Origin of the sequence: Roseateles chitinivorans, from assembly GCF_050632235.1 — a bacterium.
Lineage (GTDB): Bacteria > Pseudomonadota > Gammaproteobacteria > Burkholderiales > Burkholderiaceae_C > Roseateles > Roseateles chitinivorans_A.
In genome coordinates this window covers 512036-968065 of record NZ_CP192584.1, presented here as the reverse complement: position 1 = coordinate 968065, position 456030 = coordinate 512036, and the positions used below count along the sequence as shown (strand labels likewise).

Annotated in this window: 402 protein-coding genes, 1 tRNA gene, 15 pseudogenes and 2 riboswitches (2 of these 420 only partly in view); of the genes and pseudogenes, 215 read left to right on the top strand and 203 right to left on the bottom strand. The window is 68.5% G+C overall.

All coding sequences use genetic code 11. The features are described from left to right. Positions 1-1192 carry the 5' portion of an ATP-binding cassette domain-containing protein gene (locus ACQ859_RS04285; RefSeq protein WP_431264743.1) on the bottom strand. It extends 686 nt beyond the left edge of the window, so only the first 1192 of its 1878 coding nucleotides appear in the window; its start codon is at positions 1190-1192; its stop codon lies off the left edge, out of view. A gap of 249 nt (positions 1193-1441) precedes the next feature. Between ACQ859_RS04285 and ACQ859_RS04280 the strand changes: the two genes are divergently transcribed. Continuing rightward, positions 1442-2404 carry an IS110 family transposase gene (locus tag ACQ859_RS04280; protein ID WP_431263498.1) on the top strand — a complete coding sequence of 321 codons (963 nt, stop codon included), beginning with the start codon at positions 1442-1444 and terminating at the stop codon, positions 2402-2404. 41 nt (positions 2405-2445) lie between these two features. Here the strand turns inward: ACQ859_RS04280 and ACQ859_RS04275 are convergent, their stop codons facing one another. Beyond that, positions 2446-3360: a helix-turn-helix domain-containing protein gene (locus ACQ859_RS04275; RefSeq protein ID WP_431264742.1), complete on the bottom strand. Its 915-nt coding sequence runs from the start codon at positions 3358-3360 to the stop codon at positions 2446-2448. A 282-nt stretch (positions 3361-3642) separates the two neighbouring features. Between ACQ859_RS04275 and ACQ859_RS04270 the strand changes: the two genes are divergently transcribed. Then, positions 3643-5022 (top strand): cytochrome P450, encoded by a 1380-nt coding sequence (locus tag ACQ859_RS04270; RefSeq protein WP_431264741.1) that lies wholly within the window; start codon positions 3643-3645, stop codon positions 5020-5022. Between the two features lie 69 nt (positions 5023-5091). Here the strand turns inward: ACQ859_RS04270 and ACQ859_RS04265 are convergent, their stop codons facing one another. Next, positions 5092-5658 (bottom strand): helix-turn-helix transcriptional regulator, encoded by a 567-nt coding sequence (locus ACQ859_RS04265; protein ID WP_431264740.1) that lies wholly within the window; start codon positions 5656-5658, stop codon positions 5092-5094. 68 nt (positions 5659-5726) lie between these two features. On the opposite strand from ACQ859_RS04265, the gene ACQ859_RS04260 reads away from it, so the two are divergent. Then, on the top strand, positions 5727-6947 hold the full coding sequence (locus tag ACQ859_RS04260) for a CynX/NimT family MFS transporter (protein WP_431264739.1): 1221 nt from the start codon (positions 5727-5729) through the stop codon (positions 6945-6947). Here ACQ859_RS04260 and ACQ859_RS04255 read toward each other — a convergent pair. Next, positions 6869-7864, bottom strand: a complete 996-nt coding sequence (locus tag ACQ859_RS04255; RefSeq protein ID WP_431264738.1) for a Bug family tripartite tricarboxylate transporter substrate binding protein — start codon at positions 7862-7864, stop codon at positions 6869-6871. The two genes, ACQ859_RS04260 and ACQ859_RS04255, sit on opposite strands and share 79 nt — an antisense overlap. 63 nt (positions 7865-7927) lie before the next feature. After that, entirely contained in the window at positions 7928-8440 is a 513-nt protein-coding gene (locus ACQ859_RS04250) for a MarR family winged helix-turn-helix transcriptional regulator (protein WP_431264737.1), read from the bottom strand. 141 nt (positions 8441-8581) lie between these two features. Between ACQ859_RS04250 and ACQ859_RS04245 the strand changes: the two genes are divergently transcribed. The 3 genes from ACQ859_RS04245 (at position 8582) to ACQ859_RS04235 (ending at position 10872) form a co-directional block, all read left to right on the top strand. After that, positions 8582-9868 (top strand): flavin-dependent oxidoreductase, encoded by a 1287-nt coding sequence (locus tag ACQ859_RS04245; RefSeq protein WP_431264736.1) that lies wholly within the window; start codon positions 8582-8584, stop codon positions 9866-9868. Positions 9869-10015: 147 nt separating this feature from the next. After that, positions 10016-10477, top strand: a complete 462-nt coding sequence (locus tag ACQ859_RS04240; RefSeq protein WP_431264735.1) for a hypothetical protein — start codon at positions 10016-10018, stop codon at positions 10475-10477. Beyond that, complete coding sequence (locus tag ACQ859_RS04235; RefSeq protein WP_431264734.1) at positions 10468-10872, top strand: hypothetical protein; 405 nt, start codon at positions 10468-10470, stop codon at positions 10870-10872. The genes ACQ859_RS04240 and ACQ859_RS04235 overlap by 10 nt, the downstream gene beginning before the upstream one ends. Positions 10873-11138: 266 nt before the next feature. Here ACQ859_RS04235 and ACQ859_RS04230 read toward each other — a convergent pair whose 3' ends face one another. From ACQ859_RS04230 to ACQ859_RS04205, 6 genes are all read right to left on the bottom strand, one after another. After that, the gene (locus ACQ859_RS04230; protein ID WP_431264733.1) at positions 11139-11882 is read right to left on the bottom strand and encodes a metallophosphoesterase family protein; all 744 of its coding nucleotides are present in this window, start codon (positions 11880-11882) and stop codon (positions 11139-11141) included. 33 nt (positions 11883-11915) lie between these two features. After that, complete coding sequence (gene fghA / locus ACQ859_RS04225) at positions 11916-12776, bottom strand: S-formylglutathione hydrolase (RefSeq protein ID WP_431264732.1); 861 nt, start codon at positions 12774-12776, stop codon at positions 11916-11918. Between the two features lie 72 nt (positions 12777-12848). Further along, entirely contained in the window at positions 12849-13832 is a 984-nt protein-coding gene (gene gshB / locus ACQ859_RS04220; protein ID WP_431264731.1) for a glutathione synthase, read from the bottom strand. Positions 13833-13927: 95 nt separating this feature from the next. Then, positions 13928-15103, bottom strand: a complete 1176-nt coding sequence (locus tag ACQ859_RS04215) for a benzoate/H(+) symporter BenE family transporter (RefSeq protein ID WP_431264730.1) — start codon at positions 15101-15103, stop codon at positions 13928-13930. A gap of 197 nt (positions 15104-15300) precedes the next feature. Beyond that, positions 15301-17184, bottom strand: a complete 1884-nt coding sequence (locus ACQ859_RS04210; protein ID WP_431264729.1) for a potassium transporter Kup — start codon at positions 17182-17184, stop codon at positions 15301-15303. Between the two features lie 116 nt (positions 17185-17300). Then, on the bottom strand, positions 17301-20276 hold the full coding sequence (locus tag ACQ859_RS04205; protein ID WP_431264728.1) for a TonB-dependent receptor domain-containing protein: 2976 nt from the start codon (positions 20274-20276) through the stop codon (positions 17301-17303). A 152-nt stretch (positions 20277-20428) separates the two neighbouring features. Between ACQ859_RS04205 and ACQ859_RS04200 the strand changes: the two genes are divergently transcribed. After that, complete coding sequence (locus ACQ859_RS04200; protein WP_431264727.1) at positions 20429-21391, top strand: LysR family transcriptional regulator; 963 nt, start codon at positions 20429-20431, stop codon at positions 21389-21391. A 60-nt stretch (positions 21392-21451) separates the two neighbouring features. Here ACQ859_RS04200 and gshA read toward each other — a convergent pair whose 3' ends face one another. The 8 genes from gshA to ACQ859_RS04160 form a co-directional block, all read right to left on the bottom strand. Continuing rightward, entirely contained in the window at positions 21452-22747 is a 1296-nt protein-coding gene (gene gshA, locus ACQ859_RS04195; RefSeq protein WP_431264726.1) for a glutamate--cysteine ligase, read from the bottom strand. Between the two features lie 88 nt (positions 22748-22835). After that, the gene (locus tag ACQ859_RS04190) at positions 22836-26495 is read right to left on the bottom strand and encodes a hydantoinase B/oxoprolinase family protein (RefSeq protein ID WP_431264725.1); all 3660 of its coding nucleotides are present in this window, start codon (positions 26493-26495) and stop codon (positions 22836-22838) included. Positions 26496-26562: 67 nt separating this feature from the next. Beyond that, positions 26563-27801, bottom strand: coding sequence for an MFS transporter (locus ACQ859_RS04185; protein WP_431264724.1), 1239 nt, complete (start codon positions 27799-27801; stop codon positions 26563-26565). A 51-nt stretch (positions 27802-27852) separates the two neighbouring features. Continuing rightward, on the bottom strand, positions 27853-28665 hold the full coding sequence (locus ACQ859_RS04180) for a putative hydro-lyase (RefSeq protein WP_431264723.1): 813 nt from the start codon (positions 28663-28665) through the stop codon (positions 27853-27855). A gap of 123 nt (positions 28666-28788) precedes the next feature. Further along, positions 28789-29742 carry a LysR family transcriptional regulator gene (locus ACQ859_RS04175; RefSeq protein WP_431264722.1) on the bottom strand — a complete coding sequence of 318 codons (954 nt, stop codon included), beginning with the start codon at positions 29740-29742 and terminating at the stop codon, positions 28789-28791. A 208-nt stretch (positions 29743-29950) separates the two neighbouring features. Beyond that, on the bottom strand, positions 29951-31501 hold the full coding sequence (amt, locus tag ACQ859_RS04170; RefSeq protein WP_431264721.1) for an ammonium transporter: 1551 nt from the start codon (positions 31499-31501) through the stop codon (positions 29951-29953). Between the two features lie 41 nt (positions 31502-31542). Then, positions 31543-31881, bottom strand: coding sequence for a P-II family nitrogen regulator (glnK, locus tag ACQ859_RS04165; protein WP_067279313.1), 339 nt, complete (start codon positions 31879-31881; stop codon positions 31543-31545). 10 nt (positions 31882-31891) lie between these two features. Next, the gene (locus ACQ859_RS04160; protein ID WP_431264720.1) at positions 31892-32614 is read right to left on the bottom strand and encodes a TorF family putative porin; all 723 of its coding nucleotides are present in this window, start codon (positions 32612-32614) and stop codon (positions 31892-31894) included. 389 nt (positions 32615-33003) lie between these two features. On the opposite strand from ACQ859_RS04160, the pseudogene ACQ859_RS04155 reads away from it, so the two are divergent. The 4 genes and pseudogenes from ACQ859_RS04155 to ACQ859_RS04140 form a co-directional block, all read left to right on the top strand. Then, a pseudogene (locus tag ACQ859_RS04155) lies at positions 33004-33920 on the top strand (YifB family Mg chelatase-like AAA ATPase); the annotation flags it as partial. A 175-nt stretch (positions 33921-34095) separates the two neighbouring features. Next, on the top strand, positions 34096-35703 hold the full coding sequence (locus ACQ859_RS04150; RefSeq protein ID WP_431264719.1) for an AAA family ATPase: 1608 nt from the start codon (positions 34096-34098) through the stop codon (positions 35701-35703). Between the two features lie 44 nt (positions 35704-35747). Then, positions 35748-36962: a hypothetical protein gene (locus ACQ859_RS04145; protein WP_431264718.1), complete on the top strand. Its 1215-nt coding sequence runs from the start codon at positions 35748-35750 to the stop codon at positions 36960-36962. 221 nt (positions 36963-37183) lie between these two features. Then, on the top strand, positions 37184-37783 hold the full coding sequence (locus ACQ859_RS04140; protein WP_431264717.1) for an ATP-binding protein: 600 nt from the start codon (positions 37184-37186) through the stop codon (positions 37781-37783). A gap of 92 nt (positions 37784-37875) precedes the next feature. On the opposite strand, the gene ACQ859_RS04135 is transcribed toward ACQ859_RS04140, so the two are convergent. Together ACQ859_RS04135 and metH are read right to left on the bottom strand one after the other, a co-directional pair. Continuing rightward, complete coding sequence (locus tag ACQ859_RS04135; RefSeq protein ID WP_431264716.1) at positions 37876-38538, bottom strand: glycine zipper 2TM domain-containing protein; 663 nt, start codon at positions 38536-38538, stop codon at positions 37876-37878. A gap of 207 nt (positions 38539-38745) precedes the next feature. Next, positions 38746-41448 carry a methionine synthase gene (metH, locus tag ACQ859_RS04130; protein ID WP_431266458.1) on the bottom strand — a complete coding sequence of 901 codons (2703 nt, stop codon included), beginning with the start codon at positions 41446-41448 and terminating at the stop codon, positions 38746-38748. A 177-nt stretch (positions 41449-41625) separates the two neighbouring features. Continuing rightward, positions 41626-41730, bottom strand: a riboswitch (S-adenosyl-L-homocysteine riboswitch). Between the two features lie 167 nt (positions 41731-41897). Here metH and ACQ859_RS04125 point away from each other — a divergent pair. Continuing rightward, positions 41898-43109 carry an HD-GYP domain-containing protein gene (locus ACQ859_RS04125; protein WP_431264715.1) on the top strand — a complete coding sequence of 404 codons (1212 nt, stop codon included), beginning with the start codon at positions 41898-41900 and terminating at the stop codon, positions 43107-43109. A gap of 230 nt (positions 43110-43339) precedes the next feature. Next, entirely contained in the window at positions 43340-44302 is a 963-nt protein-coding gene (locus ACQ859_RS04120) for an IS110 family transposase (RefSeq protein WP_431263498.1), read from the top strand. Between the two features lie 58 nt (positions 44303-44360). Here ACQ859_RS04120 and ACQ859_RS04115 read toward each other — a convergent pair whose 3' ends face one another. From ACQ859_RS04115 to ACQ859_RS04100, 4 genes are read right to left on the bottom strand one after another with little or no spacing between them, the layout of a single operon-like run. Then, positions 44361-45443, bottom strand: a complete 1083-nt coding sequence (locus ACQ859_RS04115) for a homocysteine S-methyltransferase family protein (RefSeq protein WP_431264714.1) — start codon at positions 45441-45443, stop codon at positions 44361-44363. Positions 45444-45465: 22 nt separating this feature from the next. Further along, positions 45466-46152 carry a pyridoxamine 5'-phosphate oxidase family protein gene (locus ACQ859_RS04110; protein ID WP_431264713.1) on the bottom strand — a complete coding sequence of 229 codons (687 nt, stop codon included), beginning with the start codon at positions 46150-46152 and terminating at the stop codon, positions 45466-45468. Further along, positions 46149-46826 carry a DUF4197 domain-containing protein gene (locus ACQ859_RS04105; protein WP_431264712.1) on the bottom strand — a complete coding sequence of 226 codons (678 nt, stop codon included), beginning with the start codon at positions 46824-46826 and terminating at the stop codon, positions 46149-46151. The genes ACQ859_RS04110 and ACQ859_RS04105 overlap by 4 nt, the downstream gene beginning before the upstream one ends. After that, positions 46807-47895 (bottom strand): fumarylacetoacetate hydrolase family protein, encoded by a 1089-nt coding sequence (locus ACQ859_RS04100; protein ID WP_431264711.1) that lies wholly within the window; start codon positions 47893-47895, stop codon positions 46807-46809. The genes ACQ859_RS04105 and ACQ859_RS04100 overlap by 20 nt, the downstream gene beginning before the upstream one ends. Before the next feature lie 34 nt (positions 47896-47929). Here ACQ859_RS04100 and ACQ859_RS04095 point away from each other — a divergent pair, with 34 nt between their 5' ends. From ACQ859_RS04095 to pssA, 18 genes and pseudogenes are all read left to right on the top strand, one after another. Further along, positions 47930-48148: a hypothetical protein gene (locus ACQ859_RS04095; protein WP_431264710.1), complete on the top strand. Its 219-nt coding sequence runs from the start codon at positions 47930-47932 to the stop codon at positions 48146-48148. 56 nt (positions 48149-48204) lie between these two features. Beyond that, entirely contained in the window at positions 48205-48825 is a 621-nt protein-coding gene (locus ACQ859_RS04090) for a hypothetical protein (protein WP_431264709.1), read from the top strand. Positions 48826-49044: 219 nt separating this feature from the next. Continuing rightward, the gene (locus tag ACQ859_RS04085) at positions 49045-49350 is read left to right on the top strand and encodes a BTH_I0359 family protein (protein WP_431264708.1); all 306 of its coding nucleotides are present in this window, start codon (positions 49045-49047) and stop codon (positions 49348-49350) included. 311 nt (positions 49351-49661) lie between these two features. Beyond that, positions 49662-52021, top strand: a pseudogene (locus tag ACQ859_RS04080) (ATP-binding protein). Between the two features lie 67 nt (positions 52022-52088). Further along, positions 52089-53072: a TraB/GumN family protein gene (locus tag ACQ859_RS04075; RefSeq protein WP_431264707.1), complete on the top strand. Its 984-nt coding sequence runs from the start codon at positions 52089-52091 to the stop codon at positions 53070-53072. 76 nt (positions 53073-53148) lie between these two features. Continuing rightward, positions 53149-53820, top strand: a complete 672-nt coding sequence (locus tag ACQ859_RS04070; protein ID WP_431259666.1) for a MarC family protein — start codon at positions 53149-53151, stop codon at positions 53818-53820. 126 nt (positions 53821-53946) lie between these two features. Continuing rightward, positions 53947-55833 carry an FIST signal transduction protein gene (locus ACQ859_RS04065; RefSeq protein WP_431264706.1) on the top strand — a complete coding sequence of 629 codons (1887 nt, stop codon included), beginning with the start codon at positions 53947-53949 and terminating at the stop codon, positions 55831-55833. Continuing rightward, positions 55833-56765: a substrate-binding periplasmic protein gene (locus ACQ859_RS04060; RefSeq protein ID WP_431264705.1), complete on the top strand. Its 933-nt coding sequence runs from the start codon at positions 55833-55835 to the stop codon at positions 56763-56765. Before ACQ859_RS04065 ends, ACQ859_RS04060 begins: the two co-directional genes overlap by 1 nt. 67 nt (positions 56766-56832) lie before the next feature. Continuing rightward, the gene (locus tag ACQ859_RS04055) at positions 56833-58359 is read left to right on the top strand and encodes an FAD-linked oxidase C-terminal domain-containing protein (RefSeq protein WP_431264704.1); all 1527 of its coding nucleotides are present in this window, start codon (positions 56833-56835) and stop codon (positions 58357-58359) included. A 74-nt stretch (positions 58360-58433) separates the two neighbouring features. Next, the gene (gene glcE / locus ACQ859_RS04050) at positions 58434-59522 is read left to right on the top strand and encodes a glycolate oxidase subunit GlcE (RefSeq protein WP_431266457.1); all 1089 of its coding nucleotides are present in this window, start codon (positions 58434-58436) and stop codon (positions 59520-59522) included. An 80-nt stretch (positions 59523-59602) separates the two neighbouring features. After that, on the top strand, positions 59603-60859 hold the full coding sequence (glcF, locus tag ACQ859_RS04045; RefSeq protein WP_431264703.1) for a glycolate oxidase subunit GlcF: 1257 nt from the start codon (positions 59603-59605) through the stop codon (positions 60857-60859). A 389-nt stretch (positions 60860-61248) separates the two neighbouring features. Beyond that, on the top strand, positions 61249-62955 hold the full coding sequence (locus ACQ859_RS04040) for an alkaline phosphatase family protein (RefSeq protein WP_431264702.1): 1707 nt from the start codon (positions 61249-61251) through the stop codon (positions 62953-62955). A gap of 144 nt (positions 62956-63099) precedes the next feature. Next, complete coding sequence (locus tag ACQ859_RS04035; RefSeq protein WP_431264701.1) at positions 63100-65082, top strand: ABC transporter ATP-binding protein; 1983 nt, start codon at positions 63100-63102, stop codon at positions 65080-65082. Positions 65083-65260: 178 nt separating this feature from the next. Beyond that, positions 65261-65944 (top strand): hypothetical protein, encoded by a 684-nt coding sequence (locus tag ACQ859_RS04030; protein ID WP_431264700.1) that lies wholly within the window; start codon positions 65261-65263, stop codon positions 65942-65944. Continuing rightward, positions 65944-66288, top strand: a complete 345-nt coding sequence (locus ACQ859_RS04025) for an HPr-rel-A system PqqD family peptide chaperone (protein ID WP_431264699.1) — start codon at positions 65944-65946, stop codon at positions 66286-66288. Before ACQ859_RS04030 ends, ACQ859_RS04025 begins: the two co-directional genes overlap by 1 nt. Next, a complete protein-coding gene (locus tag ACQ859_RS04020) occupies positions 66285-67199 on the top strand; it encodes an HprK-related kinase A (protein ID WP_431264698.1) in 915 nt (304 codons plus the stop codon). Before ACQ859_RS04025 ends, ACQ859_RS04020 begins: the two co-directional genes overlap by 4 nt. Then, positions 67196-68347, top strand: coding sequence for a nucleotidyltransferase domain-containing protein (locus tag ACQ859_RS04015; RefSeq protein WP_431264697.1), 1152 nt, complete (start codon positions 67196-67198; stop codon positions 68345-68347). The genes ACQ859_RS04020 and ACQ859_RS04015 overlap by 4 nt, the downstream gene beginning before the upstream one ends. A gap of 92 nt (positions 68348-68439) precedes the next feature. After that, positions 68440-69057, top strand: a complete 618-nt coding sequence (gene pssA, locus ACQ859_RS04010) for a CDP-diacylglycerol--serine O-phosphatidyltransferase (RefSeq protein WP_431259678.1) — start codon at positions 68440-68442, stop codon at positions 69055-69057. 115 nt (positions 69058-69172) lie between these two features. Here pssA and ACQ859_RS04005 read toward each other — a convergent pair whose 3' ends face one another. Together ACQ859_RS04005 and ACQ859_RS04000 are read right to left on the bottom strand one after the other, a co-directional pair. After that, complete coding sequence (locus ACQ859_RS04005) at positions 69173-70825, bottom strand: S41 family peptidase (RefSeq protein ID WP_431264696.1); 1653 nt, start codon at positions 70823-70825, stop codon at positions 69173-69175. A gap of 81 nt (positions 70826-70906) precedes the next feature. Beyond that, complete coding sequence (locus tag ACQ859_RS04000) at positions 70907-71137, bottom strand: DUF2917 domain-containing protein (RefSeq protein ID WP_431264695.1); 231 nt, start codon at positions 71135-71137, stop codon at positions 70907-70909. Between the two features lie 244 nt (positions 71138-71381). Here ACQ859_RS04000 and ACQ859_RS03995 point away from each other — a divergent pair, with 244 nt between their 5' ends. Then, on the top strand, positions 71382-72845 hold the full coding sequence (locus tag ACQ859_RS03995; RefSeq protein WP_431264694.1) for a PLP-dependent aminotransferase family protein: 1464 nt from the start codon (positions 71382-71384) through the stop codon (positions 72843-72845). Between the two features lie 92 nt (positions 72846-72937). On the opposite strand, the gene ACQ859_RS03990 is transcribed toward ACQ859_RS03995, so the two are convergent. The 5 genes from ACQ859_RS03990 to ACQ859_RS03970 form a co-directional block, all read right to left on the bottom strand. Then, a complete protein-coding gene (locus ACQ859_RS03990; RefSeq protein WP_431264693.1) occupies positions 72938-74005 on the bottom strand; it encodes an alpha/beta hydrolase family protein in 1068 nt (355 codons plus the stop codon). Continuing rightward, complete coding sequence (locus tag ACQ859_RS03985) at positions 74002-74985, bottom strand: DMT family transporter (RefSeq protein ID WP_431264692.1); 984 nt, start codon at positions 74983-74985, stop codon at positions 74002-74004. The genes ACQ859_RS03990 and ACQ859_RS03985 overlap by 4 nt, the downstream gene beginning before the upstream one ends. A 21-nt stretch (positions 74986-75006) precedes the next feature. Beyond that, complete coding sequence (locus tag ACQ859_RS03980) at positions 75007-75834, bottom strand: AraC family ligand binding domain-containing protein (protein ID WP_431264691.1); 828 nt, start codon at positions 75832-75834, stop codon at positions 75007-75009. 69 nt (positions 75835-75903) lie between these two features. Next, positions 75904-76977 (bottom strand): AraC family transcriptional regulator ligand-binding domain-containing protein, encoded by a 1074-nt coding sequence (locus tag ACQ859_RS03975; RefSeq protein WP_431264690.1) that lies wholly within the window; start codon positions 76975-76977, stop codon positions 75904-75906. Then, positions 76974-77882, bottom strand: a complete 909-nt coding sequence (locus tag ACQ859_RS03970; RefSeq protein WP_431264689.1) for a GGDEF domain-containing protein — start codon at positions 77880-77882, stop codon at positions 76974-76976. Before ACQ859_RS03970 ends, ACQ859_RS03975 begins: the two co-directional genes overlap by 4 nt. A gap of 187 nt (positions 77883-78069) precedes the next feature. Between ACQ859_RS03970 and ACQ859_RS03965 the strand changes: the two genes are divergently transcribed. The 3 genes from ACQ859_RS03965 to ACQ859_RS03955 all read left to right on the top strand — a co-directional run bounded on the left by ACQ859_RS03965 (position 78070) and on the right by ACQ859_RS03955 (position 82913). Continuing rightward, positions 78070-80703: a TonB-dependent receptor gene (locus ACQ859_RS03965; RefSeq protein WP_431264688.1), complete on the top strand. Its 2634-nt coding sequence runs from the start codon at positions 78070-78072 to the stop codon at positions 80701-80703. Positions 80704-80717: 14 nt separating this feature from the next. After that, positions 80718-82382 (top strand): phytase, encoded by a 1665-nt coding sequence (locus ACQ859_RS03960; protein ID WP_431264687.1) that lies wholly within the window; start codon positions 80718-80720, stop codon positions 82380-82382. Between the two features lie 69 nt (positions 82383-82451). Next, complete coding sequence (locus ACQ859_RS03955) at positions 82452-82913, top strand: GNAT family N-acetyltransferase (RefSeq protein ID WP_431264686.1); 462 nt, start codon at positions 82452-82454, stop codon at positions 82911-82913. A gap of 61 nt (positions 82914-82974) precedes the next feature. Here ACQ859_RS03955 and ACQ859_RS03950 read toward each other — a convergent pair whose 3' ends face one another. Beyond that, positions 82975-83580, bottom strand: coding sequence for a diguanylate cyclase domain-containing protein (locus ACQ859_RS03950; RefSeq protein WP_431264685.1), 606 nt, complete (start codon positions 83578-83580; stop codon positions 82975-82977). 308 nt (positions 83581-83888) lie between these two features. On the opposite strand from ACQ859_RS03950, the gene ACQ859_RS03945 reads away from it, so the two are divergent. Genes ACQ859_RS03945 through ACQ859_RS03935 form a run of 3 tightly spaced genes read left to right on the top strand, consistent with a single transcriptional unit; the run spans position 83889 to position 87641 of the window. Further along, the gene (locus ACQ859_RS03945; RefSeq protein ID WP_431259690.1) at positions 83889-84443 is read left to right on the top strand and encodes an ECF-type sigma factor; all 555 of its coding nucleotides are present in this window, start codon (positions 83889-83891) and stop codon (positions 84441-84443) included. A gap of 58 nt (positions 84444-84501) precedes the next feature. Beyond that, positions 84502-87225, top strand: coding sequence for a protein kinase domain-containing protein (locus ACQ859_RS03940; protein ID WP_431264684.1), 2724 nt, complete (start codon positions 84502-84504; stop codon positions 87223-87225). Positions 87226-87254: 29 nt separating this feature from the next. Next, the gene (locus tag ACQ859_RS03935) at positions 87255-87641 is read left to right on the top strand and encodes a hypothetical protein (protein WP_431264683.1); all 387 of its coding nucleotides are present in this window, start codon (positions 87255-87257) and stop codon (positions 87639-87641) included. Positions 87642-87658: 17 nt separating this feature from the next. Here the strand turns inward: ACQ859_RS03935 and ACQ859_RS03930 are convergent, their stop codons facing one another. Further along, positions 87659-88135, bottom strand: a complete 477-nt coding sequence (locus tag ACQ859_RS03930; RefSeq protein WP_431264682.1) for a hypothetical protein — start codon at positions 88133-88135, stop codon at positions 87659-87661. A gap of 239 nt (positions 88136-88374) precedes the next feature. Between ACQ859_RS03930 and ACQ859_RS03925 the strand changes: the two genes are divergently transcribed. The 3 genes from ACQ859_RS03925 (at position 88375) to ACQ859_RS03915 (ending at position 91075) form a co-directional block, all read left to right on the top strand. Further along, a complete protein-coding gene (locus ACQ859_RS03925; RefSeq protein WP_431264681.1) occupies positions 88375-88899 on the top strand; it encodes a hypothetical protein in 525 nt (174 codons plus the stop codon). A gap of 200 nt (positions 88900-89099) precedes the next feature. Further along, complete coding sequence (locus ACQ859_RS03920; RefSeq protein WP_431264680.1) at positions 89100-90101, top strand: RDD family protein; 1002 nt, start codon at positions 89100-89102, stop codon at positions 90099-90101. Beyond that, positions 90089-91075: a hypothetical protein gene (locus ACQ859_RS03915; RefSeq protein ID WP_431264679.1), complete on the top strand. Its 987-nt coding sequence runs from the start codon at positions 90089-90091 to the stop codon at positions 91073-91075. The genes ACQ859_RS03920 and ACQ859_RS03915 overlap by 13 nt, the downstream gene beginning before the upstream one ends. A 117-nt stretch (positions 91076-91192) precedes the next feature. Here the strand turns inward: ACQ859_RS03915 and ACQ859_RS03910 are convergent, their stop codons facing one another. Further along, positions 91193-91669, bottom strand: a complete 477-nt coding sequence (locus ACQ859_RS03910; RefSeq protein ID WP_431264678.1) for a TerB family tellurite resistance protein — start codon at positions 91667-91669, stop codon at positions 91193-91195. 177 nt (positions 91670-91846) lie between these two features. Here ACQ859_RS03910 and ACQ859_RS03905 point away from each other — a divergent pair, with 177 nt between their 5' ends. After that, positions 91847-92836 carry a hypothetical protein gene (locus tag ACQ859_RS03905; protein ID WP_431264677.1) on the top strand — a complete coding sequence of 330 codons (990 nt, stop codon included), beginning with the start codon at positions 91847-91849 and terminating at the stop codon, positions 92834-92836. Between the two features lie 75 nt (positions 92837-92911). On the opposite strand, the gene ACQ859_RS03900 is transcribed toward ACQ859_RS03905, so the two are convergent. The 7 genes from ACQ859_RS03900 to glpD form a co-directional block, all read right to left on the bottom strand. Then, the gene (locus ACQ859_RS03900) at positions 92912-94624 is read right to left on the bottom strand and encodes an ABC transporter substrate-binding protein (RefSeq protein ID WP_431266456.1); all 1713 of its coding nucleotides are present in this window, start codon (positions 94622-94624) and stop codon (positions 92912-92914) included. Between the two features lie 135 nt (positions 94625-94759). Further along, complete coding sequence (locus ACQ859_RS03895) at positions 94760-95068, bottom strand: DUF2160 domain-containing protein (RefSeq protein WP_431259698.1); 309 nt, start codon at positions 95066-95068, stop codon at positions 94760-94762. A gap of 12 nt (positions 95069-95080) precedes the next feature. Continuing rightward, positions 95081-95893, bottom strand: coding sequence for a carbohydrate ABC transporter permease (locus tag ACQ859_RS03890; protein WP_067279465.1), 813 nt, complete (start codon positions 95891-95893; stop codon positions 95081-95083). Continuing rightward, positions 95886-96773, bottom strand: a complete 888-nt coding sequence (locus ACQ859_RS03885; protein WP_431264676.1) for a carbohydrate ABC transporter permease — start codon at positions 96771-96773, stop codon at positions 95886-95888. The genes ACQ859_RS03890 and ACQ859_RS03885 overlap by 8 nt, the downstream gene beginning before the upstream one ends. Then, positions 96770-97903, bottom strand: a complete 1134-nt coding sequence (locus ACQ859_RS03880) for an ABC transporter ATP-binding protein (protein WP_431264675.1) — start codon at positions 97901-97903, stop codon at positions 96770-96772. The genes ACQ859_RS03885 and ACQ859_RS03880 overlap by 4 nt, the downstream gene beginning before the upstream one ends. Continuing rightward, complete coding sequence (locus ACQ859_RS03875) at positions 97903-98973, bottom strand: ABC transporter ATP-binding protein (protein WP_431264674.1); 1071 nt, start codon at positions 98971-98973, stop codon at positions 97903-97905. The genes ACQ859_RS03880 and ACQ859_RS03875 overlap by 1 nt, the downstream gene beginning before the upstream one ends. Positions 98974-99067: 94 nt before the next feature. Beyond that, the gene (gene glpD, locus ACQ859_RS03870) at positions 99068-100624 is read right to left on the bottom strand and encodes a glycerol-3-phosphate dehydrogenase (RefSeq protein ID WP_431266455.1); all 1557 of its coding nucleotides are present in this window, start codon (positions 100622-100624) and stop codon (positions 99068-99070) included. A gap of 291 nt (positions 100625-100915) precedes the next feature. Here glpD and ACQ859_RS03865 point away from each other — a divergent pair, with 291 nt between their 5' ends. Continuing rightward, on the top strand, positions 100916-101680 hold the full coding sequence (locus tag ACQ859_RS03865; RefSeq protein WP_431259703.1) for a DeoR/GlpR family DNA-binding transcription regulator: 765 nt from the start codon (positions 100916-100918) through the stop codon (positions 101678-101680). Between the two features lie 68 nt (positions 101681-101748). Next, positions 101749-103242, top strand: a complete 1494-nt coding sequence (gene glpK / locus ACQ859_RS03860; protein WP_431264673.1) for a glycerol kinase GlpK — start codon at positions 101749-101751, stop codon at positions 103240-103242. A 113-nt stretch (positions 103243-103355) separates the two neighbouring features. On the opposite strand, the gene ACQ859_RS03855 is transcribed toward glpK, so the two are convergent. The 3 genes from ACQ859_RS03855 to ACQ859_RS03845 form a co-directional block, all read right to left on the bottom strand. Beyond that, a complete protein-coding gene (locus tag ACQ859_RS03855) occupies positions 103356-103934 on the bottom strand; it encodes a TMEM165/GDT1 family protein (RefSeq protein WP_431264672.1) in 579 nt (192 codons plus the stop codon). A gap of 78 nt (positions 103935-104012) precedes the next feature. Further along, a riboswitch (yybP-ykoY riboswitch) is annotated at positions 104013-104146 on the bottom strand. 14 nt (positions 104147-104160) lie between these two features. After that, entirely contained in the window at positions 104161-105537 is a 1377-nt protein-coding gene (locus ACQ859_RS03850) for a M16 family metallopeptidase (RefSeq protein WP_431264671.1), read from the bottom strand. After that, a complete protein-coding gene (locus tag ACQ859_RS03845) occupies positions 105534-106937 on the bottom strand; it encodes a M16 family metallopeptidase (RefSeq protein ID WP_431264670.1) in 1404 nt (467 codons plus the stop codon). Before ACQ859_RS03845 ends, ACQ859_RS03850 begins: the two co-directional genes overlap by 4 nt. A gap of 196 nt (positions 106938-107133) precedes the next feature. On the opposite strand from ACQ859_RS03845, the gene ACQ859_RS03840 reads away from it, so the two are divergent. After that, entirely contained in the window at positions 107134-107517 is a 384-nt protein-coding gene (locus tag ACQ859_RS03840) for a VOC family protein (protein WP_431266454.1), read from the top strand. A 16-nt stretch (positions 107518-107533) separates the two neighbouring features. Here ACQ859_RS03840 and ACQ859_RS03835 read toward each other — a convergent pair whose 3' ends face one another. After that, positions 107534-108841 carry an NAD(P)/FAD-dependent oxidoreductase gene (locus ACQ859_RS03835; protein WP_431264669.1) on the bottom strand — a complete coding sequence of 436 codons (1308 nt, stop codon included), beginning with the start codon at positions 108839-108841 and terminating at the stop codon, positions 107534-107536. 62 nt (positions 108842-108903) lie between these two features. Between ACQ859_RS03835 and ACQ859_RS03830 the strand changes: the two genes are divergently transcribed. Further along, complete coding sequence (locus tag ACQ859_RS03830; RefSeq protein WP_431261344.1) at positions 108904-109596, top strand: helix-turn-helix transcriptional regulator; 693 nt, start codon at positions 108904-108906, stop codon at positions 109594-109596. Positions 109597-109599: 3 nt separating this feature from the next. Here the strand turns inward: ACQ859_RS03830 and ACQ859_RS03825 are convergent, their stop codons facing one another. Both ACQ859_RS03825 and ACQ859_RS03820 read right to left on the bottom strand, forming a co-directional pair. Beyond that, positions 109600-110694, bottom strand: coding sequence for an acyltransferase family protein (locus ACQ859_RS03825; protein ID WP_431264668.1), 1095 nt, complete (start codon positions 110692-110694; stop codon positions 109600-109602). A gap of 193 nt (positions 110695-110887) precedes the next feature. Then, positions 110888-111457: a hypothetical protein gene (locus ACQ859_RS03820; RefSeq protein ID WP_431264667.1), complete on the bottom strand. Its 570-nt coding sequence runs from the start codon at positions 111455-111457 to the stop codon at positions 110888-110890. 66 nt (positions 111458-111523) lie between these two features. Between ACQ859_RS03820 and ACQ859_RS03815 the strand changes: the two genes are divergently transcribed. After that, positions 111524-112531 (top strand): XdhC family protein, encoded by a 1008-nt coding sequence (locus ACQ859_RS03815; RefSeq protein WP_431264666.1) that lies wholly within the window; start codon positions 111524-111526, stop codon positions 112529-112531. A 33-nt stretch (positions 112532-112564) separates the two neighbouring features. On the opposite strand, the gene ACQ859_RS03810 is transcribed toward ACQ859_RS03815, so the two are convergent. From ACQ859_RS03810 to ACQ859_RS03800, 3 genes are all read right to left on the bottom strand, one after another. Next, the gene (locus ACQ859_RS03810) at positions 112565-112942 is read right to left on the bottom strand and encodes a type II toxin-antitoxin system VapC family toxin (RefSeq protein WP_431259713.1); all 378 of its coding nucleotides are present in this window, start codon (positions 112940-112942) and stop codon (positions 112565-112567) included. Continuing rightward, positions 112939-113148, bottom strand: a complete 210-nt coding sequence (locus tag ACQ859_RS03805; protein ID WP_431264665.1) for a hypothetical protein — start codon at positions 113146-113148, stop codon at positions 112939-112941. Before ACQ859_RS03805 ends, ACQ859_RS03810 begins: the two co-directional genes overlap by 4 nt. Positions 113149-113522: 374 nt before the next feature. After that, complete coding sequence (locus ACQ859_RS03800; protein WP_431264664.1) at positions 113523-114200, bottom strand: DUF6515 family protein; 678 nt, start codon at positions 114198-114200, stop codon at positions 113523-113525. Between the two features lie 247 nt (positions 114201-114447). On the opposite strand from ACQ859_RS03800, the gene ACQ859_RS03795 reads away from it, so the two are divergent. After that, entirely contained in the window at positions 114448-115110 is a 663-nt protein-coding gene (locus tag ACQ859_RS03795; protein WP_431264663.1) for a glutathione S-transferase family protein, read from the top strand. 88 nt (positions 115111-115198) lie between these two features. On the opposite strand, the gene ACQ859_RS03790 is transcribed toward ACQ859_RS03795, so the two are convergent. The 7 genes from ACQ859_RS03790 to ACQ859_RS03760 all read right to left on the bottom strand — a co-directional run bounded on the left by ACQ859_RS03790 (position 115199) and on the right by ACQ859_RS03760 (position 123567). Further along, positions 115199-117637 (bottom strand): penicillin acylase family protein, encoded by a 2439-nt coding sequence (locus ACQ859_RS03790; protein ID WP_431264662.1) that lies wholly within the window; start codon positions 117635-117637, stop codon positions 115199-115201. Then, entirely contained in the window at positions 117634-118227 is a 594-nt protein-coding gene (locus ACQ859_RS03785; RefSeq protein WP_431264661.1) for a response regulator, read from the bottom strand. Before ACQ859_RS03785 ends, ACQ859_RS03790 begins: the two co-directional genes overlap by 4 nt. A 221-nt stretch (positions 118228-118448) precedes the next feature. Continuing rightward, complete coding sequence (locus ACQ859_RS03780) at positions 118449-119972, bottom strand: ABC transporter substrate-binding protein (RefSeq protein WP_431264660.1); 1524 nt, start codon at positions 119970-119972, stop codon at positions 118449-118451. 9 nt (positions 119973-119981) lie between these two features. After that, positions 119982-120698 (bottom strand): ABC transporter ATP-binding protein, encoded by a 717-nt coding sequence (locus tag ACQ859_RS03775; RefSeq protein ID WP_431264659.1) that lies wholly within the window; start codon positions 120696-120698, stop codon positions 119982-119984. A gap of 95 nt (positions 120699-120793) precedes the next feature. Beyond that, entirely contained in the window at positions 120794-121762 is a 969-nt protein-coding gene (locus tag ACQ859_RS03770; protein ID WP_431264658.1) for an ABC transporter ATP-binding protein, read from the bottom strand. Next, complete coding sequence (locus tag ACQ859_RS03765; protein WP_431264657.1) at positions 121759-122568, bottom strand: ABC transporter permease; 810 nt, start codon at positions 122566-122568, stop codon at positions 121759-121761. The genes ACQ859_RS03770 and ACQ859_RS03765 overlap by 4 nt, the downstream gene beginning before the upstream one ends. A 36-nt stretch (positions 122569-122604) precedes the next feature. Further along, the gene (locus tag ACQ859_RS03760; RefSeq protein ID WP_431264656.1) at positions 122605-123567 is read right to left on the bottom strand and encodes an ABC transporter permease; all 963 of its coding nucleotides are present in this window, start codon (positions 123565-123567) and stop codon (positions 122605-122607) included. A gap of 257 nt (positions 123568-123824) precedes the next feature. Between ACQ859_RS03760 and ACQ859_RS03755 the strand changes: the two genes are divergently transcribed. Next, positions 123825-124868 carry an Abi family protein gene (locus ACQ859_RS03755; protein WP_431264655.1) on the top strand — a complete coding sequence of 348 codons (1044 nt, stop codon included), beginning with the start codon at positions 123825-123827 and terminating at the stop codon, positions 124866-124868. Positions 124869-124883: 15 nt separating this feature from the next. Here the strand turns inward: ACQ859_RS03755 and ACQ859_RS03750 are convergent, their stop codons facing one another. The 3 genes from ACQ859_RS03750 to ACQ859_RS03740 all read right to left on the bottom strand — a co-directional run bounded on the left by ACQ859_RS03750 (position 124884) and on the right by ACQ859_RS03740 (position 127706). Next, positions 124884-126251, bottom strand: coding sequence for an MATE family efflux transporter (locus tag ACQ859_RS03750; protein WP_431264654.1), 1368 nt, complete (start codon positions 126249-126251; stop codon positions 124884-124886). Positions 126252-126444: 193 nt separating this feature from the next. Continuing rightward, positions 126445-126708 (bottom strand): hypothetical protein, encoded by a 264-nt coding sequence (locus tag ACQ859_RS03745; RefSeq protein ID WP_431264653.1) that lies wholly within the window; start codon positions 126706-126708, stop codon positions 126445-126447. Between the two features lie 92 nt (positions 126709-126800). After that, entirely contained in the window at positions 126801-127706 is a 906-nt protein-coding gene (locus ACQ859_RS03740) for a phospholipase A (protein WP_431264652.1), read from the bottom strand. Positions 127707-128107: 401 nt separating this feature from the next. Between ACQ859_RS03740 and ACQ859_RS03735 the strand changes: the two genes are divergently transcribed. The 19 genes and pseudogenes from ACQ859_RS03735 (at position 128108) to ACQ859_RS03645 (ending at position 150467) form a co-directional block, all read left to right on the top strand. Next, a complete protein-coding gene (locus ACQ859_RS03735) occupies positions 128108-129526 on the top strand; it encodes a hypothetical protein (protein WP_431264651.1) in 1419 nt (472 codons plus the stop codon). Between the two features lie 117 nt (positions 129527-129643). Next, a complete protein-coding gene (locus tag ACQ859_RS03730) occupies positions 129644-130537 on the top strand; it encodes an N-acetylmuramic acid 6-phosphate etherase (protein WP_431264650.1) in 894 nt (297 codons plus the stop codon). 90 nt (positions 130538-130627) lie between these two features. Beyond that, positions 130628-131914, top strand: a complete 1287-nt coding sequence (locus tag ACQ859_RS03725; RefSeq protein ID WP_431264649.1) for an MFS transporter — start codon at positions 130628-130630, stop codon at positions 131912-131914. Further along, positions 131911-133074: an acyltransferase family protein gene (locus ACQ859_RS03720; RefSeq protein WP_431264648.1), complete on the top strand. Its 1164-nt coding sequence runs from the start codon at positions 131911-131913 to the stop codon at positions 133072-133074. Before ACQ859_RS03725 ends, ACQ859_RS03720 begins: the two co-directional genes overlap by 4 nt. A 35-nt stretch (positions 133075-133109) precedes the next feature. Then, on the top strand, positions 133110-134633 hold the full coding sequence (locus tag ACQ859_RS03715) for a glycoside hydrolase family 10 protein (RefSeq protein ID WP_431264647.1): 1524 nt from the start codon (positions 133110-133112) through the stop codon (positions 134631-134633). A gap of 546 nt (positions 134634-135179) precedes the next feature. After that, a complete protein-coding gene (locus ACQ859_RS03710; protein ID WP_431264646.1) occupies positions 135180-137330 on the top strand; it encodes a TonB-dependent receptor in 2151 nt (716 codons plus the stop codon). Next, complete coding sequence (locus ACQ859_RS03705) at positions 137321-138652, top strand: hypothetical protein (protein ID WP_431264645.1); 1332 nt, start codon at positions 137321-137323, stop codon at positions 138650-138652. The genes ACQ859_RS03710 and ACQ859_RS03705 overlap by 10 nt, the downstream gene beginning before the upstream one ends. Before the next feature lie 215 nt (positions 138653-138867). Then, the gene (locus tag ACQ859_RS03700) at positions 138868-139734 is read left to right on the top strand and encodes a BadF/BadG/BcrA/BcrD ATPase family protein (RefSeq protein ID WP_431264644.1); all 867 of its coding nucleotides are present in this window, start codon (positions 138868-138870) and stop codon (positions 139732-139734) included. Then, positions 139731-139874: a hypothetical protein gene (locus ACQ859_RS03695; RefSeq protein WP_431264643.1), complete on the top strand. Its 144-nt coding sequence runs from the start codon at positions 139731-139733 to the stop codon at positions 139872-139874. Before ACQ859_RS03700 ends, ACQ859_RS03695 begins: the two co-directional genes overlap by 4 nt. After that, positions 139871-140716, top strand: a complete 846-nt coding sequence (locus ACQ859_RS03690) for an N-acetylmuramoyl-L-alanine amidase (protein ID WP_431264642.1) — start codon at positions 139871-139873, stop codon at positions 140714-140716. The genes ACQ859_RS03695 and ACQ859_RS03690 overlap by 4 nt, the downstream gene beginning before the upstream one ends. 64 nt (positions 140717-140780) lie before the next feature. Next, positions 140781-141789 (top strand): annotated as a pseudogene (locus ACQ859_RS03685) (ABC transporter permease). 7 nt (positions 141790-141796) lie between these two features. Continuing rightward, positions 141797-142708: an ABC transporter permease subunit gene (locus ACQ859_RS03680; RefSeq protein ID WP_431264641.1), complete on the top strand. Its 912-nt coding sequence runs from the start codon at positions 141797-141799 to the stop codon at positions 142706-142708. Further along, positions 142708-143652 (top strand): ABC transporter ATP-binding protein, encoded by a 945-nt coding sequence (locus tag ACQ859_RS03675; protein ID WP_431264640.1) that lies wholly within the window; start codon positions 142708-142710, stop codon positions 143650-143652. The genes ACQ859_RS03680 and ACQ859_RS03675 overlap by 1 nt, the downstream gene beginning before the upstream one ends. Continuing rightward, the gene (locus ACQ859_RS03670; protein WP_431264639.1) at positions 143649-144635 is read left to right on the top strand and encodes a dipeptide ABC transporter ATP-binding protein; all 987 of its coding nucleotides are present in this window, start codon (positions 143649-143651) and stop codon (positions 144633-144635) included. Before ACQ859_RS03675 ends, ACQ859_RS03670 begins: the two co-directional genes overlap by 4 nt. 117 nt (positions 144636-144752) lie before the next feature. Further along, on the top strand, positions 144753-146351 hold the full coding sequence (locus ACQ859_RS03665) for an ABC transporter substrate-binding protein (protein ID WP_431264638.1): 1599 nt from the start codon (positions 144753-144755) through the stop codon (positions 146349-146351). 103 nt (positions 146352-146454) lie between these two features. Next, positions 146455-147354, top strand: a complete 900-nt coding sequence (locus tag ACQ859_RS03660) for a LysR family transcriptional regulator (protein WP_431264637.1) — start codon at positions 146455-146457, stop codon at positions 147352-147354. 42 nt (positions 147355-147396) lie between these two features. Beyond that, entirely contained in the window at positions 147397-148038 is a 642-nt protein-coding gene (locus ACQ859_RS03655) for a M15 family metallopeptidase (RefSeq protein WP_431264636.1), read from the top strand. A 78-nt stretch (positions 148039-148116) separates the two neighbouring features. Next, positions 148117-149193: a S66 peptidase family protein gene (locus ACQ859_RS03650; protein WP_431264635.1), complete on the top strand. Its 1077-nt coding sequence runs from the start codon at positions 148117-148119 to the stop codon at positions 149191-149193. Positions 149194-149504: 311 nt separating this feature from the next. Further along, positions 149505-150467 (top strand): IS110 family transposase, encoded by a 963-nt coding sequence (locus ACQ859_RS03645; protein WP_431263498.1) that lies wholly within the window; start codon positions 149505-149507, stop codon positions 150465-150467. Between the two features lie 130 nt (positions 150468-150597). Here the strand turns inward: ACQ859_RS03645 and dacB are convergent, their stop codons facing one another. Beyond that, entirely contained in the window at positions 150598-152031 is a 1434-nt protein-coding gene (dacB, locus tag ACQ859_RS03640) for a D-alanyl-D-alanine carboxypeptidase/D-alanyl-D-alanine endopeptidase (protein WP_431264634.1), read from the bottom strand. Between the two features lie 239 nt (positions 152032-152270). Here dacB and ACQ859_RS03635 point away from each other — a divergent pair, with 239 nt between their 5' ends. Continuing rightward, positions 152271-155132, top strand: coding sequence for a TonB-dependent receptor domain-containing protein (locus ACQ859_RS03635; RefSeq protein WP_431264633.1), 2862 nt, complete (start codon positions 152271-152273; stop codon positions 155130-155132). A 71-nt stretch (positions 155133-155203) separates the two neighbouring features. Here ACQ859_RS03635 and ACQ859_RS03630 read toward each other — a convergent pair whose 3' ends face one another. The 5 genes from ACQ859_RS03630 to ACQ859_RS03610 form a co-directional block, all read right to left on the bottom strand. Beyond that, the gene (locus tag ACQ859_RS03630; RefSeq protein ID WP_431264632.1) at positions 155204-155551 is read right to left on the bottom strand and encodes a helix-turn-helix domain-containing protein; all 348 of its coding nucleotides are present in this window, start codon (positions 155549-155551) and stop codon (positions 155204-155206) included. Then, entirely contained in the window at positions 155544-155840 is a 297-nt protein-coding gene (locus ACQ859_RS03625; RefSeq protein ID WP_431264631.1) for a type II toxin-antitoxin system RelE/ParE family toxin, read from the bottom strand. Before ACQ859_RS03625 ends, ACQ859_RS03630 begins: the two co-directional genes overlap by 8 nt. 184 nt (positions 155841-156024) lie before the next feature. Next, positions 156025-158199 (bottom strand): LD-carboxypeptidase, encoded by a 2175-nt coding sequence (locus ACQ859_RS03620; protein ID WP_431264630.1) that lies wholly within the window; start codon positions 158197-158199, stop codon positions 156025-156027. Positions 158200-158208: 9 nt separating this feature from the next. After that, positions 158209-159501 carry a D-amino acid dehydrogenase gene (locus ACQ859_RS03615; protein WP_431266453.1) on the bottom strand — a complete coding sequence of 431 codons (1293 nt, stop codon included), beginning with the start codon at positions 159499-159501 and terminating at the stop codon, positions 158209-158211. Positions 159502-159644: 143 nt separating this feature from the next. Next, positions 159645-160838 (bottom strand): aromatic amino acid transaminase, encoded by a 1194-nt coding sequence (locus ACQ859_RS03610; protein WP_088405707.1) that lies wholly within the window; start codon positions 160836-160838, stop codon positions 159645-159647. A gap of 140 nt (positions 160839-160978) precedes the next feature. Between ACQ859_RS03610 and ACQ859_RS03605 the strand changes: the two genes are divergently transcribed. Then, on the top strand, positions 160979-161380 hold the full coding sequence (locus ACQ859_RS03605) for a PaaI family thioesterase (RefSeq protein WP_421035524.1): 402 nt from the start codon (positions 160979-160981) through the stop codon (positions 161378-161380). Here the strand turns inward: ACQ859_RS03605 and ACQ859_RS03600 are convergent, their stop codons facing one another. Continuing rightward, on the bottom strand, positions 161381-162694 hold the full coding sequence (locus tag ACQ859_RS03600) for a glutamate carboxypeptidase (RefSeq protein ID WP_431264629.1): 1314 nt from the start codon (positions 162692-162694) through the stop codon (positions 161381-161383). 112 nt (positions 162695-162806) lie between these two features. On the opposite strand from ACQ859_RS03600, the gene ACQ859_RS03595 reads away from it, so the two are divergent. After that, positions 162807-163340 carry a BON domain-containing protein gene (locus tag ACQ859_RS03595; RefSeq protein WP_431264628.1) on the top strand — a complete coding sequence of 178 codons (534 nt, stop codon included), beginning with the start codon at positions 162807-162809 and terminating at the stop codon, positions 163338-163340. Here the strand turns inward: ACQ859_RS03595 and ACQ859_RS03590 are convergent. Continuing rightward, entirely contained in the window at positions 163332-164459 is a 1128-nt protein-coding gene (locus tag ACQ859_RS03590) for a DUF2332 domain-containing protein (protein ID WP_431264627.1), read from the bottom strand. The genes ACQ859_RS03595 and ACQ859_RS03590 overlap by 9 nt on opposite strands. A gap of 68 nt (positions 164460-164527) precedes the next feature. Between ACQ859_RS03590 and ACQ859_RS03585 the strand changes: the two genes are divergently transcribed. Further along, positions 164528-165205, top strand: coding sequence for a Crp/Fnr family transcriptional regulator (locus tag ACQ859_RS03585; protein ID WP_431264626.1), 678 nt, complete (start codon positions 164528-164530; stop codon positions 165203-165205). 3 nt (positions 165206-165208) lie between these two features. Here the strand turns inward: ACQ859_RS03585 and ACQ859_RS03580 are convergent, their stop codons facing one another. Both ACQ859_RS03580 and ACQ859_RS03575 read right to left on the bottom strand, forming a co-directional pair. After that, positions 165209-165706: a glutathione peroxidase gene (locus tag ACQ859_RS03580; RefSeq protein ID WP_431264625.1), complete on the bottom strand. Its 498-nt coding sequence runs from the start codon at positions 165704-165706 to the stop codon at positions 165209-165211. 69 nt (positions 165707-165775) lie between these two features. Beyond that, on the bottom strand, positions 165776-166636 hold the full coding sequence (locus ACQ859_RS03575) for an EamA family transporter (RefSeq protein ID WP_431264624.1): 861 nt from the start codon (positions 166634-166636) through the stop codon (positions 165776-165778). A 251-nt stretch (positions 166637-166887) separates the two neighbouring features. On the opposite strand from ACQ859_RS03575, the gene ACQ859_RS03570 reads away from it, so the two are divergent. Further along, a complete protein-coding gene (locus ACQ859_RS03570) occupies positions 166888-167829 on the top strand; it encodes a hypothetical protein (protein ID WP_431264623.1) in 942 nt (313 codons plus the stop codon). 98 nt (positions 167830-167927) lie between these two features. On the opposite strand, the gene lplT is transcribed toward ACQ859_RS03570, so the two are convergent. Then, positions 167928-169181, bottom strand: coding sequence for a lysophospholipid transporter LplT (gene lplT, locus ACQ859_RS03565; RefSeq protein ID WP_431264622.1), 1254 nt, complete (start codon positions 169179-169181; stop codon positions 167928-167930). A 242-nt stretch (positions 169182-169423) separates the two neighbouring features. Between lplT and alr the strand changes: the two genes are divergently transcribed. The 7 genes and pseudogenes from alr to ACQ859_RS03530 all read left to right on the top strand — a co-directional run bounded on the left by alr (position 169424) and on the right by ACQ859_RS03530 (position 175455). After that, positions 169424-170527 carry an alanine racemase gene (alr, locus tag ACQ859_RS03560; RefSeq protein WP_431264621.1) on the top strand — a complete coding sequence of 368 codons (1104 nt, stop codon included), beginning with the start codon at positions 169424-169426 and terminating at the stop codon, positions 170525-170527. Between the two features lie 31 nt (positions 170528-170558). Then, positions 170559-170966, top strand: a complete 408-nt coding sequence (arfB, locus tag ACQ859_RS03555) for an alternative ribosome rescue aminoacyl-tRNA hydrolase ArfB (protein WP_088405699.1) — start codon at positions 170559-170561, stop codon at positions 170964-170966. 36 nt (positions 170967-171002) lie between these two features. Then, on the top strand, positions 171003-171770 hold the full coding sequence (locus ACQ859_RS03550; protein WP_431264620.1) for a hypothetical protein: 768 nt from the start codon (positions 171003-171005) through the stop codon (positions 171768-171770). Positions 171771-172655: 885 nt separating this feature from the next. Next, positions 172656-172742, top strand: a pseudogene (locus tag ACQ859_RS03545) (PEP-CTERM sorting domain-containing protein); the annotation flags it as partial. A gap of 48 nt (positions 172743-172790) precedes the next feature. Continuing rightward, entirely contained in the window at positions 172791-173642 is an 852-nt protein-coding gene (locus tag ACQ859_RS03540; RefSeq protein WP_431264619.1) for a PEP-CTERM sorting domain-containing protein, read from the top strand. Positions 173643-173688: 46 nt separating this feature from the next. Further along, positions 173689-174534 carry a PEP-CTERM sorting domain-containing protein gene (locus tag ACQ859_RS03535; protein WP_431264618.1) on the top strand — a complete coding sequence of 282 codons (846 nt, stop codon included), beginning with the start codon at positions 173689-173691 and terminating at the stop codon, positions 174532-174534. Between the two features lie 51 nt (positions 174535-174585). Next, on the top strand, positions 174586-175455 hold the full coding sequence (locus tag ACQ859_RS03530; RefSeq protein WP_431264617.1) for a PEP-CTERM sorting domain-containing protein: 870 nt from the start codon (positions 174586-174588) through the stop codon (positions 175453-175455). On the opposite strand, the gene ACQ859_RS03525 is transcribed toward ACQ859_RS03530, so the two are convergent. The 4 genes from ACQ859_RS03525 to ACQ859_RS03510 all read right to left on the bottom strand — a co-directional run bounded on the left by ACQ859_RS03525 (position 175445) and on the right by ACQ859_RS03510 (position 178005). Beyond that, entirely contained in the window at positions 175445-175843 is a 399-nt protein-coding gene (locus tag ACQ859_RS03525; RefSeq protein WP_431264616.1) for a type II TA system antitoxin MqsA family protein, read from the bottom strand. The two genes, ACQ859_RS03530 and ACQ859_RS03525, sit on opposite strands and share 11 nt — an antisense overlap. Position 175844: 1 nt before the next feature. Next, positions 175845-176141: a type II toxin-antitoxin system MqsR family toxin gene (locus ACQ859_RS03520; RefSeq protein WP_431264615.1), complete on the bottom strand. Its 297-nt coding sequence runs from the start codon at positions 176139-176141 to the stop codon at positions 175845-175847. A gap of 186 nt (positions 176142-176327) precedes the next feature. Further along, a complete protein-coding gene (locus ACQ859_RS03515; protein ID WP_431264614.1) occupies positions 176328-177212 on the bottom strand; it encodes a DMT family transporter in 885 nt (294 codons plus the stop codon). Positions 177213-177372: 160 nt separating this feature from the next. Further along, positions 177373-178005 (bottom strand): LysE family transporter, encoded by a 633-nt coding sequence (locus ACQ859_RS03510; RefSeq protein WP_431264613.1) that lies wholly within the window; start codon positions 178003-178005, stop codon positions 177373-177375. 134 nt (positions 178006-178139) lie between these two features. Here ACQ859_RS03510 and ACQ859_RS03505 point away from each other — a divergent pair, with 134 nt between their 5' ends. After that, positions 178140-179609: a sodium:solute symporter gene (locus ACQ859_RS03505; protein WP_431264612.1), complete on the top strand. Its 1470-nt coding sequence runs from the start codon at positions 178140-178142 to the stop codon at positions 179607-179609. On the opposite strand, the gene ACQ859_RS03500 is transcribed toward ACQ859_RS03505, so the two are convergent. Then, complete coding sequence (locus ACQ859_RS03500; RefSeq protein WP_431264611.1) at positions 179501-180736, bottom strand: MutS-related protein; 1236 nt, start codon at positions 180734-180736, stop codon at positions 179501-179503. The genes ACQ859_RS03505 and ACQ859_RS03500 overlap by 109 nt on opposite strands. 22 nt (positions 180737-180758) lie before the next feature. Next, positions 180759-180905: a hypothetical protein gene (locus tag ACQ859_RS03495; protein WP_431264610.1), complete on the bottom strand. Its 147-nt coding sequence runs from the start codon at positions 180903-180905 to the stop codon at positions 180759-180761. 494 nt (positions 180906-181399) lie between these two features. On the opposite strand from ACQ859_RS03495, the gene ACQ859_RS03490 reads away from it, so the two are divergent. From ACQ859_RS03490 to ACQ859_RS03455, 8 genes are all read left to right on the top strand, one after another. Next, positions 181400-182281: a hypothetical protein gene (locus ACQ859_RS03490; RefSeq protein ID WP_431264609.1), complete on the top strand. Its 882-nt coding sequence runs from the start codon at positions 181400-181402 to the stop codon at positions 182279-182281. A gap of 77 nt (positions 182282-182358) precedes the next feature. After that, complete coding sequence (gene radA / locus ACQ859_RS03485; RefSeq protein WP_431259771.1) at positions 182359-183717, top strand: DNA repair protein RadA; 1359 nt, start codon at positions 182359-182361, stop codon at positions 183715-183717. Positions 183718-183829: 112 nt separating this feature from the next. After that, the gene (locus ACQ859_RS03480; protein WP_431264608.1) at positions 183830-184237 is read left to right on the top strand and encodes a hypothetical protein; all 408 of its coding nucleotides are present in this window, start codon (positions 183830-183832) and stop codon (positions 184235-184237) included. A gap of 52 nt (positions 184238-184289) precedes the next feature. After that, positions 184290-185213 carry a branched-chain amino acid transaminase gene (locus tag ACQ859_RS03475; RefSeq protein WP_431264607.1) on the top strand — a complete coding sequence of 308 codons (924 nt, stop codon included), beginning with the start codon at positions 184290-184292 and terminating at the stop codon, positions 185211-185213. A 54-nt stretch (positions 185214-185267) separates the two neighbouring features. Further along, positions 185268-185486 carry a zinc-finger domain-containing protein gene (locus tag ACQ859_RS03470; RefSeq protein WP_067279675.1) on the top strand — a complete coding sequence of 73 codons (219 nt, stop codon included), beginning with the start codon at positions 185268-185270 and terminating at the stop codon, positions 185484-185486. A 63-nt stretch (positions 185487-185549) separates the two neighbouring features. Next, positions 185550-186011, top strand: coding sequence for a YybH family protein (locus ACQ859_RS03465; protein ID WP_067279692.1), 462 nt, complete (start codon positions 185550-185552; stop codon positions 186009-186011). Positions 186012-186022: 11 nt separating this feature from the next. Beyond that, a complete protein-coding gene (locus ACQ859_RS03460; protein WP_431264606.1) occupies positions 186023-187027 on the top strand; it encodes a YheT family hydrolase in 1005 nt (334 codons plus the stop codon). Between the two features lie 20 nt (positions 187028-187047). Then, a complete protein-coding gene (locus ACQ859_RS03455) occupies positions 187048-187587 on the top strand; it encodes a DUF2946 family protein (protein WP_431264605.1) in 540 nt (179 codons plus the stop codon). Positions 187588-187679: 92 nt separating this feature from the next. On the opposite strand, the gene ACQ859_RS03450 is transcribed toward ACQ859_RS03455, so the two are convergent. Next, positions 187680-188288, bottom strand: coding sequence for a c-type cytochrome (locus ACQ859_RS03450; RefSeq protein WP_431264604.1), 609 nt, complete (start codon positions 188286-188288; stop codon positions 187680-187682). Between the two features lie 285 nt (positions 188289-188573). On the opposite strand from ACQ859_RS03450, the gene ACQ859_RS03445 reads away from it, so the two are divergent. Continuing rightward, positions 188574-188648, top strand: a tRNA-Arg gene (locus ACQ859_RS03445). Positions 188649-188734: 86 nt separating this feature from the next. Here the strand turns inward: ACQ859_RS03445 and ACQ859_RS03440 are convergent. Then, positions 188735-189403 (bottom strand): hypothetical protein, encoded by a 669-nt coding sequence (locus ACQ859_RS03440; RefSeq protein ID WP_431264603.1) that lies wholly within the window; start codon positions 189401-189403, stop codon positions 188735-188737. A gap of 118 nt (positions 189404-189521) precedes the next feature. Here ACQ859_RS03440 and istA point away from each other — a divergent pair, with 118 nt between their 5' ends. From istA to ACQ859_RS03420, 4 genes are all read left to right on the top strand, one after another. After that, positions 189522-191054, top strand: coding sequence for an IS21 family transposase (istA, locus tag ACQ859_RS03435; RefSeq protein ID WP_431264602.1), 1533 nt, complete (start codon positions 189522-189524; stop codon positions 191052-191054). Beyond that, positions 191047-191835, top strand: a complete 789-nt coding sequence (istB, locus tag ACQ859_RS03430; RefSeq protein ID WP_431263345.1) for an IS21-like element helper ATPase IstB — start codon at positions 191047-191049, stop codon at positions 191833-191835. Before istA ends, istB begins: the two co-directional genes overlap by 8 nt. 85 nt (positions 191836-191920) lie before the next feature. Then, positions 191921-192616 (top strand): metallophosphoesterase family protein, encoded by a 696-nt coding sequence (locus tag ACQ859_RS03425; RefSeq protein ID WP_431264601.1) that lies wholly within the window; start codon positions 191921-191923, stop codon positions 192614-192616. Next, complete coding sequence (locus tag ACQ859_RS03420; protein WP_297379843.1) at positions 192613-192954, top strand: hypothetical protein; 342 nt, start codon at positions 192613-192615, stop codon at positions 192952-192954. The genes ACQ859_RS03425 and ACQ859_RS03420 overlap by 4 nt, the downstream gene beginning before the upstream one ends. Positions 192955-193494: 540 nt before the next feature. On the opposite strand, the gene motA is transcribed toward ACQ859_RS03420, so the two are convergent. From motA to ACQ859_RS03400, 4 genes are all read right to left on the bottom strand, one after another. After that, the gene (gene motA, locus ACQ859_RS03415; protein WP_297379839.1) at positions 193495-194355 is read right to left on the bottom strand and encodes a flagellar motor stator protein MotA; all 861 of its coding nucleotides are present in this window, start codon (positions 194353-194355) and stop codon (positions 193495-193497) included. Between the two features lie 119 nt (positions 194356-194474). Then, the gene (locus ACQ859_RS03410) at positions 194475-195998 is read right to left on the bottom strand and encodes an ArnT family glycosyltransferase (protein ID WP_431264600.1); all 1524 of its coding nucleotides are present in this window, start codon (positions 195996-195998) and stop codon (positions 194475-194477) included. Beyond that, positions 195992-197041: a glycosyltransferase family 2 protein gene (locus ACQ859_RS03405; RefSeq protein ID WP_431264599.1), complete on the bottom strand. Its 1050-nt coding sequence runs from the start codon at positions 197039-197041 to the stop codon at positions 195992-195994. The genes ACQ859_RS03410 and ACQ859_RS03405 overlap by 7 nt, the downstream gene beginning before the upstream one ends. Further along, on the bottom strand, positions 197025-198584 hold the full coding sequence (locus ACQ859_RS03400) for a tetratricopeptide repeat protein (protein ID WP_431264598.1): 1560 nt from the start codon (positions 198582-198584) through the stop codon (positions 197025-197027). Before ACQ859_RS03400 ends, ACQ859_RS03405 begins: the two co-directional genes overlap by 17 nt. Positions 198585-198977: 393 nt before the next feature. On the opposite strand from ACQ859_RS03400, the gene ACQ859_RS03395 reads away from it, so the two are divergent. Further along, positions 198978-200024, top strand: coding sequence for a porin (locus ACQ859_RS03395; protein ID WP_297379830.1), 1047 nt, complete (start codon positions 198978-198980; stop codon positions 200022-200024). Positions 200025-200834: 810 nt separating this feature from the next. Beyond that, complete coding sequence (locus ACQ859_RS03390) at positions 200835-201224, top strand: hypothetical protein (RefSeq protein ID WP_297379826.1); 390 nt, start codon at positions 200835-200837, stop codon at positions 201222-201224. 169 nt (positions 201225-201393) lie between these two features. Here ACQ859_RS03390 and flgB read toward each other — a convergent pair whose 3' ends face one another. From flgB to ACQ859_RS03285, 21 genes are all read right to left on the bottom strand, one after another. Beyond that, positions 201394-201849 carry a flagellar basal body rod protein FlgB gene (gene flgB, locus ACQ859_RS03385; RefSeq protein WP_297379823.1) on the bottom strand — a complete coding sequence of 152 codons (456 nt, stop codon included), beginning with the start codon at positions 201847-201849 and terminating at the stop codon, positions 201394-201396. Between the two features lie 47 nt (positions 201850-201896). Beyond that, on the bottom strand, positions 201897-202238 hold the full coding sequence (locus ACQ859_RS03380) for a CzcE family metal-binding protein (RefSeq protein WP_431264597.1): 342 nt from the start codon (positions 202236-202238) through the stop codon (positions 201897-201899). A 149-nt stretch (positions 202239-202387) separates the two neighbouring features. Continuing rightward, positions 202388-203446, bottom strand: coding sequence for a DMT family transporter (locus ACQ859_RS03375; RefSeq protein ID WP_431264596.1), 1059 nt, complete (start codon positions 203444-203446; stop codon positions 202388-202390). A 7-nt stretch (positions 203447-203453) separates the two neighbouring features. Continuing rightward, positions 203454-203834: a hypothetical protein gene (locus ACQ859_RS03370; RefSeq protein ID WP_297379815.1), complete on the bottom strand. Its 381-nt coding sequence runs from the start codon at positions 203832-203834 to the stop codon at positions 203454-203456. Positions 203835-203915: 81 nt separating this feature from the next. Further along, positions 203916-207062, bottom strand: coding sequence for an efflux RND transporter permease subunit (locus ACQ859_RS03365; RefSeq protein ID WP_431264595.1), 3147 nt, complete (start codon positions 207060-207062; stop codon positions 203916-203918). Positions 207063-207072: 10 nt separating this feature from the next. Next, on the bottom strand, positions 207073-208206 hold the full coding sequence (locus ACQ859_RS03360) for an efflux RND transporter periplasmic adaptor subunit (RefSeq protein ID WP_431264594.1): 1134 nt from the start codon (positions 208204-208206) through the stop codon (positions 207073-207075). Then, positions 208203-208841, bottom strand: coding sequence for a hypothetical protein (locus ACQ859_RS03355; protein ID WP_297379804.1), 639 nt, complete (start codon positions 208839-208841; stop codon positions 208203-208205). The genes ACQ859_RS03360 and ACQ859_RS03355 overlap by 4 nt, the downstream gene beginning before the upstream one ends. Further along, positions 208838-210133: a TolC family protein gene (locus tag ACQ859_RS03350; protein WP_297379800.1), complete on the bottom strand. Its 1296-nt coding sequence runs from the start codon at positions 210131-210133 to the stop codon at positions 208838-208840. The genes ACQ859_RS03355 and ACQ859_RS03350 overlap by 4 nt, the downstream gene beginning before the upstream one ends. Before the next feature lie 139 nt (positions 210134-210272). Continuing rightward, a complete protein-coding gene (locus ACQ859_RS03345) occupies positions 210273-210629 on the bottom strand; it encodes a hypothetical protein (RefSeq protein ID WP_297379797.1) in 357 nt (118 codons plus the stop codon). A gap of 25 nt (positions 210630-210654) precedes the next feature. Next, positions 210655-211023 (bottom strand): hypothetical protein, encoded by a 369-nt coding sequence (locus ACQ859_RS03340; RefSeq protein ID WP_297379794.1) that lies wholly within the window; start codon positions 211021-211023, stop codon positions 210655-210657. A gap of 81 nt (positions 211024-211104) precedes the next feature. Then, entirely contained in the window at positions 211105-212442 is a 1338-nt protein-coding gene (locus ACQ859_RS03335; protein WP_431264593.1) for a heavy metal sensor histidine kinase, read from the bottom strand. Next, on the bottom strand, positions 212439-213125 hold the full coding sequence (locus tag ACQ859_RS03330) for a heavy metal response regulator transcription factor (RefSeq protein ID WP_297379789.1): 687 nt from the start codon (positions 213123-213125) through the stop codon (positions 212439-212441). The genes ACQ859_RS03335 and ACQ859_RS03330 overlap by 4 nt, the downstream gene beginning before the upstream one ends. Before the next feature lie 28 nt (positions 213126-213153). Then, the gene (locus ACQ859_RS03325; RefSeq protein WP_431264592.1) at positions 213154-215280 is read right to left on the bottom strand and encodes a heavy metal translocating P-type ATPase; all 2127 of its coding nucleotides are present in this window, start codon (positions 215278-215280) and stop codon (positions 213154-213156) included. 306 nt (positions 215281-215586) lie between these two features. Continuing rightward, positions 215587-216534, bottom strand: a complete 948-nt coding sequence (locus tag ACQ859_RS03320; RefSeq protein WP_297379783.1) for a cation diffusion facilitator family transporter — start codon at positions 216532-216534, stop codon at positions 215587-215589. A 91-nt stretch (positions 216535-216625) separates the two neighbouring features. Further along, on the bottom strand, positions 216626-219805 hold the full coding sequence (locus ACQ859_RS03315; RefSeq protein ID WP_297379780.1) for a CusA/CzcA family heavy metal efflux RND transporter: 3180 nt from the start codon (positions 219803-219805) through the stop codon (positions 216626-216628). Between the two features lie 14 nt (positions 219806-219819). Continuing rightward, positions 219820-221070: an efflux RND transporter periplasmic adaptor subunit gene (locus tag ACQ859_RS03310; RefSeq protein ID WP_431264591.1), complete on the bottom strand. Its 1251-nt coding sequence runs from the start codon at positions 221068-221070 to the stop codon at positions 219820-219822. Positions 221071-221111: 41 nt separating this feature from the next. Further along, positions 221112-221426 carry a hypothetical protein gene (locus tag ACQ859_RS03305; RefSeq protein ID WP_431264590.1) on the bottom strand — a complete coding sequence of 105 codons (315 nt, stop codon included), beginning with the start codon at positions 221424-221426 and terminating at the stop codon, positions 221112-221114. A gap of 26 nt (positions 221427-221452) precedes the next feature. Beyond that, positions 221453-222751: a TolC family protein gene (locus ACQ859_RS03300; protein ID WP_297379773.1), complete on the bottom strand. Its 1299-nt coding sequence runs from the start codon at positions 222749-222751 to the stop codon at positions 221453-221455. A 104-nt stretch (positions 222752-222855) separates the two neighbouring features. Then, positions 222856-223224, bottom strand: coding sequence for a cation efflux protein, CzcI family (gene czcI / locus ACQ859_RS03295; RefSeq protein WP_297379771.1), 369 nt, complete (start codon positions 223222-223224; stop codon positions 222856-222858). 94 nt (positions 223225-223318) lie between these two features. Continuing rightward, positions 223319-223720: a CzcE family metal-binding protein gene (locus ACQ859_RS03290; RefSeq protein ID WP_297379768.1), complete on the bottom strand. Its 402-nt coding sequence runs from the start codon at positions 223718-223720 to the stop codon at positions 223319-223321. 62 nt (positions 223721-223782) lie between these two features. Further along, positions 223783-224241 carry an MgtC/SapB family protein gene (locus tag ACQ859_RS03285; RefSeq protein ID WP_297379765.1) on the bottom strand — a complete coding sequence of 153 codons (459 nt, stop codon included), beginning with the start codon at positions 224239-224241 and terminating at the stop codon, positions 223783-223785. A gap of 217 nt (positions 224242-224458) precedes the next feature. On the opposite strand from ACQ859_RS03285, the gene ACQ859_RS03280 reads away from it, so the two are divergent. Continuing rightward, positions 224459-224800 (top strand): zinc ribbon domain-containing protein, encoded by a 342-nt coding sequence (locus tag ACQ859_RS03280; RefSeq protein ID WP_321170153.1) that lies wholly within the window; start codon positions 224459-224461, stop codon positions 224798-224800. Here ACQ859_RS03280 and ACQ859_RS03275 read toward each other — a convergent pair. Next, positions 224789-225205 carry a hypothetical protein gene (locus tag ACQ859_RS03275; RefSeq protein ID WP_297379763.1) on the bottom strand — a complete coding sequence of 139 codons (417 nt, stop codon included), beginning with the start codon at positions 225203-225205 and terminating at the stop codon, positions 224789-224791. The genes ACQ859_RS03280 and ACQ859_RS03275 overlap by 12 nt on opposite strands. A 160-nt stretch (positions 225206-225365) precedes the next feature. Here ACQ859_RS03275 and ACQ859_RS03270 point away from each other — a divergent pair, with 160 nt between their 5' ends. Continuing rightward, on the top strand, positions 225366-227027 hold the full coding sequence (locus tag ACQ859_RS03270) for an alpha-D-glucose phosphate-specific phosphoglucomutase (protein WP_297379760.1): 1662 nt from the start codon (positions 225366-225368) through the stop codon (positions 227025-227027). 15 nt (positions 227028-227042) lie between these two features. Beyond that, the gene (locus ACQ859_RS03265) at positions 227043-227465 is read left to right on the top strand and encodes a GtrA family protein (RefSeq protein WP_431264589.1); all 423 of its coding nucleotides are present in this window, start codon (positions 227043-227045) and stop codon (positions 227463-227465) included. 28 nt (positions 227466-227493) lie between these two features. Here ACQ859_RS03265 and ACQ859_RS03260 read toward each other — a convergent pair whose 3' ends face one another. The 3 genes from ACQ859_RS03260 to ACQ859_RS03250 form a co-directional block, all read right to left on the bottom strand. Next, positions 227494-228123 carry a hypothetical protein gene (locus tag ACQ859_RS03260; RefSeq protein WP_297379758.1) on the bottom strand — a complete coding sequence of 210 codons (630 nt, stop codon included), beginning with the start codon at positions 228121-228123 and terminating at the stop codon, positions 227494-227496. Positions 228124-228333: 210 nt separating this feature from the next. Continuing rightward, positions 228334-228687, bottom strand: coding sequence for an H-NS histone family protein (locus ACQ859_RS03255; protein ID WP_297379754.1), 354 nt, complete (start codon positions 228685-228687; stop codon positions 228334-228336). 61 nt (positions 228688-228748) lie between these two features. Further along, on the bottom strand, positions 228749-229018 hold the full coding sequence (locus tag ACQ859_RS03250; RefSeq protein ID WP_321170152.1) for a helix-turn-helix transcriptional regulator: 270 nt from the start codon (positions 229016-229018) through the stop codon (positions 228749-228751). 80 nt (positions 229019-229098) lie between these two features. Here ACQ859_RS03250 and ACQ859_RS03245 point away from each other — a divergent pair, with 80 nt between their 5' ends. From ACQ859_RS03245 to ACQ859_RS03195, 11 genes are all read left to right on the top strand, one after another. Next, on the top strand, positions 229099-229761 hold the full coding sequence (locus ACQ859_RS03245) for a hypothetical protein (protein ID WP_431264588.1): 663 nt from the start codon (positions 229099-229101) through the stop codon (positions 229759-229761). A gap of 205 nt (positions 229762-229966) precedes the next feature. After that, positions 229967-230305, top strand: a complete 339-nt coding sequence (locus tag ACQ859_RS03240) for a hypothetical protein (RefSeq protein WP_297379748.1) — start codon at positions 229967-229969, stop codon at positions 230303-230305. A gap of 651 nt (positions 230306-230956) precedes the next feature. Next, complete coding sequence (locus tag ACQ859_RS03235; protein WP_297379745.1) at positions 230957-231745, top strand: TIGR04255 family protein; 789 nt, start codon at positions 230957-230959, stop codon at positions 231743-231745. 137 nt (positions 231746-231882) lie between these two features. Further along, entirely contained in the window at positions 231883-232239 is a 357-nt protein-coding gene (locus tag ACQ859_RS03230; RefSeq protein WP_297379742.1) for a hypothetical protein, read from the top strand. Between the two features lie 12 nt (positions 232240-232251). Then, positions 232252-232698 (top strand): hypothetical protein, encoded by a 447-nt coding sequence (locus ACQ859_RS03225; protein WP_297379738.1) that lies wholly within the window; start codon positions 232252-232254, stop codon positions 232696-232698. Between the two features lie 569 nt (positions 232699-233267). After that, positions 233268-235238 (top strand): ATP-dependent nuclease, encoded by a 1971-nt coding sequence (locus tag ACQ859_RS03220; protein ID WP_297379734.1) that lies wholly within the window; start codon positions 233268-233270, stop codon positions 235236-235238. Positions 235239-235240: 2 nt separating this feature from the next. After that, the gene (locus tag ACQ859_RS03215; protein ID WP_431266452.1) at positions 235241-235540 is read left to right on the top strand and encodes a UvrD-helicase domain-containing protein; all 300 of its coding nucleotides are present in this window, start codon (positions 235241-235243) and stop codon (positions 235538-235540) included. Continuing rightward, complete coding sequence (locus ACQ859_RS03210; RefSeq protein ID WP_431264587.1) at positions 235492-237141, top strand: 3'-5' exonuclease; 1650 nt, start codon at positions 235492-235494, stop codon at positions 237139-237141. The genes ACQ859_RS03215 and ACQ859_RS03210 overlap by 49 nt, the downstream gene beginning before the upstream one ends. Positions 237142-237169: 28 nt before the next feature. After that, positions 237170-238384, top strand: coding sequence for an ABC-three component system protein (locus ACQ859_RS03205; protein ID WP_431264586.1), 1215 nt, complete (start codon positions 237170-237172; stop codon positions 238382-238384). Next, entirely contained in the window at positions 238381-238896 is a 516-nt protein-coding gene (locus tag ACQ859_RS03200; RefSeq protein WP_297379727.1) for a three component ABC system middle component, read from the top strand. Before ACQ859_RS03205 ends, ACQ859_RS03200 begins: the two co-directional genes overlap by 4 nt. Before the next feature lie 382 nt (positions 238897-239278). Further along, on the top strand, positions 239279-240838 hold the full coding sequence (locus tag ACQ859_RS03195; protein ID WP_431264585.1) for a DUF3732 domain-containing protein: 1560 nt from the start codon (positions 239279-239281) through the stop codon (positions 240836-240838). Positions 240839-240971: 133 nt separating this feature from the next. On the opposite strand, the gene ACQ859_RS03190 is transcribed toward ACQ859_RS03195, so the two are convergent. Next, on the bottom strand, positions 240972-241622 hold the full coding sequence (locus ACQ859_RS03190) for a methyltransferase family protein (protein WP_431266451.1): 651 nt from the start codon (positions 241620-241622) through the stop codon (positions 240972-240974). Positions 241623-241948: 326 nt separating this feature from the next. On the opposite strand from ACQ859_RS03190, the gene ACQ859_RS03185 reads away from it, so the two are divergent. Further along, positions 241949-242734: a DUF488 family protein gene (locus tag ACQ859_RS03185; protein ID WP_431264584.1), complete on the top strand. Its 786-nt coding sequence runs from the start codon at positions 241949-241951 to the stop codon at positions 242732-242734. Here ACQ859_RS03185 and ACQ859_RS03180 read toward each other — a convergent pair. Then, a complete protein-coding gene (locus ACQ859_RS03180; protein WP_431264583.1) occupies positions 242691-243515 on the bottom strand; it encodes a hypothetical protein in 825 nt (274 codons plus the stop codon). The genes ACQ859_RS03185 and ACQ859_RS03180 overlap by 44 nt on opposite strands. A 246-nt stretch (positions 243516-243761) precedes the next feature. Here ACQ859_RS03180 and ACQ859_RS03175 point away from each other — a divergent pair, with 246 nt between their 5' ends. Next, positions 243762-244067, top strand: coding sequence for a hypothetical protein (locus ACQ859_RS03175; RefSeq protein ID WP_431264582.1), 306 nt, complete (start codon positions 243762-243764; stop codon positions 244065-244067). 50 nt (positions 244068-244117) lie between these two features. Next, positions 244118-245143, top strand: coding sequence for an NAD-dependent epimerase/dehydratase family protein (locus tag ACQ859_RS03170; RefSeq protein WP_431264581.1), 1026 nt, complete (start codon positions 244118-244120; stop codon positions 245141-245143). On the opposite strand, the gene ACQ859_RS03165 is transcribed toward ACQ859_RS03170, so the two are convergent. The 7 genes from ACQ859_RS03165 to ACQ859_RS03135 all read right to left on the bottom strand — a co-directional run bounded on the left by ACQ859_RS03165 (position 245130) and on the right by ACQ859_RS03135 (position 253936). Next, positions 245130-246683 (bottom strand): methyl-accepting chemotaxis protein, encoded by a 1554-nt coding sequence (locus ACQ859_RS03165; protein ID WP_431264580.1) that lies wholly within the window; start codon positions 246681-246683, stop codon positions 245130-245132. The genes ACQ859_RS03170 and ACQ859_RS03165 overlap by 14 nt on opposite strands. Before the next feature lie 142 nt (positions 246684-246825). Then, on the bottom strand, positions 246826-248805 hold the full coding sequence (locus tag ACQ859_RS03160; RefSeq protein ID WP_431264579.1) for a hypothetical protein: 1980 nt from the start codon (positions 248803-248805) through the stop codon (positions 246826-246828). 137 nt (positions 248806-248942) lie between these two features. Next, positions 248943-249626, bottom strand: a complete 684-nt coding sequence (locus ACQ859_RS03155) for a sulfate/molybdate ABC transporter ATP-binding protein (protein WP_431264578.1) — start codon at positions 249624-249626, stop codon at positions 248943-248945. Beyond that, entirely contained in the window at positions 249623-250291 is a 669-nt protein-coding gene (gene modB, locus ACQ859_RS03150; protein WP_431264577.1) for a molybdate ABC transporter permease subunit, read from the bottom strand. The genes ACQ859_RS03155 and modB overlap by 4 nt, the downstream gene beginning before the upstream one ends. A 45-nt stretch (positions 250292-250336) precedes the next feature. Then, a complete protein-coding gene (gene modA / locus ACQ859_RS03145) occupies positions 250337-251104 on the bottom strand; it encodes a molybdate ABC transporter substrate-binding protein (RefSeq protein WP_431264576.1) in 768 nt (255 codons plus the stop codon). A gap of 247 nt (positions 251105-251351) precedes the next feature. Continuing rightward, on the bottom strand, positions 251352-251675 hold the full coding sequence (locus tag ACQ859_RS03140) for a winged helix-turn-helix domain-containing protein (protein WP_431264575.1): 324 nt from the start codon (positions 251673-251675) through the stop codon (positions 251352-251354). Between the two features lie 128 nt (positions 251676-251803). Continuing rightward, complete coding sequence (locus tag ACQ859_RS03135; protein WP_431264574.1) at positions 251804-253936, bottom strand: diguanylate cyclase domain-containing protein; 2133 nt, start codon at positions 253934-253936, stop codon at positions 251804-251806. A 235-nt stretch (positions 253937-254171) separates the two neighbouring features. Here ACQ859_RS03135 and ACQ859_RS03130 point away from each other — a divergent pair, with 235 nt between their 5' ends. The 4 genes from ACQ859_RS03130 to ACQ859_RS03115 are packed head-to-tail and all read left to right on the top strand — an operon-like array spanning position 254172 to position 258211. Continuing rightward, the gene (locus ACQ859_RS03130) at positions 254172-255599 is read left to right on the top strand and encodes a circularly permuted type 2 ATP-grasp protein (RefSeq protein WP_431264573.1); all 1428 of its coding nucleotides are present in this window, start codon (positions 254172-254174) and stop codon (positions 255597-255599) included. A 2-nt stretch (positions 255600-255601) separates the two neighbouring features. Then, the gene (locus ACQ859_RS03125; RefSeq protein ID WP_431264572.1) at positions 255602-256570 is read left to right on the top strand and encodes an alpha-E domain-containing protein; all 969 of its coding nucleotides are present in this window, start codon (positions 255602-255604) and stop codon (positions 256568-256570) included. Between the two features lie 16 nt (positions 256571-256586). Beyond that, a complete protein-coding gene (locus tag ACQ859_RS03120) occupies positions 256587-257426 on the top strand; it encodes a transglutaminase family protein (protein ID WP_431264571.1) in 840 nt (279 codons plus the stop codon). 50 nt (positions 257427-257476) lie between these two features. Continuing rightward, complete coding sequence (locus ACQ859_RS03115) at positions 257477-258211, top strand: peptidase (protein WP_421035557.1); 735 nt, start codon at positions 257477-257479, stop codon at positions 258209-258211. A 33-nt stretch (positions 258212-258244) separates the two neighbouring features. Here ACQ859_RS03115 and ACQ859_RS03110 read toward each other — a convergent pair whose 3' ends face one another. The 11 genes from ACQ859_RS03110 to ACQ859_RS03060 form a co-directional block, all read right to left on the bottom strand. Next, positions 258245-259018 carry a tetratricopeptide repeat protein gene (locus ACQ859_RS03110; RefSeq protein ID WP_431264570.1) on the bottom strand — a complete coding sequence of 258 codons (774 nt, stop codon included), beginning with the start codon at positions 259016-259018 and terminating at the stop codon, positions 258245-258247. Further along, complete coding sequence (locus ACQ859_RS03105; protein WP_431264569.1) at positions 259015-259581, bottom strand: TlpA family protein disulfide reductase; 567 nt, start codon at positions 259579-259581, stop codon at positions 259015-259017. The genes ACQ859_RS03110 and ACQ859_RS03105 overlap by 4 nt, the downstream gene beginning before the upstream one ends. A 55-nt stretch (positions 259582-259636) precedes the next feature. Beyond that, the gene (locus ACQ859_RS03100; RefSeq protein ID WP_431264568.1) at positions 259637-260116 is read right to left on the bottom strand and encodes a YybH family protein; all 480 of its coding nucleotides are present in this window, start codon (positions 260114-260116) and stop codon (positions 259637-259639) included. Positions 260117-260170: 54 nt separating this feature from the next. Beyond that, positions 260171-260938: an amino acid ABC transporter ATP-binding protein gene (locus ACQ859_RS03095; RefSeq protein ID WP_431266450.1), complete on the bottom strand. Its 768-nt coding sequence runs from the start codon at positions 260936-260938 to the stop codon at positions 260171-260173. Positions 260939-260978: 40 nt separating this feature from the next. Next, positions 260979-261632: an amino acid ABC transporter permease gene (locus ACQ859_RS03090; protein WP_431264567.1), complete on the bottom strand. Its 654-nt coding sequence runs from the start codon at positions 261630-261632 to the stop codon at positions 260979-260981. Then, positions 261629-262300 carry an amino acid ABC transporter permease gene (locus tag ACQ859_RS03085; protein WP_431259795.1) on the bottom strand — a complete coding sequence of 224 codons (672 nt, stop codon included), beginning with the start codon at positions 262298-262300 and terminating at the stop codon, positions 261629-261631. Before ACQ859_RS03085 ends, ACQ859_RS03090 begins: the two co-directional genes overlap by 4 nt. Positions 262301-262360: 60 nt before the next feature. Continuing rightward, positions 262361-263185, bottom strand: a complete 825-nt coding sequence (locus ACQ859_RS03080; protein WP_431264566.1) for a transporter substrate-binding domain-containing protein — start codon at positions 263183-263185, stop codon at positions 262361-262363. Beyond that, positions 263182-263982, bottom strand: coding sequence for a GntR family transcriptional regulator (locus ACQ859_RS03075; protein WP_431264565.1), 801 nt, complete (start codon positions 263980-263982; stop codon positions 263182-263184). The genes ACQ859_RS03080 and ACQ859_RS03075 overlap by 4 nt, the downstream gene beginning before the upstream one ends. Before the next feature lie 149 nt (positions 263983-264131). Further along, positions 264132-264908, bottom strand: a complete 777-nt coding sequence (locus ACQ859_RS03070; protein WP_431264564.1) for a hypothetical protein — start codon at positions 264906-264908, stop codon at positions 264132-264134. Positions 264909-265006: 98 nt separating this feature from the next. Further along, on the bottom strand, positions 265007-265867 hold the full coding sequence (nadC, locus tag ACQ859_RS03065) for a carboxylating nicotinate-nucleotide diphosphorylase (RefSeq protein ID WP_431264563.1): 861 nt from the start codon (positions 265865-265867) through the stop codon (positions 265007-265009). A gap of 49 nt (positions 265868-265916) precedes the next feature. Continuing rightward, positions 265917-266615, bottom strand: a complete 699-nt coding sequence (locus ACQ859_RS03060; protein ID WP_331615536.1) for a fumarylacetoacetate hydrolase family protein — start codon at positions 266613-266615, stop codon at positions 265917-265919. Between the two features lie 99 nt (positions 266616-266714). On the opposite strand from ACQ859_RS03060, the gene ACQ859_RS03055 reads away from it, so the two are divergent. After that, positions 266715-267953 (top strand): septal ring lytic transglycosylase RlpA family protein, encoded by a 1239-nt coding sequence (locus tag ACQ859_RS03055; RefSeq protein WP_431264562.1) that lies wholly within the window; start codon positions 266715-266717, stop codon positions 267951-267953. 75 nt (positions 267954-268028) lie between these two features. Here ACQ859_RS03055 and ACQ859_RS03050 read toward each other — a convergent pair whose 3' ends face one another. Further along, entirely contained in the window at positions 268029-268877 is an 849-nt protein-coding gene (locus tag ACQ859_RS03050; protein ID WP_431264561.1) for an SDR family oxidoreductase, read from the bottom strand. 44 nt (positions 268878-268921) lie between these two features. Here ACQ859_RS03050 and ACQ859_RS03045 point away from each other — a divergent pair, with 44 nt between their 5' ends. Both ACQ859_RS03045 and ACQ859_RS03040 read left to right on the top strand, forming a co-directional pair. Then, positions 268922-270076 carry a diguanylate cyclase gene (locus ACQ859_RS03045; protein WP_431264560.1) on the top strand — a complete coding sequence of 385 codons (1155 nt, stop codon included), beginning with the start codon at positions 268922-268924 and terminating at the stop codon, positions 270074-270076. Beyond that, a complete protein-coding gene (locus ACQ859_RS03040) occupies positions 270076-271266 on the top strand; it encodes a GGDEF domain-containing protein (RefSeq protein WP_431264559.1) in 1191 nt (396 codons plus the stop codon). The genes ACQ859_RS03045 and ACQ859_RS03040 overlap by 1 nt, the downstream gene beginning before the upstream one ends. A gap of 48 nt (positions 271267-271314) precedes the next feature. Here the strand turns inward: ACQ859_RS03040 and ACQ859_RS03035 are convergent, their stop codons facing one another. From ACQ859_RS03035 to ACQ859_RS03025, 3 genes are all read right to left on the bottom strand, one after another. Further along, positions 271315-273543 (bottom strand): TonB-dependent siderophore receptor, encoded by a 2229-nt coding sequence (locus tag ACQ859_RS03035; protein WP_431264558.1) that lies wholly within the window; start codon positions 273541-273543, stop codon positions 271315-271317. Between the two features lie 403 nt (positions 273544-273946). Further along, positions 273947-275650 carry a diguanylate cyclase domain-containing protein gene (locus ACQ859_RS03030; RefSeq protein WP_431264557.1) on the bottom strand — a complete coding sequence of 568 codons (1704 nt, stop codon included), beginning with the start codon at positions 275648-275650 and terminating at the stop codon, positions 273947-273949. 216 nt (positions 275651-275866) lie between these two features. Then, positions 275867-277504, bottom strand: coding sequence for a CoA-acylating methylmalonate-semialdehyde dehydrogenase (locus ACQ859_RS03025; protein WP_431264556.1), 1638 nt, complete (start codon positions 277502-277504; stop codon positions 275867-275869). A 152-nt stretch (positions 277505-277656) separates the two neighbouring features. Between ACQ859_RS03025 and ACQ859_RS03020 the strand changes: the two genes are divergently transcribed. The 3 genes from ACQ859_RS03020 (at position 277657) to ACQ859_RS03010 (ending at position 281580) form a co-directional block, all read left to right on the top strand. Beyond that, a complete protein-coding gene (locus tag ACQ859_RS03020; protein ID WP_431264555.1) occupies positions 277657-278565 on the top strand; it encodes a LysR substrate-binding domain-containing protein in 909 nt (302 codons plus the stop codon). Between the two features lie 172 nt (positions 278566-278737). Next, entirely contained in the window at positions 278738-281143 is a 2406-nt protein-coding gene (locus ACQ859_RS03015) for a S8 family peptidase (protein ID WP_431264554.1), read from the top strand. Then, positions 281140-281580 carry a hypothetical protein gene (locus tag ACQ859_RS03010; RefSeq protein ID WP_431264553.1) on the top strand — a complete coding sequence of 147 codons (441 nt, stop codon included), beginning with the start codon at positions 281140-281142 and terminating at the stop codon, positions 281578-281580. The genes ACQ859_RS03015 and ACQ859_RS03010 overlap by 4 nt, the downstream gene beginning before the upstream one ends. Positions 281581-281613: 33 nt before the next feature. Here the strand turns inward: ACQ859_RS03010 and ACQ859_RS03005 are convergent, their stop codons facing one another. Together ACQ859_RS03005 and ACQ859_RS03000 are read right to left on the bottom strand one after the other, a co-directional pair. Continuing rightward, positions 281614-281985: a GNAT family N-acetyltransferase gene (locus ACQ859_RS03005; RefSeq protein WP_431266449.1), complete on the bottom strand. Its 372-nt coding sequence runs from the start codon at positions 281983-281985 to the stop codon at positions 281614-281616. A 123-nt stretch (positions 281986-282108) separates the two neighbouring features. Then, a pseudogene (locus tag ACQ859_RS03000) lies at positions 282109-282546 on the bottom strand (GNAT family N-acetyltransferase); the annotation flags it as partial. Positions 282547-282919: 373 nt separating this feature from the next. On the opposite strand from ACQ859_RS03000, the pseudogene ACQ859_RS02995 reads away from it, so the two are divergent. Next, positions 282920-283564: pseudogene (locus ACQ859_RS02995) on the top strand (YecA family protein); the annotation flags it as partial. Between the two features lie 198 nt (positions 283565-283762). On the opposite strand, the gene ACQ859_RS02990 reads toward ACQ859_RS02995, so the two are convergent. The 4 genes from ACQ859_RS02990 to ACQ859_RS02975 form a co-directional block, all read right to left on the bottom strand. Next, a complete protein-coding gene (locus ACQ859_RS02990; protein ID WP_431264552.1) occupies positions 283763-286279 on the bottom strand; it encodes a prolyl oligopeptidase family serine peptidase in 2517 nt (838 codons plus the stop codon). Between the two features lie 115 nt (positions 286280-286394). Then, positions 286395-287723, bottom strand: coding sequence for an Hsp70 family protein (locus tag ACQ859_RS02985; RefSeq protein ID WP_431264551.1), 1329 nt, complete (start codon positions 287721-287723; stop codon positions 286395-286397). Between the two features lie 98 nt (positions 287724-287821). Continuing rightward, positions 287822-289147 (bottom strand): D-amino acid dehydrogenase, encoded by a 1326-nt coding sequence (locus tag ACQ859_RS02980; RefSeq protein WP_431264550.1) that lies wholly within the window; start codon positions 289145-289147, stop codon positions 287822-287824. A gap of 57 nt (positions 289148-289204) precedes the next feature. Further along, entirely contained in the window at positions 289205-289825 is a 621-nt protein-coding gene (locus ACQ859_RS02975) for a LysE/ArgO family amino acid transporter (RefSeq protein WP_431264549.1), read from the bottom strand. A 73-nt stretch (positions 289826-289898) separates the two neighbouring features. Between ACQ859_RS02975 and ACQ859_RS02970 the strand changes: the two genes are divergently transcribed. Continuing rightward, positions 289899-290858: a LysR family transcriptional regulator ArgP gene (locus tag ACQ859_RS02970; protein WP_431264548.1), complete on the top strand. Its 960-nt coding sequence runs from the start codon at positions 289899-289901 to the stop codon at positions 290856-290858. On the opposite strand, the gene ACQ859_RS02965 is transcribed toward ACQ859_RS02970, so the two are convergent. Continuing rightward, a complete protein-coding gene (locus tag ACQ859_RS02965) occupies positions 290848-291081 on the bottom strand; it encodes a hypothetical protein (protein WP_431264547.1) in 234 nt (77 codons plus the stop codon). The genes ACQ859_RS02970 and ACQ859_RS02965 overlap by 11 nt on opposite strands. 268 nt (positions 291082-291349) lie before the next feature. On the opposite strand from ACQ859_RS02965, the gene ACQ859_RS02960 reads away from it, so the two are divergent. Next, a complete protein-coding gene (locus ACQ859_RS02960) occupies positions 291350-291571 on the top strand; it encodes a hypothetical protein (RefSeq protein WP_431264546.1) in 222 nt (73 codons plus the stop codon). A gap of 65 nt (positions 291572-291636) precedes the next feature. On the opposite strand, the gene ACQ859_RS02955 is transcribed toward ACQ859_RS02960, so the two are convergent. Next, positions 291637-292059 carry a universal stress protein gene (locus ACQ859_RS02955; protein ID WP_431264545.1) on the bottom strand — a complete coding sequence of 141 codons (423 nt, stop codon included), beginning with the start codon at positions 292057-292059 and terminating at the stop codon, positions 291637-291639. A 147-nt stretch (positions 292060-292206) separates the two neighbouring features. On the opposite strand from ACQ859_RS02955, the gene ACQ859_RS02950 reads away from it, so the two are divergent. Beyond that, positions 292207-293049, top strand: coding sequence for a metallophosphoesterase (locus ACQ859_RS02950; protein ID WP_431264544.1), 843 nt, complete (start codon positions 292207-292209; stop codon positions 293047-293049). 30 nt (positions 293050-293079) lie between these two features. Here the strand turns inward: ACQ859_RS02950 and ACQ859_RS02945 are convergent, their stop codons facing one another. The 3 genes and pseudogenes from ACQ859_RS02945 to ACQ859_RS02935 all read right to left on the bottom strand — a co-directional run bounded on the left by ACQ859_RS02945 (position 293080) and on the right by ACQ859_RS02935 (position 296078). Beyond that, positions 293080-293928 (bottom strand): citryl-CoA lyase, encoded by an 849-nt coding sequence (locus tag ACQ859_RS02945; protein WP_431264543.1) that lies wholly within the window; start codon positions 293926-293928, stop codon positions 293080-293082. Further along, the gene (locus ACQ859_RS02940; RefSeq protein ID WP_431264542.1) at positions 293925-295127 is read right to left on the bottom strand and encodes a CaiB/BaiF CoA transferase family protein; all 1203 of its coding nucleotides are present in this window, start codon (positions 295125-295127) and stop codon (positions 293925-293927) included. Before ACQ859_RS02940 ends, ACQ859_RS02945 begins: the two co-directional genes overlap by 4 nt. Before the next feature lie 19 nt (positions 295128-295146). Next, positions 295147-296078: pseudogene (locus ACQ859_RS02935) on the bottom strand (Bug family tripartite tricarboxylate transporter substrate binding protein). Positions 296079-296247: 169 nt separating this feature from the next. On the opposite strand from ACQ859_RS02935, the gene ACQ859_RS02930 reads away from it, so the two are divergent. Then, positions 296248-297039, top strand: coding sequence for an IclR family transcriptional regulator (locus tag ACQ859_RS02930; RefSeq protein WP_431264541.1), 792 nt, complete (start codon positions 296248-296250; stop codon positions 297037-297039). A gap of 102 nt (positions 297040-297141) precedes the next feature. On the opposite strand, the gene ACQ859_RS02925 is transcribed toward ACQ859_RS02930, so the two are convergent. Then, positions 297142-297951: a UPF0149 family protein gene (locus tag ACQ859_RS02925; RefSeq protein ID WP_431264540.1), complete on the bottom strand. Its 810-nt coding sequence runs from the start codon at positions 297949-297951 to the stop codon at positions 297142-297144. Beyond that, the gene (locus ACQ859_RS02920; protein WP_431264539.1) at positions 297948-298946 is read right to left on the bottom strand and encodes a LysR family transcriptional regulator; all 999 of its coding nucleotides are present in this window, start codon (positions 298944-298946) and stop codon (positions 297948-297950) included. Before ACQ859_RS02920 ends, ACQ859_RS02925 begins: the two co-directional genes overlap by 4 nt. Positions 298947-299230: 284 nt before the next feature. Here ACQ859_RS02920 and ACQ859_RS02915 point away from each other — a divergent pair, with 284 nt between their 5' ends. Beyond that, positions 299231-299473 carry a hypothetical protein gene (locus tag ACQ859_RS02915; protein WP_067279865.1) on the top strand — a complete coding sequence of 81 codons (243 nt, stop codon included), beginning with the start codon at positions 299231-299233 and terminating at the stop codon, positions 299471-299473. A 202-nt stretch (positions 299474-299675) separates the two neighbouring features. Here the strand turns inward: ACQ859_RS02915 and ACQ859_RS02910 are convergent, their stop codons facing one another. After that, a complete protein-coding gene (locus ACQ859_RS02910; RefSeq protein ID WP_431264538.1) occupies positions 299676-301544 on the bottom strand; it encodes a phosphoenolpyruvate carboxykinase (GTP) in 1869 nt (622 codons plus the stop codon). 385 nt (positions 301545-301929) lie between these two features. Here ACQ859_RS02910 and ACQ859_RS02905 point away from each other — a divergent pair, with 385 nt between their 5' ends. Further along, entirely contained in the window at positions 301930-302616 is a 687-nt protein-coding gene (locus tag ACQ859_RS02905) for a PEP-CTERM sorting domain-containing protein (protein WP_431264537.1), read from the top strand. Positions 302617-302672: 56 nt separating this feature from the next. On the opposite strand, the gene ACQ859_RS02900 is transcribed toward ACQ859_RS02905, so the two are convergent. From ACQ859_RS02900 to ACQ859_RS02890, 3 genes are read right to left on the bottom strand one after another with little or no spacing between them, the layout of a single operon-like run. Continuing rightward, positions 302673-303071: a hypothetical protein gene (locus ACQ859_RS02900; RefSeq protein WP_431264536.1), complete on the bottom strand. Its 399-nt coding sequence runs from the start codon at positions 303069-303071 to the stop codon at positions 302673-302675. 53 nt (positions 303072-303124) lie between these two features. Continuing rightward, positions 303125-305122 carry a sensor histidine kinase gene (locus ACQ859_RS02895; RefSeq protein WP_431264535.1) on the bottom strand — a complete coding sequence of 666 codons (1998 nt, stop codon included), beginning with the start codon at positions 305120-305122 and terminating at the stop codon, positions 303125-303127. Then, complete coding sequence (locus ACQ859_RS02890; protein ID WP_431264534.1) at positions 305122-305964, bottom strand: response regulator; 843 nt, start codon at positions 305962-305964, stop codon at positions 305122-305124. Before ACQ859_RS02890 ends, ACQ859_RS02895 begins: the two co-directional genes overlap by 1 nt. A gap of 246 nt (positions 305965-306210) precedes the next feature. Between ACQ859_RS02890 and ACQ859_RS02885 the strand changes: the two genes are divergently transcribed. The 5 genes from ACQ859_RS02885 (at position 306211) to ACQ859_RS02865 (ending at position 316303) form a co-directional block, all read left to right on the top strand. Next, positions 306211-306459, top strand: coding sequence for a hypothetical protein (locus ACQ859_RS02885; protein WP_431264533.1), 249 nt, complete (start codon positions 306211-306213; stop codon positions 306457-306459). Beyond that, complete coding sequence (locus tag ACQ859_RS02880; RefSeq protein ID WP_431266448.1) at positions 306387-307937, top strand: ShlB/FhaC/HecB family hemolysin secretion/activation protein; 1551 nt, start codon at positions 306387-306389, stop codon at positions 307935-307937. The genes ACQ859_RS02885 and ACQ859_RS02880 overlap by 73 nt, the downstream gene beginning before the upstream one ends. Positions 307938-308050: 113 nt before the next feature. Next, complete coding sequence (locus tag ACQ859_RS02875; protein ID WP_431264532.1) at positions 308051-314236, top strand: YDG domain-containing protein; 6186 nt, start codon at positions 308051-308053, stop codon at positions 314234-314236. A gap of 188 nt (positions 314237-314424) precedes the next feature. Further along, positions 314425-315771 carry a GAF domain-containing protein gene (locus tag ACQ859_RS02870; RefSeq protein ID WP_431264531.1) on the top strand — a complete coding sequence of 449 codons (1347 nt, stop codon included), beginning with the start codon at positions 314425-314427 and terminating at the stop codon, positions 315769-315771. Next, positions 315737-316303 (top strand): MOSC domain-containing protein, encoded by a 567-nt coding sequence (locus ACQ859_RS02865; RefSeq protein ID WP_431264530.1) that lies wholly within the window; start codon positions 315737-315739, stop codon positions 316301-316303. Before ACQ859_RS02870 ends, ACQ859_RS02865 begins: the two co-directional genes overlap by 35 nt. Before the next feature lie 164 nt (positions 316304-316467). On the opposite strand, the gene ACQ859_RS02860 is transcribed toward ACQ859_RS02865, so the two are convergent. Further along, positions 316468-317544: an alkene reductase gene (locus ACQ859_RS02860; RefSeq protein WP_431264529.1), complete on the bottom strand. Its 1077-nt coding sequence runs from the start codon at positions 317542-317544 to the stop codon at positions 316468-316470. A 249-nt stretch (positions 317545-317793) separates the two neighbouring features. Here ACQ859_RS02860 and ACQ859_RS02855 point away from each other — a divergent pair, with 249 nt between their 5' ends. Beyond that, entirely contained in the window at positions 317794-319017 is a 1224-nt protein-coding gene (locus tag ACQ859_RS02855) for a hypothetical protein (protein WP_431264528.1), read from the top strand. A gap of 48 nt (positions 319018-319065) precedes the next feature. Next, positions 319066-319920: a 23S rRNA (adenine(2030)-N(6))-methyltransferase RlmJ gene (locus ACQ859_RS02850; RefSeq protein ID WP_431264527.1), complete on the top strand. Its 855-nt coding sequence runs from the start codon at positions 319066-319068 to the stop codon at positions 319918-319920. Positions 319921-320064: 144 nt separating this feature from the next. Here ACQ859_RS02850 and ACQ859_RS02845 read toward each other — a convergent pair whose 3' ends face one another. After that, positions 320065-320706: an NAD(P)-dependent oxidoreductase gene (locus tag ACQ859_RS02845; protein ID WP_431264526.1), complete on the bottom strand. Its 642-nt coding sequence runs from the start codon at positions 320704-320706 to the stop codon at positions 320065-320067. A 150-nt stretch (positions 320707-320856) separates the two neighbouring features. On the opposite strand from ACQ859_RS02845, the gene ACQ859_RS02840 reads away from it, so the two are divergent. The 4 genes from ACQ859_RS02840 to ACQ859_RS02825 all read left to right on the top strand — a co-directional run bounded on the left by ACQ859_RS02840 (position 320857) and on the right by ACQ859_RS02825 (position 323805). Then, positions 320857-321753 (top strand): LysR family transcriptional regulator, encoded by an 897-nt coding sequence (locus ACQ859_RS02840; protein WP_431264525.1) that lies wholly within the window; start codon positions 320857-320859, stop codon positions 321751-321753. Beyond that, positions 321753-322604 carry an AraC family ligand binding domain-containing protein gene (locus ACQ859_RS02835; RefSeq protein WP_431264524.1) on the top strand — a complete coding sequence of 284 codons (852 nt, stop codon included), beginning with the start codon at positions 321753-321755 and terminating at the stop codon, positions 322602-322604. The genes ACQ859_RS02840 and ACQ859_RS02835 overlap by 1 nt, the downstream gene beginning before the upstream one ends. 40 nt (positions 322605-322644) lie before the next feature. Next, a complete protein-coding gene (locus ACQ859_RS02830) occupies positions 322645-323052 on the top strand; it encodes a DUF2000 family protein (protein ID WP_431264523.1) in 408 nt (135 codons plus the stop codon). 78 nt (positions 323053-323130) lie between these two features. Then, on the top strand, positions 323131-323805 hold the full coding sequence (locus ACQ859_RS02825) for a CAAX prenyl protease-related protein (RefSeq protein WP_431264522.1): 675 nt from the start codon (positions 323131-323133) through the stop codon (positions 323803-323805). A gap of 60 nt (positions 323806-323865) precedes the next feature. Here the strand turns inward: ACQ859_RS02825 and ACQ859_RS02820 are convergent, their stop codons facing one another. After that, positions 323866-324630 carry a helix-turn-helix domain-containing protein gene (locus tag ACQ859_RS02820; protein WP_431264521.1) on the bottom strand — a complete coding sequence of 255 codons (765 nt, stop codon included), beginning with the start codon at positions 324628-324630 and terminating at the stop codon, positions 323866-323868. Positions 324631-324789: 159 nt separating this feature from the next. Between ACQ859_RS02820 and ACQ859_RS02815 the strand changes: the two genes are divergently transcribed. The 5 genes from ACQ859_RS02815 to ACQ859_RS02795 all read left to right on the top strand — a co-directional run bounded on the left by ACQ859_RS02815 (position 324790) and on the right by ACQ859_RS02795 (position 330112). Then, positions 324790-326037, top strand: a complete 1248-nt coding sequence (locus tag ACQ859_RS02815) for an amidohydrolase family protein (protein WP_431264520.1) — start codon at positions 324790-324792, stop codon at positions 326035-326037. A gap of 228 nt (positions 326038-326265) precedes the next feature. Then, positions 326266-326736, top strand: a complete 471-nt coding sequence (locus ACQ859_RS02810) for a YiaA/YiaB family inner membrane protein (RefSeq protein WP_431264519.1) — start codon at positions 326266-326268, stop codon at positions 326734-326736. A 93-nt stretch (positions 326737-326829) separates the two neighbouring features. Continuing rightward, positions 326830-327294 (top strand): hypothetical protein, encoded by a 465-nt coding sequence (locus tag ACQ859_RS02805; RefSeq protein ID WP_431264518.1) that lies wholly within the window; start codon positions 326830-326832, stop codon positions 327292-327294. 14 nt (positions 327295-327308) lie between these two features. Then, a complete protein-coding gene (locus ACQ859_RS02800; RefSeq protein WP_431266447.1) occupies positions 327309-328121 on the top strand; it encodes a DUF2145 domain-containing protein in 813 nt (270 codons plus the stop codon). A 65-nt stretch (positions 328122-328186) separates the two neighbouring features. Next, on the top strand, positions 328187-330112 hold the full coding sequence (locus ACQ859_RS02795; RefSeq protein WP_431264517.1) for an MFS transporter: 1926 nt from the start codon (positions 328187-328189) through the stop codon (positions 330110-330112). A 99-nt stretch (positions 330113-330211) separates the two neighbouring features. On the opposite strand, the gene ACQ859_RS02790 is transcribed toward ACQ859_RS02795, so the two are convergent. The 4 genes and pseudogenes from ACQ859_RS02790 to tgt form a co-directional block, all read right to left on the bottom strand. Then, positions 330212-330670 carry an STY0301 family protein gene (locus ACQ859_RS02790; RefSeq protein ID WP_431264516.1) on the bottom strand — a complete coding sequence of 153 codons (459 nt, stop codon included), beginning with the start codon at positions 330668-330670 and terminating at the stop codon, positions 330212-330214. A 5-nt stretch (positions 330671-330675) separates the two neighbouring features. Continuing rightward, positions 330676-331143, bottom strand: a complete 468-nt coding sequence (locus tag ACQ859_RS02785) for a BPSL0067 family protein (protein ID WP_431259848.1) — start codon at positions 331141-331143, stop codon at positions 330676-330678. A gap of 91 nt (positions 331144-331234) precedes the next feature. Beyond that, a complete protein-coding gene (locus ACQ859_RS02780) occupies positions 331235-331735 on the bottom strand; it encodes a hypothetical protein (RefSeq protein ID WP_431264515.1) in 501 nt (166 codons plus the stop codon). A 182-nt stretch (positions 331736-331917) separates the two neighbouring features. After that, positions 331918-333044: pseudogene (tgt, locus tag ACQ859_RS02775) on the bottom strand (tRNA guanosine(34) transglycosylase Tgt). 112 nt (positions 333045-333156) lie between these two features. On the opposite strand from tgt, the gene ACQ859_RS02770 reads away from it, so the two are divergent. From ACQ859_RS02770 to argG, 3 genes are all read left to right on the top strand, one after another. Continuing rightward, positions 333157-333939 carry a substrate-binding periplasmic protein gene (locus tag ACQ859_RS02770; RefSeq protein ID WP_431264514.1) on the top strand — a complete coding sequence of 261 codons (783 nt, stop codon included), beginning with the start codon at positions 333157-333159 and terminating at the stop codon, positions 333937-333939. Positions 333940-333981: 42 nt separating this feature from the next. Further along, entirely contained in the window at positions 333982-334575 is a 594-nt protein-coding gene (locus ACQ859_RS02765) for an IMPACT family protein (protein WP_431264513.1), read from the top strand. A gap of 111 nt (positions 334576-334686) precedes the next feature. Beyond that, positions 334687-336027 (top strand): argininosuccinate synthase, encoded by a 1341-nt coding sequence (gene argG / locus ACQ859_RS02760; protein WP_431264512.1) that lies wholly within the window; start codon positions 334687-334689, stop codon positions 336025-336027. Positions 336028-336160: 133 nt separating this feature from the next. Here the strand turns inward: argG and ACQ859_RS02755 are convergent, their stop codons facing one another. The 5 genes from ACQ859_RS02755 to ACQ859_RS02735 all read right to left on the bottom strand — a co-directional run bounded on the left by ACQ859_RS02755 (position 336161) and on the right by ACQ859_RS02735 (position 342526). Continuing rightward, positions 336161-336835: a PEP-CTERM sorting domain-containing protein gene (locus ACQ859_RS02755; protein WP_431264511.1), complete on the bottom strand. Its 675-nt coding sequence runs from the start codon at positions 336833-336835 to the stop codon at positions 336161-336163. Positions 336836-337018: 183 nt separating this feature from the next. Then, a complete protein-coding gene (gene sigJ / locus ACQ859_RS02750; RefSeq protein ID WP_431264510.1) occupies positions 337019-338041 on the bottom strand; it encodes an RNA polymerase sigma factor SigJ in 1023 nt (340 codons plus the stop codon). A 112-nt stretch (positions 338042-338153) separates the two neighbouring features. Beyond that, a complete protein-coding gene (gene queA, locus ACQ859_RS02745) occupies positions 338154-339197 on the bottom strand; it encodes a tRNA preQ1(34) S-adenosylmethionine ribosyltransferase-isomerase QueA (RefSeq protein ID WP_431264509.1) in 1044 nt (347 codons plus the stop codon). A 16-nt stretch (positions 339198-339213) separates the two neighbouring features. Next, positions 339214-339966: a substrate-binding periplasmic protein gene (locus ACQ859_RS02740; RefSeq protein ID WP_431264508.1), complete on the bottom strand. Its 753-nt coding sequence runs from the start codon at positions 339964-339966 to the stop codon at positions 339214-339216. A 184-nt stretch (positions 339967-340150) separates the two neighbouring features. Further along, positions 340151-342526 (bottom strand): YCF48-related protein, encoded by a 2376-nt coding sequence (locus ACQ859_RS02735; RefSeq protein WP_431266446.1) that lies wholly within the window; start codon positions 342524-342526, stop codon positions 340151-340153. 132 nt (positions 342527-342658) lie between these two features. Between ACQ859_RS02735 and recG the strand changes: the two are divergent. The 3 genes and pseudogenes from recG (at position 342659) to ACQ859_RS02720 (ending at position 345978) form a co-directional block, all read left to right on the top strand. Further along, positions 342659-344763 (top strand): annotated as a pseudogene (gene recG, locus ACQ859_RS02730) (ATP-dependent DNA helicase RecG). A gap of 121 nt (positions 344764-344884) precedes the next feature. Then, positions 344885-345427, top strand: a complete 543-nt coding sequence (locus ACQ859_RS02725; protein WP_431264507.1) for a hypothetical protein — start codon at positions 344885-344887, stop codon at positions 345425-345427. Continuing rightward, a complete protein-coding gene (locus ACQ859_RS02720; protein ID WP_431264506.1) occupies positions 345424-345978 on the top strand; it encodes a hypothetical protein in 555 nt (184 codons plus the stop codon). Before ACQ859_RS02725 ends, ACQ859_RS02720 begins: the two co-directional genes overlap by 4 nt. A 111-nt stretch (positions 345979-346089) precedes the next feature. On the opposite strand, the gene ACQ859_RS02715 is transcribed toward ACQ859_RS02720, so the two are convergent. The 3 genes and pseudogenes from ACQ859_RS02715 to panB form a co-directional block, all read right to left on the bottom strand. Beyond that, positions 346090-346797, bottom strand: coding sequence for a peptidylprolyl isomerase (locus tag ACQ859_RS02715; protein ID WP_431264505.1), 708 nt, complete (start codon positions 346795-346797; stop codon positions 346090-346092). A gap of 208 nt (positions 346798-347005) precedes the next feature. Continuing rightward, a pseudogene (panC, locus tag ACQ859_RS02710) lies at positions 347006-347838 on the bottom strand (pantoate--beta-alanine ligase). Positions 347839-347840: 2 nt separating this feature from the next. Beyond that, the gene (panB, locus tag ACQ859_RS02705) at positions 347841-348644 is read right to left on the bottom strand and encodes a 3-methyl-2-oxobutanoate hydroxymethyltransferase (RefSeq protein ID WP_431264504.1); all 804 of its coding nucleotides are present in this window, start codon (positions 348642-348644) and stop codon (positions 347841-347843) included. 181 nt (positions 348645-348825) lie between these two features. Between panB and ACQ859_RS02700 the strand changes: the two genes are divergently transcribed. From ACQ859_RS02700 to ACQ859_RS02690, 3 genes are all read left to right on the top strand, one after another. Continuing rightward, positions 348826-349746, top strand: coding sequence for a hydrogen peroxide-inducible genes activator (locus tag ACQ859_RS02700; RefSeq protein ID WP_431264503.1), 921 nt, complete (start codon positions 348826-348828; stop codon positions 349744-349746). A gap of 206 nt (positions 349747-349952) precedes the next feature. Beyond that, positions 349953-351437, top strand: coding sequence for a catalase (locus ACQ859_RS02695; RefSeq protein ID WP_431264502.1), 1485 nt, complete (start codon positions 349953-349955; stop codon positions 351435-351437). Positions 351438-351735: 298 nt separating this feature from the next. After that, a complete protein-coding gene (locus tag ACQ859_RS02690; protein WP_431264501.1) occupies positions 351736-352260 on the top strand; it encodes a Dps family protein in 525 nt (174 codons plus the stop codon). On the opposite strand, the gene ACQ859_RS02685 is transcribed toward ACQ859_RS02690, so the two are convergent. Further along, positions 352261-353214, bottom strand: coding sequence for a phosphate acetyltransferase (locus ACQ859_RS02685; protein ID WP_431264500.1), 954 nt, complete (start codon positions 353212-353214; stop codon positions 352261-352263). It abuts the gene before it with no gap. A 119-nt stretch (positions 353215-353333) separates the two neighbouring features. Here ACQ859_RS02685 and ACQ859_RS02680 point away from each other — a divergent pair, with 119 nt between their 5' ends. From ACQ859_RS02680 to ACQ859_RS02655, 6 genes and pseudogenes are all read left to right on the top strand, one after another. Beyond that, complete coding sequence (locus tag ACQ859_RS02680; protein ID WP_431264499.1) at positions 353334-355616, top strand: DUF3141 domain-containing protein; 2283 nt, start codon at positions 353334-353336, stop codon at positions 355614-355616. Then, on the top strand, positions 355613-356404 hold the full coding sequence (gene fabI, locus ACQ859_RS02675; protein WP_431264498.1) for an enoyl-ACP reductase FabI: 792 nt from the start codon (positions 355613-355615) through the stop codon (positions 356402-356404). Before ACQ859_RS02680 ends, fabI begins: the two co-directional genes overlap by 4 nt. Before the next feature lie 3 nt (positions 356405-356407). Next, positions 356408-357630 (top strand): annotated as a pseudogene (locus tag ACQ859_RS02670) (acetate/propionate family kinase). Positions 357631-357632: 2 nt separating this feature from the next. After that, positions 357633-357992: a hypothetical protein gene (locus ACQ859_RS02665; RefSeq protein WP_431264497.1), complete on the top strand. Its 360-nt coding sequence runs from the start codon at positions 357633-357635 to the stop codon at positions 357990-357992. Between the two features lie 74 nt (positions 357993-358066). After that, on the top strand, positions 358067-358672 hold the full coding sequence (locus ACQ859_RS02660; RefSeq protein ID WP_431264496.1) for a DJ-1/PfpI family protein: 606 nt from the start codon (positions 358067-358069) through the stop codon (positions 358670-358672). Positions 358673-358725: 53 nt separating this feature from the next. After that, positions 358726-360363, top strand: coding sequence for a peptide chain release factor 3 (locus ACQ859_RS02655; protein WP_088407998.1), 1638 nt, complete (start codon positions 358726-358728; stop codon positions 360361-360363). A 30-nt stretch (positions 360364-360393) separates the two neighbouring features. Here ACQ859_RS02655 and ACQ859_RS02650 read toward each other — a convergent pair whose 3' ends face one another. Next, the gene (locus ACQ859_RS02650) at positions 360394-360909 is read right to left on the bottom strand and encodes an outer membrane beta-barrel protein (protein WP_431264495.1); all 516 of its coding nucleotides are present in this window, start codon (positions 360907-360909) and stop codon (positions 360394-360396) included. A gap of 194 nt (positions 360910-361103) precedes the next feature. On the opposite strand from ACQ859_RS02650, the gene ACQ859_RS02645 reads away from it, so the two are divergent. Further along, the gene (locus ACQ859_RS02645) at positions 361104-361910 is read left to right on the top strand and encodes a substrate-binding periplasmic protein (RefSeq protein ID WP_431264494.1); all 807 of its coding nucleotides are present in this window, start codon (positions 361104-361106) and stop codon (positions 361908-361910) included. Here the strand turns inward: ACQ859_RS02645 and ACQ859_RS02640 are convergent. After that, positions 361861-362925, bottom strand: coding sequence for an NAD-dependent epimerase/dehydratase family protein (locus tag ACQ859_RS02640; RefSeq protein ID WP_431266445.1), 1065 nt, complete (start codon positions 362923-362925; stop codon positions 361861-361863). The two genes, ACQ859_RS02645 and ACQ859_RS02640, sit on opposite strands and share 50 nt — an antisense overlap. A gap of 140 nt (positions 362926-363065) precedes the next feature. Between ACQ859_RS02640 and ACQ859_RS02635 the strand changes: the two are divergent. Then, positions 363066-364051 (top strand): annotated as a pseudogene (locus tag ACQ859_RS02635) (LysR family transcriptional regulator). Here the strand turns inward: ACQ859_RS02635 and ACQ859_RS02630 are convergent. Beyond that, positions 364052-365005 carry an MBL fold metallo-hydrolase gene (locus tag ACQ859_RS02630; RefSeq protein WP_431264493.1) on the bottom strand — a complete coding sequence of 318 codons (954 nt, stop codon included), beginning with the start codon at positions 365003-365005 and terminating at the stop codon, positions 364052-364054. A gap of 379 nt (positions 365006-365384) precedes the next feature. Here ACQ859_RS02630 and ACQ859_RS02625 point away from each other — a divergent pair, with 379 nt between their 5' ends. From ACQ859_RS02625 to ubiA, 6 genes are all read left to right on the top strand, one after another. Next, positions 365385-366155, top strand: coding sequence for an ABC transporter ATP-binding protein (locus ACQ859_RS02625; protein ID WP_431264492.1), 771 nt, complete (start codon positions 365385-365387; stop codon positions 366153-366155). Then, positions 366155-366865 carry an ABC transporter ATP-binding protein gene (locus ACQ859_RS02620; RefSeq protein WP_088408002.1) on the top strand — a complete coding sequence of 237 codons (711 nt, stop codon included), beginning with the start codon at positions 366155-366157 and terminating at the stop codon, positions 366863-366865. The genes ACQ859_RS02625 and ACQ859_RS02620 overlap by 1 nt, the downstream gene beginning before the upstream one ends. 127 nt (positions 366866-366992) lie before the next feature. Further along, positions 366993-368201 (top strand): ABC transporter substrate-binding protein, encoded by a 1209-nt coding sequence (locus tag ACQ859_RS02615; RefSeq protein ID WP_431264491.1) that lies wholly within the window; start codon positions 366993-366995, stop codon positions 368199-368201. A 20-nt stretch (positions 368202-368221) separates the two neighbouring features. After that, positions 368222-369109, top strand: coding sequence for a branched-chain amino acid ABC transporter permease (locus ACQ859_RS02610; RefSeq protein ID WP_431264490.1), 888 nt, complete (start codon positions 368222-368224; stop codon positions 369107-369109). Continuing rightward, complete coding sequence (locus ACQ859_RS02605; protein WP_431264489.1) at positions 369106-370080, top strand: branched-chain amino acid ABC transporter permease; 975 nt, start codon at positions 369106-369108, stop codon at positions 370078-370080. The genes ACQ859_RS02610 and ACQ859_RS02605 overlap by 4 nt, the downstream gene beginning before the upstream one ends. A gap of 25 nt (positions 370081-370105) precedes the next feature. Then, a complete protein-coding gene (gene ubiA, locus ACQ859_RS02600) occupies positions 370106-371023 on the top strand; it encodes a 4-hydroxybenzoate octaprenyltransferase (RefSeq protein WP_431264488.1) in 918 nt (305 codons plus the stop codon). Positions 371024-371033: 10 nt separating this feature from the next. On the opposite strand, the gene ACQ859_RS02595 is transcribed toward ubiA, so the two are convergent. The 5 genes from ACQ859_RS02595 to ACQ859_RS02575 form a co-directional block, all read right to left on the bottom strand. Beyond that, positions 371034-371648 (bottom strand): DUF4337 domain-containing protein, encoded by a 615-nt coding sequence (locus ACQ859_RS02595; RefSeq protein WP_431264487.1) that lies wholly within the window; start codon positions 371646-371648, stop codon positions 371034-371036. Positions 371649-371789: 141 nt separating this feature from the next. Further along, entirely contained in the window at positions 371790-372965 is a 1176-nt protein-coding gene (locus ACQ859_RS02590) for an HPP family protein (RefSeq protein ID WP_431264486.1), read from the bottom strand. Further along, complete coding sequence (locus ACQ859_RS02585) at positions 372965-373525, bottom strand: chorismate--pyruvate lyase family protein (RefSeq protein WP_431264485.1); 561 nt, start codon at positions 373523-373525, stop codon at positions 372965-372967. Before ACQ859_RS02585 ends, ACQ859_RS02590 begins: the two co-directional genes overlap by 1 nt. Before the next feature lie 62 nt (positions 373526-373587). Then, on the bottom strand, positions 373588-374403 hold the full coding sequence (gene proC, locus ACQ859_RS02580; RefSeq protein ID WP_431264484.1) for a pyrroline-5-carboxylate reductase: 816 nt from the start codon (positions 374401-374403) through the stop codon (positions 373588-373590). A gap of 63 nt (positions 374404-374466) precedes the next feature. Then, the gene (locus ACQ859_RS02575; RefSeq protein ID WP_431264483.1) at positions 374467-375906 is read right to left on the bottom strand and encodes a PLP-dependent aminotransferase family protein; all 1440 of its coding nucleotides are present in this window, start codon (positions 375904-375906) and stop codon (positions 374467-374469) included. 132 nt (positions 375907-376038) lie between these two features. On the opposite strand from ACQ859_RS02575, the gene ACQ859_RS02570 reads away from it, so the two are divergent. Next, the gene (locus ACQ859_RS02570; RefSeq protein WP_431264482.1) at positions 376039-376539 is read left to right on the top strand and encodes a hypothetical protein; all 501 of its coding nucleotides are present in this window, start codon (positions 376039-376041) and stop codon (positions 376537-376539) included. Here ACQ859_RS02570 and ACQ859_RS02565 read toward each other — a convergent pair. Continuing rightward, the gene (locus ACQ859_RS02565; RefSeq protein ID WP_431264481.1) at positions 376487-380074 is read right to left on the bottom strand and encodes an L-glutamate gamma-semialdehyde dehydrogenase; all 3588 of its coding nucleotides are present in this window, start codon (positions 380072-380074) and stop codon (positions 376487-376489) included. The two genes, ACQ859_RS02570 and ACQ859_RS02565, sit on opposite strands and share 53 nt — an antisense overlap. A 114-nt stretch (positions 380075-380188) precedes the next feature. On the opposite strand from ACQ859_RS02565, the gene ACQ859_RS02560 reads away from it, so the two are divergent. Both ACQ859_RS02560 and ACQ859_RS02555 read left to right on the top strand, forming a co-directional pair. Continuing rightward, positions 380189-380659 carry an Lrp/AsnC ligand binding domain-containing protein gene (locus ACQ859_RS02560; RefSeq protein WP_431264480.1) on the top strand — a complete coding sequence of 157 codons (471 nt, stop codon included), beginning with the start codon at positions 380189-380191 and terminating at the stop codon, positions 380657-380659. Positions 380660-380842: 183 nt separating this feature from the next. After that, entirely contained in the window at positions 380843-381223 is a 381-nt protein-coding gene (locus tag ACQ859_RS02555) for a hypothetical protein (RefSeq protein WP_431264479.1), read from the top strand. 30 nt (positions 381224-381253) lie between these two features. On the opposite strand, the gene ACQ859_RS02550 is transcribed toward ACQ859_RS02555, so the two are convergent. Continuing rightward, on the bottom strand, positions 381254-383557 hold the full coding sequence (locus ACQ859_RS02550) for a sensor domain-containing protein (protein WP_431264478.1): 2304 nt from the start codon (positions 383555-383557) through the stop codon (positions 381254-381256). Between the two features lie 172 nt (positions 383558-383729). Next, positions 383730-385790 carry an FAD-dependent oxidoreductase gene (locus ACQ859_RS02545; protein WP_431264477.1) on the bottom strand — a complete coding sequence of 687 codons (2061 nt, stop codon included), beginning with the start codon at positions 385788-385790 and terminating at the stop codon, positions 383730-383732. A gap of 207 nt (positions 385791-385997) precedes the next feature. On the opposite strand from ACQ859_RS02545, the gene ACQ859_RS02540 reads away from it, so the two are divergent. From ACQ859_RS02540 to ACQ859_RS02525, 4 genes are all read left to right on the top strand, one after another. Beyond that, positions 385998-387287 (top strand): DUF4397 domain-containing protein, encoded by a 1290-nt coding sequence (locus ACQ859_RS02540; RefSeq protein WP_431264476.1) that lies wholly within the window; start codon positions 385998-386000, stop codon positions 387285-387287. Between the two features lie 136 nt (positions 387288-387423). Then, positions 387424-388131 carry a hypothetical protein gene (locus ACQ859_RS02535; RefSeq protein WP_431264475.1) on the top strand — a complete coding sequence of 236 codons (708 nt, stop codon included), beginning with the start codon at positions 387424-387426 and terminating at the stop codon, positions 388129-388131. A gap of 112 nt (positions 388132-388243) precedes the next feature. Continuing rightward, a complete protein-coding gene (locus tag ACQ859_RS02530; protein WP_431264474.1) occupies positions 388244-388732 on the top strand; it encodes a GFA family protein in 489 nt (162 codons plus the stop codon). Positions 388733-388821: 89 nt separating this feature from the next. Further along, a complete protein-coding gene (locus ACQ859_RS02525; RefSeq protein ID WP_431264473.1) occupies positions 388822-390414 on the top strand; it encodes a thioredoxin family protein in 1593 nt (530 codons plus the stop codon). Between the two features lie 32 nt (positions 390415-390446). Here ACQ859_RS02525 and gstA read toward each other — a convergent pair whose 3' ends face one another. Continuing rightward, positions 390447-391058: a glutathione transferase GstA gene (gene gstA / locus ACQ859_RS02520; RefSeq protein WP_431264472.1), complete on the bottom strand. Its 612-nt coding sequence runs from the start codon at positions 391056-391058 to the stop codon at positions 390447-390449. 73 nt (positions 391059-391131) lie between these two features. On the opposite strand from gstA, the gene ACQ859_RS02515 reads away from it, so the two are divergent. Beyond that, the gene (locus tag ACQ859_RS02515; protein WP_431264471.1) at positions 391132-391611 is read left to right on the top strand and encodes a MaoC family dehydratase; all 480 of its coding nucleotides are present in this window, start codon (positions 391132-391134) and stop codon (positions 391609-391611) included. Between the two features lie 66 nt (positions 391612-391677). Further along, positions 391678-392391 (top strand): annotated as a pseudogene (locus ACQ859_RS02510) (alpha/beta fold hydrolase); the annotation flags it as partial. Between the two features lie 116 nt (positions 392392-392507). Here ACQ859_RS02510 and ACQ859_RS02505 read toward each other — a convergent pair. Beyond that, the gene (locus tag ACQ859_RS02505) at positions 392508-392768 is read right to left on the bottom strand and encodes a hypothetical protein (RefSeq protein WP_431264470.1); all 261 of its coding nucleotides are present in this window, start codon (positions 392766-392768) and stop codon (positions 392508-392510) included. On the opposite strand from ACQ859_RS02505, the pseudogene ACQ859_RS02500 reads away from it, so the two are divergent. The 7 genes and pseudogenes from ACQ859_RS02500 to ACQ859_RS02470 form a co-directional block, all read left to right on the top strand. Then, a pseudogene (locus ACQ859_RS02500) lies at positions 392749-393099 on the top strand (alpha/beta hydrolase); the annotation flags it as partial. The gene ACQ859_RS02505 and the pseudogene ACQ859_RS02500 sit on opposite strands and share 20 nt — an antisense overlap. Before the next feature lie 139 nt (positions 393100-393238). Next, positions 393239-394048, top strand: a complete 810-nt coding sequence (locus tag ACQ859_RS02495; RefSeq protein WP_431264469.1) for an ATP-binding cassette domain-containing protein — start codon at positions 393239-393241, stop codon at positions 394046-394048. Continuing rightward, complete coding sequence (locus ACQ859_RS02490; protein ID WP_431264468.1) at positions 394045-395547, top strand: ABC transporter permease subunit; 1503 nt, start codon at positions 394045-394047, stop codon at positions 395545-395547. Before ACQ859_RS02495 ends, ACQ859_RS02490 begins: the two co-directional genes overlap by 4 nt. A gap of 298 nt (positions 395548-395845) precedes the next feature. Further along, positions 395846-396559 (top strand): helix-turn-helix transcriptional regulator, encoded by a 714-nt coding sequence (locus ACQ859_RS02485; RefSeq protein ID WP_088408028.1) that lies wholly within the window; start codon positions 395846-395848, stop codon positions 396557-396559. A 125-nt stretch (positions 396560-396684) separates the two neighbouring features. Continuing rightward, a complete protein-coding gene (locus ACQ859_RS02480; protein WP_431264467.1) occupies positions 396685-396870 on the top strand; it encodes a hypothetical protein in 186 nt (61 codons plus the stop codon). 50 nt (positions 396871-396920) lie between these two features. Then, positions 396921-398168 (top strand): HlyD family secretion protein, encoded by a 1248-nt coding sequence (locus ACQ859_RS02475; protein WP_431264466.1) that lies wholly within the window; start codon positions 396921-396923, stop codon positions 398166-398168. Next, complete coding sequence (locus ACQ859_RS02470; RefSeq protein WP_431264465.1) at positions 398161-400329, top strand: peptidase domain-containing ABC transporter; 2169 nt, start codon at positions 398161-398163, stop codon at positions 400327-400329. The genes ACQ859_RS02475 and ACQ859_RS02470 overlap by 8 nt, the downstream gene beginning before the upstream one ends. Positions 400330-400359: 30 nt before the next feature. Here the strand turns inward: ACQ859_RS02470 and ACQ859_RS02465 are convergent, their stop codons facing one another. The 3 genes from ACQ859_RS02465 to ACQ859_RS02455 form a co-directional block, all read right to left on the bottom strand. Beyond that, positions 400360-401361, bottom strand: a complete 1002-nt coding sequence (locus ACQ859_RS02465; RefSeq protein WP_431264464.1) for a Bug family tripartite tricarboxylate transporter substrate binding protein — start codon at positions 401359-401361, stop codon at positions 400360-400362. 104 nt (positions 401362-401465) lie between these two features. Beyond that, entirely contained in the window at positions 401466-402047 is a 582-nt protein-coding gene (locus ACQ859_RS02460; RefSeq protein ID WP_431264463.1) for a DUF4124 domain-containing protein, read from the bottom strand. Further along, positions 402044-402391 carry a YkgJ family cysteine cluster protein gene (locus ACQ859_RS02455; protein WP_431264462.1) on the bottom strand — a complete coding sequence of 116 codons (348 nt, stop codon included), beginning with the start codon at positions 402389-402391 and terminating at the stop codon, positions 402044-402046. The genes ACQ859_RS02460 and ACQ859_RS02455 overlap by 4 nt, the downstream gene beginning before the upstream one ends. Positions 402392-402602: 211 nt before the next feature. On the opposite strand from ACQ859_RS02455, the gene mnmG reads away from it, so the two are divergent. The 5 genes from mnmG to ACQ859_RS02430 are packed head-to-tail and all read left to right on the top strand — an operon-like array spanning position 402603 to position 406857. Next, positions 402603-404567 carry a tRNA uridine-5-carboxymethylaminomethyl(34) synthesis enzyme MnmG gene (gene mnmG, locus ACQ859_RS02450; protein WP_431264461.1) on the top strand — a complete coding sequence of 655 codons (1965 nt, stop codon included), beginning with the start codon at positions 402603-402605 and terminating at the stop codon, positions 404565-404567. A 22-nt stretch (positions 404568-404589) separates the two neighbouring features. Next, positions 404590-405258, top strand: coding sequence for a 16S rRNA (guanine(527)-N(7))-methyltransferase RsmG (rsmG, locus tag ACQ859_RS02445; RefSeq protein WP_431264460.1), 669 nt, complete (start codon positions 404590-404592; stop codon positions 405256-405258). Between the two features lie 37 nt (positions 405259-405295). After that, the gene (locus tag ACQ859_RS02440) at positions 405296-406069 is read left to right on the top strand and encodes a ParA family protein (RefSeq protein WP_431264459.1); all 774 of its coding nucleotides are present in this window, start codon (positions 405296-405298) and stop codon (positions 406067-406069) included. 3 nt (positions 406070-406072) lie between these two features. Beyond that, positions 406073-406384, top strand: a complete 312-nt coding sequence (locus ACQ859_RS02435) for a hypothetical protein (protein ID WP_431264458.1) — start codon at positions 406073-406075, stop codon at positions 406382-406384. Next, the gene (locus ACQ859_RS02430) at positions 406384-406857 is read left to right on the top strand and encodes a GNAT family N-acetyltransferase (RefSeq protein WP_431266444.1); all 474 of its coding nucleotides are present in this window, start codon (positions 406384-406386) and stop codon (positions 406855-406857) included. Before ACQ859_RS02435 ends, ACQ859_RS02430 begins: the two co-directional genes overlap by 1 nt. Positions 406858-406861: 4 nt before the next feature. Here the strand turns inward: ACQ859_RS02430 and ACQ859_RS02425 are convergent, their stop codons facing one another. Both ACQ859_RS02425 and argC read right to left on the bottom strand, forming a co-directional pair. Further along, positions 406862-407308, bottom strand: a complete 447-nt coding sequence (locus ACQ859_RS02425) for a GNAT family N-acetyltransferase (RefSeq protein WP_431264457.1) — start codon at positions 407306-407308, stop codon at positions 406862-406864. Then, entirely contained in the window at positions 407308-408273 is a 966-nt protein-coding gene (gene argC / locus ACQ859_RS02420; RefSeq protein ID WP_431264456.1) for an N-acetyl-gamma-glutamyl-phosphate reductase, read from the bottom strand. Before argC ends, ACQ859_RS02425 begins: the two co-directional genes overlap by 1 nt. Positions 408274-408341: 68 nt before the next feature. On the opposite strand from argC, the pseudogene ACQ859_RS02415 reads away from it, so the two are divergent. From ACQ859_RS02415 to ACQ859_RS02395, 5 genes and pseudogenes are all read left to right on the top strand, one after another. Further along, a pseudogene (locus ACQ859_RS02415) lies at positions 408342-408855 on the top strand (RBBP9/YdeN family alpha/beta hydrolase); the annotation flags it as partial. 154 nt (positions 408856-409009) lie between these two features. Further along, positions 409010-409918: a ParB/RepB/Spo0J family partition protein gene (locus tag ACQ859_RS02410; protein ID WP_431259911.1), complete on the top strand. Its 909-nt coding sequence runs from the start codon at positions 409010-409012 to the stop codon at positions 409916-409918. 420 nt (positions 409919-410338) lie between these two features. Then, positions 410339-412261: a PrkA family serine protein kinase gene (locus tag ACQ859_RS02405; protein WP_431259912.1), complete on the top strand. Its 1923-nt coding sequence runs from the start codon at positions 410339-410341 to the stop codon at positions 412259-412261. 30 nt (positions 412262-412291) lie between these two features. Then, on the top strand, positions 412292-413581 hold the full coding sequence (locus tag ACQ859_RS02400) for a YeaH/YhbH family protein (RefSeq protein ID WP_431264455.1): 1290 nt from the start codon (positions 412292-412294) through the stop codon (positions 413579-413581). 113 nt (positions 413582-413694) lie between these two features. Then, positions 413695-415203 carry a SpoVR family protein gene (locus tag ACQ859_RS02395; protein ID WP_431266443.1) on the top strand — a complete coding sequence of 503 codons (1509 nt, stop codon included), beginning with the start codon at positions 413695-413697 and terminating at the stop codon, positions 415201-415203. 12 nt (positions 415204-415215) lie between these two features. On the opposite strand, the gene ACQ859_RS02390 is transcribed toward ACQ859_RS02395, so the two are convergent. Next, positions 415216-416583 (bottom strand): FAD-binding oxidoreductase, encoded by a 1368-nt coding sequence (locus tag ACQ859_RS02390; protein WP_431266442.1) that lies wholly within the window; start codon positions 416581-416583, stop codon positions 415216-415218. A 255-nt stretch (positions 416584-416838) separates the two neighbouring features. Between ACQ859_RS02390 and ACQ859_RS02385 the strand changes: the two genes are divergently transcribed. Both ACQ859_RS02385 and ACQ859_RS02380 read left to right on the top strand, forming a co-directional pair. Further along, complete coding sequence (locus ACQ859_RS02385; protein WP_431264454.1) at positions 416839-417147, top strand: hypothetical protein; 309 nt, start codon at positions 416839-416841, stop codon at positions 417145-417147. A gap of 112 nt (positions 417148-417259) precedes the next feature. Then, on the top strand, positions 417260-417880 hold the full coding sequence (locus tag ACQ859_RS02380; protein ID WP_431264453.1) for a cob(I)yrinic acid a,c-diamide adenosyltransferase: 621 nt from the start codon (positions 417260-417262) through the stop codon (positions 417878-417880). 18 nt (positions 417881-417898) lie between these two features. Here the strand turns inward: ACQ859_RS02380 and ACQ859_RS02375 are convergent, their stop codons facing one another. Further along, on the bottom strand, positions 417899-418879 hold the full coding sequence (locus tag ACQ859_RS02375) for a helix-turn-helix transcriptional regulator (RefSeq protein WP_431264452.1): 981 nt from the start codon (positions 418877-418879) through the stop codon (positions 417899-417901). A 160-nt stretch (positions 418880-419039) separates the two neighbouring features. Here ACQ859_RS02375 and ACQ859_RS02370 point away from each other — a divergent pair, with 160 nt between their 5' ends. Beyond that, on the top strand, positions 419040-420128 hold the full coding sequence (locus ACQ859_RS02370; RefSeq protein WP_431264451.1) for a hypothetical protein: 1089 nt from the start codon (positions 419040-419042) through the stop codon (positions 420126-420128). A 29-nt stretch (positions 420129-420157) separates the two neighbouring features. Here the strand turns inward: ACQ859_RS02370 and ACQ859_RS02365 are convergent, their stop codons facing one another. The 8 genes from ACQ859_RS02365 to ACQ859_RS02330 all read right to left on the bottom strand — a co-directional run bounded on the left by ACQ859_RS02365 (position 420158) and on the right by ACQ859_RS02330 (position 426375). Then, complete coding sequence (locus tag ACQ859_RS02365) at positions 420158-420862, bottom strand: PIN domain-containing protein (RefSeq protein WP_431264450.1); 705 nt, start codon at positions 420860-420862, stop codon at positions 420158-420160. Next, entirely contained in the window at positions 420859-421188 is a 330-nt protein-coding gene (locus tag ACQ859_RS02360) for an AbrB/MazE/SpoVT family DNA-binding domain-containing protein (protein WP_431264449.1), read from the bottom strand. Before ACQ859_RS02360 ends, ACQ859_RS02365 begins: the two co-directional genes overlap by 4 nt. A 4-nt stretch (positions 421189-421192) precedes the next feature. After that, entirely contained in the window at positions 421193-421711 is a 519-nt protein-coding gene (locus ACQ859_RS02355) for a GNAT family N-acetyltransferase (RefSeq protein WP_431259920.1), read from the bottom strand. A 151-nt stretch (positions 421712-421862) separates the two neighbouring features. After that, a complete protein-coding gene (locus tag ACQ859_RS02350) occupies positions 421863-422525 on the bottom strand; it encodes a 3'-5' exonuclease (RefSeq protein WP_431264448.1) in 663 nt (220 codons plus the stop codon). Continuing rightward, the gene (locus ACQ859_RS02345) at positions 422522-422836 is read right to left on the bottom strand and encodes a nucleotide pyrophosphohydrolase (protein WP_431264447.1); all 315 of its coding nucleotides are present in this window, start codon (positions 422834-422836) and stop codon (positions 422522-422524) included. The genes ACQ859_RS02350 and ACQ859_RS02345 overlap by 4 nt, the downstream gene beginning before the upstream one ends. A 384-nt stretch (positions 422837-423220) precedes the next feature. Then, positions 423221-423868, bottom strand: coding sequence for a 7-carboxy-7-deazaguanine synthase (gene queE / locus ACQ859_RS02340; RefSeq protein ID WP_431264446.1), 648 nt, complete (start codon positions 423866-423868; stop codon positions 423221-423223). Continuing rightward, positions 423865-424986, bottom strand: a complete 1122-nt coding sequence (locus ACQ859_RS02335) for a 6-pyruvoyl trahydropterin synthase family protein (protein ID WP_431264445.1) — start codon at positions 424984-424986, stop codon at positions 423865-423867. Before ACQ859_RS02335 ends, queE begins: the two co-directional genes overlap by 4 nt. Before the next feature lie 330 nt (positions 424987-425316). Next, on the bottom strand, positions 425317-426375 hold the full coding sequence (locus tag ACQ859_RS02330; RefSeq protein WP_431264444.1) for a S1/P1 nuclease: 1059 nt from the start codon (positions 426373-426375) through the stop codon (positions 425317-425319). Between the two features lie 273 nt (positions 426376-426648). Between ACQ859_RS02330 and ACQ859_RS02325 the strand changes: the two genes are divergently transcribed. From ACQ859_RS02325 to ACQ859_RS02300, 6 genes are all read left to right on the top strand, one after another. Further along, positions 426649-426867 carry a TOBE domain-containing protein gene (locus tag ACQ859_RS02325; protein WP_067280234.1) on the top strand — a complete coding sequence of 73 codons (219 nt, stop codon included), beginning with the start codon at positions 426649-426651 and terminating at the stop codon, positions 426865-426867. A 31-nt stretch (positions 426868-426898) separates the two neighbouring features. Continuing rightward, positions 426899-427519, top strand: a complete 621-nt coding sequence (locus ACQ859_RS02320) for an RBBP9/YdeN family alpha/beta hydrolase (RefSeq protein ID WP_431264443.1) — start codon at positions 426899-426901, stop codon at positions 427517-427519. A gap of 157 nt (positions 427520-427676) precedes the next feature. Then, positions 427677-428123, top strand: a complete 447-nt coding sequence (locus ACQ859_RS02315) for an SRPBCC family protein (RefSeq protein WP_431264442.1) — start codon at positions 427677-427679, stop codon at positions 428121-428123. 310 nt (positions 428124-428433) lie between these two features. Next, complete coding sequence (locus tag ACQ859_RS02310) at positions 428434-430638, top strand: protein-disulfide reductase DsbD family protein (protein WP_431264441.1); 2205 nt, start codon at positions 428434-428436, stop codon at positions 430636-430638. Positions 430639-430709: 71 nt separating this feature from the next. Then, positions 430710-431378, top strand: coding sequence for a redoxin domain-containing protein (locus ACQ859_RS02305; protein ID WP_431264440.1), 669 nt, complete (start codon positions 430710-430712; stop codon positions 431376-431378). 160 nt (positions 431379-431538) lie between these two features. Continuing rightward, positions 431539-436977, top strand: a complete 5439-nt coding sequence (locus tag ACQ859_RS02300) for a diguanylate cyclase (RefSeq protein WP_431264439.1) — start codon at positions 431539-431541, stop codon at positions 436975-436977. A gap of 61 nt (positions 436978-437038) precedes the next feature. On the opposite strand, the gene ACQ859_RS02295 is transcribed toward ACQ859_RS02300, so the two are convergent. Together ACQ859_RS02295 and ACQ859_RS02290 are read right to left on the bottom strand one after the other, a co-directional pair. Next, complete coding sequence (locus tag ACQ859_RS02295; RefSeq protein WP_431264438.1) at positions 437039-437980, bottom strand: TIGR02285 family protein; 942 nt, start codon at positions 437978-437980, stop codon at positions 437039-437041. Between the two features lie 248 nt (positions 437981-438228). Next, positions 438229-439254 carry a sulfate ABC transporter substrate-binding protein gene (locus tag ACQ859_RS02290; protein WP_431264437.1) on the bottom strand — a complete coding sequence of 342 codons (1026 nt, stop codon included), beginning with the start codon at positions 439252-439254 and terminating at the stop codon, positions 438229-438231. A 502-nt stretch (positions 439255-439756) separates the two neighbouring features. Between ACQ859_RS02290 and ACQ859_RS02285 the strand changes: the two genes are divergently transcribed. The 6 genes from ACQ859_RS02285 to ACQ859_RS02260 all read left to right on the top strand — a co-directional run bounded on the left by ACQ859_RS02285 (position 439757) and on the right by ACQ859_RS02260 (position 445909). Then, positions 439757-440506, top strand: a complete 750-nt coding sequence (locus ACQ859_RS02285) for a helix-turn-helix domain-containing protein (RefSeq protein WP_431264436.1) — start codon at positions 439757-439759, stop codon at positions 440504-440506. Positions 440507-440675: 169 nt separating this feature from the next. Then, positions 440676-441959, top strand: a complete 1284-nt coding sequence (locus ACQ859_RS02280) for an HlyD family secretion protein (protein ID WP_431264435.1) — start codon at positions 440676-440678, stop codon at positions 441957-441959. Between the two features lie 62 nt (positions 441960-442021). Beyond that, positions 442022-444154, top strand: a complete 2133-nt coding sequence (locus ACQ859_RS02275; RefSeq protein ID WP_431264434.1) for a peptidase domain-containing ABC transporter — start codon at positions 442022-442024, stop codon at positions 444152-444154. 119 nt (positions 444155-444273) lie between these two features. Then, positions 444274-444510, top strand: coding sequence for a hypothetical protein (locus tag ACQ859_RS02270; RefSeq protein ID WP_431264433.1), 237 nt, complete (start codon positions 444274-444276; stop codon positions 444508-444510). Positions 444511-444691: 181 nt separating this feature from the next. Next, entirely contained in the window at positions 444692-445696 is a 1005-nt protein-coding gene (locus ACQ859_RS02265) for a hypothetical protein (RefSeq protein WP_431264432.1), read from the top strand. Next, positions 445697-445909: a hypothetical protein gene (locus ACQ859_RS02260; protein ID WP_431264431.1), complete on the top strand. Its 213-nt coding sequence runs from the start codon at positions 445697-445699 to the stop codon at positions 445907-445909. Between the two features lie 40 nt (positions 445910-445949). Here the strand turns inward: ACQ859_RS02260 and ACQ859_RS02255 are convergent, their stop codons facing one another. Beyond that, a complete protein-coding gene (locus tag ACQ859_RS02255) occupies positions 445950-446897 on the bottom strand; it encodes a CysB family HTH-type transcriptional regulator (RefSeq protein WP_431259936.1) in 948 nt (315 codons plus the stop codon). Between the two features lie 220 nt (positions 446898-447117). Here ACQ859_RS02255 and ACQ859_RS02250 point away from each other — a divergent pair, with 220 nt between their 5' ends. Beyond that, entirely contained in the window at positions 447118-448092 is a 975-nt protein-coding gene (locus ACQ859_RS02250) for a hypothetical protein (RefSeq protein WP_431264430.1), read from the top strand. Positions 448093-448128: 36 nt separating this feature from the next. Here the strand turns inward: ACQ859_RS02250 and ACQ859_RS02245 are convergent, their stop codons facing one another. The 5 genes from ACQ859_RS02245 to ACQ859_RS02225 all read right to left on the bottom strand — a co-directional run bounded on the left by ACQ859_RS02245 (position 448129) and on the right by ACQ859_RS02225 (position 453056). Beyond that, on the bottom strand, positions 448129-449052 hold the full coding sequence (locus ACQ859_RS02245; protein ID WP_431264429.1) for a CysB family HTH-type transcriptional regulator: 924 nt from the start codon (positions 449050-449052) through the stop codon (positions 448129-448131). Between the two features lie 43 nt (positions 449053-449095). Beyond that, entirely contained in the window at positions 449096-450169 is a 1074-nt protein-coding gene (locus tag ACQ859_RS02240; RefSeq protein WP_088408064.1) for a sulfate/molybdate ABC transporter ATP-binding protein, read from the bottom strand. A gap of 84 nt (positions 450170-450253) precedes the next feature. Next, positions 450254-451138, bottom strand: a complete 885-nt coding sequence (gene cysW / locus ACQ859_RS02235) for a sulfate ABC transporter permease subunit CysW (RefSeq protein ID WP_431264428.1) — start codon at positions 451136-451138, stop codon at positions 450254-450256. Position 451139: 1 nt separating this feature from the next. Beyond that, positions 451140-452021 carry a sulfate ABC transporter permease subunit CysT gene (cysT, locus tag ACQ859_RS02230; protein WP_431259940.1) on the bottom strand — a complete coding sequence of 294 codons (882 nt, stop codon included), beginning with the start codon at positions 452019-452021 and terminating at the stop codon, positions 451140-451142. Positions 452022-452063: 42 nt separating this feature from the next. Continuing rightward, on the bottom strand, positions 452064-453056 hold the full coding sequence (locus ACQ859_RS02225; protein WP_431266441.1) for a sulfate ABC transporter substrate-binding protein: 993 nt from the start codon (positions 453054-453056) through the stop codon (positions 452064-452066). Positions 453057-453679: 623 nt separating this feature from the next. On the opposite strand from ACQ859_RS02225, the gene ACQ859_RS02220 reads away from it, so the two are divergent. The 3 genes from ACQ859_RS02220 to ACQ859_RS02210 are packed head-to-tail and all read left to right on the top strand — an operon-like array spanning position 453680 to position 454589. Beyond that, positions 453680-454072: a GAF domain-containing protein gene (locus ACQ859_RS02220; protein WP_431264427.1), complete on the top strand. Its 393-nt coding sequence runs from the start codon at positions 453680-453682 to the stop codon at positions 454070-454072. Then, positions 454048-454182 carry a hypothetical protein gene (locus ACQ859_RS02215; protein WP_431264426.1) on the top strand — a complete coding sequence of 45 codons (135 nt, stop codon included), beginning with the start codon at positions 454048-454050 and terminating at the stop codon, positions 454180-454182. Before ACQ859_RS02220 ends, ACQ859_RS02215 begins: the two co-directional genes overlap by 25 nt. Then, complete coding sequence (locus ACQ859_RS02210; protein WP_431264425.1) at positions 454182-454589, top strand: response regulator; 408 nt, start codon at positions 454182-454184, stop codon at positions 454587-454589. The genes ACQ859_RS02215 and ACQ859_RS02210 overlap by 1 nt, the downstream gene beginning before the upstream one ends. A gap of 22 nt (positions 454590-454611) precedes the next feature. Here ACQ859_RS02210 and ACQ859_RS02205 read toward each other — a convergent pair whose 3' ends face one another. Then, positions 454612-455424: a glycosyl transferase gene (locus ACQ859_RS02205; protein ID WP_431264424.1), complete on the bottom strand. Its 813-nt coding sequence runs from the start codon at positions 455422-455424 to the stop codon at positions 454612-454614. A gap of 255 nt (positions 455425-455679) precedes the next feature. On the opposite strand from ACQ859_RS02205, the gene ACQ859_RS02200 reads away from it, so the two are divergent. Then, positions 455680-456030, top strand: the 5' portion of a protein-coding gene (locus tag ACQ859_RS02200; RefSeq protein ID WP_431264423.1) for a TauD/TfdA dioxygenase family protein. The gene runs 579 nt beyond the window's last position; the window shows 351 of its 930 coding nt (coding positions 1-351); its start codon is at positions 455680-455682; its stop codon lies off the right edge, out of view.

Here is a 456030-nt window from a genome sequence, read left to right as displayed (position 1 = left end):
TGCCGGGGCTGATCGTGTCGGCCAGCGTCGCGCTGAGGTTGAGCGCGTCGCGCATCTGGTCGAAATAGGCGACCGACATCTTCGTGCCCAGGCGCACCGCGCCGCTGTCGGGCGCCAGTTCGCCGAGGATCATCTTCAGCAGCGTCGTCTTGCCGGCGCCGTTGGGGCCGATCAGGCCGACCTTGTCGCCGCGCAGGATGGTGCCGGTGAAACCGTCGACGATCACGCGGTCGCCGAAGCGCTTGGACACGCCTTCCAGCTCCGCCACGATCTTGCCGCTCGAATCGCCGGTGGCCACGTCCAGCCGGACCTTGCCCTGCACGTCGCGACGCGCCTGCCGCTCGTTGCGCATCTCGTGCAGGCGCTGCACGCGGGCGACGCTGCGGGTGCGGCGGGCCTCGACGCCCTTGCGGATCCAGACTTCCTCCTGCGCCAGCAGCTTGTCGAAGCGGGCGTTGGCCAGCGCCTCGTTCTCCAGCTCGTAGGCCTTGGCGGCCTGGAAGGCGGCGAAGTTGCCGGGATAGCCGCGCAGCTGGCCGCGGTCGAGTTCGACGATGCGGTTGGCGACGTTGTCCAGGAAGGCGCGATCATGGGTGATCAGCAGCAGCGAGCCCTTGAAGCCGTTCAGCAGCTCTTCGAGCCAGCGGATCGCGTCCAGGTCCAGGTGGTTGGTCGGCTCGTCCAGCAGCAGCACGTCCGGCTGCGCGACCAGGGCGCGGGCCAGCGCGACGCGCTTCTTCAGACCGCCGGAGAGTTCGCCGATCTTGCGGCCGCCGTCCAGGTCCAGGCGGTGCAGCGTCTCGTCGACGCGCTGCTCCCAGTTCCAGGCGCCGATCTGCTCGATGCGCTCCTGCACCCAGCCGAGGTCGTCGTTCTCGTCATGCGCCTCGTAGCGTTCGCGCAGCGCCTTGGCCTCGGCGACGCCTTCGCTGACGACGTCGAAGATCGTCGCCTCCGGGCGCAGCTCGGGCTCCTGCGGCACGTAGACGCTGGTCAGGCCCTTTTCGAGCTGCAGCAGCCCGTCGTCGAGCTTCTCGATGCCCGCGAGGACCTTCAGCATCGAGGACTTGCCGGTCCCGTTGCGACCGATCAGGCCGACGCGGTCGCCGGTTTCGAGGGAGAAATTGGCGCCGTCGAGCAGCGGCACGTGGCCGAAAGCGAGGTGGGCGTTGGAGAGGGAAAGGACAGCCATGGGGGCGATTGTCCTCGATGGCGCAAGAAGGCTTCCGTACTGCCACCGCCGCTGGCCCTCACCCCTGCCCTTGTATGTAGCAAAGTACGCCCAGGCCGCCACAGGCCGACCAGCCCAGGGTAGGCGCTTCGACGCCATGCCGAGGGAGAGCGAGGGTCGTGGCGGCCGACCTCGGTTCGTCATGAACAGACAGCCCGAACGGTTGTGAGGTCCATTGAGGCCGTATCGAACACAAGGAAGGGCGCTGGCATGAGCGAAGAGATCTTCATCGGTGTTGACGTTTGCAAGGCGTGGCTGGACCTGGCTCAGGTACCCGCTGCGCCTGCCGACAAGTCTGGCGCGTTGTCGCCGCGAGTGGACAACGACGAGTCTGGACGAGCAGCGCTGGTATCGCAGCTCAAGAAGCTGGGGCCCACGCTGGTGGTGATGGAGGCCACCGGTGGCTTCGAGGCGGCGCTGGCGAGTGAGCTGTGCGCGGCTGGAATCGCCGTGGCGGTGGTCAATCCCAAGAAGGTGCGCGACTTCGCCCGCGCGACCGGTGTCCTTGCCAAGACGGACCGGCTGGACGCTCAGGTGTTGGCCAGGTTCGCACAGGCCATTCGTCCTCAGGTGTATGCGCTACCGGGCGAGACGCAGCAGGAGATCATCGAGCTGGTGGATCGGCGAGCGCAGCTGGTGACCATGCGGGCGCAGGAGAAGAACCGCTTGTCCACGGTCAAGCACGTGGCACGCACGAGCGTGCGGCAACACATCGAGTGGCTGGATAAGCGGATCAAGGAGATCGACAAGGATCTGGACGGTCGCTTGAAGGACTCGACGATCTACCAGCCCAAGTACGAACTGTTGGACAGCGTGCCGGGTGTCGGTCGAGTCACGGTCACGATGCTGCTGGGGCGCCTGCCCGAACTGGGCACCTTGGACCGCAAGCGCCTGACGGCGTTGGTGGGCCTGGCGCCGTTTGCCGATGACAGCGGCAAGCGGCGCGGCCAGCGCTACATCCAGGGCGGACGAGCGGACATCCGCACGGCGATGTACATGGCTGCACTCACGGCCAAGCGATGCAACGGGCCCATCAAGGCGTTGTACGAACGTCTGCGCCTGGCGGGCAAGCCCTTCAAGGTGGCGATGACCGCATGCATGCGCAAGCTGCTGATCATCCTCAACGCCATCCTCAAAACCGGCCAACCCTGGAGAAACGCCGAAGCCGCTTGACACGGTTGCTCTCCCGCAAGCGGGAGAGGGCGAAAGAGGGGTCAGACCCAGACGCGGTAGGCCCAGAAGGCCTCGTCCTGGGCGACGCGGCGGCGCAGTTCCTCGGGGCTGAAGCCGCTGAGCCGACGGGTCTCGCGGCACAGGTGCGCCTGGTCGGCGTAGCCGTGGTCCTGCGCCAGCGCGCTCCAGATGACGGCACCTTCGTCCTCGTCGAGCTTGCGCACCTGCTGGAAGGCCGCTTCGGCGCGGCTGACGAGACGAAGCGCGCGCAGACTCTGCCCGCTCCACTGCTTGATGCGGCGCTCCGCCTGCCGGACGCTGCGCCCGTGGCCCGCCGCGATCGCGCGCAAGGCCAGATGCTGCATCCAGCCGGCGTAGCCGCGCGGCGGCGGATCGTCCGCCAGCACCTCGTCGCGCACCGCGCGCCAGCGCGGCAGCAGAAAGTCCTCCAGCGTGCGACGGGCGGTCTGTTCGTCGCGGGCCGCGAGCATCGCGGCGTCGAGCGCCCGCCACGCGGGATCGTCGATGAACGACAACGGCAGCATCCGGTCCTTGAGTTCAGCGAGATCGATGCCCGTCATCGCCTGCAGCGCCTCCGGCCGGATCGCGACCATGAACGCCCGGCAGTCGGGCGTCGCCTGGAAACGCTTGGGACCGCCGCGCGGACCGCCGATGACACTGGCGGGCAGCCACGGTCCCGGCTCGCCATCGCGATCGCGATCGCTGGCACCGTCCGTCCCGACATCCAACTCCCTTACGCGCCCGCTCAAGGTCCAGCTCAAGCCGCACAGCGGCGTCGCGGGGAACCAGCTCTGACACTGGGCGTCGGACAAGGTTTCGCCTTGCGTGGTCGCCGCCGACAGGTCCCGCCAGAGATAGGCGTAAAGACAACCCTCCAGCGCGCGAGGCGGGATGTGCAGGCGAGCGATGGTGCAGGGATGCAAGGGAGCGTCCATGCAGCGCAGTCTAGGCGCTCGACGATCGGCGGGCTGGCGCCCGCGGCCTCCTTACTTCCACGGCCGCTGGCCCTCACCCCCACCCTCTCCCGCAAGCGGGAGAGGGAGTAAGAAGAGTGCCTCACGCGAGTGGGAGAAGCGTGGGAAGGGAGCCGGTCGGACTCCCTCTCCCGCACTGCGGGAGAGGGTGGGGGTGAGGGCCAGCGGCGGCGGAAGTACGGGAACGGACGATGTCGCTTCGATTCAAGACGCCTCGTCCGGGCACGGAGACGATGCAATCCCATGAGCCACGTCCTTGCGATCCCCGACACCGTCCCCGGTCCGCGCCCGCGCTGGGCCGGCCTGCCCGAAGTCCTGTCCATGCGCCGCGACTACCTCGGCCACATGCAACGACTGCACCAGCAGTACGGCGACGTCGTCCATCAGCGGCTGCTCGGCCTGGACGATTTCAACTTCTTCCATCCCGACCAGGTCCGCGAGCTGTTGATCGCCGGCCACGACGGGATGATCCGCTGGGAGCGAGCAACGCAGGTCTTCGCCGACGCGCACGGTCAGAGCGTCCTCGTCGCCGAGGGACCGGCGTGGCAGCGGCAGCGCAAGCTGCTGCAGCCCGGCTTCGCGCCGCAGCGCGTGCAGGGCTTCGTGCCGCTGACGGTCGAGGCTGCCCGCCGGGCGCTGGAGCGTCTCCCTGCGACACCGGGGGACACGGACATCGACTTCGAGCAGCTGATGACGCTGTTGACGATGGACGTGATCCTGCGCACGCTGTTCTCGACCGGCGAGCGCGAGGCCGTCGTCGCCGAGGCGTCCTGGGCGGTGCACGAGCTCGGCCGGGTCGCCATGGGCGAGATGTACGTGCCGGCCAGCGCGCCGCTGTGGGCGCCGTGGAAGCTGGGCAAGCGTCGCGCGCTGCGCTCGCTGGACACGCTGATCCGCGGCCATCTTGCCGGGCGCCGCGAACGCGCCCGACGTGGCGAGCCACCGCCGGACGACCTGCTCGAGATGCTGACGTCCCTGCGCGACGCCGATGGCGCGGCACTCGACGACACCGCGCTGCGCGACGAGTGCATGACGACCTTCCTGGCCGGCCACGAGACCAGCGCCGCCGCGCTGACCTGGTGGGGCTGGTGCATGGCGGCGAATCCGGACGCGCAGCGACGCGCGGCCGACGAGGTCGACGCCGTGCTCGGCGACCGGTCACCGACGGCAACCGATCTCACGCGGCTGCCGTGGCTGAGCCTGTGCATCAAGGAGACGCTCCGCCTGTATCCGCCTGCGCCTGCCCTCTTCTCCCGCCAGCTGACCGGCGAGATGGAGATCGCCGGGCTTCGCCTCAAGCGCGGCGCGATGATCCGCTTGACCCCCGGCGTGATTCAGCGCGACCCGCGCTGGTTCGACGAACCGGACGCCTTCCGCCCGGAGCGCTTCGACCCCGCGGCGGGACATCGCGAGATCCCGCGTGGGGCGTGGATGCCATTCGGCGCTGGACCGCGGGTATGCCTCGGCAGTCACTTCGCGCTGATGGAGATCACGTTGATCGCCGCGATGGTCCTGCAGCGCCATCGCCTCGCGCCGGTGCCCGACGCGCCAGCGCCGACCCCGGTGCTCAACATCACGTTGCGCCCGGCGACACCGCTGCACCTGCGCCTGCAGCCGCGCTGAATCGGCGCGCTGAATCTTTTATTCGTGGACGGCGTCCGAGGCGATCCGTAGCCTCGCGACATGACCGCCTTACGAGATCGTCTCGGTCAACCGAACGAAACTTCCGTCCGAGAGTTGGAAGCGCACCCAGCGCATCCGGCTCGGTTGGATGGGCATGTCCTGCTCCACCGAGGCGCCGGTGTCGAACTCGACCGCGCCGGGCGCCGGCTCGTACCAGCCGAGCGCGTCCAGCCGCGCCTCCTGCGCCACGATCTCCGGCGTGGCGTAGCACCACAATGCGCGCCCGATCAACTCGGAGCGCGGCAGGCGGCAATGGTGTTCGCGACCGCGCGACATCGCCAGCAACCGATGGCTGAGGTCGCAGATCAGGTGCACCGCGCCGGGCGCGCGCTCGACCAGGCGGCCCAGTTCGAAGTCGGCGGCGCTGTCCAGCCGCGCGGCCATCAGCCGGCGCAGCGCCTGCTGCTCGTCCAGCGAGGGCGCGGCGATGCCCGATTCCCAGCGCGACACCGTCGTCTGCGACACGCCCAGTTCGGCCCCGACCGCGCCCTGCTTCAAGCGGCGCAGCGTGCGCCATTGACGCAGGCTGCGGCCGAGCTGGCGGGCATCGCAGGAGAGCAGCGGCGAGTCGTTCATGGCGGCGGCGCGTCGAGGCGGGAAGACAAGAAATCGAGGGTCGGGATGGTCGGCCCCGGAGGACCGAAGTGAGGATTCTGCTGTACTACCTCTGCGGCGTGTTCGCCGCAGTGCAATTGGGCAAGCTGGCGGCGCTGTCGCCGCCGATCGCCCGCGAGCTCCAGCTCGGACTGGCGGCGATGGCCGCGTTGACCTCGCTGCTCGAGGTCTGCGGCGCCACGCTGGGCGGCGTGGCGGGCCGCTGGCTGCCGCGCATCGGACTGAAGCGCGCGCTGGCCGCGGCGGTGCTGGCGCTCGCCGTGGGCTCGGCCGCGGCGGGATTCGCCCATGGCCTGGCGCTGCTCGCGCTGGCGCGCCTGGTCGAGAGCCTGGGCTACCTGGCCGTCGTCGTCGCCGCGCCCGTGCTGATCGCCCGTGCGGCCGAGGGACGCCGCCAGGCCGCCGCCATGGCGCTCTGGAGCACCTTCCTGCCGGTGGGCATGGCGCTGGGCACCTGGGCCTACGCGCACGCGGCGGGCTGGGTGGGCTGGCGGCCCGCGCAGGCGCTGAGCGTCGCCGGCGGCGTGCTGCTGTGGCTCGGATTGCGGGCCGTCCGCGTCGACGACGACCCGCACGCCGTCGAGTCACGGCATCCGCCGGGACCGACCGGCGCGCTTCTCTGGGCTCTGGTCGCCGCCTTCGGCGCCTACGCGATCGCGGAGGTGGGGCTGCTCGCGCTGCTGCCCAGCCTGCTCACGCAAGGCGGCATGCCCTTGAGCAGCGCCGGCACCTGGACAGCCGCGGCCGCGCTGGCCAACGTGCCGGCGAGCGCGCTGGGCGCCTGGCTGCTACGGCGACACGGCGCGCTGTCGCGCGCGATCGCCGTCGGCATGGCGGTATCGCTGGGCCTGTCGGGACTGCTCTATCTCGGCGTGATGCGCGATGGGGGCGATGCCACCTGGCAAGCGGCGCTCGCGATCGGCATCAACGCCGCGTCGGGCGTATTCCCGAGTCTGGTCTTCGCGCTGCTGCCGCTGGCCGCGCGGACGCCGGAACGGCTCTCGCTCGCCAGCGGACGCCTGACGCAGTTCGGCGCCTCGGGCGCGCTGCTCGGGCCGCCGTTGATGGGCACGGTGGTCGAGCGTTGGGGATGGAGCGCCGCGGGCGGTTTGGCACTCGCGTTGTCACTGCTGGCCGTTCCGTTGGCGCTCTTCGCGTGGCGATGGCTCGCTCAATCGTCCGACGAGAACCCGGACGCCGCCACGATCGGTCCCCACTGCGCGCGTTCGGCCGAAAGACGGCGCGCGTAGTCCGCGGGCTGCATCGCCAGCGGTTCGCAGCCGAGCTTGGCCAGGCCCTCGACGACCTGCTTCTCGCGCAGCGCGACGCGGACCAGGTCGAAGACCTTGTCGACGATCGCGGCCGGCGTCTTCGGCGGCAGGAACAGGCCGTAGGTCTCGACGCCGATGATGCCCTTGAAGCCCTGCTCGGCGAAGGTGGGCACCTCCGGCGCGAAGCGCGAGCGCTCGTGGTCGGTGACGCCGAGGATGCGCACGCGACCGCCCGCGACGTAAGGCAGCAGGTCACCCAGCAGGAAGCAGCCCGACGCGATCTGCCCACCCATCAGGTCCTGCAGGCCGGGCGCCGCGCCGCGGTACGGCACGTGCGTCAGCGAGATGCCGGCGGCACGCTTGAACTGGTCGCCGAGGAAGTGCGGCATCGCACCGGCCGCGGGCGAGGCGTAGGACGACTGCTCCGGATGCGCCTTGGCCCAGGCGGCGAAGTCGCCCATCGTCTTCACCGTCGCCGGCACCATCGGCCCGACGCCGAAGCCGCAGGTCGCGTTGGCGATCGGCGAGACCGCGATCGCATCGGTGTCCGGCTTGTAGGCCAGCTTCCGGTAGACGTGCGGGTAGATCGTGAACATCGACGACGGACTCATCAGCAGCGTGCCGCCATCCGGCGGCGCGTCGCGCAGCGCGGTCACGGCGAGGCGGCCGCCGGCGCCGACGCGCTGCTCGACGAGCACGTTCTCCGCGAGACGTCCGCGCCAGGCCTCGGCGACGCGCCGCGCGCTGACGTCGACCGAGCCGCCGGCCGGGAAGCCGACGAGGATGCGCGGCATGGCCGCCGTCTGAGCGCGCAGCGGTCCGGACAGGCCGGCGAACGCTGCGCCAAGCAGCAGGCCGGCGTCACGCCGGGTGAGCTTCCGATCGAGGTCGTCCATCGCTTGTCTCCGTCGTTGTTGTCTGTCGTTGTTATCTGCCGCTGCCAGTCGCCGCTGTCATCGTCATCGGTCCTGGTCGTTCGCCGCGGCGATCTCCGCAAGACGCTCCAGGTCCGCCTTCAGTCGCACCGCGCGTTCGCCGAGTCCGCTCATCAGGCGCTCGTCATGCGCGCGCACGCGGCGCTCCAGCACCGTGAGCTGGCGCTTGCCCGCCGCCGTCAGGAACAGCCCCCAGCGGCGCGCATCTTCAGCGTCATCGCGCCGTTCCACCCAGCCACGGTCGGTGAGCCAGTCCGTCAACCGCAGCGCGCCGCTGCGATGCAGGCCCATCGCCTGCGCGAGCAGCCCCTGCCGCATGCCCGGATTGCGTCCGACCAGCACCAGCGCGGCGAAGCGCTGCGGGCTCACGTCGAGCTCCGCGGTCGCGCGGTAGAAGTCCAGGTAGAGCGCGTTCTGGGCACGCCGCAGCGCGTAGCCGAGCAGGTCGTCGAGGACACCGTAGTCCAGCCCGGGCACGGGCAGCAAGGGCGCTTCCGGCGGCTCGGGGACGGCATTCGACGGCTTGGATCGGCTCATCGGGATCAGCTTAGGTACTGTTGCATAGCGCAACTATCTCGCTTACCCTGACCCGAACGAATCCCTGGGAGGACTCCGCCGCCAGCCGCAAGGCGTGCGCGGGGAGCCCTCCAGAGGGCCCCACGACGCCAGGAGACCCCCATGGCCCTCGACATCCTGATCGCCGGCGGCGGCATCGGCGGACTGACTGCGGCGCTGGCGCTGCAGCGCGACGGCCACCGCGTGACCGTCTGCGAAGCCACGGCGGAACTCAAGCCGCTGGGCGTGGGCATCAACCTGCTGCCGCATGCGGTGGCCGTGCTCGACGGGCTGGGGCTGATGCCGGCGCTGCAGGCGATGGCGGTGCCGACCTCGGCGCTGATCTTCGCCAACCGGCATGGGCAGACGATCTACGAGGACCGGCGCGGCCTGGCCGGCGGCTACAGCCACCCGCAGTTCAGCGTGCATCGCGGGGAGCTGCAGCTGATGCTCTGGCGCGAGGCGACGGCGCGGCTCGGTGCGGAACGCGTCGTCAGCGGCTGGCGCACCACGGGCGCTCGCAACGACGGCGACGGCGTCGTCGTGCTCGGGACGGACGCCACCGGCGCGTCGGTGGAACGTCGCGCCGACCTGCTGATCGCGGCGGACGGCATCCATTCGGCGATCCGCCGGCAGTTCCATCCCGAGGAGGGCGCACCGCGCTGGAACGGGATGATGATGTGGCGCGGGACATCGCTGGCCCGGCCCTTCCTCGACGGACGGACGATGGTGCAGGCGGGCCACCGGCGCGCGAAGTTCGTCGTTTATCCGATCGCGCCTCCGCGGCCGGACGGCCTGCAGCTGATCAACTGGATCTGCGACCGTCGCCTGCGCGAGGACGGCCTCGGCGGCGGTCTGACCGCGCCGGGGCGAGAGGACTGGAACAAACCCGGCTCGATCGACGACCTGCTGCCCACCTTCGGCGGCTGGCAATTCCCGTGGCTCGACGTGCCGGGCGTGATCGCCGGCGCGACGCAGCTGCTCGAATGGCCGATGGTCGACCGCGATCCGCTGCCGTGCTGGCGGCAAGGGCGCATCACGCTGCTAGGCGACGCGGCGCATCCGATGTACCCGATCGGCTCGAACGGCGCGACGCAGGCGATCCTCGACGCCGAGGCGATCGCGCGGGTGCTGCGAGGGGAAGGTGACGTGGAGACGGCGCTCGACCACTACGAGGCCGAGCGCCGGCCGATGTGCGCGCGGATCGTCGAGCTGAACCGGCAGGAAGGCTTGGACTACATCCTCGACATGGTCGAGGAACGCGCGCCGGACGGCTTCGATCGCCTGGAGGATGTGATCGATCTGGCGGAGGTGGATGCGTTCGTCAAGCGATACAAGGCGGCGGCCGGGCATCGCCAGGCGCCGCCGGCAGACCTGCCGAAAGGCGCGCCTCCGGCGCTCACGCCGTAGCATCCGGAACCGCCCTCCTCATCCCGGTCATCCAAGCTCCTTGAATCGGGGGCTGCGCCTGGATTTCATGCGGATCGAGGTGAGAGGCGTCAGGCGAAGTCCCTCGAAGAATCACTGCTCCTTCCACAACCAAGCAAGGAGCGGTGAATGGCCTATGCATATTCGGACCGCCTGATGCCTTCCAAGCCGATTCCGCCGCGCGCATCGCCGGCCCATCAAAGCGAACCGCAGCAATTCCACTCGACCGGTCCGCAATGGCTACTCGTCCAAGAGCGGCTGGCCGAGTTGGCGGCGCTGCCCGCGGATTGGAATGACGAAGGCGCGCCTCCCATCTCCGCCTTGGCGCTGGAGATCACCCGGCAACTCCTGGCACTGCGTCCACCGCTCATGCGGTTGAGCGAGCTGTTCCCATCTCCCGAAGGCGGCGTGTTGATGGAATATGTCCGGGGCTCCTGGGACCTCACGGCGGAAATCAGCGCCGACGGAACGCTGGAGATCTTCGGGTTCGAGATCGACGGCACTCTCAAGCTGTTCCCGCATCCCTACCCCTCCTTGAATGCCGAGTTTCTCGTCGCGCTCGACACTGCGGGAGGTCCGGAATGGCCGTGAGGTTGAGCAACGCGGACGAGATCCTGTTCCGGCAGATCCATCCCAGCGGGCTGAAAGCCGGTAGCCCCTGCAGCTCCTGCTTCATGCCCTCGAAGTCAGACAACGCGCTCTTGTCGGTCGACCGATCGACGCTCACGACAGCCGAGCAGTCCCATCGGCTCTACACGAGCAACGACAGGGCATCTGTCGCGGTCTACGGACTGAGCGTTGCCGAGTTCCTGGCATGCGGCGTCACCTGCTTCGAAGATCCGGTCCAAGATCATCCGACCCTCGTGGACAACCCCGCCCATGCCCTTGCCGACTTCTCCGCGCAGAGTCAGACGAGCCGGCGAGTCACCGCGAAGGAATTGAAGCGCCTGGCCATCCGACGTGGTCGTCTGTTCGGTGCCTCATGAACGCACAGGAGCTCTTCGAATGGCAGCCGGTTTGGGATGATCTGCACGAGCTCATCGGCGGTGTCCCAAGACCGGGGCGCGCCAGCGGACCGCCCTTCTTCCGTGTCGTCGCCAGTCTGTCCTCGACGCTCAAGCGGCATCTGAGAGATACCGAGTTCACGACGCTGATCAGAGGACAGGCGCTGCGGGTGGACGATTCATCCCGGCTGAGCCCGTCTTTCAAAGAATCTAGCCCCCAGACTGAGCTGCACCTGCCGCCGCCGGCCTCACTCGTCAGCCCACCCCGTCCTCAACCACCTCGCCCAGTCCTCCCGACCGCTCCGGGAAGCGAGGTCCGCCATCGCCGCATGGTCGTACGGCACGCTGATGGACTCGGTGCGCCAGCCCTGCGCCGTCCGTTCCAGGATCGCATAGCGCGCATCTGGAGAACCGTTCTCCGCGACATGGCGGATCGGATGGTCGTCATCCCAGGCCTGCAGACCGACGCTGCCGGGATTCACCAGCCACTGGCCTCGCGCGCTGCGCAGCACGCGCGGAATGTGCGTGTGGCCGCAGCACACCACCGTTGACGCTTCATCGCCGAGCCGTTCGGCAATCTCCGGTGCCGTCGCCATGCTCAAGCGCGCACCCTCCTGCGTATCGAGGAAGTACTCGATGTCGCTGCGCGGCGTGCCGTGGCACAGGAAGATCTCTTCGCTCCACTGCATCGTCTTCGGCAGCGAACGGACCCATGCCAGTTCCGCCGCGCCCAGCCGCTCGCGCGCGAAGCGGTCGGAGGCGCCGCCCGGCTTCTCCGCCGTGATCGCGAGCAGTTGCCGCTCATGGTTGCCGGCGATGGTCGGCCAGCCTTGCGCCATCAGGTATTGCGCCGTCTCCAACGGCTGCAGCGGCCCCGACAGGATGTCGCCCAGGTTCACGATCTGATCCACACCCCGTCGCCGCACATCCGCCACGACGGCCTCGAGCGCCAGCAGGTTGCCGTGGATGTCGGACAGCAGGGCGATGCGCATGGCGGCCTCGAGGGTGGCAGCGCGGGGCGGCGGTCAGCCCGCCAGTTGCCGCGCGTGATGCACGAGGTGATCGTCGATCACCGTCGCGATGAAGTAGTACCCATGGTCGTAGCCCTCGTGGCGGCGCAGCGTCAGCGGCTGGCCGATGGCTGCGCACGCGGACTCCAGCGCTTCCGGATACAGCTGCTCGACGAGGAACTTGTCCGCCAGCCCCTGGTCGACCAGGATGCCGTGCGGATACGGCGCCCGCTTCTGCGCCTGGATGAGCGCGCTCGCGTCATGCGCGGGCCAGGCGTCGCGGTCCTCGCCGAGGTAGCCGGTGAAGGCCTTCACGCCCCACGGGCAGCGGCTCGGTGCCGCGATCGGCGCGATCGCCGACACGGACGCGAATGCGCCCGGATGCCGCAGCGCCAGCGTCAGCGCGCCATGTCCGCCCATCGAGTGGCCGGCGATGCCGGTCTTCGCCGCGTCCACTCCGAGCGAGGCCTGCACCTGCGGGATCAGCTCCCGCATCAGGTAGCTCTCCATCCGCCAGTGCGTCGCCCACGGCGCCTGTGTCGCATCGAGGTAGAACCCCGCCGCCACACCGAAGTCCCACGACGCCGTCGCACCCGGAAGCGCGCTCGCCGCGTCGCCGCGCGGACTCGTGTCCGGCATCAGCAGCGCGAGTCCGAGCTCCGCGGCCTTGCGCTGCGCGCCGGCCTTCATCGTGAAGGTCTCCTCGCTGCAGGTCAGCCCCGCGAGGAACACCACCAGCCCCTTCACCGCCCGCGCGCCGCCCGGCGGCAGGAACAGCGCGAAGCGCATGGGCAGGCCGATCTCGGCCGAGTCGTGGCGATGGAAACGCTGCACGCCGCCGAAGCTGGCGTGCTCGCCGATCAATTCGAAAGTCATGTCGATGTCCTCCGGCGACCGCGGTCGCCGCCGTGTTCGCGGCAGTGATCCCAGACCGCGCTCAGTGCGCGGTCAACGCGATGCGGCCATCGCCGCTTCCAGCGCATCGATGAACACCGCGCCGACGTCGAAGCCCGTCTGCTCCATGATTTCCTGGAAGCAGGTCGGGCTGGTCACGTTCAGCTCGGTCATCTTGTCGCCGATCACGTCCAGTCCCACCAGCAGCAGCCCGCGCGCCGCCAGCACCGGTCCCAGCGCCTCGGCGATGCGGCGGTCGTCATCGGTCAGCGGCTGCGCCACGCCCTTGCCGCCCGCGGCCAGGTTGCCGCGCACCTCGGTGCCCTGCGGGATCCGCGCCAGCGAGTACGGCACCGGCTTCCCGCCGATCAGCAGGATGCGCTTGTCGCCCTTGACGATCTCCGGCACGAAGCGCTGCACCATCACCGACTGCGCGCCGTTCTTGTTCAGCGTCTCGATGATGCTGCCCAGGTTCAGCGCATCCGCCTTGACGCGGAAGATGCCCATCCCGCCCATGCCGTCCAGCGGCTTCAGGATGATGTCCTGATGCTCCGCGTGGAACGCGCGGATCGCCGCCGCCGAGCGCGTCACCAGCGTCGGCGCGATGAACTGCGGGAACTCCAGGATCGCGAGCTTCTCCGGATGGTCGCGCAGCGACGCCGCCTTGTTGAACACGCGCGCACCCTCGCGCTCCGCCTGCTCCAGCAGGTGCGTGGCGTAGAAGAACTCCGAATCGAACGGCGGATCCTTGCGCATCAGCACCGCGTCGACGTCCGCCAGGGCCAGGTCTTGCGTCGCGGTGACCGCGTGCCACACGGCCAGCTTGGTGCCGGCCTGGCTCGCGACGGCATCCGGCGTCAGCGTCAGCTGCTTCGCCGCATGCGCGGTCACGCGACCGCCGCTGACCCACAGCAGGTCCGGCACCTCGCAGACCCAGAGCTCGTGGCCGCGCCGGGCGGCCTCGCGCATCATCGCGAAGGTGGAGTCCTTGTAGGTGTTGAAGGTCGACAGCGGATCGGCGACGAACAGCAGTTTCATGGGCAAGGCTTTCAGCAAGGAACTTCAGAGATCGGGGTGGCCCCTCTCCCGCTCGCGGGAGAGGGTGGGGGTGAGGGCCAGCGCCCGAGGCAGGATCACGGCCTCGGAGCAGTCCGGAAGTGTTGCACCAAAAGAGAAACCGCACCGGCGACCACGCCCCAGAACGCCGAGCCGATGCCCAGCAGGCTCAGCCCCGACAGCGTCACGAGGAAGGTCAGGATCGCGGCATCGCGGTGATGCTCATCCTTCAGTGCGGCCGACAGGCCACCGGCGATCGTGCCCAGCAACGCCAGACCGGCCACCGCGGCGATCAGCTCACGCGGGAAGGCCGTCAGCAGCCCCACCACCGCGCCGCCCGCCAGACCGATCGCGAGGTAGAACACCCCCGCCATCGCCGAAGCCATGTAGCGCCTCGCCGGATCCTCGTGCGCTTCGCGCCCCATGCAGATCGCCGCGGTGATCGCCGCCAGGTTGAACGCGTAGCCGCCGAACGGCGCGAAGACGACCGACGCGAAGCCCGTCGCCGCGATGCTCGCCGACACCGGCGTCTGGTAGCCCGACGCCCGCTGCGCGGCCACGCCGGGCAGGTTCTGCGAGGCCATGGTCACCAGGAACAGCGGCAACGCCACGCCGACCATCGCGGTCACCGAGAACGACGGCGTGACCCAGACCGGCGTCGCCCAGTCCCAGACGACGGCCTCCAGATGCAGCCGCCCCTGCGAGGCCGCGACGGCGATGCCGGCGACCAGCACCAGCGGGGTCGCATAACGCGGCAGGAAGCGCCGCGCCAGCACATAGGTGAGCGCCATCGTCAGCACCATGGCCGGGGCCGTCTTCGTCGCCAGCACGGCATCCAGCCCGAAGCGCGCCAGCACGCCGGCCAGCAGCGCGGAGGCGATCGCGATCGGGATGCGGTCCATGATCCGTTCGAACCAGCGCGTCGCGCCGGCGATCAGGATCAACACGCCGCAGACGATGAAGGCGCCGACCGCCTCGGGCATCGAGATGCCGGAAACGCCGGCCAGCAGCGCCGCGCCGGGCGTGGACCAGGCGGTCAGGATGGGCTGGCGGGTCCACAGCGACAGACCGAGGCTGGTCAGCCCCATGCCCAGCCCGAGCGCCCAGATCCAGGAGCTGGTCTGGGCCGGCGTCGCGCCGAGCGCCTGCGCGGCCTGGAACACGATGGCCACCGAACTGGTGAAGCCCACCAGCACCGCGACGAAGCCCGCGACCACGGCGGACAGGGACAGGTCTTTCAGCCAGCGATTCATGGCACGGAGCATACCGACCGCCTCGCCCCGGACCCCTCGCAAACGCTCAACGCAGGTTCAACGGACCGTCACGCGCTGCGCCAAACGTGCAGTCAACGAGCGTGGGTGGGGCCGGAGTAGGGCTTGGGGTCCCTGGAGGGGTGCCCCATGCCCTGCGGAGAGCCCGCGCCTGGCTGACCGAGGTCCACCCCCGGCGGTCAGATCTCGACCTTCGACCCCAACTCCACGATCCGGTTGGCGGGCAGATGGAGGAAGTCCGCCGCCGCCGCCGCGTTGCGATGCATGCTCGCGAACAGCTTCTCCCGCCACAGCGCCATCCCGGAGCCGATCGTCGGGATCACGATGTCCCGCGACAGGAAGTAGCTGGTCTCCATCTCATCCAGATGCACCCCGCGCTGCTCCAGCAGCTTGAGCGCGTCCGGCACGTCCGGCTCGTTCTTGAAGCCGAAGTGCAGGTTGACCTGCCAGCAGTCGTTGTCCAGGCTCTCCACCTCGACACGCTTCTCGAAGCCGATCCACGGCACCTCGTGATGCTTGACGCTGACGAACAGGTTCTGCTCGTGCAGCACCTTGTTGTGCTTGAGGTTGTGCAGCAGCGCGTTGGGCGTCACGCCCACCTCCGCCGACAGGAACACCGCCGTGCCCTGCACCCGCGTCGGCGGGTTGATGAACACCGCCTCGAGGAAGCTCTTCAGGTCGATCGCATCTTCGCGCAGCTTGTCCGAGAGCAGCCGGCGGCCCTGCTTCCAGGTCAGCATCAGCGTGAACATGCCGAAGCCGATCAGCAGCGGGAACCAGCCCCCGTGCGCCACCTTCAGCAGGTTGGACGCCAGGAAGGTCGCGTCGATGACGAAGAACGCGCCCGTCGCGACCACGCACAGCCACAGCGGATAGCGCCAGCCGAAGCGGATCACGAAGAAGGTCATCACCGTCGTGATCGTCATGTCGATGGTCACCGCCACGCCGTAGGCGCCGGCCAGCTTGCTCGACGACTCGAAGAACGCCACCGCGACGACGACGAAGGCGAACAGCCCCCAGTTGACGAAGGGGACGTAGATCTGGCCGATGTCGCGCACCGACGTGTGCACGATGCGCATGCGCGGCAGCAGACCCAGCTGCACCGCCTGCTTGGTCACCGAGAACGCCGCCGTGATCAGCGCCTGCGAGGCCACGATCGCCGCCAGCGTCGCGAGCACGAACAGCGGGATCTCCGCCCAGCTCGGCGCGAGCAGGAAGAACGGGTTCTTGATCGCCTCCGGCCGGTCCAGCAGCAGCGCGCCCTGGCCGAAGTAGTTCAGCGTCAGCGCCGGCATCACGAAGCTGTACCAGGCGATGCGGATCGGCTGCTTGCCGAAGTGGCCCAGGTCGGCGTAGAGCGCCTCGCCGCCGGTCACCACCAGCACCACCGCGCCCAGCGCGACGAAGGCGACCCAGCCGTAATGGGTGCAGAAATCGATCGCCCACATCGGGTTGATGGCCTGCAGCACGTGCGGGTTGCCGACGATCTTGGGGATGCCCAGCAACGCCAGCGACGTGAACCACACCAGCATCACCGGCCCGAAGGCCTTGCCCACGCCGCCGGTGCCGAAGCGCTGCACCGCGAACAGCCCCGCCAGCACCACCAGCGAGATCGGCACCACCGCGTCGTGGTACTGCGGCGCGTAGACCTCGATGCCCTCGACCGCCGAGAGCACCGTCATCGCCGGCGTGATGACCGCGTCGCCGAAGAAGATCGCCGTGCCGAACAGCCCGACCAGCATCAGCCCGCGCCGCAGCGTCGGCTTCTCGCGCACGGCCGTCGTGGCCAGCGCCAGCATGGCGATCAGGCCGCCCTCGCCGTTGTTGTCGGCGCGCAGGATCAGCAGCACGTACTTGAAGGAGACCACGACGGTCATGGTCCAGAACAGCAGCGACAGCACCCCGAGGATGTTGTCGTGCGTCATGGGGACGTGCGCGCCGTGGAAGACTTCCTTGAGCGCGTAGAGGGGGCTGGTGCCGATGTCGCCGTAGACGACACCGAGGGCGCCGATGGTCAGGCCGGCCAGGGCGGCCGGCGAACGGGGCGCGTGATGTGAACTCACAAAGGTCGCGGCAGCCACGCGGGCCGCCGGAAGTCGAAAGTGCGTATTGTCTGCCTTCCGTTGTGCAGTGCGTCAATGCCCCCCGCCACCGTTGCGGGGGCGGGGGTTGACGGCCATCACTGGAACACGTAGCTCGCGCTCAGGTTGAAGCGGCGGCCCAGCACGTTGGACGCCCCGCTGTCGTAGTAGCTGAACACGGTCGGGATGCCGTTGGCGCGGTCGTAGTCGTTGGTGACGTTGATGACGCTGGCCGCCAGGGTCAGGCCCTTGAAGCCGCTGTACGAGGCGCCGAGGTCGATCGTGCGGTCGCGGCCCACGCGGCAGCGGTTGAGGTTGGACAGGAAGGTCCGCTGCGCCGCCGTCAGCGACGAGCACACCGTGCTCGACAGCGGATCCGCGTGGTTGAAGCGGATCCAGCCGCGTGCCTGGTCGGTGTCCCACTTGAACGTGGCGCTCGCGCGGGTCTTGGAGATGTCCGAGCTGGTCGTGCCGACCTGGTGCTGCACCGCCTGGCCCTTCACCACCAGCTGGTCATAACGCGCCACGTAGGTGCCGTTGACGTTCATGCTGAACTTGCCCCACGACGTCGCCGGCAGCCGGACGTTCAGGTCGTAGTCCACCCCCGAGGTCTTGGTCCACTCGTTGTTGCCGTACTGGCGCACCAGCATGATGATCGGACCGCTGTTGTCCACGCCCGGCAGCCAGGTCTCGCGGTTGGGATCGCGCACCACCTGGACGTTGCCCGCGCCCGGGTTGGCGTTGTAGTCGTCCATGATGTCCACGCCGCGCTGCGAGCGGATCTCGTTCTTGCGGTGGAAGTACCAGCCGTCGATCGCCAGGTCCGCGTACTTGCTCGGCGTGAAGATCATGCCGAAGGTGAACGAGTTGGATTTCTCCGGCTCCAGCCTGGGATTGGCGCTGATCACCGTCGGGATGCTGCCCGGGCTGGTCGTGCCCGACGGCACCGCGGTGAAGCCCAGCACGTTGCAGTCCCGGTTCACCGACACCGGCGCCTTGCTCACCGGCGCGTTCGGGTTGCTGGTGTCGCAGCGCAGGCTGTCGAAGACGCGGCGCTCCTGGAAGCTGTGGAAGGACAGCGAGAACGAGTTGCCGATCTGCGAGATCGCCGGCGCGCGGAATCCCGTCGCCGCCGTGCCGCGGAACACCATCAGCGACGGCAGCGCCGTCCACTTGAAGCCGGCCTTGCCGGTGGTGCTGTTGCCGAAGTCGTCGTAATGCTCGTAGCGCGCGGCGGCCTGCAGCTCCAGCTGCTTGACCACCGGCAGGCTCAGCTCGGTGAAGGCGGCCCAGGATTTGCGGCTGCCCGAGGCGCCGTTGGCCACCAGGCCGACGTAGTCGCCGGTGCCGTAGACGTCGTCGGGGACGGCATCGAGCTTCTCCTTGCGCAGCTCGGTGCCCACGGCGATCGCGGCCGGACCGCCCGGCAGCTGGAACAGCTCGCGGCTGCCGCGCAGGTCCCAGGAGACCAGCTGCGACTTGCCTTCGTTGTAGGCCGTCGACGACACGCTGTCGATCGCCTCCTGCGAGTTCTGCTTGCCGAACCGGTAGCTGCCGTTGGCGATCGCGGCGTTCAGCAGCGAGCTGCGCACGCGGCCTTCCTGGAAGCGCTCGTTGTTGTTCTGGCTGACCAGCAGCGCGGTGTCGAAGTCCCAGCCGAAGGCCGTGCCTTCCAGGCCCGCCGTCAGGCGCGTGGAGCGCAGGATGTTGATGTCGCCGGTGGGCAGGTCCTCGAAGCGGTAGATCAGCTGCACGGCCTGCGCGTTGGCGGTGCCGTTGGTCGGATTGTCCGGGTGGCCGACCGGCAGGATGATCCCGTTCTGGCGCAGGAAGCTGCCGTCGAGCTTGGGCCAGGTCGTCGCGACCGGGTTGCCCGCGCTGACCAGCGAGCTCGTCAGCGCGTACGGCACGCGCTGCTCCGTCGTCTTGGTCTTCGAGATCATCAGGTCGGCATACGCGGTCAGGTCGTTGTTGATCGCGAAGGTGCCGCGCACCATGCCGCTCTGGCGGTCTTGCTTGGCGACGATCTCGTCCGCGTCGTCGAGGCTGAAGCGGCACAGGCCCGTCGGCAGCGAGCCGGTCGTGGGCAGGAAGCCGCCGGGCCGGTTCGGCACGCCCTGGCCGGCGGTGCGCTCGGCCGGACAGCCGGCCAGCGTGCCGAGGTAGTTCGTGCCCGACAGGTTGTTGTTGGGGACGCTGACGCCGCCGATCGTCGTGGAGCCGGTCAGGCTGGCCGGCACGCGGTAGTAGTTGCCGTAGAACGACGCCGACGAGTCGGGCGTGAAGCGCGCCAGCGAGCCGTTCGAGGTCAGGTACTGGTTCTGCAATGCGAGGTTGCCGCGGTCCTTGAGCTCGTTGGCCATGACGCTGTCGCGCTTGGAGACCTCGATGCCGCCGAAGACGTTGAAGCGCTGCGTGTCCAGGTTGCCGAAGCCGAAGGTGAGCGCGGCGCTCTTCGTCGCGCCGACGCCCTGGTCGTTGGCGCCGTAGGACGCGCTGCCCTCGACGCCCTGGTAGTCCTTGCGCAGGATGTAGTTGATGACGCCGGCCATCGCGTCCGAGCCGTACATCGCCGAGGCGCCGTCCTTCAGGATGTCGATGCGCTCGATCGCCTCCTTGGGGATGGTGTTGACGTTGATCATCGTGCCGCGGCCGAAGTTGACGTCCACCGCCGCGACCGGCGCGGTGCGGCGGCCGTTGATCAGGATCAGCGTGCCTTGCGAGCCGAAGCCGCGCAGCGAGATCGTCGACAGGCCGCCGACGAAGCCCGACGCCGCGCCGTCGCCGATCGAGCCCAGGTCGACGGCGGAGTTCGCACGCAGCAGCTCCTCGACATTGGCATATCCGGAGTTGCGGATGTCCTCGCGCGTGATACTTTGGACGACCGACGGCGTCTCCTTGTCGGTGCGCTTGATCAGCGTGCCGGTGATCTCGACCCGCTCCAGCCGCTTCGAGTCATCGGTGGCGGCGGCGGTGCCGGATGCCGCCGGCGCGGCGGCGTTCGGGGCCTGCTGGGCGTGGGCCTGGCTGGCGAGCGCGAGGGCGACGGCAACCGCGAGTGGTGCGAGTTGCACGGGCTGCAGGGACCGCAGGCGATGCGGACGGGAAATGCGACGGACCATGGGAAGAACACTCCTGTGACGGGACTCGGGGGAGACGGGGTCACGTTAAGGAGGCGTGTCTTTCCGGCCATGATGCTTTGTGATGGACTTGTGAAACTTTGGTTATGAATGCGTCATCCACGTCGCCGGAAGCCGCCGAGCACTTCATCGCCCGACGCATGTCGCTGCGACACGCGCGGATGCTGCTGGCCCTCGCCGACACAGGCAACATCAGCGCCGCCGCCGATCAGCTGCATGTGACGCAACCCGCGGTGAGCAAGACGCTGGCGGAGCTGGAGCACGGGCTGGGACAAACCCTGTTCCTGCGGCGCGGACGCAACATGCAGCCGACGCCGCTCGGACGCCGTCTGCTGGCGCTGGCGCGCAAGCTCGAGGCCGACCTGCAACGCGCCGCGGGTGACGTCGCCACGATGGTGCGCGGCGCGTCCGGCGAGGTGCGCATCGGGGCGACCAACGCATCGCTTGCACGACTGTTGCCCATGGCCATCACGGCGATGAAGCTCGAGAACCCCGGCGTGACGCTGAGCGTCCGCACCCATGCGCTGCGCTCGCTGTTCGAGGAACTGCAGGCCGGGACGCTGGACCTGGTCGTCGCGCGGGCGATGCCTCAGGACGAGCCGCTGGGCCTGGCCCGCGTGTCGCTGCGGCCGCAGCCCGAGGTGCTGACCATGAGCGCGCAGCATCCGCTGGCGCGCACGCCCAAGCTGAGCTGGGCGCTGCTGAGCCAGCAGCGCTGGATCTGGCAGCTGCCGGGCACGCGCACGCGCCTGCTGATGGACCGGCTCTGGCAGGAGATGGGGCTCCCGCCGCCGGCCGACCTGATCGAGAGCGGCGACGCACTGCTCGCGCTGCGCCTGATGCGCGAGATGCCGCTGGTCGCGGTGATGCCGCACGACATGGCGATGACCGCCGCCCAGCGCGGCGTGGTCGTGATCCTGCCGCACACGGTGGACCTCGGGCTCGGCCCGATGAGCGTCTGGCACCTGCCCGACACGCAGGTCGAGGCGGTGGACCGCTTCAGGCAGCTGCTGGTGACGGCGGCCGGCGCCTGCGCCGGCAAGATCTGACCCGCCGGATCCGAGCCAGGACCAGGGCCGCGGGGCCGGAGCGCCGCGCCCCCGCTCGACTCAGGCGTAGTCCTCGGCGTCCGGATCGGTCGTTTCCAGCTCGTAGCTCGCCGCGAGCATCGCGAGGCGGCCGATCACGCCGTACATGTAGAACCGGTTGGGCGCGCTGGCGCCGGGCTTCTCGCCGGGGGCGGGCAGGTGCGACGAATGCGCGAAGGCCAGCGGCACGTAGCTGGACCCCGGTGCGTTGAGGTTCTCATCCTCGGCGCGGTCGGCGTGGATGCGATAGAAGCCGCCGACGACGTAGCGGTCCATCATGTAGACGACCGGCTCGGCCACGGCCTCGTGCATGCGCTCGTGCGTCACGACGCCTTCCTGCACCAGCACCTGCGACAGCGCCGGCACGCCTTCCAGCCTGGCCAGCTTGTCGCGCGCCTTGATCGCGAGCGCGTCCAGGTCCTTCGCGTCGCGGATCGTCATCACGCCCAGGCCGTGCGTGCCGGCGTCCGGCTTGACGACGACGAAGGGCTTCTCCTGGATGCCGTATTCCTTGTACTTGCGGCGCGTGCGCGTCAGCGTCGCGTCGACCTGCGCCTGCAGCGCGTCCAGGCCGGCACCGGTCGTGAAGTCCAGCCCGTCCACCGCGACCGAATGCGGATAGATCAGCCACGGGTCCATGCCCAGCAGCTTCGCGAACTTCTTGGAGACTTCCTCGTAGGCGCGGAAGTGCTGGCTCTTGCGGCGCTGCGCCCAGCCGGCATGCAGCGGCGGCAGCAGGTACTGCTCATGCAGATGCTTGAGCACGTCCGGCGTGCCGGCCGACAGGTCGTCGTTCAGCAGGATGGTGCAGGGATCGAAGTCCTTGAGCATCAGCCGCGAGCGCTGGCGGACCAGCGGCTCCAGCGTCAGCGAGTTGCCGTCCGGCAGCGCGACCGTCGTCGGTTCCTTGACCGACTCGTCCAGCGAGCCCAGCCGCACGTTCAGCCCCGCCATCGAGAAGATGCGGACCAGCGTCGCCAGGTTGGACAGGTAGAAGCTGCCGCGGTTCTTCGCTTCCGGGACCAGCAGCAGGTTCTTGGCCTCGGGGCAGATCTTCTCGATCGCCGCCATCGCCGCCTGGACCGCCAGCGGCAGCATCTCGGGCGTCAGGTTGTTGAAGCCGCCCGGGAACAGGTTGGTGTCCACCGGCGCCAGCTTGAAGCCGGCGTTGCGCAGGTCCACCGAGGTGTAGAACGGCGGCGTGTGCTCCATCCACTCGAGCCGGAACCAGCGTTCGATCGCCGGCATCGACTCGAGCACGCGCTGCTCCAGTTCATTGATGGGCCCGGTCAGGGCGGTGATGAGGTGAGGGACCATGATGAGCGGGCGCCTGGACAGCCGGGGGGCGGTGTTCCGATTCTAGGCACGCCCACATTGGGGTTACTCGCCTCATCTCAAGGGGGCCTCAAAAACTGCCGTACCCTCCCCCGCCGGGCGTGCGGATGACGAAGACGTCCCCCGGCGCCATCTCCACCTGGCCGATGTGGCCCAGGGCCTCGATCCGGCCGTCGACGCGCTCGACGAGGTTCTCCCCGACCGCCCCCGCCTGCCCGCCGGCCATGCCGAAGGCGCCGGAAGTGCGCCCGTTGCTCAGGATGGAGGCCGTCATCGGCGTCAGGAAGCGGACGCGGCGCTCGCCGCCCTCCCCGCCGGGCCAGCGGCCGGCGCCCGCGGACCCCTGACGAAAGGCATAGCTGTCCAGCCGCACCGGGAAGCGGAACTCCAGCACCTCGGGATCGGTCAGCCGCGAGTTCGTCATGTGCGTCTGCACGACCGAGGTGCCGGCGAAGCCGGGTCCGGCGCCGGAGCCGCCCGAGATCGTCTCGTAGTACTGGTGCGTCGCGTCGCCGAAGGTGAAGTTGTTCATCGTGCACTGGCCCGCCGCCATCACGCCGAGCGCACCGTACAGCGCGTTGGTCACGCATTGCGAGGTCTCCACGTTGCCGGCGACCACCGCCGCCGGGAATCGCGGATTGAGCATGCAGCCTTCGGGCACGATCACGTCGATCGGCTTCAGGCAGCCGGCGTTCAGCGGGATCGCGTCGTCGACCAGCGTGCGGAACACGTAGAGCACCGCCGCCATCGTGATCGACTTCGGCGCGTTGAAGTTGTTGGGCTGCTGCGCGCTGGTGCCGGTGAAGTCGACCGTCGCGCGGCGCGCCTCGGCGTCCACCGTCACCGCGACCTGGATGCGGGCGCCGTTGTCCAGCGGCAGCGTGAAGCTGCCGTCCTTCAGCACCGAGATCACGCGCCGCACCGAGGCCTCGGCGTTGTCCTGCACGTGCTGCATGTAGGCCTCGACGGTCGCGCGGCCGAACTGCGTGACCATCGTCTGCAGCTCCTGCACGCCCTTCTCGTTGGCCGCCACCTGCGCGCGCAGGTCGGCCAGGTTCTGCGCCGGGTTGCGGCTCGGATGCGGACCGGCGCGCAGCAGCGCCTGCAGCTCGGCCTCGCGCAGCCGGCCCTGCTCGACCAGCTGGAAGTTGTCGATCAGCACGCCCTCCTCGGTGATGTCCTTCGAGAACGGCGGCATCGATCCCGGCGTGATGCCGCCGATGTCGGCATGGTGGCCACGGCTGGCGACGAAGAAGCCGGGCGTCGTGTCGCCCTCGTCCAGGAAGACCGGCGTCACGACGGTGATATCCGGCAGATGGGTGCCGCCGTGGTACGGGTCGTTGAGCACGTAGACATCCCCGCGGTGCATGGCCGGGTTGCGCGCGATGACGGAGCGGATCGATTCGCTCATCGAGCCCAGGTGCACCGGCATGTGCGGCGCGTTGGCGATCAGCTGGCCTTGCGCGTCGAACAGCGCGCAGCTGAAGTCCAGCCGCTCCTTGATGTTGACCGAATGGGCCGTGTTCTGGAGCCGCAGGCCCATCTGCTCGGCGATGTTCATGAAGAGGTTGTTGAAGACCTCCAGCACGACCGGGTCGGCCTCGGTGCCGAGCGCGCGCGTGTGGACGCGCTCTCGAATCCGGGTCAGCAGCAGGTCGCCCGAGGGCTGCAGTTCGGCACGCCAGCCGGCGTCGACGACCGTCGTCGCGTTGCGCTCGGCGACGATGGCCGGGCCGTCGATGCGGGCGCCCGGACGCAGCGATTCGCGATGGTGCAGTTCGGCATCGCGCCAACCGGCCGGCTGCTCGTCCGCAAGGCAGTACATGCGGACCCGCTCCAGCGGTTCGGGATGGTGCCCGCTCGCGATCGCGGCCTCGACCGGCGCCTCCAGCGACGCACCGGCGGCCAGCGCCTCGACCGAGACGGCCTCGATCACCAGCGCGCGGTCCGGCATCAGGAAGGCGAAGCGGCGGCGATAGGCCTGCTCGAAGGCCTCGCGGATCGTGGCGATGGCCGCCGGCGCCGATCCGTCGAGCGGCAGCGGGCAGGTCAGCGCCGTGTCGGTGCCCTGGTAGCGGACCTGCGCCCGCGCGATCGTGCGCAATGCACCGGCGGGAACGGCTTGCGACTCGAGTTCGCCGCCGGCCTGCGCCGCCAGCGCCGCCGCCGTCTCGCGCGCGGCGGACAGGCCGCCGGCATCGAGCGCGCGCTCGATCGAGGCCTCGCGCATCGCGGTCTGGTCGGCCAGGCCCATGCCGTAGGCGCTGAGCACGCCGGCGAACGGATGCGCCAGGATGCGCGTCATGCCGAGCGCATCCGCGACCAGGCAGGCCGCCTGGCCGCCCGCGCCGCCGAAACATTGCAGCGTGTAGCCGGTGACGTCGTAGCCGCGCGCGACCGAGATCCGCTTGATCGCGTTCGCCATCGCGCCGACGGCGATCTGCAGCGCGCCCGCGGCAGCGTCCTCCGCGGTCATCGGCTTGCCCGCGGCGGACATCTGGCCCGCGAGCTCGTCGAATCGCGCCTTCACGACCGCGCCGTCGAGCGGCTCGTCCGCACCCGGCCCGAAGACTTTCGGGAAATGGGCCGGCTGGATGCGGCCCAGCATCACGTTGGCGTCGGTCGTCGCGAGCGGGCCGCCGCGGCGGTAGCTCGCGGGACCGGGATTCGCGCCGGCCGAAGCCGGTCCGACGCGCAGCCGCGCGCCGTCGAAGGCGATCACCGAGCCGCCGCCCGCCGCCACCGTGTGGATGCTCATCATCGGCGCGCGCATGCGCACGCCGGCGACCTCGGTGTCGAAGGCGCGCTCGAACTCGCCGGCGAAGTGGCTGACGTCGGTCGAGGTGCCCCCCATGTCGAAGCCGATCAACCGGTCGTGGCCGCCCGCCTCGCCCGTCCGCACCATGCCGACGATGCCGCCGGCCGGGCCGCTGAGGATCGCGTCCTTGCCCTGGAAGCGGCTCGCCTCGGTCAGGCCGCCGGAGCTCTGCATGAAGAACAGCCGCACGCCGGGCATCTCGGCCGCGACCTGGTCGACGTAGCGGCGCAGGATCGGACTCAGGTAGGCGTCGACGACGGTCGTGTCCCCGCGCGGGATCAGCTTCATCAGCGGGCTGACTTCGTGCGAGACGGAGATCTGCGTGAAGCCGGTCTCCTGCGCCAGGCGCTTGGCGGCGAGTTCGTGATTCGGCGCGCGCCAGCCGTGCAGGAACACGATGGCGCAGGCGCGCAGGCCCGCGTCGAACGCTGATAGCAGTTCGACGCGCAATGCGGCTTCGTCCAGCGGCTCGATCTCGCGGCCCTGCGCGTCGACGCGCTCATCGGCTTCGACGACGCGCTCGTACAGCAGCTCGGGCAGCTGGATGTGCCGCTCGAACAGTTTGGGCCGTGCCTGCGTCGCGATGCGCAACGCGTCGCGGAAGCCGCGCGTCGTCACCAGCAGCGTGCGGTCGCCGCGGCGCTCCAGCAGCGCGTTGGTCGCGACGGTGGTGCCCATCTTGACGCAGTCGACGCGGTCGGCCGTGATCGGCTCGCCGGCTTTCAGTCCGAGCAGGCGGCGGATGCCTTCGACCGCGGCATCGCGGTAGTGCTCGGGGTTCTCCGACAGCAGCTTGAGCGTCTGCAGCGTGCCGTCCGGTGCGCGTCCGACCAGATCGGTGAAGGTGCCGCCGCGATCGATCCAGAACTGCCAGCGATCGAGGGAGCGATCGGACGAAGAGGTGGCTTGCATCGTGAAGTCCAGAAATCTGAAGGTCGTCGGAAGAGGGTCGAGGGGTCTTCGATGGCACGCGCGCCTGTCAGGCCGGCGCGGGCGCGAGTTCACGCCCCCGGGTCTCGGGCAGCGCCAGCGCCGCGACGATCACCAGGCCGTAGCAGAGCGCCGCCATCCATCCCAGGGTCTGCCCCAGCGGGTATTGCGTGCTGAAGCTGCCGATCAGCGCGGGACAGGCGGCGCCGAGCGCCCGTCCGATGTTGTAGCAAAAGCCCTGGCCCGACCCGCGCACGTCGCTGGGAAACAGTTCCGACAGGAAGGCGCCCATGCCCGAGAAGATGCCCGACAGGAAGAAGCCCAGCGGGAACCCCAGCACCAGCATCAGGCCGTCGGTGATCGGCATCTGGGTGTAGGCCAGCACCAGGATCCCGCCCATCAGCGCGAACAGGATGAAGCAGCGGCGCCGCCCGATCGCATCGCAGAGCCAGGCGCTGGTCAGGTAGCCGGCGAAGGAACCCGCGATCAGCACCAGCAGGTAGCCGCTGGTGCCCAGCACCGAGAGGTGGCGCTCGGTCTTGAGGAAGGTCGGCAGCCAGGTCGTCACCGAGTAGTACGCGCCCTGCATGCCGGTGGCCAGCAGGCTGGCGAGCACCGTGTTGCGCAGCAGGGCCGGCGAGAAGATCCGCAGGAAGCTGGCGCGCTCGCCGCGGGCCTTGGCGCGCGCCTGCTCGGCCAGGTAGACCGGCGGTTCGTCGAGATTGCGGCGGATGTAGAGGATGAGCACCGCCGGCAGGATGCCGATCCAGAACAGCACCTTCCACGCGGTCTCCGGCGGCAGCACCGAGTACAGCCCCCAGAACGCCACCGCCGACGCCGCCCAGCCGATGGCCCAGCTGCTCTGCACCAGTCCGGCGGCCTTGCCGCGGTGCTTCGCCTTGATCGTCTCGGCGATCAGCACCGAGCCGACGGCCCACTCGCCGCCCATGCCGAAGCCCTGCATCGCGCGGGTGAAGAAGAGCTGCTCGAAGGAGGTGGTGAAACCGCTCAGGAAGGTGAACAGCGCGAACCACAGCACCGTCCACTGCAGCACGCGCACGCGGCCGAACCGGTCCGCGAGCACGCCTGCCGCCCATCCGCCGACGGCCGAGGTCAGCAGCGCGCCCGTGGCGATCGCGCCGGCCTGGCCCTTGCTCATGCCCCAGGCCGCGATCAGCGTGGGGATCAGGAAGGTGTAGATCATGTAGTCGAACCCGTCGACGCCGTAGCCGGCGAAGGTTGCGACCAGGGTGCGCCGCTCGGTCGGCGTGGTGTCTCTGAGCCACATGGCGTCGTTCCTCTTTCCAGGTGTCGGTCGGGTGCGTCGATCAGGCCGCGATCAGGCCGCGATCAGATCGCGGTTGAGCAGGTCGGTCACGAGCATGTGCCCCGGCGCATGCGTGATGCAGAAGGGCGGGCGCGCCGTGGCGATCGCCGACTGCGGCGTGACGCCGCAGGCCCAGAACACCGGCAGCTCGTCGTCGCGGATGTCGACGGCGTCGCCGTAGTCGGGACGGGCGATGTCGCCGATGCCGATGCGCGACGGATCGCCCAGATGCAGCGGCGCACCATGCACCTGCGGCAGCTTCGAGGTGATCTGCACCGCGCGGATCGCATCGGCGGCGGTCAGCGGCCGCATCGACACGACCGTCGGCCCGCGGAAGACGCCGGCCGGCGTGGTCGCTATGCTGGTGCGGTACATCGCGACGTTGCGCCCCTGCTCGACATGGCGCAGCGGAATGCCCTCGGCCAGCAGCGCATGCTCGAACGAGAACGAGCAGCCGATGACGAAGGCGACCAGATCGTCGCGCCACCAGCGGGTCACGTCGGTGGGCTCGTCGACGAGCTCGCCGTCCCGCCACACGCGGTAGCGCGGCACGTCGGTGCGCAGATCCAGGTCGGCACCGAGCGCCGCCAACGTCGCGTCACCCGGTTCGGTCACGCCGAGCAGCGGGCAGGCCTGCGGGTTCAGTGCGCAGTAGCGACGGAAGTCCGCGGCGAGCGCCGCCGGCAGGATCGCGAGATTCGCCTGCACGAACTCGCTGGCCAGCCCGCTGGTGTGGCCGGTGAAGCCGCCGCGCCGCGCGGCGAGTCGGACGTCCAGCGCGCTGGACGACGCGTCGGGATCGAGGGGATCGGTCGGGTGGCTCATGGCGGGATCGCGGGGGCTGTCTGACGATGGGGCGGATTGTGGAAGTCCCCCGGCCCCGCGATCCAACGGAAATTTTCCGCGTTCGTTCATCGATTTTTTCGATGACGACAACAGCACTTCCGCTTAGCGTCGAGACGTCGCCGATGCCATGCGGGCTTTCCCGGAAGACCCGCCGGACGCCTTCCCCGCGCCGTGCCGCGCGACGTGATCCAGCGCGGAGTCGAGGACCGACTCCGTCAGCTGCGAACTCGGATCCTCTCGGTAGCTCGCGTGGATCGGCAGCGGCACCAGGTCGGTGTCGCTGCGCAGCACCCGCAGCGCGGTCCGCTTCGCGAGCTGTTCCGCCACGGCCACCGGCAGCGTCGCGATGCCGAAGCCGCCCTCCACCAGCTGCACCATCGCCGAGATCGACGAGATCGCATGCACGCGCGGCAGCGGCAGGCCCGACTCCTGGAACATCTGCAGCAGCGCCTGGTGCGGCTGCGAGCCGCGCTGGAAGGTCAGCAGGTCGTGGCCGGCCAGGTCCGACAGTCCGTAGCGGCGTTTGGTGTGCAGGTCGGATCGGCCGACGAAACCCATCGGCATCGAGGCCATCGCCCGGGTACGCACGCCGCCGGCATCGGCCGCGGGGATCGCTGCGAAGACCAGGTCCTGCGCGCCCCGCCGCACCTGGTCGACCAGCACCGGCGAGGTCTCCACCGTCAGCTCGAGCTCGAAGTCCGGCGTGGCCGTGCGCATCGCCTGCAGCCAGCCGGTGAGCCAGCTGTGCACCACCGACTCGATCGCGCCGATGCGCAGCACCGTCGGCCGGCCCGCGCCGCCGGTCCCGCCCATCTCCTCCTTCACCTGCCGCTGCACGTCGAGCAGCCGCTGCGCCAAGGTCTGGAAGCGCTGGCCGGCGACGGTCAGGCGGAACTGCTTGTCGCGCCGGTCCAGCAGCACGACGCCGAGCTCCTCCTCCAGCGTCGCGATCCGGCTCGACAGCGCGGACTGCGTGATGTGCAGCTTCTCCGCCGCGCGCGTGATGCTGCGCAGCGAGGCGGCCCAGTGGAAGGCTTCGACAAAGCGGAGGTTCATGGCGGCGGATTATGGGGAGGCACCGACGAAAAAGCCGCCCCGAAGGGCGGCTTGAACATTGCAGGAACTCGGTGGTACTCGGGAGTCTCCGCCTGCGCTCGTCGAGCGCGGGCACTCCACGATGCAGGGGGCGTCCCTCCGGGAACCCCCGGCATCATGCCGGCCCCAGTGAGGCTCGCGGGATGCGGGCCTTGGGGTCCGGCGGGGATCACTTGTGATAGGCGGTCTCGCCGTGCGACGAGATGTCCAGGCCCTCGCGCTCTTCCTCTTCGGAGACGCGCAGTCCGATCACCAGGTCGACGACCTTGAACGCGATCACCGAGACCACGCCCGACCACACGACGGTCAGCAGGACCGCCTTCAGCTGCGTGAAGACCTGCGTGCCGATCGAGTAGGCGTCCGGCGCGATGGTCGCGGCCGTCACCCAGTCGCCGACGGCCGACGGGCCGCCCAGGCTCGGGCTGTTGAAGACACCGGTCAGCAGCGCGCCGACGATGCCGCCCACGCCGTGGACACCGAAGACGTCCAGCGAGTCGTCCGCACCCAGCAGCTTCTTCAGACCCGACACGCCCCACAGGCAGGCGAAGCCGGCGACCAGGCCGATCACCAGACCGCCGCCGATGCCGACGTTGCCGGCAGCCGGCGTGATCGCGACCAGACCGGCCACGGCACCCGAGGCGGCACCCAGCATGGAGGCCTTGCCCTTGAGCAGCGCTTCACCGACGCACCAGGCCAGCACCGCGGCGGCGGTGGCGAACAGCGTGTTGATGAAGGCCAGCGCGGCGAAGCCGTTGGCTTCCAGCGCGGAGCCGGCGTTGAAGCCGAACCAGCCCACCCACAGCAGCGAGGCACCGACCATCGTGAGCGTCAGGCTGTGCGGCGTGAACGCTTCCTTGCCGTAGCCGATGCGCTTGCCGACCATGAAGGCGCCGACGATGCCCGCGACCGCGGCGTTGATGTGCACCACGGTGCCGCCGGCGAAGTCCAGCGCGCCCCACTGCCAGAGCAGACCGGCCTTGCCGTTCATCTCATCGACGACGGCGGCGGAGGAGTAGGCGTCCGGGCCCATCCAGAACCAGACCATGTGGGCCATCGGCGTGTAGCTGAAGGTGAACCAGATCACCATGAAGAGCAGCACCGCGCTGAACTTGATGCGCTCGGCGAAGGCGCCGACGATCAGGCAGCAGGTGATGCCGGCGAAGGTCGCCTGGAAGGCGGCGAACACGATCTCGGGGATGTAGACGCCCTTGCTGAAGGTCGCGCCCGGTGCGAAGGTGCCGGCGACGTTGTCCCAGATGCCCTTCATGAACAGCCGGTCGAAGCCACCGATGAACTTGTTCCCTTCGGTGAACGCCAGGCTGTAGCCGTACAGGGCCCACAGCACGACGATCAGCGAGAAGGTGACCATCACCTGCATCAGCACCGACAGCATGTTCTTGCTGCGGACCAGGCCGCCGTAGAACAGGGCAAGACCCGGCACCGTCATCATGATCACCAGCAGGGTGGAGACCATCATCCAGGTGGTGTCGCCCTTGTTGATGACGGGCGCGGGCGCGGCGGCGGCAGAGGCCGCATCGGCGGGAGCCGAGGCGGCAGGCGCGGCGGCATCGGCGACCGGGGCCGACGGCGCGGGCGCCTGGGCGGTGGTCTCGCTGGCGATGGCGGCGGGGGCGGAGGCCGCCTCCTGCGCCATGGCCGCGGGGGCCAGGCTGGTGAAGGCTGCCGCGGCCAAGGCCAGGCAGGCGAGTAGTTTCTTCATGTTGCGGACTCTTTTCGTTGGGTCTTGGGGAAGCGGCGTGCTCAGAGCGCGTCCTGACCGGTCTCGCCGGTGCGGATGCGGATCACCTGGTCCAGCGGGGAGACGAAGATCTTGCCGTCCCCGATCTTGCCGGTGCGGGCGGCGTTCTCGATCGCCTCGATGACCTGCTCCACGACGGTGTCGGAGACCGCGGCCTCGATCTTCACCTTGGGCAGGAAGTCGACGACGTACTCCGCGCCGCGGTACAGCTCGGTGTGGCCCTTCTGGCGGCCGAAGCCCTTGACCTCGGTGACGGTCAGCCCCTGGACGCCGATGGCGCTGAGCGCCTCGCGCACTTCATCCAGCTTGAAGGGCTTGATGACGGCAGTGATCAGTTTCATTCGTAGCTCCTCAGAAGACCTTCTTGACGGACACGACCACGCCGTTCTTGCCGAGGTCCTTGTTCTTGCCACCGATGTAGCCTTCGGCGTTGGTGGCGACGAAGCCGGCCCCGAAGGTGAAGCCGGACCAGTCCTTGTTCACCGTGACCGCGTAGTCGGTGTAGCTGGCCGCGCTGTTGTTCTTGACCTTCTGGTGGCCCACGTGCGGGGTCAGCGAGAAGCCGCCGCCGACGTCGAAGGTGGCGCTCAGGTCGAGGTAGCCGCTCTGCTTGGAGTCGGCGAAACCGAACAGGTTGCTGAGCGAGTGGGAGTACTTCAGCGTCGCGGGGCCGTAGGAGACGGCGCCGTACAGCTCGTTGGTGTTGGCGCTGGTCTCGAGCTTGTTGCTCGGGTAGTTGTAGCGCAGGAAGCCCACGTCGACGGTGAAGCCGCCGCCGACCTCGGTCTTGTAGCCGGCGTAGGTGTCGATCTCGATGTCGGCGTCGCCGCCGGCGTCCTTGATCCACTTGATGGTGGAGGCCCAGGCGCCGATGTAGAAGCCGCTCGAATGGGCGTAGTCGACACCGCCTTGCAGGGCGGGCTTGAGGCGCGTCTGCGAGATGCCGCGGTAGCGGTAGTCGGAGGTGACGCTGACGTTGAAGGACAGCGGATTGGCCTCCTGCGCCAGCGCCGGGAGGGCGATGGCGGCAATGGCGGCGACGGCTGCGGCGCGGACGACGGCGATGGACTTCATGCGCGGGGGCTCCTGATTGTTTGGGGCGACTCTGGGCGACTGCTTTCCGGACGAGGCTTTGCAGCTTTTGTGCCAAGCAATCCCGAAAGCGCAGCCTCCCCCGACAGGGCCCCATTCCGGCTCACAACGCGACGAACGGTTGCCGATCCCGCCCCGTCACGCATCAAAGCGCACCAAATGCATGCGCGAACCGGGGATTGGTTAACCCTTGAAACGCCCCAACAGGGTGCTAGCCGTGAAATCGTTCGCTGCGGACACTGCGGAGCTCATGAACCGAACGAGTGCGGAAGGGCTTCGAATGGCGGGCGACGGAATGCATGAAAGCCGGAGCGACGTGACCGTGCGCCGGGGCCTGCCCCACCGCTGAAGCGAGGCGACATCTCATGGCGATGTCCCTCTCCATCATCCACAGCCGCGCGCTGGATGGTCTGTCGGCTGCTGCGGTCGAAGTGGAAGTGCATCTGGCCAACGGGCTGCCGAGCTTCACGCTGGTGGGACTCGCGGACCTCGAGGTCAAGGAATCCCGCGAACGCGTGCGCGCGGCGCTGCAGAGCAGCGGGCTGGAGTTCCCTGCGAACAAGCGGATCACCGTCAATCTGTCGCCCGCCGACCTGCCGAAGGAAGGCGCGCGCTTCGACCTGCCGATCGCGCTCGGGCTGCTGGCCGCGAGCGGGCAGATCGACGCGGACATGCTCGCGAACATCGAATGCGCTGGCGAGCTCGGACTGTCCGGCGAGTTGCGGCCGGTCAAGGGCGCACTGGCGATGGCGCTCGCGCTGCGCGCCGCCAAGCTCGATCGGGAGCTGGTGCTGCCACGCGGCTGCGCCGATGAGGCGGCGTTGGTGCAAGGGCTCGTCGTGCGTGAGGCGGCTCACCTGCTTGATCTCGTGAACGCCTTGCAGGCGCGCAGCGAGGCGCCTCTTCCGCGCGTGCAGCGCGATCCGCCACCGCGTGGCGAGACGCCGCTCGACCTGCGCGATATCAAGGGGCAGTCTGGACCGAAACGCGCGCTGGAAATCGCTGCGGCGGGCGGACTGAGCATCCTGCTGGTCGGCCCGCCCGGCACCGGCAAGTCGATGCTGGCGCAGCGGCTGCCGACGCTGTTGCCGCCGCTGTCGGAGTCGGAGGCGCTGGAGTCCGCCGCGCTGCTCAGCGCCAACGGACAGTTCCGTCCATCGATGTGGGCGCAGCGGGCCTTCCGCGCGCCGCATCACAGCGCCTCGGCCGCGGCGATGATCGGCGGCGGCTCGCCCCTCGGCCAGGCGAGATCACGCTCGCGCAGCACGGCGTGCTGTTCCTCGACGAGCGCCGTCCTTAGCTTTTCTGGCTCTCTTGTCAATTCGCCGTGAAGGCGACTTTCTTGTTCTCGAACAACAACTTAACCCTGCCCCATCGCAACTTAACCGTTCAACGACGCTTGACGACTGTCAAAAGCCCAGGCAGCGCATGGCGTACATCTCACAACTTGCGGAAGCGTCGTCATGGCATGTACGAAGAGAGCGCCGCGGGCGGCGGGCAATGCGGACTGGCTGCGTCCAAGTCTTGTCTTCGGCGTTCTCCCAGGAAGATTTTCACCTAGGTGTTTACCCGCATTCGGGCTGCGTCGACTCTTTCGCAATAGGCCCCTTCGCTTCACGCCCGGTACCGCCGACAAGGACTACAACGTCGTTGCCGAGTGGGAGAAGCGGCTCAGCGCCGTTGGACTAGACGAACTTCTCGACAAGCCGACTCGGAAGGACGTCGTCGAGCGCATCGGTTCAGGAACCGTTGCACGCGTGCCTGTGGCAGAGAAGGTGGTGGCCTTAGTTGACGCGGATAGGCCCCTCGCACGCACTTGGTTGGAGCGAATTTCCATCGACAAGTTCCGCCCAGTGCATGACGGTCAAACCTACACGTTTGGCCAAGTGACGCTCATCGTCGGGCCCAACGGCACTGGCAAGACCTCCCTGCTTGAGGCCATTGAGCACTTCTATTGCGGCTACAACCGCAGACCCGGCACCTCAGGCAGCCCCAAGATTTCCGGCACGCTGGTCGGCGGTGTGACTCCAATCGCCTCGCCAACTGACGCAGCGCGCATTCGGGCACGTTGCATCAGCTGGTACAACCGAAACGAGCAACGGACAAACCGGATTCTTGACGCATTCACCCGGTTCAACTTCCTCGACACCGATGCGGCCTTCCGTCTGGCAACTGACTCGAGCGCAGACGCGCTCGACATCCCGGGCGACCTGGGCCGACTGCTGGTTGGCTCTGACGCGTCCGGGATATCGGACTACCTCTCGAAGCTCGCTCCAGAGGTCACAACTGCGCTCACTGGCGCGGAGCTTCGCGCCGATGACCTCACCACAAAGCTCACCGAGGCCCAGCTCCAGCTCAAGGAAGTCCAAGGTCGTCCGTCAAACAGCAAGGCCCTCGCAGACGCCTTCCGTGCCGCCCTGGTTGCACTGAAGTGGAAGGCAGCACCGCCTGCAGGCCCGCTCCCAACACAAGAAGAGAGTGGCAGCCTGCAAGAGAGCATTGGCCACCTTGAAGGCGTCCTATCCGCCGGCGTCGGCGCCACAAGCCCGGCCGCGCTTTCGGCGCGCTTCGATGTCGTCCGGAAGGCTCACGAGGCCGCCAAGCCGTTGGAACTGACTCGCGTCGAAAGTGCGAAGTCCTCCAAAGAGCACGGTGACGCGGCGCTACGCGATGAACAGACAGCAGGAGTGCTCGACCGATGGCTCACTTATCTGAGCGCGGGTTATGCGACCACGCTCGCTCGATACCAGGCAGCGAAGGTCAATGCTGATAAGGCGCTTGGCAAGCTCGGGCGATACGCTGCTGCCGAAACTCCAGAAGTGCCCGAGGAGTACGCAGGAATCTCGCTGGAAACCGCGTTGCGCGAAGCGCGGTTAAACCTGCAAAACGCGGAAGCTCAAGTTGTGAGCCTTGAAAAGCAGGCCGCGGCGTTTGGCAAGCAGGCGGCCATGCGTGCAGAGGCGGCCCGTCAGCTACAGACGGCGGCGCAGGCGTCTTTGAACTCGGGACACCCCCGGACGACTGCCCCATCTGTCGCGCCAAATATCAGCCCAGCGAACTTGCCAGTCTGATTGCCAACATCACAGTTGCGCTCGAGCAGCCGGCCGAACTTTCCTTGGTTTCGGAAAGCTTGCTTAACGCGCGCAAGGACGTCGAATACTTTCAGGGGTGGGTCAAGTTCTTCAACTTCATTACGAGTGCAGCTGAGTTCCTTGGCATCCCTCCCGACGCCGAGTGTGCTGAACTTCCTCGGACGATAGTCAAACTTAAAGCTGAGCTGACGCAAGCAGACGATGAACTCCAGGCAGCGGAGAAGGATTGGACGCAGCTATCAAACTCCGGGTTGTCTTCGAACGAACATGACCTTCTTCTGTCAAAAGCCTCTGTACTCGTAGGCACTGTTGACGAGATTTATGACCGTTCAAACGTTGAATCCCTGAAGCAGACCCTTTTGCTCGGCGCCGCAGCGTCGAAGCAAGTGCAAACTCAATCCCTTCAACGCCAACGCGAGGCAGAAGGTGAGTTACAGCTTCAACTGACGGCTGTACTGAGCGATTCGTGGTCCACCCGCGCGAACAGGGATAGTGGATTTGGTGGACTCCAAATCTTGCTCCAGGAGACAACTGCAGTTCAGAATCGCCTGGCCTCCCTGTTGCGCATGGTCGAAATTGACGCGCATCAAAAATTAGCGGAAATCTCCAATGGTCTAGTTTCGGCGTCCATCCTGCTGGCTCAGACTTTGGAGGCAGCAAAAGCTGAAAGCACATCGTCGCAGACTATCATCGCACTGAGTTCCAGCATTGAGCGGCTAACTAACCAGTCGAACGCGGCCAAATCACGAGTCAAAAACCTCCGCACGGCTGCCGAGACTTTGGATGCACTGCTGCTGGAATGCTCAATTGAACATGCGACCAAAGAATCTCTGCTTGCCATCGGCACTCAAATCAATGAGATTTTTAGCCGCATTCACGCCCCAAACGAGTATGAATATGTCGGCAGCGATGGGACCCTCCTACGAACGGTCGCGACAAACCAGACGAGAAACCTTCAACAAGTAAGCACAGGGCAACGCGCCGCGTTCGCTCTATCTGTATTCTTGGCAATGAATCGCACAGCCGAAGCAGCTCCTCCGGTCATACTCATCGACGACCCAATCGCCCATATTGATGACCTCAACGCACTTTCCTTCTTGGACTATCTGCGAGATTTGGCAGTAAATTCAAATAGGCAGATATTCTTCGCAACCGCGGACACAAAGATTGCCGCGCTATTCATCCGGAAGTTTGGATTCCTCGGCGAGGCATTCAAGCAGATTCCGTTGTCCCGATAGTCCACGAAGACGACGTGTCGGGCGTCGTCCTGAACGATGTGATTTGCCTGAAGAACTTATCGTCATTCCGGCCCACATCTGTTGTCTTGGCTCGCAACGCAAGCACCGAGGTCATCGGGCGAGGGGCGTGGCGCTTGACCGCTTAGAACTAGGTCTAGAAATCAGGCCCCTAGCCCCCTTCCCCAGGGCTGCTTTGACAACCTAGCGCTGCACAAAGCTAAGTGCCCGAGTTCCAGCGCATGTCGCTGGAGGCCCTGCGCGAGCCGCTGGAGACCGGTCGGGTCCACATCTCGCGCTCGGCGCATCAGGCGGAGTTCCCGGCGCGATTCCAGCTCGTCGCCGCCATGAATCCCTGCCCGTGCGGACATCTCGGCAATCCGACCAAGGCCTGCCGCTGCTCACCGGACCAGGTCACGCGGTATCAGAACCGCCTGTCGGGTCCGCTGCTCGACCGCATCGACCTGACGGTGGAGGTGCCGGTCCTCTCCCCCGCCATCCTGTCGGCCGCCGCGGACGGTGAAACCAGCGCCGCAGTCGCCGCTCGCGTCGCCGCGGCGCGCGACCGCGCCGTTCGACGCCAGGGGTGCTCGAATGCGATGCTGGCCGCCGGACAGCTCGACGGCCATCTGGGCATGTCGCCGGAGGGCGAGGCCATGCTCCATCGTGCGGCAGCCCGGCTGGCCTGGTCCGCGCGCAGCTTCCACCGCGTGCTGCGCATCGCGCGCACCGTCGCCGACCTCGCGGACAGCGACGTCATCACGGCCCTGCATGTCTCCGAAGCGATCCAGTGGCGCCGGGCGCTGCCGGGGCGCAACGACTGACCCTCGCCTCCGCAGGGCTGAGCCCGTTCCAGAAACGACAACGCCGGCATCGCCGGCGTTGTCGATGAGCTCGCGCGACGCCGCGCGGCGTTTTACTGACGGATCAGCTGACCTTCGCTGGCGCGCACGACGTCGCCGCTCTGCACGCCCGGGTCGTGGCTGAAGGTCATCGTGCGGTTGCTCTGGTCGGCATTGCGCATCTTGACCACCCACACGGTGGTGCTGCGCTGGCGCTTCTCGATCTCGTTGCCGGCGTAGCCGCCCGCGACCGCGCCACCGACCGTGGCGATCTTCTTGCCGGTGCCGCCACCGACCGCGCTGCCCAGCAGGCCGCCGACCACCGCGCCGCCGACGACGCCGATGCCGGTGCCCTGACCCTGGCGGGCCTCGGTGTGCACCGACAGCACCGTCGCGCACGACGCGCAGATGCGGGCTTCGGCCGGCGCCGTCCCGCCCGTGCCGGCGTTGTCCGCATAACCGGTGGAGCCGCCGTCGCGCGACGGCTGCTGCTGCGCGACACGACGCGAGTCGTTGCGCGGCTGGACGGCGTCATCGCCGGAGCGGCGGGCCGCCCGGGATTCGTCCGCGGCGTTGGCGCCGTTGCGGTCGACGATGTTGCCCTGCTGCTCGGTCGCCGCGACCGGCGAGTCGGGCATGGACGGCGCCGCTTGACGCCCTGCGAAGAAGGCCGCCACGACCAGCACGGTCGCTCCCACGGCCCCAGCCGCGATCTTCTGATTGGTATTCAACGCCATGATTCACCTCTTATGGTTTTCCCCTAGCAACGGGGGATGGGCGAAGAATGCCACGCTGTTACAAGTCGCGGGGGCCGAAAACTGTCCCGTTTGTAAAGGGGTGAAACGCGGCCTGTAGGACAAGGCCGCGTCCTGCCGTTTTCGTTGCGCCGGCACGTCGCCCGACGTCGCCCTACGCCGCCCGGATCTGCGGTCGATGCGTCCGTTTCAGCCCAGCAGCGGCGCCAGCGCCCGCTGCGCGTCCTGGTGATCGAGCGCCATCCGCGCCGCCCAGTCCGCCACCTGGTCGTCCCCGATGCGGCCGACGTTGAAGTACGCCGCCTCCGGATGCGCCAGGTAGAAGCCGCTCACGCTGGCCGCCGGCGTCATCGCCATGCCCTCGGTGAGCGCCATGCCGATGTCCTCGGCCTGGAGCACGCGGAACATGTCCCGCTTGACCAGGTGATCCGGACAGGCCGGGTAGCCGGGCGCCGGGCGGATGCCGCGGTACGACTCGGCGATCAGCTCCTCGTTGCTGAGCGTCTCGTCCGCCGCATACCCCCAGAGGTCCAGCCGCACGCGCTGGTGCAGCCGTTCGGCGAAGGCTTCGGCGAGGCGGTCCGCCAGCGCCTTCAGCATGATCGCGGAGTAGTCGTCCAGATCGTCGATGAACTGCTGCTCCTTCTTGTCCACGCCGAGGCCGGCGGTGACCGCGAACAGCCCGATGTAGTCCGGCACCGAGCCCTTGGGCGCGATGAAGTCCGCCAGCGCGCGGTTGGGCCGGCGCACCCCGTCGACGACCGGCCGCTCGGACTGCATGCGCAGCCCGCGCCAGGTCATCAGCACCTCGGTGCGCGACTCGTCGCTGTAGATCTCGATGTCGTCGTCGTTCACCTGCGCGGCGGGGTACAGGCCCATCACGCCGCTGGCGGTCAGCCAGCGGCCTTCGATCAGCCGCTGCAGCATGCGCTTGCCGTCGCTGAACACGCGTTGCGCCTCGGTGCCGACGACCTCGTCCTTGAGGATGGCCGGGAACGGCCCCGCCAGGTCCCAGGTCTGGAAGAACGGGCCCCAGTCGATGCACTGCGCGAGCTCGGCCAGGTCGTAGTTGCGGAACTGGCGCCGGCCGATGAAATGCGGCACCGCCGGCTGGTAGCTCGTGAAGTCGGCGCGATGCTTGTTCGCTCGCGCCTGCGCCAGCGTCACCATCGGCGTCTGCTTCTTGTTGGCGTGCAGCTCGCGGACCTTCTCGTAGTCCGACTTCAGCTCGTCGATGAAGCGCGTGGCGCGCTCGTCGGACAGCAGTTCCGAGCACACGCCCACCGAGCGCGACGCGTCCGGCACATAGACCACCGGCCCTTCGTAATGCGGCGAGATCTTGACGGCCGTGTGCACGCGGCTGGTCGTCGCCCCGCCGATCAGCAGCGGGATCTTCTTCATGCGGAAGTAGTCGTCGCGCTGCATCTCGGCGGCGACGTACTGCATCTCCTCCAGGCTGGGCGTGATCAGGCCCGACAGGCCGATGATGTCCGCGCCCTCGACCTTGGCCTTCGAGAGGATGTCCTGGCACGGGACCATCACGCCCATGTTGACGACCTCGAAGTTGTTGCACTGCAGGACCACCGTGACGATGTTCTTGCCGATGTCGTGCACGTCGCCCTTCACCGTCGCGATGACGATCTTGCCCTTGGAGCGCACGTCCGCGCCCGCGGCGGCCATCTGGCGCTTCTCTTCCTCGATGTAGGGCACCAGGTGCGCGACGGCGGACTTCATCACCCGCGCGCTCTTCACCACCTGCGGCAGGAACATCTTGCCGGCGCCGAACAGGTCGCCGACGACGTTCATGCCGGCCATCAGCGGACCCTCGATCACATGCAGCGGGCGGCCGCCGCCGGCGCGGATGCCCTGCCAGGCCTCCTCGGTGTCCTCGACGATGAAATCGGTGATGCCGTGGATCAGCGCATGCGACAGGCGCGCGCCGACGTCGCCCGCACGCCAGGCCAGCTTGGCGCTGTCGTCCTTGGCGGCGCCCTTGACCGTCTCGGCGACTTCGAGCAGCCGCTCGGTCGAGTCCTCGCGGCGGTTCAGCACCACGTCCTCGACGCGCTCGCGCAGGTCGGCGGGGATCTCGTCGTACACCCCGACCATGCCGGCGTTGACGATGCCCATGTCCATGCCCGCCTGGATCGCGTGGTACAGGAACACCGTGTGGATGGCCTCGCGCACCGGCTCGTTGCCGCGGAAGCTGAACGACACGTTGGACACGCCGCCGCTGACCTTCGCGCCGGGCAGGTTGCGCTTGATCCAGCGCGTCGCCTCGATGAAGTCGACGGCGTAGTTGTTGTGCTCCTCGATGCCGGTGGCGATCGCGAAGATGTTGGGGTCGAAGATGAGGTCCTCGGGCGGGAAGCCGATCTCATCGACCAGCATCCGGTAGGCGCGGGTGCAGATCTCGATCTTGCGCTGGTAGGTGTCGGCCTGGCCGGTCTCGTCGAAGGCCATCACCACCGTGGCCGCGCCGTAGCGGCGGATCAGCTTGGCCTGGCGGCGGAACTCCGCCTCGCCTTCCTTCAGCGAGATCGAGTTGACGATGCCCTTGCCCTGGATGCACTTCAGGCCGGCCTCGATCACCTCCCACTTGGAGGAGTCGATCATGATCGGCACGCGGGCGATCTCGGGCTCCGAGGCGATCAGGTTGAGGAAGCGCACCATCGCGGCCTTGCTGTCGAGCATGGCCTCGTCCATGTTGATGTCGATGACCTGCGCGCCGTTCTCGACCTGCTGGCGGGCGACGCTGAGCGCGGCCTCGAACTCGCCGTTCAGGATCAGTCGCGCGAAGGCCTTGGACCCGGTGACGTTGGTGCGTTCGCCGATGTTCACGAACAGCGTGCCGGCGCCGATGTTCACCGGCTCCAGGCCGGAGAGCTTCATCGGCGGCACGGCGACGGACGTCGCGCGCGCGGCGGCGGAGAGGTCGGAGGCGGAGGCCGGGGCGGAGGAATTCGAAGCGGACATGGCGGCGGCGCTTTTCTGAGCTGGACGTGAGTCGGGACGCGAGCTGAGACGAAAGACGGGGCCGCGCAACTCACCGCAACCCCGCGGAACGCGGGTCGGTGAGCGCCGTTGTGAGGCGGCGTCCGGGAGTCCGACACCGCCGTTCCGAGCCTGGCGGGCACCCGGGTGACGGGACCTGTCGCAACGCTCCTCGGAAACCACCGCCGCCGCAGGGGCGCGGGTGCGGCCTTGCTGGGAGCGGGAACAGCGTGCATTCTACCGATCCGGCCCTGGATTGTTCGTGCCGTATTGCCTTGCCCCGCCTCCGGCGCCCCTATCCTCCCGGGCACAACGACAAGACGACGACACGTCGATGGGAAGGCACCGTGGATCTGGTCCAACTTCCTCCAAACAGCCTGCGCGTGGGACAGGTGCTGACGTTCTCGCTGCGCGACGCGGCGGGACACCTGCTGTTCGCCGCCGGGCATCCGCTGCCCGACACGCCGCAGGTCCGCGACCTGCTCGCCCGCGGCCCCTGGGTGCAGGCGCACGAGACCCGCGAATACCAGCGCGCCCTGGCCCACAAGCTCGACACGATGATGCTGCAGGGCGCCTCGATGTCGGCGCTGGCCAACGCGACCGCCGACTACAAGCCCACCCGGCCGATGCCGGTGCCGCAGCAGACGGCACCGGCGCACACCGCCATCTGGGCCGACCTGCAGTGGCACGCGCAGCAGGTGCTGCGCGATCCGCGGCGGCCGGAGTTCCTGATGCGCCTGACGGAGCTGCTCGACAAGGTGCTGGCGCGCCTGACGCAGCAGCCGGACGCGTCGCTGGCGATGCTGGTGCACGACGCCGGGCAGGAGCCGCTGCAGTACAGCGCGCGGCATGCGCTGCTGTCGCTGGCGCTGGTCGAGATGACCACGCGCCAGCTCGGCTGGGGCGAAGGCCGCCGCCGCACGCTCGGCCTGGCGGCACTGACGATGAACCTGGACAGCGGCGCGCAGCAGGACCAGCACGCGATGCGTCCGGAATCACTCGGCGAGGCGCAGCGCGAGCAGCTCGCCGGCCACGGCGATCGCGCGGCGGCGACGCTGCTGTTGATCGGCGTCGACGACGAGGACTGGCTGACCGCTGTCCGCCTGCATCACGACGCGGGGCCGGGACCGCTGGCCGGCCGTTCCGATGGCGAGCTGATGGCCCGACTGCTCCGGCGCGCCGACGTCTACGGCGCGCGGCTCAGTCCGCGGCGCAGCCGCCGGCCGCTGTCCGCGGCGCAGGCGGCACGGGCGGTGTACCTCGACGAGCTCCAGCAACCGGACGAAGCCGGCGCCGCGCTGATCAAGGCGATCGGCCTCTATCCGCCGGGTTCGCTGGTGCGGCTGGCCAATGGCGAGGAAGGCATGGTGCTCAAGCGCGGCCACAGCGCCAACGCCCCGATGGTGGCCTCGCTGCTCGGGCGCAGCGGCACGCCGCTGACCGCGCCGGTCCTGCGCGACACGCGCCTGCAGGCGCAGGCCATCACGGCCAGCCTCGCGCCGCATGAGATCCGCCTGCGGATCAACATGGACGCGATGTTGAAGCTTTACGGAACCTGACGTCCCTCAGGCGTGGTGGCGGGCCTACGCCGCTGGCCCTCACCCCTGCCCTTGTATGTAGCAAAGTACGCCCAGGCCGCCACAGGCCGACCAGCCCAGGGTAGGCGCTTCGGCGCCATGCCGAGGGAGAGCGAGGGTCGTGGCGGCCGACCTCGGTTCGTCATGAACAGACAGCCCGAACGGTTGTGAGGTCCATTGAGGCCGTATCGAACACAAGGAAGGGCGCTGGCATGAGCGAAGAGATCTTCATCGGTGTTGACGTTTGCAAGGCGTGGCTGGACCTGGCTCAGGTACCCGCTGCGCCTGCCGACAAGTCTGGCGCGTTGTCGCCGCGAGTGGACAACGACGAGTCTGGACGAGCAGCGCTGGTATCGCAGCTCAAGAAGCTGGGGCCCACGCTGGTGGTGATGGAGGCCACCGGTGGCTTCGAGGCGGCGCTGGCGAGTGAGCTGTGCGCGGCTGGAATCGCCGTGGCGGTGGTCAATCCCAAGAAGGTGCGCGACTTCGCCCGCGCGACCGGTGTCCTTGCCAAGACGGACCGGCTGGACGCTCAGGTGTTGGCCAGGTTCGCACAGGCCATTCGTCCTCAGGTGTATGCGCTACCGGGCGAGACGCAGCAGGAGATCATCGAGCTGGTGGATCGGCGAGCGCAGCTGGTGACCATGCGGGCGCAGGAGAAGAACCGCTTGTCCACGGTCAAGCACGTGGCACGCACGAGCGTGCGGCAACACATCGAGTGGCTGGATAAGCGGATCAAGGAGATCGACAAGGATCTGGACGGTCGCTTGAAGGACTCGACGATCTACCAGCCCAAGTACGAACTGTTGGACAGCGTGCCGGGTGTCGGTCGAGTCACGGTCACGATGCTGCTGGGGCGCCTGCCCGAACTGGGCACCTTGGACCGCAAGCGCCTGACGGCGTTGGTGGGCCTGGCGCCGTTTGCCGATGACAGCGGCAAGCGGCGCGGCCAGCGCTACATCCAGGGCGGACGAGCGGACATCCGCACGGCGATGTACATGGCTGCACTCACGGCCAAGCGATGCAACGGGCCCATCAAGGCGTTGTACGAACGTCTGCGCCTGGCGGGCAAGCCCTTCAAGGTGGCGATGACCGCATGCATGCGCAAGCTGCTGATCATCCTCAACGCCATCCTCAAAACCGGCCAACCCTGGAGAAACGCCGAAGCCGCTTGACACGGTTGCTCTCCCGCAAGCGGGAGAGGGAGTTCTTGCAGCGCCGTGGTGCGGTGCGTCAGGCCTCTTCGGTTTCCTCGACCAGCCCGCTGAACAGCTGGCTGCCCCAGCGGCGCGGCTGGTAGGCGGAGACCTTCTGCGCGATCGCGCGGATGTGGTCCGGCGTCGTGCCGCAGCAGCCGCCCGCGATGTTCAGGAAGCCCGCCGCGGCGAACTCCCCGACCAGGCGGCCGGTCACGTCCGGCGTCTCGTCGAAGCCGGTGTCGCTCATCGGGTTGGGCAGGCCGGCATTCGGATAGCAGGAGATCGGCGTGTCGCCGGCCGCCTTCGAGAGTTCCTCGATGTAGGGCCGCATCAGCGCCGCGCCGAGCGCGCAGTTCAGGCCGATCGCGATCGGCTGCGCGTGCCGCACCGAGTGCCAGAACGCCGTCACCGTCTGCCCCGACAGGATGCGGCCCGACGCGTCGGTCACCGTGCCGGAGATGATCACCGGCAGGCGTTCGCCGGTGTCGTCCATCAGCTCGTCGACCGCGAAGATCGCGGCCTTGGCGTTGAGCGTGTCGAAGATGGTCTCGATCAGGAACAGGTCGACGCCGCCTTCCAGCATCGCCTTGGCCTGGTCGTAGTAGGCCTGGCGCAGGGTGTCGAAATCGACGTTGCGGGCGCCGGGGTCGTTGACGTCCGGGCTGATCGAGGCGGTGCGCGGCGTCGGGCCGAGCGCCCCCGCCGCGAAGCGCGGCTTGTCCGGCGTGCTGAACGCCTCGCAGGCCTCGCGCGCCAGGCGCGCGGCGGCGACGTTCATCTCGTAGGCGTAGTCCTGGAGGCCGTAGTCCTCCTGGGCGACGGTGGTCGTGCCGAAGGTATTGGTCTCGATGATGTCGGCGCCGGCGTCGAGGTACTGGCGGTGGATCTCGCTGATGACCTCGGGCTTGGTCAGCACCAGCAGGTCGTTGTTGCCCTTGAGGTCCTTGGGGTGATCGGCGAAGCGCTCACCGCGGAAGTCGGCTTCCGTCAGCTTGTAGCGCTGGATCATCGTGCCCATCGCGCCGTCCAGGACGGCGATGCGTTGCGCCAGGATGGCGGGCAAGGCGGCGCCGCGGGTGTAGGCGACGGCGGGACGGGCGGAGGTCGGGGCGTTCATGACCCCGATTGTAGGAAACGCGTCAATACATCGTGCGGCGCTGGCGATCTTCCAGCTCGGCGTCATAGGCGACGCCGTCGAACGACGCGCTCAGGCCGGCCAGGATGGAGCCCGTCGACGGCAGCGTCGTGCGCTCGACGTGCCGATCCGGATGCCAGAGCCCGGAGCGCTTGACCGCCCGAGCGCACTGGAAGAAGACCGAATGCACCTCGATCACCAGGAACGACTTCGGCAACTGGCCCTCGACCGCGAAACGCTCCCGCAAGACCGGCGAAGCGCTGATGCGGCCGACGCCGTTCACGCGCAGGCATTCACCGATGCCCGGGATCAGGAACAGCAGGGCCAGCGACGGGTCGTGGACGAGGTTGCGCAGGCTGTCGATGCGGTGGTTGCCGCGGCGGTCCGGCAGCAGCAGCGTCTTGGGATCGGCCACCTCGACGAAGCCAGGCGCGTCGCCGCGCGGCGAGGTGTCCAGCCCATGCGGCCCGCGCGTCGCGAGAATCGCGAACGGCGACGCCTCGATGAACGGCCGGTACAGCGGGTGGACGTGGTCGCATTCCTTGTCCAGCGTGGCAGGCGCGGTCGGCGCCTCGTAGACGGTGCGCAGCGCGTCGACGGTCGCCAGATCGTGCGCGCGATCCCGCCAGGGTGCGTCGTTCGGGACGTCGTTCGTCCCGTCCTGCCGATCGAGGCCGGGCAATGCACTCATCCGCCGAAGACCTTCTTCAGGATCGCGCTGCCGGTGCCGACCGGATCCTGGCGGATCTTCTTCTCCTCCTGGCCGATCATGAAATACAGGCCGTCCAGCGCCTTGTCGGTGACGTAGCCCTGCAGGTTGGCGTCCTCCTTGCGGATGAGTCCGAAGCCGGAGGCCTTGCCGGCCACCGCGTTGTACTTCTCGCTCAGCGACTGGCGCTCGGTCGCCTTCGTCACGATGGGCAGGAACTTCGTCGTCAGCGGCGAGCGGGTCTTCTCCTCGAAGAACTGCGTCACCGCGTTGTCGCCGCCGCGCACGATCTTCACCGCGTCCTCGACGCTGATGTTGCGCACGGTGGTCACCAGCAGCTGCCGGGCCTCCGGCATCGCCTGCTCGGCGGCGCGATTCATCGAGGTGATCAGTTCGTCGATGCGCTTGCTCTGGCCGGTGGTGCGCAGCAGGCGCGCAGCGTCCTTCAGCGCACCGGGCAACTCGATCTTCACCTGGGGATTGCCCAGGAACCCATCGGTGCGGCCCAGGTTGGCGAGCGCCGCCTGGGCGCCGCGCTCGAGGGCGGCGCGCACGCCGGTGGCGGCATCGCCCTCGCTCAGGCTCAGCGCCATCGCCCAGGGCGAGGCGCAACCCGCGCCCAGCAGCGCGATCAGGTCACGGCGAAACAGGGTCATCGGAGTCTCCTTCTTGAACTTCAGGGGTGGCCGGCTCGACGGGGTCGGGGGCTGGGGCGGATGCCGGGGCCTCGACGGCCTCGGACGTGTCGTTCGAGGCGTCGATCGCTCGGGTGTCCTCGGCGCCGGCGTCGGCGTCGTCCGATGCAAGGTCGCCCGACGCGGCATCTTCCGACTCCGCGAGGTCCATGTCGATGGCGCCGAACGGGCCGGGACCATCGCCGAGCTTGAACTCGATGCGCAGGCTGTCGCCTGACTCCAGCACCACCGGCTTGCCGAGCACCGGCGTCCCCGCGCCGACCAGCGTGCCGGCGCGCAGCGGCCGGTTGAGGGCCGCCTCGGCGAGCAGGTCACCGAGCGACCACTTCATGCCGGTCTTCGCATCGACGACCGCCTGCTTGCGCCCGTTGCGCATGACCTGCAGCTGCAGCGCCGCGCGGCCGAGGTACCAGGCGCCGGGCAGTTCGTCGGGCGTGACGGCGACCGGCGCGAACTGCAGCGCCGGGCGGCTGTGCAGCGCCGGCCAGCCGTTGGCGAGTTCCTCCTGCTGCACCGGCCGCAGCACCCAGTCGCTGACCAGCATCAGCAGCCGGATCGATTCCAGCGCCTGCGACGGCACGGCGCCCTGCGCCAGATCACCGGTCAACGCGGCCAGCTGCGGCTCCGGCTCCAGTCCCGGCGTGCGCAGGTCGAGCAGTTCGGTCGGCCCGAGCAGCGCCTCGGCGCCGCCGGCGCGCAGCAGCGGCGCGCTGAGACGCTCCGGCCAGGCGAGGCCGCGCTCGCGCAAGGCCTGACCCTGACCCGGGTAGGCCTCCCCGGCGATCCAGCCGGCCAGGCGCGGCAGCGGCGCCAGGCACTGCTTCGGGTCGAACGCGAACGCGTGCCGCGCGCGACCGTGGTTCAGCGACTGCGACAGCGTCTCCAGCTGGGGCGCCATGAAATTCCAGTCGTCGAGCACCTGTTGCAGGCGCGTCGCGATGCCGTTGGCATAGCATGCCTGGCTGAGGTCTCGCGACACGACCACCAGTTGGCCGTCGCGGGATCCGTCGCGGTAGGTGGCAAGTTTCATTGTGGTGAGCGGACAGTCATTCGTCGGGCGATCGTTGGCGGCATTTTCACCTCAGGACCGGGTCGCGCTCGCGGCGGCGGTCGCCGGGGCGCTGATGCTGCACGCGGGGGTGATGGGCGCGCTGTCGGAGCGCCCGCTGCCGCAGGCGGTCGACACCCCGGCGATCGCGACCCGGGTCATCGAGGCCCGGCCCGCACCACCCCCAAGGCCACGCCCGGACCGGCCGCACCCGTGGTCGCTCCGCCCCTCGTGACGCGCGCGTCCCCGCCTCCCGCGATCACGCCCACTCGCCCACCGGAGACCCGCCCCGTGCCCGCGCTGCTCGCATTGCCATTGCGCGGCGACGGCGCCCTCGCCTATGCGTTCGTCATCGACGGCCAACCCGGCGAGGCGGCCCTGGACTTCCACATCGGGAACGGCCGCTACGACATCACCCTCGAACGCCGCGCCGGCGATCGCGAGCTGCCGGTCTGGCACAGCGAAGGTCGTGTCGGTCCGCAAGGTTTGCAGCCTGAACGACACCGCGTCTGGCGCCAGGGCCGCGAGCGCGAACTGCAGATCTTCGACCGGGACGCCGCGCGGCCGGTTCTGCTCGTAGGCGCGCGCGCCTTTCCGCTGTCGGCGGGCACACAGGACCGGCTGTCGTGGTGGCTGCAACTGGCCGCAATGATGGCGGCGGAACCCGCACCGCACCTCGGTCAACGCCTGCGTGTCCCGGTGGCCGGTCCGACCGGTGTCGACGACTGGGATTTCGAAGTGGTCGCGCGCGATGGCGATCGCTGGCTGCTGCGGCGCGACCTGGTCCGCGGCGCCGGCCGTCCCGCGCTGCAGTGGTCGGTCTGGCTTGACGGCCAGCGCGGCTTCCTGGCCGTGGACCTGCGCTTCAGCCTGGACGACGACGAGCAGTGGGCGCTCCGATTGCTGGAGTGAGCCTGTCAGCCGCGCACATGTCCGCTTGACCTCCCTCCCGTGTGTGCGCGTTACGGTTCGTATATCCGTGAAACCCTGTGCGGTTGGCACCACAAATGCTTGAGACACGGTGCAGCGTGTTCCGCAAGTTCTGCCACCATGGGTCATGGCCTGGGTTGGGGGCGACGGGTCTTGAATCCGCCGCAACAGGCCATAACTCCTCCAACCAAGGAGTCCTTCATGCACATGCTCTACGACTCACCGAGCTACATCGTCGTCCAGTTCGATGTTCCGGTCGCTCCGTCCGCTGGCGATGCCGCGCACGCCGCCCAGGTGGACCACACCAACCTGCCTTCGCTGCAGCGTGACGGCTTCGAGATCGTCGACAAGTTCACCCGCAAGGAGATCTTCATCGAGGGGGCCCTGGCCCAGACCTTCCAGGAGGGCGTCGAAGCGCTCATCGAACAGGGTCCCGACGTCGACGACCTCGACGCCTTCATCTCGCAATACGCGAACCTGGGCCAGCAGCCCGTGATCATGCATTGATCGTCAGCCCCTTCCGTTCCCTGAAACGCAGGCAGCCCATCCTTGGCCGACGGGCAGTCAGCGAGTGTCAATGGGGCCGGAGTGGCGCTTGGGGTTCCCGGAGGGAGGCCCCATGCGCCGCGGAGCGCCCGCGCTAGGCCTTCCGCAAGACAGGCGTCCTTCCCCCGGGGCTTGTCCTCCCTCTTTCCCTGCGCCAAGATCGTGCAGCCGCGCCCCGCCGAGGGGTGACGCGGCGAGCGGCGCCCGGGTCCGGGGCCACGTCCGCGTCCTCGACGCCGTCCTCGTTCCGGAGATCCCCTCCCGCACGACCCATGGGCAAGCGCGCGCAGCTTCCGCTGGACTCGCCGGGTCTGTCCGACAGCCCGGTGCTGGACCGCATGTGCTCGCACTTCGTGCTGACGCTGACGGTCCGTCACGCCAACCGCTTCAATCCCCGCCGCGACCTGAGCGGTCTGCTCGCGCTGACGGCGCGTCATCTCGTCTGGCCGCCGCAGGTGCTCTCGCGGGTCCGCGCCTACCTGGCGCGACGCTGCCAGGGCCATGCGCTGTGGGCCGGTCATGAACGGCTGGGCGACACCGCGTTCCTCGCCCGGCATGGCGTCTGGCGCGGTCCCTTCGCCGAAGGCACGCTGTTCTTCTACCTCGACGAGTACATCAAGGATGCGCCCAAGGACCTGCTGGCGCTGCTGTCCTGCACCTGCGACGCGCTCGACGGCCCGTTGCGGAGCCGGTCCACGCTGGTCGAGCAGAACATCGATGTCCTCGGCCACCTGCTCCAGCTGAACGCGGCCGAGCGCGCGCTGCTGCTCTACGGCACGCTGGCGCGCTATCAGCGTGAGCTGCGCGGGGCGCTGGTCGAGTTCAAGGTCAACACCGCACAGGAGGCTTTCGCCGCGATCGCGGAGGTGGCGGGCGTCGATCCGCACGAGGTGGCCGACGCGCTGCGCGCGGGCTCCCGGCTGGAGCGGGTCGGCATGATCGAGAACCTGATCGCCGAACACAACATCACCGACCTCTCCGACCTGATGAAGGTCAGCGAACAGTTGCCGCCGGTGCTGATGCGGGCCTACGAAGGCCCGCAGGACCTGATGGCCGTGTTCACGCGTCCGGTGGCGCCGAGCCCGCTGCAGCGCGCCGATTTCGACTTCATCGCCGAGGACGTGACCCTGCTCGCGACGCTGCTGCGCCGGGCGGTGGCACAGGGGCAGGCTGGCGTGAACGTGCTGCTCTACGGCCCGCCGGGCACCGGCAAGACGGAGCTGGCGAAGGTCGTCGCGCGCGAGGCCGGCCTGGGCTTGTACGAGGTCGAATACGCCGATCGCGACGGCAACGCACTGAGTGGCCGCGACCGCTACCGCTCGCTGCAGATCAGCCAGGTGTTCCTGAAGGCGAGCCGCGAGGTGGCGCTGCTGTTCGACGAGGTCGAGGACGTCTTCCCGCACCTCAGCGGCGATGCCGCGCACCTCATGGCGCGACTCGACGTGGCCTTGGACATGCCCGCGACGATGACCGTCAACGGCAAGGCCTGGGTCAACCAGATCCTCGAGAGCAACCCCGTGCCGGTGCTGTGGATCACCAACCGCATCGAGCACATCGACCCGGCCTTCCGGCGCCGCTTCCAGTACCACCTCGAACTGACCTCGCCGCCGCCGGGCGCACGGCTGGGACTGGTGCGCAAGGCGCTGGAGGATCTGCCGGTGCCCGAGGGCTTTGCCGAGCGGCTGTCCGAGCGCCGCGGCCTGACACCGGCGCAGGTCCGCACCGCCGTGCGCTTCGCGCGGCTGGCCGGGGCCGGAGGCGCCGGAGGTGACGACGGCTCCGCCCTGGCTTCTGAAGAAGCCGCTGACGACGTCGCCGAGCAGGCCGCGGCCAACGAGCGCCTCGTCAGCCGGCAACTGCTGCACGCCGACAAGGCGCTCGGGTTGATCGACGCTTCGCCCCAGGCGCGGCCGTCGGCGACGCGCTACTCGCTCGACCTGATCCATTGCGAATGCCGCTTCGCGTTGCCGCGCCTGATCGAGGCGTTGCGCCGCCGCGGCATGGGGAGCCTGTGTTTCCACGGTCCGCCGGGCAGCGGCAAGACCGCGCTGGCCGAGCACATCGCCTCGGCGCTGCAACGGCCGCTGATGGTGCGGCTGGCCAGCGACCTGATGTCCAAGTACGTCGGCGAGACGGAGCAGAACATGGCCCGCATGTTCGAGACCGCCACCGCCGAGGGGCGCTGCTGCTCCTGGACGAGGCGGACAGTTTCCTGCGCAGCCGCCGCAGCGCCGAGCGGCACTACGAGGTCAGCGAGGTGAACGAGATGCTGGCCGGCATGGAGCGCCACGCCGGCCTCTTCATCTGCACGACCAACGCCTTCGACGACCTGGACGAGGCCGCGCTGCGCCGCTTCAGCTTCAAGATCCGCTTCCTGGCGTTGCGGCCGGACCAGCGGCTGACGATGTTCGAACGCGAACTCGGCACGCCGCCGGGCGCCGCGCAGGCGGAGCGGCTGCGCGCCCTGGACGCACTGACGCTGGGCGACTTCGCCGCAGTGAGGCAGCAGGCCGAGATCCTCGGCGAAGCACTGTCGCCCGATGAGTTCCTGACGCTGCTCGAAGCCGAGCACCGCGTGAAGCCGGAAGTGCGCCAGCGGCGCCCGATGGGCTTCCGGGCCGGCGAGACCTGACCCCACCCGCTTCGGCGGGTGCGCCGCTTGCTTCGGACAAGGCCGGTTCTATGGCATCGTGCCGTCCATGCTGAATCTGTCCCCGTCCCTCTTCCTGAGGCGCGCGTCGCGCGCGCTCACCGCCGGCTCGCTCGCGCTGGCGGCGCTGCTGGCCGGCACCGGCGCGCTGGCCGCGCCGCCGAAGCCGACCTGCCCGCCCGAACCCGCGCCGCTCCCCGCCGATCGGCTGGCCGCCCAGGCCAAGGATCGGGGCCTGATGTGGACCATCAAGCGCGATGGCCGGACCTCCTACCTGTATGCGAGCCTGCACGTCGGCAGACCCGGCTGGGCCGCCCCCGGACCACGGCTGCGCCAGGCACTGGACACGGTCGACGCCGTCGCGCTGGAACTCGACCCGCTGGACCGCGACGCCTGGAAGATGCCCCCGATGCCCGAGCTGCCGCTGGACGCCGCGATGCGCCAGCGCCTGGACGCGCAGGCCACGGCGGTCTGCCTGGAGCCGCGGGCCCTCGCCGCGATGCATCCGCTGCTGCAGACCAGCACCTACATGCTGCTGCGCGCCCGCACGCTGGGACTGGACGTGCGCTACGGCCAGGAGATGCTGCTGAGCCAATGGGCGCGCGACCGCGGCCTGCCGGTGCTGGCGCTGGAGACGCTGCAGGGCCAGCTCGAGGCCCTGCTGCCCGCCGACGCGGAGGCGGCCCGGCATGAACTGCGCTCGAACCTGCAGCAGCTCGAACGCCCGAAGTCGCTGCTGCGCACGCTCGACACGATGGTGACGGTCTACGACCGCGGCGACCTGGCACGCCTGAACCGCTACGCCGACTGGTGCGACTGCGTGACCGACGCCGCCGACCGCGCCGCGCTGCAGCGCATCAACGACGGCCGCAATCCGATGCTGGCCCAGCGGATCTCCGAGCTGCACCAGCGCGGCCAGTCGCTGCTGGTGGCCGTCGGCGCGATGCACATGACCGGTCCGCGCGCACTCACGACGCTGCTCAAGGACCAGGGCTTCGAGGTAACCCTGATGCCGCGGGCCGCATCGCGCTGACCGAGTTGCGGCACACTGGGCCGCCGCCGGCCCGGGCCGGCCGTCCTCCCCCATTCCTTCCCTGGAGTCCCCCATCTTGGACCCCCTGCCGTCCTTCCTCCAATCGCTGTTCCTGGTGCCGCTGACGCTGCTGCCGATCATCAACCCGGTGGGCGTGGCCCCGATCGTCATCGGCGCGGCCGGCGGCGACGACAAGGTGCTCAAGCGGCTCGCGCGCCAGGTCGCGATCAACGGCTGGGTCGTGATCATGGTGTCGCTGCTGGTGGGCACCTACGTGCTGGACCTGTTCGGCATCTCGCTGCCGGTCGTGCGTGTCGGCGGGGGCCTGCTGGTGGCCTACAGCGCCTGGGTGATGCTGACCCGCAACGAGACCGACGAGATGCAGGCCGCCGTCGTGCATGCCTCGCCCGGCGACATCACCGAGGCCGAGATCGTCCGCCGCAGCTTCTTCCCGATCACCTTCCCGCTGACCACCGGCCCGGGCAGCATCGCCGCGGCGATCGCGCTGGGCGCGCAGATCCCGCGCTCGCCGGTGCCCTACGTGATGGGCGCGGGCGTGGCCGCCATCGGCGCGGCCTTCACCGCCGCCGTGGTCTATCTGGTCTACCGCAACGGCGGCCGGCTGCTGATGAAGATGGGCGAGGTCGGCACGCTGGTCATGATGCGGCTGATGGCCTTCGTGCTGCTGTGCATCGGCATCCAGATCCTGTGGACCGGCTGGGCCGACCTGAACCACATTCCGACCTGACGCGGCCAGCGCCCTTCCCGACGTCGGGCAGCCGCCGGCAGGACGTAGGATCGAGCCCATGGCCGCCCCTGGAGGCACCCCGTCCCACGACGGGGCCACCGGCGAGGACGGCCCCGAGGAGACATCATGGCGGACACCGACTTCAGCAAATTCGTTCCGGGCTTCGACTTCCTGCAAGGGCTGATGAAGAACGCCGGCGCGGCGATCCCCGGCTTCAACCAGTGGGTGGCGCCGACGCTGGATCCGGAGGAACTGGACAAGCGCATCAGCGAACTGCGCACGGTGCAGTTCTGGCTGGAGAACAACGCCCGCATGCTCACCGCGACCATCCAGGCGCTGGAAGTGCAGCGGATGACGCTGTCGACACTGCACGCGATGAACGTGCCGATGGCGGACCTGAAGGACGTGCTGAAGACGCCGCCGGTGCCGCCGACTTCGCCGGCTGCGGACGCCCCGCAGCGGGACGCCAAGGCGCACGCCACGCCCGGAACGGACGCCGGGGCGGAACCCGGCATGACGCCCGATGCGAAGGCGGAGGCGAAGTCCGGCGACGCCGCCGGCCCCAAGCCCGCCGGAGCCGACCCGATGCAGTGGTGGAACGCGCTGACGCAGCAGTTCACGCAGGTCGCCTCCAACGCGATGAAGACGGCCCAGACCGCAGCGAGCGCGGCGACCACGGCTGCCGCCTCGGCCACGGCCGCCAAGCCGGCGGCGAAACCTGCCGCGACACCTGCCGCGAAATCCGCCGCCAAGGCCCCCCGAGATCCGCGGCCAAGCCCACCGCCACGCCCGCGGCGAAGAAGGCGGCGCCGGCACGCAAGGCCGCCGCCAAACGCAAGGCTCCCTGAGCCCCCAGCCTCCCGAGGGCCGTTCATGCCTCGCTTTCTCCAGGCGCACGCCACCCATCCCGATCCCCACATGGCGCTGGCCCTGGCCGGCGCGCAGCTGGAGGGGCAGCGCGCCGGCATGACGCCGACGCTGGGGTTCCTCTACCTGACGCATCCCTACGTGCCGCACGCGCAGGCGCTGCTGGACGAAGTCCGCGAGCGCTGGCCGGGCTGCGGCTGGGTCGGCGCATCGGCGCTGGCGGTCAGCGCCAGCGGCGTCGAGTATTTCGACGAACCCGCGCTGGTGGTCATGCTCTGCGACCTCCCTTCGGACCAGTGGCGGATCTTCTCGGGGCTCCGGCCGCTGACGCCGGACTGCGAATCCCGCAGCCTGCTGCTGCATGCCGACGGCGGCACGCCCGACCTGCAGGAGCTGATCAGCGAGCTCGCCCAGCGCTGCAGCAGCGGCTACCTCTTCGGCGGCCTGGTCAGCGGCGGCGATGCCGCGGTGCAGATCGCCGACGGCGTCTTCGAAGGCGGGCTCTCGGGCCTGGCGCTGGGCCCGGACGTGCGCTGGATCTCGCGCGTCAGCCAGGGCTGCCAGCCGCTCGGCCGCGAACGCCGCGTCACCGCCTGCGACGGGCCGCTGGTGACCGAACTCGACGGCCAGCCCGCCCTCGATGCGCTGCTCGAGGACCTGAAGCTGCCCGCCTACACCGGCGAATCCGGCTCGCTGCGCCAGGCCATGCCGCTGTTCCGCCGCACGCTGGTGGGGCTCGGCGACGAGCCCGGCGCCCGGCGTGAATACGGTGCCGAAGTCCGCGTCCGGCACCTGGTCGGGCTCGACCCCGGCCGGCGCGGCATCGCCGTCGCCGAGCAGATGCGCGAGGGCGTGCTGCTGAGCTTCTGCGAGCGCCATCCGGACGCCGCCCGGCGCGACCTGGTCCGCATCTGCACCGAGATCCGCGCCGAGGCCGAAGAGCGCGGCGCGCGCATGGCCGGCGCGCTGTACTTCAGCTGCACCGGACGCGGCGGCCCGCACTTCGGCTCACCGTCGGCGGAGCTGCAGTGGGTGCAGCACGCGCTCGGCGAGGTGCCGCTGGCCGGCTTCTTCGCCAACGGCGAGATCGCCCATGCGCGGCTGCACGGCTACACCGGCGTGCTGACCGTCTTCCTGGACGCCTGATGGCCGGCCGCCGCGACCTGCTGCAGGCCGCCGCGGTCTCGGTCCTCGGCGCCGCCCTGCCGGCGCTGCCGGACCCCGCGACGGCGGCCCGCGGGTCGCCGTCCGGCCCGGCCGCCGCCGCGCCGCCGGAGCCCACCACCGTCATCTACCCCCGCCACCTGCCGCAGCAGGATCGGCAGGTCGACTACTTCATCAGCCTGCTGCACGCCGCCTTGCAACGCAGCGGCGCGCGCTACGCGCTGGTCCAGACGCAGTCGGAGATGGTGCAGAGCCGCGCCCTGCTGGAGATGGCGAGCAGCGATCCCGGCATCGACGTGTTCTGGACGATGACCGACCCGCAACGCGAGAAGAGCCTGCTGCCGATCCGCGTGCCGCTGGACCGGGGACTGATCGGCTGGCGCCTGTGCCTGATGCGCGCCGCCGACCGCGACCGGCTGCGCGACGTGCGCGAGTTGAAGGACCTGGCGCGGCTGACCGCCGGGCAGATGCACGACTGGCCCGACACCGCCGTGCTGCGCGCCAACGGGCTGCCGGTGCAGGTCAGCACGCATTACCAGGGCCTGTTCCAGATGCTGTCGTCGGGCCGCTTCGACTACTTCCCGCGGTCGATCTTCGAGATCGATTCGGAGCTCGCCAGCTTCGCCGAGCAGCAACTCGTCATCGACCCTTACCTGCTGTTGCACTATCCGGCGGCGCTCTACATGTTCGTCCGCCCGGGCCGCCCGCGGCTCGCGGCGGACCTGACGCGCGGCATGGACGCGCTGGTGGCCGACGGCACCTTCGAGCGGCTGTCGCGGCAGATCTTCGGCGATCTGCTGCAGCGCCACCGCATCGACCAGCGCCGGGTGCTGCAGCTCCGCAACCCGCTGCTGCCGGCGCAGACGCCGCTGGACCGCAAGGCCTTATGGTGGCCGCTGCCGGGTTCCCGCTGACGGACTCCCGCCGACGGGGGAGGCGGGTTCAGTCCGGGGTCAGCGCGCGGGGCTACAGTTCGACGCCATGACCGCCGTCCTTCCTTCGACCCACCCGCCGCCCGGCGACCAGGCCGCCGCGCTGGCCGGTTTCCGCGCCGGGCGTCGCGCGCAGCTGGTCCAGGCCCTGCGGGCGGAGCTGCCCGCGCACGCGCTGCTGTGGCAGGACGAGCAGACCCGCCCCTATGAATGCGACGGCCTCACGGCCTACCGCGAACGGCCGCTGGCCGTGGCGTTGCCCGAGACCGAGGCCCAGGTCGCCGGCGTGCTGAAGGCCTGCCATGCGCTGGACGTGCCGGTGGTGGCGCGCGGTGCCGGCACGGGCCTGTCCGGGGGCGCGATGCCGCACGCCGAAGGCCTGACGCTGGCGCTGGCCAAGTTCAACCGCATCGTCGCGATCGATCCGCTGGCCCGCACCGCCCGCGTGCAATGCGGCGTGCGCAACCTGGCGATCTCCGAGGCGGCGGCGGCGCACGGCCTGTATTACGCGCCGGATCCGAGCAGCCAGATCGCCTGCACGATCGGCGGCAACGTCGCGGAGAACTCCGGCGGCGTGCATTGCCTGAAGTACGGCCTGACCCTGCACAACGTGCTCAAGGTGCGCGGCTTCACCGTCGAGGGCGAGCCGGTCGAGTTCGGCTCCGAGGCGCTGGACGCCGCCGGCCTGGACCTGCTGAGCGTCGTGATCGGCAGCGAAGGCATGCTGGCGGTGGTGACCGAGGTCGTCGTCAAGCTGACGCCCAAGCCGCAGCTGGCGCGCTGCATCATGGCCAGCTTCGACGACCTGCGCCGCGCCGGCGACGCGGTGGCCGCGATCATCGCGGCCGGCATCATCCCGGCCGGCCTGGAGATGATGGACAAGCCGATGACCGCGGCAGTGGAGGACTTCGTCCACGCCGGCTACGATCTCGAGGCCGAGGCCATCCTGCTGTGCGAGAGCGACGGCACGCCGGAAGAGGTCGAGGAAGAGATCGCCCGCATGAGCGAGGTGCTGCAGGCCAGCGGCGCGACGCGGATCGAGGTCAGCGAGACCGAGGCGCAGCGCCTGCGCTTCTGGAGCGGCCGCAAGAATGCCTTCCCCGCGTCGGGGCGCATCAGCCCGGACTACATGTGCATGGACTCGACGATCCCGCGCAAGCGGCTGGCCGACATCCTGCTGGCGATCCAGGAGATGGAACGCAAGTACGGCCTGCGCTGCGCCAACGTCTTCCACGCCGGCGACGGCAACCTGCATCCGCTGATCCTGTTCGACGCGAACGATCCGGACCAGCTGCATCGCTGCGAGCGCTTCGGCGCGGACATCCTCGAGACCAGCGTCGCGATGGGCGGCACAGTCACCGGGGAGCACGGCGTCGGCGTGGAGAAACTCAACAGCATGTGCGTGCAGTTCTCGCCGCAGGAGCGGGAACGCATGCTGGCCCTCAAGCGGGCCTTCGATCCCAAGGGGTTGCTGAACCCCGGCAAGGTGATCCCGACGCTGCAGCGCTGCGCCGAATACGGCCGCATGCATGTGAAGCGCGGCGCACTCTCATTCCCGGAACTGGAGCGATTCTGATGGCAGTCCAAGCAGCAGGGGCCGCGGCGGCGGACCCGGAGCCGATCGGCGGCTTCGTCCCCTCGACGCAACTGATGGCGACCCTGGAGGCGATGGCGGCGCGCTTCCAGGAAGGCCGGCCGGTGCGGCTGACCGGTCACGGCAGCAAGGACTTCTACGGCGGCCCGCTGGGCGAGGCCGAACCGATCTCGACGCTGTCGCTCAACGGCGTGATGGCCTATGAACCGAGCGAGCTCTATGTGACCGCGGCGGCCGGCACGCCGGTGGCGGACGTGGAGGCGCTGCTGGCGCAGCATGGGCAACACCTGGCCTTCGAGCCGCCGCGTTTCGTCGGCGCGGCCTCGGGCGGCACGGGCACGATCGGCGGCATGGTCGCGAGCGGGCTGTCCGGTCCGGCGCGCGCGACCGCCGGCGCGGTGCGCGACCACGTGCTCGGGCTGACGATGCTCGACGCGAAGGGCGAGCTGCTGCACTTCGGCGGCACGGTGATGAAGAACGTCGCCGGCTACGACGTGTCGCGGCTGATGGCCGGATCGATGGGCGTCCTCGGGCTGATCGCGCAGGTCACGCTGAAGGTGCTGCCGCGGCCGGTCGCGACGGCGACGCTGCGTTTCGAGGCCTCGCAGGACAAGGCGCTGCTGCGGATGAACCGCTGGGGTGGGCAGCCGCTGCCGATCTCGGCGAGCGCCTGGTGGGACGGCGCGCTGGTGGTGCGTCTGTCCGGCGCTGAAGCGGCGGTGCGCGCGGCGATCCAGAAGCTCGGCGGCTCGGTGATTCCGGAACCGATGGCCGCGCCGTTCTGGCAGGGCCTGCGCGACCAGTGCGATGAGTTCTTCCTCGGCGCGCGCCGCGCGGTGCAGGGCGGCGCGACGCTGTGGCGCATCGCCGTGCCGTCGACGGCGCCCGCGATGCCGCTGCACGGCGAGCAGCTCGTCGAATGGGGCGGCGCGCAGCGCTGGGTGGTGACGCCGATGGCGCCGGCCCAGGTGCGCGAGGTCGTGGCTGCCGCCGGCGGTCACGCGACGATGTTCTACGCGAACGACAAGTCCGAGGGCACCTTCTCCCCGCTCGGTCCGCAGCTGACGCGGATCCACAGGGAGCTGAAGCGGCAGTTCGATCCGGCGGGGATCTTCAATCCCGGGCGGCTCTACCCGGACCTCTGATCCGGGTCCCTGATCGGGATCCCGAAGCGAGACGACGCCCTCAGCCCCCGACACGCAGCAAGCCGACAGCAAGCCGACCGATGCAAACCCACCTGGCTCCCGAATTCCAAGGCACCCCGGAAGGCGAGACCGCCGAGGCCATCCTGCGGCGCTGCGTGCACTGCGGCTTCTGCACGGCGACCTGTCCGACCTACCAGCTGCTGGGGGACGAGCTCGACGGGCCGCGCGGCCGCATCTACCTGATCAAGCAGGTGCTTGAAGGCGAGCCACCGACCGCCGCCACGCAGCAGCATCTGGATCGCTGCCTGACCTGCCGCAACTGCGAGAGCACCTGCCCGTCCGGCGTCCAGTACGGCCAGCTCGTGGAGATCGGCCGGCAGATCGTCGACGCGAAGGTCGAACGTCCGCGCGAGGAGCGCCTCAAGCGCTGGCTGCTGAAGGAGGGGCTGACCTCGCCGCTGTTCAAGCCGGCGCTGCGGCTCGGCCAGGCGCTGCGTCCGCTGGTGCCGGGCGCGCTGAAGGACAAGGTGCCGGCCGCGCCCGGCGCGCGCGCCCACCAGTGGCCGCAGCGCACGCATCCGCGCAAGGTGCTGATGCTGCTCGGTTGCGTGCAGCCGGCGATGATGCCCAACATCAACGCGGCCACCGCCCGCGTGCTCGACGCCGCCGGCGTGCAGACGCTGGTCGCCGACGAGGCCGGCTGCTGCGGCGCCATCCGCTCGCACATGAACGACCACCACGGCGGCCTCGACGACGCGCGGCGCAACATCGACGCCTGGTGGCCCATGGTCGACGGGCACGGCGAGCAGGTCGAGGCCATCGTGATGAACGCGTCCGGCTGCGGCGTGCAGGTCAAGGACTACGGCCGGCTGCTCGCGCACGACCCCGACTACGCGGAGAAGGCCACGCGCATCGCCTCGCTCACCCGCGACCTCAGCGAGTACCTGCCGGAGCTGCTCCAGCCCCTGCGCTCGCGGCTCGGCCAACCCGGCGCGACGACGCAGCGGCCCAAACTCGCCTATCACCCGCCGTGCACGCTCCAGCACGGGCAGCAGCTGCGCGGCGGCGTCGAAGGCCTGATGCGCGAACTCGGCTTCGAGATCTCGGTCGCCCCCAGCGAGAGTCACCTCTGCTGCGGCTCCGCCGGCACGTATTCGGTGCTGCAACCGGTGCTGTCCAAGCAGCTGCGGGAACGCAAGCTCGCCGCATTGGCGCCCCTGGATGCCGACGCGATCGTGTCGGCCAACATCGGCTGCATCCAGCATCTGCAAAGCGGCACCGAGGTCCCCGTCCGCCACTGGATCGAAGTGCTGGACGACGCATTTCTGCATGGATGAGTCATTGACGCCCGCGCCAACCCTGTTGAGGAAGCGTCGCGTCCACGCATCACTTTGCGCCGAAACCCCTCCCACTTGAGGAGGAGTTCTCACCTCAAAGACCCCACTCCGGGCAAACCCGGGCATGCCCATTGCCTGCGGCCCGCAGAATCGCCTCCCATAACAGGAGGGGAGCGCGCAAGCGATCCAACCAGAAAGTGAAATAGGCCGGTCACCGCGTGGTGTCCGGCCTTTTTCCGTCTGGACGATGCACGGCCGCAGCGAGCCTCAGGGTTTCCCCGTCGCGCAGAGCGAGCAGACGCACCGGCGGACGCGCCGGCCCGGCGGACAGAGGCGGATACTCCGCTGTCATATTTGTTTCAGCGGCTTCGACCGGAGCCCGATCCGTCATGACCCTGACCCGTCGCACCTGGCTGCTGGTGCCCGTCCTGGCCGCGCTGACCGCCTGCGCCAACGCCCCGTCCCCCACGACCCCGGCCGGCGCCGCCGGACCGGCAACACCTGGCCCCGCGGCGTCCGACTTCGCGGCGAAGAAGCCGCCCAGGCTGATCGTCTTCATGGTCGTCGACGGGCTGCCGATCCGGCAGGTGCTCGGCTACCGGGACCAGCTCCAGCCGGACGGCTTCAAGCGTTTCCTCGACCGCGGCGCCTGGTTCGCCAACGCGTACTACGGCCACGGCTACACGGTCACCGCGGCCGGCCACTCGATCATGCTGAGCGGCGCCTACCCGCAGCGCAGCGGCATCATCGGCAACGAGTGGCGGGATCCGATGACCGCCGCCCAGCAGTACAACACCGCCGATCCGCGTTTCCAGTACATCGGCAACAAGACCGAGCCGCTGGCCGGCACCAGCCCGAAGAACTACAAGGTCGAGACCGTCGGCGACGTGCTGCGCACGCTGCAGCCGGGATCCAAGGTCATCGGCATCTCGGGCAAGGACCGCGGCGCGATCCTGCCCGCCGGCCACAAGGGCACGGCCTACATGTACATGGGCGGCAGCGGCGAATTCGCCTCGTCCACCTACTACATGGACAAGCATCCCGCCTGGGTCGACGCCTTCAATGCGGCCAAGCCGGCCGACAAGTTCTTCGGCAAGACCTGGTCTCCGATGCTGCCGGAGACGGCCTACGCCCGCAGCGTGCCGGACGGCCAGCCCTGGCAGGCCAACAGCGGCAACGGCAACCGGCTGCCGGCCGTGCTGGGTGCCGGCATGGACGGTCCGGGACCGCGCTTCTACGGCAACATCCTGCCCTCCCCGTTCGGCGACGAGCTGACGCTGGCGTTCGCGAAGGCCGCCGTCGAGGGCGAGCAGCTCGGCACCGACGACCAGACCGACATCCTGTCCGTCAGCCTGTCCAGCCACGACTACATCAACCACGCCTTCGGCCCCGAATCGCGGCTGTCGCACGACCATTTCCTGCATCTGGACGCCTACCTGCAGGACTGGTTCAAGTACCTCGACGCCAAGGTCGGCCGCGGCAACTACGTCGCGGTGCTGACCGCCGACCACGGCTTCACCGACACGCCCGAATGGGCGAAGTCCCAGGGCCGGGATGCCGGCCGCATCAACCCGGCGCAGGTCGTCGGCATCATCAACGCGGGCGTGTCCAAGCGCTTCGGCGAGTTCCACTGGGCCCTCGGCATGTCGGGATCGGGCGTGATCTTCGACGAGGTGGCGATCAAGATGGCTGGCCTCAATCCTGACGACGTCTATGCGACGGCCAAGGCGTCGGTCGAACAGATCGACGGCGTCCAGGCGGCATTCACCCGCGCGCAACTGGCCGGGACGGACACGACGACGCCCTACCTCGAACAGTTCCGCCGCTCCTGGTACCCCGGCATCGCGGCGCCGTTGCAGGTGGTGCCGAAGGCGGGATGGATGTTCGGTTCGCGCGTGACCGGCACCACCCACGGCAGCCCCTACGAGGACGACACCCACGTGCCGCTGCTGACCTGGGGCCCGGCGTGGGTCGGCCAGGGCCGTATCGAGCAGCGTGTCGAGATCGTCGACCTCGCACCGACGCTGTCGGCCCTGCTGCACATCCCCGCGCCCAAGCAGGCGCAGGGCCGGTTGCTGCCGCTGCCTGCCAGGTAGCCCCGACGCCGCCCCGGAGGCGGCCACCCGAGCGCGGATTCCCCCGTTCACCCCACCCACCCGCCACCGGAGCGGGGGCGGGGTGCGTCCGCCACACGGCTCCTGTAGGCTCACCGGTCTCGCAGAAGTGACAGGGAGACCGCCGTGTTTGGCTGGTTTGAAAAACTCGTCGATCCATTCCCGCAGACCCCGGCGCCTCAGCCGCCCAAGGGGTTCTTCGCCTTCGTCTGGGCCGGCTCGCACGGGATGCGCGGGCTGGTGGGCGTGCTCATCGTCCTGACCGCCGGCATCGGCGCGTTCGAGGCGCTGCTGTTCTCCATGCTGGGCTCGGTCGTCGACTGGCTCAGCCAGGTCCCGCCCGCGCAATGGTGGTCCACCCAGCAGGACAAGCTGCTGATGCTGCTCGGCATCCTGCTGGCCAGCCCGCTGCTGATCGCGCTGCAGTCGCTGAGCAAGTACCAGGGCCTGTCCAGCAACTTCCCGATGCGGCTGCGCTGGAACTTCCACCGGCACCTGCTCGCGCAGAGCATGAGCTTCTACCAGGACGAGTTCGCCGGCCGCGTCTCCGCCAAGCTGATGCAGACGGCGCTGGCCGTGCGCGAATGCTGGCTGATCGTCACCGACATCCTGGTCTTCATCACGATCTACTTCGTGACGATGCTGGGCGTCGTCGGCAGCTTCGACGCGACGCTGCTGCTGCCCTTCCTGGGCTGGCTGGCCTGCTACGTCGTGGCCCTGTGCTACTTCGTGCCGCGCCTGGGCAAGGCGGCCACCGCGCAGGCCGACGCCCGCAGCCTGATGACCGGCCGCATCACCGACGCGTACACCAACATCAGCACGGTCAAGCTGTTCTCGCACTCCAACCGCGAGGCCGGTTTCGCCCGCGGCGCGATGCAGGACTTCCTGAACACCGCCTACCGCCAGATGCGGCTGATCAGCGGCTTCGAGATCGTCAACCACGCGCTGTCGATGGGCCTGATCGCCTCCACCGCCGGCATGACGGTCTGGCTGTGGACGCAAGGCCAGGTCGGCATCGGCGCGGTCGCCGCCGCCACGGCGATGGCGCTGCGCCTGAACGGGATCTCGCACTGGATCATGTGGGAGATGGCCAGCCTGTTCGAGAACATCGGCACCGTGCAGGACGGCATCACGACGCTCTCGCGCCCCATCGCGATCCAGGACGCCGAGGGCGCCCGCGCGCTGGACGTGACCCGCGGCGAAGTGCGTTTCGACCATGTCGACTTCAGCTACGGCGGTCGCAAGACCGTGCTGCACGACCTGACCCTGACGATCCGCCCGGGCGAGAAGATCGGCGTGGTCGGCCGCTCGGGCGCGGGCAAGTCGACGCTGGTCAACCTGCTGCTGCGCTTCTACGACGTGGACAAGGGCCGGGTGCTGATCGACGGCCAGGACATCGCCACCGCCACCCAGGACAGCCTGAGACGCCAGGTCGGCATGGTGACCCAGGACACCAGCCTGCTGCACCGCTCGGTCCGCGACAACCTGATGTACGGCCGCCCCGACGCGACCGAGGACGAGATGCGCGCCGCCGCCGAGCGGGCCGAGGCCGTGGACTTCATCGACGGCCTGACCGACCCGAAGGGCCGCCAGGGCTACGACGCCCACGTGGGCGAGCGCGGCGTGAAGCTGTCCGGCGGCCAGCGCCAGCGCATCGCCATCGCCCGCGTCATGCTGAAGGACGCGCCGATCCTGCTGCTCGACGAGGCGACCAGCGCGCTGGACTCCGAGGTCGAGGCCGCGATCCAGCGCAGCCTGTACCGGCTGATGGAAGGCAAGACGGTGGTGGCCATCGCGCACCGCCTCTCGACCATCGCCGCGATGGACCGGCTGATCGTGATGGACCAGGGCCGCATCGTCGAGCAGGGCGACCACGCCGAGCTGCTGGCCCAGGGCGGCCTGTACGCGAAGCTGTGGGCGCACCAGAGCGGCGGCTTCCTGGTCGAGGACGACCCTGAGGAGGCGTCGACGGACGCGCCGGGGAAGGACACCCCGGCGCAGGCGCTGTCGCCTGAAGGCGTCACCCCCATGGGCCGTCCGCCTCATGCCCCCGGATCCATCGTCGGACACGTGGATCAGGCGTCAACAACGGCGAAGGATTCCGCGTAAGCCTGCGCTGACTTACATGGCGTGTGACGGACGCCGCACGCCACCCGTTCAAGGGGTTGGGCGGGGTATCCGGTGGCAGGCTTGTATGGAACACTGCGATCGCAGGTCGGACGGGAGCGCCGATCCGCTTGAGCGTCCGCAGGAATCAGGACGGCATAGCACCACGAAAGCTGAGCATATGGACAACAGCAGCGACACCACCCCGCAGTCTTCGGCCACCCCCACCCCGGTCAGCCCGGTCCAGGGTTCCGTCGTCTCGCAACGCCGCCGCCGTTTCATCCAGGCCGGCGTGGTGCCGGTCGGTCTGACGCTGGCCAGCCGCCCCGCGATGGCCTGGCACTGCAACACGACCTCGGCCTGGGGCTCGGCGATCCTGCGCAACGGCGGTGCCAGCGTGCAGGCGCGTGCCGACGCGGCGGTGATCAACAACACCGAGTGCTGGTACATCTCCAACTGGGCGAACAACTCGGGCCGGTCCCAGGTGCGCGGCGGCAATGCCCCCTGGAACTACATCATCGCCCAGTGGTATTCCGGCAAGACGCTCGCCTACGCGCGTGCGAACCTGACGGTCGCCAAGGTGTTCCCCGGCGGCCTGAAGAACGTCAGCAGCACGTCCAACGTCTACAACCTGCTGAAGAATGATTCCAGCGGTTACGGCACGATGATGATCGTCGCCCGCCTGAACACCCTGTTCGCCGGCAACAGCGTCGGTCAGTGCGTGCTCTCGGCCACCGGCCAGGACATGCTGCTGCAGATGGCCTCGCAAGGCCCCGGCATCTTCAAGCCGTCGAACTCGACCGGCGCGGCCTGGACCCAGGCGGACTACAAGAACTACCTGTACAGCAACTGGCTCGTGGCCTGATGGCCGCAGCCGCCTGGCGCTGCAGGCAATCGCTCGCTGACGTGCTGCTCGCCTGGGAGGGCGAACAGCACGCGGTCTATTTCGACCCCGACAGCGGGGACACCCACCTGATCGCCGCACTCGGCGCGCAGCTGGCCGAATGGCTGGCCGCCGAGCCGCTGGACCGCGACCAGCTGCTGGCGCGCCTGGCCCGGGACGTCGACTGGGACGAACCGCCCACGCCCGAGGCCCTCGCCGACCTGCTGGACCTGCATCTGCGCCGCCTGGCCGACATCCACCTGCTGATGCCGCCGGCGGACCGGGCGGATGCCGTCGCGGAGGCGGCGGAGGAGCCGGTCGCTTGAAGCTGCAGGACGTCGGCACCGCCGGGCTGCGGGCCCGGATGCGCGACGGCGGCGTGACGCTGCGGCTGTCGCCCTTCACCGTGCGCGTGCGCTCCGACATCCCGCACCTGGCCGAGGATGTCGCGGCCATGTACCGCGACTTCGACCTGGTCGAGGACGACGGGTTCGTCGACTTCCACGTCGCCGTGCTGCGCAGCCCGCACTGGCTCAGCCGCCTGCAAGGCCGCGCGGAGTTCTGGTTCGACGGCCAGCGCTCGTTCACGCCGCTGCCGGCCGCGCAGGCGCTGGCGATGCTCGAGTGGGGCATCAACTGGTGCATCGCCGCCCACGCCCATCAGTACCTGCTGATCCACGCGGCGGTGCTCGAACGCGGCGGCCGCGCGCTGCTGATGCCCGCGCCGCCGGGCTCCGGCAAGAGCACGCTGTGCGCGGCCTTGGCGCATCGCGGCTGGCGGCTGCTGTCGGACGAGCTCGGCCTGCTGGACATGGCCACGGGCCTCGTCCACGGCATGGCGCGGCCGATCAACCTGAAGAACGCGTCGATCCCGCTGATCCGGGCCTTCGCGCCGCAGGCGCACTTCAGCGCGTCCATGCCCAACACGTCCAAGGGCACTGTCGCGCTGGTGCGCGCGCCGCAGGACGCGATCGAGGCCCGCGTGGCGCCCGCCCGACCCGCGTGGGTGGTGCTGCCCGCCTGGCGTGCCGACGCGCCTGCGCAGCTGATGCCGATAGACCGCGCCCGCGCGTTCATGGACCTCGCCGAGCAGTCCTTCAACTACGACGTCCACGGCCAGGCCGGCTTCCAGCGGCTGGGACGGCTGGTCGACGCCTGCGCGTGCTACCGCTTCGAGTACAGCCGCCTGGACGAGGCCGTGGCCCACTTCGAGGCGCTGGCGGAGGCGTCACCATGAGCGCGTCCGTGATCGCGCATCACGGCGAGCGCCGCCGTCCGCTGCTGGTCCGCGTGCTGCTGCAGCCCGCGATCGCGGCCGGGCTGAGCCTGGTCGACTGGGACCTGCTGCTGCGCCAGGCGCGGCGCTCCAACCTGGCCGGCAAGCTGGCCGCGCAGATGGAGACCGGCGGCTGGCTGGCCACGCTGCCCGAACAGGTGCAGCCCCACCTGCGCTCGGCGCTGCTGCTGTCGCGCCGGCAGGCGCAGATGCTGCGGCGCGAGGTCGACCTGCTGCGCCAGACGCTGGCCGAGCTGCCCGGTCCGCTGATCCTGCTCAAGGGCGCGGCGTATGCGCTCGGCGGCCATGCGCCGGCGCCCGGACGCCTGTTCAGCGACATCGACCTGCTGATCCCGCCCGCGCAGCTGCCGCGCTGCGAGACGACGCTGCTGGTGCACGGCTGGGACTTCGACGACGACCTGGACGCCTACGACCAGCGCTACTACCGCGACTGGATGCACGAGCTGCCGCCGCTGCATCACAAGCGCCGCGGCACCTCGCTGGACGTGCATCACACGCTGCTGCCGCCGACGGCACGCACGCCGCTGGACAGCGGCGCGCTGTTCGACGCGCCGCGATCGCTGGCCGATTCCGCCGGCCTGCCCGGCGTCTTCGTCCTGCCGCCCGAGGACATGCTGCTGCACAGCGCCGCCCACCTGTTCCACGAGGGCGAACTGCCCAACGGCCTGCGCGACCTGTTCGACCTCGACGCGCTGCTGCGCGAGTTCGGCGCGATCGACGGCTTCTGGACGCGCCTGAGCGCACGCGCGCGCCGCATCGGCTTGTCGCGCCCGCTCTGGCTGGCGCTGCGCTACACGCGGATGCTGCTGGACACGCCGTATCCGGACACGCTGCCGGCAGAACTCGGTCCGCCGCCGGGCGCGCTGGCGCTGCGGCTGTTGGATGCCTGCTACCGCCGCGCGCTGCGACCGGCGCACGACAGCTGCCGGCTGCCCGGCCACGATCTGGCCGAGGCCGCGCTGTACGTCCGGTCGCACTGGCTGCGGATGCCGGTCGGACTGCTGGCGCTCCACCTGACGCGCAAGGCCTGGAGCCGGATGACGGCGAGCCCCGAGGCACCCCAGGTCGACGCGCCCCGCGACGCCTGACCGCCTCCCCGCCCGCTCCCGCAGCGGGGAGCGCCGCGGCCGGGCCCGGCCTTTGCCACGAAGCGCCAGGCCTTCGCTTATGCTCGCTTCCCATGAACCGACCCAAGCCTTTCTCCATGATCCGCGAGTTCCATCTGGCGGACTGGTTCACCCTGGGCAACGCCTTCTGCGGCGTCGGCGCGCTGTTCTCGGTGATGACCTTCCTGCAGACCGGCACGGTGCAACACCTGTATTACGCCTGCGCACTGATCCCGGCCGCGCTGGTCTTCGACGTGTTCGACGGCCGCATCGCGCGCTGGCGCCAGAAGAGCTCCGCCATGGGGCGCGAGCTCGACTCGCTGGCCGACGTGATCTCGTTCGGCGTCGCGCCGGCGGTGATCGCCTACGGCTGCGGCATGCAGGGCCTGTGGGACCGCATCGTGCTGGGCTTCTTCGTGGCCTGCGGCGTGTCGCGACTGGCCCGCTACAACATCACCGCCGAGACCCTGTCCGGCGGCGGCGACAAGGTCGCCTACTTCGAGGGCACGCCCATCCCCACCTCGCTGCTGCTGGTCATCGTGCTGTGGGTCGCCGCCTGGCAGGGCGCGATCGGCGAGGCGCTCTGGTTCGGCACCCTGAAGCTCGGTGGCTTCACGCTGCATCCGCTGGTGCTGCTGTTCGCCGTTTCAGGCTCGCTGATGATCAGCCGGATCCGCATTCCCAAGCTCTGAGCGCAGGGCGGCCCAGGCCGCCGGGGACGCCATCGGGAAGCACCAACGACAAGGCCGCCTCGAGGGCGGCCTTTGTCATGGGCGCGCGCGGCGCGAGCACGCGCCCCCTCGCCGCTCAGGGCCGTCCGCCGACGATCCGGTTGCTGCGTGCCGCGAGCTTCTTCAGGCTCAGCGCGACCGCGTCACCGCCCGCCGCCCGCACGCCCATCGCGGTGGCCCGGCCGGCCTCCGACGGACCGACCGCCGGGCAGGTGCCGTTGCTGCGGTACTGCAGCGCCGCGGCCAGCATGGCCTCGCCGGTGTCGCCCAGCGCATGGTTGAAGTCGTCCGCGACCTGGCAACCCTTGACTCCCGTCGCGCCCGACCCCGCCGGCACGAAGCCGTCCGCGTAGTCGCCGAAGCCCTTGTTGTTGGTGCCGACGAACTCGATCGGGAAGTAGCTGTACCCGCAGTTGTCCTTGGCGGTGAAGCCGTAGGGCTTGCCGCAGGTGGTGCCGCCGACCAGCACGACCTCGACGTCGACGCCGCGCAGGCCGTTGATCAGCGCCTCGCTGGCCGAGCAGGTGCCCGACTGCGCCAGCACGAACACGCGCTTGAGGTTCAGCGCCGGCAGCGGCTGCTGCGACGTGCAGTTGTTGCCCGACAGCAGGCAGGACTCGCTGAAGAACGGCGTCTTCGAATCCGCGCTGGCGGTCTCCGCCGCGCGCCTGCTGTTGTAGCGCAGCTGCTCGAAGGTCTTGCCCGACGTCGCCGTGCCGCCCGCGATCATGTAGGCCAGCTCGCTGGCGATGAACAGGTAGCCGCCGCCGTTGTAGCGCAGGTCGACGACCAGGTCGCTCACGCCGCTGGTGCTGAAGTTCCGCATCGCGGCGATCAGCTGTGCTTCCGCCGTCAGGATGTGGTCGTTGAACAGCAGGTAGCCCACCTTGGCGCCGTCGGCGGCGGTGAGCACCTGGCTCGTCGGCACCGGGGTCTTGGTGATGCTGCCCGCGGCGAGCGTGACGTTGCGCGGCAGGCCGGCATTCGACGTCAGGGCGAAACGGTGGCTGGCGCCGGCGGTGTCTGGGAAGAGCGCCGCGTTGAGCGTGTTCACGCCGGCCGCGTCGGCGACATCCGCGGCCGCGCCGTCCGCAGTCACCAGCGTGTCGCCGCGTCGCACGCCGGCCAGGTCGGCGACGCTGCCCGGTTCGACGAACGCCACCCGCAGCCCGCGCGGCGGTGTCGGCGACTTCATCGACCACTCGATCCCGTAGCCGACCTCCACGCCGCCCTGCGACAGCGCGTTCCATTCGCGCGTGCTCATCACGAAGCTGAACTGGTCCTTGCGCTTGCCGCTGGCGGTGCGTGCCGGCGACAGCAGGTCCTCGAAGTAGGCGTTCAGCGCGGCCCCGACATCGCTGCCGCTGTACGCGGCCGCCGAGGCGTTGATCGACGGCACGTCCTCGCGCCACAGGTAGGCCTCGTCGAGGTAGGCGCGGACCCAGTTCTTCTCGGTGCCCAGGGAGGCGGTGCGCAGGTTGGCCGCGGCCTCCGTGTTGCCCGGCGCGCATTGCTGGGCGTAGCTGGCGCTGGGCTGGACCGGGCCCTGCGAGCCGGTGTTTCCGCCGTTGTTCCCGCCGCCATTGCCACCGCCGCCGCTGCCGTTGTCGCTGCCGTTCAGCGGCGTGCCGCTGGGGCCGCCGCCGCCGCCGCACGCGCTCAGCAGCGCCGCGCCGATTGCGCCGGCCACGGCCAGACGCGCCACCCGCCACATCGCGGATCTGTTCATCGCAACTCCCTCGTGGGACTTCAGTCCCGTGTCTTTTGTCGAGGGCCGAGTTATAGCGAAAAACCGCGACGGGCTGGCGGCTCAGTCGAGCGCCTCCGCCTTCAGGGTGACGAGTGACGCCCCCTCGCCACTGGCGAAGATCGTCCATCCGAGCCAGCTGGCGGACACCGGCAGGTCCAGCGTCTGGCCGGGTTCCAGCCAGTGATCGTCGGGACAGCCGGCGCGGGTGATCCACGCGCGGCCGCCATGGACACGCAGCCGCACGGGGCGACGCAGCCTCAGCGTGATCGGACGGCCGTCGATCGGCAGCACGACGGCGTCCGGTCCGGGACAGGGGGAACGAAGGCCGGCGCGGGCAGGAGCCGGGGCCGGAGCAGCGAAGGGAGCAGGCGGAGCGGTTGCATGTCGTCACGATAAAAAATCGCGCCGTCGTGCTCCATCCACAGCCACCGACCGATGCGAGGCATACAGCCCGCGCACGAGCGGGACCTGTGCTGGCCGGCTTGCCGCTGATCTGTATTGGTCCTTGCCGGGTGGGAACACACAGAATCGATGCATGGACGCGCCGCTGTTACCGCTGTACATGCAACTCGCCGACCGGATGGCCCGGTCGATCCGCTCGGGCACCCTGAAGCGCGGCGAACGGCTGCCGTCGGTGCGGGAGCTGGCGGGACAGCACGGCGTGTCGCTGTCCACGGCGGTCCAGGCCTACCGCTGGCTGGAGGACGCGCGACTGATCGAGGCCCGGCCGCGATCGGGCTATTTCGTCGCGGCGCGCCCGCCGCGGCTGCCGGAGCCCCGGGTCTCGCGGCCCGACACCGCCTCCCGGATGGTGCAGCTGGACAAGCTGGGCGTGCAGGTGATGGCGCTGTCGCAGGATCCGACCTTCATCTCCTTCGGCGCGGCCTGCCCGGGCCCGGAGCTGTTCGACCAGGACCGCGTCCGCCGCGCGATGGCGCGCGCGGTGATGCGCCACCGGGACCTGCTGTGCACCTACCCGCTCGGCCCGGGCATGGAGGAGGCGCGGCGAGCGGTCGCGCGCCATGCGCTGGGACTGGGCTGCGTGCTGGACCCGGACGAGGTCGTCCTGACCAACAGCTGCATGGAGGCCATCAGCCTGTGCCTGCGCACGGTGTGCAAGCCCGGCGACGTGGTGGCGCTCGAATCGCCGACCTACTACGGCTTCCTGGAGATCCTGCAGAGCCTGCACCTGCGCGCGCTGGAGATCCCCACGCATCCGCGTCACGGCCTGTCCCTGGACGCGCTGCAGCTGGCCTTCGAGACCCAGCAGGTCAAGGCGGTGCTGACGGTGCCCACCCTGTCGAATCCGCTGGGCGCGTCGATGCCGGTGCCGGAGCGCCGCCGTCTGGCGGCGATGGTGGCGCGGCACGACGTGGCGCTGATCGAGGACGTGCTCTACAACGACCTGTCCGAGCAGGAGGACAAGCGCCGCGCGGTGAAGTCCTTCGACACGACGGGGCACGTGATGATCTGCGGCTCGTTCTCGAAGACGATCGCGCCGGGGCTGCGGCTCGGGTGGGTCGACGCGGGGCGTTGGGGCCGGGTGTTGCGGCAGACGAAGGCGGTGCAGTCGGGCGGCCAGACCAGCGTGCTGGAGCTGGCGCTGGCGGACCTGCTCACGCAGGCGGGCGGCGGCGCCGCGCTGCGCCAGCTGCGGGCCACGGTCGCGGCCCGCGTCGACCACGCCCGCCAGATGATCGCGGAGAGCTTCCCGAAGGGCACGCGCGTGTCCGACCCCGCCGGCGGCTTCATCCTCTGGGTGGAACTGCCCGAGGGGCTGGACACCGCGCTGCTGTACGAGGCCTGCCTGGCGGAGCAGATCGTGATCGCGCCGGGGATGATGTTCTCGGCGAGCCCGCGCTTCCGCAACTGCGTGCGGCTGGGCGTCGGCGGCCAATGGGGTGAGCAGCATCCGCGCGCCCTGCGCCGCATCGGCGCCCTGGCGAAGTCGCTGCTCATGACCCCCTCCAACTCCTCCGATGACGAACTCGCGGCCTGAAGCGCGCCCAATCTAGGCGCGGAGCACAGCCGTAGCAGCGCTACGGCGCGCATCCGCAACGACGAGTGGGCGTGCTTCAGGCCGCGAGTTGGTCAGCCTTGGAGCCATTCGTCTTTGGGGTCCAACCCCTTTGGGGCCTTGAGGCGCGTCAGCGCGGCCTCGTCCTCGAGCAGCCGCCAGCGCCACCAGTCCGTGCTGATGGACTTGATGAGCGCCGCGTGATGGGCGGCGAGCTTCTCCGGCACGGGCTCGCGCGCACGACCGAGCAGCCGCTGCCCGAAGCCCGCGCCGCGCTCCCCGCCGCCGCCGAAGCTCATGTGGTCAGCGCCCTCCAGCCACAGCTGCGCCTTGGCCCCGGCCGGCAGGGTGTCGTAGACGGCGCGGCGGTAGCGGCCGTCGCGCTCCTGGCCGATCGGGTTGCCGTCGAGGCTGCCGGTCAGGCACAGCATCGGGCGCGTGATGCCCTTGATGCCGCCCGGGAAGTGCCCCGCCGACGGACTGAACGCCGCGAAGGCCTTGAAGTGCGATTCCGTCAAATCGGGCGCGCTGCGCTCCCGGAAGTCGCGTCCGGCGACCGCCAATGTCGTCTGCGCCCCGAAGGAATGGCCGGACATGCCCAACGCCTCCGGCCGCACGCGGGCCCACGCGCCGTGGCCGTCCTTCTGCAGCTTCAGCAGCTGTTCGACGGCGAACTGCACGTCATGCCCCCGCTCGATCAATTGCTCGGCACTCGCGGCGGCCTTCACGCCCTGCAGGCCGCCGCGCCAGATCGCGCGGTCGCTGCCGGCATGCTGCAGGTGCAGGGTCGCAATGCCCGCATCCGCCCAGGCCTGCGCCCATTCGGTGCCGCCATCCAGGCTGCCGCCCAGACCGTGTGAGAACACGACGAGCGCGACCGGTCGATCGCCCTCGGGCAGACGCAGGCGCCAGGGGATGTCGCGCAGGCGGGACTGGTCGCGCCACGTGCCTTGCTGGACGCCGGGCACCGGAGCAGGCACGGCATCGGCGGCGGCATCGGGCGCCGACGCCGGCGCGCTCTGCGCACGCGCGGGGAACGCGGCGGCGGCGCCGAAGGCGGCACCGACGGTGCTTGCGGCGGTCAGGACGGAAGCACGCTTCAGGAGCGCACGGCGGGCGGGGTCGTGAGGCAGAAAATTCATGGCGACGAGGCGGGCAGATGCCGTTCCCGCCCCGGCGGCACCGGCGTGAGGCGCAGCGCCCAGCATACGCCGCCGACCAGCAGCAGCACGCCGGCCACGCCCATCAGCGGCGGCCACTCGCCGCGATGCAGCTGCGCATAGGCCAGCGCGGCCAGCGTCTCGAAGACGATCAGCTGCCCGACCAGCGCGGTGGGCAGGCGCTGGCTGGCCTCGTTCCAGCACAGCGTGCCGAGCCAGGACGCGAACAGCCCGACAGCCGTCATCAGGCCGACGTAGGGCCACAGCCGCGGTCCGGCCGGGAAATCGAAACCGGCCGGCAGCAGCGGCAGCCCCGTGCCGTCGGCGATCGCCAGGACGAGGAAGGCCAGCACCGCCATCGGCAGTGTCACCAGGCCCTGCGCGGTGGCCCAGGCGCGGGGGTTGCGGTCGGCGTGCGCGCGCAGCCAGTCGGCGTTGCGGATGGGATACCAGGTCCAGCAGGCCAGCGCGATCAGCGCCAGTCCCGCGCCCTGCAGATAACGCCCGAGCGCCTGCGGCGCGACGGCGGCCTGCTCGACCTGGTTGACGCAGCCGATGCCCAGCGCGATCAGCAGCAGCGCGGGTGCCAGGTCACGCCAGCGGTAGTGGCCGTCGCGCACGGCATTGCGCCGGTTGGAGCAGACCGCGATGACGACGGGCAGCGTGCCGATGATCATCGTCGGCAAGGGGCCGCCAGCGCGCTGGATGGCGGCCGCCAGCGTCAGGTAGTACAGGAAGTTGCCGATGGCGCTGAGCTTCACCGCGTCGACCCAGTCGGCCCGGGTGAGGCGCTTCAGTTCCCGCCAGTCGATCCCCGCCAGCGGCACCGCGAGCAGCCCGAACGCAAGATAACGGCCCGCCATCAGCATGGCGGCGGGGTACTCGGGCAACAGCAGCGGGGTGACGAACACCAGGCCCCACATCAGGCCGGCGGCAAGCGCGAACAGGAATCCAGACAGCATGCGGCGCAGTGTCGCCCCGCGTCAGGGCCGGCGTCTTGTACCGAGTTGCTGCTGGTAGCGCGCGGGCGTCACGCCATAGCGTCGCGCGAAGCCGCGCGTCAGGTGCGCCTGGTCGGTGAGCCCGACGGCGGCGGCCACCTGCGCGGGCGCATGGCCGGCGGCGAGCTGCCGCTTGGCCTCGTTGAGCCGCAGCGCCATCAGCGCCTGCTGCGGCGTCGCGTGGTGCTGCGCCTTGAAGCTGCGCAGGAAGTGGAAGGGGCTCAGGCCGGCGACGGCGGCCAGGCGGGCGGTGTCCAGCGATTCGTCGAGGTGGGCGCGCATGTGCTCGATCACCGGCGCGAAGCGCGGCGCCGCGCCGTCGGGACGGATCGGCGCGCGATGCGCGTGGCGGCTCAGTCCCTGGACCAGTTCGAGCAGGGCGCTGTCGAAGGCCAGCGGTTCCCGCGCCCGCCACAGCGCGGCGATCAGTCCGGCCGCGCGCGTGGCGGCCTCCGCGTCGTGGGCGACGGCGGCGTCGAAACGCCAGGCCGGCCCGCCGTAGAGCTCGGACAGCAGCGCCTCGTCGAGGTAGACCATCCGGTAGCCCCACGCGTCGGCGGTGGCGGCCTCGCCGGTGTGGATGTCCTCGGGGTTCATGAGCATCAGCGTGGCTCGCGGTGCGAGATGCTCGCCGCCGCGCCAGCGGAAGCGCCCGACGCCCTCGGTGATCGCGCCCAGGCCGTAGGCCTCGTGCGTGTGCGGCTCGAAGCTGTGGCGCAGGATGTGGGCGTGGTACAGCTCCACGCCGGCGCGGTGCGCGGGGCGGCGGTACTGGGCCTGATCCTCGGGATGTTCGAACGCCGTGGGCATGGGGCGCAGTCTATGCGGGGCCTCATGCCGCGCGCCGGCGGCAGCCTTCGCGGCTGGGGAAGGACCGGCTCAGAGCAATCCCGGCGTCATCCCCGTCCAGCGCTTGAACGAGCGCCGGAAGTTGCTCTTGTCGGTGAAGCCCAGCGAGCGCGCCACCGCCTCGCCGCGCTGGCCGCGCAGCAGCATCAGGTAGAGCGCGGCGTGCGCGCGGACCTGGTCCAGCTGGGCCTGGTGGTGCGTGCCGAGCTGCGCCAGCTGGCGCTTCAGCGTCGCCGGGCTGACGCCGAAGCGCCGCGCGCTGCGTTCCAGCGAGGGGTCACCGCCGACCTCGGCCAGCAGGTGGTCGTAGAGCGCGGCGAGCTGGCCGCGGGACGCGGCCTCGGGGTCCGCGCCCTGGGCCAGCGCGCCGGCCGCGAGCGCCGGCCGCCCGGGCACCGCGGCACGCCAGGGCAGCGTCGCCGCGGTCAGCGGCAGCCGCATCGCGTCGACCTGGCAGCCGAAATGCAGGTCGGGGCCCAGGTAGGCCGCGTGCTGCGAGAGCTCGCGCGGCCGGGTCCGGTTGAACGAGAAGGACCACGGCAGCGGCATGCCACCCAGCCATTGCGCCATCGCCACGACCGCGCTCATCTGCATGTCCACCAGCAGCGGCTGCAGGCTGGCCGGCGCGCCGCAGGATTCGGTCCAGACGAGCAGCAGTTCGTCGGCGGTCTCGACCAGCCGCGGCGTCAGCAGCGGCGACAGGCGCGCCGGCCAGTCGCAGAGCACCCGCAGCGCCTGGCGCAGATCGCCGGCCTGCTGCAGGGCCTGGCTCGCCAGACCGTAGTGACCGGGCAGACTCAACTGGCCGATCACGAAGCCGACGTCGCGCGCCAGCGGTTGCAGGGCCGCCAGCATCGACAGCAGTTGCCGCGACGACAGTGTCTGGCCCGGCGCGACGCCGCAGCGGCCCAGCCACTCGGCCGGTTCGATCGCGCGGCTGCGCGCGAACTCGGCCAGCAGCGCGCCCTGGTAGGCCCAGGGGATGAACGCATGGTCCGCGCCGTGATGCACCGCGGCCCGCGTCGGCAGGGCCTGACGCAACACGGCCAGGGCGTCCCCGGCCGCGTCGGTCGACAACCGTGGGGCGGCCGCGTCGAGGCTCACCGCAGCCGCTCCAGCAGCCGCAGCAGCTGCGCCTCGGCGTCCTCCTGCGGGTCCAGCGCGGCACTGGCCATGCGTGCGCTCAGGCGCGCGCGGGTGCGGCCGTCGGCGCACGGATGCACATGCGAGGACAGCGCCGCGAGCAGGTCGCCCGACAGCGCGGAATCCGCATTGGGCATCAGCGCCACGAAGCGGTCGGCGGCATAGCGGCAGAGCAGGTCGCCCGCGCGCATCTGCAGCAGCAGCAGCGGCCCGGTGGCTTGCAGCAGGCGATCGGCCTCGGCCAGGCCGTGCTGGCGCGCCAGCGCGGGCAGGTCCTGCCAGCCGAGCATCACCAGCGACGTTCCCGCCGGGTGCACGTCGCGGTCGAGCGCCTGCTGGCGCCGGATCTGGTCCAGCAGGTAGGCGCCATCGCCGAGCTGGGTCAGTCCGTCGATCTGGGCATGCTCGCGGTAGCCCCGCTCGCGGCCGGCGCGCAACGCGTTCAGCGCGAGCTGTTCCTGCCGCCACAGGTGCAGGCCGAAGGTGAGCCCGACCATCCCGATGACGTGGAAGCCCGACTCCATGCCCATCAGCAGCGTGAACGCGCGCGGGAATTTCCAGAACTCGTCCATCAGGTCCGCCCAGCCGCCCAGCAGCATCCCCGACAGGCCCAGGCACAGCCAGGTGGTGACGCGGCCGGCAGGCCGGCTCGCGCGCAGCTGCACCAGCCACAGCGCCAGCATCACCACGATCGAGGTCTCGCTGACGATGTCGATCCAGCGCCAGAGGTCCACCGGCTTGGCCACGGCCCAGTACCCGAAGGACCAGGTGACGGCGGCCATCGCCAGCAGCAGCGCATGGCCGAAATGACGCGAGCCCGCGACCGGCGCGAGCACGAGCGGCGGACGAGGCAGCACGATCTTCATGGCGCGCGATGCTAGGCGGCGCGTGTGACAGTCGCCGTCACACGGCCCGGCGGGGGTCGGATCGGCTCACCGGCCGGACCCGGCGGAGCCGACGGCGCCGGACCTTGCCGAGAATGCCACGCTGTCACGGACCCGCCATCCGCGCTTCCTAACGTGCGCCGCATCCGTGACTCAGCGACCCACTCCCATGCGCACGCCGCCCCGCCCCACCCTGCTCGCCCTCTGCCTGTCCAGCCTGTTCGCCGCCGCTCCGGCGATGGCGCAGCAAAGCGCCGACCCGAAGGCCGACGCCCGACCTGAAGCGAATGCCGGCACCCAGGCCGGAGCGAGGCCCGAGTCGACGTCCGGCGCGAAGTCCGACGGCAAGAACAACCCCAAGGACAACGCCAAGGACAAGACGTCCGAGGCGAAGCAGCTCGAGACCGTCGTCACCGTCGGCCAGGCCGCGGCGCTGCGTTCCGCGCTCGACAAGCAGGCGGCCGCCACCGGCGTCGTCAACGTCGTGCACGCCGACGGCATCGGCCAGCTGCCCGACAACAACGCCGCCGAGGCGCTGGCCCGCATGCCGGGCGTGTCGGTCGAGCGCGACCAGGGCGAAGGCCGCTTCATCCGTGTCCGCGGTCTGGGCCCGGACTACAACGCCGTCAACATCAACGGCGCGCTGACGCCCGCCTCCGAATCGGATCGCCGCGCCCCCGGCCTGGACCTGGTGCCGGCCGGCCTGATCCGCTCGCTGGAGGTGCAGAAGACGCTGACGCCGGACCAGGACGCCAATTCGCTCGGCGGCACGGTGACCGTGCGCACGCTCAGTGCCTTCGACCAGCCAGGGCGCCTGTTCACCATGGAGCTCGGCGGCAACTACGACGCCAATGCCGCCAAGACCAAGCCGCGTGGCTCGGTGGCCTTCGCCGACCGCTTCGCCGGCGGCACGCTGGGCGTGGCGGTGGCGCTGTCCGGCGATCAGCGCCGCTTCGCCAGCGACAACGTCGAGACCGGCGGCGACTGGGACGGCGACAAGCTCAACAGCTTCGAGCTGCGCCGCTACAGCATCACCCGCGAGCGCGTCGGCGCCGCGCTGAACCTCGACTTCAAGCCGGACGAGGCGTCGCTCTTCTACCTGCGCAGCTTCACCAGCAAGTTCACCGACCAGGAGAGCCGCCAGTCGATCGCCGTCGAGTTCGACGAGGCGCAGGCGCCCGGAGAGACCGGCGACGGCACCGTCAGCCGCGGCCTGAAGGCACGCAAGGAGATCAACAAGTCCAGCGCGGCGGTGCTCGGCACCGAACTGTCGCGCGGCGACTGGAAGTTCTGGGCCGAGGCCGGCGCCGGTCGCGCCAGCGAAAGCAAGCCCGACACGCTCGCCTCGTCGTCGTTCACCGCGGACTTCTCCGGCCTGGGCTACACGGACACCGTCCAGCCGATGCCGACCGCCGTCGCCGGCCTGGGCGACGCATCGCGGTACGCCTTCAACAAGGCCAAGATCGAAAGGAGCAATGCCACCGACCGCGTGCGCCACCTGAAAGCGGACGTGCAGCGGGCGTTCGATCTCGGCGGCTGGGACCTCGACCTCAAGACCGGTCTGAAGGCCACGCGCCGCGACAAGGACAACGAGCAGGAGACCTACGCGCCCAGCGCCAAGGTGCTGAAGAAGGCGCCGTACAACCTGACCAATGCGCAGCTCGGGCTGGGCAACTTCGTCGGCGGCGGATCGGTCGACTATCCGTGGACCTCGTTCGGCCCCGGCATCGATGCCGGCAAGCTGCACGGCCTGTATGGCGGCGTCGACCTGAACGCGTTCCGCGACGCGGTCGACTCCACCGTCAACGACTACGGCATGAAGGAGCGCACCGACGCCGGCTATCTGCAGGCCACGCTGGAAAGCGGCGGCACGCAATGGCTGGTCGGCGTCCGCCACGAGCGCGTGCGCTTCACCGCCGACGGCACCGCGTGGAAGGACGGCGTGCTGAGCGCGGTGCACCAGGACACGCGTTCACGCCATTGGCTGCCGGCGGTGCTGCTGCGCCAGACGCTGAACGAAGGCCTGGTGCTGCGCGCGGCGCTGACGCACTCGGTGGTGCGGCCGGCCTTCGGCCAGCTCAGCCCCGGCGTGACCGTCGACGGCGACGAGGCGACCGTCGGCAACCCGCTGCTCAAGCCGCTGCGCGCGCGCAACCTGGACCTGGGCCTGGAGCATCGCCTGGGCCGCGACGGCGCGATGTCGGCCTACGTCTTCCACAAGAAGATCCGCGACTTCGCGTTCCAGACCGATCTGGCGGGCACGCCGGGCTGGGAAGACTTCAGCCACGTCGAGTCCTTCGCCAACGGCGGCGATGCGACGGTGCGCGGCGTGGAGCTCTCCTGGAGCCAGGTCTTGAGCACACTGCCCGCGCCGTGGAACGGCCTGGTGGTCGGCGCCAACGGCAGCTTCGTGAAGTCGCGCGCGACCATCGTCGGCTACGACGGCGGCCAGCCCGTCAGCCGCCGCATCGCGCTGCCGAGCCAGTCCGATCGCAGCGTCAACCTGAGCCTGGGTTGGGAGTCGCCGGCCTTCGGCGCACGCATCGCGCTGAACCACAAGTCGCCCTACCTGCTCGAGGTCGGCGACGTGCTGGACGCCCGCCAGGACCGCAAGGTCGACACGCAGAACCAGATCGACGCCTCCATGCGCGTGCAGCTGACGAAGCAGCTGCAGCTCCAGTTCGAGGCGCTGAACATCGGCAACGAGCGCTACTACGTGTACCAGGGCAGCAAGGCCTTCAACACGCAGTATGAGCAGTACGGCCGGGCCTACAAGCTCAGCCTGAAGCTGGCGATGTTCTGAAGCGGCGGCACACGATGACGATGACGATGGTGAAGAAGACGATCGGCGCACTCGCGATCTCGGCCGCATTGGCGACTGCGATGTCGGTGATGGGGTGGGCGGCTCACGCGGCGGCCCCGGTGGGCGCGGGGGCCGTGTCCGCGACGATGCCGAAGGCGGTGCTCGAACTCGGCAAGAGCGGGCTGCGGCTGCTCGACGACAAGGGGCAGGTGGTGGACGAGTTCGGTGTCCGGGCCAAGCGCTGGGACCGCCGCCAGTTGGCCGACGGGACGACGGTCGCGCTGCTGCAGGACGCCGACTCCGGCGCGCTGCGCCTCATCGAGGTCCGCGACCGTCAGCTGCGTGAACGCGCGCATTGGACGGGTCCGGCCTTCGATGTGGAAGCCGTCTGCCTGTATCTGGAGCCTCGACAGCAGACGCTGCAGGCGTTCCTGCTCGGCAGCGACGGGTTGGCCGAGCAGTGGTTGCTGCCGGCCTCGGGCGAAGGTCCGGGTCGGGGTCAGGTGTTGCGTCAACTCGCGACCGTGCCCGACGCCAAGGGCTGCGCGGTGCGCGACGACGAGGCGACGTTGTACGTCGCCGAGGCGGGCGTCGGCCTGTGGGCCTTCGTCGCGGATGCCGAGCGCGCGGGCCGCGAACTGGTGGCGCCCGGGCTGGCGCCGCAGGACATGGCACTCTGGCTGGAGGCCCGCGCGGCGCAGGCACGACCCGTGATCCCGGTCGCGGTGCCTTCGGCGCAGACCGAGCCGGTGCGCGGTGGCGGCGATGCCGCGGACGACCCGGCGATCTGGGTCCATCCGACGCGACCGGCCGGGAGCCGCATCCTGGGCACCGACAAGAAACGCGGACTCGCCGTCTATGACCTGCAGGGCCGCGAGACGCAGTTCCTGCCGGTCGGCCGGGTCAACAACGTCGACCTGCGCCAGCGCGTGCGCTACGGCGGTCGCGCGTGGGACCTGGCCGTCGCGACGCAGCGCGATCGGCGCAGCGTGCTGCTGTTCGGGATCGACCGCACGGGCAAGGTCTCGACGCTCGCCGAGCTCCCGACCGGACTGGACGAGGTCTACGGCATCTGCAGCGCGCGCAATCCGGCAGGCGGTCTGGACGCCTTCGTCAATGACAAGGATGGACGTGTTTTGCAACTGCGCGTGACGCACCAGGCCGGCGTGTGGTCGGCGCCGACGGTGGCGTCGATGAAGCTGGCGACCCAGCCGGAAGGCTGCGTCGCGGACGAACCCGGCCGGCAGCTGTTCATCGGCGAGGAGAAGCGCGGGCTGTGGCGCGTGGCGCTGGACGCGGACGGCCGGCTCGGCGACGCGGCGCTCGTCCTGCCAGTGGGCGAGGTGCTGCATGCGGACGTCGAAGGCATGGCGGTGCACCGCGGACCGGCCGGCGCCTGGCTGGTGGTGTCCTCGCAGGGCAACGACAGCTACGTCGTGCTCGACGCGGACGCGCCGCATGCGGTCAAGGGGCGCTTCCGCGTCGGACTGAACCCGGCGCGCGGCATCGACGCGGCGTCGGAGACGGACGGACTGGACGTCACCTCGGCCTCGCTCGGCGGCGAATACGGCGACGGACTGCTCGTGGTCCAGGACGGCCACAAGCGCTGGCCGATGGGCCGGCAGAACTTCAAGCTGGTGCCGTGGCGCGAGGTCGTGCGGGTGATCGAGGCGCCTTGATCCCGCGGGCGCGAGGGCTGATGATCCGGGCCTTTTCAACCCGGGCCTCGGCCCTCAGCCTCCTCGCGCATGTCTTCTGATCTCGTCATCCGCCCGATCGCCCCCTCCGACCTCGCCGGCTGGCGGCCGCTCTGGGACGGCTACAACGCGTTCTACGGACGCCTCGGCGAGACCGCCCTGCCCGAGGCCGTCACGGCCACGCTCTGGTCGCGGTTCTTCGACGGGCACGAGCCCGTGCACGCCTTCGTCGCGGTCCTCGAAGGCCGACTCGTCGGCCTGACGCACTACCTCTTCCATCGCAGCACGTCGCGGATCGAGGACACCTGCTACCTGCAGGACCTGTTCACCGCGGAAGCGGTCCGCGGGCGCGGCGTCGGGCGCGCGCTGATCGCGGCCGTCACGGCCGCCGTCCAGGCGCGCGGCGGGCATCGCCTCTACTGGCAGACGCACACGACCAATGCGGCCGGCCGCGCGCTGTATGACCGCGTCGCGGAGCACAAGGGATTCATCGTGTATGGCCAGGACTTTTGACCCGCGAGGGGGAACGACGCCGAAGCCGGCGCACGGTCCGGTTCCGGTTCCGTAGCCGGACTCAGAACGTCCGGCGGCGCAGGTCCTGGCGCGCGCTTTCCGCGAGGTCGGTGCCTCGGGCACCGCCCTCCGGGAAGGACGCCATGCCCATCTGCAGGCGCACATGCATCGTCACGGCGTCCACGCCATAGGGCGCCTTCAAGGCAACCGCCAGACGATGCTGGACCAGGTGCGACTCGGGGATGCCGGCCTCCAGCAGCAGCACCGCGAAGCTCGTCTCGCCGACCTGCAGGACCATGTCGGTCCCGCGCACCCGGCTGCGCAGACGGCGGCCCACGGCCGCCATCAGTCCGTCACGGGCCTCGAGCGCCGCGGCGCGTGCGTCGACGCCCTCGCCGTCCTCGGTGGGTCCCGTCCCGGCGGACGGGGCCGAGGCGTCGGGCGCCTGGCCGGTCGTGTCAGGTTCCACCTCCAGCCACAGCACCGACAGGTGACCGCCATAGCGGCGGCACTGCGTCAGCTGGCGCGAGATCATGAGGCCGAACTCGGCCAGCGAATCCACCCGGGGCACCCAGAGCGCCGGGGTCTGGCGTGGCGGCTTGGCGCAGCCGATCCGGACCTGCTCCACGGCGTCGGCGGGCGCTACGGCGGCGGTGGACAGACTCATGCGCAACTGCTCCAGGCGGAAGACGGGTCACGCCCGCACACCGTTGCCGGCGGTCCGCGGGTGCGAATGATGTGAGGGTGAGGACACGACCCGCTGAAGCAGCCCGATCCATGCCGGCCTCCCTTGCCACATTGACCAAGCCGTGTCCTCATCTATCTAAAACGGATCCTCGACGGCCATCCCGACATCCGCTAACAAATATCCTCTCAGTGAAAACCCTTGAAATGACGCCAGGAGGGTTCGGATCGCGTCATCCGTCGCCCCAAGTTCTGTAACAAGGTCATACGGGGCCGCTAGAGTTCCGCTCCATGAAGGACATCACCGAACTGCTGCACGATGCCGGTCAAGGGGACCGGGCCGCCGCCGACCAGGTGGTGGCGCAGCTGTACGGCGACCTTCAGCGCCTGGCGCGGCAACGCATCCGCCAGGCAGGAGACCTGACCCTGCTGGACACCACCGCGCTGGTGCACGAGGCGTGGCTGCGGCTCGCCGGCGCGCAGGGGCAGACCTTCCCGGACCGGCGCCACTTCCTGGCCTATGCGGCCCGCACGATGCGTCACGTGGTCATCGACCTGGTGCGCGCGCGCCAGGCCGAGCGCCGCGGCGGCAACCAGCCCGACCTGACGCTGAACACCGCGGTCGTCGAGGGCACGCCGCAATCCGACGACCACATCCTGCGCGTGCACGAGGCGCTGGACGAGCTGGCGACGATCGATCCGCGCCTGGCGCAGGTGGTGGAGATGCGCTACTTCGGCGGCCTGCTTGAGCAGGAAATCGCGGAAGCCCTCGGCGTCACGGAACGGACGGTCCAGCGCGACTGGCAGAAGGCGAGAATCCTCCTCTCGCTGAGCCTCAAGGACTGACCCCCGGGTCGGCGCCGGGGCTCGTTCCCACCGCACACGACGCAGAAGACGCCCACCGATGGACGCACTCGATAAACAGCGCTGGATCGCGTTGAGTCCGCTGCTCGACGAACTCCTGGACCTGGAGGGGCCGGACCGCGCCCGCCGGCTGGCGGAGATCCGGGCCGGCGACGTCGCGATGGCCGAGCACCTGGAGGCGCTGCTGGCGCGCGACGAGGCGCTGAACGAGGACGCGTTCCTGGAGCAGCCCGCGGCGGAGTCGCTGCAGGGGCCGATCCCCTCGGCGGTGCCGCCGCTGGACTTCCGCGGCGAGTCGCTCGGTCCCTACGAGCTGGAGCGCGAGCTCGGCCAGGGCGGCATGGGCGCGGTGTGGCTCGCGAGCCGGGCCGACGGCCGCTTCGAGGGCCAGGTGGCGGTCAAGTTCCTGAAATCCGGGCTCTTCGGCAAGGGCGACAGCGGGCGCTTCGAACGCGAGGGCCAGATCCTCGCGCGGCTGTCGCATCCCAACATCGCGCGGCTGCTGGACGCGGGCGTGCACAACGGGCACCAGCCCTACCTGGTGCTGGAGTATGTCGACGGCCTGCCGATCGACCGGTACTGCCAGATCAACGCGCTGGACGTCGAGTCCCGCATCAAGCTCTTCCTCGACGTGCTGGCGGCGGTGGCGCACGCGCATTCGCGGCTGATCCTGCACCGCGACCTGAAGCCGAGCAACATCCTGGTCACGCACGACGGACAGGTGAAGCTGCTGGACTTCGGCATCGCCAAGCTGCTGGACGACGCGACGCAGTCGGGCATGGCGACCGAGCTGACGCAGCGGGCGGGCAGCGCGTTCACGCCGCAGTACGCGGCGCCGGAGCAGGTACAGCAGGCCGACGTCACGACCGCGACCGATGTCTACGCGCTGGGCGTGCTGCTGTACCAGCTGCTCGGCGGACGCCACCCGACGGCGGACGACACGCAGACCCACCTGGACCGGCTGCGAGCCGTCGTCGAACTGGTGCCCAAGCGCTTGTCCGATGTGGCGCGGGATCAGCTCGATCCGGTCATTGCGCGGCAAGCCAAGCTGCTCAAAGGCGACCTCGACACGATCGTCAGCAAGGCGCTGAAGAAGCGACCGGCGGAACGTTATGCGAATGCTGAATCGATGGCGGTCGACCTTCGGCATTGGCTTGCGCACGAGCCGATCACGGCAAGACCTGACACGCGGTTCTATGTGCTCAGGCGGTTTGTGCGCAGACATCGGCTAAGCGTGGCGGCGAGCAGTGTTGCCGTGCTCGCGATGATGTCGCTGACCGGGGTCAGCGTGCTGCAGGCCAGACGAGCGGAACGGGCGGAGCACCAGGCGCAGGAACGGAGGCAGCAGGCGGATGACCAACTCAGCTACATGCTGGGTGAGTTTGCCGACAAACTGCGTCCCGTAGGCCGTCTGGACTTGCTGGACAGCGTCGGCAGCAAAGCGCTGTCCTACCTGGCGCAGAACGACGAGGCCTCCGTGCAGGAGCGGTTGCAGCGTGCGAAGGCCCTGACGGTGATCGGAGAAGTCCGAGTCTCAAAACGGAACTTCCAAGAAGCGTTGCAGCCCTTGCTTGCCGCCAGCAAATTGCTGGAAGGTCCTGTGCCGGAAGGTGAACTGCTGGGACCGTGGCTCAAGTCAAAAGGAGCGGCGGCGTTCTGGATCGGACATGTCCATTACTACACGCGCGAACTCAATCGCGCGAGCGACGCGTGGTTGGAGTATCGCGATGCCGTGCAGGCGTGGCTGGACGCCAAGCCTTCCGATCGCGATGCGGTGATGGAGTTGTCCTATGCCTACAACAGCTTGGGCACAGCACGTCAGAATTTGGTCGATCTGGAAGGTGCTGCTGACTATTTCCGCCGCTCGATCGAGCTGAAGAAGCGCGGCATGTCAATGGGCGGAGCAACGGATCCGGGGGTACGCCTTGAATATGCGGACAGTCTCAGCTGGCTGGGAAGCGTCTATCTTCAACAAGGGTTGAATGAGGCTGCGGAACGGCTGTTCTCAGAGGGCTCCTCGATCATCGCTGAGGTGCGATCCGCCGCCCCCCAGAACAACGGATGGGCTTATCGGGAAGCGATCATGCGTCGCTGGCGTGCCGATGCTCTGCTGCTGCTCAAGGAACTGCAGGCCGCCCGCAACGAGTCCCGGGCCTCGCTGGACATTCTGCAGCGCATGCAGACGCAGGATCCGTCCAACATGCAGTGGCGGCTCAATCTGCTGATCAGCGAGGTGTTGGATCTGGACGTCAGGGCCAACATGCTGACCGCCGCGGAGCGCCTTGCTCAAGGGCGTTTGCTTCAGGCAAGGTGGGATGAATTCAGCAAGGAAGCTCAGAAACCCGGGGGACGTACGTTGGAATCGCGCGCGCGTTTGCTGACGCTGATCGCCCAGGCGCGCGCGGACATCGGAGATCCCAAAGGCGCCATCGAGGGACTGGATGTCGCTGCGCGTGAACAGATTGCGCTCATGTCTACGCAAGGCACCGACCTGAAGTTCATCGCGATGTACGTCGGGCTTCGTCAGACCCGCATTGCTATTGCCGGGAAGTTGACTCGCGAGGGGCACCCGGACGCCGCGACACTGACCGCGTGCCGCGAGATCGATGACGCGATCGTGAAGATAACCCCAGCGATCCGGGTTCATCAGCAGATCACGGCGGCTTGGGTTGAGGCTCAATCCTGCCTGGGACACGGAGAGCGGGAAGAGGTGAGGCGCGCGGCAGCTTGGCTGCTGCGGGATCGATCCGCCCAACCCTCCTGACCAATATTCCATTCACCAAGGAGAGGGAAATGACATATAGCGTCTACGTCGAAGGCAACATCAGCGAGGACGGCAACTTCGCCGACTGCAAGTACTTCCGCGACCGCGAGGCCACGCAACCCATCGACGGTTCCGAGATTCACATCCCGACGGATGCGGGCGGATGCATCTTCGGGCAGGCCGACACCACCACCCTGCTGCTGATCGGAGCCACATTCAAGACCATCGGATCGGCGCCGGGCATGAATGCCAGCAATTTCTCGCCGGCCAGTGACGAGAACGAAGTAACGATCGTGATGCCGACCACCTCCGTGATCACTAAGGGTGTCGTGCTGCTGTTCTCGACCCCGGGATCGGTGCAGAACCTCTATCCGAGCAGCGATCCGCAGGTCCTGAACGACGGCGTGGGCTGCTGATCTGAGGCCGGATGCCGTCAGCGCGACGGTCCGACCGACGGCGCGAGACTCGGGAGAGCCTCCTCCGCCATGGCCCGTCCCAGCCGGGACGGGTTCACCCGATCCATCACGCGCGCATCGAGCGCGAATTCCTTCTGCTGCGTGTAGGCCACCGCGCCTATCCTCGGCTGGCTGCCGACCGCCTGCGGCCCGAGCATCCCGAACACCGGATAGACGCGCAGCCGCGCGATCAGCAGTCCCTGCGCCGCATCGGCGAACACCGCCGTCTCCAGCACCCGCGTGCAGCCGCGCCGTTGCACTTCCGCCAGCAACCCCTGCAGGTTGCGCGGCACATCGGTCGCGGACACCGGCAGCACCACGTTGACCACAGGCAGGCCGGCGGCCATGAGCGGCTCTCGCGCCGCGAGGTTGAAGGCGCTGTTGGCCTCGTCCCAGCGCCGGTTGGCCGCGGGCTGGTCGGGATCGAAGTTGCGGCCCTGACCGAAGAGCATCACGCACGGCGCGCCGTTCGCGGTCGGCGCCGAAGCCGGTGCCGTCGCGGCCGCGACGGGGGCGCCACCGGCCCCTGCGCCCGCGCGGGCGGTGACGCCACGGCCAGCACACCGGCGGCAGCAACAACGGCAACAGCGGCAACAGGCGCAAGCGCCTTTCGGAAGTGCGGTCTCGACATGGCTCGGATTGTGCGCCGCGGAGATCGCCGCACAATGGCCGGTCCCCCTTGCTGGAGAGAGCGATGCGCGAATGGACAAGCCTCGGCCCCCTGGCCGCGACGACCGTGGCCGTGGTGGCCGCCGCGGCGCTGGGCGGCTGCGCCACGCCGGTGAAAGACGAACGCATGCGCCCCGGCACGACGACCGCCGCCGAGGTGCAGCAGTACTACGGCCCGCCGACGCGCGTCTGGCCGGAAGCCGACGGCGGCCAGACGCTGGAGTACGCGACGCAGCCCTTCGGCCAGACCTGCTACATGGTCCGCGTGGATGCGCAGGGCCGCCTGGTGCAGGTGACGGATGGCCTGTCCGCCGCCAGCCGCGCACGCATCGTGCCGGGCCTCACGCCCGAGCAGGTCACGCGGATCCTCGGTCAGGACCGGAAGCGCGTGTTCTTCAAGCTCAGCGGCGAGGACGTCTGGGACTGGAACATCGCACCGGAGATGAACGGCTACCTGCTGCGCTTCAACGTCCACTTCAAGCAGGGCGTGGTGGTGCGGACCTCGCAGAGCGTGGTCTATCCGGATCGGCGGTTCCTGTGGGATGACTGACCAGGTGGAGGGCGCGGTGCCGGCGTGACCAGTCGCGCCACTCCCGCGCTCCTCGCGTTCTCCTCCTGCTCTCCTCCCAAAGGGGAAGTCCCTCCGCTCCCCTGTGACGGAATCAATACAGCCGGTGCGCTGTCGTGGAAGCGACGCACGGCGCGGTTCACTCCCTCTTTACACTTCGCGCCCAAGAGGGAGAGAAGAGGATGTCGAACCAATCCGTCGGCCTGGCGCCCCGCGCACTGGCCATGGTCATCGACGGCGCATTGATGATCGCCGCGAGCACCTTGTTGATGTGGGCCGTGTACGGCGACCCGGTGTCGAAGTGGAACGACCTGCGCCCCGGCACCATCGCCATCAACTGGCTGCTGCCGCTGGTCGTCTGCGTCGTGTTCTGGAGCTGGCAGGGCGCCACGCCCGGCAAGCTGGTCGCCGGCATCAAGGTCGTCGACGCCCGCAGCGGCGGCCGCCCGTCGCCCGCGCAGGCCCTGATCCGCTGGTTCGGTTATCTGCTGTCGGCGATCCCGCTGTTCGCCGGTTTCCTGTGGGCTCGCGTCGACGCCGAGGGACGTACCTGGCATGACCGCCTCTCCCGCACCGCCGTCGAACGCAGCCGGGAGGCGCCCGCCGACGGCGAAGGCCTGCTCATCGGCTACATCGCCAGCCACTGGCGCGGCGAGCAGAGCCTGGCGCAGAGCTTCTGGATCAACCACGTCCTCCTGACCTGGCCCCTCGCGGCCGGCGTGCAGGGCCTGGTGGCCTGGCTCGCCACCAAGAGCGACGGCCTGCAGGGCGTCGCGATCGCGCTGCTGATCGTCTGGCCGCTGCTGATCCTCGTCGAGATCTGGAGCGCCGTCGGCACGTGGCGCTCGGTGAGCGGCTATGTCGAATCCGGCGGCTCCTTCCTGATCTCCGGTCTGGCGCGCCTGTCCCTGCTGGGCTCGTTCCTGCAGATCGCGTTCTCGCTGGCGCTCGGCGTGTTCGGGGAACTTCCCGAGCTGTGGAAGCTCGCCCGCGGCATCGACCCGATCGGCAACGTGCGCCTGGTCGTCAGCGCCGACGGCCGCACGATGCAGCTGAACGGCCCGATCGGCGCCGGCGACGCCGGCCGGCTGAGGACCCTGTTCGAAACCTCCCCGGGCGTGCGTCTGCTGGAAGTGGCCTCCCCGGCGGCCGCGTCACCGAGGCCGAGCGCATGGTCACGCTGATCCGCCAGCACGGCGTCGGCACGCGCGCGACCGGCAATTGCGAAAGCGCCTGCACGCTGATCTTCCTGGCCGGCAACAAGCGCCAGCTGATGCCGGGCGCGCAGCTGGGCTTCCACCGCGCCAGCAGCGGCACCTTCAATCCGGCCTTCGACGAGATCGCCAACCAGGAGCTCGCCCGGACCTACCGCCGCATGGCGCTGCCGGAGGAGTTCATCCAGAAGACGCTCAACACGCCGTCGCGCACCATGTGGTATCCGCCGCCGGTCGAGCTGGTGCGTCACTCGTTGATCCAGCCGCCGCCGAGGACGCTGGATGTCGCGCTGCCCGACGGCGACAAGCCCGGCCAGTACGCGCCGCTGAGCGATTACGTCAACGCGCTGCGGGCCAGCGATGCCTGGTTCCGGCTCGACCAGCGCTTCCCCGGCCTGATCGACGATGCCGCCGGCCGCATGCGCGCGGCCCACGTCGCGCTGGCCGGTTCGGAGCTCGCCGTCGCCGGCGCGCAGATCGCGGCGCAGAGCGCGCTGGCGCCCAACGTGCGCGAGATGCTGCTGAACGGCTCGCGCGACCTGCGCCGCCGTTACCTGCAGGTGGTGCGCGCGCAGCTGACCGCGGCCCAGGCGCTGGGCGCCGAGACCTGCCAATCGTGGTTGTCCGGCTCGCCCGTGCCGCGCCGCCTGCTGCCGGAAGACGCGATGGCGCTGGAAGCCCTCTGGCTGACCGATGCCGCCAGCGAAGTCCTCCCCACGCGCGCCCGCGCGCCGCAACCGACGCCGCTGGAACTCGAGGTCGTGAGCCGGACCGTCGGCGCCACCGCCTCGGGGGCGTTCTCCAAGCTGTGGACCGACGGCGAGGCCGGGCCCGCGCCCATCACGTGCGAGCGCGCCGGTCAGGTGCTCGACCACATCCAGCGCCGGACGGTGGGCGCACCGCGCGAACTGGCGGAGCGGGTGGTGTTCCAGAACGCGCGCTGAGCCCGGTGCCCGGCAGGGACCTCTCTGCCGTCACCCTCGAGAAGGCCCTCCTCCGGAGGGCCTTCGCGTTTACGGGGGCGGGCGATGGAGGCGCCGCGCGGCGGCCGTCGCAACCGGTCAGCTGTCCTCGCCGAGCCCGGCGGCCGCCTTCGCGCGGATTCGCGCGTGGTAGCAGGCGCCCTGCGGGATGTGCAGCAGGTCGGCGATGCGCAGCATCGTGTGGCGCTCGATGTCGCCGAGCGTGCCGTCGGCGTAGGCCACGCCCCACATCAGCTCGATCAGGCGCAGCTTGGCCGGCATGTCCCAGCGCTCGTCGACCGGCGAGGTGAAGGCGAACAGGTCGGACGCCGTGCGGGCGGTGCGTTCGGCCTGCGCGGTCAGCGCATCGGCCTCGTCCCCGGACATCGCGAACAGCGCCGTGAGGGCCTTGCCCACCGCGGCGCGCTCGACGCCGGCGTTGTCCGCGTCGGCACGCATCACCTCGACCAACAGCACAGCGGCCGCCAGCGGCAGCGACGGCGCGCCGCCGCGCGAGCCGCCGAACGCATCGTCGGGCGTCAACGTGTCGAAGAGATCCATCAACGACTTGAACATGGGGAGATGGTGGCATGGCCCGCCCGCGAGGCCTTACGCACGACTTAAGCAGGCCAGCCAGAGGACGATCCCGCCCTCCCCCGTCAGTGTGTGTAAGCCTTTACAGTGGCCGCCCTCCCGAGGGCCCGCGACCATCCGTGCCGACGGCACTCACGCCGTCTTCACAGGGAGAGTGTGTTGAAGAAGATCCTTCTGCTCGCGGCCATCCTGCTCGCTGCACCGCTGGCTCAGGCGGACTACAAACCCATCGTCCAGGATCGCTACTACACGGCCACGGTCGCCGTGAACGGCGGCAGCGCGTCCTACCGCCAACCCTGGCTGGTCGGAAACGGCCTGTCCTCCGTCGCCAACGACATCGTCACGCTGCCCGCCTCATTGCAGAGCGGCATCAACGCCGAGCTCGACAAACTGCTCAAGGAGAAGTACGGCGGCTTCCTCATCAACGGCACCTTGACCGGCCCGTTCAACCTGCATCTCTATCCGAATGCCGGCTACGTGCTGAGCGACCTGACCGGTCCGACCTACGTCGGCGTCGGCCGGGCCACCCGCAAGGAGTTCGGCGTCACCATCACCTGCCAGGTCACCGTCACGCTGCGCGACATCCTGATCCGAGCCCAGTTCGGTTCCGACGGCAGTGGCACGCCCAACGAGCGACTCGGCATCACCGCCACCACCTCGTCGACCTCGATCTGCGACAACAGCCTGGGCTGGGTGCCGTTCCTGGGCGATCTGCTGAACAGCGTCATCGAGGGCAAGATCAACGACGCCGTCGGCAGCGGCGTCAAGCAGTTCACCAACGACGTGGCGTCGAAGTTCTTCTTCCTGCGGGACGTCAACTTCCAGAACGGCTTCGATCGCCTGCTGGCCAACGTGCCCAACCCGACCCGGCCCGACGGCACGGTCATCTTCCCGCTCCGGGAATTCGTCCGCGACAACGTCGCCTACCTGCTGACCGGCGCGGACATGACGCTGTCCCTCGGCACCTGGGCACCTGTGAACGTCAAGCCGGGCGTCGGCGAGCCGCACGAGACGGTGCTCGTCGGCACGTTGCTGAGCTGGAGCGTCAGCTCCCAGGCGGTCAACTTCAGCGCCAGCCTCACCGATACCGCCGTGGTGCGCTGGCAATACATCTGCCCCAACAACCGCCCGATCTGCAGCGCGCCCTGACTTGCGGATCCCGTAACGACAAAGGCCGCGCCCGGGGGCGCGGCCTTCTTCATGCGATGACGCGAAGGGGCGGACTCACCGCACCTTGCCGTCCTTCCACGCATTCAGCAGCTTCTCGTAGGCGATGGTCTCGCCCTTGGGCTTCTCGTTGGCCAGCTTGGCCCACGGCGCGCCCTTGTCGGACAGCCACTTCTTCGGGTCTTCCTTCTTGTTGAGCTTGGGCGCGCACTTGGCCATGCCGGCGCGCTCCAGACGCGCCATGACCGCGTCCATCTCGTCGGCCAGCGTGTCCATCGCGGCCTGCGGCGTCTTCTCGCCGGTCACCGCCTGCGCCACGTTCTTCCACCAGAGCTGCGCCAGCTTCGGGTAGTCCGGCACGTTGGTGCCCGTCGGCGTCCACGCCACGCGCGCCGGCGAGCGGTAGAACTCGATCAGGCCGCCGTACTTGTTGGCGTTCTTGGTGAAGTAGTCGCTGCGGATGTCGCTGTCGCGGATGAAGGTCAGGCCCTGGATGCTCTTCTTCAGGCTCACCGACTTGGCCGTCACGAACTGCGCGTACAGCCAGGCCGCCGCCGTCTTGTTGGCGTCATGCCCGCTGAAGAAGGTCCAGCTGCCCACGTCCTGGTAGCCGTTCTGCATGCCGTCCTTCCAGTACGGCCCGTTCGGTCCCGGCGCCATGCGCCACTTCGGCGTGCCGTCGGCGTTCACCACCGGCAGGCCTGGCTTGACCATGTCCGCCGTGAAGGCCGTGTACCAGAAGATCTGCTGTGCGATCTGGCCCTGCGCCGGCACCGGACCCGATTCCCCGAAGGTCATCCCGGTGGCTTCCTTGGGCGCGTACTTCTTCATCCAGTCGACGTACTTGGTCAGCGCGTAGACCGCCGCCGGCGAGTTGGTCGCGCCGCCGCGCGCCACCGAGGCGCCCACCGGCGTGCACTTGTCGTCGGCGACGCGGATGCCCCACTCGTCGACCGGCATGCCGTTCGGAATGCCCTTGTCGGCCGCGCCGGCCATCGACAGCCACGCGTCGGTGAAGCGCCAGCCCAGCGACGGATCCTTCTTGCCGTAGTCCATGTGGCCGTAGATCGGCTTGCCGTCGAGCGTCTTCACGTCGTTCGAGAAGAACGCGGCGATGTCCTCGTACGCGCTCCAGTTCAGCGGCACGCCCAGGTCATAGCCGTACTTGGCCTTGAACTTGTCCTGCAGGTCCTTGCGCGCGAACAGGTCGGCGCGGAACCAGTACAGGTTGGCGAACTGCTGGTCGGGCAGCTGGTAGAGCTTGCCGTCCGGCGCCGTCGTGAAGCTGGTGCCGATGAAGTCCTTCAGGTCCAGGTCCGGATTCGTCCACTCCTTGCCCGCACCGGTCATGTAGTCGGAAAGATTCATGATCTTCCCGTACCGGTAGTGCGTGCCGATCAGGTCGGAGTCGGAGATCCACCCGTCGTAGATGCTCTTGCCCGACTGCATCGAGGTCTGCAGCTTCTCGACGACGTCGCCTTCCTGGATCAGGTCGTGCTTGACGGTGATGCCGGTGATCTCGGCGAAGGCCTTGGCCAGCACCTTGCTCTCGTACTCGTGCGTGGTCAGCGTCTCCGACACCACCGAGATCTCCTTCACGCCCTTGGCCTGGAGCTTCTTGGCCGCCTCGATGAACCACTTCATCTCGGCCGTCTGCTTGTCCTTGGACAAGGTCGACGGCTGGAATTCGCTGTCGATCCACTTCTTCGCCTCAGCCTCGCCGGCCCATGCCGTCGTGGCGCCCAACGCCAGCAATGCGGCCACGGCCAGCGCGGAATACTTGCTCTTGTTCACGCTTGTCTCCTGTGTCTGTCGAATCTCCCCCTGCATGAGGACGAATCGCGGCTCCGGGGGAACGGGAAAGCCGAATTCCTTGAAGCTTCAACTACTCGAACACCTGCTCGTTCAACCCTTGCGCAAGATCAGGCCCAGCACCAGCATCGACGCGACGAAGCTGATCCACACGCTGGGCTCGGCCTCGAGCTGGAACCACTCGGCCATCTTCGCGCCCAGGCCGACGAAGGCCAGGTTGAGGTACGCGGCCGTCAGCAGGCCGATGAACAGCCGGTCGCCGCGCGTCGTGCGCATCGGCAGCCAACCCTTGCGCAGCGTCGTCGGCGACTTGATCTCCCACACCGTCATGCCGATCAGCATCAGCACCACGCAGCTGAAGAAGACGGCCACCGGCGTTGTCCACACCATCCAATCGAACATCGTGGACCTCCCTTAGACACGGCCCATCGCGAAACCCTTCGCGATGTAGTGACGGACAAACCAGATGACGATCGCACCCGGCACGATGGTCAGCGTACCGGCCGCGGCCAGCGTCGCCCAGTCCATGCCGGAAGCGCTGACGGTACGCGTCATCGTCGCGACGATGGGCTTGGCGTTGACGCTGGTCAGCGTGCGCGCCAGCAGCAGTTCCACCCAGCTGAACATGAAACAGAAGAACGCCGCCACGCCCACGCCCGCCTTGATCAGCGGCAGGAACACGGTCAGGAAGAAGCGCGGGAACGAGTAGCCGTCGATGTAGGCGGTCTCGTCGATCTCGCGCGGGATGCCGCTCATGAAGCCTTCCAGGATCCACACCGCCAGCGGCACGTTGAACAGCAGATGCGCCAGCGCGACGGCGATGTGCGTGTCCATCAGCCCCAGCGTCGTGTAGAGCTGGAAGAAGGGCAGCAGGAACACCGCCGGCGGCGTCATGCGGTTGGTCAGCAGCCAGAAGAAGACGTGCTTGTCGCCGAGGAACGAATAACGGCTGAACGCGTACGCCGCCGGCAGCGCCACGGCGACCGAGATCACCATGTTGATGCCGACGTAGATCAGGCTGTTGATGTAGCCGCTGTACCAGGACGGGTCGGTGAAGATGGTCTTGTAGCTGGCCAGCGAGAAGTGCTGCGGCCAGAGGCTGAAGCTGGAGAGGATCTCCTCGTTGGTCTTGAAGCTCATGTTGACCATCCAGTAGATGGGCAGCAGCGCGAAGAGCAGGTACGCGATCAGGAAGATCGTGCGCTTGCGGAAACGGCGTTCATCCATGGCCGGCCTCCATCGACTTGTCTTGGGTCCCGAGCGACTGCATCCAGTTGTAGAGGATGAAGCACAGCAGCAGGATGATCAGGAAGTAGATCAGCGAGAACGCCGCCGCCGGGCCGAGGTCGAACTGGCCGACCGCCTTCTGCGTCAGGTACTGGCTGAGGAAGGTGGTCGCGTTGCCGGGACCGCCGCCGGTGAGCACGAAGGGCTCGGTGTAGATCATGAAGCTGTCCATGAAGCGCAGCAGCACCGCGATCATCAGCACGCCCCGCATCTTGGGCAGCTGGATGTAGCGGAACACCGCGAACTTGCTGGCGCCGTCGATGCGCGCGGCCTGGTAGTAGGCGTCGGGGATGGAGCGCAGTCCGGCGAAGCACAGCAGCGCCACCAGCGGCGTCCAGTGCCAGACGTCCATGATGAGCACCGTCACCCAGGCGTCGGTCGCGTCGCCGGTGTAGTTGTAGTCCACGCCCAGCGCCTGCAGCGAGGCGCCCAGCAGGCCGATGTCCGCGCGGCCGTAGATCTGCCAGATCGTGCCGACGACGTTCCAGGGAATCAGCAGCGACAGCGCGACGATCACCAGCACCAGCGATGAGCGCCAGCCCTGCGCCGGCATCGACAGCGCCAGGCAAATGCCCAGCGGGATCTCGACCAGCAGCACCGCCAGCGAGAAACCCAGCTGGCGCAGCAGCGCGCCATGGAGCTCCTCGTCGCGCATCACCGCGGCGAACCACTCGGTGCCGACGAAGACGCGCCGCTCGGGCGAGATGATGTCCTGCACCGAGTAGTTCACCACCGTCATCAGCGGCAGGATGGCCGAGAAGGCCACGCAGATGAACACGGGCAGGACGAGGAACCAGGCCTTCTGGTTGATCGGTTTCATGCGAGGCCCTCCGTGGTCGCCGCGATCAATCGCTCGTCGGCGCCGTAGAAGCAGGTATGGGGATTGAGCACGCGCAGCGCCACGGTGGCGCCGGTCTCGGGCGGCTGCGCATGGGCGGACAGGCGCGCCTTCAGCGTGTGCGGGCCGACCTTCGCGGTGAGCAGCCAGTAGGTGCCGATGTCCTGGACCTGGCTGACCACGCCGGTGATCGTGCCGGGCAGCGCGGGGACGCCGTCGCTCACGTCGTCGACCTCCACGTATTCGGGCCGGATGCCCACCATGAACGGCTCCGCGCGAGACAGGGCCGCACCGGAACCCGGAGGCACCGAGCCGGCCACCGGCTGCCCGGCGACGCTCAGTCCGCCGCCGTCCTCCAGCGCCGCCGGCAGGAAGTTCATGCCGGGCGAGCCGATGAAGTGGCCGACGAAGCGGTGGCTCGGGCGCTCGAACAGCTCGCCCGCCGAGCCGACCTGCACCGCGCGGCCGCGCGTCATGACGACGATCTGATCCGCGAAGGTCAGCGCCTCGACCTGGTCGTGGGTGACATAGATCAGCGTGAGCTTGAGCTCGTTGTGGATCTGCTTGAGCTTGCGACGCAGCTGCCACTTCAGATGCGGATCGATGACGGTCAGCGGCTCGTCGAAGAGCACCGCCGAGACGTCCTCGCGCACCAGCCCGCGGCCGAGCGAGATCTTCTGCTTCGCGTCGGCGGACAGGCCCGAGGCGCGCTGGTTCAGCTGGCCGTTGAGTTCGAGCATCTCGGCGATCTTGCCGACGCGCGCCTTGATCTTGTCGGCCGCCACGCCGCGGTTGCGCAGCGGGAAGGCGAGGTTCTCGGCCACCGTCATCGTGTCGTAGATGACCGGGAACTGGAACACCTGCGCGATGTTGCGCTGCTGAGGCGTCAGCGCGGTCACGTCGCGGCCGTCGAAGCGCACGCTGCCCTGCGAAGGCCGCAGCAGTCCGGAAACGATGTTCAGCAGCGTCGTCTTGCCGCAGCCCGACGGGCCGAGCAGCGCGTAGGCGCCGCCGTCCTCGAAGCTCATCTTCAGCGGCAGCAGCGCGTAGTCGCTGTCCTCCTTCGGATCGGGACGGTACGCGTGGGCGAGGTCCAGGTCGATGCGGGCCATCAGCGGGCTCCCCGGCGCTCGGGGGCGCGTGTCAGCAGGCCGGCCGCGTCGAAGACGTGGACGTGGGCAGCGTTGAGGTAGAGCGTCAGCGGCGCGCCGAGCTCGAAGTCGTGCACGCCGGTCAGCTGCGCGACCAGCTCGCCGATCTGCGTGCGCGCGTGGACGAAGGTGTCCGAGCCGGAGATCTCGGCCAGCTCGACCTCGCCCTGGATCGCGATGTCGCCGGGCCGCTGCGTGACGTGCAGCGCGCTGGCGCGCACGCCCACCGTCACGCCGCCCTGCCCCGGCAGCGCCAGGTCGAGGCCTGGCCGCAGCTGCAGCCGGTCACCCATCCCCTGCGCGATGAGCAGGTTCATCGGCGGATCGCTGAAGGCGCGTGCGACGCGCAGCGACGCCGGGCGATGGAAGACCTCGGCGGTCGGGCCGTATTGCAGCAGTTCGCCGGCATCCATCACCGCGGTGTAGCCGCCGAGCTGAAGCGCCTCGGCCGGCTCGGTCGTCGCGTAGACCACCGTCGACTCCCCGGCAGCGAAGAGCTGGCCGAGTTCCTCGCGCAGCTCCTCGCGCAGCTTGTAGTCGAGGTTCACCAGGGGCTCGTCCAGCAGCATCAGCGGGGCCTGCTTGGCCAGCGCCCGTGCGAGCGCGACGCGCTGCTGCTGACCACCGGACAGCTGCGCGGGCAGCTTGTCGAGGTGCATCTCGATGTGGAGCTTGTCGGCGAGCTCATCCACGCGCTTGCGGATGGCGTCGCGGTCGAGCTTGCCGCGCAGCTTCAGCGGCGACGCGATGTTGTCGCGCACGCTCATCGACGGATAGTTGATGAACTGCTGGTAGACCATCGCGACGTCGCGCTTGCGCACCGGCCAGCCGGTGACGTCCGTGCCGTCGACGGTCACCGTGCCCTCGCTGGGCTTGTCCAGGCCCGCCATCAGGCGCATCAGCGTCGTCTTGCCGGCCTGCGTCGCGCCCAGCAGCACGGTGACCGCGTTCGGCACCAGCCGGAGGTCCATCGGGTACAGGTGCTGCTGCGCGCCGACCTTGTGGCTCACGCCGCGCAAGGTCAGCTCCATGATGTCGGCTCCATCGATGTGTCTCTTCGCATGTCGTTCTTGTGGATCGGTCTCTGGATCGGAATCTCGGCCCGGCGCCCGCGCCGGGGTCAGGTCATGCCGCGGCGGCCGGCGGCTTGGCCCAGAGGTGCTCGCGTTCGGCGAACCACTGGACCACCGCCATCCGCTGCCCCTCGGTGTAGTGCAGCCCGAGCTTGGAGCGGCGCCACAGGACGTCGTCCGCCGCGCGGGCCCATTCCTCGCGGACCAGGTATTCGAGTTCCGCCTGGTGCAGCCCGGGGGCAATTTCCGGACCAAGGTCGTCCAGCCGTTCCGCGCCGCCGAGCACGCGCCCGAGGCGCGCGCCGTAGGCCCGCGCGAGACGGCGGGCCAGCGACGGCGGCAGCCACGGATGGCGCTGGCCGACGGCGGACAGCAGGCGCTGGAAATCGGTATCGGGCCTCTGCGGCGCGCCGATCCAGTCGCGCAGGTCGCCGCCGGGCAGGTGCGCATGCTCGGTCCAGGCGCGGCGGCGGTCGCCGAGCAGATCGCCCAGCAGATCGGCCGCGTCCTCGGCCAGCTTGCGGAAGGTCGTGATCTTGCCGCCCCACACGCTCAGCAGCGGCGCGCCGCCGTCCGAGTGCGTCTCCAGGAGGTAGTCGCGCGTCACGGCGGACGGGTCGCCGGAGGCGTCGTCCAGCAACGGGCGCACGCCGGCGTAGGTCCACACCACGTCCGAGGCGACCACCGGCTCGCGGAAGTAGCGGCTCGCCTGCTCGCAGAGGTAGGCGATCTCGCGCTCGTCGATGCGCGCCTTGCCGAAGCCGGCCAGCGCGTCCGGCGCCAGCTCCACGTCGGTCGTGCCGATCAGCGTGAAGTCGTCTTCGTAGGGGATGGCGAAGATGATCCGCTTGTCCGGGTTCTGGAAGATGTAGGCGTGGTCGTGCTGGAAGCGCTTGTTCACGACGATGTGACTGCCTTTGACCAGGCGCAGGCTCTTGGTCGCGAGCGCTTCGCCGCGCGCAGGCGCGGCGACTTCGCGCAGAAAACCTTCGGCCCACGGGCCGGCCGCGTTGACAAGCGCGCGCGCCTTCAGCGTGCGGTCGCCGTCGGCACAGCGCAGCGTCGCGGTCCAGTGGTCCGCGTGGCGCTTCGCGGCGGTGACGGTCGTGCGGGTGTGCAGCACCGCGCCGTGCTCGCGTGCGTCGAGCGCGTTCAGCAGCACCAGCCGCGCGTCGTCGACCCAGCCGTCGGAATAGACGAAGCCCTTGGTGTATTCGGCCTTCAGCGGCTCGCCGTAGGGGGAACGGCGCAGGTCCACGCCCTCGGAGCCCGGCAGCACCTCGCGCCGCGCCAGGTGGTCGTACAGGAACAGGCCGATGCGGATCATCCAGGCCGGGCGCATCGCCGCGTCGTGCGGCATCACGAAGCGCAGCGGCCACATGATGTGCGGGGCGCTGCGCAGCAGGACCTCGCGCTCCTGCAGCGCCTTGCGCACGAGCGAGAACTCGTAGTACTCGAGGTAGCGCAGCCCGCCGTGGATCAACTTCGTCGAGGACGACGAGGTGTGCGCCGCGAAGTCCGACGCTTCCGCCAGCACGACCTTCCAGCCGCGGCCCGCCAGATCACGCGCGATGCCCGCGCCGTTGATGCCGCCGCCGACGACGAGCACGTCGCATTCCCCGTCCGCGCCAGAGGCGCCGGAGGCGCCGGACGCATCGAGCGCACCGGCGGTGCCTGCATCGGGAGCGGCGCGGTCGGTGGAAATCGGGTCGGGGAACGAGGCGGCGGTCAAGGTGTCTCCTTGGATCGAATTGGCCGGACAGTCAAACGGCCACCCTGCGATGGCCGTTGGAAAGTTCGCAATTCTGTTCTTCTTTTTTCTTTTTAGCGCGAATATGCGCGTTTCGATTGAGGGTTAACCCGATCATTTGTTCGTTTCGGTTCCTTTAGCCTGCGCGCCATGAATCCGAACCCTCGTCAGAACGACCTGCTGCAGGAGGTGCGCGCCCATGGATCGGTGAGCGTCGAGTCGCTCGCCGAGAAATTCGGCGTGACGCTGCAGACGGTGCGCCGGGACGTGCAGCGCCTGTCCGAAGCCGGCCTGGTGCAGCGCTTCCACGGCGGCGTGCGCGTGCCCTCGTCGACCACCGAGAACATCGCCTACCGGCAGCGTCAGGCGATGCAGGCCGACGGCAAGGCGCGCATCGCGCGCGCCATCGCGGCGCGCATCCCGGCGGGCTGCTCGCTGATCCTGAACCTGGGCACGACGACGGAGGCGGTGGCGCATGCGCTGCTGCGCCACAAGGGCCTGCGCGTCATCACGAACAACCTCAACGTCGCGATGATCCTGAGTGACAACCCGGACTGCGAACTGGTGATGGTCGGCGGCTCCGTGCGGCACCGTGACCGCGGCATCGTCGGCGAGGCAGCGGTCGACTTCATCCGCCAGTTCAAGGTGGACATCGGGCTGATCGGCATCTCGGGCATCGAGTCCGATGGCAGCCTGCGCGACTTCGACTACCGCGAGGTGATGGTGGCGCGGACCATCGTCGAGCATTCGCGCGAGGTGTGGGTCGCGGCGGACGCGACCAAGTTCAACCGGCCCGCGATGGCCGAGGTCGCCCGATTGCCCCAGATCGACGCGCTGTTCACCGACGAGCCGCCGCCGGAGCCTTTCCCCGCACTGATGGCGGATGCGGGCGTGGAGCTCGTCGTCGCGCCGTAGCATCGCGACAGGGTTCTCTCAAAAAGCAGTTCAAGAAAACGCCAAGAGCACAACGAGCGAGACAAGCCATGACCTACCTGCTGGCCCTGGACCAGGGCACCTCGAGTTCGCGCGCGATCGTCTTCGACGCGCAGGGGCGCATCGTCGCGATGGCGCAGCGCGAGTTCCGCCAGATCTATCCGCAGCCGGGTTGGGTCGAGCACGATGCCGATGAAATCTGGGAAACGCAGCTCGCCGTCGCGCGCGAGGTGCTGACCAAGGCGTCGCTGAAGGCGTCCGAGGTGAAGGCGATCGGCATCACCAACCAGCGTGAGACCACGCTGGTGTGGAACCGCAAGACCGGGCGCGCGATCCATCACGCCATCGTCTGGCAGGACCGCCGCGCCGAGCCGCAATGCGCCGCGTTGCGCGAGCAGGGTCACGGTCCGCGCATCCAGGAGAAGACGGGGCTGGTCGTCGACGCGTATTTCTCGGGGACCAAGCTGCAGTGGATCCTCGACCACGTCAGCGGCGCGCGCGACGCGGCGGAGCGCGGCGAGCTCGCGTTCGGCACGGTCGACAGCTGGCTGATCTGGAAGCTCACGAACGGCGAGGTGCACGTCACGGACGTCAGCAACGCGTCGCGGACGATGCTGTTCAACGTGCGAGAGAACCAGTGGGATGAAGAACTGCTCGCGCTGCTGCGCATTCCGAAATCGCTGCTGCCTGAGGTGAAGCCGTCGGCTTCCGAATTCGGCCGCGTGGCGCCGGAGCATCTCGGCACGGCACTGATGATCGGCGGCATCGGCGGCGACCAGCAGAGCGCGCTGTTCGGACAGGCCTGCTTCGAAGCCGGGATGGCGAAGAACACCTACGGCACCGGCTGCTTCATGCTGATGCACACGGGACCGCGCTTCCAGACCAGTGCGAACGGGCTGATCACGACGAGCGCGGCGCAGATCGATGCGACGCCGCAGTACGCGCTGGAGGGCAGCGTCTTCATCGGTGGCGCGGTGGTGCAGTGGCTGCGCGACGGGCTGAACGCGATCAAGGGCAGCGGCGAGGTGCAAGGGCTCGCGGAGAGCGTGCCCGACGCAGGCGGTGTGATGTTCGTACCGGCCTTCACCGGGCTCGGCGCGCCGTATTGGGACGCGGAGGCGCGCGGCGCGATCGTGGGTCTGACGCGCGGATCGACGGTGGCACACATCGCGCGCGCGGCGCTGGAGAGCATTGCGTTCCAGAGCGCGGCACTGCTGCAGGCCATGAGCCGCGACGCCGTGGCGGCCGGTGGCGCGCCGGTCAGCGAACTGCGCGTCGACGGCGGCGCGTGCGTGAACGACCTGCTGATGCAATTCCAGGCGGACCTGCTCGGCATCCCGGTCGTGCGTCCGAAGGTGATCGAGACAACGGCGCTCGGCGCGGCGTACCTCGCCGGCCTCACGGCGGGCGTCTACGGCAACCTCGGCGACATCGGCCGCAACTGGCAGACGGAACGCACCTTCCGCCCGACCATGTCGCGCGACCGCGCCGAGACGCTGATGGCGCAGTGGGAGCGTGCGGTGAGACAGGCCTCGGCGCGCTGACCGAGCCCCCCTTCGGGAGGCCCTCTTCAGAGGGTTAGGTCTTCACCAAGCGCATGATCGCGATCAAGGACATGAACTGGGCCATTCGGGCCCGGTTCATGTCCGTTGATTGATCAGAACCCTATCGACTCGCCGGCACCGAGCAGCGTCAAGACGCCCAGCACCGCGAAGATGATCGCCGCGATGCCGTGAACCAGCCGCACCGGCATCTTGTGCGCGAGCTTGTCGCCCACGAACACCGCCGGCACGTTGGCGATCATCATCCCGAAGGTCGTGCCCGCGACCACCGGCCACAGGTCGTTGAAGCGCGCCGCCAAGGCCACCGTCGCGATCTGCGTCTTGTCGCCCATCTCGGCCAGGAAGAAAGCCACGATCGTCGTGCCCAGCACGCCCAGGCGGAACTTGCCGCCGGTCTCCTCGTCATCGATCTTGTCGGGGATCAGCGTCCACACCGCCATCGCGATGAAGCCCACGCCCAGCACCCAGCGCAGCGTCTGCGGTGACACCTGCGTCGTGATCCAGCTGCCGACGGCACCGGCGCACGCGTGATTCACCAGGGTCGCGATCAGGATGCCCAGCACGATCGGTCCCGGCTTGCGGAAGCGCGCCGCCAGGATGAAGGCCAGCAATTGGGTCTTGTCGCCGATTTCGGCGAGGGCCACGAGGCCGGTGGAGATGAGGAAGGCTTCCATGAAAGACTCAGCGGCCGAGACATACCAATGACCATGTCGCCGCCGGCCGCAAAGTCCGGGGACATGGTCAAAGGTCTCGCCAGGCTGGGAACCCGTGGGTTCCTGGCTACCTCGCGCCATGAGCCAAGGCTCAAGTCTGTTGACGCGGGTCTGCTGAATCAGCCCGTCGGGCGACGGGCGGGGTGCAGCGGCTACTCCCCAATGACAGCCTTCATTGTAATCGCTGTCAGTCCCGGCCACGCGCGCTGCGCCGGCTCCGGGGGCCCGCGTCACCGAGCAGCAGCAGATGTGTGCGGGTATCGCGCCAGCTGGAGCCCATCAGCAGCTGCAGCACCGGCGCGCTCACGGCGCGCACGCGCTGCGGCCACTGCACGCAGTCCTCCAGTTCACCGGCGGCCAGCGCCTGCGACAGCAGCGCATCCGGCGCCTCCGCGAGCTGGAACTCCCACTCGCCTTGCGCCAGCGCCTGCGCCAGCGCGAGGTCCTCCGGCGTCACCGGTTCGGCCGCGAGCAGCGGCAGTTGCTCGCGCAACTGCGCGAGCTGATCGGGCACCGCCGCCGCCGGCAGCGTGACACTCAGGCGCCAGCACAACGCGCCGCCGAGCGATTCCATCTCGCTGTCCCACGGCCAGGGCAGCCGTGCCGCCAGCCGTTGGTGCATCAGCGTGCGCGCCAGCTCGCGCAGCGCGGGCGGGGTGCCGCGCGGCACCGGCGTCTGCACGATCAACCGGCAGCCCTGCCCTTGCGGCAAGGGCAGGAATTGCGCGATCGCCGGCGTGGGCGCCGCGGCCGGCAGCGACACCGCCGGCGTCGGGCCGGCGGGCGGCAGCTTCGCCACGCGCCAGCCGCCCATGAAGTCCTCGGCCAGACCGCGCGCGGTCTGCAGGCTCAGGTCGCCCGCGAACAGCAGCACCGCGCGCTCCGGCCGCCAGTACTGCCGGTGGAAGTTCAGCACATCCTCGCGCTTCAGCCGCTTCAGGCTGGCCGAGGTCTGCACCGGTTGCGCCCGCCCGCGGAACTGCCGCCGCACCGCCCACGGCGCGAGCAGCAGCGCATCGGCGCGCCGCAGCACCAGCGCATCGAGGGCGCGGCTGCGGATGTGCTCCAGCGATTCGAAGGCGAGCAGCGGCCGCTGCGTCAGGTCCGCCAGCAGGTTGACCGCGTCGTCGCACTGGTCGGGCAAGGCCTCCAGCACGATCTCCGCCGTCGACGGCGTCAGCTCCAGCCGCAGCGGCAGGCCGAGCAGATCGCCCGCATAGGCGATGTCGGCGGACTCCATTTCCTCGCCGTCGCGCTTCGCGCCCTGCGCGAGCATCGACAACGCCACTTCCGCCAGCCCGTCCTTGCCTGCCGGGTCGCGCAGCCAGCCGCCCTCGCCGATCAGCCGGACCGCCGTGCGCGGCGCGCCGGGTCGCGGCAGCACGACCACGCGCAGGCCGTTCGCGAGCTTCGTCTGTTCCAGCGGCAACGGCAGCGGCGAAGGTGCCGGCGGCGCTTCCGGCGGGCGATCGAATCCATCCTGCGCCAGCGCCGGCCAGGCGGTCGACCCCGACACGATCGCGGCGCCGAGCATCAGTCCGCGGCGGTTCAGATCGACGGTCATGCCGCCACTCCCGCGGCGGCGCCGATGTCCGCGAGCAGCGTCAGCACCGGCGCCTGCACGACCTGCTTGCGCCAGAACTGCTGCACGTCCGCGCCGCTCAGCTTGATCCACACGGCCATGTCCCTGGCTGGCGCACCGGCATCGCCCCGCACCGCCCACGCGGTGCCGAGCGACCTCGCCAGACGGTCCGCGGTCCAGTCGGCCGACAAGGTCTCGCGTCGCAGCAGCGCCTTGGCCTTGTTGAGTTCCTCATCGGTCACCGGCTCGTCGGCCAGGCGCAGTACTTCCTGCTGCAGGGCCTGCGCCACCGGCGCGGCCGTCTGGCCGTGCGCCGCGAGCGCCTGCGCGACCAGCAGGCCCGCGTCGCGATGGGCGTCGAGCCGCAGGCTGAGCTGATGCGCCAGCGCCTTCTCGTCGACCAGCGTGTCGGTCAACCGGCCGGACCGGCCCAGGCCCAGCAGCGCCTGCGCGAGCTGCCACATCGGCGTCGACGGATCGTCGGCGCGCGGCACCTGCCAGACCAGCGCGGCCGCCGGCAGCGGCGCCCGCGCGAGCGACAGCTTCAGCGTCTGGCTCTGGGGGCGGCGCGATTCACGAAGCTCGCGCGGCTCCGCGGCGGGCGTCGATGCGGACGACGAGGTGGACGGCGCGTTGGGGGTCGATGCGACCGCGGACGACGACGGCAGCGATGCCGTGGCGGCGGGCGCCGAGGTCGACGTCGACGTCGACACCGGCCCCTGCGCGCCTTGCGCCGGCATCGGCGGCCGGATCGAGCCGAAATAGTGCAGCACCCAGCGCGCGACCGCCGCCTCGTCGAAGGCCCCGGTGATGACGAGCAGCGCGCGGTCGCACCCGAAGCGGCTGGCGTGGAAGGCGCGCACGGCGTCGATGTCCAGGTCCTTCAGCTGCTCCGGATCGCCGAGCGCGCCACGCTGGTACGGATGCGTCAGGTACCCGCTGCGCTGGACGGCGAGGTCCAGCCGCGCGTAGGGATTGAGTTGCGGCGCCAGCACCGCCTGGCGCAGCTGCTGCCGCGCCGTGGCGAGCGTGTCCGGCTCCAGCCGCGGGTTGCTCATGCGCTCGGCCTCGGCCCACAGCACGCGTTCGAGCTGGTGGGCAGGCACGACGGTCTGCAGCGCGGCGAAGTCCTCGTCGATCTCGATGCCGCTGCGGCCGCCGGCCGAGGCGATCAGGCGGTTGAACTGGCCGGGTTCGAGATAACGGCTGGCGCCGGCAATGAGCCGGAGCACCAGATGCGTCATGCCGCTGCGGCCGGTGGGATCGTCGCGGCCGCCGCAGCGATAGACCACGCGCACCGCCGCCTGCGTGCCGGCGACCGGGCGCGCCAGCCAGAGCAGGCCGTTGGGCAGCCGTTGCGGCTCGAGGGACGGGACACTCATGGGCGGCAATCCTAGCTGCCAATCCGCTGTCAGCAGCCGGTCCGCATCATGGACGCGACATCGTCCTACAAGGCGGCCCACCCGAATCGGGGGCCCGGAAGGGCGATGAGGAGCCCGGCGCGTGCCGGTGCCCCGCACGCAGGGGACAAACGCCCCGCCGTCATCGCCACGCCAAGGAGATCCCGCCATGAGCGCTCTGAATTTCGCCTACACGATCGTCTACGTCGAGGACGTGGGGGCGTCGCTGGACTTCTTCGAGCGCGCCTTCGGTCTGCGGCGACGTTTCCTGCACGAGTCCGGCGCCTACGGCGAGCTGGAAACCGGCGCCACGACGCTGTCCTTCGCCCGGCACGACATCGCTCGCGGCAACCTCGGCCAGGACTACCGGAAGGCCGAGGACGGATCGCCATTGGGCATGGAGATCGGCCTGTCCACGCAGGACGTCCCCGCCGCCTACGCCCAGGCGCTGGCCGCCGGTGCGCAAGGCCTGACCCCGCCGATCACCAAGCCCTGGGGCCAGGTGGTGGCCTACGTCAGGTGCCCGGACGGCACGCTGGTCGAGATCTGTACGCCGATCTGACCGCGGCTGGCGCGACTCACGCGTCGTCCCCAACGCCAGGCCGCGGCTCCACCACGATCCGCGCGTGGCGCTGGAAGGTGAAGTACGCCCAGGCCCAGTCCGCGAACACGCGGACGCGGTTGCGGAAGCCGATCAGGAAGTACACGTGCACGAACAGCCAGAACAGCCATGCGGAGAAGCCGCTGAACTGGATCGACCCCAGGTCGGCCACCGCCGCCTTGCGGCCGATCGTCGCCAGGTTGCCGTAATCCATGTAGCGGAACGGCGCTTCCGACCGCCCCCGCATCCGCGCCAGGATCTGCCGTGCCGCGTGCCGGCCGGCCTGCTTTGCTCCCGGGCTGACGCCGGGCACCGGCTTGCGGCTGCCGTCCTTCTCGAGGCTGGTCGCGGCGGCCATGTCGCCGACGACGTAGACCTCCGGATGGCCGGGGATGTTCATGTGCTCGTCGACGACCACGCGACCGGCGCGGTCCAGCGGCACGTCCAGCGTGCGGGCCAGCGGCGACGCCGCCACGCCGGCCGCCCAGACCTTGGTGCGCGACGCGATGCGTTCCCTGCCGCCGTCGGCGGTCTGGAGATCGACACCCTCCTCGTCGATGCCGACGACGCGGCAGCCGGTCCGCACCACCACGCCGATGCGCTCCAGCTGCGCCTGGGCCTGCGCCGACTGCGCCGGCTTGAACGCCGCCAGGATCCGGTCCGAGCCCTCCACCAGCAGCACCTGCGCGCGGCTGGGATCGATGCGGCGGAACTCGTCGCGCAAGGTGTGGCGGGCGATCTCGGCCAGCGTGCCGGCCATCTCGACGCCCGTCGGCCCGCCGCCGATGACGACGAAATTCAGCCAGGGCGCGCGGCTGTCCGCGTCGGGCAGCGTCTCGGCGCGCTCGAAGGCGCTCAGCAATCGCGCGCGCAGCTGGAAGGCGTCGGCGAGCGTCTTCAACCCGGGCGCATGGGTCTGCCACTGGTCGTTGCCGAAGTAGCTGTGCGTCGCGCCGGCGGCCACGATCAGATGGTCGTAGCGCAGGCGCTGGCCGTCGGCGAGCACGACCGCCCGCGCGTCCTTGTCGATGGCCTCGACATCGGCCATCAGCACCGTGAGGTTGCGCTGATGACGCCGCATGTGGCGGATCGGCGAGGCGATCGACGGCGCGGACAGGCCCGCCGTCGCGACCTGGTACAGCAGCGGCTGGAACAGGTGGTGGTTGCTGCGGTCGATCAGCGTGACGCGGACCGGTGCGCCGTCGAGGACCTTGGTGGCCTCCAGGCCACCGAAACCGCACCCGACGATCACGACATGGGGAAGCACAACATGTGGGTCAGCCATGCGACGCATCGTAGCGGGGATGACGACCCGGACAGGTCATGCCCATGGCCCACAATCGCCGGATGCGCCGCGCCGACCGCCTCTTCCAGATCGTCCAACTCATCCGTGGACGCCGCCTCACGACCGCCGAGTTCCTCTCCCAGCGGCTGGAAGTCTCGATCCGCACCGTCTATCGCGACGTCGCCGCGCTGCAGCAGCAGGGCGTGCCGATCGACGGCGAGGCGGGCGTCGGTTACCGCATGCGGGTGGGCTTCGAATTGCCGCCGCTGATGTTCAGCGCTGAAGAAGCCCAGTCGCTGGTCGCCGCGGTGCGGCTGGCGCAGCCGCAACTCGACGCGGTGCTCGGCCAGCGCGCCGAGGAGGCCCTCGGCAAGATCTTCGCGGTGTTGCCCGGCAGCGCGCGCGCGGCGGCCGAGAGCCTCACCGTCTACGCGCCGCAGCGCGGCCTCGATCCCGCCACGCGGGAGCGCCTGACGCACCTGCGCCAGGCGACCGAGTCCCGCACCAAGCTGCGCCTGCACTACCTCGACCTCAGCGACCAGACCAGCACGCGACTCGTCCGGCCGCTGGCCTGCTTCTTCTGGGGACCGGTGTGGACCTTCTCGGCCTGGTGCGAGCTGAGAGAGGACTTCCGCAGCTTCCGCGTCGACCGCGTACAGCAGCTGGAAATGACGGAAGAGCGCTTCCGCGACGAACCCGGCAAGACGCTCGCCGACCTGCAGCGGCGCGAGAACGCGCGGGAAAACTGGGCCTAGGCCTCAGCGGACCGCGACGCCCTGCGGCAGCACCGCGGCGCGCGGACGCCAGCGCAGCAGCGGCGCCTCGATCCAGCGGTGGAACGGCAGGGCCGCCAGGTTGCTGAGGATCCAGGCCGCCACCAGCGCCAGCGGCGCGAGCGCGTCCAGCATGGGCGCGGGGCTCTCGGCGCGGTGCTCGTACAGGGCGTTCACGAGCAGGCAGACCGGGAAGTGGATCAGGAAGAGCGCATAGGCATGGCGCGCCAGCGACTGCACCGGCGCCTGCCCGTGCCGCTGGAACCACGCCGGCAACGTGCCGCGGCGCCACAGCACGATGACGAGCGCCGTCAGCGCGGCCACCACCAGACGCTCCCGGAACTGCAGCGCGAGCGCGGCGACCATCAGTCCACCGAGGGCCAGCAGGCCGGCGCGACGCGCCGCGGGCGCCCAGCCCTGGCACCAGCACAGCAGCACGCCCAGGCCATAGGCGCCGAAGAAGTACAGGGCATAGGCATCCATGTCGGCCATGCGATTGAACTTCAGCAGCGAGGCGGCGCACAGCGCGCCGACGACGGCCGGCGCCATCCATTGCCGCGACGCGCGCGTCACCGGCAGGCAGCGCAGTCCCCACATCACGAGCAGCAGCAGCGCGAAGAGCTGGAAATCGATCGCCACGTACCAGGCGCCGACGGTCAGCGCCTGAACCGACATCAGGTCGTGCAGCAGCAGCGCGTGGGCCAGGATCTGCGTCAGGTGGACCTCGCCCGGGACCAGTTCCGGCAACAGCGGCTGGACCAGCCACGACGACAGCAGCGTCAGGCCGATCGCCGCCATGAACGGCGGCACCAGGCGCCAGTAGCGCTGCGCCAGCAGCGCCGGCGCCGAGCGGCGCAGTTGCGGCTCCTGCGCCGACAGCGCCCGCGCGCTGAGGTAACCGCCCAGGACCAGGAACACCTGCACGGCCATGCGGCCGTAGTCGTAGAGCCAGCCCGACAGCAGCGGGAACAGGCCGTGCATCGCCTCGGCGATCGGTCCGTAGACCGACAGGTGATGCAGCACGATCAATTGCGCGGCGACGGCGCGCAGCGCGTCCAGCGGGAACAGGCGAGAAGCCATCGGAGGGTCGGCGGAATCGGTCGCCGTGGACTCCCCAGGGGATGCCGTCGGCGGAAAACGAAGCGGCCACCGCGAGGTGGCCGTTGGATTGCGCCGGATTCTATAAGCAAATCAACAAGTTACATCGATGCACAAATTCGGTGACGGTCGCGTGACGCCCGCCTGTCGGCTGTCGGGTCGCCGGTTGACGCGCTCAGCGCCTGGGGCGCGTGCGGGGCGGACGCGGCTTGGGTGCGGGATACAGCGTCCCGTTGAAGATCGCCGCGAACCAGCCGAGGTACCAGTCGACCAGCCGCTGCGGCCACGGCTTGGGAGGCGCTTTCACCGGCAGAGGACGGCCGGAGGGATGCCGGCGCTCGACGGCGGCCGCGAAGGCGGCGAGCCGCGCCCGGAGCGCCTGCAGGCCGGCGACCTTCGACGGCGTCGCCCCTTCGGCCTGGATCACGAGCGCCACGTGCAGCAGTGCGCGGTCGTCGCCGAGCGATTCCAGCCGCAACTGCGCCTGGCCCGTCACGGCACCGGTGCGAGGCCCGCGCCCCTCGAAGCTCAGGTGCAGGCGGCTGGGCGCGTCGAGATCGAGCTGCAGCACGCGTCCTTCGAATCCCGGCAGCGACAGCAGGAAAGCGCCCGGTGCATCGCCGGCCTGGAAGCGCGTGCCTTCGGGCAGGCTGTCCGCGAGCAGGGTCAGGTCGTGCAGCGTCTTCCAGGCCAGGGCCTGGGGAACGGGCAGGACGAGGTCGTCGTTGAGGGCGAGCGTGGGCATGCGGGGATTGTGAGCGCGCATGCCCGGTCCGGCACAAGCGGGAACGAAATTCGCTATGGTGCGCGGATGGACAACATGGACCTGCAGGTGCTGCGCCAGGTGCAGCAATGGGTGGACGCCGACCAGCGCGTCGTGCTGGGCACGATCACGCGGACCTGGGGCTCGGCGCCCCGACCGGTCGGCTCGATCGTCGCGGTCCGGTCGGACGGGCTGATCACCGGCTCGGTGTCGGGCGGCTGCATCGAGGACGACCTCGTGGCGAAGATCCGCGAGGGGACGCTGACCCTGAAGATGCCGGAGTTGATCCGCTACGGCGTCGGCGCGGAGGCGGCGCAGCGTTTCGGCCTGCCTTGCGGCGGGACGCTGGAGCTGATGCTGGAACCGGTCGGCGCGCACTCGGCGATCACTCCGCTGCTGGAGCGGCTGTCGCGCGGCGAGCGCGTGCTGCGCACGCTCGATCTGGCGACCGGTGCCGTCTCGCTGGCGGAGCCGGGCGAGCACGCGCGCGACGGCGCGGACCGGCTGGTGCTGAGCGACGCGCAGCTGGTGACGCACCATGGCCCGCAATGGCGGTTGCTGATCATCGGCGCGGGGCAGATGAGCCAGTACCTGGCGCAGATGGCGCTGGCGCTGGACTACCAGGTGCAGGTCTGCGACCCGCGCGACGACTACCCGTGGACGCTGATCGCCGCGCCGCTGACGCGCGAGATGCCGGACGACGTCGTCCAGCGGCTGAAGCCCGACGGGCACACGGCGATCGTGGCGCTGACGCACGATCCCAAGCTCGATGACCTGGCGCTGATGGAAGCGCTGCGCGGCCCGGCGTTCTACGTCGGCGCGATCGGCTCGCGCGTGAACCAGGCCAAGCGCCGCGCGCGGCTGAAGGAGCACTTCGACCTGACCGACGCGCAGCTCGACCGGCTGCACGGCCCGGTGGGCCTGCACATCGGCGCCCGCACGCCACCCGAGATCGCGCTGGCGATCCTGGCGCACATGACAGCGGAGCGGTACGGCGTGCAGGTCAGCAGCAGCGCGACGCCGACGGAGGGGAGCGAGGCCGGCTGCGTGGTCTGACCACGCTTTGACCATCCGACATGGTCTCTCCTTTCAGACCTGCACGATCAATTCGCTGTACTGCGGCAGTTGCCCATCAGCCGTGATCAGATGCGCTGCCTCGCTGATCGCTTGTGCAATGAGAAGGCGGTCGAAGGGGTCGTGGTGGTGCAACGCCAAAATCATGGTTGTCGCAGCATGCTCAGCGCTGACCGGCAATTCCGCAAAGCCACAGATCTTGATATTCCTGACCAGTTGATCAGGATCCACATCGATTCGACCAATTCGAGCCTTGATCGCAAGCTCCCAGATCGAGACAGCGGAGACATATACGGCGTCCGCCGTATCGATGAGATGTCGCGTCGCCGCCGTCAGTCGTTGGGAGCCTTCGACAACCCACAGGAAGATGTGCGTGTCGAGAAGCAAGGTCATACGCGACCTTCGAAGCTCGCGAGCACATGGTCAGGCAGCGGCGCATCGAAGTCTTCGGAAATGCGGATCTGCCCCTTGAGAATGCCATAGGGGACGCGTCGCTTTGCTGGCCGGAATTCGTCTCGAGCCGACGTCTGGGCGACGGGTGGTGGGCAGAGTGAAGTCGGGAACGGGAACCGCTCCACGGGCTTGGGAATCGTGTTCATCTTGAGCGCTGTCCAAGGAGAAGGAGGACGAATCAGTCTAGGACTCGTCTCTCTCCGGGCTCTTCGTCGAGGCGCTCAATTCGACGGCCGTTTGTCCTGCGTCAAAGATCCGATCGATCGTCGCCGCCAATCGTTGCGGGCAGGCGCCCAAGGGCATCTCTTTGGAATCCGCGAAGGCGGATCTGTGGCAGACGGAGTGACTCGCTTCGCTGGCTCTCGAGATGCCGCCGGACAGGGTCCAGCGTCTGGGACCCACTTGGCGGGGATCCGGCCGACCTCTTGATGTCTGACTCGTTGGGGCAATGGAAACGAAAAAGGGTCAGCACGCCGTGCTGACCCCCGCTCGACGTCAAAGCCCTCTCAGAGGGCGATGCTCATCGCATGCTGTATCCGCGCCCATCCATGCAAGCCTCCACCGCGCGGTTGAACACGCCGGCATCGTTCATCGCCGACGGTTGCGAGGTCGCCCAGCGGTTGCATTCCTGGCGGTCGGCCTCGGTCTGACCGGCCGACTGGCCGTTGCGCGGATAGATGATCGGATCGGGTCGCGGCGGCGCGACCGGCGCGGGGGTCGCCGCGTCGGCGCCGGGCGGCGGCGCGACGACCACATAGCCCGGTCCGGGCGCGGCCACCGTGTAATACGCACCGTTGGCGTAGTAGTACGGGTAGCCGCCGATGCGCAGCGTCACATAGGCGCTCGGCAGGATCGGCACCACGAAGCCCAGCGGCGGGGCGATCACGCGGAAGCTCGGTCCCCACGGCTGGTACCAGACGCCGCCGTGATACCAGTAACGGTTGCCCACGAAGACCGCGCCGCCCGGCAGGCCGCGCGAGACGTAGCCGGGCGCCGGGTAGTAGTGGTCGTGGTGGTAGCGGCTGTCCAGGCGCAGGCCGATGTCGACACGCGCCCCGCCGCCGCCATGATGCTGCGCGGACGCCAGACCCGCGGACAGGGCCAGCGCGACGGGAATCAACCAGCGAAGCTTGTTCAGGCTGCTCATGATCTGCTCGCGCCGTCCGGCGGCGCCCAGGAAGTCCAGACGCCCATTCAACGCCGCGGCGGTCGGCCACGTCTACGGGAGGGCGTTTCGCCGGGGTAAAGAACCATTGCTTCCGCGACGCCTGCGCACGCGTCCCTGCCCGTCGTCAGGTCGCGTCGACCACCTGAGCCGCCAGGACGGCCAGGACCGCAAGACGGATCAGCGATGATTCGCGCCGCCTGGCGCCTCCCCCGTCACGGCACGCACCACGAGACTCTCACGACACATTCACGCCGCCACCACGCGCCGCCCCGACGCCATGATCGAGCTCTACTACTTCCCCAGCAACGCCAGCTTCGCGCCCCACGTCGTCCTGCATGAACTGGGCGTCCCGTTCCAGCTCCGGCTGGTCGACCGCGACCAGGGCGAGCACAAGTCGCCCGCCTACCTCGCGATCAATCCGAACGGGCTGCTGCCGGCCATGCGCGACACGCGCGACGGCGCGGAGGACCTCGTGCTGTTCGAGACCGCCGCGATCCTGCTGCACCTCGCCGACACGCACCCCGATGCCGGCCTGATGCCGCCGCTCGGCAGCGCCCAGCGCGCGCAGGCCTACAAGTGGCTGATGTGGCTGACCAACACGCTGCAGCCCACCGTCATCGCCTACTACTACCCGGACCGCTTCGTCGCGCCGGGCAACACCGCCGGCAGCGCCGAGGTGAAGGCCCAGGCACAGGTCCGCGCGGGTGCGCAGCTCGATCTGCTCGCCGCCGAATTCGAGCGCCATGGCGGCCCGTTCATGCTCGGCGAGCGCTACTCGGTGCTGGACGCCTTCGCGTTCATGCTCTGCCGCTGGACGCGCAATTTCAGCGATCCGGCTCGCAACCGGCCGGCCCTCGGCACCTTCCTCGAACGGATGGCGCAGCGCCCCGCGCTGCAACGCGCGATCGAGACCGAGCGACTGCCGAAGCCCTGGTTCTGAGAGTCCCCGGGCGGCACCGGCATTCCGCCCGGCTGGTCGACACCGCGACCGCTCTCGCGAACCGTCTCGCCTTCACGGCTTCACGGCTTCACGGCTTCAGGACCAGCGTCCCGCGCGCATGCGACCGCACGTCCGCCTCGTCCAGCCATTCGCGGCGGTACTGCCCCTTGGCCAGCAGCGGGGCCTGGTCGCTGTAATGCCGGTCCGGCCAGACGCCGCTCTGCCCCACCGGATTGACGCCGAGCGCCTCCTGCGGCCGCGCGAAATCGATCAGCCGGCGCGTCGACGGCCCGTAGACCACGCCCCAGGGCGCGCTGCCGTTGCGCTGCGCGAGGTTGTTGGGCACCTCGTGCCCGCCGGGCACCGGGAACGGGCCCACGTTGAACAGCTGGTCGAGCGGCTTCTGCTTGCCCAGCGGATGCTCATGCGTCAAGGTGTGGACGGTGTCCCAGCGCCACGCCGTGCGGTCGGGCCCGAGCGTCATGTCGAGGTGCGCGAGCGCGGCCTTCCAGGCGCGGCGCACGATGTCGGTCTGCGTCTCGCGCTGCGGCGTCGACCGGTCGTCCCACCAGGGCGAATCGGCATCCGCCGTCAGCCTCGGCAGCGCCTGGTCGAGCGCGCGCGTGCGGCGCAGGTTCTCGAACTGCACCTCGCCGAGTTCGTCCTTCATCGCCGCGCGCAGCAACTCCGCGGTGAACTGCTGGAACAGCACTGGCGCCACCGCGTCGGCCTTGTAGGCGCCGTTCCAGCGCACCAGCGCCTCGACCAGCGACTGCTCCTCCGTCGAGGCCGACCCGCGCAGCAGCGGGATGATCGGCCGCAGCACGCGCGGGCCATAGTCGGTCTGCACGTCGAGCTGCAGCGCCTGGCTGTTGTGGATGTCCCAGCGCTTGCCCTGGTTCAGCAGCGCGTCCAGCCGCTGCCCCCGGTCGGCCAGGTTGTAGTAGCCCGGCACCGGCGTGCCGCCCGCCGGCTGGTAGTTGGCCGACAGCACATAACCGCGCGCCGGATTCTCCTCGTGCGGATTCGCGGAGAAGGGCAGGAAGCCGGGCTTGTCGGCCTCGTCCGTCGCGCCGTCGAGCACGAAGGTCGGGTTCACGCCCGCCGGCCGGATCGGCAGCTTCGCCGCCGCCCACCAGGCGATGTCCCCGGTCGCGTTGGCCCAGACGACGTTCAGCCCCGGCGCGTGGATCAGGCTGGCCGCCTCGCGCGCCCGGTCCAGCGTGTCCGCGCGGCCCAGCTTGTAGAAGCCGTCCATCACCGGGTTCTCGGTCTCCAGGAAGGCCCACCACATCGCCACGGGGCGCTCGCCGCGGTCGCCCGGGATCGCATCGTTGACGATCGGTCCGTGCGGCGAGCGGCGCAGCGTCAGCACCTGGTCCGGCTGGCCCTTGACCTTGAGCACCTCCTGGCGCGACGTCATCGGCACCCACCGGTCCTTGATCCAGACCTCGTTCGGATTCTCCGGGTTGACCTTCTCGGCGATCAGGTCGACGTCGTCGTTCTGGAACATCGTCAGGCTCCAGCCGAAGCGCTGGTTGTGCCCCAGCAGCGCCATCGGATTGAGCGCGAGGTGATGCCCGTAGAGCTCGAACTGCGGCGTGCGCAGATGCGCCTCCCACCACACGGCCGGGGCCGAATACGCGATGTGCGGATCGCCCGCCAGCAGCGGCTTGCCGCTGGCCGTGCGGCTGCCCGAGACGGCCCAGGCGTTGCTGCCCTCGAACTGGGGCAGGCCGGCGAGCGCCGCCGCGCGGCCGCTGACCTCGGCCAGCCGCGCCAGCATCGGTGCCACGTCGGCGAAGCGGCGGTCCGCCCCGGTCGGCGCGCCGCGGGATCCCGTCCCGTTCAGCGCCTGCGGCTCCAGCGCACCGTCCGGATGCCACTGCAGATCGAAGATGCGCAGGTAGTCCGGCCCGAGCTGGTCGCGGATGGCCGTCAGCGCCGGCTCGGTGCGGAACGCCGCCGCGAAGCTGTAGGCCAGGTAGCCGGCGATGCTGTAGGTGTCGGCGGCCGTGAACGGGCGCCTGGGAATGCCGAGGACCTCGAACTCCAGCGGCGCCGGCCGGCTGGCCTGGTATTGATTGACGCCGTCCAGGTAGGCGTACAGCGCGCGAACCGCGCCGGGCTGCGCCGTGATCGCCGAGGAGGCGGCCGCCAGTTCGTCGGCACGCTGGCGGATGCCGAGCGTGCGGAACAGCCGGTCGGTCTCGACCAGTTTCGGTCCCAGCACTTCGGCCAGCTCGCCGCGCGACAAGCGCCGCAGCATCTCCATCTGGAACAGCCGGTCCTGCGCATGCAGGTAGCCGAGCGCGCGGTAGAGGTCGTCCTCGTTGCGCGCGTCGATGTGGGGGACGCCCCACTCGTCGTAGCGCACGGTGACGGGCGCGCTCAGCCCCGACAGCTGCAGCTCGCCGTCGCGCACCGGCAGCTTCTTGTGGACATGCCAGGCCGCGCCGCCGGCGCCGATGGCCACGAGCGCGGCGAGCGTGATCGCGCCGCGCTTGAGCCAGCGACCGACGCTCATGGGCGGACCGGTCGGCGCAGGTTCGACAGCGCCTCGACGCGCTTGATCAGCTCGCGATCGTTCCAGGGCTTGTGGAACATCCCGTACAGCCCCTGGATCTGATGCAGGCGCGCATGGAGTTCCTCGTGACCGGTGATGGCGATCATCGGCAGGTCCTCGGTGGCCAGGGCGCCCTGCACGGCCTTGATCAGCTCGAAGCCGTCCATGTTGGGCATCTCGAGGTCGGTGATCAGCACGCCGAAGCGGGTCTGGCCGAGCAGCTCCATCGCCTCGACGCCGTCGCGCGCGGCGACGACCTCGTGGCCAGCGTCGCTGAACAGCTTCACCAGCTTGGCGCGCACCACGGCCGAGTCGTCGACCACCAGCAGCGGCAGGCGTTCCTGCGAAGTCTCCGCGGCGGCCGGCACCGGCGGGGGAACGACGGCGGCCGGAGCGGGCGGCAGCGGACGCGGCACGGGCGGCGGCGGCGCGCCGAAGTCACGGTAGTCGCCGCGGCGTACCGTGATGATGATGATCAGGATGGCCAGCGGGACCACGATCAGCAGCGGCAGCAGGAACGGCTGCAGGGTCTCAGGCAAATCAAACGGCATTCGGCACTCCGACTCCTCCCCAAACCGGGCACGCTACACGGTCGCGGGGCGTCACTGTAGAGGAAAAGCCCTCTCGGGGGATGGCCGGTGGATGACAGCCGACGAGCCGCCGCCGCGTTCGCGGGACCGACGTGCTCGCGCCACAGACCCCCTGAGGCGGGGTCGCCGCATCAGGGGGCACGATGGGGAGGTCATCCCGGGCCGGTCCGCCCCCGCATGATTCAGGTCCAGCTCAGCGCGGCGAGGTCGTTCGCGAACAGCGGCGTCCGGGTCCACAGGCCCTTCAATCCGGCGCGCGCCACGGTGATCCATTGCGGCTGGTACAGGAAGGCGGCGACGGCGTCCTCCGCCACCTTGCGCTGCGCCTCGCCGAACAGCTTCGCCCTCAGCGCGGGATCGGCGGCGTTCTGCATGCGGTCGTAGAGCGCGTTGAACGGCTCGCTGCGATAGCCCCAGTAGTAGTCCGCCCGGGCGAAGTTGCCGAAGTCGTGCGGCTCGACATGCGAAATGATCGTCAGGTCGTAGGCCCGGTTGGCGTAGACGCCCGACAGCCATTGCGCCCATTCGATCTGCTCGATCGCCACCGTGATGCCGACCGCCGCCAGCTGCGACGCGATCAGTTCGCCGCCCTGGCGCGCATACGGCACCGGCGGCAGCTTCAGCGACAGGCGCAGGCCGCTGACCTTGGCCTGGGCCAGCAGCGCCTTCGCCGCCACCGGGTTGTAGGCGTTGATCGCCGTGCAGTCGACGTAGCCCGGCGTGTCCGGCGTGACGAAGCTGCCGATCGGCACGCCATAGCCGTCCGCGCTGGCCTGGATCACGGCCTGGCGGTCGATCGCCATCGCGATGGCGCGGCGCACGCGGACGTCCTGGAGCGGCGTGCGCAGGTGGTTCATCGCCAGGATGGTCTTGGCACGCGACGACGCGGTGATCACCTGGAAGCGCTTGGGCTGGGCCTTGAACTGCGTCAGCGCACGCGCCGCCGCCACGCGCGGAAAGACGTCCACGTCGCCCGCCAGCAGCGCGGCGACCTGCGCGGCCGGCTCGCCGATGAAGCGGAACTGCACGCGCGGGATCCGGATCGCCGCCGTGTCGCGGAAGGTGGGCCAGGCGGCCAGCGTCAGGCTGGCGCCGCGCTGCCATTGCGCGACGACATAGGGGCCGGTGCCGACCGGCGCCAGCGCGTCGCGCCGGGCCGGCTGCGGCTTGGTGATGACCGCCGTCGCCTGCCCGAGCAGCGCGGGCAGGTCCGGCTCCGGCTGCTTCAAGCTCAACACCACCGTCAGCGGATCCGGCGTCGCGATTGCCACGATGTTGGCGAAGACGCGGCGATCCTTGTTCTGGCCGCTGGGCGAAGCGGACGCCTCGAACCGGGCCTTCACCGCGGCGGCGTCCAGCAGCGTGCCGTCGTGGAAGCGCACGCCGGGACGCAGCACGAAGGTCCAGGTCCTCAGATCCGGCGAAGCGCTCCAGCGCAGCGCCAGCAGCGGCTGGGCGGTGCCGTCCTCCGCCACCTTGGTCAGAGGCTCCAGCACGTTGTAGAGCATGATTTCGCCGATCGCGGCGGCGGCGCCGGTGGTCGGGTCCAGGCCCGGCGGTTCGAGCGTCATGCCGAGCACCAGCGGGCGCCCCGCGTTGCCTTGCGCGAACGCCGGCAGCGGCGCGGCGAGGGTCGCGCCGACGGCGCCGAGCGAGAGCAGATGAAAGCGGCGGCGGTCCAGGGCGGTCTTGGGCAGGGAGTCCATGGCCGGGGATCATGCCAAAGCGGCGAGCAGGTCCTGCGTGTACGGGTGTTGCGGTTCGCCCAGCACCCGGGCGGCGGAACCGTACTCGACGGCCTCGCCGCCGCGCAGCACCAGCGCGCGGTCGCACAGGACCTCGACGGCCGGCAGGTCGTGGCTGACGATGACGAGGCTGATGCCGTCGCGACGCTGCAGGTCGCGCAGCAGCGCCAGGATCTGCGCCTGCACGGAGACATCGAGCGCCGACAGCGGCTCGTCCGCGACGATCAGGCGGGGCCGCGTCGACAGCGCCCGTGCGATCGCCAGCCGCTGGCGCTGACCGCCCGAGAACTGATGCGGGAAACGCAGCGCGGCGTCGGCCTCGAGCCCGACGGCGGCGAGCACCTCCGCCACGCGCTCGCGGCGCTGCGCATCGTTCATCGGCAGGGCCAGCAGCGGCTCCATCACGCTGCGTCCGACGCGCCAGCGCGGATCGAGCGAGCCGTACGGATCCTGGAACACCATCTGCGCCTGCGGTCGCAGCGTGCGCCGGTGGCGCGCCGGCATTGCGTTCACGTCCTGCCCGTCCCACAGCACGCGGCCTTGATGCGGGCGCTCCAGCGCCATCACGAGCCGCGCCAGCGTGCTCTTGCCCGCGCCGGATTCGCCGATGACCCCGAGCGATTCGCCGGGCTGCAGCGTGAAGCCGATGTCGCGCAGGACCCTCCGTCCGCCGTAGCGTTGGCTCAACCCCTCCACCTGCAGCAGCGGGGTCGCCGCGACGGGCGGCCCCGATGGACTCGACGGACCTGTCGACGTCGAAAGGATCGCGGAGCACGGAACGGTCACGGCGCGACCTCCCAGCAGGCGAGCCGGCCATCGAATCGAGGCGGTTCCGCGCTGCAGCGCGCGGTCGCCAGCGGACAACGCGGCGTGAAGGGGCAGCCCTCGCCGAGCTGCGTCAGTGCCGGCACGTTTCCCTTGAGCGGATGCAGCGCCTGGTCACGTCCGGCCCCGAGCCGCGGCCGCGCCGCCCACAAGGCCTGCGTGTACGGGTGGCGCGGATGCGCCAGCAGCGCCGGCCCGGCGCCCTGCTCCATCACGCGACCGCCGTACAGGATCACCAGGCGATCGACGCGGCGTGCGGTCAGTGCCAGGTCGTGCGAGATCAGCAGCAGGCCCATGCCGCGTTCGGACACCAGGTCGCGCAGCAGGTCCAGCACCTGCACGCGCAGGCGCGCGTCGAGCGCGGTCGTGGGTTCGTCGGCGATCAGCAGGTCGGGCTCCGCGGCGAGTGCCATCGCGATCAGCGCGCGTTGCCGCTGGCCGCCGGACAGCTGATGCGGATAGGCGCGCGCCTGGCGCTCGTCGAGGCCCACGCGCGCCAGCAGCGCCATCGCCCGCTCGCGGGCGGATGCACGGTCCGGCTGCAGGCGATGGATCAGCATCGGCTCGGCCACCTGCGCCAGCACCCGCTGGAGCGGATTCAGTGCCGTCAGCGGTTCCTGGAAGACCATCGCGACCCGACGTCCGCGCAAGCCGCACCAGTCCTTCTCGTCCAGAGCGAGGAGCTCGCGGCCGTCGAGCGCCATCCGTCCTTCGACCTCGGCGCCTTCGGGCAGCAGACCCATCACCGCGAGCGCCGTCAGCGTCTTGCCGCTGCCGGATTCGCCGATGAGCGCGAGACTCTCGCCACGCGCCAGCGACAGATCGATGCCGCGCAACGCGTGCAGGCGCGCCCCTCCGCGACCGGGCAGGCGAACGTGGAGATCGCGGATCTCGAGCAGCGGCGCAGGGTCGCGGACCGGCGTCATCGCGGCTGCTCCTTCGGATCGAGCCGGTCGCGCAAGCCGTCGCCGAGCAGGTTCAGGCCGAGCACCGCCAGCGTGATCGCGACGCCCGGCGCCAGGGCGAGCTGCGGCGCCTCGAACATCAGCGTCTGCGCCTCGGCGAGCAGCCGACCCCAGCTGGCCTGCGGCGGCTGGGTGCCCAGACCGAGGTAGGACAGGCCGGCCTCGGCCAGGATCGCCAGCGCGAAGCTGGTCGTGCCTTGCACGATCAGCAGCGGCATCAGCTGCGGCAGGACGTGTCGCCACGTGATCGACCACGGCCCCTGGCCGGCAACGCGGGCGGCGAGCACGAAATCGCGCGTCCACCAGCTCTTGGCGCTGCCGTTGACCAGCCGCGCGAACGAGGGCACGGCATGCAGCCCGATCGCGGCCATCGCGACCGTCATGCCGGGGCCGAGCGCCGCCGCCAGCAGGATCGCGAGCAGCAAGGCGGGGAAGGCATAGCCGAGGTCGGCGCCGCGCAGGATGAGCGCCTCGACCGGACCGCGCCGCGCCGCCGCGAGCAGGCCCATCGCGGTGCCGGCGATGAGGCCGATGGCGACGGCCACGATGCCCACCAGCCACGCGCTGCGCGCGCCCGCCATCAGACGGCTGAACACGTCGCGACCCAGCTGGTCGCAGCCCATCCAGTGGGCGGCGCTCGGGGGCGCGAGCCGGCGCGCCATGTCGATCTGCTCCGGCGGCCACGGCGTCCAGACCAGCGACAGCAGCGCGGTCAACAGCAGCAGCGCGGTGAGCACGATGCCCACGACGAATCCGGCGCGCTTCATGTCCGGGTCCTCATGCCCACGACTTCCTGTCCGTCCTCATGCCTCGGTCCCCGTGCGCAGTCTCGGGTCGATCCAGCCGTGCAGCAGGTCCACCGCGAAGTTGAGCAGCAGGACCAGGGCCGCGAGTCCCATGACGCCGTTGCGCACGACGATCAGGTCGCGGTTGGCGATGGCCTGCGCCATCAGCCGGCCGAGTCCGGGCAGGGTGAAGACGTTCTCGATGACGATGGTGCCGGCGAGCAGGTTGGCGAACTGCAATCCGCCGAGTGTGAGCAACGGGATCGCCGCATGACGCAGGCCGTGACGCCACAGTGCGGCGCGACGCGACAGGCCCTTGGCGCGGGCGCTGCGCATGAAATCCTCGCGGACGATGTCGAGCAGCGCCGAGCGAGCGATGCGCGCCAGGATCGCAGCCTGCACCAACGCCAGCGAGACCGCGGGCAGCAACAGAGCGCGCAAGCCGGGCCACAGTCCGCCGCCGAGGTCTTCACGCCAGCCGGGGAAGCCGCCGGCGTCGAACCACTGCAGCTTCACGGCGAAGAACAGCACCATCAGCATGCCGAGCCAGAAGCTCGGCACCGCGAGGCCGAGCTGGGTCAGGCCCATGACGAGGTGATCCCCGGCGCGTCCCTGCTGGCTCGCGGCCCACCAGCCGGCGGCCAGCGCGAGCACGACGGTCAGCGCCATCGCGAGCAGGGCCAGCGGGAGCGTCAGCGCCAGCCGCTCCAGGATCAGGTCGGCGACGGGCGCGCCATAGGCATAGGACAGGCCGAGATCGCCTGTCACGAGTCCGGTCAGCCAGTCGAGATAACGGTGCCAGGCCGGCTGGTCCAGGCCCAGCTGGCGCGCGAGCGCGGCGACGGCCTCGGGCGGCGCCTCGGGGCCCATGATCAGTTGGGCGGCATTGCCGGGCAGCCATTCCAGCGCGCCGAAGATCAGCGCCGAGGCCGCCAGCAGCGTCATCAGCAGCACGGCGAGGCGCTTGAGCAGGTGGTTCATGGCGGGCGGGATCATAGGGGCAGCGGTCGGCTCGCGCCTCCACGGCGGGTTCGTCTTCGCCCCCTTGTCGTCAAGCCGGTTCGTATCCGCATGAGGAGGGATGCCGGTTCACCCGTCCTCGCGATTGCCGGCCGCGGACGTCGATCCGATGCTCATGCATTGATCGAACGAACGGCTCGACGCGCACAAGGGCCACCCGACGATGTCCTGCTCATTTCCTACTCATCTGTGCGATTCCGATGTTCTGGAGGCTCGCTATGATTCATCGCAACAGTTCCCCCACCTCTGTGCCCGGCGAAAGCGCGGGATTTCAAGTGGGGGACATCCTTTCTCCCCTCGCGGCCGCCAATGGCCCGCGACCCCTCAAGCCCTTCACATCCACTCACGAGCAGATCGAGCTGCTTCGTCGGCGTGGTCTCGACGTGCATCAAGAGCCGCAGGCTCATGCGGTCCTTCGTCGAGTCGGCTACTACCGCCTTTCTGGCTACGCGCACTCCCTGAAGCAATCCGGCTCTACCGGCAACGCCAGCGCCGAGGCCTTTCATGTTGGCGCTTCGTTCGACCAGGTCGTTGGCATTGCCGACTTCGATGCAGCACTCCGTCTCCTCCTGCTGGATGGACTTGGCACCATCGAGGTTGCAGTCCGCGCAGCACTGGTGGAGCGGCTCGGATCCATCGACGTCGAAGCACACCGCAACCCGAGGCTCTTCGACCGTCGATTCACGTTGCTTGACGCAAGTACCGGCACCTCATCCCACGACGAATGGTTGAAACGCTTTGACGCCCTTTGCGCGAAATCGAAGGAAGAGTTCGTCGAGCACCATCGACTTCGCTATGGCGGGCGGATGCCGATCTGGGCTGCGGTCGAAATTCTCGAACTCGGATTGCTGTCGCGACTGGTGGAAGGCCTCCAGTTCCGAGATGCCAAAGCAATGTCTCAGCACTTCGGCGTGGGGCATCCGATCGTGCTCAGGTCATGGATGCACATGTTCAATGTCGCCCGCAATCGAGCGGCGCATCACGTGCGAACGTGGAACCGGGCCACGACGAAGATTCCGCTGCTTCCGACCAAGGAAGCCCGGCCCGACCTTGAATTCCTGCACGGCGACGAACACGCGAAGACCCGTCTGTTCGGAACGCTCAGTTGCATGCGATCGATGATCCAGGCGATCTCTCCCCAAGACGATTGGCACCGACAGATCAAGGCCCTGATCGCTTCTTTTCCGAGGGCACACGGCCTGTCGTTGCGTGCAGCCGGTTTTCCATCGGGTTGGGAGACGCTCCAGCTCTGGGCCGACTGAGCGCCAGCCCCACGGTCAATGGGCGCGCGCCGCCCTCAATCTACGGTGCACCGCCCTCGCCTGCGGCACCCACCCCAGGCGTGCCCAGCGACGCCACATCAGCAGGCCGCGGATCCACTCGTCGGCGGCGTAGGCGATCCACAGGCCGACAAGGCCCAGCCCCAGCACCTCGCCCAGCAGCCAGCTGCCGCCGGCCAGCACGAGCAGCATCGAGCCCGCGCCCACCATCACCGGGTACTTCGCGTCGCCCGCCGCGCGCAGCGCGTTGATGACGACGAGGTTGAAGGTCCGGCCCGGTTCCAGGATCACGGTGATCCACATCAGCACCACCGCGCTGGCGAGGATCTTCTGGTCGTGCGTGAACATCTGCAGCAGCCACGGCGACGCCGCCGCCGCGCCGGCCGCGACCACCACGCTGATCATCAGCCCGCGCGCGAGCGCCCGCCGCACCAGCCGGTGCGCCTCGTGCAGCTGCCCCGCGCCGATCAGGTGGCCGACGACGATCTCCGCCGCGAAGCCGGTCGCCAGGCCCGGCAGCAGCACGAAATACATCAGCTGCGAGGTGTAGCTGTGGGCCGCCAGCGCCGACGCGCCGAGGTGCCCCGCGATCGCCACGCTCACCATGTAGGCGAGCCGGTACGCGATGTTCTCCGCCGCGCCCGGCAGGCCGATGTGGAGCACGCCCGCAAGCTCCGCGCGCTGCAGGCGCCACCAGTCGGAGGCCCTCGGCCGCAGGTCCAGCCGTGCGCGCCACAACCACAAATGCAGGCCCAGGCCGAACGCCCGGCTCACCGCCAGCGCGACCGCGAATCCCGGCAGGCCGAGGTGCGGCATCAACGTCACCGACAGCAGCAGCTGGGCCACCTGCATCGCCACCAGCACCATCAGGGTGTCGCGGCTGCGCAGATGGGCGCGCATGACGCTCGCCATCGAGGCATTCCAGGCGTCGAGCATCATGGCCGGCGCCAGCGCCATCAGGAAGGGTTGCGACAGCGGCAGCACCTCCGCCGGCGCATTCATCAGGCGCAGCAGCGGCCCCGCGAAAATCAGCGCCATCAACGCCGTAAAGCCGCCGAGCCAGGTGCTCGCGCCGAGTGCCGCGCGTGCGGTCGCATCAGCCACGGCGCGCCGGCCGCCGCCCAACGCCTGCGTGATCACCACGCTGATGCCCGCGCCGATGATGCGGAACAGGATGAAGAGCGTCGCCGCGAGCTGGTTGGCCAGCGCGAACGCGGCGCCGGCGGGATCGGAGATCCGCGCCGCCAGCATCGTCCCGATCACGCCGATGGCGATGCCCAGGCAGAGCTCGAGGAACAGCGGCCAGGCCAGGGCGAACAGGCGGGGGGCCGGCGGGGCGTGCGGGGAAGGCGAGGAGGACGACATGAGGCGGCGGCAGGCAGGTCTGCGCCGCCGCTGACAGCGGTGGACACGACGCGGGGATTCTCTCGTGTGGTCTTCAGGCCGGGGGCCGTAACCGCCATGAAACCCACTTGAAACCGCGAGGGCGCCGGCAGGACGCCCCGGGTCTGTCGTTTCGCCGCCACCGCGGCGGGCGATCGACGATCGCCGGCGCGGGTCAGCCGGCCGCAGGTCCCGGCGGCGTGGCGACCGGGCACATCGGCAGACCGCCGGCCATCAGCGTGGCACGCTCGGCGTCCTCGGCCTGCCGCAGCGACACCAGCTCGGACCGCGCGCCGTAGAGCTCGTCGAGCTCCTCCAGCAGCAGCGCGCGGACCTGCGCCTCGGCCATGGGCGGCAGCGCGCGGACCCATTGGCGGTCGCGCCCGTCCAGGCGGTAGACCACCACCCAGATCTCGCAGGTGTCGATGAATGCGGACATCCGTGCAGCCTAGTCCAGCCGCCCCGGGCTGGCGATGGGGGCAGCCCCCACCTGTGCGCCATATTCATCGAATCGCCGCCCCGGGAAGGGGATCAGCGCCATTCGACGACCGACACCCCCAGCCCGATCCGGGACTCGCGGAAGTTGTAGTCGATGAGGCTCTCTCCGTAGCCGCTGAACAGCTGCAGGTAGCCGTGCAGTCCGCCGCCGATGGGGAAGGCCCATTCCAGCTGCGCCGATCCGCGCGAGCGGTCCCCGCCCTTCAGGCTGTGCCGCGCGGTCAGGGCCAGGACGTGCCGGCCCAGCTTCTGCGTCACCAGCACCTCGCCGCGACCGGCGTAATCCTGGATGCCCGGGTTGTCGTCACTGCCGGTGTTGAGGATGCGCCACCAGGGGCGCAGGCTGACCGTCGTCTCGCCGCGCTCCAGGCTGAGCTCGCCGATCAGCCGGTTCCAGCTGCGCGACAGCGGCACCGCCCGCCCATTGGATTGGTGGTTGAAGCTCAGGCTCACCATGCTGGCCTTCCAGCCGAACGGCAACCCGACGTCGGTCCCGTGGGTGAGGATCAGCTCGGGTTCGTAGTTGGTCTCGCGGAACGGCCGCGACTCGCGCCCGTTGTAGACCTGCCAGCGCGAGTTCTGCGTGTAGGCGCCCCAGACGGAGAACGTGCCGTGGTCGTCCAGCGCCCAGATCTTGGACTTCAGGCTGATCTGGAACTTCGCCTCGTTCTTGTCCAGGTCCAGCGCCTGCACCACGCCGTTGTCCGGACTCTCGGACGACGCGGGACCCGGCGAGCGGTTGGACCGCGAGGTCCAGGACACCGGCAGCAGGTAGACCGGCCGGTGGGGCCGCGGCAGGAAGCGCGGCATCTGGTCGCGGCAGGACAGCTCCCAGCGCTCCGACAGGGTCGAGCCGAGGTAGTTGCGCGCGCTGCCGGACGCTTCCGGCAGGCGCGAGCACGGGTCGTCGACGCGCGGCGTGCTGGCCGCGGCCGCCACCGGCAGGGCGGCAGGGACCGGCTGGAGCCGGACCTGGGCGGCGGCCGAGGGGGCGGCGCATCCGGCGCGCGACCGTTCAGGCGGTCGTAACAGCCCAGGCGCGCGTCGTTGTCGCGGATCGCCGCGCAATCGGCCGGCGTCTTCGCCGCGACGGCGGCGGACAGCGCCGGGTTCTCCGCCGGCAACGCCGCCACCTGGGCGGACGCCTCCTGCGGCATCGCCGCGATGAGGGCCGCCAGCAGCGCGGCGGCCCATGTCATCGCCATTGCCAGACGGCGGCGGAACTCCCTGATCGACAGCATCTTGCTTGGCCCTTGTTCAGTCGGGGCGTCGATTGCAAACAGCGTTCCCGGGTGCGATCGGCATAAGTTGCCAGACGACGCTCCCTAGAATCGGCCGCCATGCAGATGTCCCCTCCCGTCGACCTCGCCCCGCGCCTTGCCGCGACCGGCAAGTCCTGGCCCCGCTGGGCCGCGCTCGCCGCACCGCTGCTGCTGGCGGCCTGCTCGCAGCTCCCCCGCACGCCCTCCCCCGGGCCCGCGGCGGCGCCCGGCGGTCCGTTCAGCCCCGCCGCGCTGCAGGCGCTGCGGCCGGCACAGTTCCGCTCCACGGTCGGCAGCGCCGCCGAGGCCCAGGTCCGCTGGAGCACCGACCGGGCCCGCATCCGGGCTGCCTCGGCCCAGGCGCTGGCCGCGCCCCAGGACAGCGCGGCGCTGCGTGAACTGGCCCAGGCGCTGCGGCTCGTGGCGCACTACCGGACCGAGATCGACACCGCCCGCCCGGCGCTGCTCGCCGCCCTCCCGGCGTTGGACGGGCAACCGGCGGACGTCCAGCGTCCGCTGCTGACGGCGGCCTACACGCTCTATGCGGTCGACGCCGCGGCGCTGCTGCGTCCGCTGCTGCCGCGGCTGACGACGCCACGCGAGTTCGCCATCGCCGCCTACGCGCTGATGCAGACCCGCCAGCCTTCAGACCTGGCGCTCATCCAGTCCCAGCTTGCGCAGCGGGACCGCGCCGAGCCGCGTCTGCAGGCACTGTCCCAGGCGGTCGCCACCGCGCAGGGCCTGCCGCAGACGGCGCGTCCGCCGCTGGCCGACCTGCTGGCGATCCGCCCGGGTCATCCGGTCGTGTTCAGCTTCCAGCGGCCCGGTCGGCAGCAGATGGGCCTGGCGTTGGTGAGGCAGGCCGACGGCCGCTTCGTCCGACGCCCCGACGGCGGCCTGTTCAACATCGAGCAGCTGGCGCTGTCCAGCAGCGGCCTGCCCGGCACGATCACGCTGGGCAACACGCCGCAGGGCCTGTTCACGATCCAGGGCGCGGGACGCGCGGCGTCCAACGTCTGGATCGGCCCCACGCCCTACCTGCACACGAAGGTGCCTGGCGAAGCCAGCGTGGCCGAGTACGAGCAGCGCGCCCCCGGCCCGAACGAGCCCGCCTGGTCGCTGGACCGTTACCGGACGCTGCTGCCGGCGTCGTGGCGCGACTACGCCCCGCTGCAGGAAGCGTGGCTGGCCGGCCGTGCCGGCCGCGACGAGATGCTGATGCATGGCAGCACCATCGATCCGCGCTACTACGCCGGCAGCCGCTACTACCCGGGCACGCCGTCGGACGGCTGCCTGGTGGCGATGGAGTACTGGTCCCCGGAGGGCGTGATGGTGCACAGCGACCAGATCGCCCTGCTGCAGGCCTTCACCGCGCAGGGAAGCGACCGCGGCTACATGGTGCTGATCGAACTCGACGCCGCCCCCACGCCGGTGGCCCTGGCCGAAGTGATCCAGTCCGTGCTGGAAGCCGAGGCCCGCACGACCGGACGCCGCTGAGGCCCCTGGATTACCGTGGGTTATGACGCTCCCGCCGCGTTTCATTGGCAGCGAGGGGGTCCCGCCACTAGAGTAGGCCGCACCTTGCGGGCCTCCCCGTTCCGCCCTGGCCGACCCATGTCCCACCCTCTGAACACCGAAACCCCCAGCGCCCACCATCAAGACCTGGACCTGTACGACAGCCCCCGGCTGATGGAAGTCTTCATCGACGACCAGCGGTCGGCGGTCGAGGCGGTGCGGGCGGCGGCGCCCGCGCTGGCCGTGGCGGTGGACGCGGCCCTGCCGCGCATCGCGGCGGGCGGCCGGCTGCTGTATGCCGGCGCCGGGACCTCCGGTCGGCTCGGCGTGCTGGACAGTGTCGAGCTGGTGCCCACCTTCTCCTGGCCGCGCGAGCGGGCGGTCGCCGTGCTGGCGGGCGGCGAGGGCGCGATGTTCGTGGCGGTCGAAGGCGCCGAGGACGACGAACCCCAGGGCCGGCGCGACATCGAAGCGCTCGCGCCGACACCGGACGACGTGCTGATCGGCATCGCCGCCTCGGGTCACACGCCTTACGTGCTGGGCGCGCTGGCCGCCGGCCGTGCCGCCGGCTGCCTGACGATCGCGATCGCCAACAACCCGGGCGCGGCCGTGCTGGCCGCCGGGGCGTATCCGGTCCTGCTGGACACCGGCGCCGAGGTGATCTCCGGCAGCACGCGCCTGAAGGCCGGCACCGCCCAGAAGATCGCGCTGAACAGCTTCTCCAGCGCCTTGATGGTCAAGCTGCACAAGGTCTACGGCAACCTGATGGTGGACATGAAGGCCACCAACGCGAAGCTGGTCCGGCGCGCCGTCGCGCTGACGATGCACGCCGCCGACACGGACGAGACGGCCGCGCGCGCCGCGCTCGACCAGTGCGGCTTCCACGTGAAAACCGCGACCGTGATGCTGCTGCGCCAGCTGGACGCTGCCGACGCCCAGGCCCTGCTCGCGCGACACGACGGCGATGTGCGCGGTGCGCTCGCGGCACGCTGATCCGCACCCGCCGACCGCACGCGCCCTTCGCACGCAAGCGCTGCAATCCCCGATGCGGCCCCCGTCCGGTTTGCGCCGACACTGAGCGCCATGCACGCTGATTCCGTTTCCCCGGGCGCCCGACCCTGGCGCTGGGTGCCCACGCTGTACTTCGCGCAGGGCATGCCGTATGTGGTCGTGATGACGCTCTCGGTCATCATGTACAAGAACCTGGCGATCTCGAACACCGACATCGCGCTCTACACCAGCTGGCTCTACCTGCCCTGGGTGATCAAGCCGCTGTGGTCGCCGCTGGTCGAGATGCTGGGCACCAAGCGCCTGTGGGTCGTGACGCTGCAGTTCGCCGTCGGCGCGGCGCTGGCGATGGTGGCGCTGACGCTGCCGATGGAACGCGCCTTCCAGATGTCGCTCGCCGTGCTCTGGCTGATGGCCTTCGCCTCGGCCTCGCACGACATCGCCGCCGACGGCTTCTACCTGCTCGCGCTGGAGAAGCATGAGCAGGCCGCTTTCGTCGGCGTGCGCTCGACCTTCTACCGCGTCGCCAACATCGGCGGCCAGGGCGGCCTCGTCTGGCTGGCCGGCGAGCTGCACGACCGCGGCGACAGCTGGGTGCTCGCCTGGCAGGGCGTGATGGCGGTGCTGGCGGGCGCCTTCATGCTGCTCGCGGCCTGGCACCTGTGGCGACTGCCGCGTCCCGCCGTCGATGCCCCGCTCCCTCGCGAGCAGCGCGAGCCGGGCACGTTCTTCCGGATCTTCGCCGCATTCTTCCGCAAGCCCGGCCTGGCGGTGACGCTGGGCTTCCTGCTGCTCTACCGCTTCCCGGAAGCGCAGCTGCTGAAGCTCGCCACGCCGTTCCTGCTGGATCCGCTGGACAAGGGCGGCCTCGCGCTGAGCAACAAGGCGGTCGGCCTGGCCTACGGCACGGTCGGCCTGATCGCGCTGACGCTGGGCGGCCTGCTGGGCGGGTGGATCATCTCGCGCGTCGGCCTGAAGAAGGCGCTCTGGCCGCTGGTGCTCGCGATGCATCTGCCCAACGTCGTTTTCCTCGCGATGGCCTATGCCCACCCGGGCAGCCTCGCCGTCATCAGCGCGGCGCTGGCGGTCGAGCAGTTCGGCTACGGGCTCGGCTTCACGGCCTACCTGATGTACATGGTCCTGGTCGCCGAAGGCGCCCACAAGACCGCGCACTACGCGATCTGCACCGGCTTCATGGCGCTGGGCATGATGCTGCCGGGCATGTGGAGCGGCTGGCTGCAGGACCACCTCGGCTATCCGCACTTCTTCGCGTGGGTGCTGATCGCGACGATCCCGTCGCTGGTCATGACCGCGCTGATCAGGATCCCCGAGAACTTCGGCCGCAGGGAGGCCACCGCGTGAGCACCCCGGCGATCACCAACCCTCCCGGCGGCGACCGCCTGCTGTCGCTCGACGCCTTCCGCGGTTTCGCCATCGCGGCCATGCTGCTGGTCAACAACCCGGGCGACTGGTCCGCCCTGTACGGACCGCTCGAGCACGCCGCGTGGCATGGCTGGACCTTCACCGACTGGATCTTCCCGTTCTTCGTCTTCATCAGCGGGATCTCGATGAGCTTCAGCCTGGCCCGCCGCGGCCAGGCCGCCGACCGCGTCGCCCTGCTGCGCCACATGTGGCGGCGCGGCGCCACGATCATCCTCATCGGGCTGGCGCTGAACCTCTTCCCGTTCTTCCACGTCGAGACGCTGCGCATCCCCGGCGTGCTGCAGCGTCTGGGGCTGATCACGATCCTGGTCGCGCCCATCGCGCTCTGGTGCGGCTGGCGCGCCCAGCTGGCGTGGCTCGTGGGTCTGCTGCTCGGCTACGGCCTGGTCCAGACCTTCGTCGCCGTGCCCGACGCGCAGGGCGTCTGGCATCGCGGCTCGCTGCAGCCGGGCGAGGACGTCGGCGCCTGGCTCGACCGCACGCTGCTCTCCGGCCATCTGTGGGCGCACGCGAAGACCTGGGACCCGGAAGGCCTGCTGAGCACGCTGCCCGCCGTCGCGAGCCAGATCGCCGGCCTGCTCGCGGGTCGCTGGCTGGCCGTGCGCGGCCGCGATCCCGGAGAGAAGGCCACCTGGTTCCTGGTGTCGGGTCTTGCCTGCCTCTGGTTCGCGCAGGTGCTCGACGCCTGGACGCTGCCGATCAACAAGAATCTCTGGACCCCCGCCTTCGTTTTCCTCACGACCGGCTGGGGATGCCTGGTGTTCGGCGTGTTCTACTGGCTGCTCGATGCCGCGCCGCTGCCGCGCATGCGGGACGCGATGGCGCGCCGCCTGCGCCCGCTGGTGGTGTTCGGCATGAACGCGTTGTTCCTCTTCGCGCTGTCGGGCCTGGTGGCCCGGCTGCTCGGAGTGATCCATGTCGCCGAGGGCGTCACGCTCAAGGCCTGGCTCGTCGCGCCGCTGCGCGCGCTGCCGGTGGACCCGCGTGTCGCGTCGCTGCTGTTCGCCGTCGGTTTCGTGGCGGTGTTCTACGGCATCGCGTGGGCGATGTGGCGACGCGGCTGGATCGTGAAAGTGTGAGCGGCCGCCGCGGCGCCGCCAGGTGAGAGCCTTCGATGCGACGACGACAGTGGATGACCGCGGCCCTGGCCGCACCGGTACTCGGTTCCGTGGGGACGATGCTGTCCGGCTGCGGCACCGCCCGGCCGCAGGCCCTGCCCGCTGAACCGGGCGCCGCGCCGGACGATGGCCCGCCGCCCGCGCCGCGCGAGTTCCGCGCCGCCTGGGTGGCGACCGTCGCCAACATCGACTGGCCGAGCCGCCGCGGCCTGAGCGACGCCGCGCAGATCGCCGAGATCCACGCGATCCTCGACAGCGCGCGCGCGCTGCGCCTGAACGCCATCGTGCTGCAGGTGCGCACCAGCGCGGACGCCCTCTACCGCTCGACGCTGGAGCCGTGGAGCGAGTACCTCTCCGGGGTGCAGGGCCAGGGCCCCGGCTACGATCCCTTGGCGTTGTGGATCGAGCAGGCGCACGCGCGCGGCCTCGAGCTGCACGCCTGGCTGAATCCCTATCGGGCAAAACAGAGCGGCGGGAAGTCCGCGTCCGCCGCGACGCACCTGAGCCGCACCCGGCCGGAGTGGGTCAGGAAGTACGGCGACCAGCTCTGGATCGATCCGGGCGAACCGGCCGCCGCGGACCACACGCTGGCCGTCTGCCGCGACCTGCTCACCCGCTACGCCGTGGACGGCCTGCACATCGACGACTACTTCTATCCGTACCCGGTCCAGGATGCGGCCAAGCAGGACATCGACTTCCCGGACGAGCCCAGCTGGCAGCGTTACCTGCTCGGCGGCGGCACCCTGCCGCGCGCGGATTGGCGGCGGGACAACGTCGACCAGCTGGTGCGGCGGCTGTACGAGCTGGTCCGCGAGGTGCGGCCCGCCGCGCGCGTCGGCATCAGCCCGTTCGGCCTGCCGCGGCCGGACCTGCGCCCCGCGGGCATCACGGGGTTCTCGCAGTACGACAAGCTCTACGCCCACGTCGAGCACTGGATGGCGATGGGCTGGCTGGACTACGTGGCGCCGCAGCTCTACTGGCCGCGCGCGCAGAAGCCGCAGGCCTTCGAGCCGCTGATGCGCGCCTGGCAGGGCGTCAACCCGCTGGGGCGGCATGTCTGGCCGGGCCTGTTCACGAGCCGCGCCGCCAACGAGGCCGAAGGCTGGCCGCTCGACGAGATCCCGGCGCAGGTCGACCTCATGCGCACCGCGCCGGCGACGGGCGGGCACCTGCACTTCAGCATGGTCGCCCTGCTCAAGAACCGCCGGGACATCGCCGCCACGCTGCGCGACGGCGCCTATGCCCAGGCGGCGCTGGCGCCGGCCTGTCCCTGGCTGTCCTCGCCGCCGTGTGCGGCGCCGTCGGTGTCGCGCGAACCGGACGGTGGCTGGCGGGCCACCGTCGCCGGTGCGCCGGCGGCCCGCTTCGCGCTCTGGCGCCGTCCGCCGGGAGGCGGGTGGCGCTTCGACGTGCTGCCGTCCGACGGTCGGATCCGCAGGCCCGTTCCCGGGGAGACGCTGGTGCTGTCCGCCATCAACGCGATCGGCGACGAGGGACCGCGCGCGACGTTCGTCGCCTGAACCCGCGCGATTTCTGTCGACTCGGCGCAACGACGCCCCCGGGTCGTGGGCGGTAGTCACGCCTAGGGGAAACCCTTGGAAACTGACTCGAAACAGGGATGGCTCGCTGGCCGCCCCCAGGTCGTCGCGCCCCGGCAAAGGGCCATGTTTCCCCCACGTGTTGCGTTGGTGCACCAACCGCAAACGCCAGTGAACACTTGTCACAGCTCCTCAACAATCGCTGTCCAGACTGCGCCGCTGACGCGTTGGCAAGGCATCGGAACCGGCCCCACAAAAGGGCTCGAATGGCGCATTGACAGCGCGGCGTGAAGGAGAGGTCTCCCGATATTGCCGCATTGATGCGGCAGGTTTCGGCTGGTAGGCTTTTTGCTTCATAAGCGAAGAAGGCCCCTGCATCAGCGGGCCTCGCGCAATAACAAAACGAGGGCGGGCAAGGACGTAACGCGCAGCAAGTCGCGGTGAAGTCGGCCACGGAAAACGTTTGCGGAACGTTTGGCGCCCCCTCGGAACGGGTTTTCGGTCTGACGTCGCACAGGAGCACAGGAAATGAATCAGAGAGATTGGTCGGGTTTTTCGCGGACGGCGCTATCCGTCGCGGTCGCCATCGTGGCGGCCGCGCCGGTGATGGCCCAGAACACCACGTCCGCCATCGGCGGACGCGTGGTCGGCGCTGACGGCAAGCCCGTCGCGGGCGCCACGGTGGTGATCCTGCACAAGGAGTCCGGCTCCTCGAACACGCAGACCACCGACGCCGACGGCCGCTACAGCGCCCGCGGCCTGCGCGTGGGCGGTCCCTACACCATCACGGTGACCAAGGACAGCGACCGCGAAGTCTCCGAGAACGTCTACCTGGCCCTGGCCGAGACGCTCGGCCTGGACGTGCAGCTGGGCAAGGCCTCGACGCAGCTCGAGACCGTGGTCACCACCGGCAGCGCCACCGCGGCGAAGTTCAACAACTCGACGATGGGTTCCGGCACGCAGATCAGCCGCGCCGAACTGGACGCCTACGCGTCGATCGCGCGCAACCTGCAGGACTACGCCCGCAACGACCCGCGTCTGGCACAGACCGACAAGGAACGCGGCGAGATCTCGGCCATGGGCCAGAACTCGCGCTACAACTCGATCACGATCGACGGCGTCGCCATCAACGACAGCTTCGGCCTGGAAGCCAACAACCTGCCGACGGCCAAGCAGCCGATCTCGGTGGACGCGATCCAGTCGGTGCAGGTCAACCTGTCCAACTACGACGTGACCCAGAAGGGCTACACCGGCGCCAACATCAACGCCGTCACGAAGTCGGGCACCAACGAGTACAAGGGCAGCGTCTACTACGTCTATCGCAACGATGACATGGTGGGCAAGCGCTTCGACCGCGGCAACCAGCGCTACACCGACTTCCTGCCCTTCAAGGAAGACACCAAGGGCTTCACCCTGGGCGGCCCGATCCTGAAGGACAAGCTGTTCTTCTTCGTCAACTATGAAGAACTCAAGAGCAACCGCGCGCAGCCGGAATTCGGCCCGATCGGCAGCTCGCTGACGAACAACTCGATCTCGCAGGCGCAGCTCGACGCGATCACCAAGACCGCCAAGGATGCTTACGGCATCGACACCGGCACCGTGATGGGCACGTCGCAGCTGTCGGTCAAGGACTACCTCGCCAAGATCGACTGGAACATCAACGACCAGCACCGCGCCAGCATCCGCGTGGCCCGCACCGAGCAGTCGGACACCAACAACGGTGCCTTCGGCGGCTACAGCGCGACCGGTCTGCAGATGACCTCGCAGTGGTGGCAGCAGAAGAAGAAGATCGACACCATCGTCGGCCAATGGTTCGCCGACTGGACGCCGGACTTCTCCACCGAGCTGAAGATCTCGAACCGCGACTACAACAGCGTTCCGCAGAACAACAGCAACCTGCCCGCGATCGGCATCCGCTTCACCGGCGCGCTGCCCGACGGCGCCCCCGCCGGCTCCAGTGCCAACACCAGCCGCTTCGTCAACTTCGGTACCGAACAGAGCCGGCAGTTCAACGTCCTCGACACGAAGACGATCGACGGCTACCTGGGCGCGACCTGGGTCAAGGGCGATCACGAGATCAAGTTCGGCGGCGACATCCAGCGCAACAAGATCTACAACGCGTTCTTCCAGAACGTGAACGGCAACTACACGTTCGGCTGCGAAAATACCTGGCAGTACAGCTTCGGCTCGATCAACTGCAATACCGCCCCCGCGGCACTGGTGCAGCAGGCCATTCTGGAGAACTTCACCCGCGGCCGTCCGTCGTCCTATCAGGTGCAGGTCCCCGTCGCGGGCGGCACGCTGAATGACGGCGCCGCGCAGTGGACGCTGCAGCAGGCCGGCCTGTTCGTGCAGGACACCTGGAACATCTCCAAGGACCTGAACATCACGGCGGGCTTCCGCGTCGACCAGTTGAACACGGACGACAAGCCGACGTTCAACCCCGCCGCCGCGGCCCCCAGGTGGTCGGTGCGCTGGCACCGACGCCGACCGATCGCTTCGGCATCCAACGTGCCACCGGCGGCTTCGGTCTGGACAATTCGCAGACCGTCGACGGCGAAAACCTGTTCCAACCGCGCTTCGGTTTCAACTACGCGCTGGACAGCCGCGCCGGCCACAAGAAGCAGATCCGTGGCGGTGCCGGCCTGTTCCAGGGAGCGGCCGCCTCCGTGTGGCTGACCAACCCGTACTCCAACACCGGGATGGCCACGCGCATCATCGGCTGCGGTGCCGCTGGCCTGAGCGCCTGCTCGGCCACGGCGTCGGGCGTGTTCAACGCGGATCCGACCAAGCAACCGATCCTGTCCGGCACCACGCCGGCCGCCAACGTCGACTTCATCCAGAAGGGCCTGGGTCAGCCGTCCGTCTGGAAGATGAACCTGGCCTATGACGCCGAGCTGCCGTTCTTCGGCATGAACTTCGGCGTGGAATGGGTCTACACCAAGGTCCAGACCGGCATCTACTACCAGCACCTGAACCTGGGCGATCCGACCAAGACCGGCCCGGACGGCCGCTCGCTGTACTACACGCCGCAGAGCTACCAGGAAGGTTGCTGGAATCCGAACGGCAGCCTGATCACGGCGAACGTGCCGGCCGCGGGCACCACGCCCGCGGTCACCTGCGCCGGCGGCCGCTCGCGCGCGCTGTCGAACGTCAACTACAACAACGTGACGCAGGCGACGAAGACGAAGAAGGGCGACGGCAATGCCATCACCCTGTCGTTCCAGCGCCCGGCGCGTGACGGCTTCGGCTTCGGCGTCGCCTACACGTACACGGAAGCGTCGGAAGTCTCCCCGCTGACCTCGTCGGTGGCGAACTCCAACTTCAACTCGCGCGCCGTCTTCAACCCGAACGAGAACGTGGCCGCCAACTCGGCGTACATGATCCGTGACCGCGTCACCGCCAACGTGACCTGGCAGAAGGCGTTCATCAGCAACCTGAAGACCTCGGTGGGCCTGTTCTGGGAAGGCCGCAAGGGCAAGCCCTACAGCTGGACCTACCTGAACGACATGAACGGCGACGGCGTGGCCGGCAACGACCTGCTGTACATCCCGGCCTCGCGCGGCGCCCCCGGCGTCAAGTTCGCCACCCCGGCGGACGAGGCCGCGTTCTGGAACATCGTCGACAACAACCCGGACCTGGCGAAGTACAAGGGCGCCGTGGTGCCGCGCAACAGCTCGTTCTCGCAGTTCGTGAACAGCTTCGACCTGCGCCTGAGCCAGGAAGTGCCGGGCTTCTTCCCGCAGCACAAGGGCAAGGTCACGTTCGACATCCTGAACATCGGCAACCTGCTCAACAAGAAGTGGGGTCGCATCGACGAGGTGACGTTCCAGTCGGCCGGCGGCAACCGTCGCAGCTTCGTGAACTTCGCCGGCATCGATGCGGCGGGCAACTACGTGTACCGCACCAACGCCAACGCGATCAACGACAACCTGGCCATCCGTCAGGTCAAGGGCGAATCGCAGTGGGCCATCCAGGTGACGGCCGCCTACGAGTTCTGATCCACGACACGATCCGCGATCGACCGGCCCGCGAGGCCGGTCCTTCACGGCACCGCAACGGGCTCCTTCGGGAGCCCGTTTTTCATGGCGCGACGCCGACCCGGCCCGAAGCGTCGGCCCGGCCATCGGGCCATGAGCCCAACTCATACCTGCCACGCGCATTGACAATGGCGAACGCGCGGAGCCCCTCGTAAGCTCCGCGCGCCAACGCCGCCATGAGTCCGACGCCCTCCGCCACCGACGATCCCCTCGCGCCCGACCGGCCTGTGCCGGCGCGCGCGGGCGCCGCATCGCCACCGGTGGGACTGGGCCTGGACGCTGGCGGCACACAGACGCGCTGGGCCCTGGCCCGCCCCGACGGCACGCTGGTCGCGCGCGGCGAGGTCGGCGGCTTCAGCGCGCTGCTGCTGGACACCAGCGCCGGCCGGGTCGTGCTGGCGCAGACACTGCAGTCGCTGGCCGCCGCGGTCCTGTCGCAGACGGCGCCCGGCGCGTTGCGCGGACTTCAGGCCGGCATCACCGGACTCGGCGAACCGGACGGCCCCGCCGGCCGGCAGCTGCGCGCGCTGCTGGCTCAACAGCTCGGCCTGGCGCCCGCGCAGATCCAGTGCGACAGCGACATCGCGCAGGCCTGGCACGCGCTCTTCCGGCCCGGCGAGGGCTACCTGGTCTACGCCGGCACCGGCGCGATCGCGGCCTTCATCGACGACGCCGGCACCTTGCACCGCGCCGGCGGCCGTGGCCCGCTGCTGGGCGACGAAGGCGGCGGCCAGTGGATCGCGCGCGAGGCGCTCGCGCTGGTCTGGCGCCGCGAGGACGAATCGCCCGGCGCCTGGACCGGCTCCCGCTCGCGCGACATCTCTTCGACGAACTCGGCGGCGCCGACTGGCCGACGACGCGCGCGTTCATGTACGGCGGCGACAGCGCGGCACGCCGCGGTTCGATCGGCCGGCTGGCGCTGGCCGTCGCGCGCGCCGCCGAGGACGACGACGCCGACGCGCTGGCCCTGCTGCGCCGCGCCGGCCGCGAGCTCGCCCGGCTACCGCTGGCGCTGGCGCGCCGGCTGGGCCCGCGTCCGGTGAGCGCCGCCGGACGTGTGCTGCAATTGCATCCGGCGATCGAATCGGGCCTGCGCGACGCCCTGCCGCAAGACCTGTCCCTCACCGTCCATCAACCCGACACAGCCCTGGCCGCCGCGCGGCGCGCGGCCCTCGCCTCATGAAAACCAAGCTCCTGACCCTCGCCGCCGCGGCCCTGCTGGCGGCCTGTGCCTCGCCGACGCAGCTGCAGATCGACCGCACCCATGTCTCCGAGAACCAGGACAGCCGCGCGCAGTTCCTGATCCTCCACTACACGGTGATCGACTTCGAGAAGTCGATGAAGGTGCTGACCACCGGCGGGAAGGTCTCGGCCCACTACCTGGTGCAGGACACCCCGTCCAAGGTCTACCAGTTGGTCGACGAGAACCGGCGCGCCTGGCACGGCGGCGTCAGCTACTGGGGCGGTGCGACCAACCTGAACTCGGCCTCGATCGGCATCGAGATCGTGAACCCCGGCTTCACCGAGACGCCGATGGGCCGCGTCTACGCGCCCTATCCGCAGGCGCAGATCGACGACGTGATCAAGCTGGTCAAGGAGATCGTCGCGCGCCAGGGCATCCGCTCGGACCGCATCCTCGGCCACAACGACATCGCGCCCGGCCGCAAGCAGGACCCGGGTCCGGCGTTCCCGTGGAAGCAGCTCGCCGACGCCGGGCTGATCGCCTGGCCGGACCCCGCGCAGGTCCAGATCAAGCAGGCGATCTACCAGGTCGCGCCCGTGCCGGACGCCGTCTGGTTCCAGAAGCGCCTGGCACAGGTGGGCTACCAGACGCCGCAGACCGGCCTGCTGGACACCGCCACGCGTGAAGTGATCAGCACCTTCCAGATGAAGTACCGCCCGGCCGACTTCTCGGGCGGCATGGACGCCGAGACGGCCGCGCTGCTGGAGGTCGTCACGACGCCCGGCGGCCTGGTGATGAAGAAGCCGCTGCCGGCGGACAGCCAGCCGCGCTCGGCGTACTGATCGATCGCCCCCCATCCCGGCTGATCCCGACCGCCTCCGCCACGCACGCCCGCCGCCGCCCGCCTTGCTGAACTTCCTGCTCCGCCGCCTGGCCTCGTTGCTGCCGACCTTGATCGGCGTGACGCTGGTCGCCTTCGGCCTGATCCGGCTGGTGCCGGGCGATCCGATCGCGATCATGATGGGCGAGCGCGCGCTCGACGACGCCACCCACGCGCGACTGATGCACGAGCTCGGCCTGGACCAGCCGCTGTGGCGCCAGTACGCGGACTACGTCGGCGGACTGCTGCACGGCGACCTGGGGCGCTCGCTGGTTTCCCACGAGCCGGTGTCGCACGAGTTCCTCGCGCTCTTCCCCGCGACGGCCGAACTGGCGCTCTTCGCGCTGCTGCTGGCCATCGTGCTCGGCATGGCGCTGGGCACCGGCGCGGCGCTGCGGCGCGGCTCGCTGCTGGACCAGGGCGTGATGGGCGTGGCGACGGTCGGCTTCTCGATGCCGGTGTTCTGGTGGGGGCTGATCCTCATCATGTTCTTCTCGGTGGGCCTGGGCTGGACGCCGGTGTCGGGCCGCATCGCGGTCGAGTACGACGTCCAGCGCGTCACCGGCTTCATGTTGATCGATGCGGCGCTGCACGACGAGGCCGGCGCGTGGCGCTCGGCGCTGCGGCACCTGCTGCTGCCGGCGCTGGTGCTGGGCACCAGCACGACGGCAGTGATCGCGCGGATGACGCGCTCCAGCCTGCTCGAGGTGCTGCGCGAGGACTACATGCGCAGCGCGCGCGCGCGGCCTGTCGCCGGTGCGGGTGGTGCTGGTGCACGGCCTGCGCAACGCGCTGATCCCGGTGATCACGGTCATCGGACTGAAGGTCGGCAGCCTGCTGGCGGGCGCGGTGCTGACCGAGACCATCTTCAGCTGGCCCGGCATCGGCAAGTGGCTGATCGACGCGATCGCGCGACGCGACTATCCGGTGGTGCAGGCAGGGATCCTGATCTCGGCCTGCACCTTCATCGCGGTCAACCTGCTGGTGGACCTGCTGTACGGCGTGGTGAACCCGCGCATCCGCAAGCAGGGCTGAGACGTCCATGAGCGCCCTCCCCTCCACACCTTCGACCACGCCGACGATCGCGCCACCTGGCCCGCTCGCCGAGTTCTGGCGCGGCTTCTCCGCCAATCGCGGCGCGCTGGTCGCGCTGATCGTCTTCACGCTGCTGGCGCTGGCGGCGCTGCTGGCGCCATGGATCTCGCCGCACGATCCGGTGCGGCAGTACCGCGAGCACATGCTCACCCCGCCGATCTGGATGGACGGCGGACAGATGCGCTTCGTGCTCGGCACCGACGAGCTCGGCCGCGACCTGCTGTCGCGCCTGCTGCACGGCGCGCGGGTGTCGCTGGGTATCGGCCTGGCGTCGGTGGTGCTGTCGCTGATCCCCGGCGTGCTGCTGGGCCTGCTGGCGGCCTTCCATCAACGGCTGCTCGCGCCGGTCGTCATGCGCGTGATGGACGTGATGCTGGCGCTGCCGGGCCTGCTGCTGGCGATCTGCGTGATCACGGTGCTCGGCCCGGGCCTGACGAACACCGTGATCGCGATCGCCGTCGGCAGCCTGCCGGAGTACGTCCGGCTCACGCGCGCCGCGGCGCTGGCGGAGCTCGGCAAGGACTACGTCACCGCCAGCCGCGTGGCCGGCGCGTCGACCTGGCGGCTGATGTTCTCGGCGGTGCTGCCGAACTGCCTGGCACCGCTGATCGTCAACGCGTCGCTGAGCTTCTCGGCAGCGATCCTCGAGGCGGCGGGTCTCGGCTTCCTCGGCCTGGGCGTGCAGGCGCCGATGGCGGAGTGGGGCACGATGCTCTCGTCCGCGCGGGACTACATCGTCCGCGCGCCGTGGGTGGTCACGCTGCCGGGTCTGGCGATCCTGCTGTCGGTGCTGAGCGTCAACCTGATGGGCGACGGGCTGCGCGATGCGCTCGATCCGCGCCTGAAGAGGGTGTCGTGATGCTGGAGATCCGCGATCTGCGCGTGCGCTTCGGCGCGTTCCCGGCGGTGGACGGCGTGGACCTCGATGTCGCCCCGGGCGAGGTGCTGGGCATCGTCGGCGAATCAGGCTCCGGCAAGTCGGTGAGCATGATGGCGCTGATGGGCCTGATCGATCCGCCCGGACAGGTGAGCGCCGCCGCGCTGCGCTTCCAGGGCCAGGACTTGCTGGGCATGAGCGCCTCGCAACGCCGGCGGCTGATCGGCAAGGACATCGCGATGGTGTTCCAGGACGCGCTGGCCAGCCTCAACCCGAGCTACACCGTCGGCCATCAGATCGAGGAGGTGCTGGACACCCACCTCGGCCTGCGCGGCGCCGCGGCGCGCCGGCGCGCGACGGAGCTGCTGGAGCAGGTCGAGATCCCCGATCCCGCGAGCCGGCTGAAGGCCTATCCGCACGAGCTGTCCGGCGGCATGAACCAGCGCGTGATGATCGCGCTGGCGATCGCGTGTTCCCCGAAGCTGCTGATCGCCGACGAGCCGACCACGGCGCTCGACGTGACGATCCAGGCGCAGATCATGGACCTGCTGCTGCGCCTGCAGCGCGAGCAGGGCATGGCGCTGGTGATGATCACGCACGACCTGGCCGTGGTGGCGGAGATGGCGCAACGCGTCGCCGTCATGTACGCCGGCCAGGTCGTGGAGACGGGCGCGTTGCCCGAGGTCTTCGAGTCGCCGATGCATCCGTACACGGCCGCGCTGATGGCGGCGATCCCGGAGCACAACCGCGGCGCCCACCGGCTGCAGGCGCTGCCGGGCATCGTGCCGGGCGCGCTGGACCGGCCCGCGGGATGCCTGTTCTCGCCGCGATGCGCGCGGGTGCAGGAGCGCTGCCGCACCGATCGGCCCGATGTCGTCGACGGCGTGCGCTGCTTCTACCCGTTGATCGAGGAGTCCGTCGCATGAGCGCCGTGGCAGACAAGCCTGCCGCCGCCGGCGCGGCGCCGCTGCTGGTGGCGCGCGACCTCGCCCGGCACTACCGCGTGAGCCGCGGCTGGTTCGCGCCGAAGGCGACGGTGCGGGCGCTGGACGGCGTCAGCTTCTCGCTGGCGCCGGGGAAGACGTTGGCGGTCGTCGGCGAATCGGGCTGCGGCAAGTCCACGCTGGCGCGGGCGCTGACGCTGATCGAGACGCCGACCTCCGGCGATCTGCGCATCCACGGCCGCGATGCGGCCGACGCGTCGACGCGCAAGGCCCTGCGACGCGACGTGCAGATGGTGTTCCAGAACCCGTATGCGGCGTTGAATCCGCGCAAGACGATCGCGTCGACGCTGGCGGAGCCGCTGGTCATCAACACGCCGCTGAGCCGCGCCGAGCGGCAGGAGCGCATCGAGGCGCTGGCCGCGAAAGTCGGTCTGCGCCAGGAGCACCTGCAGCGTTACCCGCACATGTTCTCGGGCGGGCAACGCCAGCGCATCGCGATCGCGCGGGCGATGGTGATGCAGCCGGGCATCGTCGTCGCGGACGAGCCGACCTCGGCGCTGGACCTGTCGATCCAGGCGCAGATCCTGAATCTCTTCATGGACCTGCAGGAGGAGTTCGGGACGGGCTACGTGTTCATCTCGCACAACCTCGCGGTGGTGGAGCATGTGGCGGACGAGGTGATGGTGATGTACCTGGGCCGCGTGGTCGAGCACGGCGACAAGCGCCACCTCTTCGCCAAGCCGCTGCACCCGTACACGCAAGCGCTGATCAGCGCGACCCCGGCGCTGCACCCGGCCGACCGCCGCCAGCGCATCCGCATCCACGGCGAGCTGCCCAGCCCGCTGAAGCCGCCGACGGGATGCGCGTTCCATCAGCGCTGCCCGATGGCCGTCGCGCGTTGCGCGGAGGTGCGGCCGGAGTTGCGGGAGATCGATGGGCGGCTCGTGGCCTGCGATGTGATTTGAGGAGGGGGCGATAGGCGCGACCGGCTCCACATAACCCAGTGTTATGGTCCAACCCGCCCATTTCAGTTGTGACCTGGGAAGCGGCGTTTCCACAATGCGCGGCTTGCCTTCCTCCCGATGCGCTCTTTTTTCCCCCTCTCGCTGGCCATCCTCCTGTCCGCCGCGTTCCCCGCTGTTCAAGCGGCCGGCGCTGTGGCGGTCAAGCCGCTCGTGTACTGCACCGACGCCAGCCCCGAGGGCTTCGACCCGGGGTTATGGGATTCGGCCAGCACGAACAACGTCAACAACCAGATGTTCCAGGGCCTGGTGCGCTTCGAGCGCGGCGGCACCGCGCTGCAGCCGGCCCTCGCGACGAGCTGGACCATCAGCCCCGACGCCCGCGAGTTCACTTTCACGCTGCGCGAGAACGTCCGCTTCCACACTCGCCCCTGGTTCACGCCGACCCGCACGCTCAACGCCGATGACGTGCTCTTCACCTTCGGCCGCTTCCTCGACCGCGAGCACCCGTTCAACAAGGCTTTCCCGGCCAACTTCATCTATCCGCAGAACCTCGGCCTGGCCAAGGCGATCGCGAAGATGGAGAAGCTCGACGACCGCACCGTCCGCTTCACGCTGACCCAGCCCAACGTCACCTTCGTCACCTGGTTCGCGATGGCCTTCGCCGGCATCCAGTCGGCGGAGTACGGCCAGCAGCTGCTGCGCGACGGCAAGGCCGCGCAGATCAACCGCCTGCCCATCGGCACCGGCCCGTACCGCTTCCGCAGCTACGCCAAGGACGACGTCGTCCGCATGGAAGGCAACCCCGACTACTGGGGCGAGCCGCAGAAGACGCAGAAGCTGATCTTCACCATCAGCCGCGAGGCACCCGTGCGCGTGCAGAAGCTGCTCGCCGGCGAGTGCCAGATCACCTCGCCGCTGCGTGACATCGACGTCGCCGCGATCGACCGCCATCCGGAGCGCATCAAGCTGGAGAAGATCCAGGCGCTCAACATCTCCTACTTGTCCTTCAACCTGCGCAAGGCACCGACCGACAACCGGCTGGTGCGTGAGGCGCTGGACATCGCCGTCGACCGCGACGCGATCTTCCGCGCGCTGTTCCCGCGCGGCGACGCGATGCAGGCGGTGAATCCCTTCCCGCCCGCGATCCCCGGCTACAACAAGTCGATCAGGAACGAATACAACCCGGACCGCGCCAAGGCGCTGCTCAAGCAGGCCGGCTTCCCGGACGGACTGGACCTCGACCTCTGGGCGCTGCCGGTCACCCGCCCCACGAATCCGAACGGCCAGCTGATGGCGCAGCTCATCCAACAGGACTGGGCTCGCATCGGCGTGCGCGCGCAGATCCGCACCTACGAATGGGGCGAGTACCTCAAGCGCGCCAATGCCGGCGAGCACACGGTCTACATGAGCGGCTGGTCCGGCGAGAGCGGCGACGCGGACGACTTCCTGACGCCCAACCTCAGCTGCGCGACCAACAAGTCCGGCGTGAAGTTCTGCAACCAGGAATTCGAGCGCCTCATCGACGCCGCCCGCGCCACGGCCGATCAGGGCAGGCGCATCGCCCTCTACGAGCAGGCCCAGGAGATCTTCAAGCGGGAACGCCCGTGGATCACGATGGCACACTCGACGGTGTACATCCCCACCAGCAAGGACTTGCGAGGCTTCAAGATGCAGCCGAACGGGGGTGTTGTCTTCGAGAACGTCTATCGTGAATAAGCCTCCCCTTCTTCTCAGCGCGCCGGCCCGAGCGCCGGGCCGCCCCAAGCCGGGCTGGGCCCCCACGGGGGTCGGACGACGTACCCGTCAGACGGGGGCCGACATGAGGCTCCGTCACATTGAAGTCTTCCACGCGATCATGCAGGCCGGCACGATCAGCGGCGCGGCGCAGCTGCTCCACATCTCCCAGCCCGCCGTGACCAAGGTGCTGCAGCACTGCGAGCTTCAACTCGGCATGCCGCTGTTCGACCGCGTCCGCGGCAAGCTCTATCCGACGCCGGAAGCGCAGCGCCTGTTCGTCGAGATCGACAAGCTCAACCGCGACTTGGTCGCGATCCGGCGCCTGGCCGCCAACCTGCGCAGCGGCGAATCCGAATCGCTGCGCCTGATGGCCACGCCGACGCTGGGCGCCTCGGTGATCCCCGCGGCGATGACGCACTGGGCGCAGGCCTTCCCGCGCAGCCGCTGCCAGCTCAGCACCAACCACACGCGCGAGATCGTCTCCGCGCTGCTGCTCGGCGAGGCGGACCTGGCCCTCAGCCTGCAGGACCCGCGCCACCCCGGCATCAAGGCCGAGGTGCTGGCCAGCGGCACGATGATGGCGCTGTGCCCCCTGCACAGCCCCGAGGCGCAAGGCACCGGCCCGCTGCCGCTGGAGGAGATCCAGTCCGAGCTGATCGCGATGGCCGAGGACGACCCGCTCGGCCACATGCTGCACAACGCCAGCGAGGCCGAAGGCCGCCACCTCGACAGCCGCATCACCGTCCAGACCTACCAGCTTGCCCGCGCGCTGGTGGAGGCCGGCGTCGGCATGACCGCGGTCGATCCCTTCACCGCCGCGTCGGCGGACCGCACCCGCGTCAAGGTGCGTCCGCTGGCGCCGGCCATGAGTATCCAGCTGTACCTGCTGACCTCCGCCAGCGCGCCGCTGGCGCAGGCGGCGCGCCGGCTGGTCACCTACCTGCGCGACGCCGCCCGCGCCAACCTCGAGAGCCTGGAGTGACGCGCCTCGGCGTCTGATCTTCCGGCTCCACCCCGCCTCGCCATGACTCCGGACGCTTCCGTCGACCACGCCCCGCCCCCGCCCATCCCTTGCGAGGAGATCGCCTCGCACGACGAGTTCCGTTCGCTGCTGACGATCCCGGGCATCGCGGTGGACCTGCGTTATGCGACGCCCGACAACTTCGTGGGCCGGAACGTCTACGGCGGTCTGGACTGCGCCTACCTTCGCCGCGAATCGGCGGACGCGGTCGCCGAGGCCGCCGCCTACCTGAACCGGCACTGCCCCGGCGTGACGCTGGTCGTGCTGGACGCGTTGCGACCGCAGCGCGTGCAGGAAGCGCTGTGGGCCGAGCTCGAAGGCACGCCGCTGACGAAGTACCTCGCGCATCCGGCGCGTCGCTCGATCCACTCGTTCGGCATGGCGGTCGACGTCACGCTGCTGGACGCCGAGGGCCGCGAGCTCGACATGGGCACCGGCTTCGACGAGATGACGCCGGCCTCGCACCCCGAGTTCGAGGCTGAGCAGCTGGCGTCCGGTGGCCTGACCGCCGATCAGCTCCGCCACCGCGGCTGGCTGCGCGCGGCGATGCGCCATGCCGGCTTCCAGACCATCAGCACCGAATGGTGGCACTTCGACTTCGGCGACCGCGAGCGCGTCCGCCGCGAACTGCCGCTGGTGATCTGAACACCATCCGCCATCGCATCGCGGCACGAATCGCCTAGCCGCCTGGCCGTCTCGGCACGCCTGCCCTCCGGAGATCCCATGACTGCTTCCCGTCGCCAGATCCTCACCGGTGCCGCCACTGCGGCGGCCACCGCGCTCGGTGCGTTGCCTGCCGCGCAGGCCGCGACGCCCGCCCGCGATGCCCGCGCGGCGGCAGCCCACGAACCGCTGCGCGCGCGGCGGCTGAAGGCCGGCGACACCATCGGGCTCGTCAGCCCCGCCAACGCCACCTACGAGCGCGAGCCGCTGGAGATCGCCGTCGAATCGCTGGAGGCGCTCGGCTTCAAGGTCAAGCTCGGCGCCAACGTGCGCGGTCGCTACGGCCAGTTCGGCGGCACCGACGTCCAGCGCGCGGCGGACATCAACGACTTCTTCGCCGACGACGAGGTCGCCGGCCTCCTCGCGCTGACCGGCGGCTCGGGGTGCAACCGCATCGTCGACAAGCTGAACTACGCGCTGATCCGCCGCAAGCCGAAGTTCTTCGGCGGCTTCTCCGACCTGACCAGTCTGGTCAACGCGATCCACCGGCAGACGGGGTTGATCACCTTCCATTGCCCGGTCGCCGGCTCGGAGTGGAACGAGTTCTCCCTCCAGCACTTCCGCGCCGTCGCGATGGACGCGCAGGCAGACCTGCTGCAGAACCCGCAGGGCGAGCGCGGCGCCAACCTCGTCCAGCGCGAGGACCGCATCAGCACGCTGCGGCCGGGTATCGCGCGCGGGCCGCTGGTCGGCGGCAACCTGGCGGTGCTGAGTTCGCTGGCGGGCTCGCCCTACTTCCCGGACACACGCGGCGCGATCCTGTTCCTGGAAGAGATCAACGAGTACATCTACCGCGTCGACCGCATGCTCTCGACGCTGCGCCTGTGCGGTGCGCTCGACCAGTTGGCCGGCGTCGTGCTGGGCAAGTTCACGCAGTGCGGCCCAGGCGACGGCAGCTTCGGCACGCTGACGCTGGACGAAGTCTTCGACGACTACTTCCTGCCGCTGAACGTGCCCGTGTACCGCGGCGCCATGATCGGCCACATCAAGCGCAAGTTCACCGTGCCGGTGGGCCAGCCCGCAGAAATGGACGCGCGCGCCGGCACGCTGCGGCTGCTGTCGCCGGCAGTGCTTTAGGCCCCGAGGCTTCAGCACCGCCACGGCCGCTAGCCCTCACCCCTGCCCTCTCCCGCAGTGCGGGAGAGGGAGTGAGAAGAGCAGCATGACTGCCCGAACCCCGCGCGCTGCGCGCGCCCCTCACCCCCGCCCTTGTATGTAGCAAAGTACGCCCAGGCCGCCACAGGCCGACCAGCCCAGGGTAGGCGCTTCGACGCCATGCCGAGGGAGAGCGAGGGTCGTGGCGGCCGACCTCGGTTCGTCATGAACAGACAGCCCGAACGGTTGTGAGGTCCATTGAGGCCGTATCGAACACAAGGAAGGGCGCTGGCATGAGCGAAGAGATCTTCATCGGTGTTGACGTTTGCAAGGCGTGGCTGGACCTGGCTCAGGTACCCGCTGCGCCTGCCGACAAGTCTGGCGCGTTGTCGCCGCGAGTGGACAACGACGAGTCTGGACGAGCAGCGCTGGTATCGCAGCTCAAGAAGCTGGGGCCCACGCTGGTGGTGATGGAGGCCACCGGTGGCTTCGAGGCGGCGCTGGCGAGTGAGCTGTGCGCGGCTGGAATCGCCGTGGCGGTGGTCAATCCCAAGAAGGTGCGCGACTTCGCCCGCGCGACCGGTGTCCTTGCCAAGACGGACCGGCTGGACGCTCAGGTGTTGGCCAGGTTCGCACAGGCCATTCGTCCTCAGGTGTATGCGCTACCGGGCGAGACGCAGCAGGAGATCATCGAGCTGGTGGATCGGCGAGCGCAGCTGGTGACCATGCGGGCGCAGGAGAAGAACCGCTTGTCCACGGTCAAGCACGTGGCACGCACGAGCGTGCGGCAACACATCGAGTGGCTGGATAAGCGGATCAAGGAGATCGACAAGGATCTGGACGGTCGCTTGAAGGACTCGACGATCTACCAGCCCAAGTACGAACTGTTGGACAGCGTGCCGGGTGTCGGTCGAGTCACGGTCACGATGCTGCTGGGGCGCCTGCCCGAACTGGGCACCTTGGACCGCAAGCGCCTGACGGCGTTGGTGGGCCTGGCGCCGTTTGCCGATGACAGCGGCAAGCGGCGCGGCCAGCGCTACATCCAGGGCGGACGAGCGGACATCCGCACGGCGATGTACATGGCTGCACTCACGGCCAAGCGATGCAACGGGCCCATCAAGGCGTTGTACGAACGTCTGCGCCTGGCGGGCAAGCCCTTCAAGGTGGCGATGACCGCATGCATGCGCAAGCTGCTGATCATCCTCAACGCCATCCTCAAAACCGGCCAACCCTGGAGAAACGCCGAAGCCGCTTGACACGGTTGCTCTCCCGCAAGCGGGAGAGGGAGCAAGAGGAGCGGGCGCTGCGAGTAGAGCCGGTCGGACTCCCTCTCCCGCTTGCGGGAGAGGGTGGGGGTGAGGGCCAGCGGCGGCGGAAGTACGGCTGTCAGCGCCGCGCGACCCAGTCCACCAGCGCGTCGATCGCCGGTCGCGCCTTGGCCGCCTGATCGTCGTTGACGATCGCCACGACGATCCAGGTCTTGCCGGTCGAGTCCGGCACGAAGCCAGCCAGCGCCACGACGTCGCGCAGCGTGCCGGTCTTCATCCGCGCGCGGCCTTCCGCGGCCGTGCCCTTCATGCGACGGACCAGCGTGCCGTCGACACCGGCCACCGGCAAGGTGGCCAGCAGCTCCGGACCGTGCGCGCCGCGCGCCGAAGCCTGCAGCATCGCCGCCATCTGCGCGGCCGAGGCGCGCTCGCTGCGCGACAGGCCGGAGCCGTTTTCCAGCGTCATGCCGGCGGTGTCGATCTTCTGCGCGGCGAACCATTCGCGCACCACGCGCGCGGCGGCCTCGCGGGTGTCCTCGCCGGGCTGTGCCGCCGACGCGCCGAGCCGCAGGAACAGCATCCGCGCCAGCGCGTTGTCGGACGCCTTCATGATCGGGCGCAGCAGCTCCGCCAGCGGGCGGTCGCGGTGTTGCGCCAGCACGCGGGCGCCGTCGGGCGTCGCGCCTTCGCGGATCTCGCCCGAGAGCGTTCCGCCGAGCGAGCCCCACAGCTGTCGCAGCGCCTGCGCCGTCTCCCACTGACGGTCCAGCACGTTCAGCGACTGCGAGACCTGGCACCCGCGCGGAAACTCGCCCGCCAGCACCAGCCGGCCGCCGCCCTCGGGCAGCGCCTCGAAGCGCGACGGCTTCCAGTCGTCGTCCCAGTCCTTGCAGGGCTTGTCGTTCAGCAGGACCGCGCTCGTGTCGATGACCAGTCCGCCGAACTGCGGGAACGGCCGCACCGTCAGACCGCGGTCGTCGGACCAGAAGTCGTACTGCAGCAGACTGCCGTTGAGGTGCAGCGCGTCCGGGATCACGTTGTAGGGGAACTCGGCCTGCTCGTCGAAACGCGGCGCGCCGATGTCCGGCCGCGCCGGGTTGAACAGCCCACGGTCGACGACGATGCCGCCCGCCAGCTCGCGCACGCCGTGGCGCTCGCGCACCTCGCGCAGCATCGCCCACAGCGCGGGCCAGTCGAGGTCCGCGTCGCCTCCGCCCTTGAGCACCAGCGGCCCCTCGAGGCGGCCGTCACGGACCTCGCCCGCGGCCAGCAGCTGGGTCTGCCCCCGGCTGTTGGGACCGAGCCGGTCCAGCGCCACCACCGCGGTGATCGTCTTCATCGTGGACGCCGGCGCCATCGGCCGGTCCGCGTTCAGGCGCAGCCCGGTGCCGGGCGCGTCGAGCGGATAGGCCACCACCGCCAGCGACGAGGCCGGCACGCCGGCCTGCCGCAGCGCGGCCTCGACCGGTGCGGGCGGGGTGTCGACGAGGGTGGCGCAGCCGCTCGTCGCGAGCGCGGCGGCCAGAAGGACCAGGGCGGGGATCGATCGCATGAGCAGCGACTGTATATTCCCGGCCCCGCTGCATTCCCGCAGGTTATACGCGCGAGACAAGCATTCATCGGGACGGAAACAACAAATGGGTGACGTTCCTATGACGGTGAAAACCGCTCGTGCTTGAAGATCGTTCACAGCTCGCAACACAGCAACACCCACAGGTCGCCCCCGCATCGGACGACCGCAGTCGTTGGAGGCGTTTCCAGGACGCCGGACCGGTTAACAAGGAGAAGGTCGTGAAACTGAATCAACTCGCCCGCTGCCTCGTCGTGGTGGGACTGGGCGCCCACGCGGCGGCCTGGTCGCAGGAAGTCCAGAAGATCGAGCGGGTGGAGATCACCGGTTCGAGCATCAAGCGCATCCAGGACGAAGGCGCGCTGCCGGTGCAGACCATCTCGCGCCGCGACCTGGACCGCCAGGGCATCGTGTCGGCCGAGCAGCTGATCGCCACGCTCTCCTCCAACGGCAACGGCCTGGACAACCTGGCCTCCAACGCGGACGTGGTCTCGGGCCAGTCCCGCGGCAACAACGGCGCGACCTCCGCCAACCTGCGCCTGCAGGGCGCCAACGCGACGCTGATCCTGCTGAACGGCCGCCGCATCGCGGCGCACGGCCTCAACGGCGGCGTCGTCGACCTGAACCAGATCCCGATGGCCGCGATCGAACGCGTCGAAGTGCTGAAGGACGGCGCCTCGTCGACCTACGGCACCGACGCCGTCGGCGGCGTCATCAACTTCATCCTGCGCAAGGACTACACCGGCCTGACCGTCAGCGGCTTCACCGACGTGACGCAGCACGGCGGCGGCAACATCTACCGCGGCTCGGTGACCGGCGGCCTGGGCAACATCGACAAGGACGGCTTCAACGTCATGGCCGTGCTGTCCATGACGGACAACAAGCGCCTGGACGGCTCGCAGCGCGACTTCGTCAACAGCTTCCAGCCCGAGCGCGGCCTGTCCCCGGACACGCGCGGCACGCCGTTCGCGACGGTCTTCTTCTCGCCCACGATCACGCCGCCGGTCTACAACGGCGCGACGCTGACCAGCGCCAACATCCTGGACCTGCCGGGCGGCGCCGGTTGCGCCTCGCAGCCGGGCATGGCCCCCTACGCCGAGAAGCTGTGGAACTCCGCCGCCGCGTCGCCCGCCAACCAGTTCGGCTGCGCCTGGGACTCGGGCAAGGCCGCGGTGATCCAGCAGCCGGTGAAGAACACCAACCTGGTCACGCGCGGCATGCTCAAGCTCGGCGAGCACACGCTGACCGGCGAAGTGCTGCTGGGCAAGTCGGAGTCGCAGAAGATCTTCTCCGCCAACCAGATCAGCAGCGGCAGCGCCACGTCGACGATCGGCCTGCCCAACGGCACCAACGTGGCGAGCCCGTTCCGCAACCTGGCCTACCCGTCGAGCGGCGCCAGCTACCAGACCGTGTGGAACGCGCTGGTCGGCGCCTTCCCATCGCTGGCCTCGCAGGCCGGCAAGCCGCTGGCCTTCCGCTGGCGCTGCATGGAATGCGGCCAGCGCGAGTTCGAGACCACCACCGACACCGGCCGCTACCTGGTGAGCATGGACGGCCCGCTGCCCTTCCTCAAGGACTGGGACTACAAGGTCGGCGCCTCGCAGGCGTTCAGCAAGAGCAACTCGGTGCTGGGCTCCGGCTACCAGAACTGGGTCGGCCTGGCGAACCTGATCAACACCGGCGTGCTCAATCCGTTCCTGCTGGCCGGACAGTCGCAGACGCCGGCCGCGCTGGCGGCGCTGGACGCGATCTCCGCGGAAGGCACCAAGCTCTACGGCGGCAAGTACACGACCGACGAGTACGACGCGACCGCCTCCGGCCCGCTGTTCAAGCTGCCGGCCGGCGACGTGATGGGCGCGGTGGGCGTGGACTACCGGATCGAGAAGTACCGCTTCGACGGCAACCAGACGGTCAACACCAACGACATCAACACCTGGATCTTCAACGCCCCGTTCGACAACGTGAACGCGCTGAGCGGCGTGAAGCGCAAGGTCGGCGCGATCTTCGGCGAGACCATCATCCCGATCGTCAAGAACCTGGACCTGAACCTCTCGGTGCGCTACGACAAGTACACCGGCTTCGGCAGCACGACCAATCCGAAGGCCTCGATCCGCTACGCGCCGATCGACAGCCTGGTGTTCCGCGCGTCGTACAGCACCGGCTTCCGCGTGCCGACCTTCAACCAGCTGTTCAACGGCGTGACCGAATCGCCGTACACCGGCGCCGGCGTGCCGGATCCGGCCACCTGCCCGGCCAACGTGGTCAGCAACACGGCGGGCTGCCAGGCGGTTACGTTCAACACCCTCTTCGGCGGTCGCAACGACCTGAAGCCGGAGGAGTCGAAGATGTCCAACATCGGCTTCGTGTGGCAGCCGGTGAAGGACTTCAGCGCGTCGGTCGACCTCTGGGACATCCGTCGTGACGGTCAGATCCAGAGCCTGACGCTGACGCAGATCCTGAACAACTACCAGCTGTTCCCACAGGCCTTCCAGCGCGACGCCAACGGCGTGCTGCAGACGGTGGACACCCGTTGGGTGAACACCGGCGAGACGCAGACGCGCGGTCTGGAACTGTCGATGCGCGGCAGCACGCCGATGAACGGCGGCCGTCTGAGCGCGGGCCTGGACGGCACCTACCTGCTGAAGAAGCGTTCCAAGCTGCTGGACAACGTGGCTTTCGGCCCGAGCGAGATCGGCCAGTTCACGCGGTCGAGCGAGCTGGGCATCCGCTGGAAGCACAGTGCGTACATCACCTACACCTACGGTGATTGGGCCTGGTCGCTGCGCCAGCAGTACAGCACGGGCTACTACGGTTATGTCCCGCCGGGCGTGGCCAACGGCAACGCGTCGGCGCCGGCCTTCGATCCGTGGGTCAAGCCGTACTACCTGCACCACGCCAGCGTGGCCTACAGCGGCATCAAGAACCTGACGGTCACCGTGGGTGTGAAGAACCTCTTCGACCAGGACCCGCCGTTCGCGAACAGCTACGACACGAACACCGGCTCGGGCAGCTCGTGGGAACCGCGTGTGGCCGACCCGCGCGGACGTTCGTTCACGCTGGGCCTGGACTACAAGTTCTTCTGATCGCGACCTGCCTGCCGCCTTGCACGACAGGTACGCAAACATCAAGCCCGCCGGGAGACCGGCGGGCTTTTTTACGCCTGTCCGCCGAGTGCACGGGAGCTCAAGGGAAACACGTTCCTCATGCCCTGCTCCCGGATCGTGTGCAGCAGGCGGAGGACGGGTCCCGTGGGTCGGGCCATGCCTTGCTCGTAGCGGCGCAACAGGCGCGCCGTCGTGTTGAGCATGTTGGCAAAGGTGTAGAGGTCCAGGTCCGCGCTTTCACGAATGATCCGGACTTCCTCGGGCATCAATGGCTCCGCTGGAGCGATACCGACCCAAGCCAGTCGCTGGAAGTCCTCGCCGCTCGCCAAGCCGCAGGCATACATACGGCGTCCGGTCTTCACCATCCGGTCAATCGAGTCGAACTTGCGTTTACGCATCACAGATCACCTCTTTCAGAAGTCCTGAAACGATGGCCCCCGCCAGTTGATCGTCGTTCATCTTTTCGAGGAGCACGTTGGTTTCCTTGCAGCCACGAAGCCTCCATCCTTCGATGTTGGCTACCGCATTCTTCGCATAGCCCTCGATGAAGAACCACGGCCCGCCTTGTCGACGGGCCACGATCACGCGATACCCCTCGCGTTTGCCGGCCCCGGATCGTGCGATCCGTTTCTTGAAGAGTCCACTACCGAGATTTGCATCGATCAGTCCGCGTTCCATTTCCGCCACGGCGCGGCACAGGTCGACGTCTCTGCATCGCCTGCTTGCGCATCCAGCGTTGAAAGCCTTGGACCAGATAGACGGCAGTCATCACATCGTCCCCTTCGCACTACTGCGAGAGGACTGAGTGACAGGTCATGCCCCGGACTGATTCGTCCTGAAGTCGGCCCTCTGACGGGGGGAGGCGAAGCGCTCAGGTCCTGAGCGTTCTCTCGCCTGGATCCAGGGTCACCGCCACGCCGATCGGCAGCGGCAGGTGGGGCGTCGTGTGGCCGCTCGGCCAGCCGGCGAGGACCGGAACGCCGAGATCGCCGAAGTAGTCGGCGAGCACCTCGTCGGGCGAGTCGGCGTCGGTGAAACTGCCGAGCAGCACGCCTGCGATGTCGTCGAGCGCGCCGCCCAGGCGCAGCTGGCACAGCAGGCGGTCGATCTTGTAGGGATCCTCGCCGATGTCCTCAAGGAACAGGACCGAGCCGCGCAGGTCCGGCATGAAGGGCGTGCCCATCAGCGCGACGAGCATGGCCAGATTGCCACCGCTCAGCACGCCGCGCACCGGCGTCGAGCCGCGGTTCAGGGGATGCGGCGCGAGCGCTGGACCGAGCGCATCGCCGACACGGAGGCCGCGGCGCAAGCGCTCCGCCAGCGCGACGGCATCGGCCCAGCCGGCATCGCCCTTGTGCCAGTCCGAAGCCGGCATCGGCGCGTGCCACCCCGCCATGCCGAGCTGCTGTCGCAGCGCATGCAGCGCCGTCAGGTCGCTGTAGCCGATCAGCGGCTTCGTCGATCGGCGCAGCAGCGCGCGGTCGATGCGGTCGAGCAGACGCAGGCAGCCGTAGCCGCCGCGCAGGCCCATCACCGCATCGACTTGAGGATCGTCCAGCGCCTCGTGCAGGTCGGCGAGGCGACGGCCATCGTCCGCAGCCAGATGGCCGAGGAAGGTCGGCCCGTGGCAGCCGGGGTACACCTTCGCGCGGAAGCCCAGGCGCTCGATCAGCGGCACCACGCGCTCGAGCGTGCCGTCCCTCGGCGGGCCGGCGGGCGCGATCACGCCGAGGCAGGCGCGCTCGGGCAGCGGGGGCAGCAGGAAGGTGTCGTCAGCCATGCGGAGCGGGGTGGAACTCCAGCCACGCCGCCATCCGCGCGTCGATCGCGGCGCCGAGCGCCGGGATGCGCCAGGTCGTGGCGCAGCTGGGATGCGGAGCGTACCGCGAGCCGAGGTTGTCAGCAGCGCGATCAGGTAGTGCCGGCGCCGGGGCAGGATGCCGCGCACGATGCCCGCGTCGGAGCTGTAGTTCTCGGTGTTGCCGGTCTTGTGCGCGAACCAGACCTCGCCGCCGGTCGCGTAGCGGCGCAGGTCGCCAGGCAAGGACACCTCGCCCGCATGCAGCCCGCCGTCCGGCTGCAGCCACCGGCCCGGCAGGCGCGCCGGCAGTCCCGGCACCCAGCCCGGCACGCCACCGAGCGCGCTGCTCGACAGCACCTGGTGCAGCGCCTGATCCTGCAGGGCGTGCATCGCCTGGTTGCGGCTCTCGGGCGAGAGCCGCGGCGCATCGGCGCGCAGCCACGGTGCGCGCGGCGCCACCGGGTCCAGCCACCACAGCAGGCGCACCGTGTCCCAGGCGGTCATCTGGATCTGGCCCACGCCCGATCCCGAGCCGTTGCCCCAGCCGCCCTCCGCCGTCGTGTTGGCGAAACGCAGCGTCGTGAGCCCGAGCGAGGCGAACAGCGTGTGCAGCTCGTTGCGCACCTCGCGACCCCCATCACGACGGATCGCGCCGGCCGAGTGCATCAGCGTCACCAGCGCCGAGGTCGCCTCGTTGCTGCTCCACGTGACCATGTCGTAGGCCCAGTCGGACACCGCGCGTTCGCGGCCGGCGTAGATCAGCGGCTGCCACCAGCCGGCGCGCCCCTGATCGACCAGCCGGCCCACGCCTGCCAGCAGCATCAGCTTCAGCAGCGATGCCGGATACGGCGCGACCATGCGGCCGCCGCCTTCGTCCACCTCGCCGGCCAGCGGCGTCCAGTCCATCGTGGACCAGTCGGACGTGGGTCGCCACGCGATCGAGTGGCCCTCGGCGTCGCGTTGATCGGCCAGGTAGCGGATGTTCCGGACCGGCCCTGCGTCCGGCGCGATGTCCGCAACGAGGCCTTCGGGATGCTCGCGCGAGAACAGCACGTTCGCCACGACCGGTGCACCGCGTTCCGGGAACGCGACGACGGCGAGATCGATGCTCGGGAAGTGCCGGATCGCCCGCCCCTCGTCCTGCGGATCGATCGTGGCGCCGAAGTCCTGTGCGAGCACCGACGCGCGCAACGCCTCGGCGAGCGAGGCCGCATCCAGCGCGACGGGCTTGGCGGCCATCGTCATCGCGGGGCCTCAGGCGGCGCGGAGTTGCAGCCCATCCAGCGCGATCGGGCTGGGCTTGCCGGAGACGAGGTCGGCCACGATCCGGGCCGAACCGAACGAGAAGGTGAACCCCAGCGCACCATGACCGACATTCAGCCACAGCCCGCGCAGCGGCGTCGCGCCGAGCATGGGCGCGCCGCTCGGCGTCGCCGGACGCAGGCCGGCCCAGGGCACGGCGTGGTCGTAGTCGGCCGCCTTCGGGAAGGTCTCGCGCACGTTGCGCTGCAGCGCGGCCAGGCGCTTCGGATCGATGCTGGTGTCGTCGCCGACCAGATCGACCATCGCCGCGACGCGGAGCTGATCGCCGATGCGGGCGTAGAGCGTCTTGCGCTCGAAATCGGTGACGCTGACCGTCGGCGGACGGTGCACACCGTTGATCGGCGCGGACAGGCTGTAGCCCTTCAAGGGATACAGCGGCAACCGCAGATCGACGAGCTCCGCCAGCGCGGCGCTCTGCAAGCCGGCGGCCAGCACGATGCCGTCCGCGACCAGATCGCCCTGGTCGGTCCTCAGCGCGGCGACGCGGTCCCCCTCGACGACGAAGCCGGTGGCGTTGGCCTTCACCCGGCCCCGGAAATTCGGATGCCGCGCGAGCCGCTCGCCCAGCTGAACGCTGAGCGCGTGGCAATCGGCGACGGCCTCGCCGGAGGTGAAGATGCCGCCCGCCAGCCACTGCGCGCCGCCATCGCCCAGCGACGGTTCGATCGCGAGGCATTCATCGCGGGTCAGTGCCCGTTCCGGCCCGCCGGCGGGCGTGCGCGCGGCGACGCGGGCGAATTCCTCCGGCTTGCGGTACACGACCAGCTTGCCCGGTGTGCGCAGCGCGATGGCGTCCAGCGCCGCATGCCGCTGCAGCTCGCCGAAGCAGTGCTGGCTGAACGCGCCCAGCTCGAGCAGGCGCTCGGTCGTGCGCTGGTTGACCGGCCCGCGGCAATGGGCCAGGAACGAGGCCAGCCAGCGCCACTGGGCCGCCGTGCCGTCGGGCTTGAATCGCAGGGGGCCGTCCGGATCGAGCAGCCAGCGCAGCGCCTTCAGCGGCACGCCGGCATCGGCCAGCGGCGACACGTAGCGGTAGCTGAGCTGCCCGCCGTTCGCACGGCTCGCACCCGTGCCCAGCGCGGCCTCGCGCTCCACGAGCGTCACCCGGTGCCCCGCCTCCGCCAGGGCCCAGGCGGTGGTGACGCCGACAACGCCCCCACCGATCACGACTAGCTGTTTCATCCCGGACGAATTCATTCTTGAATGGTCCGGGAGGTTACGGATTCACGACACCCTCAGCCAATGAAAGCGGTGCCGCTACCCATAACCTTGTTGAATGCGCGCAAGGGGAATGCCCGCCCCTTTCTTGCTCCCTCTCCCGCTTGCGGGAGAGGGAGTCCGTGTGAGAGGGGCCTGCCGCCGGTGCTTCAGGCGAGCACCGCAGCCATCGCGTTCGCCGTCGCTTCGACGTTGCGCGTGTTCAGGCCCGCGATGCACATCCGGCCGGAGCGCAGGATGTAGACGCCGAATTCCTCGCGCAGACGATCCACCTGCTCCGGCGTCAGGCCGGTGTAGCTGAACATGCCGCGCTGCTTCAGGAAGTAGTCGAAGTTGCGCCCCGGCACCTTGGCCGAGACCACCTCGAACAGCGCGTTGCGCATGGCCAGGATGCGCTCGCGCATTTCCTCGACCTCGCCTTCCCACAGCGCGCGCAGCGCCGGGTCGCCCAGCACCTTGGCCACGACCTGGCCGCCATGCATCGGCGGGTTCGAATAATTGCGACGGATCGTGAACTTCAGCTGCCCCAGCACGTTGGCCGCCTGCGCCGCGTCCGGGCACACGACCGACAGCGCGCCGCAACGCTCGCCGTACAGGCTCATGTTCTTGGAGAAGCTGTTGGCGACGAAGAAACTCAGGCCCGCCGCGGCCAGCGCGCGGATCGCGAAGGTGTCCTGCTCCAGCCCGTCGCCGTAGCCCTGGTAGGCCAGGTCCAGGAAGGCGATCAGCTCGCGCTCCTTCAGCACCGGGATCAGCGCGTCCCACTGCGACTGCGACAGGTCCACGCCCGTCGGGTTGTGGCAGCACGCGTGCAGCAGCACGACGCTGCGGGCCGGCGCTTCCGACAGTGCCTGCAGCATCGCGTCGAAACGCAGGCCGCCGGTCTGCGCGTCGTAGTACGGGTAGCTGCGGCACTCGATGTAGGAGCCCTCGAAGACCGCGCGGTGGTTGTCCCAGGTCGGATCGCTCAGGTAGATCGCGCTGTCGGGGAAGTAGCGCTTGATGAAGTCCGCGCCGACCTTCAGGCCGCCCGAGGAACCCACGCCCTGGATGGTGGCGACGCGCTTGCTCTGGAGCGCCTCGCTGTCAGCGCCGAACAGCAGCTTCTGCACCTCGGTGCGGAAGTTGGCCGCGCCCTCCATCGGCAGGTAGGGACGCGCACCGGCCTGTTCCACCACGGCCAGCTCGGCCCGGCGCACCGAGTCCAGCATCGGGATGCGGCCGTCGTCATCGAAGTAGATGCCGATGGACAGGTTGATCTTCTGCGTGCGCGGATCCTTCTGGAAGGCCTCGTTCAGGCTGAGGATGGGATCGCCCGCGTAGGCGTCGACGTGCTGGAACATGCTGGGAACTCCACGTTGGACTATCGGCTCGCCTCATTATCCCCAGCCGCGCCCGCCCGCACCGGAACAGCCCGTCCGCCGAAGCGCCGATACAGGCCGACGACAATGCCGGCTTCGCATTACCCGCACGACAGAATCACATGATCACGGACTTCAACGCGCGCGGCGCCGCCTGCCTGCCCGGCCACATGGGCATCGAGATCGTCGAGGTCGAGAAGGGCCGCGTCTTCGCGCGCCTGCCGGTCACCCAGCAGGTGATGGCCCCCAACGGCTACCTGCACGCCGGCAGCGTCGTCACGCTGGCCGACACCTGCTGCGGCTACGGCTGCATCTCGTCGCTGCCCGACGGCGCACAGAACTTCACCACGGTCGAACTCAAGTCCAACCACCTGGGCACCGCGCGCGACGGCGTCATCGAGTGCCTCGCCACCGCCGTCCACATGGGCCGCACGACCCAGGTCTGGGATGCGACCGTCACGCACAACGGCAAGACGATCGCGCTGTTCCGCTGCACGCAGATGGTCCTGTACCCGAAGGCCTGATCAGAGCGCCTTGCCGCTGCCGATCGCCATCACCACGCGCGTGACGAGCACCAGCTTCGGTGCGATGGCGTCGACGACCACGTATTCGCTGTCGCTGCTGTGCGCGCCGAATCCGCGGACGCCCAGGCCCTCGATCACTGGCGCCTTGGTCGCCAGGGACGCATAGGCGGCGTCGGTGCCGCCGCCGGTCGGGCGGTCGCGCACGACCAGCTCCAGCTTCTGTTCGTCGGCCAGCGCCTTGACCTTCGCGGCCAGCGCGCGCGACGCGTCGGTCGCCGCCAGCGGCGGGCGTCCCCGGTTGAAGCTCAGCGTCACTTCCGCGTCCGGGACCAGCTTGTTCTGGATGCGCTTGCGCAGCTCGGCTTCCAGGGCGTCGAAGTCGGCGAATCGGTCCGCGCGCGCATCTCCTTGCGCCTCGGCGCGCTCCGGAATCGCGTTGCGGACCGAGCCCGCCTTGGACATCGTCCAGTTCAGGTGCAGACCACGCTTGGGATCGGAGAGATCGCGCGTCTGCAGGATCTGATGCGACAGCTCGGTCAGCGCATTGATGCCCTTCTCCGGCGCCGCGCCCGCATGCGACGAGCGCCCCTTGACCTTCAGGTCGACCGAGGCGATGCCGCTGGTGGCCAGTCGGATCGTGTCCGGCGTGGTCGGACCGCCGCCGCCCTCGAAGGACAGCACCGCGTCATGCTCGCCGCCGAGCTTGGTGATCAACGCGTTCGAGCCGGGCGAACCGATCTCCTCGTCGCCGTTGATCAGCACGGTGATCTCGGCATAGTCCTTGAAACCGACCGACTTCAGCAGGGCCAGCGCATGGAGGATGGTGGCGACGCCCTGCTTGTCGTCGGCGATGCCCAGGCCGTAGGCGTGGTTGCCGTCGATGCGGAAGGGCTGCTGCTTCAGGCCGCCGCGCTGGTAGACGGTGTCCATGTGCGCGATCAGCATCACGCGCTTGCCGTTGGCGTTGCCGCCCTTGAACGACGCCTGCACGATCTGGCCGACCTTGGCGGGGCCGTCGCCCGCGTCCGACGTCGGCGAGGCGATGGTCTTGTCCGGATCGATCAGCTGCACCTGGCCGCCGAGCTCGCGCAGCCGCTGCGCGATGACACCGGCGATGCGGTCCAGGCCCTGGCGGTCGGAGCTGCCGGACTCGATCTCGACCAGTTGCTGCAGCGTCTTCATCAACGCCGGCTGTTCCTTGGCGGCGAGGGCGTGGAGCTCGGGCACCGTCTGCGCCTGCGCGCCGAGGGCGGTCATCGCGGCCAGGGCCAGCGCCGCGCGGCGCAACCGGGGGAAGGAGGAGGAGGCAGACATCGGGGCGGTCATCTTCGGAGTCTCCAGGCGTTCTTGTGGGGGGCGACGGGCCATCCTAGCCATCAAGGCAGCCCGCTTGAAGGCTCGAAAGCGATGGGGCAAGCTCCCGGCCATGCGACGACCGCCGCCAATCGCCCATCGCCTGTGCGTCTGCGCACGGATCGCGCTGATCCTGCACGCGGTGCTGCCCGCGGCGACCGTCGCCGAGGAAGCGCGCCGCAACGTCTTCGATGATCCCTTCATGCAGCTGAGCTCGGCGATCCCGCCGTCCGAGTGTCCGGCCCCGCCAGGACCGCTGATGAGCGAGACCGAAGCCAGGGCACAGGCGCATGGCCGCATCGAGCGCGGTACCAGCTGCTTCCAGAGCGGCCGCTGCCGGCTGCCCAACGCCTATCTCTACGACAAGGAGATCATGCCGCGCGTGCAGAAAGCCGTCGCCGCCGACGGCCGGTTCGATGCGACGACCAGCGTCTGGGCGCTCGGCCAGCGGCGCTGGATCTGGCTGCAGGGCTGCGTGCGCAGCGCCGATGAGGCGTCCGCACTCGAGGCGTTGGTGAAGCAGATCGACGACGTGGAGTTGGTCGTCAACGAGTTGAAGCTCGTCCCCGGCACGTCGGCAAGTCCGGCGTCGGGGGCCTCACGCTGAGCGGGCATGGCCGGCGTCCAGCCACTCGATCCACCGTCCGTGCGGATGCGACCAGGCCAGCGCGTCCGTGCGCACCTCTCCACCGTCGCGCCATTGCAGCGTCCACAGCGTGCCGCTGCCGGGCGATTCGCCGGCCGGGCAGTCCGGCGGCGAGGCCATCGGCGCCAGCTTGCCGACCTCGCCGCTGATCCAGACCAGCCCGCGATCGCGCACCAGCCGACCGATGCGCTCGACATGCGCGTGGAATGACGCGGCGTCGAAATAGGCCAGTACCCAGACGTTGAAGATGACCGGCGTGACGCCGGCAGGCAGCTCGTCCATCCAGCGCTCGAGGTCCGCCAGCCCGTCCTCCGTCCGCAGCAGCGGCACCGGATGCCGCCGGGCGTCGTCCAACGCCCGGTCCAGCCGCACCCGACGCGCGGCGTCGCCCGGCCAGAGGCAGGCGCGCAACCAGCGGGCGGCCACGTCGTCGGCAGGCGCGATGGGCTGCAGATCGACGCCCATGCGCCGGCCTGCCCGCCAGCGCGGCGCACCGAGCAGTCCGGCTGGGCGCTCGCCACGCCAGGTGGTGGAGATCAACGGCGCATCCGGGCGTTCACCGGGCGCCGTCTCGACGCCATCGTCGTAGGCGTAGCGATCGACACCCAGGATCAGGCCCGCACTGCAGCCGAACTCGAACAGGGCCAGCTCGACCGGTTGGGCGCCGGTGCCGCCGAGACGCGACGCGAGCGCCTGCAACGCGGGCCTGAGCACGGCGCAGCGGCCGGTCTCGTTGGTCTGCGTCGTGCGCGTGCGGATCAGTGCACGCAGCGCCGCGTCCTCCCGCCGCACGAAGTCCCGGAGCTGCGCGCCCAGCTCGCCGTCCGGGGCCCGCAGGCCACCGACGCTCGCGTAGTACGCGGCGAGCGGGTGCGGCGCACCGGCCAGGATCCGGTCGTGCAGCGCGGCCAGCAGCAGCACCGGCTTGCGCTGCGTCGGCGGCGCCTCGAGCAGCAAGGCCATGAGCGCCGGATCGGCGGCGATGACCGTGGCCAGCGCCTGGTACAGCGGGTCGTCCGCGCCGTCGGTCTCGGCAAACCGGGTGAAGTGGTGGGCGATGCGCCCGAGTGTGTCTTCCATGGACGGAGACTCTAGGCCCGCCGGTCCCGCCAGAATGTCGGGCATCCGACAAACTCTCACCGCACGCCGTGCCGCCCTCGCCCCCATCGCCCCTGACCGCCGTCCAGGCCCTTTGCGCGAACTTCCCGGGCCTGGCGCTGCCTTCCGCGCCCGGCCTGCGCGTCGAGGCGCTGATGCCCGCGCGCCGGCTCCCGGCGGGCCGGGTGCTCTTCGCCCAGGGTCAGACGCCGACGGCCTTCTACATGGTCGAGGACGGCGAGATCGAGGCCCGTTTCGCCGCGCTCGACGGCCGGATGTCAGTGCTGGAGCACGTGCGGGCGCCGCGGCTGTTCGGGCTCGCGGCCTTCATCACCGGCAAGCCCTCGCGTTACGAGGCGGCGGCCGTGTCGGACAGCCGCGTGCGGGTCATCGGGGAGCCCGCGTACCGTGTCCTGATGGACGAATGGCCAGGTTTCGCCCGGGCCTTGATGCGGGAGTTCGCCGAACGCTTCGAAGGCAACCTCCGGCTGCTGGAGGCCGCACGGCACCTGAGCGCGTCGGAGCGCTTCGGGGTGGCGTTGCGTCAACTGGCCGAGGAACGGGCCGCGCCACCGGACACCGAAGGTTGGCGGTCCCTGCGGGCGACGCAGGCGGAACTGGCGCAACTCGCCCACCTGTCGCGGCAGACCGTCAATCAGCTGCTGCGCGCCGCGCAGGCCGAGGGCCGGCTGCGTCTGCGCTACGGCCGGATCGACGTCCGGCCATGAGCGTCATTCGGCCAGCGCCGCCTCGATCTCGCCGCGGATCGAGGCCGGGGCATCGTTCGGCGCGAAACGCTTCAGCACCTGCCCGTCGCGGCCGATCAGGAACTTGGTGAAGTTCCACTTGATCGCCTGGGTGCCCAGGATGCCGGGCTTCTCGCCCTTGAGCCATTGCCACAGCGGATGCGCCTCCCCGCCGTTGACCTTGACCTTGGCCATCATCGGGAAGCTCACGCCGTAGTTCAGCTGGCAGAACGACGAGATCTCCTCGTTGCTGCCGGGGTCCTGGCCGCCGAACTCGTTGCTGGGGAAACCGACGACCACCAGCCCGCGCGCCTGGAAGTCGCGCCACAGGTCCTCGAGACCCTTGAACTGCGGCGTGAAGCCGCACTCGCTGGCGGTGTTGACGACCAGCAGCACACGGCCGCGGTACTCCGACAGCGCGACCGGTTCGCCAGCGATGCTGACGGCGTCGAAGTCAAAAGCAGTCTTGCCATTGGCGCTCATGGGGGACCTCCTCGTCATCCTCGTGACGGTCCGGGTGGACCGGGGTGCATCCTAGCGCGGCGCAAGGGATCAGACGCGACGCCGCTCCAGGGCCGCCAGCATCGCCGCAGCCAGGATCGCTGCACCGCCGGCGGCAGTTTTTCCGTCCAGGGTGCCGCCGCCCAGCAGCAGCGCCGAGGCGGCCGCGACCGGCACCTCCGTCAGCATGACCACCGCCGTGACGTTGGCCGGCAGGCGCGCCGCCCCGTATTGCAGCGACAGGTTGGAGACGAAGAACAACAGCGCCATCCCCGCCAGCGGCAACAGCCAGGCCGCGCCCGGCAGCGAGGGCCACGGCGCCAGGCCCTGCCCGGCCATGGCCGCGGCGGACAGGCCTGCCACCATCACGCCGCCGGCGAACATCGCCAGCGCCCGAGCGCCGGGGCTGCGGGCGGCTTCGCGGCGCAGCATCACGTTGTTGAACGCGAAGGTCATGCCGCCGACCAGTCCGAGGACATCCGGCAGGCTGGACGGCAGCGGCCAGCCGCCGTCCGCTGGCGCCAGCACCGCCAGCGCGCCGCCCAGCGCCAGGGCGATCCGCAGACCGGCCGACACCGTCAGCGGCTCGCCCAGGACCAGCCGCGCCAGCAGCACCGCCCAGAGCGGCATGAGATAGAACAGGAGCACCACCCGGACCACGTCGCCGGTCGACACGCCCCAGTTGAACGCAGTGTTGGTCATCCCGGCGGCCAGCGTCACCACCCACAGGCCGGGGGAGCGCAGCCATTCCGCCATCGCGCCGCGCTGGCTGGCCAGCACCACGATGAGGGACAGGACGTACAGGATCACCGTCGTCCACAAGGGGTGCATGCCGGCCCCCTCGAACTGGCGGAACGGCCACCAGGACAGCCCCCAGATGGTGGCATTGAGCATCAGGGCGAGGATCGGCATTCGGAAACTGGGGGACAGACGGAGTGACAGACGAAGGGACAGCGGCGCGACAGATGCGCACAAGGGGTGGGGCTTGTGCAACAGTCCCCCCGACAGGGCTTGGATCCGGCCTGCGGACCGGCCAACAATGCCCAGGGTTTGTAGCATGGCGCAAGGACTGACCCTGACCTCCAATCGGGGCGCCGTGCGCCTGTCATGCACGCGGCCTACCCTGTCGCGTGTGACCCGTCCACCAAAGTAGGGAGAGCTTCTTGGATCACCTGGCCTGTTTCGCCCCCGAGGATCTGCAGTCCAAGCCCGGGCCCGACCTGCCGAGCTACCACTGGCGTCTGCTCGCCCAGGGAGACTCCTGGTTCTCGACCGCCCAGGCCAAGCTCAGCGCGCACGCGAACCTGCTCCAGGAACTGGTGCTGACCAAACCCACCGTCGCGATCAATTGCGCCGGGCAGCGCGAAAGCCTGTCCAAGGTGGTGGAACTGGCGTCTTCCCCCGACTTCGTCCGGCTGCTCACCGCGCCGGACGCCCAGGTCTGGGACGGCATCCTGCTCTCCGTCGGCGGCAACGACCTGATCAAGGCGGCGCAGACGCCCACGCAGCTCGACGGCGTGGAAGTGCCGCTGCATCTGCGCCTGCTGCGCAACCAGACCGAATGGGGCCCTCCGTCCGCGGGCGTCGGCCGCTACTTCTCGGAGCCCGGCTGGGCGACGTACGCCGACTACCTGAAGGCCAACCTGCGCCACCTGCTGACGCTGCGCGACCAGGGGCCGTCCGCGGGTAAGCCGATCTTCATCCACTGCTACGCGGTGCCGATGCCGCGGCCGGCCGGCGCGGAAGACGCCGGCCACGGCCCGTGGCTGTATCCGGCGCTCAAGGCCTATGCGATCCCGTCCGCCGACTGGGCGGCCGTCAGCCGCCTGATGGTGATGCACCTGGCCCAGCTGCTGAAGACGCTGATGGCGGACAAGGAGCAGTTCCCGGGGCTGTTCGTGTTCGATTCGACCGCCGTGCCCCTGGCTGCGGCGACGCCGGGCGCCAGCGGCATCAGCGGCGACTGGCACAACGAGATCCACCTCAACCACAGCGGCTGCCTGAAGATCGGGCGCGCCTGGTCGGAGCACATCGACCAGGTGCTGACCACCGGCGGCATCGTCGTGGCGGCGCCGCCGACGGGGCGGGGACGCGCGCGGCGCTGAGGGCTTCGGTACTGCCAGCGGCCTCGGCAGTCAGAAAGAGCACCCCAAAGGAAGACGGCCCCGCGAGGGGCCGTCGTCGCTTCAGCGCCAGCTTCCGCTCAGTGCTTGTCGCTGCGCGCGATCGCCAGGAGCCGCTCGAGCTCCTCGGGATGCTCGCGCTTGTTGTGCTCGTGCCAGCGGCCGACCACCCACATCGTGCCCGCCACCAGCAGGCCCAGGATGGTGATCGAGCCGAAGGCCGAGGTGCCGAAGCGGGTCAGCATCGTGTACAGCGCGCCCAGGCCCAGGATGCAGGCCTGCTCGTTGAAGTTCTGCACGGCGATCGACCGGCCCGCGCCCATCAGGTTGTGGCCGCGATGCTGCAGCAGCGCGTTCATCGGCACGACCAGGTAGCCGCCGATGCCGCCCAGCAGGATCAGGAACGGGATCGCGACCCAGAGGTTGTTGATGAAGTTCAGCACCAGCATCAGCAGGCCCAGGCCGATGCCCAGCGGGATGACGCTGGTGGCCTTGTCCAGGCGCACGACGGCGGAGGCGACGATCGCGCCGACGGCCGTGCCGATCGCCACCACGCCGGCCAGCGCCGACGCCTGCGTCGTGCCGTAGCTCAGCGCCGCGGCGGCCCAGGCGAAGACGATGTAGCGCATGTTGCCGGACACGCCCCAGAACAGCGTCGTCATGCCCAGCGAGATCTGGCCCAGCTTGTCCTGCCACAGCCGCGAGTTGCAGGCGGCGAACTCGCGCACCAGGTCGGTCGCGTTGTGCGAGATCGGCTGCAGCGGCGAATCGGTGCGCGGGATGCGCAGGTTGAAGAGCGCCGCGATGAAGTACAGCACCACCATGAAGGCGATGGCCGCCTGCGGCGCGGTATCGATGCCGGTGTCGATGCCGGGGATGTCGATGGCCAGCAGCCAGGCCGAGGCCCGGTCGCCGATCAGCTGTCCGCCGAACACGGCGCCCAGGATGATGGAGGCGATGGTCAGCCCCTCGATCCAGCCGTTCGCCTTCACCAGCTGCGACGGCGGCAGGAGCTCGGTCAGGATGCCGTACTTGGCCGGCGAGTAGGCGGCGGCGCCGAGGCCGACGATCGCGTAGGCGATCAGCGGGTGCACCCCCACCAGCATGCTCAGGCATCCCAGCACCTTGATGGTGTTGGAGATGAACATGACCTTGCCTTTGGGCACCGCGTCCGCGAAGGCGCCCACGAAGGGCGCGAGCACCACGTAGAACAGCGCGAACATGGGCACCAGCGCGGCGCGCTGCCACTCGGCGGCGCCGCTGGTGCGGAGCAGTTCAACGGCGGCCACGAACAGCGCGTTATCAGCCAGCGAGCTGAAGAACTGCGCTGACATGATGGTGTAGAAGCCTTTTTCATCGACCCGGCATACCTGGAACTGCGGTGAACACGCTGGGTCCACGGGGTGGGGAAAGGGCAGCGCTGCGGCGGGTTTATAGCACGCGCTCGTTTTCGTAACAGCGCTTCACGGGACAGTGTCTCTGTGCTATTCCGCACCGCTTTTCCGACCCCATGGCGCCCTCCCCTCCGCACCGCGGAGGGGCGTGAACCCCTTCATGCGCGGCACAATGGGGGCCCATGCCGCGTCCGATCGAAGCCCTCGTCCACCAGCCCGCCCTGGCCCACAACATCGCCCGCGCCCGTGCCTGCGCGCCCGACGCGCAGGTATTCGCGGTCGTGAAGGCCAACGCCTACGGCCACGGCATCGAGCGGGCGTTCGACGCGCTGCGCAGCGCCGACGGCTTCGCGCTGCTGGACCTGGACGAGGCCCAGCGCGTGCGCGACCTCGGCTGGCGCGGACCGATCCTGCTGCTGGAAGGCTGCTTCGAATCGCGCGACCTGGAACTCTGCTCGCGGCTGAAGCTCTGGCACGCGGTGCATCACGAGCAGCAGGTCGACTGGCTGGCCATGCACAAGACGCACGAGCCGCACCGGGTGTTCCTCAAGCTCAACAGCGGCATGAACCGGCTGGGCTTCACGCCGAGCGCGTTCCGCGGCGCCTGGACGCGGCTGAACGCGCTGCCGCAGGTGGACGAGATCTCGCTGATGACGCATTTCTCGGATGCCGACGGCCCGCGCGGCATCGAGCACCAGACCGCCGTCTTCAAGGAGGCGACGGCCGACCTGCCGGGTTCGCGCACGCTGAGCAACAGCGCGGCGATCCTGCGCCACAGCCAGGACGCGGAGGTGCGGGCCGACTGGGTGCGCTCGGGGATCATGACCTACGGCAGCGCCCCGGACTTCCCGGAGCACGACATCACCCACTGGGATCTGAAGCCCACGATGACGCTGCGGGCCAAGGTGCTGGCGGTGCAGCAGCTGAAGGAAGGCGACAGCGTCGGCTACGGCAGCAGCTTCGTGGCGCAGCGCGCGATGCGCATCGGCACGGTGGCCTGCGGGTACGCGGACGGCTATCCGCGCCATGCGGTGCACGGCACGCCGGTGCTGGTCGGCGGCAAGCGCAGCGCGACGATCGGGCGCGTGTCGATGGACATGCTGGCGGTCGACCTGACCGACCATCCGAACGAAGGCGTCGGCAGCGAGGTCACGCTCTGGGGCCAGGGCCCGCACGGCGCGGTGCTGCCGATCGACGAGGTGGCCCGCTCGGCCGGCACGATCGGCTACGAGCTGATGTGCGCCGTGACCAAACGCGTGCCGGTGCACGTCGAGACGCTGGGCTGAGGCCCGGCGCGCGGCTGCCTGCGTCGGCGTCATGCACCTGGACTGGACGCCGGCCGACTGGGAGCTCGAGATCTCCGCGATCCGGGCCAGCGGCCCCGGCGGCCAGAACGTCAACAAGGTCAGCAGCGCGGTGCACCTGCGTTTCGACATCCGGCGCTCGACGCTGCCGGCGCTGATCAAGGAACGCCTGCTGGCGCTCAGCGACCAGCGGATCACGGCCGAGGGCGTCGTGGTGATCAAGGCCCAGGAATCACGCAGCCAGGAGCAGAACCGCGCCGATGCGGTCGCCCGGCTGATCGCACTCGCGCAGAGCGTGGCGCACACGCCGAAGGCGCGCCGGGCGACGAAGCCGACCTACGGGTCGCAGAAGCGCCGCCTGGAGGCCAAGAGCCAGCGCGGCGACATCAAGGCCGGGCGCGGAAAGGTCCGGGGCGACTGAGCCGGCCGGGGCCGGACGATCGATGAGGGAGAGGACATGTTCAAGGCATTGCGGATCCTGATCCTGCTCGGGATCCTGTTGACGGTGGCGCTCACCACGCTGGTCGGCCGCTGGCAGGCCCAGTCCTGGAAGCGGCCGCAGGTCGTGACGCTGTATCCGATCAACGCGTCGGGCGATCCGGTGACGGATCTCTACCTGGCGCGGCTGGACGCCGCCGCCTTCGCGGACCTGGAGCCGTATTTCCGGCAGGAGGCGGCGCGCTACGGCGTCGCGCTGTCGCAGCCGATGCGCATCGTGCTGGGCAGCCGCGTCCGCGTCGCGCCGCCGACGGTGCCGCGCGACGCCGGACCGCTGTCGGCGATCTCGTGGAGCCTGCGGATGCGCTGGTGGGCCTGGCGCGAGACGCCGCCGAGCTCGCCCGTGCCGGACGTCAAACTCTTCCTGATGTACCACCCGCCGGACTTCGCCGGCGCGCTGCCGCATTCGATCGGGCTGGAAAAGGGCCGGATCGGCCTGGTGCACCTGTTCGCGATGACATCGCAGCAGGCGCAGAACGAGGTCGTCATCGCGCATGAGGCGCTGCACACCTTCGGCGCGACCGACAAGTACGACCGGGCGACCTTGGCCCCGTCGTTCCCCGAGGGCTTTGCGGCGCCCCGCCAGGAGCCCCGCTACCCGCAGACGGCGGCCGAACTGATGGCCGGCCGCATCCCGGTCCGGGAGGGCGAACTGCGGATGCCCTCGAACCTGGGCGAGACGGTGATCGGGCCGGTGACCGCGGTCGAGATCGGCTGGGTGAAGTAACCGGGCGTGTCATCGGCGTTGCGCGCCCCTCCATTCGAGGGGTGCGCCGGCGCTTTGCAAATCTGACATGGAGAGAATCCGACCCGAGAGGGAAGGAACTCCATGAACAAGAAGATCGGCGGGCTGACGCTCGCCCTGGCGGCCATTGCGAGCATGGCCGCGTTGCCGGCGCGCGCGGAGCGCTTCGAAGCCACGTTCACCGGCACGCTGACGAGGATGCAGTCCACCGTCGGCTGTCAGGATTGGGAAAAGATCGTCTGCGAATCGCGGCAGGATCTGTCGCCCGTGGCGCCGATCACCTTCACCCGTTCCTTCGTGTTCGAGGTGGGCGGCCCGGGGATGAGCACCGGCATTGGTACGGGCGTCTTCGAGCCCGCCGTCGACTGGTACGGCCGCCCCATGCGCTACGAACTGGGCGACCAGGCGATGGGCAGCTTGACGAGCAACGAGCCGATCTCCGGCGCGCTGATCCCGGCCGGTGTCCTGGCGCACGCGCAACTCACTGCGCCGGCCACGCTCGCCGGCAGTTACGTCGCCACCTTCCACACCCGAGACATCAGCACCTACCTCGACGCGGTCGGCGGAGAGTCCCGCGCGGACCTGTGGGGCGCCAACGAGAGCGTCGGCTGGACGACCGCGGGCGGGCAGACCGTGGGCCTGATGTTCCAGTTCATGCAGGCGATGCCGTTCGCGGTGACCCAGCAGAACCTGTCCGAGGCGATCTCGGTGAGCGATTTCATTGCGCGCATGAACCAGGACTTCTGGTGCCAGGGCTGCACGCAGACGGTGATCGCCACGGCAAGCGTCCGAGACGGCGGCACCTCCAGCGACTACCTGTTCCACGGCTCGATCGGCGGCTTCAGCGTCCGGCAACTCGGCGCCTCGACCGTTCCGGAACCGTCGACCTACGCGCTGATGCTGGCCGGCGTGGCCGCGATCGGCGTGGCCGCACGGCGGCGCAAGACGGCCTGAAAAAACAAGGCGCATCGCGCCGGTCGAGCACAACGGGAGGGACGACCCATGAAGAAGCAATGGATGGCCGTCGCGCTGGGCGCAGGTCTGTGCCAGGTCGCGATGGCGGATATCACCTTGACGTTTGAGGGCTACTTCACCGCCTCGGAGAAGGCTGTGTGTCCGACTCCGTCGCTCTCCTGCCCGAGCGGCGGGCAAGTGACCGACCTCGGTTTGAGGAATATGCCGGTCACCCAGTCGATCACCTTCGCGTTCGGCGCGATGCCTGGAGACACGACCTTCACGAGTTCGTCGCACACATACATCGATGGCCGCACCAAGCGCCCCGTCGAGGTGATGAACGCCACTCAGTACCACGCGCTCTGGAGGACGCATGACCTGACGGACTCGCAGGTGCCGGCACTGCCATCAGCAACGACGAACCCGCTGGACGGCGCCGTCGGAACCTCGATCGAGGTCTGGAACGGTGCCTACCGATCCCGGGGAGGTACAGCCTGGGCTGACACCGGCATCGCCCGAGGATCCGGCGAGGGATGGATGGTAGGCAACACTGTGTCCTGGATCGGCAACGATGGATCGCTGTTCCAAAACCATCTCTATCTAATGTGGGACGGGCCCTTTGCCGGTTCTCTCGCTAACTATGCCGACGTCGAATCGCCAGACTACTTCCTCCGGATGCTATCCAGTTCAATGAACTGCACGACATGCGTCCGCCTCGACTGGGGCGATGCCTATTGGGCCAATGACCAATCAGTCACGAGCGTCAGACTGACTGGCGTCGGACGCCTCATCTCGGTCGTCGACACCGCCTCCGCAGTGCCGGAGCCGTCCACTTACGCGCTGATGCTGGCCGGCGTAGCCGCGATCGGATTCGCCGCGCGTCGGCGCCAAGCCGGTTGAGCCTTGGCTCGCCACGATTCACGACATCTCGAGGAAGAGGGAAACGATGACGATCCGCTGGATGGCCGCCCTGATGGGCGCAATGCTGAGCCCGGTCGCGATGGCGACCGTCACGGTGACCTTCGAGGGGTTCTACACCTTGCAGAGCCAGTCGACCGATTGCGCGCCGATGGACTGGTCCTGCGTCGGCACGACGACGACGCTGGGCACCCCGATCGCGTTCTCGCAGTCGTTCTCGTTCGAATACGGCGTGTCGCCGGGCCGGCTGCCTTTCGTCACCAGCTCTTCGCAAGGGAAGGACGGCGCCGGACGTGCCTACGACTGGATGACGGCATCGCAGCGTTATGCCAACTTCCTGACCCACGATCCGGCGGACGCTCAAGTCCCGACGCTTCCTGTCGCCACGTCCGATCCGGTGAATCGGACGGGCGCGCAGCTCGACGTCAACACCGTCGCGCGCCGCCTCCGCTCCGTGCACGCGTGGACGGACACCGGCGAGACCCTCCGGAGCGAGGAAATCTTTTCGTTGCACCACGCGGTGATCTGGACCAACGCCGACGGGTCCCACTCACAGGACAGTTTCAGCATCAGCCCGGCCAAGTCCCCGTCTTTCGCGGGCACCGTGGCCAACGCCTATGACGTCACGTCGGACGCCTACTTCCTGGACCTGATGAACCGCCTCGGTGGTTGTGCAGGCTGCCTTACCGTGAACTTGTCGAACAGCTACGCCCGCGCCGACGGCGTGACCGGCGCCACCTCGCTGACAGGGTTCGGCCGCATCGTCTCGATCACCGAGACCGCCGCGGCGGTGCCGGAGCCGTCGACCTATGCGCTGATGCTGGCCGGCGTGGCTGCGATCGGCTTTGCCGCGCGGCGGCGCAAGACGGCCTGACGGCTCAAGTCGCCGCACGCGGATCGTTCAAGACCCGAGGGAGAGAAACTCATGAAGAAGCAGTGGATGGCCGTCGCGCTGAGCGCCGGTCTCAGCCAGATGGCGATGGCGGCGACCTACAAGGTCGATTTCGAGGGCAGCCTGCGCTTCGGTCAGAAGACGGTGGATTGCCCAGAGGAGTCCACCTTCTGCGAGGGCTTCGTGAAGGACCTGGACGTCCGGGACCAGCCGTTCTCGATGAGCTTCACTTTCGAGGTCGGCGCGACTCCGGGGCGCACGAATTTCACCACCTTGCACAGCCAGTCCACCGAGCCGGGTTCTGGTCGCAGCTACGACGCCTGGTCGGCAACCGAGCGGTATGCCAACTGGGTGACAACTGATGCCCAGGCGTCCCAGGTCCCCGCCCTGCCGTCGGCTTCGTCGAATCCTTTCGATGGCGCCGCGGGCGTGACGCACCAGGTCTTCACCTCGGCATTGAGGACACGCAGCGTGCATTCCTTGGTCGGCAACCAGCAGGTGATCCGGTCCACCGATTTCTGGAGCCTGACGAGTTCGGAACTCTGGCTGGACCCGTCCGGTGCCGGCTTCCAGAACCTGGTATCGCTGACCTGGAACGCTCCCTTTGCCGGCGGCACCGTCGACAACTACGACGACCGCGAGCCGCTCGCCTACTTCCTGGGCATGTTGCAGCAAGGAACGAACTGCCTGCAATGCGTCGGCCTGCAATGGCGGGATGCGACGGCGTCAGTCGACGGTCTGTACAGCAGCGTCAGCATCAGCGGCGCCGGACGCCTCGTGTCGATCACCGAGATCACCGCAGCGGTGCCGGAACCGTCGACCTATGCGCTGATGCTGGCCGGCGTGGCCGCGATCGGATTCGCCGCGCGTCGGCGGCGCGCTACCGACACGATCAAGCCCTGATCTCCTCCAGCAGATCGGGGTGCCGGTCGAGCAGCCTCAGCAGTTTGATCAACGCCAATGGCGGCTGCGTCTTGCCGGTCTCGTAACGGGAGAAGGCGTTCACGCCGCCACCGAAGATTTCCCCGGCCTCGCGCTGATCCAGCGCAAGCCTCTTGCGGACCTCCGCGATGAAAGACGGGTCGACTTGTGACGCGTTCACCTGCTTGGAGAATGCGCGCACCGCCCGCATGACGCGGCCAGACTCATCCATGTCCATCGTGACTTCGTCGCACGATGGGCAGAAGTCTCCGGTGACCGCAGGAATGGTCGTCGACACGCCCTTGTAGACATGCTCAATGTCTCGGGTGTCGCGCACTGTCTTCGCGAATCCGCAGGCCGGACATTTCATTTCACAACTCCTTGAATGAGATGAGCACAACCTCCTCGACGACGCTGAGCTTGAGATAGACGCGCCCTCGATTCGTTGTCGGCCGATAGACGTCTTGCCACGCGCGATGGTCGTGATACGTAGTCATGCTCTTGTAGAAGTCGCCCTGGCCCAGCGCCAGGACCACGCCGGACATCTGTTCGTGGTCGAAGCCCAGGGCCTCGGCGCCGAGAGAGGCTGAAAGCGTTGCCCGAATGCGGCCTTCGGATGTCAGCTGCTTGACCGTGCTCAGCGAGTAATGGGCCTTGTGTTTTTCCATCGAATATTAACCTAGTTGGTTAACGACGGAAATGCGCCACTGCCGCTCCGTCATCAAAGACGAAGCCTGTGATCGAACGAAATGGGCGACCTTGCGATTCCGCAAGACCTGGTCCCGGTTCCCGCTTCAGCGGGGAACCATCAACGAGGCGTCAGAACGAACTTCGAACCGTTCGAGGGCATCCGCTCACCGCTGTGGCCGCGTCGCCACGTAGATGCTGCCCAGGCACAGCACCATGCCGGCGAGCGCCAGCATCGTCGGCCGCCAGCCTTCGAAGATCGCCGAGATCCCCAGCGCGATCACCGGGATGACCACGCCGGTCAGCGCGGCGCGCGCCGTGCCCTGGCGCTGCGCCAGCTTGAAGTACAGGACGAAGGCGAACACCGAGCCGAACACCGCCAGGTAGAGCAGGCTGAACACGTACGACGGCGTCCACGCGAAGTTCAGGCCCTGCCCCGTCGCCACCGAGGCGGCCAGCAGGAAGACCGCGCCGTAACCCATGCTCCACGCCAGCACCGGCACCAGCGCCAGGCCGCGGCGGGTCAAGGTCAGCGTCAGCACGTTGCCGATCACCGCGGCGATGACAGCGGCCAGGCCGATCGCCAGACCATAGGCCGCCGTCGGGCGGGCGCCGGTCGAGGCGATCTCCGGCCAGAAGATCATCACCACCCCCGCCACCGCACCCGCGGACGCCGCCAGGAAGCGGCCCGTCACGCGCTGGGCGAAGAAGATCCGCCCCGTCAGCGCGTTGCCGAACACCATCAGGCAGAACAGCACCGCCACCAGCCCGCTCGGGATGTGGCGCTCGGCCTCGTAGACGGAGAAGTAGTTGCCGCTGTACTGGACGATGCCGGTCGCCAGCATCAGCCCGTGCGCCGACCAGGGCAGCGTCAGCGACAGCTTCTGCCAGCGCGCGAAACCCGCCAGCATCAGCGCCGCCAGACCGAAGCGCCAGCCGACCGAGTTCAGGATCGGCACGCCCGAAGCGAGCTGGTACAGGATCACGTGCCACGTGCTGGCCCAGATCAGCGTCGGGCCCCAGAACAACCAGCGGTCGGAAACGGTGGACATGATGTGCGGCAACGATCTGTACCGGCCGCTCGCGCAAGGACGCATTCAGCGGGCCGGTGGAAACGACGAGGCCGCCCTGTGGGGGCGGCCTTTGGTGGGAAGCGACCGCTTCGGCGGGTCGCTCAGGAGAAGCCGGACTGCGGCGCTCCGGTCTGGCGACTCAGTCGGCCGCCTTCTTGAAGGTGGCCAGCAACGCGCCGGCACCGACGAACAGCGAGCCGAAGATCCGGTTCATCGCCTTCAGGTGAGATTCCGAGCGCAGCGCACGCAGCACGCGCGCCGCCAGCAGCGTGTAGCCGGCCATCACGACGGCGTCGGTGAAGGCCAGCGTCGCGCCGATCACCGCGTACTGCTGGGGCAGGCTGTGATGCAGGTTCAGGAACTGCGGCACCACGGCCAGCAGGAAGACCGTGCCCTTGGGGTTCACCGCGTTGATGCCCCAGCCGCGCAGGACCAGGTCACGCCGCGAGACCTGCTTGCCTTCAGCCTGCTCCGCCACCAGCGGCTTGGCCGGCGAGCGCCATTGCTGGATGCCGAGGTACACGAGGTAGGCCACGCCCGCCCACTTGACCACCGCGAAGGCCTGTTCGGACGCCGCGATCAGCGCGCCCAGCCCGGCGCCGACCACCACGATCTGCGTCAGGATGCCCAGGATCAGGCCCATCGTCATGAAGTAGCCGCGCTGGAAGCCGTGATTCAGCCCGGCGCTCATCGCCGCGATGGCACCGGCGCCCGGGGACAGGCTGATGGCCCAGGAGGCCGCGAAAAACCCCAGCCAGACTGACAACTCCATGATCGACTCCTTCGAAGGAGCCGAGTTGTAGCACGTTGCCCTCCGCGACGGCGAAGGTCAGGGAATAGACGGGTTATGCCTGCTGCCACATTCGGAATGCCGCCCCCGGGGCGGCGCTCCAATAATTCCGCGCCATGTCCGCCACCGTCCTGCTCGTCGTCGTCATCGCCTACTTCTCGCTGCTGCTGGCGGTGGCCTGGTGGACCTCGCGCCGCGCGGACAACGACAGCTTCTTCATCGGCAACCGCAACAGCCACTGGGGGCTGGTCGCCTTCGGGATGATCGGCACCTCGCTCTCCGGCGTGACCTTCATCAGCGTGCCGGGCTCCGTCGGCGCCGGCGCGTTCGGCTACTTCCAGATCATGCTGGGCCAGTTCGCCGGCTACGCGGTCGTCGCCTTCGTGCTGCTGCCGCTCTACTACCGGCTCAACCTCAGCTCCATCTACCGCTACCTCGGCACCCGCCTGGGCGTCGCCGCGCACCGCACCGGCGCCGGCTTCTTCATCCTGTCCCGCACGCTCGGCGCCACCGCCCGGCTCTACCTCGTCGTGCGCATCCTGCAGGACCTGGTGCTGGCCCAGTTCGGCATGCCGTTCTGGCTCAGCGCGCTGCTGGTGCTCGTGATGATCCTGCTCTACACGCTCGAGGGCGGCGTCAAGACCATCGTCTGGACCGACACCCTGCAGACCACCGGCATGCTGGGCGGCCTGGTGATCTGCGTGGTGTTCCTGCTCCACGCGATGGGCCTGGACCTCGCTTCCGGCTGGCAGGCGATGCGATCGGCCGGCCTCGCCGACGTCTTCGTCACCGACCCGATGAGCGCCTCGCACTGGGCCAAGCAGCTGCTCGCCGGCGCGGCCATCGCCGTCGCGATGACGGGCCTGGACCAGGAGATGATGCAGAAGAACATCTCGGTCAAGCGCCTGGCCGACGCGCAGAAGAACATGATGGTGATGGCAGCCATCATGACCGTCGTCGTGCTGCTGTTCTTGTTCCTCGGCGGACTGCTGACGATGTATGCGCAGCAGCAGGGCATCAACGCCCATGGCGACCGGCTGTTCCCCGCCGTCGTCATGGGGCACCTCCCGGCCTGGGTGCAGCTGATCTTCGTGGTCGCGCTGATCTCGGCGCTGTTCCCGAGCGCCGACGGTGCCATCACCGCGCTCACCTCCAGCACCTGCATCGACCTGATCGGCCTGCAGGAACGCCGCGGCTGGGACGAGGCCCGCCAGCGCCGCATCCGCAAGGCGGTGCACCTCGGCTACGCGGGGTTGTTCCTGCTGCTGACGCTGGGATTCCGCTGGCTCGACGACCCGAGCATGGTCTCCCTGATCCTCAAGCTGGCGGGCTACACCTACGGGCCGCTGCTGGGACTGTTCGCCTTCGGCATCCTGACGACGCGGACCTTGCGCGCGGGCGTCCTGCCGTGGGTCGCGCTGGCGGCGCCGGCGCTGTGCTGGGTCGTGGACGCCCACCAGGCCACCCTCTTCGGGGACTACCGGATGGGGTTGGAGCTGCTGCTGGTGAATGCCGCGCTGACATTCGGCGGGCTATGGGTCGGGTCACTGCCCGAGCCTTCTTCCAGAGGGAAGTCGGCAGGCTGAAGTACGTACTCGGAATACCAGGTCCGCACCCGGTCTGCCTCCCGAAGGACGGACGGCGGAAAGTCGTATCGGCCCATGAGCGCGATCCCGTTGGTGTCGGGCAGCAACCCGTCTTCAAGGATCAGCCCCTTTCCTTGCGTCCGAGCCAGATGGAGCGACCGATAGCGCCGCCGCAGGATCTTGCCCAGCGCGAGATTGTGGGAGGTGACGACGACCCGCGCATGCGCGGCCAGGTGCTGCAGCACCGCCGCCGCGGCCGCCACGGATTCGATGTTGTTGGTGCCGCGAAAGATCTCGTCGATGATGAAGAAGGCTCCTTTTCCGGCGGCCTCGGCGGCCTTGACCAGGGTTTCTGCGCGCAGCAGCTCGGCCATGTAGAGGCTCTGGCTGTTCTCAATCGAATCCTTGTTCTCGATGCTCACCCAGACGATCACCTCAGGCACCCGCGCGTGGGTGGCGTAACAGACGCCGAAGGCGCGTGCGACCAGCAGATTGATGCCGATGGCGCGTAGCAGCGTGCTTTTCCCGATGCCGTTCTGCCCGCTGAGCAGCAGGCTCTTGTCATCCATCCTGAGGCTGAGCGGCTGACAGTCGTCGAAGAGCGGATTCTTCAGATCGGTGAAGACGACATCGCCTTCCGCCGCCAGCTTGGCCACGCAGATCTGGTCTGTGGCGAGCGCATGCTCCAGGAAGCAGATGTCCGCTTCGCATTCCGCCACCTGCTCATAAACCCGGCACAGCGACGGCAGGGCCGCTTCGAACCGTTCCAGCGACCTGCGCAGCGTCGTGTACTCGCTCATCGCGAACAGGTTGGCATACTCCGCGATCGCGGCGAAACGGTCATAGAGGCGCCCCGAGATCACGGCGTCGAGCCGGCCGATCTCGGCCAGATCGTCGGTCAGCGCCCCGTACAGACGGCCTCTGCAAGCGACGCCGAGTTCCCCCAGCGACCGGGCCGCAGCCAGGGTGAGCAGCAGTCCGGCACGCAGTCTCTTCCACTCCTGAAGGCGCGGAAACAACCGGATCTGGACGAAGCCCACAAGGCCGACGTAGGCCAGCGTCGCACCGATCCCGAGGGTCGCGGGCCAGGCGAACAGCCACTGCAAAGTCCAGACGAGACCCAGCACCCAGGGTGCCAGCCACAGGCGCTCAGCCCAGCGTGGCGATCCTGGTGCCGTGGAACAGATGCGGCGTGATGTCGTCACCGGCGCAGCGCAAGGCCTCCCGGATCGGTCGGGCGGGTTCGATCAATGCGGCGATTTCGGCGGGAGGATGCTCCTGCAGCAGATGGGCCACAACGCCTGGCGCGTCTCCCCCGCCTGAGCCGCCGATAAGTCGCCTGGCGGGCATGGAGGCTGGCCAGCCGGCCGATGCGCCTGAGATAGGCCGGCATGTCCAGATCCAGCCAAGATTGGTCGTCGACGTGCCCGGCCGCGTCGACGACCGTCGCCCGGTCGAGGCTAGCCACCTCGCTCTCCGAAAACCAGTCGTAGGACGTCGTGTACGGACGCGCATTGGCGAACGATTCCGAGAAGACGGCCCGGATTCTCTTGAACCGTCCCGCAACGCGGGCGATGTGAGGCAAGGTCATCGGTCGTTGGTCTGCATGTGAGGGCTCCCGCGGTCAATAGGCCGGGCTGTTCAGATAGTGTTTCACGATCGGCGCGCGGTCATCGCGCAGGCGCTCGTTCGCGTTCTCCGATGGGCGGGATCGGGCGTTCCGCAACGGTGGACTGACCCTCGCCCGCTATCCTGGGACGACGTGCCACACGCACGCTCCGCCACCGCCCATGTCGCACGCCCATCGCGCCCACCACGCCTCGAAGCCCCCGTCGTTTGCCCAGCGCCAGCACGCGCGGCTGCGCTGGGTCGAGGACCTGAAGCGCCAGCTGCGCAGCCGGTTCCTGCTCCGGTTGCATGTCTTCGTCATCGCGATGCTGATGCTCGGCGCGCTGATGCTGGGCGGCGCGGGGCTGCGGGCGATGGGGGTGGAGGCGCTGGCCTGGCGCTACGCACTGCTGCTGCCGGCCAGCTACCTGCTCTACCTGGGCCTGCTGCGCGTGTGGGCGCGGGCGCTGCTGCGTCACGACGGATCGCCGCTGGACGGGATGCCGGAGCTGTTGGACTTCGGCGCCCAACTCGCCGGCAACCTGGGACGCGGACGTCCCCCTGTGCCGTTCCGCAGCGGCGGAGGCGGCGATTTCGGTGGCGGCGGGGCTTCCGGAGACTTCTCCACAAGCGCATCCACATCCTTGTCCACCGACTTGCCCACACCCTTTTCCACAGCTTGTCCGTCGAACCTGTCCACAGCCGGCGACGCGCTGGGCTCGGCCGGCGACGCGGTCGGCGGGCTCGATGAGGGCCTGGTCATCGCCGTGCCCATCGCGCTGATCCTGGCGATCGGCGCGGCGCTCGGCTTCTGCGTCTTCGGACTGTTCGGCGTGGAAGTGCTGCTCGCGGTGTCGGTGGAGGTGGCCCTCGCCAGCATCGCCGGCGGCATGGCCTGGCGGCGCCTGAGCGAAGAAGGCTGGTGGCGATGCGCGGTCCGGCGCACCTGGGGACCGGCGCTGGGTCTGCTGCTGGTGGGCGTGCTGCTGGGCGCCGCCATCGATCACTGGATCCCCACCGCCGATTCGCTGCCGCACGCGTGGCAACTGGTCCGGGTGAAGTAGTCGTCACAGGAGGCTCCTGAGCGGCTCCTGAGCGACTCCTGCCGCGAGCGGGTCGGACCGGCGACGACAATCGGCCCATGGCCACCCAGAAATCCCACTACGTCTGCTCCGAATGCGGCGCCACCAGCGCCAAGTGGCTGGGCCGCTGCCCGTCCTGCAGTGCCTGGAACACCCTCGTCGAGACCGCCGCCGAACCCGCCGCGGGCAAGAACCGCTTCCAGGCGCTGGCCCGCAGCCAGCCCGTCGCGACCCTGTCCGAGATCGAGGCCCGCGACTTCGAGCGCACCCCGACCTCGCTGGAGGAACTGGACCGCGTGCTGGGCGGCGGCATCGTCACCGGCGGCGTGGTGCTGATCGGCGGCGATCCGGGCATCGGCAAGTCGACGCTGCTGCTGCAGGCGGTGGACGCGCTGTCCCGCCAGATGAAGGTCCTCTACGTCACCGGCGAGGAATCGGGCGCGCAGGTCGCGATGCGTTCCCGTCGCCTGGGCCTGGACGGCTCGCAGGTGCGCGTGCTGGCCGAGATCGGCCTGGAGAAGATCCTCGCCACCATCGAGGTGGAACAGCCCGACTTCTGCGTCATCGACTCCATCCAGACGATGTACTCCGAGCAGCTGTCCTCCGCGCCCGGTTCTGTCGCGCAGGTCCGCGAATGCGCCGCGCAGCTGACCCGCACCGCCAAGTCCGGCGGCTGCGCGATGGTGCTGGTCGGCCACGTGACCAAGGAAGGCGCGCTGGCCGGGCCGCGCGTGCTGGAGCACATCGTCGACACCGTCCTCTACTTCGAGGGCGACACCCACAGCAGCTACCGCCTGGTCCGCGCGATCAAGAACCGCTTCGGCGCGGTCAACGAGATCGGCGTCTTCGCGATGACCGAGAAGGGCCTGAAGGGCGTCACCAATCCGAGCGCGATCTTCCTGTCCACGCACGGCGAGCCGGTGCCCGGCTCCTGCGTGCTGGTCACGCTGGAAGGCACGCGGCCGCTGCTGGTGGAGCTGCAGGCGCTGGTCGACGGCGGCGGGCCCAGCCCGCGCCGGCTCTCGGTGGGCCTGGAGCGCGACCGTCTCGCGATGCTGCTGGCGGTGCTGCACCGGCACGCCGGCGTGGCGACGATGGACCAGGACGTCTTCGTCAACGCCGTCGGCGGCGTGCGCATCAGCGAGCCGGCGGCCGACCTGGCCGTGCTGCTCGCGATCCAGAGCTCGCTGCGCGGCAAGCCGCTGCCCAAGGGCTTCTTCGCCTTCGGGGAAGTCGGTCTGGCCGGCGAGGTCCGTCCCGCGCCGCGCGGTCAGGAGCGGCTGAAGGAAGCCGCCAAGCTGGGCTTCTCGATCGCAGTCGTGCCGCAGGCCAACGCGCCGAAGAAGCCGATCGACGGCCTGACCGTCCACCCGGTGGCCCGCATCGAGGACGCCATCGAGATCCTGCGCGGGCTGTGACGGCGCAGGGGCCGGGATCGGCGATGGCGGCATCCGCAATCGCCACACCCGTCCCGGCGGCGGCCCGACGACAATCGCGGGTTCAGCCTCACCCCCTTCGGAGTTCCCCCGCATGAACCGCCTCGTCGGCATCCTTCTCGCCATTGCCGCCATCGTCGTCGGCACCTACTACTTCGGCTGGAAGGGCGCCATCCTGGGCACGTCGGCCGTCATCTTCTATCTGCTGCTGCAGTTCTCGCAGCTGATGCGCGTCATGCGCACAGCCCAGAAGTCGCCGCTGGGCCACGTCTCCAGCGCGATCATGCTGAACTCGAAGCTGCACGCCGGGATGAAGCTGATCGACCTGATCCGGATGTGCAAGTCGCTGGGCGTGAAGGCCGGGGAGCACACCTACCGCTGGACCGACACCGGCGGCGACGCGGTAGACGTGGTCCTGGAGAACAGCGTGGTCACGCGATGGACGCTGATCCGCGCCCAGGCGCCCGAATCGGCCGCCCCCGCCGACATCCCGGCCGCATAAAATCCCCGACTTCGCAGCACCCGGCCCATTCGCGGCCGCAAAAGGAAGACCCATGTCCCTGGACGATCGCGACGGCAAGATCTGGATGGACGGCGAGCTGGTGGACTGGCGCGACGCCAAGATCCATGTGCTCACCCACACCCTGCACTACGGCTGTGGCGCCTTCGAAGGCGTGCGCGCGTACCAGACCGACAAGGGCACCGCGATCTTCCGGCTGCGCGAGCACACCGAGCGCCTGTTCAACAGCGCCAAGATCCTGCGCATGAAGATCCCGTTCACGATCGAGCAGGTCGAGGCCGCGCAGAAGGCGGTCGTCCGCGAGAACAACCTGGCCAGTTGCTACCTGCGTCCGCTGACCTGGATCGGCAGCGAGAAGCTGGGCGTCAGCCCCAAGGGCAACAAGATCCATCTGATGGTCGCCGCCTGGGCCTGGGGCGCCTACCTGGGCGAGGAAGGCCTCAAGCGCGGCATCCGCGTCAAGACCAGCAGCTACACCCGCCACCACGTCAACATCACGATGACGCAGGCCAAGACGGTGTCGAACTACACCAACTCGATCCTGGCCAACATGGAAGCGACCGAGGACGGCTACGACGAGGCGCTGCTGCTGGACGCGTCGGGCTTCGTCTCCGAAGGCGCGGGCGAGAACCTCTTCATCATCAAGAACGGCGTGGTCTACACGCCGGACCTGTCGGCGGGCGCGCTCAACGGCATCACCCGCAACACCATCTTCGCGATCTGCGAGGACCTGGGCCTGAAGCTGGTCGAGAAGCGCATCACCCGCGACGAGGTCTACATTTCGGACGAGGCCTTCTTCACCGGCACCGCCGCTGAAGTGACCCCGATCCGCGAGCTGGACCGCATCGAACTGGGCAGCGGCAGCCGCGGCCCCATCACCGAGAAGATCCAGTCGGCCTTCTTCGACATCGTCAACGGCCGCAATCCCAAGTACGCCCACTGGCTGAGCGTGGTCTGAGCGGGACCTTTCCCCACGAACCGCCAGCCGCCGCAAGCCTTCAAGAACAAGATCATGAGCGCCAACACCACCACGCCCAAGGCCACCGTCGAAGTCACCGCCCAGGACCTGCAAGGTCCGGGTGTCGTCTTCTGCCCGAATCCCAAGATGCCGCTGTGGAGCAACCACCCGCGCGTCTTCATCGACCTGAGCCACACCGGCGAAGGCGCCTGCCCGTACTGCGGCACGCTGTACAAGCTGAAGGCCGGCGAGCACCTGCCCTCCGGTCACTGAGCCACGACGGCCGACGCCTGGGCGCCGGCCGACGCCCGCTCCCTTGAACAAGGAACGAGACCCATGGTGCGCAAGCCTCAGACCGCCCTGCTGCTGGCCTCTCCCGAGGACACCGAAGCGCAGTTCTACGAGGCCCTGCAGGCCGGCGACCTGGAACGCCTGATGGCCGTCTGGGGCGACGAGGACGAGGTCTGCTGCGTGCATCCGGGCGGGCCGCGCGTCGTCGGCGCGGCGGCGATCCGGGCGAGCTTCGAGCAGATCTTCGCCAGAGGATCGATCCCCGTTCATCCGGAGTGCCAGAGAAAGCTGGTCAACGGCGAGACGGCGATCCATCAGGTGCTGGAGCGCGTCGAGATCACCGACGAGGACGGCGTGCAAAGCGCCTGGGTCGTCGCGACGAATGTCTACCTGAAGACGGCGTTGGGCTGGCGCATGGTCGCGCACCATGCCAGTCCGGGGACCTCGCAGGACGTGAAGCAGGAGCTGGCCATCGTGTCCGCCGGCGCGCCCACGACACTGCATTGAGAGGGTTGTCCATGCAGTACCAGGCGCCTCCCTGGTTGCCCGGAGGCCATGCCCAGACGATCTGGCCCGCGCTGTTCTCGCGCCGCTACGTCGGCCCTGCGCCGCAATTCCGCCGCGAACGCTGGACGACGCCGGACGGCGACTTCGTCGATGTCGAGCACCTCGTCGATCCCGCAGCGGGCCCATCGAACGGGCAGGACGCGGTCACGGCACCGGCCGAGCGACCGCTGCTGGTGCTCTTCCACGGGCTCGAAGGCTCGGTGGAGAGCCAGTACGTCCAGGCCTTCGCGGCCATGGCGCAGCAACGGGGCTGGGCCTTCGCGATGCCCTACTTCCGGGGATGCTCGGGCGAGATCAACCTCGCACCGCGGGCCTACCACTCGGGCGACTACACCGAGATCGGCTGGATGCTGGCGCAGTTGCGTGCCTCGCATCGCGGCCCGGTCATCGCCGTCGGCATCTCGCTGGGCGGCAATGCGCTGCTGCGCTGGGCGCAGGAAGCCGGCGAGGACGCCGCGTCGACGGTGAAGGCCGTGTGCTCCGTCTGCTCGCCGGTGGACCTGACGGCTGCCGGCCACGCGATCGGCAAGGGCTTCAACGGGCTGGTCTACACGCGGATGTTCCTGAAGACGATGATGCCCAAGGCCATGAGCAAGCTGAAGCAGCACCCGGGCCTGTTCGACGCCGAGCGGATGCGGCGCGTGCGCAACCTCTACGAGTTCGACAACATCTTCACCGGCCCGGTGCACGGCTTCCGCGACGTCGACGATTACTGGCTGCGCGCGTCGGCCAAGCCACACCTGGCGCGCATCCGCGTCCCGGCGCTGGTGCTGAACGCGCGCAACGACCCGTTCGTGCCGGCACACAGCCTGCCGGAGCAGAGCCATGTCGGCGCGCACGTGACGCTGTGGCAGCCGCGCGAGGGTGGGCACGTCGGTTTCCCGTCCGGCCGCCCGCCCGGCCACGTGCGCACGATGCCCGAGCGCGTGACCGACTGGCTCGCGACGCGGCTCTGAACCGCACGGAAAGGACTCGCATGGATGCCATCGTCGAAGCGGCGCTGAAGAAGTGGCCCAACGTGCCGCACTGCTACGGCTGGTTGGCGCTGGACGCGCGCGGCGACTGGTACATGCGCGACGAGCGCATCCAGGCCGCCGGTCCGTTCCCGACCGTCAAGGGCAGCCGCATCGTGCACGACAAGCTGATCGGCTTCATCGCCCGCAACTACGCGTCGGACGACCAGGGCGCCTGGTTCTTCCAGAACGGGCCTCAGCGGGTCTACGTGCAGCTGGAAGTCGCGCCCTGGATCTGGCGGCTGCAGCCTGACGGCCACGTGCTGAGCCACACCGGTCGAGAAGCGCAGGTCGCCGGCGCGGTGCTGGACGACCAGGATCGTTTGTTCCTGGAAACCGATCTCGGTCTGGGCCTGGTCCACACGCAGGACATGGGGCCGGCGGCGGACGCGCTCGAAGCGGGGCGCTGGACGATGTCGAACGCCACGCATGCCGAACTCATCGCCCGTCATGGGGTGCTGCTGGCGCCGATCGACCCGAAGGACGAGTCAGGCAAGTCCTGACCCTGCGGCGAAGGCGGCGTGATCCGCCGAGATGCGTCGCCCATGAAAAAGCCGACCCGCGGGTCGGCATTCGTGTCTCTGGCGTGCGAGGCTTACTGCGAAGCGCCGGATGCCGGAGCGGCGGGAGCCGAAGCGCCTGCATCGGCGCCGGAGGCGGCTGCGGCGGGCAGCTTCGGGTCGTCGAACTTGGCGCCGCCCTGGTTGGCCATGTAGACGACGGCGCGGGAGATCTCGAAGTCGCTGAAGTCGCCGCCGCCCTGCGGGCCCATGTTGCCCTTGCCCTTGAGGGCGGAGTGCACCAGGGTGTCGAAGCCGCTCTTCACGCGCGGGCCCCAGGCGTCGTGATCGCCGAGCTTGGGCGCGCCGGCCGCGCCGGTCGCGTGGCAGGCCGAGCACTGGGCCTGGAAGACCTGCTCGCCGGACTTCATCGCGGCGGGGTTCGTGAGGTCCTTGAGTTCGATCGAGCCCACGGGCTGGATGCGGGCGGCGACCGCCTGCGCCTCGAGGCCGGTGCCGCCGGCGCCCGGCTTGATCTCGCTGGACACGTAGTTCGCGAGCATCACGATGATCACGATCGGAATGACGAAGGCGAAGAAGACCGCAACGATCAGCTGCTTGGGGGTCTTGATCGGGCCCTCGTGGGCGTCGTGTCCTTCAGCGTGCGTGTCCTGGGCGTTGGCGTGGTCCTGGGTTCCGCTCATGAATTCCTCGTGGCTCGAATCGGATACGGCAGAAGCGAATCCGGGTTTCTGAGGGGGTGTCGGATGACGGACCGCCCTGGGAAAACCGGACCGGGGAACAGCAAATCGGCGCAGTATAGCCAGCCCCCTGCCGCCCCACCCTGGGGCTTTCGTCAAGGTCGGCACGTTGGTGGGGCAGGTGTTGCGCGAGGGTCGCGCAGGTGTTCGCGATGGTGCCGTTTCGACCGGACGCGCATGCTCGGGTCGAGGAGCGTCAGAAGAAGGCTAGAATGCGCGCTTCCCGCGGCGACCGTGGTGAAGTGGATATCATTGGGCCCTCCGAAGGCTTAGTCGCAAGTTCGATTCTTGCCGGTCGCACCAGAACATCATGAGTCGAGGACACCAAGCGCTGTGGCTTCCGGAAATTTTTGAGCGTTTGCTCAACTATTGCCGGATGCCCTGCACGTTCAGGAATTGCCGGAAGCCTCATAAGCGGCGCCCGTTTCGTGGCGCCGTTTTTCTTGGCGAAGCACCGCTGAGGCCGCGTCTTCAGCCAGAATTTTTGCTGCCCTGTATTCGCCCCAGCGAAGTTCCACACCACGGTCCCTGAGCTTCTGATGAAGCGCGCGCCGCGTCACCTTCAGTCCTGACGTGAGCAGCTCCTTCGTCGCACCGACGATCACTGGCTTCAGTGATTCCAGCCTCATCGCGTTCTTCTCTTCGCTTCTCTGATGTCTCAGCAAACGGAAAGCCTCAGCCGCGCTCTTGGCTTCTTCCGGGAGTAGCGAGTACAGCGTTCGGACGTCCACGCGGAGTGCTTCAGCCACCGCTTTCACTGACGCGATCCGGGTGTAGCCGCCGAGCGCTGCGCGCTCAAGGAATTCCCGGAGTTCCTCGATGTCCCGTTTAATAGGCAAACGCCTCTTTCTACCCTGTCTCGGCAGGACGGAGGTGGGAAGTGTTCTTGGCTCTGCTAGCGCCAATACTGACACTTCACCGTCAAGGAGTTCAGTGAGCGGGACTTGATACACGTAGCTCACGCTGCACAAGACGTCCCATCCCGGACGCGCACTCTCGGAGGTCCAAGTCGCGACGACCGACTTGTTCCGTCCGATCTGACGAGCCAGATGCGCCATTCGGCCTTGGTGGTGTTGATTGCCGCCGAATCCTGACCCACCGACCGCACTGATTTCCGTTCAAACCTGACCCACGTATGAACCCTAGCCTGCCGCAACTTGCGGCAGGAGCATTGGAGTGATTGACGTGGCGACACTAAGTGTCATCAGGCGATGGGCCCTGCGTGAGCAGTTGTCCATCCGAGAGATAGCCCGACGCACCGGCCTGTCTCGCAACACCATCCGGAAGTACCTGCGCAGCGACGACAAGGAGCCGTCGTACGCCAAGCGCGAGAGCCGCAGCCGGCTCGATCCGTTCGCGGAGAAGCTGGCCCAGTGGCTCAAGACCGAGTCCGGCAAGAACCGCAAGCAGCGGCGCACCTTGAAGCAGATGCACGCCGAGCTCATGGAGCTCGGCTACGACGGCTCCTACAACCGCGTGGCCGCCTTCGCGCGGGACTGGGCGCTCAAGCGCCAGGAGGCCCAGAAGACGACCGGCCGCGGCACCTTCGTACCGCTGGTCTTCGAGCCCGGCGAGGCCTTCCAGTTCGACTGGAGCGAGGACTGGGCCGTGCTCGGCGGCGAGCGCACCAAGCTGCAGGTGGCGCACTTCAAGCTCAGCCACAGCCGGGCCTTCTACATCCGGGCCTACCTGCTGCAGACCCACGAGATGCTGTTCGACGCTCACAACCACGCCTTCCGCGTGTTTGGCGGTGTGCCCAAGCGCGGCATCTACGACAACATGAAGACCGCCGTGGACAAGGTCCTGAGCGGCAAGGCGCGCGACGTCAATGCGCGCTTCGCCGCGATGGTCAGCCACTACCTCTTCGAGGTCGAGTTCTGCAACCCGGCCTCGGGCTGGGAGAAGGGCCAAATTGAGAAGAACGTGCGCGACGCCCGGCACCGGCTCTGGCAACCCGTGCCCGCCTTCCCGTCGCTGGACGCGCTCAACGCCTGGCTGGAGGAGCGCTGCAAGGCGCTGTGGACCGAGATCTCGCATGGCAAGCTGCCCGGTACCGTGCATGACGTCTGGCAGGACGAGCGACCGCTGCTGATGCAGCTGCCGCGCCCCTTCGACGGCTTCATCGAGCACACCAAGCGCGTCTCGCCGACTTGCTTGGTCACCTTCGAGCGCACCCGGTACAGCGTGCCGGCGTCGTACGCCAACCGGCCGGTGAGCCTGCGCGTGTACGCAGACCGGCTCGTCGTCGCGGCCGAGGGCAACATCATCTGCGAGCACCAGCGGTTCATCGACCGCCGGCACGACACGCTCGGCAAGACGATCTTCGACTGGCGTCACTACCTGGCGGTGCTGCAGCGCAAGCCCGGCGCGTTGCGCAACGGCGCGCCGTTTGTCGAGCTGCCGAAGGCCTTCAAACGGTTGCAGGCGGAACTGCTCAAGAAGCCTGGCGGTGACCGGGAGATGGTCGACGTCCTGGCGCTGGTCCTGCACCACGAGGAGCAGGCGGTGCTGGCGGCTGTCGAGCTGGCTCTGGAGGTCGGCGTGCCGACCAAGATGTACGTGCTCAACGTGCTGCACCGGCTGGTGGACGGGAAGGCCGCGCCACCGCCCGTGGACGCCCCGCACGCGCTGCGCTTGACCAACGAGCCGCAGGCCAACGTGAACCGCTATGACGCCTTGCGCGAAGAAAGGAAGGTCCGCAATGCGTGACTCAGCAACCAACGGGCTCATGACCGCACTGCGGGAGCTCAAGATGTTTGGCATGGCGCAGGCCGTGGGAGACCTGGCCGAGCAAGGCGCGCCGGCGTTTGAAGCCGCGCAGCCCTTCCTGGCTCAGTTGCTCAAGGCCGAGTCCGCCGAGCGGGAGGTGCGTGCCGTCGCGTACCAGCTCAAGCAGGCCAAGTTCCCGGTTTACCGAGATCTGGCGGGCTTCGAGTTTGCGCACAGCGAGGTGAACGAGGCGCTGGTGAAGCAGTTGCACCGCGGTGAGTTCATGGACCGGGCCGAGAACGTCGTGCTGGTCGGCGGGCCAGGAACGGGCAAGACCCACCTGGCCACGGCCATCGGCGTGCAGGCCTTGGAGCATCACCGGCGACGGGTGCGCTTCTTCTCCACGGTGGAGCTCGTGAACCTGCTGGAGCAGGAGAAGCTGAACAACAAGACCGGCCAGATGGCGCACCGGCTGGCTCACATGGACCTGGTGATCCTCGACGAGCTCGGTTACCTGCCGTTTAGCTCCTCCGGCGGGGCGCTGCTCTTCCACCTGCTGAGCAAGCTCTACGAGCGCACCAGCGTCGTCATCACGACGAACCTGAGCTTCAGTGAATGGGCCAGCGTCTTCGGCGACGCCAAGATGACCACCGCCCTGCTGGACCGCCTCACCCACCACTGCCATATCCTTGAAACCGGCAACGAGAGCTACCGGTTCAAGAACAGCTCTGCACAACCCACCCCCAAGGAGTCCAAGACCAAGAAGTTACCCACAGCCTGAGCCTCAAAGGCTTGAACAAGGGTGGGTCAAGATTGGATGGAAACGGTGGGTCAGGATCGCGCGGGAATCAACACTTCTTGGCGACATGGAGCCCGACCGACCACTGGACGAGGTCCTTGCGCCGTTGGCCGAGCGTGTGTGGTGGATTCCGGGAAACCACGATGCCGATCGGATCATCGATATCGAACGCACTTGGCACAGCGGGCTGAGGGACAGGAATCTGCATGGCAGGGTTGTGAGGATTCCGGACGGGCGAAAGATTGCAGGCCTGGGAAATGTGTTCCGCGGGAATGTCTGGATGCCCAAGGGACCGAACGGTGCCGCAGGCGCAACGCCCAACTTCAGCAGCATGCGCCAGCACGCTCGGTCGACGCCTCGCCAGGATCGATACCAGGACGGTCCCCACTTCAAGCACTGGGGCACGATCTACCCTGAGGACTTCGAGCGGCTCAAGCGGCAGCGCGCGGACCTACTGGTCACCCATGAGGCGAGCGGCTATCACCCGTATGGTTTTTCCATCCTCGATGAGCTAGCGCGCGCCCTGGGTGTCAGCCTGCTGGCGCACGGACACCTTCACGATGCGCGGTGGCGCTTTGAAGATCAGTCGCAGATGTGGCGAGCTCAGGGATTCAAGTCCGTAGGTGTGGGCCTGCGTGGCATCACCGCCGTTAAAGGGAACGGCGAGCTGGAGGTGGTCATCCCTGGCGAGCTCGACGAAACGAGCGAACCTCGCACCAGCCGGGCGTGCGCAACTGCGCATCTTGGAGGAGAGAAGCCATGACCGTCGTCGTTCCAGAGGACTTCCCTCGACTACCGGTCGGCGGAGCCCTATCCGGTATGCAGCTCAAGTTCAGTCTGACGCGAGGACCGGATAGCCGATTTCATGAACCTGGCTCCTTGCCAGAAGAGCGGGCTGAGGACTTCCTGCGCTGTTGCGAGGTGGTGGAATGGGCCGCAGGGTTTCTTCGTGAGAAGGCGCTCAAGCCCAAGTATGCGGCTCTGACGACGGAGCAGATGCTGGACAAGTTCAGGGTGAACCTGCACCGCGACTTCGACATGCCCGAAAGTTACCGAATCTGGATTCTTACTCGCTTGGCTGATCGCATCAGTCAACGTTAGTCCAACTGGCCCACGGGTCCAAAACACCTCAAGTTCTTCCTTGGGTGCATGCTGCATGCTGCGTGCGTCGGCGACAGATGGATGGCGATACAGCGGCCGCATCTGGCTGGGTAAACGCAGCACGTGATCCTTGTTCAGGCTGACCCGGGCGCGAGATTCGTCACCGTCGCCATCCATGATCCGGATCCCTTTTCCTTGTGAAGCTGCAGCAGCGCTGCTTCCACCATGTCCGGTGTGGCTGGCTCGGTATTGGTTCGGGCGTGAGTCATCGAAAATGCCCTGGCTCTGGAGGGCACGTCGAAGCCTGGAACGGCCACGATGCCTCAAGGCAGCGCATCGTCGCCTCCAGCGTCGTCTGAGGCCGCGTCTTCTTCACAACACGACTGACAGGGATGGATCCAGTGACTGAGCGCCAATCTAGCGACCTGGAGGTCCAGGGCTTCAACCCAACTGTGCTGTTCCGAAAAAGTTTCAACCTGGGCTGCGTGGATCTGGTGCAACGCGGATCTCTACGAGAAGTCTAGTGCGGATTCAAGGCGCTCATCGCTTGCCTTTCACATGGCCTTCGAGCTCTGCGAACGAGGGCCGCTCGGTCGAATAGAGCACCTTGCGGCCAAACTCGATCGCCACCTGAGGGGCGTAGCCTTGCATCGACGCCAGCAACGTGGTCTTGATGCACTGGAGCTCCTTGCCGGCTTCGTCGACCTTCCCCTCCATCGCACCGGCCAGCGGCTCGGCGAACGCATAGGCCAGCAGAATGCCGAGGAACGTGCCGACGAGCGCCGAGCCGATCATCCCGCCAAGCACCGCCGGCGGCTGACCGACCGAGCCCATGGTGTTCACCACGCCGAGCACCGCGGCCACGATGCCGAAGGCCGGGAGGCCGCCCGCCAAGCGCTGCAACGCGATCACGGCGAGGAAAGCCTCATGGTGATGGGTGTCGATCTCGGCGTCCATCAAGGACTCGATCTCGTGCGCGTTCAGGTTGCCCGAGACCATCATCCGCAAGTAGTCGGTGATGAACTCGGTGACGTGGTGGTCGTTGCCCACCGCCGGGTATTTCTGGAACAGCGGCGAGCTGTGCGGATCCTCGACGTCCTTCTCGATGGACATCAGGCCTTCCTTGCGCGCCTTCTGGAGGATGTCGTACATGAGCGCCAGCAGCTCCATGTAGCGCGCCTTCGTGTACTTGCTGCTCTTGAAGCACGCGGCCAATCCCTTGACCGTCGCCTTCATCACCTTGGGAGGGTTCGTCGCGAGCATGGCGCCTATCGCAGCGCCGAAGATGGTGGTCATCTCGAACGGCAACGCCTTCAAGACCACACCGATGTTGCCTCCGTGCGCGATGAACACGCCGAAGATGCACGCCAGGGCAATGAGCCACCCGATGGCTATGAACATGTCCCAACTCCAGAATTGATGCAGTAATGAGAGAGCGCGGAGAACCTTTGCTCATGACGCGATGCCGGGGCGCGTCGAGGACGCTCACTGAGCGCGGCCAAGGAGGCAGCGAACCAAGATCACTTCCCCACTCGCACGAGCAACACGTACCCGGCCGACTCCGAAACGATGGACAACTTCGCGCGCATCGGCTCGGGCAAGACCCTCCACTGTTTCGAGGAGGCGATCAGAAACTCGTGCCGGTGATCGGGACCCAGGACGGCATCTCCGTCTAGCCAACTCTGCAGCGCGTCCTCCTTGACGACGATGGTGGCGGCGCCCCGCGAATAGAAGCTTGCTGAGTAGGGCAAGGTGTTCAGGAAGCTGACCTCGTCCGCGTGATGTCCGCTTTGTTGCAATGGCATCAGGACAACAGCGGCCGACCGGAAACCTCCGATCTGCGATCGCCAGCCAATGAGTAGCGCCGACGTACCGATCAGCAAGACGATGCCCAAGGTGATCACACCGTTCACCAGCGATCGCCGCGGATCCCGCGAGAGCCATCGGGCCAACAGGAGCGCGAGGGCGGGCACGGCAGGCAGCACGTAGGTCCACAAGATGTTGCGCGATACGGTGAACAGCAGCGCCGGCGCCAGCGCCCATCCGATCAGCAGCACGTTCTCCCCGGCCGTCTTACCGCCGCGCGAGTTCTCCGCGATCGCCGTCCCCAATGCCTCCCTGCGCCCCAGAAGAAGCCACGGCAGCAGAAACGTCCACGGCAGCAACCCTGCCAGCATGAATGCCCAGATGAGGCCCCTCGGCTGGACGTGCGCGGTTCCGTAAAGATCGCCTGCCCACCCGGGCTGGGTGAATCGCTTCCAGTGTTCACCGATGAGGAAGTAGTCGAGGAAGCCTGGGCTGCGCATTTCGGCGAGGACATACCAGGGCACGGCGATCGCCGTAACCACCAGTGCGCCCCGGAACCACGGCAGAAACAACGCATCACGGAAAGCGTCCCTGCCGGAGCACGCATGCGCCGCCATGGGAGCCAGCGACAGCATCACCGCCACTGGCCCCTTTGCCAACAGCCCCAGACCCAGTCCGGTGAACAACGCGAGTGCTCCGAGTCGAACGCCCGCAAGCGTCGTCTCCGAGATTGCCCACCAATAGCCGGAGACCGCCAAGGTGACCGCGAGGGTGAGCGCCATGTCGGTCATCACAGCGCCGGCACTCACGAAGAACAGCACACTGCCCCAAAGCAGCGCCATGCACAGCATCCCCACCCGTCGGCTGAAGGCGTTGGCCCAGCGCCAAATCAGCAACGAGGTCAGCAACGCCGTGAAAAACACCGGTACCCGTGCACCCCACTCGTTGGCGCCGAGCACGCCTTGCCCCAGCGCGGAGAGCCACGTCGACAGCGGCGGCTTCCCCCAGAACACTACGTCGCCCGGCAGGTGAAGCGTGATCCAGTCTCCACCAGTCAACATCAGTCGCGCGATCTCCGCGTACCGGGCTTCCGTGTTGTCAGACAGTGGATAGCTGCCAAGCGTCAGCAGTCGATACACCACAACAATGCCGACGAGCGTGACCATCCAAAGGCTTGTGGCAAGCAATGAGGGTTGTCGGTTCCGATACGCGCCGATCGCAAGCGTGGTCGTCACCATGGCCTCGCACCTACGGTCCACAGCGGCGGCGACGTGATGGCCGGACGGAACTCCTCGATCAGGTAAACCGGCCGGCCTTTGGCCTCCATGAACAGCCGGCTGACGTACTCGCCCAGGATCCCGATCGCCATGAGCTGCAATCCTCCCAGCGTCAGGATGCTGACGATGAGCGTCGGGAAGCCGTGGATCGGCTCACCGAAGAAGGCGGTCTTGAGCAGGAAGTAGACCGCGTAGATGAAGGACGCTGCGGCACAGATCAGCCCGACGTAGGTCGCCAACTTCAGCGGGACCGTGGAGAACCCCACGATGCCCTCAACCGCAAACCGCCAGAGCTTGCGCACGCCCCACTTGGTCGCTCCCTGCACGCGAGCGTCCCGGTCGTAGTCGATCGTCACGGTGCGAAATCCTACCCAGGCGAAGATGCCTTTCATGAACCGGTTGCGCTCAGGCAGGCGGTTCACGGCATCCACAACACGGCGACTAAGCAGGCGGAAGTCGCCCACGTCAGCCGGCATCGATGTGTCCGACAACATGTTGAAGACGCGATAGAAGGCAAAGGCGGAGGCCGTCTTGAGCCAGGTCTCGCCAGCGCGGCTGCGCCGGCGCATGGTGACCACGTCCGCGCCTGCCTCCCAAGCCTTGATCATTTCGGGGATCAGCCCCGGTGGATCCTGCAGGTCCGCGTCGATGAGCACGACGGCCTCGCCTCGCGCGAGGTTCAAACCCGCGGTCATGGCCGCTTCCTTGCCGAAGTTCCGGCTGAAGTTGACGACCCCTACGCGACTGTCGCAAACGCGGAGTGACTCCAGGATTTCGCGCGTGCCGTCGTTGCTTCCATCGTTGACGTACAGGATCTCGATTCGCCGGCTCAGACCTTGCAACGCTTGAGCGAGTTCGTCGCGAAAGGTGGCCAGTCCCTTGGCCTCGTTGAACACTGGGACCACGATCGAGATGGCGCCCTCCATCTCCTTCATCGACGTCGCTGCAACAAGATGCAAAGGCGCTGCAGACCAGGCCGTGAAGATCTCAGCAGACTTCATCATCGGCGCCATCCATGGCTGCACCGAGTTGGGCCTTGGCGATCCTGGCCCATCGTGGGCCGCCGCGCAGGGCATCCAGGCTGTCGGAGCTCGCCTTGGCGAAAAACAGCGACTCACTCAGGCCATGGCTGTCCAGTGCCTGCTTGAGTCTCGCGGCGCGGTGCCGGAGCTCCAAGTCCTTTGGCGCCGAGCTGTGGGTCGCCCCGCCGACCAAGTGGCCGGCGCATCGACGAAGCGTTTGCAAGGTGGACGCACATAAGGCCGGCACGGCCCGCGGCGCGGCCAAACGTGCATGCTGAATGAATGGGTTCTTGCCGACCACCAGGCCCCAGGGCCGCATGCCAGTGACGACATCCACGGTCATCGCTTCGAGCTTGGTCAGTCCGAAGTCCCTGGCCACACGCAAGCGCGCGGACAGGGCCGGGTTGCTCTTGGCGAGCTCGGCGATGCCTTGCGTCGCCTCGGTCTCGTCACCGCCTACAGGCAGCAAGAAGGACCGCAGCAAGCCCTGAGCGTGCATGTCCTGCGCCTGCGCCGCCAAGAACAGCCAGTTCATGCCCTGCTCCGCTTCTCGGAGCGTGCAGGCGGATCGCATCACGATCGCGCCGAGGCGGCGCTGCGCGGAAACGTCGCCGCTGGCCGCAGCCTTCTCCAAGAAGAAGCGCGCCATCGGCGGGTTGGCGACGGAGCTCTGGTTGTTGGCGTGCAACTCGTAGAGCCGCGTCCACGCCTCGCCATACCCCGCGTCAGCCGCGCGAAGGAGCAACGCGGAGGCCTTTCTACGGTTCTGCGCAGGGACCAGCATGTCCCATGTGAGCGCGCCGACATCGCTGCCGCTGAGAGCCAATCCGAGCATCAGCGCGGCGGCCGCGTTGCCGCGATCCACGCAGTCATCGAGCAACTGCTCGATGGCCTTGGTTTCGACGGTAATGTGCACCTCAGGCAGCGAGCGTGCGTAGCTCAGCGCGGCGTACACCTTATCGGCCAGAACAGAGTCTGGAGCGGCGCCCAGCTCCAGACTCAGCGCCAACGCGCGCAGCAGGAGCTGCGGTTCCTTGCGCAACAGGGCCCGGTCCATGGCCAGGATGAGCAGCTCGGACCAACCGACGCCGGGCACGCCCAGCAGGCTCTTGATCCTGCGCACGGCCACCTGGTCCATGTCGGTCGCCGCGCCCTGCAGACCCAATGCCGTGCGCGCCGCGAGCAGCCCACCGCTTGCCGCCGAGCACAACCAACCATGTGAGACCTTGAGGTCGACCATGGTGAGCGAAGTCCAGATCGCCATGCGCAGCTGGGCTTCCGCACTGCCTGCTCGGGCTGCTCGTTCCAGCGTCGCAGTTCTCCCGTGCACGGCGATCTCGTGCAGGTCGAGCGACTCGATGATCAGCCGCTGCGCGTCTTCCTCGCGCTGCGACTCCACTTGGCTCAGGTACTCGAGCCCGAGGGTGACGTGCCGCGGGAATCCGCTCACGCCCTCGAGGTACATCCTGCCCGCCTCGAAGCAGGCCGTCATGTCGCCTTTGCGAGCCCTTGTGATCAGCTGCACATCCTGTCTTCGCATCTCGCGCCTCTCTCCGCACTGGCGCATTTGCCAAGCATCTCAACGAGTTGCCCGGGACCGAACAGGCCTGAGCGATCGGGAGAGTAGTGAGGGGGCATTGACCGCCAACTGACGAGTTGATTACCGGTTCGTCAGCTTCTCGTCGGTGCTATCGCCTCCAAGTCGCCATGTCGAATTTGTGACCTTCACGCTCCTCGCCCGTGATCAAGGCACGTGTGTTCCCTGACCCACGGGGCACGACGATTTAGGCCACCACGCACAAGCACGCACCGGCCCATTCCGTAGAACTCGTGGATTTCCCTGCCTCCTCTTCGTAGCCTTGGCTTCGCTTGAGGCGATTCACGCCTCCTTGCACTGACCATCGAATAGGAGAAGTTCATGAAGAAGCCAGTCCTCTTGGCCTTGGCATGCAGCGCGGTTGCAGGCTCGGCCTTCGCGCAAACCTCGTCCGTCACGCTGTTCGGCGTGGCCGACGTCGCCGTGCGTCAAGTGAAGAACGGCAGCGCTGGCACGGTCAAGGGTGTCACCTCCGGCGGCAACACGACCGGACGCCTGGGCGTGCGAGGCGTGGAAGAACTGGGCGGCGGTCTGTCCGCCGGCTTCCACTTGGAGTCGGGCATCGACTACGACACGGGCACCGCCAACGCGGGCAAGTTCTGGAACCGTCGCTCCACCATCAGCTTGATGGGCGAGTTCGGTGAAGTGCGCCTGGGTCGTGACACGACCCCGACCTACAACAACGCACTGAACGACGAGTTCGGCATCGTGGGCGTGGGTTCGCGCGGCATCTTCGTCTATGGTTCCGGCGCGAACCTGGGCAGCGGCGCGACCACCATCCAGCGCTCGGACAACGGCGTCAGCTACTTCCTGCCCAAGAACCTGGGCGGCGTCTTCGGCCAGTTCCATGTGGCTGCTGGCGAAGGCAACACCGTGGGCAACAAGTACTACGGCGGCCGGGTCGGCTACGAAGACAAGCAGTTCCTCGTTGGTGGCGCCTATGGCTCGACCGACGTCGGCGCCAACGTGTCGAAGTTCAAGAACTACAACCTGCTGTTCAACTACAAGTCGCCCTGGGGCACGCTGCACACCTTGTTCGACGTGAAGAAGTGGGGCGAGCGCAAGTCGACGGAGATTTCCGTGGGCGCGACCATCCCGGTCACGGTCGGCCAGATCCGCGTCGGCTACACCAATGCCAACCGCTCCGGCGGCGCGGTGGGCTCTGGCTTCGCCGACGGCGACGACAGCACCCGCCTGGCGCTGGGCTATGTCTACGACTTCTCGAAACGCACGGCCGTCTACGGCACGGTCGCCCGGGTGACCAACAAGGGTGCTGCGCGCAGCTCGGTGCTGTACACGACGCCGACGGGCATGCTCGGCGGCCAGAATTCATCCGGCGCGGAGGTGGGGCTGCGTCACAACTTCTAAGAAGCCCACTGCAAGGTAAAGCTCAAAGGGGATGCGCATCGCGCATCCCCTTTTTTCCGTCCGTACGTGGCTAAAGCCAAGGCCGTGGGGACTCCTCGCGAAAGTATCTAGGCCAGAAACTCGCGGCAGCCGCTAGGAAATCAGGTTCGGGGAGGGACTCGCGTCCCTCCCCGTACTTCTATAGCAGCAAGATCAGGATGGTGGCGATTGCCGTGACCGGGAAGGCCACGTTGATCTTCAACTTCCCGTACTGCAGTGTCAGCTTGAACATGGCTTGAGGCCTGTCTACGCTGGCAGCGCTGCCAACTTGTCGAAGGTTGGCGGTTTTATATTCGCGCCTTGTGCCGGGCGCTAGCCCTTGGCCTAGCTAGCATGGCCTCGGGCAATCCAGCTCCGTCTGTCTCGGTTGGTTTGCTGCGCACTACGCCTTTTTTTGAGGGAGATTAGCCCCTCTCGGTGCGCGAACCGGTTCGCAGCAAGCAAACGCCTCGACATTCTTCACTTTAAGCCGCTTGGTGGTGCGGCAGCGGGCCTTACCAGGGCCCTAGGAAGGCTCCATCCAGAGTTGTTCCTTCCATGTTCGAAGTGTGACATTCATCACGTGGCACCGTCAACATCGTTGATGTACGGATATCTGCCCAGCCTATATCCGACGGCACTGGGCGCTCGCCATATGCAGGTGGGCCGGCAGGACGATCCGGAACTCCTTGATCTGGCCGGGCTGCCAGTCCTAAATGTCTAACGCCCCTCATGCGAGCATGTTGTGTCAGTCGAACTTCTGGCTGGCACAACACATCAGAGAGGAATCACATGCCACAAGAGAACTTCCACGCCTCAGTGCAATACGACGATCTGCGCGGATCCGCCGCAGCCGATAAGCACGATCATGTTGATATGGCGCGCTTTCTGAAGAATCAAAAGCTGATCGACGACGGCGAGACTCTCGTCGGCATCGAGATGTTTTCCGGCGAGGTGCACACACCGGAGCAAGCGAAAGCTGTGTACGTCACCGCGTATGCAGCGAAGTTAAACGGCTACGACACCTTCCGTGCCGCCGTCGACTCTGGCAATTCTCTTGAGGTCCGCAAGATCAATCTAGAAATGACACTGAGCCAGTTCTTCGGTCTGTTCAAGCGCTTCTCGATCTGCATCTCACCAGATGGTCTGCTTGAACGCAAAGAGATTCACTTCCCAAGCTGATTGCTTGCAGCGTGTTGTGGGTGCATCGGCTCACAGCACGCGATCTTCGGTCAGCGCAGTCGACTTTCTCAGTTGAACCTCGACGTGGCTTGGCTTTAGTCACGTACGCAATTCGCCTTCTTTCCCATCACGAGCGGCGATCAGAACCCGCAGTCGGCGTCCCGTGCTGTCAGCCCTTGCTTGGAAGCGCCGTTGCTTGCTTGAATTCCTGCGCCTCGTCATCCAGCGACGTCATCGCGAGCGTGTACAGGATGGTGTTGCGGGCGAATTCCGCCTGCTCTCGCTCAAGTTCCACCGTATTGCCATCGATGCTGTCTTGCAGCGGCTGGCGGTAGCCGGCAAATGCCAGTGTGCTGGGCGATATCAGCGGCACCTCACGCGCTGACGAGCTCTCTTTGCTTTCCTGATCCTGCGCATCCGCGGCCAGGCTGGAGGCTCTCAGCACCTCGGCGAACGAGATGTCGCGGGCCTTGTAGTTCGGTGTGTCTGCATTGGCGATGTTGCTGGCCAACATGGCCTGGCGTTTCCCACGAAACACCAACGCCTGCGAACGCCAATCCTCGGACTCCTGCACCTGAGCCTGCTTTGAGGCCGTATTGATGCGTGTGTCCTTGATCCCATCCATGGTGTCACCCCCAAAGAGCAGGAGCCGCTGCTGCGGCTCCTTGGGACTCAGGCACGTTCGCCTTCATTCTTGTCGACGTACACGCGGAACGCCTTGTCGGAGAAACCTGCAGGTGCGATCTTGGAAAGATCCACCGACTTGTGGCCGACCACGTCGAACTTCCACGCGAAGGTCTTTCCACCTTGGCGGAACAGTACGGTCTGGCCGCACTCGATGTTGATCGCGCGGCGGCTGTCCAGGTCGACCACGAAGTCCGTCTTCTGTCCGGCGAACGGGACGCCGTAGATGGAGTTGCCGTTCATCAGACGCTCAGCGGGCGGCGCGGCCTGCGCGCTCACACCGACGAACAGACTCGTGGCGATGGCCATCAGGGCAACAGTTCGGTTCATACAGTCTCTCCTTGGCGATGGATGCGTGCCCTACATGGGCAACAACTTCATCCACCATGAGCAGCACTGTAGAAACCGGCGGCTTTCAGCCGACCTGTCGGCCCTATTACAAGTTTGTTAGCTCCGGCCACGCACGTGTTCGCCGCATCTCAATGCCGATGCGTATGGTGAAGATCGGGCACGTGCGCGTGAGCATGCCGACTCGCTACGTGTCGGTGAGGATGGCTATGCTCCCCGGCCGGCATTGGGTCGTGCGCGTGGTCATGATGTCCATCGTCATGCGTGTGGGCATGCTCGTGCTCCATGGCCTCGTGCTCATGTTCATGACTATGCAATTCCATCAGGTGGACGATCACGCCGACCAACATGAGCGCTCCGCCAAGCAATAGGCCCCAGCTCCCGGATCGATCACCCATCAGGAAAGCACCAACAGCCCCGATGAACGGCGCGAACGCGAAGACTGAACCTGTCCGCGCCGCACCAAACGCTCGCTGGGCAAGGAGGTAGAAGCGAAGGCTGAGCCCGTAACCGGTCGCGCCGACGGCCATCAGACCCAGCAACCGCGCGAGGCTTGGTACCTTCTCCCCGACCATCACGGCCACGATCGTCGTCGCGACCACGCCGAGCGACGCCTTGAAGAGCACCACTTGGCCGGGATCTCTGTCCGCGAGCGCCCGGGACAAGGTGTTGTCCATGCCCCAAGCCGCCGTCGCAACCATCACGGCCACCAAGCCTAGCCATTGACCGTCAGCAGCCCGGCCCTGGTCCAGCACGAGCGTGGCTCCGCCCACCATCAGAAGCAAGACCGCAGCCCAGACTCGGCGATCCATGGTCTCGCCATACAGTCGCCACGCCAGTACGGCCGTGAAGACAGCCTCCAACGTCAGCATCAGGGAGGCCCCCGTGCCGCTCGTGCGTTGCAGCCCCCAAGCCATCGCAACGGGGCCAACCACCGCACCGAACAGTGCCACCAGCAACAGGCGCTGCACGTCGATCCGGGTGACGCGCGCTTCACGTTCAGGCGGACGGCGGATGAAGGCGCCGACCACCGCGGCGCCGGCGTACAACAGTGCCGCCGTCGTGAACGGCCCCAGGCCAGCCCCGAGTTGCTGCACCAACGGCGTGCTGACGCCGAAGAGCGCCGCAGCCAGCAACGCGAGCAGACCGCCTCGGAGGGCGGGCCAGCGGGAAACGATCCTGCTGCTCATCGGTGAGTCAATGGAGGGTGAATCGCACCGTCGCGGTCTTGCCCTCGACGTTGTTCAGCACGGCGACGATCTTGTCGCCCTTGCCGAGTTTGACGCCGACAGCGCGCAGCTTGTTGTCGCCAGCTTCCTTCACATCGACCTCGATCTTCTTGGCGCCTTGCAGCACGGTCAATTTGCCGGAGATGCCCTTGGAGGACAGGGGCTCGTCGTGGTCGACCAGGTAGATCGTCGCACCGTCACTCTCGGCGACCAGTTCGAAGTTCACGTCGTTGGTCACCTGCACGATGCCGCCGTGCCGCGGCTCGCCGGCGCCATGCGCCATGGCGGCGTTGAAGCTCATCGCGCTCAGGGCCAACACGCCCGCGTGGATCATGAATCTCTTGTTCATAGGTGAAGTCTCGGTTGAAATGCGGTGCACTCGGGGCGGCACCGCGTGGCCCTCAGGGTCTTGAGTACGAGGTCCGGCGGGTCAGAACGCCTCTCTCGCACGAGCGTCCGGGACCTCGGCAGCCTCCTCCGCCACCGATAGCAGGCGCTCGGTCGGCTTGCGGCCCACCATCCAGAACAGCATCGGTGTGAGCAGCGTGTCCAGCAGGGTGGCGCTCACCAGGCCGCCGAAGATCACGACCGCCACGGGATGCAGGATCTCCTTGCCGGGCGCGTCGCCGGCCAGCAGCAGCGGCGTCAGCGCAAATGCGGCCACCAGTGCAGTCATCAGCACCGGTGTGAGCCGCTCCAGCGAGCCGCGCACGATCATGGCCTCGCCGAAGACCTCGCCCTCGAAGCGGCAGAGGTTGATGTAATGGCTGATCTTCAGGATGCCGTTACGCGTCGCGATGCCCGCCAGCGTGATGAAGCCCACCATCGTCGCGACCGACAGGCTCACGCCCGCCATCCACATCGCCGCCACGCTGCCGATCAGCGCCAGCGGGATGTTGGCCATGATCACCGCCGCCAGAACCGCCGAGCGGTAGCGCGAGTACAGCACCAGGAACATCATCGCCAGAGAGATCGCCGACAGGCCCAGGATCAGTTGCGTTGCCTGCTCCTGCGCCTGGAACTGACCCTCCAGGCTGACGAAGCCACCCGGCGGCAGCTGCGTGCCGTCGATGATCCGGCGGATGTCGCCGACGATGCGCCCCATGTCCGAGCCGTCCGTGTTGGCGTAGACGACGATGCGTCGCCGCCCGTTCTCGCGGCCGATCTGGTTGGGACCGTCGGTCTCCTCGACAGTCGCGAAGCTGGACACCGGCAGCCGCCCGGCCGGCGTGTCCACCAACGTGCGGGCCAGGTCCAGCGGTCCGCGGCGGTCGTCGGGCAGCCGCAGCACCAGCTCGTAGCGCCGTGGGCCGTCGACGATCTGCGCGCCGTGCGCGCCGTCGGTCAGCGCCTGCAAGAGCCTCAGCGCCTCGCCCGGCGCCAGTCCCGTCTGCGCCAGACGCTGCGGATCGATCCGCACCGTCACCTGGGGGATCAGCACCTGCTTCTCTACGGTGAGGTCGACCAGGCCCGGCACCGCGGCAAGCCGCTGGCGCATCTGCTCGGCCAGGCCGCGCAGCGTGTCGGTGTCGTCGCCGAAGATCTTCACCGCCACCTGCGCCCGCACGCCGGAGAGTAGGTGATCCAGCCGGTGCGAGATCGGCTGCCCGACCGCGACCTGCGCCGGCAGCGAGGCCAGTTGCGCGCGGATCCGCGCCATCACGCCCTCCCGATCGACGGGCTCGCCGTCACGACGCAGGTCGACGTCGATCTCCGCCGAATGCACCCCTTCAGCATGTTCATCGAGCTCCGCGCGGCCGGTGCGCCGGCCTACCTGCGTCACGCCCGGGACCTCGCGGATCAGCCGCTCGGCAAGCGCGCCCATGCGGTTGGCCTCCGCGAGCGAGGTGCCCGGATTGAAGACCATTCCCAGGACCAGCGAACCTTCGTTGAATGGCGGCAGAAAGGCCTTCGCGAAGAACGGCACCGTCGCGGCCGCGCCCGCGACGGCCAGCGCCGCGACCAGGATCAGCCGCTTCGCGCGTGGGAAGGACCAGGCGAGAAGCCGCGCATCCCAGCGCTTGAGGCGCGAGACCAGCGGGCTGTCGCCGTGATCCAACCGCTTCATGCGCGGCAGCAGGAGGCTGCACAGCACCGGCGTCACCGTCATCGACACGCCCATCGACGCCAGGATGGACACGATGTAGGCAATGCCCAGCGGCGAAAACAGCCGCCCCTCGATGCCCGGCAGCGCGAACAGCGGCACGAACACCAGCACCACGATCACCGTCGCGTAGACGATGCCCGAGCGCACCTCGACGCTGGCCGAGCGCACCACCTCCAGCAGCGGCTGGGGTTGCGGCAGCAGCCGGTTCTCCTTCATGCGGCGCAGGATGTTCTCGACGTCGACCACCGCGTCGTCGACCAGCTCGCCGATCGCGATCGCCAGACCACCCAGCGTCATCACGTTGATGGACTGGTCCAGCAGACGGAACACGAGCGCCGTCACCGCCAACGACAGCGGGATCGCGACCAGCGAGATCAGCGTCGTGCGCACCGAGAGCAGGAAGACGAACAGCACGATCGCCACCATGATCGCGCCGTCGCGCAGCGCTTCCGTGACGTTGCCGATGGACGCCTCGATGAAATCGGCCTGGCGGAACAGCACGGTCGGCGTGGACAACCCTTTGGGCATGCCGGCGCGCAGCTCGCCGAGCGCCTGCTCGATCTGGCGCGTCAGTTTGACCGTGTCCGCCGCCGGCTGCTTCTGTACGCTAACGATGACGGCCGGCTGGCCGTCGTAGCCGGCGTCGCCGCGCTTGAGCGCCGGTGCGAAGCGCACCTCCGCCACCTGACGCAGCAGCACCGGCCGACCCTCCTTCCACGCGACGGCGACGGCCTGCAGGTCCTCGATCCGGTTGGTACGGGCGATGTGCCGGATTAGGTACTCGCGGCTGTTGAGGTCGATGAAGCCGCCGCCCGCGTTGCCGGCGAAGCCGCGCAGCGCCTGCTCGATCTGCGTCAGCGACACGCCGACCTGCGCCATGCGCGCGGGGTCGGGCTCCACGCGCAGCTGGCGGACGTCCCCGCCGATCGGGATCACCTGCGAGACCCCGGGAATCGCGAGCAGCCGCGGCCGCAGTACGAAGTCCGCGTACTCGCGCGCCTGCATCGGCAGCGTCGCGTCAGCACTGCCTTGCAGCGGCAGCGCGATCAGCATCACCTCGCCCATGATCGACGACACCGGCCCCATCACCGGCGTGATGTCGCCGGGCAGCTGCCCGCGCAGCTGGGCGAGCCGCTCGGCGACGAGTTGGCGATTTCGGTAGATGTCAGTGCCCCAGTCGAATTCGGCGTAGACGACGGACAGGCCGACACCCGAGGTCGAGCGCACCCGCGTCACGCCGGGCATGCCGTTGAGCGCGGTTTCGATCGGGAAGGTGACGAGTTGCTCGACCTCCTCGGGCGCCATTCCGCCGGCCTCGGTGAGCACGGTGACCAGCGGCTTGTTGAGGTCGGGGAAGACGTCGACGGGTGTGCGCCACGCCGTCAGCGCTCCGTAGACGAGCAGCAGCGCGGCGAAGGCCAGCACGAACAGCCGGTTGCGCAGGCTGGTCCTGACGATCCAGTTGAACATCGTCGGCTCCTCAGCGGATCTGGGCGATCAGGGACGCGCCCTGCACCACCACGCGGTTGTCGGCGCCCAAGCCCGAGGTCACGACCACCGTGTGCGCGTCCAGCGGACGTACCTGCACCGGCTGCGGGACGTAGCGCTCGGCGCCAGACTTGATCCACACCACCGGCTCGTTGGCCGGGTTGCGGACGACGGCCTGCGCTGGCAGCACGATGCCCTTGCGGCGCTCGGTGGTCGCGGCGATCACCGTCACCGGCTGCCCGACCGCGAGCGCGGCGCGGTCCGCGCCCGACAAGCGGAAGGTCAGCGGCAACACGCCGTCGCGCAGCGCGCGGGCGGCGCCGATCAGCTGCAGGCGCGGGCCGTCGATGCCGGCCAGCGTCGCGCCGCCCAGGCGAGCGCCGAGCGAGGCGTCGGGCGTGGTCGCTTCGACGAGCAGCCGCGCCGGATCGACGACCTCGATCAGCAGCTCGCGGCTCTCAACGACTTGGCCGACGCGCAGGTCCACCCGCGCAACCACGCCGGATACCGGCGCCCTCAATGGCTCACGGGCATCGAGGCCGGCGCCGATGCTGTGCTCCCGCTCGGCGAGCGAGCGCGCCTCAACGCGCGCGGCGTCGATCTCCTTGCGCGGCACAGTGCCTTCCAGCGATTCGAGACGGCGCACGCGTTGCTCCGCCAGTTCACGCGCGGCGCGCAACTCGGAGCGTTGGGCCTGTTGGGCAGCCAAAGCATACGGATCGGCCTGATAGCGCACCCAGGCCAGCACGTCGCCTTGTCGCACCGCCTGCCCGGGTACCGGCAGCCCCTTCGGGCCGGCCTCGATGCGCCCGCCGTACGTCGACTGCACCTGGCCGCTGGCGTTCGGGTCCGCGATCACGCGCCCAGGCAATTCCAGCGTCGCCGCGGCCTCGCTCTCAGGCGCGATCAGCGTGCGCAGGCCCATGCGCCGCTGCGCGAGCTTGGGCACGTTCACGCTGCCGTCGGGCAGGCGCGCGAGCCCGCCGACGCTGGGCGTGGCTGTCTGGTCCAGATGCTCCCCGTTGGGGCCGTGGGCGCCGGGCGACGCGGCGGCGGGCGTCGCGCCGAGGCCCAGGGCAAACGCAGCCGTGACGATCAGCGCGATATGGATTTCGCCGGCGTTCATGCCTGACCTCCGTCCAGGCGACGCGACAACGCATCGCCGGAGGTCCGATGTCGCCATCGCCAGCCGAGCCCGGCCGCCGCAAGTACGACCGCTACGACGAGCCATCGCCACCAGCCGCCATGGCCGTGGCCCGCCGCATCGCCGTGGCCGCCCGCGTGATCGTGGGTCTCCGCTCCCGCCGTGGCCGTCGTGCCGACCCGAAGCACGCCGTCCATCAGGTCGTTGTCCTTGCCCGCCAGGATGGTGATGACGATCGGATGCTCACCGGGCGTGGCGAGCAGCTTGAGCATCTCCGCGTCGTCGACGGCGTAGTCGCCGAGGTCCGCATGGAAAGTGGCTTTGGCCTTGCGGGCGCCGGATTCGATCTCGACGTCAGCCTTGAGCACCGGCTCGTTAGTGTCAAAACGGTCAATCAGCATCGAGAACTCACCGCCGGCGAGGTGTCCGACCAGTTCGAAAATTTCCGACTTCGCTTCGAGGCGCGGCGCGGTGCTGCCCGCCAAGGGGCCGGACGCGGGCGCGTCAAGGTGCTCGCCATTGGGGCCGTGCGCACCAGGTGCGGCAACGGCTGTCAGCGTGAAGGAGACAAGCGCAGCCAAGAGAAGGCGACGCAAGAAGCATGGGGAACGGGTCATGGCAGTTGTCCGAGAGCTTGTTGGAGGCGCCCCTGCGCTTGCGCGAGGAGGGCCTGCTGGCGATTGGCGGCGGCGGCGGCCTGACCGGCCGCGGCGATCGCGCGGAGGAGTTCCGGCAGCGGCGTCTCGCCGGCATCGAAGGCGCGTTTCAGGTGCCGTGCGCGCTCGCGCAGCAGCGTGGCGCGCTCGGTCTCTGCGGCGACGGCGGCTTGGTTCACGTCGAGCTGACCGCGCGCCAGGGCGAGATCTGCGGCGAGCTGGCGGCGCAGCCGCTGCTCGGCCATCAACGCGGCGTCCTCCTCCGCCAGCGCGGCGGCCAGGCGCGGCGCGCTGTGCGTCTCGGTCCCGAACGGCAGGCGCAGGGACAACGCCACCGTGTGCTCTCTCGGCTGACCGCCGCCGGCGCGGTCCTGCCGCAGGCCGATTCCGAGCTCGGGCGCCCCACCCCGCTGCGCCTTGACCTGCGCAACGCGCTCGCGCGCGCGTCGAACAGCGGCCTCGGCGAAGCGGAGTTCGGGATGCTCGGCGAGCACCGTGTCCGCGTCGGCTGGTTCCGATACGGCCCCCTCTGGCAGTGGCGAATTCGAAAGACCCGTGGAGAGTTGCCATGCACTGCGCAAAGCCGAGTCGGTCTGGCGCGCTTCGCGCTCGGCGGATCGCGCGCTCAAAGCCTCCGCGTGGGCGGCCATCTCGTCGACCGGCGCGAGGTCGCCCGCCCGCACACGCCGGGCGATGTCGACGAACAGCTCATCGAGCAGTTGCCGCTGCGACGCCGCCTGCTCCAGGTCGGCGCCGACCAGCGCCAGGCGCACCGCCAGGTCGCGCAGCTCACCAGCCAGTCGCAGCCGCGCCGCACGCTCGGCGGCGGTGACCCAATCGGACTCCGCCTGCGCGGACTGCGCCTGCTGCCGACGCTGCCCGAAACGCCACAGCGGCAGCGCGAGACCGATCTCGGTCTCGCGGACATCGCGGGCGGCGGCCCCTCGGCCCTCGCGCTGGAGTACATCGATGGCCGGCGGCGCCGCGAGCCAGCTGTGGGCCACCAGCCGCTCGGCATCGGCCTGGCGCCGCCAGCCTTGGCTTTCAGCTGCGGCCAGCGAGCGCGGCCAGGCGCTGGCCAGCGCCTCGGCCAGCGTCGGGCGGCCAAGTGCCGTCGCGTTGCCCGGACTTGCGTCCGATGCTGCAGCCGGCAGGACAACGGTCGGAGAAACGGGAGCGGCAAAGGGAGCCGGTGGAACGGGCTGTGCCCAGACGGCGCAGCCGAGCGCGGAGCCTGCGATCCAGCAGCTCAAGCGCCATGGATGGAACCATGGAGTCGGTATCACGATCTTCCTGACGAGAAGGCGGCGCGCGCCAGGCCATCAGCCGGGCGGACGAACGCCACCAGTCCATGCGAGCGCGCAGGGCCTCAGCCCGCGCATGACGGCGGTGTCAGGGGAGCGTTTTGGGAGGTCGTTCCGGACCGCTCAGGAAGGGCGGCGGTGGTGCTACGGCACCGGCTTGCTCGGGCGCGCCGGCTTGGACACCGGGCACCGACAGGGTGGCATCGGACGGAATCGCCGGTGCGAAGAGGCAGGCATCGTCGATCGCGTGCTGCGTCGACGCGGCGGAGTCGTCCTGATGAAAGCCCCCGCCGTGGTCATCGTGGTGATGGGCCGCACCCTCGAAGTGGAGGATCTCGTGCAGCATCTCCTCGCCCTCGCTGACGAGCACCCCAGCACCTGCATAAGCCAGCGATTGCCAGCCCAGGCAGAAGATCAACAACAGGGATGTGAGCCAGCGGCGCATGAGACGGAAGTGTACCGGAGCAACATCAACTGGCGGCTTGCAAGGCCTGCACGATATCCAGGTGAAGCTTGCGAGACTGATCAGAGAGCAGCCGCATGAGCAGTTGGGCGTTCAAGGTCAGCCGTGACTTGGACGCCAGTTGCACGACCACGCGCACGGCCTTCGCGAGGTCGTCCGATGCCTTCAGAACTTCCGAGAGGGGTCGACCAAGCATGATGGTCAGCATCAACACGGAACTCAACTTCTCCAGGTTTTCTGCTCCTCGCCTCAAGGTCGCGACCTTGCTGGTCCTCAGTGTCGCCGGGAGCGCCAAGATCAACTTATCCACATCCCGCAGACCTCTCACAACCTGATCCTTGAACTGCACCGATCTATCAGTTGCGGCCTCGTCCACTCGACATGCTTCTTCAACACTGGCCATCACTCAAAAATTTTCGCATCTAGATTCCTGACAGCGGGCTGCAGCGTTCGGCGCTCACTCGCCTGCCAAGGGTGAGGCGATCGTCAACCCGATCCGCGTTACCCCATCTGTGCTGGATGCCGACGCAGCACCACCGTGCATCCGCGCGATCGCTGCAACGATCGATAGGCCCAACCCATGGTTCTTGCTCGCACCAGTGCGCGCGGGATCCACGCGATAGAACCGATCGAACAGCCGCGGCAGGTGTTCCTCGGGGATTTCGGCGCCATGATTCAGGACGCCCACATATACCTCGCTGCCCCGAGGTTCGACCTCGATCACCACATCGCTTCCCGGCGTTGCGTACCGTTTGGCGTTGCCCACCAAGTTCGAGATCGCTAGCTGCAGCAGACCCGTGTCAACACTTGCCCGCGCATGGCCCCGAACCACCCCGCGAAGCCCCGCTTCCCGCAGGGAATCCTCGTGGTAATCCAACACCTCAGCGCACAGCTCGGAGAGCTCCGTGAATTCTTCGCGACTGGCCTGGGCGCCTCGCTGCGCGTTCGCGAGAAACAGCATGTCCGCCACGATCCTTGCAATGCGGCGCAGCTCTTCGAGGTTGGATCGCAGCGTTTCCTTGAGCTCCTCTGGCGATCGCGGGCGTCTCAAGGCGACCTCGCTGCTGCTGATCAGGATCGAGAGGGGGTTGTTCAGTTCGTGCGCGACGTCGGCGTTGAAGGACTCCATCTGGCGATAAGCCTGCGCCAGCCGATCCAGCAGTTCGTTGGTCTGGGCAATCAGCGGCTGCAGCTCCTCGACCTGGTCACGCCCGTCGAGTCTGAGCTCCAGGCGATCAGCGCGGACCGCTGCAGTCTGCCGCACGAGCGCACGCAGCGGGGCAAGTTCACGGCGCACGCCGAAGGCCGCAGCGGCGGACAACACCAGCGCCCCGCCGACCGCAGCAATACCGAGCGTCCATGCCAGACGAACCAGCAACTCGTTGTCCTTGCTTCGATCGAAGGCGAGCGACGCCGTGCCTGTGCCGCCCAGATCGGCTGTCAGCGGAACGGTGAATCGCTCCAATTTCACGTCAGGCCCAGGCCGACGTTGGGGCGGCAGAAAGACGTGCCCGGTGCTATCCGCAACGGAGAGCGTGAGTTCGTCGTGTCCGGCAAGGAAGTCGTTGAGGAGATGCCGCACGCTCTCCAGGTCATGGGCGCCCCGCCCTTCCTGAAGAAGATGCTGCACCGCCTCGCGCTTCATGCTCAGCGTCTGGTCCTGGCGCTGATCGAGCGTCAGGAAGATCACCACGTAGACCGCGATGCACACGACCCCCAATCCCGCCATGGACTGCAGCGCCAGACGGCGCAGGAGCCGGAACCTCAAGCTACCGGCGTGGCGAGCGACTCTCATGCGGGACGGTCTTCGATGACGTAGCCCATGCCGCGCACCGTATGGATCAAGGCGCGCTCGAACGGCTGGTCGATCTTGACGCGCAAGCGTCGGATGGCCACCTCGACCACGTTCGTATCGCTATCGAAGTTCATGTCCCACACCTGCTCGGCAATCTCGGTCCTGGAAAGGACCTCACCTTTGCGACGCATCAGCAAGGCCAGAAGGCCGAACTCCTTGGTGGTCAGATCGATGCGCTGGCCCGACCGCACCACCTTGCGGCGGATGGGGTCGACCTCCAGGTCGGCCACGCGGTACACCGATTCCTCCGTCACTTGTCGACCGCCCATTCGCCGACGCAACAGGACCTGCACGCGCGCGACCAGTTCGGAGAAAGCGTAGGGTTTGGTGAGGTAGTCGTCCGCGCCGCTTTGAAGTCCCTTCACCCGGTCCTCTACTCGTGCGCGCGCAGTCACCATGAGGATGGGCACGTCGCTGCTTTGGCGGATCGCGCCGAGCATGGCCAAGCCGTCGATCCCCGGCAACTGGCCGTCGAGGATGAGCAGGTCGTAGTTGTTCACGGAGGCCATGTGCAGGCCGTCCACGCCGTTGTGCGCAACCTCAACGGAATAGCCTTCCTCGGTCAAGCCTTTGCGCAGGTAGTCCGCAGCCTTGACCTCGTCCTCGACGATCAAGATCTTCATGGGCAAATCCCGTTGTTGCTAGTCGATCTCATGCGCTCGCGGCTTTCGCGTCACCGTACGCCAGCAGGCGCAGCGCGTTGATCACCACGATCAGCGTAGAACCCTCATGGAACAGCACGGCAGTGCCAATATTCAACCCGAAGAGCGTCGCCGGAATCAACACTGCGACCACGCCCAGGGAGACCCACAGGTTTTGCCGGATGACGCCGCTCGCCCGGCGCGACAGTCCGACCACGAACGGCAGCTTGGTGAGGTCGTCCGCCATCAGGGCGACGTCGGCCGTCTCCAGCGCAACGTCGGAACCGGCGGCACCCATCGCGATGCCGACCGTCGCGCTGGCCATCGCCGGAGCATCGTTCACACCGTCGCCAACCATCGCCACCTTGCCCTCGTTGGCGCTGAGCTTCTTAATGAAGGCCACCTTATCGTCGGGCATCAGCTCGCCCTTGGCTTCGCTGAGACCGACCGTCTTTGCCACGGCGTCCGCCACACGCTGGTTGTCCCCGGAGATCATGATCAGATCCTTGACACCCAGGTGCTGAAGCTTTCGCATCACGTCCGCGGCGGCCGCTCGAGGCGTATCCATCACACCGATCACGCCAAGGAAGCGTTCCCCTCGCTTGACGATCATCGTGGTGCGGCCCTTCTCGATGAGATGCTGATCGATGCTCCCGATTTCCTGGGGCAGCCCGCCGGCATCTTCAGCGAAGAGTTTCGCCTTGCCGATCCAGACATCGTCTCCACCCACGCGTCCCTTGACCCCCTTGCCTGTCACACTGTGCACGTCCTCGGCGCTGAGAGGCTGGCTCGATCCTGAGATACGTTCTTTCGCGCCGGCCACGATTGCGGCAGCCAGCGGGTGGTCGCTGTGCATCTCCACTGCAAGCGCCACCGCGAGCAGTTCCTCCTGATCAACGCCGGGCGCCGCCTGGACGTCAACCAACTTGGGTTTACCTTCTGTGAGGGTGCCAGTCTTGTCGAACGCGATCGCCGTCAATACGCCCAAGTTCTCCAACGGCGCCCCGCCCTTGATGAGCACGCCGCCGCGCGCCGCTCGCGCCACGCCGCTCAGCACGGCACTGGGCACGGAGATGGCGAGCGCGCAAGGACTGGCCGCCACCAGTACCGCCATCGCCCGATAGAACGTGGCGCTGAACGGCTCATCCAGGACGAGGCCAGCCAGCAGCAGCGCGCCCACAAAGCCGAGCACTGAGGGCACGAAGATGCGTTCGAACTTGGCCGTGAACGACTGCGTCGGAGACTGCTGCTGCTGCGCCTCGGTGACCATCTTCACCACGCGTGCCATCGTGGACTCGGTCGAGCGCTTCGCCACCATGACCTCCAGAGAACCGGAGCCATTGATCGTGCCGGCGAATACACGGCTCGACGCTGCCACGCGGTCAAAGGCGCCAAGCGCCTGCTGCGCGTCGTCCACCGGCTGCTTGTCCACGGGAATGCTCTCCCCGGTCACCGGCGCCTGGTTGACGCTGGACTTTCCGGTGATGACGAATCCATCGGCCGGCATCCGTTCGTTCGGTTTGACGACGACGACATCTCCCGGCTCCAGGGCCGAGATCGGCACTTCCTCGGTGCCGCTCTCGCGTTTACGCAGCGCCGTCTCCGGTGCCAGTTTGGACAAGGCTTCGATCGCACGCCTGGCCCGCCCCATGGCGTAGTGTTCCAACGAGTGACCGAGGCTGAAGAGGAAGAGCAACAGCGCGCCTTCGGCCCACTCCCCCAGCGCCGCAGCACCTGCCGCCGCCACCAGCATGAGCGTGTCGATCTCGAAGCGTCTGCGTCGGATGTTCTCGACGGCCTCGCGTAACGTGAAGAACCCGCCGAAGACATACGCCACGACGTACAGACCAGTTTCCAACGTGGTGGACACCAGCCCATACTTGCCTAGCAGCCAGCCTGCAAGCAGGAGCGCGCCGCACAGCAGCGAGAAGATCAGCTCGGTGTTGCTTCCAAAGATGCCGCCTTCGTGACCATGATCATGACTGCCGTCGCTTTCCGCGCCGTGATCGTGGTCCTCCTTGCCACCGCTTTCGTTGTCGTGAGCGTGCGCAGCGGAACCGGGGCTTCGACTCTTGCGCGTGGCATCAGCATCTGGCGTCGACGTCTCGGCGTCTTCAGGTCGCTTGGATTCAGCCATCTAGTTCTCCGGTTTTAAATGGGTCGTGGGGCCTGCGTCAGCGGCTCAGCGCCGCCTCTTGCCAGACCGTTTCGCTGCTCGTTCCGCTCGTCTCGCACTTCGGCGCTGTCGCCGGTGCCGATATTCCTGAACCGAGTGATAGATCAGGTACACGAACGCAATTCCCCAACCAAAAATGGCCAGGTACTTGAACATCACGTGAAGGGTTTCGTGGGAGCCCGTGCTCATCTGAGTCTTTCGCACGCGGACCCGCCCGCACAGGCGTAGATCGGCCAGGTGCGTACATGAATGGGTCCGCGCTCTTGATTACTTGGCAGCCTTCAAGGCCTTCTCCGCGAGCCCTGTGCGCGGCTCCACCCAATGCGTTTGATCCAGCGCGTCACTACAGGCCTCGGCCTCCATCTGCAGCGTGACATGCGCAATATCAAACTGATCCCGCAGCAGCTGGCGAAGCTGCGTGAGCAACGGTCCCACCGAGGCGCTGTCTCCGTGGACGATGTGCGCGCTCAAGCTGGTCTTCCCACTTGAAAGGGCCCAGATGTGCAGGTCGTGGATTCCAGTGACCCCGGGTGTTTGGGTTATCGCCGATTCGATCGCAGCCACGTCCACGTCGTCGGGCACTCCCTCCAGCAGGATGTTCAGACTCTCCCGCAGCAACACCCAGGTACGCGGAAGCACCCACAGGCCGATGCCCACCGCCACGAGACTGTCGACCCACGCCCAGCCAGTGAACCGAATGACAACCGCGGCCACGATGACGCCGATGGATCCGAGCAGGTCACTCCAGACCTCCAGGTAGGCGCCCTTGATGTTGAGACTCGAGTCCTTTCCGCCCATGAGCATCCGCATGCTCACAAGGTTGACGACGAGACCAAGCGACGCGATGACCAGCATCCCCATCGACTGGACCTCAGGCGGCGACTTCAGCCGCTGCCAGGCCTCATAAAGGATGTAGATCGCCACGGCGAAGAGCAGTAGCGCGTTGAATGCTGCGGCCAGGATCTCGAAGCGGTGATAACCGAAGCTCCGCTTCTTGTCGGCCGGCCGCCGGGCGATGCGGATGGCCGCGAGCGCGATGGCCAGCGCCGCGGCGTCGGTGAACATGTGCGCGGCATCGGAGATGAGCGCCAAGCTCTTTGTCGCGATGCCGCCGATGACCTCGGCCACCAAAAAGCCGAAGGTCAGCGCGAAGGCGATCCAGAGGGAACGCTCGTTACCCCCGGCAGCGGCGGAGTGGTCGTGATCCTTGGACATGGGTCATCTCCTTGTTTGATTCCCATCCTCGGCAACAGCGATTCCCAACGGCCCCGCGCCATGCATTGAGCATCGCGCGGGGCCACGCACGTCAGTGCGCCTCGCCCTTTTCAAGGGTCGATGTCGGGGTCTCGAACTGCTCTTCCTCTTCATCGCGGCGGTGAGCCAGTCGGTAGAGGATGGGCAAGACCAGCAGCGTCAGCGCGGTCGACGACAAGATGCCGCCAATCACGACCGTCGCCAGCGGACGCTGCACCTCGGCACCCGTGCCAGTGGCAAGCGCCATCGGAACGAAGCCCAGCGAGGCCACGAGCGCCGTCATCAGCACCGGACGCAGTCGGGTCAAAGCGCCTTCATGGATGGCATCGTCCAACCGCTTGCCCGACTCGCGCAGATTGCGAATGAACGAGATCATCACGAGGCCGTTGAGCACCGCCACCCCGGACAGCGCGATGAAGCCGACCGCTGCGGAAATCGAGAGCGGGATGTCTCGCAACCACAGCGCCACGATGCCGCCGGTCAGCGCGAACGGGATGCCGGTGAAGACGATGAAACCGTCCTTCATGTTTCCGAACATCGCGAAGAGCAGCACGAACACGAGCAGCAGCGACACAGGGACCACGATCTGCAAACGCTCCGTCGCCGACTGGAGGTTCTCGAACTGACCGCCCCAGACCATCCAGTAGCCCGTGGGGACCTGGACCTGCGCGCCGATCAACTGCTGGGCTTCAGCGACGAAGCTGCCCAAGTCACGACCACGGACGTTCGAGCTCACCACGATGCGGCGCTTGCCGTTCTCCCGGCTCACCTGATTGGGACCCGGCGCCGTGGTGAAGTCAGCCACCTCGCTCAGCGGGATGAAGCGGCGGGCGCCATCGGGGCCGGTCGGCAGCGGGATCGGCAGGCGCTTGATGGCCTCCACGTCGGAGCGCAGCGTCTCGGGCAGGCGGACCAGGATCCCGAATCGACGGTCGCCTTCGAACATGATGCCGGCATCGCGACCACCGACAGCAGTAGCGAGCGTGTCCTGCACGTCCTGGACGTTCAGTCCGTATCGCGCGGTCCGTTCGCGATCCACGGTCACGCTGAGCATCGGCAGACCAGTGGTCTGCTCCACGTTCACCTCAGACGATCCCTGGATGCCTTGCAACAGTCCTTGAATCTTCTGGGCCGTCGCGTTGAGCACGTCCATGTCGTCACCGAAGATCTTCACCGCCACGTCGGAACGCACGCCCGAGATCAGCTCGTTGAAGCGCAGCTGGATCGGCTGCGAGAACTCGTAGTTCTGTCCCGGCAGCTTGGCCACCTCGGCCTGGACCGCGGCCAGCACCTCGTCGCGCGTGCGCTTCGGTTCAGGCCATTCGTCCTGAGGCTTCAGCATCACGTAGCCGTCCGAAATGTTCGGAGGCATCGGGTCTGAGGCGATCTCCGCAGTGCCGGTACGCGCGAACACGCGATCGATCTCGGGGAACTTGGCCTTGAGCGTGGACTCCAGCTGCTGCTGCATCGCGATCGACTGCGACAGGCTGGTGCCGGGGATGCGCAAAGTCTGGATCGCGAAGTCGCCTTCGTTCAGGCTCGGGATGAACTCACTGCCCATGCGCGTGGCCAGCAGGCCCGTCAGGATGACCATCACCGCGGCGAAGGTCAGCACCACGGCCTTGGCGTCCATCACGTAGTTGAGCAGCGGCTCATACGCGCGACGGGCCCAGCTCATCAGCCAGTTCTCCTTCTCGTCGACCTTCTTGCCGATGAACAGCGCGACGGCCGCCGGCACGAAGGTGATCGACAGGATCATGGCGCCGACCAGGGCGATCACCACCGTGAACGCCATCGGGTGGAACATCTTCCCCTCGACGCCAGCCAGCGCGAAGATCGGCAGGTACACGATCATGATGATCAGCTGACCGAACAGCAGCGGTCGACGCGCTTCCTGCGAGGCCAGGAAGACCTCATGGAATCGCTCCGAACGCGTGAGCAGCCGGCCCTTGTGTTCCTGTGCATGCGCCAGTCGGCGCACGCAGTTCTCCACGATCACGACGGCGCCGTCGATGATGATGCCGAAGTCCAAGGCGCCCAAACTCATCAGGTTCGCGCTGACCTTCTGGTTCACCATGCCGGTGAACGTGAAGAGCATGGACAGCGGAATCACCATCGCGGTGAGGATGGCCGCGCGAATGTTACCCAGGAAGAGGAACAGGATGGCGATGACTAGCACCGCGCCTTCGATCAGGTTCTTCTTGACCGTGGCGATCGCCTTGTCGACGAGCTTAGTTCGGTCATACACCGTCACCGCGTGCACGCCCTTGGGCATGTTGGCGTTGATCTCCGCCATTTTCTTGGCGACGGCCTGAGACACCGTGCGGCTGTTCTCGCCGATCAGCATGAAGACGGTGCCCAGCACAACTTCGCGACCGTTGTCCGTGGCGGCACCGGTGCGCAGCTCGCGCCCGATCTCCACTGTCGCCACGTCGCGCACGCGGACCGGAACACCTCCGGCGTTGCGCAGCACGATGTTGCCGATGTCCTCCATGGAGCGGACCTGGCCCGGGGCGCGGATCAGGTACTGCTCACCGCGGCGCTCGATGTAGCCGGCGCCGACGTTGGCATTGTTGCGGTCGAGCGCCGTGACGACGTCGCTGAGGGTGAGGCCATACGAGGACAGCTTGGACGGATCCGGGGCGACGTGGTACTCCTTGGCGAAGCCGCCGATGGAGTTGATTTCCGTCACGCCGGTCACATTGCGCAGCTGCGGCTTGATGACCCAGTCCTGGATCTCCCGCAGGTCCGCGGGCGTGTAGAGCTCGCCGTTGGGCTTCTTCGCACCCGGCTCGCTTTCCACCGTCCACAGGTAGATCTCGCCCAGGCCGGTCGAGATGGGGCCGATGTTGGGCGTCACGCCTTCCGGCAACTGATCCCGGGCCGACTGGATTCGCTCGTTGACGAGCTGGCGGGCGAAGTAGATGTCGGTACCGTCCTTGAAGATGACGGTCACTTGGGACAGGCCGTAGCGCGACAGCGAACGGGTCTGCTGCAGACCCGGCAGGCCGGCCATCACCGTCTCGATCGGATAGGTGACGCGTTGCTCGGTCTCTAGCGGCGAATAGCCGGGCGCGCCCGTGTTGATCTGGACCTGCACGTTGGTGATGTCGGGCACGGCGTCAATGGGCAGCTTCTGGTAGCTGAAGACGCCGAGCGCCGCCATGCCGAGCACGGCAAGCATGACGAGCCATCGGTGCTCGATGGCAAATCGGATGATGCGTTCAAACATGTTGCGTCATCTCTTTAGTGAGCGTGGGACGCGGTGGACTTGCCCACCTCGGCCTTGGCGATGAAGCTGCCCACGGCGATGTAGGGAACGCCGGCCTTCAGGCCCTGGACGATCTCGACGCGCTTGCCGTCGGTGCGGCCGACCTTGACGGGCTGCGCCACGAAGCCACCGCTCGTCTTGACGAAGACGACGGGCTTTTCTTCCATGGTCTGCACGGCCTCGGAGGTGACCGTCACAGGCGCCTCGAACGACTCGCTCTTCATCTCGACATTGACGAAGAGGCCCGGACGCCACGCCGTCTTGGGGTTCTCCAAGGTCACACGCGCCTGAGCGGTGCGGGTGGATTCGCCGATGAGGGAGCCCACGTAGGCGACCTTGCCGATCGCCGACTGCTCGAAGGCTGCGGCGCGCACTGTCACGCTGTCGCCCACGCGCACCAGCGGGAGGTCTTTCGCCGGAACACTGATCTGCGCCCACACCGTCCGAAGATCCGCCACGGTGAACACATTGGCGTCTTCACGCACCTGCTCACCCAACGCGATGTGTTTCTCGACGATGGTGCCGTCGAACGGCGCGCGCAGCTCGTAGCGGTTCAGTGCGCCGCTGTCGATCGTGGCGCCCACGGCCTGCAGCTTCTGACGGGCGTTCGCGACCGCAATCTCGGCTTCACGCATCGCTTGCTCGGCCACCTGAACGTCCTGCTGCGGCGAAATCTTCGCCTCGAACAGGCTTTTCTCTCGTTCGTACGTCGTCTTGGCCAGTTGCAGGCGCTTCTGAGCACCTTGCAGATCGGCGCGCTGGTCGGAGACCGTTGTGCTGCTGACCACCGCGAGCACCTGACCCTTGCGGACCACCTGGCCCAGGGCGACGGGCACCGCCTCGACAACGCCGGCGACGCGCGGCACGACGTGGGCGGTAGTGTCCTCGTTGAACTTGACCTCGCCCGGCAGTTGGTAGCTGGCCGTCAAGGTCGCAGCCTTGGCGGCTTCGATGACGATGCCCGACGACTTCTGCTGCTCCGCGCTCAACGCGATCACGCCCTCGCTCGAAGAGAACGGGAACGACTGCGTTTGGCCGCCGACGATTACCTGGATGACGCCGTCGAAGACGTGAGGTTCATCCACCGGCTGCGCACTGACGAGCGCGTCCTTCTGCGCTGTGAAGCTCAGCTTCTGCTCGTCGCCGCTCGGACGCTTGATTTGGGCGGTGACTTGCAGCTGGCCTGGCGCGACGTCCTTGCCAGCCTGCGACACCCACAGCTTCATACGCGGGGAGCCTTGATCCTCCGACAGCAGTACCTCAAGCGTCACGTTGCCCTTGGAGATGAGTTCTCCACCGCGGCTGCCTTTCTTGGCTTCCTCGTGATGCTCGCCGTCGCCATGACCCTTGGCTTCGTCGTGGCCCTTTTCACCCCCGCCTTGGCCTCACCATGGTGTTCGCCATCTTCGTGGCCCTTGGCTTCCTCGTGTGCATGCGACTCTTCGCCGCCGGACTTGCCGCCGGAAGCCAGGATGCCGACGCCGGCAGCCACGCCCAGCGCAAGGACCACCGCGATGGCGATCGCCTGCTTCTTGCCCGTGCCGGAGCGCAGGCGTTCCTTGAGTTCGTTCTTGGAAGTCATTTGGAAACTCGTTGATGTGTCGTGATTCAGGGACGAGCGTCGGCGCTGCCGAGCCGGCGGTCGATTTCGGCGGAGAGGCGGTGCGCTTGCGAGAGCGCGGTGAAATACTGGCCGCGCGCCTGCAAGAAGGTGCGCTGGGCGTCGAGGACATCCAGGAACCCGAACTTGCCGAGCTCGAAACCGCGACGCGCCGCGTCGTAGGCCGTCTGGGCGCCCGGCAGCACGTCTCGGCGCAGGACCTCGAGCTCGTCCGTGCGGGCATCGAGCTGATCGACCGCCTGCAGGACCTCCGAGCGCAGGCGTTGCTCTTCAGCCTGGGCGAGGGCCTGGGCCGCGTCGCGCTTGCGCAGCGCCTGGAACTGGGCGCCTTGATTGCGATCGAACAGCGGGATCGGGATCGACACGCTGATCAACGGCTGGGTGCGGCCGACGTCAGGCGCACGCTGGGCACCCAGGCCGATGGTGACGTCGGGGACGCCGCGGGCCCGTTCGAGATTGAAGGCCGCTTCCGCGCGCTGCACCTCCATTTGCGCGCGGCGCAGGATCGGCGAATTCTGGATGCGGTCGCCGAGGCTGTCCGCTCCGGGGAGTGCCGGCAACGCGTCAGGGCTGCCGTCGACCAAGGCGATGGACCCTTGCGGGACGCCCATCACTGCGCTGAGCGCCTTGAGCGACGCGGCGAGATCAGCCTGCGCCAATCGCAATTCGATGCGAGCGGTCGACTCGGCCACGCGGGCGCGGGTCTCCTCGGTCGGCGACACCTTCCCCGCCGTCACGCGGCGGCCGACGGCGTCGGCGCCACTCGTAGCGATCCGCTGCGATTCCTGCGCGACCTTGACCCGCTCTTGCGCGATCAGCACCTCGAAAAAGGCCTGGATGGCGCCCGCCCGCACTTCCGCGCGCTGGGTCTCCAGCGCCAGCGCGGCAACGTCTCGGTCACGCTGGGCCAATTCCACCCGCGCAGACCGCTTGCCACCCAGCTCGATCGTCTGGCTCAGGGTCATCTGGGTCGTGCGCGTGGCCTTGCGGGTGTCCTCAGTGCTGAGACCCAGGGTCGGATTGGGGATCAGGCCCGCCTGGCGGATCGCGCCGTCGTTGGACTCCAGCTCGTACCCGAAGGATCGAAGTACCGGGTTTTGCCGCAGAGCGGTCTGCACCGCTCCATCAAGCGTTAACCCGGTCTGGGGATAGAGGGTGCCGCCATTCGGCGCGACCGCCGAGACGTCAGAAGCCGCAGCAGCGGCGGGACGGACTTCGCCGGATTGGGCGAAGGCTTGAACTTGGAAGAGTGCCGCACAAGCCAGCGGCACAAGCAATCTGCGCATCGAAAACTCCAGGGTTGTGGAAACAACTCGAAGGATTCGACGAAGGCAGCGCGGCGCGTGCCGCTAGAAAGGTTTGGGGAGACGAGCCCGCTGCGTTCGCCGAATCAGGCGATGCGCCAATTGGGGCGTTCGGGGTGGTCCGGCGCTTGGCTGGAAAACCGCAGGTCCGCATTGGGACTCATGACCTGCGTAGCCGGGTCTGCAAGTGACACGTTCAACGCGGACACGGGCTTGGCGGCGCTCAGGTGGCAGGTGCCACAGTCGCTGTCGAGACCGAACTTGGACTTGGCCTTGTCACCAGGCGACGGCTTCTTGCCTTGCGCTTGATGCGCGCCCTCTGCGTGCGAATGCACGTGGTGGCCGAAGTGCTGCACTTCGCTAGAAGTCTCATGCTCGCAATAGGTAGCTGCTACACCCCAGGTGAACTGGAAGGGCAGCAGGACCAGCAAGAGGATGGACAGCCAGCGGCGCATGGGAGGGAAGTCTAGTGAGATCGGCGGCTCGTGGGAACCGCCGATCTAGCCTTTAGGGGACATCAGTCGGCATTCGGGCATAGCCCGCGCGGACTTAGCTGCCCTCGGACTCGTTACGGCTCACATGGACCGTGAAGTTCGCGTTAGCAAAGCCTTCAGGCGCAATGTTGGCCAGGTTCACGGCGCGGTGCTGCGCGGAGTCGAACTTCCACGAGAAGGTCTTGCCGCCGTCGCGGAACTCCACGACCTGGCCGCAGTCCACGTTGATGGAACCACCACGCGTAACATCGACGACCTTGTCAGCCTTCGCGCCGCTCACAGGCAGGCCATGAGGCGAACGGCCGTTCATCAGCAGTTCCGATTGGGTTGCGGCTTGGCTGGCGCCAGCGGTCAGCATCACGGCGGCAACGGCGGAGAGGATCGACACGGAAACCTTCACTTTTCTGTACTCCTGTTCGCGAACGCTTCCCTCGATAAAGGGAGACAGAACGTTCATCGCGGAGTGAACTTTAGAAGTCGGCACCTTCCAGCAAACCGTGCCGATTGATTACAAAACTGTCAGCTTCGAAGCGACTTGGCGGTCCTGGGTGGATCCGCTCCTTCACCCGTCTCGTCGGACCCGCCATCAGTACGGGCGACCTCTTTGAGCGGCGCCATCCATCGCAACGTGGCGTAGGTCACGATGCTCAGAATCACGGCGATGTCGTAAAGGCCATAGCCGACGGCACCTCCGACTGCGCCGGTCGCCCACAGGCTGGCGGCGGTGGCGGTGCCCGATGCACGTCCGGCCTGCTTGAGGATGGCACCGCCGCCGATGAACCCCACGCCCGTGATCAGACCTTCGAGGATGCGCGCCTGGCCGATGGAGTCCATGCCCAGGATGCGGATCGCCACCAGCACGAATCCGCAACTCGCGATGGCCACCAACGGAAAGGTTCGAATGCCCGCGCTGCGCTCCTTGCGCTCCCGGTCCCAACCGATGGGTAGCGCAAGCGCGTAGGCGATGCCCAGGTCCATCACGTGCGACGCCACCTCCATCCAATTCACTGGTCCTGTCATTCGGTGCTCCTCTTTGATCTGATCGCGTCACCCGGGCGGACAAGGCCGCGCGAGGTTCCTGACAACTCCGTAATCGCTCCGTCAGGCCAGCGCCCAGGCGTGGATTCCATGATGGCGACACACCGGCCTGCCGTCGCGGCGGCTGGACTCCCAACCTCGATGCATCGGAGCAACCATGTCCATCCTTCGCCGCTTGTTCAGTGGTCACCACAGCGGAGGTCACGGCGGAAACGACCACCGCGGCGGCCATCACCGCCGCAGTGACTACGGCCACGACTCGCACGGCAGCCGGCATTCCGGTTGGGGCCAGCCGACGACAGTGCCCGCGGCCCGCTCAAGCGATGCCACTGTCGCTTGCATGCGATGCAGCACACCGAATGCGGCGGGAGCACGCTTTTGCCAGCAATGCGGCTTCTCGTTGCGACCGATGGCCTGTGGAAACTGCGCGGCGCCGCTGGGCTCCGACAGCAAGTTCTGCCCGAACTGCGGCACGGCCGTGCCGGCCTCATCGGGCTGATCGCTCCGCGGCGTTGACATCGGTCGCGATGGGCACCGGCCCTGCCTCGTCGTATTCGACGGGAGCCTTGCACTCGTTGGGCTTGACGTACACGAACCTCGGCTTCTCCACCGTCGCGATGCCGCCAGCGGGCATCAGCAGGATCCAACTGCGGTGATTGCTGCGATAGCTCACAAGGGCGTACTGCGCGGTACTGTCCTCGAGCCTCCGGCAATCCAACGTGGCTGCGGGCACTTGAAATTCCGCCCCCGACCTAACGGACCAGAGCGTCGCAAGTCGCCAGCCTTGAACTTCGAGATCCCTCGGCACTTGAGGCGTCGAGCATCCCAACAGGAAGAGCGCCACGCACAGCAGGACTATGGCGAAGTGGGGCCGCGAACTGCGGAGTTGGGGAATTGCCGTCATGGCCACGTCCTGGACACGCCGATTGCCGGCAAGGGTCTGAACTGTGAAACCGTCATCCCCGCCGGACACTGACCGGGGGATTACAAGACTGACAGCTAGGGACTGCAGCTGCGCGCATCCGAGCCTTGCATTCGTCCCGAATTCCAATAGAGGTCCATCGATGAACTCACACATCTCTCCCCGCGCCGGCGAGCCAGCGCAACCTCAGGATCTCATCGACGTGAGCGAGCTGCTCAACGCGTATGCCTCGGTCATTCCGGATCTCGAGGATCCTCAGCAGCGGGTGAGCTTTGGCACTTCTGGACACCGCGGCTCGTCCCTGGACGGCGCGTTCAGCGAGCGCCACATCTGGGCGATCACACAGGCGATCTGCGACCATCGAAGAAAGATGGGCGTCACCGGCCCCCTGTTCCTTGGCATCGACACGCATGCGCTGTCGCTTCCCGCGCGCACCAGCGCGCTGGAGGTGCTGGCCGCCAACGGCATCGATGCCCGCATCGCCCCGTCGGGACAGTTCACGCCGACGCCCGCGGTCTCTTTGGCCATCCTGGAGTTCAACCGGCTGCATGACGGTGGCGCACAAGCGGACGGCATCGTGATCACCCCGTCCCACAATCCGCCGAGAGACGGCGGATTCAAATACAACCTCCCACACGGCGGACCGGCGGACAGCCGCACCGCCTCTGCCATTCAAGAGCTTGCTAATCAGCATCTCGCGGAGCATTGCAAGCACGTCCGTCGCGTGCAGGTGCCGCGACCGCTGATGTCCGGCGCGGCTCGCCCCTACGACTTCCTGCAGCGTTATGTCATGGCCGTGGGCCAGGTGATTGACCTGCCGGTCATCCGCTCCTCCGGCGTGCGTCTGGGCGTGGATCCGATGGGAGGCGCGGGCGTGAAGTACTGGGAGGCGCTGGCCGATCACTATCGCATCCCGCTGACCGTGCTCAACAACACCGTGGACCCGACCTTCTCGTTCATGTCTCTGGACTGGGATGGAAAGATTCGCATGGACCCGTCCTCGCGCTACGCGATGACACAGCTCTCTCGTCACAGCTCGGTCTTCGACGTCGCCTTCGCGTGCGACACCGACCATGACCGACATGGCATCGTTTGTCCCAGCAGCGGCCTGCTGCCTCCAAACCACTTCCTGAGCGTGGCAACGGACTATCTGTTGATGCATCGACCTCAATGGCCCGTCACGGCGGCAGTTGGCAAGACCGTGGTGACCACCGCCATGATTGACCGCATAGCACACGGAATGGACCGTCAGGTCGTGGAGACACCCGTGGGCTTCAAGTGGTTCGCGCAAGGACTCCACGAACATCGGCTGGCGGTCGCGTGCGAAGAGAGCGCGGGCGCGTCTTTCCTGCGACGCGACGGCATGGTGTGGACCACGGAGAAGGACGGCATCGTGGCGGGATTGCTTGCCGCCGAGATGACAGCAGTCATTGGAGCTGATCCGGGTCTGTACTACCGGACCCTGAGCACCATCATGGGCACCACCTGGTCCGATCGGGTGGATGCGCCGGCAACTGCCAAGCAGCGGGACCGATTGTCGAAATCCGCGGCGAAAGACTTCCAGCAACGCACGCTTGCCGGCGCCGACATCAAGATGATCCAAACCCATGCGATGGGCAACGATCAGCCCATCGGAGGCGTCAAACTGATAACAGACCAAGGTTGGGTGGCTGTGCGTCCCTCAGGCACTGAGGATCTCTACAAAATCTATGGGGAGAGCTTCGAAAGTGAAGCCCATCTCGCGGAGATGCTGCAGGACGCTCAGGCGGTCGCCGACAAGGTCATGGCGGACTCGGACGATTGAAACTGGACCGCGCTCATGGTTCGGAAACCTGTTGAACCGTCCGGGAGCAGGAGCGCCGGACAGCCACTCCGATTCATCGCTGTGGGGTGCGCAGCGACCCTGATCCACTGGATCACAGGTACGGCGGCAATCTCCTTGTTGGGGCTGCCTCCGTTGACTGCGAACGGGATCGCTTGGTCGATCGCTGCTGGGGTGTCATTCTTCGGCCACCAGCGTTGGACGTTTGCTTCCAGGGGAGCTGAGATGCAGCGGTCGGCGCCACGATTCCTACTGGTTTCGCTTGCAGGTTTGTGCCTCAATCAAGCGTCATTTGCAGCACTGCTTCGCTGGACGGAGCTCAGCTACGCGACCGTGCTTGCGCTCGTGCTGTTGCTCGTGGCCGGCGTCAGCTACGTCGCCAGTAGCCGCTGGGCATTTCTTCGCCTCGGCGCCACATGATGAGGTCGTGGCCGCTTCGATGGATGCTTCAACGAACAAGCTGGAGGGGGCCAGGGGCAGGTCGGCCGCTCTGCATGGCGAGCAGTTCCTCGCCTCTGCGGATCCTCGTGGCGGCGCGCAAGCACAGAAATGCAGTCGGGAAAAATGTGGGAGCGGACACGATGAACAAGCCCAGCGCCATCTGCCCACTCAGCAAGTCCAACAAGAGCAAGAATATTGGGGAGAAGCCGAGCATATAGGTCGCAAAGTAACCAACGGCGAAGAGCCCGCGCTTCACGCGTCGCCTTGAGGGATTCCCGTTCGACCTCTTGAACGAAATCTTCGAGTCGACGGCCGTCTGATGAAACTGGAGCAACGTCCGGGCCACGATGTAGGTCCGAATGGCGGCTCGTGGTTGGGGCAGAGACAGCAAATATGCGACCTCTTCCGCCCCGATCTGGGCGTCGCCAGCGATGGCCTTATGGCCCAGGTCGTACGCGAGCGGATGCAAGCCCGGCTTGCCAACCGCGTCGAAGAACTCCTTGGCAAACCGGTACTCATCTCGGAGCGAAGTGCGCCCTTGACCGATCAGGTCCCGGATCACTTTCCAACTCGCAATGGCGCCCGTCAGCGCGGTGCCCACCAAGCCCAGAACCTGAAACCAAACTGGCAGTCCCATCGCCTCTCCTCCCACTAAGAGCACTCTGCAACACCACCCCGCAATGGCTCAACGTACAGGGGCTTTATGGTGAGGTAAGCGTGCTCGTTATGAACCAGCTCTCCTTCAGATTCCGTCTAGGTTGGGGACTCGGCAGACTGGGTCCGGCGAGCGGGGCTAGCCATGGCCTAGGGTGACGGCTGTCCGGGGTCGCTGCCATTCGCGCGACCATCAAACTGCGACCTTGAACTCCTGGCGGTTGCGGCCTTGAGCTTCGTAGTCGGCTAGCCACTTGGCAGCTCTGCCGCGTCCGCTCCACGTATTGGATGGATTGGCGGGATCGCGGTACAGGACTGAAGCTTGAGCGCCCGACTTTCGAGCTCCCTTGTCGCCAGCCGCTACGTACGGCTCTAGAGCGTCGATGCCCTCAGCAACCGAGAAGCCGGCCGCCACCAGCTTCTTCGCGAACCCGTCCACGATCACCTTGAGTTCTTCACCGCGCTTCTCGTCGATCTGCTTTTCTAGCTCGGTGCGCAGGGCAACGAGTTCGGCGTAGGAGAGGCGGGATACATCGAGCTGAGACATTCGCTACCTGGCTTGTTGAGGTCGCAGCATCGTACTGTGCGTCAGGGCTCGGTCCCCAGCTTCAACCGTCAGTACTTCTGTCTCCAAATATGGGAGCGAAAAGGTCACGGATCGGCACACCGAGCGCCCTTGCTAATCGCTCAACGTTGTCGATGGACGCATTCCTGTGCAAGCGCTCCAGATGGCCTACGAATGTGCGGTGAAGCCCACTTTCAAGCGCCAGCGCTTCCTGAGACCACCCCTTCGCCGCCCGTAACCGTATGAGGTTGAGCGCCAGCTGCTCGCGCGCGCTGACGTCGATCTCTTTGAGCTGACGACGAGGTGAAGACACCTGTGGAAGTCTTCACATATGCCGCCTATGCGTCACCCGCTTTTAAGTCACAATCGTCATCGTGAACTGGATGCGCGATCATGGACTTCAAAGAATTCACGCTCGATAACGGCCAGCGAATCCGCTTGGCCACGGTGACCGGAACGGTCGTGTCGGCCAAAACGAGTCGGAGCGTGACGGTGACTCAGGGAGACCCGCTGGTGCTCTCGAAAGATGTCGCGCTGCCGGGCTCGATCACCACTACCGTGAGAACCAGGCAGGGTCTTTGGCTGCAGGACGACCGAGGTCAAGAGCGCTTCTACAAGCTCGGCGGCTTCGAACTTCCGGCGCGAGAAGGTCACGACGTCTCAATCCTCTTCGGCGCTCCTGCGGGTAGCTCTGATGCCAGCATCTTTGGCGCCATGAACCACACCAGCGGCGACGCGGTCTGCGATGTCATGGTCTTGGGAACTGCGTTGCGTGCGTGGCGCTTCCAGATCGGCACGGTGAGCAGCTTTCTGATGTGGACGCTCTTACCGGCGCTTGTCATCGGGCTGCTCGTGCTCATGGGCGCAGGCGGGAAATTTGATCAACGACTCGGCTACGCGGTCATCAGCGCCATCGCTTGCGTGATCGCGGGCCCCATCCTATGGATGCTCATCGGATTCAATCTGGGTCCCGGCTCGCGGATGAACGAACTCGCCTCTCAAATCAACCAGCTAGGACGGACCGCGCTCGCACAGGCTGGCAGTCATTTGGCCTGAGTAGCGAAGACGGCGCCTTGTCTAGCTCCGAGTGCGTTGCTAGCCGCGAGTCATCGAAGGGGCAGGGACGGGTCAGCCTAGCTCGGGGCTGGGATCTAGGCCGCGACACAAGCGCAAGGTAGGCTCAAAAAGCGCTCCCCTGGTCTGATTTCAAGGCCGCGACACCTGAAGCCGATCCGCGGGGAATCGCTGGTGAAGGAACGATATGAAACCCCTCGACCCCTCGCGCTGGATCACGACGTTGGAAGCCGCGAAACTCAGCGGCTTCAGCCGACCATTTATCGAGCGTCTGCTCGCCGCGGGCGGCTACAAGGGAGAAATCCGCAACGCCTCCGAACGTAAGCGGCTTGAAGTAAAGGCCGATCAGTTCCTCGCATGGATCACGAAATGCTCCGAAGGCACTGATCCTGGCGATCTGGCGCAGATCCGGGCCGAAGCAATTGTGGATGACGACATCCCGACAACAGAAAAGTCCACGCCAGAACTGAGAGCGACGTCGAGGGCTCGCGGATTGGACCTGGCGAAAAGGCTGGGCCGGCGCTGATAGTTGCCTGCCGGCGCTCGTTGAGTCGGATGAGGGGGCCGGTGCGACTAAACCTGAGCGTGGAGATCGGTCAGTGAGGCCATTCGCGACGGAGGCAATTCCATCATCAATGGACGAGTCTGTCGGGTGCATGGGCAGGTGTCTCGTAGGGCAGTGATTGCTAAAGGTGCTGTCGCAATGCCTCAAAGCGAGGAACGCATGTCCAGCGCTCGTAGCAGCCCGCAGCCTAGTACTGGGTCGTCTTGCAGCGGTTGCAGACGGTGGGGCTTTCAACCCGGAGCGGGTCTGTCGGGCACAACGGTGCATTGCCAGCCTGACACAAGCTGTTGTCCCTTCAGACTGGGTACGCTCAATCAGGCTTGGTGTGCGGGCGGCGGCGTTCGGAACGGCAGAGGGCTCCGGGCGGGCTGCAGGACCGCTATCTTTCCAGCATCGACTGGTATCGAACGAGATGGTTCATCTTTGTGAACGCCCATCCAAGCCATGTTGATCGACGTCCACGCTCATCGTGCGGCCGGTAAATTCCCCTACTCCTGCACCCTAGGACACCTTATATAAAGTTATCCACACCAAAATGGGTTCTGCACACAGGTTATCCACAACATTTTGCACAGTTTGGTCTGTAGACTTCCGCCAAACAAGAGGAGCCTGATGAGCGCCACAACCCGAAAGCCGGTGAAGTTTGGAAAGCCTCCAGTGGTGGAGGTGTCATGTGGCGTTACGTTCCGGCTGGAAAAGCCCCTCAAGTCTGGACACGCCGGACTGTACTGGTCGCGCGTTCGCCACGAGTTCCCGCGTTGTGAGGATGCGGCGCCGATCACCGCTTTGTTCGAGACGTCTGACGGCGCACCCAATGTTCAGTACGAAATCCTGGACATGCCGGAGCTTCGCCGCACTTGGCTATTGAACAGTGTCGGCACGCATCTGCTCCAGCTGCAGGAAGACCGTTTCATCTTCAACTGGAAGCGCAACAGCCTCGATGAGCACTACCCCTCATACGACACTGTCATCGCAGATTTCTGGAAGCAGTGGCACCAGTACCGCGACTTCCTGGCTGAGCAGGGCTTAGGGGCGCCGGTTGCAGTCCAACTTGAGTTGACGTACCACAACGTGCTGTTGGGCCACAGCCACTTCCTTCGGGATCATCGGCGCGAGGCTCCTGACTCCAGGTTTCTGCCGGTGTCGGAAGCATTGAATTACCGCGACCAGTTCCTGCTACCGGATAACTGCGGCCGCTTGCATGTGAACGCGCTGTCTGCTCGCCAAGTACAGACGGGCGAAAAAGCCCTGCGCCTTGACTTGACCGCTCGTGGCCTCCCCAAGGAGGCTTCTGAGGAAGGCTGCAAGGGCTGGTTCGATTTGGCGCATGAGTGGATCACTCATGGATTCGCCGACCTAACTACATCCGAAGCCCATGAGCTTTGGGGGAGGACCGCTTAATGGAAGCCGTTTTGACATCTTGGAGACCCGAGCTACCGGCGCAGGGTGCAGTCCGCCGTGCTTGGCAGAAGGTTACGACCCGCAATGCAGGTGTCTCGCGAGGCGAAATCGAGCTGGCCCCGCCCAGCACAGAGGCCTTGCCCGGCGTCGTCATCACTTCTGCGGTCGCGGCCGCAGAAGACAAGCGGCGAATCATCCAAGGTATGTTCTTCCAGTTCGCAGCCGCTCAGGAAGTCTCGAAGGCCACCCAGCAAGCCGCCACGACCTTGCTGTCGTCGCTGCCTGCAGAGGCTGCACTTCCCAAGGTGGCCGTTGACGACGGTGGCATCTTGATGACGTGGGCGGTCGAAGGCAAGGGGCGCACGCTCTTGATGGTTGTCGACAACGTGCTGCACGCTGTCGCCAATTCCGGCACTGCTGAGGCGATTCACTTGGCCGACATACCCTTCGATGGAATTCTGCCCACGGAGGTCCTGAGCGCGATCCCTCGGTAAGCCGAACTCGGTATGGTCGAGGAGATTCCACCCGAGGATCAGGTCAGCCGGCACATCGACGCTCCGCACAAGTGGAAGCCGGCGGAACAAGAGTTCGAGGAGCAACGCCTCTTCGAATTCCCCCGCGACGAACCTGAATCCGTGGTCTGGCGGCGCTACGTGCCCGGCATCGCACAGGTTCACCAGATGGGCTGCGAGCGGCAGGCCGTCAAGCGTCCAACTAAGCCGTCCTACACCTATGTCGGAGCCATCACGGCTACCGCGGAGGCGATCCGAGCAATCCGAGTCAACGGCCACGGGTTCCGGTTGGAGCACGCCCCTGACGAAGGGGAGTGGCATGCGCATGTCTCCTATCTCAAGCTGCCTGACACCGAGTTCAACAAGGCGCACAAGTTGGATTTAAAGGAGCACCTGCGCAATGCCTTCGGTCCGCTGGAGCCGCACAGCTGCGTCGATTGAAAGCGGCATGCGGTTGATCGCGGCGCGAGCTGGGCAGGTGTTGGGGACGCGCCGCGTGTTGGCGGCAGGCCAGGGTGACCGCAGCAACGGGACGTGAGCACTACCCAATGCCGTGTACCGCCTCAAATCGGTACCAGCATCCCCTTGTTCTAGGGAATCGGGGCGCCAAGGTTTGAAGCGTTCATCTTCGTCTTCTACGAGCGAACAAGCCGTTGGCTGTCGGAGACTGCTCGCCGAGTCGTTGCAGCGCGTCATCTCTTGGAGCGCGGCCTTGGCCGCGTCGCTGGTGAACTGCGGCCCGACGCCATCCGCTCAATGGTCGCCGCAGCTGAACGCCGTGCCGTCAGACTGAAGCTGCGGCGACATCGCAGCGGTTGCGGGCCTTCACCCTGGTGGGGCCAATGTGCGGTATCTAACGCCTTGCGATCGTTGGGTTCGCCAGCTCAAATTGCGCTGAGGCGAACGCGCGCATTGACTTGCTAACATCGAGTAGCGCTAGAAAGTGCATTGCGATGTCGACAGTAGATCTGGCGCGCATAAACAATAAAGGCCACCAGGGAGCGGTGCCAATGTATGTCGAAAGTGTCACCATCACCGGGTTCCGGTGTTATGGCCCCATCCCGACGGTCATCCATCTCAGCCCGGGCCTGACCGGGTTCGTCGGGGCGAATGCTTCCGGCAAGACCGCGGCACTCCAAGCCCTGATGCGCCTGTTCGGGGTGACCCGAGCACTGCGCACCGTCGTTCTCTCTGACTTCCATGTGCCACCCACCGAAACCGAGCGCCCAAAATCGCGGGCGCTGACCATCGATGTGCGCATGAGCTTGCCGGAGTTGGTGGACGGCAGCGCCACCGCGGAAACGGTGGCTCCCGTATTCCGTCATGTACGGGTGGAGCGGCCCGGTGGTACTCCGCTATGCCGGTTGCGACTGCGCGCACGCTGGGATGATGACGGTACGGCCGAAGGTACTGTCAGCCAGGAGCTGAGCTGGATCGGGACCGCCGAGCCGGTCGTCCGCGACGACCAGGCTTTCCCCGTAGCGCCCTCCGACCGTGGATTGATCCAGTTGTTCTACACGCCAGCCAGCCGCGATGCAGCCACGCAGATCCGCGCCACGACAGGGGCTCTGGCCGCGCGGCTACTCAGGGCGATCGAGTGGTCAGCAGGGACGCAGTCTGCGGTCAACGCTGCCACGGAACAGTTGACGACCGCGTTTGGCGGCGAGAAGGCTATCCAGGCGATCAGCCAGTCGTTGTCCCAGCGTTGGGGCGCTCTGCACGAGGGCGACATCGACTGCGCGCCGGAGCTCAGCCTGACCAGCCGACGCTTCGAGGAAGTCATCGCGCGCATCGGTGTGATGTTCAAGCGCGGCCCGGCCGGCCAGGACCGTGGCCTGGAAGCCTTGAGCGACGGGCAGCAATCCCTCTTCTATTTTGCGCTGGCGGCGGCCGTATTCGATGTGGAGCGAGCTGCGGTGGCAGGCCGGATCGAGGGGTTCCGATCCGAGGAACTCAGCGTGCCTGCCCTGACCCTCTTTGCGGTCGAGGAGCCGGAGAATCACGTGACTCCGTACTACCTCTCGCGGATCCTGAAGCAAATCCGCAGTCTCGTGGAGACAGGTGCCGGGCAGGCCTTCGTCAGCAGCCATGCGCCCTCGGTGCTCGGGCGCATCCCGCCCGAGGACGTGCGCTATTGCCGACGCGATACGGCCAGCGGTACGTCGACCGTCCAGCCCATTCCGATGCCCGCCGGCAGCGTCGAGGCGATCAAGTTCGTCCGCAATGCATTCCTGGCCTTTCCGGAGCTGTACTTCGCGCGTTTCGTTCTGCTGGTCGAAGGTGACTCCGAGCGCATCGTGCTGCCTCGGCTGGCCGAAGCCCTGGACCTTCTGGTCGATCCGTCCTTTGTGGCCATCGTGCCGCTCGGTGGTCGCCATGTGAACCACTTCTGGAGGTTGTTGAAGGGACTGGGCATTCCGTATGCGACTCTGCTCGACCTGGACCTCGGGCGCGATGGCGGTGGCCATGGCCGCGTCAAGAACGCGCTGCAGCAACTGCTTGCATTGGGAACGCCTCGTGAGCAGATCCTGGCCTTGTCTGACGGCTCCATTCTGACAGACGAGAGCCTGGCAACGATGGATACGTGGGACGGTGCGATGCTCGAAGGCTGGCTCGACTATCTGCAGCGCTCGTCATCGGTCTTCTTCTCTTGGCCCTTGGATCTCGATCTGGCCATGCTGCACGCCTTCCCGGCCGCCTATGCAGCCACCATCGAGGGGACGGGACCGCGTATGACCAACGAGGCCGCCGCCGAGGTGGTCCTGGGAACGGCAGGCCCCGGCTTGGCCGGCTACACCGGCAACGCGCAGCCGTTCCTCGCTCACATGGCCGCCTACCGCTATCACTTCCTGACTCACAGCAAGCCCGCCACCCACCTGCGCGCCCTGGCGCACATCGATCGGCCCGCGTTGCGTGCCGGCATGCCACCGGTACTCCAGCGTGTGCTTCAGCACATCACCGCCCAGGTGTCGCAACTGTGAGCATGGCCTTGCCGCCGCGGCGCATCCCAGCGGCCGACTGGCTGCCGGTGGGCGTCGACAGTCTTGAGCCGAATGCGCTGACTGTGGTGCACTCCAGCGAGCACTGTTCGGTGCTCGCTGGACCGGGCGCCGGCAAAACGGAGTTGCTGGCGCAGCGGGCGGCCTTTCTCTTGCAGACGGGCGCCTCCCCGCCCCGCAGCGCATCCTGGCGATCAGCTTCAAGCGCGACGCCGCGCGCAATCTGTCCCGCCGCGTGCGCCAGCGCTGCCACGCGGATCACGCGAGGCGCTTTGACTCCCTGACGTTCGACGCATTCGCCAAAAGCCTTGTCGATCGTTTCGGCCAAGCACTGCCGGACCGCTGGCGGCCGACAGCCGACTACGGCATCCTGTTTCCGAAGAAGGCCTACTGGATCGACTTCCTGCGACGTGTGGGGCACGCGCAGGACAACCCATTCGGAGCCGCGGCCGTTCAGACCATCCCGGCCGCCGCGTTCGAGCGGCGCCATGTCCTCGACGCCACCCTGCCGGAAGCCGGCTGGCCCACCACCACGGCCGGCCGCTGGGCAGGTCAGCGCTTTTGGGATCAACAGTTGCGCAGCGCCGAGCGCAGCTACCTGTCCTTCCCCATGCTCAGCCGCTTGGCCGAGCTCTTGGTCCGCATCAACGCAGCAGTACGCCATGCTCTGGCCCTGACCTATTCGCATGTGTTCATGGATGAATTCCAGGACACCACCCAGGCCCAGCTCGATCTGGTGCAGACCATCTTCCTCGGCACCTCGACGGTCATGACGGCCGTGGGCGACAACAAGCAGCAGATCATGCGCTTCGCGCTCGCAATGGATGACCCGTTCGGCGCCCTTGAGCAGTCCTTCGCGGCGAAGCGCATCCCGCTGCTCAGCAACTACCGCTCATCGCCCGAACTGGTCCGCATTCAGCACGTGCTGGCGCAGGCCCTGGACGCGAATGCAGCGCGCCCAGAATCCAAGGCCAAGTCAGCGATCTCCGACGCCTGCTGTTCCATCTGGGACTTCACCAGCACGCAGGCGGAGGCCAGCACGCTCGCAGCCTACGTCGCAGGGCAAATGCGCGAGCACGGCCTGCAGCCCACCGATTTCGTGTTGCTGGTCCGGCAGAAGACCGAGGACTATGCCCAAGTGCTTACGCCCGCTTTCGCCGCCGCAGGCATCCCTGTCCGCAACGAAGCCGCTTATGTCGGCAGCCAGATGCTGCAGGAGTTGCTGACGGAGCCGCTTTCGGAGTTGGTGCTCGTGATGCTGCGCCTGGCCTGCGCCGCAAGCGGTGGAACGAGCTGGAGCGAGGCCCAGCATGCGTTGGCCGAGTTGCGCGGCGTTGACCCCACCGATGACCGAGCCCGGCGCGCGCTGGCCCGCGATCTGGACGGCTTCGCCAGTGGATTTCTCCGGCAGCATCCACAGCCCCCATCCAGCGAAGCGCAAGCCCGGTCCATGGTCCAGGCGGTGCTGGCATTCCTGGATCCAAACGCCTTAGTCGCCACGCACGCGCCCTATGGCCAGGGAGACTGGTTCGCCGAGGTGGAGAACAGCGTCGTGCTGCACCTGCTGGCCAGCGCCGCGCAAGCGCAGGACTGGCGTGCAGCGCTGGACGCGTATGAGGGCGCCAACGCGCTCCCTCTGATGACTCTGCACAAGAGCAAAGGCCTGGAGTACCACACCGTCATTTTCGTCGGGCTCGATGACGATGCCTGGTGGAGCTACACCCAGGACCCGGTCGATGCAACGGCCGGATTCTTTGTCGCATTCACCCGCGCTAAGCAGCGGGTGATCTTCTCCTACTCGCCCGAGCGCGGCCAGCGAACGAAGGTCGCGCCGCTTTACGAATTGCTCGACAAGGCCGGCGTGCCGCGCATTGCGGTGGCTTAGCTCGAATTCAGGACAGGAGGCATCCACCATGATCCCGCCCAGCATCTCCACCTTCGGCGCAGCGCCGTCGATGGTGGGCTACCTGTACCAGGTCCGGCTCGCCCTGCTTTGGGCAATCCGGCGCAGCCGTACCAGCGACTTCGTTGTCAGCCTGGAGACATTGGACGACGTGAGTTTCGAAGTCGGCGGAGAACCACTGGCGGTGCTGCAGGCCAAACATTCGCTTATGGCGGCTGCGACCCTGACCGATCTGAGCGCCGAGCTGTGGAAGACACTGCGCGTCTGGCTGGTGGGCCTGTCCAGCGGTGAAATCCCGCTTGGCACAGCGCGCTTCCTGATCACCACCGCTGCGGCCGCGCCCGGAAGCGCATGCGCCGCCCTGGGTATAGAGGGCCTCGACCGCGACGTGGCTGAGGCCGCCAAGCGACTCAAGCATGCAGCGACCAGTTCTACCAACAGCGAGCTCAAGCCGGCTTTCGAGGCCTACCTCGCACTGGAGGAAGCTGAGCGCGAAGCCCTGCTGGCACGGGTCTACGTGATCCCGTCGCAGCCAGACGCCGTCGAGATTACAGAGCAGTTGCAGTCCGAGCTCTACCATGTCTCGCTAAACCATCAGGCGCTGTCGGTGCAGATGCTCGAAGGTTGGTGGTTCAAGCGGGTGCTGAATGAACTGGTCCACCCGGAGGGCGGGATCCCTCGCGCCGAGATCGACGCGCAGATCTCGGAAATCCAGGAATCGCTGAAATCCGACGCCCTGCCGATCGATGAAGACCTCGACGCGCTGATGGTCGCGCTAGAACAACTGCCGGAATTCGCTGATCGCCCGTTTTACAAACAGGTCGAACTGGTCAGCGGTAGCCAGCTGCGCATGCGCAACGCGATCACCAGCTATCTGCAAGCCTTCCGGCAACGCTCTGCCTGGGCCCGCCACGACCTGCTGTTCGATGCCGACCTGGACAAGTACGACAAGCGCCTGCAGGCCGAATGGGAGCTGCAGTACGGCCAGGTCTGCGACGAGCTCGGCCCGGACGCTACCGATGCGGCAATGGCACAGGCGGGGCGCGCCCTCCTGAAGTGGGCAGAAGACGCCCATATTTCCATCCGTTCGGGTGTCAATGTCCCTTGGGTCTGCCGCGGTTCGCTGCACATGCTTGCAGAGGATATGCGCGTGGGCTGGCATCCACAGTTCGAGACCCGGCTGAAAGCCGTCCTCGACGCGGCCGCGCAGGGGAAGACTGCATGACAGCTTGGCAGGATCGCACCATCGAGCAGCGCAACCTGCTCAACCCCGCGTTCTGCGCCGTCGCGGTGTGGCATCTCGCGCGTGGCTACGCCACGGAGGCAACGACGCTCGGCACTGGCCAACAGACACTGCCGTTTGAGCTGGCCTTCGTGGGCGCGAGCCTTGTCCTGCGTGGCCAGACGCGGGAACAATTGCCTCGCACGATCACGAGTTCGCTGGCCACCTGGGTGCACGATCACCCGCTGGAGCGATCGGCCGTCGCCAAGGGCGTGGTCGTGTTGCGGCAGACGGTCCGCGAGGCGTTGCTGTTCGGCGCACAGCACCAGCTGCTCGCGCTGGATGGTCGCCGGATTGCCGCCGGCGAATCGCAAGCCAAGAAGATCAAAACCTACCTCAGCGCATCGACCATTGAAGTGAGGGACTGCATGCGCCAGGCCATGTTCGTCGGTCGTTGGCTGTGCAAGGCGGGCGCGCCCCCAACCGTGTTGGCGCTATTGGGAGTTCAAGCATGATTCAGATTCGCGCCGTGGTGATCTACAGCCACGACGGACGCCACCGCGTGGTGCCCTTCGAACCAGGCCGCGTCAATATCATTTCCGGAGACTCGCGCACCGGCAAGTCGGCCATCCTGGGCATCATCGACTACTGCTTTGGGGCTAAGGAGATCGACGTGCCCGAGGGCAAGGTGCGCCGCAACGTGGCCTGGTTTGCGTTGCTGCTGCAGACACCGCGTGGTCAGGCGTTTGTGGCCCGCCAGTTGCCGACAGGGGACGGCAAGTCCAGCGAGGCGGTCTACGTTCAAACCGACACGGAGGTCCACATTCCCCCGCATCGGCGCTGCGCCAGACGACCAACCGAGAGGGACTGCGTTCGCTGCTGGCCTCGTGGACTGGGTTGTCGGACTACCTGCACGAACCGCCGGCTGGGCAGACGCGCGACGCGCTGGCTGCCACCATCAGCCATGCGCTCACGTTCTGCTTCCAATCGCAGAACGAGATCGCGCAGCGTAAACACCTGTTCCATGGCTCCAGTGATCGATTCGTAGCGCAGGCGATCAAGGACACCCTGCCCTACTTCCTGGGTGCAGTTACCGACGACTACGTCGCCAATCAGCAGGAGCTTAAGCGCGTTCGCTCAGAGATCCGTCAGATCGACCGCCGGCTTGCGGAAGCCGCCGCGATCCGAGGCGATGGCGTGGGTCGCGCAGACACGCTGCTAGCCGAAGCCAAATCGGTCGGAATGAGCGAACTCCCCGATAGCGCAACCTGGCAAGAAAAGCTCGACACACTCCGCGAGATTCAGAACAGGCCGGTGCCCTCGGCGGCGGCAGAGGTCGACGGCGACGGCGAGTTCCGCAGGCTCTCCACCGTGCGCAGTGAACTCCTGCAGGAGCAGCGCACCTTGCAGTCCACGCTTGAGCGTGCCCGCAGCTTCGAAGGCAGTTCGAAGGGCTATTCGGCGGAAGCGCGAGAACACACTGCGCGCCTACAAGCGGTGAGCGTCTTCGAGCATGACCAGCCAGGACATGCCTGCCCGTTGTGTCTACAAGGACTGCCCGAAGCCTCGCAAGTTCCGTCGATCGGCGACCTGCGGGCCGCCCAGGACTACATCGGCGAACGCAGTGGCGCGATGGATTCGGCGACTCCACGCATCGAGACCGCCATCCAGGATGTCGAGACCAAGCTCTCGGATGTGCGGCGCCGCATGGAAGACAACCGCGTCCTGCTGACAGCGGTCAAGCGGGGCAACGAACGTCTGCAACTGGCCTTGGACATGGAAGCGCGACGAGCCATGGTGCTCGGCCGGATCAGCCTGTACATGGAGAACATCCCGCAAATGCCGGACCTCAGTGAGCAGCAGGAGCGACTGAAGGAGCTGCGGCGGCAAGAGGTGCTACTCGACGAGGCGGTCGGTGCTGACACCATCCAGGCCAAGATGGAGTCCTGCCTGTCCAACGTCAACCAGCATCTGTGGAACTACGCCAAGCAGATCGACCTGGAGTATTCCGATACACCCTTGCGCCTAGACCCTCGCAACCTGACCATCGTGGCGGACACACCGGAGCGGCCGGTGCCGATGCGCGAGATCGGCAGTGGCGAGAACCATGTCGGCTATCACATCGTGGCGCACCTGGCCCTGCACACCTGGTTCGCGAGTCGCGGTCGGCCGGTGCCATGTTTCCTGCTATTGGACCAGCTGTCGCAGGCGCACTTCTCTCCCGACACGGTGCCAGGCGAGGGAGTAACTCAGGAGAAAATCGACGCCGATCGCAAGGCCGTGAAGCGCCTCTTCGGCCTGATCTTTGACGTGGTCGCCAGCTTGGACGGCAAGTTCCAGGTGATCATCACGGATCACCCCGACTTCAGCGATGACACCCGTTTCCAAGCCTCGTTGAGGGAGCGATGGCGTGACGGACTCAAGTTGGTGCCCGAAGATTGGCCACGTGCCACCTGAGCGCCCTCGTGTTGGTGTCCAAGACTTTGAGTACGAATGACCGCCAACGGCAGGAGCAGTCATTGGGGCGCTAAGACAGGGGACCGCAGTCAGCCTGAAGCGGTCTCCGAGGGAACGCTTGGCGAGCCGTTCCTTATTCGCGCGCTCGCTCAGCTTGGCGCTTGGCGACGTGAGGAGACACTCCCTTGAGCACTCTTCCATCTTGTAGGACGCCAACCCACCACTGGTCATCCGGTAGCACAGCGGCTAGGTCGCGAGGAGTCAACGCTGTTACTGAGATGCGGAGTTGCTGCGCCAAGGCCAATTCCGCGAGCTCTTCGCGGACTACTTCGGCCGCTGACGGATTCGAGACCAGCAGTGCGATGTCCACGTCGCTGTACGCCGTGTCCTCGCCGCAGGCCACGCTTCCGTAGAGCCAAGCTGACAATACGTGGCCCCCATGTTTGGCGAGCAAGTCACGGATAGTTGCGACAACACCATCCCAGCGTTGCTGCTCTGAGAGAAACAGCCCAACGAGCGCGTTCGCCAATGGGCTGGCACTGTTCAGGGAGTACAGCTGGCTTCGCCCCGTCCCGTGCACCTTCACCAACTTTTGCTGAGTCAGAACTTCCAGAATCAATCGGGTGCCCTGTGGTGACAGGCCTGCAGTGCGGGCCAGATGCGACGCCGAGTGCTCCATTCGGTCCGTGGCCAACACTCGAAGTACTCGCACATTTCCGGCGCTTCCCAAGATTCTTGTCAGAGGGAAACGGTCGTGGCTTTGCGGTTTGGATGGCGCCGGCATGGGGAAAAAACAGGCCAGTCGTAAAGAAAATGAAGTTTCCCTAGCGAAAGATGTATGGCGCCCGAGCTTATCGCGCGGAGGCGCTCCCTTGGGTGCCTTTTGACAGAAAGAGGCGCGGCTGGTTTGCGCATTCATCTAACCCCGTGCGTCCCTCACAGGCCAAAACTCCGTCGCCTCTCAGGGAGGCAACGTTACGAACTTCTGAGCGAAAGGCGGAGCAGGAGCTGCGAGCGTTCAGATCCGAGCTGAGGCGATCCTCCACCACGCTCCATCCGCCCATCCGTAAAGCCCAGAAGGGATATTTGCCTCCCGCGCGGACGATCGAAATGGCGGAAAAATCCGAGAGCTTGATGAACAAGTATTGCCGGAACATCAAATGCTCGCGCTCACGATTTGCCAGAAGCCATCCGGAAGCGAGTCCAAAATCTTGGTCAGCAGGCCACCTTTCCGGCGTTGAACTGCCGGAAGTCGCGATCATGATTTCCCGGAATCCACAAGCGCCTCACCCAGCCAGACAGCCCGGCAACGCCCGGGCTTTTTGCGCCCGGACGCGCGCGGCCCGCATGTCGCATTTCCGTCTCCTGGATAAAGATCGGCACGCCGCGATGAAGGCACACTCAGCAGACACCATGGCAGCCACCGCGCTCTACACCTTCGGCTATGAGGGCTTGACCATCGAGGCGTTCATCGCGCGCTTGAAGGAGGCTCGCGTTCAACTGGTTGTTGACGTGCGTGAATTGCCGCTGTCGCGAAAGAAGGGGTTCTCCAAGACAGCGTTCCGGGAAGGGCTCGCTGCGGCCGGAGTTGCCTACGAGCACCGCCCCGCATTGGGCTGCCCCAAGCCCGTGAGGAACCGCTACAGGGCCGACGGCGATTGGCAGGCTTACACGGATGGTTTTCACGCACATCTGGCCCTGCAGACAGCCGTCATCCAAGACCTGGCGCTGACGACATCGGCGCAGACAACCTGCCTCGTCTGCTTCGAGGCGGATTTCGGCTTCTGCCACCGCACCTATGTCGCGCGCGCGGCTCACGATGCGGGCGCGCCGGCCATTCGGCATCTGACGGCTAAAACAGTGATTGCTGACGTGCCAACGCGTCTGGCAGCCTAGGCGGATATAGCACGCTGACGATCAGCCACTGCTTCGGAAAGCGATGAATGGTGCCCATCAGGAAGAGCACTTCTCGGTTGCGAAATTCGGTGACGAATTTCTGTCGGAACGCGGTCTGCCAATCATGCTGGCGATGCACGTGCCAGTACAACGCTCCAGCCTCCCAGTCCACAAGCTTGTGCTTGAACTCGGCAGTCCCAGCCTCGGTTCGGCATTCGTAGCGGTAGTGAAAGTCGAAGGGTAACTTCTTCAGAGTAGCCAACGTCCGCCGCTCTTCATGGAGATCGAGCAAGCTCTCCTGCTGCTGCTCCTGCAACAGTTTCAGCTTCTCATCCTCCGTCCAGTCCGCGTTATCCACCGGCGTAATGTCCAATCCCAAGAGCCGGCTTGGACGTACGAGTCCCAACGTCACACCTTCAGTCTCGCGCGTCGCGTCGAGGGCTTCGAAGGAATCGAACACGGGAACGCTCCTGATGGCCTCACGTCGAGCCATCCAGTAATCGCGCGTAGATATCGGCTCTCCGTCCAGCTGGAGCGTATCCACCGACACTCGGTGACTCTCCGGCCGAGCATCGTCCTGCGCGCGACGCACCCGTGCCCGAACCCATTGCCACTTCTTAAACTGCTGGTCATCCTCGACGAGCCGGAAAGGCACCGGGAACAGACGGATCAACCGGCCGTCCTCAGACATGCCAGCGACACAAGACGTCTCGACATACCGCGAACTCGGAGAGGGATAGGTCTTGCAGAGAATCAGGATGCGCTGACGGTCTGTCGCCATTCGGTTCTCCCGAAACTATCAGTCGTCAAAGGTGGGTGAAGGATCGGACCACAGCCAGGTCTACTTGCGGAATCCCCCATCGGCGGCCCCACCGACACGCAAATTCGCTCGTGCGGGTGCCGCCATTTGTGCGATTGCTCCGCAAACGGATTTCCCTAGAGTTCCGCACCTCTGTTCCAGCGCGACCGGTCTCAGGTCAAGTCCTCGCTGGAATTGGCTTCACACCCGCCAAGAGGTCTTCGAACCATGTTCCCCGACAAGATCCGCCGCTTCATTTCCGAGCTCGTGCAGCGCACCGAAGCCGGAGAGCTCCCGTGGACGTACGACTATTTCGACGCTGTCTTCTGCACGGCAAAAAACTTCTCCGCGAGGCTGCTCTTTTCCCAGAACTCGCGGGAGTCGTGCACTCAATTCGTCCTGGTCTATCGCGACGCCGAAGACAACCTTTACGACTTCTGCGTCACGAGTCTGGCCAATGACATCGCCGACTATCACCTCGCGAAGCAACTCTTCGACACAGCGCGCGCCAGCGGGATGGCGCTCCCGTTCTGACAGCGCGAAAGATGGACACTGAGGTCACTCCCACCAAGGAACAGAACGCCATGCGCCTCCTCATCCTCGGCGGCACCGTCTTCCTCGGTCGCCACGTCATCACCGCCGCGCTGGCGCGCGGGCACACGGTCGCCATACTGAATCGCGGGCGGCGCGGGGCAGGTCTATTCCCCGAGGTCGAACGCCTCATCGGGGATCGCGACGGCGACATGAGCGCGCTGCACGGCCGCGCGTTCGATGCGGTCATCGACTGCTCCGCGTTCAACCCGGCGCAGGTCGAACGCACCGTCGCCGCGCTCGACACGGGCACGCCGCATGTGGTGTTCGTGTCCTCGATCTCGGCGCATGGCGAGTTCCCGCCGCATCGCGTCTTCGACGAATCCACGCCGCTGGCTGAGGGCAACGAAGGCTATGGGCCACTCAAGGCCCGGGCTGAAGAGGCGCTCGCCCGCGCGCTGCCCGACCGGCACGCGATCGTGCGCCCGGGCCTGATCGTCGGCCCGCATGACCCCACGGGTCGATTCACGTATTGGCCGACGCGCGTCGCGCGCGGCGGCGAAGTGCTTGCCCCCGGACGCCCCGAGCGGCCGGTGCAGGTCATCGATGTCCGCGACCTCGCCGCGTTCTGCGTCAAGCTCGCGGAATCGCGCACCACCGGCACGTTCAACGCGGTCGGACCGCGCCTGTCGATGAAGGCGGTGCTCGACGCCTGCCTCCACGCCGCGCCCGGCAGCGACGCCCGCTTCACCTGGAAGCCGGATGCCATGCTGCTCGTGCTCGGTGTCGCGCCGTGGACCGGGTTGCCGTTGTGGCTGCCCGAAGAGGACCCGGCCTTCGGCGGCATGCTGCTGGGCGGCGCGTCCCGCGCCGCTGCCGCAGGCCTCACGACCCGCCCGATCCAGGAGACCGCCGCCGACACGCTGGCCTGGGCGAACTCACCGCGAGAGGCGGACTGGGACGCCAGCAAGCAGGTGGCGACGCTGGCGCCCGCGCGCGAGGCCGAGATCCTCGCCGGCCATTCCGCCACGGACCGACCGGGCGGCCCGGGCGGCTCCGGCCACCTCAGGTCAACCTGAACACCGCGATCGCCGTCGACAGCCGCTTCGACTGATCCTTCAGGCTCTCCGCGGCCGAGGCGGCCTCCTCGACCAGCGCCGCGTTCTGCTGCGTCATCTGGTCCAGGTGACCCACCGCCGCGTTGACCTGGTTGATGCCATCGCTCTGTTCCTGCGACGCCGCGCGGATCTCGGCAATGATGTCCGTCACCCGCTGCACGCTGGTCACGATGTCGTTCATCGTCGTGCCTGCATCGCTGACCAGCCGCGAGCCCGATTCCACCCGGTCCACGCTGGTGGCGATCAGCGTCTTGATCTCCTTGGCCGCCTGCGCGCTGCGCTGCGCCAGCGAGCGCACCTCGCTCGCCACCACCGCGAAGCCCCGGCCCTGCTCGCCCGCCCGCGCCGCCTCGACGGCCGCGTTCAGCGCCAGGATGTTGGTCTGGAAGGCGATGCCGTCGATGGTCCCGATGATGTCGGCGATGCGGCGCGAGCTGTCGCTGATCTCGCCCATCGTCGCCACGACCTGTCCCATGACCGCGCCGCCGCGCTGCGCCGTCTTCGCCGCGGAGCCCGCCAGCTGATTGGCCGTCGTCGCCGCATCCGCGGTCTGCCGCACCGTGCCCGTGAGCTGCGTCAGCGACGCCGCCGCCTGCTGCAGGTTGGACGCCGTCTGCTCCGTGCGCGCCGACAGGTCCATGTTGCCGGTGGCGATCTCCGCGCTCGCCGTGCCGATGCTGTCCGTCGACCCGCGCACCTCGCCGATCAGGCGCAGCAGCGAACCCTGCATCGCATCCAGCGAACGCAGCAGCTGGCCCGTCTCGTCGCGGCCGTCGGTCTCGATGCGTCCCGTCAGGTCGAAACGCGCGATGGCATCGGCGACTTCGGCCGCCTGCGCCAGCGGGCGCGTGATCGAGCGCGCCAGCCAGACGGCCAGCGCGCCGCCGGCTACCAGCGCCACGAGCCCGAACACCACCAGCGCGATCCGCGCCCGCGCATTCGTCTCGGCCAGCGCCTTCATCGCGCTGTCGATCTGGTCGCGCTGCTGCTGCGCCACGACCCGGATGCCTTCCAGGTACTCACCGGACGCCTTCTGGAACTGCTCGTCGAAGATCTGCTTCGCGCGCGCCATGTCGCCCTGCTTCTTCGCCTCGGTGATGGTGTCGCGGACCTTCAGGTAGGTCTTGCGCAGCTCGATCACGCGGTTGAAGTTGGCCCGCTCCTCGGTCGTGGTCAGCTGCTGGTCCAGCTTCTCCTGCAGCTCGGTCGAGACCTTCGTCGAGGTCGCGGCCGCCTGCGTGAAGAAGGTGGCCAGGTTCGGGTCCGCGCTGACGGCGATGGCCGTCGTCCGCGTCGCCCCGTTGAACACGTTGCGGTACCAGTCGGACGCCACGCGCTCGGTGACGATCGCGTCCAGGTACATCTCCTCGGTCTGCGCCGCCACGCGGCTCAGCCCCCAATACCCCATCGCCGATCCGATCAGCGCAATCACCAGCACGGCGGTCTGGACCAGACCCAGCCGCCGGCCGATGGATCCACGGGCGTTCGCGTTGGACATCATTCTTGTCTCCTCGGACGCCGGCCCGAAGGGAGATCGGACCCGACGCGTCGCGATGTTGGCACCCCGAACGTACACCGATATCAAGCCGCCGTTAAGTCGTGTCGCCCCCCGTGGAACGAGGGGGCGGAGGCGCGGACGATCCTCAGATCCGCGGCATCAGGCGCACCTGCGGGATCGGCTTGAGCGAGCCCAGGTCCAGCGTGCGCGGCTGGCCCGACAGCTTGCGCGGCGTCGCCGCGCCGATGCCGTCCAGACCGGTGAGGAAACGAGCCGCCTCCGCCCGCAACGCCGACGAGCGCTGGTAGCGCGCATCCGTGTCGAGCAGCAGCAGCCAGTCCTCCGGCGTCCCCGCGCCTGTGCCCCTGCTTGTGGTGACGCCGGCGCCCGATCCCATCGCCGCGGCCAGTCCGACCGTCGCCGGCTGCATCACGCCGAGGAAGGTCGTCAGCCGGGCGCGCCGGTGGCTGTCCCAGCCCGCGCCGCCCTCGGCGCCCAAGGGATGGAACCGCGCGATCAGGCGCTCGGCGGCCAGGCCGCCCGCTTCCGCCAGCGCGGCGATCGTGCCGGCGGGCATCGTCAGGTTGAGCCCGCCCTCGTCGGGCCGCTGGCTGATCTGGACGATGCGGTCACGGAAGCCCGGCGTCGGGAACAGGATCTCGTCGCGCCAGTTCTGCATCGTGCCGACGATGCTCCACAGGAAGCCGGTCAGTCCCGCCAGCGGCGCCTTCTCCCGCGCGTCCGGCGCCTGCTGCTCCCAGCCGTCGACGAGGTCGGGCTCCGGCCAGTGGCGCAGGCGGCCGCCCCGGTCGTCCTCGGGCAGATAGGTCCGACCGCTGTCGTTGCCCGGCCCCTCGGGCTCGATCGCATGGTCCGGATGCGGACGCTTCAGGTTGACCGCGAAGGTCGGGTGACGCGGCAGCATCGCGTCGAACAGATGCAGCGGCATGTTGCTGCCGATGCCGCCGTCCGAGAACCAGATCCGCGTCGCGCGCAGTCTCAGGCGGCGGCGTTCCTCGGCGGTCGACGCGGCGCGCACCGCGGTCTGCGTGCGCTGGTTGGCGGTGCGCGACCAGTCCACCGCGTACAGCGGCACCGCCGACAGCAGCAGCGGGAAGCTCAGGCTCATCCGGATCGCGACCACCACCGGCAGGTCGCCGTGCCGCGGCAGCGGGCGCAGCTCCCGGCCCTGGGCGCTCTCGATCACCGGACCGTCATGCCCCTTGTCGAACGGGGCCGCCAGCGCTGCCATCACCGCAGGCGGGAACAGCCGCGACCACTCCGCCGGGTCGTAATAGAACATCGGCGTCCCGGGCCGGAAGGGGATGCTGTAGACCATCTGCTGGCTGACCGCGCTCGTGATCACCTCGAGGTTGATGCGGCGCGTCGCCGGGTCGGGCCCCCACAGATCGCCGAAGCTCAGCGGCGGTCCATCGACGCTCTTGCCGGCCAGCTCGTTGAAATAGCCATGCAGCCAGTCGGTGAGCGCGGCCTGTCCGGCTTGCCCCGTCTGTCCCGACTGCGTCTGGCCGCTGCACAGGCCATAGCCGTTGTCCCTGAGCCCGCGAAGCAGGCTTCGGGTGAAGAGCATCAGGACCACACCGACCACGGCCGCCGCCAGGAGCGCGGCCACCACCGCCAGTCCGACGACGGCAGCCGCTGTCGTCCACGGGCCGGACCCGCTGTCCGGCAGGAGCAACCGGGCATACGGCACCAGCAGCACCGCGCCGGCGCCGGCCATCGCGAGTGCCACGAGCCCATGCATCGCCACCATGCCGGCGAGCACCGACGCCACCGCCGCGCCCGCCGGCTTCCCGAGCGCCCGCGTCAGCACCTCGAAGTGGCGGCGCAGGGCGGGAACCGGCTGGAAGAGCGTGAACAGCCGGCTGCGACCGGGGCCAGGTCTTGCGCCCGGGGACCGGGCCGCCGGCGATTCGGTGCCGAGTTCCTCCGGCAGGCGGGCCAGACGCTCGAACGCGGCGGCATGGCCGCGCTGGCGGCCGAACTCCGCCGCGGCGCTGGCCCCGGCCGCGATCGCGCCCGCCGAGGTGCCGCCGATGTTCTTGAACCGGTATCGAGCAGACAGGCCGGCCACCAGCCGCGGATAGATCACGCCGCTGGTCACGCCCCCTTCATGACGAGGTCGCAATGACTGACCCCGTCCGCCTCCGGACGCGGGCTCCGGTCGGGGGCTTCCTCTGGCTGCCTCATGTCGTCGCTCTCCATGACGCCCGATTCTCCGGGTCCGGAGGGCAGGTGCTGTCAGGATCGTTCCGGTTCGACGTCGCGCACCTTGCCGTCGCGGAGCACCACGCGGTGGTCGCCGAAGCGCGCCACGTCCTCGGGGTCATGCGTGATCATCAGCATCGGCATGCCGATGCGCTCGAGCAGCGTGTCGAGCTCCGCCCGCATGCGGCCGCGCAGGTCCGGATCGAGGGCGGAGAACGGCTCGTCGAGGAGCAGCGCGCGCGGCCCGTTCACCAGGGCCCGGGCCAGCGCGGTGCGCTGGCGCTGCCCGCCGGACAGCTGATGCGGCCGCTGCTGCGCGACGCGCTCCAGCTCGAAGGCCTGGAGCCAGCGGTCGACCGCCTCGCCGCCGTCGTGGCGCGACGGATTCCGCCAGCCGCGCTTCAGCCCGAAGGCGATGTTCTGCCGCACCGTCAGTTGCGGGAACAGCGCGTAGTCCTGGAACAGGTAGCCCAGTCGCCGCTCCCGCGCCGGCATGTCGATGCGGGACGCACTGTCGAAGACCGGATGGCCGTCGACGTAGATCGTCCCTTCGTCGGGCTTCAGCAGACCCGCGATCGCCTGCAGCGTCAGGCTCTTGCCCGCGCCCGACGGCCCGTAGATCACCGTGCGCCGGGCCTCGGTGCTGAAGGCGACGTCGAGCTCGAAGCTTCGGCCGCCGCCCTCGACCCGCTTGCGGATCCGGACCTCGAAGCTCATGCGGTACTCCTCGGGCCGGCCAGGCGTCCGGCGGCCAGCAGCACCACGATGCAGGTCAGCGACACGATCAGCACCAGCAGATTGGCGGTGTCGTCCTGACCTGCCTGCACCGCCTCGTAGACCGCGACCGACAGCGTCTGCGTCTTGCCCGGTATGCTGCCGGCGACCATCAGCGTCGCGCCGAACTCGCCCAGCGCGCGGGCGAAGGCCAGCAGCACGCCGGCCAGCACGCCGCGCCAGGCCATCGGCAGCGTCACGCGGAAGAACAGCGCCCATTCATCGAGCCCGAGCACCCGGCCGGCGCGCTCCAGCTGCGGATCCACGCCTTCGAACGCGGCGCGCGCCGACTTCATGACCAGCGGGAAGGCGACGATGGTCGCCGCGATCACCGCGCCCTGCCAGGTGAAGATCAGGTTGATGCCGAAGGTGTCCCACAGCCAGGCGCCCAGCCAGCCGCGCTTGCCGATGACAACCAGCAGGTAGTAGCCGAGGACGGTCGGCGGCAGCACCATCGGCAGCGTCAGCACCGCGTCCAGCAGCTCCCGTCCGGGAAAGCGCAGGCGCGCGAGCGCGAAGCCCGCAGCCACGCCGAGCACCAGGTTGAGCGCGGTCGCCCACCCGGCGACCTTCAGCGACAGCGCGAGTGCGATCCAGGCGGATTCCACGGGGGACGGCGCTCCTCAGCCGGACGTCATCGGCCGATCAGCCATTCAAGGCTTCTGGAAGCCGTACTTGGCCAGCACCGCCTGGCCGGCGGCCGAGGCGACGAAGTCCAGGAACTGCTTGCCGCCGTCGGCGTTCGTGCCGCCGTTGGTGACGGCGATCGGGTAGGAGATCGGCGTCTCGGTCGGCACGCTGAACAGGATGCGGACCTTGTCCTTCAGCACGAAGGCGTCGGTCGCGTAGACGAAGCCGGCCTCGGTCTCGCCGCGCGACACGTAGTCCAGCGCCTGGCGCACGTTCTGCGCAAAGACGGCTTTCGGCTCGATGGCGGCCCACAGGTTGGCCTTCTCCAGCGCGGCCTTCGTGTAGCGGCCGGCGGGCACGCCTTCCGGCTTGCCGATGGCGATGCGCTTGACGGCGGGCTGCTGCAGCTCGGCCAGCGACTTCAGCGTCACGCCGTTCTCCACCGGCGTGATCACGACCAGCGCGTTGCTGACAAAGTTGCGACGCGAGCCCTCGACCAGCAGCTTCTGCTGCTGGGCCTTGTCCATGGTTTCCTGGTCGGCCGATGCGAACACATCGACCGGCGCGCCCTTGGCGATCTGGGCGAGCAGCGCGTCCGACGCGGCGAAGTTGAACTGCACCTTCGTGCCGGGATGTGCGGCCTCGAAGGCCGGTGCCAGTTCCTTGAACGCATTGGTCAGGCTGGCGGCGGCGGAGACGGTCACGTCCGCGGCGTGCGCGAGGCCGGCGGCCATCAGCGCGAGGGTCAGCACGGCGGCGCGGCGGGCGAACTTGAACGGGGTCGGGCGCATGGCGATTCCCTCGAAGGATGGATACGAAAGTGGCCGCAATATATCCCAGGATATTGCGAAGGACGCCGCCCGAACACGAGCCTGCTCGCCACGCGCACGAGCATTCCCGGCCCCACGAACCTCGATGACCTCAGTGCTTCGAAGCCGGCGACGCCGGTGCCCCTCGGAGCGAACCCTGAGCGAAGCGAAGACTGTGAGCGGAGAGGGGCACCGGCGTTGCCGGCGTGCGCGCCGCTCGTGCCTGTATTCAGCCGGCCAGCAGTTTGAGCAGCTGTTTGATCTCGGGCTTGCAGGCTTGGAGCGCGGTCTCCTCGATCTGCCGATAGAGCGAGATCAACGCCCGTCCTGAGTCGGTGAGGGCGCTTCCGCCGCCCTTGGCGCCGCCTGCGGCGGTGGCGACCGCGGGTTCCTTGAGTGCGCGGTTGGTTTCATCGATGAGCAGCCAGGCGCGGCGGTAGGACATGTCGAGGGATTTGGCTGCCGCGGTGATGGAGCCGGTTTCGTCGAGTGCTTCCAGGAGCGCGATCTTGCCGGGCCCGATGGCGATGACGTCGCCGACGGTGACGCGCATGCGGAGCTTGAGCGTCGGCTTGGGCGCCGGATCGGATGCCGGGTGGGGTGAGGAGCGGGCGGGAGTCGAGCGGGCAACCATGTCCGCATTACACCTGATGCCGCCCGAGGCGCAGCACCTGTCGCGCCTCAGTCCGCCAGCCGCCAGCCGCCGCGCCCGGCCGCCTTGGCGGCGTAGAGCGCGTCGTCCGCGCGGCCGAGCAGCGCCACGTCGCCCTCCGCCCCGCCGTCGTGGCAGGCGATGCCGATGCTGGTCGACAGCTGCAGCGCCTGCCCCTGCAGGGTCAGCGGGGCTTTCACCACCTCCAGCACCTTCTCCGCGACGAGCGTCGCCTCCTGCGGTGAATGCAGGTTCTCCAGGATCAGCACGAACTCGTCGCCGGCCAGCCGGCAGAGCTGGTCGGTCTCCCGGATCGCGCCGCGGACGCGGTCGGAGAAGGCGCGGAGCACCACATCCCCGGCCGCATGACCCAGGGAATCGTTGATCTGCTTGAAGTGGTCCAGGTCCATGAACATCAGCGCCATCGTCCGCTGGTTGCGCCGCGTGCGGGCGATCGATTCGGACAGGCGGGACTCGAACTGGCGCCGGTTCGGCAGCCCGGTCAGCGGGTCGACGCGGCTCAGCTGGTCCAGCTCCCGTTCGACCTGCTTGAACGGCGTGATGTCGGTCGCCAGCGTGTAGACGCCCGCGACGCTGCCGTCGGGGCGCAGGTCGGGCACGTACTCGGCGAGCATGTCCCGCGCCACCCCGTTGGTCTCCGAGCGTGTCTCGAAACGCTGCCGCACGCCCGCCAGCGCCGCCTTCAGGAACGGTTGCCGCTGGGCATGCAGCACCGGGCCGATGACCTCCAGCAAGGTCCGGCCCAACGCCGCCTCCGGCTCCATGCCCATCCAGGTCCGGAAGGTCGCATTGAGGAAACGCAGCCGCTCCTCGGAATCGATGTAGGAGATCAGCACCGGGAGGTTGTCCGCGATCGTGCGCAGGCGGCGCTCGCTGGTCTCGTGGCGCAGCACCGCCTCGTGCAGTTCCAGCGTGCGCGCCTCGACGCGCAACTCCAGCGACGCGTTCAGTGCCGCCAGCGAGCGGTCCTGCTCGGCCTGCCGGTGCGCCAGGTCGGTCAGCGCGTGCGACAGCACCGCCGCCTCGCGGTAACCGCCGACGACCGGGAGCGCGTCCTCGCTCAGGTGACGGCGTTGCGCGATCGCATCGGCCAGCTCGTTCAGCGGCCGGCTCATGCGCCGTGCCAGCCACCAGCTCAGCGGCACCGCCGCTGCCAGCAGCAGGATCGCGCACAGCATGATCTGGCGGCGCAGCCCGTAGTAGTCGGACAGCGCCACGGCCACCGGCTGCCGCACCAGCACCATCCAGCCCAGGCCGGGGTACAGGCCGTAGCCCTGGCTCGGCACGCTGACGGCGAAGTAGTCGACACCGTCGGCCTCGTGATGCCGCAGGCCCTGGCCGTTCTCGGCGCCGATCGGCATCTTCTTGCCCTCCAGGTCCGAGGGACCCAGGATCACCGCCCCGTCCTTGCCGAGGACCAGTGCGTCGGCCTGATGGGACGACAAGGTCGCGTCGATCAGCTCGCTCTTGATCTGGCGCGCCCAGCCCCAGCTCAGGTGCACGCCGAACACCCCCTGCAGTTGACCGCGCTGGTCGAGCAGCGGGATCGCGAAGTCGACGAAGCGCCAGGGCTCGTTCTGGCGCGGCAGCAGCTTCTCCAGCAGCAGCGCCGCGTGCACGTCGCCGACGAAGGGCTGGCCGCCCTTCGCGCCCTGCCACCACGGGCGCTTGGAGACATCGACGCCGTCCAGCAGCCCGCCGGCGGCGGCCAGCACCTTGCCCTGGCTGTCGGTGACGCCCAGCCACGCGAAGTGATCGAAGCCGACCTGCACCTGGTCCAGCGCGCGACGCATCGTCTCGGGGTCGTCGAAACGGCGGAAGGGCTCCAGCTGCGCCAGCACCCGGACTTCCTTGAACTGCTGCGCCATGCCGCGGTCCAGGGCGTCGCGGAAGTCGACCGCCACCTGCCGCAGCGACTCGACCGCACGGCGCTCGGCGTGGGCGCGCGCGAAGTTCTCGATCAGCAGCGCGGAGATCAGCAGGGCCGCCGCCACCGCCGACAGCACCATGGCGGTGAGCCAGCGGCCGAGCGACGCGCGCGAGCCGCGCGGGGGAACGAAGCCGTCGGCGCCCGGTCCGCCGGCGCCGTTCGGGTTGCCGGGCGCCGAAGGCGGCGTCAGGACCTGGGAGTTGTCGTGCATCTTCGCAGTTGTAGCGAGAGCCGGCGCAGCCCGCAACGCGGGATAGTGCCACTGCACCAGCGGCGGGCAAAGCCCGACCCTGTCCGGGCACCGTCGGGGGGCGGGCTGTGCAGGCGCACCAAAAGCGGTCAAGCTGGGGGCCCGTCCGGCCCGCCCGCCGGACGGGGGTGGGCACGGCGCTTGCAACCGGCCCCTTCCGACCGCCACCCGGAGGCGGTCCGTCCCTGGAGACCTCATGCATGCGCTGACCCTTCCGGCCGCTGGCCACTATGACGAGATGCTGCTGCAAAGCGGCGCGATCCGGCCCAGCTACCAGGCCTTCGCGGACTGGCTGCACGCGCAGACGCCCGACGCCCTGGCCAAGAAGCGGGCCGAAGCCGACCTGCTGTTCCACAAGGTCGGCATCACCTTCGCCGTCTACGGCGACGAGGCTGGCGCCGAACGGCTGATCCCCTTCGACACCGTGCCCCGCATCGTCCCCGCCGACGACTGGCGGATGCTGGAGCGGGGCCTGCGCCAGCGCGTCACCGCGCTCAACCGCTTCCTGTGGGACATCTACCACGACCATGAGATCGTGAAGGCCGGCCTGATCCCCGCCGAGCAGGTCTTCGCCAACGCGCAGTACCAGCCCGCGATGCAGGGGCTGGACCTGCCGCTGGGCGTCTACGCCCACATCACCGGCGTGGACCTGATCCGACATTCCGACGGCGGTTATTACGTGCTGGAGGACAACCTGCGCGTGCCTTCCGGCGTCAGCTACATGCTGGAGAACCGCAAGATGATGATGCGGCTCTTCCCGGAGCTGTTCGCGAAGTACTCGATCGCGCCGGTCGCGCACTACCCGGCGCTGCTGCTGAACACGCTGCGCCAGGCCAGCCTGGCCGACAACCCGACCGTGGTCGTGCTGACGCCGGGGCCGTTCAACTCGGCCTACTTCGAGCACGCCTTCCTCGCCCAGCAGATGGGCGTGGAGCTGGTCGAGGGCCAGGACCTGTTCGTCAAGGACGGCTTCGTGTTCATGCGGACCACCGTCGGACCGAAGCGCGTCGACGTCATCTACCGCCGCATCGACGACGCCTTCCTCGACCCGCTGGCCTTCCGGTCGGATTCGATGCTGGGCGTGCCGGGGCTGCTGTCGGTCTACAAGCAGGGCCACGTGGTGCTGGCCAACGCGGTCGGCACCGGCGTGGCGGACGACAAGTCCATCTACCCGTACGTGCCGGACATGGTCCGCTTCTACCTGGGCGAAGAACCCATCCTGCACAACGTGCCGACCTGGCAGTGCCGCAAGCCGCAGGACCTGGACCACGTGCTCAACAACATGGCCGAGCTGGTGGTCAAGGAAGTCCACGGCGCCGGCGGCTACGGGATGCTGGTCGGGCCGGCCTCGACGGCGGCCGAGGTCGCGGACTTCAAGGAACGCGTCAAGGCCAATCCCTCCAACTACATCGCCCAGCCGACGCTGTGCCTGTCGAGCTGCCCGACCTTCGTCGAGCGCGGCATCGCCCCGCGCCACATCGACCTGCGGCCCTTCGTGCTCTCGGGTCGCGAGGTCAACATGGTCGCCGGCGGCCTGACGCGCGTGGCGCTGAAGGCGGGCTCGCTGGTCGTGAACTCGTCGCAGGGCGGCGGGACGAAAGACACCTGGATCCTGGAGAACTGATCATGCTCAGCCGTACCGCCGCACAGCTCTACTGGATGAGCCGTTACATGGAGCGCGCCGAGAACCTGGTGCGCATGCTCGACGTCACGCACTCGCTGTCGCTGCTGCCGCAGTCGCGCGGGGCCGCGACGGAGCTCGCCGCGCCGCTGGCCGTCACCGGCACGCTCGAGGCCTACCAGGCGCGCCATCCGCGCCTGAGCGCGGAGCAGCTCTTCCGCTTCATGGGGATCGACCTGGAGAACCCGGCCTCGGTGCTGTCCTGCATCCGGCAGGCGCGCGAGAACGCGCACGCCGTGCGCGGCCAGATCACCGCCGAGATGTGGGAAGCCATCAACACCAGCTGGCTGGAAGCCCGCGAACTCGCGCGCAAGGGCGTGGCCGAGCCCTCGTCGTTCTTCGACTGGGTGAAAGAGCGCTCCCACCTGTTCCGCGGCGCGACCTACGGGACGCTGCAGCGCAACGACGCCTACTGCTTCATCCGGCTGGGCACCTTCGTCGAACGCGCGGACAACACCGCGCGGCTGCTGGACGTGAAGTCGCAGCTGATTGCGCCGGCGGTGGACACGCTCGCGCCGGTCGATGCGCCGAGCGAGAGCGCGCCCGACTTCTATGCGTGGAACGCGTTGCTGCGCTCGCTGTCGGCCTTCGAGGCCTACCACGCGGCCTACCGCGACAGCCTGAACGGCCGCCGCGTGACCGAGCTGCTGATCCTGCGCCCGGACGTGCCGCGCTCGCTGCGCGCGTGCTGCGACGAGATCCGTTCGGTGCTGCCGCAGATCGAGGCGCGCGGCGGCGACGAGGACGCGGGACGCAAGGTCAAGCAGAGCGCCGGCCGGCTGGCGCTGCGGCTGGAGTATGGTGCGGTGGACGAGATCCTCGAGCAGGGGTTGCATCCCTGGCTGACGGGATTCCTGGAGGACTCGGCGCGGCTCGGCCGGGACATCCAGCAGGCCTACTTCGAGGCGCAGTAACCACCAGGACCGGGCCATGCATCTGCACATCTCGCACGAGACCGTCTACGCCTACGATTCCCCAGTGGCGCGCAGCACGCAGTACCTGCGGCTGACGCCGCGGCCCACGCGCGGTCTGCGCGTGCTGCACTGGGCGCTGGAGCTGCCCTCGCCCGCGAGCGCCTGCAAGGACGCGTTCGGCAACACGATGCATGTGCTGAGCCTGGACGGCCCGCGGCGCGACATCGTGCTGCGCGCGGTCGGCGAGGTCGACACGGACGATGCGCCGCCCACGCCGGATCCGGAAGAAGAACTGCCCTCCCCGCTGTTCCTGCGCGACAGCCCGTTGACGCGCGCGGACGACCAGCTGCGGCAGTTCGCCGCTGGATTCTCGGACGCGGCGAAGGCCGACGCGCACGGCGCGCTGCTCGCGCTGATGGCGGCCATCGGCGAACGCATGCCGTACGTGCGGGGCTACACCGACGCGGCGACACCCGCGGCGGAGGCCTTCGAAACGGGTCACGGCGTCTGCCAGGACCATGCGCAGGTCTTCGTCTGCTGCGCACGATTGCTGGGGCTGCCGGCGCGTTACGTGTCGGGGTACCTCGCGACGGACTTCGAGCATGTGGCGAGCCACGCCTGGGCGGAGGTCCGCCTGCCCCCGGCCGACGGCGCCGCCCCGGCGCACGGCATGGCCGGCGGCTGGCTCGGTTACGACATCAGCAACCAGTGTCTGGCGGACGGGCGTTACGTGAAGCTGGCGACCGGGGCGGACTACCTGGACGCCTGCCCCGTGCGCGGTGTCCGGACCGGCGGCGGCATGGAGACGATGCGGGCGGAAGTGCTCGTGAAGCCCGGCACGTCCGACCAGCAATGAGCGCGCACCACGACGGCGCGCTGCAAGCCTGATGCGCTAACCTTCCGTCCATGACTTACTGTGTTGCCATGCGGCTGCGCGCCGGCCTGCTGTTTGCGTCGGACTCCCGCACGAACGCGGGCGTGGATCACATCGCCACGTTCCGCAAGATGAACCTGTTCGAGCAGCCGGGCGAGCGCCTCGTCACGCTGCTCACCGCCGGCAATCTGGCGACCACGCAGAGCGTGGTCAGCCTGCTGCGCCAGCGCGCGACCGTCAACGGCCGCCACCTGATGAGCCTGACGTCGATGTACGACGTCGCGGAACTGGTGGGCAAGACCTTGAAGGAAGTCGTGGCGCGCGACAGCGACGGCGTCGGCCAGTTGAACCAGGGCGTGGACTTCGGTGCCAACTTCATCGTCGGCGGACAGATCCGGGGCGAGGCGCCGCGCGTCTTCCACGTCTATCCGCAAGGCAACTTCATCGAGGCCACGGAAGACACGCCCTACGTGCAGATCGGCGAGTCCAAGTACGGCAAGCCCATCATCGACCGCGTCATCGACTTCGACAGCTCGCTGGCCGAGGCCACCAAGTGCGCGCTGATCTCGTTCGACTCGACGATCCGCAGCAACCTGTCGGTGGGCCTGCCGATCGACATGCTGCTCTACAAGACCGACAGCTTCGCGCCGGCCGAGCCGCACCGGATCACCAAGGACGATCCGTATTTCAAGACGATCAGCCAGGGCTGGGGCGGCGGCTTGAAGCGGGTGTTCGAGCAACTGCCGGACGACGACTGGTTCGCTTGAGCGGACGGGGCCGACCGTTCCGGTCGAATCGGATCAGGACGGCTTCTGCGAAGCCGCCGCCTTCGGGCGCTGATCGCGGATGAAGGTCAACTCCCCCTTCGCGAGCTGACTGTCCGGTTCATGGGTCAGGGACTTCCGGTAGGCAGCTTCCGCCTCGTCCCAGCGACCGAGTTCCACCAGGGCGTAGCCTTGACCGCGCAGTGCGACGGCGCGTCGGTGGGCCTGTTCGTCCTGGTCATCGAACTCCGCATTGACCTCCGCCTCGCGGTAGAGCGCCAGGGATCGCAGCGGCTGGCCGATCAGCGACAGGACATGGGCGAGCTCGCTCTTGTAGCTCGAGTTGCAGGGCGCCATTGGCAGCAGCTGTTCAAGCACTTCCCGGGCCTCGGGCAACCGTTTCAACTCCACCAGCTGATAGGCTTGGCTGAACAGCACGTTGCACGGCAGGTCATCCATCACGACGATGCGCACCCGCTCGGCGTTTCCCATCGCCTTCAAGGCGACGAAGCGGGCCATCTCCGCGTCATTGCCGCGATGGCAGAAGTAGTCGACGCCCGGCTCGGCAAGCTCGGCTCGCAACTCCTCGCTGAGCGTCTGGAGCTGGGCGAGTCCTTCTTCCTTCTTGCCCGCGCCAACGAGGGTCATGGCGGCGCTGTAGCGCGTCTGGTGTTCCGGAAGGATCCGGGGCACGGGCGCCTCGGCGGCGGCGGACTCCTCTGACGTGCCTTGCGCCAAGGCCAAGGACGCGGCGAGCGTTCCCGCCACCACGGCACCCAAGGTGCGGGCGATGCCATTGAATCGGCTCATGGCGCGGACGGTCCGGAAGTGCCCGCGCCGCCCTCGGACGACGGCGGAACCGGCTTCGCGAGTTGCGCATTGATCTCCTCAAGGATCCGCTCCAGCGAGTCCTCGCCGTAACCACGGTGCATCGCGGCGATGCGACCGTCGCGGTCGATGATGAACAGGTGCGGCAGCGCGTTCACGCCATAGGCTTTCTGAGCGCTCTTGTCGGCGTCGCTGACGAGCAGGAGCTTGAAGTCCTTCATGATGCCGGCCACGCGGCGGAAGACCTTCCTGTCCTCGGTGTTCACCGCGATCACCCGCAGCCGCCCCTTGGCGACGTTCTGCAGGCTCTCGAGCTGCGGCAGTTCCTTCAGGCAGTACGGGCACCAGGTCGCCCAGAAGGTGACCACCACGATCTGGCCGCGATGGGTGGCCAGGCTCAGTTCGTCGCCGCCCAGGGTTCGACCGAGCCGCTCGGGCGCGAGATCACCCTGCGTCAGACCTTCGGCATGGACAGCCCCAGCGACCATCGCGCAGACGGCCAGCAACGTCCCCGCCAGACGGCGGGCTCCGGATCCGAATCTCATGGGTGACTCCCTGTCACGGCGCGCGGTCGACACGCCGCTTCCGTGGAGAGCGATGCTAACGCGCCGGCTTGCAGTCGCAGACTTCGCTGCCGTTGTCGAAGACGACGCGCCAGCGACCGTCCGCATCGAGCCGCCACGTCGATGCGAAGCGCGCGACCAGCTTGTCCTTCACGTGCACCGGGCCGGTGGAGTACCCGAGCTTGCCGTCCGGCAGCATTTCAACGAGATCGGGCGCCCAGGAGAACGGCGCTTCGGGGCCATCGAAAAAGCGTTTCCAGTGCGCCAGCACGGCGGCCCGGCCGCGCAGCGGCTGCTTGCCGTCGATGAAGACCGCATCTTCGGCGACGAACTCGGCGAAGGCCTTGAAGTCCCGCTTCGCCATCGTGGCGGCGAAGGCGACTTCGGCATTGCGCACAGGATTGCCGTCGCCAGCGGCGGATTGCTCCGCGGCTTGCGACGACGTCGTGGCAGCCGTGCCCAACGCACTGGCGGTCAGCGCAAGTGTGGATCGGAGGATCGAGCGGCGGTCGGGCATGGCGGGGCTCCTCGGCGTGCGCGGCCAGTCTAGGCCGCACCCCGGCCCCTGCCATCAGTCATCCAGCGACTTCAGGAACTGCTTCAACTCCGGCGTCCTCGGCGAGCCGAACACATCGGCCGGCGTGCCGATCTCATGGACGCGCCCCTGATGCATGAAGATCACCCGATCCGCGACCTTGCGCGCGAAGTTCATCTCGTGCGTGACCATCAGCAGCGTCATGCCTTCGTCGGCCAGCGACTCGACGACGCGCAGCACCTCGCCGACCAGCTCCGGATCGAGCGCCGAGGTGATCTCGTCGCACAGCAGCACCTGCGGTTCCATCGCCAGCGCCCGCGCGATCGCCACGCGCTGCTGCTGTCCGCCGGAGAGCTGATCAGGCATGGCGTCGAACTTCTCCGCCAGACCGACCCGCGCCAGCAGCGCGCGCGCCTGCTCGGCGGCGTCCCGTTCGGAGCGCCGCTTCACCAGCGTCGGCGCCAGCATCACGTTGCGTCCGACGCTCAGGTGCGGGAACAGGTTGAAGCTCTGGAAGATCATCCCGACCTGCTGCCGCAGCGCGCGCATCGCCATCGCGCTGTCGTGCAACAACGGCTTGTCGGCCACGCGCAGCGATCCGTCCTGGAACTGCTCCAGCCCGTTGATGCAACGCAGCAGCGTGCTCTTGCCCGAGCCGCTCTTGCCGATCAGCGCGATCACCTCGCCGCGCATCACGTCCAGGTCGATGCCCTTGAGCACCTCGTTCGTCCCGTAGGACTTGCGCAACGCGGTGATGCGCACGATCGGCACGCGGGGCGCGGGCATGGTCATCGGCGGGTTCATGTCGTCGATCGGATGGTCGATCACGTGATCGACCAGCTTGTCAGGCAGTGCGGCCATGCTGCTTCCTTTCGAGGTGTTGGGCGGCCAGGCTCACGGGGAAGCACAGCACGAAATAGAACAGCGCCACGCAGCCGAAGACCAGGAAAGGCTTGAAGCTCGCGTTGGCGATCATCCCGCCGGCCTTGGTCAGCTCCACGAAGCCGATCACCGAGGCCAGCGCCGTCCCCTTGATGACCTGCACCAGGAATCCGACCGTGGGGGCGATCGCCAGGCGTGCCGCCTGCGGCAGGATCACATGCCGCAGCTGCTCGCCGAAGCTCATCGCCAGGCTGCGCGCGGCTTCCCACTGGCCGCGCGGCACGGCCTCGACGCAACCGCGCCAGATCTCGACCAGATAGGCACTCGTGTAGAGCGTCAACGCCAGCGAGGCCGCCGTCCACGCCGAGACGTCGATGCCCAGCAGCGACACGCCGAAGTAGGCGAGGAACAGCTGCATCAGCAGCGGCGTCCCCTGGAAGATCGCGACGTAGGCGCCGATCACGCGCTGCGTCTTGCGACCCAGGCCGATGCGCAGGCAGAGCAGCGTTCCTCCGACCAGGCCGCCACCGATGAAGGCGATCAGCGACAACGCGACCGTCCAGCGCAAGGCGAGCGCGAGGTTGCGCAGGATGTCCCAGAGGGTGAACTCGATCATGAGCGCCTCCCGCCGCCGAAGAACCACTTCGGTCCCGCCCAGAGCAGGAGCCGTCGTGTGATCAGCGACAGCGCCAGGTAGATCGCCAGCGCGACGAAGGTCGCTTCGAAGGCGCGGAAGTTGCGGCTGTGGATCAGGTTGGCGGCGTAGCTCAGTTCCTCGGTGGAGATCTGGCCGCACACCGCCGTGCCGAGCATCACGATGACGATCTGGCTGGTCATCGCGGGCCACACGCGCTTGAAGGCCGGCGGCAGGATCACGCGCGTGAAGACCTGCGTCGGACCGAGGGCCAGGCTTTGCGCCGCCTCCCACTGGCCCTTGGGCGCGGCCTGGATGCCGGCGCGCAGGATCTCGGTGCCGTAGGCGCCGAGGTTGAGCGTCATCGCGATCAGCGAGGCGGCCTCCGGCGACAGCTTCACGCCCAGCGCCGGCAGGCCGAAGAACACGAAGAACAGCTGCACGATGAAGGGCGTGTTGCGCAGCAGCTCGACGTAGACGCCGACGCCGCGCCGCAGCGCCGTCGACCCGCAGGCGCGCGCCCACGCGCCCAGCGTCGCGATCAACAGGCCGAGCGGCACGGCGATCACCGTCAGCCCGACCGTCCACGCGAGGCCGCGCAGCAGCAGCGGCCATTCGGCGAGGACGGCGCCGAAGTCGAACTCGATCATGGGCGGCTCCCGGAGTGCCTGCTAAGCGCGATCAATGCCGTCGTGCTGCGAGATCGCCGCTCAGAGCGGCAGCTCGCCCGCGCCGCGGCCCAGCCACTTCTTGGAAAGCGCTTCGAGTTCCCCGCCCTGCTTCGCGGCGGCGACGATCGCGTTGATCTTGGCGAGGAGCGCGTCCTCGCCCTTGGCCACGCCGATGAAGCACGGGCTGTCCTTGAGCAGCAGCTTGTATTCGATGTTCAGGCCGGGCTGGCGCTGCATCAGGTTGCCGGCGACGGCGGCGCTGGTGGCGACCACCTGCGTCTGGCCGGCGGCGAACGCGGCGATGGTCGCGTTGTTGTCCTCGAAGCGCTTGAACTCCAGCGTCGTCGGCGCGACCTTGGCGAGCTCCTGATCCTCCATCGCGCCGCGCGTCACCGCGACGGTCTTGCCGGCGAGGTCGGCGAAGCTCTTGATCGCCAGGCTCTTGGGCGCGAAGACCGCTTGATAGAACGGCGCGTAGGCCGAGCTGAACGAGATGACCTTCTCGCGCTCCGGGTTCTTGCCGAGCGTGGAGATGACGAGGTCGGCCTTCTTCGTCTGCAGGTACGGAATGCGGTTGGCGCTGGTGACCGGCACCAGCTCGACCTTCACGCCGAGCTTGGCGGCGATCAGCTCGGCCATCGCGACGTCCAGGCCTTGCGGCTTCATGTCGGGACCGACGAAGCCGTAGGGCGGGTAGTCGGTCGGGATCGCGATCTTGATGGTCTTGGACTTGGTGATGGTGTCCAGCGCGGTCTGCGCCCGCGCGCCCAGCGACAGGACGCCCAGGCCGAGGCCGAGACCCGCCGCCAGCAGCAGGCGACGCGGCAGGACAGCGCGGACGGAGGGACGGACGGCGTGGCTCATAACAAGGCTCCTAGGTAGGGGGCGGGGGCGGAATCGGAAGCGTCGGCCGTCGCCGCGCGAGCGCGCGAGCGGCGCGCCGGCGGAGCGGAAGACGATGGGACGGAAGGCGATGCGGAGGCGCTCGACGCCAACGGCGAGAGCGCCTGGCGCAGGTGATGCAGCGGGTCGTCGGTCTGCGTCTCCAGCTGCAGCCCGGCCTGCACGCTGGCGAGGTGTTCGGCCATCAGCGCCTCGGCGCGGACGGCGTCGCCCTGTTCCAGCGCGGCGACGATGGCGACGTGCTCCTGGCAGGACTGCGCGGCGTCGTGGGACGACTGGTAGAGCATCGCGATCAGCGTGGTGCGCGCGGTGTAGTCGCGCAGCGTGTCGGCGAGCAGGCTGTTGCCGAGGCACTCGGCCAAGCAGACGTGGAAGTCGCCGAGCAGGAAGCTGCGCGCGCCGATGTCGTCGCCGCGCAGGGCGGCCTTCTCCTGCGCGAGGTGTTTCTTCAAACGCGTGAGCGCGGGTTTGTCGAGCGGGCGTCGGCCGCGCAGCAGGCCGAGCTCGATGACGCGGCGCGCCTCGAAGGCTTCACGGGCTTCGTCGCGGGAAGGCGCGATGAGGTACCAGCCGCGGCGCGCGCTGACGGTCACGATGCCGCGCGCGGCGAGTCGGGTCAGCGCCTCACGGACGATGGTGCGGCTGCAGTCGAAGAGCAGCGCGAGTTGCTGCTCGCCGAGGCGCGTGCCCGGCGCCAGCTTCTGCGCGAGCACGGCATCGATGATGCGCTGGCTGATGTCGGTGGCGGTGATGCCCATGCACGGGGCTTTGCAGCTTCCGTGCCAGCGCGGGTCCACCCTGCCTTCCCAGGCTCGTCTGTCTTGTATGCAAGCCAGAACGACACCCACGCACCGCCGTTGCGCACAAGCTTGGTGTGGCGGGCACTGTCGCAGTGCCTGCCTGGCCGTCAATGCGGCCACGCGGCCTCGATGTCGTTCATCGCAGGCCGGCGAAGACCCTGGTCTTCTTCGGATCGTTCCGCCTGGTCCATCAGGAATGGCGCGTGCTTGATCTTCTCGTAGAGATTCAGCAGTCGACTCTCCGCCCTCTCGAGAAGAGTGTCGTAACGCATCAGCGTGACAGTGGTCTGGGGCCCACTACTCCAGGCCTCCTCTTCCCCGCGTTCGATGTCTTCTCCAAGAACATAGCAATCGATCTTCGTGTGCGCCTTGAAGCATCCGCGGTTCCGAAGCTCCTTCACGTACTTCAACACCTGCGACCGCTCGGTATCCCCGATCTCCGTGCCGGTCGTCTTCAGTTCAATGATTGCGAGATGCTTGATGCCGTCGACCTCATGCGAGCCGCCAAAGGACGGGCAGGCATAGAGCCCGATGCTGCTATCGGGTAGAACCACGAAATCAGGACGATTCCGGGAGCCGACTGCCATCGGATCCTTGAGGAATTTCCGGATCACTCGCGTCATGCCGAGGTTCGCCGTAAATTCAGCTGACTCGAACTCCGGGCCGAACATCCACAACCCGTGCGCGAAGAGCGGCTGCAGTTCGTGGACTTCATCGACACCCACCACGTCGAGCTTGCCGCGAAGCTCGGCCATCAGCCGCAGACGGCACTCGACCTCATTGAGCACCAGCATCGCCATGCTGGCCGGCCAGCGGCTCAGGATGTCGCGGAGCGCGCCCGGATTCGCATTGGGCACGTGCTCATCGTTGCAAGCTTCAATCAATACTGTCTCCTTCGGTTGGGAAGACAGCCAGTGTCTGAAAGAACTTCGGCGCCGAATATGGCGCCGAATTGCAGGAGTCGCTGATATCGAAGTCAGCGTCAGCCGTCGACCCGCATCGAGTAGTCAACCGCCCTCGCGTCCTTGGTCAGGCGTCCGACCGAGATGCGGTCGACGCCCGTGGCCGCGATCCAGCGCAGCTGGTCGATGGCCACGCCGCCGGAGACTTCCAGCAAGGCCTGACCCCCGGCGATCGCCACCGCCTCGCGCATCATCGGCTCGCTGAAGTTGTCCAGCAGCACGCTGACCGCGCCGGCCTTCAAGGCCTCGCGCAGCTGCTCGATGGTCTCGACCTCGACCTGGATGGACACGCCGGCCTCCAGCGCCTGCGCCTGCTGCAGCGCCTGCGTGACGCCGCCGGCCGCGGCGATGTGGTTCTCCTTGATCAGGATCCCGTCGTAGAGGGCCAGGCGTTGATTCGCCCCGCCGCCCACGCGCACCGCGTACTTCTGCGCCAGCCGCAGGCCGGGCAGCGTCTTGCGCGTATCCAGCACCGCGCAACCGCGCGGATTCGGGCTCGCGCCCTCGATCGCGCGCGCATGCGCCCGCGTCGTCGTCGCCGTGCCCGACAGCAGCTGCAGGAAGTTCAGCGCCGGCCGCTCGGCCGACAGCAGCGACCGGCCTTCGGCCTCGATGCGGCAGACCACCGTGTCGGGCGCCATGTCGGCGCCCTCTTCATACGACCACTCGATCCGCGACGACCCGTCCAGCGCGAGGAACACGCCCTCGAACCAGTCGCGGCCGCACAGCACCGCCGCTTCGCGCACGCGGACATGCGCCGTCACGCGCCGGCCCGCCGGCACCAGCCGCGCGGTCCAGTCGCTGACGCCGATGTCCTCGAACAGCGCATCGCGGATGTTGCGCGCGCGGGCCTCGTCCAGGGTCTCGTTGTGGTCGAACATCGTCGCGGGTCTCTGCCTTACGCTCGTTGAAGTTGCTCGTTGAACGGGTTTACTCGGCCTCGCCGATCGTGATCGACAGTTCACCGAAGCCTTCGATCACGCCGGTGATCTTGTCGCCCGGCTTCACCGGACCGACACCTTCCGGCGTGCCCGTGTAGATCAGGTCGCCCGGCTCCAGGTGGTAGAACTGCGACAGGTTGGCGACCAGCTCCGGAATGCTCCAGATCATGTCCGACAGGTCGCCGCGCTGCTTCTCCACGCCGTTCACCGACAGCGTGATCGCGCCCTTCGTCAGGTCGCCCTGCTCTGAACGCGGCACCAGCTCGGTGATCACCGCCGAATGCTCGAAACCCTTGCCCAGGTCCCAGGGCCGGCCGATGGCCTTGGCCTCGTTCTGCAGGTCACGGCGCGTCATGTCCAGTCCGGCGGCGTAGCCCCAGACCGCGTCGCCGGCCTGCTCGGGCGTCGCCTTGAACACCGGCTTGCCGATCGCGACGACCAGCTCCATCTCATAGTGCAGGTTCTTCGTCCCCGGCGCGTAGGGGATGGTGCCGCCCGACGGCGCCAGCGCGCTGGCCGGCTTGGTGAAGTAGAACGGCGGCTCGCGATCCGGATCGCTGCCCATCTCGCGGGCGTGGGCGGCGTAGTTGCGGCCGACGCAGAAGATGCGGCTGACGGCGTAACGCGCGTCGGTGCCGCGCACGGCCACGGCGGCCTGCGGCGCTGGGGAGAAGATGTAGGTGCTCATGACGGTGCGGACGTAACGATCGAAACGATCATGAAAGGGAAGAAGGGTGCGCGCAGCATAACCTTGGCAAATCCGCGCCGCATTGCTAGGGTTGCGGCCATGTTTGAAGCCCGCCCCGCCGGTCAGCGCCTGACCGTCCTGACGTGTGCCCTGATCCTGGCCGCCTGCGCCAGCCCTGGCCCCTCCTCCAACCGTTCCTCGTCCGGCGGCTCCAAGGTGTCCTCCTGGCCCGACCGGGACGGCCCCGACGCCGTCGTCCCGCCCGACCTCAAGAAGGTCCCGGATGCCGTGCCCAAGCTGGAATCCATCCGCAAGGGCGGCCCCAACAAGCCGTATGAGGTGCTCGGCGAACGCTACGAGCCGATCGCCGAGGACAAGCCGCTGGTGCAGAAGGGCCTCGCGTCCTGGTACGGCCGCAAGTTCCACGGCAAGCCGACCTCCAGCGGCGAGATCTACAACATGTACGCGATGACCGCCGCGCACGCGACCATCCCGATCCCGAGCTACGCCCGCGTGCGCAACCCGAAGAACGGCCGCGAGATCATCGTGCGCATCAACGACCGCGGCCCCTTCCACAAGGGCCGCATCATCGACCTGAGCTACACCGCCGCGCTCAAGCTGGACGTGCTCAACGGCGTGGCGCCGGTGGAGATCGAGCGCATCACCTACGAGGACATCCGCACCGGCGCGTGGACGCGCGACCGCGACACGCTGTCGCCCGATCCGAAGGTCGCCCCCGACACCCCCGTCTACGCCGCCGCCACGCCGAGCGGCGCGCCCGACCTGACGACCACCGCGCAGATGCGTCCGGCCGTCACGCCGGTCCCGGCACAGGTGCCGCTGCCGACGCCGGTGATCCCGCCGATGGCCAAGGCGGACCGGCCCGCGACGTCGTCGACGCCTTCCGCGTCGCCCTCGACGGCCCCCTCAGGAATGGCGGACGCGGGCATGACGCCGATTCCCATCACGGCCCTGCCGCCCGGCAGCGATCTGCCGCCATCGGGCCAGTCCAAGGCCGACGCGATGGCGGCCGCCACGGCCGGCGTGATCGCCGCGACCGACCCGCAAGCGCCGGTGCCCGCGCTGAAGATCACCGCCGCTGCACAGGGCTACTGGCTGCAGTTCGGCGCGTTCTCGCGCATGGAAGGCGCCGAGCAGCTGCGCGAGCGCTTCACCCGCGGCATGGAGGAGCTCGCACCGATGCTGACGATCTTCAAGGACAAGAACCTGCACCGGCTGCAGGCCGGCCCGTTCGCGAGCCGCGAGGACGCCCGCGCCGCCGCGGACCGCGTCCGGACCTCGATGGCGCTGACGCCGATCCTGGTCGAACGGCGCTGAGCGCCGCCGGGCGTCACGCGCGCTCAGCGCCCGGCTCGCTGTCCGGGCTGCGGCGGCGAGGCGGTGCAGCCGGCCTCAGCGCCCGCCCGCCACGTCCAGCGTGGCGCCGACGGTGAAGCTCGCGGCGTCGGACATCAGCCAGGCGATCGCTTCGGCGATCTCCTCCGCGCGGCCGAGCCGGCCGATGGGAATGCCCTTTGCCGCCTCCGCCAGCAGCGCGGGGAGCTCCTCCGCAGGGAGGCTGTCGGCATGGATGTCGGTCTCGATGATGCCGGGGCGAATGCCGTTGACGCGGATGCCCTGCCCGATCAACTCATGCCCCAGGCTCAGGGTCAGCGTGTCCACTGCGCCCTTGCTGGCGGCGTAGTCGGCGTAGAGGTTCGCCGATCCGCGCTGCGCCGCGCGCGACGACAGGTTCACGATCGCACCGCCGGGTCCGCCATGCGCGGTGCTCATCCGCGCGGCGGCTTGCTGCGTGCAGTAGATCAGCCCGAAGACGTTGACCTCGAAGACGCGTCGAAGGCGCTCCGGCGTGAGGTCCGGCAGCGAGGCCTTGCGGCCCACCATGCCGGCGTTGTTCACCAGTCCGGTGAGCCGGCCGAGCCGCGCATCGATGTCCGCGAACATCGCCGCGACCTGCGCGGGATCGGCGACGTCGGCGCGGATGGTCACCGCCCGCCGTCCCAGCGCGCGCACGCGGTCCGCGATGGCTTCGGCGGCGGCGGCATCCTGCCGGTAATTGAGGGCGAGGTCATGACCGCGCGCCGCCAGCAGCAGCGCGGTCGCCGCACCGATGCCGCGGCCGGCGCCGGTGATCAGCGTGATCGGGGCGGGCGAGGCGGCCGTCGTCGCCGGGCGATCGGCCTCGCGGGTCGTCGCGGCGAGGCCGCCGGCCCCCTCCGAGTCAGGGACATCATTCGTCATGCACGCGATTGTGCGCGCGACATCGCTTTGCGATGATGGTCCGCATGCCGCCGCTCGACGCCGCCACGCTGCTGATGGTGATCGCCGTGATCGACGCCGTCGCGTGTGTCGTCTGGCTCGCGCTCGGTGATGTGCTGCGCATCGCGCCGCGCGCGTCGCGGCGGATCTCCGCCCATCACGGCCTGCTCGCCTTGAGCTGGTGGCCCGCGCTGCCGGCCTCGATGGAGCGGCTGGTCGGGCTGCCGCTGGACCTCGTCGCCGCCGGCTTCCTCACCGCGGGCGCCCGCGCCCTCACGCGGGATCGCGACAACGCCCGCGACATCATCGCCATCGTGCTGCTCGGCGTCGTCGCCGTCGCCTGCACCGCCGGCGATCCGGATCCCGACCGGGCCCGCGCCTTCTCCAACTTCATCGTCGGCGTGCTGGCATTGATGGCCGCGCGCGACGTGGCCATCGGCACGGGCTTCCGCATCGCGCTGACCAGCGTCCTGGTCCTGCCCTTCGTCGCCTTCGCCATCGTCTGCATCTGGCGTACGGCGACCTTGCTCGGCTGGCTTCCTCCGGCGTACGTCCTGGCGGGACCTGGCACCAACGTGCCGCTGGTCCTGCTGATCCTCGTCGTGGACGTGACCATGGCCACCGGGCTGATCGCACTCGTCATCCAGCGCCTGATCGCGCGGGTGCGCCATCTGATGCGGCGCGACGCGCTGACCGGCCTGCTCAACCGCCGCGCCCTGGAGGAGCACCTCGTCCGCATGCAGGCGCGGACCGACCGGGGCCGGCGCAACGCCGTGCTGGTGCTGGACGTCGACCACTTCAAGCGCATCAACGACGAACTCGGCCATGCCGGCGGCGACGCCGCGCTGCAGCACCTGTCGGCCGTGCTCGGCGAGACGCTGCGCGATGCGGACTGCATCGGCCGCCTGGGCGGCGAGGAGTTCGCGGTGCTGCTGCCCGACACCGACCTCGACGGCGCGTTGCTGGTCGCCGAGCGGCTGCGTGACCTGCTGCAGCGGCAGCCGCTGGCCTGGGGCGACAAGATCTGGCCGATCAGTGCGAGCTTCGGCGTGGCGACGATGCGGTCGGGCGACGCCAACGGCCACGGCGCGCTGTCGAGGGCCGACGCGGCCATGTACGCGGCCAAGGCGCGCGGACGCAACCGCGTGCTCAGCGCCGCCGGCGAAGCGGAGTTCGCCTGATGTTGCCCGTCGCCGATCCGGTCTCGCTGATCGCCGCGCTGGTGGTGCTGTTCGGCGTCGCGGCGGCGGTGTGGCTGATGATGGCCGTCGGCCTGCGCGAGTCGCCCTGGGCCTGCGCGAGCGTCGCCGCCGCGAACGGGGCGCTCGGCGCGTCCTTCCTGCTGCACGACGCGCTCGGCCTGGTGCCGCGGATGACCTATGGCTGGTCGGACTTCCTGTCGGTGGCCGCCTTCGGCTTCATCCGCGTGACGGTCCCGCTGGTCGGCGACCGGCCGGCGCCCTGGCGCGCCACGCTGTTCGTGATCATCGGCGTCGGCCTGCTCACCGCGCTCTTCACGCACGGTCCGGAAACGCTGCCGCACAAGCTGATCCTCTTCGGCACGATGTGCGTGCTCGCGCTGCTGGCGGCCGTCGATGCCTGGCGGCTGATGCGCGCGCGCGGGCTCCACGTGCGCGCGGCGCTGCTGCTGGCATCGCCGCTGGTGGTCGTCGGTCTCCTGCTGCTCTCGCGCCCGCTGGAGGCGGCGCTCGCGCCGGGCCGCACCGAGGACATCGACGTGGCCAGCGCCTTCAACCTCGCGTGGCTGTGGGCCTCGCTGGTGCTGGCGCTGCTGATCAACGGCTGGATCGCCTTCCTGCTGCTGATGAAGCTGGTGCTGGAGATCCGCCGCCTGACCGAGCGCGACCCGCTCACCGACGCCCTCAACCGCCGGGCCTTGTCCGAGGCGGTGGACCTCGAGCACTCCCGTCTGATGCGCGGTCACGGTTACGCGCTGGTGCTGCTGGACCTGGACCGGTTCAAGCGCTTGAACGACACGCTCGGCCACCCGGCCGGCGACGCGGCGCTGAAGTCGCTGGTGGCGCTGCTGCGCCCCTGCCTGCGCGAGGTGGACCGCTTCGCCCGCCTGGGCGGCGAGGAGTTCTGCGTGCTGCTGCCCGATACCGGCATCGCCGGTGCGGCGCTGGTGGCGGAGCGGATGCGGTCGTTGCTCGCGGAACATCCGTTCACGTGGGAGGGTCAGGCCTGGCCACTGACGGCGAGCTTCGGCATCGCCGAGTCCGCCCCCGAGGACGCCAGCGCCGCGGAAGTGCTCAAGCGCGCCGATCAGGCGCTCTACCGTGCGAAGGGACAGGGCCGCAACGTCGTGCAGGCGGTGGAGCTGGAGCCGGTGCCGAAGCCTGCGCGCTGAACCTTTCCGCCGGAGCGGTGCGGCCCGGCGCCCCGGTGGCGCACCGCGTCAGAACCGGCCGCGCACGCTCAGCATCACGCTGCGCGGATCCCCGTAGTTGGGATAGTCGAGGTTGGCCCAGTAGGTCTTGTCGAGCGCATTGCGGACCGACAGGCCCAGGCTGAAGTGGTCGTTCAGCTGGTAGTTCGCATGCAGGTTCAGCAGCACGAAGGCGCCTTGCGTGACCGTCGTCGCGACCAGCGTCGGATGCGGGATGCCGAAGCCCGTGACCGTGCTCTGGTAGTTCAAGCCGCCGCCGACCGTCAACCGTTCCCAGCCGCCGCCGAGCCGGTAGCTCGTGTTCAGCTGCAGCGTGTGCTTGGGCAGGTTGGCATAGATCAGGTCGGACGGGTGGCGCGTGATGCGCGTGTTGGCGTAGCCCGCGTTCAAGGTCCAGCCCGGTGCAAGCTGGCCGGAGACATCCAGCTCGAAGCCCTTGGTCTTCGTGCCGTTCACGCCGATGAAGGCATTGCTGCCGTCCGGCAGCGAGCCATCGGGGACCGAGGTGTCCTTCACCGCATAGTTGTCCTGCTTGGCCTCGAAGACCGCCGCGGACACCGCCAGCCGCTTGTCCAGGAACTCGCCCTTGAGGCCGAACTCCGTGTTGCTGCCACGGACAGGCGCGAGCAGGTTGTCGTTCTTGTCCTTGTTGTTCTGCGGCTTGAACAGGTCGGTGTAGCTCGCGTAGAGCGAGACCGCGTCGTTGATGTCGTAGACGACGCCGAAGTACGGCGACACCTCGTCGGTGACCTTGTACGCGCCGGTCCGGGCCGTGAAGTTGCCGGCCGCGTTGAACGCGTCGGTGCCGGTCTTCCAGTAGCTCAGCCGCGCCCCGGTGATCAGCGACAGCGGCTCCAGGAGCTTCCAGCGACCCATCGCGAAGACGCCGCTCTGCTCGGTCTCGGCGACGCGCTTCGCGCCGGTGGCGCTGAAGGTCGGCGCCGGCGCGTTGCCGTCCCAGGTGCGGATGTCGGGGATGTTGTAGCTCCACGAGGCGACCGAGGTCAGCGTCGGCGTGGTCGTCGTCGTCTTCACGCCGTTGGCGCCGATCACCAGGTCGTGCTTGCGCCCGAACAGGTCGAGCGTGCCCGAAGCGTAGAGGTCGAGGCTGTCGCGCTTCTCCCAGCTCTTGCCGACGGCGGCCAGCAGCTTGAGCCCCGCGCCGGTCTTCGGATCCGGATAGCCGCTGGCATAGGTCCGCAAACTGAAGGTGTTGCCCTCGCTGTGGTTGGCGATGGCCTTCAAGGTCCAGTCGCCGGCCAGCTTCTGCTCGAGCTGCGCGTAGGCCGTGCCGTTGTGGCGCGACCAGCGCGTCCATGGTGGCGAGAAGCTGGTCTCGCGCGGCAGGCCGGCCAGCGAGCCGTCCGAGGCGAAGCGCGGGATCGTGCCCCAGATGGGGCCCTTGGGCACGTTGTTCTGGTCCTGGTAGCCGAGCGTCAGCGTCGTGCTGTCCGTCAGGTCCGCCTCGACCGTCGCCATGAAGGCGGTCTTGGTCTCGCTGTGGCGGTCGCGGTAGCCGTCCTTCTCCTGCGCCGAGGCGATCAGGCGCGCACGCACGCGGCCGTCGCGGGTGATCGGCGTGTTGAGGTCGGCCTCGACGCGGTGGAAGTCGTCCGAGCCCATCACCAGCCCGCCGTAGGCCGAGAAGACTTTCTCCGGCCGCTTGCGGATCATGTTGACCGTCGCGGACGGAATGCCGGCGCCGGTGGTCAGGCCGTTGGCGCCGCGCACGACGTCGATGCGCGAGTAGAAGACCGTGTCGTATTCCTGCTGCGTGCCGCCGCTGTAGGTCGGCACGCCGTCGATCTGGAAGTCGGTGATCTGGAAGCCGCGCGCGAAGTACAGCGGACGCTGCGTGTCATAGAACGACACGTTCACGCCGGTGATGTTCTGCATCACGTCGTTGATGCTGATCAGCGTCTCGTTCTCGAGGCGGCTCGCGTCGAGGCTGCTCATCGACTGCGGCGTCTCGCGCGCGGTCAGCGGCAGGCGCGTACTCGCGCCTTCGAGCTTCTTGCGCGCGGCGCTGATGGTCACGCGGTCGAGCGCGCGGCGGCGGTCGGCGCGGGTCGCGCCTTCGCCGGAGGATTCAGCGGCGGCCTCGGCGGCTTCGGCCGCCTGCGCGTCCGGCGCATCGGCATCGTGGGCAGGCACCGGCGTCGACTGGGCCACGGCGGCGCCGGCGGACAGGAGGAACGCGACGGCGGCCGCGACAGGGGTTCGGGAGGAGCGTGACATGGGAAAGAGCAGCATCGAGCAGGCGTGAGCCCGCATACCGGCGCGCGCAAGCGCACCAGCCCTGGGGAGGGAGGTGGAGGACGAAGGCTTGCGGGATCGGCTCCGGGGTCGCGCGACGCGGGCAACAGGCGTTGCCGGGCGCGAGGGAGCGGAAGATCAGGCTGGCGGGAGGTTCATTGGTGGGCTTTTACCCGCCAGATGAGAACTGTTCTCATTGTAGAAACAGTCTCAGCAGGGGCTGAGGCAAAACCTGTCACCTTGTGCGGTCTTCAGGCCGGGCCTCGTTCGAATCGCCAAGCGCGGGCCAAGCGCGGGCTCTCCACGGGGCATGGGGCGCCCCTCCAGGGACCCCAAGCCCCATTCCGGCCCCAGGGGAAGTCGTTGGTCTCGGCGAGAAGCCGGGTCAAGCCAGGGCGACGCGGTTGCGGCCCAGGTGCTTCGCGCGTTCGACGGCGGCGTTGGCGCGCGCGATGAGGAGATCGGTCGCGTAGGGCGGCGCGCTTGCCAGGCCCATGCTCAGCGTCACGTCCAGGCCCGGCGCGAGCTCGCTCCACGGGTGCACCGAGACGCTGGCACGGATGCGCTCGCAGACCTCGAAGCCGCGGTCCGCGATGGTGTCGGGGAACACGACGAGGAACTCCTCGCCGCTCCAGCGCAGCAGCAGGTCGGACCCGCGCGTGTTCTCGCGCAGCAGTTCGGCGAGTTCCTGCAGCACCCGGTCGCCGATCTCGTGTCCGTGGCGCTCGTTGATGTTGCGCAGGCCGTCGGCATCGATCAGGGCGACGGTCAGCGGGCGGGACTCCTGCTCCGCCGTGCGCAGCAGCGGCGGCAGGCGCGCCTCCAGGCAGCGACGGTTGCCCAGGCCCGTCAACGGGTCCTTGAACTCGGCGGCATCGCGCGCGGCGACGCTGGCCGGGTCGGCGGCGAATTCGGCCTCCATCCGCGAGACGAAGTACTGCGATTGCGCCATCAGCTGCGAGACCGCGCGGCGGCGCTCCAGCGTCCGCGCCTGTTCGAGGTGGAACAGCGAGGGCCCCAGCAGCGCGAGGGCCTTCGCGGCCCGGTAGCTGGCCTGGTGCAGGCGCACGCGCAGGAACAGCGGCACGTCGCTCAGCGGCGGGTTCCCCGATGCGGTGGGCGTGGTGGGCATTGCGGGCGTGGTGGGCCCGCTACCGGTCGCGCCCTGTTCGGTCTCGTCGCGCAGGGCCTGCAACTGCTGCCAGGCGGCGGTGGCCTGGCCGCGCGCGAGTTGCAGCTCGGCGAGCATGCAGCGCAGGCGCCAGTCCAGCAGCCGGAAGCCCGCGCGCGCGCATTCGTCGCGGGCCTCGATCAGCAGCGGTTCCGCTTCATCGAGACGCCCCATCAACAGGAGCACCTCGCCGAAGTTGGAGGCGGTCAACGCGATGCCGTAGCGATCACCGAGCTGCAGCGAATGCGGCCGCGCGTCGCGGGCCAGTTCGAGCGCGCGTTCGAGCGTGCGCGTCGCCTGCTCCGGTGCCGCGCCGTCGCGCTGCAGGTGGTACGCGCCGATCGCGACGGTGCACAGATTCGTCAGCGTGACGACGCGCTCGAACGGCGAGGGGTTGGTGCGGAGCAGGCCCGCGGCCTCGCTCATCAGGCGCTCGGCCTGCCAGGGGTCGCCCATGCGTTCGAAGCAGGCGCCAAGACCGTTCAGCGCGACGGCGTGCAGCCGCAGATCGCCGAGTTCGCCGGCGAGCTTCAGCGCCTCATGCGCGCAGGCCAGTCCTTGCTCGTAGGCGCCCAGCTCGCAGGCCGCGAGGCTCATCCAGCGCAGCAGTTCGCACATCGCGGGGCTGGCGCCCAACGGACGCATCAGGCGCAACGCGCGCTCGCCGACGTCGAGCATGCCGGGCAGGTCGCCCATGCGCAGCCGGAAGAAGCTGCGCAGCTTGCCGGCCTCGGCCTGCTCGTTGATGAAGCCCTCGGCATCGGCGCGGGCCCAGACCGCATCGGCCAGCGCGACGCCGTCGTCGAGCCGCGCCTGCTGCTGCGCGAGACGCGCGCGCTCGAGCAGCTCGCTCAGCGGCAGGCCGTCGAGCGCAGCAGGCAGGGTCGGGTCGGAAGAGGGGTCGCCGGTCGGAAACATCCGGCAAGGTTAGCCGATCAGCGGCGTGCGACGGCCGCTGGCCCTCACCCCTGCCCTCTCCCGCAAGCGGGAGAGGGAGCAAGAGCACCGAGCCTCGCGGGCACTCCCGCAAGCGGGAGAGGGGGAAAGAGGCGCCAGCGCTGCGAGGGGAGCCGGTCGAACTCCCTCTCCCGCTTGCGGGAGAGGGTGGGGGTGAGGGCCAGCGACCGTGGCAGTTCACTTGCTCGTGGGCATCACGAATTCGGCGCCCTTGGCGATGCTGGCGGGCCAGCGCTGCATGACGCTCTTCTGCTTCGTGTAGAAGCGGACCCCCTCTTCGCCGTAGGCGTGCATGTCGCCGAAGAGGCTCTTCTTCCAGCCGCCGAAGCCATGCCAGGCCATCGGCACCGGGATCGGCACGTTGATGCCGACCATGCCGACCTGCACGCGACGCGCGAACTCGCGGGCGACATTGCCGTCGCTGGTGAAGCAGGCGACGCCGTTGCCGAACTCGTGCGCGTTGACGAGGTCCAGCGCCTCGCCGAAGTCCTTGACCCGCACGCAGGCGAGGACCGGGCCGAAGATCTCTTCCTTGTAGATGCGCATCGTCGGCTGCACGTTGTCGAACAGCGTGCCGCCGGTGAAGAAGCCGTCGGGCAGTCCATCGACGCGATGGCCGCGGCCATCGACGACGAGCGTCGCGCCTTCCTCGACGCCGTGGGCGATGTAGTCCTCGATGCGATCGCGCGCCTCGCGCGTGACGATCGGCCCCATCTCGGCGTCGAGCGCCATGCCGTTCTTGATCTTGAGCGCCTTCGCGCGCTCGGCGAGCAGCGGCACGATGCGGTCGCCGACGTCACCGACCAGCACCGCCACCGAGATCGCCATGCAGCGCTCGCCCGCCGAGCCGTAAGCGGCGCCGATCAGCGCATCGACGGCCTGGTCGATGTCCGCATCCGGCATGACGACCATGTGGTTCTTCGCGCCGCCGAGCGCCTGCACGCGCTTGCCGTTGCGGGCGCCCGTCTCGTAGATGTACTGCGCGATCGGCGTGGAGCCGACGAAGCTCAGCGCCCGCACGTCGGGATGGTGCAGCAGCGCGTCGACGACCTGCTTGTCGCCCTGCACGACCTGGAAGATCCCGTCGGGCAGGCCGGCCTGCTTGAAAAGCTCGGCGATGGCCAGGCTCGGCGACGGATCGCGCTCGCTGGGCTTGAGGATGAAGGCGTTGCCGGTGGCGATGGCCAGCGGCGCCATCCACATCGGGACCATGAACGGGAAGTTGAACGGCGTGATGCCGGCGACGACGCCCAGCGCCTGGCGCGTGGTCCAGTTGTCGATGCCGGTGGAGACCTGTTCGGTGTAGTCGCCCTTGAGCAGTTGCGGCACGCCGCAGGCGAACTCGACGACGTCGATGCCGCGGCTGACCTCGCCCTGCGCGTCGGTGAAGACCTTGCCGTGCTCGGCGGTGATCATCGCGGCGAGGCGGTCGCGGTGCTGGTTCAGCAGGTCGAGGAACTTGAACATCACGCGCGCGCGGCGCAGCGGCGGTGCGTCCGCCCAGGCGGGGAACGCGGCCTGCGCGGCCGCGACGGCGGTGTTCACGTCGTCGGCGCTGCCCAGCTGGAGCTGCCGCGCCACCTGCCCGGTCGCCGGATTGAAGACCGCCTGGCTGCGGCCGGACGTGGCCGGCACGCGCTCGCCAGCGATGAAATGGGTGATGTCGGCACCGTCGGTGAAGGCGGCGGGGGCGTTGGCGGACGAGGTCACGGCGGTCTCCTGCTTCTGGGCCCTCGCTGCCGCGCGGACCTGTTGGGGTGGGAACGAGTCTAGGCACCGTCCCCTCCCCTGCCTAGCCCAGATCGACAACCACATTGTTCGATAGACTGAACAATCATGACCCGTCGCGCTCTCTCCCGCCCCCTTCCCCTCCGGCCCTGGGTACCGAGGCGCCTGCCGCGGCCACGCTCGCGGCTCCGCAAGAAGTCGCAGGCGCCTCGCCCCTCCGAGGAGACGCACGGGATGAGTTGCTGTGGTCTCAGCTGCAGGCGCTGATCGCGGTGGCGCGGCTCGGGAGCTTCACCAAGGCAGCGCAGCGGCTGGGCCTGTCGAAGGCGGCGATCAGCCAGCGGGTGGCCGAACTGGAACGTCACCTCGAGCAGCAGCTGGTGCAGCGCACGACGCGTTCAGTGCGCCTCAGCGAGGCGGGGTCGCGACTCGTCGAACAGGCGGAGCCGGGCCTCGCGCTGCTGAGCCGCAGCCTGAGCGAGGCGCGCGAGGCCGCGGGCGCACCGCGCGGGCTGCTGCGCGTGACCGCGCCGGTGGCGCTCGGCAGACAACACGTGGCCCCGGCGCTGCCGGCGTTCTTCGAGCGCTATCCGGAACTGCGGATCGAACTCGACCTGTCGGACCGGCTGGTGCCGCTGGCGCAGGAGGGCTTCGACCTGGCGATCAGGCACACGAGTGCGCCGCCGGAAACGCATGTGGCCTTCAGGCTCTGCGGCTCTCGCGCGTTGCTCACGGCCAGCCCGGCCTATCTGGAGCAGGCGGGCGTTCCGCAGCATCCGGCGGAACTGGCGCGGCACCGCTGCCTGCCCTACCTGCGACCGGGGCCGGCGCAGTGGTTCTTCGAGCGGAGCACGAGCGATGCGGCGCCCGATCGCATCCGCGTGCCGGTCCAGGGCCATTTCCGCGCAAGTAACAGCGAGGTGCTGCGGGACGGCGCGCTGTCGGGTCTCGGCATCGCGCTGCTGCCGGACTTCAGCGCACGGGACGCGATGCGGGAGGGCACGCTGGTCGAGGTGTTGCCCGACTGGCGCGCGGTGGGTTTCTTCGGCGATGCGATCTACGCGATCCACCCGTGGAGCAGCCACACCCCACAGGGCGTGCGCTTGCTGATCGACCACCTCAAGGCGGTCATGCGCGAGGGGTATTGACCCCGGCGCCGACCGGCATCCAGCCTCCCCCACAGTGGGGAGCTACCCCTTACCTGTGGGGCCTCCACCTCCCTCCCATGGGGGCAGTCATCCCTAGAGCGACAGTTTTTTCGCGCGGCACTGCCGCCGAAAGTCGCCCCGGGCGGTCGATGTTGGCCGTCAGGAGACAGGTATGAATTCGTTGTCAGTGATGCGTCGTCGCATGGCCGCCTGGGCGGTCCTGTGCGGTGCGACCGCCGCCCTGCTGGGCATGAACCCGGCTGCGGCACAAACCCTCCGGCCGGACACCGACCTGGTGCCGGGCGTCCAGTTGCGCACCGGGGAGACCCTGCGCGTGACCGGCTATGCCGCGCTGCGGGCGAAGGCCTTGCAATCGCCGCGCAAGGTGCGCGTGATCGCCAGGCTGTCCGCCCTGGCGACCGGTGACGGCGTCAGTGCCGAACCGCTGCGCGCTCTCGGCGAAACGCCCGCCATCCGCGTCGCGCGTGACCAGCTGGTGCTGCGTCTGCGGGCGCGCGGTGCGGAGGCCGTGGCGGGCCTGCCGGACACCGCGCTGGTGGTGATGGAGGTGGACGCCGCGCAGCTGGACGCGCTCGTCGCCAACGGCGAGGTGGCGGAACTCACCGAGGACGTGCCGGTGCCGACGACGCTGGCCGATTCAGGCCCGCTCGTGCGGGCGCCGCAGGCCCAGGCGCTCGGCGCCCGCGGCGCGGGCACCACGGTCGCGATCCTCGACACCGGCGTGCAGTCCAACCATCCGTTCCTGACCGGACGCGTGGTGGAGGAGGCCTGCTTCTCGACGACCTCGGCGGCCAACAACTCGACCTCGGTGTGCCCGGGCGGCGCCTCGAGCAGCACCGCCGCCGGCTCCGGCGCGGCCTGCGCGATCAGCGGCTGCGACCACGGCACGCACGTGGCCGGCATCGCGGCGGGCCGCGCCAGCGGCGCCACCACCTTCAACGGCATGGCACCCGACGCCAGCATCATGGCCGTGCAGGTGTTCTCGCGCTTCACCGACTCGCCGGGGAACACGCCCTGCGCGAGCCAGGGCAAGGCCTCGCCCTGCATCCTGAGCTTCACCTCCGACCAGATCCGCGGCCTGCAGCGCGTGCTGGAGCGGGTCGCCGCCCGCAACATCGTCGCGGCCAACATGAGCCTGGGCGGCGGCGTGAACGCGGCAGCCTGCGACGCGGACGCCCGCAAGGACGTCATCGACGACCTGCTCGCGGCGCGCGTGGCGACGGTGATCGCCTCGGGCAACAACGGCGCGTCGACCGGCGTCAGCGCGCCAGGCTGCATCTCGACTGCGGTGACGGTGGGATCGACGACGAAGACCGACGGCATCTCGAGCTTCTCCAACAGCTCGACGCTGGTCGACATCCTGGCACCGGGATCGAGCATCAACTCGTCGGTGACCGGCGGCGGCTTCGGCGTGAAGAGCGGCACCTCGATGGCGACGCCGCACGTCGTGGGCGCCTTCGCCGCGATCCGCTCGATGGTGCCGGGCGCCAACGTCAACGACATCCTCGGCGCGCTGCAGTCGACGGGCGTCGCGATCACGGACAGCCGCAACGGCGTCACGCGCCGGCGGATCAACATCGAGGCCGCCGTCAACCAGCTGGCGCCGCAGCCTTTCGCGCTGTCGGCCGGCATGCTGTTCCAGATGCACGCCAACGGCCGCATCTGGGCCCACACCGGCGTGGCCTGCTCCGGCACCGCGTGCCCAGGCTGGGTGCTGCTCGACGCGAACCCCGCGACACGCGCCATCGCGGCTGGCGGCAACGCGCTGTACCAGCTGCATGCCGACGGCAAGATCTGGCGCTACACCGGCATCCGCTGCGGCGGCGCCTCCTGCCCGGGCTGGCAGATGCTGGACAACAACCCCGCGACCAAGCAGATCGCGGCGGGCGGCACCGCGCTCTACCAGCGGCATGCGGACGGGAAGATCTGGCGCTCGACCGGCGCGGCCTGCTCGGGCAACAGCTGCCCGGGCTGGACGATGCTCGACAACAACCCGGCCGCGATCGACATCGTCGCGGACGGCACGCGGCTCTACCAGCTGCACAACACCGGCGCGATCTGGCGGTCGACCGGTGCGGCGTGCTCGGGCAACAGCTGCCCCGGCTGGACGATGCTCGACAAGAACGCCCATACCAAGGCGCTGGCAGCGGCGGGCGGGCAGCTTTTCCAGCTGCATGACACCGGCGCGATCTGGCGGTCCACCGGCGTGGTCTGCTCGGGCAACAGCTGCCCCGGCTGGACGATGCTGGACAACAACCCGGCGGCGCGCGAGATCGCGGCCAATGTCGGCGGCCTGTTCCAGCGCCATGCGGACGGGAAGATCTGGCGCTCGACCGGCGCGGCCTGCTCGGGCAACAGCTGCCCGGGTTGGACGATGCTCGACAACAACGGCGCCACAGTGCAGATCGAGGCGACCGCGAGCGGCCTGTTCCAGCGTCACAGCAACGGCCGCATCTGGCGGTCGACCGGCGCGGCGTGCTCGGGCAGCAGCTGCCCGGGCTGGGTGATGTTGGACAACAATCCGGCCACGAGCACCATCGTCACCGCGCAGCCATGAAGTCCCGGTCACCGCGTCTGTCCCGCGTCCCCCTGCCGGTCGGACTGATCGCCGCCCTGGCGTTCATGGCCGCCGTGGTGGCGGGAGACGGCGGCGCGGTGACTGGAGGTCCGGGCGCGACGGCGGCCTCCGCCGCCCGCCCGGCGGCTTCACAGCAGGAGTGTTCCGCGATGGATCGCATCGAAGGCGCCGAGGCGCTGCTCGCCGCCATGGACCTTACGCCGACCCGAGTCGTGCGCGTGCTCGTCAAGGCGAGGTCGAGTCCGGAGGCGCTGGCCGACCTCCAGCGCGCATTGCAGGCGGCGAAGGTGGCCATCGATCCCGTCGGTCGCGGCCCCTGGCTGGTGGCGGAACTCCATGCCGCTCAACTGCGGGCGCTGCTGGCGACGTGCCAGGTGCTGGCCGTCCAGCGTGATCAACCCGCGCCGACGGACTGAGGGCCGCCTCCCGCGGCCGGCCTGCCGCCAGCCCTATCCGAGGGTCCGGGCCATGTACCGGACCCATCCGATGCGGCCCTGCTCACGCACGCCAGCGTCGATGAATCCGGCCTTTTCATAGGCACGCCGTCCGGGCGTGTTCCCTTCGTCGACCGAGAGCACCAGACGCGCCGCCTCCGGCCACTGCTGCCGGACCCAGTCAAAGACGGCACGGAGCGCCAAGGTGCCGAAACCCTTGCCCTGGTGCGCGAGGTCGATCCGCATCGCGCTGATCACGGCGTCCGACGCCTGCGCCCAGGCGGGCAGGCTCGCACCGCGCTTCAGGACGAGGAAGCCGACGATCTGCTGTTCCACGATCGCCAGTCCGGTCACCTGGCCCTCCGCGCTGGCATCGCACACCTGCATGGCGCGCTCGACGCTGCCGGCGAATTCGACCTGTTCCTGCGTCACCGACAGCGTCGAGACGGCCTGCCGCTCGGCATCGGTCAAGGCATCCCAGGATTTCAACGAGATGAGGGCCTCGGCGGGTCGCACGTAGTAGCAATCGAACTCGCCTTCGTCGACGAGCGAGAACCCGTGCCGCTGATAGAAGCGATTCGAGTCGCTCTGCTTCAGCGCGCCGACCCTGACCGGCAGTCCGAGTCGCAGCGCTTCCTCGAAGACGTCCGCCAGCACCGCCGCGCCAAGCCCGCGGCCCTGGCTGGCCGGATCGATGTAGAGGTGGTCGAGCGACAGCCACGCTGTCTGCGGCGTCGTGACGACGAAGCCGACGCGCCGTCCGTCGACGACGATGTGGCGCGTGCGCGCTGGGTCGAAGCTAGACAGGAAGCGCTCACGGGCGCGCTGGGGATCGAAGCGGCCAATGCGCTCGAGGCTTTCGCGCATGGCAGCGATGCGCAGGGCGACAAGTGCTTCGGCGTCGTCGGCGCTCACTGGCGCCAGATGCACCTGTTCAGGCGGAGTCATCAGCGTGGACATGGCGCGGGATCGTAGCGTCGCGAAGGGTCCTCTTGACCGACCCACAAAAAGGACGCCCGACCAGCAGAGCTGACCGGGCGTTGCAAGTCCTAGAAAGGACGTCGTTGGGATCGGTGCCGTCCATCGGGGCCTTGCGGGCCGCGCCGTTGGAGGGCGTGAGATGAACTCTAGGGCGAACCCTGAGCCTGCGGCATCCCCTCAAGGTGGGATACCTGCATGAAATGGTCAGCAGGTGTAAGAGCAACTCCGCATTACGAAAAAATCGCCAGCCTTGCCTCTCCGGACCATGACTTCCGTGCGGCGGCGAACGGAAGACCGGCGAGCCCCTGCCTGGACTGGCCCGCCCGGATAATCCCAACCCATGACCGCGCCCAAGCACCCCAACAAATCCGCGCCTCGCCGGCCCGCCCCCAAGACTTCCGGGGGACCTGCCAAGGCCGGCACGCCGTCGCGGGGTCCGCGGCCGCAGCACGGTTTCGCACCATCGGGGCCATCCGCGCCGTCCGCCGCCACGGCGCCCGCCGCGCCGCCCGAAGCCTGGAGCGATGCCGATCTCGAAGAGCTTCAATCCCTGCTCGACGAGGTGCCCGCGCCGCTGGAACCGCTCGACGTCTCGATGCTCGACGGCTTCCTGGTCGCGGTGATCCTGCAGCCCAAGCCGGTCCCGCTGTCCGACTGGTGGCGCTGGGTGCTGGACTCCGAGGAAGGCCGGCCCGCCCCCGCCCGGTACGACGCGCGGCCGCTGCTGCAGCTCGTCCAGCGTCGAGAGCACGACCTCCGGCTGGCGATCAATGATCGCCAGTGGTTCGATCCGTGGGTCTTCGAACTCGATGAGGACGCGTCGGCCTCCGAGACCGTGCTGCCGTGGGTCGCCGGCTTCGCGCTCGCCGCGGACCTGTTCCCGGCGCTGATGAACCTGGACGAGACCGAGCTCACCGAGCCGCTCGCGCAGCTCTACATGCATCTGGACCCCGAGGACCTCGAGGACGCGGACGCGCTGCTCGAGGAGATCGAGAGCCTGGAACCGCCGGAAGAGCTCGACGACGCCGTCGAAAGCCTCGTGCGCGCCAGCCTGCTGCTGGCCGACGTGTCCCGGCCGGTCCCGGCGCCCAAGCCGCAGCGGCACGGCGGCCATCGCGGGGGCCGGGCGGCCGCGGCGGACCGCCGCCGCGTCGCCTGCGCTGAGGTCGTCGGCGCGCAGCCTTCAGGGCTGAGGAATCGGAGCGCCGGGTCCGACCTGGCGCTTCATCCACTCGCTCATCTCCCAGAGCGTGTGCCCCACCGATTCGCGCGCCGAGTAGCCGTGCGACTCGAACGGCAGCGTCACGTAGCGCACCGAGCCGCCCGTGCCCGCCAGCGCCTGGTACAGCCGCGCGCTCTGGATCGGGAAGGTGCCGGAGTTGTTGTCCGCCTCGCCGTGGATCAGCAGCAGCGGCTCCTTCAGCTTGTCGGCGTAGTTGAACGGCGAGAGCTTCTGGTAGACGTCCTGCGCCTCCCAGTAGGTGCGGCGCTCGCTCTGGAAGCCGAAGGGCGTCAGGCTGCGGTTGTAGGCGCCGCTGCGCGCGATGCCCGCCTTGAAAAGGTGGGTGTGCGCCAGCAGGTTGGCCGTCATGAACGCGCCGTAGCTGTGCCCGCCGACGACCATGTGCTCGCGGTCGCTGACGCCCAGTTCCACCGCCTTGTCGATGACCGCCTGCGCGTTGGCCGTGATCTGCGCGATGAAGCTGTCGTTGACCGTCTTCGGATCGCCGACCACCGGCATGGTCGCGTCCATCAGCACCACATAGCCGTCCAGCAGCAGCATCAGCGGGCTGGTGTTCGCGAAGGTGTTGAAGCGGTTGCCGGAACCGCTCACCTGGCCCGCGGTCGAGGCGTCCGTGTACTCCAGCGGATACGCCCAGACGAAGGTCGGGCGACGCTCGCCGGCCTGGTAGCCCGGCGGCTTGTAGAGCCAGAACGAGAGCTCCACGCCGTCCGCGCGCTTGAAGCGGACGAACTCGCGCTGGATGTCGCGCAGCTGCGGCGACGGGTCCTTGGCATCGGTCAGCGCCTGCGCCGTCGCGAGCGCGGCACCGCCGCGCAGCATCACGTTGCCGGGTTCGCTGACGCTCTCGCGCACGGTCAGGACGCGGGCTCCCTCGGTGTCGAGCACGGCCAGCGGGCGCTCGTAGTGCGCGCTGTCGCCGCCGTTGGCTTCGGAGCCGGACTGGAACACCCGCGTCTTCTTGTTGTCCGCCAGCACGAGCCGGTCGATGAAGGGCTTGTCGCCTTCGGGGCTCGCGCCGGTGCCGAAGTACCAGATCGCATCGCCGTCCAGGCGCACGACCGCGCGTCCCGTCGACTGCATGCGATGCACCGGCGTGCCGGGGTCGCGATAGCGGTCCCGCACGGAGCGCTCGATCAGCGACTGCGCCGGTGAGGCCCCGTCCATGGCGACGAGCGCCGTCGACGTGCGCATCTTCGTCAGGTCGAAGTCCTGCACCAGCGCCTGCCGGCCGCCTTCGAGGAACTCGAGTCGCGAGAGCCGCTGCGGCACGCGGTGCACCTCGCGCGCCTCGCCGATGTACGGCGCGTCCAGGCGCATCAGCCGGTCGCGATGCGGCACCTGGGCGCGGTTGTCGCCGCCGTCCAGCGCCTCGACCCAGTACACCGCGCCGTCCGTGCCGGGCGAGGCGAAGAAGTTGCGCGGGCCGGTGATCACGCCTTCGACCGGCACGCCTTCCTTCAGCTTCACCTTGCCGATGGAGGCGACCTTGCCGTCGACGCCGCGCACTTCGGCCTGGGCCGCGAAATCGTCCCAGCCCACCTGGTAACTGAACGGCGGCAGCAGCCGCATCGTCAAGACCTGACCCGGCGTTCCGAGCGCCTCGAGGTGGCTGAAGATCCCCGGCTCGCCGACCGGCTTCACCGCGCCGGTGTTCAGGTCGATGCGCGCCAGCTGCGAGGTCGCGTGATGCGCGAAGACGGCCGCCTCCTGCGCATTGGTCAGCAGGTCCTGCTGCGTACGCTCCGGCGAGTTGCGCGCGATGGATTCCTGGATCGAAGGACCCGACGGCGCAGCGAAGGTTGGAGCGGCACCGCGCTTGGCCGGCACCGTCAGCGTGACCAGTTCATGGTCGTTGAGCCACACGACGTCGTTCTCGAGCATCGTGTGCAGCTTGAGCTTGGGCACCGCCTTGAGCTTGCCCGTCGCGACGTCGCCGACCCACAGCTCGACGGCCGTGTCAGTGCGGCGGTTCAGCAGGAACCGCTTGCCATCGGGCGAGAAGCGCAGGTGATGGAACGCGCCGCCCGCAGGCAGCACGACGGGACGCGCGACGCCGTCCGCGCCGTTCTGGAGCGGACGCAGCAACAGCGACTCGATCGCGACGATCAGCTGCGGGCTGTCGGTCGCCGGGTCGTAGCGCAGACCGGCCTGGCGCAGCACGGGCCGGGCGAGCTCGGCGATCACGCGCGACTTGCGGTTGACGACGATCGCCAGCGTGCGCTGGTCCGGCGACACCTGGTAGACCGGCAGAGCCTTGGCATCGAGCACCGCGCGGATCGCCTCGGAGGGCTGCTGATAGATCTGCGCCAGGGTCGCGGCGGAGGTCAGGGCCGCGGTCTGGGCCGAACTTGACGCCGCCTCTTCCGCTGGCGCCGCGACCGCGGAGAGACCGCCGAACGCGGCGGACAGGGACAGGGTCAGCGGGATCAGCGACGAGGCGCGAGGCTTGGGCATGTGTCGACACCGTGAAGACAGAGGAAGGCGGCAATCTAGCAGCGCCCTCCCCCGATGTCCGACGTCAGCCCTCCGGGTGATCCCGAGGTTTCAGGCCCGCGGCCTCACGTCCGGATCACGCAGCGAACAGACGCGCCGCATGCAGGCCCAGACCGGTCGCGACCGACGCGAAACGGTCGCCGCGCACCGTCTTGGCGTCGGGGTAGTCCGCCGCGATGCGATCGGCGAGCACGGTCAGGCCGGTCGAGCCGCCGGTGAAGTACAGCGCGTCGATGTCCGACGGCTTCAGCCCCGCACGTTCGACCGTCTCGCGGCCGGCCTGCGCGATGCGTTCGATGTCGCCGCGCAGCGATTCCAGCGCCACGGCTTCGGAGAGCGGCACGGTCAGGCCGGACTCGATCAGTTGCAGGTCGATCACGCAGTCGCCGCCGCCGGCGACTTCGATCTTGGCGTCTTCCGCGCGGTTCGCGAGCTCGTGGCCGAGCCGCTCGTCCAGCACCGTCATCAGCCGCTGATGGTGGCGCGGATCGCCGTAGAAGCCCTTCATGTTGCGCAGCTCCAGCACGCGCTGCGGGCTGTAGCAGGTGTTGATCAGGTGCCAGGTCGCGAGGTCGAAGTAGACGCCGCTGGGCACTTCGCGCGGCGTCTGGCCGGGCTTGGCGGGGCCGAGCGCGCGGTAGCCGAATTCACGCAGGATGCCGGTCAGCTCGATGTGGCGGTCGAAGTCGGTGCCGGCGATGTGCACGCCGTGGCTGGCCAGGATGTCGTCGCGGCGGTCCAGCCGCTTCGCGCGGTCGGGGCCGACGCGCACGATCGAGAAGTCGGACGTGCCGCCGCCGATATCGGCGACCAGCACGAGCTGTTCGCGATCGGCCTGCTGCTCGAAGTCGAACGCCGCGGCGATCGGCTCGAACTGGAAATGCACGTCCTCGAAGCCGACCGCCCGCGCCGCCGCGGCCAGCGAGGCTTGCGCCGCGGCGTCGCGCTCGGGTTCGCCGTCGACGAAGTAGACCGGCCGGCCCAGCACGACGCGGCGCGGTTCATGGCCGCCGGCATCGGACGCGCCGGCCTGCTTGCGCAGACGCTTGAGATAGCCGCTGAGCATGTCGATGTACTTCACGCCGCGGCCGCCGCCGACGTCGGTGACCTGGTCGATCAGGCTCGAGCCGAGGATGCTCTTCATCGAACGCATCAGGCGCCCGTCGGTGCCCTCGACATAGGCGCTCATGGCCGCGCGGCCGAAGGCGCGCGGCGGGCCGTCGGCGTCGTGGCGGCCCTCGGCGAAGTAGAAGACCGCCGTCGGCATGGTCACCTTGCCGTCTTCGAGCGGCACCAGGCGCATCGCGCCCGGGCGCCCTGCGTCGGGCACGGCGACCGCCGAATTGGAGGTGCCGAAGTCGATGGCGCAGAAATCGCGCGGCAGGTCGGAAAGCGGAGAGGACATGGCGGCGCGGCGGAAATGCGAAAAGGGCGCGGATTCTAGCCGCGCCCTGGTTTCAGGGGTTCGGGCGCCCGGATGACGCCGTCAGGGGTTCGGTCGGATCAGGCCGGTTGCAAGTTGCGGACCGCCTTGGCGGGCAGCGCGTCGCCGTAGAAGCCGAAGTCCAGTTCCGGACGTTTCCCGCTCATCAGTTCCGCGAGCGCGCGGCCGGAGCCCGCGCCGTGCGTCCAGCCCAGCGTGCCGTGGCCGGCGTTGATCCACAGGTTGGACGCCTTCTGGCTGCGGCCGATGTAGGGCACGTTGGTCGGCGTGCTGGGGCGCAGGCCGGTCCAGAAGTTCGGCTCTGACAGATCGGCGACGCCGGGGAACAGTTCCTCGTAGCGGCGCACCAGCGACTCGCAGCGGACCTTGGAGGTCGGACTGTCCAGGCTGGTGTCCAGGCCCACCAGTTCCGCCGTGCCGGCGATGCGGACGAAGTCACCCAGGCGCGAGATCGCGATCTTGCGCGCGTCGTCCAGCAGGCTGACGGTGCTGGCCTGCTCCGGCTTCTTCAGCCGCAGCGTGGCCGAGTAGCCCTTGGCCGGGTAGATGTTGAGGTGCTCGCCCAGCGACTTCGTCAGGGCCGGCGCGTACGACGCCAGCGCCACGACGTAGGCGTCGCCCTTCAGCCATTGCGTCTGGCCGGTCTCGCGCGACTGGATCTGCACGCCGGCGATCTCGTTGCCCTGCGCGCCGCCCTGAGGCTGCAGCGTCACGATGTCGTGGTTCCACAGGAACTGCGCGCCGCGCTTCTCGGCCAGCTTCGCCAGCGCCTGGGTGAAGACGCGCGCGTCGCCGGATTCATCGCTCGGCGTGTAGGTGCCGCCGAACACCGCGTGCTGCGCCGAGCGCAGCGCCGGTTCGATCGCCAGGACCTCGTCGCGGCTCAGCACGCGGCGGTCGACGCCGTGGCGGCGCATGATCTCGGCGCCCTGCGCGCCGGCCTCGAAGTCGGCCTCGCTGCCGAAGAAGTGCAGGATGCCCTTCTGCAGGCGGTTGTACTCGATGCCCGTTTCAGCAACGAGCGACTGCAGCGACTCGTGGCTGTAGCGGCCCAGACGCACGAGCTGCTCGACGTTGCGTTCGAACGCCGCCGTCGTGCACTGGCCCAGGAAGGACAGACCCCAGCGCCACTGCGCCGGATCCAGGCGCGGGCGGAACAGCAGCGGCGCGTCGTCCTTCAGCAGCCACTTCGCGACCTTGAACGGCGCGCCGGCGTTGGCCCAGGGTTCGCAGAAGCAGACCGAGATCTGCGCGCCGTTGGCGAAGCTGGTCTCCAGCGCCGCGTCGGGCTGCCGGTCGACGACGACGACCTCGTGGCCCTGGTCCAGCAGGTACCAGGCGGTGTGGATGCCGATGATGCCGGCGCCGAGGACGATGACCTTCATGGAGAGCTCCAGGTGAACTTGTGGTTCTGCTGCGGTTCAGCGGTGGACATGCATGTGTCAGGCCAGCGGGCGCAGGATCAGCTGCAGTCCCAGCAGGGCCATCACGAGGGCGATCAAGGCATCGATGCTGCGCCAGACCGCCGGCCGGCGCAACGTCGGCGCCACCGCCGCCGCGCCGAAGCCCAGCAGCGAGAACCACATCCAGGACGCCACCGAGGCGCCCGCCGCGAAGGGCCATTGCAGGCCGGCCGGCTGCTGCGCGCCGACGGTGCCCAGCAGCACCACCGTGTCCAGGTAGACATGGGGATTCAGATACGTCATGGCCAGGGTGCTGCCCAGCACCGTGGTCAGCGAGGCGCTGCCAGCCTGCGCCTGCAGGCCGCCCCGGGGCGACAGCGCGCGCATCGCCGCCTTGGCGCCGTAGGCCAGCAGGAACGCGGCGCCGCCCCAGCGGAAGATTTCCATCAGCAGCGGGCTCGCGGCGATCAGCCGGCCCAGCCCGAACACGCCCAGCCAGATCAGCAGCATGTCCGACAGCGCGCACACCACGACGACCGGCGCCACGTGCTGGCGCATCAACCCCTGGCGCAGCACCAGCGCGTTCTGCGCGCCGATGGCGACGATCAGGCCGGCTCCGGTGAGCCAACCTTGCAACAGGGCTGCGCTGGGCGATGACATCGGCGGATTGTCATGAGCGTCCCGGCTTTGATGAAGCAGGATTAATATCTCAGCGAATCCATTAGAGATGCTTATGAAAGACCTGGACGCCGCCGGCCTGGACTGTCTGGCCGCGCTGGCCGATGAACGCAGCTTCGAGCGGGCCGCGGAGACGCTGGCCATCACGCAGAGCGCCGTGTCGCAACGGCTGCGCAGCCTCGAGGCACAGGTCGGCCAGTTGCTGGTCGTGCGGTCCCGGCCGCTGCGGCTCACCGATCCCGGCAAGCGGCTGCTGCGCTACGCGCGGCAGCTGGCGGCCTTGCGCTCGGACCTCGTGCGGGAACTCGGCGTGCAGGCGGCCCAGGCCGAACGGCTGCCGATCGCGGTGAATGCCGACAGCCTGGCGACCTGGGTCCTGCCGGCGCTCGATCCGCTGGTGCAACGCGGCCTGCGGGAGGGATTCGGGCTGGAGCTGATCGTCGACGACCAGGACTTCACCCACGACTGGCTGCGGCAGGGCGAGGTGCTGGGCTGCGTCACGACCGTGCCGCAGGCCTTGCGCGGGTGCATCGCCCAGCCGCTGGGCGTGATGCGCTACATCGCCGTCGCCAGTCCGGCATTCGTCGCCCAGGCGTTGCCCACCGGGCTGGGCGCGGCCAACTTCGCGCAGGTCCCGTTCCTGGTGTTCAACCGCAAGGACGACGCCCAGCAGCAGTGGGTCCGCCAGGCGATGGGGCTGCGGTCCGCGCGCCTGAACGCCCGTTACGTGCCATCCAGCGAAGGCTACGTGAACGCGGTGCGGATGGGCTGGGGAGTGGGTGTCGCGCCGGAGCTCCAGGTCCGGCCGCTGCTCGCGAGCGGGGAACTGGTGGCGCTGCGGCCGGAGGTCCAGGTCGAGGTCGCCCTGTACTGGCACCAATGGAAACTCGGCGGCGAGACGGCCTCGAATGCCGGAAAGGCCTCAGCGCCGGAAGGCGGCGCGCCTCCGGCATTGCTGGATCAGATCGGAGAGGCGCTGGCCCGAGGGGCCCGGGACGCGCTGGTCAGCGCTTGAGGGACGCGACCTGGACCTGCGTCCTGGCCTGCGCCTGCGCTTGCAGATGTGCCTGGACCAGGGGCGGCGTGGCCGAGGCGGGCGCGGCGCCCTGCTCGACCAGGCGCATCCGGAATCCGCCTCGCTCGTGCTTGTCCTGGACGGAATTGGCCAACCAGGCGGAGGTCAGCACGACACTGCTGACGATCGCCCAGGTCATCGACTTGTGAATCAATGGAGACATGAGAAAGCAACGGCTTCCGCGAACCAGGGAAGACCCGGAGCATAGTCACCCCTGAATGAGGGGGCATCACACCTAAGTGGGGCACGTGGTTATTTCGCCGCACTGTGGTGAGCACGCCCCAATCTGTGTGTATTTGTGAACACCATTTCGGCGCACCCGCGATCTGGGGATTTGCCTGAAGACGAAGGCGCGCAAACTGTGCTTATCGCGGGGTGCGGCATCGGCACCTCGCGACGGTCACACCCCGTGCTTTCCGACGAGGTCCATCATGCGCATCACTTCCGCCCTCCGCCTTTTCCGTCGCAACTCGCCTGGCAGTCAAGCGCCGGAGCCGGCCGACATGGGCACGGCGTTCGGGATGGAAGCCAGCTTCGGCGACGACAGCGAGTACGAGGACTTCCGGCGCAGCGACTACGGACTGGAGTCCGAATCGGCCCCGCCGGCCACGATCGAGTCGCCGCTGTCCTGGATGGCCGCCCGGCGCAGCTGACGCGGCGAGGCGCCCCTGCGGGCGCCTTTTGCATTGCCGGGATGCGCTTCCGCAGCGCGGGCGGATCAGCGGATCAGCAGCACCGGCACGTCGCTGTGGGCCATGACCTTGGTGGCGACCGATCCCAGCACCAGCTTGCCCAGCGCCGTGTGGCCGTGCGAGCCCATCATCAGCAGATCGAAGCGGCCCTTCTCGGCGACGGCCGTGATCGCCTCCGACGCGTGCCCGGTCTTGACGACGTACTGGGCCTTGATGCCGCGCTTGTCCATGAACGTGCGGATCGGCTTGAGGACCTTCCCGGCCTCTTCCTGGTAGTACTCGGCGAGCACGACCTTGTCGAGCACCGCGGCCGCGCGAGGCGGGACGCCCGGGACCACGTGGACCACCGTGTAGTCGTGGGATCCGCCGAGCCACTCATCGTGGGCGGAGAGGTAGGCCAGCATGCGTTTCGAGTACGTGCTGCCATCGACGGCGACGAGGATCTTCATCGTGATCTCCCTCTGTGACGGCCGACGTCCGGCCTCGGACCAGTGTGGCACAGGGCCGCTTCCGGAAAGCCGCACCCGCGCCGCAGGCTGCGTCGTCCTTGACGTTGGACAATCGCGCTTTCCGACATCCGCCCTCCGCCGACCGCCGTGCGCCTGCAACTGATCTCCGACCTCCATCTCGAACGCCAGACCGACTTCCAGACGATCGCCGCGCCGGACGTCGACCTGCTGGTGCTCGCGGGCGACGTCGGCTCGTACCAGGCCGGCTCGCGGCTGGTGACGGACGACTTCGGCCTGGGCCGCTTCTCGCCGAAGCGCGACGGCGCGCCCTGGCCGCGGGTGCTCTACGTGCCGGGCAACCACGAGTACGACGGCATCGAGTTCGCCACCGCGCACGCGCGGCTCCGCCAGACCTGCGAGGACCTCGGCATCGAATGGCTGGACCGAGAGGAAATCGTCGTCGGCGACGTGCGTTTCCTCGGCACGACGCTGTGGGCGGACTTCGACGCGCTGGCCGCGCGCGAGACGACGCCGACCAAGCAGCTGGCGGCCAGAGAGAAGGCGTTCCGCGCGGCGAATCACTACCTGCGCCGGTTCTCGACGCTGATCGACGGGCAGCACATGCTGGCGGAACGGCAGCGCGACCTGGCGCTGGAATGCCAGGCCTGGCTGCGGGAAGCGCTCGAACGGCCCTTCGACGGCAAGACGGTGGCGGTGACGCATTACGCGCCGACCCTGCGCAGCGCCGACCCGCGCTACGGCCTGACGCCGGGCACGGCCGGCTTCTGCAATTCGCTCGACGACCTGCTGCCCTACGCGGACCTGTGGCTGCACGGTCACCTGCATTGCGCTCACGACTACGTCGTCGAGTCCGCCTCCGGGCCGCGCGGCGACGGACCGCACCGCTGCCGCGTCGTCGCGAATCCGCTGGGCTACGCCAACAAGGGCGAGCAGGAGGACTACCGGCCAGACCTCGTCATCGAGGTCTGAGCCTGTGCCCCGGCCGGCCGAATCGTCGCTTCAGCGCCTGGCGGGCGGACCGTCGTAGGTCCAGAGGTACTCGCGCGGCATCGGTCCCTTGTTGCGACCGCCCTGCTGCGTCTGCTCCCAGGCATGCGCCAGGATGCCCACGGAGCGCGAGATGCAGAACAGCCCCCGCGCCAGCGGCGCCGGGAAGCCCAGCTCGGCATAGATGACGGCGGTTGCGCCGTCGATGTTCATCGGGATGCGGCGGCCGTCCTTGCGCCGCTGCAGCTCCGCTTCCACCGCGCGACCGATCGTCGCGAAGCGGCCGGACACCACGCCGAGTTGCGCCGCCTCGTCGACCAGTTCCAGCAGTCTCGGCGCGCGCGGGTCCACCGGATGGAAGCGGTGTCCGAAACCCGACACGAACTTGCCGCGCTGTTCGATCGCCTCGTCCAGGCCCGCGGCGGTGGCGTCCTCGAGCGAGGCGCCGGCGTCCATGCGCATCGCGATCGATTGCAGCATCTCCACGCACTGCTCGCCCGCGCCGCCGTGCACATCGCCGAGCACGTTGATCGCCGACGCCATCGCGTTGTTGAGCCCGACGCCGCAGGTCGCGGCCATGCGCGCGATGGCGATGCTCGGCGCCTGCGGACCATGGTCCACGGCGGCCATCAGCGCGACGTCCAGCAGCTTGGCCTGCTCCGAACCGGGCAGCTCGCCGCGCGTCATCAGCCAGATCATCTGCGCGAAGCTGACCTGTCCGATCAGGTCCTGGATGGCGTGGCCGCGATAACGGATGACGCCCGGCGACATCTCGATGATCGAGGTGCGCCACCAGTCCGGCACGCGTTGATCGTGCACCGGCCCGCCGTTGGCGCTCGCCTGGTCGTCGTTGGTGCTCATACGGCCTTCTCCTCTTTCAGCGCGGCGCGCTCGGCGGCGCCATAACCCAGCTCCTCCAGGATCGCCTCGGTGTCCTGGCCGAGCCGCGGCGGCGGCGTCGACACGGACGGCGCCTGGCCGTTCAGCTTGAAGCCGGTGCGCAGCACGCGGACGTCGCGCCCGACACCGGGCACGTTCTCGAAATTCGCAACCATCCCGCGATCGGCGACCTGCGGATGCGCCAGCGCCTCCTTCACCGAGTAGACCGGACCCGCCGGCACGCCTGCGTCGTTGAGTCGTTGCCACCACTCGGCGGCCGGACGATCGCTCATGGCCGCTTCCAGCAGATGCTTGAGCTCGGCGCGGTGCTTCAGCCGCGCGTGGCGGTCGACGAAGCGCGGATCGGTCTTCCATTCCGGATGACCGACGGTGTCGCAGACGGCCTCGAACTGCTCCTGCTTGTTGGCCGCGATGTTGAGCAGCCCCTGCCCCGTGCGGAAGGTGCCGGACGGGCTGGCCGTCACGTTGTCGTTGCCCATCGGCTGCGGCTCACGGCCCGCGACGAGCAGGTTCGACACCGCCCACCCCATCGTCGCCATCGCGGCCTCGAGCATCGACACGTCGATGAACGTCGCCTCGGCGCGTTCCTTGTCGGCCAGCGCCGCGGCGATGGCCATCGCCGCCGTCAGGCCGCCGATGGTGTCGGCCACCGGATGGCCGACGCGGAAGGGCGCCGTGTCCGGACCGCCGGTGATGCTCATCATCCCGGACATGCCCTGGATGATCTGGTCGTAAGCGGGCAGGTCGCGCAGCGGGCCGTCCTGGCCGAAGCCCGAGATCGCGCAATAGACCAGCCGCGGGTTGACCTGGCGCAGCTCGTCGAAGCCGACACCCAGCCGCTGCATCACGCCGGGCCGGAAGTTCTCGACGACGACGTCCGCCGTCGCCACCAGCTTGCGGAACACCGCCTTGCCGGACGGCCGCTTCAGATCGATGGTGATCGAGCGCTTCCCCGGGTTCTGCGCCAGGAAGGACACGCCCATGTGCGCCTGGTTCAGCGCGGTGTCGGCGCCGAGCTGGCGGGCGAGGTCGCCGGTCTCGCGCGCCTCGACCTTGATGACGTCAGCGCCCAGGTGCGCCAGCTGATGGCACGCGAAGGGGCCGGCCAGCACGTTGGTGAGGTCCAGGACGCGGACGCCGCGCAGCGGGGATTGGCTCATGCGAGGCTCCGTCGCGCGCTCAGTCGACCTTGACGTTGCCACTGCGGACCACGTCGCCCCAGCGCTTCTGCTCGCGTACCAGGAACTGTGCGGCCTGCTGCGGCGTGCCGGCCATCGGCACGCTGCCTTCGGATTGCAGCTGCCCGATCGTGGCCGCCTTGGACAGCGCCTTCTGCACCTGCGCGTTCATCCGGGTGACGACCGCCGCCGGGGTGCCGGCGGGTGCCACGATCATCTTCCAGTCCGAGGTGTCGAAGCCCTTGAAGCCGCTCTCCGCCACGGTGGGGACGTCGGGCAGCACCGGCAGCCGCACGGCGGAACTGATCGCCAGCGCACGCAGCCTGCCCGCCTTGATGAAGGGCACCACCGTCTGCGGCGTCGCGAAGTAGTAGTCGACCTGACCGCCCAGCAGGTCCGTCGCCGCCGGACCGGCGCCCTTGTAGGGGATGTGGGTCACCTGGATGGCGGCCTGCTTGGAGAACAGCTCCCCCGTCAGGTGGCCCACGGTGCCATTGCCGGCGGAGGCCATCGTCAAGGTGCCAGGCTTTGCCTTGGCGGCGGCGACGAGGTCGGCCACCGTCTTGAAGCTCGAGGACGAGGAGACGACCAGCACCACCGGCTGCCCGGCGACCAGCGCGACCGGCGTGAAGGCCTTGGCCGCGTCGTAGGGCATCTTGGGATAGAGCGTCGGGTTGATCGCCAGGTTGGCCGTTTGGCCCATGCCCAGGGTGTAGCCGTCGGCCTTGCTCTTGGCGACGGCGTCCAGCCCGATGTTGCCGCCCGCGCCGGCCTTGTTGTCCGGGACGAAGGTCCAGCCGGTGTCCTCGCGCATCTTCTCGAGGATCAGCCGCGACACGATGTCCGTGCCACCCCCGGCGGAAAGGGAACGATCAGCCGGATCGGCTGGGTCGGGAAGGCCGCGTCGGCGGCCAGCGCCGCCGTCGCGGTCATGCCCGCGCCCGAGGCAGCGATCAGGGTGAAGGCGGCGCCTCGGATCAGGACCTGCGGGGCCAAGGACTGCTTCATGTCGCGTCTCCGTGTTTGTTCTATCTAGCAGAACGTCAGTTTATTTGATAGAACTGTAGGACGTCTCCGCAGTGCCCGAGACGAGGGATTACCCGTGGCCGAATCAGACAACGCACCTGTCGACAACCCCGAGGCTTCCGCCGAATCCAGCGGCGTCGCCGTGCTCGACCGCGCGTTCGCGCTGCTGGGTGCGTTCGGCCAGGACGATGACGCCCTGTCGCTCGCGGAGCTGTCGCGACGCACCGGCCTCTACAAGAGCACGGTGCTGCGACTGCTGGCCGCGCTGGAGCACGGGGGCTTCATTCGACGACTTCCGGACGGGCAGTACGCCATCGGCCCAGCGCCGCTGCGCCTGGCGACGATCTATCAGCGCTCCTTCCACGTGGGGCCGATCGTGGAGCCGCTGCTCAAGCAGCTCAGCGCGGACACCGGCGAGACGGCGTCCTTCTATGTCCGGCACGGCGAGGCAAGGATCGCGATCCATCGCTGGGAGCCGGCGCGTTCGGTGCGCGCGGCCGTGGCGGTTGGGCAGCAGTACGCGCTGCACCAGGGCGCCTCGGGCAAGGTGCTGTGCGCCTTCTCGAACGACCATCGCGAGGCCCACGCGGCCCTCCGCGAGCGCGGATGGGGCGTCTCCTACGGCGAGCGCGAGCCGGACACGGCCTCGGTCGCCGCGCCGGTGTTCGCCATCGACGGCCGGGTGCAAGGCGCGATCGCCGCCTCGGGGCCGCGGGTGCGGCTGTCTCCGCCCGAGACGATGCTGAACGCCTGCCGCGCGGTGCTCGGCGCGGCGCGTGAGGCCAGCCGACTGCTCGGCGGCGATGTCGCGCTGCTGGACGCAGCGCTGCGGACGGTGTCGATCACCGACTTCGCGACCGGCGGCTGACCATGAAAAACGCCGGCGCGAGGGCCGGCGTCATGCGTCTTCACGGTCTTCGTCGTCACCGTCGTCACGGCGCCTCGGGCGCGGCGTGACGGCCGGCGGCGATCAGGCCGCGCCGTGGCAGTTCTTGAACTTCTTGCCCGAACCGCAGTGGCACGGATCGTTGCGGCCCAGCTTGGGCGTGTCGCGGCGCACCTGCTCGACGTGATAACGCTGCTGCTCCGTCGCTTCCTGGAGGTCGACGACCGTCAGGATCAGGTCTTCGATCGCCTCGTCGATGTTCTTGAGCGGGTGCTCCTGGTTCAGCAGCTCGACGATCTCCACTTCCTCCGGCGTATCGGCCGGCAGGTGGCGGTACAGGCGCGCCAGCAGCGCGTTGATGTTGTCGTCGGCCTGCTCGTGCAGGTCGGGGAAGGTCACCGCGGCGTACTCGAAGCCGCCGACCCACGGCAGCAGCGCCTGGGTGATCGGGTCGTCCGGGAGTTGCTGCGCGTCCGGATCCACCGGCTCGTCGGCGACGGCTTCCACCGCGGCCGGCTCGACGGCCGCCTGCGTTTCGCCGTCTTCGGCGCCTGCGTCCTCGCTGGCTTCTTCCGCGTCGAGGTCCAGCACGACCGGGTAGAACCAGCCCTGCTCCAGCATGCTCTGGTTCAGCGAGGCGAAGCGGCGTTCCACCAGCGAGCGGATGCGGGCCAGCCAGGCGGGATCGACATCGTCGGGCAGGTCGCGGCCTTCGTAGTCGAAGATAGGCGGCAGCCATTCCTCGATCGGGATCAGGCGGGGCTGCACCAGCACGCCGGCCAGGTAGCCGTCCAGCATCGAGGCGTCCAGCGGCTCGAGCGGTTCGGGCGTGATGGCGAGGAGTTCGTCGAGTTCGTCGAACTCGGCGTCGGAAAGGTCGTGGGCAATGCTCATGGGGCGCGATTGTCGCCGCTCAGGTCGGCGGGCGTGTCGATGGGCGTGTTGGCGGCCATGCCGGCGGACGGCGGACGCACCGCGTCGATCAGCCGTTCGCGCATCCAGCGCTGGGCGCTGCGGTCCTCGTTGCGCAGGTGCCAGAGCACGTCGACATGCACCGGTGACAGCGGCATCGGCAGCGGGCGGTAGATCAGCGCGTCCTGGTAGCCGGTGGCGGTGATGAAGGACTGCGGCAGCACCGTCAGCAGGTCCGAGTGCGCCACCACCCGGCCAGCGGTGAAGAACTGGTTGACGGTCAGCGCGATCCGGCGGCTGCGCTTGAGCGCCGCCAGCGCCTCGTCGACGAAGCCGTAGGGGCGGCCGGAGAAGCTCACCAGCAGGTGATGCGCCTGACAGAAGGCATCCAGCGTCAATTCCTGGTCGGCCAGCGGATGCGCCCGGCGCATCACGCAGACGTAGTACGAGTCGTACAGCCGCTGCTGCCGGATCGCCGCCATGTCGCCCTGACCCTTCAGCGCGGCGACGGCGTTCGGGAAGTAGCCGAGCGCGAAGTCCGCCTCCCCCTGTTCCAGCAGCTGGCGCGGGTCGCGCGTGGTGAGCGGCAGCACATGGACGTTGGCCAGGGCCCGCATCTGCTCCAGCTGCTGCATCAGCGGCGGCAGGATCAGCGCGGCGGTCGCATCGGCCATCGCCAGGCGGAAGGTGTACTCCTCGGACGTCGGCTGGTAGTCGCCGGGGTCCAGCGCCACCCGAAGCCGGGTCAGCGCCGACCGGACTTCCGGCCAGAGCCCTTCCGCCCGCGACGTCGGCTTCATCCCGAAGGCCTGGCGCACGAAGAGGTCCTCGCCGAGGGCCTCGCGCAGCCGTTTCAGCGCATGGCTGACGGCCGGCTGCGTCATCGACAAGCGCTCCGCGGCGCGGGTCATGGAGCGCTCGGCCATGACGGCGTCGAACACCTTCAGCAGGTTCAGATCGAGGTTCCGGAAGCTCATGGGCGGCACTTTTTCACGGAAAACGTACGGGATTGGCGAGCGCGCAACGGTCCGATCGACATCGTCATGCCGGTCGTCGGGGCCTCGGCTTGCGCATTCCTTGGCATTCCAGGGCGGGCGACGTGACGCGCATCACGGCCCGGACGCGATCCGCCCAATGATATGCACAGTGTTCATACATTCAATGCCCATCTTTCATTGGCGACATGCCTAGGGCAAACCCTATAGTTCGGTCCATCGGTTCTACAGAGCCGACCCAAACAAGCCAATCAAAGGAAATCGCCATGAGCGTCGCTACCCAAACCTTCGGTCTTCCCCTGAGCCGCACGGTGCGTCGCGGCGGCACGTTCGCCACGATCGGCGCCCGCGTCTGGGCCCGCACGATCACGAACGTCAAGGCCCGCATCGAGTCCGCCAAGATGGCTCGCGCCGAGCGCGAGATCCTGGCCCTCGCCGCCCAGTACGAAGAGAGCATGCCCTCCTTCGCCGCTGAGCTGCGCGCCGCGAACGCCCGTCGTAACGGCTGATCAGCCGACCCCCGCCGGGCGCCGTACGGGCCCGGTCGCGACGTTTGGAGACATCGTGATGTGAGCGCAGGCTCTCATTGAATGTCGCTTCAGACCGAGCAAAGAAAAGCCCGCTTCGAATCACTTCGAGCGGGCTTTGCCTTTTCAGGCCCCCCGGACCCGCCTCTTTCGAGGCGGTCGCCGGGAGGAATCCGGAGAGCGATCAGGCCTGGGCCAGGCGCTGTTCGATCTTGGCCTTGGTGGCGGGCAGCTCCGCCGGCAGGCCCTGGGCCAGCTGGACGAACAGCTCGTCATGGAGCTTCAGCTCCGTCGCCCAGTCCTCGTTCGAGATGTGGGTGACGGTCTTGTACTGTTCCGGCGTGAACGCCAGACCTTGCCAGTTCAGGTCCTCGTAGCGCGGGCTGGTGCCGAAGGCGTGCTCGACGCCCTGGCCCTGGCCGTCGACGCGCTCCAGCATCCACTTCAGGACGCGCATGTTCTCGCCGTAGCCGGGCCAGACGAACTTGCCGTCGGCGCCCTTGCGGAACCAGTTGACGCAGAAGATCGCCGGCAGCTTGGCACCGGACTGGGCCAGCTTGGCGCCCAGGGTCAGCCAGTGCTGGAAGTAGTCCGCCATGTTGTAGCCCATGAAGGGCAGCATCGCGAACGGATCGCGGCGCACGACGCCCTGCTGGCCGGCGGCGGCGGCGGTGGTCTCGGACCCCATGGTCGCGGCCATGTAGACGCCTTCGGTCCAGTCGCGGGCTTCGGTCACCAGCGGCACGGTCGTCGAGCGGCGGCCGCCGAAGATGAACGCGTCGATGGCCACGCCGGCGGGGTTGTCCCACTCGGCGTCCAGCGCCGGGTTGTTGGTCGCGGCGACGGTGAAGCGGGCGTTCGGATGCGCGGCCTTGGCGCCGGTCTCCTTGGCGATCGCCGGGGTCCAGTCCTTGCCTTGCCAGTCGATCAGGTGCGACGGCGCCGTGTCGGTCATGCCTTCCCACCAGACGTCGCCATCGTCGGTCAGCGCGACGTTGGTGAAGATGACGTCCTTGTCCAGGCTGGCCATGCAGTTCGGGTTGGTCTTCTCGTTCGTGCCGGGCGCGACGCCGAAGTAACCCGCTTCCGGGTTGATCGCGTACAGGCGGCCGTCCTTGCCGGGCTTGATCCAGGCGATGTCGTCGCCGATCGTCGTGACCTTCCAGCCTTCGAAGCCGCTCGGCGGGATCAGCATCGCGAAGTTGGTCTTGCCGCAGGCGCTGGGGAAGGCGGCGGCGACGTGGTGCTTCTTGCCTTCGGGCGAGGTCACGCCCAGGACGAGCATGTGTTCGGCCAGCCAGCCCTGGTCGCGGCCCATGGTGGAGGCGATGCGCAGCGCGAAGCACTTCTTGCCCAGCAGCGCGTTGCCGCCGTAGCCGGAGCCATAGGACCAGATCTCGCGGGTCTCGGGGTAATGGACGATGTACTTCGTCTTGTTGCACGGCCACTTCACATCGGCCTGGCCCGCTTCGAGCGGCGCGCCGACGGTGTGGACGCAAGGCACGAACTCGCCGTTGTCACCCAGCGTGTCCAGGACCGCGCGACCCATGCGGGTCATGATGCGCATGTTCACGGCGACGTAGGGGCTGTCGGACAGCTCGACGCCGATGTGGGCGATCGGGGAGCCGATCGGACCCATCGAGAACGGCACGACGTACAGCGTGCGGCCGCGCATGGCGCCGCGGAACAGGGCGTTGTCGCCCTGCTGCAGCAGCGCGCGCATCTCGGCCGGATCCATCCAGTTGTTGGTCGGACCCGCGTCGAGCTTGTTCTTCGTACAGATGAAGGTGCGGTCCTCGACGCGCGCCACGTCCGTCGGATCGCTCCACGCGAGGTAGCTGCCCGGGCGCTTGGCCGGGTTCAGCTTCTGGAAGGTGCCGGCGTCGACGAGCTGCTGGCACAGGCGGTCGTACTCGGCCTGGCTGCCATCGCACCAGTAGACCTCCTTGGCCTCGGTGAGGGCAGCGATCTCGGCGACCCAGGCGACGAGGCGCTGGTGTTTGACGTAAGCCGGTACGTTCAGGCGCAAGCCTTCCATCACAGGTTGGTTCATGGCGGTTTCCAATTTGAGGATATGAAAAGCGGAATTGGGTCAGCTCCGTTCCGGTGGCTCCCGACCCCGTTTTTCAGAGGAGGAGACCGCGGAGCTGACCCAATGCCGCGCCTCAGCGTGGTGCTTCGCCGAACACTGGTTCCAATGTAATCACGCCGTAACTCCAACGCTTGTCGGGGTTATGCGTTTTGGGAATGGTTTGATGCACCAGTCGACAAACGGGTGTCCTGAAGCCTCTTCCGCTTCGCTCGGATATGTGTCGACCTGCTTTACAAACCACGCCAAGCCTGCAAGCGTCAATCGGCAAGCGCTTGACACCATTGGGAATTTTCAAGCTGGCTCGCGTCCTGCTTTTTGGGACTCAGAACAATCCGTCGAACCAGTCATGACCCTGCTCACCCGCCTCCTTGCCTCCGTTGCCCTGTCAGTCGCCAGTCTGGCGAGTCAAGCGTCCACGGTGACGTTCAATACCATCGACAACGGCTGGTACCGGAGTGACGGTCTGCATGACGCATCCGTCTCGAACACGATCACCGGCCTCTACGCCGGTTTTGAGTACCGCAGTTTTTATGCCTTCACGCTGCCCGAACTGGCCGCTGGCCAGACGATCGTGTCCGCAACCATCACCTTCTTCGCCAACGGTGGGAACATTGGCTGGATTCCGGAGAAACACCTGGGCCTGTTCGATTACAAGGGTTCGATCGACGCCTTGCTGGCTGCCACAGGCGGCACAGCAGCGTTCGGCGATCTGGGCTCTGGTGCCTCGTACGGCACGGCGGTGATCCCCGGCGTGTACAACGACGGAACGCGGGCCACCTCGGTGCAGCTGACCGGCGCGGCCTTGAACGATCTGCTGAACGCCAGCGGCAATCGCTTCGTGGTGGGCGCGTCGCTGTTGGACTCGTTCGTGGGCAAGGTGGAGGAAGCTATCTGGGCGGGATCGAGCCTGCAACCGGCGGCATCGCTCACGCTGGTCACGACCCAGGCCGTGCCGGAGCCGGACTCGATCGCCCTGCTGGGCGCCGCCGCGCTGGCCTTCGGTATCGTCGCCCGCCGCCGCAAGGCCAGGTAAGCACCGGATTCCCGGTCTCCGGAGGGCGCAGCGGAAACGCTGCGCCCTTTGTCGTTTCAGACCCGTCGTTCAGGAGGGGAGGTCCGCCGCCTGGCACAGCGCCCGCAAGGCGGGCACCCACAGCGTCTGCGGCGCCGGCTTCGGCAGCTTGACGAGTCCGGCCTCCCCGGCCAATCCCGCCGTGGCGACGCTGCGCACAGCAGCGTCTTCATCGCCGGCCAGCGGGCGCGCCAGTCGTGCCAGGTCTCGACCGACGGCAGCGACTCCGGCGACGAGGCCAGCAGCAGGCCCTGCCCCGTCGCCGCCGCGTCCTGGAGCGCCTCTGGCAGATCCTCCGCCCGCTCGACCTCTCGCGCGTCGAAGCCGCACTGCAGCAGCCGCTCCAGCATCACCTCACGCACCACCGCGCAGCGGTCCCACACGACCGCCACCCAGCCGTCGCCGATGTACTCCATGCCGGCCTGCGTCTGCAGGGCTGGCCATTGAACGTCAGCCTCGGTCGCCTCGATCAGCGGCAGTTCCGTGATGAAGGAGCTCCCCGTCCCGCCGAACTGCGCGCGCTCAGTTCCCCGCCCATCGCGCGTACGGTCTGACGCGCGATCGCCAGGCCGAGTCCAAGGCCGGGCACGTCGCCCAGGCGCCGACCCCGCGTGAACGGATCGAAGATCCGCTCCAGGTCTTCCGGCGCCAGGCCAGGACCTTCGTCGGACACGGTCAGCAGCAACTGTCCGTCCTCGGCGCGGGCCTTCAGCTCGACCTCGCCCGCCTGCGCGTACTTCGCCGCGTTCGACAGCAGGTTGAGCAACACCTGCCGCAGCCGCCGTGCATCCAGCGCCACGACCGCCGGCAGCGATTCGTCCATGACCAGCGAGAGCCGGGTCTTGCCCGCCAGCATCAGCGCCTGCGATTGCAGCGCCAGCTCGTGCAGCAGCCCATGCAGGTAGACCGGCGCGTTCAGCACCTCGAGGTCAGCCTCCGCCGTCGGCTGCCGCGCGAAGCGCTGCAATTCGTCGATCGTGTCGAGCAGCATCACCCCGCCGTGTTCCAGCGCCTGGCGGGTCGACTCGAAGTCGGTTCCCGGCGTCAGCCGGCGCGTCAGCTGCACCATCGACGCCAGCGGCGCCCGCAGGTCGTGGCCGATGTGGCCCAGCAGGCGGCCCTTCGCCGCATCGCTCGCCTGCGCGTGCGCGCTGGCGCGGGCCAGCTCGGCGGTGCGCTCCAGCACCGCCGCCTCCAGCGCCTGCGCATGCCGGAGACGCTCCCGCTGCAACAGCCGCAGCATCGTCACCAACACCGCCGCGGCGCCCGCAGTGCCCACCATCGAAGGCGCCAGCTCGATCCAGTCGGCATACGGCAGGTAGCCGAGCAGGCTGAAATACCGCGGCGCGATGCCCAGCACGACGCCACCGATCGCGCACAGCCACACGCCGCCGACCGGATCGCCGCGCCGCATCGCACGGAAGCTCGCGATCAGTCCGATCGCCGTCAGCAACAGGTTGGTCGGCGCCGCCATGCGCGTGCCGGTCTGGTAATCCGCGACGATGCAGGCGGCCACCGCGACCAGGCTCAGCCCCACCACCGCGACCAGGGCGCGATGCACCGCCGGTTGCGTGGCGCGCAGCCGCAGCACCGTCGCCAGCGCCATCAGTTGGAAGACCGTCGTCAGCGCCCCCGTGGTGCCCAGCGCGCGTTGCGCCCAGTCGGTCGCATCGGGCCAGAAGCGCTGGAAGGCGGTGCCTCGCATCGCCATCTCGTAGACCATCGCGCTGGACAGGAAGGCCGCGATCCACGCATAGCCGCGATCGCGCAAGGACACCGCCAGACCCGCCGCCAGCGCCGCGAGCGTCAACCCCACCGCGGACAGCATGCCGTCGCGCCAGACCCGCCACTGCTGCTCCTCGACGAGCGTTTCCGCCACCCAGAGCGTCGGTTCGATCGAGAGCGCGCCGCGGCTCGCGGCGCGCAGCTGCAGCTCCCAGACTTCGCCCGGCTCGATGCGCATCGGGAAGGCGCTTTCGCGCAGCGCCAGCGGGCGCTGGCCGAAGGCCACGTCGGTACCGGCGCGTTCCCGCATCCATGGCGTCGCCCCACCATCCGGCAGCAGCCGCCGGCGATAGAGCGCCACCGACTCGATCCGTGCCGGGTCCACCATCAGGACGTATCGCGCCGACTCCGCGCCCTCCTGGCGCAGCGTCCAACGCAGCCAATAGGTGTCCCGCGTGTAGCCCGGCGACAGCGCCGCCCGCTCGGCGGCACGCCAGCGCGGCGCGCCCTCACCGGACGACGGCGTCGCGCGCTCGATCCAGAACTGCCCCCGGTCGACCAGCGCCAGGCGCTCCGGTGACGTGCCGTGCAGCGGGATCACGGGCTGCGGATGCGCATCAGCCAGGACTTCGATCGGCGCGTCGGGCAGGGCCATCGGCTGAGTCGGTACTGCCCCTGCGGGCAACGCGGCACCAGCGATCACCACCGCCAGCGCGGCCGCCCAGCGACGCCACCGCGCCATCAGGGGTCCAGCCCTTCGGACGGGGCGAGGTCGGTCGCGCCGTCGCCATCGCGGTCCCGCGCCCGCAATGCCGTCCGGTAGGCCTGCGGGCTGAGGCCGTTGCGCTCGCGGAACGCGGTCGCGAAGTTGCCGGCGTTCGCATACCCCACGTGGAACGCGACGTCCGCGATGCTCATATCGGTGTCGGCCAGCAGACGCTGTCCGGTACGCACGCGCTCGTCGCTGATGTAGCCGGACACCGTCTGCCCCAGTTCCTCGCGGAACAGCGCCAGCAGACGCCGTCCGGTCAGCCCGACCTGACGGCCGATCTGGTTCACCGTCAACGGCTCCGCCAGATGCTCGCCGATGTACTGCCGCGCCGCGGCCAGCAGGCGCTGGTCGGGCGTGCCCGCCTCCGCGGGCGGCGCCGGCTCGACATCGTCCGACGTCGGCGGCCGGCGCGACGCGGCCAGATGCAGATGCACCCGCACCCGCGCCAGCACCTCCTGCGGATGGAAGGGCTTGCTGATGAAGTCCACCGCGCCCTGCGACAGGCCCTCGATCCGGCTGTCGACGTCGTTGTGGGCGCTCAGGAACAGCAGCGGCACGTCGCGCGTCGCGGGGTCGGACTTGAGCAGCCGGCACAGCGCGAAGCCGTCCATGTCGGGCAGCCCGACGTCCAGCAGCGCCAGGTCCGGTGCCAGGCCTTGCGCCTTCTGCAACGCGGCGCGGCCGCTCTCGGCAAAGGCCAGCCGGTAGAGCGGATGCAGCAGCGCGGTCAACCAGCGCAGGTCCTCGGGCTGGTCGTCCACCAGCAGCAGCAACGGGCGATGGATCGCGGAAGCAGGCGCGGCACGGGACATGCGCGGATTGTCCGGGGAGCCTCGCCGGAATGCGCCCGCAGGGTCGGATCCGGTGGGCGCGCAGCGTTCCAAACGCCCATCTGGGGGGGACGGCGCGAGGAGGAAAAACTACCGGAATCGGGCACGGCCTGACCCCCGCCGCCGCCCGTCAACCAATCGCCAAACATGCGCGGCGATTTGACAGAACTCCGGACCGTCTCCGCACGGGATAACCGCGCCCTTGCCAAACACAACCGGAGATTGGGAATGAAGTACAGCACGCGCCGAGGCGCTGCCGGCCTGGGGCTGAGTCTGATGAGCCTGTCCGTCAGCCTGGCCTGGGCGGCGACACCGGACGCCGGCCAGCTGCTCAACGAGCAGCGCCGCCTGACCCCGCCCGCCCAGCGTGGCGACCTCGACAGGGCCCCCGCCGTCAACGCCCCCTGGGCGACGACCAGCAGGCGGGCCTGCGCGCGCGCATCGATCGCATCCGCTTCACCGGGGCCGACGGCCTGATCCCCGAGCCCGAGCTGCAGGCGCTGGTCGCCGACGCCAAGGGCCGCCAGCTGTCGCACAGTCAGCTGCAATCGCTGGCCGCCCGCGTCACCGCGGCGCTGCAGAAGCGCGGTTTCGTGCTCGCCCGCGCCTACCTGCCGCGGCAGGACCTGACCCAGGGTGAACTCGAGATCGCCGTCCTGTCCGGCCGGCTGCAGTCCGGCGCCAACCGCGTGCGGGTGACCGGCGCCGACGAGACGCTCGCGCCGCGCCTGGGCGCGATCGCCGATGCCGCGCTGGCCTCCGGCCCGGTCCGCTACGAGCAGCTCGAACGCGCGCTGCTGCTGATCAACGACGTCCCCGGCGTGCAGGCCCGCGCGACGCTGGAACGCGGCGACGAGCCCGGCACCAGCCGCCTCGACGTCCGCGCCGAGACCGGCCGCGCCTGGGCGCTGGACGCCTCCGTCGACGACTACAACAACCGCTACACCGGCCAGTGGCGCGTCGGCGCCGCGGCCTCGCTGATCCGTCCGCTCAACCGCGAAGACCTGCTGCAGGCCAGCGTGTCGCGCACCGACGGCAGCCGCCAGGCCGCCCTCGCCTACGGCTTCGCCGTCGGCGCCTCGGGCCTGCGCGCCCAGCTGGCGACGACCTGGCTGGACTATCACGTCGGCGAGGAGCTCAAGCCGCTGGATCTGCGCGGCACCGCGCGCACCGTCTCGGCCGGCCTGAGCTATCCGGTCCTGCGCGGCCGCGAGCGCAACCTGTGGGTCTCCGCCGAAGGCGAACAGCGCACGCTGGTCGACGACGCGCTCGGCCAGACGCTGCGCGACCGCCGCCTCAACCGCCTGACGGTCAACGTCTACGGCAACGCCTGGGACAACGTGCTGGGCGGCGCGCAGAACGACTTCGGACTGGGCGTCACCAACGGCACCGTGGCGCTGCGCGAGGCCGGCGACCAGGTCGCCGACGCGATGACCGCGCGCACCTCGGGCAGCTACGACAAGCTGACCTGGCGCGTCTCGCGCCTGCAGACCGCGCAGGCGCTGCCGGGCTGGGGCCTGTTCGTCGGCGGCTACGGCCAGATGAGCGCGCGCAACCTGGACTCGTCGGAGAAGTTCCTGCTGGGCGGACCGTCAGGCGTGCGTGCCTATCCGGTCGGCGAGGCCAGCGGCGACAACGGCTGGGTCGGCACCGCCGAGCTGCGCCGCGAACTCCGCTTCGGCAACGGCCTGGCCGCACAGCTGATCGCCTTCGCGGACTACGGCCGCGTCGAACAGCATGAGCGCCCCTGGACCGGCGCGCTGGCCGGGCAGCCGAACTCCTACGGACTGGGCGGCGCGGGCCTGGGCGCCAACCTCGCCGGCGAGCGCTGGACGCTGCGCGCCAGCTGGGCGCACGCGGTCGGCCACAACGCCGGACGCACCGCCGCCGGCCGTGATGCCGACGGTCGCGACGACCGCCAACGCCTCTGGCTGCAGGCCTCCTTCCACTATTGATCGACGCCGCAGCCGACCTCCAGCCCGCGTCCGAGTCCGCGACCACCCCGACTCCCCGCCCGCTGATCCGGCTGCCTCCATCGCACAGACCGAACAGATCGAAGAGAAACACCATGGGATCGTTGAACCACAGCTACCGGCTCGTCTGGAACGAGCTTTGCGGCGCCTTCGTCGCCGTGCCTGAATTCGCCCGCGGTCGCGGCAAGCGCACCGGCGGCACCGTCCGCCGCGCCATCGCCGCCGCCATCGCCGCCGCCGCCGCCGGCACCTTCGCGGGACCGGCCGCCGCGCTCGATGCGGGCGCGCTGCCCACCGGCGGCCAGATCACCGCCGGCAACGCCGCGCTGACGCAGCAGGGCTCGCAACTGCGCATCGACCAGAGCTCCAGCAAGCTGATCCTCAACTGGAACAGCTTCGACATCGGCAGCGGCGCCTCGGTCCGCTTCAACCAGACCGGCGCCGATGCCGTGGCGCTGAACCGCGTCACCGGCGGCGCGCCGAGCCAGATCTTCGGCGACCTCTCCGCCAACGGTCAGGTCTGGCTGGTCAACAACAGCGGCGTGGTCTTCGGCAAGGGCGCGACGGTCAACGTCGGCGGCCTGGTCGCCAGCACGTTGAACGTCAGCGACGCCGACTTCCTCGGCGGCCGCGCGCGCTTCTCCGGCACCAGCACGGCGCAGGTCCGCAACGACGGCACGATCCGCGCCGACGGCGTGGTCGCGCTGCTGGGCGCCTCGGTGGTCAACACCGGCACGATCAGCGCCGGCCAGGTCGCGATGGCCGCCGGCCAGCAGGTCGCGCTCGACTTCAACGGCGATGGCCTGCTGCAGGTCCGCGTCGACCAGGCGGCGCTCGACGCCGAGCTGTCGCAGGAAGGCCTCGTGCAGGGCCGCCAGGTCGTGCTGAGCGCCCCGAGCGCCAGCGCGCTGCGCGCCAGCGTCATCAACATGGACGGCGTGGTCGAGGCCAAGGGCCTGTCCGAACAGGGCGGCCGCATCATCCTCGACGGCGGCGACAGCGGCCAGGTGAACATCACCGGCCGCCTCGACGCCAGTTCGGCCCAAGGCCTGGGCGGCGACGTGCGCGTCACCGGCGGCACGATCGCGCTGCGCGGCGCGACGCTGGATGCCAGCGGCGCCACCGGCGGCGGCGACATCCACGTCGGCGGCGGCTGGCAAGGCAAGGACGCCAGCCTGACCAACGCGAAGAACGTGAGCGTCGACGCGGGCACCACGCTGCGCGCCAACGCGACGGTGAACGGCGACGGCGGCGAGGTCGTGACCTGGTCGGACGGCCGCACCGAATTCGCCGGACGCGTGGAATCGCGCGGCGGCGATCAAGGCGGCAACGGCGGCCGGATCGAGGTGTCCGGCAAGCAGGAACTGGCGTACAGCGGCCGCGCCGACGCGCGTGCCGCGAAGGGCGCGACCGGCGATCTGCTGCTCGATCCGAGTTCGCTCGAGATCAGCGGCGGCGGCAGTGGCAGCGGCACGCTGACCGGCTCGATCGTCTATGAAAAGGACATCGAGGCACAGCAGGCCAACGTGCTGCTGCAGGCCACCGGCGACATCCTGGTCAACGACCTGAACCTCAACGGCGGTGACGGCAGGATCACGATGCAGCCGAACGTCAGCCTGCGCATCGAGGCCGGCACCGCCAACGGCACGCACCTCACGCCGCCGGCCAACCTGACCGACGGCGCGTTCACGAGCAACTTCGACCTGATGTTCGCCAACGCGAGCAACGTGATGGAGGTCTCCGGCTCCGGCAGCCTCATGCTGGTGGCCGGCGCCACCGGCTCGGGCCGCGTGCTCAACGTGCCGACGCTGATCGCGCACGGCACCGGCACCAATCCGTCCGGCGCACTGCCGGCCCACAATGTCTCCACTCCCGGGAGCGGCACGCCGGGCGCGGGCTCGATCACCATCTACGGCGCCGACGGCGCCACGGTGGGCGGCTCGCTGACCACCAACGGCGGTTACGTCCGCATCTGGGCCGACTCCGACAACGGCGGCGCTGGCTTCTTCACCTTGTCCGCGCCGGTCGCCACCAACGGCGGCAACCTGTACGTGTCGACCGGCAGCGGCGACGTGACGCTGAACTCCAACATGGTGCTGGGCAACGGCCGGATCTTCTTCCGCGCCGACGGCACCCACACCGAAGGCAACAAGATCCTGGCCGGCCTGCTGAGCGTCAGCGGCGACGTCAACATCGACACGCCCTTCGTCTTCAAGGGCGGCGCCAGCATCTACACCGACAGCGCGATCAACTTCGGCAACGTCAACGTCAACCTGAACACCGGCGACGGCGTCCTGACGCTGCGCGCCAACCGCATCGACTGGGGCACCGCGACGCTGCAGAACCTGAGCACCGCGTCCATGCGACTGGAGCCCTACGACCCGGCGACCAACATGGTGCTGGGCGACGCGAACGGCTTCGCTTCGGCGACGACGCTGGCCAAGCTGCCCGGCATCAAGAACCTGACGATCGGACGCGCCGACGGCACCGGCACGATCAGCGTGCCGGGCAACTTCAGCTTCAACGCCGCAGGCAGCTTCGAGATGCTCGACCGCACCATCGACGTCACTGCCGGCACGCTGAACAACACGACAGGCAACATCATCCTGACCGGCGACAACGTCAACCTGTCGCAGACCATCACCGCCTACGGTGGCACGGGCAAGGTCACGATCCGCCAGATGACAGCCGCCAACGAGCTGCACCTGGGCGGCGGACTGAGCAACGCGTCCATCGGCCAGGTCAACGCGGCGACGCTGGAGGTCGGCCGCAGCGACGGCGGCAACCTGGTCTTCGACAACGACATCACCACCAACGCCACCACGGTCAGCCTGAAGAGCGGCGGCCAGGTGATCGGCGTGAACGGCGGCGTGGCCGCGGCCAACGTGGCCGTGACCGCGGGCCAGGGCGCGACGCTGACCGACGACACCTTCAGCTTCACGAAGCTGGCCCTGGACGTCGGCGGCACGACCGTCGTGAATCCGGCCAGCGCCAACGGCTTCACGCTGGGTACCGTCGACGGCGTGGCCGGCCTGACCACGCGCGGCGCCGCCATCGTGACGCTCAACAGCGGCGCCGGCACGCTGGCGCTCGACGCGCCGATCAACTTCACCGGCGGCGCGGCGCAGCTCACGCTGCAGGCCCCGAGCTGGAGCAGCACGGCCAACCAGGTGACGAGCAACGGCGCGCTCGCCACGGTGGTCTTCGACCGCACCGGCCCGGCCACCGGCATCACCGTCGGCGGCACGACCACGGCGGACCTGACCAACACGATGCTGGCGCGCTTCAACGGCGTGAACACGCTGCGCGTGGACGCGTCCGACCTCGACCTGAGCGTCGTCGGTCCGGTCCAGTTGTCCCTGGGCAACCGCCTGGAGCTGCTGGGCGACACCTTCGCCCAGGCCGGCGCGATCACGATGACCAACGGCGGCGTGCTCGTTCGCGCCGAGGCCGGCGGCATCAACGTCGCCAACAACATCAGCTCGAGCGGCACCGTCTCGCTGGACGATCGCAGCACGGTCGGCATCGGCAACCAGGCGGGCGTCGTCATCACCGCCGGCAAGCTGGCGCTTCGCAGCGGCGGCGACGCCAGCTTCGGCAGCGCGCAGCAGGTCGGCACGATCGCGGCGGACGTCCATTCGCTGTCGCTGACCAACACCGGCTCGCTGACCGTCGGCACCGCCGACGGCCTGCAAGGCATCCAGGCCGACGGCACCGTCGCGCTGCGCGCGCAAGGCGCCACCGCGGACCTGACGCTGCAGCAGCAGATCGTCGCGGGCAACGACGGCAGCGCGGCGACGCCGGTCGTCCTGCGCGCGGGTCGCAACTTCATCAACCAGGCAGGTGCGAATGCGCTGCAGGCCGGCAACGGGGGAGCGTGGCAGGTCTACTCGACCTCGCCGCTGAACGACACGCGCGGCGGACTGGTCGCGGCCTTCAAGCAGTACGACGCCAGCTATGGCGACACGGTCCTGGGCAGCGGCAACGGCTTCCTGTACACGGTGGCGCCGACGCTGACGGCCGGCCTGTCGGGCAGCGCGTCCAAGGTCTACGACGGCAACGACCTCGCGGCGACCGGTGGTCTTCAGCTGGGCGCGACCGGCGCGATCGACGGCGACGCCGTGACCCTGGCCATCGGCTCGAACGGCTCGGCCCACTACGACACGAAGAACGTCGGCAACGGCAAGACGGTCACCGTCGGCGGCGTCGTCATCGACGGCAGCCTGAACGGCGGCACCGCGGTCTACGGCTACCGGCTGACCTCGGACAGCGCCAGCGCCGCGATCGGTCAGGTCACGCCGAAGACGATCACCGTCGCCAACGGCGCGGTGCAGGACAAGGTCTACGACGGCAACACGACGGCGCAGCTCTCCGCCAACGGCATCGCGGGCCTCGTGTCGGGCGACGACGCCTCGCTGAACGGCACGGTCAACTTCCTGGACAAGAACGCGGGCAGCGCCAAGGCGGTCAACCTGTCCGGCCTGGTCTTGACAGGCAACGATGCCGGCAACTACCTGCTGGACACCAGCGCCGGCGCGACGGCCGCGATCACGCCGAAGGCGGTGAACGTCGGCGCGATCCAGGTCGGCGACAAGGTCTACGACGGCACGCGCACCGCGCAGGTCACGACGGGCGGCGCCGTCGGCGTCATCTCGGGTGACGAACTCGGTGTCACGGCGAGCGGCCAGTTCGACAACAAGAACGCCGGTGCCGGCAAGGCCGTCGACGTGCAGCTCGGGCTGACCGGTGCGGACGCGGGCAACTACGTGCTGAGCGCGGGCTCGGCACAAGGCACGGCCTCGATCACGGCGCGCACCGTGGACGTCGGCGCGATCCAGGTCGGCAACAAGGTCTACGACGGCACGCGCACCGCGCAGGTCACGACCGGTGGCGCCATCGGCGTCGTCGCGGGCGACGGCCTCGGCGTCGTGGCGAGCGGCCAGTTCGACAACAAGAACGCCGGCACCGGCAAGGCCGTGGACGTGCAGCTCGCGCTGACCGGCGCGGACGCGGGCAACTACGTGCTGAGCTCGGGCTCGGCACAGGCGCGCGCCGACATCACTGCCCGCACGATCCAGGCGCCGTCCGTCGCCGTCGTCGGCGGGGTGTTCAACAGCGACACCACGGCCACGCTGGTCATCGGCGCGCCGCAAGGCATCGTCGCGGGCGACCAGGTGAGCGTCGGCGGCACCGGCCGTTTCGATACGCCCTTCGTCGGCACCGACAAGCCGGTGAACGTGCAGCTGACGCTGAACGGCGCGGACGCGGCGAACTATCGCCTCGAGCCCGCGTCGCTGACGGTGACCGGCGCGGTCAATCCGCAAACCGTGCCGCCGGCGATCGGCGCGCTGGTGGTCCAGCCGGTCGGCGGCAACGGCACGCAAGAGGGCGGCGGCAGCAAGACCTCGAATGTGCCGACCGGCAACGGGGGCAACGGCGGCGGTCTGGGCAGCAGCGTCGCTGCGGTCGCGGCAGGTCCGTCGGGCAATGCGGCGGGCTCGATCGAGCTCGGCAACGGTGGCGGGAACGGCAACGGCAACGGCAACGGCGCGGGAAACGGCTCCGGCAACGGCGCTGCTTCCGGTAGCGGCTCCAGCAGCGGCAACGGTGCGGGCAACGGTGCGGGCAACGGTGCGGGCAATGGCACGGGCAATGGCGCAGGCGGCAATGGCCAAGCCGGCACGGATGGCAGCGCGAGCGGTTCCGGCTCGAACGGCGGCAACGCTGGCGGCTCGGGCAACGGTCTCGGCAACGGCAACGGCGGCGCCGCTTCCGGCGACGGCACCGGCTCGGGCCAGAACGCGAACGGCGCCGGCAACAGCGCCGCCGTCGCCACGGTCGGTCTGGAGCAGATGCTGCGCGACAGCGGCCAGATCAGCCTGGCAGTGGAGGCGCCTGCCTACGAGCAGCCGCGTCAGAGCCAGCTGCCGGTCTACGCCGACCAGGGCAGCTCGGCGCCGACGCCGCTGGGCATGTTCCGTGTCGACGACCTCGGCGACAGCCTGGCGCTGAAGCCGGTGCAGCAGCCGGTCCCGGCGGCCAGCGCGGCGTCCGGCGGCGTGACCCGTCAGGTGAAGGCGGTCGTGGCGCTCGGGGACGAGCGCTCGGCGACGCTGGACGTCGTCCTGATGGCCGACGGCACGCTGCGGGTGCAGGCGCCCGCCACGGCCGCCGAACTCGACGACGACCTCGTCACCACGCTGGCGCTCAGCGCGCTGAAACAGCAGACCGGCATCGCGCCCACCAGCGTGCGGGCCGTGATGCTGCGTCGCGGCAGTTGATCCGCTAATCCGACCCGTCCCCGCGAGGGGATGCCATTCGACGCCGCGGTGCCTCAAACGCCGCGGCGTCGCCGCTTCCGGGGTCCGAGCCCCGCCCGCGCCTCGGGCTCTCCCCAATGTTTCGGGGATCGGCTCGCCTGCCGAAACATCCTATGCTCGGCGCCTCCCCGTCGAGGTCCCCGACGTCCATGTCCGCCCCCACCGGCCTGTCGCTCCGCGCCCGCCTCTACCTGGTCCTGGGCCTGGCGCTCGCGTTGGTCGCGTCGTCCGCGCTGCTCGGCTGGTGGCAGTCGCAGCGGCTGGCCGGCATCGCGAAGTCCCTTTATGAGGACCGCCTGGTCCCCGTCGACCTGCTGCGCGAGCTCGAACACACGCTCGGTCCGCACCAGTTGGGCGCGCTGCTGATCACGCAGGCGCAGCAGCCCGACGCGGCCAAGCTGGACAGCGCCGGCCGCCGCCTCGTCGACGCGACCCGCCAGCTCTGGACCCGCTACCTCGCGACGCGCATGGCGCCGGCGGAGCGGACCCTGATCGTCCGCACCCAGCCGCTGCTCGACCAGCTCTGGGCCACGCTCGCCACGAACCCGCCGTCCACGCCCGACACCTTGCGCGAGCTCAACCAGCGACGCCTCGCGGCGATGCGGATGCTCGACGAGCTGATCGCGTTCCAGCTCAGCCAGGCCCGCGTCGATACCGAGCGCGCGCAACAGGCCGCCACCGAGGCCGCGCACCTCGGCCTGCTGCTGGTGCTGTTGACGGGCGGGCTGTGCAGTGTCGTCGTCTGCACCGTCTGGACCCGCTACGACGACGAACGCCGCCTCAGCCAGGACTCGCGCGAGCGGCTGCAGCGGCTCTATGTCGCGCTGTCGCAGACCAACCAGCTGATCGTGCGCCGCGAGGCCGAAGCCTTCGACGATCCGCGAGCCGAGCAGCGGCTGTTCGAAGGCCTGTGCCGCATCTGCGTCGAGACCGGCCATGCCCGCTTCGCCGCGGTGGTGCTGGTCGACGGCGACCACTTCGAGCGCGTGGCCGAGCACGGTCCGGCCGATCGCCTCATGCCCGGCGCGCCGAAGCAGTGGTCCCGCGACGCGCCCTTCGCACGCAGTTCGATGGCGACGCGCGCCATCCTCGAAGGCCGTCACCAGGTCAGCAACCACGCGCTCGAGGATCCCACCCTCGCCACGTCCGGCGCGCCGCTGATCCCGCCCGGGGTCGAGTCGATGGCGGCCTTCCCGCTGCGCCGCGGCGGCGAGGTCGTGGGCGCGATCACTCTGCTCGCCGGCGAGCGTGGCTACTTCGATCCCCAGGTGCTCGGCCTGATGGACGAGATGGCCGGTGACCTGTCCTTCGCGCTCGATCACGTGCGGCGGGAGCGCGACCAGGCCCGTGAACTCGAGGGCCTGCGCGAGGCGCTGCGCCGCCATGAGTCGGGGCTCGTCGAGACCACGCCGGCGGCGTTCCGGCCCTCGGTGCCCCCGACGCCTGCGGCAGAATCGCCGGATGCAACTGATCAGTCTGAACACGGCCCGCGCTGAACCGCTGCTCATCGACGGGCGCCCGGTCATGACGGGCATCCGCAAGCAGCCGGTGGACGGTGCGCTCGAGGTCCGGCCGCTCGGCCTGGACGGCGACGAGCAGGCCGATCCCAGCGTCCACGGCGGCCTGTCCAAGGCGGTCTACGCCTACCCGTCGGAGCATTACGCCTTCTGGCGCACCGTGCGGGCGCAGGCGCAGGCCGCCGGCTGGGACGACACGCTGCCCTGGGGTGCGATGGGCGAGAACCTGACGATCACCGGCCTCGCGGAAGGCGACGCCTGGATCGGCGACGTGCTGGTCTTCCCGGACTGCGAGCTCGCCGTCAGCGAGCCGCGCTACCCGTGCTTCAAGTTCAACGCGGTGATGGGCTTCAACAAGGCCGCGAAGATGATGACGCAGAGCGGCTGGTGCGGCTTCTACCTGGCGGTGCGGCAGCCCGGCACGATCACGGCGGGTCAGTCCTTCACCGTGCGCCCCGGCCCGCGCGAAGTCTCCATCGCGGAGCTCTTCCGGGCCAAGGGCAAGCGCTGATCGGGAAAACCACCCGTTGACTGCCGAGGACGCTGGCCCTCACCCCCGCCCTCTCCCGCAAGGGGAGAGGGAGTCCGACCGACGCCCTTCTTACCGCCTCGCCCGCTTGCGGGAGAGGGTGGGGGTGAGGGCCAGCGGCCGGGGAAGTACGGAAGCCTTTCTGCTCAGTCCGCCAGCGCCGGATAGTCGGTGTAGCCCTCCGCGCCACCACCGTACATCGTCGCCGAGTGCGCCTTCTGCAGCGGCGCGTTGAGCTTCAAGCGGCGCACCAGATCCGGGTTGGAAATGAAGCTGCGTCCGAACGCCACCGCGTCCGCATGCCCCTTCGCGACGGCGTCGATCGCCATCTCGCGGGTGTAGCCGTTGTTGGCGATGTAGACGCCCTTGAAACGCTCACGCAGCGCGTCGTAGTCGAACGGCGCCACATCGCGCGGACCGCCGGTGTGCCCTTCGATGACATGCAGGAAGGCCAGCTTCATCGGCGACAGCTGCTCCACCACGTAATTGAAGAGCTTCTGTGCATCGCTGTCCTGCCCCGCGTCGTTGACCGGCGTGACCGGCGACAGGCGCAGCCCGGTACGGTCGGCGCCGATCGCGCCGGCGATGGCCGTCATCACTTCGAGCAGCAGGCGGGCGCGGTTCTCGATCGAGCCGCCGTAGGCATCGGTCCGGTCGTTGATGCTGTCCCGCAGGAACTGGTCCAGCAGATAGCCGTTGGCGCCGTGCACCTCGACCGCGTCGAAGCCCGCGGCCATGGCCGCCTTCGCCGCATGGACGTAGGACTCGACGACGCCGGGCAGCTCGTCGAGCTTCAGCGCGCGCGGCGCGGCGACGTCGACGAAGCCGTCCTTGGTGAAGGTCTTGCTGTGGGCCTGGCGGTCCGTCGCCGACAGCGGCTTGGCGCCGCCGGGCTGGAAGTCGGCGTGGGAGATGCGCCCCACGTGCCACAGCTGCACGGCGATCTTGCCGCCGGCCTGGTGCACGGCGTCCGTCACCTGCTTCCAGGCGGCGATCTGTTCCGGCGAGTGGATCCCCGGCGTGTCGAGGTAGCCCTGGCCTTGCTGCGTGATCTGGGCGCCTTCGCTGATGATCAGGCCGGCGCTGGCGCGCTGGCGGTAGTACTCGACCGCGAGCGGTCCCGGCACCAGGCCGACGGAGCGGTTGCGCGTGAGCGGCGCCATGACGACGCGGTTGGCCAGCGAGACGGCGCCGACTTGCAAGGGATCGAAGAGACTGGGCATGACGATGTCGAGGAGGCAGGTGAAGGTGGAGGGCGTCCGGTGGGGGTGCCGGACCACGATGGCACGCAGCTTAGCGAGCGAATCCGGCCTTCGCAGCGCCTAGGCGACAGCCCGGACGTCGGCTGGGGCCTTGCGCGACCTTCACGGCCGGCCCGTAACGCTTGGCTACACTCGCCCGGCTGCCTTGGGGGACGCCGTCCCCGCTCCATGCGGCACACCCCTCCACCGCCCCGACCCGGGAGCCTGTCGATGCCCTTTGGTTCCTCGCTCTCCTCGCTTGAATCCTGGCTGCGCGCGCCCCGCGCCGACATCGGCCGCCGCCGCCTGCTGCAGGCCGGCGCCGCGGTGGCGCTGCCCGCCTGGCTGCTGCCGGTCCAGGCCCAGCGAGGCGGCGCCTCAGGCGCCGTGATGCACGTCGGGCCCGACCATCCGGTGAAGAGCTTGGCGGCAGCGGCTTCGCAGGCGAAGGCCGGCATGACGATCGAGGTCCAGGCCGGCGACTACACCGGCGACGTCGCCGTCTGGCCGCAGGACGACCTGACGCTGCGCGCCGTCGGCGGCCGCGTGCGGATGCTGGCCCAGGGCGCGCACGCCCAGGGCAAGGGCATCTTCGTCACGACCGGCAAGCGGATGACGATCGAGGGCTTCGACTTCGTCGGCGCGCGCGTGCCGGACCGCAACGGCGCGGGCATCCGGCTGGAGCGGGGTTCGCTGACGCTGCGCGACTGCCGCTTCCAGGACAACGAGAACGGCCTGCTGGCCGGCAACGACGCGAGCATCGAGCTGCGCATCGACGGCTGCGACTTCGGTCCGATCGCGCCCGGCGAGGGCCGCACCCACAATTGCTACGTCGGCGCGATCGGCAGGCTGTCGGTGGTGGCGAGCTACTTCCACCATGGCGCGTCGGGCCATCTGCTGAAGTCGCGCGCGGCGGTGAACCACGTCTTCTACAACCGCCTGACCGACGAGACCGGCCGCGCGAGCTTCGAGCTCGAGTTCCCCAACGGCGGCGTGGCCCTGGTGATGGGCAACGTGATCCAGCAGAGCCCGTCGAGCGAGAACTACCACCTGATCGCGTATGGCAGCGAAGGGCTCTCGAATCGCCGCAACGAGCTGCACCTGATCAACAACACGCTGGTCGACCGCCGGCCGGCGGGCGGCGTGTACCTGCGCATGGCGCAGCAGGCGCAGAAGCTGCGGCTGATCAACAACCTGCTGTGCGGCAAGCACGAGCTGCCGGCCGGCCCGGACCGCGAGCAGCACCACAACTACTTCGTCGAGCTGGACAGCTTCGTTGACGCGGACCGTTTCGACTTCCGCCTGCGGCCGGACTCGCCCCTGATCGGGCGCGCGGTGGATGCCGGCACAGTCGACGGGCAGCTGCTCAAGCCGGTCAGGCAGTACCAGCACCCCTGCGGGCTCAAGGAGGTGCCGGCGGGGACGGCGTATTCGCCGGGGGCGTTCCAGGTGTGAGGCCGATGAACAGCTGACTGTCGGCCCGCACCGGGTACAGTGCCGGACATGCTCGCTTATCGACACGCCTTCCACGCCGGCAATCACGCCGACGTGCTCAAACACCTGGTGCTGGCCGAGGTCCTCCGCTACATGGGGGAAAAGGACAAGCCCTACACCCTGGTGGACACCCATGCCGGCGCCGGCGGCTACGCCCTGGATGGCCGCTACGCCCAGAAGAATTCCGAACATGCCGGCGGCATCGCCGCGCTCTATTCGCGCAAGGACCTGCCCGAGCCGCTGCAGCAGTACGTGCAGCTGGTGCACGACTTCAATCCCGGCAAGAAGCTCGAGCAGTACCCCGGATCGCCGGCGATCGCGCGCATGCTGATGCGCTTCGACGACCGCCTGCGCTGCTACGAGCTGCACGGCACCGACCACCGCATCCTCGCCAGCTACCTCGAGGACCGCGCCAACACGCAGGTCCTGCAGCAGGACGGCTTCGCCTCGCTGAAGGCGGAACTGCCGCCGCCGTCGCGGCGCGGCGTCGTGCTGATGGACCCGTCCTACGAGATCAAGGCCGACTACGGCAAGGTCGTCGCCGCGCTGCGCGAGGGACTGCAGCGCTTCGCCGACGGCACGATCGCGATCTGGTATCCGCAGCTGCAGACCGTCGAGTCCGCGCAGCTGGTGCAACGCCTGAAGTCGGCCTCCGAGCCCGTCGCGAAGAAGGGCTGGCTGCATGTGCGCCTGACCGTCACCCAGGCCGACGAACGCGGCTTCGGCATGATGGGCAGCGGCATGTTCGTCGTGAACCCGCCCTTCGTGCTGCACGACAAGCTGGCCGAATGCCTGCCCACGCTGGTGGACACGCTCGGCCAGTACGACGACGCCAACTACCTGCTGGAACAGCAGAGCGCGTGATGCGCTGACGCGCGCCAGCCCGCGCTCACACGACGTCCTCGTCCGGAGCAGCGGATGCCGGTGCCCCCGGCCGCGAATTCCGAGCGGCGAGGAGGAGATTGAGCGGACGGGGGCACCGGCATCCGCTGCGATCGCCGTCCTCGCTCAATGCCCGACGGTGAACCGCCGGCGGATGTGCTGCGGACGTTCCAGCTCGTCGACGATGGCGACCGCTAGGTCGGCCGTCGAGATGTGTGCGGGGCCGTTGGCGTCCATGACTGGCGTGTCGAGACTGACGCGGTAGCTGCCGCGGCGCTCGCCCGGTTCCAGATGCGGCGCGGGCGACAGGAAGGTCCAGTCGAGCGACGACTCCAGGCGGATCAGGTTCAGCGCCTCGCGCGCGGCCAGGGCGCCCTGCTTCCACTGGTCCGGGAACTCCGGCAGGTCAACGATCTGCACGCCCGGCGCCGCATACAGGCTGCCGGCACCGCCGACCACCAGCAGGCGCTTCACGCCGGCGCGCTTCACGCCGTCGTAGATCGCGCGGGTGCCTTCCAGGAACTCGGTGTGGATGTCCGCCACCGACCAGCCCGGGTTGTAGGCGCTGACGACCGCGTCGGTGCCTTCGACAGCGGCGGCGACCTCGGCGGCCTGCTTCGCATCGGCCTTCACCACGGTCAGGCCGGCACGGGCGTCCAGCTTGGCCGGATCACGCGCCAGGGCGACGACCTCGTGGCCGCGGGACAGCAGTTCCTTGAGCACTTCCTTGCCGACGAAGCCGGTCGGTCCGATCAGGGCAACTTTCATGGGGATTCCTTTCGAGGGGTTCCGGGGGAGGCCGGGGGATTTCCGGGGAGCGACCCGGTGTCGCGATGAAGTGAACTGTAGGAACTTCACAATCGCCGCAGAAGTCCTCAGAATCCGACTCCATTCTTTAGACGATCTACACAATCGCCGATGCTGGACCAACTCCGCCGGATGGCCGTGCTGGCGACCGTCGTCGAACAGGGCAGCCTGGTCGCGGCGGCGCGGCAGCTGCAGACGACGACCTCCGCCGTCAGCCAGCAGCTGCGCGCGCTGGAGCGCGACATGGGCGTGACGCTGCTGCACCGCTCCACCCGCCGCATCGGCCTGACGCCGGCCGGCGAGCGCTTCGTGCAGGGCTGCCAGGCGATGCTCGCCGCCGCGCGCGACGCGCAGACCCAGCTCCACCACCTGCGCGACGCGCCGGAAGGCGAGCTGCGCATCAGCGCGCCGGTCGGCGCGGCGCGGCAGATCGGGCCGGCGCTGGCGCCGCTGCTGTCGGCCAATCCGGGGATGAGCCTGCACCTGGAGGTCGACGACGGCTTCACCGACTTGGTGGCCAAGCGCATCGACCTGGCCGTGCGCTTCGGCCGCCTGCCCGACAGCAACTGGGTCGCGCAGCGCATCGGCCAGCGGACGGTCGGCCTCTATGCCGCGCCCGCCTACCTGTCGCGGCGCGGCGTCCCCACGTCGATGTCGGACCTGACGCGGCACGACTGGGTGTTCCTGCGCTCCGACACCGGCGCGATCCGCAGCCTCTCGCTGCTCGGCCCCGACGGCCGCGAGGAGGTGCTGCGCGTCAGCCCGCGCGCGAGCAGCAACAACCAGCTCAGCCTGCAGCAGTTCTGCGAGGCGGGCATCGGGCTGGCGCTGCTCAGCGCCGAGGACGTCGACGAATCCCAGGCGCAAGGCCGGCTGCTGCCGCTGTTGCCGGGCTGGAAGCTGCCGACGCTGCCGGTCTACGTGATGACGCCGCAGCGCGATGCGCAGCCGGCGAAGGTCCGCCACGCCATCGAGGCGCTGGCGCAGGCATTTGCCGGTGCCACGTGATGGCCGACGACCACTGGATCCAGCTGCGGCGCGACCCGCGCACGGGCATCGAGACCGTGCGGGCGCACTTCACCGGTCACGCCTACGACCCGCACGGCCACGACGAACTGCTGATCGGCATCACGCAGCAAGGCGTGCAGCGCTTCCGCTGCAAGCGCGCGCTGCACACCAGCACGCCGGGCCGCGCGATCCTGATCGAGCCGGGCGCGGTCCACGACGGCCACGCGCCGGAGGACGCCGGCTTCACCTACGCGATGCTCTACCTGCCGCAGGACTGGACGGCCCGCCTGCTGGCTCAGCACGGGCTGGGCGGGCTGTCGGCGATCCAGCCGGCGTTCCGCGACACGCTGGCGGAGGATCCCCGGCTCTTCGCGGCGATCCAGTCGGCCTTCGACGCCCTGCATGCCGGCGAGGCGCGACTGGGCTGCGACCAGCACCTCGACCGCCTGATGGGGCTGCTGGCCCGGCATGTCGGCGTCTCGGACGAACCGGTCCGCGGGGACTCGTCGCGGCTGGCGCAGCGCGCCCGCGAGTTCCTCCACGACCGGATGGCCTGGGACGTCGGGCTCGATGACCTGGTCGCGCATACCGGCATGGACCGCTTCCGGTTGACGCGGCAGTTCAAGCAGTCCTTCGGCCAATCGCCGCACGCGTACCTGGTGAGCCTGCGATTGCGCGCGGCGCGTGCACTGCTGGCGCGCGGCCATCGGCCGTCCGAGGTGGCGACCGAGGTCGGCTTCTCCGATCAGAGCCATCTGGGGCGCTGGTTCCAGCGGGCCTACCGCCTGACACCGGCCGACTACCGGCGCCGCTGCACAAACCTTCTAGACCGGGACCCGGGCCCACCGTGACGATGCGTGCTTCGCAGTTGAAGCACGCCGTGCGACGCCCATGTTTGATACGAAAGTGGCCCTCATCGTCCGGAACGACCTGGCGACCTGGCAGCGCCTGAACGTGACCGCCTTCCTCGCGACGGGGGTCGCCGCTGCAGCGCCGGCGGCGATCGGCGAGCCCTACGTCGACGCGCTCGGACGCCGTTACGCGGCCATGCTGGGCCAGCCGATGATGGTCTTCGAGGCCGACCTCGCCGGCCTGCAGGCCGCGCATCGAAAGGGGCTTGAGCACGACCTGACCCTGGTGCCCTACGTCCACGCGATGTTCTCGACCGGCCATGACGAGGCCAACCGCGCTGCCTTCCTCGCGGAGGACGCCGAGCGGCCCGACCTCGTCGGGCTGGCGCTGCGGGGACCGAAGAAGGCCGTGGACAAGGCGATCAAGGGTCTCTCGCTGCACCGCTGACCGCCGCGCCGACTGCACCGCAGACAGCCTCTCGGTTGTCCGCATGCCGTCGTCACGGCGCGCCGCTACATTGGCCCCATGCAACTGAGTCAAGCCGCCTGGGCCCGCATCGTCCCGTTCGCCCTCTTCATGCTGCTGCTGGCGCTGCGGGGCGCCTTGCCGGAACAGAACGCCCTGGGCCTCGATCCGCGCTGGATCTACGCGCTGAACCTCGTGGTGGTCGGCGGCGCGCTGGCATGGTTCTGGCGCGGCTACGGCGAATTCGACCGGCAGAACCGGCCCCGCCTCGGCGAGGCCGCGTTGAGCGTCGCCGTGGGGCTGATCGTCTTCGGCTTGTGGATCAACCTCGACGCACCGTGGATGCAGCTCGGCGAGGCCACCGCCGCCTTCGTGCCGATGACGGCGGACGGCCGTGTGGACTGGCCGCTGATCGCCATCCGCTGGCTGGGCGCGACGCTGCTGGTGCCGGTGATGGAGGAGCTGTTCTGGCGCAGCTTCCTGATGCGCTGGATCTCGAGCCCGCAGTTCGAGACCGTCGATCCGCGCGCGGCCGGGCTGCGGGCGCTGGTGCTGTCGACCTTCGTCTTCATGCTCGCACACACCTTGTGGCTCGCGGCAATCGTGGCCGGCGCGGCGTACGCGTGGCTCTACATCCGCACCGGCAAGCTGTGGTGCGCCGTCATCGCGCACGCGGTGACGAACGGCGTGCTCGGCATCTGGGTGGTCTGGAGCGGACGCTGGGAATTCTGGTGATCCGCCCGAGGGCGTCGACGTCCCTGTCAACGCCGTCGCCGGCGGGACGCGAGCTGCCCCTCAGCGCTTGAGTACCTTGGTCACGGCCGCCGGCCGCTGCAGGTGCTTGAAGCGCTCGAACAGCCAGCAGCGCATGCCCATCACCAGCGTGAACTGGCGCTTCTCCTCGTCGGGCAGTTTCTGGTCCAGCAGATGCTGGCGCGCGAAATCCTCGGCGACGCGCTGCAGCCGGTCGCGCAGCTCGCGCGCCATGCCCGGGCTGAGCTGGCCGTGCACCAGCATCAGCAGCTCCGCGTCGTTGTCGAAGCCGCCGGCGAAGAAGTCCTGCATGACGTTCTCGCGGAAGAAGGCCATCACCGGCCCCTGCGGCCGCCAGCGGAAGGTCTTCGCGACCTGCAGCCGGTAGCGGTTCAACGGCCGCAGCTCGATGATGCCGAGCCGGTCCAGCTGCGCCAGCGCGCGCGTCACGTCCGCCTCGCCCATCCGGTAGGTCGCGACGATCTGTTCGAAGCTCCACTGGCTCAGGCAGCAGATGGCGGTCAGCAGCAGCTTCTCGTCGGCGACGACCTCGCGCTCCTGCTGCAGCGTCAGTTCGCTGCGCAGCGACGTCGACCGGGCCAGGCGCTGCGACAGCTCGGCGAAATCGGTCTTCAGCACGCGGCAGATCTCGTCGACGCGCGACAGCGGCATCTCGCCGCCCGACGCGAACATGCGCTTCACGCTGGACTCGGACAGGTCCAGCGCCGTCGCCAACTGCGCGTAGCTGATGCCGGACTGCTTCAGCTCGGCCTTGATGAGATCGATGAGGGATTGCGTGCTCGCCATGGGGGCGGACGTTAGCGCAAGTCGGTGGCGGGAACCCAACGCGGGTAGCGGCATCCGGGACCGGCCGTCCCGCCCCGCGATACCGCCGCAAGCGGACCGCGTCCGCGGCGGCGCGCGTCCCGACCATCGCGTCCGTTCCAACTTCCACGGGCGCAGACCATGCTCAGCCGACGTCATCTCCTGTGCTGCGGCGCCGCCGCGGCGGCGGGCCTCTTCAGCGCGCTCGCGGCCGATGCCGCCGGTCCCCTGCGCAATCCCTGCGGTCATGCCTCCCTGCCGATCCCCGGCGTCGATCCGCAATGGCTGGCGCGGATCTGGGACGGCATCGATCCCACGCAACTCTGGGACGTCCACGCCCATCTGATCGGCACCGGCGACTCGGGGTCGGGCTGCTGGATCGCACCGTCGCTGTCGCAGTGGTGGCATCCGGTCGAGTTCGCCCGCAAGCACGCGATCCTCAACGGCGCCTGTGTCGATCCGCGCGCCGTCGCCTCGGGGGACATCGACCGCGCCTACGTGCGCCGGCTCACCGCGCTGGCCGACGCGTTCCCCGCCGGCGCGCGCTGGCTGCTCTTCGCGTTCGACGAGGCGGTGGACGCGGCCGGCCACCGGCGGCCGGACTGGACGACCTTCCACGTCCCTGACGCCTACGCCCGCGCGATCGCCACCGAACGTCCCGACCGCTTCGGCTGGGTCGCCAGCATCCATCCGAACCGGGAGGACTCGCTGGAGCGCCTGGACCGCGCCATCGCCGGCGGCGCGCTGGCGATGAAGTGGTTGCCGAGCAGCATGGCCATCGACCTGCGCGACGCCCGGTTGCGGCCGTTCTACGACCGCCTCGCCGCCGCCCGGCTTCCGCTCATCGTCCACTGCGGTGAGGAGCATGCCGTCCCCGGCGCGGACCGCCAGGACCTCGGCAACCCGCTGCTGCTGCGTGAACCGCTGCGCCACGGCGTGCGCGTGATCGCGGCGCACTGCGCCTCGCTGGGCCACGCGATGGACCTGGACCTCCCGCGCCCGCGCTCCGTCCCGGCCTTCGAGCTGTTCGCCCGGCTGATGGACGAACCGGCCTGGCAGGGACTGCTGCTGGGCGATGTCTCGGCGATGTTCCAGTTCAACCGCCGCCCCGAGGTGTGGCGGACGGTGCTGCGCCGCCGGGACTGGCACGACCGCCTGCTGCACGGGTCCGACTACCCCCTCCCCGGCGTGCTGCCGCTGGTCCGGTTGCCCCTGCTCGTCCGGGCCGGCGTGCTGGACGAGGCCCACGTCGCTCCTTTGGGGGCATTGCGCGACCACCATCCCCTGATGTTTGATCTCGCCCTCAAGCGGCTCGCCCGCTCGCAGGGGGATGTGCTGGATCCCGCGGTCTTCGCGACCGCCCGGCACTTCCCCGCGCGGGCGGCGTGAAGGAGGCTCCGGACCGCGGGGCCGACCGCTGCGGGCAGGACCGGACCGGGCGGTAGCACCGATCGATACCGGGACAGGCGGCGGGTGATACTCGCCGCAAATCAGCAGCGGGCCCGGGCCGATGGCGACGACAGTCGCGTCATCGCCACCGGGCACCGCGCCACGGGGCGACGACCCCGGCAACCACACCCGGTCCTGACCGACCGGCACACAGGAGGAAACGACCCCATGACCACCCCGCACATCCGCATCCAGCGCGACACGCCAGCCTGGCGTTATCAGGTGTGGATCTCCTTCGGCATCAGCGTCGCGCTGTGCGCGATCGGCCTGGCCTGGCTGCCCGGCGCCGACCTGGACCGCGCCTTCATGGTCATGGGCTACGTGTTCTGCCTGTCCGCCGCCTTCGCGCTGTCCAAGTACATCCGCGACAACCAGGGCGCCCGCACCGACACCCCGATGTGGGGCCTGGTCGTCTGGAGCGGCTTCGCGCTGGCGATGGCGCTCACCGGCTGGGGCCTGTGGCGCATGGAGGTCCAGCCGGTCTGGAAGGCCTACCTGCTGGTCTGCTGGCTGTACCTGATCTCCAACGTCTTCACGCTGGCCAAGATGCTGCGCGACGCCCATGAGGCCTCCCTCGCCGACGCCCGCCTGCAAGGCCGCCGCGACGCCCTGCGCGAAGCGCCCGCCGCAGCCGACTGAGTCCGCCGGACCCTCCTGGACCTGTTCCGACGCTTCTGGCCTGACCGCCCTCTTCACCCTCTCCGCCCCTTCGCCCGCTTCCGGAGCTCCCGAATGCCTTCCCTGCTCTCCTCTTCCCTGCGCCTGAGCCTGTCCGTCCTGGCGGCCGCCACGTTCGCCGTCACCGCGCCTGCCGCCCACGCCGAAGGCATGCACCACGGCGGCAGCGACGCCAGCCTCCTGCTGTCCGCGCTGCCGGTCGCCGTCTCGGTGGTCGCGCCGTCGGCGGTGCTGGTCGCCGGCGCCTCCCTCGTCGTCATCGGCATCGAGAAGACCGCCCGCGGCACCGTCTGGGTGCTGGAGCGCGCGTCGGACGGCGTCCGCATCAGCGTCGAGTTCGTCGGCAGCGCCGTCTCGGGCGTCGCGACCTCGGTCGGCACCGCGATCGTCGTCACGGCGATCAGCACCGGTTTCGTCCTGTCCGCCGCGAGCGAGGCGGTCGCCTTCATCCCGAACGAGATCGGTGCCTCGCTGCTCCACAACGAGCGCATCACCGACAAGGACCGCGTGACGCGATGAGCGACCGTCACGCCATGAAGACGATCCTGGCGGCGGCCGTGCTGGGAGCCGCACTGGCGGCGGGTCCGGCGCAGGCCGGCCGCCCGTGCGAGAACGCCAAGCCCACCACCGACCAGATCCGGCGCGGCATGAACCTCGCGCAGGCGACCGCCGCGGCGCTGGACCGCAGCGGCGCCGACGTGGTGCTGCTGGCCCGTGCGGGACAGGACCTCAGCGAATACGGGCTGCGCTGGTCGCACGTGGGCTTCGTCTATCGCGAGACGGTGGGCAGCGGCGCCGACGCCAAGCCGGTCTGGCGCGTGGTGCACAAGCTCAACCAGTGCGGCACAGCGTTGTCCGACCTCTACCGGCAGGGCCTGGGCGAGTTCTTCCTGGACAACCCGCATCGCTACGAGGCGGCGTTCTCGGTGCTCAAGCCCGAGCTCCAGCAGGCGCTGCTGCCGGTGCTGCGCGAGAACGCCCGCGCGGCGGCCTTGCACACGCCGGACTACAACATGGTCGCCTACCCGTGGTCGCGCCAGTACCAGCAGAGCAACCAGTGGGCGCTGGAGACCCTGGCGGCGGCGGCCGCGCCGCGCGAGGTGCTCAACCGTGCGCAGGCGCAGGACTGGCTCCAGCGCCAGGGCTACCAGCCGTCGGACCTGCGCCTGTCGACCGCGAAGCGCCTGGGCGCGCGCATCGGCATGGCCAACGTCGCCTTCGACGATCATCCGTCCGCGAGGCGCTTTGCGGGCCATATCGAGACCACGACGGCCGACACCGTCTTCAGCTGGCTGACGCGCAGCGGTTACGGCCAGGCGCCGCAGAGCGTCAAGGCCGCGCCCTGACGGGCCTGACGGCCCCGTCCCGGATACTGACCGATCTCCTCCCGACTCCCACAGCGAGCCCTCCCATGAGCGACTCTTCCCACACCAGCCAGTTCGCGCTGCTCCGCCAACGCCGATTCGCGCCCTTCTTCTGGACGCAGTTCCTCGGCGCGGGCAACGACAACCTGTTCAAGTTCGCCTTCACGGTGCTGGTGACCTTCCAGCTGAGCGTCAGCTGGCTGCCGCCGGCGCAGGCGGGCCTGGCGATCGGCGCGCTGTTCATCCTGCCGTTCGTGCTGTTCTCGGCCACCAGCGGCCAGCTCGCCGACAAGTACGACAAGGCGCGGCTGATGCGCTTCGTCAAGTCGCTCGAGATCGTCATCATGGCGCTGGCCGCCTACGGCTTCTACGCGGTCAACGTGCCGGTGCTGCTGGGCTGCGTGTTCCTGATGGGACTGCACTCGACGCTGTTCGGGCCGGTCAAGTACGCCTACCTGCCGCAGCACCTGAGCGAGCACGAGATCACCGGCGGCAACGGCATGGTGGAGATGGGGACCTTCGTCTCCATCCTGCTGGGCAACCTGGCGGGCGGGCTGCTGGTCGCGACGCCCATCGTCGGGCCGCAGCACGTGGCGATCGCCTGCGTGGTGGTGGCGCTGCTGGGACGCGCGACGGCGCAGGCGATCCCCGCCAGCCCGTCCACCGATCCGAACCTCGTCATCAACTGGAACCCGGTCACCGAGACCTGGCGCAACCTGAAGCTGGCGCACGGCCAGCTGGCGGTGTTCCGCTCGCTGCTGGGCATCTCGTGGATGTGGTTCTTCGGCGCGGTGTTCCTGGCCAACTTCCCGTCCTTCGCGAAGGAAGTGCTGCACGGCAACGAGCAGGTCGCGTCGCTGCTGCTGATGGTGTTCTCGGTCGGCATCGGCATCGGCTCGCTGCTGTGCGAGGTGCTGTCGCGCCGCCAGGTCGAGATCGGCCTGGTGCCGCTGGGCGCCATCGGCATGAGCGTCTTCGCGATCGACCTGTACTTCGCCTCGCGCGGGCTGCCGCCGTCGGCGGCGATGGGCGTGGGCACCTTCCTGGCGAATCATGCGCACTGGCGCGTGCTGGCCGACCTGGGCCTGCTGGCGCTGTTCGCCGGCCTGTACAGCGTGCCGATGTACGCGCTGATCCAGATGCGCGCGCAGCCCTCGCACCGGGCGCGGATCATCGCGGCCAACAACATCCTCAACGCGCTGTTCATGATCGCCAGCTCGATCCTGGCCGGCGCGCTGCTGGGCTCGGGCCTGACGATCCCGCAGCTGTTCCTGGTGGTCGGCATCGCCAACGCGGTGGTGGCGTTCTACATCTTCCTGGTCGTGCCGGAGTACCTGCTGCGCTTCTTCGCCTTCGTGCTGTCGCGCCTGATCTACCGCTTCCGCGTCAGCGGCGACCAGCACATCCCGACGCAGGGCGCGGCGGTGCTCGTGTGCAACCACGTCAGCTTCGTCGACGCGGTGCTGCTGATGGCGGCGAGTCCGCGGCCGATCCGCTTCCTGATGGACCACCGCATCTTCCGCGTCCCGGTGCTGGGCTGGATGTTCAAGCTGGCCAAGGCGATCCCGATCGCGCCGCAGAAGGAAGACGCGGCGACCTACGACGCGGCCTTCGCCGCCGCACAGGCGGTGCTGGACGACGGCGAGCTCGTGGGCATCTTCCCGGAAGGCGGTCTCACGCGCGACGGCTCGCTGCAGGCGTTCAAGGGCGGCGTGATGAAGCTGGTGGAAGGACGCCCCGACATCCCGGTGGTGCCGATGGCGCTGCAGAACCTCTGGGGCTCGTTCTTCTCCCGCGTGGAGCAGGGGCAGGCGATGGTGCGGCCGTTCCGGCGCGGGCTCTTCAGCCGCGTGGGGCTGGTCGCGTCGGCGCCGATCGCGGCGAAGGACGTGACGCCCGACCTGCTGCGCGAGCGGGTGGCGGCGTTGCTCGGTCCTGAGGAAGCTGCGGCCTCGCGGCCGGTGAAGGCGTGAGCCGACGCGACTGACCCGATCCGGTAGCAAGCAAGAAGGCCTCCGCAAGGAGGCCTTCTGCTTTCCGGCCGGCGACGCCGTTGCGCCGCTGCCTCGGGATCAACGGCAGCTTGCCGATGCGATCTTGAAGTCGCTGGTCTTCGAGCGCTTGTAGGTCACTTCGCAGCTCGAGTAGCCGTCGAGCGGGCGTGCCAGTTCGACGCGCGTGCGGAAGTAGCTGCAGACGGCGAAGCCGCCGGACATGCCCTGCAGGTTCCAGCTCTGCGTGCGGGTCGCCCCGCCCTTGCCGTCCTTGCGCTCTTCTTCCTTGTCGAAGATTTCCCCGTTGGGCGAGCCGACCGGGCCGCCGTTGACGGCGAAGTTGGTCAGGTCGTGCTGCGTGCGCTCGCTGCCCGCGGTCGTCGCGGACCAGCCTGCCGGCGCTGACGCCAGCGACTGCGTCGTCAGCGGGATCTGGACCGGACAGCTGAACGGCTCAGGCGCGGCCATCGACGTGCCGGCCGCGGCGAGCAGCATCGCACCGGCGGCGACGTGGAGGATCGACGGACGGATTCGCATGGGGGTCACCACTGGATGGTCGCGTAGTCGAGACCGTTGTTCAGGTAGCTGGCGCGCTTGCCGTGCCTGGCGGGTTCGAAGTACACGGTGCGCTCGGTGATCGCGACGATGCCGTTGTACTGCTCGATGATGCTGAAGCCGATGACTTCACCCGACTTGTCCCGGACGGCGCCGTTGAACAGGCCCGCGTGCTGTCCCGTCGAGTTGTTGGGATAGAAGCCGCCGGCCGTCCAGCCCGTGGCGATCGGGGTTCCGACGGCCAGGCCCGCGACGAGGCGTCCTGTCAGGTCCATGCCCCGCTTCCAGTTGTTCGGCTGCGTCATCGGCGCGTCCGTGTTCTGCTTGACCAGCTCCACGCACGGTGTGGACGAGGATCCGGGGCGGTTCAGCGGCGCCTTGCCGACGAATTGCGACGGATTGAGGACGGCACCGAGATGCTCGGTGAACACGCGGGGAGGAGCGGAAGTGGCCACGGCGGAGGAAGGATCGAGTGAGGTCGGCTGGAGTCTAGGAAGCCGACTCGCTCGCCGCGTCGACCAAAGTCACTTTCCGGGGCTTTCGGGGTCACGCATGGCGATGTCCCCGCCGCATCAACCGCCGGATCCGCAGCTTGATCGCCCTCGCCGAGCGCCACACGGCGCTCGCGCGCACCCATGCCAGCAGGCCGGCCTTCCACACGGTCCAGCGTCCGTAGAGCCGCGCGAACCAGGGCAGGCTCATCAGTGCGGGTCGTGTCAGCGCGAAGATCCGCGCCACCACCGCCGTGCCGACGACCTTCGCGAGCACGATGACGCTGAGTCCCAGGCCCGGCCGCCCGATGCCGATGAGCCAGAGCGCGAGCAGCTTGATCGGCAGCAGCAGCAGGCCCGGCAGGAAGAAGACGACGAGCGCCAGATACGGCGGCAGCCGGCTCACGACGGCTTCCAGCTGGCGCAGCACGGGCAGGCGGCCGATGGCGGCCATCGCGCGCTGCAGCGGTTCCCAGCCCCATTCCTCGAAGAGGATGACGATGGCCAGGACCACCCGGATCAACCAGCGAAAGGGCGCGAAGAGCAACTTCAGCATCACGCCATCTTGGCACGCCCGAACTTAGAACCTTCTGAAGTCCCCGCTCGCAAAACCGTGGCAGGACGGCGCTGGTCGGGGACGGTGAGGTGTGGGGTTTCAGCGCTTGCCGCTGGGGCCCCATACCTCGGCGGCCAACGCCCCGCTCTCAGCAGTCAGGTGGCCTCAGCAGGCCGACCGTTTCAAACCCCTCGCGCGCGATCCGCCGCGAACCGCTGCCTGAAGCCTTCGAAGTCACCGGCGTCCAGCGACTCGCGGACTTCCTTCATCAGGTTGAGGTAGTAGTGCAGGTTGTGCACGCTCGTCAGCATCGGGCCGAGCATCTCGCCGCAGCGGTCCAGGTGATGCAGGTAGGCCCGGCTGAAGTTCTGGCAGCAGTAGCAGGTGCAGGTCTCATCCACCGGCTTCTCATCGGACTTGTAGCGCGCATTGCGCAGCCGCAGGTCGCCGAAGCGCGTGAACATGTGGCCGTTGCGCGCGTTGCGGGTCGGCATGACGCAGTCGAACATGTCGACGCCCTGGCGCACGCCTTCGACCAGGTCTTCCGGCGTGCCCACGCCCATCAGGTAACGCGGCTTGTCCGCCGGCAGCTGATGCGCGATGTGGTCGAGGATGCGGAGCATGTCCGCCTTCGGCTCACCCACCGACAGCCCGCCGATCGCATACCCCGGCAGGTCCAGGTCCTTGAGCCCGGCCAGCGACACGTCGCGCAGGTGCTCGAACATGCCGCCCTGCACGATGCCGAACAGCGCGTTCGGGTTCTGCAGCTTGGTGAACTCGTCCTGGCAGCGCTTGGCCCAGCGCAGGCTCATCTCCATCGACAGCCGCGCTTCCTTCTCGGTCGTCAGCTGGCCCTTGGATTCGTAGGGCGTGCATTCGTCGAACTGCATGACGATGTCGCTGTTGAGCACCGTCTGGATCTGCATCGAGATCTCCGGCGTCAGGAACAGCTTGTCGCCGTTCACCGGGGACGCGAACTTGACGCCCTCCTCGGTGATCTTGCGCATCTCCCCCAGCGACCAGACCTGGAAGCCGCCCGAGTCCGTCAGGATCGGCTTGTTCCAGCTCTCGAAGCGGTGCAGCCCGCCGAACTGCTTCATGATGTCCAGGCCCGGGCGCATCCACAGGTGGAAGGTGTTGCCCAGGATGATCTGCGCGCCCATCTCCTCGAGCGAGCGCGGCATCACCCCTTGACGGTGCCGTAGGTGCCCACCGGCATGAAGATGGGCGTCTGCACGACGCCGTGGTTGAGCGTCATGACGCCGCGTCGCGCGCGGCCTTCGGTCTTGAGCAGTTCGAACTTCAGCATGGCCGCGATTATCGGGCCCCGCGTCCGCTGGGGTTCGCGCGCTGTCGGCGCGTCCCGGGCTCGGCGTAGACTCGGCGCGCAATCGGGAGCGCAGACTCCCCGGAGAAGCATCTTGAGGTCCTGGATCGCCGCCCTCGTCGCGACGGCCGCCTGCGCCATCGCGCCGGCGTCGGCGCTCGCCTGCGGGCCCTACACGGTCGGCCTCTACGAGTACAGCGGGCTCTACTACCGCGACGCGCAAGGCCGCTGGACCGGCATCGACAAGGACGTCGTGGACGAAGTCGCCCGCCGCAGCGGCTGCAAGCTCAAGGCCGTCACCGAGTCGCGCGTGCGCATCTGGGCGCAGATCGCCTCCGGCCAGATGGACATGACGGTCTCCGCGCTGATGACGAAGGAGCGTGAGCTGCTCGTCGAGTTCATCCCCTACATCGAATCGAAGCAGTTCGTCGTGATGCGCCCGGCGCTGGCGGCCTCGAGCGGCACGCCCGCCGCCTTCCTCGCCGACAAGCGGCGCCGCGTCATCGTCGTGCGCGGCTATGTCTTCACGCCGACGGTGGAATCCTGGCTCACCACCCTGCGCATCCAGGGCCGCGTCGACGAGGCGCCCGACCAGCCCACCGCGATCCGCATCTTCAAGGCCGGCCGCGGCGACGCGGTGGTGCTGGGCGCGCACAGCCTGGCCCTCGCGCGACGCGCCGATCCGGTCTTCGCCAATTTCACCGCCCTGTCCTTCGCGCCGAACGAGCGCAGCATCGGCGCCCTGGCGCTGTCCCGCGAGCGCATCCCCCAGGCCGATCGCGACCTCATGCGGCACGCCGTCGAGGAGATGCTCAAGGACGGCACCATCGACGGCTACAAGCACCGGCATCTGGGCGACGTGTCCGAGACGCCGTAGGGTCGGACGCCTTGGGGACGTCGGGCCGCGACAATCGCGCCCATGCCCCACAGCCTCGCCGCGCCGGTCCACGCCGAACTGATCATCAAGAAGAGCCGCTTCATCGGCTGCGTGGAGTCGGTGCCCGATCGGGCGGCGGCGCTGGCACGGGTCGAGCAGCTGCGCGCCGAACACCCCGGCGCCGCCCACGTCTGCTGGGCGCTGATGGCCGGCGGCCAATCCGCCGCCAACGACGACGGCGAGCCCGGCGGCACTGCCGGCCGGCCGATGCTGGAAGTGCTGCGGCACCAGGACCTGGAGGGCGTGCTGGCGACGGTGGTGCGCTACTTCGGCGGCGTGAAGCTGGGCGCGGGCGGCTTGGTGCGCGCCTACACCGACGCCGTCGCGCAGGCGCTCCTCAAGGCCGACAAGGTGCCGGTGATCCGGCTGCGGACGCTGCGCTGCACCCTGCCCTATGCGCAGGAAGGCCTGCTGCGCCGCGAGGCCGAGAAGGCCGGCGCGCAGCTGGTGGACGTGGCGCACGGGGCGCTGGTCGATGTCACGCTGCGGCTGCCGGAGAGTGCCGCCGAGGGATTCATCGCGCTGCTCAACGAGTCCGGGCAGGGACGCATCGGCTGGCTCCAGCCGGACGAATGATCTCCAGGTCCGCAGCGCCCCGCCGACGTGTCTCGCCCATCCGCGAAGCCTCGCCGCCCTCCGCAGCCTAGAATCGCCGGCTGTTTTCCCCACTACCGCGCGAGACTGCCCGTGGCCGCAACCATCCTCCAAAAGATTCCCGCCGGCGAGCGCGTCGGCATCGCCTTCTCGGGCGGCCTGGACACCAGCGCCGCGGTGCACTGGATGCGCGGCAAGGGCGCCGTCCCCTGCGCCTACACCGCCAACCTCGGCCAGCCCGACGAGAGCGACTACGACGAGATCCCCCGCAAGGCCAAGGCCTACGGCGCCGAGATCGCCCGCCTGGTCGACTGCCGCGCACAGCTGGTCGCCGAGGGCATCGCCGCCCTGCAGTGCGGCGCCTTCCACATCAAGAGCGGCGGCGCCACCTACTTCAACACGACGCCGCTGGGCCGTGCCGTCACCGGCACCGCCCTGGTCGTGGCCATGCGCGACGACGGCGTGAACATCTGGGGCGACGGCTCGACCTTCAAGGGCAACGACATCGAGCGCTTCTACCGCTACGGCCTGCTGGCCAACCCGGCGCTGAAGATCTACAAGCCCTGGCTGGACCAGACCTTCATCGACGAGCTCGGCGGCCGCAAGGAGATGAGCGAGTACCTCATCGCCAACGGCTTCGACTACAAGATGAGCGTGGAGAAGGCCTACTCGACCGACTCCAACATGCTGGGCGCCACCCACGAGGCCAAGGACCTGGAGTTCCTGAACCAGGGCATGAACATCGTCAACCCGATCATGGGCGTGGCCTTCTGGAAGGACGACGTCGTCATCAAGGCGGAGACGGTGTCGGTGCGCTTCGAGGACGGCGTGCCCGTCGCGATCAACGGCCGGAGCTTCCCCGACCTGGTCGAGCTGTTCATGGAAGCCAACCGCGTCGGCGGCCGCCACGGCCTGGGCATGTGCGACCAGATCGAGAACCGCATCATCGAGGCCAAGTCCCGCGGCATCTACGAGGCCCCGGGGATGGCGCTGCTGCACATCGCCTACGAGCGCCTGGTCACCGGCATCCACAACGAGGACACCATCGAGCAGTACCGCATGAACGGCATGAAGCTCGGCCGCCTGCTGTACCAGGGCCGCTGGTTCGACCCGCAATGCCTGATGCTGCGCGAGACCGCGCAGCGCTGGGTCGCCCGCGCCATCACCGGCGAAGTGACGCTGGAGCTGCGCCGCGGCAACGACTACACGATCCTGGACACCGTCAGCCCCAACCTGACCTACGCGCCGGAGCGCCTGTCGATGGAGAAGGTCGAGGACGCGCCCTTCACGCCGGCCGACCGCATCGGCCAGCTGACGATGCGCAACCTGGACATCGCCGACACGCGCGACAAGCTCGGCGTCTACAGCCGCAGCGGCCTGCTGGGCAAGCACTCGGAAGGCTCGATCCCGCTGCTGACCGGCGGCGACGAGTAAGGTCCCCCGGGCCGGATCGCTCAAGAGGCGTTCCGGCCGGTTCCGGAGCGTCCTCGCAGGACCCGGAAAGCAAAAAGCCGCTGATCGCTCAGCGGCTTTTTCGTCCCGGGGCGGAAGCCCCGATCCTGGCCGATCAGCCGCGGCGGCGGCGCGCGATGAAGCCCAGCGCGCCCAGGCCGGCGAGCATCAGCGCGTAGGTGTGCGGTTCCGGGACGGCCGGTGCGACGGTCGCGTTGACGTTGGAGCTCAGGAACTCCGCGCGCAGGCCGGTGAAGTTGTAGGTCTGGTCGACCGTGTCGGTCACGACGAACTGCAGCGTGTTCACGCCCGCGAGGAAGCCGCTCGAGGCCGAGAACGAGGTCCAGTCGGCATAACCGCGCTGGCCGGAGATCGACGAGATCGCGACGCCGTTGAGCAGCAGCACGCCGTTGTTGTCCGCCGCCCAGTGGCCGCTGAACGAGGCGCTGCTGGCGTCGAAACCGGTCAGGTCGAAGTTCAGCGTCCAGGTGAACGTCGAATTGCCGGTCGGGCTGTAGTTGGTGTTCTGGTCGGCACCCGGGATCAGCCACGAGGAGCTGGCGGTGTTGGGCAGCCAGCTCGGGAACGGATCCGCGGCACCGTTGCTGACGACGCCGAAGCCGGACAGGCCGGCGGCATTGCCGGTGGCCGTGTACTTGTAGTTCGTGTCGGTGCTGCCGGTCGACTGTCCGGCGCCGGTATTCACCAGGCCGCCGATGGAGGCGGCGGCAGCCAGGCCGCTGAACAGCGCGGCAACGGCAGCGATCGAAGTACGTGCGAACAGCGTCATGGTGAATCCCGAGCGAAAGTAGGTCTTGTGCGGTCGATTGTCCCTAAAGCTAGGGATTCACAACCCCCGTGGGCGCGGGGGACGCCACAGTCCGAAAGAGGGGTCGGGTGTTGCCCGAAGCGTCATTTCGGGTCGGAACGGTCCCGGATCGCGCCAAATGGGCGCATCGCGCCCGATTCCGGCTCACACCGCACCGTCGTCGGGCGCGGCGGAAACGGACGGCGGAGCCGATGCCGATGCCGGCATCGGCTCGATCCTCGGCAGATGACCGAGCTTGTCGGGATTGCGCTGGACGTAGATCGCGCTGATCCGGCCGGGCTCCGTCGAGGGCCGCAGCGCGACGGTCTGGATCGGCTCGCCGGTCGCGCCGTAGACGATGAACCCCGGCAGGCCGTTGACGCGCGCGGGCCGGATGCGCCAGTCGCGGCTGGTCGGCATCTTCACGAAACCGACGAAGGTGCGCGCCACCAGCGCCCCGCCCGCCAGCGTGCGCACCGCCGAGACCTTGCCGCCGCCGTCGGCCAGCAGCACGACGTCGTCGGTCAGCACCTTGGCCAGGCTGTCGACATCGAAGGACTGCAGCGCACCCATGAAGGCCTGGAACAGGCGCTGGCGCTCCTCGTCCTGCACCTCGTGACGGGCGTAGTCGGTCTTGACGCGCTGCCGCGCGCGGCTCGCCAGCTGTCGGCAGGCCGCGGTGCTGCGGTCCAGACGGCGGGCGATCTCGTCGAAGTCGAGCTCGAAGACCTCGTGCAGCAGGAAGGCCGCGCGCTCCAGCGGCGACAGCCGCTCCAGCGTCAGCAGGAAGGCGACCGACACGTCCTGCGCGAACTCGGCCTGCGCCTCCGGGCTGGGCGACCAGTCGCCGGTGTCGTCGATCAAGGGTTCGGGCAGCCAGGTGCCCACGTACTGCTCGCGCCGTACCGCGGCCGATTGCAGCCGGTCCAGGCAGAGGTTGGTCACCAGCCGCGACAGGAAGGCGCCGGCGTGACGCACGGTCGACTCGTCGACCTCGGCCCAGCGCAGCCAGGCCTCCTGGACGATGTCCTCGGCCTCGGCGCGCGATCCCAGCATGCGATAGGCCAGCGCCCGCAGCGATCGCGTGTGCTCGCGGTCGTAGCGCAGCGCGCGCGCCGCGGGCGAGGGATCAAGCGCCGGGGCCGCGGCAGCGGTGCCGGAAGGAATGTCGGGAGCGGTGTCGGTCATGGCGCGTCGTCCGGAGTCGTCTTGCTCACAAGACGACGCAGCCTACTCCGGTGTGACACGACGACGCCGAGACGTCGACGGACGACCCCCGAGGCGGCCGGCCGTCCGGCCCTCAGCGCCCGGCGCGCTCCAGCAGCATCGCGTCGCCATAGCTGAAGAAGCGGTAGCGCTGCTCGATCGCGTGGCGGTAGAGCGCCATGATCGGCTCGTAGCCGGCGAAGGCCGACACCAGCATCATCAGCGTGCTCTTGGGCAGGTGGAAGTTGGTCACCAGCCGGTCGACGACCTGGAAGTCGAAGCCGGGCGTGATGAAGATGTCGGTCTCCCGCGCGCCGGCCTTCAGGCCGCCGCCGAGCGCGGCCGACTCCAGCGCGCGCAGCGTCGTCGTGCCGACGGCCGTGACCTTGCCGCCCGCGGCGCGGCAGCGCGCGATCGCCTCGACGGTCTCCGGCGTGACCTGGAACCATTCGCTGTGCATCTTGTGCTCGGACAGCGACTCGACGCGCACCGGCTGGAAGGTGCCGGCGCCGACGTGCAGCGTCACATGCGCCGTGCCGACGCCGCGCCCGGCGAGCCGCGCCAGCAGCGCCTCGTCGAAGTGCAGCGCGGCCGTCGGCGCGGCCACGGCGCCGGGCTCGCGCGCGAACACGGTCTGGTAGCGCCGGACGTCGTCCGCCGAGTCGCCGTGCGCGATGTAGGGCGGCAGCGGCACATGGCCGTGCTTCTCGAGCAGTTCGAACGGATCGCCGGACAGGCGCAGGTGGAAGAGGCCGTCGTCCGGCCCGCAGCGGCCGAGGACCTCGGCGTCGAAGGCGTCGGCGAAGCGCACCACGGCGCCCGCCTTCGGACTCTTGCTGGCGCGCATGTGGGCCCAGACCTCGCGGGTGCCGGGCAGCACGCGCTCGACCAGCGCCTCGACCGCGCCGCCGCTGGCCTTGGCGCCATACAGGCGGGCCTTGATGACCTTGGTGTCGTTGAACACCAGCAGGTCGCCGGGGTTCAGCAGGTCGGGCAGCTCGCGGAACACGCGATCGACGGGCGGATGGGACCGGCCGTCGAGCAGGCGCGAGGCGCTGCGTTCCGCGGCGGGGTGCTGGGCGATGAGGTCGGGGGGAAGAGCGAAATCGAAATCGCTCACCGAGAAGGTACGGGACATGGGCGCGATTTTCCCACTACTGCCAACGCGCCCCTTGTTGCAGCAGCATCGCCAGGCGACCGTTGCCCTGCAGATCGCCGATGCCGCGGCTCAGCGCGGCGGCGAAGCGCTCGCCCTCGGGCCGGACTTTCGAGAACACCGTGTACAGCGGCACTTCCGACACGGCCGGGTCCAGCCACACCAGCTTGCCGGCGGACTCGCGCAGTTGAGTCTCCAGCAGGTGGGCGCCGACGCCCTTGTCGATCAGCGCCAGATCGACCCGTCCGGCCTGCAGCTTGCGCAGGTTGGCGAGGTCGTCGACGGCGCCCTCCACCGTCAGGTTGGCGGCCTCGAAGCGCGGCGGATTCGCATACCCGTGGACCACGCCGATGCGCAGGTCGCGCAGCGCGGCGAGGTCGTCGATGCGACGCCGGCGGTCCGCGCGGGCCATGAAGCCGACCTGGTTGAGGATCCCGAGCGGCTGCGGGAAACGCATCGTGCGCTCACGCTCGACGGACCGCCAGGCGCCGATGACGCCGTCATGTTCGCCGCGCTGGAATTCCAGCAGGGCCCGCGCCCAGGGGCGGAAGGTCAGGGTCATGGCGTGCCCCGCCTGGTGCAGCGCGGCGCGGGTGATCTCGCAGGCGATGCCGCCGCCGGGCAGGTGGCTGCCGGTGTAGGGCGGGAACTCGGTCGCGACCATCCGCAGCGGCCCGTCGGCCGCGCGCGCCGGCAGCGCCGGCACGGCGGTGGCGGCAAGCCAGAGCAGGCTCTCGCGACGGGAGATCATGGGGCGTCGGATGGCGGGGAAGGAGGTCGGCCCAGCCTATCAGCCCGGCGTGAAGCGCGTCTCCCCGCCGACCCGGGGGAAATGCCCGGTTGCCCCGGCGGAAGCGGCAATCGGTCACGGCGGTCCATGAAAAAGCCGGCCGGGTCTGGCGACACCGGCCGGCTTCAGACGCCACCGCCCGCGGTTACTGGCCGCCGGTCCCCGTGGCCAGCAGCGTGCCGTTGCTGCCGGCGACCCAGCCCGTGCGGGCGTCGACGAAGAACACCTGCGTCAGCGAATTCTGGGTACCCACGAACTGCTTCTGCCAGGTCGCGCCGCCGTCGGTCGTCATGAGCACGGTGCCGTTGTCGCCGACCGCCCAGCCTTGCTGCGCGGTGAGGAAACGGATCGCCCGCAGGCTCGTCGACGGCAGGTTGACGTTGGTCTGGACGACCCAGCTCGCGCCGCCGTCCTTGCTCGACATCAGCAGCCCCGCCTCGCCCGTCGCCCACAGCGTGCCGGCGTCGCTGAAGGCCAGCTGGTTCAGCGCCGCGCCGGTCCCGGAGAACCGTCCGGTCCAGGTCTTGCCGCCGTCCGCGGTCACGGCGACGGCGCCGCCGCTGCCCACCAGCGTGCCGTTGAGGACTCCGCCGAACTTCAGGTCGCTGTAGAACGCGTCCAGCACCGCCTGCTGCGTCCAGGACTTGCCGCCGTCCGTCGTCGCGATCAACAGCTGGCGCTGCTGCGACTGCTGGATCTCGGTCGCCAGCGCGAAGCCGTTCAGGGCGTCGACGAAGTGGAAGGCGGAGACGGTACGCGACGACGACTGCAGCGGCGTGAGCCAGCTCACGCCGGCGTCTTCGGTCAGGTAGATGCGACCGTCGGCGGCGAGCAGCCAGCCCTTCTTCGCATCGACGAACTGGAAGCGCGTGAGCATCGAGTAGTACGAGACCGGCGTCAGCCCGCCGACCTTCACGGTCCAGTCCAGCCCGCCGTTGACCGTCTCCATCAGGTCGCCCTTGCCGGAGAGCGCCAGACCGCGCTTCGCATCGAAGAACCAGAAGGCCTGCAGCGTCTTGCCCGCCGCGTCGGCATCCGGGCCCGCGATGCGGGTCCAGGTCTTGAGACCGTCGGTGCTGATGCGCGTCACGTTGTCCCAGTTGGTGACCAGCCAGGTCTGCGCGTCGATCGCGACAAGCGGCCGATAGCTGTAGTCGAGGCTGGCGACCGTCCAGGTCGCGCCGGAATCGGTGCTCACCTCGGCCACGCGTCTGCCGCTGGTCAGCGAGGCGTAGTTGCGCGACCAGACGCCGCGTCCCACGTTCTCATAGCTGATCGAGGCGCCCTGGGCCGCGTCCGCGGGCAGCGCGAGGGCAGTCCAGTTCCGTCCGCCGTCGACGGTGCGGTACGGGACATAGTTGGCCAGGAGCAGACCGTTCGACGCATCCGTGAACTGCGGCGTGCCGAGCGGGACGTACGGGGCGGTGGGCAGGCCTTGCGGTGCGATCGTCTCCCAGCCCTGTCCGCCGTCGAGGCTGCGCCGGATCGACAGGGAGTAGACATAGCCCTGCCCGTTGACATAGGTCGAGGTGGTGCCGGCCACGATCGCCGCATTGCCGAACAGCTGGAACCCGTAGCCGTAGCTCGGGAAGGTGTTGCTGGACGCCAGCACGAGGGTCGAGGTCCCGCCCAGGTCGTTCGACTTGCGCAGGCCGTCGCTGTCGGACCACCAGAGCGCCCCGTCGGCGGCCAGCACCGGATCCTGCATCAACGAGGCCCGGCGCCAGGTCGCACCGCCGTCCGCCGTCGCGCGGATCTGCCCGTTCATCGCCATCACCAGGGTATTGGCGCCCGCGACCTGCAAGGAGGCACCGGACATCGGCGGTTGCGTGGTCGTCTGCAGGGTCCAGTGGGCGCCGCCGTCCGTCGTCCGCAACAGCGCGCCGGCGTCGCCCGCCGCCCAGCCGTTGTTGAGATCGGAGAAGCGCACGGCCGTCAGCCGCGTGGTGATGCCGGTGGTCTGCCTGCTCCAGGTGGCGCCGCTGTCGCGGGTGCGCAGGATCTCGCCGCCGTCGCCGACGGACCAGCCGTTGCTCGCGTCCACGAAGAAGAAGGCCTGCGGCACGGTGCCGCTCGGCCGCGGCGCCTGCCAGCACCAGCCCGAGTTGTCGGCGGCGGTGCAGTTCAGGCCTTGCACGTGGGCGCGGTTGAGCACCTTCACCGTCCACTTGACCTCCTTGGAGGCGCCCGCGGCGTTCGACACCTTCAGCGTCACCGGGTAGTCCCCGACCTTGGCGAAGTCGTGCTTCGGACTGGCGTCCGTGCTGGAGCTGCCGTCGCCGAAGGTCCAGGCGAAGGTCAGGCCCGCCGTCGCGGCGACGTTGCTCGTGAAGGCGGTGGCCGACACGACGTCGGTGGTCACGGACGCCGCGATCGCCAGGTTGTCCGGAATCGCCACACCCTGCACCGGCGGGGGCGGCGGAGGCGGCGTCGGGGCATCGTCACCGCCGCCGCCGCAGGCGCTCAGCAGCGCGGCACTGATCAGCACGCCGGCCCAGCCGGCGCGCATGCGTTCGTTCATGCTCAAGGGACCCTCCCGATGTTTCAATTTGTTTGCTTTTTGCGGGGCGGATTCTGCACCAGCTTCACGCCATCTGAACGCCTCGATGTCTCGCCCGAACGGGGGATCGTCCCGGGGCAAAATCTCGTCCACATGACCCCGGCCAGCACCGCCCCCTCCCCTGCGCCACCGCCTGCCAAGTCCGCACCGCAGAAGGCGATGGAAAAGATGGGCCTGGCGCGCGACATCGACCTCGCGCTGCACCTGCCGTTGCGCTATGAGGACGAGACCACGCTGACGCCGCTGGGCCGCGCCCAGGATGGCGACACGCTGCAGTGCGAAGGCGAGGTCATCGAGAGCCGCATCGAGATCCGGGGCCGCCGGCAGCTGCTGGTCAAGCTGCGCGACGACGACGGCGCGCTGCTGACGCTGCGCTTCCTCCACTTCTATCCCGCGCACCAGAAGACGATGGCCGTCGGCACCCGCGTGCGGGTGCGCGGCGAGATCCGCGTCGGTTTCTTCGGCCGCGAGATGGTCCATCCGAACTTCCGCAAGGTCGACGTGGACGCGCCGCTCTCGACCTCGCTGACGCCGGTCTACCCGACCAGCGCCCAGCTGCCGCAGGCCTACCTGCGCAAGGCCGTCGCGTCGGCGCTGCGCCGGGCGCCGCTGGATGAGGTGCTGCCGCTGGCGCTGGTGCCCAGGGGCCTGCCCGCGCTGCGCGACGCGCTGAACTTCCTGCACCACCCGCCGCCGTCGGCCGGACTGTCCACGCTGGAGGACCACACCCATCCCGCGTGGCAGCGGCTCAAGTTCGAGGAGCTGCTCGCCCAGCAGCTCAGCCAGCAGCGCGCACAGCGCGAACGCGCCCTCCTGCGCGCACCGCCCTTGCGTGCCGCGCCGGGCGGCCTGCAGGAACGGCTGCTCGCGGCCCTCCCCTTCGCGCTGACCGGCGCACAGCACCGCGTCGCCGAGGAGATCGCCGCCGACCTCGGCCGCCCGCAGCCGATGCATCGGCTGCTGCAGGGCGACGTCGGCTCGGGCAAGACCGTGGTGGCCGCGCTTGCCGCCGCCGTGGCGATCGACGCCGGCTGGCAATGCGCGCTGATGGCGCCCACCGAGATCCTGGCCGAGCAGCACTTCCGCAAGCTCATCGGCTGGCTGGAGCCGCTGGGCATCCGCGTCGCCTGGATCACCGGCAGCATCAAGGGCAAGGCGCGCCAGAAGATGCTCGACGCCGCCGCCTCGGGCGAGGCCACGCTGATCGTGGGCACGCACGCGGTGATCGAGGACAAGGTCCGCTTCCACCGGCTCGGGCTGGCGATCATCGACGAGCAGCACCGTTTCGGCGTCGCGCAGCGGCTGGCGCTGCGCAAGAAGCTGGCGGACGAAGCGACCGGCGCCGCCGGCGCGGGCCCGGCGGGCTCAGGCCCGCTCGAACCGCACCTGCTGATGATGAGCGCCACGCCGATCCCGCGCACGCTGGCGATGACCTACTTCGCCGACCTGGACGTGTCCACGATCGACGAGCTGCCGCCGGGCCGCAGCCCGATCGTCACGCGCGTCTTCGCGGACGGCAGACGCGACGATGTCATCGAGAAGATCGCCGCCGCCGTCGAGGACGGGCGGCAGGTCTACTGGGTCTGTCCGCTGATCGAGGAGTCCGAGGCGCTCGATCTCAAGAACGCCACCGAGACCCATGCCGAGCTGGGCGCCGCACTGCCGGGCAGGACGATCGGCCTGCTGCACGGCCGCATGCCGTCGGCGGAGAAGGCGGCGGTGATGTCGCTGTTCAGCAGCGGCCAGATGCATGTGCTCGTCGCGACGACCGTCATCGAGGTCGGTGTCGACGTGCCCAACGCCAGCGTGATGGTCATCGAGCACGCGGAGCGCTTCGGCCTGTCGCAGCTGCACCAGCTGCGCGGCCGCGTCGGGCGGGGATCGGTCGCCAGCGTGTGCGTGCTCCTCTACACCGGGCCGCTGTCGGACACCGGCAAGTCCCGCCTGCGCGCGATGGCCGAAACCACCGACGGCTTCGAGATCGCGCGACGCGACCTCGACATCCGCGGCCCGGGGAATTCATGGGCGCGCGCCAGAGCGGCGCGCAGCTGCTGCGCTTCGCCGACCTGCAGGAGGATGCGCCGCTGCTGAGCGCGGCGCGGGCGCTGGCGCCCCGGCTGCTCGACGAGCAGCCGCGCGCCGCGCAGCTGCAGGTCGAGCGGTGGCTCGGCCACAAGACTGAATACCTCAAGGCCTGAAGGCACGAGGACCACCGAACCCGGCGCCACTCGAGCGCCCCGGCGGCATGTCACCCGAACCGCGAGACGTCTCCGCGGCACCCATGGTTCCCTCATCTTGCGTTAGGAGAACCTCGTGCTCATGGCTTCAACACTCTCTCGATCGTGGCTGCCCGCCTTGTCGCTGCTGGCCTGCGGGACCGTCGCCCAGGCCGCGCCCCCGTCCGACTGGAAGGCGAAGGACGGCTATTACTTCCGCCTCGAAAGCGACGGCAACGTCGGCTGCTACAGCCCCGACGGCGTGAACTGCACCTGGGGCAAGCCCGTCGAACCCGCGCGGACCCTGACCTGCGGTGCCAGGCACAAGGCGATCTGGGGCGACACGGGCTACGTCCATCAGGATCATTGGTGCAACGTGGTCTACGCCACCTTCTTCGCGAAGTGGACCGACTACAGGATCCTTGGCCACGACTTCATGTTGTCCAAGAATCCGGAAGGCGACACGATGTGCCTGTCCAAGGACGGACGCCTCTGCGCGTCGACCTCGGAGGCGCCTCGGCAGAACGACTGGAAGGAGGTCCGCCCCGTGGTGTGCGGACCGTCGAGCCAGGCCAAGGGGGTCGCACCGGGTACGAGGACCCGTCGCACTGGTGCCGGTCCCGCGAAATCATTGCACGCGGCGTGAACCTGACCAATCAGTGGGCGGGCCAGCCGTGGTCGAGCAAGAACGGCCAGTTCGAGATGGCGTTGCCCGACTGGAGTCAGAGCGTCAATCCAGCATTTGTCGCTCGACTGCGTCTGGGCAACTGGAGCACGGTGCGGATGCAGGCGACCGCCTCCGATGGCAACGCGCTGCTGGCGGCCGACTTCGGTGAGCTCATCGAGTTCTACCTGCCAGGGGAAAACTATGCGTCCGGCTTTCCGAGCCACGCCCTGCAGGGCCGGGAACAGACGCTGGCTTTCATGGAGACCGCCGACCGGCTGTACGCCTTCGGCAGCAACGACCTGAACTCGGCCGTGCTGCCGGCGCCCGCCAGCGACTTCCAGTCGTCGCACCAGCAACTGCTGAGCTACAAGAAGCGCAATGACTACCCGGCGGCGCACCGCAGGCGCATGGAAGGGGCGACAAGCGGCAGCATCCTTCGCCTGATCGCCGTGGCGCCTTACGAGCGCAACGTCAATCCTGAAGTGCTGGAAGCCGTGATGGTGCAGGACCGGATCCTGCCCAAGCGCTGACGGCGCGTGTCGCTCCCGCACCACCCGGTGCGGGCGTCAGGCCGAGCCCCGCGGGATATCGCCGTCCGACGTGATATCGCCGCGGGCCGCGCCGATGGCGCGAACGCCCGGTCACTTCAACCGGATCGCCCAGTACAGCAGGACTTCGGTGCGGGGCGTGTCGATGTTCATCCATTGCTGGCTGGGCTCGGCATTGATCTTGTCGATCGTGGCCTGGCCCGAGATCACGCGACCGAAGACGGCGTACCCGGCGGAGCTGCTCGTCTTGTCCAGGATGGCGCTGTTGTCGACCGAGTTGAAATAAAACTCGCTGGTCGCGGTGTCCGAAGCCGTGCCGCGCGCCATGGCGATCGTGTACTTGGTATTGGACAGCCCGGCGATGCCGGACTCCAGCTTGATCGCCGCCCGCTGACCGGCCGTCTTCTGCACCAGGCCGGTGGTGAATCCGCCGCCCTGCGCGACGAAGCCGGGCACGACGCGGTGGAAGATGGTGTTGTCGTAGTACTTCGCGGCAACGTACTGCTGGAAGTTGTCGACCGTGATGGGCGCGCGGGCGTCGAGCTCGACGACGATCTCGCCGTCGCTGGTCAGCATGCAGACGGTGGAGGCGGCGGTGCTCGCGTTGGACGCGGCCTTGCCGGCGGCGCTGCAATCGAGCGTCGGCGCGACGGTCACGGGATTGGGCTTGGGCGGCTGGGGCGTGTTGTCGTCACCGCCGCCGCCACAGGCGACGAGCAGGGCGGCACCGCCCAGAGCGGCGGACAGCGCCAGCAGGCGCGGCGCGGACGTGATCGAGGAGGGGAAGAGTTGCGGCTTCATGACGGCGTGTTTTCGGCGCTTGTGGCGCCTGCGTTCTGGCAAAGGAAGGCGCAGTATCGTGTCGCGACCTTCACAAAACATTGCCGACGGGGCGCGCGCCGCACGGAATGCGGCAGGGCTTTCCCTGACGGCGTACGCCCTGGGTGAAGCAGCGCACTCTGGCCCGCGCTGGAGGGCCAGGATCACCGACCGAAAGACACTTCCGGTTTCAGAATTCGAGGTTGTCGATCAGCCGGGTCTGGGCGATTTTCGCGGCGGCCAACGCCACCAGCGGTTCCCCTCGCGCGCCGGGCCGAGGTCGTGCCGCCGGCGCAGCGTGAGGTAGTCCGGCGCCCAGCCCGCGTCGCGCAGCGACTGCATCGCGTCGGACTCGATGCGGTCCAGGTCCCGCTCGCCCGCCTGCCAGCGCGCGATCATCGCCTTCAGCGTGCGCGACAGCAGCAGCGCGTCCTGTTTCTGCTGCCCGCTCAGGTAGCCGTTGCGAGAGGACAGCGCCAAGCCGTCGGCGTTGCGCTCGGTCTCTCCCGCGAGGATGCGGATCGGCATCGCCAGCTGGTCGACCATGCGGCGGATCACCATCAGCTGCTGATAGTCCTTCTTGCCGAAGACGGCGACGTCCGGCTGGACGATCTGGAACAGCTTGGCGACCACCGTGCAGACGCCGATGAAGAAGCCCGGCCGGAAATGCCCCTCGAGGATGTCGGCGAGCTCGACCGGCGGATGCACCTTGTAGCCCTGCGGCTCGGGGTACATCTCGCGCTCGTCGGGCGCGAAGACGACGTCGCAGGTCGCGCCCTCGAGCAGCTCGGCGTCGCGCGGCAGCGTGCGGGGATAGCGGTCGAAGTCCTCGTGCGGCGCGAACTGCAGCCGGTTGACGAAGACGCTGGCCACGACGACACCGTCCTGGCCGACGGCCTCCCGCGCCTGGCGCACCAGCGCCAGATGGCCGTCGTGCAGGTTGCCCATCGTGGGCACGAATGCGACCGGGCGGCCGCCCGCGAGCGCGGCGCGCAGGCCGGCGATGTCGTGATGGATCTTCATGATCAGTAGGTGTGCTCGGCAGCAGGGAAGGCGCCGGACTTCACGTCGCTCACATAGCGCGAGAACGCCTCGCCGATCGACGCGGTGCCCTGCATGAAATCGCGCACGAAGCGGGGCTTGCGCCCGCCGCCCACGCCGAGCATGTCGTGCATCACCAGCACCTGGCCGGAGCACTCCGCGCCGGCGCCGATGCCGATCACCGGCACGCCCAGCGAGCGCGTCAGTTCGCCGGCCAGCGCCGCCGGCACCATCTCCAGCAGCAGCATCTGAGCGCCGGCGTCGACCAGTTCCCGCGCGTGCGCCTTGATGCGCGCAGCCCCGGCTTCGTCGCGGCCCTGCACCTTGAAGCCGCTCAGCGCGGTCACGGTCTGCGGCGTCAGGCCCAGGTGGGCGCAGACGGGGATGCCGCGTTCGGTCAGGAAGCGCACCGTCTCCGTGGTCCAGCCGCCGCCTTCGAGCTTGACCATGTGCGCGCCGGCCTGCGCCAGCTGCATCGCGTTCTTCCAGGCCGCCTGCGGCGACTCGTGGTACGTGCCGAACGGCAGGTCCGCGACGATCCACGACACCCGCCGCGCGCGCGCCACGTTGGCCGTGTGATAGACCATCGCCTCCAGCGTGACCGGCACCGTCGTCTGCAGGCCCTGCACGACGTTGCCCAGCGAGTCGCCGATCAGGATCGAGTCCACGCCGGCGTCCTCCATCGCATGCGCGAAGGTGGCGTCGTAGGCGGTCAGCATCGCGATCTTCTCGCCGGCGGCATGCATGTCGAGCAGGCGCTGCAGCGTGACCGGCTTGCGGTCGGGCAAAGCGCCCGCCGGACGCGGCACGGCATAGAGGGATGTCGGCGCGGACGTCGGAGGAGCGGTCGGGGGGAGGTCTGTTCGGTCATGCGAGTCCCCTGGAAGCAGGTCCGGGGAGGGGCCGGGGGTGGGGCGGCAGTGTACCGGGACGGTGCCACGATGCCGCTTTCTGAGGACAATGCCGGCCATGACCCTGACCGAACTGCGCTACATCGTCGCCGTCGCCCGTGAGCGCCATTTTGGCCGCGCCGCGGAAGCCTGCTTCGTCTCCCAACCGACCTTGTCGGTGGCGATCAAGAAGCTGGAGGAGGAGCTCGACGTCAAGATCTTCGAGCGCGGCGCCAACGAGGTGACGATGACGCCGCTGGGCGAGGACATCGTGCGCCAGGCGCAGTCGGTGATCGAGCAGGCCAGCGCGATCAAGGACATCGCCAAGCGGGGCAAGGATCCGCTGGACGGGCCGCTGCGGCTGGGGATCATCTACACGATCGGGCCCTACCTGCTGCCGGAACTGGTCAAGCACTGCATCGACCTCTATCCGCGCATGCCGCTGATGCTGCAGGAGAACTTCACCCAGAAACTGCTGGACATGCTGCGCACCGGCGAGCTGGACTGCGCGATCATGGCGGAGCCCTTCCCCGACGCGGGCCTGGCGGTGGCGCCGCTGTACGACGAGCGCTTCGTCGTCGCGGTCCCGGCGGTGCACCCGCTGGCGAAGAAGGAACGCATCAGCGCCGAGGAGCTCAAGGCCGAGACCATGCTGCTGCTGGGCAACGGCCACTGCTTCCGCGATCACGTGCTGGAGGTCTGCCCGGAGTTCGCGCGTTTCTCGACGGACGCGGAAGGCATCCGCAAGAGCTTCGAGGGCAGCTCGCTGGAGACCATCAAGCACATGGTGGCGTCCGGGATGGGCGTCACGGTGGTGCCGGCGCTGAGCGTGCCGGACCACGTCCCGCCGCACCTGCGCTACGTGCCCTTCGAAGACCCGGCGCCGACACGCCGCGTCGTGCTCGCCTGGCGCCGCACGTTCACCCGCTACGAGGCAGTCGCGGCGCTGCGCAACGCGGTGTATGCGTGCACGCTCAAAGGGGTGACCTTGTTGTCTTGAACGCCCGCAAGACCCGACCCCTTGCCAAGCCGCCTCCGGGCGGCTTTAGTTTTTCCCAATCACCACGTTTGAGCTATCCAAATATCATCATCGATAGTATTTCTCTAAAGTCCTCCTCATGCGCCGCTCAGGTCTTCCTTCCGGGGAGTTCAACGGCGGTCCGGACCCCTACAAAGCGTCCCTGTCTGAAGCATCGAGGAGTGCCCATGAGTGCCAAGCCCCCACATCCCGCCCAGTGCCCGGTCATGACGACGAGCGCCGGCGCGCCGATCGCCGACAACCAGAATTCGCTGACCGCCGGCCCGCGCGGCCCCGTCCTGATGCAGGACTACCAGCTGATCGAGAAGCTGGCCCACCAGAACCGCGAGCGCATTCCTGAGCGCGTCGTGCATGCCAAGGGCTGGGGCGCCTTCGGCACGCTGACCGTCACGCAGGACATCTCCCGCTTCACCCGTGCCAAGCTGTTCGGCGCGGTCGGCAAGCAGACGCCGATGCTGGCGCGCTTCTCGACGGTCGCCGGCGAGCAAGGGGCCGCCGATGCGGAACGCGACGTCCGCGGCTTCTCGCTGAAGTTCTATACCGAAGAAGGCAACTGGGACCTGGTCGGCAACAACACCCCGGTGTTCTTCATTCGCGACCCGCTGAAGTTCCCCGACTTCATCCACACGCAGAAGCGCCATCCGGTCACCAACCTGCGCTCCGCCACCGCCGCGTGGGACTACTGGAGCCTGTCGCCCGAGAGCCTGCATCAGGTCACCATCCTGATGAGCGACCGCGGCATCCCCGTCAGCCCGCGCTTCATGGACGGCTTCGGCTCCCACACCTACAGCTTCTGGAACGCCGACGGCGAGCGCTTCTGGGTGAAGTTCCACTTCAAGACCCGCCAGGGCCATCGCACGCTCACGAACGCCGAAGCCGCCGCCGTCATCGGGCAGACCCGCGAGAGCTACCAGGAAGACCTCTTCGGCGCGATCGACCAGGGCCAGTTCCCGCAGTGGACGATGTCCGTGCAGGTGATGCCGGAACTCGACGCCGACAAGACCTCCTACAACCCCTTCGACCTGACCAAGGTCTGGCCGCATGCCGAGTACCCGCTGATCGAGGTCGGCGTGCTCGAACTCAACCGCAATCCGGAGAACTACTTCGAGGAGATCGAGCAGGCCGCGTTCTCGCCGAGCAACATCGTTCCGGGCATCGGCTTCAGCCCCGACAAGGTGCTGCAGGCGCGGATCTTCAGCTACGCCGATGCGCACCGCTACCGCCTGGGCACGCATTACGAGGCGCTGCCGGTCAACGCGCCCAAGTGCCCCGTCCATCACTATCACAAGGACGGCGCCATGAAGTTCTTCCGCACGCCGACCGGCAACCCGAACGCGTACTACGAGCCCAACAGCTTCGGCGGCGCGACGCAGGATCCCTCGGTCGCCGAACCGCCGCTGCGCCTGCAGGGCGACGCGGCCCGCTTCGACCACCGCGAGGGCAATGACGACTACGCGCAGCCCGGCGCCCTCTTCCGCCTGCTCGGCGAGGAACAGCAGCAACGGCTGGGTCGCAACATCGCGGAATCGATGCGCGGCGTGCCGGCCTTCATCGTCGATCGGCAGCTGGGCCACTTCGACAAGGCGGATCCGGACTACGGCCGCGTCGTCCGCGCCGCACTGAGCACGCTCGACATCGAGTTCACCGTCTGACGACGTCGGAAGCATCTGCAAGGAGCAAGACATGACCCCTCGTTCCGGACAACGCACACTGGGTTGGCTGCTGGTGGCCGCCGGCGCCGCGCTGAACGTGCAGTCGTTGATCGACTGGATGCAGCACAGCGTCGCATAAGCGAAGACCCAAGGCCCGAGCGGCTCGGTCGTTCGCGGCCTAGCGCGCCGTACGTCCAAGTAGAGACCTACTGGTCGCCCCGCAGTCACGCCACCGATCACTGGTATCGGTTAGGCTGCGTGGCGTCTTTTTCCTTCCATTCCTGCAAGGAGTTTCACGATGGCCAAGAAGAGCCCCTCTCCCGCCAAGGCAACCTCCGCGAAGGGTGCGCCGTCCATCCAGATCGGCATCAGCGACAAGGACCGTGCGGCGATCGCGCAGGGTTTGTCCAAGCTGCTGGCCGACACCTACACGCTCTACCTGACCACGCACAACTTCCACTGGAACGTGACGGGGCCGATGTTCAACTCGCTGCACGCGATGTTCATGGCCCAGTACACCGAGCTGTGGAACGCTGTCGATCCGGTCGCCGAGCGCATCCGCTCGCTGGGTCACAAGGCGCCGGGTTCGTACGCGCAGTTCGCGGCGCTGAGCTCGCTGCCGGACGCGCCGACCACGCCGCCCAAGGCGCTGGACATGGTCCGCATCCTGGTCGACGGTCATGAAGGCGTCGCCCGCACGGCACGCGCGCTGTTCGACCTGGTCGACAAGGCGAACGACGAGCCGACCGCCGACCTGCTCACCCAGCGCCTGACGGTGCACGAGCAGACCGCCTGGATGCTGCGCTCGCTGCTGGAAGAGTGATCAGCCCACGGCCTTGATGCGGCCGGCCCGCCCGGCCTCGGCCAGCATCGAGGCCAGCGCGCACGACGCGAGCCGCGCCGTGCGCGAATCGGCGCGGCTGGTCAGCACGATCGGCACCTTCGCGCCGAGCACCACCCCCGCCGCGTAGGCCTGCGCCAGGAAGCTCAGGCTCTTCGCGAGCATGTTGCCGGCGTCCAGGTCCGGCACGATCAGCACGTTGGCCTTGCCCGCCACCGGCGACACGATGCCCTTGATGCGCGCCGCCTCGGCATCGATGGCGTTGTCCATCGCCAAGGGGCCGTCCAGCACCGCACCGGTGATCTGCCCGCGGTCCGCCATCTTGCACAGCGCCGCCGCATCCAGCGTCGACGGCACCTTCGGATTCACCGTCTCCATCGCCGACAGCAGCGCCACCCGCACCTCCGGGAGATGCAGCGCGTGCGCGAGGTCGATCGCGTTCTGCACGATGTCGACCTTCTCCTCCAGCGTCGGCGCGATGTTGATGGCCGCGTCCGAGATGATCAGCGGCTGCGCGTGCCCCGGCACGTCCATCACGAAGCAATGGCTGATGCGCCGTGACGTGCGCAGGCCGCCTTCGCGCCGCACCACGGCGCCCATCAGTTCATCGGTGTGCAGGCTGCCCTTCATCAGCGCGTCGACCTCACCCTTGAGCGCCATCGCCACGCCCATCTCCGCCGCCGCATGGCTGTGCGGCACGTCGACGACGGTGTAGCGCGAAAGATCTACGCCGGCCGCGGCAGCAGCCTCCGACACCTTGCCCGCCGGACCGATCAGGAGGGGTTCGATCAGGCCCAGCGCCGCCGCTTCCGTCGCCGCGAGCAGGGACACGTCATTGCACGGATGAACGACCGCCATGCGCAACGGCGGCAGCTCGCGCACCGCCTCGATGAGGCGGTCGTAGTGCGGATGGGCACCGGGCGCTTGTTCGGTCATGGTTCGATCACCCTGCGTCTCCCTCGGACATTGACAACGAGTCGCGGTCGATGATGCATGCTGCGGTGCAACAAATCAAGCCGAGCGGACCTCGCGAGGCATTGCTGGGAGCAAGGCGAATGTCCGGAACGTCCGACTGGATCCACGACTGGCAAGCGTACGCGACCGACGCGTGGCAGCGCTCGCTGCTGACGCTGGACACGATGCGCGAGCGCGGCAACGTGTTCCTCCACCACCTGAAGGCCGGCAAGCCCGCGCTGCTGAAGTTCGAACATGAACTGCTGATCGACGGCCGCGACCTGCCGCAGCCCTGCAACTACGCGCTGCTGCGCATCCTGCCGGCGGACGGCGACATCGTCGATCCCGCGCGGCGACCCATCGTCGTCATCGATCCACGCGCGGGCCACGGGCCCGGGATCGGCGGCTTCAAGCCGGACTCCGAGATCGGCGTCGCGCTGCGCGCCGGCCACCCGGTCTACTTCATCACCTTCGAGCCGGAACCGGTCGAGGGTCAGACCTTGCTCGACGTCGCGCGCGCCGAGGCGCACTTCATCGAGGAGGTCGCCCGCCGCCATCCGAAGGCGCCGGGCCTGCCTGCGGTGATCGGCAACTGCCAGGCCGGCTGGGCGGTCGCGGCGCTGGCCGCGGTGCGCAGCGACCTGATGGGGCCCATCATCCTGAACGGTGCGCCGCTGTCGTACTGGGCGGGCTCGCCCGAACAGAACCCGATGCGCTACGCAGGCGGCGCGCTCGGCGGCGCGTGGATGTCGGCGCTGTCGGCGGACCTCGGCGGCGACCGCTTCGACGGCGCGCACCTGGTCTCCAACTTCGAGAACCTCAACCTCGCCAACAGCTGGTGGGACAAGTACTACCACCTCTACGCCAACGTCGACACCGAGCGCGAGCGCTTCCTCGACTTCGAGCGCTGGTGGGGCGGCTACTTCCGCATGACCGGCGAGGAGATCGAGGCCATCGTCGAGAACCTGTTCATCGGCAACCGCCTCGCGCGCGGCGAGGTCGAGCTGGAAGGCTACCGGCTGGACCTGCGCAACATCACCGCACCGATGGTGATCTTCGCGTCCTGGGGCGACAACATCACCCCGCCCCAGCAGGCGCTGGACTGGATCATCGACGTCTGGGGCAGCGAGAAGGCGCTGGTCAAGGCGGGCCGCACCATCGTCTACATGCTGCATCCGAAGATCGGCCACCTGGGCATCTTCGTCGGCGGCGGCGTCGCGCGGCGCGAGCATGAGCAGATCCTCGACACGCTGGAGCAGATCGTCGCGCTGCCACCCGGCCTGTACGAGATGAAGATAGCGGCCCGCGATCCCGAAGCGCCGCTGGCGGCGCTGGAATCGGGCGACTACTCGGTGAGTTTCGAGACCCGCACCGTGGACGACCTGCGCGCGCTGAACCCGGAATGCCGCCGCGACGAGGCGCTGTTCAGCACCATCGCGCAGGTCTCCGAGATGAACATGCGCCGCTACCGCCAGTGGCTGCAACCGGCCGTGCGCGCGGTCGGCAGCCAGGCGCTCGGCGACTGGCTGCGCTGGGTGCATCCGTTGCGTCAGCAGCATCTGGCGATCTCCGACCTGCATCCGCTGGCGCCGTGGCTCAAGCAGGCCGCCGACGGCGCTCGCGCGCAGCGCCAGAGCATCGATGCGGAGAACCCCTGGCTCAAGTGGGAGCAACTCGGCTCCCGCGCGATCAGCGAATCGCTGGACCGGCTCGGGCACCAGCGCGATGCGACGCTCGTGCACTGGGTGGAAGCGGTCTACGGGCCGTACGGCCTGGGCGCGCTGCTGCCGCCACGGGACTCGGACCTCGCCTCCGGCGCCGCGCACGCGGCCGCCGATGAGCGCGAGGGGCGCCGCATGGCGCTGGAGCAGGTCGAACAAGGCGGGTTCGCCGACGCCGTCTGCCGCATCCTGCTCGCGGGCCTCGCGCATCGCGGCGTGATACAGCGACGCGGACTGGTGCTCGGCCAGTTGCTGGCCGACTCCCACCGCCGCATGGCCGAGGACGCCGAAGGCGCCGTCTCCGCCGGCGCGGTGCCCAGCGAAGACTGGGCGACGCTCCTGCATCGTCAGGCGCTGATCGTGACCTTCGCGCCGGACGAGGCGATGGCCGCCCTTCCGACGCTGCTCCCGACGCTCGAGGACCGCGAGCAAGCCGTGGCGCTCGCCAGCGCGGTGCTGATGAGCGAATCCGAGCTCGCCGATCCCAAGTCGCCAGCGGCGCGCCATGTCCACGAACTGCTGCACGTCGACCCGGTGCGCGTGGCCGACATGGCGCTCGCGCTGTCGGCACCCACCGCGGCGTCGACGGCGGCAGCGGCAACGGTCTCGATCGCGGCCTCGCCCGCGTCCAGGCCCGCGCGCCGGCGCAAGGCGGTCGCATGAACTCCGCGGCCGTGCAGTTCGGCCGGCTGCTGGCCGGACGCAAGGTGCTGATCACCGGCATCGCCAACGACCAGTCGATCGCCTACGGCTGCGCCCGGGCCTTCCGCGCGATGGGCGCGGACCTGGCGCTCACCTACCTGAACGACAAGGCGCTGCCGCATGTGAAGCCGCTGGCCGACGCGCTCGGCGCCGACATGCTGCTGCCCCTGGACCTGCGCGATCCCGACGCGCTCGACGGGGTCTTCGCCGCCGTGTCCGAGCGCTGGGGCGTGCTGCACGCGGCGCTGCATTCGATCGCCTTCGCGCCCAAGGACGACCTGCATGGGCGCCTCGTCGACAGCAGCGCGGCCGGTTTCGCGATGGCGATGGACATCTCGTGCCACAGCTTCATCCGCATGGCTCGCCTCGCGGAGCCGCTGATGCGCGCGGCCGGCGGCACGCTGTTCACGATGAGCTTCCAGGGTGCGAGCAAGGTCATCGAGCACTACAACCTGATGGGCCCCGTGAAAGCGGCGCTGGAGGCCTCGGTGCGCTACCTCGCGCATGAACTGGGCCCGGCGGGCATCCGGGTACATGCGATCTCGCCGGGGCCGATCGCGACGCGCGCGGCGTCCGGGCTGGAGGAGTTCGACCAGTTGCTGGCCGACGCCGCCGCCCGCGCGCCGGCCCACGCGCTGGCGACGATCGACGACGTCGGCTACGCGACCGCGATGCTCGCGGGCGACCACGCGCGGCTCATCACCGGTTCCACGCTGTACGTGGACGGCGGTTATCACATCATGGGGTGAGCGATGGATGCACGGCTTGAAGGCGAATTCATCGCGGTCGTCAACGCGGGCTCATCCAGCATCAAGCTGTCGATGTACTCGCTGCACGAAGACCGCCGGCTGGGGCCCCTGCGGCTCGAACTGCGCGCGCAGGTCGAAGGCATCGGCACCGCAAAGCCTCACTTCGAGGCCTCGCATGCCGACGGCGCCAAGGCCGGCTCGCGCGACTGGCCCGTCGGCGAGACGCTGACGCATGACGCCGCGCTCGACCACCTGATCGAGTTCGTCACCCACGAGTTCCCCGGCATCCAGATGCTGGGCATCGGCCACCGCGTCGTGCATGGCGGTACCGCGTTCGCGCAGCCGGTGCGGGTGACGCCGCCGGTGCTGGCGCAACTCGAGACGCTGGTGTCGCTGGCCCCCTGCATCAGCCGCACAACCTGGCGCCGATCCGCCGCGCCTTCTCGGCGCTGCCGGGACTGCCGCAGGTCGCCTGTTTCGACACGGCTTTCCACCGCGGCCAGTCCGATGTCGCCGACGCCTTCGCCCTGCCCTACGCGCTGTTCGAAGCCGGCGTGCGCCGCTACGGTTTCCACGGCCTGAGCTACGAGTACATCGCGTCGCGGCTGCCGGCGCTGTCGCCGCGCCTGGCGGACGGTCGCGCGGTCATCCTGCACCTGGGCAACGGGGCGAGCGCCTGCGCGCTGCACCGCGGCCGCAGCATCGCCAGCAGCATGGGCTTCACCGCCGTCGACGGCCTGCCGATGGGCACGCGCAGCGGCGCGGTCGATCCCGGCGTGCTGATCTACCTGATGGACGAGCAGCGCATGGACGCGCGCGAGCTCGAGACCCTGCTCTACAAGCAGTCCGGCCTGCTGGGACTGTCCGGCATCTCCAGCGACATGCGCCAGCTGCTGGCCAGCGATGCGCCGCGGGCACGATTCGCGATCGACGTCTTCGTCCACCGCGTCGCCCGCGAGATCGGCGCGCTGGCGGCGGAAATGGGCGGCCTGGACGGCCTGGTGTTCACCGCCGGAATCGGCGAGCATGCCGCGGAGATCCGTCGGCGGGTGCTGTCGCGCTGTCTGTGGCTGGGGGTGTCGGTGCAGGACGCCGCCAACCGCGAGGGGCCGGCCGAGCGCCGGATCAGCACCGTCGACAGCCGGTGCGAGGCCTGGGTCATCCCCACCGACGAGGAACTCATGATGGCCCGCCACACGTTCCGGCTGCTGGCCGGGGAGGAGTGACCATGCGAACGCCCAAGCAACGCCACAGCCACGAGGAATGGGAGAAGACGGTCGAGGACGTGGACCTCCAGATCGCGCAGCTGGCGATCATGTGCCACGTGCGGCTGCTCGATCCCGGCGTCATCGAGCGCGTGCTCGACAACGACCTGCGCATCTGCGGCGACGGCCACGAAAGCGGCTTCGAGAAGCTGCGCGGCATGCTCTACCTGCACTACGAGGTGCAGACCCGGCTGGCCGAGGAACTCGGCCCGGTGGACGCCGCCGAGGTCGTCCAGCGCGTGCGCCAGCACCTGCTGGTGCGCATCGGCACCCAGCTCGGCACGCTGGGCTCGCCGCAGGCGCCGGGCGGCGCCGGCGGATAACCCCTCGACTTGGGCCTGGCGGGCGACGGCGCTACAGTGGGCCGCATCGCCTTGCGGGTCTTCCGGGTCTCCTCATGCGCATTGCCATCCTTTCCTTCGACGGCTTCAACGAGATCGACAGCTTCGTCCCCCTGGGGCTGCTGAACCGGCTCAAGCCGCTGGGCTGGTCCGCCGAACTGTGCGGGCCCGGGCCGGCGGTCACCTCGATGAACGGCGTGACCGTTCAGCTGAAACACCCGCTCGAGTGGGCCAACGAGGCCGACGCGGTCTGGTTCGGCTCGGGCATCTACACGCGGGCGATCGCGGAGAACTCGGCCCTGCTGGACCGGCTGCAGATCGATCCGACGCGGCAGCTGATCGCCTCGCAGTGCTCCGGCGCGCTGCTGGTGGCGCGGCTGGGGCTGCTCGGCGACGCGCCCGCATGCACCGATGCCTCCACGCGCCCCTGGCTGGTCGAGGCCGGCGTGCGGGTCCTCGACGAACCCTTCCACGCCCGCGGCCCGGTGGCGACGTCGGGCGGTTGCCTCGCCTCGCAGTACCTGTCGGCCTGGCTGATGTGGAGCAAGGCCGGCGAGTCCGCCGCCCGGGACGCGTTGACCTACGCCGCACCGGTCGGGGAGAAGGACGAGTACGTCGAGCGCCTGCTGGCCCGCGTCCGGCCCTTCATGCCGGAACAGTGAGGACTGTCGCGGTGCATGGCCGATAATCCCAGGTTCGCCGCCCCAGAGCCGCCATGTCCACCGATCTGTCCCGCATCCCGTCCGAAGTGCGCCGTCGCCGCACCTTCGCCATCATTTCCCACCCTGACGCGGGCAAGACCACGCTGACGGAGAAGCTGCTGCTGTTCTCCGGCGCGATCCAGATCGCGGGCTCGGTGAAGGCGCGCAAGGCCTCGCGGCATGCGACCTCCGACTGGATGGAGATCGAGAAGCAGCGCGGCATCTCGGTGGCCTCGTCGGTGATGCAGATGGAGTACCGCGACTGCGTCATCAACCTGCTGGACACCCCGGGCCACCAGGACTTCTCGGAAGACACCTACCGCGTGCTGACCGCGGTCGACGCGGCGCTGATGGTGATCGACGCGGCCAACGGCGTCGAGCCGCAGACCCGGCGGCTGATCCAGGTCTGCCGCGCGCGCAACACGCCGATCCTGACCTTCGTCAACAAGATGGACCGCGAGGTCCAGGAGCCGCTGGCGCTGATGGACGAGATCGAGCGCGAGCTGGGCATGACGGTGGTCCCGTTCACCTGGCCGGTGGGCATGGGCAAGCATTTCCACGGCGTGATGGACCTGCGCCAGCAGCGCATGCGGGTCTTCGCGCCCGGCGAGGACCGCGCCGCCGGCACCGAGGAAGTGCTGGACGGCCTGGACAACCCGGCCTACGCCGAGCGCTTCGGCATGCAGTACGACAACGCGCAGGGCGAGATCGAGCTGGTCAAGGAAGCCGCGCCGGCCTTCGACGAGGACGCCTTCCTCGCGGGCCAGCAGACGCCGATGTTCTTCGGCTCCGCGGTCAACAACTTCGGCGTGCAGGAAGTGCTGGACGCGCTGGTCGAGCTGGCGCCCGCGCCGGCCGAGCGCGCCGCGATGCAGCGCGTCGTTCAGCCGGAAGAGCCCAAGTTCACCGGCGTCGTCTTCAAGATCCAGGCCAACATGGACCCGGCGCACCGTGACCGGATCGCGTTCCTGCGCGTGGCCTCGGGCCACTTCGAGCGCGGCATGCGCCTGAAGGTCGTGCGCTCCGGCAAGGAGCTGCGCCCCAACACGGTGGTGAGCTTCCTGTCGCAGCGCCGCGAACTGCTGGACGAGGCCTTCGCCGGCGACATCATCGGCATCCCCAACCACGGCGTGCTGCAGCTCGGCGACACGATCACCGAGGGCGAGGCGCTGCAGTACACCGGCCTGCCCTTCTTCGCGCCGGAAATGTTCCGCTCCGTCGAAGTGGCGGACCCGCTCAAGACCAAGCAGCTGCGCGAAGGCCTGCGCCAGCTCGGCGAGGAAGGGGCGATCCAGGTCTTCCGCCCCGAGGCCGGCAGCGTGCTGCTGCTGGGCGCGGTCGGCCAGCTGCAGTTCGAGGTCGTCGCGCACCGGCTGGAGCACGAGTACGGCGTCAAGGCCCGCGTCATGCCGGCGCGCTACAACGTCGCGCGCTGGGTGACCTGCGACGAGGCCGATGGCGGCGAGAAGGAACTGCGTCGCTTCATCGACCACAACGCGCACCGCGTCGCCTGGGATGCGGTGAATGCGCCGACAGTGCTGCTCGAGTACGCCGGCGAACTCCGCGCGATGCAGGAGAACTGGCCGAAGATCAAATTCCACGCGCTGCGCGAGCACGCGGGCCTGGTCTTCCAGAAGCAGATGGACGCCTGACGGCGTCCACGTCCAGGGTCGGCAGCCGGGTCAGTAGCCGAGCTGCCAGCCGAGCAGCCACAGGCCGGTGTTGATGCCGGAGTAGCGCTCGTAGCCGGCGGTGATCGCGACGTGGCGGCTGAATTCCAGGGATGCGCCGACACCGGCGGTCACGCTGGTCTTGTCGCCCGCATGGCCGCCGTCGTCGCGTGACATCTTGGTCTGGCCGATGCCGAGCCGGCCGTTCAGGCTGAACATCCGGGCCACCGGATAGCGGTAGACGGCGGCGACGCCGACGTGCGTGTCGGGGTACGCGTAATCGCGGCGCGGGCCGAACGGCCGGAACGCGAGGCTGCGTGTGTAGATCTCGGCGCCATAGTTCGCGTTGAAGTAATAGCCGAACGAATAACCGACGGACAGCTGGTCGCCATCGCGCTTGTAGGCCTCCTGGCTGCCGTCGACACCGCCGACGCCCACAGATCCATAGATCAGCGTGTCATCGGCCGCCTGCGCGGTGCCGGCCGTCATGGCCATCACCGCGGCCAACCCGCTCCAGAACTTCTTCATTGCTTCTCCCTTGTGCTCGATACGCCCGGGGTGTCCCAGGGCGGGGCCGGAGGATAACGGCCGGGGTCAGGTCTTTCGTGCAGGCGCCCTCTTTGGAGGGAAAGGGCTTTCCCCAGTCCGGATGCCGTGACCTTGTTGGCGTTATGCGACGACACCGCTGTCGGCCTGTCATGGCGTCTTCCTACACTGCCGCGATGCCCCACGAGATCCAGCCCCCGCCGGAGCGCCGTCTGTGCTGCCTCCTGCTGGCGGCGGGACTGCTGCCGGGCGCATTGCCCGCGGCGCTGGCCGCCCCGGCGCGTCCGCGGACCGCGGCGGGGCCGGCCGAACTGGTCGCTTTCACCGAGAACCTGCCGCCGCTGAACCATGCGGAACACGGCGAGGCGCGCGGCTTCAGCACCGAGCTGCTGAAGATGGTGGCGGCCGACGCCGGCCTGCCGCTGCGCGTGCAGGTGCTGCCGTGGCAGCGGTCGGTGCAGGAAGCAGGACGGCGCGCGGACAGCGTGCTGTTCTCGCTGACGCGCACCCCGGAGCGCGAGACCCAGTACCGCTGGGTCGGGCCGATCAGCCCGCGGCGCATCCTCGTCTACCGGCTGAGCCACCGCGCGGACGTGCGTCCCCCAAGCCTGAAGCAACTCGGCGGTCTGCGGATGGGCGTGACACGCGATTCGGCCGCCGCGCGACAGCTGATCGCAGAGGGCTTGCGGCCCGAGGTCGAGCTGGAACTCGCCATCGACGACGCGACCAACCTGCGCAAGCTGCTGGCCGGCCGCATGGACCTGATCGTGATGCTGGACTGGGCTGCGGCCTGGCACCTGCGCGAGCTGAAGCTGCCCTACGCCACCTTGACGCCGGTACTGCCGATGGACGTCGACAAATCCTACTGGTACGGCCTGCCCGCGGACAGCGATCCGGCGCTGGCGCGGCGCCTGCAGACCGCGCTGGATCGCATCAGGCGGGACGGGCGCTACGAGCGCCTGCGGCAGCGCTACTTCGATTGAAGCGCGCCGAGGCCTGAGCGGCGGGCAGGCAACCCAGTGCCTCCAACGTGCGCTCGATCGCGACATCGAGCGGCGTGTGCGGGACGCCTCCGACGTCGGCCAGTTCGGCGGTCAGGCGCGCCTCTCCCATGCGCAACGGCTCGCGCCACAGGTAGCGCATCTCCGCCACTTCGCGGAACAACGGCACCACCGGCTGAGCCAGGCGTACCGCCCACCAGGGGAAGCGCGTGATCCGCGCCTGCACGCCGGTGCGCCGCTGCACGACACGGCGGATCGCCTCCGCCATCTGACGTCCGTCGGCATCCCAATGGCCCGCGAAGTGGAAGCGCGCGAAGGCGGGCAGCGTCTCGCAGCGCTCGATCAGCGCGGCCATCGCCGTCGCGACATCGGGCAGATAGGCCCATTGATGACCGACGCCGTCAGTCCCCGCCTGCTGGATCCTCGTCACCGGCTTGCCCGGCGTCACGAGGCCCTGGGAGAACCAGCTGTTGGCCGCGCCCGGGCCGAAGAAGTCGCCGGCGCGCAGGATGACGGCGCGGAAGTCGCCACGCTCGGCGCCGGCCTGCAGGCGGCGCTCCATCTCGACGCGGATCGCGCCCTTGCGTGTCACGGGACGCTGCGGCGAGTCCTCGACCGGATGCGGCATCGCGTCGGGTCCGAAGTTGTAGACGGTGCCAGGCAGCACGACGGTCGCGCCACGCGCCTTGGCGGCGGCGATGGTGTTGTCGAGCATCGGCAGCACCAGCTCGCTCCAGCGGCGATAACCGGGCGGGTTCACCGCATGCACGATCACGCTGCAGCCCTGCGCGGCGCGCTGCACATCCTCGGCGACGAGGGCGTCGCCCCGCAGCCAGTGCAGGCCGTCGCGGTCCTCGGATTCAGTGGCCAGTCCGCGCTTGAGTGCCCGCACCGTCCAACCCGCATCGCGCAGGGACCGCGCCACCGCGCCACCGATGCCGCCGCTCGCGCCCAGCACCAGCGCCGTCCGCCGCGCCACGGCCGTCATCGCGGCCAGCATACCGATCGCATCCATCGAGGTCATCGCATCCATCGTCAGCTCCTGCTGGACCGCCGAGGTCCTGTTGGGTGAAGGCATGGGATGGATTCTGGAAAAGAGCGGCTTTCCTGAAAATTACCGAACGTCGATGAGCGGCTATACATTTCTGCATGACCTCAAGGACTGCCCCTCCCGCTGCGAATACCCCCGCCTCCGGCTCCCCCAGTTCGTCGAGCGCAGGCATCGCCTGGGAGTGGTACCGCTCCTTCCTCGGCGTGCTGCGGGAAGGTTCGCTGTCAGGCGCCGCTCGGGCGCTGGACCTGACGCAGCCGACGGTCGGCCGGCACGTGGCGGCGTTGGAAGCGCAGGTGGGGCAATCGCTCTTCGTGCGAACGCCCGCCGGTCTGCTGCCGACGGAGGCAGCGCTGGCGCTGCGGCCCTATGCCGAAGCGATGGACAGCACGGCGGCCGCGCTGGAGCGCACCGCGCGCAGCCATGGCGACGGCGTGCGCGGCATCGTGCGCGTGACCGCCAGCGAAGTCATCGGCGTGGAGGTGCTGCCGCCATTGATCGCCGAACTGCGCGAGCGCCATCCCGCGCTGATCGTCGAGCTGGTGCTGAGCAACCGCGTGCAGGACTTGCTGCGACGCGAGGCCGACATCGCGATCCGCATGACCTCGCCGAAGCAGGAGCAGTTGATCGCACGTCGCGTCGGCGTGATCGAGGTCGGCCTGCATGCGCACGAGCGCTACCTCGCGGCACGGGGGACGCCGGAGTCGATGAAGGCGCTGGTCGCGGACGGCCACGCGCTGATCGGGTACGACCAGCCGGCGCCCTACGTGCGCGAACTGGCGCGACGCTATCCGGTGATGACGACCGAGCACTTCGCGCTGCGCACCGACAGCGACCTCGCCCATCTCGCCCTGGTCCGCGCGGGAGCGGGTTGGGGTTGTGCCAGGTCGCGCTGGCCAGGCGCGATCCGGCGCTGCGCCGCGTGCTCGCGGAGGACCTCAGCATCCCCCTGGAGACGTGGATCACCATGCATGAGGACCTGAGGGACAGCCCGCGATGCCGGGCGGTGTTCGATGCGCTGGTCACCGGCCTCGAACGTCATGTCGAGGCCGGCTCCGCAGGTCTCAGCTGATCACGGCTTGATGCTGTAGTTCGCCGGCACCCAGCGGTAGCCCTTGCCGTCCGCGGCCACATGGCCGAGGCCCGGGAAGGACACGTGCGCGATCGCGACCCAGTAGCCGTTCTTCGCCGCGTCCGCATAGGCCTTCTGGCGCTGCGGCATCGCCTGCTTCGAATCGCTGTCGAAGTTGATCGTGACCGACGGATCCGGGAACTGCACCGCCGCGACGTGCATCAGGTCGCCCCACACCGCCAGCTTCTGGCCCTGGCTCTCGACCATGTAGACCGTGTGCCCCGGCGTGTGGCCGTAGGCCGCATGCGTGCGGATGCCCGGCACGAGCTCCGTCTCGCCGCTGAACGGCTTGAGGCGGCCCGCGTCCTGGTACGGCTTCAGCGCCGCGATCGCCGCGCCGAAGAAGTCCTTGTGGCCCGGCGAGGCCTTCGCCGCATTCGCCGTGTTCAGCCAGTAGTCGGCGTCATGCTGGTCCATCCGGACCACCGCGTTCGGGAATACCGCCTGGCCGTCCTTCGTCAGGCCCGCGGCATGGTCCGGATGCAGATGGGTGATGTAGACCTCGTCGACCTGCTCCGGCTGGTAGCCCGCCGCCTTCAGGTTGGCGAGCAGCTTGCCCGTCGTCGGACCGAACACGCCGTTGGCGCCCGTGTCGATCAGCACCAGCTTGGTGCCGGTGTTGATCAGGTAGCCGTTGATCGAGGTCTCGACCGGCGGCTTCAGGTAGTTCTTCCCCAGCGCCTTCACCACGGTGCCAGGCTTGGCCTTGTCCATCAGCTGATCGACCGGCAGATCGATCGTGCCGTCGCTCAGCGCGGTGATCTCGAAGTCGCCGAGCATCAGCCGGTAGTAGCCCGGCGCCTGCGTCTTCACCTGCGGCGCGGCGGCCTGCACGCCCGCGGCGGCCAGTGCGATCGCGAGGCCGAGCGCGGCGAATTTTCCGGAACGGATCATGGGGAACCTCCTGTGCATGGGATGCGTGTGTTCGGGCAGGCGCGCAGCATAGCCACGCCTTGGGCGGGCCACCCTCCCCGTTCGGAAGAAGCATCGTTCTCCCGCAGGAGATTCCGGTGACACGCCCTCGTCAAGACGGCGTTGTGGCATGTCCTGGCCCCTTCAGGAATCCACCGCGTCGGCGGTCTGCGTCAGCCTCGTGAAAGACAGCTGCGGCGTCATGTGGAACCACAGCGCCGCCACGGCCACAAAGGCCCGAGGGTTAGCCCTTGCGCAATGCTGCGTAAAGGGTTTTACGCTGTCGAGGGGCCCCGCCAGGGCCCTAAATTCCTGGCTCCACTACAGAGGCACCGGACCACCGGCGCCCACCCTTGCGCCGATGAGCAACCTCATCCTGGAGACACGCAAACTGACCAAGGAGTTCAAGGGCTTCACCGCCGTGGACTCGGTCGACCTGCAAGTGCAGCGCGGGCATATCCACGCGCTGATCGGCCCCAACGGCGCCGGCAAGACCACCTGCTTCAACCTGCTCACCAAGTTCCTGATCCCGACCCGCGGGCAGATCCTCTTCAACGGTCACGACATCACCGGCGAGAAGCCCGCGCAGATCGCGCGCCGCGGCGTGATCCGCTCGTTCCAGATCAGCGCCGTGTTCCCGCACCTGACGGTGCTGGAGAACGTTCGCATCGGCCTGCAGCGCTTCACCGGCACCAGCTACCACTTCTGGAAGGGCCTGGGTGGACTGGCGAAGCTGGACGGCCGCGCGCTCGAACTGCTGGAACTCGTCGACCTGCGCGACATGGCCGCGCTGCGCGCCGCCGACCTGCCCTACGGCCGCAAGCGCGCGCTGGAGATCGCCACGACGATGGCGATGGAGCCCGAACTGATGCTGCTGGACGAACCGACGCAGGGCATGGGCCACGAGGACGTGGACCGGGTCACCGCGCTGATCAAGCGCGTCGCCGAAGGACGCACCGTGCTGATGGTGGAACACAACATGAAGGTCATCAGCAGCATCGCCGACCGCATCACCGTGCTGGCCCGCGGCGCCGTGCTGGCCGAGGGCGACTACGCCACCGTCTCCCGCCATCCGAAGGTGCTGGAGGCCTACATGGGCTCCGAGGCCACCGAGCTGCAAGGGGCGCACTGATGGCGTACGCGCTGGAGATCAAGGGCCTGCAGGCCTGGTACGGCGAAAGCCACATCCTCCACGGCATCGACCTGGCGATCCCGCAGGGTCAGGTGTTGACGCTGCTGGGCCGCAACGGCGCCGGCCGCACGACGACGCTGCGCGCCATCATGGGCCTGACCGACCGCCGCAGCGGCTCGATCAAGGTCCACGGCCAGGAGAGCGTCACGCTGCCCACGCACCGCATCGCACGCCTCGGCCTGGGCTACTGCCCGGAGGAGCGCGGCATCTTCGCGTCGCTCAGCACCGAGGAGAACCTGCGCCTGCCGCCGGTGTTCAAGAGCGGCCGCGGCAAGGTCATGTCCGAGGACGAGATCTACGCGATGTTCCCCAACCTCTCCGAGCGCCGGCACAGCCCGGGCACGCGGCTGTCGGGCGGCGAGCAGCAGATGCTGGCCGTGGCCCGCATCCTGCGCACCGGCGCGGACATCCTGCTGCTGGACGAGATCTCCGAGGGCCTGGCCCCGGTCATCGTCCAGGCGCTGGCCCGCATGATCACCGCGCTGAAGGCGCAGGGCTTCACCATCGTGATGGTGGAACAGAACTTCCGGTTCGCCGCGCCGCTGGCGGACCACTTCGTCGTGATGGAGCACGGCCAGGTGGTCGAGTCCTTCAGCGCCGCGCAGCTCGACAGCAAGCGCGCGCTGCTCGACGAGCTGCTGAGCGTGTGACGGACGCCCGCCGCCTCCGTCACGCACGACCCGACATCTGGCTTACCGATAGCGATACCGACATTCCGAGCTTCGAGTCTGAAACCCGCATGGGCCCGTTGAGGCCGTTAGAACAAGGAGACAAGCGATGAAGACGACCCTCAAAACCGTTGCCCTGGCCTCGGTGCTGGCCTGCGGCAGTCTTGGCGCACAGGCGCAGATTTCCGGCGACACGATCAAGATCGGCATCATCACGGACATGTCGAGCGTGTACGCCGACATCGACGGCGCCGGCGGCGTGGAGGCCATCCGCATGGCCATCGCCGACGCGAAGGGCCAGGTCGCCGGCAAGAAGATCGAGCTGGTCTTCGCCGACCACCAGAACAAGGCCGACGTCGCCGCCTCCAAGGCGCGCGAGTGGTTCGACACCCAAGGCCTGGACCTGCTGATCGGCGGCACCAACTCCGGCACCAGCCTGGCGATGGCCAAGGTGGCGGCGGAGAAGAAGAAGCCCTTCATCTCGATCGGCGCCGGCACCTCGCGCCTGACCAACGAGGAATGCACGCCCTACACCATCCACTACGCCTACGACACGGTGGCCCTAGCCAACGGCACCGGCGCGGCGGTGACCAAGTCGGGCGGCAAGACCTGGTACTTCCTGACGGCGGACTACGCCTTCGGCACCTCGCTGCAGTCCGACACCTCGGCGGTGGTGACCAAGTCCGGCGGCCAGGTGCTGGGCGCGGTGAAGCATCCGCTGAACGCGAGCGACTTCTCCTCCTTCCTGCTGCAGGCGCAGAGCTCCAAGGCGCAGATCCTGGGCCTGGCCAACGCGGGCGGCGACACCATCAACGCGGTGAAGGCGGCCAACGAGTTCGGCATCACCAAGACGATGAAGCTGGCCGGGCTGCTGATGTTCATCAACGACGTGCACTCGCTGGGGCTGAAGACCACCGAGGGCATGTACCTGACCGACAGCTGGTACTGGAACCAGAGCCCCGAGGCACGCGCCTGGGCGCGCCGCTTCTTCGAGAAGATGAAGCGCATGCCCTCGTCGCTGCAGGCGGCGGACTATTCGGCGGTGTCGCATTACCTGAAGGCGGTCGAGGCGATCAAGTCCGACGACGGCGACAAGGTCGTCGCGCAGATGAAGGCCACGCCCGTCAACGACTTCTACACCAAGGCCACGATCCGCAAGGAGGACGGCCGCGCGGTGCACGACATGTTCCTGCTGCAGGTGAAGTCGCAGAAGGAGTCCACCGAGCCGTGGGACTACTTCAAGGTCGTGACCCGCATCGCGGGCGACGACGCCTTCACCAAGCTGGCCGACTCCAAGTGCCCGCTGGTCAAGAAGTGAGCTGAGGCCGGAGACACCGCATGACCGACTTCTTTGGCGTCCCGTTGCCGGCGCTGCTCGGCCAGCTCCTGCTGGGGCTGGTGAACGGCTCGTTCTACGCGATGCTCTCGCTGGGGCTGGCGGTGATCTTCGGCATGCTGAACATCATCAACTTCGCCCATGGCGCGCTCTACATGATGGGCGCGTTCCTGGCGTGGATGGGGCTGGAGTACTTCGGCATCAACTACTGGGCGATGCTGCTGATCGCGCCGCTGCTCGTGGGGGTGTTCGGGCTGGTGATCGAGCGGCTGCTGCTGCAGTGGCTCTACAAGCTGGACCACCTCTACGGCCTGCTGCTGACCTTCGGGCTGACGCTGGTGATCGAGGGCGTGTTCCGCTCCTTCTTCGGCGTCGGCGGGCAGCCGTACTCGGCGCCGGAGGCGCTGTCGGGCGCGACCAACCTGGGCTTCATGATCCTGCCGAACTACCGCGCGTGGGTGGTCGCCGCCTCGCTGGTGGTGTGCCTGGGCGTGTGGGTGCTGATCGAGAAGACCTCGCTGGGCGCGACGCTGCGCGCCGGCACCGAGAACCCGAAGCTGGTGCAGGCCTTCGGCGTCAACGTGCCGCGGCTGGTGTCGCTGACCTACGCCGGCGGCGTGGCGCTGGCCGGCTTCGCCGGCGTGCTCGCGGCGCCCATCCTGCAGGTGAATGCGCTGATGGGCTCCAACCTGATCATCGTGGTCTTCGCGGTGGTGGTGATCGGCGGCATGGGCTCGATCCTCGGCTCGATCCTGACCGGCCTGGGGCTGGGCGTCGTCGAGGGCCTGACCAAGGTCTTCTATCCGGAGGCGTCCAACACGGTGGTGTTCGTCGTCATGGCCCTGGTCCTGCTGGTGCGTCCCGCCGGCCTGTTCGGCAAAGAGAAATGAACAAGAAACCGCTGGGCTACGTGGCCCTGTTCATCGCCATCGCGCTGCTGCCCTTCCTGGGCGTGTATCCGATCTTCGCGATGAAGGTGATGTGCTACGCGCTGTTCGCCTGCGCCTTCAACCTGCTGATCGGCTTCACGGGGCTGCTGAGCTTCGGCCATGCGGCCTTCCTCGGCGCCGCGGCCTACGCCGCCGGGCATGCGATGAAGGTCTGGGGCTTCCCGCCGCTGGTGGGCATCGCCTTCGGCACGCTGATGGCGGCGGTCGCGGGGCTGGTGTTCGGGCTGCTGGCGATCCGGCGCTCGGGCATCTACTTCTCGATGATCACGCTGGCGCTGGCGCAGATGCTGTTCTTCTACTTCCTGCAGGCGCCGTTCACCGGCGGGGAAGACGGCCTGCAGTCGGTGCCGCGCGGCAGCCTGCTGGGCATCAACCTGGAGAGCGACAGCGCGCTGTACTACCTGGTGCTGGCGATCTTCATCTTCGGCTTCTGGCTGATCTACCGGACGGTGCATTCGCCCTTCGGGCAGGTGCTGACCTCGATCCGCGAGAACGAGGCGCGCGCGACCTCGCTGGGCTACGACGCGGCGCGGTTCAAGCTGATGGCCTTCGTGCTGTCGGCCGCGCTGGCCGGTCTGGCGGGCGCGACCAAGACGCTGGTGCTGGGTTTCGCGACGCTGACCGACGCGATCTGGACGACGTCCGGCCTGGTGATCCTGATGACGCTGGTGGGCGGCATGGGGACGATGGTCGGGCCCATCGTCGGGGCGCTGGTGATCATCGCCCTGGAGAACAAGATCGGCGACCTCGGCCAGTGGCTGGCCAACCTGACCGGCATCCAGTGGTTCGCCGGGCTCGGGGAGTCGGTCAGCCTGGTCACCGGGTTGATCTTCATCGTCTGCGTGCTGGCGTTCCGGCGCGGGCTGGTGGGCGAGGCGGGCGCGCTGTGGGAGCGGGTCCGGAAGACTTGATCCCCGCGGCGCGACAATGCGGGCCATGACCTCCGCAGCCCCCGCTCCCGCCGCGCCGTCGCGTCTGTCGCTGTACCTGAACCTGATCCGCTGGGACCGTCCGGCCGGCACCTACCTGCTGCTGTGGCCGACGCTGGCCGCGCTGTGGATGGCCGCCGACGGCTGGCCGGGCTGGCACCTGCTGCTGGTCTTCACGATCGGCACCTTCCTCATGCGCAGCGCCGGCTGCGCCGTCAACGACGTCGCCGACCGCGACTTCGACAAGCACGTCAAGCGCACCGCGCAGCGGCCGGTGACCTCGGGACTGATCTCCGTGAAGCAGGCGCTCGTGCTCGGCGCCGCGCTGGCGCTGGTCGCCTTCACGCTCGTGCTGACGACCAACCCGCCGACCATCCTGCTGTCGTTCGCCGCGCTCGCGGTGACCATCCTCTATCCGTTCACCAAGCGCTGGGTCTCGATGCCGCAGGCGGTGCTCGGCGTGGCGTTCTCGTTCGGGATCCCGATGGCGTTCTCCGCGGCGCTCGGCGGCCGCGAATGGAGCCTGCAGGCGATCGCGGCCTCGGTCCCGCTGGCCGCGTGGGGGCTGCTGGTCGCCAACCTGTTCTGGGTGCTGGCCTACGACACCGAGTACGCGATGGTCGACCGCGACGACGACATCCGCATCGGCATCAAGACCTCGGCGCTCACCCTGGGCCGCTTCGACGTCATCGGCGTGATGGCGTTCTACGTCGCGTTCCTCGCGCTGTGGGCCACGCTGGGACTGCGGCTGGGCATGGGGCACTGGTTCCTGGCCGGTCTCGCGGTCGCGGCGGCTCAGGTGGTCTGGCACTACACGCTGATCAAGGACCGCAGCCGCGACGGCTGCTTCAGGGCTTTCCGCGAGAACCACTGGGTCGGCCTCGCGATCTTCGCGGGCACGGTGGTGGATCTGGCGTTGCGCTGAGCAGTCCGCCTCAGGAAAGCCACTGGACGATGACGTCCGGATGCAGCGGCCAGCCGCCCAGGCCGGCGAATCCCATCAGCACGCCGAAGACCGTCGGCACCATCGCCGCCGCGTACAGCCACCACAGCTGCGTCAGGGCGGTCACCGCCAGCATCGCGATCGCGATGGCCAGCAACGCATCGGACAGGTCGAACTGGTCGTCCCGGTAGTTGAGCGCGTCGTAGCGCTGCTGGTCGGCTTCTGCCTGCTTGCGGAGCTCGTCCTTCTTGGCGGCCTGGTCCGCGGCGAGCGTCTCGTAATGCGCGATCGCCTCCCGGTAGCCGTCGGCGGCCGACGCCGGCGCGCCGAGCGCCTGCAGCTTCAGCTGCGTCAGCGTGGCCTTGGCGACCTCCTCCCGCGCGTTGCGCGCCTGGTAGAAGGACCAGTGGTCGATCTTGTCGGCCTGCGCCTGCTGCATGCCCTGGCCGATGTTGTCGTCCTTGATCTTGCAGATGCCCATGAAGGTCGCCAGCAGCGCGACGGTGAGCGCGACCGCCACGTTCAGCCGCGACTGCGGCGGCGCGGCTTCCGACCGCTCATTGGCCTGGCGGGCGGTTTCGATCAGTTCGTCGGGGTCGATGTCCATCGGCGGCGCGGTGTTCAGACAAGGGCCGCGGCAGCATAACGAGCGAAGCTGAGCGGGACCTGTACGCCCGCTTAGCGGCGGCTTAGGGACGGCTCAATCGCCGCCCAGGCACCGTTGGACTCGCGACTGCGGCGCGTTCGCTCAGAGCCGATCCACGCGCGCCAGGGCCGCCACGAGATCCGACTGCGTCAGGATGCCGACCAGCCGTGCCTCGTCGCCGACGATGGGGATGTGGTGATGCCCGGTCGCCGCGAACAGCGGCACCAGGTCCGCCAGCGGCCGGTCCGCGCTGGCCACGCGCACCTGCCGGCTCATGATCTGCCCGACCACCTCCGGCTTGTCGCTGTGCGTGGTCGGCGTCGGTCGGATCAGGTGGCGCAGCCGCGCCGCCCAGTCGTCGTGGACGTCCAGCGAGGCGCCACGCATGAAGTCCGCCAGCGTCACGATGCCGACGACGCGCCGCGCCCGGTCCACCACCGGCAGCGCCTTGATCTGATGCGTCCGCATCAGCGACCAAGCCTCCTGCAGCGGCGTGCCCCACTCCACCGACTTCACATCGCGCGACATCACGTCGGCGCAGCGCAGCGTCGACATCCGGCGCCGTGCGGCCAGCAGGCCGGCCTCGTCGACGATGGCCTGCAGGTCGTCCCGCGGGATGTCCAGCACCTGGTTGTAGTGCGCCAGCACCGTGTCCAGATCGACACCGGTGAACGGCGGTGCGTCTCCCATCGCCCCGAGCGCTCCGCCGGGCCCCTCTGTAGCGCCGCCCTTCGGCGGCGCGGCGGAGAGCGCCGTCTGCGGGTGCGGGTACTTGCGGCCGGTGACGCCGTTGTAGGCCATGCCCGCGAGCACCATCAGCACCGAGTTCAACAGCACGGGATCGAGCACGAAGTGCCAGTCATGGACGCCGCTGAGCACCATCAGCAAGGCCGCGGCGCCGCCCGGCGGATGCAGGCAGCGCAGCAGGAACATCAGTCCGATCGCACCACCGACGGCAATCGCCGCGGCCAGCTCCGGCGTACCGCCGAACAGGTGCACGCACGCGATCCCGACCAGCGCCGAGGCCGTGTTGCCCATGACCACCGCCCAGGGCTGGGCCAGCGGGCTCGCCGGCACGCCGAACACGAGCACCGCGCTCGCGCCCAGCGGCGCGATCAGCCACGGCACGCCCGGCATGTGGCGGGACAGCAGTTCGGTGAGCACGCCCGTCAGCAGCAGGCCCGCGATGGCGCCGGCCACGACGCGCAAACGCTCGCGCGCGTCGACGCGCATCGGCGCCGGACGGAAGGCCTGCAGCCAATGGCGGAACCGACTCATCACCGGCGTGGCCTCGATTTGCGTCTCAACGGTCCGGGATCGCGCAGTGCGACGTCGGGGACGAACATCTCCATCACCCGCAGTTGCTGGCCGTGCCGGGTGAAGACCGAGTTGCGCGACCACTGCATCAGCGCGGGCGCCTCGGTGTCCGTGGCCGCGAGCCATTGACGCTGCATCTGGCGGTGCGTCGCGCCGTGCCGCGTGACGCGACGCGGCTGCAGCTCGCTGCGATGGATGCGGGGGTCGTCGTAGAGCAGATGGCCCAGCGGCCGGCTGCCCAGCCCCTTCAACGCCTTCCAGGGCCCCGCCACCGCGTGACCATGCACCGCGGAACGCGCCCACACCAGCGGTCGGCCGTCGACGCGCAGGATCACCTCGCGCACCAGCGTCAGGCCGCGCCGGGGCAGCCCCAGCGCGGCACGCTCCTGCGGCCGCAGCGGCGCTGTCGTCTGGCGCAGCACCTGGACCTCGAAACGAAGGCCGGTCGCGGCCAGCCGCTTGCTCAACGAACCCGGCGCGCGCAGCCACGCGCGCAGGCCCCAGCGATCAGCGATCCCCATGGATGGAAGCGGCTTTCAGATATCGGTCAGTGGGCGGCCGGCGGCCTCGGGCGCGGTCACGCTCAGGCGCGGCCGAATTCGTCGCCCAGCTCGCCGGCGCGCCGGTGCGCGGCCTTCACGGCGCGCTCGACCGCCTCGCCGACGCCGTCGGCCTGCAGGCTGGTGATCGCGGCATGTGTGGTGCCGCCCTTGGACGTCACCTTCTCACGCAGCACGGTCGGCGAATCGCTCGATTGCAGCGCCAGCGCCGCAGCACCGCCGCAGGTGGCCAGTGCGAGTTCGCGCGCCTTGGCCTCGTCCAGGCCCAGCGCGCGCGCGGCGGCGACCATGTGCTCGACGAGGAAGAAGAAATAGGCCGGTCCCGAACCGGACAACGCGGTGACCGTGTCGAGGTCGCCCTCGCCGTCGACCCACAGCGTGCGGCCGGTCGGCTCCAGCAGCTGCTCGACCAGCGCGCGATCGTCGGCCGTGACGGCTGCGCTCGCGAAGAGACCGGTGATGCCCTGCCCGATGAGCGCCGGCGTATTGGGCATGCCGCGCACGACGCGCGACGCGCCGGTGGCGCGCGCGATCGCGTCGCTGCGCAGACCCGCCATCACCGACAGTTGCAGCGCGCCGCCGACATGCGGCGCCACCGGTGCCGCGGCGTCCTGGAAGAGCTGCGGCTTCACCGCCCAGACGACGGCGCGGGCTCTCGACAATGCCGCGTCAGCTGCGGCGAGCGGCCGGATCCCGAAGTCGGCAGCGAGGCGCTCGCGCTGCGCCTCGAAGGGCTCGACCACCAGCAGGTCCTCGGCCGGGAAACCGGCGCGGCGCAGGCCGCCGACGATGGCGCTGGCCATGTTGCCTCCGCCGATGAATGCGATGCAGGAACTCATGGGGCGGCAGTTTAGTCCCGCCCCCGAGCAGGCGCGGGTCCGCCCCGGGCGCTCAGCGCGCCATCAACGCGCTCTCAGCATCGATGCGCAGAGCGCACCCAGCGTCCCGATCGCACGGCGTTGCGCCTCGTCCATCGGATTGCCGGCGTTGATGCGGATGAAGTTGTCGAAGCGCTCCGAGTTCGAGTACATCAGCCCCGGCCCCAGCCGGATGCCTTTCTCCAGCGCCGCGTCGAACAGCGTGAGCGAGGACAGTCCCTCGGGCAGCTCGACCCACAGGCTCGGCCCGCCGGGCGGCAGGCTGAGCCGCGTGCCCGCCGGCAGTTCATCGGAAAGCGCCGCCACCATCTGCTCGCGCTGTGTCGCGAGCTTGGCCCGCAGCGCGCGCAGGTGGCGATCGATCTGGCCGCCGGCCAGGAACTCCGCCAGGATGGCCTGGCCGAGCATCTCGTTGGGCCGGCTCTGCGCGTACTTGAGGATCTCCACGCGCGGCTGCCAGCGGCCCGCCGCGATCCAGCCCACGCGCATGCCGGGCGCCAGCGTCTTGTGCAGCGACGAGCAGAAGATCACCCGCCCTGTCGTGTCCCAGGACTTGATCGCGCGCTGCGGCGTCTCGCACAGCAGCGCGTAGGTGTCGTCCTCGAGAAGCGCCAGGTCGCGGGCCTCGCAGACCGCCAGCAGCGCCTGCTTCGCGCCGTCCGGCATCACCGCGCCGAGCGGGTTCTGCAGGTTGGGCACGACCACCACCGCCTTGAGCCGCGGCTCGCGCATCGCCGCCGCTTCGAAGGCCTCGACGGACAGGCCCGTGTGCGGACTCGTCGGGATCTCGAGCGCGCGCAGCCCCAGGCTCTCCAGCAGCTGCAGCAGGCCGTAATAGGTCGGCGACTCGACCGCCACCGCGTCCCCAGGGGTCGTCACGGCGCGCAGCGCGATGCCGAGCGCTTCCGTGCATCCATGCGTGATGACGAGCTGCGACGGGTCGAGCTGGATCTGCGCGTTCAGCGCCAGGCGCGACAGCCCCTGGCGCAGCGCGAGCAGGCCTTGCGGATCGGGCTGGGTGCCGAGGATCTCGGGCCGGCGACGCAAAAGCCGCTGGCCGTGCAGCGCCAGCGCACGCGTCGGATACAGCGAGGCATGCGCGCAGGCACCGGAGAGGTTGACCTCCGGCTTCGCGGCGATGCCGCGGGTGAGGATCTCGGAGATGCGCTCGTGCACGCCGACGAAACGCGCCGGGTCCGCTTGCGTCTGGCGCGGCTCGGCCGCACGCGCGAGCCGGTTGGGACGCGGCGGTCGGACGAAGTAGCCGGCGCGTTGACGCGCCTGAAGCAGCCCCTGGCTTTCGAGCAGGCGGCAGGCCTGCAGCGCGGTGCTCAGGCTCACGCGGTGCAGGCCCATCAGCGTGCGGACCGACGGCATCCGGCTCCCCGGCGGCATCGTGCCGGCGGCGATGGCCTGGCGGTAATGCGCGGCAACCTGCGCGTACAGAGGGTCCGAAGCGTCCATGCCGGCGATTCTGCGCCCGTGCTCGCGCGAGGCACCGGAACAGCCGGCGCGCAGTCGATACGGAACAGGCGGTCCGCCCTCGCTGTTACGCAGAACAAAGGGCGCCGCTGTGCCTGTCAGCTCGCAGCGTCGATGGGAACACTGGCGGTCCGTTCCAACGAGGCGCCTCCGGGCGAAGCCGTCATGTTCCTCGCCGCCGTCCTGAGATCCCTGCCCATCCCCTGGCCGTGGCTGGCTGCACCAGCGCACGGGGCCACGCCAGCGCAGGCCAGTCCGGCGCAGGGGGTCTCGCCACCGCACGCCGTGCCCGCGCCGGCCACGCCCACCCGTGTGCCGCCGGCTTCGACGGCGCCACAGGAACTCGGGCTGGTCGCCGGTCAATCGCTGATGCTGAAGCTCGCCCGGGGCACCGTGATGCATGTGCAGACCGGCATCGTCGATGTCGAGGATGCGCCTGCGCTCTGGGCCGACCAGTGCTGGCCGCAGCCACGCCGCTTCAGGAGCGGCGAGGTCTGGGTCGTGCCGCGCACCGGCTGGTGGCGGCTGGAGGGCCGGGTCTCGCGCGACCCGGCCTGCCGGATCAGTGCACGCCCGCCAGCAGCGCGGCGTTCCCGCCTGCCGCTGCCGTATTGATCGTCAACGTCTGCTCCGCGACCAGGCGGTAGAGCTGGCGCGCGTCGGCCAGTTCGACCATCGGCACGACCGGCAGGATCGCGCCGTCGCGGCCTGCCAGCTCGCGCTGCACCGGCACCTGCAGCGTCGCCGGTGCGATCACGCCCGCCAGCCGCGTCGCGCGCAGCACGGCACCGAGCTGGTCCGCGGGCAGCAGCTGCATCGCCGCCGCCGTCACGCCGCCGCGCATCAGCGCCGTGCGCAGTTCCACCGCGACATCGCCACCGCCGACGATCGCCACGGCATTGCCCGCCACCAGCGCCGCACCCAGCGCGCGCGCCAGGTCCTCCGGCGACGCGCCCTGCGCCAGCACCGCGATCACGCCGCGGCCGTGCAGACGGAGCTCGTTGCTCTCGCCGGTCGGTCCGGGCAGCTTCACGTCGACCAGCGTGCGGCGCGCGCCGGCGGCCAGCGTGCGCCAGGCGCCGGCGACCACCGGTGCCTGGCCGGCCGCGGAACGCTCCAGCGCGGTGGCGCGCTCGTCGACCGGACGCTCGGCCCAGCCTTCATGCGCGGTGAACAGCGGGGACAGGTCGGCGCCCGCGCCGGTCGTCGCCAGCGCCGGCGCGTCGGCGGCAGCCTCCACCTTCGGCTGCGCGACGAAGCGCAGCAGGTAGTGCGGACCGCCCGCCTTCGGCCCGGTCCCGGACATGCCCTCGCCGCCGAACGGCTGCACGCCGACCACGGCGCCGATGATGTTGCGGTTCACGTAGACGTTGCCGATGCGGGCCTCCGCGGCGAGCCGCAGCGCGCGGCTGTCGATGCGGGTCTGGATGCCCAGCGTCAGGCCGTAGCCCAGCGCGTTGATCTCGCGCACGACGCCGTCGACGTCGCCGTTCCAGCGCACCACGTGCAGCACCGGGCCGAAGATCTCCTTCTTCAGCGAGGCGATCGTCGGCAGCTCGACCGCCACCGGCGCCAGCAGGCGCGGGCAGCCGTCGGCCGGCACGGCCTCCGCGATCAGCGTCGCCTCGCGCTTCAGGCGCTGGACGTCCTTGGACACGCCGTCGAAGGCTTCGTCGTCGATCAGCGGGCCGACGTCGGTCGCGAGGTCCGCCGTGTCGCCGACACGCAGCTCCTTCACCGCGCCGCGCAGCATCTCGATGACGCCGTCGGCGACCGCCTCGTGCACCGCCAGCAGTCGCAGCGCCGAGCAGCGCTGGCCCGCGCTGCGGAAGGCCGATTGCACGACCGCGTCGATGACCTGCTCCGGCAGCGCCGTCGAGTCGACGATCATCGCGTTCAGGCCGCCGGTCTCGGCGATCAGCGGCAGCGCCGCGGCGCCGGGCTTGGCCGCCAGCTGGCGGTTGATGATCTGCGCGACCTGCGTCGAGCCGGTGAAGCACACGCCCGCGGTCTGCGGGGCGGCCACCAGGCGCGCGCCGACGGTCTCGCCGCGACCATGCACCAGCTGCACCGCGTCGACGGGCACGCCCGCGGCGTGGAGCAGCGCCACGCATTCGCGGGCGACGGCCGGGGTCTGTTCCGCGGGTTTCGCGGCGACCGCGTTGCCGGCGGCCAGTGCCGCGACCACCTGGCCGGCGAAGATCGCCAGCGGGAAGTTCCACGGCGAGATGCAGACGAACACGCCGCGTCCGTTCAGCGCGACGCCGTCGGCAGCCAGGCGTTCGGCTTCATCGGCGTAGTAGCGCAGGAAGTCGATGGCCTCGCGCACTTCACTGATCGCATCGCCCAGGCTCTTGTAGGCTTCCTTGACCAGCAACGCGCAGTACCGCGGCAGTTGCGCCTGCAGCGCGTCGGCGGCGCGGCGCAGGACGGCAGCGCGCTCGGCGACCGGCGTCGCGTTCCAGCCGGCGAAGCCGCCTTGCAGCCGCGTCATCACGGCATCGACCTCCTCCGAGGAGGCCTCGACCATCTCCGGCACCGTGCATTGCGCGAGCGCGTCCAGCAACACCTGGCGCTGCTCCGGCACGGCGAGGTCCAGGCCCGACGAGTTGTCGCGGCCGCGGCCCGCCGTGTCGCGGTACAGGGCGATCGGCAACGGCAGCGAAGCCTCGCCACGGATCTCCGTCATCGGCGAGGACAGCAGCTCTTCCGGCGCCACGGTCGGATCCGCCAGCTGATGCACGAACGACGAGTTGGCGCCGTTCTCCAGCAGGCGCCGGACCAGATAGGCGAGCAGGTCGCGGTGCTCGCCGACGGGCGCGTAGACGCGGCAGGGGATGGTCCCGTCCTTCAGCACTTCGCGATAGACGCCTTCGCCCATGCCGTGCAGGCGCTGCATCTCGAACTTGGCGCCCAGCGCGCGCGCCATCTGCAGGATGGCCGCGACCGTGCCGGCGTTGTGGGTCGCGAACTGCGGATAGATGACGTCGTGATGCCGCAGCAGCGCCTGCGCGCAAGCCAGGTACGACACGTCGGTGTGCGGCTTGTGCGTGTAGACCGGATAGAACGGCAGGCCCTGCTCCTGGGCGCGCTTGATCTCGCCGTCCCAATAGGCGCCCTTCACGAGGCGCACCATGAACTTCAGCCCGTGCTTGCGGGCGATCGCGGCGACCGCCTCCACGACGTCGCGGGCGCGCGTCTGGTACGCCTGCACCGCGAGCCCGAAGCCGCGCCACTGCGGGAAGTGCGTCGCGATGCGCGCCGCCAGCGTGTCGAGCAGCTCCAGCGAGAGCTCGAGCCGGTCGACTTCCTCGGCGTCGATCGTCAGGTTGATGTTGGCCTGCGCGGCCTTCTCGACCAGCTGCCACACGCGCGGCAGCAGCTCGGCGTAGACGCGCTCGCGCTGCAGGACCTCGTAGCGGGAGAACAGCGCCGACAGCTTGATCGAGATGCCGTCGCTGCCTTCCGGCGACTCGGCCTTGCGGCCGGCGGCGATGGCGGCGATCGCGTTCAGGTACGAGGCCTGGTAACGCTCGGCGTCACGCTCGGTGCGGGCGCCCTCGCCCAGCATGTCGTAGGAGAAGCGCAGTTGCGCCTGCACCTTGCGCGCGGCGTCGGCCTCCTTCATCGCTTCCTGGATGTTGCGGCCCAGCACGAACTGGCGGCCCAGCAGCTGGATGGCGCGCACCGTCGCGGCGACCACCGTCTGCGCGCCCAGGCGCTTCATCAGACCCGAGTCGGCCTCGGCGTCGGGCAGGAATTTCTTGGACAGCGAGATCGCGCTCGCCGCCAGGCCGGCCAGCATCTTGTGCGGGCCGTCCGAGGCGCCGTCGAAGTCGGCGCGGCCGAGCTGGTCGGCCGTCAGCGCGATGGCGGTCTCGGCGTCGGGCACGCGCAGCAGCGCTTCCGCCAGACGCATCAGGGCCAGGCCCTCGGCACTGGTGATCGGATACTCGCGCAGCAGCGACTCCATCGCCCAGAACGGCGCCGGATTCCCGCGCACCTGCTGCACCCAGGGCCGTGCCTGATCCACCACCGCCTGCCAGTTCAACGCCTGCATCTCGGCGGCCAGCGCGTGCACCAGCGGCAGCTCTTCGCGATACGGATCCGGCAGGCGGGAGGTCTCCGGCGGGAGGGGGAAGGCGGTCATAGAATCCTCGGATGTTCGTGCGAGGGGCGCTCCCCTAGCGAATAGCGGGAGTTTAGGAAGTAACGCTCCGAATTACTCACCAATGTTTCCGATCTCCACCGCATGGAATCCAGCATGAGCAGCCTCGAGGACCTGGACAAGATCGATCGCCGCATCCTGGGGCTGCTGCAGCAGGACGGACGCATCAGCAACCTCAAGCTGGCCGAGGAGGTGCAGATGTCCGCGACGGCCGTGCTGGAGCGCGTGCGCCGCCTCACCCGCGACGGCTTCATCCTCGGTTACGAGGCCCGGCTGAACCCGGCCAAGCTGGGTGCACAGATGCTGGTGTTCATCGAGATCCTGCTCGACCGCACGGTGCACGACGTCATGGACAACTTCCGCGCCGCGGTCCAGGCCCGGCCGGAAATCCTGGAGTGCCACCTGGTGGCCGGCGGCTTCGACTACCTGCTCAAGACCCGGGTGTCCGACATGGCCGCCTACCGGGAGTTCATCGGCGCGGTGATCTGGACGCTGCCCGGCGTCCGGGAGACACGGACCTACGCGGTCATGGAAGAGGTGAAGAGCACGACCGCCCTGCCGCTGTGAACGGGATCGCGCTGTCCCGGCATCCCCGGCGTTGGCGGGGGTGATTTCCACACACCGCCGCTGGTGGCAAGCGAATTCAAGGGGGAGATGTCCTCCCCGCCAGCCCCTCCATCTGCGGGCTGACGTACGGGCTGCGACAGGATCACCATGGAGTGCCTCTCCCGTGATCCCGAGGTTTCCGAGATGAAGTACCGGTCCCCTCAGACCCCGTCCCAGCTCCCGCTTGCCACGTCCAGGCGGTATGCGGGTGGCGCCGACAGCGAGCTGCCCAGCCACTATGGCGACAGCCGGTTCAGCCATGGCCACAGTCGTTTCTCCGACAGCGGCAGCAGCTTCGGCGATTCCGACTTCGGTGCCGAACCGCCGCCGCGACGGTCGCTCGCCGGGCCGGTGGAAAGCTGGCACGACTCGAGTTTCATCCTGCGCCGGGGGCTCGAAGTCCGCGAGGTCAGCGCCAAGGAGTGGCGGGTGTGGGCGGAAGCGCCTTCCGCGTCGTCTGCCGTCTCCACGTCCTCCGAGCCCGTGATGTCTCGTCGGCGGACGAGCGGCGATGGCAATGCGTGATCAGCGCCGGGTCCCGCGCCCGCGGCGGACTCAGGCCAGTTGCAGACGCTTGGGCACGCGGCGCAGCGGCTCGGGCGGCGGCGTGACGACGAAATCCTCCGGCGGCATCGGACGGCCGTAGTACCAGCCCTGCGCCCAGTCGCAGCCTTCACGGCGCAGCCATTCGGCCTGCTCGATCGTCTCGACGCCCTCGGCCAGCACGTCCAGGTTGAGGCTGCGGGCCAGCACGATGACCGTGCGGGCGATCGCGGCGACGTTGGCGTCGCTGCTGAGCTCGTTGACGAAGCTGCGGTCGATCTTCAGCGTACTGACCGGCATCCGCTTCAGGTAGGCCAACGACGAATAGCCAGTGCCGAAGTCGTCGATCGCGATGCGCACGCCACGGTTGGAGATCCGCGTCAGCAGGCTGATGGCCTGTTCCGCGTCCTCGAGCAGCAGGCTCTCGGTGACCTCGAGCTCCAGCGCACTCGCCGGGCAGCCGGTCTCGCCGAGGATGAAATCCAGCGTCTCGATGAAGTCCGGCTGGCGCAGCTGACGCGCCGAGACATTGACCGCGACCTGTTGCGGCTTGCCGTCCTGGCCCTGCCAGCGCGCGACCTGCGCGCAGGCCTGCTCCAGCACCCAGCGGCCGATCGGGATGATCAGGCCGGTCTCTTCGGCCAGCGGAATGAAGTCGGCCGGCGAGATCGGCCCGCGCGTCGGGTGCCGCCAGCGCAGCAGCGCTTCCGCGCCGATCAGTGCGCCGTCGCTCAGGCGCACCTGGGGCTGGTACTCGAGGCGGAACTGCGCGGCCTCGTTGGCCTGCCGCAGCGCATGCGTCAGCTCGAAACGCTGCTGCACCGCCTGCGTCAGCTCCGGCCGGTAGGCCTGGACCGAACCCCGCGCATGCAGCTTGGCCCGCACCATGGCGACCTCCGCGTTGCGCAGCAACTCGTCGACATGCGTGCCGTCGGCCGGGAACAGCGCCAGGCCGATGCTGGCGCCGACATTGAAGCGGTGATGGTCGATGACGACCGGCTCGTCCATCGCCTGGATCAGCCGGTCGCCGAGCCGCATGGCGGTCTCCTCGTCGACCAGGCCCGACAGCACGACGACGAATTCATCGGCGCCGACGCGCGCGACCGAATCGCTCAGCCGCGTCACGTTGGCGAAGCGCGCCGCCGCCGTCAGCAGCACCTGGTCGCCCGCGGCGTGGCCGGCGATGTCGTTGACGTCGCGGAAGCCGTCGAGGTCGATGTACAGCACGGCCACGCAGGTGTGCTCGCGCTGCGCGTTGCCGACCTGGCGCGCGATGCGGTCGCGCAGCAGCGCCGCATTGGGCAGTCCGGTCAGGCTGTCGTGCAGCGACTGGTGCAGCAGCTCCGCCTCGGTCTGCTTGATGCGGGAGATGTCGGTCAGCACGCTCAGGTACTGCACCTGCTCCGGGTCCCCCGAGGGCCCGGGGACCTTCACGAAGGTCGCCCACATCGGGATCGAGTCGCCGTTCTTGTGGCGCTCGGTGACCTCGCCGCTCCATTTGCCGCGGGTCTCGATGTCGGCCCACAGGGCGCGCAGCTTCTCGGGGTCCTGCTCGGCGTCGCGCAGCAGCAGCGGGCGCTTGCCCAGCAGTGTCTGCCGGTCGTGGCCGACCATCGCGACCAGCGCCGGATTGACGTCGACGATGCGCAGTTCGTGGTCGATGACCATGATGCCCTCGCCGCAATGCTCGTACACGGTGGCGGCGCGGCGGGCAGCGTCGGTGGCCTGCTGCAGCTGGGTCACGTCGCGCGCGATGGCGACCTGGCCCAGGTACTGGTCGTCGTCGAACACGCGGGCGCTGGAGACGTCCAGGCACCGCGCGCCGCTGCCGGCGTCGCTGGTGTCGTCGCGCCAGGTCAGCAGGCGGCCGTCGGACTGCGTGTCGACCCAGCCCGGGGGATTCGGCAGGTCGGCATCACGGCGGCCGATGATCTCCTGCTCGGTGAGGCCCACGGCGCGCTCGAAGGCCGGATTGCAGCCTTCATAGGCGCCGTTGGCGTCCTTGAAATACATCGGGTCCGGGATCGCGTTCAGCAGCGCGCTGAGGCGGGCGCGTTCGTGGCGCACGCGCCGGAGTTCCTCGCGGCGGCGGTGCAGGCGGCCGCGCTGCTGCAGGAACAGGCTGACCATCACGCCCAGCGTCAGGCCGCCGATCACGCAACCGGCGCCCAGCCAGAACACGGTGGAGCCGGAATCGATCCAGGCCGGCAGTTGCGCCACCATCGCCTGCGCCGCGGACGGCACCGCCGCGGGGACGGACGCGGACGCGCCCGCCCATGCCGAGGTGCTCAGGCACGACGGCAGCAGCGCGGACACGGCAAAGCACCCCCAACGACGGTTCAGGCGAAGACGCATGGCTCACCCAAGGATCTTTTTATGAATGGAGGGGCAACAGCTGGCCCCATGTCGGCGCCGTCCGCGGGTGGCGGACGTTCCCTCATGCACGACCGCCGGAGTATCGACGCCGGTCGGAAAATGTTGCTAGGGGTTACAGCGAGGCCGCCACTCTCGTTCCCTGCAGGATTGCACGCTTTGCATCCAATTCTTTGGCCTCGGCCGAACCGCCGATCAACTGCACCGAACGACCCGCCGCGCGCAGCGGCGCCTCGAGTTCGCGCAGCGGTTCCTGGCCTGCGCACAGCACGATGGTGTCGCACTCGATGCGCTCGGGATCGGTGCGATCTTCGCCCTGGCTGATCCACAGGCCCTGCTCGTCGATGCGCTCGTATTGCACCCCGCCGACCATCCGTACACCGTGCGTCTTCAGCGCGGCGCGATGGATCCATCCGGTGGTCTTGCCCAGGCCCGCGCCGAGCTTGCCGGCGCGCCGCTGCAGCAGCGTGACTTCGCGCTCGGCGGGCTCGGGTTGCGGACGGGCGAGACCGCCGCGCGTCTGTTCGGGATCGCCGACGCCCCAGTGCTTGCGCCATGCCGGTGCGTCCAGCGCCAGCGAGTGGCCCTGCTCCAGCAGGAACTCCGCCACGTCGAAGCCGATCCCGCCCGCACCGACGACCGCGACACGGCGACCGACCGGCTTCTCGCCGCGCAGGACTTCGAGGTAGGTCAAGACCTGACCCCGCGCGACGCCCTCGTCCTGTCCGGGGATGCGCGGATCGCGCGGCGTGACGCCGGTGGCGAGCAGCACCTCGTCGTAGTCCATCAGGTCCGCGGCGCCCACCCGCCGTCCCAGCTGCGGCGTGACGCCGAGGAGTTCCAGCCGCCGCTTGAAGTAGCGCAGCGTCTCGTGGAACTCCTCCTTGCCCGGGATGCGTTTCGCGAGGTTGAACTGGCCGCCGATCTCCTGGGCGGCATCGATCAGCGTGACGTGGTGGCCGCGTTCGGCGAGCGTCGTCGCGGCGGCGAGCCCGGCCGGTCCTGCACCGACGACGGCGACGCGCTTGCGCGCCTGCCCCGCGGCAACCGGCACGATGCGCAGCAGCGTCTCGTGGCCGGCGCGCGGATTCACGAGGCAGGAGGCGACCTCCTGCTTGAAGACGTGATCCAGGCAGGCCTGGTTGCAGGCGATGCAGGTGTTGATCTCGTCGGCCCGGCCTTCCGAGGCCTTGCGCACGAAGGCGGGATCGGCGAGCAGCGGGCGCGCCATCGACACCATGTCCGCCGAGCCGTCGGCCAGCACCGACTCGGCGACCTCCGGCGTGTTGATGCGGTTGCTGGTGATCAGCGGCGTGTGGATGCCTTCGGCATGGAGCTGGTCACGCAGCTTCTTCGTGACCCAGGCGAAGCCGGCACGCGGCACGCTGGTGGCGATCGTCGGGATGCGGGCCTCGTGCCAGCCGATGCCGGTGTTGATGATCGTGGCGCCGGCCTTGGCGACGGCGCGCGCGAGCCGCAGCACCTCGTCCCAGTTGCCGCCGTCCGGCACCAGGTCCAGCATCGACAGGCGGTAGATGATGATGAAGTCGGGGCCGACGGCCTCGCGCATGCGGGTGAGGATCTCGACCGGCAGACGCATGCGGCGCTCGAAGTCGCCGCCCCACGCATCGCTGCGCTGGTTCGTGGCGGCGACCAGGAACTGGTTGATGAAGTAGCCCTCGGAGCCCATCACCTCGACGCCGTCGTAGCCGGCCTCGCGCGCCAGCACGGCGCAGCGGACGAAGGCGCGGATCTGGCGCTCGATGCCGCGCTCGCTCAGCGCGTGCGGCGTGAACGGCGAGATCGGCGACTTCAGCGCCGACGGCGCCACGTTGAACGGGTGGTAGCCGTAGCGGCCGGTGTGCAGGATCTGCAGCGCGATCTTGCCGCCTTCGCCGTGCACGGCGCGCGTGATGGCCTGATGCCGCCTCGCCGCGCCGCCGGTCATCAGCGTGCCGGCGAAGGGCTTGGTCCAGCCGGCGATGTTGGGCGCGTAGCCGCCGGTGACGATCAGGCCGACCTGGCCGCGGGCACGCTCGGCGAAGTATTCGGCCAACCGGTCGATGTGCTTGCGCGAGTCCTCCAGCCCGGTATGCATGCTGCCCATCAGCACACGGTTCTTGAGGGTCGTGAAGCCCAGGTCCAGGGGCGACAGCAGCTGCGGGTAGGCGTTCATCGCGCGGATGCTAGCGCCGGACCTCGCGCGCGTTTAGAGAGGTGGCACCAAGCGCGATGACCCCGGGGCCCGGTACTCGCCGGATGCCCGGCCGCCGCCACTCTGTGTCGGCGTTGATATGGAAGTTCACAAAGCCGGCAAGCGGCCACAAGCCCCAGCAACACGGCCCGCGTTCAATCGCCGCATTCTCAATCGGAGTGTCGGACGATGCGATTCAAGACCTGGGCCTGGGGCCTGAGCGTGGCCACCGCAGCCCTGCTGGCCGCCTGCGGCGGCGGCGGCGACAGCAGCTCGGCGCAGATGCGCCTTCTCAACGCCAGCATCGGCTACGCCGCGCTGGACATGGCCGTGGACAGCACGACGGTCAATACTGGCGTCGCCTATGCCGGCGTGGGCAGCTATGCCGACGTGAAGACGGACGCCACCGGCACCGAGGTGCAGAGCAACAACGTCGGCAGCACGCTGGCGTCGTCGACGCCGACGCTGGCCTCCGGCAGCCACTACACGATGATCGCGTACGGCTCGGCGGGCTCGGTGCGCACGACGCTCCTCCAGGAAGACCAGGAAGTGCCGGCCACCGGCAAGTCCAAGCTGCTGGTGCTGAACCTGGCCTCGGACGCAGGCGCGATGGACGTGTACGTCACCGGCGCCGACGAGTCGCTGGACACCGCCTCGACCGTGGCGAGCAGCATCGCGACCGGCTCGGGCAGCGGCTACATCACGCTCAACAGCGGCACCTTCCGCGTGCGTCTGACCGCCGCCGGCGCCAAGACCGACCTGCGGCTGGACATCCCCAGCCTGTCGCTGCCGTCGGCCGGCGTCTCGACGCTGATCCTGACGGGCAGCACCGGCGGCGTGCTGGTCAACGGCATCCAGCTGCTGCAGCAGGGCGCGACGTCCAACTTCCCCAACGCGACCGCCCGGGCCCGCCTGGTCGCCGCGGTGGGCGGCAGCGCGCTGGTGTCCGGCTCGATCGGCCAGACGCCGCTGATGCCGACCTCGGTCGCGCCCACGATCGGCGACTACACGACCGTCACGGCCGGTACGGCGGACCTGTCGGTCTATGTCAACGGCGCACTGATGTCGTTCACCAAGCCGCCGCTGACGGCCGGCAGCGACTACACGCTGATGGTGTGGGGCACGGCCGCCGATCCGAAGCTGGCCGTCCTGACCGATGACAACCGGCTGCCCACCAGCCCGACGACGACGGCCAAGATCCGCCTGGTCAACGGCGTGGCGAGCGCCACCACCGGATTGACGCTGAACGTCGACTACAGCGCGCTGGCGTCGAACGTGGTGGCCGGCACCTCGTCGTCGCCCCAGACGACGGCGGCCTCGACCGCCGCGCTGCTGACGGTGACCTCGCCGTCCTCGACGACACCGGTCTACAGCCTGAGCGACCTCGGCATCCAGGCAGGCTATGTCTACACCGTGTTCGTGATGGGCGACAACAACGCGATGGTCGGCTCGCTGCGCCGCGAGCGCTCTTCCAACTGATCCCTCGAGGAACCTCCTCCCTGTTGGCCACGTCCTCTCACGAGGCGTGGCCTTTTTCCGTCCATCGCTGCTGACGCCCCTGGTCCGGCGTCTGCGGCAACATCGCGGGATGTCCGCGACACCGCCCCGCCCGACCGTGATCCAGGTCCGCCGCCTGCGCCAGCTCTGGCGCTCGGCCGGCTGGCCGTGCCAGGACATGCTGGAGGTGGAACTGCTGGCGCTGGGCTGGCTCGAACGCCGCATCGACCTGCACGGCCGCGAGACCCTGCGGCTCACCGCCCCCGGCATCGAGGTGCTGCACCTCGGACTCCAGAAGAACCGCACCGCCCGCGATCGCCACGAGGATCTGGTCGCCCGCATGGCGGTCGAACTGCAGCGTGCGGGACGCGTCGTCTGGCGCGGCCTGTCGCTGCGCGCCGGCCTGCCGCGCGAGGAGGACCCCGAGCGGATGCGATGGGTGAATGCGATGCCGGACGTCTATTCGGTGCGCAACACCACCGTCGAGGACTACCTCGAACCCGCGGTGCACGAGATCAAGGTCAGCCGCGCCGACCTGCTGTCGGAGCTTCGCCGCCCCGCCAAGTCGCAGGCCTACCTCGCATTGAGCGGCCAGTGCTGGTACGTGCTGCGCGCCGGCATCGCCGAGGTCGAGGAGATTCCGCCGGCTTTCGGCGTGCTGTTCGCCCATGAATCGAACGGCGGCGAGGCCATCCGGTTCGAACTCGGCAGACCCGCGCCACGCCGGCCCATGAAGCCGGACTTCGGCACCTGGATGGTCCTCGCCAAGGCGACCGCGGAACCCGCGCCGCTCGACGAGGGGCAGGACCTGCTGGGCGAGGTCTGACGCCCCGGCGACGGGTGACCTCCGTCGTCCCAGGTTCCTGCGGCGCGGGTCCGACGCGATGGCCGTTTTCGGACCGCTATCCTGCGCGCCTCGCATCACGAGGGAGACCACCATGACCGACACGCAGGACACGTTTGAAGGCGGCTGCGACTGCCGCCAGACCCGCTACCGCATGACCAGCCGACCGATGGTCGTGCATTGCTGCCACTGCCGGTGGTGCCAGCGCGCCAGCGGCGCGGCCTTCGCGCTCAACGCGATGATCGAAGCCGACCGCGTCGAACTGCTGGCCGGAGAGCCGGTGCCGTTCATGAACCCGAGCGCCAGCGGCAAGGGCCAGAAGATCTGGCGTTGCCCGAGCTGCGCGATCGCCGTCTGGAGCAATTACGCCGGCGGCGGCGACGCGGTGCGCTTCGTGCGCGTCGGCACGCTCGACGAGCCGGACCGCCTGCCGCCGGACATCCACATCTTCACCGCGTCCAAGCAGCCGTGGGTCCAGTTGCCGGCCGAGGCGGTCGCGATGCCGGAGTACTACGACGTCCGTCAGCACTGGTCGCCGGAAAGCCTGGCCCGCGGCGCCCTCCTGCGCGCCAAGAAAGGTTAGAAGCGTCCCGCATATCGGGTTCGGCGGCGCGGCGCCACAATGCCGGCTTTCCTCGACATCGGCCGGCTCACGAGGCCGCGATCACCGCCATGACTTTCCACACCTCGATGGCCCGTCGTCTCCGCTCGGCCGCCCGTCTGACCGCCCTCGCCGCGGCGCTGTCCGCGATCGGCGCACTGCCGACCCTGATGCCGGCGGCCGTGGCCGCCAGCGCCTCGGCCTCGGTGTCCTGGCAGGAAGCCTCCGGCGACGCCGACATCGAGCGCGCCTTCACCCAGGCCCGCGGCGAGAAGAAGCCGGTGCTGCTGTACTGGGGCGCCAAGTGGTGCCCGCCGTGCAACCAGCTCAAGGCGACGCTGTTCAACCGCGCCGACTTCATCGAGCAGTCGCGCGCCTTCGTCGCGGTCCACATCGACGGCGACAACCCGGGCGCCCAGCGCCTGGGCGCGCGCTTCAAGGTGCGCGGCTACCCGACCATGATCCTGTTCAGCAACGACGGCCAGGAACTCACCCGGCTGCCGGGCGAGGTCGACGCCCCGCAGGTGCTGCGCGTGCTTCAGCTGGGCCTCGCCGGAGGACGTCCGGTGAAGACCGTGCTGGCGGAGGCGCAGGCCGGCAAGAAGATCTCCGCCAACGAGTGGAAGCTGCTGGGCTTCTACTCCTGGGAAACCGATGAACAGCAGCTGGTGCCCGCCGCGCAGCGCCCGGCGCTGCTGGCGAAACTGGCCGCCGCGAGCCAGGGCGTCGATGACGAGACCACCACCCGCCTGTGGCTGAAGGCGCTGGCCGCCACGGAAGGCGGCGGTTCGCTGAAGGCGGACGCCGCGCTGCGCGCCCGCGTGGACCAGGTGCTGGCCGACGCGGCCGCCGCCCGGGCGCAGATGGACGTGCTGAGCAACAACGGCGATGACATCGTGCGCGCGCTCGCCCCCGCGGCCGGCCCGGATCGCCAGGCGCTGATCGCGAAGTTCGATGCGGCGCTGAAGCGCTTCGAGGCCGATGCCACGCTGTCGCGCGCCGACCGCCTGCAGTCGCTGCTGGCGCGCGTCGAACTGGCGCGCCTGGACCAGAAGAAGGAAGAACTCGCGCCCAAGCTGCCCGCCCCGCTGCTGGCCGAGGTCAAGGCGCACGCCGCCAAGGTCGACAAGGAGGTCACCGATGGCTACGAACGCCAGGCGGTGATCACGTCGGCCGCCTACCTGCTCGGGCGCGCCGGCCTGTGGAGCGACAGCGACGCGCTGCTGAAGGCCAGCATCGCGAATAGCCACAGCCCGTACTACCTGATGAGCTCGCTGGGCAGCAACGCCCGCAAGCAGGGCAAGAAGGACGAGGCGCTGCGCTGGTACGAGGAGGCCTTCAACAAGAGCGAGGGCCCCGCCACTCGGCTGCAGTGGGGCTCGAACTACCTGAGCGCGCTGGTCGAACTGGCGCCGCAGGATTCGGCCCGCATCGAGAAGGCCGCGGCGCAGCTGCTGGCCGAAGCCGAGAAGGACAAGGGCGCCTTCTATGAGCGCAGCGCGCGCTCGCTGCAGAAGGTCGGCAGCCAGCTGGTCGCGTGGAACGCGAACGGGCAGCATGACGCCGCCCTGGGCCGTCTGCGCACCCAGCTGGATGGCGTCTGCGCCAAGCAGGACGCCGGCGACAAGGGCGCCTGCGAGTCGCTGCTCAAGAAGAAGGGCTGAGATCGGGAGACCTCAGCCCATTCCTCTCGCGCTCATTGCTTCAGCAGGCCCTCGGCCTTCATCGCTTCCTGGACCGCCGGCCGCGCCGCGATGCGGCCGCGGTAGGCGACCAGATCCGGGTAGCCGGACAGGTCGACGCCGACGTGCTGGCCCCAGTTCGACACCGTGAACAGGTAGGCGTCGGCCACCGAGAACTGGTCGCCCATCAGGAACTGCTTGCCGGCGAGCTGCTCCTCGACCCACTTGAAGCGCTCATGCAGCTTGGTCCGGAAGACGCCCTTGGCGTCGTCGGAGATCGCCGGGTTGAACAGCGGGCTGAAGGTCTTGTGCAGCTCGGTGGTGATGAAGTTGAGCCACTCCTGCAGGCGGTAGCGTTCCATCGTGCCGTTGGCCGGCGCGAGCTGCTTGCCCGGCGCCTGGTCGGCGATGTACTGGATGATCGCCGGGCCTTCGCTGAGGCGTTGGCCGTCGTCGAGCTCCAGCAGCGGCACGTAGCCCTTCGGATTGATGCCGTAGTAGTCGGTACCGTCCTGCAGCTTGTGGGTCTTGGTGCTGGCCAGCACCGGCTCGAAGGCCAGGCCGGCCTCGCGCAGGACGATGTGGGGTGACAGCGAGCAGGCGCCGGGGCTGTAGTAGAGCTTCATGGGGGTCTCCTTCAGGGAATTGGATCGTACTCGTACAGTCCGCCGGTCGACATCCCGTCCGAGGACCCTCCCCATGAGCACTGCTTCCCCCGCCAAGACCTATGCGTTCGAGGACTTCACCGTGGGCCAGGTGCGCGAGTTCGGCTCGCGTCTGGTCGACCGCGAGGAAGGGCTCGCCTTCGCGGCCGCCTACGATCCGCAGCCGCTGCACCTGGACGAGGCCGCCGCCGACGCCTCGGTGCTGGGCGGGCTGTCGATCAGTGGCTGGCAGACCTGCGCGCTGGTCATGCGCATGATGTGCGACGCCTACCTGCTGGACTCCACCAGCCAGGGATCGCCCGGCATCGACAACCTGCGCTGGCTCAAGCCGGTGCGCCCCGGTGACACGCTGCGCGTGCGCATGACCGTGCAGGAGACCAAGGCCAGCCGCAGCCGCCCGACGATCGGCCTGGTGCGGTCGAGCTGGGAGGTCTTCAACCAGAAGGACGAGCAGGTCATGAGCATGGAGGGATGGGGGATGTTCGGACGCAGGGAAAGCAGATCGGAAAGCTGACCGAAGGCACCCTGCCGCGCGCCTCCCGCTCGCCATAATCGCCGGGCACCAAGGAGGAGCGAGTTGATGACGATGCGTCCCGGGGCAAGCCCTGTCCCCCGAGCCCGGCCGTTCCGCGCCCGCGCGCTGATGGCGTTGGCCGTTGTACCGGCACTGGTGGCCGCGACGACCTTGACGGCCGGCGATGCGCGGGCCGAAGGCGCGGTCTCCGCCCTGAAGCCCTGTCGCGTCGAAGGCGTGCCCACCGAAGTCCTGTGCGGCAGTCTCCAGCGTCCGCTCGATCCGGCCAGGCCTGAAGGTGTCCGCATCGATGTGCACTACGTCGTCGTGCCCGCGCTGGCGCGCAACAAGCTGCCGGACCCGGTGCTGCTGCTCGCCGGCGGCCCTGGTCAGAGCGCCATCGCGCTGACGGCCACCGTGATGCCTCGGCTGTCCCGGCTGAACTATCGCCGCGACCTCGTGTTCATCGACCAGCGCGGCACGGGGCGCTCGGCGCCGCTCGCCTGCCCGGACAACAGCGCCCGCAGCCTGGACGAGCTGTTGAAGCCCGGTGCCAAGGTCCGCCTGCTGGAACAGTGCCGCGACACGCTCAGGCAGCTGCCCTACGGCGACCTGCGTTTCTTCACGACGACGATCGCGATGCAGGACATGGACGCCGTGCGCGCCGCGCTGGGGGCCGGGCGCTGGAACCTGGTCGGCGCGTCCTACGGCACGCGTGCGGCGCTCGAGTACCAGCGGCAGTTCCCCGATCGTGTGCGCCGCAGCGTCATCGACGGCGTCGCGCCACCGGACATGGTGCTGCCGGTGACGTTCTCGCAGGACTCGCAGCGCGCGTTGGACGCCGTGTTCGTCGCCTGCGCGGCCGATCCGGCCTGCGCCGCGCGTTTCCCCGGCCTTCAGTCCGAATGGCAGGCGTTGCTCAAGAGCCTGCCTCGGAAGGTCTCGTTCACGCAGCCGCTGACCGGCCGGCCGGAAGAGGTCACGCTGACGCGCGACAGCCTGCTCGGCCTGGTCCGGCCGCCGCTGTACGCACCCGGCGTGGCCGCCGCGCTGCCCGCGGCGCTGCACGAGGCGTCCCTGGGGCGTTTCGACGCCTTGGCCGGGCTGGCCGGACAGCTGGGCGGCGGATCCCGTTCGATGCGGATCTTCGAAGGCATGCACTTCTCCGTCGTCTGCGCCGAGGACGCGCCGCGCATCGCGGCGTCGACCGAGACGCCCGGCGCCGACTTCGGCACGTTCGACCGCGACCTCTACGCCCGCGTCTGCGGTGCCTGGCCGCGCGGCGAGGTGCCGTCGGCGTTCTACACGATCCCTCCGGCGAAGTCGCCCGTGCTGCTCACCAGTGGCGGCAGTGATCCCGCCACGCCGGAGCGCCATGGACAGCGCGTCAAGGTGGCGCTCGGCGACCAGGCGCGGCACGTGGTGGTCGCCGCCGCCGGTCACGGCGTCGCGCTGACGCTGCCCTGCATGCGCGACGTGCTGTTCCGCTTCATCGACGCGCCGCGCGACGCGGACGCCCTTCAGGTGGATGCGGGTTGCGCCAAGGGCGTGCCGCGCCCACCAGCCTTCCTGCCCCCTCGCCGGCCACCATCGCGGCCGCCGCCTCCGCCGCCCGGGAGTCCGACCGATGATCCGCCTGCATGCGCTCCACAAGACCTTCCAGACGCGCGGCGGCGGCTCGCTGGGCGCGCTGTTCGGCAAGAAGGGCCAGGCCCGCACGGTCGTCGCGGTCGAGCATCTGAACCTCGACGCGCCCAACGGCCGCATCACCGGACTGCTCGGCCCCAACGGCGCGGGGAAGACCACCTCGCTGCGGATGCTGGCGGGACTCTTCCCACCCGACCAGGGCAGCATCGAAGTCGACGGCCTCGACGTCCTGAAGCAGCCGCGCGCGGCGCTGGCCCGGATGGGCATCCTCGGCGACGCGCACGGGCTGTACCCGCGGCTCACGGCGCGCGAGAACGTCGTTTACTTCGCGCGCTTGCAGGACATGCCGATGGACCAGGCGCAGGCGCGCGCCGACGCGCTGGCCGAGCTGCTGGACCTGCGCGCGATCCTCGACCGCCGAGCCGAGGGCTTCAGCCAGGGCGAACGGATGAAGACCGCGCTGGCCCGTGCGCTCGTCCACGATCCGGCCAACATCGTGCTGGACGAACCCACGAACGGGCTGGACGTCGTCGCCACGCGCGCGCTGCGCGAGGTGCTGCGCCACCTGCGCTCGCCGGAGGGCGGCGGCAAGTGCATCGTCTTCTCCAGCCACATCATGCAAGAGGTGGAGCAGCTCTGCGACCAGGTCGTCGTGATGTCCCATGGCCGCTCGGTCGCGACGGGCACCGTCGACGGCCTGCTCGCGCAGACCGGCCGCCAGCGCTTCGAGGACGCCTTTGTCGACCTCGCCTTCCCTGAAGCCGCGCCCGCGCGCCTGGAGTCCGCATGAACGGTCCCTTCTTCAAAGCCTTCCGGACGGTGTTCGCCAAGGAGGTCCTGGATGCCCTCCGCGATCGCCGCACGCTGCTGCGCCTGCTGATCCCGTCGGTCCTGATGGGACCGCTGATGCTGACCCTGATGTCGGGCTTCGCAGCCTCGTTGCAGGAGCGTGCGGAGCAGCGCGAGGTGCTCGTCGCGGGCATCGAGCACGCGCCGACCTTGCGCAACTACATCGAGCGCCAGACCTACACGATCAAGACCGCGCCCGCCGACTATGAGAGCCGGCTGCGCGATGCCAAGCTCACCGATCCGGTGCTTGTAATCCCCGCGGATTTCGAGACGCTGCTGGCGGGTGGCGAGCCGGCGAGGGTGGAGATCGTCAGCGACAGCGCCAACCAGCGTGCCGAGGCCGGCGTCGGCGCGCTGGGGCGGCTGCTGCAAGGCTTCAGCAGCGAACGCACCACGCTGACCCTGGCCATGCGCGGCATCGGCGCGCAGCAGCTGCGCCCGATCGACGTCCAGGAACGCGACCTCGCCAGCATGCAGGCACGTTCCACGCGGCTCACGCAGATGCTGCCCATGTTCATCATGATGGCGGTGCTCTATGGCGCGCTGACCGCGGCGCTCGACAGCACCGCCGGCGAGCGCGAGCGCGGTTCGCTCGAGCCGCTGCTGGTCAACCCCGCGCCGCATGCCGCCATCGTGGCAGGCAAGTGGGCCGCCGTGCTGATGGCGGGGATGCTGGTGGCGGTGCTCTCCAACCTCAGCTTCCTGCCGGGCCAGTGGCTGATGCGCAGCGACGCGCTCGCGGCGATGTTCCAGTTCGGCTGGGGCGAGGCCCTGCGTTTCCTGCTGCTTCAGATCCCGCTGGGTGCGGGGCTGTCCGCGGTGCTGATGGCGCTGGCGATCCGCACCAAGACCTTCAAGGAAGCCCAGGCCAGCACGACGCTCGTGATCACGGCCATCGCGCTGACGCCGATGGTGGCGATCGTCAATCCGGGGGGAAGCATCGTGGCACTTGTGGGTGCCGGGGCTCGGTCAGAACCAGCTGATGATGCAGGTGCTCAAGGGCGAGCCGCTGACCTTCGCGAAGGTGATGCCGACGGTGATCATGGGGGCCTTGCTCACGATCGGCGGATTGACCCTGGTGGCCCGCTCGATGCGCGCGGCGGTGGCGCGATGAGCGGGCGGCCGGTGGCGCACTCAGTGGCGCGTGGCGAGCGCCAGCTGGACCTGCTCCTGCCACGGCAGCATGTGCACGATGCCGTTGAGCTGGATCGCCGATTCGATCGGCGCGAGGACCTCGCCCTCGCCATTCAGGAACTGCATGTTGGTCACGAGCGCCATCGGATCGACCATCGAGACGACCCCGTAAGGCATGCGCACCCAGTCCCACGCCACGCCGGCGGCACCGAACTCGGATTCGCCGCTCCACAGGGTTTGCCCCATGGCCGGGTGATCCTCGTCTCCCGTCACCAACACGCGCGTGCTCAAATGCGCGAACTGTAAGCGGGGCAAACGCTGGACATCACACAATATTCGTGGCCACGCGTACACAATCCAAGCTGGTGTCATTGTCAGAATTGTTTGGTTTGGCTATTGCGGATCGGCGGTTGCTGCTTCTCCCCTTGACCAGAAGTGTGGTCACGAAGCGGTCGACTCGCCAGCTGTAAACCCTGTCAGGGGCGTGAATGCGTCACGTGACCTATGCGGCCCATGCGGGTGCGTGGCGGATCACAGACAGGCGAACAGGTCCGCCTTGGCGACCGAAGAGGCCCACTAGGCCGGCCAAGGGCCGGAGCGATCAATGCTGCAAGGCGGTTATCAATCAGTCCTGGAAGCGCGCTCACGCGAAGAGTTCCGCAGTGAGGTGATTCGCTTCGCGCATAAGCTGGACTTCCAGACGGTCTCGGCCATCACGGTCGTCGACCACACGCTGGCCGAGACCGAGTTCATCACCATCGACAACTGTCCCGTGGGCTATGCCGAGGTGATGCACGCGCCGGAGTTCGGGCGCCGCGATCCGGTCATGCAGCATTGCAAGCGCAACAGCATGCCGATCGTCTGGGACCGCCAGACCTACGCGCGTCACGGCGCCAGCGACATCTGGGAATCGCAGGCGCAATTCGGCTACAGCACCGGCATCTGCCTGGCGCTGCACCTGCCGGAGGGACGGCATTTCGTGCTGGGCGTCGATCGCGACCAGCCGCTGCCCAGCGACTCGGGCCAGCTGACCCGCATGGTCGCGGATCTGCAGCTGTTCGCCGTGCACGCGGTGGACACCGCGCTGCGTGTCCTGCTGCCCGAAGAGAAGGTCACCGAATCGCCGCGGCTCACGCCCCGCGAGCTCGAATGCCTGCACTGGACGATGGAAGGCAAGACCGCCTGGGAGGTCGGCGCCATCCTCAGCATCACTGAACGCACCGCGGTACTGCACATCAACAACGCGATGCACAAGCTGGCCTGCTCCAACAAGCACCAGGCGGTGCTCAAGGCCCTGCGGCTCGGCCTGATTCGCTGATGCTGCCTTCGCCGTCAGCTTGTAAACACTGTAAGAGCTGACAGTTATGCGGGCGTCCGCGCGCTGCTTCAATCCGTTCCGTGCTCAACAAATTCCTGAGCACGTCACCGAATCTGGAGCCTCTCATGCAAGCCCAACCGCAAAACGTCGCCGTCAACACGCAGGTCGAAGAAGGTCTGGTCGAGTTGGACCTGCAGTCCTTGGTGCATGTCGGTGGCGGCGCCCCGAAGGGCACCTGGCTGGTGGGCCAGGCAGTCGTCGTGAGCGTGACCGCCGGGGAAGTCGAACCCGCGCCGAAGGGCACTTGGTAAGCGCTCCTGGCTTCGCGAACCGTCAGGTTCGCAACAAGGCGTAGCAAATCGTGGTGGCGCTGTTCCGCGCCGAGGCACAGGCCTCGCAACAGCAGGCCTGGCTGGGCTCGGTGCAATTGCATCGACCGACCACGTTGAAATGGCTGAGCATCCTGGCACTGGGCGGCGTGATCGCCGTCGGCGCCTTCCTGTTCAGCACCGAATACACCCGCAAGGCCCGCGTCAACGGCCTGCTGGTGCCAGAGCGGGGCGTGATGCGGCTGAGCGTGCCGCAGAGCGCCACGGTCATGGCACGGCCCGTCCAGGACGGACAGCAGGTGCGCGAGGGCGACGTGCTGTTCGTGTTGTCGCTCGACAGCGCCAACCCGACCGGCGACGGCCTGTCGAAGACCTTGAAGGATCGCGAGCAATCGCTGGGCGCGGCACAGGCGCAGCAGCGGGAGCTCGCGCAGAGCCAGGCGACGTCGCTGAAAGCACGGATCGCCACGCTCGAATCCACGCTGCGGCAGGCTGACGCCGAGCTGCAGCTGCATGCCCAGCGCGAAGCGCTGGCGCAGCAGAGCCTGGGACGTCTCGAATCGCTGGCGAAAGACCAGTTCGTCTCGAGTGCCCAGGTCCAGACCAAGCGGGAGGAGTTGCTTGGCTTGCAGGCCCAACGGCAGGCACTGGCGCGAGAGCGCGAGAACCTGCAGCGGGAGGCGTTGGGCTTGCAAGCTGAGCTTCAGGCGATCCCCTTGAAGTCCCAGGTCCAGCTGGGGGAACTGGCACGCGACATCGCCGCGCTGCAGGCGCAAGGCGTCGAGAACGAAGCGCGCCGTCGACTCGTCCTGCGCGCGCCCAGCGACGGCCAGATGAGCACCGTGCTGGCCGAACCCGGGCAGGTCGTCCAGGCCGGCACGCAACTCGCCGCCCTGCTCCCGGCGCGCACGCCGCTTCAGGCCCACCTCTACGCACCGTCCAGCGCCGTCGGCTTCCTGCGGCCGCATCAGGCGGTGCTGCTGCGCTACCAGGCTTTTCCGTATCAGAAGTTCGGGCAGCAGCAGGGCGAGGTGCTGCAGGTCTCGCGCACGCCGCTGCAGGCCGCGGAACTCGCGCAGCTCGGTCTCCCCGCCGCGATGGCGCAAGGCGAGCCGATGTACCGCATCACCGTGCAGTTGCAACGCCAGTCGGTCGAGGCCTACGGACAGGACCAGACGCTCAGCCCCGGTATGCTGCTCGAAGCCGACGTGCTGTTGGAACGGCGCCGCCTCATCGAATGGATCTTCGAACCGCTGCTGAGTCTCGCCCGCCGTGTCTGATGCCCCTGCCCCCGGCGCCACCGTCACGCGCGCCACGCCCGACGGCATCCTGTCGCGGCTGAATCTCGGCTGGCGTCGCCGCCGTCCCGTCATCCTGCAGACCGAGGCAGCCGAGTGCGGCCTGGCTTGCCTCGCCATGGTCGCCGGCGCACATGGCCAACGCTGGACGCTCGGCGAGCTCCGCGACCGTTTCGCGGTGTCCCTCAAGGGCCTGACGATGGCCGACCTGGTCCGCATGGGCGCGCAACTCGGGCTCACCGCCCGCGCGCTACGCGCCGAACCGCACACGCTGCACAAACTGCAGACGCCCTGCATCCTGCACTGGGACTTCAACCATTTCGTCGTGCTGGAACGCGTCGACGGCGACCGTGCCGTGGTGCTCGATCCCGCGCATGGCGAGCGGCGGCTGAGCCTGGCGGAAGTCTCCAAGCATTTCACCGGGGTCGCGCTCGAGTTGCGCCCGGGCATGGACTTCGCGCGCAAGGCGCCGGCCCCCGCGCCCAGGTGGCGCCAGCTGCTCGGCCACGTGACCGGATTGAAGCGCTCGATCGCGCAAGTCCTGGCCCTCGCGCTGGGACTGGAGCTGCTCGGGCTGCTGGCGCCGTTCCTGCTGCAATGGACCGTCGACGGCGTCATCGTCAGCGCCGACCGCGATCTGCTCGTCACCTTGGGCATCGGCTTCGCGCTGCTGGTGCTGCTGCAGGTGGGCGTCGGCCTGCTCCGTTCCTGGGCGGTGATGATCCTGTCGGCGTCGCTGAACCTGCAGTGGCTGTCCAATGTGTTCTCGCACCTGTTGCGACTGCCGCTCGCCTGGTTCGAGAAGCGCCACCTCGGCGACATCTGGTCGCGCTTCTCCAGCGTGCAGGAGATCCAGAAAACGCTCACGGGCAGCTTCATCGAGGCCATCCTCGACGGTCTGATGGTGCTGCTGACGCTGGCGATGATGGTGCTCTACAGCGGTCGGTTGACGGTCGTCGCGCTGGCGGCGGTGGCCGGCTATGCGTTGCTGCGCTGGGGTTGTTTCCGGCCGCTGCGCGACGCGCAGGAAGAGGCGTTGACCCACGAGGCACGCCAGAACACCCATTTCCTCGAATCGCTGCGCGGCGCGCAGGCGATCAAGCTCTTCAATGCGCAGGCGGACCGTGGCGCTCGCTTCGCCAACCTCATCGTCGAGCAGATGAACGCATCGTTGACCGGCCGCAAGCTCGAGCTCGGCATGGTGCAGGGCAACAAGCTGCTGTTCGGCCTGGAGCGCGTGGCCATCGTCGCGATGGGCGCGATGCTGGTGCTGGACAACGCCCTGTCGGTGGGGATGCTGTTCGCCTTCCTCGCCTACAAGGACCAGTTCAGCCAGCGCGTCGCCGGGCTGATCGACAAGGTGGTCGCGCTGAAGATGCTGCGGCTCCAGGGCGAACGCCTGGCCGACATCGTGCTGACCGCGCCCGAGGCGGAGTTCGAGGCGCCGGGCCGCGCGGTACCGCATGACGCCGCGCTGGAGCTCGACGCCCTGCGCTTCCGTTATGCCGACGGCGAACCGGAAGTGATCGCCGGCTGCTCGTTGCGCATCGAGCCGGGCGAGTCCGTCGCGATCGTCGGACCGTCGGGCTGCGGCAAGACCACGTTGATGAAACTGATGCTGGGCATCCATGCGCCGCAGCACGGCGAGATCCGTATCGGCGGCGTCGCGCTGGCGCAGCTGGGCGCGAACGCGTGGCGCGATCGCATCGGCACGGTGATGCAGGACGATCAACTCTTCGCCGGCAGCATCGCCGACAACATCAGCTTCTTCGACCTCGACGTCGATCCGGACTGGGTGCGTGAATGCGCGCGGCTCGCCTGCGTGCTCGAGGACATCGAGGCCATGCCGATGCGCCTGCAGACGCTGATCGGCGACATGGGATCGAGCCTGTCCGGTGGCCAGCGCCAGCGCATCCTGCTGGCCCGCGCGCTGTACAAGCGGCCGCAGTTCCTGTTCCTGGACGAGGCCACCAGCGCGCTCGACGTCGAGCGCGAGCGGCTGGTCAACGCGAGCCTGCGCCAGCTGCCGCTGACGCGCATCGTCATCGCGCACCGCCCGGAAACGATCGCGGCGGCGCAGCGCGTCGTCAGCCTCCAGGGCGGACGCGTGGTGCAGGACCTGCGATCGGTCCAGCACCGCTGAGGAGGCCGTCCCAGGCCCCCTTCCTTCCCGTCAATCGGGCTTGATCTTCGCGCGGGCCACGACCTGCTTCCAGCGCTGCTGCTCCTGCGCAATGAAGGCGGTGAACTGCGCGGGCGTGTTGCCGATGGCCTCGGCCGCGTCGTGGCTCAGACGTTCCCGGGCCGACGCCGAGCGGATCGCCTTCACCGATTCGACCGCCAGCTTGTCGACGTTGGCCGGCGCCAGGTTGGCCGGCGCGCAGAGGCCGTACCACTGCGTCATCTCGAAGCCGGGATAGCCCTGCTCCGCGACCGTCGGCACGTCGGGCAGCTGCGGCAGCCGCTCCTTGGAGCCCGTCGCGATGCAACGCAGCTTGCCTGCCTTGATGAACTGCATGATGGCCGGCGCGCCGACCGAGGCCGCCTCGAGACGTCCCGCGAGCAGGTCCGTCAGCTGCGGGCCGGTGCCGCGGTAGGGCACGTGCAGGATGAAGAGGTCGGCGACCATCTTCAGGTATTCCATCGCCAGGTGTCCGGCGCTGCCATTGCCCGCCGAGCCATAGCTGAACTTGCCCGGGTTCTTGCGCACGAGCGCGACCCACTCCTTCAGGTTGCGCGCGGGCACGTCGGGATGGACGACGTAGAGGCTGGGCACCTTCGCCAGCAGCGTGATGGGCTTGAAGTCGCGGTTGGGATCGTAGGGCAGCTTGTCGTAGATGTACGGGTTCACCGCGAGCGTGCCGATGTGGCCGAGGATCAGCGTGTGCTGGTCCTCCGCGCGAGCGACCTCGCCCATCGCGATGTTGCCGCCGCCACCGGGCTTGTTGTCGACGTACACGGACTGCCCCAGCGTCTTGCTGAGCTCGGCAGCCGTGGCGCGGGCAACGATCTCGCTGCTGCCGCCCGGTGCGAAGGGCACGACGAAGCGCACGTTGCGCGAGGGCCAGGTCGATTGCGCGAGCGCGGGGAGCGACGTGCCCAAGGCGGCCCCCGCGGCGCCGAGCGCGGCGGACTGCAGGAGGAAGCGGCGGCGGTCCTCGTCGGTGGGGATCATGCGGAGTCTCCGATGTGGTCTTATGGAAATTCCGACTCTACGGCGGGTGCGCTGTCAGCGCGCTTTCAGACCGCGCTGCAGGGCGGCGGGCGCCCGCGCCCGCTTCAGCTGCGGATGTCGTTCTTCTTCGGCTGCAAGGCCTTCCCAGGCGCGGACGCGGCAGAAGCCGTCGATTCCGACAGCATCTCCTTGATCGCCTGCGTATCGATCACTGCGGAACGCGCAGCGACACCGCCACGGTCGAAATAGAGTCGGTACTTCTGGCGGAACTCGAAGTCTTCGCTCAATTCACGCAGCGTATCGACCTGCGGCTTGAGCAATGCCTCCGTCTGCTCCGCCAGGCGCTTGCAGGTGTCGCTCCGATCCTTGCCGGCCAGAGAAAGATGATTGCGGCAGTCCCGCGCCTTGAGCGCGAGGGTCTCCACTTCCGTGGTCGCCCGGGAAGCGCGGTGCACGCGCTGATCGCTGACCCGGGCGAGGCTCGGCAGCGACGGCAGTCTGGGATCGACGTTCTGCCGCGAGGTCGGCGGCGCCACCTTGATGTCGATCTCCTTGGCCTCGGCCTCGCGAGGACACGGCGCATCCTGGAACGCGACGGTGCCATCCTTGTTCGTGCATTTGTTGATTGCCCACGCCCCGTCGATCGGCGCCAAGAGCAACGGCAGCCACAGTGCCCACTGCTTCATTCGGAACTCCCTTCCCTGTTTGGGGCGAGAGGATACGGCACCGGTCTGGCCTGGGCGACTCCCTGCAGAGAGGGATCGACGGCAAGCTCAGAGGGGTCGCGTCTCTTCTTCCATCCACCCGAGCCAGCGCATCGCCTGCTCGCGCGAATCACCGCACATGTCTTCGGACGGCGGGAGTGAGCCGCACACGGCGGGCCGCTCCGGTCTGCCGAAGATCTTGCAGCGCAGGGTCTCGTCGAGCTGGATGCAGCGCACCCCGCCGGCTTGCCGTCGGGCATGCCGGGGATCGGGCTGCTGATCGACGGGGCGATGCAGCAGGCGGCGCAGGAGGGGCGGCAATCCATGGGAGGCGGATTGTCGCCGCGCGACAGCCTGGGACGCGAACAAGGTCCGGCAGGCATGGCCCTGGGGCAGTGACTTATCCACAGCCCCGCGTAAAATCATCGCCTCCCTCATCTGAATGCCAGCCGGCTGTTCCATCGCCAGATTCCGCGCCCTGCGCGCATCGCGATGGCCACGATCCACCCGATCGCCGATGCCGCCGGACGCCTTGCCATGCTTTATCCCAAAGAGTTCGACGTGATCGTGGTCGGTGGCGGCCATGCCGGTACCGAGGCCGCGCTGGCCGCCGCCCGCATGGGCGTCAGCACGCTGCTGCTGACCCACAACATCGAGACACTCGGCCAGATGAGCTGCAACCCGTCCATCGGCGGGATCGGCAAGGGCCATCTGGTCAAGGAGGTCGATGCGCTCGGCGGCGCCATGGCTGCGGCGACCGATGAGGGCGGCATCCAGTTCCGCATCCTCAACGGCTCCAAGGGACCGGCCGTCCGCGCCACCCGCGCACAGGCCGACCGCATCCTCTACAAGGCGGCCATCCGCCAGCGGCTGGAAAACCAGCCCCACCTGATGCTGTTCCAGCAGGCCGTGGACGACCTGATGGTCGAGGGCGACCGCGTCGTCGGCGCCGTCACGCAGTCGGGTCTGCGCTTCCGCGCCCGCGCGGTGGTACTGACCGCAGGCACCTTCCTCGACGGGAAGATCCACATCGGTCTGGAGAATTACGCCGCGGGCCGCGCCGGTGATCCGCCCGCGGTCTCGCTGTCGGGGCGACTCAAGGAGCTCAAGCTGCCGCAAGGCCGCCTGAAGACCGGCACGCCGCCACGGCTGGACGGTCGCACCATCGACTTCTCCAGGTGCGCGGAACAGCCGGGCGACCTCGACCCGGTGCCCGTGTTCAGCTTCATGGGGAACGCCGCGCAGCATCCTCGGCAGCTTCCATGCTGGATCACCCACACGAATGAGCGCACCCACGAGATCATCCGTTCCGGCTTCGACCGGAGCCCGATGTTCACCGGGGTCATCGAAGGCGTCGGCCCGCGTTACTGCCCGTCCATCGAGGACAAGGTCAACCGCTTCGCCGACAAGAACTCGCACCAGATCTTCCTGGAGCCCGAGGGACTGACGACGCACGAGTTCTATCCGAACGGCATCTCGACCTCCCTGCCCTTCGACATCCAGTTGGCCGCCGTTCAATCGATCCCCGGCCTCGAGAACGCACACATCCTGCGTCCCGGGTACGCGATCGAGTACGACTACTTCGATCCACGTGCGCTGAAGTCCAGTTTCGAGACGCGCGCCATCTGTGGCCTGTTCTTCGCCGGCCAGATCAACGGCACGACGGGTTATGAAGAGGCGGCGGCCCAAGGCCTGTTCGCCGGCTTGAATGCCGCGCTTCAGGTGCAGGGCAAGGACGCCTGGCTCCCGACCCGCGACCAGGCCTACCTGGGCGTGCTGGTCGACGACCTGATCACCAAGGGCGTCACCGAGCCGTACCGCATGTTCACGAGCCGCGCCGAGTTCCGCCTGCAGCTCCGTGAAGACAACGCCGACATGCGCCTGACCGAAGCGGGCCGCCAATTGGGGCTGGTCGACGACGCTCGCTGGGAGTCGTTCAACCGGAAGCGCGACGCTGTTTCACGTGAAACAGAGAAGCTGAAGTCCACCTGGGTCAATCCGAACATCCTGCCTGCGGCCGATGCGGAGCGACTGGTGGGCAAGGCGCTCGAGCGCGAATACAACCTGATCGACCTCCTGCGTCGACCCGGCGTCACGTTCGATACCCTCTCCGAGGTGGCGTCCATTGCCCGCCCGAGCGCTGGCGTGAACCGCGCGGTTCTCACTGAATCGCTAGGGGTTGACCTCGCCGCTGCCGTCATCGAACAGCTGGAGGTCGGCGTCAAGTACGCGGGCTACATCAGCAAACAACAGGAAGACGTGGCCCGTGCGTCGAACTTCGAGCACCTGAAGCTGCCCGAGGACCTGGACTACGGTCTGGTCACGGCCCTCTCCTTCGAAGCACGCCAGAAGCTTGGCAAGCATCGTCCGGAGACACTGGGGCAGGCGTCCCGGATCTCCGGCATCACGCCAGCCACGATCTCCCTGCTGCTGATCCACCTGCGCAAGGGCCGCTTCAAGGGCTTCACCGATCAAGCCGCCGTCGACCCGACCGCTGCCTGACCTCACCTGCTTCCATTCATCGATGACCGATCTCGACCTCCGTTCCCGCCTCGCCACCGCCGCCGAAACGCTCGGGCTCGGCCTCACCGATGAACAGCTCGACCGGCTGATCGCTTACCTCGGCCTGCTGTCGAAGTGGAACAAGGTCTACAACCTGACGGCTGTCCGTGATCCCGAGGCCATGCTGACCCAGCATCTGGTGGACAGCCTGAGCCTGATCCCGCCGCTGCGTCGTCACGCCGCCGGTCAGCCGCTGCGGCTGATGGATGTCGGCAGCGGCGGCGGCCTGCCCGGCGTGGTCATCGCCATCTGCGATCCGACGACCGACGTCACCTGTGTCGACACCGTCGGCAAGAAGGCGTTCTTCATCGCACAGGTCGCTGCCGAGATCGGCCTCCCCAATCTGCACGCGGAACACTCGCGGGTCGAGCAGTTGAAGACGACACCCTTCGACGTCATCACGTCGCGGGCCTTCGCTTCGCTGGCGGACTTCACGGAATGGACGCGGATGCACCTGAAACCCGACGCGGTGTGGGCAGCCATGAAGGGTCAGCATCCCACTGATGAGCTCACCGAGCTGGCCACGCGCGCGCCGGATCTCTCCGTGTTCCACGTGGAACAGCTGAACGTTCCCGGGCTCGATGCCCAGCGCTGCCTGCTGTGGATCCGTCCCACAGCCTCCATCGGTTAAGCTCCGCCCCTCCCCCGAGTCTGTCCTCCGACCATTCATGGCCAAGATCTTTTGCGTTGCGAACCAAAAAGGTGGCGTCGGCAAGACGACCACCACCGTGAATCTGGCCGCCGGTCTGGCCAAGGTTGGCCAACGCGTGCTCGTGGTCGACCTCGACCCCCAAGGTAATGCCACGATGGGCTCCGGCATCGACAAGCGGGCCTTGTCGCTGACCGTCTACGACGTGCTGCTGGAATCCGCCACCATCGCCGAAGCGCGTCAGCGCAGCGAGAAGGCCGGCTACGACGTGCTGGGCGCCAACCGGGAACTGGCCGGCGCCGAGGTGGAATTGGTCGAACTGGACCGCCGCGAGCAACGCCTGAAGACGGCATTGGCTGCCTCGGCACAGGATTACGACTTCATCCTGATCGACTGCCCGCCCTCGCTGTCCATGCTCACGCTGAACGGCCTGTGCTCCGCGCACGGCGTGGTCGTCCCGATGCAGTGCGAATACTTCGCGCTGGAAGGCCTGACCGACCTGGTCAACACGATCAAGCAGATCCACGCCAACCTGAATCCGGACCTGCAGATCATCGGCCTGCTGCGCGTCATGTTTGATCCGCGCATCACGCTGCAGCAGCAGGTCAGCGAGCAACTGAAGGCGCACTTCGGCGAGAAGGTCTTCGACACCGTCATCCCGCGCAACGTCCGTCTGGCCGAAGCCCCCAGCTACGGCCTGCCGGGTGTCGTCTTCGACGGCGGCTCCAAGGGCGCGCACGCCTTCATCGATTTCGCCAAGGAAATGGTGGCGCGCGTCGGCGCGATGCGCTGAACGATGGCCCCCGAACTGGACGCCCTCGCCCGCCGCGCGGAACTGGCCGGCCTGAACGCGGCCTCCGCGCCACGTGAAGCGCAGGTCGAGGGATGGCTGCTCCGCTTGTCGCCAGGCAAGGCCAAGCGTTCTCGATGCGTCAATGCGCTGGCGGGAGGCACGCTGCCCCTCGATGATCTTCTCCGTCGGTGCCGCCCCAGCTTCGAACAGGCGGGGTTGCCGCTGATTCTCCGGATCACCCCTTCAGCCAACCAGAGGATCTCGATGATCAACTGGCCGCGAAAGGCTGGACCCGCTTCGATCCCGCAGACGTGATGGTGCTGCCAACGCTGGATGCCTTCGACGACGCGGGCGGACTGGTGCCGCTGACGCCGGCCGCCTACGCCGGACTGATCGGCGCACTGCGCGGCTCCAGCAAGGAAGAGATAGACGGCCACGCGCGGCGTCTCGAACAGGCCAGCGTCCCACACCAGGCTTTCAAGATGGCACAGGACGGCGTGCTGCTCGCCTGCGGCCAGATGGCCATTGATCCAGGACCAGCGGGAACACCCGACGGCGGCATCGCAGGGCTGTTCGACATCTTCACGCCGGAGCAGCAGCGCGGTCGTGGGCACGGGTTCCGGCTCTGCGCAGCCCTGCTGGCCGAAGCGCGCCGCCAAGGGGCCCTCAATGCGTATCTGCAGGTCGGGGCCGACAACGTGTCCGCGCAGCGGTTGTACGCCCGTCTGGGCTTCCTCCAGGCCTATCGCTACCACTACCGCAGCGACGACCCTCGCGCCTGGGCGTGAACGCCTAGTCCCGCGCCTGCCAGACCTTCAGCAGCGTGTGGCGGGTAAAGCCCGGCACGAAGTCATGCACATGGCTGATGCAGGCGTAACCCAGGTGCTCGTACATCTCCGCGGTCTCGTCCAGCAGCGTCTCGATCAGCGCGTCGACGCAACCCCGCTTCAACGCCATTGCTTCAAGCTGACGCAAGCAGTCGCCTCCGAAGCCCTCACCCCGATGGTCGGCATCGACCCACAGGTAGCTGACATAGAGGCGTTGGAACTCAGTCCGTCCGGAGGCGCCGGCAATCAGCTCATCGCCGTCGTACAACGCCACGGCAATGTCCTCGGCATCGCTGCCTTGCGCCTGCTGGCGACCGTAGGCGATGACGCCATCCCGGATGGCGTCGAGGTCGTCCTGCGGAACGGCGCCATCCCGGCGCCATTCACGGGGTCCGACCTTTGTCGACGCCATCAGATGCCGTTGACGTCCGGGCCGGTCAGGCCCAGCGATTCGTCCACGCCCAGATGCACGTTCATGCTCTGCACCGCGGCGCCGCTCGCTCCCTTGCCCAGGTTGTCCAGGCGCGCCATCACGAGGATCTGCTGCTCGCTGCCGAACACGAACAGGTCGACGTTGTTCGTGTCGTTGCAGGCCTGCACATCGAAGAAGCCGACGGCCAGGGTGTCCGCGTCGCGCAGCGGTTTCACGTGGATGAATCGCTCGCCTTCGTAGTGCGCGGCCAGCGCATCGCGGACCTGCTGCGGGGTGGTGCCCGCACGCAGCTGGCTCAGATGCAAGGGCACGGTGACGGCCAGACCCTTGTAGAAGTTGGAGACGATGGGCATGAACACCGGCGCCGTCTTCAGGCCGGTGTGGGCCATCATCTCCGGCAGATGCTTGTGGGCCAGGCCCAGCGCATAGGGACGCGGCGCGATCAGCTTCGGGTTCCCGCCCGCCTCGTACTCCGCGATCATCGACTTGCCGCCGCCCGAATAGCCGGTGATCGACGTCGCCGTGACCAGTGCGTCGGCCGGCAGCAGGCCGGCGTCGACCAGCGGGCGCACCGCCAGGATGAAGGCGCTGGCATGGCAGCCGGGGTTGGCGATGCGCTTCGAGTCACGGATCGCAGCGCGCTGGCCCTTCGCCAGTTCCGGCAGACCGAAGGCCCAGCCCGGCGCCGTGCGGTGCGCGGTGCTCGCGTCGATCAGGCAGGTCTTGGGGTTGGTGATCATCGCCGCGGCCTCGCGCGAAGCGGCGTCCGGCAGGCACAGGAAGGCAACGTCGGCGGCATTCAGCAGGCGCGCGCGCTCGGCGGCATCCTTGCGCTTGTCGGCGTCGATGCGCAGCACCTCGATGTCGGCGCGCTGCGCCAGATATTCATTGATGCGCAGGCCGGTCGTGCCTTCCTGCCCGTCGACATACACCGCGTACTTCATCGCCGCTCCTGCAAAATCCGCTGCCTCCGGGACCCTCCCGAAGAAAGCGCGAAGCATAAGGCCAACCGATGTCAACACACGCCATTCCGCCGAATGACCTGGACCTCTCCCCGATCTCACGGCCCGTCTATCTGCTGCCGGGCTGGCTGGATTCCGACCCCGACCATTGGCAGAGCGAATGGCAGCGCGTCCACGGCGACAACCGGATCGAGCAGAACGACTGGGAGTGGCCGCGACGCGGCGACTGGATGGCCCGTCTCGACGACGTGCTGCAGCAGGATGGGCGCCTGCACGATCGACCGGCGCTGCTGGTGGCGCACAGCCTCGGCTGCCAGCTCGTGGCGGCGTGGGCCGAGCACTCGACCCACACGCGCCTGGTCGCCGGCGCGCTATTGGTCGCCCCCGGACACCGAGCGCGAGGAGATGCCGCCACAGCTGCACAACTGGCGTCCGATCCGGCGCCCGCGGCTGCCCTTCCCCGCCATCGTCGTCGCATCGAACGACGACCCGTTCTGCTCGCTCGATCGCGCCGCCGGCATGGCGGCGGACTGGGGCGCCGAGTTCGTGATGGCCGGTCCCCGGGGTCATCTCAACACCGCGTCCGGCCTCGGCGCCTGGCCCGAGGGTCGCGCCCTGCTGAAACGTCTCGGCGGCTGAACCGGACAGAAGCACCCCGCGGACGGCACCCGACATCGGGCTGACGGCCCTCCCCCGGAATCACGGAGAATCGCGCCCCATGGCGACAAAGAAACCCAAGGGCCTGGGCATGGGCCTCGAGGCCCTGCTCGGACCCAAAGTGAGCGACGCACCGGCGGTGCGCGAAGGCGAACCCGGCGTGCTGCCGCTGGCGCAGATGCAGGCCGGCAAGTACCAGCCGCGCACCCGCATGGATGAGGGCTCGCTCTACGAGCTGGCCGAGAGCATCAAGGCGCAGGGGATCATGCAACCGATCCTCGTGCGGCCGATCGCGCCCGACGGCGCGGTCCGCTACGAGATCATCGCGGGCGAACGGCGCTTCCGCGCCGCGAAGCTGGCCGGACTGGCCGAGGTGCCGGTGCTGGTCAAGCCGGTGCCCGACGAGGCCGCCGCCGCGATGGCGCTGATCGAGAACATCCAGCGCGAGGACCTCAACGCGCTGGAAGAGGCGCAGGGCCTGAAGCGCCTGGTCGACGAATTCGGCCTGACGCACGACCAGGCGGCGCAGGCCGTGGGCCGTTCGCGCAGCGCGGCGTCCAACCTGCTGCGCCTGCTGAATCTGGCCGAGCCGGTCCAGAACATGCTCATGGCCGGCGACATCGACATGGGCCATGCGCGCGCGCTGCTGGCGCTGGACGGCGCCCACCAGATCACCAGCGCGACCGAGATCGCCGCGAAGAAGCTCAGCGTGCGTGAGGCCGAGAAGCTGGTCCAGCGCCAGCAGGGCGGCGGCCGTCAGGCCCCGTTGCTGCGCGTGAAGGCGAACAAGAGCCGCGACGTGCTCAGACTCGAGGAAGCGCTGTCGGACCTGCTGACCGCGCAGGTCGAGATCCGCGTCAAGAAGAAGACCAAGCGTGGCGAGCAGGGCGAGGTGGCGATCAGCTTCGGCTCGCTCGACGAGCTGAACGGCTTGCTGCAAAAACTTCGACCGCCCGGCGCGGAAGAGTGATCCCGGCGGGTCCCCCGCTCAGGGGCTCGCCGACCAGCCAATCCACAAGAATGGCACGCGGGATGCGTGCTGTCTTCTTCGTACTTCCCACAGGTGCCCCACGTCGGGGGATCGTCAACTTTCGCGCTTCACAGGCGTTGAACATGGGAGTACAACGGGGTCATGTCTTGCTATCGCGCATCGTTGCCGATGGGGGTAGCATGACCCAAAAGCCGCACCGTCCTTGAGGTTGCCGATCGGCGCACCCACACGGTGGCGGACTTTGGACCAGCATGGGCTGGCCGTTTGCTGATTGCTTGCTGAGCTCGGAAAGCTCTGATGACGCCTTGAGTCATGGACGTCGCCAGAACTTCCTGGACGATGCGAGGTCCGTTGTCGCACGGACGCGCGTCGCCTCCCAATGAACCACTGGAGGTCAGCATGGATGTGATCAGCCATTTCGCGGCTCGCTACGAACGCAGCAAGGTCGAGGAACTCACCCTGGAGGAGTACCTCGACGAATGCAAGCGCAATCCCCTCGCCTACGCCACCGCCGCCGAGCGCATGCTCAAAGCGATCGGCGAGCCGCAGATGCTGGACACGCGCAACGACTCGCGCCTGTCGCGGATCTTCCAGAACAAGGTCATCAAGATCTATCCCGCCTTCGCCGAGTTCTACGGCATGGAGGATGCGATCGAGCAGGTCGTGTCCTACTTCCGCCATGCGGCGCAGGGACTGGAAGAGAAAAAGCAGATCCTGTATCTGCTGGGCCCGGTCGGCGGCGGCAAGAGCTCGATCGCCGAGCGCCTCAAGCAGCTGATGGAGCACGTGCCGTTCTACGCGCTGAAGGACAGCCCGGTGAACGAGAGCCCGCTCGGCTTGTTCGACGTCGTCGAGGACGGCCCGCTGCTGGAGCGCGAGTACGGCATCCCGCGCCGCTACCTCAACCGCATCCTGAGCCCGTGGGCGGTGAAGCGGCTCGACGAGTTCGGCGGCGACATCCGCAAGTTCAAGGTCGTCAAGCGGCTGCCGAGCGTGCTCAAGCAGATCGGTGTCGCCAAGACCGAGCCAGGCGACGAGAACAACCAGGACATCAGCTCGCTGGTCGGCAAGGTCGACATCCGCAAGCTCGAGACCTATGCGCAGGATGATCCCGACGCCTACAGCTACTCCGGCGGCCTGTGCCTGGCCAACCAGGGGCTGCTGGAATTCGTCGAGATGTTCAAGGCGCCGATCAAGGTGCTGCACCCGCTGCTGACGGCGACCCAGGAAGGCAACTTCAAGGGCACCGAGGGCTTCGGCGCGATCCCCTTCGACGGCATCGTGCTGGCGCACAGCAACGAGAGCGAATGGAAGACCTTCCGCAACAACAAGAACAACGAGGCCTTCCTCGACCGCATCTACATCGTCAAGGTGCCCTACTGCCTGCGCGTCAGCGAGGAAGTGAAGATCTACGAGAAGCTGATCCGCGGCTCCTCCTTGGCCGAGGCCAAGTGCGCCCCCGGCACGCTGAAGATGATGGCGCAGTTCGCCGTGCTGACCCGGTTGAAGGATCCGGAAAACTCCAGCGCCTTCAGCAAGATGCAGATCTATGACGGCGACAACCTGAAGGACACCGACCCGAAGGCCAAGTCGCTCCAGGAGTACCGCGACTACGCCGGCGTCGACGAGGGCATGGCCGGCATCTCGACGCGCTTCGCCTACAAGATCCTGTCGAAGGTCTTCAACTTCGATTCGACCGAGGTCGCCGCCAACCCGGTCCACCTGATGTACGTGCTCGAGCAGCAGATCGAACGCGAGCAGTTCCCGCAGGAGGCCGAGCAGAAGTTCGTCGGCTTCATCAAGGAGGTGCTGGCACCGCGCTACGCCGAGTTCATCGGCAAGGAGATCCAGACCGCCTACCTGGAAAGCTACAGCGAGTACGGCCAGAACATCTTCGACCGCTACGTGACCTACGCGGACTACTGGATCCAGGACCAGGAGTACCGCGACACCGACACCGGCGAGGTCTTCGACCGCTCGTCGCTGAACGCGGAACTCGAGAAGATCGAGAAGCCCGCGGGCATCAGCAATCCGAAGGATTTCCGCAACGAGATCGTCAACTTCGTGCTGCGCGCGCGTGCCAACAACGCGGGCAAGAACCCGCTGTGGACCAGCTACGAGAAGCTGCGCACGGTGATCGAGAAGAAGATGTTCTCCAACACCGAGGAATTGCTGCCGGTCATCAGCTTCAATGCCAAGGCCAGCGCCGACGAGGCGAAGAAGCATGAGAACTTCGTCCAGCGGATGGTCGACAAGGGCTACACGCCGAAGCAGGTCCGGCTGCTCTGCGAGTGGTATCTGCGCGTGAGGAAGTCGAGCTGAACCGAACGATTGCCACCGGAAAGGTTCCTCATGACAGGCCTCCAACAAATCATCGATAGACGGCTGTCGGGCAAGAACAAGTCGATCGGGAATCGCGAGCGTTTCCTCCGTCGCTACAAAGACCAGATCCGCGACGCGGTGCGGCGCGCGGTGGACAAGCGCGGCATCCGGGACATGGAGCGCGGCGAGGACGTGCAGATTCCCAAGCGCGACCTGAGCGAGCCCGTCTTCAGCCACGGCGAGGGCGGGACCCGCGAAGTCGTGCGGCCCGGCAACACGGAGCACATCAAGGGCGACCGCGTCGGCAAGCCCCAGGGCGGCCAGGGCGGCGGCGGTGGATCGCAGGCGAGCGACTCCGGCGAAGGGGAGGACGACTTCGTCTTCCACCTCAGCAAGGAGGAGTTCATGCAGGTCTTCTTCGAGGACCTCGCGCTGCCCAACCTCGCCCGCACGACGCTGGCCGAGACGCCCGAGTACAAGACGGTCCGTGCCGGCTACGTCACCGACGGCACGCCGACCAACCTGCATGTCGTGCGCTCGATGCGCGGCGCGCTGGGCCGCCGCATCGCATTGGGCATGGGCAAGCGGCGCGAGCTCCACGAACTCGAGACCCGGCTGCTCACCCTCCAGCAGGAAGAGGACAAGCGCCGGCCCGAGATCCAGGCGCTGATCGCCGAGACCGAGGCTCGCATCGTGCTGCTGCGCCAGCGCCTGTCCAACATCCCCTTCCTGGACCCGATCGACCTGCGGTTCCGCAACCGCATCAAGGTGCCGCAGCCGACGACGCGGGCGGTGATGTTCTGCCTGATGGACGTGTCGGGCTCGATGGACGAGAGCCGCAAGGACCTGGCCAAGCGCTTCTTCATCCTGCTCTACCTGTTCCTGACGCGGCATTACGAGAAGATCGACGTCGTCTTCATCCGCCATCACACCCAGGCGCAGGAAGTGGATGAACAGAACTTCTTCCACGCCACGGAGACGGGCGGCACGGTGGTGTCGTCGGCGCTGGTGATGATGGAAGAGATCATCCGCGCGCGTTATCCGGCAGGCGACTGGAACATCTACGGCGCGCAGGCCAGCGACGGCGACAACTGGCACCACGACAGCGGCCGCTGCCGCGAGCTGCTGGCCGACAAGATCCTCCCGCTGTGCCGCTACTACGCCTACGTGCAGGTGGCGGAGGCCGAACAGAACCTCTGGGAGGAATACGCGAAGCTGGAGGACGAGGTGCACCACTTCGCGATGCGCAAGGCCGTCGAGGTGGCGCAGATCTATCCGGTCTTCCGCGACCTGTTCAAGAAGGAAGGGGCGACCGCGTGACCGCGGTGCCGGAGGACATCACCATGAGCAGTCTGGAAAATCGCCGCAATGTCGGCATGGGCGTCGGTGAGAACGAGTACGGCGGACGCCGGGTCCGGGCACCCTTGACCCAGATGCGGCCGCTGGAGAAGCGGCCGGAGCACCCGCTGCCATCGCCCAGCGACTGGACCTTCGAGCTGGTCGAGCAGTACCACGAGGTCATCCGCCAGACCGCGGAGCGCTACGGGCTCGACACCTATCCCAACCAGCTCGAGGTCATCACCGCCGAACAGATGATGGATGCGTACGCATCGGTGGGCATGCCGGTGAACTACCGCCACTGGAGCTACGGCAAGGAGTTCATCGCCACCGAGCGCAACTACAAGCGCGGCCAGATGGGCCTGGCCTACGAGATCGTCATCAACTCCGACCCGTGCATCGCCTACCTGATGGAGGAGAACACGATGGCGATGCAGGCGCTGGTGATCGCGCACGCCTGCTACGGCCACAACAGCTTCTTCAAGAACAACTACCTGTTCCGGATGTGGACCGACGCGTCGTCCATCATCGACTACCTGGTCTACGCGAAGAACTACGTCGCCGACTGCGAGCAGCGCTACGGCCTGGACGCGGTCGAGGCGACGCTGGACTCCTGCCATGCGCTGATGAACCACGGCGTCGACCGCTACCGCCGTCCGGCGAAGCTCTCGCTGGCGCAGGAACAGGCGATGCGCAAGGACCGCGAGTCCTATGCGCAGCTGCAGGTCAACGACATGTGGCGCACGCTGCCGCGGCGCCTGGAGGACGAGGCCAAGGAAGAGGAGAAGCGCCGCTTCCCCAGCGAGCCGCAGGAGAACCTGCTGTACTTCATCGAGAAGAACGCGCCGCTGCTGGAACCCTGGCAGCGGGAGATCGTCCGCATCGTCCGCAAGGTCGCGCAGTACTTCTATCCGCAGCGCCAGACCCAGGTCATGAACGAAGGCTGGGCGACCTTCTGGCATCACAAGCTGCTCAACACCATGTACGACGACGGCTACCTGTCGGACGGCATGATGATCGAATGGCTGAAGTCGCACACCAACGTGGTGGCGCAGCCGGCGATGACGCAGCTCAATCCGTATGCGCTGGGTTTTGCGATGTACACGGACATCAAGCGCATCTGCGAGAAGCCGACCGACGAGGACCGCGAGTGGTTCCCCGCGATCGCCGGCAGCGACTGGCTGCCGACGCTGGACCATGCGATGCGCAACTTCAAGGACGAGAGCTTCATCGCGCAGTACCTGAGCCCGAAGATCATGCGGGACTTCCGGCTGTTCTCGATCCTGGACGACGAGCATCAGTCGGAGTACGAGATCTCCGCGATCCACGACGAGCAGGGCTACCAGTATGTGAGGCAGGCCTTGTCGCGGCAGTACGACCTGTCCACGCGCGAGCCCAACATCCAGGTGTGGAACGTCAACCTGCGCGGCGACCGTTCATTGACGCTGCGGCACCAGCAGCACCAGGACCGTCCGCTGCACGACGGCGCCCAGGAAGTGCTGAAGCATGTCGCCCGCCTGTGGGGGTTCGGCGTCCAGCTGGAAAGCGTGAACGCACGTGGCGACGTGTCCCGTCGTTGGAGCGTGCCGGCGCCGCAGCACTGAGCCCGGGTTTCTTCAGACGAAGATCTTGCCGGGATTCATGATGTCGTTCGGATCGAGCGCGCGTTTGAGCGCTCGCATCTGATCGACCGCGCCCTCCCCCGCCTCCTGCAGCAGAAAGCCCTGCTTGTGCAGGCCGATGCCGTGCTCGCCGGTGCAGGTGCCTTCGAGCGCGATGGCCCGCGCGACCATCTGCGCGCTCAGACGTTCGGCCGCTTCGCGTTCCGCGGGGAGGGCCGGATCGATCAGATACCCCATGTGGAAGTTGCCGTCGCCCACGTGGCCGACGATGAAGTACGGCAGCCCGCTGGCTTCCACTTCCTCGACCGACACGTTGATCGACTCCGCCAGGCGTGAGATCGGCACGCAGGTGTCCGTGGTCACCGCGCGGCAGCCGGGCCTCGTCTGCAGCGCCGACAGGTAGGCGTGATGACGCGCGGTCCAGAGCCGCGTGCGCTCCTCCGGCGTCGTCGCCCATTCGAAACCGGTTCCGCCATGATCGGCGGCGATCTCCTGCACGGTCGCGGCCTGCTCCGCCACCCCGGCTTCGGAGCCGTGGAACTCCATCAACAGCATGGGCGCTTCGCGCAGCGTCAGCTTGTCGTGCCGGTTGACCGCGCGCACCGCATGCGCGTCGAGCAACTCGCAGCGCGCGATCGGCACGCCCATCTGGATGATCGCGATCGTCGTCCGGACAGCGGCATCGATTGATTCAAACGAGCACACCGCCGCCGACACCGCTTCCGGCAGCGGATACAGCCGCAGCGTGATCTCGCAGATCGCGCCGAGCGTGCCCTCGCTGCCGACGTACAGGCGCGTGAGGTCGTATCCGGCGCTGCTCTTGCGCGCGCGGGAGCCGGTGCGGACCAGCTTCCCCTCGGGCGTCGCGACGGTCAGCCCGAGCACGTTCTCCTTCATCGTCCCGTAGCGCACGGCATTCGTGCCGCTCGCACGTGTTGCCGCCATCCCGCCGATCGACGCATCCGCACCGGGGTCGATCGGGAAGAACAGGCCCTGATGACGGATCTCGGCATTCAACTGACTGCGCGTCACGCCGGCCTGGACGGTGACCGTCAGATCCTCGGCATGAATGCTCAGGATCCGCTTCATCCGGGACAGGTCGAGACTGACGCCGCCCTGGACCGCCAGCAGATGTCCCTCCAGCGACGTGCCGGCGCCATAGGGGATCACCGGCACGCGATGCAGGTTGGCCAGCGCGAGCACCGCCGCGACGTCCTCGTTGCTCTCCGCGAAGACGACGGCGTCCGGCGGCGGCACATCGAAGGGCGATTCATCGCGGCCATGCTGCTCGCGCAAGGCCATCGCGGTGCTGCAACGCTCACCGAACCGCGTCTTCAACGCGTCCAGCATTGCCGCCGGCATCGGGCGCGGCGCAAGCACCGGCTGATGCGTCTGCGGCAATGCCGTCGGTGGGTCACCAAGTGCTTGGGGCGCAGTCATCGCTGTCTCCTGGTTCCACGCGGTCCGAGGAAGAGGCGCTTCCCGGCCGGTGTTGTCCCGTCGATTCTAGGAAGCGCCGTCGCCGCATCCGCTGGCATCGTCGCGCTTGCGCCGCGACCCGCACAGTGACAGCATGGACACACCGCGCGCTGGCTCGCGCGACATGAGGAGTCCGCCATGTCCCATCTGTGGTTATGGACGATCTGGGCCCTGCTGCTGGCACTGCTGGTGGTCGCGACCCTGCGCATGGATTGGCTGAAGGTCTGGTGGATGGATCAACTCCGTCACCTGCCCAACGACGTCGCGGCCCGCGACATCGATCCCGGCGCGCCCGCCGACACACCCGAACCGGGCACGCGCCCGCAGGCGCATCACGTCCCGAGGCCGGTCGGCATTCCCCGCCAGACGGTCCACGACATCCACGGCCACACGACCGGGATGAGTCACCATCGTCCGGTGTTCCACCGCAGCGGCAGCCGGAACTGACGAACGGGACAGGCCGGGCCGACGCACGACGCCCGGGGATCACGACACAGGGTCTGGGCGAGTTGCGGCAAGATGCCGGGTTTGCACTTCCGCAGCCCGCGCGGCACCCGCCATGGCCAATCGACTTTCCCAGATCGCGACCCGCACCGGCGACGACGGCACCACCGGCCTCGGCGACGGCACCCGCGTCCCCAAGGACCATCTGCGCGTGCAGGCGATGGGGGATGTGGACGAACTGAATTCGCAGATCGGCGTGCTGCTGGCCGAGCCGCTGCCCGACGACGTCCGCGACCTGCTCGTCACGATCCAGCATGAGCTGTTCAACCTCGGCGGCGAGCTCTGCATGCCCGGCTACAGCCTGCTGAAGGATGCCGCAGTGCTGTATCTCGACCAGGCGCTGGCCGACCACAACGCCGCCCTGCCCCGCCTGGCGGAATTCATCCTCCCCGCCGGCACCCGCAGCGCCGCGATCGCCCACGTCTGCCGCACGATCGCGCGTCGTGCCGAACGCGCCGTCGTCACCCTGGCGGCGCACGAGACGATCAATACCGCACCGCGCCACTACCTGAACCGGCTGTCGGACCTGCTGTTCGTGCTGGCGCGCGTGCTCAACCGGGCCAACCTGGACGGCAAGGGCGGCGACGACGTCTACTGGAAAAGCGAGCGCATGGCCCGGTATGCCGCCGAGGAAGCCTCGGAGCAGCCCCAGGAAGGCCCCGGGAAGGGCTCCTGAGCGCCTGGACGGTCTGTCTCAGGCCACGGCGGCCGCCGCGGTCCTGAGGCGCTTGACGTAGGCCTCGCGCAACGCGGACGGCGCCACGACCTCGACCTGGCCGGCGTGCCGCAGCAGATCCATCAGCAGCTCGGTCGCGTCGACGAACGGCAATGCCAGCTGCCAGCGGCCGTCCGGCAGCCATTCGCTGCGCTGGGCCGGGTGCCACTCCTCGCTGGAGACCCAGGCCGCGATCTGTGCGCTGAAGATCACCGTCGCCCACTGCGGGTCGCCGCCGGCGAAGATCCCGTACCCCTGGTCCAACTCCCCTTCGAGCTCCTTCAACGGCAGACTGCGCGCGACCTGGTCCTCCAGCACCGCCGCGTCCTCCATCGCATCGAGCGCGAAGCGTCTCAACCCGTCGCTGGCGTGGCACCACGCGTCCAGGTACCAGGTGTTCCGGTAGTGCACCAGGCGCTGCGGAGACACCTCGCGCTCGCTGACCGATCCGCCGCCGGGCCCCCGCTTGCGGTAACGCAGCTTCAGCCGTCGGCGCTTCACGACGGCGCTTCCCACCGTCTCGAAATGCTCCGACGGCACCCGGCGCCGGGCCGTCGAGATCAGCTTGATGCGGCGCGTCATCTCCTGTGCCTCGACCTCGTCGCCCCCCAGCATGCCGGTGAGCTTGTCCAGCATCGGCTGCAGATGACGGCTGAGGAGGCCGTTCTCGTCGAGCCCGGCCATCATCTGATGCATGGTCAGGAGCGCATGCAGCTCCTTCTCGCTGAACCAGACGCCGGGCAGCTCATGCCGCTGGCCGCGCCAGTGCTGGCCGAAGCGGTAGCCGTTCTCGGCGGCGTCGTACTCGATCGGGGCATCCATGCGCTCACGCAGGTACTGCAGATCGCGCTTGAGCGTCGCCGGCGACACCTCCAGCAACTCCCGCATGTCCGCGAAGCTCACGCAGCCACGGCTGCGGATCAGCATCTCGATCTTGTAGAAGCGTTCGGTGCGGTCCATGACGGTCCTCTGCTGACAGATCCGGGTGGCCGACCATCAACTTTCTGTCGATGACCGTTGAGTGGCTCATTCTATGAGCCACCCGCCTTGAATACTTGATCCCAAGCCTGAAGCAGTCCTGCGCATGGCCCCGGTTTCCAAGCCTTCAAGGAGCACCCCCATGGTCGCCACGATCCGCCGCAACGCCAACGACATCGCCATCCAGCAATTGCCCCTGCCGATGACCGCGGTCGAGGCCGTGCTCGAGCCCAAGGACGACACGGGGGCCTCGAGCCATGAACGCGTGGGGTTCGAACTGGGTTGGGACTACGCCCATCACGGGCTGACGCCACCGGTCGACCAGCTGTTCCGCCAATCGCCGCTGCAGCAGGGCTGGCAGCTGGGTCGATCGACCTTCGGTGCGCGGACGCTGAAGTCGCATCGCCATACGCAGCTGTGGCTCTCGCTGCGCCTGCATGCATGGCAGCGCGGTCGCAGTTTCGAGACGCTGCTGGTCACGCCCAACTACCTGCAGCAGCTCGACACGACGTACTGCCCGGTCAGCCGCCTGGCGTTCAACGACGAACAGGATCATCCGCAACGTCGCTCGATCGATCGGGTGCGCGACGACGCGGGCTATGCGGCCGGCAACCTGGCCTTGATGAGCCACGCCGCCAACGTCGCGAAGCTGGATCGCGGATGGCAGCAGTGCTGGGCCATGGCCCAAAGCCTGCGTCAGGGGCCGATGACGATGGCCGGTGGCCTGAATGCCGAGGCCTGGGAACGCATGGCGATCCTGGCAAGCTTCGTGACGCCGATGTCGCACGAGCTGGCGGCCCAGCTTCCGATGCTGGTGCTCCCGCCGAACCGGCTGCGGATGTTCAACCCGGTGCAGGCCTTGCAGGCCCTGGTCACACGCCAACTGGCGACGCCGGGGTGGAGCCAGCGTCTCACGCGTCTCGAAGCGCTGATGGCCTCACAGCAACGCGCCGATTTCTCGAAGTTCGTCCTGGCGCTGGTCCCGCGCGTGCTGCGCTGCCAATCGCTCACCGACCCGATGGAGATCCGCTGGGCCCTCGAGGACGCCTGGCGCGATCCGCTGCTGCAGAAGCGTTGGACGCACTTCGCGCAACAACTGACCCCCGAGCAGGCGGAACAGCTGGTGCAACGTGCCGCCAGCAAGCGGTTGAGCACCGTGCGCGTCCAGAGCCATGTCGCGCCCACCGACGGCTGGGCCCTCGAGCGTCAGGGCTTCCGCTCGGCCGCCTGAGCACCGACGCCGGGCTCAGCCTGGGATGCCTACATGGAGCTTTTCAAGGCCGCCGTTCTGGTCCTGGAGCGCGACGTGATAGCCCTGCTCCTTGAACCAGTCCGCCCATTGCCGGGCGTGCGACTTCTCCGGGAGCCAAGGCCCGGTGCGATCCATGTGGACGCGATTGCCGCGGCGTTCGTAGAACACCACGCGCCACATGTTGGAGGGGATGCGGTCGTGAAAGCTGGACATGAGCGACCGCGGAATCTAGCAAAGCAACAGGTCCCGCTGGGAGGGGGCAACACCTGGAACCATGCCGACATCGCACACACCGTGCAGAGTTGCCGTGCCGCCTGGCTACGACTGTTCGCAGACCATGCCGACAGCACCAGGTCGTCGCACATCAGCAGTGAAGCACCACCTTGCAGCGCGAGTTCGACAAGCACCTGATGAGGCGCTGAAACGCCGCTGATCCGAGGGCCACGCGCCGGCTTCACGACCTCCGCGTAAGGGAGGAAATCCGCGAGCAGTTCCTGCTGCTGCACGTCGGACAACGCGAGCTTCGGATAGGCCAGTGCGCGCATCAGCGTCGCCGCCAGGTCGGGACTCACCAGCGGACGCAGTACGCCTTGCTGCCACGCACGACGCAGGCCGAGCGCTTCGCCGCCGGACATCAGCAACGCGCGCAGGATCAATGCCGGATCGATGACGGCGAGCGCCGGCGGCGCCGTCTTCTTCGATCGACGCGTCATGCGGTCTTGCGCGTGGTCTTGCGGGCGACGGTCTTGGCCGCCGCGACGGGTTTCTTCACGGGCTTCTCGATCTTCGCGCGCGTCACGCGCTTGGCGGCGGGTTTCGCCGCCTTCGACGAAAACGCCATCGCCTTGGCGATGACACCGTCGTCGAGCTCGAGTTCCGCCAGCTTGGCCCGGACCGCATCGCCGCGCTGGATGCGCACCGGCGTCAGCACGACCTGCCCCGCCTGCAGCAGCACTTCGAAGTACTGCACAGGACCGAGCTTGTCGGTGACGCTTTTCGGCAGGGTCAGCTGGTTCTTGGACGTCAGCTTCGCCAGCACGCGATCAGACCAGCGAGCGCTGCAGGCGGAGCTGTTCCAGCGCGCGGCCTTCGACGTCCACGGCCTTGACGCTGTCGTTCTCGGCCTTGAAGCCGGCGATCTCGAAGAAGCGCATCGCGCGCTCGTTGTTCCTGTAGGTCCACAGGGTGACGCGGGTGCAGCCTTCTTCCTGAAGACCTTCCTGGGCCGCTTCGACCAGCGCCTGGCCGACGCCCTTGTCCCAGTGGGCGGGCATGGCGTACATGGCCCAGATCTCACCGGTGGTGGAGGGCGTGCCCTTGTCGCGGGAGCGGTCGAAACCGACGAAGCCCATCACCTCGTTGTCGAGGTGGGCGACCAGCACCTGCGGCTCGCACATGTTGATCGCCTCGCGCCAGTAGGCCTGGCGTTGAGCGACGGAGAGTCCGTTGAGGGCGCTATCGGGCCAGAACTCCTTGTACGCGTCCTGAGCGGAACTCACCTGGATCTGGGCGATGGCCTTGGCATCACGCAGTGTGGCCGGGCGAATCTGAATACTCGACATACTTGGAGAACAAACGCATTTCGGGGAAAGGGCGGGATTGTCCCAGTCAATGCGACCAAACGGGCACCTTGACAGCAAATGTTTTACTGATCTTGATCGGCGCGAGGCGCATCAAGGCGACCCGCGCCTCAAAACTGACGACTGGCGAACATCAGACCAGCGAGACCTGCAGGTGCCGGCGGAAGTCACGCGCGAAACCCGTGGCCGCCTTGTGCCAGTGAGGGCGTGCCACGGCCTGCAATCGCAGCAGCAGCTCGTGTTCGACGCTCAGTTCCCCGAGAAATTCAGCGAGTTCGACGCCGATGTCGCGCTGCATCCGCTGCACCAGTTGCGCAGTCGTCAATGCGTCCGCGAGCGCACGGTGCGCACGTCCGTTGTCCGGCAGTCGATGAAAGCGGGCCAGGGTTCCGAGCTTGCAGTTGGGCGATTCCGGGTAGAGGCGGCGAGCCAGTTTCACGGTACAGGCGAACTCCGGCGCGATGCGCGGCGCCGCTTCGGCACGATCCAGCTCATGCAGCCAGAAACCGCGATCGAAGCTCGAGTTGTGCGCGACGAAGCCGCATCCTTCGGTGAACGCAGCCACCTCGCGCATGACCTTGGCCGCATCGGGCGCGTCCTCGACCATCTCGTTGCTGATGCCGGTGAGGCGTTCGATCATCGGCGGGATCCAGGCGCCCGTGTTCATCAGGCTCTGGTACTGGCCGACGATCTCGCCATCGCGCAGCAGCACGGCGGCGATCTCGGTGGCACGGCCCCCGCCTTGCGGCGAGTTGCCGGTGGTCTCGAAGTCGATGACGGCGATGGTGCGCTTCATGCGGTCGGAGCGGGGTACTTCCGGGCGTTCATGCCGATCTTGCGCTCCACGGCCGACGGCAGGTCGACGCCGGCCCGGTCGGCGATCTGCAGCAGGTACATCAACACATCGGCGATCTCCTCGCCCAGGTGTTGATGGTCCTCGGGCGACAACTGTCGCGATTCTTCGGCGGTCTTCCACTGGAAGATCTCGACGAGTTCGGCCGACTCCACGACCAGCGCCATCGCCAGGTTCTTCGGCGTGAGGTACGGGTCCCAGTCGCGGGCTGCGGCGAAGTCGCGCAGCCGTTTTTGCAGGTCGGCAATGTCCATGGCTTCGCAGTGTGCAAGTCCGGCGCGGGCTGCTCAAGCGCCGTGTGCGCTGCAGGCACACGACAGCAACGTCGCAAAGAAATTTCCCGCCTCTGTTTTCAACATCAAGGTTTTATATATCTCCTTAGTCGTCTTAGTAGAGGGATCGACTTTTTGTGGACAAGTCGAAAATTTCCTTCAAAACCAATGACTTGGGAGCATCAAAACCTTGTGCGTGGAAGGCCTCGTTAGGCTTGCATGGAACACCAACAACCTGGACCGACCGGGGTCGGCCTGTGGAGAACTGGCCAGTTGCCAGAAAGTTTTCCACAGCGTTGTTGGCTATGCAGCGGAGTCCGTCTCGTGCAAGCACCGACGGGAACGGGGATAACTTCCCCGTCCGCCTCAATCGATCCCGACCACCTTGTGCATCTGGATCGACAGCTTCCATTGCGGATGGTCCATGCAATACGCGATGGCGGCCCGGGTGTTCTGCTTCTGCAGGACGGAGTCCATGGGCTGGAGGAAGAAGTGGTCGAAGGCCAGATCCGCGAAGCGCTCCGGCAAGGCCAGAGGCTGTGGATAAACCAGCTTCAACTCGTTGCCCTTCGTCAGGACGACTTCCGCGTCGGCCTTGGGACTCACGCAGATCCAGTCCAGGCCTTCAGGCGCCGGCTGGGTGCCGTTGGTCTCGACGGCGATCTCGAAACCGTGGGCCTTCAGCGCGGTGATCAGCGGCCCGTCGAGTTGCAGCAGCGGTTCGCCGCCGGTACAGACGACGTACGGCGTGCCGGTCCTGCGGCCCTGCCCGTCCTTGGGCCACTTCGAATCAATGGCTTCGGCCAAGGCATCCGCCGAGGCGAACTTGCCCCCGCCCTGCCCGTCCGTGCCGACGAAATCGGTGTCGCAGAAGGTGCAGACCGCCTTCTCGCGGTCCTGCTCCCGGCCGGACCACAGGTTGCAGCCGGCGAAGCGGCAGAACACGGCCGCGCGGCCGGCCTGGGCCCCCTCGCCTTGCAGCGTGTAGAACATTTCCTTGACGGCGTAGGTCATACGGGGATCAGCTCCTCGAAAGGACCGTGGCTGACGATGACGCCGCTGCCGCGGGTCTCGTACAGGTCGACGCGCTCCAGCGGAGGCAGTTGCGCCTTGGCCTGCTGCAGCACCCAGGCCGCCAGGCTGGCGGTGTCCGAATCCGACAGACCGGCGAGTTCATGCAGCGGATGGTGGTCCATGGCCTTGAAGATCGGATCGAACAGCAGTTTCACGTCGCTGAAGTCCATGGCCCAGCCGAACACCTGGTCCAGCGGGGCGCTGAGGTGCAGACGCAGCGTGAAGGTGTGGCCGTGGATGCCGGCCAGCGGATGGCCGGTCGGCGCGCGGTTGAGCTTCACCGCGCTGTCGAGGGTGAACTCCTTCCAGATCCGGTAGCGCTCGCCGTCGAAGTTGGCGCCGCTGGAGCCGGTCTCGTAGACGGTGACCCAGCTCAGCTCGGGCAACTGCGGCTTCAGACGCGCCCACAGCCAGGACGAGATCAGCTCGCTGGTCGGATTCGACAGGCCGTCGATCTCGTTCAGGCACTGGTAGTTCAGCTGCGCATGGAACGGCGCCCAGAGCTCGTCGAGGTGGTCGTAGTCGATGCTGAGGTCGCGTTCACCGAGGTCCTGGTTGGCGTGCAGGATCAGCTCGAAGCCATGACCGTGCATGCGGCCGCACTTGTGGCCCATCGGGACGTTGGGCAACTGGTGGGCGGCCTGGAAGCGATACCGGCGCCAGACATGCGCATGCCCGTTGGCGTCCAGGTCGACGCCGGAGTTCGCGGTGCTCTGGATGCCGACCTGCGTGATGCCGGGGACCTTGAACTCGGTCTCGAGGCGGTGACGGATCCAGCGGGCGATGTTCTCGTCGGTGGGCTGGGTGATGTGCTGGTTCAGCAGCGCATGGTCCAGCGGGGCGATGCAGCGCTCGAGGCAATCGCGCAGCGCGCTGACTTCGCCGCCGGGGAACGGTGCCCAGCCGGACGGCAGCTCAGCGCGAACGGTGGCCAGATAGCTGTGACCGTGGAGACCGCGTGAGCGGTGACCGGGAGGGAGCGCGTCGATCTGACACGCGGACTCGAAGCCCGCCGAAGCGGTGAAAAGCGAGGCTGGAGAAGCAGGTAAAGCAGACATTCCGAGAGTGTGACACGCCCGCTTTTCTTATCTTCTTGTATTGAATATCTCCTTGGTCGTATTAGTAGGTGTTCGCGGGTTCGTGTGGACAATGCCCGAATTGCCTGTCAGAACAACGACTTGCGAACAGGGCAACGATGTGGGCGGAACCCGGGGCAACCGCTGGAGGGAAAGACAACAAGTTCCGGCGGCGCGGAACCGCTGTGGACAACCTGCCAGTTGTTCCTCGCTCATCCCCAGGGTTGTGCACAGGCCTGCCCATCAAGACAAATCGTCCGAGAGGACGAAAAAAGCCCCGCGATGGCGGGGCTTCGTGGGGCGTTGGAAAGACTACTTCTTGTCCGCCGTGTCCGACTTGTCCGGCCAGATGCCCTCCAGCATCTGCGCCAGGCGCGCGCCGCCCTTGATGACGTTGAGGCGCGTCTGTTCGAGGCTGCGAGCGTCATAGCCCGCCGGCGGCGTGGCCATCCAGCGCGGGCCGCGCAGGCTCTGCTGGCGGGCGCCGAAGCTCATGCCGTCGAATGCGTCGCGCGCGCCCAGCAGCGATTCGCTCGCCCACAGCACCGGCCAGCCGTCCGGGTTGCCGGTCGCGGGCGGCACGTCCTTGGCCAGCGCGGGCATCGCTGCGAGCTGCTCGGCGCTCAGCCGTCCCGGCATCCCGTCCCAGTAGCTGTGCAGGTTGCCGCCGGGCGTGCCGTCCGGCTTCGGCAGCGTGATGGCATTCGCGCCGACCGTGTGCGTCTGGGCATCGGCGCCTTGCGTGTCCGGGTCATACGGCTTGCCGTCCGCATCCAGGTACAGCGAGCCCATGTGCAGCGGCTGGTGCATGTCGCCGATCGCGTGCACGACCAGCGCCAGCGCATCGCGCTCGTTGAAATCCATCGGCGGCGTCTGCTTGCCGGTCTTCAGCACCAGGATCGCCGCCTTCAACGCGGGCACCAGGTCATGGTCGCTGGTGCCGATCGATCCCGGGACATAGCGGCCACGCTGGATCGCGACATTGGCGTAGTGGTACTGCTTGTTGCAGGACTCCTCGCCCGGCTTGGGCTCGCACTGCTCGAAGTTGCGCTTCACGTAATCGCGCATCCGGGCTTCTTCCTCGGCGTTGTTCTCGAACACCGCGCATTCGGCGAAGCGGCCGGTCACGGCGTACTTGAAGTCGTTGCCGGTGTCGATGCCCTTGACGCAGTCGTCCCACACGGCGATGTCACGCAGCGAGACCGGACCGAGGATCCGCTTCACCTCGGCTTCGGCACGATGGCCCTTGATCAGCTGGGCAGCGATCTCGCCGACGGTGTTGTGGCCGACGGCGCCGAATCCGAAGGCCTGGCCACAGCAGGCGGCCAGCAAGGACAGCGCGGCCAGGCCGCGCGCAAACGATTTGGTCATGACAGGACACCCGTGTCGAACGATGCGCCGGCGGGGGCCGGCAGGGGATCCAGGATTGTGCATGGGCCCCTATGACAGCCATCAACGGAGATTCCCGCGTGATGGTGCCCGATGGGCGCATCACGCAGCATGGCGTCCGGCTTTACCTCCGCTTTACCGCTGGCGTCCCGCCCTGCCCTTATGCGACCACCGCATGTTGATCCATCAAGCGCTTCGTTCGGCAAATGAGCCGGGCTGCCTAAGCTGGTCCCCATCTTCTTTGGAGCCCCTCACATGACCATCACCGCCATCAACGTCCGCAACCAGTTCCGCGGCACCATCAAGGAAATCGTCGAGGGCCCGGTCGTCTCGGAAGTCGACGTGCAGACGGCGGCCGGACTGATCGTCACCTCGGTCATCACGACGCGCTCGGTGAAGGAGCTCAACCTGACCGTCGGCAAGGAAGTCGTCGCCCTGGTGAAGTCCACCGAGGTGTCGATCGCCACCTTGTGAGCTTCCGGCCCGAGACCAGCAGGAGATCGCCATGGCGCTCTACCCTCTCCGTGCGACGCAGCACAACGGCAGTGCGGAACCGCGTCTGCTGATCATCCCCGGCCTGCACGACAGCGGGCCGGCGCATTGGCAGAGCTGGCTCGAGCAGCAGTACCGCGACGCCCAACGGGTGAAGCAGCGCGACTTCAGCCATCCGGACCTGGAGCGGTGGTCGGAGCGCATCCATGCGCGGATCGACAACGCCGGTCCCGGCGAGTGGATCGTCGTGGCGCACAGCTTCGGCTGCCTGGCGCTGGCGCATCACCTGCAGCGTCATCCGGATTCGCCGGTGCGGGAGGCCTTGCTGGTGGCGCCGGCCGAGCCGGACAAGTTCGGTCTCGCGGAGAGCCTGCCGCATCAACGCCTCGGTCGTCCGACGGCGTTGATCGCCAGCCAGAACGACCCGTGGATGAGCGCGTCGAGCGCGTTGCGCTGGGCCACGCGCTGGGGCAGCAGCTACAGCAACATCGGCCTGGTCGGTCACATCAACACCGAATCCGGCTTCGGCCCCTTCCCCTTGGCCAAGCGATGGGTGGAGGCCGCCCGAGCCCGCGCCGCACGTGAGCGCCGACCCGAACGCGCCGGCATCCTGGAGTGGTCGTTCTCGGTCTGAGCCGGGCTGGTCCGATCACGAACACGTCGTGATCCGCGGGACCGCCCGCTCGCAGGCGCACGTCCGGGGAATCCCTGTCAGGGGCGCGGAGTCTCGCGCCGGACACGTTCCGGGGCTATGGTGAATCTCCATTCGAGAACGAATCCAGGAGACTCCGATGCCCTTCACCATCCGTCTGCACCGCGTCCTGAAAGCACCGCCGGACCGCGTCTATCGCGCGTTCACCGACGCGGCCGCGATGTGCAAATGGCTGCCGCCGCATGGCTTCACCGGCACCATGCACCACATGGATCCGAAAGTCGGCGGCACTTGGCGCATGTCGTTCACCAACCTCTCGGCCGGCGGATCGCACACCTTCGGCGGGGAATACCTCGAACTCGAGCCCGGAAAGAAGCTCCGCTACACCAGCCGCTTCGACGACCCCAACCTGCCCGGCGAGATGGCCACGACCGTCGAGCTGACCCCGGTTTTCTGCGGGACGGAAATGCAGGTCACGCAGGACGGCATTCCCGATGTCATCCCTTCCCAAGCCTGCTATCTCGGGTGGCAGGAGTCCCTGACCCTGCTCGTTCAACTCGTTGAACCCGATATTCCGAACGGCTGATTTCCACGTGGATTCCTGGCAGGGGTTGTCAGGCTCTCAGCGGTTTTGAATGACTGTTTTTGCGTTTTTGGGGCCGCTTTACCCCGTGTTGCCAGGCGCGGGCTCTCCACGGGGCATGGGGCGCCCCTCCAGGGACCCCAAGCCCCATTCCGGCCCCACCCACTCTCGCTGACGCCGCGTTTCTGGCGAGGGTCACGGACGGTGGCATTCGCAGATATCGGCTTTTCCGGTTTCTCCGAATCGTGGAAGTAAGGAAACAAGGAAGGGCGACGCCTTGTGAGGGTCAAGCCCATTGCCTAGCATCGCGCCCATGCGCTTTCTTCCCGTGAACCTGCTGCGATCGGCAACGGCGTCGACCCTTGCCGCGCTGTCGACAGTCGTCGCACTGACGAGCCTTGCATCCTTGATGCCAACGGCGAACGCCGCACCACCCGCAGATCGCTCCGCCACGGACGAAGTCCAGGTCCGACTGATCAGCGCTTCCTCACAGGTGGCGCCGGGACAGACGGTGCTGCTCGCGCTCGAACAGCGCATCGCGCCGCATTGGCACACCTACTGGAAGAACCCCGGCGACTCGGGCCAGCCCACGAGCATCGATTGGAAACTGCCCGCCGGCGCGACCGCCGGCGACATCCTGTGGCCTGCGCCGAAGCGCTTCGATGTCGGCCCCATCACCAACTACGGCTACGAGGACCAGGTCCTGCTGCTGACCGAGGTCCGCCTGCCGCAAGACCTGGCCCCCGGTTCCACGGCCATCGTGAGTGCCGAAGCGACCTGGCTGGTCTGCCGGGAAGAATGCATCCCGCAGCAGGCGACGCTGTCGTTGTCGCTCCCCGTCGCCGCCGCTGCCAAGGACTCGAGCGACGCGTCGAGCCTGTCCGCGGCGCGTGCCGCGCTGCCGGGCAAGGCGCCGTTCGCCGTTGCCGCGCGGATCGAAGGCAGGGATCTCCTGGTCACCTGGCCCGTCTCCGCCGTGTCCGGCGTCAAGCAGGCCCTCTTCATGCCGCAGGACTGGGGCCGCATCCAGCACGCGGCGAAGCCACAGCTCGATCGCGCCGGCGACGACTGGCGTCTGCGTGTGCCCGTCGGCGAGGAACCCGCCACCGCCGGCAAGCCGATGAACGGACTGCTGCTGGTCGACGGCAAGGCATGGGAAGTCAGTCTTCCGGTGACCGGCGTTGCAACGGCGCCGGTGTCGACAACCCCGCCGACGATGACGGTCGCAACACCGGGATCACCGGTGAATGCGTCCTCTGGCAGCGGGGACGCCGACATCAGCCTCTGGACCGCGATGGGCCTCGCGCTGGTGGGAGGCCTGATCCTGAACCTCATGCCCTGCGTGTTCCCGGTGCTGGCGATCAAGGCCCTCGGGTTCCTGCACGGCAATGCGGGCGAGCACCGCCGGCAAGGCCTCGCCTACACCGCCGGGGTGCTGGTCGCGTTCGCCGCACTCGGCGGCGTGCTGCTCGCCTTGCGCGGCGCGGGAGGCAACGTGGGCTGGGGCTTCCAGTTCCACTCGCCGCTGTTCGTGCTGCTGCTGGCCTGGCTGATGTTCGTGCTGGGCCTGTCGCTGGCGGGCCAGCTGCAGATCGGCGCAGGCTTGGCAGGCATGGGGCAAGGCCTCGCGAGCAAGCCCGGTCTCGCCGGCAGCTTCTTCACCGGCGTGCTCGCGACGGTGGTCGCGACGCCGTGCACCGCGCCGTTCATGGGCGCGGCGATGGCGTATGCGCTGGCGCAACCCGCAGTCGAGCTGATGGCCGTCTTCCTGTCGCTGGGCCTGGGCCTGGCGCTGCCTTATCTGGCACTGGCCTGGTGGCCCGCGTTGCAGCGGCGCATGCCACGACCTGGCGTCTGGATGGACGTGCTCAAGCAGGCACTGGCGTTCCCGATGTTCGCGGCCGCGATCTGGCTGGTCTGGGTGATCGCGCAGCAGGCCGGGCCGATGGGCGTGCTGGTGGCACTCGCGGGCATGGGCCTGTTGGCGCTCGCCAGCTGGATCCGCTCGGTGAGCCGGAACTCGTCGTCGCGCTGGCAATGGACCGGTGGCGGCGCCGCGATCGCGTCGCTGGTGGCAGCGGCAGCGTTGTTGCCGACGCTGTCGGCGATCAGCGGTTCGGAGTCACCGGACGCGGCGACGTCGAGTGGTGTCTCACGGACCGCGGCGGTCGACCATGAGCCTTACTCGCCCGAACGCCTGGCGCAGTTGCGCGCACAGGGCAAGCCGGTGTTCGTGAACCTGACGGCGTCGTGGTGCATCACCTGTCTCGTGAACGAGCGGGTCGCGCTGTCCACCGACGAAGTGCGAACGGCTTTCGAAAAGCAGGGCGTGACCTACCTGAAAGGCGACTGGACCCGCCAGGACCCGCGCATCACCGAACTGCTGAAGCAGCACGACCGCAGCGGCGTGCCGCTGTACCTGTTCTATCCCGCCGGGACGGGCAGCGGCGCGCAGGTGCTGCCGCAACTGCTGACACCCGGCATCGTCACCACGGCCTTGCGGGGCGGCGCTACCTGAGTGCCCTTGCCCGCCGCCGCTTCACGCAGGCCCTTCATTTCCACCGCCTTTTTCATCCTGGAGACCCCGTCATGAACATCCCGATGACTTCCACGACTGCTTCGTTCCGTGGCGCGCTTTCGCGTCGTGCCGTGCTGGCCGGTGCCGCGCTCGCGGCGACGATGGCCATGACCGGCATGGCGCAAGCGCAAGCGCAGGCGCAGATCGACCAGCCGGCCCCCGCCTTCAGCGCGACCACGGCCGACGGCAAGACGGTCACGCTGGACAGCTACAAGGGCAAGACCGTCGTGCTCGAATGGACCAACCACGACTGCCCCTTCGTGAAGAAGCACTACGGCAGCGGGAACATCCCGGCGCTGCAGAAGGAGGCGACCGCGCAAGGCGTCGTGTGGCTGCAGGTGATCTCGTCGGCGCCGGGTCAGCAGGGCCATGTCGACGGCGCGACGGCGACGAAGCTGAACAAGGACCGTGGCGCGGCACCGACGCAGGTGCTGCTCGATCCGAGCGGGCAATTGGGCAAGGCCTACGGCGCACAGACCTCGCCGCACCTGTTCATCGTCAATCCGCAAGGCGTGCTGGTCTACAAGGGCGGGATCGACAGCATCGCCACCGCGAAGGCCGACGACATCGCCAAGGCCGATCCGTATGTGAAGACGGCGCTGGGCGAGCTGGCCGCCGGCAAGAAGATCACGCATGCGAGCACCAAGCCTTATGGCTGCTCGATCAAGTACGGCAGTTGAGGTCCTCTGAGTCGCCGTCCGTTCCGCCCGCGCCACGACGCTGAATCGATCTGTCGCATTCTTCCGCTTCTGTCCCGATTCGTCGTGGCCAGGATCGAGCGTTGAGCCGGGCCTGTCGCGGCCAGCCGTTACAGTCCGTGAACAACAGAGAGCGGATGGGATGACGGACAGACGAGCGTGGGAGGCGACCGACCCAGGGGCCTGGCTGGCGGAGCGGACGCTCCACCAGGGCCGCCGGAGCGAGGTCGTCCGGGTGGGCGATGGCCAGGGAAGCACGGCGCTGCTCAAGCGCCTGCGCGATCCGCGCGCCGATCCCGCCGCGGTGGCCCGGCTGCGCCGCGAATTCGAACTGGCGCAGCGTCTCGATCCCGCCTTCGTGCTGCGCCCGACCGCGCTGATCGAGCATGAGGGCCGACCGGCCCTGCTGCTGCCCGATCTCGGCGCGGAGACCTTGCGAGACCGCCTGCGACGCGGCACGCTGGACAACGAGGCGCTGATCCGCATCGCGCTCGATCTGGTCGAGGCGCTCCAGCACCTGCACGGACAGGGGCTCATCCATCGCAATCTCGGTCCGGGTCAGGTCGTGCTGCTGCCTGGCGCGGGCCGCGTGGCGCGCAAGGCGCTGATCGCGGACCTGGGGCTGGCCGCCGAGATCGAGCGCGAGCGGCCGCTGGTCCAACGGGCCGAACTGATCGAGGCGTCGCTGGCGACGCTCGCGCCGGAGCTGACCGGCCGCATGAGCCGCGACGTCGATTACCGGGCGGACTTCTACAGCCTGGGCGCCACGCTGCTGGAAGCGCTGACCGGCGCGCCGCCGTTCAACATCGACGACCCCGCGCGCGCCGTGCATGCGCACCTGGCGCTGGCGGCGCCGATGGCGACGTCGCGCAATCACCAGGTCTTCGCGCCGTTGTCGCAGGTGGTGGCGCACTGCCTGCACAAGGAGCCGGAAGGCCGGTACCAGAGCCATCAGGCGCTCCGGCACGACTTGCAGCTGTGCGAGGCCGCGCTTGAACAGGGGCGCGGTCTGCCCGGCTTCGAGCCCGGACAGGGCGACGCCGCCGTGCGTTTCCAGCCGAGCGGGCGGCTTTACGGTCGCGAGTCGGCGCAGGCGCAACTCGGCCAAGCCTTCGAGGACGCCGCGCATGGGCAGGCCGCCGGACCCGGCCTGGTGGCGGTGGCGGGTTTCTCCGGCATCGGCAAGACCGCGCTGGTGCTGGCCGCGCAACGCAGCCTGCTCGCGCAGCGCGGGCATTTCGCGGCCGCCAAGTTCAACCAGTACGGCCAGGATCGTCCGTACGGCCCGCTGCTGCACCTGCTGCTCCAGCGTGCCGCGCAAGTACTGGCCCTGACCGCGCCGCAGCAGGCGATCTGGCGGGACCGGTTGCGCGAGCGCCTCGGCGCGAATGCCGCGCTGCTCGCGCAGGCGCTGCCGGAGATGACGCCGCTGCTGGCCCTGGACGCGCCGCTGATGCCGGTCGGCCCGGCCGAGGCGGAGAATCGCTTCCTGCGCGCCGTCAGCCAGGGCTTCGCCGCGCTGGCGCGCGAGGGCGAGCCGCAGACCCTGTTCCTCGATGACTGGCAGTGGGCGGACCGTGCGTCGCGCCGTCTGCTGCGCGAGTGCCTGCACGACGCGACGCTGCGCCACACGCTGTTCGTCATCGCCTATCGCGACAACGAGATCCCGCCGGGCCATCCGATCGCACAGGAGCTCGCAGAGCTTCGCCAGCAACTCGGCGAGCGCTTCGTGCCGCTGCGCGTCGGCCCGCTCGGACTTGACGACACCCGTCACCTGCTGGCCGACAGCCTTCATCGGGATCCGGCGGAAGAGGACGTGGGACTCGACGAGCTCGCCCGCCTCTGCCAGACGCGCACCGCGGGCAATCCGTTCTTCCTTCGCCGACTCCTGGAAGACCTCGTCCGTCGCGGCCTGATCCATTACGACACCGCCGCCCAGCGCTGGGACCATGCGCTGGAGCGCATCGCGGCGACGCGCACGGCCGACAACGTCGTCGCGCTGATGCTACAGCAGCTCGAGCGCCTGCCCGACACGACGCGGCAGGCGCTGAGCGTGGCGGCCCTGCTGGGCGCGGGCTTCAACCTCGACAGCCTGGCCACCGCGCTGGATACGCCGGCGGATCTGCTGGCCACCGACCTGCTGCCGGCGCTGCAGGCGCAGTTGCTGGTGCCGGCCAGCGCGCTGTACCGCTATGCGCCGCAGTTGCAGGGCCAGGCCAGCGAGTCGGTGCGTTATGCCTTCGCGCACGACCGTGTGCAGGAGGCCGCGCTGCAGCGCATCGCGGCCGACCAGCGTCCCGCGCTGCAGCTGCGCATCGGCCGGCTGCTGCGCGACGGCCATCGCGCCGCGCATCCGGACCTGCCGCTGCCCTACACGGTGCTGCATCACCTGAACGCCTCGCGCCTGCTGCTGCGCGAATCGCATCACGAGGCCGAGCGCCAGGCGCTGGCCGGATTCAATGCCCAGGCCTCGCGTCAGGCGATGGACGCCGCGGCGTTCGAGCCCGCGGCGGACTATGCGGAACTCGCGCTCGAACTGGCGCCCTGTTCACCGCAGCGCGCAGCCTGGTTGCATCACGCGGCGCGGATGGCCTATCTGGCCGGCCGGCCGTCGCGCATGGATGCGTTGCTCGAATCGGCGATCGCCGATGCCGAGGACAACGCGCAGCGGGCGCGCCTGCTGGAGGTCCGCATGGAGGCCTTCTATGCGCAAGGCCGGCTCGCGGACACCGTCGACCTGGGGTTGGAGCTGTTCCTGCTGCTCGGCGCGGAACTGCCGCGCGCCGGCGGTCCCGACGCGATGGCGCAGGTCATGCAGCTGCTGGCCGACCTGCAGCAGGAGATTGCCGGGATCGGGCTGGACACGCTGGCGGCGCGCGCGCCGATGCGCGACGAGCAGCGGCTGCTGCTGATCTCGATCGCCGCCAAGATGACCGCGGCCGCCTACATCGTCAGGCCGGCGCTGCTGCCGCTGCTGACGCTGTTCCAGGTCAGGCTGATGGTGGACCACGGCCATGTGCCGCAGGCGCTGTCGGCGTACTCGGTGCTCGGCCTGATGTGCGCGGAGTTCCTCGGCGACTACCGCTTCGCCCATGACCTGGGCCGCATGTCGACGCAATTGGTCGAACGGCACGGCTGGATGCAGGTCTTCGCGCATGCGGGCTTCTCGTTCCACGCCTTCCTCAGCCACTGGGTGCAGGGGCTGCGCGTGAGCATGGACGGCCTGATGCAGACCCATCGCAACGGGCTCGAATTCGGCAACCTGCGGCATGCGGGCCTCGGCCTGTACGTGCACGACGTGCATGCGCTGCTGTCCGGCATGCCGCTGCCGGCGCTGGAAGACCAACTGGTCACGCACGGCCAGCGCCTGCGAGCGATGCGTCAGCCGGTCGCGGCGGACTATGAGGACGCGCTGCTCGGCCTGGTGCGCGCGTTGCGGCAGCCCCGGCTGCCGGACGACGGCTTCGAGGGACTGGAAACGCTCGCACGGACCTACGGCGAGCGGCAGGACCAGACCGGCCTGATGTTCCTGCACGGCTGGCAGGCGGTGCTGCATTTCATCGCCGACCGCCCGGAGCCCGCGCTGCGTTTCGCGCTGGAAGCGCGCTCGTTGTTCGCCGCGGGGCGCGGCATGCACGCGCAATCGCTGCTGCTGTTCATCGCGGCCTGGGCGGCGCAGCGCGTCGCGTTGGCCGGCGGCGCACGCGACCAGACGCTGGAGGACGATGCGCTGCGTCGCCTGCAGCGTTGGCGGGATGCCGGGCCCGGACATCTGAACGACCGCATCGCGCTGCTGCATGCGCAGCAGGCGATGTTGACCGGCGCGCCGGAGGAGGCGGTCGACCGGCTGCTCGCGCAGGCGCTGGATGCCGCGACCGGACCGCACGGAACGCCGCTGGACGCGGTGGCAGTGCTGCGGGCACAGGTCGACGCATGGCGGGATCGCGCGCCGGTGCGTGCCGCGCAGGCGCGGTCAAGCCTGCAACAGACCTGGAAGGCATGGGGCGTCCCGGCGCTGGCGGGCGAGGCGATGTCGCAGCCTGTCGACGACAGCCATCCGTCGCGTGGCACCGACGCTGCGGTCTCTGGGGACGACGGGATCCGCGCCGACGCGGCCGACCTCAGTTCGCTGACGAAGGCGGTGCAGGCGATCAGCAGCCAGCCGGACCTGCCGCGCCTGTTGCGTCGATTGCTGGAAGTCGTCGCCGAGAACGCCGGCGCGCAGCGCGCGGCGATCGTGCTGGCGAGCGGCACCGTCGGCGCGGCGGGTGCCATGCGCTGGGTGCTCCAGGCGGAAGCGACGCTCGGCGAGTCGCCGAGGCTGCATCTGCTCGAGCAGCTCCCGCTGGAGCGCGCGGGCCAGCAGCTGCCGCTGGCGCTGATGAACCGCGTGCTGCGCGATGGCCGTCGCGAGCTGATCGTGGACGCCCGCGGCCTGGCCACGATGGAGGACTACTTCCAGCGCCACGCGGCGCCGCCGCGCTCGGTGCTGGCGCTGCCGCTGCTCAAGCAGGGGCAGACGGTGGGGGCGCTGTACCTGGAAAACGCCGCCGCGGCCGGCGTGTTCACTGAAGCGCGGGTGAGCTTCCTCGAGCTGCTGTGCGCCAACGTCGTCAACGCGGTGGACAACGCCCGGCTGGTGGCGGAGCTGCAGGAGCTCAACGCCCACCTGGAACGCCGCGTGTCGCAGCGCACGCGCGAGCTCGCCGACAGCGAGGAGCGCCTGCGCGCGGTGCTCGATCACGCCCCGATCCCGATGGTCGTGACACGCGATCACGACGCGCTGATCGTGTACGCCAACGGTCCGTCGGCGGCGATCGTGGGACGTCCGCTGGACGATCTCGTCGGCAAGCCGGCGATCAGCTTCTACCGCGAGCCCGGCGAGCGGGACCGCATGCAGCTGAAGTTCAAGGAGCATGGCCGGCTGCAGGGCGAGGAGATCTGCCTGCTGGCAGCCGACGGCAGCGAGCTGTGGATGCTGCTGTCGATGGTGCCGGTGGTGTACGACGGCGCGGCGTCGGTGCTGAGCACGCTGGTGGACTTCACCGACCGCAAGCGGCTGGAGATCGAGCTGCAGCGCCTGGCGACGACCGACGCGCTGACCGGCGCGGCCAACCGGCGCTGCTTCCTGGAGCACGCCGACGCGGAGCTGGCACGCAGCCGGCGTTATGGGCTGGAGATGTCGCTGGTGATGATGGACGTCGACCACTTCAAGCGCATCAACGACACGCTGGGCCACGCGCGCGGCGATGCGGCGCTGTGCCACCTGGTGCAGTTGTGCGCGCAGATCGTGCGCAAGCAGGACCTGCTGGGCCGGCTCGGCGGCGAGGAATTCGGGCTGCTGCTGCCGCAGACCTCGCTGGAAGACGCGACCCACCTGGTGGAACGCCTGCGGCATCACATCGAGGTCAGCGGATTGGCCCTGCAGCAGGGTTCGGCGCCGACTGCGCTCACGGCGAGCTTCGGCGTGACGGCGCTGCGGCCGGAGGACCTGCGGGTCGAGGAACTGCTGGGGCGTGCCGACCAGGCGCTGTATCGCGCCAAGGACGGCGGACGCAACCGCGTCGAGCGGCAGTCCTGACGAGTCCCCGCTGCTGGTCGTTGATGTCGGTGGTCGATGCCGGCGGTCGCCGCGGTGTCGATCAGGGATCGATGCGGGACGGCTTGGCGCGTTCGCGATAGAACGCGTCGAAGCGGGCCGCGTAATGGGCCTTCGTCTCCGGCGTGAGCCAGCGCATCAGGCCCTGCCGCAGGTTGGCGGCGCCTTCGGGCCGGCCGTAGGCCTTGTCGATGCCGCGGATCGCAGCGAGTCCCCAAGGCGTGCGCGGGCAGGCGATGCCGGCCATCACCAGCTCGCTGGCGCCCTGGATGGGCACGCTGACGAGGTCCTCCGGATTCCCGGCCATGACCAGCGCCATGTCCATCTCCACCGAGTAGTCGGCGCGCCCGAGGCTGAGCATCTGCAGCACGCGCGCGCCGAAGTCCTTCGGCGAATAGAGCGTCACCGCGCTGTCGACCGATCGTGCGGCGAGCATCTCGTCGAGCGCCGGACCGTAGCTGCGGCCGTCGATCAATGCGCCGCGCAGCGTCGGATCGGCCAGCAGCCGGGGCAGCTGCACTTCGCCGGCGGTGTTGCGCGGCAGCCGCTTGAGCTTGTCGCGGCGGACGATCAGACCCGGCGGCGGCGTGAGCTGAGTGTTGATGAAGTAGGCGGCCTTCTCGCGATCGGGCGTGCGGACCATGTTGGCGCGGCACACCTCGTCGCCGTTCTCGATCATCTGCCAGCTGCGCTTGGCGTTGGCGAAGACGATCTCGTGCCGCACGCCCGGCCATTGCTTCTCGAGGTAGGCGGTCACGCGCGCGGTCACGCCGCTGGCGTCGGCGCCCTTCATCTGGGGCGCATGGTCGGACGCGAGCCAGGTGATCTTCGTGACGGCGGGCGCGGAGGCCGGAGCGGGGGCAGGTGTTGCGCCGGGGCCCTGCGCCCGCGCCTGCGGAGCCGCCAGCAGGAGGACGGCCAGGGGCAGCAAGGACAGCGCCAGGATGGGGGCGAGGCGCGAGCGGATCGGAGTGAGGAACTTCACGGGCGACAGCATACGGCGATCGCTGGGGGCGACTGTCGCGCCGCCCCCATGGCCTGGGTCGCGGACCGGTAGTTGGTCACTGCCCGTCGTATTCCGGCGGGGAGACGAAAAAAGCCCCGCCGACTTGTGGCCGGCGGGGCTGCTCGCACGGAGCGAACGGTCTGGTTGCCTTGGACGCCGTTGAGACAGCGCCCGAGACCGACCGAGGAGACAAACGTTGAATGCGTGAAGCGCGGGTCCGTCGGGACTCAGCGCACCGCGCTGATCTGGTCGAAGACGCCGCCGTCGTCGAAGTGGGTCTTCTGCGCATTGCGCCAGCCGCCGAAGACCTCGTCGATGGTCACCAGCTTCACCGGCGCGAAGGTCTTGGCGTACTTCGCGGCGATCTTGGGATCGCGCGGACGGTAGTAGTTCTTGGCCGCGATCTCCTGGCCTTCCGGCGAGTACAGGTATTCCAGGTAGGCCTGCGCGACCTTGCGCGTGCCCTTCTTGTCGACGGTCTTGTCGACCACCGACACCGGCGGCTCAGCCAGGATGGACAGGCTCGGCGTGACGATCTCGAACTTGTCCGGACCGAGTTCCTTCACCGCCAGGTAGGCCTCGTTCTCCCAGGCGATCAGCACGTCGCCGATGCCGCGCTCGACGAAGGTCGTCGTGGAGCCGCGCGCGCCGGAATCCAGCACCTTGGTGTTGGCGTAGATGCGCTTGACGAAGGCCTTGGCCGACTCGGCATTGCCGCCGGGCTGCTTCAGCGAATACGCCCAGGCCGCGAGGTAGTTCCAGCGTGCGCCGCCCGAGGTCTTCGGGTTCGGCGTGATGACGTCGATGCCGCTGCGGGCCAGGTCCGGCCAGTCGTTGATGTGCTTCGGGTTGCCCTTGCGTACCAGGAACACGATGGTCGAGGTGTAGGGCGAGGCGTTGCTCGGCAGGCGCTTCTGCCAGTCGGCCGGCAGCAGCTTGCCGTGGTCGTGCAGCGCGTCGATGTCGTAGGCCAAGGCCAGCGTGACGACATCGGCGTCCAGGCCGTCGATCACCGAGCGCGCCTGCTTGCCCGAGCCGCCGTGCGAATTCTTCACCGTGACGGTCTCGCCGGTCTTGGCCTTCCAGTACTTCGCGAACGCGGCGTTGTAGTCCTGGTAGAGCTCGCGGGTCGGGTCGTACGACACGTTGAGCAGCGTGACCGAGCCCTGCGCATGGGCCTGGGGCATCAGCGCGGCACCGCTCAGCAGGGCGGCGGTGGCGAGCAGCGAGACTTTGCGGCGAAGTGGATTCACGGGATTCTTCTCATCACGGGGGTGGAGGGGAGCGCTCAATGTAGGCAAGCGCACAGTCCAAGGGAACGAAGAAGATCTGCTTTGCTTTGCATCGTTTCTGAATGAGGAGCCCGCCCTGTTAAGCAGGGAATGCACACAGCGGAGATCGGGGTGGGTCGGTCAGTCTGACTGTGCCGGTATGACGAATAGCACTCGTCTTGCTCCTTGAGCTATATCCAAAGCACGCAGGTAGAAAGCTTTTTTTGTTGTTTGCGGTTCGGGTTGATATTTATTTATCTTCGCCGACCTGGCGCTCGGAGGCTGATAACGATCAACTCGTATCAGGGAGCGAACAGAGGCTCGCCGTGAGGCGACTAACAAACTCAAACTAACAACTTCATGTCACTTTTCGTTAGCAATTGCTTGTGGTGGCCGCGCGGACCATCGTCGGGCGCGCTCCCTGTTCTTGACGCGGCCCAGCAGGAAATTTCTTCTCGTTCCAGCAAGTTTGACGATGCCAGCCGTGGAAGCACCTGAGCGCATGCTTAACGTTCAATGGCTTATTGGCGCGCTTTTCCACGAAGTTTTTGCAAAGGGATCTAATTTGCCTGGCATGGAAAGGCTGTACGAGCACCATGTCCAGCCCATCATTCCGCATCAGAGCCTCCTGTTGCTGCGTTGCACTCGAGTCATGAACGAAGTTTCCATTGCAGGCTCGTTGTATATGGCGCCGGGTAAATCTCCAAGCAAAGGTGGTGGATATCAATGTGCACTCGAACAGTGTGCAGGTCTCGAACGGTGGCTTGAAACGCGAGCCCCGGTCAAAGTTGGACCGCAGATTCGAACTGCTTCAAGCAACAACCAATGGGTGCCAACGGAGTTCGCGGACAGCGTGGCGCACGGCTGGATGGAAAGTGACCAACGGAATTTCAGTTTCTTTTTGCTTTCCAACGCAGGAAACCGCAGTGCCGCGAGAGAGGCGGAGATGATGTGCCTGCTCTCACCTTGCATGCATCAGCTTGCCTTCCACTTCATCCCTCCTGGACGAGCGTTGCTCTCGGGAGATGGGGTGCCATCCAGGGACCTGAGCGCGTTGGCGCCAGGGGACGCTGAACTGCTCCATTGGCTCAGCCTGGGTCGGACCAACAAGGACATCGGGGCCATCCTCGGATTGAGCGACAAGACGGTCCGCAATCGCTTGTCCCTCATGTATGAACGGCTCCACGTGAGCAGCCGTGCTGAAGCTGTCGGCGCCTATCTGCTTGCCGTTTAGGAGTTCCACCCGCCACCGCTGCGTTATCGGAACTGTGGGCTGATTGCGGGGAATCGACAAGATTCCTACTAACACAGTAAAACCGGCTTCTGCGGAGTACATCTGTCCCTTGACCGGAACCGGGGCGACAGCGAAATTAGAGGCCGATTTCCCGCTTCCGCAGTCTCGAATGTCACAGTTGTTCCGACAAGAAGTCATCCGCGCCAAACAGGCGCGATGGCTTGGTCATATCGTCCTGATACGACCCGTCAGTTTTAGCCTGCTCACCGGATTGGCAGTTCTGCTCGGTTTATCCGTGTTGCTGTTTCTCTGTTTTGGACAGTACACAAAGCGAGCTCAGGTCGCGGGAATCCTTGCGCCCGATGCCGGATTGATCAAGGTCAGCGCAGCCCAATCCGGGCGAATCCTGGAACGACGTATCGTCGAAGGGCAGCAGGTCAAAGCCGGGGACGTGTTGTTTGTGCTGAGCAGTGAACAGGAGATGCTGAGCGGCCAGACCTCCGCCACGCAAACGGCCCAACCGGTGAATGAAGCCATATTGACCCAACTCCGCGAGCGTCAGGCCAGCTTGATGTATGAGCGCAGGGAGCAGAAAAAGCAGACCGAGCAGCAGCGCGAATGGTTGACCAAGCGCCTGCAAAGCATGCAGGTCGAGGTCCAGAAGATCCAGCAGCAGGTGGATACCCAGGGTCGACGTTTGGCGTCTGCCCAGGGCCAACTTGCCCGATATCGGGAATTGAGCGAGCAGAAATTCGCTTCCGAATCGGCCCTGCAACAGAAGCAGGATGAATTTCTCGATCAACAGGGTCGACTCCAAGCCCTCGAGCTGGCGCTGCTTCAGATCCAACGGGAGCAGGCCTCTGTGCAGAGCGATCTCGTGCAACTGGACAGCAAGAGTTCCCGCGAGCAGGAACAGTTGAGCCGCGCCGTGAGTGAACTGGGGCAGTCGGGACTGGCCAGCCAGTCCCAGCAGCGCTGGGTCATCACCGCGCCCAGCGACGGTCTGGTCACTGCCATCAATGCTGATCCTGGTCAGTTGGTAGGCCCGCAGGCGCTGCTGACCCTGCTGCCCAGCCATGCCCAGTTGCAGGCCCAGCTCTTCGCACCAAGCCGCGCTGCGGGCTTTGTCGAAGCCGGGCAGCAGGTGCGCATCCGCTATGCCGCCTATCCGTATCAGAAGTTCGGTCAGTACGACGGCGTGGTCCTGAATGTGTCGCGCAGCGCATTGCCCGCGGCGGAACTGCCGGCCAGCCTGGCCAATCTGGGACAGCAAGGAACGGGCGAAGGCCTCTATCGCATCACCGTCAAGCTGGCGGCCCAGCAGGTGACGGCCTATGGCAAGCCCGTGGCACTCAGCGACGGCATGCAACTGCAGGCGGACATCCTGCAGGACAGTCGTCGGTTGATCGAGTGGGTGTTGGAGCCGCTGACGACCTTGAGGGGCAAGCTGTGACGGCCCTTCCCGCGAAGGACAGCGGAGCCCGCGCGGCAGCCCTTGTCTCCTCGGCACGGATCTTGACCGATCGCCTCAATTTCCGGCACGGCCAGAGATTGCCGCTCATCGTGCAGACCGAGGCAACGGAATGCGGCCTGGCTTGCCTGGCCATGGTCGCGGGGTTCCATGGGCATCAAACCGATCTGGCCACGCTGCGTCAGCGCTTCAGCATCAGCCTCAAAGGCGTGGCGCTCAAGAACGTGATGGACATGGCTTCGTCGCTGAACTTCGCTGCGCGCGCGCTGAAGCTGGAACTGCCGCAGTTGGGCAGACTCCAGGCCCCCTGCATCTTGCATTGGGACATGAATCACTTCGTGGTCTTGAAGCAGGTGCTGCGGGCAGGCAAGGGCCTGGTGATCCACGATCCGGCACGGGGAGAATTGCGACTGAGCATGGAGGAGGTCTCGGCGCATTTCACCGGCGTAGCGCTGGAGCTGAGACCGACGTCCGACTTCGAGAAGAGACAGGCGCCTCCCCGTATCGGCCTGCGACAGCTCATGGGCGAGGTGACGGGGTTGAAGCGCTCCCTGATCCAGATCTTCCTGCTCACGACGGTGCTGGAGATCCTGGCCCTGGTCGCCCCGTTTTTCATGCAGTGGGTCATCGATGGGGTGATCCTTTCCCTTGACCGCGACCTGCTGACGCTGCTGGCCTCCGGGTTCGGTCTCCTGCTCCTGCTTCAGACGCTGATCGGCTGGGTCCGCTCGTGGGCCGTGCTCTACATGGCGACCCATCTGAACCTGCAATGGGTTGCCAATGTGTTTACCCATCTGCTCAAGCTGCCGGTGAGCTATTTCGAGAAGCGGCATCTGGGCGACGTGATCTCCCGTTTCCAGTCGGTCGGCACCATCCAGAAGGCGCTGTCCAACAGTTTCGTGGAAGCATTCGTCGACGGCTTCATGGCGCTCGCCATGCTGATCATCATGAGCTATTACAGCCTCTGGCTGACCGCCGTGGTGATGGTGTCGATCGCGATCTACGGCGCGGCGCGATGGCTGGCCTTCCGGCCACTGCGGGAGGCCACCGAGGAGCAGATCGTCATGTCCGCCAGGGAGCAGAGCCTGCTCCTGGAGTCGGTTCGCGGCGTGCGGGCCATCAAGCTGTTCAACCATGAGCAGGAACGGCGGGCACGCTGGCTCAACGCCGTGGTCGACTCGATGAATCGCGGCGTCGCGGCTCAGAAGATCACCCTCAACATGCAGACCACCCAGCTGCTGGTGGCCGGGCTCGAAAACATCGCGGTTGTCTGGCTGGGCGCACGCCTTGTGATGGACGGCGCCTTCTCGGTCGGCATGCTGATGGCGTTCGTGAGCTACAAGACCACGTTCAGCCAACGCCTGACCTCGTTGATCGACAAGCTCATCGAGCTGAGCATGTTGCGGGTGCAGGGAGAGCGCCTGGCCGACGTCGTGCTCACCGCGCCGGAACCAGAGGGCGCGAACAACGTTGCCGCGGCACCGCAGGGAAGCGCGCTGGAGATCAGGGACCTCTGGTTCCGCTATTCCGACGCGGAACCTTGGCTGCTGCAGGGCGTGAATCTCAGATTCGAAGCCGGCCAATCGGTGGCGTTGACCGGACCGTCGGGTTGCGGCAAGACCACCCTGGTCAAGCTGATGCTGGGTCTGCTGCAACCCTGCCGGGGCGAGATCACCTACGGTGGTGTGCCGCTTCATCAATTGGGAAACAGGGCCTATCGCGAGCACATCGGCGTCGTGATGCAGGACGACCAGCTCCTGGCCGGCTCGCTCGCCGACAACATCGCCTTCTTCGACCAGAAGCCGGACATGACGCGAGTAGCGGGGTGCGCGCATCTGGCCGCCATTCACCATGAGGTCATGCAGATGCCCATGAACTACAACACGCTGGTGGGTGACATGGGCACCAGCCTGTCGGGCGGCCAGAAACAACGCATCCTGCTGGCGCGTGCCCTCTACAAGAACCCCAAGATTCTTTTCCTGGATGAGGCCACCAGTCATCTCGATGTCGAACGTGAGAGCCTGGTGAACGCGGCCGTCAGAGACCTGGAGATCACCAAGATCATGGTGGCGCACCGCGTCGAAACCATCGCATCTGCCGAGCGCGTGATTCGCCTCGTGCCGGGAGGCCTCCACCTGGAAGACGTCACCGCCCCCGCCCTGACGATGGCCGGTTGACATCGCGCGGCAGTGCCGCACCCACCACATTCGCCACTGGCGACACCTCATTGCGTCGAATCATTCGATGGAATCGGAACGCTCACCCGCATCAGTTGAGCATATTGAGAGATGAAAAGATGAACCAAGCAAACTTCATGGACGCTGCCGTCGAGAACGACTTCAGCTTCATCGAAATGACCGAGCAGGAAATCGGCCAAGTGGCCGGAGCAGGCATTTGCACGGACGTGGTCACCGGCTTCTATGGCGGCCTCGGGGGTGTGCTGTTTGCCCCTGGCGGCCCTGCTGGTGTGATCGTTGGCGCGACGCTCGGCGGTGCAATCGGCGGCCGTGTTGGCGCCGCGCTCTGCGACTGATCGTCGAGCGTGAACTGAACTGAAACTCCCCCGAACGGGAGACTGAAGCGGCGGGCCCGAATCTCTCAAGAAGCGCACGGCAATCCATCGATTGGGCTGGCCGGCGATGACAACGGGTGTTCGTGGCTCTCCGCCATCCACTGGATCTCCTGAAGATCCAGGAAAACGCGCCAAGACTCGCATGTTGCTTCAACTGCTCGACATATCCCTGGTGCTCACCAGCGCGCTGCTCTTCCTCGTGTTTTCGGTCGCCGGTTCCGCGGCGCTCTTGAAACGATCGGGCGTCAAGTCGGACCTCGCCGCGCCGTTGTCCCGCTTCGAGCAGGTGGCCCGGACGCGCGTGTTCGCGACCTTCGAAATTCTGCTTGCGGCCTGGTTCGTCGCGCCGAGGAACAGCTTGTTGCCGGGGCTGGCAGCTGGGTTCGCTCTGCTAATTGCCTTGCTGGGTCTGTGGCAAGGCAAAGCCTGCGATTGCGTCGGCTCGTACACGCCGGCCAGCACTCGTCACCAGCAGCTGCTTCGCTTGGCGATCTCTGGAATCGCCGCGCTTCATCTGATGGTCGACCTCACCTTGCGGCGGGCGGAACCGAATCCCCTGCCTTCGCACACTTCCACGGTTTGGATCTTCACCTGGGGTCTTGCTGCGATCCTGATCCTGAGGGAGGCCTTGACTTCCATCGCGTATTCGCCGGAGGGACCGGAACGGATTCCACACCCCGCCGAAAGCCCGGCGATGCCGGGTGCCCGAAAAGAGATCAGCCCCCGGACGCTCGATCCCGACATGCCGCTGGGATACCAGGGAGAGCAGCCGATCCTGTTGAAGAACGCATTTGAGCGGAATCGGGTGGCCCTGGTGGTGTTCGTGTCGGAGAACTGCTCGTACTGCCGGCAGCTGCTGCCTTACATCGGCGTGTTCAAGGCCAGTTTCACGCCGAGCTTTTCCATCTGGATCGTCTACGGCTCCAGGCCTGAAGCGGCCGAAGGAGAGAACCACGATGGCGTGCTTCTCGATGAGAAGAAGGTGCTCTTCAATTCATTGGGGCTGACCGGTGCGCCTGCGGCGGTCCTGCTCAGTGGCGATCGGTATGCGCCGATGGCGCCGGTGAGCTACGGCGTGGAACGAATCCGGCTGTTGCTGACCATCGCCTACAACTTGGTCCATCCTGAAAAGAAGAAGGCGGAATAGATGAAACACAAGGTCGGGTACGGGTTGGCGATCGTCGTCGGCGCGCTATTGCTGCACTACCTCTTGCCAAATGAATTTCCCGGCAGCCTGTCCCTCGCGTTTGGGATCCTGTTCTACGGCTTGTTGAGCTATTTCGGCGGCCTGCGCATCGGCGGCCGGAGAGACAGACCGGGTGCTGAAAAGAAGAAGGCCGAGAGCCCCGCCAACGAGTGAGGCGTACAGGCGGCGACCCCAAGGCGGTGGCTCGAACGGGTCAATCCGACCCGTTGGGCGAGACCCGCGCCTGCTCCACCAGCTCGCGCGACAGCGGCGGCGCGAAGGTCTCGATGAACGCGTAGACGTAGTCGCGCAGGTAGGCGTCACGCCGCACCGCCAGCCGCGTCAGGTTGTCCGCGAACAGGTGGCGCGCGTCGATCGCGCGCAGGTGGCGGTCGCGTTCCTCGTCGTAGGCGATCGCGGCGACGATGCCCACGCCCAGGCCCAGCTCGACGTAGGTCTTGATCACGTCCGCGTCCATCGCGACCAGCACGACGTTCAGGTCCAGTCCCGCCGTCGCGAACGCCTCGTCGATGTGCGAGCGGCCGGTGTAGCCGGTCTCGTAGGTGATGACCGGGAACTCGGCGATGCGCTCCAGCGTCAGCACGGTGCCGGCGGCGGCTTCGGCCTCCAGCGGATGGCCCGGCGGCACCAGCACCGTGTGGGTCCAGCGGTAGCAGGGCAGCGTCAGCAGCTGCGGATGCAGCGCGAGCGCTTCGGTGGCGATGCCGATGTCGGCCTCGCCGTCGATCAGCAGCCGCGCGACCTGTTGCGGCGAGCCCTGCGTGAACTGCAGGCTGACCTCCGGATGCGATTCGCGGAAGTCGCGCACCGCCGGCGGCAGCGCGTAGCGCGCCTGGCTGTGCGTCGCCGCGATGCGCAGGTGACCGCTGTCGGCGCGGGCGAAGTCCTCGCCGGCGCGGCGCAGGTTCTCGGCTTCGCGCAGCAGCCGCTCGACGATGGGCATCACGTTGCGGCCCGGCTCCGTGAGCCCGGTGAGCCGTTTGCCGGCACGGATGAAGATGTCGATGCCGAGCTCGTCCTCGAGCTCGCGGATCTGTCGGCTCACGCCGGGCTGCGAGGTGTGCAGCGCCTGTGCCACCTCGGTCAGGTTGAAGTTGCGGCGCTGGGCCTCGCGGACGGATCGGAGTTGTTGGAAGTTCATCGTCGGCCACACATCGGGGGGAACGTCAGCCGATGCGGGCAGACATCGGAAAGCGTCGGGGGATCGGAGGACGTCGCAGGACGTCGGGGAGACGTCGCTGACATCGGAAAATCTCGGGAAAGCGGATTGCTTATGCGGATTGATTATTCGAATCCGCGCGCTCCGTGTCCTCCAACAAAAATCGATAAGCATTCCTGCGCTCGACGCATGTGCATAGAAGATGAATCGCCGTTCCCTGCTGCCATCGTTTCCGTCGTCGACCGCCGCGTTCGCGATCGCCTGCGCCCTGTTCGCGCCGTCCACGACCTGGGCGGTCGACAAGATCACCTGGCTGATGCCCGAGCTCGACACCGTGGCGCCCCCGTCGCCCGGTGCGGCGTCGGTGCCTGTGCGCCGGGGTCTGGCGCAGCCGCTGTCGGACTATCTGGCGGCAAATTGGGGAACGCCGGCGAAGCACGAGGTCCTCATCGCCAACGTCAAGCGCAGCTGGCGCATGGTCGAGGACGGCGAGCCCGCCTGCCACCTCGGCGTGCTGCGCACGCCGGAGCGCGAGGCCGTCGCCTACTTCTTCGACACCCATCTGATCCCGCCGCATCAGCTGATGGTGCGGCGCGCCGCGTTGGCGAAAGTGCCGCGCCTTCCCGACGGCGACGCGGACCTCGAGAAGATCTGGGCGGACAGGCAGCTGCGCGGCGCGATCGTCGCGGGACGCAGCTATGGCCGCGCGCTCGACGCCTTGCTGGCCAGGCGGCCGGCCGGCGTCATCGATGAATACACGACCTCGGACTTCGGCGGGAACATGCTGTCGATGATCGCCATCGGCCGCGCGGATTACACGATCGAATTCGATTTCGTGCTCGCCAACCAGCAGGAACTGCGCGCGGCCGTCGTCGCCGGCAATGCGGGCGGGGCGAGCGGTGCTGGCGTCAATGGCAAGGTGTCGACCGCCGATCTCGTCAGCGTGCCGATCGAAGGCTTCAGCAGTCCGGTGATCTCCGGCATCGCCTGCCCCCGCAACGCCTGGGGCAAGCGCACCATCGAGCAGGTGGAGCGCGTGCTCTCCACGCCGCAGGCGCGGCAGTTCATGCGCGACGAGTTCCTCTCCCACCTCAGTCCGGAGGCCCAGGCCCGCTACGGTCCGCGGATCGACGCGTTCTACTTCTACGCAAAGCCGGCGGTCAGCGCGCCGCGCTGAGACGCCGCATCAGGACGCCGCATCAGGACGCTGCGCTCAGGCGTCCGGGTCCATGGCCTCGCGCACGGCTTCCTCGGTCAGCTCGGCCACGCACTCCTGCAGGAAGCGGTAGGCGAAACCGCGCAGGTAGTGACCGCGCTTGAGCGCGATGCGCGTCGTGTTGGGCGGGAACAGGTGGCTCGCCTCGATCAGCTGCAGGCCGGCGTCCCGTGCGGGCTCGAAGGCCATCGCCGCGATCACGCCGACACCCAGCCCGATCTGCACGTAGGTCTTGATGACGTCCGCGTCCAGCGCCGACATCACCAGGTCCGGTGCGAGACCCGCGTTGGCGAAGGCCGCGTCGATGCGCGCACGGCCGGTGTAGCCCTCGTGGTACGTGATCAGCGGCTGCTCGGCGAGGCCTTCCAGCGTCAGCGGCTGGCGCGTCAGCGCGTGCCCTTCCGGCACGACGACCGCGTGGCGCCACTCGTAGAACGGGAAGGTGACGAAGGCGTCGTCCTTGCCGAGCGCCTCGGTCGCGATGCCGATGTCGGCCTCGCCCGATTGCAGCAGCGAGACGATCTCCGACGGACTGCCCTGGTGCAGCACCAGATGCACGCGCGGGTACGCGGCCTTGAAGCGCGCCACGACCTGCGGCAGCGCGTAACGCGCCTGCGTGTGCGTCGTCGCGATCGTCAGCTGGCCCTGGTCGGCGCTGCTGAACTGCTGCGCCAGGCGCTTGATGTTGCGCACGTCCTGCAGCATGCGGTCGACGACGACCGCCAGCTCCTTGCCCGGCTCGGTCAGCCCGAGCAGGCGCTTGCCGCGACGCTGGAAGAGCTCGACGCCGAGCTCGTCCTCCAGGTCCTTGATGTGCTTGCTCACCCCCGACTGCGAGGTGAACAGCGCCGCCGCCACCTCGGTCAGGTTGAAGTTCTGCTGCACCGCCTCGCGGACGATGCGCAATTGTTGAAGGTTCATGGGCGCGGGACCGCTCGCTCTTCGGCTCGTCGATCGATGTCGATCAGGCGGCCTGATCGATGCCGAACAGGCTCAGGCGCGAGGCCTGAAGGCGCACGTGCTGACCGGCGGACAGCTGCAGCGCCTCGGCCTGCTCGCGGCTGAGTTCCGCTTCCAGATGCTCGCCCTGCGCGCCGCGCAGCTCGACACGCGCGGCGGCGCCGAAGGCCAGCACGCGTTCGACCGTCGCCGGCAGACCCGGCGCATCCTGCGACGGGATGATCACCAGCTCGTGCGGACGCGCATAGGCCTGCACCAGACCTTGCTGCGCACCTTCGATGGACGCGGCGGCACCCTGCGCCAGCGTCTGGTCGCCGACGCGCACGATGCCGCTGTCCACGCGGCCTTCGAAGCGGTTGACCGCCCCGAGGAAGCCGTAGACGAAGGGCGTCGCCGGACGCTGGTAGACCTCGATCGGCGAGCCGACCTGCTCGACGCGGCCGTGATCCATCAGCACGACCCGGTCGGCGACTTCCAGCGCCTCTTCCTGGTCATGCGTGACGAAGATGCTGGTGATGTGCAGCTCGTCGTGCAGGCGGCGCAGCCAGCGGCGCAGTTCCTTGCGGACCTTCGCGTCCAGCGCGCCGAAGGGCTCGTCCAGCAGCAGCACGCGCGGCTCGACGGCCAGCGCGCGGGCCAGTGCGATGCGTTGGCGCTGACCGCCGGACAGCTGCGGTGGATAACGATCGGCCAGCCAGTCCAGCTGCACCAGCTGCAGCAGCTCATGCACCTTGCGCTTGATCTCCGCTTCCGGCGGACGCTGCTTGCGCGGCTTCACGCGCAGGCCGAAGGCCACGTTGTCGAAGACCGTCATGTGGCGGAACAGCGCGTAATGCTGGAACACGAAACCGACTTCGCGCTCGCGCACATGCGTGTCCGACGCGTCGGCGCCGTCCAGCAGCACCTGGCCGCGGTCGGCCGTCTCCAGCCCCGCGATGATGCGCAGCAGCGTGGTCTTGCCGCAGCCCGACGGGCCCAGCAGCGCGGTCAGTTCGCCGGTGGGGAAGTCCAGGCTGACGTCGCCCAGCGCGGTGAAGCTGCCGAAGGACTTGTGGATGTTGCGGACCTGGATGCTCATGCTTCTTCCTTCACGATGCTGCGGACAAGACGTCCGCCGGGCCGTCCCAAGGACGGCTTGCGCCCCTCGGGGGCCGCGCTGTACTCAGCGCTGGGGGCCAATACGTTCTGCCTGCCATTCCACGAGCTGCTTGAGCCCGAGCGTCACCAGCGCCAGCAAGGCCAGCAGCGATGCGACCGCGAATGCCGCGGCGAACTGATATTCGTTGTAGAGGATCTCGACCTGCAGCGGCAGCGTGTTGGTCTGGCCGCGGATGTGGCCCGAGACCACCGACACCGCGCCGAACTCGCCGAAGGCGCGCGCGTTGCACAGGATCACGCCGTAGAGCAGGCCCCACTTGATGTTGGGCAGCGTCACGTGCCAGAAGGTGCGGAAGCCGCTGGCGCCGAGCACCGTCGCCGCTTCCTCCTCGTCACGGCCCTGCGCCTGCATCAGCGGGATCAGCTCCCGCGCGACGAAGGGGAAGGTCACGAACACGGTGGCCAGCACGATGCCGGGCACGGCGAAGATGATCTTGACGTCGTGCTCCTGCAGCCACGGTCCGAACCAGCCCTGCGCGCCGAAGATCAGCACGTAGATCAGGCCCGCGACCACCGGCGACACCGAGAACGGCAGGTCGATCAGCGTGATCAGCAGCTGCTTGCCGCGGAAGTCGTGCTTGGTGATGGCCCAGGCGGCGCACACGCCGAAGACGATGTTCAGCGGTACCGAGATCACCGCCGCCAGCAGCGTGAGCTTGATCGCGGAGACCGCGTCCGGCTCGATCAGCGAGGCGAGGTAGGTGTCCCAGCCCTTGCGCAGCGCCTCGGTGAAGACGGCCGCGAGCGGCAGCAGCAGGAACAGCGAGAAGAAGGCCAGGCCCAGCGTCAGCAGCGTGTAGCGCACCCAGCGCTTTTCTGCCGTGGCGGGGTTGCCCTGGTAGTGGCCGGCCGAGCGGGCCCGGCCGAGCGATGCAGCGGATCCGGCCATGTCAGCGCTTCCCGTCCAGTCCGTTGCGACGCAGGCTCCAGGCCTGCAGTCCGTTGATGCCCAGCAGCAGCAGGAACGAGAACACCAGCATCACCACCGCGATCGCGGTGGCGCCGACGTAGTCGTACTGCTCGAGCTTGGTGATGATCATCAGCGGGGTGATCTCGCTGACCATCGGCATGTTGCCGGCGATGAAGATGACCGAGCCGTACTCGCCGACCGCGCGCGCGAAGGCCAGCGCGAAGCCGGTCAGCAGCGCCGGCGTGAGCATGGGCAGCACCACCAGGCGGAAGGCCTGCCAGCGATGCGCGCCCAGCGAGGCGGCGGCTTCCTCGAGCTCCGTGTCCAGGTCCTCGAGCACCGGCTGCACCGTCCGCACCACGAAGGGCAGGCCGATGAAGATCAGCGCGATCAGCACGCCCAGCGGCGTGAAGGCGACCTTGATGCCCAGCGGCTCCAGCCACTTGCCCATCCAGCCGTTGGGCGCGTAAAGCGCCGTCAGCGCGATGCCGGCGACGGCGGTCGGCAGCGCGAAGGGCAGGTCGATCAGCGCGTCCACCAGCTTCTTGCCCCAGAAGTCGTAGCGCACCAGCGACCAGGCCAGGATGAAGCCGAAGATCACGTTGATGAACGCGCCCAGCAGCGCCGCGCCGAAGCTCAGCCGGTACGAGGCCAGCACGCGCGGCGAGGTCGCCGCGGCCCAGAAGGCCTCGGCGCCGTGGCCGGCGGATTTCAGGAAGACCGCGCACAGCGGGATCAGCACCAGCAGCGAGAGATAGAAGAGCGTGAAGCCCAGCGTCGGTGCGAAGCCGGGCAGCACGCGGCGTCGCTTGCGGGCGGGCGCGGGGGCGGCCTGCGTCGCGGGGAGCACGGCGGTGTTCATCGTCGGGTCGGGAGCTCGGGGATCAGGAGAGTGAACGGACGATCAGCGGCGCGCGGCCATGATCTGGTCGTAGGTGCCGCCGTCGGCGAAGTGCGTCTTGCCGACCTTGGCCCAGCCGCCCAGCGTCTGGTCGACGGTGAACAGCTTGATCGGCGCATAGCGCTTCTCATGCTTCTTGAAGATGGCGGCGTCGCGCGGACGGAAGTTGTTCTGCGCGATGATTTCCTGGCCTTCCGGCGTCCACAGGAAGTCGAGGTAGGCCTTGGCCAGCGCGGCGGAACCGCGCTTGGCGGCGACCTTGTCGACCACCGCGACCGGCGCGTCGGCTTCGATCGAGATGCTGGGCGCGACGACTTCGAAGTTGCCCTTGCCGAATTCGTTCTCGATGAGTTCAGCTTCCGATTCGAAGGTCAGCAGCACGTCGCCGATGCCGCGTTGCGTGAACGTGGTCGTCGCACCGCGGCCGCCGCCGTCCAGCACCGGCACGTTGGCCAGCACCTTGGCGACGAAGTCCTTGGCCTGCGCGTCGGTGCCGCCCTTGGCGATGACGCTGCCCCACGCGGCCAGGTAGCCGTAGCGGCCGTTGCCGGTCACCTTGGGGTTGGGGATGATCACCGAGATGCCGGGACGCGCCAGGTCGGCCCAGTCCTTGATGCCCTTCGGGTTGCCCTTGCGGACCAGGAACAGCATCGTCGAGCTGTAGGGCGCGGCGGCGTTCGGGAACTTGCTGCGCCAGTCGGCGCCGGTCAGGCCCTTCTCGGCGAGGGTGTCGACGTCGGTCGCCTGGTTCATCGTGACCACGTCGGCCTCCAGGCCGCCGATCACCGAACCGATCTGCTTGGACGAACCGCCGTGCGACTGGTTCACCGTGATCGTCTGGCCGGTCTTGGCCTTGTACGAGGCGACGAACGCCGGATTGACCTGCTTGTAGAGCTCGCGCGCCACGTCATAGGAGACGTTCAGCAGCGTCGTCGGCTGGTCGGCTGCGCTGGCCAGCATCGACGAACCCAGCAGCGGCACCGCCGCGGCCAGCATCAGCGCCTGGCGGCGCGAAGCGGAGAACAGGGAGCGGGTGTTCTGGTGGGCGTGGTTCTGGGTCATGGCGGACAGGGCAAGCAGGCGTGGGCCGGCGACGTTGAAGGTCGGGCTGCGAAGCTTGCCAAACAGTCCTTATTCCAGGAACGATTGTTTGGGCATTTGCTTATTTCGCATAACGCATATGCAAACAAGGCAGAAGGCCAGGACAGATGAAAAGCGCCAGGACCGCGATCGGACACCGCCGGAAGCGCCTCCCCCAAGACCCCGAGGGCGGCCCCCGGTCGCGACCTGGGCTCTCACCATGCCTTCCCGGCGGCCGTACTGCCGCCGCCGGCGGGGGCGACATGGGCGCGCCCCGTGGAACGGAGTCTGGATCGCGAAGCCTCGCATCGCCAATGCGCAATGGGCGCAAGCTGCTGCGGGCCCGTCATATGCCCGGTCAGGCAAGGACTGGCGCCTGGGCAACCGGGTGCTCCGGCCCTCGTCCCCGTCGTTCCCCCTCAAGGGCGACCCGGGTGGCGCCCTGTGGACAACTCGGATAGTCTGGTGCCTCGAAGGCGCGACGGCCGTACCGGCCGCGCAGGGAGAGAACAACATCGGAAGAGCGAGGAACCGCCTCCATGATGAATGCCCCGATTCCCGACAACGAAGCCGACCGGCTCCAGGTGCTGCGCGAGCTGCTGATCCTGGACACGCCGCCCGAGGAACGTTTCGATCGCATCGTCGAGTTCGCCGCCGAGGAATTCGGCGTGCCGATCGCGCTGATCAGCCTGGTCGACGACAACCGTCAGTGGTTCAAGGCCCGCTTCGGCCTGGCGGTGTGCGAGACCGACCGCAAGAGCAGCTTCTGCGGCCATGCGATCCACGTTTCCGAGGTGATGGTGGTGGAGGACGCGACGCAGGATCCCGCTTCGCGGACAACCCCATGGTGCTGGGCGATCCGAAGATCCGCTTCTATGCGGGCGCGCCGCTGGAGGTGCGTCCGGGCGTGCGCATCGGCACCTTGTGCCTGATCGACCGGCGACGACGCGCGCTGGACGCGACCGACCTCGCCATCCTGATGAGTCTGCGTGACCTCGCGGTCTCGGAGCTGGTGGGACAGACCGTCGAGGAGGGCCAGTGATGCCGGGAACACAACGACACCTGCTGCTGGTCGATCCGCACTCGCTGTTCCGGCGCACCGTCGCCATGGTGGCGCGGCAACTGCAGATCGCGGAAGTCCATGAGGCCAGCAGCCTCGAGGCGGCCCACCGGCTGCTGGAGAGCCAGCCGATGGACGGCCTGCTGCTGGACATCGGCCAGGGGCTGGATGCGCTGGCGCTGCTGCAGAGCGTGCGCGCCGGCGCGCTGCGCTGCGCGGCGGGCACGCCGGTCGCATTGACCGCGGAGGCCTGCGATCTGTCCACCGCGCAGCTCTACAAGGAGCTCGATGTGCGGCGGATCATGCTCAAGCCGTTCAAGGTGAAGACGGCGCTGGAAGTGATCCAGGATCTGGCGAAGCCGGCTGCGCCTCCCGGCGCGCCGCACTAACGCAGACTCGGCAGTCAACCGGTCATTCAACCCAATGCTGAGCCACCCACGGCGGCGGCAGCACAAAGCTGCGCAGGTGGCGCCACCGGTGCTTCACACCGCCGGCGAACGCGGCGCGGAAGTGATCCCACGGCTTCTCGTGCGGCGGGTCCTGCGTGTTCCAGCGACCCAGCAGCACATCCGCCGGATTCGGACCGCCCGGGAAGGTCACGATGCGCGCGCCCGAGGGCAGGCGCGCCGGCTTGAAATAGCGCAGCGGGAACGCCGGCAGGCAGTGCAGGCGGAAATGCCGCGTCCACAGGTGCGGCCAGAACTTGATGCCGCCCGGCACCGACGCGGTCACCCAGTGCTGCTCGAAGCCGTGCTTGTCGGCGACCGCCTGCGGGTTGGCGCGGAAGTTCTCGATGATGTGCGGGTACTTGCCCACCGGGAAGCGGAACACCGAGGTCTGACCCAGGCGCTGCATCGGCTTGGCCCAGTTGCGGGCCAGGATCACGTCGTCCGGATGGCCGTGCGTGAAGTAGCCGTCGACGTTGTCGACGATCACCGAGTCCAGGTCGACGAACAGCACCGGGCCCGACAGGCCGGTCTTCTCGCCCATGTCGGCACTCCACATCACCAGCTTGCGCCACTTGCCCAGCGACTTCTTGGGCCATTCGCAGCCGAGCTCCGGCAGGTCGTAGGCATCGACTTCGGGGCGCAGGCCTTCCGCGTTGTCGGTCAGGCAGACCAGGCGGAACTCGCCGGTGATGTGCCGACGCAGCATGCCGTACAGGCGGTTGACGTACTCAGGGCCGTACGCGGTTCCCCATTTGACGCAGATGACTTGTTTCACGGGGCTCTTGCTCCTCTGGTTGTTATCCCTACTTGCTTCGGGGAAGTGCATCACTATACGCATGCAGATGTAAACCAATTGCAAACGGGGTATTCCGCGCGACGGCGCCTGGCAGCCAGGGCTTGCACCGTCCTCGCCCACCCGGGCGATCCTTGGATCAACAGGGGTTGAGCGGGGTCGTTATTCGGTTTCTGCGCTAGGACATGCCGTCCGCTTCGTTCCGGTGAGGCGGGCCGATGCCTAGAGTCGGCGACCATGACAGCCCTCGCCCCGCCCCTCCCCAATGCTGTTCCGGTCCCCGCGACCGCGGCCTTTGCCGATGCGCCGTCGCAGCACTTCGAGATCAATGCCTTCGATGAGCCGCTCGGGGCCGAGGTCGTGGGGCTGGACCTGACGCGTCCGCTGAACGAGGCCGACTTCGCCCGTCTGCATCGCGCGCACCTGGATCACCACGTGCTGGTGTTCCGCGACCAGCGCATCACGCCGGCGCAGCACATCGCGTTCAGCCGTCGCTGGGGACCGCTGCAGATCCACGTGCTGCGCAACTTCCAGCTGGCCGGCCACCCGGAGATCCTGCAGGTATCCAACGTGCGCGATGCGCAGGGC

What these genes read in the sequence shown, in the direction of transcription:
- ACQ859_RS04280 (WP_431263498.1), top strand. Translation starts at nt 1,442, where the DNA reads ATGAGCGAAGAGATCTTCATCGGTGTTGACGTTTGCAAGGCGTGGCTG.
- ACQ859_RS04275 (WP_431264742.1), bottom strand. Translation starts at nt 3,360, where the DNA reads ATGGACGCTCCCTTGCATCCCTGCACCATCGCTCGCCTGCACATCCCG.
- ACQ859_RS04270 (WP_431264741.1), top strand. Translation starts at nt 3,643, where the DNA reads ATGAGCCACGTCCTTGCGATCCCCGACACCGTCCCCGGTCCGCGCCCG.
- ACQ859_RS04265 (WP_431264740.1), bottom strand. Translation starts at nt 5,658, where the DNA reads ATGAACGACTCGCCGCTGCTCTCCTGCGATGCCCGCCAGCTCGGCCGC.
- ACQ859_RS04255 (WP_431264738.1), bottom strand. Translation starts at nt 7,864, where the DNA reads ATGGACGACCTCGATCGGAAGCTCACCCGGCGTGACGCCGGCCTGCTG.
- ACQ859_RS04250 (WP_431264737.1), bottom strand. Translation starts at nt 8,440, where the DNA reads ATGAGCCGATCCAAGCCGTCGAATGCCGTCCCCGAGCCGCCGGAAGCG.
- ACQ859_RS04245 (WP_431264736.1), top strand. Translation starts at nt 8,582, where the DNA reads ATGGCCCTCGACATCCTGATCGCCGGCGGCGGCATCGGCGGACTGACT.
- ACQ859_RS04240 (WP_431264735.1), top strand. Translation starts at nt 10,016, where the DNA reads ATGGCCTATGCATATTCGGACCGCCTGATGCCTTCCAAGCCGATTCCG.
- ACQ859_RS04235 (WP_431264734.1), top strand. Translation starts at nt 10,468, where the DNA reads ATGGCCGTGAGGTTGAGCAACGCGGACGAGATCCTGTTCCGGCAGATC.
- ACQ859_RS04230 (WP_431264733.1), bottom strand. Translation starts at nt 11,882, where the DNA reads ATGCGCATCGCCCTGCTGTCCGACATCCACGGCAACCTGCTGGCGCTC.
- fghA (WP_431264732.1), bottom strand. Translation starts at nt 12,776, where the DNA reads ATGACTTTCGAATTGATCGGCGAGCACGCCAGCTTCGGCGGCGTGCAG.
- gshB (WP_431264731.1), bottom strand. Translation starts at nt 13,832, where the DNA reads ATGAAACTGCTGTTCGTCGCCGATCCGCTGTCGACCTTCAACACCTAC.
- ACQ859_RS04215 (WP_431264730.1), bottom strand. Translation starts at nt 15,103, where the DNA reads ATGAATCGCTGGCTGAAAGACCTGTCCCTGTCCGCCGTGGTCGCGGGC.
- ACQ859_RS04200 (WP_431264727.1), top strand. Translation starts at nt 20,429, where the DNA reads ATGAATGCGTCATCCACGTCGCCGGAAGCCGCCGAGCACTTCATCGCC.
- gshA (WP_431264726.1), bottom strand. Translation starts at nt 22,747, where the DNA reads ATGGTCCCTCACCTCATCACCGCCCTGACCGGGCCCATCAATGAACTG.
- ACQ859_RS04190 (WP_431264725.1), bottom strand. Translation starts at nt 26,495, where the DNA reads ATGCAAGCCACCTCTTCGTCCGATCGCTCCCTCGATCGCTGGCAGTTC.
- ACQ859_RS04185 (WP_431264724.1), bottom strand. Translation starts at nt 27,801, where the DNA reads ATGTGGCTCAGAGACACCACGCCGACCGAGCGGCGCACCCTGGTCGCA.
- ACQ859_RS04180 (WP_431264723.1), bottom strand. Translation starts at nt 28,665, where the DNA reads ATGAGCCACCCGACCGATCCCCTCGATCCCGACGCGTCGTCCAGCGCG.
- ACQ859_RS04175 (WP_431264722.1), bottom strand. Translation starts at nt 29,742, where the DNA reads ATGAACCTCCGCTTTGTCGAAGCCTTCCACTGGGCCGCCTCGCTGCGC.
- amt (WP_431264721.1), bottom strand. Translation starts at nt 31,501, where the DNA reads ATGAAGAAACTACTCGCCTGCCTGGCCTTGGCCGCGGCAGCCTTCACC.
- glnK (WP_067279313.1), bottom strand. Translation starts at nt 31,881, where the DNA reads ATGAAACTGATCACTGCCGTCATCAAGCCCTTCAAGCTGGATGAAGTG.
- ACQ859_RS04160 (WP_431264720.1), bottom strand. Translation starts at nt 32,614, where the DNA reads ATGAAGTCCATCGCCGTCGTCCGCGCCGCAGCCGTCGCCGCCATTGCC.
- ACQ859_RS04150 (WP_431264719.1), top strand. Translation starts at nt 34,096, where the DNA reads ATGGCATGTACGAAGAGAGCGCCGCGGGCGGCGGGCAATGCGGACTGG.
- ACQ859_RS04135 (WP_431264716.1), bottom strand. Translation starts at nt 38,538, where the DNA reads ATGGCGTTGAATACCAATCAGAAGATCGCGGCTGGGGCCGTGGGAGCG.
- metH (WP_431266458.1), bottom strand. Translation starts at nt 41,448, where the DNA reads ATGAAGCTCTCCGGCCTGGAGCCGGTGAACATCGGCGCCGGCACGCTG.
- ACQ859_RS04120 (WP_431263498.1), top strand. Translation starts at nt 43,340, where the DNA reads ATGAGCGAAGAGATCTTCATCGGTGTTGACGTTTGCAAGGCGTGGCTG.
- ACQ859_RS04115 (WP_431264714.1), bottom strand. Translation starts at nt 45,443, where the DNA reads ATGAACGCCCCGACCTCCGCCCGTCCCGCCGTCGCCTACACCCGCGGC.
- ACQ859_RS04110 (WP_431264713.1), bottom strand. Translation starts at nt 46,152, where the DNA reads ATGAGTGCATTGCCCGGCCTCGATCGGCAGGACGGGACGAACGACGTC.
- ACQ859_RS04105 (WP_431264712.1), bottom strand. Translation starts at nt 46,826, where the DNA reads ATGACCCTGTTTCGCCGTGACCTGATCGCGCTGCTGGGCGCGGGTTGC.
- ACQ859_RS04100 (WP_431264711.1), bottom strand. Translation starts at nt 47,895, where the DNA reads ATGAAACTTGCCACCTACCGCGACGGATCCCGCGACGGCCAACTGGTG.
- ACQ859_RS04085 (WP_431264708.1), top strand. Translation starts at nt 49,045, where the DNA reads ATGCACATGCTCTACGACTCACCGAGCTACATCGTCGTCCAGTTCGAT.
- ACQ859_RS04075 (WP_431264707.1), top strand. Translation starts at nt 52,089, where the DNA reads ATGCTGAATCTGTCCCCGTCCCTCTTCCTGAGGCGCGCGTCGCGCGCG.
- ACQ859_RS04065 (WP_431264706.1), top strand. Translation starts at nt 53,947, where the DNA reads ATGGCGGACACCGACTTCAGCAAATTCGTTCCGGGCTTCGACTTCCTG.
- ACQ859_RS04060 (WP_431264705.1), top strand. Translation starts at nt 55,833, where the DNA reads ATGGCCGGCCGCCGCGACCTGCTGCAGGCCGCCGCGGTCTCGGTCCTC.
- ACQ859_RS04055 (WP_431264704.1), top strand. Translation starts at nt 56,833, where the DNA reads ATGACCGCCGTCCTTCCTTCGACCCACCCGCCGCCCGGCGACCAGGCC.
- glcE (WP_431266457.1), top strand. Translation starts at nt 58,434, where the DNA reads ATGGCGACCCTGGAGGCGATGGCGGCGCGCTTCCAGGAAGGCCGGCCG.
- glcF (WP_431264703.1), top strand. Translation starts at nt 59,603, where the DNA reads ATGCAAACCCACCTGGCTCCCGAATTCCAAGGCACCCCGGAAGGCGAG.
- ACQ859_RS04040 (WP_431264702.1), top strand. Translation starts at nt 61,249, where the DNA reads ATGACCCTGACCCGTCGCACCTGGCTGCTGGTGCCCGTCCTGGCCGCG.
- ACQ859_RS04030 (WP_431264700.1), top strand. Translation starts at nt 65,261, where the DNA reads ATGGACAACAGCAGCGACACCACCCCGCAGTCTTCGGCCACCCCCACC.
- ACQ859_RS04025 (WP_431264699.1), top strand. Translation starts at nt 65,944, where the DNA reads ATGGCCGCAGCCGCCTGGCGCTGCAGGCAATCGCTCGCTGACGTGCTG.
- ACQ859_RS04015 (WP_431264697.1), top strand. Translation starts at nt 67,196, where the DNA reads ATGAGCGCGTCCGTGATCGCGCATCACGGCGAGCGCCGCCGTCCGCTG.
- pssA (WP_431259678.1), top strand. Translation starts at nt 68,440, where the DNA reads ATGAACCGACCCAAGCCTTTCTCCATGATCCGCGAGTTCCATCTGGCG.
- ACQ859_RS04005 (WP_431264696.1), bottom strand. Translation starts at nt 70,825, where the DNA reads ATGAACAGATCCGCGATGTGGCGGGTGGCGCGTCTGGCCGTGGCCGGC.
- ACQ859_RS03995 (WP_431264694.1), top strand. Translation starts at nt 71,382, where the DNA reads ATGGACGCGCCGCTGTTACCGCTGTACATGCAACTCGCCGACCGGATG.
- ACQ859_RS03990 (WP_431264693.1), bottom strand. Translation starts at nt 74,005, where the DNA reads ATGAATTTTCTGCCTCACGACCCCGCCCGCCGTGCGCTCCTGAAGCGT.
- ACQ859_RS03985 (WP_431264692.1), bottom strand. Translation starts at nt 74,985, where the DNA reads ATGCTGTCTGGATTCCTGTTCGCGCTTGCCGCCGGCCTGATGTGGGGC.
- ACQ859_RS03980 (WP_431264691.1), bottom strand. Translation starts at nt 75,834, where the DNA reads ATGCCCACGGCGTTCGAACATCCCGAGGATCAGGCCCAGTACCGCCGC.
- ACQ859_RS03970 (WP_431264689.1), bottom strand. Translation starts at nt 77,882, where the DNA reads ATGAAGATCGTGCTGCCTCGTCCGCCGCTCGTGCTCGCGCCGGTCGCG.
- ACQ859_RS03965 (WP_431264688.1), top strand. Translation starts at nt 78,070, where the DNA reads ATGCGCACGCCGCCCCGCCCCACCCTGCTCGCCCTCTGCCTGTCCAGC.
- ACQ859_RS03960 (WP_431264687.1), top strand. Translation starts at nt 80,718, where the DNA reads ATGACGATGACGATGGTGAAGAAGACGATCGGCGCACTCGCGATCTCG.
- ACQ859_RS03955 (WP_431264686.1), top strand. Translation starts at nt 82,452, where the DNA reads ATGTCTTCTGATCTCGTCATCCGCCCGATCGCCCCCTCCGACCTCGCC.
- ACQ859_RS03950 (WP_431264685.1), bottom strand. Translation starts at nt 83,580, where the DNA reads ATGAGTCTGTCCACCGCCGCCGTAGCGCCCGCCGACGCCGTGGAGCAG.
- ACQ859_RS03945 (WP_431259690.1), top strand. Translation starts at nt 83,889, where the DNA reads ATGAAGGACATCACCGAACTGCTGCACGATGCCGGTCAAGGGGACCGG.
- ACQ859_RS03940 (WP_431264684.1), top strand. Translation starts at nt 84,502, where the DNA reads ATGGACGCACTCGATAAACAGCGCTGGATCGCGTTGAGTCCGCTGCTC.
- ACQ859_RS03935 (WP_431264683.1), top strand. Translation starts at nt 87,255, where the DNA reads ATGACATATAGCGTCTACGTCGAAGGCAACATCAGCGAGGACGGCAAC.
- ACQ859_RS03925 (WP_431264681.1), top strand. Translation starts at nt 88,375, where the DNA reads ATGCGCGAATGGACAAGCCTCGGCCCCCTGGCCGCGACGACCGTGGCC.
- ACQ859_RS03920 (WP_431264680.1), top strand. Translation starts at nt 89,100, where the DNA reads ATGTCGAACCAATCCGTCGGCCTGGCGCCCCGCGCACTGGCCATGGTC.
- ACQ859_RS03915 (WP_431264679.1), top strand. Translation starts at nt 90,089, where the DNA reads ATGGTCACGCTGATCCGCCAGCACGGCGTCGGCACGCGCGCGACCGGC.
- ACQ859_RS03910 (WP_431264678.1), bottom strand. Translation starts at nt 91,669, where the DNA reads ATGTTCAAGTCGTTGATGGATCTCTTCGACACGTTGACGCCCGACGAT.
- ACQ859_RS03895 (WP_431259698.1), bottom strand. Translation starts at nt 95,068, where the DNA reads ATGTTCGATTGGATGGTGTGGACAACGCCGGTGGCCGTCTTCTTCAGC.
- ACQ859_RS03890 (WP_067279465.1), bottom strand. Translation starts at nt 95,893, where the DNA reads ATGGATGAACGCCGTTTCCGCAAGCGCACGATCTTCCTGATCGCGTAC.
- ACQ859_RS03885 (WP_431264676.1), bottom strand. Translation starts at nt 96,773, where the DNA reads ATGAAACCGATCAACCAGAAGGCCTGGTTCCTCGTCCTGCCCGTGTTC.
- ACQ859_RS03880 (WP_431264675.1), bottom strand. Translation starts at nt 97,903, where the DNA reads ATGGCCCGCATCGACCTGGACCTCGCCCACGCGTACCGTCCCGATCCG.
- ACQ859_RS03875 (WP_431264674.1), bottom strand. Translation starts at nt 98,973, where the DNA reads ATGGAGCTGACCTTGCGCGGCGTGAGCCACAAGGTCGGCGCGCAGCAG.
- ACQ859_RS03865 (WP_431259703.1), top strand. Translation starts at nt 100,916, where the DNA reads ATGAATCCGAACCCTCGTCAGAACGACCTGCTGCAGGAGGTGCGCGCC.
- glpK (WP_431264673.1), top strand. Translation starts at nt 101,749, where the DNA reads ATGACCTACCTGCTGGCCCTGGACCAGGGCACCTCGAGTTCGCGCGCG.
- ACQ859_RS03855 (WP_431264672.1), bottom strand. Translation starts at nt 103,934, where the DNA reads ATGGAAGCCTTCCTCATCTCCACCGGCCTCGTGGCCCTCGCCGAAATC.
- ACQ859_RS03850 (WP_431264671.1), bottom strand. Translation starts at nt 105,537, where the DNA reads ATGACCGTCGATCTGAACCGCCGCGGACTGATGCTCGGCGCCGCGATC.
- ACQ859_RS03845 (WP_431264670.1), bottom strand. Translation starts at nt 106,937, where the DNA reads ATGAGTGTCCCGTCCCTCGAGCCGCAACGGCTGCCCAACGGCCTGCTC.
- ACQ859_RS03835 (WP_431264669.1), bottom strand. Translation starts at nt 108,841, where the DNA reads ATGGCTGACCCACATGTTGTGCTTCCCCATGTCGTGATCGTCGGGTGC.
- ACQ859_RS03830 (WP_431261344.1), top strand. Translation starts at nt 108,904, where the DNA reads ATGCGCCGCGCCGACCGCCTCTTCCAGATCGTCCAACTCATCCGTGGA.
- ACQ859_RS03825 (WP_431264668.1), bottom strand. Translation starts at nt 110,694, where the DNA reads ATGGCTTCTCGCCTGTTCCCGCTGGACGCGCTGCGCGCCGTCGCCGCG.
- ACQ859_RS03820 (WP_431264667.1), bottom strand. Translation starts at nt 111,457, where the DNA reads ATGCCCACGCTCGCCCTCAACGACGACCTCGTCCTGCCCGTTCCCCAG.
- ACQ859_RS03815 (WP_431264666.1), top strand. Translation starts at nt 111,524, where the DNA reads ATGGACAACATGGACCTGCAGGTGCTGCGCCAGGTGCAGCAATGGGTG.
- ACQ859_RS03810 (WP_431259713.1), bottom strand. Translation starts at nt 112,942, where the DNA reads ATGACCTTGCTTCTCGACACGCACATCTTCCTGTGGGTTGTCGAAGGC.
- ACQ859_RS03805 (WP_431264665.1), bottom strand. Translation starts at nt 113,148, where the DNA reads ATGAACACGATTCCCAAGCCCGTGGAGCGGTTCCCGTTCCCGACTTCA.
- ACQ859_RS03795 (WP_431264663.1), top strand. Translation starts at nt 114,448, where the DNA reads ATGATCGAGCTCTACTACTTCCCCAGCAACGCCAGCTTCGCGCCCCAC.
- ACQ859_RS03790 (WP_431264662.1), bottom strand. Translation starts at nt 117,637, where the DNA reads ATGAGCGTCGGTCGCTGGCTCAAGCGCGGCGCGATCACGCTCGCCGCG.
- ACQ859_RS03785 (WP_431264661.1), bottom strand. Translation starts at nt 118,227, where the DNA reads ATGCCGTTTGATTTGCCTGAGACCCTGCAGCCGTTCCTGCTGCCGCTG.
- ACQ859_RS03780 (WP_431264660.1), bottom strand. Translation starts at nt 119,972, where the DNA reads ATGGACTCCCTGCCCAAGACCGCCCTGGACCGCCGCCGCTTTCATCTG.
- ACQ859_RS03770 (WP_431264658.1), bottom strand. Translation starts at nt 121,762, where the DNA reads ATGACGCCGGTCCGCGACCCTGCGCCGCTGCTCGAGATCCGCGATCTC.
- ACQ859_RS03765 (WP_431264657.1), bottom strand. Translation starts at nt 122,568, where the DNA reads ATGAAGCGCGCCGGATTCGTCGTGGGCATCGTGCTCACCGCGCTGCTG.
- ACQ859_RS03760 (WP_431264656.1), bottom strand. Translation starts at nt 123,567, where the DNA reads ATGAACCACCTGCTCAAGCGCCTCGCCGTGCTGCTGATGACGCTGCTG.
- ACQ859_RS03755 (WP_431264655.1), top strand. Translation starts at nt 123,825, where the DNA reads ATGATTCATCGCAACAGTTCCCCCACCTCTGTGCCCGGCGAAAGCGCG.
- ACQ859_RS03750 (WP_431264654.1), bottom strand. Translation starts at nt 126,251, where the DNA reads ATGTCGTCCTCCTCGCCTTCCCCGCACGCCCCGCCGGCCCCCCGCCTG.
- ACQ859_RS03745 (WP_431264653.1), bottom strand. Translation starts at nt 126,708, where the DNA reads ATGTCCGCATTCATCGACACCTGCGAGATCTGGGTGGTGGTCTACCGC.
- ACQ859_RS03735 (WP_431264651.1), top strand. Translation starts at nt 128,108, where the DNA reads ATGCAGATGTCCCCTCCCGTCGACCTCGCCCCGCGCCTTGCCGCGACC.
- ACQ859_RS03730 (WP_431264650.1), top strand. Translation starts at nt 129,644, where the DNA reads ATGTCCCACCCTCTGAACACCGAAACCCCCAGCGCCCACCATCAAGAC.
- ACQ859_RS03725 (WP_431264649.1), top strand. Translation starts at nt 130,628, where the DNA reads ATGCACGCTGATTCCGTTTCCCCGGGCGCCCGACCCTGGCGCTGGGTG.
- ACQ859_RS03715 (WP_431264647.1), top strand. Translation starts at nt 133,110, where the DNA reads ATGCGACGACGACAGTGGATGACCGCGGCCCTGGCCGCACCGGTACTC.
- ACQ859_RS03710 (WP_431264646.1), top strand. Translation starts at nt 135,180, where the DNA reads ATGAATCAGAGAGATTGGTCGGGTTTTTCGCGGACGGCGCTATCCGTC.
- ACQ859_RS03700 (WP_431264644.1), top strand. Translation starts at nt 138,868, where the DNA reads ATGAGTCCGACGCCCTCCGCCACCGACGATCCCCTCGCGCCCGACCGG.
- ACQ859_RS03690 (WP_431264642.1), top strand. Translation starts at nt 139,871, where the DNA reads ATGAAAACCAAGCTCCTGACCCTCGCCGCCGCGGCCCTGCTGGCGGCC.
- ACQ859_RS03680 (WP_431264641.1), top strand. Translation starts at nt 141,797, where the DNA reads ATGAGCGCCCTCCCCTCCACACCTTCGACCACGCCGACGATCGCGCCA.
- ACQ859_RS03675 (WP_431264640.1), top strand. Translation starts at nt 142,708, where the DNA reads ATGCTGGAGATCCGCGATCTGCGCGTGCGCTTCGGCGCGTTCCCGGCG.
- ACQ859_RS03670 (WP_431264639.1), top strand. Translation starts at nt 143,649, where the DNA reads ATGAGCGCCGTGGCAGACAAGCCTGCCGCCGCCGGCGCGGCGCCGCTG.
- ACQ859_RS03665 (WP_431264638.1), top strand. Translation starts at nt 144,753, where the DNA reads ATGCGCTCTTTTTTCCCCCTCTCGCTGGCCATCCTCCTGTCCGCCGCG.
- ACQ859_RS03660 (WP_431264637.1), top strand. Translation starts at nt 146,455, where the DNA reads ATGAGGCTCCGTCACATTGAAGTCTTCCACGCGATCATGCAGGCCGGC.
- ACQ859_RS03655 (WP_431264636.1), top strand. Translation starts at nt 147,397, where the DNA reads ATGACTCCGGACGCTTCCGTCGACCACGCCCCGCCCCCGCCCATCCCT.
- ACQ859_RS03650 (WP_431264635.1), top strand. Translation starts at nt 148,117, where the DNA reads ATGACTGCTTCCCGTCGCCAGATCCTCACCGGTGCCGCCACTGCGGCG.
- ACQ859_RS03645 (WP_431263498.1), top strand. Translation starts at nt 149,505, where the DNA reads ATGAGCGAAGAGATCTTCATCGGTGTTGACGTTTGCAAGGCGTGGCTG.
- dacB (WP_431264634.1), bottom strand. Translation starts at nt 152,031, where the DNA reads ATGCGATCGATCCCCGCCCTGGTCCTTCTGGCCGCCGCGCTCGCGACG.
- ACQ859_RS03630 (WP_431264632.1), bottom strand. Translation starts at nt 155,551, where the DNA reads ATGCGTAAACGCAAGTTCGACTCGATTGACCGGATGGTGAAGACCGGA.
- ACQ859_RS03620 (WP_431264630.1), bottom strand. Translation starts at nt 158,199, where the DNA reads ATGACGATGGCCGCCAAGCCCGTCGCGCTGGATGCGGCCTCGCTCGCC.
- ACQ859_RS03610 (WP_088405707.1), bottom strand. Translation starts at nt 160,838, where the DNA reads ATGTTCCAGCACGTCGACGCCTACGCGGGCGATCCCATCCTCAGCCTG.
- ACQ859_RS03605 (WP_421035524.1), top strand. Translation starts at nt 160,979, where the DNA reads ATGATCACGGACTTCAACGCGCGCGGCGCCGCCTGCCTGCCCGGCCAC.
- ACQ859_RS03600 (WP_431264629.1), bottom strand. Translation starts at nt 162,694, where the DNA reads ATGTCTGCCTCCTCCTCCTTCCCCCGGTTGCGCCGCGCGGCGCTGGCC.
- ACQ859_RS03595 (WP_431264628.1), top strand. Translation starts at nt 162,807, where the DNA reads ATGCGACGACCGCCGCCAATCGCCCATCGCCTGTGCGTCTGCGCACGG.
- ACQ859_RS03590 (WP_431264627.1), bottom strand. Translation starts at nt 164,459, where the DNA reads ATGGAAGACACACTCGGGCGCATCGCCCACCACTTCACCCGGTTTGCC.
- ACQ859_RS03580 (WP_431264625.1), bottom strand. Translation starts at nt 165,706, where the DNA reads ATGAGCGCCAATGGCAAGACTGCTTTTGACTTCGACGCCGTCAGCATC.
- ACQ859_RS03575 (WP_431264624.1), bottom strand. Translation starts at nt 166,636, where the DNA reads ATGCCGATCCTCGCCCTGATGCTCAATGCCACCATCTGGGGGCTGTCC.
- lplT (WP_431264622.1), bottom strand. Translation starts at nt 169,181, where the DNA reads ATGTCAGCGCAGTTCTTCAGCTCGCTGGCTGATAACGCGCTGTTCGTG.
- alr (WP_431264621.1), top strand. Translation starts at nt 169,424, where the DNA reads ATGCCGCGTCCGATCGAAGCCCTCGTCCACCAGCCCGCCCTGGCCCAC.
- arfB (WP_088405699.1), top strand. Translation starts at nt 170,559, where the DNA reads ATGCACCTGGACTGGACGCCGGCCGACTGGGAGCTCGAGATCTCCGCG.
- ACQ859_RS03550 (WP_431264620.1), top strand. Translation starts at nt 171,003, where the DNA reads ATGTTCAAGGCATTGCGGATCCTGATCCTGCTCGGGATCCTGTTGACG.
- ACQ859_RS03540 (WP_431264619.1), top strand. Translation starts at nt 172,791, where the DNA reads ATGAAGAAGCAATGGATGGCCGTCGCGCTGGGCGCAGGTCTGTGCCAG.
- ACQ859_RS03535 (WP_431264618.1), top strand. Translation starts at nt 173,689, where the DNA reads ATGACGATCCGCTGGATGGCCGCCCTGATGGGCGCAATGCTGAGCCCG.
- ACQ859_RS03530 (WP_431264617.1), top strand. Translation starts at nt 174,586, where the DNA reads ATGAAGAAGCAGTGGATGGCCGTCGCGCTGAGCGCCGGTCTCAGCCAG.
- ACQ859_RS03525 (WP_431264616.1), bottom strand. Translation starts at nt 175,843, where the DNA reads ATGAAATGTCCGGCCTGCGGATTCGCGAAGACAGTGCGCGACACCCGA.
- ACQ859_RS03520 (WP_431264615.1), bottom strand. Translation starts at nt 176,141, where the DNA reads ATGGAAAAACACAAGGCCCATTACTCGCTGAGCACGGTCAAGCAGCTG.
- ACQ859_RS03515 (WP_431264614.1), bottom strand. Translation starts at nt 177,212, where the DNA reads ATGTCCACCGTTTCCGACCGCTGGTTGTTCTGGGGCCCGACGCTGATC.
- ACQ859_RS03510 (WP_431264613.1), bottom strand. Translation starts at nt 178,005, where the DNA reads ATGGAGTTGTCAGTCTGGCTGGGGTTTTTCGCGGCCTCCTGGGCCATC.
- ACQ859_RS03505 (WP_431264612.1), top strand. Translation starts at nt 178,140, where the DNA reads ATGTCCGCCACCGTCCTGCTCGTCGTCGTCATCGCCTACTTCTCGCTG.
- ACQ859_RS03490 (WP_431264609.1), top strand. Translation starts at nt 181,400, where the DNA reads ATGTCGCACGCCCATCGCGCCCACCACGCCTCGAAGCCCCCGTCGTTT.
- radA (WP_431259771.1), top strand. Translation starts at nt 182,359, where the DNA reads ATGGCCACCCAGAAATCCCACTACGTCTGCTCCGAATGCGGCGCCACC.
- ACQ859_RS03480 (WP_431264608.1), top strand. Translation starts at nt 183,830, where the DNA reads ATGAACCGCCTCGTCGGCATCCTTCTCGCCATTGCCGCCATCGTCGTC.
- ACQ859_RS03475 (WP_431264607.1), top strand. Translation starts at nt 184,290, where the DNA reads ATGTCCCTGGACGATCGCGACGGCAAGATCTGGATGGACGGCGAGCTG.
- ACQ859_RS03470 (WP_067279675.1), top strand. Translation starts at nt 185,268, where the DNA reads ATGAGCGCCAACACCACCACGCCCAAGGCCACCGTCGAAGTCACCGCC.
- ACQ859_RS03465 (WP_067279692.1), top strand. Translation starts at nt 185,550, where the DNA reads ATGGTGCGCAAGCCTCAGACCGCCCTGCTGCTGGCCTCTCCCGAGGAC.
- ACQ859_RS03460 (WP_431264606.1), top strand. Translation starts at nt 186,023, where the DNA reads ATGCAGTACCAGGCGCCTCCCTGGTTGCCCGGAGGCCATGCCCAGACG.
- ACQ859_RS03455 (WP_431264605.1), top strand. Translation starts at nt 187,048, where the DNA reads ATGGATGCCATCGTCGAAGCGGCGCTGAAGAAGTGGCCCAACGTGCCG.
- ACQ859_RS03450 (WP_431264604.1), bottom strand. Translation starts at nt 188,288, where the DNA reads ATGAGCGGAACCCAGGACCACGCCAACGCCCAGGACACGCACGCTGAA.
- ACQ859_RS03440 (WP_431264603.1), bottom strand. Translation starts at nt 189,403, where the DNA reads ATGGCGCATCTGGCTCGTCAGATCGGACGGAACAAGTCGGTCGTCGCG.
- istB (WP_431263345.1), top strand. Translation starts at nt 191,047, where the DNA reads ATGCGTGACTCAGCAACCAACGGGCTCATGACCGCACTGCGGGAGCTC.
- ACQ859_RS03425 (WP_431264601.1), top strand. Translation starts at nt 191,921, where the DNA reads ATGGAGCCCGACCGACCACTGGACGAGGTCCTTGCGCCGTTGGCCGAG.
- ACQ859_RS03420 (WP_297379843.1), top strand. Translation starts at nt 192,613, where the DNA reads ATGACCGTCGTCGTTCCAGAGGACTTCCCTCGACTACCGGTCGGCGGA.
- motA (WP_297379839.1), bottom strand. Translation starts at nt 194,355, where the DNA reads ATGTTCATAGCCATCGGGTGGCTCATTGCCCTGGCGTGCATCTTCGGC.
- ACQ859_RS03410 (WP_431264600.1), bottom strand. Translation starts at nt 195,998, where the DNA reads ATGGTGACGACCACGCTTGCGATCGGCGCGTATCGGAACCGACAACCC.
- ACQ859_RS03405 (WP_431264599.1), bottom strand. Translation starts at nt 197,041, where the DNA reads ATGATGAAGTCTGCTGAGATCTTCACGGCCTGGTCTGCAGCGCCTTTG.
- ACQ859_RS03395 (WP_297379830.1), top strand. Translation starts at nt 198,978, where the DNA reads ATGAAGAAGCCAGTCCTCTTGGCCTTGGCATGCAGCGCGGTTGCAGGC.
- ACQ859_RS03390 (WP_297379826.1), top strand. Translation starts at nt 200,835, where the DNA reads ATGCCACAAGAGAACTTCCACGCCTCAGTGCAATACGACGATCTGCGC.
- flgB (WP_297379823.1), bottom strand. Translation starts at nt 201,849, where the DNA reads ATGGATGGGATCAAGGACACACGCATCAATACGGCCTCAAAGCAGGCT.
- ACQ859_RS03380 (WP_431264597.1), bottom strand. Translation starts at nt 202,238, where the DNA reads ATGAACCGAACTGTTGCCCTGATGGCCATCGCCACGAGTCTGTTCGTC.
- ACQ859_RS03375 (WP_431264596.1), bottom strand. Translation starts at nt 203,446, where the DNA reads ATGAGCAGCAGGATCGTTTCCCGCTGGCCCGCCCTCCGAGGCGGTCTG.
- ACQ859_RS03370 (WP_297379815.1), bottom strand. Translation starts at nt 203,834, where the DNA reads ATGAACAAGAGATTCATGATCCACGCGGGCGTGTTGGCCCTGAGCGCG.
- ACQ859_RS03365 (WP_431264595.1), bottom strand. Translation starts at nt 207,062, where the DNA reads ATGTTCAACTGGATCGTCAGGACCAGCCTGCGCAACCGGCTGTTCGTG.
- ACQ859_RS03360 (WP_431264594.1), bottom strand. Translation starts at nt 208,206, where the DNA reads ATGAACGCCGGCGAAATCCATATCGCGCTGATCGTCACGGCTGCGTTT.
- ACQ859_RS03355 (WP_297379804.1), bottom strand. Translation starts at nt 208,841, where the DNA reads ATGACCCGTTCCCCATGCTTCTTGCGTCGCCTTCTCTTGGCTGCGCTT.
- ACQ859_RS03345 (WP_297379797.1), bottom strand. Translation starts at nt 210,629, where the DNA reads ATGCGCCGCTGGCTCACATCCCTGTTGTTGATCTTCTGCCTGGGCTGG.
- ACQ859_RS03335 (WP_431264593.1), bottom strand. Translation starts at nt 212,442, where the DNA reads ATGAGAGTCGCTCGCCACGCCGGTAGCTTGAGGTTCCGGCTCCTGCGC.
- ACQ859_RS03330 (WP_297379789.1), bottom strand. Translation starts at nt 213,125, where the DNA reads ATGAAGATCTTGATCGTCGAGGACGAGGTCAAGGCTGCGGACTACCTG.
- ACQ859_RS03325 (WP_431264592.1), bottom strand. Translation starts at nt 215,280, where the DNA reads ATGGCTGAATCCAAGCGACCTGAAGACGCCGAGACGTCGACGCCAGAT.
- ACQ859_RS03320 (WP_297379783.1), bottom strand. Translation starts at nt 216,534, where the DNA reads ATGTCCAAGGATCACGACCACTCCGCCGCTGCCGGGGGTAACGAGCGT.
- ACQ859_RS03315 (WP_297379780.1), bottom strand. Translation starts at nt 219,805, where the DNA reads ATGTTTGAACGCATCATCCGATTTGCCATCGAGCACCGATGGCTCGTC.
- ACQ859_RS03310 (WP_431264591.1), bottom strand. Translation starts at nt 221,070, where the DNA reads ATGAAGCTGTGGGTGTCGCAGGCTGGCAAGGACGTCGCGCCAGGCCAG.
- ACQ859_RS03305 (WP_431264590.1), bottom strand. Translation starts at nt 221,426, where the DNA reads ATGACTTCCAAGAACGAACTCAAGGAACGCCTGCGCTCCGGCACGGGC.
- ACQ859_RS03300 (WP_297379773.1), bottom strand. Translation starts at nt 222,751, where the DNA reads ATGCGCAGATTGCTTGTGCCGCTGGCTTGTGCGGCACTCTTCCAAGTT.
- czcI (WP_297379771.1), bottom strand. Translation starts at nt 223,224, where the DNA reads ATGCGCCGCTGGCTGTCCATCCTCTTGCTGGTCCTGCTGCCCTTCCAG.
- ACQ859_RS03290 (WP_297379768.1), bottom strand. Translation starts at nt 223,720, where the DNA reads ATGAACGTTCTGTCTCCCTTTATCGAGGGAAGCGTTCGCGAACAGGAG.
- ACQ859_RS03285 (WP_297379765.1), bottom strand. Translation starts at nt 224,241, where the DNA reads ATGGACCTGGGCATCGCCTACGCGCTTGCGCTACCCATCGGTTGGGAC.
- ACQ859_RS03280 (WP_321170153.1), top strand. Translation starts at nt 224,459, where the DNA reads ATGTCCATCCTTCGCCGCTTGTTCAGTGGTCACCACAGCGGAGGTCAC.
- ACQ859_RS03275 (WP_297379763.1), bottom strand. Translation starts at nt 225,205, where the DNA reads ATGACGGCAATTCCCCAACTCCGCAGTTCGCGGCCCCACTTCGCCATA.
- ACQ859_RS03270 (WP_297379760.1), top strand. Translation starts at nt 225,366, where the DNA reads ATGAACTCACACATCTCTCCCCGCGCCGGCGAGCCAGCGCAACCTCAG.
- ACQ859_RS03265 (WP_431264589.1), top strand. Translation starts at nt 227,043, where the DNA reads ATGGTTCGGAAACCTGTTGAACCGTCCGGGAGCAGGAGCGCCGGACAG.
- ACQ859_RS03260 (WP_297379758.1), bottom strand. Translation starts at nt 228,123, where the DNA reads ATGGGACTGCCAGTTTGGTTTCAGGTTCTGGGCTTGGTGGGCACCGCG.
- ACQ859_RS03255 (WP_297379754.1), bottom strand. Translation starts at nt 228,687, where the DNA reads ATGTCTCAGCTCGATGTATCCCGCCTCTCCTACGCCGAACTCGTTGCC.
- ACQ859_RS03245 (WP_431264588.1), top strand. Translation starts at nt 229,099, where the DNA reads ATGGACTTCAAAGAATTCACGCTCGATAACGGCCAGCGAATCCGCTTG.
- ACQ859_RS03240 (WP_297379748.1), top strand. Translation starts at nt 229,967, where the DNA reads ATGAAACCCCTCGACCCCTCGCGCTGGATCACGACGTTGGAAGCCGCG.
- ACQ859_RS03235 (WP_297379745.1), top strand. Translation starts at nt 230,957, where the DNA reads ATGAGCGCCACAACCCGAAAGCCGGTGAAGTTTGGAAAGCCTCCAGTG.
- ACQ859_RS03225 (WP_297379738.1), top strand. Translation starts at nt 232,252, where the DNA reads ATGGTCGAGGAGATTCCACCCGAGGATCAGGTCAGCCGGCACATCGAC.
- ACQ859_RS03220 (WP_297379734.1), top strand. Translation starts at nt 233,268, where the DNA reads ATGTATGTCGAAAGTGTCACCATCACCGGGTTCCGGTGTTATGGCCCC.
- ACQ859_RS03215 (WP_431266452.1), top strand. Translation starts at nt 235,241, where the DNA reads ATGGCCTTGCCGCCGCGGCGCATCCCAGCGGCCGACTGGCTGCCGGTG.
- ACQ859_RS03205 (WP_431264586.1), top strand. Translation starts at nt 237,170, where the DNA reads ATGATCCCGCCCAGCATCTCCACCTTCGGCGCAGCGCCGTCGATGGTG.
- ACQ859_RS03200 (WP_297379727.1), top strand. Translation starts at nt 238,381, where the DNA reads ATGACAGCTTGGCAGGATCGCACCATCGAGCAGCGCAACCTGCTCAAC.
- ACQ859_RS03190 (WP_431266451.1), bottom strand. Translation starts at nt 241,622, where the DNA reads ATGCCGGCGCCATCCAAACCGCAAAGCCACGACCGTTTCCCTCTGACA.
- ACQ859_RS03185 (WP_431264584.1), top strand. Translation starts at nt 241,949, where the DNA reads ATGGCGGAAAAATCCGAGAGCTTGATGAACAAGTATTGCCGGAACATC.
- ACQ859_RS03180 (WP_431264583.1), bottom strand. Translation starts at nt 243,515, where the DNA reads ATGGCGACAGACCGTCAGCGCATCCTGATTCTCTGCAAGACCTATCCC.
- ACQ859_RS03175 (WP_431264582.1), top strand. Translation starts at nt 243,762, where the DNA reads ATGTTCCCCGACAAGATCCGCCGCTTCATTTCCGAGCTCGTGCAGCGC.
- ACQ859_RS03170 (WP_431264581.1), top strand. Translation starts at nt 244,118, where the DNA reads ATGCGCCTCCTCATCCTCGGCGGCACCGTCTTCCTCGGTCGCCACGTC.
- ACQ859_RS03165 (WP_431264580.1), bottom strand. Translation starts at nt 246,683, where the DNA reads ATGATGTCCAACGCGAACGCCCGTGGATCCATCGGCCGGCGGCTGGGT.
- ACQ859_RS03155 (WP_431264578.1), bottom strand. Translation starts at nt 249,626, where the DNA reads ATGAGCTTCGAGGTCCGGATCCGCAAGCGGGTCGAGGGCGGCGGCCGA.
- modA (WP_431264576.1), bottom strand. Translation starts at nt 251,104, where the DNA reads ATGCGCCCGACCCCGTTCAAGTTCGCCCGCCGCGCCGCCGTGCTGACC.
- ACQ859_RS03140 (WP_431264575.1), bottom strand. Translation starts at nt 251,675, where the DNA reads ATGCGCGTCACCGTCGGCGACGTCATCGCCATCGGGCCCGGCAAGATC.
- ACQ859_RS03135 (WP_431264574.1), bottom strand. Translation starts at nt 253,936, where the DNA reads ATGCACGACAACTCCCAGGTCCTGACGCCGCCTTCGGCGCCCGGCAAC.
- ACQ859_RS03130 (WP_431264573.1), top strand. Translation starts at nt 254,172, where the DNA reads ATGCATGCGCTGACCCTTCCGGCCGCTGGCCACTATGACGAGATGCTG.
- ACQ859_RS03125 (WP_431264572.1), top strand. Translation starts at nt 255,602, where the DNA reads ATGCTCAGCCGTACCGCCGCACAGCTCTACTGGATGAGCCGTTACATG.
- ACQ859_RS03120 (WP_431264571.1), top strand. Translation starts at nt 256,587, where the DNA reads ATGCATCTGCACATCTCGCACGAGACCGTCTACGCCTACGATTCCCCA.
- ACQ859_RS03115 (WP_421035557.1), top strand. Translation starts at nt 257,477, where the DNA reads ATGACTTACTGTGTTGCCATGCGGCTGCGCGCCGGCCTGCTGTTTGCG.
- ACQ859_RS03110 (WP_431264570.1), bottom strand. Translation starts at nt 259,018, where the DNA reads ATGAGCCGATTCAATGGCATCGCCCGCACCTTGGGTGCCGTGGTGGCG.
- ACQ859_RS03105 (WP_431264569.1), bottom strand. Translation starts at nt 259,581, where the DNA reads ATGAGATTCGGATCCGGAGCCCGCCGTCTGGCGGGGACGTTGCTGGCC.
- ACQ859_RS03100 (WP_431264568.1), bottom strand. Translation starts at nt 260,116, where the DNA reads ATGCCCGACCGCCGCTCGATCCTCCGATCCACACTTGCGCTGACCGCC.
- ACQ859_RS03095 (WP_431266450.1), bottom strand. Translation starts at nt 260,938, where the DNA reads ATGAACCCGCCGATGACCATGCCCGCGCCCCGCGTGCCGATCGTGCGC.
- ACQ859_RS03090 (WP_431264567.1), bottom strand. Translation starts at nt 261,632, where the DNA reads ATGATCGAGTTCACCCTCTGGGACATCCTGCGCAACCTCGCGCTCGCC.
- ACQ859_RS03085 (WP_431259795.1), bottom strand. Translation starts at nt 262,300, where the DNA reads ATGATCGAGTTCGACTTCGGCGCCGTCCTCGCCGAATGGCCGCTGCTG.
- ACQ859_RS03080 (WP_431264566.1), bottom strand. Translation starts at nt 263,185, where the DNA reads ATGAGCCACGCCGTCCGTCCCTCCGTCCGCGCTGTCCTGCCGCGTCGC.
- ACQ859_RS03075 (WP_431264565.1), bottom strand. Translation starts at nt 263,982, where the DNA reads ATGGGCATCACCGCCACCGACATCAGCCAGCGCATCATCGATGCCGTG.
- nadC (WP_431264563.1), bottom strand. Translation starts at nt 265,867, where the DNA reads ATGTTCGACCACAACGAGACCCTGGACGAGGCCCGCGCGCGCAACATC.
- ACQ859_RS03060 (WP_331615536.1), bottom strand. Translation starts at nt 266,615, where the DNA reads ATGAGCACCTACATCTTCTCCCCAGCGCCGCAGGCCGCCGTGGCCGTG.
- ACQ859_RS03055 (WP_431264562.1), top strand. Translation starts at nt 266,715, where the DNA reads ATGTTTGAAGCCCGCCCCGCCGGTCAGCGCCTGACCGTCCTGACGTGT.
- ACQ859_RS03050 (WP_431264561.1), bottom strand. Translation starts at nt 268,877, where the DNA reads ATGACGAATGATGTCCCTGACTCGGAGGGGGCCGGCGGCCTCGCCGCG.
- ACQ859_RS03045 (WP_431264560.1), top strand. Translation starts at nt 268,922, where the DNA reads ATGCCGCCGCTCGACGCCGCCACGCTGCTGATGGTGATCGCCGTGATC.
- ACQ859_RS03040 (WP_431264559.1), top strand. Translation starts at nt 270,076, where the DNA reads ATGTTGCCCGTCGCCGATCCGGTCTCGCTGATCGCCGCGCTGGTGGTG.
- ACQ859_RS03035 (WP_431264558.1), bottom strand. Translation starts at nt 273,543, where the DNA reads ATGTCACGCTCCTCCCGAACCCCTGTCGCGGCCGCCGTCGCGTTCCTC.
- ACQ859_RS03030 (WP_431264557.1), bottom strand. Translation starts at nt 275,650, where the DNA reads ATGTTTCCGACCGGCGACCCCTCTTCCGACCCGACCCTGCCTGCTGCG.
- ACQ859_RS03025 (WP_431264556.1), bottom strand. Translation starts at nt 277,504, where the DNA reads ATGTGGTTGTCGATCTGGGCTAGGCAGGGGAGGGGACGGTGCCTAGAC.
- ACQ859_RS03015 (WP_431264554.1), top strand. Translation starts at nt 278,738, where the DNA reads ATGAATTCGTTGTCAGTGATGCGTCGTCGCATGGCCGCCTGGGCGGTC.
- ACQ859_RS03010 (WP_431264553.1), top strand. Translation starts at nt 281,140, where the DNA reads ATGAAGTCCCGGTCACCGCGTCTGTCCCGCGTCCCCCTGCCGGTCGGA.
- ACQ859_RS03005 (WP_431266449.1), bottom strand. Translation starts at nt 281,985, where the DNA reads ATGCAGGTGTGCGATGCCAGCGCGGAGGGCCAGGTGACCGGACTGGCG.
- ACQ859_RS02990 (WP_431264552.1), bottom strand. Translation starts at nt 286,279, where the DNA reads ATGCCCAAGCCTCGCGCCTCGTCGCTGATCCCGCTGACCCTGTCCCTG.
- ACQ859_RS02985 (WP_431264551.1), bottom strand. Translation starts at nt 287,723, where the DNA reads ATGTCCTCTCCGCTTTCCGACCTGCCGCGCGATTTCTGCGCCATCGAC.
- ACQ859_RS02980 (WP_431264550.1), bottom strand. Translation starts at nt 289,147, where the DNA reads ATGAAGGTCATCGTCCTCGGCGCCGGCATCATCGGCATCCACACCGCC.
- ACQ859_RS02975 (WP_431264549.1), bottom strand. Translation starts at nt 289,825, where the DNA reads ATGTCATCGCCCAGCGCAGCCCTGTTGCAAGGTTGGCTCACCGGAGCC.
- ACQ859_RS02970 (WP_431264548.1), top strand. Translation starts at nt 289,899, where the DNA reads ATGAAAGACCTGGACGCCGCCGGCCTGGACTGTCTGGCCGCGCTGGCC.
- ACQ859_RS02965 (WP_431264547.1), bottom strand. Translation starts at nt 291,081, where the DNA reads ATGTCTCCATTGATTCACAAGTCGATGACCTGGGCGATCGTCAGCAGT.
- ACQ859_RS02960 (WP_431264546.1), top strand. Translation starts at nt 291,350, where the DNA reads ATGCGCATCACTTCCGCCCTCCGCCTTTTCCGTCGCAACTCGCCTGGC.
- ACQ859_RS02955 (WP_431264545.1), bottom strand. Translation starts at nt 292,059, where the DNA reads ATGAAGATCCTCGTCGCCGTCGATGGCAGCACGTACTCGAAACGCATG.
- ACQ859_RS02945 (WP_431264543.1), bottom strand. Translation starts at nt 293,928, where the DNA reads ATGAGCACCAACGACGACCAGGCGAGCGCCAACGGCGGGCCGGTGCAC.
- ACQ859_RS02940 (WP_431264542.1), bottom strand. Translation starts at nt 295,127, where the DNA reads ATGAGCCAATCCCCGCTGCGCGGCGTCCGCGTCCTGGACCTCACCAAC.
- ACQ859_RS02925 (WP_431264540.1), bottom strand. Translation starts at nt 297,951, where the DNA reads ATGAGCATTGCCCACGACCTTTCCGACGCCGAGTTCGACGAACTCGAC.
- ACQ859_RS02920 (WP_431264539.1), bottom strand. Translation starts at nt 298,946, where the DNA reads ATGAGCTTCCGGAACCTCGATCTGAACCTGCTGAAGGTGTTCGACGCC.
- ACQ859_RS02915 (WP_067279865.1), top strand. Translation starts at nt 299,231, where the DNA reads ATGAGCGTCGCTACCCAAACCTTCGGTCTTCCCCTGAGCCGCACGGTG.
- ACQ859_RS02910 (WP_431264538.1), bottom strand. Translation starts at nt 301,544, where the DNA reads ATGAACCAACCTGTGATGGAAGGCTTGCGCCTGAACGTACCGGCTTAC.
- ACQ859_RS02905 (WP_431264537.1), top strand. Translation starts at nt 301,930, where the DNA reads ATGACCCTGCTCACCCGCCTCCTTGCCTCCGTTGCCCTGTCAGTCGCC.
- ACQ859_RS02900 (WP_431264536.1), bottom strand. Translation starts at nt 303,071, where the DNA reads ATGGAGTACATCGGCGACGGCTGGGTGGCGGTCGTGTGGGACCGCTGC.
- ACQ859_RS02895 (WP_431264535.1), bottom strand. Translation starts at nt 305,122, where the DNA reads ATGGCGCGGTGGCGTCGCTGGGCGGCCGCGCTGGCGGTGGTGATCGCT.
- ACQ859_RS02890 (WP_431264534.1), bottom strand. Translation starts at nt 305,964, where the DNA reads ATGTCCCGTGCCGCGCCTGCTTCCGCGATCCATCGCCCGTTGCTGCTG.
- ACQ859_RS02885 (WP_431264533.1), top strand. Translation starts at nt 306,211, where the DNA reads ATGAAGTACAGCACGCGCCGAGGCGCTGCCGGCCTGGGGCTGAGTCTG.
- ACQ859_RS02875 (WP_431264532.1), top strand. Translation starts at nt 308,051, where the DNA reads ATGGGATCGTTGAACCACAGCTACCGGCTCGTCTGGAACGAGCTTTGC.
- ACQ859_RS02870 (WP_431264531.1), top strand. Translation starts at nt 314,425, where the DNA reads ATGTCCGCCCCCACCGGCCTGTCGCTCCGCGCCCGCCTCTACCTGGTC.
- ACQ859_RS02865 (WP_431264530.1), top strand. Translation starts at nt 315,737, where the DNA reads ATGCAACTGATCAGTCTGAACACGGCCCGCGCTGAACCGCTGCTCATC.
- ACQ859_RS02860 (WP_431264529.1), bottom strand. Translation starts at nt 317,544, where the DNA reads ATGCCCAGTCTCTTCGATCCCTTGCAAGTCGGCGCCGTCTCGCTGGCC.
- ACQ859_RS02855 (WP_431264528.1), top strand. Translation starts at nt 317,794, where the DNA reads ATGCCCTTTGGTTCCTCGCTCTCCTCGCTTGAATCCTGGCTGCGCGCG.
- ACQ859_RS02850 (WP_431264527.1), top strand. Translation starts at nt 319,066, where the DNA reads ATGCTCGCTTATCGACACGCCTTCCACGCCGGCAATCACGCCGACGTG.
- ACQ859_RS02845 (WP_431264526.1), bottom strand. Translation starts at nt 320,706, where the DNA reads ATGAAAGTTGCCCTGATCGGACCGACCGGCTTCGTCGGCAAGGAAGTG.
- ACQ859_RS02840 (WP_431264525.1), top strand. Translation starts at nt 320,857, where the DNA reads ATGCTGGACCAACTCCGCCGGATGGCCGTGCTGGCGACCGTCGTCGAA.
- ACQ859_RS02835 (WP_431264524.1), top strand. Translation starts at nt 321,753, where the DNA reads ATGGCCGACGACCACTGGATCCAGCTGCGGCGCGACCCGCGCACGGGC.
- ACQ859_RS02830 (WP_431264523.1), top strand. Translation starts at nt 322,645, where the DNA reads ATGTTTGATACGAAAGTGGCCCTCATCGTCCGGAACGACCTGGCGACC.
- ACQ859_RS02825 (WP_431264522.1), top strand. Translation starts at nt 323,131, where the DNA reads ATGCAACTGAGTCAAGCCGCCTGGGCCCGCATCGTCCCGTTCGCCCTC.
- ACQ859_RS02820 (WP_431264521.1), bottom strand. Translation starts at nt 324,630, where the DNA reads ATGGCGAGCACGCAATCCCTCATCGATCTCATCAAGGCCGAGCTGAAG.
- ACQ859_RS02815 (WP_431264520.1), top strand. Translation starts at nt 324,790, where the DNA reads ATGCTCAGCCGACGTCATCTCCTGTGCTGCGGCGCCGCCGCGGCGGCG.
- ACQ859_RS02810 (WP_431264519.1), top strand. Translation starts at nt 326,266, where the DNA reads ATGACCACCCCGCACATCCGCATCCAGCGCGACACGCCAGCCTGGCGT.
- ACQ859_RS02805 (WP_431264518.1), top strand. Translation starts at nt 326,830, where the DNA reads ATGCCTTCCCTGCTCTCCTCTTCCCTGCGCCTGAGCCTGTCCGTCCTG.
- ACQ859_RS02800 (WP_431266447.1), top strand. Translation starts at nt 327,309, where the DNA reads ATGAAGACGATCCTGGCGGCGGCCGTGCTGGGAGCCGCACTGGCGGCG.
- ACQ859_RS02795 (WP_431264517.1), top strand. Translation starts at nt 328,187, where the DNA reads ATGAGCGACTCTTCCCACACCAGCCAGTTCGCGCTGCTCCGCCAACGC.
- ACQ859_RS02790 (WP_431264516.1), bottom strand. Translation starts at nt 330,670, where the DNA reads ATGCGAATCCGTCCGTCGATCCTCCACGTCGCCGCCGGTGCGATGCTG.
- ACQ859_RS02780 (WP_431264515.1), bottom strand. Translation starts at nt 331,735, where the DNA reads ATGCTGAAGTTGCTCTTCGCGCCCTTTCGCTGGTTGATCCGGGTGGTC.
- ACQ859_RS02765 (WP_431264513.1), top strand. Translation starts at nt 333,982, where the DNA reads ATGCCCCACAGCCTCGCCGCGCCGGTCCACGCCGAACTGATCATCAAG.
- ACQ859_RS02755 (WP_431264511.1), bottom strand. Translation starts at nt 336,835, where the DNA reads ATGACGCTGTTCGCACGTACTTCGATCGCTGCCGTTGCCGCGCTGTTC.
- sigJ (WP_431264510.1), bottom strand. Translation starts at nt 338,041, where the DNA reads ATGACCGACACCGCTCCCGACATTCCTTCCGGCACCGCTGCCGCGGCC.
- queA (WP_431264509.1), bottom strand. Translation starts at nt 339,197, where the DNA reads ATGTCCCGTACCTTCTCGGTGAGCGATTTCGATTTCGCTCTTCCCCCC.
- ACQ859_RS02740 (WP_431264508.1), bottom strand. Translation starts at nt 339,966, where the DNA reads ATGATCTCCCGTCGCGAGAGCCTGCTCTGGCTTGCCGCCACCGCCGTG.
- ACQ859_RS02735 (WP_431266446.1), bottom strand. Translation starts at nt 342,526, where the DNA reads ATGAACGAACGCATGCGCGCCGGCTGGGCCGGCGTGCTGATCAGTGCC.
- ACQ859_RS02725 (WP_431264507.1), top strand. Translation starts at nt 344,885, where the DNA reads ATGGCTTCAACACTCTCTCGATCGTGGCTGCCCGCCTTGTCGCTGCTG.
- ACQ859_RS02715 (WP_431264505.1), bottom strand. Translation starts at nt 346,797, where the DNA reads ATGAAGCCGCAACTCTTCCCCTCCTCGATCACGTCCGCGCCGCGCCTG.
- ACQ859_RS02700 (WP_431264503.1), top strand. Translation starts at nt 348,826, where the DNA reads ATGACCCTGACCGAACTGCGCTACATCGTCGCCGTCGCCCGTGAGCGC.
- ACQ859_RS02695 (WP_431264502.1), top strand. Translation starts at nt 349,953, where the DNA reads ATGAGTGCCAAGCCCCCACATCCCGCCCAGTGCCCGGTCATGACGACG.
- ACQ859_RS02690 (WP_431264501.1), top strand. Translation starts at nt 351,736, where the DNA reads ATGGCCAAGAAGAGCCCCTCTCCCGCCAAGGCAACCTCCGCGAAGGGT.
- ACQ859_RS02685 (WP_431264500.1), bottom strand. Translation starts at nt 353,214, where the DNA reads ATGACCGAACAAGCGCCCGGTGCCCATCCGCACTACGACCGCCTCATC.
- ACQ859_RS02680 (WP_431264499.1), top strand. Translation starts at nt 353,334, where the DNA reads ATGTCCGGAACGTCCGACTGGATCCACGACTGGCAAGCGTACGCGACC.
- fabI (WP_431264498.1), top strand. Translation starts at nt 355,613, where the DNA reads ATGAACTCCGCGGCCGTGCAGTTCGGCCGGCTGCTGGCCGGACGCAAG.
- ACQ859_RS02665 (WP_431264497.1), top strand. Translation starts at nt 357,633, where the DNA reads ATGCGAACGCCCAAGCAACGCCACAGCCACGAGGAATGGGAGAAGACG.
- ACQ859_RS02660 (WP_431264496.1), top strand. Translation starts at nt 358,067, where the DNA reads ATGCGCATTGCCATCCTTTCCTTCGACGGCTTCAACGAGATCGACAGC.
- ACQ859_RS02655 (WP_088407998.1), top strand. Translation starts at nt 358,726, where the DNA reads ATGTCCACCGATCTGTCCCGCATCCCGTCCGAAGTGCGCCGTCGCCGC.
- ACQ859_RS02650 (WP_431264495.1), bottom strand. Translation starts at nt 360,909, where the DNA reads ATGAAGAAGTTCTGGAGCGGGTTGGCCGCGGTGATGGCCATGACGGCC.
- ACQ859_RS02645 (WP_431264494.1), top strand. Translation starts at nt 361,104, where the DNA reads ATGCCCCACGAGATCCAGCCCCCGCCGGAGCGCCGTCTGTGCTGCCTC.
- ACQ859_RS02630 (WP_431264493.1), bottom strand. Translation starts at nt 365,005, where the DNA reads ATGATCCGTTCCGGAAAATTCGCCGCGCTCGGCCTCGCGATCGCACTG.
- ACQ859_RS02625 (WP_431264492.1), top strand. Translation starts at nt 365,385, where the DNA reads ATGAGCAACCTCATCCTGGAGACACGCAAACTGACCAAGGAGTTCAAG.
- ACQ859_RS02620 (WP_088408002.1), top strand. Translation starts at nt 366,155, where the DNA reads ATGGCGTACGCGCTGGAGATCAAGGGCCTGCAGGCCTGGTACGGCGAA.
- ACQ859_RS02615 (WP_431264491.1), top strand. Translation starts at nt 366,993, where the DNA reads ATGAAGACGACCCTCAAAACCGTTGCCCTGGCCTCGGTGCTGGCCTGC.
- ACQ859_RS02610 (WP_431264490.1), top strand. Translation starts at nt 368,222, where the DNA reads ATGACCGACTTCTTTGGCGTCCCGTTGCCGGCGCTGCTCGGCCAGCTC.
- ACQ859_RS02605 (WP_431264489.1), top strand. Translation starts at nt 369,106, where the DNA reads ATGAACAAGAAACCGCTGGGCTACGTGGCCCTGTTCATCGCCATCGCG.
- ubiA (WP_431264488.1), top strand. Translation starts at nt 370,106, where the DNA reads ATGACCTCCGCAGCCCCCGCTCCCGCCGCGCCGTCGCGTCTGTCGCTG.
- ACQ859_RS02595 (WP_431264487.1), bottom strand. Translation starts at nt 371,648, where the DNA reads ATGGACATCGACCCCGACGAACTGATCGAAACCGCCCGCCAGGCCAAT.
- ACQ859_RS02590 (WP_431264486.1), bottom strand. Translation starts at nt 372,965, where the DNA reads ATGAGTCGGTTCCGCCATTGGCTGCAGGCCTTCCGTCCGGCGCCGATG.
- ACQ859_RS02585 (WP_431264485.1), bottom strand. Translation starts at nt 373,525, where the DNA reads ATGGGGATCGCTGATCGCTGGGGCCTGCGCGCGTGGCTGCGCGCGCCG.
- proC (WP_431264484.1), bottom strand. Translation starts at nt 374,403, where the DNA reads ATGAGTTCCTGCATCGCATTCATCGGCGGAGGCAACATGGCCAGCGCC.
- ACQ859_RS02575 (WP_431264483.1), bottom strand. Translation starts at nt 375,906, where the DNA reads ATGGACGCTTCGGACCCTCTGTACGCGCAGGTTGCCGCGCATTACCGC.
- ACQ859_RS02570 (WP_431264482.1), top strand. Translation starts at nt 376,039, where the DNA reads ATGGGAACACTGGCGGTCCGTTCCAACGAGGCGCCTCCGGGCGAAGCC.
- ACQ859_RS02565 (WP_431264481.1), bottom strand. Translation starts at nt 380,074, where the DNA reads ATGACCGCCTTCCCCCTCCCGCCGGAGACCTCCCGCCTGCCGGATCCG.
- ACQ859_RS02560 (WP_431264480.1), top strand. Translation starts at nt 380,189, where the DNA reads ATGAGCAGCCTCGAGGACCTGGACAAGATCGATCGCCGCATCCTGGGG.
- ACQ859_RS02555 (WP_431264479.1), top strand. Translation starts at nt 380,843, where the DNA reads ATGAAGTACCGGTCCCCTCAGACCCCGTCCCAGCTCCCGCTTGCCACG.
- ACQ859_RS02545 (WP_431264477.1), bottom strand. Translation starts at nt 385,790, where the DNA reads ATGAACGCCTACCCGCAGCTGCTGTCGCCCCTGGACCTGGGCTTCACG.
- ACQ859_RS02540 (WP_431264476.1), top strand. Translation starts at nt 385,998, where the DNA reads ATGCGATTCAAGACCTGGGCCTGGGGCCTGAGCGTGGCCACCGCAGCC.
- ACQ859_RS02530 (WP_431264474.1), top strand. Translation starts at nt 388,244, where the DNA reads ATGACCGACACGCAGGACACGTTTGAAGGCGGCTGCGACTGCCGCCAG.
- ACQ859_RS02525 (WP_431264473.1), top strand. Translation starts at nt 388,822, where the DNA reads ATGACTTTCCACACCTCGATGGCCCGTCGTCTCCGCTCGGCCGCCCGT.
- gstA (WP_431264472.1), bottom strand. Translation starts at nt 391,058, where the DNA reads ATGAAGCTCTACTACAGCCCCGGCGCCTGCTCGCTGTCACCCCACATC.
- ACQ859_RS02515 (WP_431264471.1), top strand. Translation starts at nt 391,132, where the DNA reads ATGAGCACTGCTTCCCCCGCCAAGACCTATGCGTTCGAGGACTTCACC.
- ACQ859_RS02505 (WP_431264470.1), bottom strand. Translation starts at nt 392,768, where the DNA reads ATGCCTTCGAAGATCCGCATCGAACGGGATCCGCCGCCCAGCTGTCCG.
- ACQ859_RS02495 (WP_431264469.1), top strand. Translation starts at nt 393,239, where the DNA reads ATGATCCGCCTGCATGCGCTCCACAAGACCTTCCAGACGCGCGGCGGC.
- ACQ859_RS02490 (WP_431264468.1), top strand. Translation starts at nt 394,045, where the DNA reads ATGAACGGTCCCTTCTTCAAAGCCTTCCGGACGGTGTTCGCCAAGGAG.
- ACQ859_RS02485 (WP_088408028.1), top strand. Translation starts at nt 395,846, where the DNA reads ATGCTGCAAGGCGGTTATCAATCAGTCCTGGAAGCGCGCTCACGCGAA.
- ACQ859_RS02480 (WP_431264467.1), top strand. Translation starts at nt 396,685, where the DNA reads ATGCAAGCCCAACCGCAAAACGTCGCCGTCAACACGCAGGTCGAAGAA.
- ACQ859_RS02465 (WP_431264464.1), bottom strand. Translation starts at nt 401,361, where the DNA reads ATGATCCCCACCGACGAGGACCGCCGCCGCTTCCTCCTGCAGTCCGCC.
- ACQ859_RS02460 (WP_431264463.1), bottom strand. Translation starts at nt 402,047, where the DNA reads ATGAAGCAGTGGGCACTGTGGCTGCCGTTGCTCTTGGCGCCGATCGAC.
- ACQ859_RS02455 (WP_431264462.1), bottom strand. Translation starts at nt 402,391, where the DNA reads ATGGATTGCCGCCCCTCCTGCGCCGCCTGCTGCATCGCCCCGTCGATC.
- mnmG (WP_431264461.1), top strand. Translation starts at nt 402,603, where the DNA reads ATGCTTTATCCCAAAGAGTTCGACGTGATCGTGGTCGGTGGCGGCCAT.
- rsmG (WP_431264460.1), top strand. Translation starts at nt 404,590, where the DNA reads ATGACCGATCTCGACCTCCGTTCCCGCCTCGCCACCGCCGCCGAAACG.
- ACQ859_RS02440 (WP_431264459.1), top strand. Translation starts at nt 405,296, where the DNA reads ATGGCCAAGATCTTTTGCGTTGCGAACCAAAAAGGTGGCGTCGGCAAG.
- ACQ859_RS02435 (WP_431264458.1), top strand. Translation starts at nt 406,073, where the DNA reads ATGGCCCCCGAACTGGACGCCCTCGCCCGCCGCGCGGAACTGGCCGGC.
- ACQ859_RS02430 (WP_431266444.1), top strand. Translation starts at nt 406,384, where the DNA reads ATGGTGCTGCCAACGCTGGATGCCTTCGACGACGCGGGCGGACTGGTG.
- ACQ859_RS02425 (WP_431264457.1), bottom strand. Translation starts at nt 407,308, where the DNA reads ATGGCGTCGACAAAGGTCGGACCCCGTGAATGGCGCCGGGATGGCGCC.
- argC (WP_431264456.1), bottom strand. Translation starts at nt 408,273, where the DNA reads ATGAAGTACGCGGTGTATGTCGACGGGCAGGAAGGCACGACCGGCCTG.
- ACQ859_RS02410 (WP_431259911.1), top strand. Translation starts at nt 409,010, where the DNA reads ATGGCGACAAAGAAACCCAAGGGCCTGGGCATGGGCCTCGAGGCCCTG.
- ACQ859_RS02405 (WP_431259912.1), top strand. Translation starts at nt 410,339, where the DNA reads ATGGATGTGATCAGCCATTTCGCGGCTCGCTACGAACGCAGCAAGGTC.
- ACQ859_RS02400 (WP_431264455.1), top strand. Translation starts at nt 412,292, where the DNA reads ATGACAGGCCTCCAACAAATCATCGATAGACGGCTGTCGGGCAAGAAC.
- ACQ859_RS02395 (WP_431266443.1), top strand. Translation starts at nt 413,695, where the DNA reads ATGCGGCCGCTGGAGAAGCGGCCGGAGCACCCGCTGCCATCGCCCAGC.
- ACQ859_RS02390 (WP_431266442.1), bottom strand. Translation starts at nt 416,583, where the DNA reads ATGCCGGCGGCAATGCTGGACGCGTTGAAGACGCGGTTCGGTGAGCGT.
- ACQ859_RS02385 (WP_431264454.1), top strand. Translation starts at nt 416,839, where the DNA reads ATGTCCCATCTGTGGTTATGGACGATCTGGGCCCTGCTGCTGGCACTG.
- ACQ859_RS02380 (WP_431264453.1), top strand. Translation starts at nt 417,260, where the DNA reads ATGGCCAATCGACTTTCCCAGATCGCGACCCGCACCGGCGACGACGGC.
- ACQ859_RS02375 (WP_431264452.1), bottom strand. Translation starts at nt 418,879, where the DNA reads ATGGACCGCACCGAACGCTTCTACAAGATCGAGATGCTGATCCGCAGC.
- ACQ859_RS02370 (WP_431264451.1), top strand. Translation starts at nt 419,040, where the DNA reads ATGGTCGCCACGATCCGCCGCAACGCCAACGACATCGCCATCCAGCAA.
- ACQ859_RS02365 (WP_431264450.1), bottom strand. Translation starts at nt 420,862, where the DNA reads ATGACGCGTCGATCGAAGAAGACGGCGCCGCCGGCGCTCGCCGTCATC.
- ACQ859_RS02355 (WP_431259920.1), bottom strand. Translation starts at nt 421,711, where the DNA reads ATGTCGAGTATTCAGATTCGCCCGGCCACACTGCGTGATGCCAAGGCC.
- ACQ859_RS02350 (WP_431264448.1), bottom strand. Translation starts at nt 422,525, where the DNA reads ATGAAGCGCACCATCGCCGTCATCGACTTCGAGACCACCGGCAACTCG.
- ACQ859_RS02345 (WP_431264447.1), bottom strand. Translation starts at nt 422,836, where the DNA reads ATGGACATTGCCGACCTGCAAAAACGGCTGCGCGACTTCGCCGCAGCC.
- queE (WP_431264446.1), bottom strand. Translation starts at nt 423,868, where the DNA reads ATGACCTACGCCGTCAAGGAAATGTTCTACACGCTGCAAGGCGAGGGG.
- ACQ859_RS02335 (WP_431264445.1), bottom strand. Translation starts at nt 424,986, where the DNA reads ATGTCTGCTTTACCTGCTTCTCCAGCCTCGCTTTTCACCGCTTCGGCG.
- ACQ859_RS02330 (WP_431264444.1), bottom strand. Translation starts at nt 426,375, where the DNA reads ATGACCAAATCGTTTGCGCGCGGCCTGGCCGCGCTGTCCTTGCTGGCC.
- ACQ859_RS02325 (WP_067280234.1), top strand. Translation starts at nt 426,649, where the DNA reads ATGACCATCACCGCCATCAACGTCCGCAACCAGTTCCGCGGCACCATC.
- ACQ859_RS02320 (WP_431264443.1), top strand. Translation starts at nt 426,899, where the DNA reads ATGGCGCTCTACCCTCTCCGTGCGACGCAGCACAACGGCAGTGCGGAA.
- ACQ859_RS02315 (WP_431264442.1), top strand. Translation starts at nt 427,677, where the DNA reads ATGCCCTTCACCATCCGTCTGCACCGCGTCCTGAAAGCACCGCCGGAC.
- ACQ859_RS02310 (WP_431264441.1), top strand. Translation starts at nt 428,434, where the DNA reads ATGCGCTTTCTTCCCGTGAACCTGCTGCGATCGGCAACGGCGTCGACC.
- ACQ859_RS02305 (WP_431264440.1), top strand. Translation starts at nt 430,710, where the DNA reads ATGAACATCCCGATGACTTCCACGACTGCTTCGTTCCGTGGCGCGCTT.
- ACQ859_RS02300 (WP_431264439.1), top strand. Translation starts at nt 431,539, where the DNA reads ATGACGGACAGACGAGCGTGGGAGGCGACCGACCCAGGGGCCTGGCTG.
- ACQ859_RS02280 (WP_431264435.1), top strand. Translation starts at nt 440,676, where the DNA reads ATGTCACAGTTGTTCCGACAAGAAGTCATCCGCGCCAAACAGGCGCGA.
- ACQ859_RS02270 (WP_431264433.1), top strand. Translation starts at nt 444,274, where the DNA reads ATGAACCAAGCAAACTTCATGGACGCTGCCGTCGAGAACGACTTCAGC.
- ACQ859_RS02265 (WP_431264432.1), top strand. Translation starts at nt 444,692, where the DNA reads ATGTTGCTTCAACTGCTCGACATATCCCTGGTGCTCACCAGCGCGCTG.
- ACQ859_RS02260 (WP_431264431.1), top strand. Translation starts at nt 445,697, where the DNA reads ATGAAACACAAGGTCGGGTACGGGTTGGCGATCGTCGTCGGCGCGCTA.
- ACQ859_RS02255 (WP_431259936.1), bottom strand. Translation starts at nt 446,897, where the DNA reads ATGAACTTCCAACAACTCCGATCCGTCCGCGAGGCCCAGCGCCGCAAC.
- ACQ859_RS02250 (WP_431264430.1), top strand. Translation starts at nt 447,118, where the DNA reads ATGAATCGCCGTTCCCTGCTGCCATCGTTTCCGTCGTCGACCGCCGCG.
- ACQ859_RS02245 (WP_431264429.1), bottom strand. Translation starts at nt 449,052, where the DNA reads ATGAACCTTCAACAATTGCGCATCGTCCGCGAGGCGGTGCAGCAGAAC.
- ACQ859_RS02240 (WP_088408064.1), bottom strand. Translation starts at nt 450,169, where the DNA reads ATGAGCATCCAGGTCCGCAACATCCACAAGTCCTTCGGCAGCTTCACC.
- cysW (WP_431264428.1), bottom strand. Translation starts at nt 451,138, where the DNA reads ATGGCCGGATCCGCTGCATCGCTCGGCCGGGCCCGCTCGGCCGGCCAC.
- cysT (WP_431259940.1), bottom strand. Translation starts at nt 452,021, where the DNA reads ATGAACACCGCCGTGCTCCCCGCGACGCAGGCCGCCCCCGCGCCCGCC.
- ACQ859_RS02225 (WP_431266441.1), bottom strand. Translation starts at nt 453,056, where the DNA reads ATGCTGGCCGCGGCGGTGCCGCTGCTGGGTTCGTCGATGCTGGCCAGC.
- ACQ859_RS02220 (WP_431264427.1), top strand. Translation starts at nt 453,680, where the DNA reads ATGATGAATGCCCCGATTCCCGACAACGAAGCCGACCGGCTCCAGGTG.
- ACQ859_RS02210 (WP_431264425.1), top strand. Translation starts at nt 454,182, where the DNA reads ATGCCGGGAACACAACGACACCTGCTGCTGGTCGATCCGCACTCGCTG.